The 453519-nt window shown below is 63.6% G+C and carries 407 protein-coding genes, 6 tRNA genes, 1 other RNA gene and 4 pseudogenes (2 of these 418 running past the window's edge); 267 read left to right on the forward strand and 151 right to left on the reverse strand.

Translation table 11 applies throughout. From position 1 onward, the window contains the following. From ELS24_RS06405 to ELS24_RS06420, 4 genes are all read left to right on the forward strand, one after another. Nucleotides 1-846: the 3' portion of a LysR family transcriptional regulator gene (locus ELS24_RS06405; RefSeq protein ID WP_127183693.1), read on the forward strand. The gene continues 75 nt to the left of window position 1, outside the view; the window shows 846 of its 921 coding nt (coding positions 76-921); its start codon lies beyond the left edge, outside the window; it ends in the stop codon at nt 844-846. 177 nt (nt 847-1023) lie between these two features. Further along, nucleotides 1024-2232: a CaiB/BaiF CoA transferase family protein gene (locus tag ELS24_RS06410; protein ID WP_083447545.1), complete on the forward strand. Its 1209-nt coding sequence runs from the start codon at nt 1024-1026 to the stop codon at nt 2230-2232. Between the two features lie 72 nt (nt 2233-2304). Continuing rightward, a complete protein-coding gene (locus ELS24_RS06415) occupies nt 2305-3264 on the forward strand; it encodes a Bug family tripartite tricarboxylate transporter substrate binding protein (protein ID WP_050449613.1) in 960 nt (319 codons plus the stop codon). 28 nt (nt 3265-3292) lie between these two features. Next, on the forward strand, nt 3293-4219 hold the full coding sequence (locus ELS24_RS06420) for a hydroxymethylglutaryl-CoA lyase (RefSeq protein ID WP_127183694.1): 927 nt from the start codon (nt 3293-3295) through the stop codon (nt 4217-4219). Nucleotides 4220-4278: 59 nt separating this feature from the next. Here the strand turns inward: ELS24_RS06420 and ELS24_RS06425 are convergent. Next, a tRNA-Ser gene (locus ELS24_RS06425) sits at nt 4279-4366 on the reverse strand. Nucleotides 4367-4508: 142 nt separating this feature from the next. Between ELS24_RS06425 and ELS24_RS06430 the strand changes: the two genes are divergently transcribed. The 4 genes from ELS24_RS06430 to ELS24_RS06445 all read left to right on the forward strand — a co-directional run bounded on the left by ELS24_RS06430 (nt 4509) and on the right by ELS24_RS06445 (nt 7104). Further along, entirely contained in the window at nt 4509-5486 is a 978-nt protein-coding gene (locus tag ELS24_RS06430; RefSeq protein WP_050449615.1) for an NAD(P)H-quinone oxidoreductase, read from the forward strand. A gap of 130 nt (nt 5487-5616) precedes the next feature. Next, nucleotides 5617-6363: a triose-phosphate isomerase gene (gene tpiA / locus ELS24_RS06435; protein WP_050449616.1), complete on the forward strand. Its 747-nt coding sequence runs from the start codon at nt 5617-5619 to the stop codon at nt 6361-6363. Nucleotides 6364-6384: 21 nt separating this feature from the next. Further along, on the forward strand, nt 6385-6858 hold the full coding sequence (secG, locus tag ELS24_RS06440) for a preprotein translocase subunit SecG (protein WP_050449617.1): 474 nt from the start codon (nt 6385-6387) through the stop codon (nt 6856-6858). Between the two features lie 161 nt (nt 6859-7019). Beyond that, nucleotides 7020-7104 (forward strand) — tRNA-Leu (locus ELS24_RS06445). A 173-nt stretch (nt 7105-7277) separates the two neighbouring features. Here ELS24_RS06445 and ELS24_RS06450 read toward each other — a convergent pair. From ELS24_RS06450 to ELS24_RS06470, 5 genes and pseudogenes are all read right to left on the reverse strand, one after another. Next, complete coding sequence (locus ELS24_RS06450; protein WP_050449618.1) at nt 7278-8933, reverse strand: ABC transporter permease; 1656 nt, start codon at nt 8931-8933, stop codon at nt 7278-7280. 40 nt (nt 8934-8973) lie between these two features. Continuing rightward, nucleotides 8974-9909 carry an ABC transporter substrate-binding protein gene (locus ELS24_RS06455; RefSeq protein ID WP_198158229.1) on the reverse strand — a complete coding sequence of 312 codons (936 nt, stop codon included), beginning with the start codon at nt 9907-9909 and terminating at the stop codon, nt 8974-8976. Between the two features lie 42 nt (nt 9910-9951). Continuing rightward, nucleotides 9952-10662, reverse strand: a complete 711-nt coding sequence (locus tag ELS24_RS06460; RefSeq protein WP_050449620.1) for an ABC transporter ATP-binding protein — start codon at nt 10660-10662, stop codon at nt 9952-9954. Continuing rightward, a complete protein-coding gene (locus ELS24_RS06465; RefSeq protein ID WP_127183695.1) occupies nt 10659-11777 on the reverse strand; it encodes a porin in 1119 nt (372 codons plus the stop codon). The genes ELS24_RS06460 and ELS24_RS06465 overlap by 4 nt, the downstream gene beginning before the upstream one ends. Nucleotides 11778-11927: 150 nt before the next feature. Then, nucleotides 11928-12032: pseudogene (locus tag ELS24_RS06470) on the reverse strand (ATP-binding protein); the annotation flags it as partial. 285 nt (nt 12033-12317) lie between these two features. On the opposite strand from ELS24_RS06470, the gene ELS24_RS06475 reads away from it, so the two are divergent. The 5 genes from ELS24_RS06475 to ELS24_RS06495 all read left to right on the forward strand — a co-directional run bounded on the left by ELS24_RS06475 (nt 12318) and on the right by ELS24_RS06495 (nt 17536). Next, nucleotides 12318-13703: a hypothetical protein gene (locus ELS24_RS06475; protein ID WP_050449622.1), complete on the forward strand. Its 1386-nt coding sequence runs from the start codon at nt 12318-12320 to the stop codon at nt 13701-13703. Nucleotide 13704: 1 nt separating this feature from the next. Beyond that, complete coding sequence (locus tag ELS24_RS06480; protein WP_127183696.1) at nt 13705-14133, forward strand: hypothetical protein; 429 nt, start codon at nt 13705-13707, stop codon at nt 14131-14133. 13 nt (nt 14134-14146) lie between these two features. Then, entirely contained in the window at nt 14147-14767 is a 621-nt protein-coding gene (locus ELS24_RS06485) for a penicillin-binding protein activator LpoB (protein ID WP_164741221.1), read from the forward strand. Between the two features lie 77 nt (nt 14768-14844). Continuing rightward, nucleotides 14845-16245, forward strand: a complete 1401-nt coding sequence (locus tag ELS24_RS06490; protein ID WP_127183697.1) for a DUF6844 domain-containing protein — start codon at nt 14845-14847, stop codon at nt 16243-16245. Further along, a complete protein-coding gene (locus ELS24_RS06495; RefSeq protein WP_127183698.1) occupies nt 16160-17536 on the forward strand; it encodes a hypothetical protein in 1377 nt (458 codons plus the stop codon). The genes ELS24_RS06490 and ELS24_RS06495 overlap by 86 nt, the downstream gene beginning before the upstream one ends. Nucleotides 17537-17877: 341 nt before the next feature. Here the strand turns inward: ELS24_RS06495 and ELS24_RS06505 are convergent, their stop codons facing one another. Next, nucleotides 17878-18669 carry a tyrosine-protein phosphatase gene (locus tag ELS24_RS06505; RefSeq protein WP_127183699.1) on the reverse strand — a complete coding sequence of 264 codons (792 nt, stop codon included), beginning with the start codon at nt 18667-18669 and terminating at the stop codon, nt 17878-17880. Between the two features lie 68 nt (nt 18670-18737). Further along, nucleotides 18738-19232: a MarR family winged helix-turn-helix transcriptional regulator gene (locus tag ELS24_RS06510; RefSeq protein WP_050449629.1), complete on the reverse strand. Its 495-nt coding sequence runs from the start codon at nt 19230-19232 to the stop codon at nt 18738-18740. A gap of 150 nt (nt 19233-19382) precedes the next feature. Here ELS24_RS06510 and ELS24_RS06515 point away from each other — a divergent pair, with 150 nt between their 5' ends. The 3 genes from ELS24_RS06515 to ELS24_RS06525 are packed head-to-tail and all read left to right on the forward strand — an operon-like array spanning nt 19383 to nt 22146. Then, nucleotides 19383-20648, forward strand: a complete 1266-nt coding sequence (locus ELS24_RS06515; protein ID WP_050449630.1) for a flavin-dependent oxidoreductase — start codon at nt 19383-19385, stop codon at nt 20646-20648. Further along, nucleotides 20645-21130, forward strand: coding sequence for a DUF3237 domain-containing protein (locus ELS24_RS06520; RefSeq protein WP_050449631.1), 486 nt, complete (start codon nt 20645-20647; stop codon nt 21128-21130). Before ELS24_RS06515 ends, ELS24_RS06520 begins: the two co-directional genes overlap by 4 nt. Nucleotides 21131-21180: 50 nt before the next feature. Beyond that, on the forward strand, nt 21181-22146 hold the full coding sequence (locus ELS24_RS06525) for a Bug family tripartite tricarboxylate transporter substrate binding protein (protein ID WP_050449632.1): 966 nt from the start codon (nt 21181-21183) through the stop codon (nt 22144-22146). Nucleotides 22147-22257: 111 nt separating this feature from the next. On the opposite strand, the gene ELS24_RS06530 is transcribed toward ELS24_RS06525, so the two are convergent. Further along, complete coding sequence (locus ELS24_RS06530) at nt 22258-23073, reverse strand: aminotransferase class IV family protein (RefSeq protein WP_127183700.1); 816 nt, start codon at nt 23071-23073, stop codon at nt 22258-22260. 104 nt (nt 23074-23177) lie between these two features. Here ELS24_RS06530 and ELS24_RS06535 point away from each other — a divergent pair, with 104 nt between their 5' ends. The 4 genes from ELS24_RS06535 to ELS24_RS06550 all read left to right on the forward strand — a co-directional run bounded on the left by ELS24_RS06535 (nt 23178) and on the right by ELS24_RS06550 (nt 27574). Continuing rightward, nucleotides 23178-24113 carry a LysR substrate-binding domain-containing protein gene (locus ELS24_RS06535; RefSeq protein WP_127183701.1) on the forward strand — a complete coding sequence of 312 codons (936 nt, stop codon included), beginning with the start codon at nt 23178-23180 and terminating at the stop codon, nt 24111-24113. Between the two features lie 156 nt (nt 24114-24269). Continuing rightward, nucleotides 24270-24869 (forward strand): nitroreductase family protein, encoded by a 600-nt coding sequence (locus ELS24_RS06540; RefSeq protein WP_050449636.1) that lies wholly within the window; start codon nt 24270-24272, stop codon nt 24867-24869. Nucleotides 24870-25078: 209 nt separating this feature from the next. Next, nucleotides 25079-26134 carry a sensor domain-containing diguanylate cyclase gene (locus tag ELS24_RS06545; RefSeq protein WP_127183702.1) on the forward strand — a complete coding sequence of 352 codons (1056 nt, stop codon included), beginning with the start codon at nt 25079-25081 and terminating at the stop codon, nt 26132-26134. 591 nt (nt 26135-26725) lie between these two features. Continuing rightward, nucleotides 26726-27574 carry a lysozyme inhibitor LprI family protein gene (locus ELS24_RS06550; RefSeq protein WP_127183703.1) on the forward strand — a complete coding sequence of 283 codons (849 nt, stop codon included), beginning with the start codon at nt 26726-26728 and terminating at the stop codon, nt 27572-27574. A 13-nt stretch (nt 27575-27587) separates the two neighbouring features. Here the strand turns inward: ELS24_RS06550 and ELS24_RS06555 are convergent, their stop codons facing one another. Continuing rightward, complete coding sequence (locus ELS24_RS06555; RefSeq protein ID WP_230693453.1) at nt 27588-28358, reverse strand: substrate-binding domain-containing protein; 771 nt, start codon at nt 28356-28358, stop codon at nt 27588-27590. 196 nt (nt 28359-28554) lie between these two features. On the opposite strand from ELS24_RS06555, the gene ELS24_RS06560 reads away from it, so the two are divergent. From ELS24_RS06560 to ELS24_RS06570, 3 genes are all read left to right on the forward strand, one after another. After that, complete coding sequence (locus ELS24_RS06560; RefSeq protein WP_127183704.1) at nt 28555-34668, forward strand: DUF3320 domain-containing protein; 6114 nt, start codon at nt 28555-28557, stop codon at nt 34666-34668. A gap of 276 nt (nt 34669-34944) precedes the next feature. Next, a complete protein-coding gene (locus ELS24_RS06565; RefSeq protein ID WP_240669461.1) occupies nt 34945-35667 on the forward strand; it encodes an META and DUF4377 domain-containing protein in 723 nt (240 codons plus the stop codon). Between the two features lie 264 nt (nt 35668-35931). After that, nucleotides 35932-37542, forward strand: coding sequence for a sulfatase family protein (locus tag ELS24_RS06570; RefSeq protein ID WP_164741222.1), 1611 nt, complete (start codon nt 35932-35934; stop codon nt 37540-37542). On the opposite strand, the gene ELS24_RS31045 is transcribed toward ELS24_RS06570, so the two are convergent. Then, complete coding sequence (locus ELS24_RS31045; protein WP_205737022.1) at nt 37503-37655, reverse strand: hypothetical protein; 153 nt, start codon at nt 37653-37655, stop codon at nt 37503-37505. The genes ELS24_RS06570 and ELS24_RS31045 overlap by 40 nt on opposite strands. Before the next feature lie 124 nt (nt 37656-37779). Between ELS24_RS31045 and ELS24_RS06575 the strand changes: the two genes are divergently transcribed. Continuing rightward, nucleotides 37780-38628, forward strand: a complete 849-nt coding sequence (locus tag ELS24_RS06575; RefSeq protein ID WP_240669463.1) for a Bug family tripartite tricarboxylate transporter substrate binding protein — start codon at nt 37780-37782, stop codon at nt 38626-38628. Nucleotides 38629-38744: 116 nt separating this feature from the next. Here the strand turns inward: ELS24_RS06575 and ELS24_RS06580 are convergent, their stop codons facing one another. From ELS24_RS06580 to ELS24_RS06600, 5 genes are all read right to left on the reverse strand, one after another. After that, on the reverse strand, nt 38745-39068 hold the full coding sequence (locus ELS24_RS06580) for a hypothetical protein (protein WP_050448517.1): 324 nt from the start codon (nt 39066-39068) through the stop codon (nt 38745-38747). A gap of 146 nt (nt 39069-39214) precedes the next feature. Further along, nucleotides 39215-40300 (reverse strand): LuxR C-terminal-related transcriptional regulator, encoded by a 1086-nt coding sequence (locus ELS24_RS06585; RefSeq protein ID WP_050448518.1) that lies wholly within the window; start codon nt 40298-40300, stop codon nt 39215-39217. Between the two features lie 140 nt (nt 40301-40440). Then, complete coding sequence (locus ELS24_RS06590; RefSeq protein WP_370641175.1) at nt 40441-41538, reverse strand: ABC transporter substrate-binding protein; 1098 nt, start codon at nt 41536-41538, stop codon at nt 40441-40443. After that, a complete protein-coding gene (locus ELS24_RS06595) occupies nt 41528-42946 on the reverse strand; it encodes a sensor histidine kinase (RefSeq protein ID WP_127183707.1) in 1419 nt (472 codons plus the stop codon). The genes ELS24_RS06590 and ELS24_RS06595 overlap by 11 nt, the downstream gene beginning before the upstream one ends. Before the next feature lie 3 nt (nt 42947-42949). Continuing rightward, nucleotides 42950-43654: a response regulator transcription factor gene (locus ELS24_RS06600; protein ID WP_127183708.1), complete on the reverse strand. Its 705-nt coding sequence runs from the start codon at nt 43652-43654 to the stop codon at nt 42950-42952. 188 nt (nt 43655-43842) lie between these two features. Here ELS24_RS06600 and ELS24_RS06605 point away from each other — a divergent pair, with 188 nt between their 5' ends. Beyond that, complete coding sequence (locus ELS24_RS06605; RefSeq protein WP_269747742.1) at nt 43843-45183, forward strand: CitMHS family transporter; 1341 nt, start codon at nt 43843-43845, stop codon at nt 45181-45183. A 36-nt stretch (nt 45184-45219) separates the two neighbouring features. Beyond that, nucleotides 45220-45961: pseudogene (locus ELS24_RS06610) on the forward strand (SDR family oxidoreductase). 27 nt (nt 45962-45988) lie between these two features. Here ELS24_RS06610 and ELS24_RS06615 read toward each other — a convergent pair. Together ELS24_RS06615 and ELS24_RS06620 are read right to left on the reverse strand one after the other, a co-directional pair. Continuing rightward, a complete protein-coding gene (locus ELS24_RS06615) occupies nt 45989-46384 on the reverse strand; it encodes a helix-turn-helix domain-containing protein (protein ID WP_050448522.1) in 396 nt (131 codons plus the stop codon). Beyond that, complete coding sequence (locus tag ELS24_RS06620; protein ID WP_050448523.1) at nt 46368-46622, reverse strand: type II toxin-antitoxin system RelE family toxin; 255 nt, start codon at nt 46620-46622, stop codon at nt 46368-46370. Before ELS24_RS06620 ends, ELS24_RS06615 begins: the two co-directional genes overlap by 17 nt. A 230-nt stretch (nt 46623-46852) precedes the next feature. Here ELS24_RS06620 and ELS24_RS06625 point away from each other — a divergent pair, with 230 nt between their 5' ends. Then, nucleotides 46853-47194: a hypothetical protein gene (locus ELS24_RS06625; RefSeq protein ID WP_127183709.1), complete on the forward strand. Its 342-nt coding sequence runs from the start codon at nt 46853-46855 to the stop codon at nt 47192-47194. A 22-nt stretch (nt 47195-47216) separates the two neighbouring features. Here ELS24_RS06625 and ELS24_RS06630 read toward each other — a convergent pair whose 3' ends face one another. Then, nucleotides 47217-47654: a hypothetical protein gene (locus ELS24_RS06630; RefSeq protein ID WP_050448525.1), complete on the reverse strand. Its 438-nt coding sequence runs from the start codon at nt 47652-47654 to the stop codon at nt 47217-47219. Nucleotides 47655-48118: 464 nt separating this feature from the next. Between ELS24_RS06630 and ELS24_RS06635 the strand changes: the two genes are divergently transcribed. The 3 genes from ELS24_RS06635 (at nt 48119) to ELS24_RS06645 (ending at nt 49773) form a co-directional block, all read left to right on the forward strand. Next, nucleotides 48119-48322 carry a cold-shock protein gene (locus ELS24_RS06635; protein WP_050448526.1) on the forward strand — a complete coding sequence of 68 codons (204 nt, stop codon included), beginning with the start codon at nt 48119-48121 and terminating at the stop codon, nt 48320-48322. 54 nt (nt 48323-48376) lie between these two features. Beyond that, a complete protein-coding gene (locus ELS24_RS06640; RefSeq protein ID WP_083447485.1) occupies nt 48377-48634 on the forward strand; it encodes a hypothetical protein in 258 nt (85 codons plus the stop codon). A 221-nt stretch (nt 48635-48855) separates the two neighbouring features. Then, nucleotides 48856-49773 (forward strand): DUF808 domain-containing protein, encoded by a 918-nt coding sequence (locus tag ELS24_RS06645; RefSeq protein ID WP_127183710.1) that lies wholly within the window; start codon nt 48856-48858, stop codon nt 49771-49773. A gap of 99 nt (nt 49774-49872) precedes the next feature. Here the strand turns inward: ELS24_RS06645 and ELS24_RS06650 are convergent, their stop codons facing one another. The 3 genes from ELS24_RS06650 to ELS24_RS06660 form a co-directional block, all read right to left on the reverse strand. Beyond that, on the reverse strand, nt 49873-51309 hold the full coding sequence (locus ELS24_RS06650) for an efflux transporter outer membrane subunit (RefSeq protein ID WP_127186265.1): 1437 nt from the start codon (nt 51307-51309) through the stop codon (nt 49873-49875). 98 nt (nt 51310-51407) lie between these two features. Next, entirely contained in the window at nt 51408-54584 is a 3177-nt protein-coding gene (locus tag ELS24_RS06655) for an efflux RND transporter permease subunit (RefSeq protein WP_050448528.1), read from the reverse strand. Further along, entirely contained in the window at nt 54581-55732 is a 1152-nt protein-coding gene (locus ELS24_RS06660; protein ID WP_428839697.1) for an efflux RND transporter periplasmic adaptor subunit, read from the reverse strand. The genes ELS24_RS06655 and ELS24_RS06660 overlap by 4 nt, the downstream gene beginning before the upstream one ends. 168 nt (nt 55733-55900) lie before the next feature. Between ELS24_RS06660 and ELS24_RS06665 the strand changes: the two genes are divergently transcribed. The 12 genes from ELS24_RS06665 to ELS24_RS06720 all read left to right on the forward strand — a co-directional run bounded on the left by ELS24_RS06665 (nt 55901) and on the right by ELS24_RS06720 (nt 72576). After that, nucleotides 55901-56587 (forward strand): TetR/AcrR family transcriptional regulator, encoded by a 687-nt coding sequence (locus ELS24_RS06665; protein ID WP_240669464.1) that lies wholly within the window; start codon nt 55901-55903, stop codon nt 56585-56587. A gap of 153 nt (nt 56588-56740) precedes the next feature. Continuing rightward, entirely contained in the window at nt 56741-58711 is a 1971-nt protein-coding gene (locus ELS24_RS06670) for a BCCT family transporter (protein ID WP_050448531.1), read from the forward strand. Nucleotides 58712-58905: 194 nt separating this feature from the next. After that, a complete protein-coding gene (locus tag ELS24_RS06675; RefSeq protein WP_050448532.1) occupies nt 58906-60021 on the forward strand; it encodes an efflux RND transporter periplasmic adaptor subunit in 1116 nt (371 codons plus the stop codon). Nucleotides 60022-60037: 16 nt separating this feature from the next. Next, complete coding sequence (locus ELS24_RS06680; RefSeq protein ID WP_127183711.1) at nt 60038-63139, forward strand: MexW/MexI family multidrug efflux RND transporter permease subunit; 3102 nt, start codon at nt 60038-60040, stop codon at nt 63137-63139. Between the two features lie 10 nt (nt 63140-63149). Then, nucleotides 63150-64601, forward strand: a complete 1452-nt coding sequence (locus ELS24_RS06685; protein ID WP_127183712.1) for an efflux transporter outer membrane subunit — start codon at nt 63150-63152, stop codon at nt 64599-64601. Nucleotides 64602-64630: 29 nt separating this feature from the next. Continuing rightward, complete coding sequence (locus tag ELS24_RS06690) at nt 64631-65287, forward strand: helix-turn-helix transcriptional regulator (protein WP_127183713.1); 657 nt, start codon at nt 64631-64633, stop codon at nt 65285-65287. 198 nt (nt 65288-65485) lie between these two features. Continuing rightward, entirely contained in the window at nt 65486-66382 is an 897-nt protein-coding gene (locus ELS24_RS06695; protein ID WP_127183714.1) for a LysR family transcriptional regulator, read from the forward strand. 139 nt (nt 66383-66521) lie between these two features. Continuing rightward, nucleotides 66522-68024, forward strand: coding sequence for an ABC transporter substrate-binding protein (locus ELS24_RS06700; RefSeq protein ID WP_127183715.1), 1503 nt, complete (start codon nt 66522-66524; stop codon nt 68022-68024). Between the two features lie 84 nt (nt 68025-68108). Continuing rightward, nucleotides 68109-69938: a gamma-glutamyltransferase family protein gene (locus ELS24_RS06705; RefSeq protein WP_050448536.1), complete on the forward strand. Its 1830-nt coding sequence runs from the start codon at nt 68109-68111 to the stop codon at nt 69936-69938. Between the two features lie 111 nt (nt 69939-70049). Continuing rightward, nucleotides 70050-71024, forward strand: coding sequence for a diacylglycerol/lipid kinase family protein (locus ELS24_RS06710; RefSeq protein WP_164741223.1), 975 nt, complete (start codon nt 70050-70052; stop codon nt 71022-71024). After that, nucleotides 71021-71815 carry a metallophosphoesterase family protein gene (locus tag ELS24_RS06715; protein ID WP_050448537.1) on the forward strand — a complete coding sequence of 265 codons (795 nt, stop codon included), beginning with the start codon at nt 71021-71023 and terminating at the stop codon, nt 71813-71815. Before ELS24_RS06710 ends, ELS24_RS06715 begins: the two co-directional genes overlap by 4 nt. After that, nucleotides 71812-72576: a phosphatase PAP2 family protein gene (locus ELS24_RS06720; RefSeq protein WP_050448538.1), complete on the forward strand. Its 765-nt coding sequence runs from the start codon at nt 71812-71814 to the stop codon at nt 72574-72576. The genes ELS24_RS06715 and ELS24_RS06720 overlap by 4 nt, the downstream gene beginning before the upstream one ends. Here ELS24_RS06720 and ELS24_RS06725 read toward each other — a convergent pair. From ELS24_RS06725 to ELS24_RS06735, 3 genes are read right to left on the reverse strand one after another with little or no spacing between them, the layout of a single operon-like run. Then, nucleotides 72550-72993, reverse strand: coding sequence for an NAD(P)-binding domain-containing protein (locus ELS24_RS06725; RefSeq protein ID WP_050448539.1), 444 nt, complete (start codon nt 72991-72993; stop codon nt 72550-72552). The two genes, ELS24_RS06720 and ELS24_RS06725, sit on opposite strands and share 27 nt — an antisense overlap. Further along, nucleotides 72990-73433, reverse strand: coding sequence for a PaaI family thioesterase (locus ELS24_RS06730; RefSeq protein WP_050448540.1), 444 nt, complete (start codon nt 73431-73433; stop codon nt 72990-72992). Before ELS24_RS06730 ends, ELS24_RS06725 begins: the two co-directional genes overlap by 4 nt. Further along, nucleotides 73430-74047: a TetR/AcrR family transcriptional regulator gene (locus ELS24_RS06735; protein ID WP_050448541.1), complete on the reverse strand. Its 618-nt coding sequence runs from the start codon at nt 74045-74047 to the stop codon at nt 73430-73432. Before ELS24_RS06735 ends, ELS24_RS06730 begins: the two co-directional genes overlap by 4 nt. A 463-nt stretch (nt 74048-74510) precedes the next feature. Between ELS24_RS06735 and ELS24_RS06740 the strand changes: the two genes are divergently transcribed. From ELS24_RS06740 to ELS24_RS06820, 17 genes are all read left to right on the forward strand, one after another. After that, the gene (locus ELS24_RS06740; RefSeq protein WP_050448542.1) at nt 74511-75620 is read left to right on the forward strand and encodes a porin; all 1110 of its coding nucleotides are present in this window, start codon (nt 74511-74513) and stop codon (nt 75618-75620) included. Nucleotides 75621-75917: 297 nt separating this feature from the next. Next, nucleotides 75918-76277 (forward strand): NADH-quinone oxidoreductase subunit A, encoded by a 360-nt coding sequence (locus ELS24_RS06745; RefSeq protein ID WP_006217959.1) that lies wholly within the window; start codon nt 75918-75920, stop codon nt 76275-76277. A 42-nt stretch (nt 76278-76319) separates the two neighbouring features. Further along, nucleotides 76320-76796 carry a NuoB/complex I 20 kDa subunit family protein gene (locus ELS24_RS06750; RefSeq protein WP_006217960.1) on the forward strand — a complete coding sequence of 159 codons (477 nt, stop codon included), beginning with the start codon at nt 76320-76322 and terminating at the stop codon, nt 76794-76796. 75 nt (nt 76797-76871) lie between these two features. Next, on the forward strand, nt 76872-77498 hold the full coding sequence (locus ELS24_RS06755) for an NADH-quinone oxidoreductase subunit C (RefSeq protein WP_050448543.1): 627 nt from the start codon (nt 76872-76874) through the stop codon (nt 77496-77498). A gap of 3 nt (nt 77499-77501) precedes the next feature. After that, the gene (locus tag ELS24_RS06760) at nt 77502-78758 is read left to right on the forward strand and encodes an NADH-quinone oxidoreductase subunit D (protein WP_006217962.1); all 1257 of its coding nucleotides are present in this window, start codon (nt 77502-77504) and stop codon (nt 78756-78758) included. Between the two features lie 47 nt (nt 78759-78805). After that, nucleotides 78806-79300, forward strand: a complete 495-nt coding sequence (gene nuoE, locus ELS24_RS06765) for an NADH-quinone oxidoreductase subunit NuoE (RefSeq protein ID WP_006217963.1) — start codon at nt 78806-78808, stop codon at nt 79298-79300. Further along, nucleotides 79297-80664, forward strand: a complete 1368-nt coding sequence (gene nuoF, locus ELS24_RS06770; protein ID WP_050448544.1) for an NADH-quinone oxidoreductase subunit NuoF — start codon at nt 79297-79299, stop codon at nt 80662-80664. The genes nuoE and nuoF overlap by 4 nt, the downstream gene beginning before the upstream one ends. A gap of 15 nt (nt 80665-80679) precedes the next feature. Beyond that, complete coding sequence (gene nuoG / locus ELS24_RS06775; RefSeq protein WP_127183717.1) at nt 80680-83007, forward strand: NADH-quinone oxidoreductase subunit NuoG; 2328 nt, start codon at nt 80680-80682, stop codon at nt 83005-83007. Then, entirely contained in the window at nt 83007-84080 is a 1074-nt protein-coding gene (gene nuoH / locus ELS24_RS06780) for an NADH-quinone oxidoreductase subunit NuoH (protein WP_050448546.1), read from the forward strand. Before nuoG ends, nuoH begins: the two co-directional genes overlap by 1 nt. A 21-nt stretch (nt 84081-84101) precedes the next feature. Then, nucleotides 84102-84590: an NADH-quinone oxidoreductase subunit NuoI gene (gene nuoI, locus ELS24_RS06785; protein ID WP_006217967.1), complete on the forward strand. Its 489-nt coding sequence runs from the start codon at nt 84102-84104 to the stop codon at nt 84588-84590. A 17-nt stretch (nt 84591-84607) separates the two neighbouring features. After that, on the forward strand, nt 84608-85264 hold the full coding sequence (locus ELS24_RS06790) for an NADH-quinone oxidoreductase subunit J (RefSeq protein ID WP_050448547.1): 657 nt from the start codon (nt 84608-84610) through the stop codon (nt 85262-85264). Continuing rightward, on the forward strand, nt 85261-85569 hold the full coding sequence (gene nuoK / locus ELS24_RS06795) for an NADH-quinone oxidoreductase subunit NuoK (protein ID WP_006217969.1): 309 nt from the start codon (nt 85261-85263) through the stop codon (nt 85567-85569). The genes ELS24_RS06790 and nuoK overlap by 4 nt, the downstream gene beginning before the upstream one ends. A 17-nt stretch (nt 85570-85586) precedes the next feature. Next, nucleotides 85587-87614 (forward strand): NADH-quinone oxidoreductase subunit L, encoded by a 2028-nt coding sequence (gene nuoL / locus ELS24_RS06800; RefSeq protein WP_050448549.1) that lies wholly within the window; start codon nt 85587-85589, stop codon nt 87612-87614. Then, on the forward strand, nt 87611-89113 hold the full coding sequence (locus ELS24_RS06805; RefSeq protein WP_050448550.1) for an NADH-quinone oxidoreductase subunit M: 1503 nt from the start codon (nt 87611-87613) through the stop codon (nt 89111-89113). The genes nuoL and ELS24_RS06805 overlap by 4 nt, the downstream gene beginning before the upstream one ends. Before the next feature lie 9 nt (nt 89114-89122). After that, nucleotides 89123-90607, forward strand: coding sequence for an NADH-quinone oxidoreductase subunit NuoN (nuoN, locus tag ELS24_RS06810; protein WP_127183718.1), 1485 nt, complete (start codon nt 89123-89125; stop codon nt 90605-90607). Between the two features lie 13 nt (nt 90608-90620). Then, nucleotides 90621-90950: a DUF2818 family protein gene (locus ELS24_RS06815; RefSeq protein WP_050448552.1), complete on the forward strand. Its 330-nt coding sequence runs from the start codon at nt 90621-90623 to the stop codon at nt 90948-90950. Nucleotides 90951-91243: 293 nt separating this feature from the next. After that, on the forward strand, nt 91244-93523 hold the full coding sequence (locus ELS24_RS06820; protein ID WP_127183719.1) for a TonB-dependent receptor: 2280 nt from the start codon (nt 91244-91246) through the stop codon (nt 93521-93523). Nucleotides 93524-93594: 71 nt separating this feature from the next. Here ELS24_RS06820 and serB read toward each other — a convergent pair whose 3' ends face one another. Beyond that, entirely contained in the window at nt 93595-94452 is an 858-nt protein-coding gene (gene serB, locus ELS24_RS06825; protein WP_050448554.1) for a phosphoserine phosphatase SerB, read from the reverse strand. Nucleotides 94453-94476: 24 nt separating this feature from the next. After that, entirely contained in the window at nt 94477-97941 is a 3465-nt protein-coding gene (gene mfd / locus ELS24_RS06830; protein WP_050448569.1) for a transcription-repair coupling factor, read from the reverse strand. A gap of 47 nt (nt 97942-97988) precedes the next feature. Between mfd and ispD the strand changes: the two genes are divergently transcribed. The 3 genes from ispD (at nt 97989) to ELS24_RS06845 (ending at nt 101390) form a co-directional block, all read left to right on the forward strand. Continuing rightward, nucleotides 97989-98672 carry a 2-C-methyl-D-erythritol 4-phosphate cytidylyltransferase gene (gene ispD / locus ELS24_RS06835; protein WP_127183720.1) on the forward strand — a complete coding sequence of 228 codons (684 nt, stop codon included), beginning with the start codon at nt 97989-97991 and terminating at the stop codon, nt 98670-98672. Continuing rightward, nucleotides 98669-99160: a 2-C-methyl-D-erythritol 2,4-cyclodiphosphate synthase gene (ispF, locus tag ELS24_RS06840; protein ID WP_050448556.1), complete on the forward strand. Its 492-nt coding sequence runs from the start codon at nt 98669-98671 to the stop codon at nt 99158-99160. The genes ispD and ispF overlap by 4 nt, the downstream gene beginning before the upstream one ends. 118 nt (nt 99161-99278) lie before the next feature. Beyond that, on the forward strand, nt 99279-101390 hold the full coding sequence (locus ELS24_RS06845; protein ID WP_127183721.1) for a DUF4344 domain-containing metallopeptidase: 2112 nt from the start codon (nt 99279-99281) through the stop codon (nt 101388-101390). 109 nt (nt 101391-101499) lie between these two features. On the opposite strand, the gene ELS24_RS06850 is transcribed toward ELS24_RS06845, so the two are convergent. The 4 genes from ELS24_RS06850 to ompR all read right to left on the reverse strand — a co-directional run bounded on the left by ELS24_RS06850 (nt 101500) and on the right by ompR (nt 104864). Continuing rightward, nucleotides 101500-102018 (reverse strand): carboxymuconolactone decarboxylase family protein, encoded by a 519-nt coding sequence (locus tag ELS24_RS06850; protein ID WP_006223770.1) that lies wholly within the window; start codon nt 102016-102018, stop codon nt 101500-101502. A gap of 74 nt (nt 102019-102092) precedes the next feature. Further along, a complete protein-coding gene (locus tag ELS24_RS06855) occupies nt 102093-102641 on the reverse strand; it encodes a peroxiredoxin (protein ID WP_006217982.1) in 549 nt (182 codons plus the stop codon). A 59-nt stretch (nt 102642-102700) separates the two neighbouring features. Next, nucleotides 102701-104095 (reverse strand): ATP-binding protein, encoded by a 1395-nt coding sequence (locus ELS24_RS06860; protein WP_050448558.1) that lies wholly within the window; start codon nt 104093-104095, stop codon nt 102701-102703. 34 nt (nt 104096-104129) lie between these two features. Then, nucleotides 104130-104864, reverse strand: coding sequence for a two-component system response regulator OmpR (gene ompR, locus ELS24_RS06865; RefSeq protein WP_003813882.1), 735 nt, complete (start codon nt 104862-104864; stop codon nt 104130-104132). 131 nt (nt 104865-104995) lie between these two features. On the opposite strand from ompR, the gene tsaB reads away from it, so the two are divergent. Together tsaB and ELS24_RS06875 are read left to right on the forward strand one after the other, a co-directional pair. After that, nucleotides 104996-106303, forward strand: a complete 1308-nt coding sequence (gene tsaB, locus ELS24_RS06870; RefSeq protein WP_127183722.1) for a tRNA (adenosine(37)-N6)-threonylcarbamoyltransferase complex dimerization subunit type 1 TsaB — start codon at nt 104996-104998, stop codon at nt 106301-106303. Continuing rightward, nucleotides 106300-107307, forward strand: a complete 1008-nt coding sequence (locus ELS24_RS06875) for a uracil-DNA glycosylase (protein ID WP_127183723.1) — start codon at nt 106300-106302, stop codon at nt 107305-107307. Before tsaB ends, ELS24_RS06875 begins: the two co-directional genes overlap by 4 nt. 75 nt (nt 107308-107382) lie before the next feature. On the opposite strand, the gene lplT is transcribed toward ELS24_RS06875, so the two are convergent. Next, a complete protein-coding gene (gene lplT, locus ELS24_RS06880; RefSeq protein WP_127183724.1) occupies nt 107383-108696 on the reverse strand; it encodes a lysophospholipid transporter LplT in 1314 nt (437 codons plus the stop codon). A 263-nt stretch (nt 108697-108959) separates the two neighbouring features. On the opposite strand from lplT, the gene smc reads away from it, so the two are divergent. The 3 genes from smc to ligA are packed head-to-tail and all read left to right on the forward strand — an operon-like array spanning nt 108960 to nt 115718. After that, nucleotides 108960-112493, forward strand: coding sequence for a chromosome segregation protein SMC (gene smc / locus ELS24_RS06885; protein WP_127183725.1), 3534 nt, complete (start codon nt 108960-108962; stop codon nt 112491-112493). 45 nt (nt 112494-112538) lie between these two features. After that, nucleotides 112539-113615, forward strand: coding sequence for a cell division protein ZipA C-terminal FtsZ-binding domain-containing protein (locus ELS24_RS06890; RefSeq protein WP_127183726.1), 1077 nt, complete (start codon nt 112539-112541; stop codon nt 113613-113615). Next, entirely contained in the window at nt 113616-115718 is a 2103-nt protein-coding gene (gene ligA / locus ELS24_RS06895) for an NAD-dependent DNA ligase LigA (RefSeq protein WP_127183727.1), read from the forward strand. 164 nt (nt 115719-115882) lie between these two features. Here ligA and ELS24_RS06900 read toward each other — a convergent pair whose 3' ends face one another. The 4 genes from ELS24_RS06900 to msrB form a co-directional block, all read right to left on the reverse strand. After that, nucleotides 115883-116659 carry a peptidylprolyl isomerase gene (locus ELS24_RS06900; RefSeq protein WP_050447596.1) on the reverse strand — a complete coding sequence of 259 codons (777 nt, stop codon included), beginning with the start codon at nt 116657-116659 and terminating at the stop codon, nt 115883-115885. Between the two features lie 17 nt (nt 116660-116676). Beyond that, nucleotides 116677-116946 carry a BolA family protein gene (locus tag ELS24_RS06905; RefSeq protein ID WP_083447412.1) on the reverse strand — a complete coding sequence of 90 codons (270 nt, stop codon included), beginning with the start codon at nt 116944-116946 and terminating at the stop codon, nt 116677-116679. Between the two features lie 80 nt (nt 116947-117026). Beyond that, nucleotides 117027-117602, reverse strand: a complete 576-nt coding sequence (locus tag ELS24_RS06910; RefSeq protein ID WP_050447598.1) for a septation protein A — start codon at nt 117600-117602, stop codon at nt 117027-117029. Beyond that, nucleotides 117603-118001 carry a peptide-methionine (R)-S-oxide reductase MsrB gene (gene msrB / locus ELS24_RS06915; RefSeq protein WP_050447599.1) on the reverse strand — a complete coding sequence of 133 codons (399 nt, stop codon included), beginning with the start codon at nt 117999-118001 and terminating at the stop codon, nt 117603-117605. 52 nt (nt 118002-118053) lie between these two features. Here msrB and ELS24_RS06920 point away from each other — a divergent pair, with 52 nt between their 5' ends. The 7 genes from ELS24_RS06920 (at nt 118054) to ELS24_RS06950 (ending at nt 125218) form a co-directional block, all read left to right on the forward strand. Next, entirely contained in the window at nt 118054-118731 is a 678-nt protein-coding gene (locus ELS24_RS06920; RefSeq protein ID WP_127183728.1) for an energy-coupling factor ABC transporter ATP-binding protein, read from the forward strand. Further along, entirely contained in the window at nt 118728-119324 is a 597-nt protein-coding gene (locus ELS24_RS06925) for an energy-coupling factor transporter transmembrane component T family protein (protein ID WP_050447601.1), read from the forward strand. Before ELS24_RS06920 ends, ELS24_RS06925 begins: the two co-directional genes overlap by 4 nt. Nucleotides 119325-119377: 53 nt before the next feature. Beyond that, nucleotides 119378-119935 (forward strand): biotin transporter BioY, encoded by a 558-nt coding sequence (locus ELS24_RS06930; RefSeq protein ID WP_050447602.1) that lies wholly within the window; start codon nt 119378-119380, stop codon nt 119933-119935. Nucleotides 119936-120247: 312 nt separating this feature from the next. Further along, entirely contained in the window at nt 120248-121411 is a 1164-nt protein-coding gene (locus ELS24_RS06935) for an ABC transporter substrate-binding protein (RefSeq protein WP_050447603.1), read from the forward strand. A 167-nt stretch (nt 121412-121578) separates the two neighbouring features. Then, entirely contained in the window at nt 121579-122616 is a 1038-nt protein-coding gene (locus ELS24_RS06940; protein ID WP_050447604.1) for a branched-chain amino acid ABC transporter permease, read from the forward strand. Between the two features lie 5 nt (nt 122617-122621). Continuing rightward, nucleotides 122622-124460, forward strand: coding sequence for an ABC transporter permease subunit (locus tag ELS24_RS06945; RefSeq protein ID WP_050447605.1), 1839 nt, complete (start codon nt 122622-122624; stop codon nt 124458-124460). Beyond that, nucleotides 124457-125218 carry an ABC transporter ATP-binding protein gene (locus ELS24_RS06950; protein WP_050447606.1) on the forward strand — a complete coding sequence of 254 codons (762 nt, stop codon included), beginning with the start codon at nt 124457-124459 and terminating at the stop codon, nt 125216-125218. Before ELS24_RS06945 ends, ELS24_RS06950 begins: the two co-directional genes overlap by 4 nt. 115 nt (nt 125219-125333) lie before the next feature. Here the strand turns inward: ELS24_RS06950 and ELS24_RS06955 are convergent, their stop codons facing one another. From ELS24_RS06955 to fdxA, 12 genes are all read right to left on the reverse strand, one after another. Continuing rightward, entirely contained in the window at nt 125334-126179 is an 846-nt protein-coding gene (locus ELS24_RS06955; protein ID WP_050447607.1) for a branched-chain amino acid aminotransferase, read from the reverse strand. A 102-nt stretch (nt 126180-126281) separates the two neighbouring features. Then, complete coding sequence (locus ELS24_RS06960) at nt 126282-127307, reverse strand: ABC transporter substrate-binding protein (RefSeq protein WP_127183729.1); 1026 nt, start codon at nt 127305-127307, stop codon at nt 126282-126284. A gap of 107 nt (nt 127308-127414) precedes the next feature. Beyond that, nucleotides 127415-128398, reverse strand: coding sequence for a branched-chain amino acid ABC transporter permease (locus ELS24_RS06965; protein ID WP_050447609.1), 984 nt, complete (start codon nt 128396-128398; stop codon nt 127415-127417). Next, on the reverse strand, nt 128395-129282 hold the full coding sequence (locus ELS24_RS06970; RefSeq protein ID WP_050447610.1) for a branched-chain amino acid ABC transporter permease: 888 nt from the start codon (nt 129280-129282) through the stop codon (nt 128395-128397). The genes ELS24_RS06965 and ELS24_RS06970 overlap by 4 nt, the downstream gene beginning before the upstream one ends. A 97-nt stretch (nt 129283-129379) precedes the next feature. Beyond that, entirely contained in the window at nt 129380-130594 is a 1215-nt protein-coding gene (locus ELS24_RS06975; RefSeq protein WP_050447611.1) for an ABC transporter substrate-binding protein, read from the reverse strand. A gap of 61 nt (nt 130595-130655) precedes the next feature. After that, nucleotides 130656-131366, reverse strand: coding sequence for an ABC transporter ATP-binding protein (locus ELS24_RS06980; protein ID WP_013392192.1), 711 nt, complete (start codon nt 131364-131366; stop codon nt 130656-130658). Continuing rightward, nucleotides 131363-132136: an ABC transporter ATP-binding protein gene (locus ELS24_RS06985; protein WP_050447612.1), complete on the reverse strand. Its 774-nt coding sequence runs from the start codon at nt 132134-132136 to the stop codon at nt 131363-131365. Before ELS24_RS06985 ends, ELS24_RS06980 begins: the two co-directional genes overlap by 4 nt. A gap of 478 nt (nt 132137-132614) precedes the next feature. Continuing rightward, on the reverse strand, nt 132615-133250 hold the full coding sequence (nth, locus tag ELS24_RS06990; RefSeq protein ID WP_127183730.1) for an endonuclease III: 636 nt from the start codon (nt 133248-133250) through the stop codon (nt 132615-132617). After that, on the reverse strand, nt 133247-133885 hold the full coding sequence (gene rsxB, locus ELS24_RS06995) for an electron transport complex subunit RsxB (RefSeq protein ID WP_230693478.1): 639 nt from the start codon (nt 133883-133885) through the stop codon (nt 133247-133249). The genes nth and rsxB overlap by 4 nt, the downstream gene beginning before the upstream one ends. A 272-nt stretch (nt 133886-134157) precedes the next feature. After that, the gene (locus ELS24_RS07000) at nt 134158-135384 is read right to left on the reverse strand and encodes a polyhydroxyalkanoate depolymerase (RefSeq protein WP_050447614.1); all 1227 of its coding nucleotides are present in this window, start codon (nt 135382-135384) and stop codon (nt 134158-134160) included. A 212-nt stretch (nt 135385-135596) separates the two neighbouring features. Next, nucleotides 135597-136397, reverse strand: coding sequence for a ferredoxin--NADP reductase (locus ELS24_RS07005; RefSeq protein ID WP_127183731.1), 801 nt, complete (start codon nt 136395-136397; stop codon nt 135597-135599). A 49-nt stretch (nt 136398-136446) separates the two neighbouring features. Then, nucleotides 136447-136770, reverse strand: a complete 324-nt coding sequence (gene fdxA, locus ELS24_RS07010; protein ID WP_013392198.1) for a ferredoxin FdxA — start codon at nt 136768-136770, stop codon at nt 136447-136449. Nucleotides 136771-136926: 156 nt separating this feature from the next. Here fdxA and pncB point away from each other — a divergent pair, with 156 nt between their 5' ends. Together pncB and ELS24_RS07020 are read left to right on the forward strand one after the other, a co-directional pair. Then, on the forward strand, nt 136927-138102 hold the full coding sequence (gene pncB, locus ELS24_RS07015) for a nicotinate phosphoribosyltransferase (RefSeq protein ID WP_006218016.1): 1176 nt from the start codon (nt 136927-136929) through the stop codon (nt 138100-138102). A 70-nt stretch (nt 138103-138172) separates the two neighbouring features. Beyond that, a complete protein-coding gene (locus ELS24_RS07020; protein WP_006218017.1) occupies nt 138173-138523 on the forward strand; it encodes a RidA family protein in 351 nt (116 codons plus the stop codon). A gap of 106 nt (nt 138524-138629) precedes the next feature. Here the strand turns inward: ELS24_RS07020 and ELS24_RS07025 are convergent, their stop codons facing one another. Continuing rightward, nucleotides 138630-139139 (reverse strand): NAD(P)H-dependent oxidoreductase, encoded by a 510-nt coding sequence (locus ELS24_RS07025; RefSeq protein WP_127183732.1) that lies wholly within the window; start codon nt 139137-139139, stop codon nt 138630-138632. Further along, nucleotides 139136-139969 carry a zinc-dependent peptidase gene (locus ELS24_RS07030; RefSeq protein ID WP_127183733.1) on the reverse strand — a complete coding sequence of 278 codons (834 nt, stop codon included), beginning with the start codon at nt 139967-139969 and terminating at the stop codon, nt 139136-139138. Before ELS24_RS07030 ends, ELS24_RS07025 begins: the two co-directional genes overlap by 4 nt. A 104-nt stretch (nt 139970-140073) precedes the next feature. On the opposite strand from ELS24_RS07030, the gene ELS24_RS07035 reads away from it, so the two are divergent. After that, nucleotides 140074-142398 carry a RelA/SpoT family protein gene (locus tag ELS24_RS07035; protein WP_127183734.1) on the forward strand — a complete coding sequence of 775 codons (2325 nt, stop codon included), beginning with the start codon at nt 140074-140076 and terminating at the stop codon, nt 142396-142398. 66 nt (nt 142399-142464) lie between these two features. Here ELS24_RS07035 and ELS24_RS07040 read toward each other — a convergent pair whose 3' ends face one another. After that, nucleotides 142465-143778, reverse strand: a complete 1314-nt coding sequence (locus ELS24_RS07040) for an MFS transporter (protein ID WP_083447413.1) — start codon at nt 143776-143778, stop codon at nt 142465-142467. A gap of 135 nt (nt 143779-143913) precedes the next feature. On the opposite strand from ELS24_RS07040, the gene argE reads away from it, so the two are divergent. From argE to ELS24_RS07065, 5 genes are all read left to right on the forward strand, one after another. Further along, a complete protein-coding gene (argE, locus tag ELS24_RS07045) occupies nt 143914-145062 on the forward strand; it encodes an acetylornithine deacetylase (protein ID WP_050447619.1) in 1149 nt (382 codons plus the stop codon). 127 nt (nt 145063-145189) lie between these two features. After that, complete coding sequence (trpB, locus tag ELS24_RS07050; protein ID WP_050447691.1) at nt 145190-146389, forward strand: tryptophan synthase subunit beta; 1200 nt, start codon at nt 145190-145192, stop codon at nt 146387-146389. Between the two features lie 4 nt (nt 146390-146393). Next, on the forward strand, nt 146394-147257 hold the full coding sequence (trpA, locus tag ELS24_RS07055) for a tryptophan synthase subunit alpha (RefSeq protein ID WP_127183735.1): 864 nt from the start codon (nt 146394-146396) through the stop codon (nt 147255-147257). A 36-nt stretch (nt 147258-147293) separates the two neighbouring features. Further along, on the forward strand, nt 147294-148169 hold the full coding sequence (gene accD, locus ELS24_RS07060) for an acetyl-CoA carboxylase, carboxyltransferase subunit beta (protein ID WP_046802586.1): 876 nt from the start codon (nt 147294-147296) through the stop codon (nt 148167-148169). A 270-nt stretch (nt 148170-148439) separates the two neighbouring features. Next, complete coding sequence (locus ELS24_RS07065) at nt 148440-148988, forward strand: acyloxyacyl hydrolase (RefSeq protein ID WP_050447621.1); 549 nt, start codon at nt 148440-148442, stop codon at nt 148986-148988. Between the two features lie 64 nt (nt 148989-149052). Here the strand turns inward: ELS24_RS07065 and ELS24_RS07070 are convergent. Both ELS24_RS07070 and ELS24_RS07075 read right to left on the reverse strand, forming a co-directional pair. Next, nucleotides 149053-150401, reverse strand: a protein-coding gene (locus ELS24_RS07070) for an IS3 family transposase (RefSeq protein WP_428839675.1) whose coding sequence is annotated in 2 segments (ribosomal slippage) — nt 149053-149954 and nt 149954-150401 — 1350 coding nt in all. Because the reading frame shifts where the segments join, the coding sequence is not laid out codon by codon here. Between the two features lie 193 nt (nt 150402-150594). Next, the gene (locus ELS24_RS07075) at nt 150595-153771 is read right to left on the reverse strand and encodes an Rne/Rng family ribonuclease (RefSeq protein WP_127183736.1); all 3177 of its coding nucleotides are present in this window, start codon (nt 153769-153771) and stop codon (nt 150595-150597) included. A 524-nt stretch (nt 153772-154295) separates the two neighbouring features. On the opposite strand from ELS24_RS07075, the gene ELS24_RS07080 reads away from it, so the two are divergent. The 4 genes from ELS24_RS07080 to msrQ all read left to right on the forward strand — a co-directional run bounded on the left by ELS24_RS07080 (nt 154296) and on the right by msrQ (nt 157722). Beyond that, on the forward strand, nt 154296-155258 hold the full coding sequence (locus ELS24_RS07080) for an RluA family pseudouridine synthase (protein ID WP_198158179.1): 963 nt from the start codon (nt 154296-154298) through the stop codon (nt 155256-155258). Between the two features lie 2 nt (nt 155259-155260). Next, nucleotides 155261-155926: an HAD family hydrolase gene (locus ELS24_RS07085; protein WP_050447624.1), complete on the forward strand. Its 666-nt coding sequence runs from the start codon at nt 155261-155263 to the stop codon at nt 155924-155926. Nucleotides 155927-156104: 178 nt separating this feature from the next. After that, nucleotides 156105-157067: a protein-methionine-sulfoxide reductase catalytic subunit MsrP gene (gene msrP, locus ELS24_RS07090; protein ID WP_050447692.1), complete on the forward strand. Its 963-nt coding sequence runs from the start codon at nt 156105-156107 to the stop codon at nt 157065-157067. A gap of 7 nt (nt 157068-157074) precedes the next feature. Then, nucleotides 157075-157722, forward strand: coding sequence for a protein-methionine-sulfoxide reductase heme-binding subunit MsrQ (gene msrQ, locus ELS24_RS07095; RefSeq protein WP_127183738.1), 648 nt, complete (start codon nt 157075-157077; stop codon nt 157720-157722). Nucleotides 157723-157771: 49 nt separating this feature from the next. Here the strand turns inward: msrQ and ELS24_RS07100 are convergent, their stop codons facing one another. From ELS24_RS07100 to ELS24_RS07110, 3 genes are read right to left on the reverse strand one after another with little or no spacing between them, the layout of a single operon-like run. Further along, nucleotides 157772-158557 (reverse strand): N-acetylmuramoyl-L-alanine amidase, encoded by a 786-nt coding sequence (locus tag ELS24_RS07100; RefSeq protein ID WP_127183739.1) that lies wholly within the window; start codon nt 158555-158557, stop codon nt 157772-157774. 3 nt (nt 158558-158560) lie between these two features. Next, on the reverse strand, nt 158561-159271 hold the full coding sequence (locus tag ELS24_RS07105; protein ID WP_050447627.1) for an SAM-dependent methyltransferase: 711 nt from the start codon (nt 159269-159271) through the stop codon (nt 158561-158563). Next, nucleotides 159268-159870 carry a Maf-like protein gene (locus tag ELS24_RS07110; protein WP_050447628.1) on the reverse strand — a complete coding sequence of 201 codons (603 nt, stop codon included), beginning with the start codon at nt 159868-159870 and terminating at the stop codon, nt 159268-159270. The genes ELS24_RS07105 and ELS24_RS07110 overlap by 4 nt, the downstream gene beginning before the upstream one ends. Nucleotides 159871-160017: 147 nt before the next feature. On the opposite strand from ELS24_RS07110, the gene ELS24_RS07115 reads away from it, so the two are divergent. The 18 genes from ELS24_RS07115 (at nt 160018) to ELS24_RS07205 (ending at nt 176923) form a co-directional block, all read left to right on the forward strand. Then, nucleotides 160018-160614 carry a YceD family protein gene (locus ELS24_RS07115; protein WP_127183740.1) on the forward strand — a complete coding sequence of 199 codons (597 nt, stop codon included), beginning with the start codon at nt 160018-160020 and terminating at the stop codon, nt 160612-160614. 52 nt (nt 160615-160666) lie between these two features. Then, nucleotides 160667-160849, forward strand: coding sequence for a 50S ribosomal protein L32 (rpmF, locus tag ELS24_RS07120; RefSeq protein ID WP_006218037.1), 183 nt, complete (start codon nt 160667-160669; stop codon nt 160847-160849). Between the two features lie 59 nt (nt 160850-160908). After that, the gene (plsX, locus tag ELS24_RS07125) at nt 160909-161976 is read left to right on the forward strand and encodes a phosphate acyltransferase PlsX (RefSeq protein ID WP_050447630.1); all 1068 of its coding nucleotides are present in this window, start codon (nt 160909-160911) and stop codon (nt 161974-161976) included. Further along, nucleotides 161976-162962, forward strand: a complete 987-nt coding sequence (locus tag ELS24_RS07130) for a beta-ketoacyl-ACP synthase III (RefSeq protein WP_050447631.1) — start codon at nt 161976-161978, stop codon at nt 162960-162962. Before plsX ends, ELS24_RS07130 begins: the two co-directional genes overlap by 1 nt. A 92-nt stretch (nt 162963-163054) precedes the next feature. Further along, complete coding sequence (gene fabD, locus ELS24_RS07135) at nt 163055-163990, forward strand: ACP S-malonyltransferase (protein WP_127183741.1); 936 nt, start codon at nt 163055-163057, stop codon at nt 163988-163990. Between the two features lie 4 nt (nt 163991-163994). Further along, entirely contained in the window at nt 163995-164744 is a 750-nt protein-coding gene (fabG, locus tag ELS24_RS07140; protein WP_127183742.1) for a 3-oxoacyl-ACP reductase FabG, read from the forward strand. A 217-nt stretch (nt 164745-164961) separates the two neighbouring features. Next, nucleotides 164962-165201, forward strand: a complete 240-nt coding sequence (gene acpP, locus ELS24_RS07145) for an acyl carrier protein (protein ID WP_003813816.1) — start codon at nt 164962-164964, stop codon at nt 165199-165201. A gap of 185 nt (nt 165202-165386) precedes the next feature. After that, on the forward strand, nt 165387-166616 hold the full coding sequence (fabF, locus tag ELS24_RS07150; protein ID WP_127183743.1) for a beta-ketoacyl-ACP synthase II: 1230 nt from the start codon (nt 165387-165389) through the stop codon (nt 166614-166616). A gap of 495 nt (nt 166617-167111) precedes the next feature. Continuing rightward, the gene (gene rpoE, locus ELS24_RS07160; RefSeq protein WP_006218045.1) at nt 167112-167711 is read left to right on the forward strand and encodes an RNA polymerase sigma factor RpoE; all 600 of its coding nucleotides are present in this window, start codon (nt 167112-167114) and stop codon (nt 167709-167711) included. A 12-nt stretch (nt 167712-167723) separates the two neighbouring features. Then, nucleotides 167724-168239: a sigma-E factor negative regulatory protein gene (locus tag ELS24_RS07165; RefSeq protein WP_050447635.1), complete on the forward strand. Its 516-nt coding sequence runs from the start codon at nt 167724-167726 to the stop codon at nt 168237-168239. Beyond that, nucleotides 168239-169288, forward strand: coding sequence for a MucB/RseB C-terminal domain-containing protein (locus tag ELS24_RS07170; RefSeq protein WP_050447636.1), 1050 nt, complete (start codon nt 168239-168241; stop codon nt 169286-169288). The genes ELS24_RS07165 and ELS24_RS07170 overlap by 1 nt, the downstream gene beginning before the upstream one ends. A 46-nt stretch (nt 169289-169334) precedes the next feature. Next, entirely contained in the window at nt 169335-170804 is a 1470-nt protein-coding gene (locus ELS24_RS07175; RefSeq protein ID WP_050447637.1) for a DegQ family serine endoprotease, read from the forward strand. A gap of 259 nt (nt 170805-171063) precedes the next feature. After that, on the forward strand, nt 171064-172857 hold the full coding sequence (gene lepA / locus ELS24_RS07180) for a translation elongation factor 4 (RefSeq protein WP_127183745.1): 1794 nt from the start codon (nt 171064-171066) through the stop codon (nt 172855-172857). Between the two features lie 23 nt (nt 172858-172880). After that, nucleotides 172881-173765, forward strand: coding sequence for a signal peptidase I (gene lepB / locus ELS24_RS07185; RefSeq protein WP_050447639.1), 885 nt, complete (start codon nt 172881-172883; stop codon nt 173763-173765). 2 nt (nt 173766-173767) lie between these two features. Continuing rightward, nucleotides 173768-174529: a ribonuclease III gene (gene rnc / locus ELS24_RS07190; RefSeq protein ID WP_046802607.1), complete on the forward strand. Its 762-nt coding sequence runs from the start codon at nt 173768-173770 to the stop codon at nt 174527-174529. Next, entirely contained in the window at nt 174526-175416 is an 891-nt protein-coding gene (gene era, locus ELS24_RS07195; RefSeq protein WP_050447640.1) for a GTPase Era, read from the forward strand. Before rnc ends, era begins: the two co-directional genes overlap by 4 nt. After that, a complete protein-coding gene (recO, locus tag ELS24_RS07200; RefSeq protein ID WP_050447641.1) occupies nt 175409-175996 on the forward strand; it encodes a DNA repair protein RecO in 588 nt (195 codons plus the stop codon). The genes era and recO overlap by 8 nt, the downstream gene beginning before the upstream one ends. Nucleotides 175997-176014: 18 nt before the next feature. Next, nucleotides 176015-176923, forward strand: a complete 909-nt coding sequence (locus tag ELS24_RS07205; protein ID WP_050447642.1) for a LysR family transcriptional regulator — start codon at nt 176015-176017, stop codon at nt 176921-176923. A gap of 78 nt (nt 176924-177001) precedes the next feature. On the opposite strand, the gene ELS24_RS07210 is transcribed toward ELS24_RS07205, so the two are convergent. From ELS24_RS07210 to ELS24_RS07250, 9 genes are all read right to left on the reverse strand, one after another. Then, the gene (locus ELS24_RS07210) at nt 177002-178102 is read right to left on the reverse strand and encodes a pyridoxal-phosphate dependent enzyme (RefSeq protein WP_127183746.1); all 1101 of its coding nucleotides are present in this window, start codon (nt 178100-178102) and stop codon (nt 177002-177004) included. Nucleotides 178103-178104: 2 nt separating this feature from the next. Next, nucleotides 178105-179085 (reverse strand): succinylglutamate desuccinylase/aspartoacylase domain-containing protein, encoded by a 981-nt coding sequence (locus ELS24_RS07215; RefSeq protein ID WP_127183747.1) that lies wholly within the window; start codon nt 179083-179085, stop codon nt 178105-178107. Nucleotides 179086-179131: 46 nt separating this feature from the next. Then, the gene (locus tag ELS24_RS07220; protein ID WP_127183748.1) at nt 179132-180088 is read right to left on the reverse strand and encodes a Bug family tripartite tricarboxylate transporter substrate binding protein; all 957 of its coding nucleotides are present in this window, start codon (nt 180086-180088) and stop codon (nt 179132-179134) included. 90 nt (nt 180089-180178) lie between these two features. Continuing rightward, nucleotides 180179-181471, reverse strand: coding sequence for an NTP/NDP exchange transporter (locus ELS24_RS07225; RefSeq protein ID WP_127183749.1), 1293 nt, complete (start codon nt 181469-181471; stop codon nt 180179-180181). A gap of 3 nt (nt 181472-181474) precedes the next feature. Continuing rightward, nucleotides 181475-182392 carry an aldo/keto reductase gene (locus ELS24_RS07230; RefSeq protein WP_127183750.1) on the reverse strand — a complete coding sequence of 306 codons (918 nt, stop codon included), beginning with the start codon at nt 182390-182392 and terminating at the stop codon, nt 181475-181477. A 68-nt stretch (nt 182393-182460) separates the two neighbouring features. Then, on the reverse strand, nt 182461-183171 hold the full coding sequence (locus ELS24_RS07235; RefSeq protein WP_050447648.1) for a Bax inhibitor-1/YccA family protein: 711 nt from the start codon (nt 183169-183171) through the stop codon (nt 182461-182463). 119 nt (nt 183172-183290) lie between these two features. After that, on the reverse strand, nt 183291-183710 hold the full coding sequence (locus ELS24_RS07240; RefSeq protein WP_127183751.1) for a hypothetical protein: 420 nt from the start codon (nt 183708-183710) through the stop codon (nt 183291-183293). A gap of 63 nt (nt 183711-183773) precedes the next feature. Continuing rightward, nucleotides 183774-184235: a DNA polymerase III subunit chi gene (locus ELS24_RS07245; RefSeq protein WP_050447650.1), complete on the reverse strand. Its 462-nt coding sequence runs from the start codon at nt 184233-184235 to the stop codon at nt 183774-183776. 22 nt (nt 184236-184257) lie between these two features. Then, nucleotides 184258-185766 carry a leucyl aminopeptidase gene (locus tag ELS24_RS07250; RefSeq protein WP_127183752.1) on the reverse strand — a complete coding sequence of 503 codons (1509 nt, stop codon included), beginning with the start codon at nt 185764-185766 and terminating at the stop codon, nt 184258-184260. 57 nt (nt 185767-185823) lie between these two features. Here ELS24_RS07250 and lptF point away from each other — a divergent pair, with 57 nt between their 5' ends. Beyond that, nucleotides 185824-186933 carry an LPS export ABC transporter permease LptF gene (lptF, locus tag ELS24_RS07255; protein ID WP_083447415.1) on the forward strand — a complete coding sequence of 370 codons (1110 nt, stop codon included), beginning with the start codon at nt 185824-185826 and terminating at the stop codon, nt 186931-186933. Nucleotides 186934-187025: 92 nt separating this feature from the next. Here lptF and ELS24_RS07260 read toward each other — a convergent pair whose 3' ends face one another. Continuing rightward, nucleotides 187026-187946 (reverse strand): LysR family transcriptional regulator, encoded by a 921-nt coding sequence (locus ELS24_RS07260; RefSeq protein ID WP_050447653.1) that lies wholly within the window; start codon nt 187944-187946, stop codon nt 187026-187028. A 214-nt stretch (nt 187947-188160) separates the two neighbouring features. Between ELS24_RS07260 and ELS24_RS07265 the strand changes: the two genes are divergently transcribed. From ELS24_RS07265 to ELS24_RS07280, 4 genes are all read left to right on the forward strand, one after another. Then, a complete protein-coding gene (locus ELS24_RS07265; RefSeq protein ID WP_050447654.1) occupies nt 188161-189378 on the forward strand; it encodes an ABC transporter substrate-binding protein in 1218 nt (405 codons plus the stop codon). Nucleotides 189379-189477: 99 nt separating this feature from the next. After that, nucleotides 189478-190971, forward strand: a complete 1494-nt coding sequence (locus ELS24_RS07270; RefSeq protein WP_050447655.1) for a CoA-acylating methylmalonate-semialdehyde dehydrogenase — start codon at nt 189478-189480, stop codon at nt 190969-190971. Between the two features lie 96 nt (nt 190972-191067). Beyond that, nucleotides 191068-192012, forward strand: coding sequence for a CysB family HTH-type transcriptional regulator (locus ELS24_RS07275; RefSeq protein ID WP_050447656.1), 945 nt, complete (start codon nt 191068-191070; stop codon nt 192010-192012). A 248-nt stretch (nt 192013-192260) separates the two neighbouring features. Further along, nucleotides 192261-192584 carry a DUF2325 domain-containing protein gene (locus ELS24_RS07280; protein WP_039883953.1) on the forward strand — a complete coding sequence of 108 codons (324 nt, stop codon included), beginning with the start codon at nt 192261-192263 and terminating at the stop codon, nt 192582-192584. 170 nt (nt 192585-192754) lie between these two features. Here the strand turns inward: ELS24_RS07280 and ELS24_RS07285 are convergent, their stop codons facing one another. Further along, nucleotides 192755-193426 (reverse strand): C40 family peptidase, encoded by a 672-nt coding sequence (locus ELS24_RS07285; protein WP_050447657.1) that lies wholly within the window; start codon nt 193424-193426, stop codon nt 192755-192757. Between the two features lie 284 nt (nt 193427-193710). On the opposite strand from ELS24_RS07285, the gene ELS24_RS07290 reads away from it, so the two are divergent. The 6 genes from ELS24_RS07290 to ltaE all read left to right on the forward strand — a co-directional run bounded on the left by ELS24_RS07290 (nt 193711) and on the right by ltaE (nt 201690). Then, nucleotides 193711-195600 carry a propionate--CoA ligase gene (locus tag ELS24_RS07290; protein ID WP_050447658.1) on the forward strand — a complete coding sequence of 630 codons (1890 nt, stop codon included), beginning with the start codon at nt 193711-193713 and terminating at the stop codon, nt 195598-195600. Then, complete coding sequence (locus ELS24_RS07295; protein ID WP_006218075.1) at nt 195597-196004, forward strand: heme-binding protein; 408 nt, start codon at nt 195597-195599, stop codon at nt 196002-196004. Before ELS24_RS07290 ends, ELS24_RS07295 begins: the two co-directional genes overlap by 4 nt. Before the next feature lie 38 nt (nt 196005-196042). Continuing rightward, on the forward strand, nt 196043-197344 hold the full coding sequence (locus ELS24_RS07300; RefSeq protein ID WP_230693688.1) for an MFS transporter: 1302 nt from the start codon (nt 196043-196045) through the stop codon (nt 197342-197344). Between the two features lie 269 nt (nt 197345-197613). Further along, nucleotides 197614-199593, forward strand: a complete 1980-nt coding sequence (acs, locus tag ELS24_RS07305) for an acetate--CoA ligase (protein ID WP_127183755.1) — start codon at nt 197614-197616, stop codon at nt 199591-199593. 141 nt (nt 199594-199734) lie between these two features. Beyond that, the gene (locus ELS24_RS07310) at nt 199735-200622 is read left to right on the forward strand and encodes a DMT family transporter (protein WP_127183756.1); all 888 of its coding nucleotides are present in this window, start codon (nt 199735-199737) and stop codon (nt 200620-200622) included. Between the two features lie 57 nt (nt 200623-200679). Beyond that, complete coding sequence (gene ltaE, locus ELS24_RS07315; RefSeq protein WP_050447661.1) at nt 200680-201690, forward strand: low-specificity L-threonine aldolase; 1011 nt, start codon at nt 200680-200682, stop codon at nt 201688-201690. A gap of 16 nt (nt 201691-201706) precedes the next feature. On the opposite strand, the gene ELS24_RS07320 is transcribed toward ltaE, so the two are convergent. The 4 genes from ELS24_RS07320 to ELS24_RS07335 form a co-directional block, all read right to left on the reverse strand. Then, nucleotides 201707-202051, reverse strand: coding sequence for an antibiotic biosynthesis monooxygenase family protein (locus tag ELS24_RS07320; RefSeq protein WP_127183757.1), 345 nt, complete (start codon nt 202049-202051; stop codon nt 201707-201709). Then, nucleotides 202048-203151 (reverse strand): cytochrome, encoded by a 1104-nt coding sequence (locus ELS24_RS07325; protein WP_050447663.1) that lies wholly within the window; start codon nt 203149-203151, stop codon nt 202048-202050. Before ELS24_RS07325 ends, ELS24_RS07320 begins: the two co-directional genes overlap by 4 nt. A gap of 71 nt (nt 203152-203222) precedes the next feature. Beyond that, nucleotides 203223-204086, reverse strand: coding sequence for an NAD-dependent epimerase/dehydratase family protein (locus ELS24_RS07330; RefSeq protein ID WP_127183758.1), 864 nt, complete (start codon nt 204084-204086; stop codon nt 203223-203225). Nucleotides 204087-204162: 76 nt separating this feature from the next. Then, nucleotides 204163-205809 carry an electron transfer flavoprotein-ubiquinone oxidoreductase gene (locus ELS24_RS07335; protein WP_050447664.1) on the reverse strand — a complete coding sequence of 549 codons (1647 nt, stop codon included), beginning with the start codon at nt 205807-205809 and terminating at the stop codon, nt 204163-204165. A gap of 113 nt (nt 205810-205922) precedes the next feature. Between ELS24_RS07335 and ELS24_RS07340 the strand changes: the two genes are divergently transcribed. From ELS24_RS07340 to ELS24_RS07350, 3 genes are all read left to right on the forward strand, one after another. Beyond that, nucleotides 205923-206372 (forward strand): acyl-CoA thioesterase, encoded by a 450-nt coding sequence (locus ELS24_RS07340; RefSeq protein ID WP_050447665.1) that lies wholly within the window; start codon nt 205923-205925, stop codon nt 206370-206372. A 269-nt stretch (nt 206373-206641) separates the two neighbouring features. Continuing rightward, nucleotides 206642-207340: a CoA transferase subunit A gene (locus ELS24_RS07345; protein WP_050447666.1), complete on the forward strand. Its 699-nt coding sequence runs from the start codon at nt 206642-206644 to the stop codon at nt 207338-207340. A 12-nt stretch (nt 207341-207352) separates the two neighbouring features. After that, entirely contained in the window at nt 207353-208003 is a 651-nt protein-coding gene (locus tag ELS24_RS07350) for a CoA transferase subunit B (protein ID WP_050447667.1), read from the forward strand. Nucleotides 208004-208051: 48 nt separating this feature from the next. Here ELS24_RS07350 and ELS24_RS07355 read toward each other — a convergent pair whose 3' ends face one another. After that, nucleotides 208052-208504, reverse strand: a complete 453-nt coding sequence (locus ELS24_RS07355; protein ID WP_050447668.1) for a GNAT family N-acetyltransferase — start codon at nt 208502-208504, stop codon at nt 208052-208054. 182 nt (nt 208505-208686) lie between these two features. Here ELS24_RS07355 and ELS24_RS07360 point away from each other — a divergent pair, with 182 nt between their 5' ends. The 9 genes from ELS24_RS07360 to ELS24_RS07400 all read left to right on the forward strand — a co-directional run bounded on the left by ELS24_RS07360 (nt 208687) and on the right by ELS24_RS07400 (nt 219883). After that, nucleotides 208687-209562: a MurR/RpiR family transcriptional regulator gene (locus tag ELS24_RS07360; protein ID WP_050447669.1), complete on the forward strand. Its 876-nt coding sequence runs from the start codon at nt 208687-208689 to the stop codon at nt 209560-209562. Continuing rightward, a complete protein-coding gene (locus ELS24_RS07365) occupies nt 209559-210539 on the forward strand; it encodes an isoaspartyl peptidase/L-asparaginase family protein (protein WP_050447670.1) in 981 nt (326 codons plus the stop codon). The genes ELS24_RS07360 and ELS24_RS07365 overlap by 4 nt, the downstream gene beginning before the upstream one ends. A gap of 39 nt (nt 210540-210578) precedes the next feature. After that, nucleotides 210579-212465: a dipeptide ABC transporter ATP-binding protein gene (locus ELS24_RS07370; RefSeq protein WP_127183759.1), complete on the forward strand. Its 1887-nt coding sequence runs from the start codon at nt 210579-210581 to the stop codon at nt 212463-212465. Between the two features lie 66 nt (nt 212466-212531). Beyond that, the gene (gene gsiB / locus ELS24_RS07375) at nt 212532-214085 is read left to right on the forward strand and encodes a glutathione ABC transporter substrate-binding protein GsiB (RefSeq protein ID WP_050447672.1); all 1554 of its coding nucleotides are present in this window, start codon (nt 212532-212534) and stop codon (nt 214083-214085) included. An 89-nt stretch (nt 214086-214174) separates the two neighbouring features. After that, the gene (gene gsiC, locus ELS24_RS07380; RefSeq protein ID WP_050447673.1) at nt 214175-215095 is read left to right on the forward strand and encodes a glutathione ABC transporter permease GsiC; all 921 of its coding nucleotides are present in this window, start codon (nt 214175-214177) and stop codon (nt 215093-215095) included. Between the two features lie 7 nt (nt 215096-215102). After that, a complete protein-coding gene (gene gsiD, locus ELS24_RS07385; RefSeq protein WP_050447674.1) occupies nt 215103-216002 on the forward strand; it encodes a glutathione ABC transporter permease GsiD in 900 nt (299 codons plus the stop codon). Between the two features lie 109 nt (nt 216003-216111). After that, on the forward strand, nt 216112-217206 hold the full coding sequence (locus ELS24_RS07390) for a P1 family peptidase (RefSeq protein ID WP_127183760.1): 1095 nt from the start codon (nt 216112-216114) through the stop codon (nt 217204-217206). A gap of 20 nt (nt 217207-217226) precedes the next feature. Then, a complete protein-coding gene (locus tag ELS24_RS07395) occupies nt 217227-218072 on the forward strand; it encodes a M55 family metallopeptidase (protein WP_127183761.1) in 846 nt (281 codons plus the stop codon). Nucleotides 218073-218086: 14 nt separating this feature from the next. Then, the gene (locus ELS24_RS07400) at nt 218087-219883 is read left to right on the forward strand and encodes an aminopeptidase P family protein (RefSeq protein WP_127183762.1); all 1797 of its coding nucleotides are present in this window, start codon (nt 218087-218089) and stop codon (nt 219881-219883) included. A gap of 490 nt (nt 219884-220373) precedes the next feature. On the opposite strand, the gene ELS24_RS07405 is transcribed toward ELS24_RS07400, so the two are convergent. Then, the gene (locus tag ELS24_RS07405; protein WP_127183763.1) at nt 220374-221363 is read right to left on the reverse strand and encodes a hypothetical protein; all 990 of its coding nucleotides are present in this window, start codon (nt 221361-221363) and stop codon (nt 220374-220376) included. 219 nt (nt 221364-221582) lie between these two features. Here ELS24_RS07405 and ELS24_RS07410 point away from each other — a divergent pair, with 219 nt between their 5' ends. From ELS24_RS07410 to ftsB, 4 genes are all read left to right on the forward strand, one after another. Beyond that, nucleotides 221583-223235 (forward strand): CTP synthase, encoded by a 1653-nt coding sequence (locus ELS24_RS07410; RefSeq protein ID WP_050447679.1) that lies wholly within the window; start codon nt 221583-221585, stop codon nt 223233-223235. A gap of 202 nt (nt 223236-223437) precedes the next feature. Further along, a complete protein-coding gene (locus ELS24_RS07420) occupies nt 223438-223722 on the forward strand; it encodes a DUF1330 domain-containing protein (RefSeq protein WP_050447680.1) in 285 nt (94 codons plus the stop codon). A 4-nt stretch (nt 223723-223726) separates the two neighbouring features. Beyond that, on the forward strand, nt 223727-225013 hold the full coding sequence (gene eno, locus ELS24_RS07425; protein WP_050447681.1) for a phosphopyruvate hydratase: 1287 nt from the start codon (nt 223727-223729) through the stop codon (nt 225011-225013). Between the two features lie 71 nt (nt 225014-225084). After that, nucleotides 225085-225486 (forward strand): cell division protein FtsB, encoded by a 402-nt coding sequence (gene ftsB, locus ELS24_RS07430; protein ID WP_050447682.1) that lies wholly within the window; start codon nt 225085-225087, stop codon nt 225484-225486. Between the two features lie 11 nt (nt 225487-225497). Here the strand turns inward: ftsB and ELS24_RS07435 are convergent, their stop codons facing one another. The 8 genes from ELS24_RS07435 to ELS24_RS07475 all read right to left on the reverse strand — a co-directional run bounded on the left by ELS24_RS07435 (nt 225498) and on the right by ELS24_RS07475 (nt 233252). Continuing rightward, complete coding sequence (locus tag ELS24_RS07435; RefSeq protein WP_127183764.1) at nt 225498-226229, reverse strand: pilus assembly protein; 732 nt, start codon at nt 226227-226229, stop codon at nt 225498-225500. 89 nt (nt 226230-226318) lie between these two features. After that, nucleotides 226319-227248 (reverse strand): Hsp33 family molecular chaperone HslO, encoded by a 930-nt coding sequence (gene hslO, locus ELS24_RS07440; protein ID WP_127183765.1) that lies wholly within the window; start codon nt 227246-227248, stop codon nt 226319-226321. A 72-nt stretch (nt 227249-227320) separates the two neighbouring features. Beyond that, nucleotides 227321-227842 (reverse strand): gamma carbonic anhydrase family protein, encoded by a 522-nt coding sequence (locus tag ELS24_RS07445; RefSeq protein ID WP_050447685.1) that lies wholly within the window; start codon nt 227840-227842, stop codon nt 227321-227323. Nucleotides 227843-227845: 3 nt separating this feature from the next. Continuing rightward, the gene (locus ELS24_RS07455) at nt 227846-229708 is read right to left on the reverse strand and encodes an acyl-CoA synthetase (protein ID WP_428839681.1); all 1863 of its coding nucleotides are present in this window, start codon (nt 229706-229708) and stop codon (nt 227846-227848) included. 129 nt (nt 229709-229837) lie between these two features. Further along, complete coding sequence (locus ELS24_RS07460; protein ID WP_127183766.1) at nt 229838-230710, reverse strand: UDP-2,3-diacylglucosamine diphosphatase; 873 nt, start codon at nt 230708-230710, stop codon at nt 229838-229840. Between the two features lie 85 nt (nt 230711-230795). Then, nucleotides 230796-231314 (reverse strand): RDD family protein, encoded by a 519-nt coding sequence (locus ELS24_RS07465; protein ID WP_050447687.1) that lies wholly within the window; start codon nt 231312-231314, stop codon nt 230796-230798. Nucleotides 231315-231430: 116 nt separating this feature from the next. Beyond that, entirely contained in the window at nt 231431-231619 is a 189-nt protein-coding gene (locus ELS24_RS07470) for a hypothetical protein (RefSeq protein ID WP_164741225.1), read from the reverse strand. Between the two features lie 256 nt (nt 231620-231875). Beyond that, complete coding sequence (locus ELS24_RS07475) at nt 231876-233252, reverse strand: THUMP domain-containing class I SAM-dependent RNA methyltransferase (RefSeq protein WP_127183767.1); 1377 nt, start codon at nt 233250-233252, stop codon at nt 231876-231878. 227 nt (nt 233253-233479) lie between these two features. On the opposite strand from ELS24_RS07475, the gene ELS24_RS30805 reads away from it, so the two are divergent. Further along, nucleotides 233480-233776 carry a hypothetical protein gene (locus tag ELS24_RS30805; protein ID WP_164741226.1) on the forward strand — a complete coding sequence of 99 codons (297 nt, stop codon included), beginning with the start codon at nt 233480-233482 and terminating at the stop codon, nt 233774-233776. On the opposite strand, the gene ELS24_RS07485 is transcribed toward ELS24_RS30805, so the two are convergent. From ELS24_RS07485 to ELS24_RS07505, 5 genes are all read right to left on the reverse strand, one after another. Next, entirely contained in the window at nt 233763-234191 is a 429-nt protein-coding gene (locus ELS24_RS07485) for a CopD family protein (protein WP_172616216.1), read from the reverse strand. The genes ELS24_RS30805 and ELS24_RS07485 overlap by 14 nt on opposite strands. Before the next feature lie 262 nt (nt 234192-234453). Then, nucleotides 234454-235902, reverse strand: coding sequence for a bifunctional 2-methylcitrate dehydratase/aconitate hydratase (locus ELS24_RS07490; RefSeq protein ID WP_127183768.1), 1449 nt, complete (start codon nt 235900-235902; stop codon nt 234454-234456). 76 nt (nt 235903-235978) lie between these two features. Next, nucleotides 235979-237172 carry a bifunctional 2-methylcitrate synthase/citrate synthase gene (gene prpC, locus ELS24_RS07495; protein WP_127183769.1) on the reverse strand — a complete coding sequence of 398 codons (1194 nt, stop codon included), beginning with the start codon at nt 237170-237172 and terminating at the stop codon, nt 235979-235981. 97 nt (nt 237173-237269) lie between these two features. Further along, complete coding sequence (gene prpB / locus ELS24_RS07500) at nt 237270-238160, reverse strand: methylisocitrate lyase (RefSeq protein WP_050449838.1); 891 nt, start codon at nt 238158-238160, stop codon at nt 237270-237272. Between the two features lie 178 nt (nt 238161-238338). Next, on the reverse strand, nt 238339-239328 hold the full coding sequence (locus ELS24_RS07505; RefSeq protein WP_006218122.1) for a malate dehydrogenase: 990 nt from the start codon (nt 239326-239328) through the stop codon (nt 238339-238341). A gap of 347 nt (nt 239329-239675) precedes the next feature. On the opposite strand from ELS24_RS07505, the gene ELS24_RS07510 reads away from it, so the two are divergent. The 8 genes from ELS24_RS07510 (at nt 239676) to ELS24_RS07545 (ending at nt 246757) form a co-directional block, all read left to right on the forward strand. After that, nucleotides 239676-240455 (forward strand): GntR family transcriptional regulator, encoded by a 780-nt coding sequence (locus ELS24_RS07510; protein ID WP_050449837.1) that lies wholly within the window; start codon nt 239676-239678, stop codon nt 240453-240455. Between the two features lie 121 nt (nt 240456-240576). Beyond that, nucleotides 240577-240993 carry a succinate dehydrogenase, cytochrome b556 subunit gene (gene sdhC / locus ELS24_RS07515; RefSeq protein WP_050449836.1) on the forward strand — a complete coding sequence of 139 codons (417 nt, stop codon included), beginning with the start codon at nt 240577-240579 and terminating at the stop codon, nt 240991-240993. After that, nucleotides 240994-241377: a succinate dehydrogenase, hydrophobic membrane anchor protein gene (sdhD, locus tag ELS24_RS07520; protein WP_050449834.1), complete on the forward strand. Its 384-nt coding sequence runs from the start codon at nt 240994-240996 to the stop codon at nt 241375-241377. Nucleotides 241378-241380: 3 nt separating this feature from the next. Further along, a complete protein-coding gene (sdhA, locus tag ELS24_RS07525) occupies nt 241381-243159 on the forward strand; it encodes a succinate dehydrogenase flavoprotein subunit (protein ID WP_127183770.1) in 1779 nt (592 codons plus the stop codon). Nucleotides 243160-243177: 18 nt separating this feature from the next. Next, the gene (locus ELS24_RS07530) at nt 243178-243894 is read left to right on the forward strand and encodes a succinate dehydrogenase iron-sulfur subunit (RefSeq protein ID WP_006218127.1); all 717 of its coding nucleotides are present in this window, start codon (nt 243178-243180) and stop codon (nt 243892-243894) included. A gap of 37 nt (nt 243895-243931) precedes the next feature. Next, on the forward strand, nt 243932-244192 hold the full coding sequence (locus tag ELS24_RS07535) for a succinate dehydrogenase assembly factor 2 (RefSeq protein ID WP_006218128.1): 261 nt from the start codon (nt 243932-243934) through the stop codon (nt 244190-244192). Nucleotides 244193-244212: 20 nt separating this feature from the next. Next, nucleotides 244213-245523: a citrate synthase gene (gene gltA, locus ELS24_RS07540; RefSeq protein ID WP_050449832.1), complete on the forward strand. Its 1311-nt coding sequence runs from the start codon at nt 244213-244215 to the stop codon at nt 245521-245523. A 100-nt stretch (nt 245524-245623) separates the two neighbouring features. Beyond that, nucleotides 245624-246757 (forward strand): hypothetical protein, encoded by a 1134-nt coding sequence (locus ELS24_RS07545; RefSeq protein WP_240669465.1) that lies wholly within the window; start codon nt 245624-245626, stop codon nt 246755-246757. On the opposite strand, the gene ELS24_RS07550 is transcribed toward ELS24_RS07545, so the two are convergent. The 3 genes from ELS24_RS07550 to mdeB form a co-directional block, all read right to left on the reverse strand. After that, nucleotides 246747-247199, reverse strand: a complete 453-nt coding sequence (locus ELS24_RS07550; RefSeq protein WP_127186272.1) for a DUF2214 family protein — start codon at nt 247197-247199, stop codon at nt 246747-246749. The genes ELS24_RS07545 and ELS24_RS07550 overlap by 11 nt on opposite strands. Nucleotides 247200-247350: 151 nt before the next feature. Further along, nucleotides 247351-249648, reverse strand: a complete 2298-nt coding sequence (locus ELS24_RS07555) for an NADP-dependent malic enzyme (RefSeq protein ID WP_050449830.1) — start codon at nt 249646-249648, stop codon at nt 247351-247353. Nucleotides 249649-250136: 488 nt separating this feature from the next. After that, nucleotides 250137-252824: an alpha-ketoglutarate dehydrogenase gene (gene mdeB, locus ELS24_RS07560; RefSeq protein WP_127183771.1), complete on the reverse strand. Its 2688-nt coding sequence runs from the start codon at nt 252822-252824 to the stop codon at nt 250137-250139. A 218-nt stretch (nt 252825-253042) separates the two neighbouring features. On the opposite strand from mdeB, the gene ELS24_RS07565 reads away from it, so the two are divergent. Beyond that, a complete protein-coding gene (locus tag ELS24_RS07565) occupies nt 253043-255088 on the forward strand; it encodes an OPT family oligopeptide transporter (RefSeq protein WP_050449828.1) in 2046 nt (681 codons plus the stop codon). A gap of 100 nt (nt 255089-255188) precedes the next feature. Here ELS24_RS07565 and ELS24_RS07570 read toward each other — a convergent pair whose 3' ends face one another. The 4 genes from ELS24_RS07570 to puuE all read right to left on the reverse strand — a co-directional run bounded on the left by ELS24_RS07570 (nt 255189) and on the right by puuE (nt 260883). Next, complete coding sequence (locus ELS24_RS07570; RefSeq protein WP_050449827.1) at nt 255189-256694, reverse strand: nucleobase:cation symporter-2 family protein; 1506 nt, start codon at nt 256692-256694, stop codon at nt 255189-255191. A 218-nt stretch (nt 256695-256912) separates the two neighbouring features. Then, complete coding sequence (locus tag ELS24_RS07575; RefSeq protein ID WP_127183772.1) at nt 256913-258142, reverse strand: M20 family metallopeptidase; 1230 nt, start codon at nt 258140-258142, stop codon at nt 256913-256915. A gap of 6 nt (nt 258143-258148) precedes the next feature. Continuing rightward, nucleotides 258149-259927 (reverse strand): 2-oxo-4-hydroxy-4-carboxy-5-ureidoimidazoline decarboxylase, encoded by a 1779-nt coding sequence (gene uraD / locus ELS24_RS07580; protein WP_127183773.1) that lies wholly within the window; start codon nt 259925-259927, stop codon nt 258149-258151. Nucleotides 259928-259938: 11 nt separating this feature from the next. Further along, entirely contained in the window at nt 259939-260883 is a 945-nt protein-coding gene (gene puuE / locus ELS24_RS07585; protein ID WP_127183774.1) for an allantoinase PuuE, read from the reverse strand. A gap of 167 nt (nt 260884-261050) precedes the next feature. Here puuE and uraH point away from each other — a divergent pair, with 167 nt between their 5' ends. Continuing rightward, a complete protein-coding gene (uraH, locus tag ELS24_RS07590) occupies nt 261051-261401 on the forward strand; it encodes a hydroxyisourate hydrolase (RefSeq protein WP_127183775.1) in 351 nt (116 codons plus the stop codon). A gap of 216 nt (nt 261402-261617) precedes the next feature. Next, nucleotides 261618-262823, forward strand: coding sequence for a urate hydroxylase PuuD (locus tag ELS24_RS07595; protein ID WP_127183776.1), 1206 nt, complete (start codon nt 261618-261620; stop codon nt 262821-262823). A 76-nt stretch (nt 262824-262899) separates the two neighbouring features. On the opposite strand, the gene ELS24_RS07600 is transcribed toward ELS24_RS07595, so the two are convergent. Then, a complete protein-coding gene (locus ELS24_RS07600; RefSeq protein ID WP_050449820.1) occupies nt 262900-263916 on the reverse strand; it encodes a 1-aminocyclopropane-1-carboxylate deaminase in 1017 nt (338 codons plus the stop codon). A 194-nt stretch (nt 263917-264110) separates the two neighbouring features. Here ELS24_RS07600 and ELS24_RS07605 point away from each other — a divergent pair, with 194 nt between their 5' ends. From ELS24_RS07605 to zapE, 5 genes are all read left to right on the forward strand, one after another. Further along, on the forward strand, nt 264111-264581 hold the full coding sequence (locus tag ELS24_RS07605) for an Lrp/AsnC family transcriptional regulator (RefSeq protein WP_050449819.1): 471 nt from the start codon (nt 264111-264113) through the stop codon (nt 264579-264581). Nucleotides 264582-264911: 330 nt separating this feature from the next. Further along, nucleotides 264912-267779, forward strand: coding sequence for a 2-oxoglutarate dehydrogenase E1 component (locus ELS24_RS07610; protein WP_050449818.1), 2868 nt, complete (start codon nt 264912-264914; stop codon nt 267777-267779). A 103-nt stretch (nt 267780-267882) separates the two neighbouring features. Further along, on the forward strand, nt 267883-269112 hold the full coding sequence (gene odhB / locus ELS24_RS07615) for a 2-oxoglutarate dehydrogenase complex dihydrolipoyllysine-residue succinyltransferase (RefSeq protein WP_127183777.1): 1230 nt from the start codon (nt 267883-267885) through the stop codon (nt 269110-269112). 129 nt (nt 269113-269241) lie between these two features. Further along, nucleotides 269242-270669 (forward strand): dihydrolipoyl dehydrogenase, encoded by a 1428-nt coding sequence (gene lpdA / locus ELS24_RS07620; RefSeq protein ID WP_127183778.1) that lies wholly within the window; start codon nt 269242-269244, stop codon nt 270667-270669. 81 nt (nt 270670-270750) lie between these two features. Continuing rightward, on the forward strand, nt 270751-271842 hold the full coding sequence (zapE, locus tag ELS24_RS07625) for a cell division protein ZapE (protein WP_050450283.1): 1092 nt from the start codon (nt 270751-270753) through the stop codon (nt 271840-271842). A 75-nt stretch (nt 271843-271917) separates the two neighbouring features. Here zapE and ELS24_RS07630 read toward each other — a convergent pair whose 3' ends face one another. The 8 genes from ELS24_RS07630 to ELS24_RS07665 all read right to left on the reverse strand — a co-directional run bounded on the left by ELS24_RS07630 (nt 271918) and on the right by ELS24_RS07665 (nt 281435). After that, nucleotides 271918-272946, reverse strand: coding sequence for an extracellular solute-binding protein (locus ELS24_RS07630; RefSeq protein ID WP_050450284.1), 1029 nt, complete (start codon nt 272944-272946; stop codon nt 271918-271920). A 37-nt stretch (nt 272947-272983) separates the two neighbouring features. After that, on the reverse strand, nt 272984-274636 hold the full coding sequence (locus ELS24_RS07635) for an ABC transporter permease (RefSeq protein WP_127183779.1): 1653 nt from the start codon (nt 274634-274636) through the stop codon (nt 272984-272986). Then, nucleotides 274633-275682: an ABC transporter ATP-binding protein gene (locus ELS24_RS07640; RefSeq protein ID WP_050450286.1), complete on the reverse strand. Its 1050-nt coding sequence runs from the start codon at nt 275680-275682 to the stop codon at nt 274633-274635. The genes ELS24_RS07635 and ELS24_RS07640 overlap by 4 nt, the downstream gene beginning before the upstream one ends. Before the next feature lie 74 nt (nt 275683-275756). After that, entirely contained in the window at nt 275757-276581 is an 825-nt protein-coding gene (locus tag ELS24_RS07645) for an inositol monophosphatase family protein (protein WP_127183780.1), read from the reverse strand. Further along, nucleotides 276578-278182, reverse strand: coding sequence for an FAD-dependent oxidoreductase (locus tag ELS24_RS07650; protein ID WP_127183781.1), 1605 nt, complete (start codon nt 278180-278182; stop codon nt 276578-276580). The genes ELS24_RS07645 and ELS24_RS07650 overlap by 4 nt, the downstream gene beginning before the upstream one ends. Then, nucleotides 278179-279315, reverse strand: a complete 1137-nt coding sequence (locus ELS24_RS07655; RefSeq protein WP_275066562.1) for an NAD(P)/FAD-dependent oxidoreductase — start codon at nt 279313-279315, stop codon at nt 278179-278181. Before ELS24_RS07655 ends, ELS24_RS07650 begins: the two co-directional genes overlap by 4 nt. Further along, nucleotides 279315-280292: a 4-hydroxyproline epimerase gene (locus ELS24_RS07660; protein ID WP_127183782.1), complete on the reverse strand. Its 978-nt coding sequence runs from the start codon at nt 280290-280292 to the stop codon at nt 279315-279317. Before ELS24_RS07660 ends, ELS24_RS07655 begins: the two co-directional genes overlap by 1 nt. A gap of 228 nt (nt 280293-280520) precedes the next feature. Further along, a complete protein-coding gene (locus tag ELS24_RS07665; protein WP_127183783.1) occupies nt 280521-281435 on the reverse strand; it encodes a dihydrodipicolinate synthase family protein in 915 nt (304 codons plus the stop codon). A gap of 220 nt (nt 281436-281655) precedes the next feature. Between ELS24_RS07665 and ELS24_RS07670 the strand changes: the two genes are divergently transcribed. The 5 genes from ELS24_RS07670 (at nt 281656) to ELS24_RS07690 (ending at nt 286024) form a co-directional block, all read left to right on the forward strand. Beyond that, nucleotides 281656-282288 (forward strand): DUF4198 domain-containing protein, encoded by a 633-nt coding sequence (locus ELS24_RS07670; RefSeq protein ID WP_127183784.1) that lies wholly within the window; start codon nt 281656-281658, stop codon nt 282286-282288. 23 nt (nt 282289-282311) lie between these two features. Continuing rightward, on the forward strand, nt 282312-282593 hold the full coding sequence (locus ELS24_RS07675) for a DUF3649 domain-containing protein (RefSeq protein WP_050450292.1): 282 nt from the start codon (nt 282312-282314) through the stop codon (nt 282591-282593). After that, a complete protein-coding gene (locus tag ELS24_RS07680; RefSeq protein ID WP_127183785.1) occupies nt 282590-284281 on the forward strand; it encodes a PepSY-associated TM helix domain-containing protein in 1692 nt (563 codons plus the stop codon). The genes ELS24_RS07675 and ELS24_RS07680 overlap by 4 nt, the downstream gene beginning before the upstream one ends. Continuing rightward, nucleotides 284278-284601 carry a DUF3325 domain-containing protein gene (locus tag ELS24_RS07685; RefSeq protein ID WP_050447816.1) on the forward strand — a complete coding sequence of 108 codons (324 nt, stop codon included), beginning with the start codon at nt 284278-284280 and terminating at the stop codon, nt 284599-284601. The genes ELS24_RS07680 and ELS24_RS07685 overlap by 4 nt, the downstream gene beginning before the upstream one ends. Before the next feature lie 70 nt (nt 284602-284671). Continuing rightward, nucleotides 284672-286024 carry a tryptophan--tRNA ligase gene (locus ELS24_RS07690; protein ID WP_050447818.1) on the forward strand — a complete coding sequence of 451 codons (1353 nt, stop codon included), beginning with the start codon at nt 284672-284674 and terminating at the stop codon, nt 286022-286024. Nucleotides 286025-286097: 73 nt separating this feature from the next. Here the strand turns inward: ELS24_RS07690 and ELS24_RS07695 are convergent, their stop codons facing one another. Beyond that, the gene (locus tag ELS24_RS07695; RefSeq protein WP_050447820.1) at nt 286098-286604 is read right to left on the reverse strand and encodes a hypothetical protein; all 507 of its coding nucleotides are present in this window, start codon (nt 286602-286604) and stop codon (nt 286098-286100) included. Nucleotides 286605-286937: 333 nt separating this feature from the next. Further along, complete coding sequence (tex, locus tag ELS24_RS07700) at nt 286938-289316, reverse strand: RNA-binding transcriptional accessory protein Tex (RefSeq protein WP_050447821.1); 2379 nt, start codon at nt 289314-289316, stop codon at nt 286938-286940. 214 nt (nt 289317-289530) lie between these two features. Between tex and ELS24_RS07705 the strand changes: the two genes are divergently transcribed. Then, nucleotides 289531-291669, forward strand: coding sequence for an ATP-dependent DNA helicase (locus tag ELS24_RS07705; RefSeq protein ID WP_127183786.1), 2139 nt, complete (start codon nt 289531-289533; stop codon nt 291667-291669). A gap of 98 nt (nt 291670-291767) precedes the next feature. On the opposite strand, the gene ELS24_RS07710 is transcribed toward ELS24_RS07705, so the two are convergent. Then, complete coding sequence (locus ELS24_RS07710; RefSeq protein ID WP_050447825.1) at nt 291768-292556, reverse strand: outer membrane protein assembly factor BamD; 789 nt, start codon at nt 292554-292556, stop codon at nt 291768-291770. Between the two features lie 107 nt (nt 292557-292663). Here ELS24_RS07710 and ELS24_RS07715 point away from each other — a divergent pair, with 107 nt between their 5' ends. From ELS24_RS07715 to ELS24_RS07760, 10 genes are all read left to right on the forward strand, one after another. Continuing rightward, a complete protein-coding gene (locus tag ELS24_RS07715; RefSeq protein ID WP_127183787.1) occupies nt 292664-293671 on the forward strand; it encodes an RluA family pseudouridine synthase in 1008 nt (335 codons plus the stop codon). Beyond that, nucleotides 293659-294423: a peptidoglycan editing factor PgeF gene (pgeF, locus tag ELS24_RS07720; protein WP_050447829.1), complete on the forward strand. Its 765-nt coding sequence runs from the start codon at nt 293659-293661 to the stop codon at nt 294421-294423. Before ELS24_RS07715 ends, pgeF begins: the two co-directional genes overlap by 13 nt. Before the next feature lie 123 nt (nt 294424-294546). After that, complete coding sequence (locus tag ELS24_RS07725; protein ID WP_127183788.1) at nt 294547-296181, forward strand: PHA/PHB synthase family protein; 1635 nt, start codon at nt 294547-294549, stop codon at nt 296179-296181. A gap of 78 nt (nt 296182-296259) precedes the next feature. Beyond that, nucleotides 296260-296997, forward strand: coding sequence for an acetoacetyl-CoA reductase (gene phbB / locus ELS24_RS07730; protein WP_050447831.1), 738 nt, complete (start codon nt 296260-296262; stop codon nt 296995-296997). A gap of 117 nt (nt 296998-297114) precedes the next feature. Then, complete coding sequence (gene phaR / locus ELS24_RS07735; protein WP_006218172.1) at nt 297115-297681, forward strand: polyhydroxyalkanoate synthesis repressor PhaR; 567 nt, start codon at nt 297115-297117, stop codon at nt 297679-297681. Nucleotides 297682-297912: 231 nt separating this feature from the next. Beyond that, nucleotides 297913-298449 carry an iron transporter gene (locus ELS24_RS07740; RefSeq protein ID WP_050447832.1) on the forward strand — a complete coding sequence of 179 codons (537 nt, stop codon included), beginning with the start codon at nt 297913-297915 and terminating at the stop codon, nt 298447-298449. Between the two features lie 62 nt (nt 298450-298511). Continuing rightward, nucleotides 298512-298805 carry a cupredoxin domain-containing protein gene (locus tag ELS24_RS07745; RefSeq protein WP_127186274.1) on the forward strand — a complete coding sequence of 98 codons (294 nt, stop codon included), beginning with the start codon at nt 298512-298514 and terminating at the stop codon, nt 298803-298805. A 13-nt stretch (nt 298806-298818) separates the two neighbouring features. Next, complete coding sequence (locus tag ELS24_RS07750) at nt 298819-299676, forward strand: FTR1 family iron permease (RefSeq protein WP_127183789.1); 858 nt, start codon at nt 298819-298821, stop codon at nt 299674-299676. A 39-nt stretch (nt 299677-299715) separates the two neighbouring features. Beyond that, on the forward strand, nt 299716-301113 hold the full coding sequence (locus ELS24_RS07755; protein ID WP_127183790.1) for a 4Fe-4S binding protein: 1398 nt from the start codon (nt 299716-299718) through the stop codon (nt 301111-301113). A gap of 88 nt (nt 301114-301201) precedes the next feature. After that, on the forward strand, nt 301202-302074 hold the full coding sequence (locus ELS24_RS07760) for a PhzF family phenazine biosynthesis protein (RefSeq protein WP_127183791.1): 873 nt from the start codon (nt 301202-301204) through the stop codon (nt 302072-302074). A gap of 115 nt (nt 302075-302189) precedes the next feature. Here the strand turns inward: ELS24_RS07760 and ELS24_RS07765 are convergent, their stop codons facing one another. The 3 genes from ELS24_RS07765 to ELS24_RS07775 form a co-directional block, all read right to left on the reverse strand. Beyond that, complete coding sequence (locus tag ELS24_RS07765) at nt 302190-302525, reverse strand: BON domain-containing protein (RefSeq protein ID WP_050447835.1); 336 nt, start codon at nt 302523-302525, stop codon at nt 302190-302192. Between the two features lie 96 nt (nt 302526-302621). Beyond that, a complete protein-coding gene (locus ELS24_RS07770; RefSeq protein WP_083447431.1) occupies nt 302622-302786 on the reverse strand; it encodes a DUF1328 domain-containing protein in 165 nt (54 codons plus the stop codon). Between the two features lie 44 nt (nt 302787-302830). Next, entirely contained in the window at nt 302831-303031 is a 201-nt protein-coding gene (locus ELS24_RS07775) for a CsbD family protein (RefSeq protein WP_050447836.1), read from the reverse strand. Between the two features lie 383 nt (nt 303032-303414). On the opposite strand from ELS24_RS07775, the gene ELS24_RS31500 reads away from it, so the two are divergent. Continuing rightward, the gene (locus ELS24_RS31500) at nt 303415-303543 is read left to right on the forward strand and encodes a hypothetical protein (protein WP_275066563.1); all 129 of its coding nucleotides are present in this window, start codon (nt 303415-303417) and stop codon (nt 303541-303543) included. Between the two features lie 162 nt (nt 303544-303705). Here the strand turns inward: ELS24_RS31500 and cphA (ELS24_RS07780) are convergent, their stop codons facing one another. Together cphA (ELS24_RS07780) and cphA (ELS24_RS07785) are read right to left on the reverse strand one after the other, a co-directional pair. After that, nucleotides 303706-306276, reverse strand: coding sequence for a cyanophycin synthetase (gene cphA / locus ELS24_RS07780; protein WP_127183792.1), 2571 nt, complete (start codon nt 306274-306276; stop codon nt 303706-303708). A 14-nt stretch (nt 306277-306290) separates the two neighbouring features. Continuing rightward, nucleotides 306291-308906, reverse strand: coding sequence for a cyanophycin synthetase (gene cphA / locus ELS24_RS07785; RefSeq protein ID WP_127183793.1), 2616 nt, complete (start codon nt 308904-308906; stop codon nt 306291-306293). Nucleotides 308907-309176: 270 nt separating this feature from the next. Here cphA (ELS24_RS07785) and ELS24_RS07790 point away from each other — a divergent pair, with 270 nt between their 5' ends. Together ELS24_RS07790 and ELS24_RS07795 are read left to right on the forward strand one after the other, a co-directional pair. Next, nucleotides 309177-311462 carry an ABC transporter ATP-binding protein gene (locus tag ELS24_RS07790; protein ID WP_127183794.1) on the forward strand — a complete coding sequence of 762 codons (2286 nt, stop codon included), beginning with the start codon at nt 309177-309179 and terminating at the stop codon, nt 311460-311462. Nucleotides 311463-311483: 21 nt separating this feature from the next. Then, nucleotides 311484-311966, forward strand: coding sequence for a DUF1854 domain-containing protein (locus tag ELS24_RS07795; RefSeq protein WP_050447840.1), 483 nt, complete (start codon nt 311484-311486; stop codon nt 311964-311966). Between the two features lie 12 nt (nt 311967-311978). Here the strand turns inward: ELS24_RS07795 and ELS24_RS07800 are convergent, their stop codons facing one another. Then, on the reverse strand, nt 311979-313118 hold the full coding sequence (locus ELS24_RS07800; RefSeq protein ID WP_127183795.1) for a GNAT family N-acetyltransferase: 1140 nt from the start codon (nt 313116-313118) through the stop codon (nt 311979-311981). A gap of 95 nt (nt 313119-313213) precedes the next feature. Here ELS24_RS07800 and ELS24_RS07805 point away from each other — a divergent pair, with 95 nt between their 5' ends. From ELS24_RS07805 to ELS24_RS07820, 4 genes are all read left to right on the forward strand, one after another. After that, a complete protein-coding gene (locus ELS24_RS07805; protein ID WP_050447842.1) occupies nt 313214-314059 on the forward strand; it encodes a ferritin-like domain-containing protein in 846 nt (281 codons plus the stop codon). Beyond that, complete coding sequence (locus ELS24_RS07810) at nt 314056-314769, forward strand: MOSC domain-containing protein (RefSeq protein WP_127183796.1); 714 nt, start codon at nt 314056-314058, stop codon at nt 314767-314769. The genes ELS24_RS07805 and ELS24_RS07810 overlap by 4 nt, the downstream gene beginning before the upstream one ends. 32 nt (nt 314770-314801) lie before the next feature. Next, nucleotides 314802-316034: a lytic murein transglycosylase gene (locus tag ELS24_RS07815; RefSeq protein ID WP_127186275.1), complete on the forward strand. Its 1233-nt coding sequence runs from the start codon at nt 314802-314804 to the stop codon at nt 316032-316034. 119 nt (nt 316035-316153) lie between these two features. Further along, nucleotides 316154-316567: a YidB family protein gene (locus tag ELS24_RS07820; RefSeq protein ID WP_050447845.1), complete on the forward strand. Its 414-nt coding sequence runs from the start codon at nt 316154-316156 to the stop codon at nt 316565-316567. Nucleotides 316568-316735: 168 nt separating this feature from the next. Here ELS24_RS07820 and ssrA read toward each other — a convergent pair. From ssrA to ompA, 5 genes are all read right to left on the reverse strand, one after another. Next, nucleotides 316736-317125: a transfer-messenger RNA gene (gene ssrA, locus ELS24_RS07825) on the reverse strand. Between the two features lie 91 nt (nt 317126-317216). After that, nucleotides 317217-318395 (reverse strand): MFS transporter, encoded by a 1179-nt coding sequence (locus ELS24_RS07830; protein WP_127183797.1) that lies wholly within the window; start codon nt 318393-318395, stop codon nt 317217-317219. 420 nt (nt 318396-318815) lie between these two features. Next, nucleotides 318816-319490 carry an HAD-IA family hydrolase gene (locus ELS24_RS07835; protein ID WP_050447848.1) on the reverse strand — a complete coding sequence of 225 codons (675 nt, stop codon included), beginning with the start codon at nt 319488-319490 and terminating at the stop codon, nt 318816-318818. Beyond that, a complete protein-coding gene (ubiG, locus tag ELS24_RS07840) occupies nt 319487-320215 on the reverse strand; it encodes a bifunctional 2-polyprenyl-6-hydroxyphenol methylase/3-demethylubiquinol 3-O-methyltransferase UbiG (RefSeq protein ID WP_050447849.1) in 729 nt (242 codons plus the stop codon). The genes ELS24_RS07835 and ubiG overlap by 4 nt, the downstream gene beginning before the upstream one ends. A 151-nt stretch (nt 320216-320366) precedes the next feature. After that, nucleotides 320367-320948, reverse strand: a complete 582-nt coding sequence (ompA, locus tag ELS24_RS07845) for an outer membrane protein OmpA (RefSeq protein WP_050447851.1) — start codon at nt 320946-320948, stop codon at nt 320367-320369. Nucleotides 320949-321360: 412 nt separating this feature from the next. Here ompA and gyrA point away from each other — a divergent pair, with 412 nt between their 5' ends. From gyrA to cysM, 15 genes are all read left to right on the forward strand, one after another. Continuing rightward, the gene (gene gyrA, locus ELS24_RS07850) at nt 321361-324045 is read left to right on the forward strand and encodes a DNA gyrase subunit A (RefSeq protein ID WP_050447852.1); all 2685 of its coding nucleotides are present in this window, start codon (nt 321361-321363) and stop codon (nt 324043-324045) included. Then, nucleotides 324045-325175 carry a 3-phosphoserine/phosphohydroxythreonine transaminase gene (gene serC / locus ELS24_RS07855; RefSeq protein WP_050447853.1) on the forward strand — a complete coding sequence of 377 codons (1131 nt, stop codon included), beginning with the start codon at nt 324045-324047 and terminating at the stop codon, nt 325173-325175. Before gyrA ends, serC begins: the two co-directional genes overlap by 1 nt. Beyond that, the gene (pheA, locus tag ELS24_RS07860; RefSeq protein ID WP_127183799.1) at nt 325168-326253 is read left to right on the forward strand and encodes a prephenate dehydratase; all 1086 of its coding nucleotides are present in this window, start codon (nt 325168-325170) and stop codon (nt 326251-326253) included. Before serC ends, pheA begins: the two co-directional genes overlap by 8 nt. A gap of 9 nt (nt 326254-326262) precedes the next feature. Further along, nucleotides 326263-327384, forward strand: a complete 1122-nt coding sequence (gene hisC, locus ELS24_RS07865; protein WP_050447856.1) for a histidinol-phosphate transaminase — start codon at nt 326263-326265, stop codon at nt 327382-327384. Continuing rightward, nucleotides 327381-328283 carry a prephenate dehydrogenase gene (locus ELS24_RS07870; protein WP_127183800.1) on the forward strand — a complete coding sequence of 301 codons (903 nt, stop codon included), beginning with the start codon at nt 327381-327383 and terminating at the stop codon, nt 328281-328283. The genes hisC and ELS24_RS07870 overlap by 4 nt, the downstream gene beginning before the upstream one ends. Before the next feature lie 5 nt (nt 328284-328288). Continuing rightward, nucleotides 328289-329611, forward strand: coding sequence for a 3-phosphoshikimate 1-carboxyvinyltransferase (gene aroA / locus ELS24_RS07875; protein WP_050447858.1), 1323 nt, complete (start codon nt 328289-328291; stop codon nt 329609-329611). Between the two features lie 12 nt (nt 329612-329623). Beyond that, nucleotides 329624-330328 carry a (d)CMP kinase gene (cmk, locus tag ELS24_RS07880; protein ID WP_050447859.1) on the forward strand — a complete coding sequence of 235 codons (705 nt, stop codon included), beginning with the start codon at nt 329624-329626 and terminating at the stop codon, nt 330326-330328. A 280-nt stretch (nt 330329-330608) separates the two neighbouring features. Continuing rightward, entirely contained in the window at nt 330609-332321 is a 1713-nt protein-coding gene (gene rpsA, locus ELS24_RS07885; RefSeq protein ID WP_006225145.1) for a 30S ribosomal protein S1, read from the forward strand. Between the two features lie 3 nt (nt 332322-332324). Beyond that, nucleotides 332325-332684, forward strand: coding sequence for an integration host factor subunit beta (locus tag ELS24_RS07890; RefSeq protein ID WP_050447860.1), 360 nt, complete (start codon nt 332325-332327; stop codon nt 332682-332684). A gap of 139 nt (nt 332685-332823) precedes the next feature. After that, entirely contained in the window at nt 332824-333138 is a 315-nt protein-coding gene (locus ELS24_RS07895) for a LapA family protein (RefSeq protein WP_050447861.1), read from the forward strand. Between the two features lie 60 nt (nt 333139-333198). Beyond that, on the forward strand, nt 333199-334413 hold the full coding sequence (lapB, locus tag ELS24_RS07900; protein ID WP_050447862.1) for a lipopolysaccharide assembly protein LapB: 1215 nt from the start codon (nt 333199-333201) through the stop codon (nt 334411-334413). Beyond that, complete coding sequence (rfaE1, locus tag ELS24_RS07905) at nt 334410-335351, forward strand: D-glycero-beta-D-manno-heptose-7-phosphate kinase (protein WP_050447863.1); 942 nt, start codon at nt 334410-334412, stop codon at nt 335349-335351. Before lapB ends, rfaE1 begins: the two co-directional genes overlap by 4 nt. After that, nucleotides 335348-336337 (forward strand): ADP-glyceromanno-heptose 6-epimerase, encoded by a 990-nt coding sequence (rfaD, locus tag ELS24_RS07910; RefSeq protein WP_127183801.1) that lies wholly within the window; start codon nt 335348-335350, stop codon nt 336335-336337. The genes rfaE1 and rfaD overlap by 4 nt, the downstream gene beginning before the upstream one ends. Before the next feature lie 193 nt (nt 336338-336530). After that, complete coding sequence (locus ELS24_RS07915) at nt 336531-337046, forward strand: ComEA family DNA-binding protein (RefSeq protein ID WP_127183802.1); 516 nt, start codon at nt 336531-336533, stop codon at nt 337044-337046. An 82-nt stretch (nt 337047-337128) separates the two neighbouring features. Further along, nucleotides 337129-338037, forward strand: coding sequence for a cysteine synthase CysM (gene cysM / locus ELS24_RS07920; RefSeq protein ID WP_050447866.1), 909 nt, complete (start codon nt 337129-337131; stop codon nt 338035-338037). Between the two features lie 94 nt (nt 338038-338131). On the opposite strand, the gene mltB is transcribed toward cysM, so the two are convergent. Beyond that, complete coding sequence (gene mltB, locus ELS24_RS07925) at nt 338132-339286, reverse strand: lytic murein transglycosylase B (protein WP_050447867.1); 1155 nt, start codon at nt 339284-339286, stop codon at nt 338132-338134. Nucleotides 339287-339296: 10 nt separating this feature from the next. Between mltB and ELS24_RS07930 the strand changes: the two genes are divergently transcribed. From ELS24_RS07930 to ELS24_RS08010, 17 genes are all read left to right on the forward strand, one after another. Then, entirely contained in the window at nt 339297-340220 is a 924-nt protein-coding gene (locus ELS24_RS07930) for a histone deacetylase family protein (protein ID WP_083447432.1), read from the forward strand. 70 nt (nt 340221-340290) lie between these two features. Beyond that, nucleotides 340291-341040 carry an electron transfer flavoprotein subunit beta/FixA family protein gene (locus ELS24_RS07935; protein ID WP_046802734.1) on the forward strand — a complete coding sequence of 250 codons (750 nt, stop codon included), beginning with the start codon at nt 340291-340293 and terminating at the stop codon, nt 341038-341040. Further along, nucleotides 341040-341969, forward strand: a complete 930-nt coding sequence (locus ELS24_RS07940; protein WP_050447869.1) for an electron transfer flavoprotein subunit alpha/FixB family protein — start codon at nt 341040-341042, stop codon at nt 341967-341969. Before ELS24_RS07935 ends, ELS24_RS07940 begins: the two co-directional genes overlap by 1 nt. A gap of 197 nt (nt 341970-342166) precedes the next feature. After that, on the forward strand, nt 342167-343858 hold the full coding sequence (aspT, locus tag ELS24_RS07945) for an aspartate-alanine antiporter (protein ID WP_127183803.1): 1692 nt from the start codon (nt 342167-342169) through the stop codon (nt 343856-343858). Between the two features lie 25 nt (nt 343859-343883). Further along, a complete protein-coding gene (locus ELS24_RS07950; protein WP_127183804.1) occupies nt 343884-345710 on the forward strand; it encodes a bifunctional aspartate transaminase/aspartate 4-decarboxylase in 1827 nt (608 codons plus the stop codon). 26 nt (nt 345711-345736) lie between these two features. Continuing rightward, on the forward strand, nt 345737-347437 hold the full coding sequence (aspT, locus tag ELS24_RS07955) for an aspartate-alanine antiporter (RefSeq protein WP_127183805.1): 1701 nt from the start codon (nt 345737-345739) through the stop codon (nt 347435-347437). A gap of 72 nt (nt 347438-347509) precedes the next feature. Beyond that, nucleotides 347510-349336 carry an acyl-CoA dehydrogenase gene (locus tag ELS24_RS07960; RefSeq protein ID WP_127183806.1) on the forward strand — a complete coding sequence of 609 codons (1827 nt, stop codon included), beginning with the start codon at nt 347510-347512 and terminating at the stop codon, nt 349334-349336. Nucleotides 349337-349487: 151 nt separating this feature from the next. Continuing rightward, nucleotides 349488-350129: a peroxiredoxin gene (locus ELS24_RS07965; RefSeq protein WP_050447874.1), complete on the forward strand. Its 642-nt coding sequence runs from the start codon at nt 349488-349490 to the stop codon at nt 350127-350129. A gap of 276 nt (nt 350130-350405) precedes the next feature. Continuing rightward, on the forward strand, nt 350406-351371 hold the full coding sequence (locus ELS24_RS07970; protein WP_240669544.1) for a sulfate ABC transporter substrate-binding protein: 966 nt from the start codon (nt 350406-350408) through the stop codon (nt 351369-351371). 24 nt (nt 351372-351395) lie between these two features. Beyond that, a complete protein-coding gene (gene cysT, locus ELS24_RS07975) occupies nt 351396-352286 on the forward strand; it encodes a sulfate ABC transporter permease subunit CysT (RefSeq protein WP_127183808.1) in 891 nt (296 codons plus the stop codon). Further along, nucleotides 352283-353185 (forward strand): sulfate ABC transporter permease subunit CysW, encoded by a 903-nt coding sequence (gene cysW, locus ELS24_RS07980; protein WP_050447877.1) that lies wholly within the window; start codon nt 352283-352285, stop codon nt 353183-353185. The genes cysT and cysW overlap by 4 nt, the downstream gene beginning before the upstream one ends. A 27-nt stretch (nt 353186-353212) precedes the next feature. Next, nucleotides 353213-354277, forward strand: a complete 1065-nt coding sequence (locus ELS24_RS07985) for a sulfate/molybdate ABC transporter ATP-binding protein (protein ID WP_127183809.1) — start codon at nt 353213-353215, stop codon at nt 354275-354277. After that, nucleotides 354274-355020, forward strand: a complete 747-nt coding sequence (locus ELS24_RS07990) for a phosphoadenylyl-sulfate reductase (RefSeq protein ID WP_127183810.1) — start codon at nt 354274-354276, stop codon at nt 355018-355020. Before ELS24_RS07985 ends, ELS24_RS07990 begins: the two co-directional genes overlap by 4 nt. Before the next feature lie 41 nt (nt 355021-355061). Continuing rightward, nucleotides 355062-355970 (forward strand): sulfate adenylyltransferase subunit CysD, encoded by a 909-nt coding sequence (cysD, locus tag ELS24_RS07995; RefSeq protein WP_127183811.1) that lies wholly within the window; start codon nt 355062-355064, stop codon nt 355968-355970. A gap of 39 nt (nt 355971-356009) precedes the next feature. Continuing rightward, the gene (locus ELS24_RS08000) at nt 356010-357308 is read left to right on the forward strand and encodes a sulfate adenylyltransferase subunit 1 (RefSeq protein WP_050447924.1); all 1299 of its coding nucleotides are present in this window, start codon (nt 356010-356012) and stop codon (nt 357306-357308) included. A 212-nt stretch (nt 357309-357520) separates the two neighbouring features. Then, complete coding sequence (locus ELS24_RS08005) at nt 357521-358966, forward strand: PA0069 family radical SAM protein (RefSeq protein WP_127183812.1); 1446 nt, start codon at nt 357521-357523, stop codon at nt 358964-358966. Between the two features lie 62 nt (nt 358967-359028). Beyond that, on the forward strand, nt 359029-359535 hold the full coding sequence (locus ELS24_RS08010) for a hypothetical protein (RefSeq protein WP_127183813.1): 507 nt from the start codon (nt 359029-359031) through the stop codon (nt 359533-359535). Nucleotides 359536-359566: 31 nt separating this feature from the next. Here the strand turns inward: ELS24_RS08010 and ELS24_RS08015 are convergent, their stop codons facing one another. Next, entirely contained in the window at nt 359567-360439 is an 873-nt protein-coding gene (locus tag ELS24_RS08015; RefSeq protein WP_127183814.1) for a DMT family transporter, read from the reverse strand. Nucleotides 360440-360658: 219 nt separating this feature from the next. On the opposite strand from ELS24_RS08015, the gene rplS reads away from it, so the two are divergent. Both rplS and ELS24_RS08025 read left to right on the forward strand, forming a co-directional pair. Beyond that, nucleotides 360659-361039, forward strand: coding sequence for a 50S ribosomal protein L19 (rplS, locus tag ELS24_RS08020; protein ID WP_006218237.1), 381 nt, complete (start codon nt 360659-360661; stop codon nt 361037-361039). A 123-nt stretch (nt 361040-361162) separates the two neighbouring features. Next, nucleotides 361163-361894 (forward strand): CoA pyrophosphatase, encoded by a 732-nt coding sequence (locus ELS24_RS08025; protein WP_050447884.1) that lies wholly within the window; start codon nt 361163-361165, stop codon nt 361892-361894. Between the two features lie 85 nt (nt 361895-361979). On the opposite strand, the gene rsgA is transcribed toward ELS24_RS08025, so the two are convergent. After that, nucleotides 361980-362903 (reverse strand): ribosome small subunit-dependent GTPase A, encoded by a 924-nt coding sequence (gene rsgA / locus ELS24_RS08030; RefSeq protein WP_050447925.1) that lies wholly within the window; start codon nt 362901-362903, stop codon nt 361980-361982. Between the two features lie 29 nt (nt 362904-362932). Beyond that, a pseudogene (locus tag ELS24_RS08035) lies at nt 362933-364182 on the reverse strand (M48 family metallopeptidase). 60 nt (nt 364183-364242) lie between these two features. On the opposite strand from ELS24_RS08035, the gene orn reads away from it, so the two are divergent. Both orn and ELS24_RS08045 read left to right on the forward strand, forming a co-directional pair. Beyond that, complete coding sequence (gene orn, locus ELS24_RS08040; protein WP_050447887.1) at nt 364243-364788, forward strand: oligoribonuclease; 546 nt, start codon at nt 364243-364245, stop codon at nt 364786-364788. 25 nt (nt 364789-364813) lie between these two features. Next, nucleotides 364814-365440, forward strand: a complete 627-nt coding sequence (locus ELS24_RS08045; RefSeq protein WP_127183815.1) for an NAD(P)H-hydrate epimerase — start codon at nt 364814-364816, stop codon at nt 365438-365440. A 56-nt stretch (nt 365441-365496) separates the two neighbouring features. On the opposite strand, the gene paaX is transcribed toward ELS24_RS08045, so the two are convergent. Next, nucleotides 365497-366426, reverse strand: coding sequence for a phenylacetic acid degradation operon negative regulatory protein PaaX (gene paaX, locus ELS24_RS08050; protein ID WP_050447889.1), 930 nt, complete (start codon nt 366424-366426; stop codon nt 365497-365499). A gap of 172 nt (nt 366427-366598) precedes the next feature. Between paaX and paaA the strand changes: the two genes are divergently transcribed. The 9 genes from paaA (at nt 366599) to paaK (ending at nt 374840) form a co-directional block, all read left to right on the forward strand. Next, nucleotides 366599-367588: a 1,2-phenylacetyl-CoA epoxidase subunit PaaA gene (gene paaA / locus ELS24_RS08055; protein ID WP_050447890.1), complete on the forward strand. Its 990-nt coding sequence runs from the start codon at nt 366599-366601 to the stop codon at nt 367586-367588. Nucleotides 367589-367726: 138 nt separating this feature from the next. Continuing rightward, nucleotides 367727-368011, forward strand: a complete 285-nt coding sequence (gene paaB, locus ELS24_RS08060; RefSeq protein WP_050447891.1) for a 1,2-phenylacetyl-CoA epoxidase subunit PaaB — start codon at nt 367727-367729, stop codon at nt 368009-368011. 14 nt (nt 368012-368025) lie between these two features. Then, entirely contained in the window at nt 368026-368790 is a 765-nt protein-coding gene (gene paaC, locus ELS24_RS08065; protein WP_050447892.1) for a 1,2-phenylacetyl-CoA epoxidase subunit PaaC, read from the forward strand. After that, nucleotides 368787-369293: a 1,2-phenylacetyl-CoA epoxidase subunit PaaD gene (gene paaD / locus ELS24_RS08070; RefSeq protein WP_050447893.1), complete on the forward strand. Its 507-nt coding sequence runs from the start codon at nt 368787-368789 to the stop codon at nt 369291-369293. The genes paaC and paaD overlap by 4 nt, the downstream gene beginning before the upstream one ends. A 13-nt stretch (nt 369294-369306) precedes the next feature. After that, entirely contained in the window at nt 369307-370392 is a 1086-nt protein-coding gene (gene paaE, locus ELS24_RS08075; RefSeq protein WP_127183816.1) for a 1,2-phenylacetyl-CoA epoxidase subunit PaaE, read from the forward strand. 47 nt (nt 370393-370439) lie between these two features. Next, on the forward strand, nt 370440-372104 hold the full coding sequence (gene paaN, locus ELS24_RS08080) for a phenylacetic acid degradation protein PaaN (RefSeq protein ID WP_127183817.1): 1665 nt from the start codon (nt 370440-370442) through the stop codon (nt 372102-372104). Nucleotides 372105-372118: 14 nt separating this feature from the next. Further along, nucleotides 372119-372907, forward strand: a complete 789-nt coding sequence (gene paaG / locus ELS24_RS08085; protein ID WP_127183818.1) for a 2-(1,2-epoxy-1,2-dihydrophenyl)acetyl-CoA isomerase PaaG — start codon at nt 372119-372121, stop codon at nt 372905-372907. Continuing rightward, entirely contained in the window at nt 372907-373377 is a 471-nt protein-coding gene (gene paaI, locus ELS24_RS08090; protein ID WP_050447926.1) for a hydroxyphenylacetyl-CoA thioesterase PaaI, read from the forward strand. The genes paaG and paaI overlap by 1 nt, the downstream gene beginning before the upstream one ends. 143 nt (nt 373378-373520) lie before the next feature. Then, complete coding sequence (gene paaK / locus ELS24_RS08095) at nt 373521-374840, forward strand: phenylacetate--CoA ligase PaaK (protein WP_050447898.1); 1320 nt, start codon at nt 373521-373523, stop codon at nt 374838-374840. A gap of 63 nt (nt 374841-374903) precedes the next feature. Here the strand turns inward: paaK and ELS24_RS08100 are convergent, their stop codons facing one another. From ELS24_RS08100 to radC, 6 genes are all read right to left on the reverse strand, one after another. Beyond that, a complete protein-coding gene (locus ELS24_RS08100) occupies nt 374904-376304 on the reverse strand; it encodes an MATE family efflux transporter (RefSeq protein ID WP_050447899.1) in 1401 nt (466 codons plus the stop codon). Further along, nucleotides 376301-378031 (reverse strand): ArnT family glycosyltransferase, encoded by a 1731-nt coding sequence (locus tag ELS24_RS08105; RefSeq protein WP_050447900.1) that lies wholly within the window; start codon nt 378029-378031, stop codon nt 376301-376303. Before ELS24_RS08105 ends, ELS24_RS08100 begins: the two co-directional genes overlap by 4 nt. Before the next feature lie 124 nt (nt 378032-378155). Beyond that, nucleotides 378156-378422 carry a type B 50S ribosomal protein L31 gene (locus ELS24_RS08110; protein WP_050447901.1) on the reverse strand — a complete coding sequence of 89 codons (267 nt, stop codon included), beginning with the start codon at nt 378420-378422 and terminating at the stop codon, nt 378156-378158. A 238-nt stretch (nt 378423-378660) separates the two neighbouring features. Next, nucleotides 378661-379509, reverse strand: coding sequence for a tryptophan 2,3-dioxygenase (gene kynA / locus ELS24_RS08115; protein WP_050447902.1), 849 nt, complete (start codon nt 379507-379509; stop codon nt 378661-378663). Between the two features lie 185 nt (nt 379510-379694). Then, nucleotides 379695-380321 carry an arylformamidase gene (kynB, locus tag ELS24_RS08120; RefSeq protein WP_006218257.1) on the reverse strand — a complete coding sequence of 209 codons (627 nt, stop codon included), beginning with the start codon at nt 380319-380321 and terminating at the stop codon, nt 379695-379697. Nucleotides 380322-380451: 130 nt separating this feature from the next. After that, nucleotides 380452-381129 carry a RadC family protein gene (radC, locus tag ELS24_RS08125; RefSeq protein WP_050447903.1) on the reverse strand — a complete coding sequence of 226 codons (678 nt, stop codon included), beginning with the start codon at nt 381127-381129 and terminating at the stop codon, nt 380452-380454. A gap of 49 nt (nt 381130-381178) precedes the next feature. Here radC and ELS24_RS08130 point away from each other — a divergent pair, with 49 nt between their 5' ends. The 3 genes from ELS24_RS08130 to maiA are packed head-to-tail and all read left to right on the forward strand — an operon-like array spanning nt 381179 to nt 383325. Next, a complete protein-coding gene (locus tag ELS24_RS08130; protein WP_083447433.1) occupies nt 381179-381655 on the forward strand; it encodes an FKBP-type peptidyl-prolyl cis-trans isomerase in 477 nt (158 codons plus the stop codon). Beyond that, complete coding sequence (gene ispH / locus ELS24_RS08135; protein WP_127183819.1) at nt 381655-382632, forward strand: 4-hydroxy-3-methylbut-2-enyl diphosphate reductase; 978 nt, start codon at nt 381655-381657, stop codon at nt 382630-382632. Before ELS24_RS08130 ends, ispH begins: the two co-directional genes overlap by 1 nt. A 48-nt stretch (nt 382633-382680) precedes the next feature. Next, the gene (maiA, locus tag ELS24_RS08140) at nt 382681-383325 is read left to right on the forward strand and encodes a maleylacetoacetate isomerase (protein WP_127183820.1); all 645 of its coding nucleotides are present in this window, start codon (nt 382681-382683) and stop codon (nt 383323-383325) included. Nucleotides 383326-383348: 23 nt separating this feature from the next. Here maiA and ELS24_RS08145 read toward each other — a convergent pair whose 3' ends face one another. The 4 genes from ELS24_RS08145 to ELS24_RS08160 form a co-directional block, all read right to left on the reverse strand. Next, nucleotides 383349-384791, reverse strand: coding sequence for a DegQ family serine endoprotease (locus tag ELS24_RS08145; protein WP_127183821.1), 1443 nt, complete (start codon nt 384789-384791; stop codon nt 383349-383351). Between the two features lie 78 nt (nt 384792-384869). Beyond that, complete coding sequence (locus ELS24_RS08150) at nt 384870-386204, reverse strand: ATP-binding protein (RefSeq protein WP_127183822.1); 1335 nt, start codon at nt 386202-386204, stop codon at nt 384870-384872. After that, on the reverse strand, nt 386201-386860 hold the full coding sequence (locus ELS24_RS08155; RefSeq protein WP_050447910.1) for a response regulator: 660 nt from the start codon (nt 386858-386860) through the stop codon (nt 386201-386203). Before ELS24_RS08155 ends, ELS24_RS08150 begins: the two co-directional genes overlap by 4 nt. A gap of 139 nt (nt 386861-386999) precedes the next feature. Beyond that, nucleotides 387000-387075 (reverse strand) — tRNA-Thr (locus ELS24_RS08160). Between the two features lie 235 nt (nt 387076-387310). Here ELS24_RS08160 and ELS24_RS08165 point away from each other — a divergent pair. The 4 genes from ELS24_RS08165 to ELS24_RS08180 all read left to right on the forward strand — a co-directional run bounded on the left by ELS24_RS08165 (nt 387311) and on the right by ELS24_RS08180 (nt 390150). Beyond that, nucleotides 387311-387386, forward strand: a tRNA-Asn gene (locus tag ELS24_RS08165). A 131-nt stretch (nt 387387-387517) separates the two neighbouring features. After that, nucleotides 387518-388534, forward strand: coding sequence for a CobW family GTP-binding protein (locus tag ELS24_RS08170; protein ID WP_127183823.1), 1017 nt, complete (start codon nt 387518-387520; stop codon nt 388532-388534). A gap of 113 nt (nt 388535-388647) precedes the next feature. Next, a complete protein-coding gene (locus ELS24_RS08175; protein WP_127183824.1) occupies nt 388648-389553 on the forward strand; it encodes a LysR family transcriptional regulator in 906 nt (301 codons plus the stop codon). A gap of 366 nt (nt 389554-389919) precedes the next feature. Beyond that, nucleotides 389920-390150: a hypothetical protein gene (locus tag ELS24_RS08180; protein ID WP_127183825.1), complete on the forward strand. Its 231-nt coding sequence runs from the start codon at nt 389920-389922 to the stop codon at nt 390148-390150. Here ELS24_RS08180 and ELS24_RS08185 read toward each other — a convergent pair. Further along, nucleotides 390129-390205: transfer RNA gene (locus ELS24_RS08185), tRNA-Met, on the reverse strand. The genes ELS24_RS08180 and ELS24_RS08185 overlap by 22 nt on opposite strands. A 62-nt stretch (nt 390206-390267) precedes the next feature. Here ELS24_RS08185 and scpB point away from each other — a divergent pair. From scpB to typA, 8 genes are all read left to right on the forward strand, one after another. Then, on the forward strand, nt 390268-391473 hold the full coding sequence (gene scpB, locus ELS24_RS08190) for an SMC-Scp complex subunit ScpB (protein ID WP_050447912.1): 1206 nt from the start codon (nt 390268-390270) through the stop codon (nt 391471-391473). A gap of 35 nt (nt 391474-391508) precedes the next feature. Beyond that, a complete protein-coding gene (gene rluB / locus ELS24_RS08195) occupies nt 391509-393344 on the forward strand; it encodes a 23S rRNA pseudouridine(2605) synthase RluB (RefSeq protein ID WP_164741227.1) in 1836 nt (611 codons plus the stop codon). A gap of 531 nt (nt 393345-393875) precedes the next feature. Continuing rightward, on the forward strand, nt 393876-394379 hold the full coding sequence (gene rimP, locus ELS24_RS08200; protein WP_050447914.1) for a ribosome maturation factor RimP: 504 nt from the start codon (nt 393876-393878) through the stop codon (nt 394377-394379). Next, nucleotides 394376-395854, forward strand: a complete 1479-nt coding sequence (gene nusA, locus ELS24_RS08205; RefSeq protein WP_050447915.1) for a transcription termination factor NusA — start codon at nt 394376-394378, stop codon at nt 395852-395854. Before rimP ends, nusA begins: the two co-directional genes overlap by 4 nt. Nucleotides 395855-395949: 95 nt before the next feature. Beyond that, nucleotides 395950-399000, forward strand: coding sequence for a translation initiation factor IF-2 (infB, locus tag ELS24_RS08210; protein WP_127183827.1), 3051 nt, complete (start codon nt 395950-395952; stop codon nt 398998-399000). A 23-nt stretch (nt 399001-399023) separates the two neighbouring features. Then, entirely contained in the window at nt 399024-399425 is a 402-nt protein-coding gene (gene rbfA, locus ELS24_RS08215) for a 30S ribosome-binding factor RbfA (protein WP_006218273.1), read from the forward strand. 39 nt (nt 399426-399464) lie between these two features. Further along, nucleotides 399465-400217, forward strand: coding sequence for a tRNA pseudouridine(55) synthase TruB (gene truB, locus ELS24_RS08220; protein ID WP_050446074.1), 753 nt, complete (start codon nt 399465-399467; stop codon nt 400215-400217). Then, nucleotides 400214-402037, forward strand: coding sequence for a translational GTPase TypA (typA, locus tag ELS24_RS08225; protein ID WP_050446073.1), 1824 nt, complete (start codon nt 400214-400216; stop codon nt 402035-402037). The genes truB and typA overlap by 4 nt, the downstream gene beginning before the upstream one ends. 108 nt (nt 402038-402145) lie before the next feature. Here typA and ELS24_RS08230 read toward each other — a convergent pair whose 3' ends face one another. Continuing rightward, entirely contained in the window at nt 402146-402544 is a 399-nt protein-coding gene (locus ELS24_RS08230; RefSeq protein WP_127183828.1) for a tautomerase family protein, read from the reverse strand. A 109-nt stretch (nt 402545-402653) separates the two neighbouring features. Between ELS24_RS08230 and ELS24_RS08235 the strand changes: the two genes are divergently transcribed. Next, nucleotides 402654-403520, forward strand: a complete 867-nt coding sequence (locus tag ELS24_RS08235; protein ID WP_127183829.1) for a LysR family transcriptional regulator — start codon at nt 402654-402656, stop codon at nt 403518-403520. Between the two features lie 88 nt (nt 403521-403608). Further along, the gene (locus tag ELS24_RS08240; RefSeq protein ID WP_127183830.1) at nt 403609-405030 is read left to right on the forward strand and encodes a M20 family metallopeptidase; all 1422 of its coding nucleotides are present in this window, start codon (nt 403609-403611) and stop codon (nt 405028-405030) included. A gap of 57 nt (nt 405031-405087) precedes the next feature. Here the strand turns inward: ELS24_RS08240 and ELS24_RS08245 are convergent, their stop codons facing one another. Continuing rightward, nucleotides 405088-405714 (reverse strand): TIGR00730 family Rossman fold protein, encoded by a 627-nt coding sequence (locus tag ELS24_RS08245; RefSeq protein WP_050446093.1) that lies wholly within the window; start codon nt 405712-405714, stop codon nt 405088-405090. A 52-nt stretch (nt 405715-405766) separates the two neighbouring features. Between ELS24_RS08245 and polA the strand changes: the two genes are divergently transcribed. The 3 genes from polA to ELS24_RS08260 all read left to right on the forward strand — a co-directional run bounded on the left by polA (nt 405767) and on the right by ELS24_RS08260 (nt 410306). Further along, entirely contained in the window at nt 405767-408484 is a 2718-nt protein-coding gene (gene polA / locus ELS24_RS08250; RefSeq protein ID WP_127183831.1) for a DNA polymerase I, read from the forward strand. 117 nt (nt 408485-408601) lie between these two features. Then, nucleotides 408602-409441 carry a ZIP family metal transporter gene (locus ELS24_RS08255; RefSeq protein ID WP_050446068.1) on the forward strand — a complete coding sequence of 280 codons (840 nt, stop codon included), beginning with the start codon at nt 408602-408604 and terminating at the stop codon, nt 409439-409441. Between the two features lie 76 nt (nt 409442-409517). Then, nucleotides 409518-410306 (forward strand): dienelactone hydrolase family protein, encoded by a 789-nt coding sequence (locus ELS24_RS08260; RefSeq protein WP_127183832.1) that lies wholly within the window; start codon nt 409518-409520, stop codon nt 410304-410306. A 74-nt stretch (nt 410307-410380) separates the two neighbouring features. On the opposite strand, the gene ELS24_RS08265 is transcribed toward ELS24_RS08260, so the two are convergent. Next, nucleotides 410381-412042: a Na/Pi cotransporter family protein gene (locus tag ELS24_RS08265; protein ID WP_050446066.1), complete on the reverse strand. Its 1662-nt coding sequence runs from the start codon at nt 412040-412042 to the stop codon at nt 410381-410383. A 175-nt stretch (nt 412043-412217) separates the two neighbouring features. Between ELS24_RS08265 and ELS24_RS08270 the strand changes: the two genes are divergently transcribed. Next, a complete protein-coding gene (locus tag ELS24_RS08270; RefSeq protein ID WP_050446065.1) occupies nt 412218-413609 on the forward strand; it encodes an L-serine ammonia-lyase in 1392 nt (463 codons plus the stop codon). Between the two features lie 85 nt (nt 413610-413694). Here ELS24_RS08270 and htpX read toward each other — a convergent pair whose 3' ends face one another. Continuing rightward, complete coding sequence (gene htpX, locus ELS24_RS08275) at nt 413695-414576, reverse strand: protease HtpX (RefSeq protein ID WP_127183833.1); 882 nt, start codon at nt 414574-414576, stop codon at nt 413695-413697. Nucleotides 414577-414728: 152 nt separating this feature from the next. Here htpX and ELS24_RS08280 point away from each other — a divergent pair, with 152 nt between their 5' ends. Both ELS24_RS08280 and ELS24_RS08285 read left to right on the forward strand, forming a co-directional pair. After that, nucleotides 414729-415583 carry a DMT family transporter gene (locus tag ELS24_RS08280; RefSeq protein WP_050446063.1) on the forward strand — a complete coding sequence of 285 codons (855 nt, stop codon included), beginning with the start codon at nt 414729-414731 and terminating at the stop codon, nt 415581-415583. 31 nt (nt 415584-415614) lie between these two features. Next, on the forward strand, nt 415615-416481 hold the full coding sequence (locus tag ELS24_RS08285) for a sulfurtransferase (protein WP_127183834.1): 867 nt from the start codon (nt 415615-415617) through the stop codon (nt 416479-416481). A 77-nt stretch (nt 416482-416558) separates the two neighbouring features. On the opposite strand, the gene ELS24_RS08290 is transcribed toward ELS24_RS08285, so the two are convergent. Then, the gene (locus tag ELS24_RS08290; protein ID WP_050446061.1) at nt 416559-417128 is read right to left on the reverse strand and encodes a phosphonate degradation HD-domain oxygenase; all 570 of its coding nucleotides are present in this window, start codon (nt 417126-417128) and stop codon (nt 416559-416561) included. 54 nt (nt 417129-417182) lie between these two features. After that, nucleotides 417183-418046, reverse strand: a complete 864-nt coding sequence (locus ELS24_RS08295; RefSeq protein ID WP_127186276.1) for a LysR family transcriptional regulator — start codon at nt 418044-418046, stop codon at nt 417183-417185. A gap of 147 nt (nt 418047-418193) precedes the next feature. Between ELS24_RS08295 and ELS24_RS08300 the strand changes: the two genes are divergently transcribed. The 5 genes from ELS24_RS08300 to ELS24_RS08320 all read left to right on the forward strand — a co-directional run bounded on the left by ELS24_RS08300 (nt 418194) and on the right by ELS24_RS08320 (nt 424204). After that, nucleotides 418194-419267: a putative 2-aminoethylphosphonate ABC transporter ATP-binding protein gene (locus ELS24_RS08300; protein ID WP_127183835.1), complete on the forward strand. Its 1074-nt coding sequence runs from the start codon at nt 418194-418196 to the stop codon at nt 419265-419267. Between the two features lie 99 nt (nt 419268-419366). After that, complete coding sequence (locus ELS24_RS08305; RefSeq protein WP_127183836.1) at nt 419367-421049, forward strand: putative 2-aminoethylphosphonate ABC transporter permease subunit; 1683 nt, start codon at nt 419367-419369, stop codon at nt 421047-421049. A gap of 15 nt (nt 421050-421064) precedes the next feature. Beyond that, a complete protein-coding gene (gene phnX / locus ELS24_RS08310; RefSeq protein WP_127183837.1) occupies nt 421065-421895 on the forward strand; it encodes a phosphonoacetaldehyde hydrolase in 831 nt (276 codons plus the stop codon). Nucleotides 421896-422037: 142 nt separating this feature from the next. Beyond that, a complete protein-coding gene (locus ELS24_RS08315) occupies nt 422038-423060 on the forward strand; it encodes a putative 2-aminoethylphosphonate ABC transporter substrate-binding protein (RefSeq protein WP_050446057.1) in 1023 nt (340 codons plus the stop codon). 13 nt (nt 423061-423073) lie between these two features. Next, entirely contained in the window at nt 423074-424204 is a 1131-nt protein-coding gene (locus ELS24_RS08320) for a TIGR03364 family FAD-dependent oxidoreductase (RefSeq protein ID WP_127183838.1), read from the forward strand. Nucleotides 424205-424293: 89 nt separating this feature from the next. On the opposite strand, the gene ELS24_RS08325 is transcribed toward ELS24_RS08320, so the two are convergent. The 3 genes from ELS24_RS08325 to ELS24_RS08335 all read right to left on the reverse strand — a co-directional run bounded on the left by ELS24_RS08325 (nt 424294) and on the right by ELS24_RS08335 (nt 427926). Further along, entirely contained in the window at nt 424294-425439 is a 1146-nt protein-coding gene (locus ELS24_RS08325) for an aromatic ring-hydroxylating oxygenase subunit alpha (RefSeq protein ID WP_050446054.1), read from the reverse strand. A gap of 294 nt (nt 425440-425733) precedes the next feature. Beyond that, nucleotides 425734-426744, reverse strand: a complete 1011-nt coding sequence (locus tag ELS24_RS08330) for an acyltransferase (RefSeq protein ID WP_050446053.1) — start codon at nt 426742-426744, stop codon at nt 425734-425736. Between the two features lie 213 nt (nt 426745-426957). Continuing rightward, nucleotides 426958-427926 carry a Bug family tripartite tricarboxylate transporter substrate binding protein gene (locus ELS24_RS08335; protein WP_127183839.1) on the reverse strand — a complete coding sequence of 323 codons (969 nt, stop codon included), beginning with the start codon at nt 427924-427926 and terminating at the stop codon, nt 426958-426960. Nucleotides 427927-428094: 168 nt separating this feature from the next. Between ELS24_RS08335 and ELS24_RS08340 the strand changes: the two genes are divergently transcribed. The 12 genes from ELS24_RS08340 (at nt 428095) to ELS24_RS08395 (ending at nt 438218) form a co-directional block, all read left to right on the forward strand. Continuing rightward, nucleotides 428095-428949, forward strand: a complete 855-nt coding sequence (locus ELS24_RS08340) for an IclR family transcriptional regulator (RefSeq protein ID WP_050446051.1) — start codon at nt 428095-428097, stop codon at nt 428947-428949. Between the two features lie 82 nt (nt 428950-429031). Further along, the gene (locus ELS24_RS08345; RefSeq protein WP_127183840.1) at nt 429032-429298 is read left to right on the forward strand and encodes an exodeoxyribonuclease VII small subunit; all 267 of its coding nucleotides are present in this window, start codon (nt 429032-429034) and stop codon (nt 429296-429298) included. Nucleotides 429299-429305: 7 nt separating this feature from the next. Further along, the gene (locus ELS24_RS08350; protein WP_050446091.1) at nt 429306-430217 is read left to right on the forward strand and encodes a polyprenyl synthetase family protein; all 912 of its coding nucleotides are present in this window, start codon (nt 429306-429308) and stop codon (nt 430215-430217) included. Nucleotides 430218-430270: 53 nt separating this feature from the next. Beyond that, nucleotides 430271-432133 carry a 1-deoxy-D-xylulose-5-phosphate synthase gene (gene dxs, locus ELS24_RS08355; RefSeq protein WP_050446048.1) on the forward strand — a complete coding sequence of 621 codons (1863 nt, stop codon included), beginning with the start codon at nt 430271-430273 and terminating at the stop codon, nt 432131-432133. A gap of 186 nt (nt 432134-432319) precedes the next feature. Further along, a complete protein-coding gene (gene folE2, locus ELS24_RS08360) occupies nt 432320-433117 on the forward strand; it encodes a GTP cyclohydrolase FolE2 (protein ID WP_050446047.1) in 798 nt (265 codons plus the stop codon). Nucleotides 433118-433124: 7 nt separating this feature from the next. Beyond that, on the forward strand, nt 433125-434048 hold the full coding sequence (locus tag ELS24_RS08365; RefSeq protein ID WP_127186277.1) for a DUF817 domain-containing protein: 924 nt from the start codon (nt 433125-433127) through the stop codon (nt 434046-434048). Nucleotides 434049-434260: 212 nt separating this feature from the next. Continuing rightward, on the forward strand, nt 434261-434635 hold the full coding sequence (gene rpsF / locus ELS24_RS08370) for a 30S ribosomal protein S6 (protein WP_006218306.1): 375 nt from the start codon (nt 434261-434263) through the stop codon (nt 434633-434635). 51 nt (nt 434636-434686) lie between these two features. Then, complete coding sequence (gene priB, locus ELS24_RS08375) at nt 434687-435010, forward strand: primosomal replication protein N (protein ID WP_050446043.1); 324 nt, start codon at nt 434687-434689, stop codon at nt 435008-435010. 119 nt (nt 435011-435129) lie between these two features. Continuing rightward, on the forward strand, nt 435130-435402 hold the full coding sequence (rpsR, locus tag ELS24_RS08380) for a 30S ribosomal protein S18 (protein ID WP_006218308.1): 273 nt from the start codon (nt 435130-435132) through the stop codon (nt 435400-435402). A 14-nt stretch (nt 435403-435416) separates the two neighbouring features. Then, on the forward strand, nt 435417-435872 hold the full coding sequence (gene rplI / locus ELS24_RS08385) for a 50S ribosomal protein L9 (RefSeq protein ID WP_050446042.1): 456 nt from the start codon (nt 435417-435419) through the stop codon (nt 435870-435872). A 127-nt stretch (nt 435873-435999) separates the two neighbouring features. Beyond that, entirely contained in the window at nt 436000-436839 is an 840-nt protein-coding gene (locus ELS24_RS08390; protein ID WP_050446041.1) for a hypothetical protein, read from the forward strand. Then, entirely contained in the window at nt 436836-438218 is a 1383-nt protein-coding gene (locus ELS24_RS08395; RefSeq protein ID WP_006218311.1) for a replicative DNA helicase, read from the forward strand. Before ELS24_RS08390 ends, ELS24_RS08395 begins: the two co-directional genes overlap by 4 nt. A 70-nt stretch (nt 438219-438288) precedes the next feature. On the opposite strand, the gene ELS24_RS08400 is transcribed toward ELS24_RS08395, so the two are convergent. The 5 genes and pseudogenes from ELS24_RS08400 to ELS24_RS08420 all read right to left on the reverse strand — a co-directional run bounded on the left by ELS24_RS08400 (nt 438289) and on the right by ELS24_RS08420 (nt 441926). Next, a complete protein-coding gene (locus ELS24_RS08400) occupies nt 438289-439266 on the reverse strand; it encodes a bile acid:sodium symporter family protein (protein ID WP_127183841.1) in 978 nt (325 codons plus the stop codon). Between the two features lie 139 nt (nt 439267-439405). Continuing rightward, nucleotides 439406-440386, reverse strand: a complete 981-nt coding sequence (gene pdxA, locus ELS24_RS08405; protein ID WP_127183842.1) for a 4-hydroxythreonine-4-phosphate dehydrogenase PdxA — start codon at nt 440384-440386, stop codon at nt 439406-439408. Further along, nucleotides 440383-440691, reverse strand: a complete 309-nt coding sequence (locus tag ELS24_RS08410; protein WP_050446040.1) for a hypothetical protein — start codon at nt 440689-440691, stop codon at nt 440383-440385. The genes pdxA and ELS24_RS08410 overlap by 4 nt, the downstream gene beginning before the upstream one ends. A 94-nt stretch (nt 440692-440785) precedes the next feature. Further along, nucleotides 440786-441244, reverse strand: a complete 459-nt coding sequence (locus ELS24_RS08415; RefSeq protein WP_050446088.1) for an Lrp/AsnC family transcriptional regulator — start codon at nt 441242-441244, stop codon at nt 440786-440788. 77 nt (nt 441245-441321) lie between these two features. Further along, nucleotides 441322-441926, reverse strand: a pseudogene (locus ELS24_RS08420) (hypothetical protein). Nucleotides 441927-442119: 193 nt separating this feature from the next. Between ELS24_RS08420 and ELS24_RS08425 the strand changes: the two are divergent. Together ELS24_RS08425 and ELS24_RS08430 are read left to right on the forward strand one after the other, a co-directional pair. Then, nucleotides 442120-442365 (forward strand): hypothetical protein, encoded by a 246-nt coding sequence (locus ELS24_RS08425; protein WP_050446038.1) that lies wholly within the window; start codon nt 442120-442122, stop codon nt 442363-442365. Nucleotides 442366-442564: 199 nt separating this feature from the next. After that, entirely contained in the window at nt 442565-442837 is a 273-nt protein-coding gene (locus ELS24_RS08430; RefSeq protein WP_230693601.1) for a hypothetical protein, read from the forward strand. A 7-nt stretch (nt 442838-442844) separates the two neighbouring features. On the opposite strand, the gene ELS24_RS08435 is transcribed toward ELS24_RS08430, so the two are convergent. Then, nucleotides 442845-443411 (reverse strand): DedA family protein, encoded by a 567-nt coding sequence (locus tag ELS24_RS08435; protein ID WP_127183843.1) that lies wholly within the window; start codon nt 443409-443411, stop codon nt 442845-442847. Next, nucleotides 443408-444847, reverse strand: coding sequence for a PLP-dependent aminotransferase family protein (locus ELS24_RS08440; protein WP_050446036.1), 1440 nt, complete (start codon nt 444845-444847; stop codon nt 443408-443410). Before ELS24_RS08440 ends, ELS24_RS08435 begins: the two co-directional genes overlap by 4 nt. A gap of 169 nt (nt 444848-445016) precedes the next feature. Between ELS24_RS08440 and ELS24_RS08445 the strand changes: the two genes are divergently transcribed. The 4 genes from ELS24_RS08445 to ELS24_RS08460 all read left to right on the forward strand — a co-directional run bounded on the left by ELS24_RS08445 (nt 445017) and on the right by ELS24_RS08460 (nt 447665). Next, nucleotides 445017-445394 (forward strand): hypothetical protein, encoded by a 378-nt coding sequence (locus ELS24_RS08445; RefSeq protein WP_240669467.1) that lies wholly within the window; start codon nt 445017-445019, stop codon nt 445392-445394. A 24-nt stretch (nt 445395-445418) separates the two neighbouring features. Next, a tRNA-Met gene (locus ELS24_RS08450) sits at nt 445419-445495 on the forward strand. Between the two features lie 190 nt (nt 445496-445685). After that, on the forward strand, nt 445686-446030 hold the full coding sequence (locus ELS24_RS08455) for a hypothetical protein (RefSeq protein ID WP_050446034.1): 345 nt from the start codon (nt 445686-445688) through the stop codon (nt 446028-446030). A 354-nt stretch (nt 446031-446384) separates the two neighbouring features. Continuing rightward, entirely contained in the window at nt 446385-447665 is a 1281-nt protein-coding gene (locus tag ELS24_RS08460) for a TIGR03862 family flavoprotein (RefSeq protein WP_127183845.1), read from the forward strand. A gap of 6 nt (nt 447666-447671) precedes the next feature. On the opposite strand, the gene ELS24_RS08465 is transcribed toward ELS24_RS08460, so the two are convergent. Both ELS24_RS08465 and ELS24_RS08470 read right to left on the reverse strand, forming a co-directional pair. Continuing rightward, nucleotides 447672-448079, reverse strand: a complete 408-nt coding sequence (locus ELS24_RS08465) for a hypothetical protein (RefSeq protein WP_050446032.1) — start codon at nt 448077-448079, stop codon at nt 447672-447674. Nucleotides 448080-448141: 62 nt separating this feature from the next. Beyond that, entirely contained in the window at nt 448142-448501 is a 360-nt protein-coding gene (locus ELS24_RS08470) for a hypothetical protein (RefSeq protein ID WP_050446031.1), read from the reverse strand. 164 nt (nt 448502-448665) lie between these two features. Between ELS24_RS08470 and ELS24_RS08475 the strand changes: the two genes are divergently transcribed. The 5 genes from ELS24_RS08475 to ELS24_RS08495 all read left to right on the forward strand — a co-directional run bounded on the left by ELS24_RS08475 (nt 448666) and on the right by ELS24_RS08495 (nt 452716). Next, nucleotides 448666-448794: an entericidin A/B family lipoprotein gene (locus tag ELS24_RS08475; protein WP_050446030.1), complete on the forward strand. Its 129-nt coding sequence runs from the start codon at nt 448666-448668 to the stop codon at nt 448792-448794. 127 nt (nt 448795-448921) lie between these two features. Continuing rightward, a complete protein-coding gene (locus ELS24_RS08480) occupies nt 448922-449353 on the forward strand; it encodes a BPTD_2524 family lipoprotein (protein ID WP_050446029.1) in 432 nt (143 codons plus the stop codon). A 4-nt stretch (nt 449354-449357) separates the two neighbouring features. Beyond that, on the forward strand, nt 449358-449768 hold the full coding sequence (locus ELS24_RS08485) for a hypothetical protein (RefSeq protein WP_127183846.1): 411 nt from the start codon (nt 449358-449360) through the stop codon (nt 449766-449768). Nucleotides 449769-449875: 107 nt separating this feature from the next. After that, entirely contained in the window at nt 449876-451168 is a 1293-nt protein-coding gene (locus ELS24_RS08490; RefSeq protein ID WP_046802818.1) for an aspartate carbamoyltransferase, read from the forward strand. Nucleotides 451169-451294: 126 nt separating this feature from the next. Then, on the forward strand, nt 451295-452716 hold the full coding sequence (locus ELS24_RS08495; RefSeq protein ID WP_127183847.1) for a diguanylate cyclase: 1422 nt from the start codon (nt 451295-451297) through the stop codon (nt 452714-452716). Nucleotides 452717-452819: 103 nt separating this feature from the next. On the opposite strand, the gene ELS24_RS08500 is transcribed toward ELS24_RS08495, so the two are convergent. Beyond that, nucleotides 452820-453519: the 3' portion of a recombination-associated protein RdgC gene (locus tag ELS24_RS08500; RefSeq protein WP_050446026.1), read on the reverse strand. It continues 200 nt past the right edge of the window; 700 of the gene's 900 nt are visible here — the last part of the coding sequence; the start codon falls outside the window, past its right edge; its stop codon occupies nt 452820-452822.

Genomic DNA, 453519 nt, shown 5'->3' on the forward strand with positions numbered 1-453519 from the left:
CTGGAAGAAGGCAGCCTGGCGCGAGCCGCCGCGCGCGAGAACATCGTGCCGTCGGCGGTCAGCAAGCGGATGTCGGAAATGGAGGAAGCGTTTGGCGTGCCGCTGCTTGAGCGCGGCGTCAAGGGCGTGCAGGCCACGCCGGCCGGCAACGCGCTGGCCACGCATGTGCGTCGGCTGTTGCAGGACGTGGAACAGATGCACCGCGAGATGGCGGGATTTGCGAGCGGTGTGCGCGGGCGCGTGCGCCTGGCGGTCAGCGTGGCGGCCTTGTCGGGTGACTTGCCCGCACAGATCCAATCGTTTCGCCGGGCACACCCCGAGATCGACATCCTGCTGCAAGAAGACACGACGCAAGCCGCCTTTCGCGCCGTGCTGGAAGGGCTGGCGGACGTGGCGGCGGGGTCGGACTTCGGGCATGACGGCTTGCAGGTGTTTCCCTACGGGCATTGCGAACTGGCCGCTGTGGTGCCGGGCCAGCACGTGCTGGCCCAGCGCGAGACGCTGGATTATGCGCAGTTGCTGCCTTTCGAACAGATCGAACTGAACCGTGACAACGGCATCAGCAGCGTGTTCGAGCAAACCGCGCAAGCCATGGGCGTGACACGGCGCATCAGCGCTCGTGTCAGCGGGCACGAGACGATCTGCACTTTGGTCGCGCGCGGCATGGGCGTGGCGGTGGTGCCGCTGTACCTTAAGGCGCGCCACACCCATCTGGATATCCGCTTCATTCCGCTGACGGGGCCGTGGTCCAGCACGCCCTTGAGCATCGCCGTGCGGGACCCGGATGCACTGGCGCCTGCCGCGCGAACCTTGCTGGCGCATCTGGGTGTGCTGCCGTTGGGCTGAAGGTGAGCAGGCCCGGGCCTAGCTGCTTAGGGGCCTACCTGATCAGGGGCCTACCTGCTTAGGGGCATACCCGGACGTTCCGAAACGAGAATGCCCCGGTGCTGAAAGACCGCTACCCGCGATGCGCCGACGCCCGCGATCATGCTTGCATCTTCACCGGCCAACAAGGACATCCCGATGAGCGCAGCACCGCCTTCACCCTTCATGGACAGCGCTGAATTGCCGTTGCGCGGCATCAAAGTGCTGGAACTGTCGCACATGATCATGGGACCGGCCGCGGGCTTGTCCCTGGCCGACCTGGGCGCCGACGTGATCAAGGTGGAACCGATAGACGGCGACCGCACGCGTCGGCTGAAGGGCTCGGGCAGCGGCTATTTCCCGGTGTTCAACCGTAACAAGCAAAGCCTGGCCATTGACCTGAAGTCGGCACAAGGCCAGGAGCTGGTGCGCAAACTTGCGCTGCAAACCGACATGGTGGTGGAGAACTTCCGCGACGGCAGCTTGGCGCAGTACGGGCTGGACTATGAATCGCTGTCGGCCGAAAACCCCAGGCTGATCTACGTGTCGCTCAAGGGCTTTCTTTCCGGGCCTTACAAGCACCGGACGGCGCTGGATGAAGTGGTGCAGATGATGGGCGGCCTGGCCTACATCAACGGCGGCGCCGACACACCTCAGCGCGTGGCCGCGTCGGTCAACGACATCCTGGGCGGCACGTTCGGCGTGGTGGGCGCCTTGGCCGCGCTGCACGATCGCCACGCCACCGGGCGCGGTCGCCACGTGCGATCCGGCTTGTTTGAAAACAATCTTCTGCTGGTCGCCCAGTTCATCGCGCAGTATCAGTTGACCGGCACCGCGCCCAAACCCATGGGCGCCGAGCGCAAGCCGCCATGGGGCGTGTACGACGTGTTCGAAACCGCCGATGGCCGCGTGTTCGTGGCGGTGGTGGGCGACGCGCAATGGCGCAACTTCGCACAGAAATTCCTGCCGCCCGAATGGGCCGCCGACCCGCGCCTGGCCACGGCGGTTGACCGCGAAGCCGCGCGCTCCTGGCTGGTGCCGGGTGTGGGTGAAATATTGAAATCCTGGAAGACGGACGATCTGTGCGCCGCGCTGGAAGCGGCCAACCTGTCTTACGGCCCGATCCGCCAGCCCCACGACCTGCTTGATGACGCCCATTTGACCGCTGGCGGCGCGTTGCTGAAGACGCGGCTTCCCGATGGCGCCGAGATATCGGCCGCGGCGCTGCCGCTTGAATTTGACGGTCGCAAGGCCGGCAAACGCATGGATCCGCCTGAGCAGGGCGGCCATACGCACGCCATCTTGCAGGGGCTGGGGCTGGACGCCGCGCGCATCGACGCCCTGCGCGCCGCCGGCGTGATTGCATGACCGGGCCGTAGTGCCCGGAACCCTGTCGAGGCGGCGTCAGACCGCCAAGACATCCATCAAAGAGGAGACAACATGATCCGCAAATTCGTCGCGCTGACGCTACTGGCCGTGGCCTGCACGGCCCAAGCCGAAACCTATCCCAGCAAACCGATCCGCATCATCATCCCGTCCACGCCGGGCGGGGGCACCGACTACATCGGTCGCCTGATGAGCACCCAGTTGCACGAATTGAATGGTTGGACGGTCGTGCCCGAAAACAAGCCCGGCGCGGGCACGGCATTGGGTCTGGCCGAGGCGGCCCGCGCACCGGCGCAAGGCTATGACCTGGTGATCGGCCAGTCGGACAACGTCACGCTGATTCCGCTGCTGATGAAAGTGGCCTATGACCCCATCCGGGACCTGACGCCGGTGGCGCTGGTGGCCACCACCCCGATGGTGCTGCTGGTGTCGCAGGCCTCGCCCTACAAGACGCTGCCTGACGTAATCGAAGCCGCAAAGAAAGCGCCCAACCAGATTTCCTACGGTACGTCGGGCACCGGGGGCGGTGTGCACATCGCCATGGAAATGTTGCAGCACGAAGCCGGCTTCAAGATGCAGCACGTGCCCTACAAGGGCTCGGCGCCAGCGTTGGCGGACCTGATGGGCGGGCATCTGCAGTTTGCGGGATCGTCGATTTCGTCGGCGGCCGCGTTGATCAAATCGGGCAAGGTCCGTGCGCTGGCGGTGACTTCGCCCAAGCGCAACGCGGCGCTGCCCAACGTGCCCACCGTAGCCGAACTTGGCTACAAGGATTTCAGCGTGGTGACTTATTACGGCGTGCTGGCGCCAAGCAAGACGCCCAAGGACATCGTCCAGCGCCTGAACGCCGATTTCAACAAGCTGTTGGCCAAGAAAGACGTGCGTGAGGCGCTGGCCGCGCAGGGCTTGGAAACAGATCCCGTTTCCAGCGCGCAATTCGCCTCGCTGATTCAGTCAGATATAGGCAAAGCCAAGCAGACGATCAAGAGCGCGGGCATCGTGGTCCAGCAATGAACGCAGGGGTATCGACAAGGGGTGGCCTATGAGCCAGGAAGTCAGAATTTGCGAAGTGGGTCCGCGCGATGGGCTGCAGATGGCGCGGGGCATGATGGCCACTGCCGACAAGCTGCGGTGGATTGGCCAACTGGCCGCGGCCGGCCTGCGTGAAATCGAGGTGGGCAGCTTCGTGTCGCCAAGGTTGGTGCCGCAGATGGCCGATACGGGCAGCGTGTTGCCCGATACCCTTGGGATTGATGGGCTGACCGTCTGCGCGCTGGCATGCAACTTGAAAGGCGCCATCGCCGCTTACGAGGCCGGCGCGCACGTGGTGGCGTTTCCCATTTCGGTCAGCGACACGCACAGTCGCGCCAATGTGGGCAAGGGCACGGATGCGCAGGTGGAGATGATGGCGTCCATCGTGGATTGGGTGCGCGCGCAGCCGCGCCCCATGCGGATCGACGCGGCGGTCGCCACCGCGTTTGGCTGCTCGCTGGAAGGCCCCGTGCCCGTTCGTCGGGTGGCCGACGTGGCCGCCGCCGTGGCGCGCACGGGCGTTGACGAAATTGCATTGGCCGACACGGTGGGCTACGCGCACCCCGCGCAAGTTCGCCAGGTCGTGCGCGCCACCCAGGACGCAGTGGGCGCGCGGCTGAGCAAACTGCACCTGCACGACACGATGGGGTTGGGGCTGGCCAATGCGCTGGCCGGGCTGGACGAGGGCATCCGCGCGTTCGACGCCTGCCTGGGCGGGCTGGGCGGTTGCCCGTTCGCGCCGGGGGCGTCCGGCAACATCGTGACGGAAGATCTGGTGTTCATGCTGGAAAGCATGGGCTACCGCACGGGCGTGGACTTGCCTCGGCTATTGGCCGCGCGCGCATTGCTGGCGCAGGCCCTGCCACAGGAAGCGCTACGCAGCGGCGTGGCGGCGGCAGGTATTCCGAAGACATTTCGGGCGGGTATGCCGGGGTAGTGTGGGAATTCGGGGAGGGCAGCCGCGCCGTCAGGGCGTGTCGGCTGCCATCGAGGGTCTGGCGGAAGCGGTGAGATTCGAACTCACGAACGGTTGCCCGTTGCCGGTTTTCAAGACCGGTGCAATCGACCACTCTGCCACGCTTCCGGATGATGTTGTGCCGCGGGTCAGGCGGCGGCGTTACGGCTGTGGGGCGATTCGGCCGTCAGGCAAACATTCTGCCAAAACCAAAACGCGAGATGCCGTAAAGGGCGCAATAATAATCTATTTGCTGCAAAGGAGGCACGCGATGCATGCTGTAGAAATCTCCCGCCCCGGCGGCCCCGAGGTCCTGGTCCCCGTAGAACGTCCCACGCCCGAGCCTGGCGCGGGTGAAGTTCTGATCAAAGTCAGCGCCGCCGGCATCAACCGCCCCGACGTGTTCCAGCGCAAGGGCAACTACGCGCCGCCGCGCGGCGTGTCCGATCTGCCGGGCCTGGAAGTGGCTGGCGAAATCGTCGGTGGTGACGTGGCCGACAGCGGCTTCGCCATCGGCGACAAGGTCTGCGCCTTGGTGGCCGGCGGCGGTTACGCCGAGTACTGCGTTGCCCCCGTCGCGCAATGCCTGCCTATCCCCAAAGGCTTGTCCGACATTGAAGCGGCCGGTTTGCCCGAAACCTACTTCACGGTCTGGAGCAATGTGTTCGATCGCGGCCGCCTGTCCGAAGGCGAGATCCTGCTGGTGCATGGCGGCGCAAGCGGCATCGGCACTACGGCGATCCAACTGGCGCGCGCGATGGGCAATAAAGTCTATGCCACCGTCGGCAGCGATGACCGGGCCCGCGCCGTCGAAGCGCTGGGCGCCGAAAAGGGCATCAACTACAAAACCCAGGATTTCGTGAAGGAAGTCATGGACGCCACCGACGGTAGCGGCGTGGACGTCATCCTGGACATGGTGGCGGGCGACTACATCGCGCGCGACATGCAGTGCCTGGCCGATGACGGCCGTATCGTCATCATTGCCCAATTGGGCGGTTCGCGCGCCGACGTGGACACCTCGCAGGTGATGCGTCGCCGCCTGACCATTACGGGATCCACCTTGCGTCCCCGTCCGGTCGCATTCAAGGGCGCCATCGCGCGCGCCCTGCGCGAGCAGGCCTGGCCCTTGTTGGAAAAAGGGGCCATCAAGCCGATCGTGCACGCCACCTTCCCGCTGGCCGAGGCCTCCAAGGCTCACGCCATGATGGAAGGCGGTGAAAACATCGGCAAAATCATCCTGACGATGTAAGAATCGCGCGGCGTTCGGCGTATCGCCGCGCAACAGGATACAATCTCGGGTTTCGCCTGGAATTTTTTCCAGGCAGTCCCGTGCGCGGTTGCATCATCCCCCCGGGACTCACCCACTCTGACACCTTGCCATGACTTCAGTCGAAAACCGCGCCCGCCTTGTGCTGGGCAACTGGAAGATGCACGGCAACCTGGCCGAGAACGCCGCGTTGCTGACCGAGCTGCGCGCCGCGGACGCCGCGAGCCACTGCGAGATCGGTATCTGTGTTCCGTTTCCCTATCTGGCGCAAGCCGGCTCGGCCCTGACCGGAAGCAGCGTGTCCTGGGGCGCGCAAGACGTCAGCGCACATGAAAAAGGCGCCTACACCGGTGAAGTGTCCGGCGCCATGTTGAAAGAATTTGGTTGCCGCTGGGCATTGGCCGGCCACTCCGAGCGCCGCGTGCTGCACGGTGAAACCGACGAAATCGTGGCTGCCAAGGCGCAAGCCGCGCTGGCCGCTGGCCTGACCCCGGTGGTCTGCGTGGGTGAATCGCTGGCTGATCGCGAAGCCGGCAACACGTTGGCCGTCATTGAACGCCAATTGAAGCCGGTGTTGGCGCTGGGCGCGGAAGCCGTGTCGCGCATGGTGCTGGCCTACGAACCCGTCTGGGCCATCGGCACCGGCCGTACCGCCAGCCCCGAGCAAGCGCAGGAAGTTCATGGCGCCATCCGCGCCGCCTTGCGCACGCTGGGCGCGGCGCAGGTTCAAGTTTTATACGGCGGCAGCGTAAAAGCTGCCAACGCCGCCAGTTTGTTCGCCATGACTGATATCGACGGGGCCCTGGTCGGCGGCGCGTCGCTAGTGGCTGAAGAATTTTTGCGTATTGCCGCCATCTAAGTTTCCGTTCCGGAGTCTGTAATGCCCTTGATGCTTAAACTTTTGCTGGCCGTCCAAGTGATATCGGCGCTGGCTATCATCGTTCTGGTCCTGCTGCAGCAGGGCAAGGGCGCCGACATGGGGTCCGCTTTCGGTAGCGGCTCGTCCGGCAGCCTGTTCGGTGCCACCGGCGCCGCCAACTTCCTGTCGCGCGCCACCAAGTGGGCCGCCGTGGTCTTCTTCGCGTCCACCGCCGGCCTGGCCTATGTCAGCCACAAGGGCACCAGCGGCCCCGCCGTTGATTCGGGCGTGATGCAGAACTTCCCGGCCGACCGCTCCGTGCCGCAAGTGCCGGGCGCAGCCCCCGCCGCACCGGACGCAGGTAGCTCGTCGGTGCCTGGCGCGGCTTCGGTTCCGGCTGCGCCTGCCGCGCCGGCCAAGTCCGACGCGTCGGTGCCGTCGGCCCCGGCCGCACCGGCTGCCGCTGAAAAGCCGGCTGAAACGCCCGCCAAGTAAGTCAGGGCATGCCCAAAAAGGCCGGCGAGCAAACGCCGGCTTTTTTTTGCGCAGGCCAGATCGCTGCGCATTGCTAGCAGGCTTCCGGCGCCAACAAATTCCATGCTAGAATGCTCGACTTTCTGGCCTTGCCTACGGGGAAGCCAAGAAAACTGGTGAAAGCCGACGTGGTGAAATTGGTAGACACGCTATCTTGAGGGGGTAGTGGCGAAAGCTGTGCGAGTTCGAGTCTCGCCGTCGGCACCAAGAATTTGTCCAGGGCTGCCCTGGAAGCAAGAAAGCTAAAAAGCCCGTAAGAATCAAAATCTTACGGGCTTTTTGTCGTTCGCTCTTGCCCGCTGCCTTGCTTGACGAGCGGGTTGAGGGGGTTGAGGGGTTGAGGGGTTGAGGGGGTGACGGGGTTCAGGGAGTTGACGAGGTTAGCGTTCCTGGCGGCGGCTGAGGCCCGCAGCCGCCAGCATCAGCGTCAGGCTGACTGCGACGGCCACCGCCGCCATCGCCATGCCTTCTCCCACCGATCCCTGCTCGAACTGCCGCCAGACGAAGATCGATACGGTCTGCACTCCGGCGGGCGCCAGCAGCAGCGACGTCACCAGCTCGCGCGACGCGACGGCGAACACCATCAGCATCGACGCCGCCAAGCCGGGCAGCACCAGCGGCAGGACGATGCGCCGCAGCGCCAACGCCGCGCTGGCCCCGTGGACGCGCGCCGCCGCCTCCAGGTTGGCGCCGATCTGTGCCAATGCCGCGCCGACATAGCGCACAGGGTAGGGCAGGAGCAGGCAGGTATAGGACAGCAGCAGGATGGCCCAGGTGCCGTACGGAGTTACCGGCCAGAACGGCTGATTCCACGCAAGGATCAGGCCGACGCCGACCACCACGCCAGGCAATGCGGCGGGCAACATGGCCAGCGTGTCTATAAGCGCGGCCCCGCGCACGTGACGCCCCGCGACGCACCAGGCCGCCAGCAACCCCACGGCACCCGCAAGCAAGGCCGTCCCGCTCGCCAGCGACATGCTGGTGGACAGGGCCTCCCACGCTTCGCCACGGGCATCAAATAGCGCGGCGAAGTTGGCCAGCGTCAGGTTGCCGGCCGACAGCCCACCCGACACGTTGCGCGTCAGCGCGGCGGCCAGCATCGAGGCCAGCGGCGCGGCCACCGCAATCAGCGCTACGGCGCTGAACAGCAGCAGCACCAGCGCGCGCCATGGGCCCAGTTCGCCGCGCGCCAGTGGCGCGGGCTTGCCGGTCGTGGTTTCGAAGCCGCGCCCCGCCAGCGCGGCGCGTTGCACGGCATAGGCGGTCATGGCCAGCGCCACCAGCACCAGCGACAGCAGCGAGGCGCCGGGCAGGTCGATTGGCCAGTCGGCTAGCCGGCGTTCGATGGCGGTGGTGAGCACGGCGACGCCCGACTGCGCGCCGAGCGCCGCGGGGACGCCGTATTCCTCGATGGCGAGCGTGAAGGCAAGCAGCAGGCTGGCTGCGATGGCGGGCAGCGCCAGCGGCAGCGTGACGCGCAGGAAGGCGCGCCAGGGTCCGGCGCCGAACACGCGCGCCACGTCCGCCATCCGTGCTCCGGTGGCCGCCATGCTGCGCGAGACGGCGAAGTACACGACGGGAAAGATCGCCAGGCCCATGGCCAAGGTCACGCCCGTTGGCGAGAACAGCAGCGGACCCAGGTTGAAGCCCGTCAACTGTTCAAGATAGCCGCGAGGCTGCAGCGCCATCGTCCACGACAAGGCCGCTATATAAGGCGGGAGCAGGAAGGGCACCAGGAACAACAGGTCCCACAAGCGCGCCAGCGGCACGCGGAACAGCCCGCGCAGCGCACCGAGCGGAATGCCGATGGCCGCGCTGACGGTGGCGACGCCCACGCCCAGCTTCAGGGTCCCGCCGACCAGGCCCAGCGTCGCGGGATTGCCCAGTGTGTTGGGCCAGGCGCCGAACGGATCGCGCAGCGAGCCTTCTGCCAGATGGGGAAAGACGGCTTGCAGCGCTACAAACACCATGGGCAATGCGACGAGCACCGCCAGTGCGGCCAGGGTGGTGGCCGCCAGGAGATAGATGCTTTTCATGGATGGGATCGGATGCCGGACCGGCCGGCACCCCGGCCTGTCAGTGTTGGCCGAAGACGCGGCCGAAGCGGGTCAGCACGTCGGCCCGGCTGGCGCCAGATTCGGCTGCTGCCTCAGGCAGTAGGGCCAGATCCTTGAACACCGGCCGCTTGGCTGCGACGTCCTGGCGCGCAGGCATCAGCCAGGCATCCGCCACAGCGCGCTGGCCTTCTTCGGACAGCACGTAATCCACGAACTTGCGCGCCTCGTCGGCTTGGCGCGCCGTCTTCAGGATCATCATGGGACGCGGGGCGATGGCGGTGCCGCTGGACGGGAAGATGACCTTCACCGACTCACCCTTGGCCACACTGGCGTACGAGACATAATCCACCGCGCCGAATACCGCCGCCTTGGCGCCTTGCAGCACGGGCGTCAATGCCTGGGCGTTGGGGCCGGAGATGGTCATGCCGTTGTCGCGCAGCTTTTCGAAGAGCTTCCACGCGGCCTCGCCCTGGGCGTTCTGCAGGCCCAACAGCAGGTCGAGCGACGCACCAGACAGGGCCGGGTCCGGCATGGTGACCGCCTGCTTGAAACTGGGGCCGGTCAGGTCGGCCCAGTCGCGCGGCTCCGGCGTGCCGCTGCTTGTGTTCCAGACAATGCCCAGCGCCGAAATACCTTGCGCGACATAGCTGGGCGCCTTGAAGCGTGCTGGCACCTGGGCGGCGTTCGGGCTTTCATAAGCCATCAGCCAGCCGCGCTGGTCCAGGTCATGGGCGGTGTCCCACGATGCGGAGATCAACACGTCGGCGCGCGGGTTGGCCGCTTCGGCCTCCAGGCGCGCCATGACCTTGCCCGTGGTGGCCTGGAATACATCAACCTTGATGCCGGTCTTGTCCTGGAAGCCGGCCGCCAATTGCTTGATAAGGCCGCCCGGTCCGGCGGTATAGACGGTCAGCGCCTTGGCCTGGCCCGAGGCCAATCCGATAGAAAGCGTCATGAGAAGCGTAGCGAGTAGTTGGGAAAAAGGTGCGTATGACATTTAAGCAGAGTCCTTGTTGACTGCCACGAGTTCGGCGATGCGGCCGCTTTCCATGCGGGCGATCGTGTGCGCCAGCGCATGGGCTTCCTCGTGGTCGTGGGTGACGTAGACGGCGGTCGTGCCGAGCCGACGCAGCAGTGCGCCGATCTCGACGCACAGCGTTTCGCGCAGCGTCCGGTCCAGGTTGGAGAGGGGTTCGTCGAACAGCAGCACGCGGGGTCGTGCGACGACGGCGCGCGCCAGCGCCACGCGCTGCTGCTGGCCGCCGGAAAGGTCGGCGGGCCGGCGCTCGGCATATTCATGCAGGCCGACCATGGCGAGGGCGTCGCGCACGAGCGTGGGGCGCGTCTTGCGTGCGACGCCCCGCATCTCGAGCGGAAAGCCCACGTTCTGCGCCACGCTCATGTGCGGCCAGAGGGCGTAGTCCTGGAACACCATGCCCAGGTCGCGGCGCTCGGGCGGCTCGTGGTGGCCGCCCCTGCTGACCACGGCGCCACCGAACCTGATGTCGCCGTGCTGCGGCCGCAGTAGGCCGGCCAGCGCCTTGAGCAGGGTGCTCTTGCCGCAACCGGAGGGGCCGAGCAGCGCCAGGACCGTGCCCGCGGGCACGTCCAGGTCCACTCCGTCCAGCACCGTATGGCCGTTGAATGCGTGCCGTAGGCCGCGCACGGCAATCGCCGTGCCGCCGGCGTTGGAGGCGGGCGCGTTCAAAACCGATGCCGCATGCCGACGTTGAGGCCGAACTGGTTCTTGCCCGGTTCGACGTTCGCGCCATACTTGCCGCCGATCACGCTCAAGGAGGACTTGTCGTCATTGACGGCGTAGGCCGCCATGGCGTACAGCGTGGTGCGCTTGGACAGGTCGTATTCGTTGCCAAGCACGAACATGGTCGACTTCTGGCCCGTGCCGGCAGCCTGCGCGGCGGGGCAGACGGCGTTGTTCATGTCGTCGCACACCGAATCGTTCAGATGGTAGACGGCGGCCGACAGGCGCAAGTTGCCCTGCGGCTTGTAGCTGACGCCCAGCCACGTCATGTTGTTCTTGTAGCTGCGCTGTGTGAGCTTCTGGTCGAGCCAGCGGTAGCCGGCGTAAAGCTTGACGCCGTCAAAGTCGTACGACAGGCCCGCGACGACGCGGTCTTCACGATTGCCGCTGTTGGCGCCCGCTTTTGGCTTGTCGGCGTTCTTGGCATGGTAAAGCAACGCTGCGTCCAGGCCGCCCGACTTGTAGCGCAGGCCACCGCCCACCATGCGTCCGAGCTTGCTGTCCTCAAATGATTGTTCGTTGTTCCAGCCGGAGCTGTAGTAACCGCCGATAGAGACGGGGCCGAGCTTGCCGACGTACATGACGGCGTTGTCGGTACGGTCCGAGAATGCGGCGTCGGGCCGCTTGATCGAGAAGTTGGCGTTGCCGAACGGGTTGTACTTGCTCATCCAGTCGATCATCAGCGTGTTGTGGCGGCCCAGCGTCAGCCGGCCCCACGTGTTGCTGGAAAAGCCGACGTAGGCCTGGCGGCCGAACAGGCGTCCGCCCTGCAGCGCGGTGCCGTTGCTGGAGCTAAAGCCGTTCTCAAGCACGAAGATGGCCGAGAGGCCGTCACCCAGGTCCTCGGCGCCCTTCAGGCCCCAGCGCGAACCGTTCAGGTTGCCTGCGCTCATGCCCGTCTTGCTGTTGCCGGCGGGACCGTTGTTGAGGTACTGCAGGCCGGTGTCGATCAAGCCGTAAAGCTGGACCGAGGTGGCGGTGGCGGCGAGCGCGGGGGGCGCTGCCAGGAAGAAAGCGGACAGGCAGGCGCCAGCCGCCGCGATGCGGAGTGTCGATTTCATAACGGAAGTCCTCTTTGGGATTCAATCGGAATCGACACTCTAGGGGCGGGTTGCTACACGTCGATGACACGGCCAATCGTTGCGACAGTTCCCGTGGCGCGGGAAGGTCGCCGTCGGAGTAAACCTGACCCACCCCGGCATCAAAACAACCTAGTTTCTGATCTTGATATTTCCCGCTTTGCGTTTGTCCTTGAGCCGATAGCTGTCCCCGGCGATCTGCACGATATGAGCGTGATGCAGCAGGCGATCGAGCAACGGCAGTATTGGCATCGGGCTTGGGCAGCAAGGCAGCAATGAAGCTCGGCAATGGGGAAAGGCCGATGCTGGAAACTGATTACGAAGTACGAAAATCTGTGGCTATAAATAACAGCGTGTTACTATTCCGCCCGAATTATGTAACCAAGTATATATCCGGATAAAAGGAAAAACATAATGCGCTGCAAAGGGTGGGTTCGAAGTGGGTTGTTGTGTCTAAGTGTTGTCGTGCTGGCGGGCTGTGCGGGAACGCGGACAGTTGCCGAGAAGGACGCGAGAACCCATTTGGCGGCTTCTGACTATCAGGCTTATGCGGCGCTTTACCTGGATGCCAAGGGGCAACCCACCTATGACCCAGCGAGCCTCTTGGACGCGCTAGAGGCGGGCAAGGCGTTCAACGATGCCGGGATGTGGGCGCTGAGCCGTGACGCCTTTAATGCGGCCGCCAGCCAACTGAACTGGAAGGAAGACACGGTTGACACGCCAGCCGAGGTTGCCAATCTAGTCGGCACGACCCTGACCAGCGGCGCCTTTGGCGCCTACCAGGGCAAGATTTATCAGGGTGCCCTGATTGACTACTACCAGGCCATCAACCACCTGATGCTGGGCGATGAGGCGAACGCACGGGTCGATTTCAATCGCCTGCAAGTTCGGCAGGGCAATGCTGCGAGCCAGCTCAAGGCCTATGCGGACTCGGTCAACGCGTCGGTGAAGTCGGACCTGGCCGACGAGAACGGCGAAGCCTCCAAGAAAAGCCTGGGCGAGGTAGGCCCCAAAATCGCGGACGGCGTCAAGGACCTGCCCAGCGGCCTGGTCGCGGCAAAGATCCGGTTGTCGGCGGGTGATGCGATGAGCGCCGTGTTCCGCGCGACGTCGTCGTCGGTGTCGGACAAACGGTTGAACCTGTCGAAAGACATGCTGAAAAGCGCCAATGCGGCGAGCGCCACGCGTGGCGGCAATGCCGTTCTGGCCTATCTTGGCCACGAATTGCGGCGCGGCAAGGGCCTCTTGAAAAACAAGGCCATCATTCTCTACGAGGACGGTGTGGGCCCCAGCTTCAAGGAATTCCGGATTGATCTTCCCTTGTTCATCGTCAGCGACAAGGTCACCTATACCGGTATGGCTTTGCCGCAATTTGTGCGCGGGCAAGCCGCGTATGGCAGCCTGCGGGTAGGCTCCGGCAAGACACAACAGGAAACCGCCGTCCTGACCGACCTCAATGAAGTGGCCGGGCTGGAATTTGATGCGGGCTACAAGGGTGTCGTGGCCAAGGCGGTGATTTCCACCGTCGTCAAGACCGCCGCGCAGGCGGGCGTCAATAATCAAATTGACAAGCAGAAGATGGACCCCCTGCTTGGCGGCCTGTTGAAACTTGGCACCGGCGCGGCCCAGTACGCCTTGACCAAGGCCGATGTTCGCGCCTGGGCCAATTTGCCCGACACGCTGCAAATGGTCGTGGTCGACCGTCCGAAAGACGGTCTCCTGACGCTGACGGGCGGCGTGCAGGGCGCGCCCATTGCCCAGATTCCCTTGCAGGAAGACGTCAGCACGCTGGTGTTGGTCAAAGCCTCCGGCACCTTGGGCAAACCCGCTGTCTACGTGCAGCCCCTGCCGGCCCAGCAACCGGTTGCCCAAGGCGTGGCGACGGTGCAAGTCGCCCGCGGCATGTGACATGAAATATCGATACAGCGTTTGCGCCAGCGCGTTGCTGATGGGCCTGGCTGGCGTATCGGCAGCGCAGGCGCCATCCCGTGTGGTCACGTGCGACATGACCCTGGCGCCTGAATCCGCCTTGCAAGTCCAGGACGATGCCAGTCGCGAAGGCGCCGTGGTCGAGGGCGTCACGTTGATCGACCTGCCCAATGGCATGAAGGCCGTGCAGTTCTCAATACGCAACGCGCGGAACCCCAAGCCGTTCGGCACCATTCTGCGGGTTCGCTACACCGTCCAATGGTTTGACGATTGCGGTCGTCGCATCGCCAATGGCGCCCAGGTCCTTGATGGCCTGGCGCTGGACCCGCAACGCCAGGAACTTATCCAGTCCACGGCCATGGCCCCACAAGCCACGCGCGCCTTTGTGCGTATCTACGTTGAAAACTGAATATCAAGAATCCATGAAAAAAATATCTCTCATCGCCGTCTTGGCCATGTCCCTGGCCGGTTGCCAGAATATGGCGGTGGTCTCCAGCAACCCCAATGGGGATCTCAGCCGTACCGGCCAGCCGGGCCTGGTGTCCTTTGGTCTGCAGAGCACCGATTTCGAGTTCGCGTCCAAGAAAGCCGTTCAGGAATTCCTTGAATCGCCTTATTCGAAGAAGCCCGGGGGCGGGCGCTGGGTGGTGCAGATGGGCGAGGTGGTCAACGACACGACGTTCCGCATCGACACGGCCAGCATGACGTCGCGCATGAAGATCGCCCTGACCAAGACCGGGCAGTTCATCTTCACGGGTGCGACGGGCACCGAGCGTACCGACTACGTCAAGAATTCCCGCCAACTGAGCAAATCCAAAATGTTCAACCAGAAGACCGTGGCTCGTAACGGCACGGTCGTCGCCTCCGATCTGGAAATGCTGGGCGGCATCCGCCAGCGCACGGTCGTCGACGGTGCGCAAAAGCAGCAACAACTTGAATATGAATTTGATTTCCGCGTGGTTGAACGTGATACCGGCCTGGAAATATTCCAATCCCTGATTCCCATCGAAAAGCTGGGGCCCAATCAGAACTTTGCTTGGTAAGGGGCGCGGACATGTGCAAATTCACACCGATCGTTTTGGCCCTGTCTCTGCTTGCAGCAGCTCCGATGCACACTGCAATGGCTCAAGCTCAAGCGCAGCCGGCCGCCGGCACGCAAGCCGTACCGGCGCCTGCGCCCGTGCCCGCTCAGGCCTCGGAAGCGCTTCTGGACAAGGCAACCGGGGCAAATGCCATGGGTGATGAGCCGGTTCAGAGCTATGCCGACTGGATCTCCGAGTTCGAAACGCAGTTCGGCCAGACCATGGGCGAGGCTCAGGATGGGCGCGTGTTTTATGCAGGCTGGGCGCCGATATCGAGCGACAGCGCGGCTGATCCGCACTACGGCACGCAACTGGCGCTGGCCTACGAACGCGCGATGTTCGACATGCAAGCCGATTACATCCTGGCAAACTACGGCCGCTTGAAGGCCAAGACGATACTCACGCACTTCGAGGATCAGTCCAGCAACAAGGACGCTTTCGATCCTGTCGAAGTGGACGAGGCGGTCAAGGCCGGCGGTGGACGTCTGGAAGCGCTGCTGGACAAAAGCCTGACGCTGCTCGACAAGAAGCTCGACAACGAATTGGTCAAGGAAGGGGTCCCGCCGGCAGATATCCAGAAGATGTCGGTGGAACAGAAGAAGAACCTCTACAAAGACAATTTGAACAAGAGCGTATTGAAGTCCGCATATCAAAATATGCAAGGGCTGGTGCCGGTTCAGACGCGCATCTTCCCGCAAACAGCGAATGGCAAAAAGACCATGGTGGTTGCGGTGGTTGCGGTGCAGTCCGAGAAAACCCGGCAGTTTGCGCAGGACATCGTGCGCAAGCGTCCCTCGTTGGTGAAGGGCGATCCCAAGCTGCTCAAGGACATCTTGCCGGCGAACGAAAAGGGATACCTGAACGAGATCGGCCTGCGGTTTACCTACGATGAGGCCGGCCGGCCCATGTTGTTGTCCTATGGCCGCACGTCGGTTCCGATGGACCCCAGTTGGAGCGCGTCACGCGCGATTCGGGCTCAGCAGACCGCCCAGCGCATCGCCCAGTCTCTGGCCGAGGCGAACATCGTCGCGTTCACCAACAACAATATTCAGATTTCCGAGAATACGGACGTCGGCGACACCAATGAAGAGTGGGCCAGCAAGATCACCGAGATCGATGCCGGCCGGGCAGGCGAGAGCCAGCAGATCAAGGAACAGATTGCCGACACCATTCAGAAGTTCTCACGGGCAGGTACGGCGACGGCGAACGGGGAGCTGCGCGGCACCACCATCGTGAAGCGCTGGAGCGCTCAGGATGCCAATGGGGTGGAACACGTTGGCACCGTGGTCGGCTGGACTTACGGCCAGCTTGACAATGCCAACGCCATTGATGCGCAGGCGCGCGGCAAAGCCAATGGACTGCAACAAGGCGCCGCGAAGGCCTCGGCCGGCGACCAGGCCCGGACGTCGAAGCCCATCAATAGCAAGAATGACTTTTGACGGCCGCCAACCCTCGCTACAGGACCACCCCATGAGAGCCGTTCTTTCATTTTTGACCCTTTCCTTGATTCTTTGCCTGAGTCTGGGTTCGTTTGCCAGGGCGCAGGTAACTGAAGCTTCCGTAACGGCGGACGGTCAGGGCATGAGCCGCGACGACGCCATTCAATCGGCGCTGGTCAACGCGGCGGGGCAGGCATTTGGCGTGCGCCTGTCCGCGCAATTCGTAACCCAGAACATGTCGGTCGATGCGTCTGTGGATAACGAAGACCATTCTGTTGTCGTCAGTGCTTTGAACAAGAATATCCGCCAGACGCTCAATACCCCGCAGAACGCGCCGATACTGGGCTACGACGTCAACAACGTGGTTCAGAATCCCGGGCAGGGCTGGGAAGCCAGCGTTACGCTGCGCTACGCCAAGTACGAACGCCTGGGGGCTGACAGCAATCGGCGCAGCGTGGTGGTGGTCAGCAACAGCAAGCAATTTCGTCAGCCGTTGATCCAAACCGTCGGCGAATCCCTGGTTGGCACGCGTCGTTTCGATGTGCTGAATCGAGAAAACGACAAGCTCTTCCAGGATGAGAAGGAATTCATCCTGGGGGACGCCGCGGCCAACCCCGAAGTGGCGCGACTGTCGCAGGCGAGCGGCGCCGACTACCTGGTGGTGGCGCAGTTGCAAAGCTTGAACGTCAGCAACAACCGCCGTGAAACGATCGTGATGACAGGCGAAGTCCTGGTCAATAGCGCCGCCAGCGGGACGCTGCAATTGCAAGTGATCGAGTTCTCTTCCCGAAAAATCAAATGGTCGGGATCGCAAAAATTCGGCGGCACCTATCCGGGGGCCACCAGTGTCGGCGCCGACACGCTGCAAAAGTTGATCGGTGGGGCAGCGGACAAGCTGGTCAGCCGCATGGTTGATGCGATCTATCCGATGCAAGTGATCAAGGTGATGGGCGACACAGCCATCATCAATCGGGGCGAAGGCGGTATCTCTGCGGGCGAGACCTATGCGGTATTCCAGGTAGGCGAAGATCTGCGTGATCCCCAAAGCGGGGAATCGTTGGGCGCCATGGAAACCGAAGTGGGGCTGGGCAGGGTCACGGAAGTCAAACCGAAGTTTTCCTTCCTGAAAATGGCATCCGGTACGCTGACCGAAGGCGCTAATTACATCGTGCGCAAGACGGATAAAAAGCCTCCTGTCGCGGCGGCTCCAAAGGCCGCGCCCAAGCGGGCAGCGGCGGCAACAAGCAAGCCTGCGGCGCCTGATCGCGCGAATGTGTTTCTAAACAATTGAGCCGCCATGGGGACAAGGGGCTGGTATAAAGACCCTTGTCTTTTCAACGTAGGCGAGCAAATGTCGATTCAATCATTGGCCCGTTGCGGTGCGGCGCTGGCGCTTGTCGCGATGGGGTCGGGGTGTTCTTTAGTTGGACTTGGAGATTCCCGCAGTAGCGAGTGTCAGTGGTACCGCAGCAGTTGCATGCACGAAGGGTCTTACGATCCCGGCGAAGAGGACTACGCGGAAGAGGAAGCAAAACGCCTCAATCAGGAATCGTCCGACCGCTTGCGCCGCAGTTCGGGCGATTGATCCGGCGATTGATCCAACGATTGACCCTGCCATGGGCCGCGCGCGGTTCAACTCTCCAGATAGTGGCTCCGCAAGGCGTCCACGTCTATCTGCAACACATCCCTCAGGTAGCGGTCCATGCCGCCGAATTCCTGCTTGATCGCCTGCACCGAGGCGTCCAGGTAGGCGGGCGCAACCTCCAGCAGCGGCATCATCACGTCTTCCGTGACGCCTTGCGCGGTGGATTTGGCCAGGATGTCCTGGAAGAATCGGGCGTTGCAGTGATTCGATTCCAGGTAGTTCGATACGATGTCGTCATGCGCCACGCCTAGGGCCGACAACAGCAGCAGCGACGCGAAGCCGGTGCGGTCCTTGCCGGCGGTGCAGTGAAACAGCAGGGTCTTGCCAGTCATCGCCGTTTTCAGGAAGCCCCCGAACGGCTTCTGGTAGCGCGAGGGAAATTCGCGATAGATCTCCACCATCATGGTGGTGCTGAAGCCTTGCGTGGCTTCGCGCAGGCGTGGCAACAACACGGCCATGGCCATATTGCCGTCCAGCACGGGCGACGCAATCCAGTGAAAGCGCTTGCCGAAGTGCGCTTCGTCCTGGGCTTTTTCAGGCTCAGCGCGAAAGTCGATGACTACTTCCAGCCCCAACGCGCCTAGCCGGTCCAGATCGGCGGCGCTGGCCCTGCCCGGGTTGCCGCTGCGAAAGAGCTTGCCCGTGCGCAAGCGCCGCCCGTCAATGCCGGTCAGCCCGCCAAGGTCGCGCGCATTGTGGACCTTTTCAAGGGGCAGGCGGCGTTTGAGCGCGGCCTGTGTGGCGACAAAGCTTTCCGTGTGCGGCTTGGCTGTGGGCATGGCGACCTGGGGCAAGATTGAGTCGGAACGATCGTATCACCGCCATCCGACTCACATCGCGCGACGTGCTATCCGCCCAACTTTCCTAGCAAGCCGATCAATTGCCGCTTTTCCGCCGTGTCCAACTGATGGCTGATACGGTCGTCATGCGCCTGGACAGCCTGCGTGATGTCGGCCAACACCCGGCTGCCGTCGGTTGTCATCGTCAAAGAATAGGCACGCTTGTCGTGTTCCACGTCCAGCCTTTCCACATACCCCAAGCCTTGCAGGTGGTTGACGATTTGCACGGCGCCTGACCGGGCAATGCCCAGGATGCGCGCCAGGTCGGTGAGCTTCAGGTTGGCATTGGCCGCGATCAGCGTCAGGGCGGAAAAGCGTTGCGGCGTGATGTCCCAAGGGGCAAGCGCGGCAAGAAAGTCTTCATAGATGACGATCTGCGCGCGCCGGATGGCGTAGCCGACCAGGCCGTCCAGCGCGCCGTACTGGATGCCGGGCACATGGGGTTCAAATTGCTCGCCGCGGGCGGCGGGTCGGCGGGGGCGTTGGGATGCGGCTCTGGACATGGGGCGGGTGGTGGTTCGGGGCCTTGATGCCGGGGGCCTCAACACTAATGCAGTCGGGGGCGTCGCGCCACCGGGTTACGGGAAATCCCCGGGGTGCGAAGAGTATCGGATTTTTGTTATGTTGCATAACAAATAAAACCAGGAGTAGACATGCAAATCGTCATTGCCGGGGCCGGCATCGGCGGTCTGACGCTTGCGCTGATGTTGCATCGGCGCGGCATCGATTGCCGCGTGTATGAAAGCGCGCAGGAACTCAGGCCCCTGGGCGTCGGCATCAACCTGCTGCCGCACGCCGTCAGTGAACTGGAACAGCTAGGGCTGATGCCCGGCCTGGCCGAGCGCGCCATCGAAACGTCACAACTGCACTACTACAACAAGCTTGGTCAGCCGATCTGGCGCGAGCCGCGCGGGCTGCAGGCGGGCTATCCCCTGCCGCAGTTTTCCGTGCATCGCGGTGAATTCCAGATGATGCTGGCGCAAGCCGTGCGCGAACGCCTGGGCGAGGGCGCAATCGTTACCGGCATGGTGCTGGAATCCGCCGAGCAGGACGCAAGCGGCGCCACCGCCGTGTTCCGGCGGCGGGCGGACGGCAGCACGCATCGCGTGCGCGGCGACATCCTGGTGGGGGCGGACGGCATCCATTCCGCGTTGCGCCGGCAACTGCATCCCGTGGGCGATGAACCCCGATTTTCCGGACGCATGCTGTGGCGCGCGGTGACCGAGGCCCCGCCGTACCTGGACGGCCGCAGCATGTTCATGGCGGGGCACCAGGACCAGAAGTTCGTCTGCTATCCCATTTCGGAACCCATGCGCCGCCAAGGGCGTTCGCTGATCAACTGGATCGCGGAACTGTCGGTGCCGGACGCCGAACTGCCCGCCACTGACTGGAACCGCCAGGTCGACAAATCCGTGTTCGCGGATCGTTTTGCCGACTGGCGCTGGGACTGGATCGACATTCCCGCCATCATTGATGGCGCAGAGGCCATCTACGAATTTCCGCTGGTGGACCGCGACCCCTTGCCGCGTTGGACGCGAGGCCGCGTTACCCTCTTGGGCGACGCGGCGCACCCCATGTATCCCATCGGTTCAAACGGTTCGGCCCAGGCCATCCTGGACGCGCGGTGCTTGTCGGACGGGTTGGCGCAGGCGGTCGGCGGCAGCGCACGCACGCTTGACATTGCACTGTTGGAATATGAGGCCGAACGCCTGCCGCGCACGGCCGGCATCGTATTGCGCAACCGCTTGAATGGCCCCGAGCAAGTCATGCAGATGGCCGAAGAACGCGCGCCGCAAGGCTTTGCGGACATTCATGACGTGATCACGCAACAAGAGCTGGCGGCGGTGTCGCTGCGCTACAAACAACTGGCGGGGTTTGATCCTGCCGCCTTGAAGAAGAGCCGGGAGACAACACCATGAGCCAACAGGACGCATCGGCGGACGCGCTGGCGCCGCACTTGGAACATGTGACGACGGTCATCGTCGAGGTGGGCGCGCCGCAAGAGGTAGGCGACACCCCGCAGGGCCGCCGCCGCGTCATTCCCATCACGGGCGGCACGGCGGACGGCCCACGCTTGCGCGGCAAGGTGCTGCCGGGCGGCGCCGATTTCCAGATCATCCGGTCCGCCACGTACACCGACATTCACGCCCGCTATGTGATCGAAACGGCGGACGGCGAACGTATTTATGTCGAGAACACCGGCATACGCACGGGCCACGCGGATGACATCGCCCGCCTGGTCCGGGGTGAACCCGTGGACCCCGCACGCATCTATTTCCGCAGCTATCCGCGCTTTGAAACCGCATCGCCGGGCTTGGCGTGGATGAACGAAAGCCTCTTCATCGGCACGGGTGCGCGCTATCCCGACCGGGTTGAGCTGCGCTTCTACCGCATTTGCTGAACCCGCGGCATCCGCTGCGGCATGAATATAAAAACGACTCGGAGACAACCATGACATCAACGCTGCGCCGCCTGTTGGGCGGTTTCCTGCTGTGCCTGCCCGTCGCCGCGATGGCGCAATTTCCCAATGGCCCCGTGCGCCTGAACGTGGGCTTTCCACCCGGCACGGGACCGGACATCGTCGCCCGTACGCTGTCGCAACACATGGGCCCGTTGCTGGGCGAAAGCGTGGTGGTGGAAAACAAGGTGGGCGCGGGTGGGCAGATTGCCGCGCAGACCGTGGCGCGCAGCCCCGCCGATGGCCAAACGATCTTGCTGGGCGAAGTCGGCTCCATCAGCATTTCGCCCGCCACGTACCGCAATTTGAATTACGATCCGCCGCGTGATTTCGCGCCAATCTCCGAAGTGGTGCGCGCTGACTTTGTGCTGGTGGTGCCGGCGGATTCTCCGTACAAGGACTTGAAGGCCTTCGTTGAAAGTGGCAAGAAGGCATCGGACAGAATCAACTTCGCCACCTTCGGCGCAGGCACGCCCGGCCACTTTGGCGCGGAGCTTTTCGCGCGCGAAGCAGGCATGAAGATCGAAGCCATCCATTACCGTTCCACCGGTGATGCGGTGTCGGGCCTGGTGTCCGGCGCGGTGCAGGCGGCGTTCGTGACCACGGCGCTGGCCGTGCCGCAGGTGCAGGGCGGCAAGATGCGCGCGCTGGCCATTACCGGCGCGCAACGTTCGCCCGCCCTGGCTTCGGTGCCCACCTTTGCTGAAGGTGGCTTGCCGGATGTCAATTTCGGGGCGTGGTTTGCCTTGTTCGCGCCCGCTGGGACGCCGGACGCGGTGTTGAACCGTTTGCAGAAAGACAGCGCCGCCGCGCTGCGCCAGCCTGCCGCGGTACGCACCCTGAGCGAAGCCGGCTTCGTCGTCGTGGGTTCCGACCGGAAGGCGTTGCAAACCTTGTTGTCCGCCGAATCCAAGCGCTGGTCAGACGTGGTGAAGGCCACGGGCTTTCGGGCGGATTGATCGGCACGGTTGCGCGGATACCTTGCTGAAGTCGCGCTGATGTGGCGCTGGTTCGTCGGCTTGCCCAAGGGCAAGCGCCACATGCCGAGATCGCGTTTCGGCCGTCGCGTGTCAGGGCGCGACCGGCGCTTCGGCCTGATAGGCCGCATGCAGCAGGGCTAAAAATTCCGGTGCGTCCGGCATGGCCGTATCGCCGATCCGGTTCACGGCGATGCCGGGCGTCCACGAATTCATCACGACCGCGCCGCGTAGCGTCGGCAGCGTGTCCAGCTTTACGGACTGCACCCGCTGCGCCACGCCCTTTTTTTCCAATTGCCGTTGCACGATGCCCATCGTCGTGCCGGTAAGCATCGCGGCGTCCGGCCACACCACGGCCTGTCCGTCCCAGAACGCCAGGTTCCAGATTGACGCCTCGCTCAGGCGCCCATGCCGGTCCACGAATGCCGCATCGTCGGCGCCCTGCGCCACGGCCTGGCGCAACAGATAGGTCTTGGCGACTTCGCCGACGTGCTTTACAGACGGCAGCATCCGTTCATGCTGCACTGCTGTCAGCGCAAGCGGGCCGGTTGGTCCCGATGACGGCGGCCCCGTCCGCACCAAGATTTCCGGCCGCACATCGGCCCCCGCCACCGTGAATTCACCGGCTGGCGAATACACGGTCAACACCAGCGATACATCGGCCGGGCCGGCCTGGATGGCGGACCGCAGCGCATTCAGCAGGACGGCGTCCGGTAATGCCTGTCCAAACATCTGGAGTGACGCCGCGTGCAGGCGCGCCAAATGCAGGTCCAGGCCTCGAACCTGTCCGTGCCGCACTTGCATTGCCGTGAAGTGGGCATAGCCGGCAAACGCAAGCGGACTCAAATCTGAAACGGTAGCGGGCAGGCCGTTGCGGTGCACGACATAGGACGGCGGGTTGGCAGGCATGAACAGGCTCCAAAGTAATCATCAAGTTTTGCCACTATGCGGGATTGCACGTACCTGGGGAAACGAGTTAATTTCGCCAGATCATCAAATTTGGCTTGAAGATAATGTCTCGCATGCTTCCAGGTACCCGGGCACTGAGAACGTTTGAAGCCGCGGCGCGCCACTTGAACTTCACGCGTGCCGCCGACGAGGTCGGGCTGACGCCCGCCGCCGTCAGCTATCAAATCAAAGAGATCGAAGAGCAGTTGGACGTTGTGCTGTTCACGCGCACCAGCCGCAGCATCCAACTGACGCCCGCGGGCAGGGTGCTGTTCGACGCGGCCATCGACGCGCTGGACACCCTGCAACGCGCGGTGGCCAAAGCCCGGCGCTTGAGCCGGGGGCGGACGACACAGTTGCGGCTGTCCTTGGGCGCGCGTTTTGCCACGCACTGGTTCTTGCCCCGCTTGTCCGAGTTTCGCGCCGCGCATCCCGGGCTGGAGTTGACGTTCGACATCAGCGACGCTGTGCGCGATTTCGAGGCCGACGACGTGGACGCAGCAGTGCGCTTCGGCGCGGGCGTGTACCCGGGCGCCATCTCGCATCGGCTGTTCCATACCGTGGTCGCTCCCGTATGCAGTCCGGCCTTGCTTGAGGCCGGCCCCGCCTTGACGTCGCCCCGCGACCTGTTCAGCCGCACGCTGTGTTACGTCGACTGCAAGCCCGGCGGCATCGTCTGGCCGAACTGGCCGATGTGGATGGCTGCGGCCGGCATCGATGATTTCGACGATAGCCGTAGCGTCGCATTCACCGAATCCAGCCACGTAGTGCAAGCGGTGATCGATGGCGGGGCGGTGGGGCTGGTGGAATGGGAACTGGTTGAACGCGATGTGCGCGCGGGCCGCCTGGTCAGATTGTTTGACGTCGGCGTGCGCGTAGCGCCCGAGTATGCCTATCACCTGGTGTACCCGGCAGGCAGCGATGCAGATCCACGGGTCTGTGCGTTGCGGGATTGGATGCTGGAAATCGTGCAGGCGGAGCACACGGAGATTGCGCCGTAGACAACACCATTCGCGGCATTGGTTCCATCAATAGAACAGTTTGTTCCGTCCGAAATCGGCGGTTTTGATGCTTGCGCTAGTGCAAGCGTCACGGTCCTGCCGTTAGAATTCCTTCCCATATCACCCCCTATCTACCAGTCGAAAGGTCAAAGTCACATGAGCAACGCTTATCTCGACGCACTGAAAAAGCGCCGTACGCAGTATTCGCTGGGCCGCAACGTGTCGGCCTCCAAGGAAGAGCTGGCTGCCCTGATCCAGGACGCGATCAAGCACAGCCCGTCGTCGTTCAACTCGCAAAGTTCGCGCGCCGTCATCCTGTTTGGCGAGGAAAGCGTGAAGCTGTGGGACCTGACCATTGAGGAAGTGCGCAAGGTGGCGCCGGCCGAAGGTTTCGACAAGACCGAAGCCAAGCTCAAGAGCTTTGCTGCCGGCGTTGGCACCGTGCTGTTCTTCGAAGACCAGGATGTGGTGCGCAGCCTGCAAGAGAAGTTTGCCCTGTACGCCGACAACTTCCCGGTGTGGTCGGAACAGGCGGGCGGCATGGCCCAACTGTCGGTCTGGTCGACCCTGGCCAACGCCGACGTCGGCGCCAGCCTGCAACACTACAACCCGCTGATTGACGGCGTGGTGGCGCGTGAATGGAACGTGCCCGCGTCGTGGAAGCTGCGCGCGCAAATGCCTTTCGGCTCGAACGAAAACGGCTTTGGCGACAAGCCCTTCATGGACGACGCCGAGCGTTTCCGCGTGGTCGGCTGATCAGCCTGAATCGGGCGGTGCACGCCACCTGAGGATTCCCGCGCTATCAACCCGCACTTGCCCGACAGGGACGTGCGGGTTTTTTCATGTCGCGCGATCGGCAAGCGGGTGTTCCTGACGTGCATAATGGTCGCTTGACCTGCCCGGGTCGCAGGGGCCGGGCACGCCCTACCGCGCGGCAAGCACTGCGCGTTTCGAGGAGACACGTTATGGATCCGATACTTGCCGGACTGTCGAATTCATTGCCTCAAGCCAAGACGGTTGAGCAATTGACCCGCCCGCTGCTGGATATGTTGGGCAGCGTCACCGGGCTGGAATCCACCTACCTGACCGCCATCGACCTGAAAGCCGATTTGCAGCATGTGCGTTTCGCCCGCAACGTGGGCCAGATGCAGATTCCCGAAGGACTGTCGGTGCCGTGGTCGGACACGCTATGCAAACGGGCGTTGGAAGAAGGGCGCATGTGCACAAGCGATGTCGCCGCCTGTTGGTCGGATTCCGATGCCGCGCGCCAGTTGGGCATCCAGACCTACGTGAGCGCGCCCGTGCGCACGGACGAAGGCATGTTGCTTGGCACACTGTGCGCGGCCAGTGCGAAACAACATCAGATCCCGCCGCAGGCCGAGGCCGTGTTGAAGCTGTTTTCCAACGTGATTGCCAATTTTCTGGAACGTGAAATGTTGATGGAGCAGTTGCAGGCCGCGAATGTTCGACTGCTGTCCTACGCCCTGACAGATCCGTTGACGGGCCTGCCCAATCGCCGCGCCCTATACGAAGAACTGGAACGGCTGGAAAAACGTGCGCTGCGCGAAGGCGGCAGCGTGCTGGTCGGTCTAATTGACCTGGACGGGTTCAAGGGTATCAACGACACCTACGGCCACCAGCAGGGCGATGTGTTCCTGCAAGAGATTTCCCGGCGATTGGCCAGCACCCTGCGCACGTCCGACATGCTGGGCCGCATCGGCGGCGACGAGTTTGTGCTGATCGGCCCCGGCCCCGTCATCGAACGCGGCAATATCGGCCCGGGCGGCGAGGCGCAACGCGGCGAAGCCGAAGACGCCGCCCGCGCGCTGGAAGAACGCGCCACGGCGGCCACCATCGGCCGCTATCAACTGGGCGATGCGGCCGTGCTTTATGAAGGCGCCAGCGTCGGCGTGGTGGCGGTCGACCCGCGCGGCCTGGACGCTGAAGCCGCGGTCCGTCTGGCCGATGCACGCATGTACGACATCAAGCGGGCGCGCAAAGGGGCGCGGACGATACATTGAGGGCTTCTTCAAGCGCATGCCGGCGCACGGAACGCCGTTCTCCCAATTCGTAGGATGGGTGAAGCGCGAGATGCCAGCGACAAGAACGCCACCGCCTCAACGCGCGCAACCCATCAGGCAGCATCGCGGTTCTTTTAATCTTCCGTCACAACGCAACGTCTGTTTGATGGGTTGCGCGCGTTGAGGCGCTTGGGTTTTTGCCTTGAGTCTTTCGCGCTTCACCCATCCTACGCCGTGCCCATCATCGATACCCGCGCTCTGCCGCCGACCACTTCAACGTCTTGCGCCACTTGCCGCCTTGCTGGCGCCGCGGGCCTTGTCCAGCGAGGGCACGGTGGTGTCTGCCCATGCTGAAGGCTCGTGCAGCGCGCAGGCCAACAGGGGGGACAACAATAGCGAGGCGAGACGGATGCGCATGGGTCGGGAGCGGGTCTCGGTGAAGGAAGTCGGCGCAGGATAGCCCGGGTGCCCGTTTCAGAGCGTTGAACTCTGTTTCTATTCTGTAAGTGGATTTCATGCAGAATGGCGCGCTGCGCTTTCGGCACTAGCCGCAAAGCCAAACCGGCAGCCCTTGCAAGAGAGAAGAATGCAATGACATTGGCACGTTCCGCATGTTCCGCAGGTTTCGCAGTAAAGGGCCTGTTGCTGGCCGGCGTTTTCGCGCTGTCCGCGCCGGCGATGGCGATCAATTGCGCCAAGGCTGGCACCGCCGTCGAAAAGCTGATCTGCGCCGACAAGGCGACGGTAGCGGCTGATGCCGGGCTGAACCGCGCTTACCAGGCGATCTTGAAGCAGGCGCCGGACGACAGCATCCGCGCGATGCTGGTCGCCAGCCAGAAGCGGTGGCTTGAAGCGCGTGACCGCGCGCTGGACCGCCTGCTCACGGACCAGGACGCCGTGCCGGATGACAAGACCGCGGGCGAGATTGCGCGCGAACTGATCGAGAACCGCCGCGCGCAGTTCCAGGAAACCGGCAAAGGGTCCGCCACGCCCACCATGATTCGCCGGGCGGTTCAGCAGCAGCAGTTCCAGTCCCAATTCACGGGCGGCGCGTTCGCGGGCTATTGGACGTCTTGCGACGTGCTGCCGCGTGATTACGTCGACTACGCCTGCTTCGCGATTCGCCACTACCAGAACAACGATCGCGTGTGCTCGGTGGACGAATCCTGGGCGTCCGGGGCGGTCTACACCAAGCGCTACGTCGCCAATGTGGTTAACGGCAAACCGCGAGTCATCGCGTCCTGCTCGTTCAATAGTGCCGACGAAGCCTGCGCCACCGTCGGCGATACGAAGGCGAATTGGAACCGGGAGCCGGAAGCGCCGAAATATGTGTATGCCGACACGCCCTTGCCGAAGGTGGATGGCGAAATCGATGCGTCGGACGATGCCGAGTGGGTGCAGGCCTGCCTGACGAACCCGGCGTATCCGCCAGTGCAATAAGCCAGTACCGGGTTCAGTCCACCTTCCAGCCCCACTTCTTGAAGATCGCTTTGCCGTCATCCGAGGCCAGGTAATCCACAAACGCCTGCGCCTGCGGATGCTGCTTGCCACGTTGCGTCACCACAGCGCCCGCGTCGCGATAGATGCGGTACGGTTGTTCGACCTCCACCATGCTGGCCAATGCCGGGTTCGACACCTGCCAGATATTCCAGATCAGCCAGGCGTCGATGCTCTTGTCTTCCGTCCATTGCGTGCGTGCCATGGCGCTGTTGGCGGCTTCGGGCAAGACCAGGTTGGCGCGGAACGCGCGCACCGTTTCAATGTTGCCCAAGCGGCCCGCCACGTCTTCCCACAAGCCTGTTTGCCCCGCACCCGCCACGGCCATCACCTTGATGCCGGGCTTCAGCAAATCCTTGAAGCCGCTGATGCCCTTGGGGTTGCCCGGGCGCACCAATATCGCTGACGGGCGCAGGTACAGCGTGCGTGCGTCGCGGAGGTCGAACACGCCGGGCAGGGCGCTGGCAAAGCCGCTCATCATGTTCTCGGCACCGCTGAACAGCACGTCGGCGTCTTGCTTGGCTTTGCCTGCCCAAGCGGGCGTGGGCCCGGCGGTGATGTGGACCTTGACGCCATGCGACCTGCCGAACGCTTCGGCGGCTTCCTTCATGGCGGGGGCTGGGCCGCCAGGGCCGTAGACATTCAGGTCCTGTGCGGCCCACGCAGTCGAGACCGACAGGAAGGCCAACGCGGCGAGGCCGCGGGCATAGGCTGTTAACGACTTCATTGCATGACACCTCATTCAAGTTCCGCCGAATTGCGGCGTGCCATTCGAACAGACGACGCGCATCGCGTGAATATTCCCTTTCACCTGCAAATCTTTCTGTTTTGAGAGGGGGGAGGCGTCTTCGCGTTTTAAAATCCCGCATTGCAGATTTTCGCTGCCGGCGTCGGCCAGCGCGGAACCGAACCGAGAGATATCGATGGATAAGCGACAAGACCTGGAACCACAGGTGATCCAGGAAGGCGCGGCGCAGGCCGGCACGATGCAGACCGACGTGGTGCACACCACGCGGTTGAACACGTCAGACGCCATCATCATCGACATCGACGCCGACTCCACGCTGGGCTACGCCTCGATTCAGAACGCGGTTCCGATCGTTCGGACGTTGCGCGTGACGAATCGCTCGGCGCACACCTTCGAGAATATTGAAGTCCGCCTCCGCTGCAACCCCGCTTTTGCCCAACCGGTGACGCTGCGCTTTGACGTGTTGGTGCCCGGAGAAATCCGCCGGATTTCCCCGCTGGACCTGACGCCTGACCACAGCTACGTGGCCGACTTGCAAGAAGCCGTGCGCGCCAGCATCGACGTCGTGGTGCAGTCAGGCACGCAGGAAATCGGTCGGGCTTCACAAGCGATTTCCGTGCTGGCGTACGACCAATGGGCCGGCACGCGCGCCTTGCCGGAATTGCTGGCGGCGTTTTCCATGCCGAACAATCCGGCCGTGGACGGGCTGATCGGCAAGGCGTCCAAGCTGCTGCGCGCGCAGCACGCCGATCTGCAGATGAACGGCTACCAGTCCAAAAGCCGCGACGTTGTGTGGAAGCAGGTGTCCGCCATCTACAGCACGCTGGCGGCCGAATCGCTGCATTACGCCGAGCCGCCCGCCTCGTTTGGCGTGGACGGCCAGAAGATCCGCACGCCGGACCGCATCATGGACGCACGGGTCGCAACGTGTCTGGACTTGGCGATGCTGTTCTCGTCCTGCCTGGAGCAAGCCGGCTTGCGCCCGGTCATCCTGATGAAGGACGGGCACGCCTGGGTGGGCGTGTGGTTGCATCAGGCCTGCTTTGCAGACCCGTTGACGGACGACGTGCAGGCGGTAAGAAAGCGCGTGGACAGCGGCGAATTCCTGGTCTTCGAAACGACCGGCATCGCGCAGCATCCCAACTTCCGGCCGTCGTTGCGGCGCGCGCTGGAGCAGGGCGCGGCGCATTTGCGCGAAGAGGGCACCTTTCGCTACGCCATCGACGTGCATCGCGCGCGTGAATTGCAGATCAAGCCGCTGCCGTCGCGTGGGGTGTCGGTTGCGCCGACAGATGCGGATGACGCCGAGCTACCCGCCGCCATCGAACCCACCCCCGACCTGCCGCCGCTGGACCCGGAGTTCGTGATCAGCCTGGAGCCCGCCGACGACACGCCGGAAGGCCGGCTGGCCAAGTGGAAATCGCGCCTGTTGGACCTGACGTTGCGCAACCGTCTGCTGAATTTCAAGCTGACCAAGTCCACCTTGCCGCTCGTCGTGCCGGATCTGGCCAAGTTGGAAGACGCCATTGTCGATGGCAGCGAATTCCGCATACGCCCGTTGCCCGCCGCCTTGATGGACGGCAGCGATCCGCGCATGGCCGAGGTGCACGTGGGCCGGGGCGGCCGCGCACCGCTGGACGATATGGCGCTGGACGCATTGGGCAACAAGGAATTGATTGCGCGCGTCACGCAGGAAGCGCTGGACGCCAACCTGCTGACCATCTTCGGCGCGGCGCGCACCGGGCAGGAAGAGGGCGGCGCCAACACGCTGTACCTGGCGATGGGCATGCTGCGCTGGACCGAAAGCCCTGGCGCGGAAAGCGCGCATCTGGCGCCGCTGATCCTGGTGCCGGTGTCGTTGCAACGGCAGTCGGTGCGCAGCGGCTTCCGGTTGGTGCGCCACGACGACGAGACCATCATCAACCCCACGTTGTTGCAGATGCTGCGCAACAACTACGAGCTGCGCATTCCGGGCCTGGACGTCCTGCCCGCCGACGACAAGGGCGTGGACGTAGCGCGCGTGTTGCAGGCGTTCCGGCTGGCCGTGCGGGAAATCGCGGGTTGGGAGGTGCTGGAACAGGTGCATCTGGGGATCTTCTCGTTCACCAAGTACCTGATGTGGAAAGACCTGCAAGACCGCACCGAGCAGTTGAAAGCCAACCGCGTCGTCAGACATCTGATCGATCACCCCGGGCAGGCGTTTGCAAAAGAACCGTTTGATCAACGCTTTGATCGCCTGGACGACAGCTACAAACCCGAAGACCTGTTGACGCCGCTGCTATCCGATTCGTCGCAGTTGAAGGCGATCTGCGCGGTGGACGCGGGTCGCGATCTGGTGCTGGAAGGGCCGCCGGGCACGGGCAAGAGCCAGACCATCACGAACCTGATCGCGCATCTGCTGGCGCGCGGCAAGACGGTGTTGTTCGTCTCGGAAAAAATGGCCGCGCTGGAAGTGGTGCATCGCCGTTTGGCCAATATCGGACTTGGCCCGTTCTGCCTGGAACTGCACTCGTCCAAGGCTCGAAAATCCGAGGTGCTGCAACAGCTTGGAAAGGCGCTGGACCACAGCGGCCAGCGCACCGGCGATGATTGGGCGCGTGAAGCCGAGCGCCTGACCGTGCTGCGCCAGGACTTGAACGGTTTGGTCGACGCGCTGCATCACACGCATGCCAACGGCCTGACGGTGTATGACGCCATCGGCACCTGCATCCAGAACGCGGGCAAGGAGCCGTCACCGATGTTCTGGGCCGACGCGCAGGCGCATCAAGTCAAAGACCTGGCGCAATTGCGCGAGACCGCGCGTCGCATGTCGACCTTGTCCAAGGAACTTGGCGTGCTGCATGGCCATCCGCTGGCGCACATCGGCATGGCCGAATGGAGCCCCAGTTGGCAAGACGCGTTGTTGGCCGCGGCGCAGGCGCTGGAGCAAGCGGTGGCAGGCTTCCAGGCGCAGGCAGAGGCTGCGGGCGAGGGGCTTGGGTTACCGGCGCAAGGCTTGAGCCTGGATTCCTATGCACATCTGGATCAGTTGATCGACGTGCTGCTTGCCGCGCCCCAAGTGCCTGCGGGCCTGGCCACGCAAGCGCACGACCCCGCCGCCCGCTTTCAGGTGCAGGCGCTGGCCCGCCACGGTTTGGCGCGCAACGCGCATTGGGCGCAGGTGGGCGCGCAATGGAACGCGCAGTTGGCCGAGCTTGATGCCAATACGCTGAAGGCCGAATGGTTGTCGGCATGTTCGGCATGGTGGCCGAAGTCCATCTTCGCCAAGGGCGGCATCCGCAAGCGGCTGGCGAGGTATCGCACGGATAGCCAACGCCCGGACGAGGCCGCGATTACCGCGATGCTGACGCCCTTGGCCCTGGTGAATATCGAAGACCGCGAACTGGCGGTGCTGAAGGCAGACGCGCAGCGTTTGCTGCAAGAGAGCTACACCGGTCTGACAACAGATTGGGAACAGGTCCAGCGCCATGAGCAATGGGCGGCGCGCTTTGCCGATGCGGTCACGCAGGTGGCGGGCGATCCCATTTCCGCTGCGGACTTGCGCACGCGCCTGCAAGCGCTGGTGGGTGAAAACCGCGCCTTCCTGCAACCGGGTTCACCGCTGGGCAAGGCCTTGCTGGCGTATCGCGATGCGTGGCGCGTCCAGCAAGATCGGTTGGCGGAAGTCGATGCCTTGGCCAAACCCACCGAGGCACTGGCGGGCGCATCGGACGCCAACGGTGCTCTGGAACGCATTCAGGGCGTGCTGGCGGGCTGGCGCCATAACAAGCAGTTCTTGATGCCGTGGTGCGTATGGCGTCAGGCGCGCGAGCAGGCCATTGCGTTGCAACTGCAAGGTTTGGTCGCTTCTCTTGAGCAGGGCCGCGTTCCGTTGGAGCAGATCGAGGCGCATTTTGAGTTCAGTTATCGCAATTGGTGGGTGAAGAAGGTCATCGACCATACCCCCGTGTTGCGCGCGTTTTCCAGTGCGGACCACGAGCGCAAGATCCGCGAATTCCGCGATGCCGACGACCGCTTCCAGAAGCTCACATCCGCCTACATCTCCGCCGTGTTGGCTGGCAAAGTGCCCGATGGCAATGGCGTGCTGGTCAGCCCGGACAGCGAACTGGGCCTGCTGCGCCGCGAACTGCAAAAGAAGACGCGCCACGTACCCGTGCGCCAACTGATGCAGCGCTTGCCTTCCCTGCTGCCCAAGCTCAAGCCTTGCCTGCTGATGTCGCCCTTGTCGGTGGCGCAATATCTGGACGCCGGTCATTCGCAGTTTGATGTCGTGGTGTTCGACGAAGCGTCGCAGATTCCGGTGTGGGATTCGGTGGGCGCCATTGCGCGCGGCCAGCAAGTGGTGGTGGTGGGCGATACCAAGCAGTTGCCGCCCACAAGCTTCTTCAGCAAGTCCGCGCCAGAAGACGATGGCGTGGGTGACGATGGCCAGGTCGAAGATCTGGAGAGCATTCTGGATGAATGCCTGGGCGCCGACATGAACCGTCTGCGTTTGCAGTGGCATTACCGCAGCAAGCACGAAAGCCTGATCACGTTCAGCAACGTCACCTATTACGACTCGCAGTTGATCACCTTCCCGTCGCCCGTCACGGATGACGTGGCCGTGCGCCTGGAGAAGGTCGCGGGTATCTACGACCGGGGCGGTAGCCGCACCAACCGCCGCGAAGCCGAAGCCATTGTGCAAGGCATCGAGCAGCACTATCTGGACAAGTCGCGCCGCCGCCAAACCTTGGGCGTGGTGACGTTCAACCAGCCGCAGCAATCCCTGATCGAAACCCTGTTGGATGCCCGCCGCCGCGCCAACGCGGAACTCGACAAGGCGATCTCGGCGCAGTCCCGTGAACCGCTGTTCATCAAGAACCTGGAGAACGTGCAGGGCGACGAACGCGATGTCATCTATTTCTCGATCACGTTCGGCCCGGACGCCGCCGGAAAGATGACGATGAACTTCGGGCCGCTGAACGGCGAAGGCGGACACCGCCGTCTGAACGTGGCGATCTCCCGCGCGCGCGAAGGCGTGGTGATCTACAGCACGTTGATGCCGGAACAGATAGACCTGTCGCGGGTGCGCGCACGGGGTGTGCGCGACTTGAAGCACTACCTGGAGTTTGCGCTGAAAGGGCCGCGCGCCTTGGTCGAACAATCGCTGCCGACCGGCCGCGAGCCGGACAGCCCGTTTGAAACCCAGGTCATCAAGGTGCTGCGCAATCATGGCTGGGTGGTGCACCCGCAAGTGGGCTGCTCCGGCTACCGCATTGACATGGGCGTGGTGGACCCGCGTGCGCCGGGGCGCTATCTGATGGGCATCGAGTGCGACGGCCGCGCGTATCACTCGGGCGCTACTGCGCGCGATCGCGATCGCTTGCGTCAGGTGGTGCTTGAAGGGTTGGGCTGGCGCTTGCATCGGGTGTGGTCCACCGACTGGTGGATCAACCCTGAACGAGAGGTGGAGAAGATCCTGGCCCGCTTGAACGCGGAGCTGGAACGCAAGGTCGAGGACGAGCCCGAGGTGGAGGACGCAGAGGCTGAAGGCGAAGCCGAAGTTGAAGCCGAAGCTGCTATTCAAGCGGAAACCGCAATCGAAGCCGGAGCCGATGCCAGAGCCGCTACTAAACCCGAAGGCGCCGTGGAGTTTGTGATCACGACCGAAGAGGGCGATGCCGCGTGGGCGCCGGCGGACAGCGCGAAAGTCAGCGCGGAAGTCAGCGCGGAAGTCAGCGCATCCACGGGCGGCATCGCGACCTATCAACTGGCCGACCTGAGCACTGCCGCCGGTGACCCAGACGCCTTCTACAGCCGCGCCAACAACGCGCAATTGGCGGAACAATTACGCCTGGTCATCGACACGGAAGGCCCCATCGCCGAGACCGTGCTGCACCGTAAAGTCGCCCGAGCCTGGGGCCTGGAACGCACAGGCGTCCGGATCGTTGAACGCTTGCGGACATTAACGCCAATGGAAGTCGGCCAGACGGATGAAGCCGAGGCCACCTTCTATTGGCCCGCCGGCGTCACACCCGAAACCTGGAACGGCTTTCGCGGCGCAAGCGACGACGACGCCACGCGCCGCCGCGTGGATGATGTCTGCATCCAGGAGCTGGCGAACGGCGTGCTGCACGTGCTGGCCATGACCGGCAACGCGCCGAAAGCGGATGTGATCAAGTCAGTGTGCCGGCTGCTGGGCATGTCGCGTACGTTGGCGGATGCGGAAGCACGCATCGCACACGCAATAGCCGGCCTGGCGCAGCGAGGCGTGGTGCGTGAAGAGATGGGGATGTTGCGGGTGGGGTAGGGACTGCGCGCTCTCGGGACCGGGCCTGTCCCGGGCGCGAAGGTTTCAGACTGTAAGCTCGCACCGCGTGCAGGCTCGCCTGGCAAGATTTTGAAACCCTCTGCCCCGCGCTGCGCCTGATCCGTCCATACCGCGGACGTAGAATGCCGCTTTTGATCAGTGCCATACGGCTCATAGGAACGAACCATGAAAAAAATAATCCTACTTGCGTCCGCATGCGCCGCGCTGCTACAGGCTTGCGCTCCCGTTTCGTCTCCCAGCGAAGGATCGTCCTCCATGCCCACTTCTACCGCGACGTCGCCCGCCAGCCAACTGAGCTTGCCCGCGTATTACTGGCGTCTGGTTTCCGCCACCGATGCAGCCGGCAAGTCGATTCCGACCTTGCAAGCGGGCGTTGAGCATCAGCTGCGCCTGGCCTTCACGAAGGATGCCTTGAATATTCGCGGGGGCTGCAATACGCAGTTTGGCGGTTATCGCTATCAGAATGGCGTGCTGCAAGTGGATAACCTGGCGTCCACGATGAAGGCTTGCGAGCAGAGTTTGATGCAACTGGATGCCGAGATCAACGAGCGCCTGAAAGGCGATCTGCGCGCCACGATGTCTGGCGATACGCATGAACCCGCGCTGGAGCTCGTGGGCAAGGACGGCACCGTGTTGAAGTTCGTGGGTGAGCCCACGCCCGAGACGCTGTACGGCAGCGCGGGCCAGATCATGTTCCTGGAAGTGGCTGCCAAGAAGGCCGAGTGCAGCCATCCAATGATTCCCAATTACCAGTGCCTGATGGTACGCGAACGCCGCTACAACGAAGCCGGCGTGCAGCAGCCGACGCAGGATAAATGGCAGCCGCTGTATCAATCCATCGAAGGGTTTGAGCACCAGGAAGGCGTGCGCACCGTGCTGCGCGTGAAGCGTTACGACGGGAAGAACCCGCCTGCTGATGCGCCGTCCAAGGTGTATGTGCTGGATATGGTGGTGGAGCAGGACGCGTCGAAAAAGTAAGCGCAAGGACGTCAATGAAAATGCCGGGCCGTGTAAGCGGCCCGGCTTTTTTTCGTGTGTCGCTCTTCGGTTTCATGACGGCTTGAGCGTTGGCGGATAGGCCCGGCGTGTTCTGAACCAGTGAGCTATCTCGATCGACGGTGCTAGCGACCCCGCGAATGCGTCCTACATAAGGGGCTACAGGCTCGCAGGCGCTCAAAGCGCTACCCATAATGGCCGCATCAAAACAGCCAGGCCGACATGAGCCAGAGGCAAGGAGACCCGATGCAGCCCACTATGCACTCCAACTTGCAGCCCAACTTCCTGCTATTCATCACGGATCAGCAGCGCGCGGATCACGTGGGTAGTTACGGTAACGCCCTGCTGCAAACTCCAGCGCTGGATGCCTTGGCCGCGCAGGGGTGGTCCGCCGACCGCTTCTATGTCGCGTCCCCGATCTGCATGCCCAATCGCGCCACCTTGATGACGGGCCGCATGCCCTCGGCGCATGGGGTGCGCCACAACGGCATTGCGCTATCCCAGCGCGCAACAACTTTCGTTGAACGGCTGCGTGACGCCGGTTACGCCACCGCGCTGATCGGCAAATCGCATTTGCAGAACATGACGGGCATGGGTCCCGCCTGGCCCCCGGCAAACGACAACGTTGCGCGGGGTGAAGCGTGGCGGCCCGAGCCCGGTGACTACGACCAGGAGTGGGGGCCAATGTGGCGCGATCACCCAGGCCATGATGTGAAGACGCCGTTCTACGGGTTCGACACCGTGCGCTTGGCGCTTGACCACGGAGACCAGGTCGGTGGCCATTACGCACGCTGGCTCGCCCGCGAGCATCCGGAAGCGCGGCGGCTGTGGGGGGCCGAGCATGCTTTCAGCACGCCGGAATTCGTGCTGGCCCAACACGGGCAGGCGTGGCGCACGCGCGTTCCCGAGCAATGCTCCACCACCGCCTACATCGGTGACCAAACCATTGCGCAACTTCGCCAGCACGCCAAGGGCACAGCCCCGTTCTTCATCCAATGTTCATTTCCCGACCCGCACCATCCCTACACGCCGTCTGGCAAGTATTGGGATCTGTATCGGCCCGACGATGTGGCGCTGCCTGAATCGTTTCACGCCAGCCGGGGCGCCCATCATCACCCACCCCCGCACGTGGCATGGCTGTATCGGCAGCGCGACCTGAACATGGCGGTCAAGCACACGCCGGCCGTGTTCGCCTGCACCGAACGCGAAGCCCGGGAAGCGATTGCGCTGAACTGCGGTTCCATCAGCCATATCGACGCGACGATCGGCCGCGTCATGCAGGTGCTGCGCGATACGGGCCTGGACGAGAACACGGTGGTCATTTTCACGAGCGACCACGGCGACTTCCTGGGCGACCACCAGTTGTTGTTCAAAGGCCCAATCCACTACCAGGGCCTGATCCGCGCGCCGTTCATCTGGCGTGATCCGCAAGCCGGGCTGACGGCCGCGCGCAGCCAGGCGTTGTGCGCCACGACCGATATCGCCGCCACCGTGCTGGCGCGCGCACGGCTGCCCGCCTACAACGGCATGCAAGGCCAATCCTTATTGCCGTTGATGTCGGGCGCCACTGACACGTTGCGCGATGCGCTGCTGATCGAAGAGGAAGGCCAGCGCACGATGTTCGGCTTTCCCGGCCGCACGCGGATGCGAACGCTGCAAACATCGCGCCACCGCTTGAGCGTGTACGCCGACGCCGATTGGGGCGAGCTGTACGACCTGCACGAAGACCCCCACGAACTGCGCAATCTATGGCACGACCCCGCCGCCGAGGCGCGGCGCGGTGAACTGCTGATGGCGCTGTCGCGAACGATGATCCGCTACGCGGAAACCAGCCCCAACCCCACGGCAATTGCCTGACGCATTCGCCAGGTCGGCGGCTTGCCAGCCGCCGCCACACCGGAGAGCACCATGTTCAAGTCTTCGCGGTTCTTGTTTTGCACGGCGTCATTCATTTGCACGGCGTTGTTCATTGCAAGCGCTTCTGTCGCCGCTACGGCCGCCGCGGCACCGGCCGCCGCCGCTACGGCCGCCGCACCCAACACATACCCCACGCGTCCCATTCGGCTGATTGTCAATTCCTCGCCGGCGGGTCCTTTGGATATCTGCGCCCGCGCCATTTCAATGCATGCCGGCAAGCTGTTGGGCCAGACGATCATCGTGGAAAATCGTCCGGGCGCATCTGGCAACATCGGCGCCAAGGCCGTCGCCAATGCCGATCCGGACGGCTACACACTTCTGTTGACCCTGGACACGCTGATGACCGTCAACCCGCACGTCTTCAGCGAGCAGGCCGAAGACTTTACCCTAAACCTGGAGCCGCTCAGTATTGCCGGCAGCTTCGGATTGGCGCTGGCCGTTCGCCCCGATCTGGGCGTGGCCACAATGGAAGAATTCTTGCGCTTCGCCAAATCGAATGTCATCACTTATTCGTCCGCGGGCTACGGCAGCCCGGGAAATCTGGCCTTTGAAAAGCTCAAGCTGAGCCTCGGCTTCGAGGTGGCGCATGTGCCTTTCCGGGGCAGTGCGGGCGCCGTCAATGCCTTGTTGGGAGACCAGATCCAGGCCGGATTCCTGGCCGCGTCGGCAGTGCAGCCGCACGTCAAGGCAGGCAAGATGCGTGCATTGGCCGTTTCGTCACGCGAACCCGACCCTGGCTTGGCCGGTGTTCCAGCGATGGCGCAGGTGGGTGTGGAATCCTTGAAGGACTTTGAAGCGGCATTCGCCTTTCTTGTCATGGCGCCGCGGGGGATACCGGCCGATGTTGCCGCGAAGTGGGACGAAACCTTGGCACAGGTCTATGCGTCGCCGGAGTTTCTGGCCAGCATTGCCAGCCTGGGCATGCGCGCGCCATTTTCCGGCCACGCTGTCGCGAAAGAGTGGGTGCAAACCCAGGCGGGTAGTTGGGCCGACGTGATTGATTCGGCGGGGATCAAGGGCCAATAGCAGAACGCAGGGAGCTCAGGGAACGCAGCGGCAAAACACCAAGAGCACATCGCCCGATGGCGGCAGACCGGTACGTTCCCGCTACCGGCCTTGACCGCCATGCCTATCCGCCACGCTCACCATTTGCCTTGATTCTGCGATGGCGTCTGCATCGGGGTTGTGGCATTGGCAGGATGCACCGTGTCCACATACTTCCTATAGCTGGCGACATATGCCCCACTGTAGATGTCGGGCGTCTCGTCGCCTTCCCATTTTTGCTCGACGCCAGCCTCCCGCCAGGCGGCCAGGTCGCGCATGACGTCGTCGTGGCTTTTCGGGACATCGGGCGTTTGCACGGCGGTCGCGGGGGCGACGGCCTGCTGCGCAAAAGTGGGGCCAGACAGCAAGCCGGCGGCCAGCACCACCGGGACGAACACTCGGAACGAAAGGACAGTCTTCATGAATGACTCCTTGATCACGATAGCAATCCCTCTCCCTCATGGCTTCGGACTCATCGTAGGGCGGCTGGGTGCCCATCGCATACCCAAAATTGATTACGCCTGGCTGATCCCCCGGGACGGCTACCGGAGCGCATACCGCGTTTGCGCTATAGCAGGGATGCCAGCCGCACCAATTCCGCCTGGCGGCTGCATTCCATTTTGCTCAGCAACGAGGCGACCTGCTTGCGCACGGTCAGCACCGATGACTGGCGCAGCGTCGCCACTTCTTCCACGCTGTGGCCGGCCGCCAAACCCGCCAGCACGGCGGCTTCGGCATGGGTGATGTCGAACACGGCTTTCAGCTTGTCGACGTCGGGTTTGCAGAATGCGCTTTTGCGGCGCAAGCGCACCAGCAGCAAGCGGCCACCCAGCAGGCTTAGCGCGTCGGGCGCGGTGCTGATATCCATCCAGTCGAATTCGCCCCAACCCGCGGCCGTGGCCAGCGAGCGGGTCTGGCCGTCGTGGAAGGTGGCGACGCAATAGACGTCGAACAGACGCTGGCTTTTGGCGTCGGCGTGGCGCAGCCTGCCGCCGCGCACGATCCAGCCGCGAGCATCTTCCACATATTGCCGAGCGAGCGCCGAAATCCTGTTGACCATGGACTCCTGGTTGATCAGCAGCACCGCTTCGTTGACTTCCGAAAAGGCGCTTTCCACTGAATTCCAGCCGATGGTCAAGGCCTTTTGGCGCTGTGCAAGCTGGCTTTGCAACAGGCGGAAGTACCGGGCGAAGTCGCCTGTCTGCAGGCGCGCGCTGGCTTTGGCATCGATGGTGGAGCGCTGGAAGCCGATGGACGCATGCAGCACGGAGTTGGACTCGACGATCAGCGAAATGATCTGCGCCATGCGGTGCTTGACCATGAAGTCGGCGTAGAACTCCGTGCGCTGCAGTTGGGCGCTGCTGTACATGCGGGCGGTGTCCAGCCAGGTGCCGGCGGGCGCCGTGCGCGAGTCATGTTCCAGGACGTCATGACGGTAGTAATGCCCTTGGTAGTCCGCGAAGCAGGCGTCGGAAAAACCGATGGCGGACAGGTTCGACAGCTTGTTGCGCGCGTCGAACACGATCAGCGTGCCGCTATCGGCGCCGACCAGATCTCGCGCTGTGCGCAGGATGTCATGCCAGGGCGGGTTGGGGTCGGTCAGGTGGTGCACGGCCTCCATTGCGCGGGAGAAGACAATCTGATGCTTGAGCATGGTGTGTCCCCAACGTGGCCGTCGGCCCGAGCGGAAATTATGCCCGCGAATTTGCGATCATTGCGCAACATACATGCCTAATCCTGGCAGCGGAGCAGGATTAATGAACCACCTGATGCGTGTGCACCGGGATGGTTCCATCAGGGCGCGGGCGCATCGCCCGGCGGCAGGATCGCGGCCCGCCATAAATCCAGGAAATGCCGCTTTTTCAGCGTATCCAGGTACACCAGCAATCCCACGCCCAGCGCCATGGGGCGGATGCCGGCGGCCGGAACGACCGAGGCATTGACGGGCTGCATGCCCGATTGCTTGGCCAGCATTTCCTGCCCTCGGGGCGAGAGCAAGTAGTCGAGCAACAGCGCGCCCAGGTCGCCGCGTGGCGCCTGCTTTGGAATGATGGCGGAGCGCGACAGCATCAGGGTGTAGTCCTGCGGATAGATGATGGCCAGCGGGGCGCCCTGGTCGATGCGGTGCCGGGTGTAGGACTCCAGCAGGTTGTACGCCAGCGTGATATCGCCGCGTTCCAGCTTGTCCAGGGCGTCTTCGGTGGACTCGTGAGTGGTGACGCCATTGCGGCCGAACGCGGCCAGCAAGGCGCCGGCCATGCTGTCCAGGCGCGTGTCCTGCGTGGCGGCCAGATAGCCGATGCCGCTGCCTTCCACGTCGTAGGTCGAAATGCTGCCGGCCAGCGGCCGGTCGGGCGCTTGCAGCAGGGACAGCAGCGCGCGCCGCGTATGAGGCACGCGCGCGGCGTCGAGCTTGTCCGTGTTGTAGACCATGACGATGGGGTCGGTGCCGATGCTGAAGACTTCGTCGCGCCAATTCGCCCAGGCGGGCAGGGCGCGCGTTTCCGGCGACACGTGACGTTGTGCATAGCCGTCGTTGACGAGCTTGGTCTGCAGGTCCATCGCGCTGCTGATGATCAGGTCGGGGCCGCGCCTGGCGGTGGGGTCCTGGCGCGCGCGCTCGACCGCGTCCTGGTAGAGCTGCTGCGTGGACAGCTCGGTGTATTCGAGCCGCAAGCTTGGATTCAAACGGGTGAAATCTTCCAGCACGCCCTTGAACACCTGCACGCTGTTGGACGCATGCAGGACCAGCACGTTCTTGCTGTCTTCGGGCCCAAGCGTCAGGCCGTCGCGGCTGACTTCGGCGGCCGTCACCGTCGTCATGGCGGCAATCCACAGCAGGGCGAGCGCGCCAAGCAGCGTGCGGACCCACATCAGCGCGCTACGCATCATGGCGGCCTGCCGGCAAGGTGATGACCGCATCCAGTCCGCCGCCCACGCGGTTGCTCAAGCTGAGTTTTCCTTGGTGGATGTCGACAACGCGCTTGACGATGGACAGGCCCAGCCCCGCGCCAGGGGTGCGTGGGTTGGGGCCGCGCGTGAAGCGTTCGAACGCGGCGTTGGCCAACGCGGGGGGAATGCCTGGCCCGGGGTCGGCGACGGTGATGCGCCAGCCATGCTCGTGCGCGTCAAGCGTGATGTCGATGTGACCGCCAGCGCGGGCGCCGTGTCGCAAGGCGTTGTCGATCAGGTTCTTGAAGGCTTCGCGCAGCATCAGGTTGTCGCCCAGGATAGTGGGCGCTGGGCGGCCGGGTTCCCGATCGGGCTCGGTGTCCGGCAGGTGCAGGCGCACGTCGGGCTGAGGCGCGGCTTGCGGCACGGTGTCATAGGCGGCTTGGCGCAGCAGTTCGGCCAGGTCGACGAGCTGGAACTGCTTGACGTTGCTGCGGTGGATGACGCTGGCGTCGCTAAGCAGTTGGTTGACCAGCCGCGACAGTTTTTCCGCGTTGCGCAATACCGCCAGCAGGCTGCGGCGCTGTTCGTCGGGGTCGTCTTCGTCCAGCGCCACTTCCATCTGCGCGTGCAGCGCGGCAAGCGGTGTGCGCAACTGATGCGCGGCTTCGGCGATGAACAGGCGCAAGGTGTCCAGGTTGTCGGACAGGCGGGCCATGAAGCCATCCAGGGAATGCACCAGGGTGTCCAATTCCTCGGGCACGGGCGCCGCGATGGGGTGCAGGTCGGACGCGCTGCGGGTGGCCAACTCGTGTTCGATGCGTTGGATGGGCGACAGGGATCGCTGCAAGCCCCAGTAGGCCAGCGCCAGCGCTGCACTCGTGAAACCGATCAGCGCCAAGGTGCCTTGCCAGAGAATGCTGTCGGCCAGCGCGTTGCGGGCTTCGCGGGTTTGCGCGACCTGGATCACGGCGGTCTCGGTGCTGCGCGGCCCGGCGATCTTGCGTTCCATCCAGGCCACGCGCACCGGTTCACCCTGAAAACGGGTGGTGTACAGCCGAGGCGTGTCGATGGCGTCTGTGTTGTCCGGGGCGGCGGGCAGGTCGGAGTAACCGGAAATCAGCAAGCCCGCTGTGCTCGCCACGCGATAGAACACGCGGTCACGCGGCGACTGCTCCAGCAATGCCAGCGCGGCGTAAGGCATGTCCATCTGCCATTTGCCTTGCACCAGTTGCAGGCTGTCGGCCATGGACAGGACCGACGCGCGCAGCAACTGGTCGTACGTAGTGTCCGCGGTTTGCTGGGCATAGCCGCGCACCAGCAGGTAGAGCGCAGCCAAGCCCACGGCGAACAGCGTCAGCAGCATTGCCAACAGGCGGCGTCGTATGGAAATGCGGCCAAGCTTCACGGGCTATTCCTGCGGCGTGCCGGACGCGGGGTTGTCCGACGGGGCGGTGGACGTCAGCAGGTAACCGGTGCCGCGCTGCGTTTCGATACGTAGCGGCGAGCCTTCCAGCTTGCGACGCAGCCGCGCAATGTAGACCTCGATGGCGTTGGGCGCCGCGTCGTCGTCAAAGGCGAAGAGCTTGTTGGCGATTTCGGTCTTGCTGACGGCGCGGTTCATGCCGGCCAGCAGAATTTCCAGCAAGCTGTATTCGCGCTTGGGCAGGTCGATGCGCTGTCCGCCCAGGGACACGTGGCGCGCGGCACTGTCGATGACAAGTTCGCCAAAGCGCAGGACGCCGGCGGCTTGGGCGCTGGGTCGGCGCAGCAAGGCGCGGCAGCGGGCTTCCAGCTCGCGGAAATCAAAGGGTTTGGCCAGATAGTCGTCGGCGCCGGTATCGAGCGCATGGACGCGGTCTTCGATGTCGATGCGGGCGGTCAGCGCCAATACCGGTGTCTTGCTGCCGCGGTCGCGCAGGCGGTGCAGGATGTCAAACCCCGACATGCGGGGCAGGCCGATGTCCAGGATGACGAGATCGAAGGTTTCGTATTGCAGCACGCCGTCGGCGCTCAGGCCATCGCTTTGCAGATCCACGGCATGGCCGAGACGGCGCAGCCGGCGGACAAGGGCGTCGGCCAGATCCTCGTCGTCTTCGATCACCAGGATGCGCATCGGCTGATTGTAGCTGCGTCGAACGCGGGCATTTTCCCCTGGGGCGGTTGCCTCGAGGGCCCACATAAGCTCGATCGGGCATGGAAAAACGACAGGTTCCAGACAGCTTTTCTTCCTAGTCTTCGGCACCTGCCTCCCTTGCTGGAGACGGCGCCACACATAACAACGACTAGTCGGAGATACCCCTCATGCTGTTGACCCTGCTTGGCTTTGGCATGGTGATCACGTTCATGACGTTGATCATGACCAAGCGCCTGTCGCCCTTGGTCGCCCTGATTCTTGTCCCCATTATTTTTGCGTTGCTGGGCGGCTTTGGCGCCGGCATCGACAAGATGATGCTGGACGGCATCCGCAAGATTGCGCCCACCGGCGTGATGCTGATGTTCGCCATCCTGTATTTCGGGGTGATGATCGACGCCGGCCTGTTCGATCCCATCGTTGGCCGCATCCTGCGCGCCGTGAAGGGCGATCCGCTGAAGATCGTGGTGGGCACCACGGTGCTGGCGCTGGTGATTTCACTGGATGGCGACGGCTCGACCACCTACATGATCGTGGTGGCCTCGATGTTGCCGCTGTACCGCCGTCTGAAGATGAACGCGCTGTCCATGACCTGCCTGGCCATGCTGGCCAGCGGCATCATGAACCTGACGCCGTGGGGTGGGCCGACGGCGCGTGCCGCCAGCGCCCTGCATGTGGACGCGGGCGACATCTTCATTCCGCTGGTGCCGGTGATGGGGGTGGCGATCGTGGCGCTGCTTATCCTGGCCTTCTTCCTGGGCCTGAAAGAACGCCGCCGCCTGGGCGTGCTGTCGCTGCCGGAGGGGGCGTCGATGCATGCCGGCTACGACGAAGACGGCCCCAAGAATCTGCCTGAAATCGAAGTCGACCACGACCTGCGCCGCCCCAAGCTGCTGTGGGTGAACGCCGGTTTGACGCTGGCGCTGATGGTCAGCCTGGTGATGGGCGTACTGCCGCTGCCGGTGCTGTTCATGATCGCGTTCGCGGTTGCCCTGATCATCAACTATCCGAACCTGGCCGAACAGCGCCGCCGCGTTGCGCAGCACGCGGGCAATGTGCTGTCGGTGGTGTCGCTGATTTTCGCGGCGGGTATCTTCACGGGAATTTTGTCCGGCACGGGCATGGTGGAAGCCATGTCGCGCAGCCTGCTTGCCGTGATTCCGGATGCGATGGGCCCGTATCTGGCCGGCATTACCGCGCTGGTCAGCCTGCCGTTCACGTTCTTCATGTCGAACGACGCCTTCTATTTCGGGGTGCTGCCCATCCTGAGCGAAGCGGCGCAGGGCTATGGCATTTCGGCCGTTGAAATGGCGCGCGCGTCGCTCATCGGTCAACCCGTGCATCTGCTGAGCCCACTGGTGCCGTCCACTTATCTGCTGGTGGGTCTGGCCGGTGTGGAATTTGGCGACCACCAACGCTATGCGCTGAAGTGGGCCACGCTGGTCTGCATGGTAATGCTGGCGGCCGCCTTGGCGTTTGGTCTGTTCCCGTTTGTGGGTGCGGGTGCTTGATACGCGGCGCTGCCGCACATTGATAAAGGAAGGGTCATGGCTTTGCGTATCGCTTATGTCACCAGCGGAATGGGCCACACGGGCACGGCGATCTGCCAGGCGCTGCATCAGGCGGGACACCGCGTGGTGGCCGGTTGCGGCCCGCGTTCTTCGCGTCGGGATAGCTGGTTGAAGGAACAGAAGTCCCTGGGCTACGACTTCGTCGCGTCCGAGGGCGACGCCACCGATTGGGCATCGACCGAGGCGGCGTTCGCGAAAGTACGCCGCGAGGTCGGCGAGATCGACGTGCTGGTCAACAACGCCGGATCGATGCTGGACATGCGCTTTCGCCAGATGGGCTATGCCGACTGGGCCGCGGTGCTGCGCAGCAACCTGGATACGCTTTTCAACAGTACCAAGCAGGTGGTCGACAGCATGGCCGACCGCGGCTTGGGGGCGGATCATCAACATTGGGTCGGTGGCGGCGGAAAAAGGGCAGATCGGCCAGATCAATTACGCCACAGCCAAGGGCGCAGTGATCGGCTTCACGCGGTCGCTGGCGCAGGAAGTGGCCGCGCGCGGCGTCACGGTGAATCTGGTGTCGCCGGGCTTCATCGCCGACGACACGGTGAAGGCCTTTCCGCCCGCGCTGTTGGACCGCATCGTTGAAAGCGTACCGGTCGGACGCCTGGGCACGGCCCACGACCTGGCCGGGCTGTGCGCCTGGCTGGCCTCCGACGAGGCCGCCTTCGTGACGGGCGCCAACTACGCGATCAACGGCGGCGTGTATATGAGCTGAAGGCGGGTGTAGCCTATGCGGCTTGGCCTACACGTCTATCTGGTCGAACTGCACACCCATCGCAACGGCAATACGTTCGCGGGTGATTTTCTTCGTTTTGGCGCCGGAGGCTTCCATGGCGGCGTAGCTGGGTTGGCGAATGCCCAAGCGCGCTGCCATTTCCACCTGCGTGATACCGAGATATTCGCGCCACGCGCGAATGATGCTCCAGTTATTGCCTGCCATCAATGAAACGACTTCATGTGGAATCGTGCCATCTGCAGGGATGCGTGGCATGCGGTTGACGGGGACAGGTTTGGCGCCGATAAGGGCAACGTACTCCGCATAGCGCAAGACGACGAATGCCGGTTTGCCGTCCGCTTCCAGGATGGTGGGATGTAGCGCGGGGTGCGCGCGCTGGGCGGTTTCAGTAGGTGCTTTCATCGCGCTTCTTCACTTCCTGGATGTCTATGACGCAGATTTCGGCCCGGACGTCGAACAACACCCGATAGCGGCCGACTCGCAGCCGATAGGCGAACTGGTGATTCTCCAAAGCCTTCACGTTCGAGGCAGCGGGAAAATTCTCCAGCTTGGTGATTTCTGCGGCGACCCGGGTTCGGTCTGCGATCGGGAGCTTTAGCCACTGTTTGACGGCCTTCTTGGCCCAGTTGATGCAGAACATGGCAATGCGGCTGGTAGATTTATAGCTTAAGCTATATAAATTTTCAAGTTCGTCTTTGCGCGGGTGGATGCTCTTGGTCTGCGCGTGACGGCTGAATGCGGTTCTAACGCGAAGCCCTGCGGCAGATCAATCAAACTTGCGATTTCTAGGACGACATCCGCTTCCAGTCACAGCTTGGGCCTTCCCTATGCAAAAATGCACCGTTTTGAATTTCAACAGGGAGCGGTTCGATGCAAGCTAAGTGGTTCGCGGTGGCAGGCGCGGCGGCTGTGTTGGGGCTGGCGGGATGCGGCAAGAAAAATGAATACCCCGAGAGTGTTCGCCGCGTGACCTATAGCGCCTGCGTGGAAGGCTTCAAGAAAAGCGCGGGTGCGCTGCCCGATGTCGACACGCGTGCAGAGGCCTATTGCAATTGCGTGCTGGACGGCTTGCAAAAGTCAGTGCTTCTGAAGGACTACACCGCCTATGACCGCATGCTGGTCACGAACGAAAAAAGCGCGGAGCGCGATCGGATCGAGGCATTGGTCAATGGCGTCGTGAATATGTGCGTGGCGCAGCAGACGCAAAAGTAGTGCTGCTTCTTGCCGGGGACGCCTAGCGGCCCAGCTTCATCGACACATCCGTATGCGTGCCGCGATCCAGATCCGCGCCCAGGGGCTGATCCCATTCGGGCAGGTTCAGCAGTTCTTTGCTGACTTCGCCCGCTTCGATGCGGCGCGCGATGTCTTCCAGCAGCAGCGTGCGGGTAGCAAAGCCCTTGCCTTGCAGATCGCGGGCAAAGAGCCGGTACGTAAGGTTGGGTTCTTCGCCCTTCATGACGCCCAGGTCCAGGATGCGACCTTGCTCATTGCGCATCAGCAAATGCCCGGGCCGCGCATAGATACGGTAAATACGCCATGGCGAAGCGATGGCGGCGTGGTTGCGCTTTGGCTCCCGCCTGGGCTCGCCTCCCTGGGCAGGGCGCGGCGCTGAAGGCAGCAACTTGACGCAGGCGTTGGCGAATTTGGCGATTGACCTTCGGATCGCGCTCACGCTGGAACCGAGATCCGCGTGTGTGCGAGGAAAGACCGTTGTGTGCTGGGGCGGGCGCGCGCGTAGCGCTTGCGGTGGTGGTGCATGGCCATACTCCTGTATGGCGATACGGCGAGGTGACGCGCGTTCAAGCACCATTGCGCCAGCATACGCGCTTTATCGTTCGGGTATACGCTTATCCAGGCTTCGTTACTCAATAGGCAATGCCAAGGGATCTTCCCAGACCCTTATTACGCAATGATTTCATTAATAAGCGTTTATTTTTCGCGTAACTGATGCTTGCGTGGTAATTGGAAACGCCGATTGACATTACCCACCCCTGCACCCATAGTGGACAAGAAGCTTTTCGAGCATCGTGATTTTCGTCCGGTCTTGCTCCCCCTGGGGCGCTTCATTGTTCGCTGTCCTTTCCTTGATAGGCTCATCTTCGCGGGCAACGCCTGCATTTAAAAAGGAATGAGATTATGGAAACCGGAATCGTCAAATGGTTTAACGATGCGAAAGGATTTGGCTTCATCATGCCCGAGGACGGCGGCAAGGATTTATTCGCGCATTTCTCGGAAATCGTTAGCGAAGGGCATAAAGTGCTGATGGAAAACCAACGCGTCAGCTACGTCACTGCTCAAGGCGCAAAAGGGCCTCACGCCACGCAAATTCGCGCTCTGTGAATAAAGGCCCGTTGGGCCTTTAGCGTTTGGCCTTTAAATACTGAAGGGGCTTTTATGTTGCACAACAATATGGTTTACAAGGGCTATCGGCTTACCGCCAATGTTTCCCGGATAGCAGTCGGGGGCAGCGGCCGGCCCGCGTTCACCGCAACGGTAGCGGTTGAGCTGGCGGCCGATCAAGACAAACTTAACGAGCATCATGCCGTGCCGCTGTTCGAATCAGGCGGATTTGTCTCCAGCCCGGGCATGGCAGTAGATGCCGCGATCAATCATGGCCGGCTTGTGGTTGATTCACATGCCAGGCCGTCTTGATATGCCGCGGCATCGCGCTGCGTACCGGCCAGTCAGGGCCGCCCATTTGGGCGGCCTTTTTGTTGGCGCGTGCTGTGCGTGCGATGGATTCGGTGCATTTGCCGTGCACTGGCATGCCGCGGTGGTGGGCCACGCGGGATAGCGCATCGGTCCACGGATGACAAGAAAACGCGCCGCCGCCTGTAAACTCTGAGCACCTTCATGGGCTCGGGAGATGCTTGATGGCCGGCAGCAGTTTCTTTGCATTGTTCGATGACATCGCGACCATTCTGGATGACGTTTCCGTCATGACCAAAGTTGCGGCCAAGAAGACGGCCGGCGTGCTGGGCGATGACCTGGCGTTGAACGCGCAGCAGGTGAGCGGGGTACCGGTAAACCGGGAACTGCCCGTGGTGTGGGCAGTGGCCAAAGGCTCGTTCATCAACAAGCTGATCCTGGTGCCGTCGGCGCTGCTGATCAGCGCGTTCGCGCCCTGGGCGGTGACGCCGTTGCTGATGCTGGGCGGGGCGTTCCTCTGCTACGAAGGCGTAGAGAAACTGGCGCACAAATTCCTGCCGCATGGCGAGTCTGACGAGGGCAACCACGCGGCGCGTGCGCAAGCCCTGCAGGACACAGCGGTCGACATGGTTGCGTTTGAACGCAACAAGATCAAGGGCGCCATTCGGACCGACTTCATCCTGTCGGCCGAAATCATCGTCATTAGCCTCGGGGCGGTGGCGGGCGCGGATTTCACGCGCCAGGTGGCGGTGCTGTCCATCATCGCCATTGCGATGACGGTCGGCGTGTACGGCCTGGTGGCCGGCATCGTCAAGCTGGACGATCTGGGTTTGCACCTGAGCCAGAAGCGCACGCAGGCGGTGGCGTGGCTGGGCCGGGGCATCGTGGGCGCCGCGCCCTATCTGATGAAGACCTTGTCGGTGGTTGGCACCGCCGCGATGTTCATGGTGGGCGGCGCCATCCTCACGCACGGCATTGCGCCGGTGCACGCGGCCGTCGAACACGCCGCGGCCGCGGTGGGCGGCGGGGGTGTAGTGCAGGCGTTGACGGCCACCGTTCTCAACGCCCTGTTCGGCATTGTGGCCGGCGCGGTGGTGCTGGGCGTGGTCAGCGTCGTCAAGCGGCTGTTCAAGAAAAGCTGAAGCCGAGTGCAGTTCTAACAAGACAAAGAGCCAAGCCCCCGCGCCTCAAGCGTTGGGGCCTGTGCGGTCAAGCCGCGCTGATCACAGCAACCCGCGCTGTCAGGGCGCTTGCGCCGCCACTTCCGGTGCACGCGCCGGAGAACCCATGGCCTGGAACAGCGCGGCCGTTTCCGTCAGCCGGGCATTCGCGTATTCCAATTCACGCAGCCGTGCCGCCACATAGTGTTCTTCCGCCGCGAACTCGGTGTATGGCGCCAGCGCGCCCAAGCGTACGCGGCTTGCCGTGTTGCGGTAGGACTGCTCGGCCGCGCGGCGCGAGGCCTCGGCTGACGCCAGCGCCTGCCCGTCGGCGTCCAGCCGCGCCAAGGTATCGGCCACGTCCTGGAATGCGGTCAGCACGGTTTGCTTGTATTGCAGCACCGACGCCTCGTAACGTTCCTTGGCCGCGCGGCGCTCGGCCAGCAAGGCGCCGCCATGGAAGATGGGTTGCGTGAGCGACGCGCCGATGGCCCAGATGGAACCGGCGCCCGACAGCGCCGCTGGCCAACTGAAGCCGCCCTTGCCCATCGAAGCGGACAGCGACAGGCTGGGGAACAACTGCGCGGTGGCCACGCCTACGTCGGCGGCAGCGGCTTGCACCACCGCGTCGGCCACCAGGATGTCAGGGCGCGAGGCCAACAATTCCGAGGGCACGACCACCGGCACCTGTGCCGGCACCGCCAGCGTGCTGAACGCCAGGTCGTCCGGCGCCTGATCGGGGCTGCGGCCCAGCAGCACCGCCAGCGCATGGCGCGTGGCTTGCCATTGCGCGCGCAGGCCGGGCAGCGAGGCCTCCAACGTGGCGGCATCCTGGTCGGCATCCAGCGCGTCGTTCTGCGAGGCCGACCCCAGTTCATAGCGGCGCTGCGTATCGCGCGCCACCTGGCGCAGCAACACCACCTGCTTTTCGGTCAGCGCGACCCGTTCGGCCAGTGATGCCGACCTGATGGCGCCGGTGACGATATTGCCGGCCAGCGCGCGCCGCGCGGATTCCAGCTGGAAGGCCTGCTGCTCGACTTGCGCCGCCAACGAGGCATTGGCAAAGCGCGCCGCGCCGAACAGGTCCAGGTCATAGCTGGCCTGAACCTGGCCGGTGAAGACGTTGTAAAGCGCGGTGGGTTGGGGCAGGTCGGGCATGGTCAGCGCGCGGTTGCGCGTGGCGCTGGCGCCTGCGTCCACCGACGGCAGCAGTGACGAATTCACCTGCGCGCGCAACTGTTCGCGCGCGCCGGCCAGGTTGCGTTCGGCTGCCGCCAGGTTGGGGCTGTTGGCCAGGCCTTCCTGCACCAGGGCGTTCAACGCATCGGAACCATAGCGCTTCCACCATTCGGGCACGGGCCGCGCGCCTTGCTCAAAACGCTGCGCCACGCCTTGTGCGGCAGCGCCCTGGGCGGGCGTCGGTTCCACGCCGTACTGGGCAGGCGAGGCCACGGCGGGCGGCTTGCTGTCCGGCGCGAAAGCGCAGGCGCTCAAGGCCAGTAGCAAGGGCAAAACCATGGGCAAAACCAAGGGCCGGGCCAGCGGCGGCGCGCCAAGGCGGGAGGAATGGCTCGCATGGGTCGAATAGATGGCGTGGATCGGGTGGATCTTCATCCTCAGGCTCCTCGTTCCAGCGTGTCGGCGGCGTTGGCGCCGGGTGGCACGCCTTCGGGTTCGTCGCGTTCGTCGTGACGCACGCGGAACCACGCCGCATACAGCGCGGGCAGGAAGAACAGCGTCAGCACCGTGGCGCTGGTGATGCCGCCCATCAATGCGGTGGCCATGGGGCCGAAGAAGTTGCTGCGCAAGAGCGGAATCAGCGCCAGCACGGCGGCGGCGGCCGTCAACACAATCGGGCGGAAGCGCCGCGCCGTGGCGCCCACAATCGCATCCACGCGCTTGTGGCCGTTCAGGATGTCTTGTTCGATCTGGTCAACCAGAATCACCGAGTTGCGCATGATGATGCCGAACATGGCAATCACGCCCAGCATGGCCACGAAGCCGAACGGCTTGCCAAACAGCAGCAGCGCCGCCACCACGCCGATCAGGCCCAGGGGCGCGGTCAGCACCACCATCAGCACGCGAGAGAAGCTTTGCAATTGCACCATCAGCAGCGTCAGCACGGCCACCGCCATCAACGGCATCTGCGCATTGATGGAGGATTGGCCCTTGGCGCTTTCCTCGACCGGCCCGCCAACCTCGATTCGGTAGCCCACCGGCAGGTCGGCGCGGATGGCGTCCAGCTTCTTGTTGATGGCATGGGTGACGTCGATGCCCTCTGCGCCGCTGGCCACGTCGGCCTGCACGGTGATGGTGGGCTGGCGGTCGCGTTCCCAGATCACGCCGTATTCCAGGTCGTAATGCACCTGACCCAGGCTGCCCAGCGGCACGGGGCCGTTGGGTGTGGGCATGGACAGCGTGGCCAGGCGCGCGGGGTCCACGCGTTCATCGCGCGGCGCGCGCAGGCTGACGTTGATGAGCTTGTCGCGTTCGCGGTACTGCGTCACGGTATAGCCCGACAGCGTCATCGCCAGAAAGTCCGAGATGTCGTTGGTGCTGATGCCCAGTTCGCGCGCCTTCTGCTGGTCGATCTCGAAACGCACGGAACGTTCCGAGGGTTCGTCCCAGTCGAACTGTACGTTGACCGAGCGGCTGTCGGCGCGGACTTGCGCAGCCACTTTTTCCGCCACCGCGCGCACTTCCGGAATCTTGTCGCCACTGACGCGGAACTGCACGGGGTAGCCCACGGGCGGTCCGTTTTCCAGCCGGGACAAGCGGGTGCGGATGGCGGGGAATTGCTCGCGCAACATCGGTTGCAGCCAACTGGCGAGCTTTTCGCGGTCTTCCACGGAATGCGCGGTAATGACCAGTTGGCCGAAGTTCGGCGTGGCCAGTTGCTGGTCCAGCGGCAGGTAGAAGCGCGGCGCGCCGGTGCCCACGAAGCTGACCGCATGGTCTATCTCGGGGCGGCCTTCCAGCGCTTTCTCCAGACGCTCGACCTGGCGCAGCGTGGCCGCGAATGACGCGCCTTCCTGCAGGCGCACGTCCACCAGCAGTTCGGTGCGGTCCGAGCTGGGAAAGAACTGTTGCGGCACGAACTTGAAGCCCGCCATCGCAATGACGAAAATCACCACCGTGCCCGCCAGCACCCAGAAGCGGCGGTCCACGCACCATGCCACCCAGCCGCGCAAGCGCTGGTAGAAACGGGTGTTGTAGATGTCGTGTTCGTGGTCGTGCGGTAGATGGGCTTCGCGTTTGCGTTCGGGCAGCAGCCGGTAGCCCAGCAGCGGAATCAGCACCACGGCGGCAAACCACGACGTGATCAGTGCAATGGCCGATACCTGGAAGATCGAGCGCGTGTATTCGCCGGTGCTGGACTTGGCCAGCGCAATCGGCAGAAAGCCCGCCACGGTAACCAGCGTACCGGTCAGCATGGGAAAAGCGGTGCTCGTGTAGGCAAAGGCGGCGGCGCGCGCGCGGCTCCAGCCTTGTTCCAGCTTCACTGCCATCATTTCCACGGCGATGATGGCGTCGTCCACCAGCAGGCCCAGCGCCAGCACCAGCGTGCCCAGCGACACCTTGTGCAGGCCGATGCCGAACATGTCCATGAACAGCGCCGTGATGGCCAGCACCACCGGTATCGAAATCACCACCACCATGCCAGTGCGCACGCCCAGCGACACCAGGCTGACGAGCAGCACGATGGCTACGGCCTCGGCCACCGATCGCAAGAACTCATCTACCGAATCCGACACGGCGTCCGGCATGCTGGACACTTCAGTCAGCGTCAGGCCGGCGGGCAGTTGCGCCTTCAACTTTTCAAACGTCGTGTCCAGCGATTCGCCCAGGCGCACCACGTCCTGGCCAGGCTGCATGGTGATGCCGATGCCCAGCACGGGGGCGCCCTTGAAGCGCATCTGGTCGATGGGCGGGTCGTCGTAACCCCGGTGGATGGTCGCAATGTCGCCCAGCCGGATCGACTTGTCGTTCACCCGGATCAGCGTGTCCGCCAGCGCGCGACTATTGCCGTACTGCCCGGTGGGCCGCACGAAGATGCGATCGTCGGCGGTGGTAAAGGTGCCGGCGCCCGCTACCGCGTTCTGCGTGTTGATGGCTTGCGCAATCTGCTGTGGCGACACGCCCAGCCGGCTTAGCTGTGTGTTGGAGATTTCGATGTAGATGTGTTCGGCCGGGTCGGCAAAGTAGTCGACCTTGGCCACTCCCGGCACCCGCAGCAGCACGGTGCGCAGGCTGTCGGCGTAGTCGTGCAGTTGCGCGGGCGTGAAGCCGTCGCCGTGCAGCGTATAGATGTTGGTGTAGACGTCGCCGAATTCGTCGTTGAAGAACGGGCCTTGCACACCTTGCGGCAGCGTGGCCTGGATGTCGCCCACTTTCTTGCGGATCTGGTACCACTGGTCGGCCACCGTGTTGGCGGGCGCCGAGTCTTTCATGGTGTAGAAGATCAGCGATTCACCAGGGCGCGAATAACTGCGCAGGAAGTCCGTGTTGGCGGTTTCCTGCAGCTTCTTGCCGATGCGGTCGGTGACTTGTTCCTGCACCTGCTGTGCGGTGGCGCCGGGCCACAGGGTCTTGATGACCATCACGCGGAAAGTGAAGGGCGGGTCTTCGGACTGGGCCAGCCTGGAATACGACAGCACGCCGAACAGCGTGACCAGCGTAATCAGAAAAATCACCAGGGGCTGGTGGCGCAGCGCCCAGGCCGACAGGTTGAATTTGCCTTCGTTGTGTCCGTGGCCGGGCTCGTGGCCAGCGTCTTCGGCGTTGGCGCTCATGATGCAAAGTCCTCGGGGTGCAAGGGCGCCACGGGTCGAACTTTTTCACCGGCCGTGACGGTGTGCACGCCTTGCCAGACGACACGCTCGCCCGCTTGCACGCCGCCTGACAGCGTGACCGTGCGCGCGTCGTAGCGCAGCACTTGCACGCGGCGCAGTTCCAGCGTGTCTTCTTGCGGTTTCACGACCCATACGGCGGGTTCCTTGCCGTCATGGAACAACGCCGTGGCGGGCACGGTGTAGCTCGCCTGGCGCGTCGCGCCGGGGTTGTCAAAGCTGATGTTGGCGGTCATGCCCAACCGCACGTCCGGCGACGGCGATTCCAGCGTGAGCTTGACGCGGTAGGTGCGGCTTTGCGGGTCGGCGGCGGGCGCGATCTCGCGCAGGACGGCAGAGAAAGTCTGGCCGGGCAGGGGCCCCAAGGTGACACTGGCGCGTTGCCCCAGCGCCAGGCTGGCCAACACGCCTTCCGGCACGTCGCAGATGGCGTCGATGTCGCCCGCCCAGGCCAGTTGGTAAACCGGGGTTCCCGCGGCGACGTTCTGGCCCGTGTCGGCCTGTTCGGCGGTGATGACACCCGCCTGGTCGGTTTTCAGCGTGGTGTATTCAAGCTGATCGGCCGACAGCGCGGCCTGTTGCGCGGCTTGGTCGCGTTGCGCCAAGGCGGCGGCGTAGGCATTGCGTGTCTGTTCCAACTGATTCGTCGCGATGAGATTTTCGCGTGCCTGGGCGCGGTCGCGCTCCAATTGCTGGCGGGCATACGTCAACTGATGCTGTGCGGCCGACAACTGGGCCTTGGCGGCCGCGGCGTTCTTGGCGGCGTCGGCGGGGTCCAGCTTGGCCACGATCTGCCCGGGTACGACGCTGTCGCCCAACCTGACCTTGCGTTCAATGATCTTGCCGCCCACGCGGAATGACAGCGGCGTGCTGTAACGTGCCTGGACCTCGCCCGGCAAGGTCCACGCAGGCAGGCGTTCGTCGGCTTGGGCCGGCATGGCGACGACGGGGCGCGGGGCCGGGGCGGCGGCTTCCTTGCGGTCGCAGGCCGATAGGGCTAGGGTCGATGCCAGCGCGGCCGCTAGTGCCAGATGGCGAGTCCGGGCCCAGCGAAGTGCAAAGACGGGGGCAGACGCCGCGTCGGCGGCCAGAGCGCGCACCGGCGAAGGCAGGCGGGAACCAGGGAAATTCACGAAACACCTCGCGGCGCGAAGAGAACAAATAGGGGAGTCAATTCCAATACGGCCTGAATTCTAATGCGGTTATGTATTCAGATACAAGAATGTATTTGGCGTGATCCCCAGTGCTAAACTTCCGCCATGTCAAAAGTCCGCCTCACCCGTGAACAGAGTCGAGACCAGACGCGTCAGCGTCTGCTTGACGCTGCGCAATCGGTTTTTCTCAGCAAGGGTTTTGTGGCTGCCAGCGTCGAAGACATCGCCGAACTGGCGGGTTACACGCGCGGGGCCTTCTATTCCAATTTCGGCAGCAAGTCCGAACTTTTCCTGCAACTGCTCAGGCGCGATCACGAAAAAGTGATGGCCGACATGCGCACCATCTTCGAAGAAGGCGAATCGCGTTCGCAAATGGAAGCGCGCGTGCTGGAGTACTACAGCACGCATCACCGCGAAAACGATTGCTTTCTGCTCTGGATGGAAGGCAAGCTGCAAGCGGCGCGCGACCCGGACTTTCGCGTGGGTTTCACCGATTGCCTGCGGGAATTGCGCGCGGCCACCACTGAGTACGTGCGCCAGTTTTCCGCCCATGTCGGCACGCCGCTGCCGCTGCCCGCCGAACAGTTGGCGGTGGGCTTGCTGGCGCTGTCGGACGGCATGCAATTCAGCTATGCCTTCGACCCGCAAGGGGTCAGCCTGGAAATGACCGAGGCCGTGTTGGCGGGCTTTTTCCGCCGCGTGGTGTTTGGCGACGCCATGCCCGAGCGGGCGGCGGACGGGCAGGCGGATCACCCGGACAGCCAGTCAGCGGACAGCCGATCAGGGCGCTGAAAATCGGCTGATGCGCCGCCTTGATTGCGCGGTGCTCCATTTTTTAAGATTGTCATCTTCCCGCTGGCCGTGATAGTAATACCGGCGGCGTGCAGTCGGACTGAGGGGGTTGCGCGCTGGATATTTCAACCCTCGGGCGAAAGGAGCGGCTGCATGACTTCAGAAACCCGACCATCCACCATTAACCGCCCTGTGTTTGTTCCGGCGGCCGTTTTCACGCTGCTGCTGGTCGGGTTCGCGATCCTGGCACCCAAGCAGGCGCAGACCTTGTTCGATGCGGTGCAAGGCTGGATCATGGGCAATGCCAGTTGGTTCTACATCCTGGTCGTTGCAATCATCTTGCTGGCCGTGGTGTTCCTGGCGGTCAGCCGGTATGGCGACATCAAGCTGGGGCCTGATCACAGCGAACCCGACTACCGTAATTTCACCTGGTTCGCGATGCTGTTTTCCGCGGGCATGGGTATCGGCCTGATGTTCTTCGGCGTGGCCGAACCGGTGATGCACTTCATGTCGCCGCCCGTGGGCGAAGGCGGCACCGCCATCGCCGCGCGCGAGGCCATGAAGATCACCTTCTTCCACTGGGGCCTGCATGCCTGGGCCATCTATGCCGTGGTGGCGCTGGTGCTGGCCTTCTTCAGCTATCGGCATGGTTTGCCGCTGACGCTGCGCTCGGCCTTGTATCCGCTGATCGGCAACCGCATTCACGGGCCGATCGGGCACGCGGTCGACATCTTCGCCATTCTTGGCACGGTGTTGGGCGTGGCGACCTCGCTGGGGCTGGGCGTGGCGCAGATCAACAGCGGGCTGAATCACCTGTTCGGCGTGCCGGTAGGGGTGACGACGCAGATCATCCTGATCATCATCACCTGCGGGTTGGCGACGATATCGGTGGCCAGCGGGCTGGACAAGGGCATCCGCATCCTGTCCGAAACCAATCTGGTGCTGGCCGCGGTGCTGCTGCTGTTCGTACTGGTGGTGGGGCCTACCGTGTTTCTGCTCCAGACCTTCGTCCAGAACACGGGCGCGTATCTGTCCGACATCGTCAACAAGACCTTCAACCTGTACGCCTACGAGCCCACCGACTGGATCGGCGGTTGGACGCTGTTCTATTGGGGCTGGTGGATTGCGTGGTCGCCCTTCGTGGGCATGTTCATTGCGCGTATCTCGCGCGGGCGCACCATCCGCGAATTCGTCACCGGCGTGCTGCTGGTGCCCGCTGGCTTCACGCTGTTCTGGATGACGGTGTTTGGCGACACGGCCATCCACATGATTCTGGTGGACAAGGTGCAGGGCTTTGCGGAAGTGGTGGACGCCGACTCGTCATTGGCCTTGTTCGCCTTTCTTGAGCAACTGCCCTGGAGCGGGCTGCTGTCGATCATTGCCATTGCGATGGTGGCGGTTTTCTTCGTGACCTCGGCTGACTCGGGGGCGCTGGTGGTGGACCTGCTGGCATCGGGCGGATCAGACCGTACGCCGGTATGGCAACGCATCTTCTGGTCGCTGCTGATGGGCGCGGTGGCTATCGCCCTGTTGCTGGCCGATGGCCTGAAGGCCTTGCAGACCGCCACGATCGCCAGCGCGCTGCCGTTCTCGGTCATCTTGCTGCTGTCCCTGTGGGGCTTGTTCAAGGCGCTGAAGCTGGACGCCACCAAGCGCGGCATCCGCTACCAGTCCTTGACCTTGTCGCGGCCCGCGCGCGGCGGGCAGTCGTGGGAACGCCGGCTGCGCAACATGGTGATGATGCCGCGCCGTTCGCATGTGCAGCGCTTCATCAGCGACGTGGTGCGGCCTGCCTTGGAAGACGTGGCTGACGAACTGCGCAAGCAGGGCTACGCGGTGGAAGTGCGCGAAAACGAAAACGATGGCAGCGCCGTGCTTGAGGTTTCCCACGGCGAGCATCTGGACTTTTCGTATGCCGTGCAACCCGAGGCCTTCGTGCGCCCCAGCCTGACGCCGGATGAGGCCGCCGACGAGGAAGAACGCAAGTACTTCCGCGCCGAGGTGCATTTGCGCGAAGGCGGGCAGGACTACGACATCATGGGCTGGAGCCGCGACGCGGTCATCGGCGACATCCTGGACCAGTACGAACGGCATCGGCATTACCTGCATATGGTTCGAACCTGACCTTCGGCCGCGTATCGACCGTGGCCCCCAGCGCCCTGACGGGCGCCAAAGCCCTAAAACCGCCAGCTACGCCTGGCGGTTTTTTTATTGCCGATAGCGTGCCGCTATCCCCTGCATTGCATCAGCCACTTTGACGAAGCACGCCAAATCATGGATTATCCAAGCTTATTCTTGGATAAATAAAAGAGAGAATCATGAAGGCGAAATCCGGGGCATGGGCGGCAAGCGCCATCGTGCTGGTGTTGGCAGTGGCGGGCGGGCTGGCGTGGAAGTACGGCCAGGCTTCGCAGCAGGACGTATGGGCGATGGCGCCCGCCAAGGTGGCCGTGGCGCCCGCAGTGCAGGCGGCATTTCCCATGGGCTTGAGCGGAATCGGGTCATTGGAGGCCACACGCCAGGTGCAGGTGCCGGCGGAAGTGGACGGCCGCGTCACGCAGATTCTTTTCACGGCGGGCCAGCAGGTCAAGGCCGGCCAATTGCTGGTGCAGATGAACGATGCGCCCGAGCAAGGCGAACTGGCGCGCCTGCAAGCCCAGGCCCGCAATGCCCGCGCCTTGCTGGAACGCACGCGGCGCCTGTTGCCGCAACAGGCAGCCACGCGAGAACAGTTGGAGCAGGCGCAGGCGGACTACGACCAGGCTGCCGCCGACATCAAGCGGGTGCAGGCGCTGATCGAGCAAAAGCGCGTCAAGGCGCCGTTCGACGGCGTGCTGGGGGTGCGCCGCGTCAACCTGGGTCAATTCACCCGGGCGGGCGACGCGCTGGTATCGCTGACGGACGCCTCTACCGTGTACGCCAACATCACCTTGCCCGAACAGGCGTTGGGCGTGGTGCGTACCGGGCAGCCGGTTTTGGTGACGGTGGACGCCCATGTCGGACGTGAATTCGCCGGCCAGGTGACGACGGTAGAGCCGCAAGTGGACGCGGGATCGCGCACGGTGCGGGTGCAGGCCACGTTGGCCAATGCCGACGGAGCGCTGGCGGCCGGCATGTTTGCGCATGGCCGCATCGGCCTGCCCGACCGCCCCAACGTGATCACCGTGCCCGAAACCGCCGTCAGCTACAGCGCCTATGGCGATTCCGTGTTCGTGCTGGCGCCCTCCAAGACCGGCCAGGAAGGCGCCGCCACCACCGTGCGGCAAGCCTACGTCAAGACCGCCGAGCGCGTGCGCGGCCGGGTGGTCGTGACCGACGGGCTGGAAGCGGGTGACCAGGTGGTGACGTCCGGCCAACTGCGCCTGCATAACGGCGCGGCGGTTGAAGTCATTTCCTCCGATACCGTGGCGCCATCCGTGGCGCAAGCTGATTGACGCGGCGGAGGCAAACATGACTTTCACCGATCTCTTCGTGCGCCGGCCGGTGCTGGCCCTGGTGGTCAGCACCCTGATCCTGCTGCTGGGCATCAAGGCGCTAAGCGGTCTGCCGGTGCGGCAGTATCCGTTGACCGAAAGCACCACTATCACCATCACCACGCAATACCCGGGCGCATCGCCCGAGCTGATGCAGGGCTTTGTCACGCAACCCATTGCGCAATCCGTGGCCACGGTGGAAGGCATCGACTACCTGTCGTCGTCGTCCACTCAGGGCCGCAGCGTCATCACGGTGCGGATGAAGCTGAACGCCGATTCCAACAAGGCCATGACCGAGGTCATGGCCAAGGTCAACGAGGTCAAATACCGGCTGCCGCAAGACGTCTACGACCCGGTGCTGGTCAAGTCCGCGGGCGAGGCGACCGCCGTGGCCTATGTGGGCTTTTCCAGCACCACGCTGTCGTTGGCGGCGCTGACCGATTATCTGTCGCGCGTGGTGCAGCCGCAGTTGTCGTCGATTGACGGCGTGGCCAGCGTGGAACTCTACGGCGGCCAAAAGCTGGCCATGCGCGTATGGCTGGACCCGAACCGCATGGCGGCTCGCGGCATTTCGGCGGGCGAACTGGCAGAGGCGCTGCGGGACAACAACGTGCAGGCGGCGCCGGGCCAGGCCAAGGGGCTGTATGTGGTGTCCAACATCCAGGTCAACACCGACCTGGTGAATGTGGCGGAATTCCGCGACCTGGTCGTCAAGCGCGACGGCGACGCATTGGTGCGGCTGGGCGATGTGGCCACGGTGGAACTGGGGGCGGCGTCCACCGATTCCAGCGGCCTGATGGACGGCGAACCGGCCGTCTACTTCGGCCTGAACGCCACGCCGGTCGGCAACCCGCTGGTTATCGTCAAGCGCTTGCAGGAGCTGCTGCCCAACATCAAACAGAACCTGCCGCCGGGCACCAGCGTGCAGGTGCCCTTCGAGCTGGCGCGCTTCATCAGCGCGTCCATCGACGGCGTGATGCAGACCCTGTTGGAAGCGATTGCCATCGTGGTGGTGGTGATCTTCCTGTGCCTGGGTTCGTTGCGCGCGGTGCTGATTCCCGTCGTCACGATTCCGCTGTCCATGCTGGGCGGGGCGGCCATCATGGCGCTGTTCGGTTTCAGCGTGAACCTGTTGACGTTGTTGGCGATGGTGCTGGCCATCGGCCTGGTGGTGGATGACGCCATCGTGGTCGTGGAGAACGTGCATCGGCATATCGAAGAGGGCAAATCGCCCGTGCGGGCGGCGTTGATCGGCGCGCGTGAAGTGGCGGGGCCGGTCATCGCCATGACCATCACGCTGGCCGCGGTGTATGCGCCCATCGGCCTGATGGGCGGGCTGACCGGGTCGCTCTTCAAGGAATTCGCCTTTACGCTGGCGGGTGCGGTGGTGGTGTCGGGCGTCATTGCGCTGACGCTGTCGCCCGTCATGAGTTCGTTTCTGCTGAACAGCCGTGTATCCGATGGCTGGATGGCGCGCCGCGCCGAGCATTTCTTTGGCCGCCTGGGCAACGCCTATGGCAGTGTGCTGGACGTGTCGCTGCGGCACCGCTGGGTGACGGGGCTGATCGCGGTGGCGGTGCTGATCAGTCTGCCGTTCCTGTACAACGCCGCGCAGCGCGAACTGGCGCCGGTGGAAGACCAGTCCACCGTGCTGACCGCGATCAAGTCGCCGCAGCAAGCCAATATCGATTACGTGGAGAAGTTCGGCAAGAAGTGGGACGACGTCATGAGGACCGTGCCCGAGCAGAAGGGGCGCTGGCTGATCAACGGATCGGATGGCGTGTCCAACAGCATCGGCGGGGTCGACTTCGTGGACTGGCAAGACCGCAAGCGCAGCGCCGACGAGATCCAGGCGCACATGCAGTCATTGGCCAATCAGGTGGAAGGCAGCAACATCTTTGCGTTCCAGTTGCCGTCGTTGCCGGGATCCACCGGCGGCCTGCCGGTGCAGATGGTGCTGATGAGCGCGGCCGACTACCCGGTGGTCTACGAGGCCATGGAAGGCTTGAAGAAAGCCGCGCGCGAAAGCGGCCTGTTCATGGTGGTGGATAGCGACCTGGACTACAACAACCCGGTGGTGCAGTTGAAGGTGGACCGCGCCAAGGCCAACAGCCTGGGCGTCACCATGAAAGCCATCGGCGACACGCTGGCGGTGCTGGTGGGCGAAAACTACGTCAACCGCTTCGGCATGGACGGGCGTTCGTATGACGTCATTCCGCAAAGCCAGCGCGAACACCGCGTGTCGCCTGAAGCCTTGGCGCAATTCCACGTCAAGAGCGCCAGCGGCGCGCAGGTGCCGCTGTCCAACCTGGTGTCGGTGTCCATGGGCGTGGAACCCAATTCGCTGACCCAGTTCAACCAGCTGAATGCCGCCACCTTCCAGGCCATACCGATGCCCGGCGTCACCATGGGCGACGCGGTGAAGTTCCTGTCGGCACAAGCGCAGCGCCTGCCCGCCGGCTTCAGCTATGACTGGCAGTCGGATGCGCGCCAGTTCAGCCAGGAAGGCTCGGCACTGATGATCACCTTCCTCTTCGCCATCATCGTCATCTATCTGGTGCTGGCCGCGCAGTACGAAAGCTTGCGCGACCCGTTCATCATTCTGGTCAGCGTGCCCATGTCGATTTGCGGCGCGCTGATTCCGCTGGCGCTGGGCATGGCCACCATCAACATCTATACGCAGATCGGCCTGGTGACGTTGATCGGCTTGATCAGCAAGCACGGCATCCTGATGGTGGAGTTCGCCAACGAAATGCAGCTCAGCCACGGGCTGGACCGGCGCGCGGCGATGGAGCAGGCCGCCCGCATCCGGCTGCGTCCCATCTTGATGACGACGGCCGCGATGGTGATGGGGCTGATCCCCCTGCTGTTCGCCACGGGGGCCGGCGCGCACAGCCGCTATAGCCTGGGCCTGGTGATCGTGGTGGGGCTGTTGGTGGGCACGCTGTTCACACTGTTTGTGCTGCCCACCGTATACACGGTGTTCGCGCGCGACCACCGGGCCGCCAACGACACGCCGCGCGCCCGCGAATTGTTGGCGGCGCAGGCGGAAGACGCCCGCCCGGCGACCACGCATTAAGGATGCAAGCATGACTCATATTCTTAGCCCCTATCGCCTGCGCCGCATGGCGGCCGGTTTGCTGGCCACGTTGGCGCTGGCGGGCTGCGCTGTTGGCCCTGACTACCAGGCGCCACAAGCGGCGCCCGTGGTGCTGGCCAGCCCCGAACAAGCGCTGTTTTCGGCCGCGCAACTGCAACGAGACTGGTGGAAGCAATTGCAAGACCCCCAGTTGGACCGGCTGGTGGATCTGGCGTTGAGCCGCAACCACGACATCCGCATCGCCCAGGCCCGTCTGGCGGAATCCCGCGCGGTGCTGGATGAAAAGGAACTGGACCGCTTGCCCGCCGTAACACTGAACGGTGGCTACGAACGCAGCCTGTCGCAAGCCAATGCCGGCACGGCCGGCCAGCGCAATCTGGCCCAAAGCTACCGGGCGGGCTTTGACGCCACCTGGGAGCTGGACCTGTTTGGCCGGCTGCAACACGCGGCGCAAGGCGCGGCGGCGCGCAGCGAAGGGCAAGCGGCGGACCTGGCCCAGACGCGCATCGTGGTGGCGGCGGAAGTCGCCCGCAATTATTTCGAACTGCGTGGCGCCGAGCAGCGCCTGGCCGTGGCGCAGGCAAATCTGGACAGCCAGCGCGACAGCCTCCGCGTGACGCAGGCTTTGGTTGCGGCGGGCCGTGGTGACGAAGGCGACCTGGCCAGCGCGCGCGCCGAACTGGAAACCGTGCAAGCCAGCGTACCGCTGCAGGTGACGGCCCAGCGGTTGGCGCGCTACCGGCTGGCGGTGCTGGCGGGGCTGCGGCCGGTGGAGCTGGCTGATCTGGACGCGGGCAAGCCGCTGGCGCCCTTGGCTACCCGCCTGCCGATTGGCGACGTGGCGGCATTGCTGTCGCGACGGCCAGACGTGGCCGCGGCCGAGCGCAACATGGCGGCCGCCAACGCGGACGTGGGCGTGGCCACCGCCGAGCTTTATCCGCGCATCGATCTGGGCGGCTTCCTGGGCTTTGTCGCGTTGCGCGGGGCCGACTTCGGGTCTGCCTCAAGCCGGGCGTTCAATGTGACGTCGGGTCTGAGCTGGCCTGCCCTGCATCTGCCTACCGCGCTGGCCCGCAAGCGCGCGGCGGTTGCGCGGTCGGCAGGCGTGGTGGCGCGCTACGAGCAGACGGTGCTGCGGGCGGTGGAAGAACTGGAGTCGGCACTGACTGAATTCGGCCAGACACAGCAGCGCCTGGGCAACCTGGCGCAGGCGGCGGCCTATAGCAGCCGCGCGGCCGAGCTTGCGCAACTGCGCTATCGCGAGGGCAGCGCGCCGTATTTGACGGTGCTGGACGCGCAGCGTACGCTTTTGCGCGCCCAGGACGCCGTGGCGGTGGCCGAAACCGAGTCCTATACCCGCCTGGTTGCGCTGTATAAGGCCGTGGGCGGAGGCTGGCAGGCGCCAGGCCAAGCGGAATCGGCTGAGATCATGGCACCATAGGAACCCTTGCCCGGAGTATCGATATCGTCATGTCTGACAGTCCGTCCCACCCCGTCACCTGGATGCCGCATCAGCCGGCGGATCGCGTGCTGATGATCTTGAAGACGCGCGGCCCGCAGTCCACCGCGGTCATCGCGAAGGCCATGGACGTGACCGGCGAGGCCGTGCGCCAGCAGATGACGCGCCTGCATGCCGACGGGTTGGTCGATTCCGAAAGCCACAGCGCCGGGCGCGGCCGGCCCACCCAGATCTGGTTTTTGACCGAGGCCGGTCATGCCCGCTTTCCCGACACGCATGCTGAAATGACCGTGCAGATGATCGGCGCGGTGCGTCAGGTGTTTGGCGACGAGGGGGTGGAAAAGCTGATCCAGGCGCGCGAGGGCGCCATGCTGGACGGCTATCGCAAGGCGATGGCGGGGGCAACGGATTTGCAGGCCCGCTTGGAACGCCTGGTGCAGGTGAGGTCAGCCGAAGGTTATATGGCGGAATTGCGTGCTGACGGTGACGGCTTTTTGTTTATCGAAAACCACTGTCCCATATGTTCGGCGGCCAAAGCCTGTATGGGGTTTTGCCGGAGCGAGCTGGACCTGTTCCGCAAGGTGTTGGGGGCGGGGGTGAGGGTAGAGCGCGAAGAGCATATTCTTAGCGGGGCGCGGCGGTGTGCGTATCGGGTGGGGGCTGATTGATGGGTTGCGCGCGATGGGCAGTAGGGTATTTGTGTCGGGCGGGGCGCGCTTCACCCATCCTACGCGGGCTTAGGCGTTGCCCATGCCGCTGAACAAGCGTTACCCATGTGTCCGAACGGGCGTTACCCATGTCCCCGAACAGGTTTCGTGTCGGTTCCCGATCCATGCGGCGTCGTACATCCTATTTGACGTTTGCGTATGACTCTCAAGCAACTTGAAGCGTTTTACTGGGCGGCTACCTGTGCCAGCTTTGCTGTGGCGGCTGAGCGCCTGCACCTGTCGGTGTCGTCGCTGTCCAAGCGCATCACCGAACTTGAGGAGGCGCTGGGCCAGTCGCTGTTTGATCGCAGCGGGCACAAGGCCGTGCTGACCGACGCCGGGCAGCGACTGGTGCCGCAGGCGCGTGAGTTGTTGGCGGCGGCGGACCAGGTGCGCGCGTCCATGGCTGAAACGCCGGGCTTGCGTGGCCGCTGTCGCTTCGGCGTGGGCGAACTGACCGCGTTGACCTGGCTGCCACGGCTGATCGGTGTGGTGCGCGCGGCGTATCCCGACCTGGTTCTGGAGCCGTATGTGGACATCGGCCAGGTGCTGGAACAGCGGGTGGCCGACGGTGAACTGGATTTTGCTGTCATCGCGGGCAGATCCTCGCGTGCGAATATCTCTTCCACGCCGATTGGCGAGGCCCGCTTTGCGTGGGCCGCGGCGCCCGCCGTGCTGGACGGTGAAACCCGCATGACCCCGGCCTTGCTGGCCCGCTTGCCGTTGGTGATGCTGCCGGCGGGTGCGGGCACGACCCGCATCATTGACGATTGGCTGGCGGGGCGCGAGGCGGTGGGCGAACGCCTCTGCTGCAACAACTGGGGCGCCATCGTCGGCCTGCTGATCGAGGGCACGGGCGTTGGGTTGATACCGGAGCACTGGGCCCGCGCGCTGCAAGCCGAAGGCAGCCTGCGCCTGCTGCAAGGCGACCCCGAACCCGCCGCCTTGCCCTATGCGTTCCAGCAGCGTCGCGATGATGCCCGCCCACTGGTCGCCCGTCTGCGTGAATCGGTGGCGGCGGCCGTGGACTTTTCCGCGCCTTGCCGCTTGCCCTGACCCTGCCGCCCAGCTTGCGCGGCAGGCGTCCGCAAGGCGGCCGATCCCTGCCTGCGTGCCGGGGCCAGGCCCGCGCCCTCTATACAATCGCCGCGCGCCTGGCGCAGAATCCAACAAGATGCATCGACGGAGATCTTTCATGCGTAAACTTTGCCTCGCCATGGCCATGGCGGGAATGCTGGCTAGCGGCCTGGCGCAAGCCCAGTCCACCCTTCGTATCGGTTTGCAGGACGATCCGGACGTGCTGGACCCGGCGCGCGCGCGCACGTTCGTGGGCCGCATCGTGTTCGCCTCGCTGTGCGACAAGCTGGTTGATATCTCGCCCGATCTGAAGTTCGTGCCGCAGTTGGCGCAGTCCTGGACGATCGGCCCCGACAATAAAACCCTGACGTTCAAGCTGCGCACCGACGCGGTCTTCCATGACGGCACGCCGGTCAACGCCGCCGCGGTCAAGGCCAATCTGGATCGCGCCCGCACGCTGCCCGACAGCAACCGCAAGAGCGAGCTTGCCACCGTGGCCAGCGTCGACGCGCCCGACGAGCACACCGTTGTGCTGAACCTGTCGCAACCCGACGCCTCGCTGCTGTCGCAGTTGTCCGACCGCGCCGGCATGATGATGTCGCCCGCCAGCTTCGACAAGGATCCGGGCGGCAAGCCGGTGTGCTCGGGCCCGTACCAGTTCAAGGAGCGCGTGCAGAACGACCGCATCGTGCTTGAGAAATTTCCCAAGTATTGGGACGCCGCCAACTACCATTTCGATCGGCTTATCTTCACGCCGATTCCCGACACCACCGTGCGCCTGAACAACCTGCGCGCGGGTGATCTGGACATCATCGAGCGTGTGGCGCCCAGCGACGCCAAGGCGGTGAAGGATGACGGCAACCTGCGCCTGGCGCCCGTGACCGGCCTGGGCTTCCAGTCGATCTCGATCAATCTGGGCAACGGCGCGCGCGCCGACAACCCGCTGGCCAAGGACAAGCGCGTGCGTCAGGCGCTGGACCTGGCGATTGACCGCGATGTGCTGAACCAGGTCATCGGTGAAGGCATGTTCCAGCCCGCCTACCAGCCGTTCCCGCCCGCCAGCTTTGCCTACAACACCGCGTTCGAACACAAGGGCCGCGACCCGAAGAAGGCGCAGGCGCTGCTGAAAGAAGCCGGTTTTGACCGCGTGAAGTTCGAGATCACCTTCGGCAACAACACCACCATGCAGCAGGTGTTCGAGCTGGTGCAGGCGATGGGTTCCGAAGCCGGCTTTGACATCACGCTGCGTCCGGTGGAATTCGCATCGCTGCAATCCTCGCTGGCGCGTGGCGATTTCCAGGTGGGCCAGAGCGGCTGGTCGGGCCGGGTGGATCCCAGCGGCAATATCCATCAGTACCTCAGTTGCAAGGGCAATTTGAACGACGGCAAGTTCTGCGACGCCGGCGTGGACAAGCTGCTGAACGACGCGCGCGCCGAAGCCGACACGGTCAAGCGCCGCGCGCTGTACGACCAGGTGCTGACCAGCATGCAGGACCAGCGCCCCATCATCTATTTGTTCTACCTGCCGTGGACCTTCGGCGTGCAGAAGAAGGTGGAGGGCTTCGTGCCTTACCCTGACGGCCTGATCCGCCTGAAGGGCGTGACCATCGCCAAGAAGTAAGTTGGGCGACCAACGACGGGATCCGGATTCGGATCCCGTTTTTCTTATTCGCGGACGGTAGAAGCCTCCGCTACAGGACGCATCATGTTTACGACTCGCCCGGAAATCCTAGGCACCTTCGGTGTGGTGACCTCTACCCATTGGCTGGCCAGCGCGGCAGGCATGTCGCTGCTGGAACGCGGCGGCAATGCCTTCGACGCCTGCGCGGCGTCGGCCTTTGTGCTGCAGGTAGTTGAACCCCATCTGGTTGGCCCGGCCGGCGAAGTGCCGGCAATTTTTTATTCGGCGCGCACCGGCAGGCTGGAAGTGCTGTGCGGCCAGGGCACCACGCCCGCCGCCGCCACACTTGAACGCTACCGCGCCGAAGGGCTGAAGCTGATCCCCGGCAATGGCCTGTTGGCCACGGTGATACCCGGCGCCTTCGACGCCTGGATGCTGCTGCTGCGCGACCACGGCACGATGCGTGTGCGCGATGTGCTGGAACCCGCCATCTATTACGCCGAGCACGGCCATGCGCTGATGCCGCGCATTTCCAACACCATTGCGGGCCTGAAGGATTTCTTCCAGACCCACTGGCCCACCACCGCCCAGGTCTATGTGCCGGACGGCAAGGTGCCCGAAGCGCGCAAGCTGTTCCGCAACCCGGCGCTGGCGCGCACCTGGACCCGCGTGCTGAAAGAGGCCGAGAGCGTGGGCGCGGACCGCGAACGCCAGATCGAGGCCGCCCGCGACGCCTTCTACCGTGGCTTCATTGCTGAAGAGATCGATCGGTTCGCCCGCAACACGGACGTGATGGATGAAAGCGGCGCGACGCACCGTGGCGTCATCACGGCCGATGACCTGGCCGGCTGGTCAGCCAGCTACGACACGCCGCTGACCTACGACTACCATGGCTACACCGTGGCCAAGGCCGGGGCCTGGAGCCAAGGCCCGGTGTTTCTGCAGACGCTGGCGCTGTTAAAGAACATGGACCTGGCGGGCGTGGGGCCGAACAGCGTGGAATTCATCCACCGCGTCACCGAGGCCATGAAGCTGGCGTTTGCCGACCGCGAAGCCTATTACGGCGACCCGGCTTTCATCGACGTGCCGCTGGCGCACCTGCTGTCGGACGCGTATAGCGCCGAACGCCGCGCGCTGATCGGTGAAATGGCGTCGCACGATTTGCTGCCCGGCAGGGTGCCCGGGTTCGAGGCGCAGGTTGCCCGCGTGATGGACACGCTGGAACGCCTGTCTCCGGTGTCCGCGCCCGGCAGCGCCACCAACGAGCCCACGCTGGCCGATATGCGTGCTTCCGACACGCGTGCTTCCAACATGCATGCCTCGGCCAAGCGCGGTGACACCACGCATGTGGACGTGATCGACCGCTGGGGCAACATGATTTCGGCCACGCCCTCGGGCGGCTGGTTCCAGTCTTCCCCTGTGATTCCCGAACTGGGTTTTGGCCTGAATACGCGTGCTCAGATGTTCTGGCTGGAAGAAGGCTTGCCCGGCACGCTGGCGCCGGGCAAGCGTCCGCGCACCACGCTGACGCCGTCGCTGGCGCTGCGCAATGGCAAGCCCTATCTGGCTTTCGGCACGCCAGGCGGCGACCAACAGGAACAATGGCAGTTGCTGTTCTTCCTGCGTCATGTGCACCATGGCCTCAACCTGCAGGAAGCGATTGACCTGCCGATGTCGCACACCATGCATTTCCCCACGTCGTTCTACCCGCGCGACCGCAAGCCGGGCCACCTGGCGGTGGAAGCCAGCTTTGGCGCCGATGTGATCGATGGCCTGCGCCAGCGTGGGCATCAGATCGAAGAGGTGCCAGCGTGGTCGGTGGGGCGTTTGACGGCCGCTTCGCGGGATGAAGACGGCCTCTTGCACGCGGCGGCCACGCCGCGGCTGATGCAGGCCTACGCCATCGGCCGCTGACCGTTCTGGAATCGGGCGCCGCGCCTGTGGCGCCCGGGTTCTTCGGTCTGTCCGGGCTGCGGGAATCATGCCGCCTTGCGGCGTTTTGCCGGCATGGGCTATCTTTCTTCCATGACCTCATCCGACCAGCGCCCACGCACCGGAGCGCGCTCCCTGACGGGACAAGAGCCCCTATTCATCGTCCTCAACACCGGATCGGGGCGCGGCGACGCGCAGGTCCTGCAGGACACCATCCGCGGCATCCTCGACGAGGCGGGCAGGCGCTATACGCTGATGGCCGTAGACGACCCCAAACGCCTGACCGAGACGGCGCAGGCCGCCGTCAAGCGCGCCCAGGACGAGCAGGGCGTCGTCATCGCAGCGGGCGGCGACGGTACGCTCAACGCGGTCGCCGCCACCGTGCTGGGCAAGGGCGTGCCGTTCGGCATCCTGCCGCAGGGCACTTTCAATTATTTCGGACGCACCTACGGAATTTCACAAGACACGGATGTCGCGCTGCGTGGCTTTCTTCAGGGGCACATCGAACCCGTGCGTGTCGGTCAGTTGAACGGCCACCTGTTCCTGGTCAACGCCAGCCTGGGGCTTTACCCCACGTTGCTGGAAGACCGCGAGGCCTACAAGCAGCGCTTCGGCCGCAGCCGGATGGTGGCGCTGTGGTCGGGGCTGGTCACCTTGCTGCGCGCGCCGCGCCAACTTCGGCTGCAACTGGAAGAGGAGGGCCAGCTGCGCGACCTGCGCACGCCGACGCTGGTGGTGGGCAACAACAAACTGCAACTGGAACATATCGGCATCGAGTCCAGTGAACTGGAAAGCAACCGCCTCGTGGCGATGACGGTCAAGCCCGTCGGCACGCTTGCGCTGTATGGGCTGCTGGTGCGCGGCCTGTTCAGTCGCCTGGGCGAAGCTGAACACGTCATCAGCTTCGGCTTTGACCGCATGCGGGTGCGGATACGCGGGCGCAACCGCGTCAAGGTGGCGATGGACGGCGAGATTTCCTGGATGAGCACGCCGCTCGAATTCAAGGTGGCCGATGAGCAACTGCCGCTGGTGGTGCCCGCTGACTCGCAATACCTGGACCGCTCATGACGCGGATACTGCAATTGTCCGACACGCATTTCGGTACGGAACGCAAACCCGTGGTGGAGGCGGCGCTGGATCTGGCGCGCGCGTTGAAACCTGATCTGGTGGTGCTCAGTGGCGACATCACCCAGCGTGCCCGACGCGCGCAATTCGCCGCGGCACGCCGGTTCATTGAGCGCCTGTCGCTGCCCGTGCTGGCCGTGCCGGGCAACCACGACATTCCGCTGTTCAACCTTTTCGCCCGCGCGCTCAACCCTTACGGTAACTACCGCCGGGCACTGGGGGCGGTGCTGGAACCCGTCTTTGAAAGCCCCGGGTTGCTGGCCATCGGCGTGAATACCACGCGGCCGCGCCGCCATAAGGACGGCGAGATCTCCGACGCGCAGATTGCACGCGTCGCGCAACGCCTGCGCCAGGCTCGGCCAGGCCAATTGCGTATCGTCGTGGCGCATCACCCCGTCCGGGCCAAGGTGGAATCCGACCTGTCCAACCTGCTCAACGGGCGCGAACGGGCGCTGGCGGCGTGGGCGCAGGCGGGAATCGACCTGGTCTTGGGCGGACATATCCATCTGCCCTACGTGCTGCCGCTATCGGCGGCGGGGCAGCCGGCCGGCTGGATCGTGCAGGCCGGTACGGCATGCTCGCGCCGGGTTCGCGGCAGCGTGCCGAATTCGGTGAACGTGATTACCCATGAAGGCCAGGACGGCCAGCAGCTTTGCCATGTCGAACGCTGGGACTATGCCGAGGGTACGCACGTGTTCGCGCCCGTCGACAAGACGCTGGTGACCACCTTATGAGCGAGGTGTATGCGCAATGGGCCGCGTCCCACGCGATGGAATTGTTTATCGCGCTGCCGGTGTTGGCCGGCGCGGCGGCGTTGTTGGTCGTCCGGGCGTTTGTCGGAGGCTCCGCCTTGACGCGCCGCGCCATGGTCGGCGCGGGCGTGTCGGCCGGCGTGGCGATCTTCCTGGTGTTGGCGGCGGCGGTACATAGCCGGGGGCGCGTCGTGGCGTTCGACGGCGCCTTGGCTGACGCGTTGAGCATGTCGATGGATGCGTCCTTGCTGTGGCTGCTGTCCTGGGTCACGTATTTGGGCGATCGCAACTTCCTTACCGTGCTCAGCGTGGCGATGACGCTGTATCTGCTTTGGACGGGACGGTGGCGGCTTGCGGCGTTTTGCGCCATCACCACGGGTTTGGGCGGGCTGCTTAACCGGGTGCTCAAAGTGACGTTCGAGCGCGTTCGCCCTGAGCACGACCATGGGTTTGCCGCCGCCATGGGCTGGAGCTTTCCCAGCGGCCACGCCTCGGCGGCCATGGCCGTGTACGGCACGGCCTGCTATCTGCTGTGGCGTCTGGCGCCTGCGTCGTGGCGCTGGCCTGGCGTGGCGGCTGCCGCGGCGCTGATCATGGCAATCGGCCTCAGCCGCATCTTGCTACAGGTGCATTTCGCCAGCGATGTGACGGCGGGGTTTGCCGTCACCCTGGCATGGCTGGCGGTCTGCGTGGTGGTGGCCGAACGCTATTGCGGTTCACGCCGGGCAGAACAACAGCCGTAACAGCCTTGAGAGCCGCTGCGGCATGCTGCTTGCCTCGGCGGTTGCTCCGCCAAGGTTCGTGTAGCGGCCGCCCGCGCCGGCAATGGCGCGCTCCAGCCGCTGGGCGCGTTCCGGCGGCGGCGGGGCCAAGTCCACGATCCGCTTGCCCTGGATCGACGCCGTCACCTCGCCATCGCTGAACCGTTCCAGCGTGCGATCAACCTCGCGTTCGTGCGGCAAGGCCAGCACGATAGTGTCCGATTCCATCAACGCCTCACGCGCCGAGGTCGCCAAGGTGGCCGATCCGCGAAATTGCTCGCAGCGTTCCGGGTCGATGTCATACAGGGTCAACGCGATGTCCGGTTCGGCTTCCAGCAAGCTCCGGGCAGCCTGCGTACCGGTGTCGCCCATGCCCACAATGCTGATGCGCGGGCTCATGGCTTGGGCACGGACCACGTGCTTACGATATGGGCAAGCGGCTCGTCCGAGCCTGCGCCGGTCAGGATGACTTCGCCTGCCGACAGCCGGCCCACTTTCAGCAACCGGGCGTCGGCATGGATGGCCCCCGCCGGGCTTTTCCGCAGGAAGTTGATGGTCAGGCTGGCCGTGACGGCGTGGCTTTGACCCGTGGCGCCGACGACGGCGGCGTACATGGCCAGGTCCGCCAGGCCCATCAACATGGGGCCGGCGACGATGCCGCCGAGTCGTTGGTGCGCATCGCGGGCAGGTAGCACCGCGCGGGCTGTGCCGCGGCCGATATGCAATACGTCGATGCCCAGCAAAAGAGAGAAGGGGTGCTGGTCGGCCAGCAGAATGTGGAAATCGGCCAGGCTGATCAGGGGCGCGTCGGGGGCGGCGGCCAGTGGGGTAGCGATCATCGTTGCTCCAGAGCGTGGCAATACTGGTCCAGCAGCGTGTCGGCCTGCTGACCCAGGGATTTCAGGCGATGGGTATGCAGCAACAGCAATAGCCCCATCAGGTAGGTGAACACATTCATCTGTTCGACCGCCACGGTGGTCGCGTCCCAGCCTTTGGTGCGCGCCAGTGCGCCACCCAGCAGGTCCACGCATTGCCGCAGGCGTGCGTTCAGCTTTTCGTCCATGTCCCGGCCCAGCCCCCGGGGGCCCAGCCCCTGGAACAGGTACATGCCCAAGGAAAAATCGGTCGGGCGCCGGGCGTAATAACCGAAGAAAGCCTGGATCGCCTTGCGCGCGGCGTCCCTCGCCGGAGCCGTGCTTGCCGCCTCGTCCAGGTACTCGTGCAGCCGCCCCAGCGATTCATCCAGCAATGCGCCGTAAAGCGTTTCCTTGCCCGCGAACCAGGGGTAAATGGCGCCCGTGGTGCAGCCGGCTTCCTTGGCAATGGCCCGTATCGTCGTGTTCTCCAGCCCGTCGCGCTCGAAGACTCGCTGCGCGGCGTCCAGAATCATCTGGCGTCGCAGCGCGTTGAGCCTTTCGTTTCTTTCGGTGCGGGCGGTTGGGGTGGTGGGCATGGAAGTGGCTGGAAATAGGTCGACGATGTGCGTTGATAATATCCACGATTTTTATAAATAACAATGTTATTGAGCGCATTGGGGGCAAGCCGGAAACGGCACGCGCCCCACAGGCATTCGCAGGGATACCGGGGGGTAAATCCGGCTGAAGTCGCGGTGAAAGGGGGTTGAAAGAACCCCGTGCAAATGGACCCGATAATTAGGGGCAGGGCTGAAAGTCGCATGGATACGGGCTTGCCTCTTCAAGTGCGGGTAAGCCCTAACACCTGTGGTGCGCCGATCGCGCGATGTTGCAAGATCCCAACAGGGGTGTCGCAAACGAGCACTTTTCTGATGCCGACCATAGCCAGTCCCCCCGATTTTTGATGCAATAGCGTCAACTTCCCTTCGCGGAGTTAGGGGGGCGGCAGGCTGGTTTGCTGGATTGCTGCTCTTGTCACTCAAATCAACGGAGATTTCTTAAATGAAAAAGACTCTGCTCGCTGCCGCCCTGCTCGCCGGTTTTGCCGGTGTCGCCCAGGCAGAAACGTCTGTCACCCTGTACGGCATCATCGACACGGGCCTCGGCTACAACAAGATCAGCGGTGCTGGCGATGCCAATGGCAGCCGTTTCGGCATGATCAACGGCGTCCAAAACGGTTCGCGCTGGGGTCTGCGTGGTTCGGAAGATCTGGGTGACGGCCTGCGCGCTGTTTTCCAACTGGAATCCGGCTTTGATTCGGGTAACGGCCGCTCGGCTCAAGGTGGCCGTCTGTTCGGTCGTCAAGCCACCGTCGGTCTGGCCAGCGACAGCTGGGGTCAACTGGACTTCGGTCGTCAAACCAACATCGCGTCGAAGTACTTCGGCTCGATCGATCCGTTCGGCGCCGGCTTCGGCCAAGCCAACATCGGCGTTGGCCTGAGCGCTGCCAACACGCAACGCTACGACAACATGGTCATGTATCAGACCCCGTCGTTCAGCGGCTTCCAGTTCGGCGTTGGCTACTCGTTCAATGCTGACGACACCGACACCGCCGAAACCGGCTGGCGCACTGCCGACAACACCCGCGCGATCACCACCGGTCTGCGCTATGTCAACGGCCCGCTGAACGTGGCCCTGACGTACGACCAGTTGAACGCTTCCAACAAGCTGCCGACCGCTCAAACCGACGCGACCCCGCGTATGTACGCCCTCGGCGCTTCGTACGACTTTGAAGTTGTGAAGCTCGCCCTGGCCTATGGCCGCACGACCGACGGCTGGTTCGCTGGTCAAGGCGTGAACAGCGACGCTGGCAACATCGGCTTCGGTGGCAACCTGTTCGCAGACGGCTTCAAGTCGAACTCGTACATGGTTGGCCTGTCGGCTCCGATCGGCGGCGCAAGCAAGCTGTTCGGTTCGTGGCAAATGGTTGACCCGTCGAACGACAAGTTGACGGGCGGCGACGAAACGATGAACGTGTTCTCGCTGGGTTACACCTACGACCTGTCCAAGCGCACCAACCTGTACGCTTACGGTTCGTACGCCAAAGACTACGCCTTCATCGATGGCGTCAAGTCGACCGCTGTCGGCGTCGGTGTCCGTCACCGCTTCTAATCCACTGCAGGGCGCAAGCCCTGTCTGGATTTGAAACGCAAGCGAACGAACGGGCTGCGGCTCGTTCGTATGAAGCCACCCTTCGGGGTGGCTTTTTTTTGTGCTTTGGTCTGATTTTTGATGACGCGCAGGAGCTTGTCAGTTGAGTCCTGTATGCTTGCGCTTCTGCCTTGAAAACTGCGATTGTTCCATTTGAGGAATGCAGTCTTTCACCTCTTGTTCAAGCTACAGAGTTCAGCCGGAAGTAACCACGCGAATGCTACAATCCTAAGGTTTGCGCATTTGACGGACGCCTGAATGAACCTGCAACAGTATTTTCCCGTCCTGCTGTTTATCGTAGTGGCCACCCTGATCGGGTTCGCGCTTCTAACGGCCGGCTCCCTCCTTGGCCCGCGGCGTCCCTACGCTGAGAAGCTGTCGCCCTATGAGTGCGGCTTCGAAGCGTTCGAAGACGCCCGCATGAAGTTTGACGTGCGCTACTACCTGGTGGCGATTTTGTTCATTCTTTTCGACCTGGAAATCGCGTTCCTGTTCCCGTGGGCCATCGCCCAAGGCACAGTTGGACTCGTCGGTTTCTGGACGGTCATGGTTTTCCTAGCCGTGTTGACCGTCGGCTTCATCTACGAATGGAAAAAGGGCGCGCTGGACTGGGAATAAACCCCCCGGGGTTTTCTTCACCGCACGCTATCAGAGACGAATATGGCTATAGACGGCATTCTCAAGCAAGGGTTCATCACAACCAGCGCCGACAAGTTCCTTAATTGGGCGAAGACCGGCTCCATGTGGCCCATGACCTTCGGTCTGGCCTGTTGCGCGGTTGAGATGATGCACGCGGGCGCGGCCCGCTACGACCTGGACCAGTTCGGCATCATCTTCCGACCCAGTCCGCGTCAGTCCGATCTGATGATCGTTGCTGGCACGCTGTGCAACAAGATGGCGCCGGCGCTGCGCAAGGTCTACGACCAGATGCCCGAGCCGCGTTGGGTCGTGTCCATGGGCTCCTGTGCCAATGGCGGCGGTTACTACCACTACTCGTATTCAGTGGTTCGTGGCTGCGACCGCATCGTACCGGTAGACGTCTACGTGCCAGGCTGCCCGCCCACGGCCGAGGCGCTGGTCTACGGCTTGCTGCAAATGCAGAACAAGATCCGCCTGACCAACACGATTGCGCGCTGATCCTTCGCCCCGTTGGCGGCAGCCCTTGCCGCCGACCTTGCGAAACCAGCGTATCGGTTCACCTAAGCGTACAAGATGATGACCAGGCTCGAAACCCTGAAAAACAATTTGCAGACCACCCTCGGCGCCGATATCGCGTTGACCGAGGCGTTGGGCGAGCTGACGCTCGAAGTGCCCGCGCAGCAGTGGTTCTCGGTCTGCAACAAGCTGCGCACCGAAGCCGGCCTGCGCTTTGAAACCTGTATCGACCTCTGTGGCGTCGACTACCTGACCTGGGGCAACGGCACGCGCCAACTGCCCGAGGAACCCACCGCCAAGGTGCACCGCGCGCGCTTCGCCGTGGTGATCCACCTGCTTTCCATCGAACACAACTGGCGCCTGCGTGTCCGCACCTGGGCCGCCGACGATGAATTCCCGATCGTGGCGTCGCTGATGGAATGCTGGCCAGCCGTGGGCTGGTTCGAGCGCGAGGCGTTCGACCTGTACGGCATCGTCTTCGAAGGCCACCCCGACTTGCGCCGCATCCTGACCGACTACGGCTTCATCGGTCACCCGTTCCGCAAGGACTTCCCGCTGTCGGGTACCGTCGAAATGCGTTACGACCCCGAACAGCGGCGCGTCATTTACCAGCCGGTCACGATCGATCCGCGCGAGATCACCCCGCGCGTGGTCCGCGAAGACTCCTACGGCTTGGGGCGTTAAATCATGGCAGAAATCAAGAACTACACGCTTAACTTCGGTCCTCAGCATCCGGCCGCGCACGGTGTGTTGCGTCTGGTGCTGGAACTGGACGGCGAAGTCATCCAGCGCGCCGACCCGCACATCGGCCTGCTGCATCGCGCCACTGAAAAGCTGGCCGAGCACAAGACCTACATCCAGGCGCTGCCCTACATGGACCGCCTGGACTACGTGTCCATGATGTGCAACGAGCACGCCTACGTCATGGCCATCGAAAAGCTGCTGGGCGTTGAAGCCCCGCTGCGCGCCCAGTACATCCGCGTGATGTTCGACGAGATCACGCGTCTGCTGAACCACCTGATGTCCCTGGGTTCGCACGCACTCGACGTGGGCGCCATGGCCGTGTTCCTGTACGCCTTCCGTGAACGCGAAGACCTGATGGACTGCTACGAAGCGGTCTCGGGCGCGCGCATGCACGCGGCTTACTATCGTCCGGGTGGCGTCTACCGTGATTTGCCGGACACGATGCCGCAGTACGGCGACACCAGCAAATACCGCGGCGACAAAGAAATGCGCATCATGAATGACGCGCGTTCGGGCTCGCTGCTGGACTTCATCGAAGACTTCACCAACCGCTTCCCGGCCTGCGTCGACGAGTACGAAACGCTGTTGACCGACAACCGCATCTGGAAGCAGCGTCTGGTGGGCATCGGCGTGGTTGACCCCGACCGCGCCAAGGCGCTGGGCTTCACCGGCCCGATGCTGCGCGGCTCCGGCGTCGCCTGGGACTTGCGCAAGACGCAGCCCTACGAAGTCTATGACCTGCTTGATTTCGACATCCCCGTGGGTGTCAACGGCGACTGCTACGACCGCTACCTGGTCCGCATCGCCGAAATGCGTGAAAGTAACCGCATCATCCGCCAGTGCGTGGAATGGTTGCGCAACAACCCGGGTCCGGTCATGATCGAGAATCACAAGATCGCCCCGCCCAAGCGCACCGCCATGAAGACCAACATGGAAGAGCTGATTCATCACTTCAAGCTCTTCACCGAAGGTTTCCACGTGCCCCCGGGCGAGGCTTATGCCTCGGTGGAGCACCCCAAGGGCGAGTTCGGCATCTATCTGGTGTCGGACGGCGCCAACAAGCCTTACCGCCTGAAGATTCGGGCCCCCGGCTTTGTCCACCTGCAATCGCTGGATGAAATGTCGCGCGGTCACATGATCGCCGACGCCGTCACCATCATTGGTACGCAGGACATCGTTTTCGGCGAGATCGATCGCTGATCCGCCCAGACAGTCACGAGCACGCCCGCATAACCCGGATTCAAACTATGCTGCTTTCCGAACAGGCCTACCAGAAAATCGACCGAGAACTCGCGAAGTTCCCGGCCGACCAGCGGCAGTCCGCCATCATGGCCTCGCTTGCCATCGCGCAAGAAGAGAAGGGCTGGTTGGCTACCGAAACCATTGAAGATGTGGCCAATTACATTGGCGTCCCGCCCATTGCGGTGCAGGAAGTCGCCACGTTCTACAACATGTTCGACGTCAAGCCCGTCGGCAAGAACAAGATCGCCGTCTGCACGAACCTGCCCTGTGCCTTGCGCGATGGCGACCGTGCTGGCGAATACCTCAAGCGCAAGCTGGGTGTCGACTACCGCCAAACCACCGCCGACGGCCAGTTCACGCTGGTTGAAGGCGAATGCATGGGCGCTTGCGGCGATTCCCCCGTGCTGATCGTGAACAACAAGCATATGTGCGTGCGCATGACCGACGAGAAGCTGGACGCGCTGGTCGCGGCCCTCAAGGTGCAAGGAGAGTCGGCATGAACGCGCCCGACCTGTACAAGCAGTTCGCGCAGGGGCTGGACCCCAACCCGCTGAACGACGTGTCCAATTCGATGTGCTTGCACGGCCGCCACATCAAGCCGCAGATCATGGCTGATGTCGACGGCGCCAACTGGCGCCTCGAAGACTACGTCAAGCGCGGTGGCTACGAAGCCCTGAAGAAGATCCTGACCACCGGCATGAAGCCGGAAGACGTGATTGCCGAAGTCAAGGCGTCGGGTCTGCGCGGCCGTGGCGGCGCGGGCTTCCCGACCGGCCTGAAGTGGAGCTTCATGCCGCGCGCGTTCCCGGGCCAGAAGTACCTCGTCTGCAACTCGGACGAAGGCGAGCCGGGCACGTTCAAGGACCGCGACATCCTGCGCTTCAATCCGCACATCGTGATTGAAGGCATGGCGATCGCGGCCTACGCCATGGGCATCAGCGTCGGCTACAACTATATCCACGGCGAAATCTTCGAAGTGTATGAACGCTTCGAAGAGGCGCTGGAAGAGGCGCGCGCCGCCGGCTTCCTGGGCGACAAGATCCTGGGCTCGGACTACAGCTTCCAGCTGCATGCGTTCCACGGCTACGGCGCCTACATCTGCGGCGAAGAAACCGCGCTGCTGGAATCGCTGGAAGGCAAGAAGGGCCAACCGCGCTTCAAGCCGCCGTTTCCGGCCAGTTTCGGCCTGTACGGCAAGCCCACCACGATCAACAACACCGAAACGTTCGCGGCCGTGCCGTGGATCATCCGCAACAGCGGCCAGGCTTACCTGGAAGTTGGCAAGCCGAACAACGGCGGCACCAAGCTGTTCTCGATCACCGGCGACGTCGAACGCCCCGGCAACTACGAGATTCCGCTGGGCACCCCGTTCTCGACGCTGCTGGAATTGGCGGGCGGCATGCGCGGCGGCAAGAAACTGAAGGCGGTGATCCCTGGCGGATCCAGCGCCCCGGTGCTGCCGGCCGACATCATCATGGAATGCACGATGGACTATGACTCCATCGCCAAGGCCGGCTCGATGCTCGGTTCTGGCGCGGTGATCGTCATGGACGAAACGCGCTGCATGGTGAAGTCGCTCTTGCGCCTGTCGTACTTCTATTTCGAGGAAAGCTGCGGCCAGTGCACGCCGTGCCGCGAAGGCACCGGCTGGCTCTACCGCATGGTGCATCGCATCGAAAACGGTCACGGCCGTCCGGAAGATCTGGACTTGCTGGACAACGTGGCAGGCAACATCATGGGCCGCACCATCTGCGCCCTGGGTGACGCCGCCGCCATGCCCGTCCGTGGCTTCCTCAAGCATTTTCGCGACGAATTCGCGCACCACATCGAGCATAAGTCTTGTGTGGTCCCGCAATATCTGTAGGTCTCAGGAACAGCAATGGTTGAACTAACCGTCGACGGCAATCAGGTCGAAGTGCCCGAAGGCAGCATGGTCATGCATGCCGCTCAGAAAGTCGGGCTTTACGTGCCGCATTTCTGCTACCACAAGAAACTGTCCATCGCGGCCAACTGCCGGATGTGCCTGGTTGAAGTGGAAAAAGCGCCCAAGGCGCTGCCCGCCTGCGCCACGCCCGTGACCAACGGCATGGTCGTCCACACCTGCTCTGAAAAGGCTCGCGCCGCTCAGAAGTCGGTGATGGAATTCTTGCTCATCAATCACCCCCTCGACTGCCCGATCTGCGATCAGGGCGGCGAATGCCAGTTGCAGGATCTGGCCGTGGGTTACGGTGGCTCTTCCTCGCGTTACCAAGAGGAAAAGCGCGTCGTCTTCCACAAGGACCTGGGTCCGCTGGTTTCCGCCGAGGAAATGAGCCGCTGCATCCACTGCACCCGCTGCGTGCGCTTCGGCCAGGAAATCGCCGGGGTCATGGAACTGGGCATGTTGGGCCGTGGCGAACACTCCGAGATCACGACGTTTGTCGGCCGCTCGATCGAGTCCGAACTGTCGGGCAACATGATCGACATCTGTCCGGTGGGCGCGCTGACCTCCAAGCCCTTCCGCTACAGCGCCCGCACCTGGGAACTGGCTCGCCGCCGTTCGGTCAGCCCGCACGACAGCCTGGGCGCCAACCTGGTGGTTCAGGTCAAGGGCGACCGCGTCATGCGCGTGGTCCCGTTCGAAGACGAAGCCGTCAACGAATGCTGGATCAGCGACCGCGATCGCTTCTCGTACGAAGGCCTGAACAGCGACGACCGCCTGACTGCCCCGATGATCAAGGGCACCGACGGCAAGTGGCAGGAAGCCTCTTGGGCTGACGCGCTGCAAGCCGTGGCCCAAGGCCTGTCGCGCGTTCGCGACAGCTTCGGCGCCGGCCAGATCGGCGCGTTGGCGTCGGAATACGCCACCACCGAAGAATATGCCTTGCTGGGCCGCCTGGTCCGCGCGCTGGGTTCCGAGAACATCGACTTCCGCCTGCGCCAGACCGACCCGGCCTTCGACGCCGCGTTGACCGGTGCTCCGTGGCTGGGCATGCCCATCGCTGAACTCGACAACCTGGACCGCGTGCTGGTCGTCGGCTCGTTCCTGCGCAAGGATCACCCGTTGATGGCGCAACGCCTGCGTCAAGCCGCCAAGCGCGGCACGCAGATCCTGATGGTCGACAGCGCCGCTGACGATCCTCTGATGCCCATCGCCGCCCGCATCACCGTGGCTCCGTCCGAGCTGCCGCGCGCGCTGGCCGAAGTGGCCGTCGCCCTGGCGCAAGCCAAGGAACAGGCCGTGCCGGCCGAATTCGCCTCGGTCACCCCGGGCGAAAACGCCAAGATCATCGCCGCCAGCCTGGCTTCCGGCGCCAACACCGCCGTGCTGCTGGGCAACTTGGCCGTGGCCAGCGCCCAAGCCTCGACGCTGGCCGCCAACGGCCGCGCCGTGGCGAACCTGGCCGGTGGCAAGTTCGGCTTCCTGACTTCCGGCGGCAACACCGTCGGCGGTTACCTGGCCGGCGCCGTGCCGGGCAAGGGTGGCAAGAACGCCGCCGCCATGCTGGCCGAGCCGCTCAAGGCCTACATCGTGCTGCACGCCGAGCCGCTGCTGGATGCCGACAACGGCCAGCAAGCCATCGCCGCGCTGCGTGGCGCGCAGTTCGCCGTGGCTCTGACGCCTTACCGTTCGGCCGCGGCCGAATGGGCCGACGTCATGCTGCCGGTGTCGCCGTTCACCGAAACCTCGGGCACCTTCGTCAACGCGCAAGGCCTGGCCCAGAGCTTCAAGGGCACGGTTACGCCGTTGGGCCAGACGCGTCCGGGCTGGAAGGTCCTGCGCGTGCTGGGCAACGTGCTGCATCTGGCCGGCTTTGACGATGAAACGTCGGAATCGGTGCGCGACGCCGCGCTGGCCGGTGGCATCGAAGGCCGCCTGTCCAACGACGTCAAGGCGCCGCTGGGCCTGGGTCAGGCACTGACCGGCCTGGAACGCGTGGCCGATGTGCCGATCTACCGCACCGACGCCATGGTTCGCCGTTCGGAGCCGCTGCAAGCGTCCCCGGCCTCCAAGAAGCCGGCCGCCGCCATGAACGGCCGCACGCTTACCAGCCTGGGCCTGACGGCCGGGGTCAAGGTGCGCGTGGCGGGTCCGCAAGGCGCCGTCGAACTTGAAACCGTGCAGGATGATGCCGTGGCCGACCGCGCCGTGCGCATTTCCGCAGCCTTTGAAAACACCGCAGCCCTGGGTGGCGCATTCGGTCAACTCAGCGTGGAGCGTGCCTGATGGAATGGCTTAATGTTCTTGAGAGCCACGGGCAGGAGTTGCTGGGCCCGACGGTCTGGATGGTCCTCTGGACCCTCATCAAGATTGTGATCATCGCCGTGCCGATCATTCTGTGCGTTGCGTACCTGACGTACTGGGAACGCAAGATGATCGGCGCCATGCACGTGCGCATGGGTCCGAACCGCGTGGGTTTCAAGGGGCTGTTGCAGCCGTTTGCCGACGTGTTCAAGCTGCTGACCAAGGAAGTCGTGGTCCCCAGCCAGGCCAACAAGGTGCTGTTCATCGTGGCCCCCGTGGTCACGCTGATGCCTGCGCTGGCCGCCTGGGCGGTGGTGCCCTTCGGTCCCGACATCGTGCTGGCCAACGTCAACGCCGGCCTGCTGTACATCATGGCCATCACGTCCATCGGCGTGTATGGCGTGATCGTGGCGGGTTGGGCGTCGAACTCCAAGTACGCGTTCCTGGGCGCGCTGCGCGCTTCGGCACAGATGCTGTCCTACGAACTGGCCATCGGCTTCGTGCTCGTCACGGTGCTGCTGGTCTCGGGCAGCTTGAACATGTCCGAAATCGTCAATGTCCAGAACCGCGGCTGGTTTGCGGAGAAGGGCCTGACGTTCATGTCCTGGAACTGGCTGCCGCTGTTGCCGCTGTTCGTGATCTACGTGATTTCGGCCGTGGCCGAAACCAACCGTCACCCGTTCGACGTGGTCGAAGGCGAATCGGAAATCGTGGCCGGCCACATGGTCGAGTACTCGGGTATGGCCTTCGCCCTGTTCTTCCTGGGTGAATACGCCAACATGATCCTGCTGTCCTGCATGGCGTCGATCATGTTCCTGGGCGGCTGGGCGTCCCCGATCGACATCGCGCCGTTGACCTGGATTCCGGGTTGGATCTGGCTGGGTCTGAAGACGTTCTTCGTGGTCTCGTTGTTTGTGTGGTTCCGCGCATCGTTCCCGCGCTACCGCTATGACCAGATCATGCGTTTGGGTTGGAAAATCTTCATCCCGCTGACCGGCGTTTGGCTGGTCGTGGTGGCGATCTGGATGCAGACGCCCTGGAACATTTGGCGCTAAGCCGCCAGGCAGAGGCAGGATATGGAAGCGATCAAAGATTTCTTCGGCAGCCTGATGCTGACCGAGTTGCTCAAGGGCATGCGCCTGACGGGCAAGTACTTTTTCAAGCGCAAGGTCACCTTGCGTTATCCGCAGGAAAAGACGCCCACGTCGGCGCGATTCCGCGGCCTGCACGCGTTGCGCCGCTACCCCAACGGGGAAGAGCGTTGCATTGCGTGCAAGCTGTGCGAAGCCGTGTGCCCGGCCTTGGCGATCACCATCGAATCGGACCAGCGCGAGGACGGCACCCGCCGCACCACGCGTTACGACATCGATCTGACCAAGTGCATTTTCTGCGGCTTCTGTGAGGAAAGCTGCCCCGTGGACTCGATCGTGGAAACCCATATCCACGAATACCACGGTGAAAAGCGCGGCGACCTGTATTTCACCAAAGACATGCTGCTCGCCGTGGGCGACCGCTACGAAGCCGACATCGCCCGCCGCCGGGCCGACGACGCTCCTTACCGTTGAAGCCCAGGGTCTGATCCATGACTTTTACCACTGTCCTTTTCTACATACTGGCCGCCGTGCTGGTGATCGCGGCGTTCCGCGTGATCACCGCGCGCAGTCCGGTCACCGCGGTCTTGCACCTGATCCTGGCATTCTCCAACGCAGCCATGCTGTGGATGCTGCTGGGCGCTGAATTCCTGGCCTTGCTGCTGGTGCTGGTGTACGTGGGCGCCGTGATGGTGCTCTTCCTTTTCGTCGTGATGATGCTGGACATCCGCATGGACGCCATGCGCCAGGGTCTGAAGACCTACCTGCCGCTGGGCCTGGTGATCGGTCTGGTTCTGGTGCTGGAAATGTCGTTCGTGCTGGGTTCCACCTGGTATGGCGCGGGCCCGCAAGCCCCGGTCGCCGGCGACTACAACAACGCCCGCGCGCTCGGCGAAGCCATGTACACGCAGTACATCTACGCCGTCGAAGTTGGCGCCGCGCTGCTGCTGGTGGGCATGGTCGCCGCGATTGCGCTGACGCTGCGCCGCCGCCGCGACGTGAAGTACAACGACCCGGTAGCCGCCGTGCGCGTCCGTTCGAAGGACCGCTTCCGCATGGTCAACATGCCCGCCCAGAGCGAGCGTGCCCAAGCCAAGCGTGATGCCTCGTCCGGCGCCGCCGCCGCGCCCCAAGGAGAAAAACAATGACGCTGACGCTGGCCCACTATCTGATCCTTGGGGCGATCCTGTTCGCCATCGGGATCTTCGGCATCTTCCTGAACCGCCGCAACCTGATCATTCTCTTGATGTCCATCGAGCTCGTGCTCCTGGCCGTCAACATGAACTTCGTGGCGTTCTCCAGCTGGTTCGGCGACACCGCCGGCCAGGTGTTCGTGTTCTTCATCCTGACCGTGGCCGCCGCTGAAGCGGCGATCGGCCTGGCCATCTTGGTGCTGCTGTTCCGCAACCTGAACACGATCAACGTTGACGAACTCGATCGCCTGAAGGGCTGACGGGGTATTGGAAGAAAATGTCTAGCTCACCCAATCTCTACTTGCTCATCGCGCTGGCACCGCTGGCCGGAGCAATTCTCGCGGGCCTTTTCGGCACCGGCTTCCTGGGCCGTCCCATCGGCCGCCGCGCGTCCCACGTCATCACCATTCTTGGCGTACTCATCTCGGCCATCGGTTCGGTGGTGGTGCTGGGCGACGTGCTCAACGGCCTGCGCTTTGACGGCGCGGTCTACACCTGGAGCCTGATCGGCCAGACCAAGCTGGAAATCGGCTTCCTGATCGATCCGCTGTCGGCCATGATGATGGTCGTGGTCACGTCGGTGTCGCTGATGGTGCACATCTACACCATCGGCTACATGGCTGACGACCCCGGCTATCAGCGCTTCTTCTCGTACATCTCGCTGTTCACGTTCTCCATGCTGATGCTGGTGATGTCGAACAACATGGTGCAGCTGTTCTTCGGCTGGGAAGCAGTGGGCCTGGTGTCGTACCTGCTGATCGGTTTCTGGTACACCCGCCCGACGGCCATCTTCGCCAACATGAAGGCATTCCTGATCAACCGCGTCGGTGACTTCGGCTTCGTGCTGGGTATCGGCCTGTTGTTCGCGTACGCCGGCACGATGCACTACGGCGAAGTCTTCGCCCAAGCCGACAAGCTGGCCGCGATGACCCTGCCGGGTTCTGACTGGATGCTGCTGACGGTGGCGTGTATCTGCCTGTTCATCGGCGCCATGGGCAAATCGGCCCAGGTTCCGCTGCACGCCTGGCTGCCTGACTCCATGGAAGGCCCGACCCCGATCTCCGCACTGATCCACGCCGCCACCATGGTGACGGCCGGTATCTTCATGGTGGCGCGCTTCTCGCCGCTGTTTGAACTGTCGGACGTGGCGCTGTCGTTCATCATCGTGATCGGCGCCATCGGCGCGCTGTTCCTGGGCATCCTGGGCATCATCCAGACTGACATCAAGCGCGTTGTTGCGTACTCCACGCTGTCGCAGCTGGGTTACATGACGGTGGCGCTGGGCGCCTCGGCCTACTCGGTGGCCATTTTCCACCTGATGACCCACGCGTTCTTCAAGGCGCTGCTGTTCCTGGGCGCGGGCTCGGTCATCATCGGCATGCACCACGACCAGGACATCCGCAACATGGGTGGCCTGCGCAAGTACATGCCAATCACCTGGATCACGTTCCTGCTGGGCACGCTGGCACTGGTTGGCACGCCGTTCTTCTCGGGTTTCTACTCGAAGGAAAACATTATCGAAGCGGCCGGCCACGCCAACGTCTGGGGCGCAAGCTTCGCGTACTACGCCGTGCTGATCGGTGTGTTCGTGACCTCGCTGTACTCGTTCCGCGTGTATTTCCTGGTCTTCCACGGCAAGGAACGCTTCGACACCAGTGACCACGGTCATGGCCATGGCCACGACGATCACGGTCATGACGACCACGGCCACGGCCATCATGGCGGCAAGCCGCATGAGTCGCCCTGGGTGGTCACGCTGCCGCTGATCCTGCTGGCGATTCCGTCGGTGCTGGTTGGCGCCTGGGCGGTTGACCCGATGCTGTTCGGCAAGTTCTTCAACGGCGTGATCACGGTGCTGCCGCAGCATCCGGCCATGCACGAACTGCAAGAAGAGTGGCACGGCTGGGTCGCCTACGGCCTGCATGCCTTCCAGACCCTGCCGTTCTGGCTGGTCGTGGCTGGTTTCGTCATTGCCTGGTACTGCTACCTGATCAATCCCAAGGTTCCGGCCGCCATCAAGGCCAACCTCTCCGGCGTCAACAAGGTGCTTGAAAACAAGTACTACGTGGACTGGGTCAACGAGCAGATCATTGCTCGCGGCATGCGCGCCCTGGGCCGTGGCCTGTGGCAGACCGGCGACCGCGGCATCATCGATGGCCTGCTGGTCAACGGTAGCGCCCGCGTCGTGGGCTGGGTGGCAGCGGTCAGCCGCCACCTGCAATCCGGCTTCATCTATCACTACGCGTTCGCGATGATCATCGGCATCATGGCGCTGGTGACTTTCTTTGTGCTGATTCCCCAATGATGGCAAGCGAGATGGCATCCAACACTTTCCCCTGGCTCACGCTTGCGATCTTTGTCCCGATCGTATTCGGCCTGCTGGTGCTGGCGGTGGGCCGTGACGACCGTCCCGGTCTGACGCGCGGCCTGTCGCTGGCCGGCGCCGTTGCCGGTTTCCTCGTCACGATTCCGCTCTACACCGGTTTTGACAACACCACGGCCGCCATGCAGTTCGTGGAAAAGGCCTCGTGGATCGAAGCCTTCAACGTCAATTACCACTTGGGCATCGACGGCATTTCGCTGTGGTTCGTCCTCCTGACCGCGTTCATCACCGTCATCGTGGTGCTGGCCGGCTGGGAAGTCATCACCAGCCGCGTGGCGCAGTACATGGCCGCCTTCCTGATCCTGTCGGGTCTGATGGTGGGCGTGTTCGCCGCGCTGGACGGCATGCTGTTCTACGTGTTCTTCGAAGCCACGCTGATCCCGATGTACATCATCATCGGGGCGTGGGGCGGCGATAACCGTATCTACGCGGCATTCAAGTTCTTCCTCTACACGCTGATGGGTTCCCTGCTGACCCTGATCGCCTTCATCTACCTGTGGCATGCATCGGGTGGTTCGTTCGACATCCTGACCTGGCACCAGGTCAAGCTGGGCCAGACCGAACAGATCCTGATCTTCGTGGCGCTGCTGGCGGCCTTCGCGGTGAAGGTGCCGATGTGGCCGGTTCACACCTGGTTGCCGGACGTGCACGTTGAAGCGCCCACGGGCGGCTCCATCGTGCTGGCCGCGATCATGCTGAAGCTGGGCGCCTATGGCTTCCTGCGCTTCTCGCTGCCGATCACGCCCGACGCCTCGCACAGCCTGGCCGGCCTGATGATCACGTTGTCGCTGATTGCGGTGATCTACATCGGACTGGTGGCGATCATCCAGGAAGACATGAAGAAGCTGGTGGCTTACTCGTCGGTTGCCCACATGGGTTTCGTGACGCTGGGCTTCTTCATCTTCAACACGGCCGGCGTCGAAGGCGCCATCGTGCAGATGATTTCCCACGGCTTCGTGTCGGGCGCCATGTTCATGTGTATCGGCGTGCTGTATGACCGCATGCACTCACGCCAGATCGCCGATTACGGTGGTGTGGTCAACGTGATGCCGCGCTTCGCCACGTTCTTCATCCTGTTCTCGATGGCCAACAGCGGCCTGCCGGCCACCAGCGGTTTCGTCGGCGAGTTCATGGTGATCATGGGCGCGGTCGAGCACAACTTCTGGATCGGCCTGTTGGCGGCTACCGCCCTGATCATGGGGGCTGCGTATTCGCTGTGGATGGTCAAGCGTGTGGTCCTGGGCGACATCGCCAATGACCACGTCCGCGAGCTGACCGATATCAACCGCCGCGAATTTGTGATTCTTGGCGTGATGGCGATCGCCGTGTTGTACATGGGGATCTATCCCAAGCCCTTTACCGACGTCATGCACGTATCGGTCGAGGCCCTGCTGCAACACGTTGCCGTCTCGAAACTGTAAGACAAGACAATGATGCAATCCCAAATCGATTTCGCCCTGGCGGCGCCGGAAATCCTTCTGCTGGTTTCCGGCCTGGCTATCCTGCTCGTCGACGCGGTCAGCAATCACCCCGAGCGCAAGCCGACGTTTCTGCTGACCCTGCTGGTGTTGGGCGCGCTGACCGTCGTGTCGGCTGTGCAATGGATGAACGGCGTTAAGGGCGCGACCTTCCACGGTCTGTACGTCACCGACGAACTGTCGCACCTGCTGAAGATCGCGTCCTACATTGCCGTGGGCGCCACGCTGGTCTATGGCCGTGTCTATGCGCAAGTGCGTGACATGCTCAAGGGCGGCGAGCTTTACGTCCTGACGCTGTTCGCGCTGCTGGGCCAGATGGTCATGATTTCCTCCGGGAACCTGATCTCCATCTACCTGGGCCTGGAACTGATGTCGCTGGCGCTGTACGCGCTGATCGCGCTGCGCCGCGATGACGTCGTGGCCACCGAAGCCGCCATGAAGTACTTCGTGCTGGGCGCGTTGGCCTCGGGCTTCCTGCTGTACGGCATGTCGATGGTCTACGGCGCCACGGGTCACCTGGACCTGGCCGAAGTGTCCAAGGTCATCGCCGCCGGTAAGGCCGAGAAGATGGCGCTGGTGTTCGGCATTGTGTTCCTGGTATCGGGCCTGGCGTTCAAGCTGGGCGCCGTGCCGTTCCACATGTGGGTGCCGGACGTCTACCAAGGCTCGCCGACCGCCGTCACGCTGATCCTGGGCGGCGCGCCCAAGCTGGCGGCCTTCGCTATCACCCTGCGTCTGCTGGTGGACGGCCTGCATGGCCTGGCCGCCGACTGGCAGCCGATGTTGATGATTCTGGCCGTGCTGTCGCTGGCGATCGGTAACCTGACCGCCATCGCGCAGACCAACTTCAAGCGCATGCTGGCTTATTCGACCATCTCGCACATGGGCTTCGTGCTCTTGGGCCTGATGTCGGGCGCGGTCGAAGGCAAGCCGGAACTGTCGTCGGCCGCCTATGGCGCGTCGCTGTTCTACATGCTGACCTACGTGCTGACCACGCTGGCCAGCTTCGGCATCGTGCTGCTGCTGTCGCGCCAGGGTTTCGAGTGCGAGCACATCGACGACCTGAAGGGCCTGAACCGCCGTAGCCCGTGGCATGCGTTCATCGTGCTGCTGCTGATGTTCTCGCTGGCCGGCATTCCGCCGCTGGTGGGCTTCTACGCCAAGCTGGCCGTGCTGCAAGCGCTGGTCAGCGCGGGCCACGTGACGCTGGCGGTGGTGGCGGTGCTGTTCTCGCTGATCGGCGCGTTCTACTACCTGCGTGTCGTGAAGGTCGTTTACTTCGACGAACCGGTGGCTGATGTGGCCCCGATCGTCGCGACCTGCGGTCAACGCGGCCTGCTGTCGATCAACGGCGCCATGATGCTGCTGTTGGGCCTGTTGCCCGGTGGCCTGATGGCGCTGTGCGTGCAGGCGATTCGTTCGTCGCTGAGCCTGTAAGCGGAACCCGGCCATGAACCAGACGCTGGCGGTATGGCTGTTGATCGCGCTGGCGCTGGTCAGCGCCAACCTGCCGTTCCTGACCGAACGCGTCTTCGCCGTCTTGCCCTGGAAGCAGGGTGGGGCGGTGGCGGTCAAGCCGTTCTGGATGCGTCTGGTTGAAGTGCTGGTGTTTTACGGCATCGTCGGCGCGTTGGGTTTTGCTTTCGAATCCACGCTGGGCAATCGCTTTGCCCAGACGTGGGAGTTCTACGCCATTACCCTCAGCCTGTACCTGGTGCTGGCCTATCCGGGCTTCGTGTACCGCTATCTGTTCAAGCGGCACCCTCGCTTACGGGTTTGAATGCCCCGCCAACGCCACAAAACGCCCTACGGGGCGTTTTTCTTTTGAGGATGTGAAATGCGACACGCTCAAACCCGCCCGCTGTGGCGGTGCCGTGGCGGGCCGCAGCAAAGATGGTTTGGGCAAGAGCAGCGGCGCCGTCCGCGTCCCCCGTTATCTATTTACGGGTGTTGTTTTTTCATCTTTTACCGACCGGCAATGCCGTCATTCAGGTGTCGTTCAGCGCTCAAGATCAAAATCGCAACCGGTAAAAAAACAAGAATCGTTGCTATTCACATTCTGGAGAAGCTGGTTTGAAGTCCCAAGATTCGTATTCGCTGAATACGCTCGCTACCTCGCTTGCCGCGGCCATTGCGGCGCCCGCCCTGTTCATCAGCCCCTACGCCGCCGCGCAGTCCACGGATTCGGGTGTCACGCAGCTTGCGCCGGTTCGGGTGGAGGGCGAGGGCTCTTCCTACCAAACGAACACCGTACCGTCGCCCAAGATGACGGCGCCGCTGCTCGACACGCCGCGCACTGTGCAGGTGGTGCCCAAGCAGGTGATCCAGGATCAGGCCGCGTCGACCTTGCAGGACGTGCTGCGCAACTCGCCCGGCATTACGTTTGGCGCCGGTGAAGGCGGCCGTCCGGGTGGCGATCTTCCCATTATTCGCGGGCAGAATGCCGCCAGCAGCCTGTTCCTGGACGGTATCCGCGATTCCAGCACGCAGGTGCGCGACACCTTCAACCTGGAACAGGTGGAAGTGATCAAGGGTCCGGACTCGGTGTATTCCGGCCGGGGCGGGGCGGGCGGCAGCATCAACATGGTCAGCAAGGCGCCCAAGGCCACTGACTTCACTGAAGCCACCGCGCAGATCGGCACCGACAACAATTACCGCGCGACCATCGACAGCAACTGGCGACTGGCCGACAAGGCCGCCTTCCGCCTGAACGTGATGGGCAACAAGGGCGATGTGGCCGGCCGCGACAACGCCGTGGACTTCGAACGTTGGGGCGTGGCTCCGTCGCTGATGCTGGGCGTGGGAACGCCGACGCGCATCACGCTCAGCTACTACCACTATCAAGACGACAGCATGCCGGACTACTCCATTCCGTATGACCCGAAGACGGGGCAGCCGGTCACGGAGACGATGGGCGTGAGCCGCAAGTCGTTCTATGGCCTGACGGGCCGCGACTTCATGAAGACCCGCGACGACGTTGCCACGGTGGACTTCCAGCATGATTTCTCGGACAAGCTGCAGCTGCGCAACGTGACCCGCTATGGCCGGGGCACCACGGACTTTGCCGCGACGAACCCGGACGACAGCAAGGGCAATGTGGCCAACGGCCTGGTGTACCGCGCGCTGAAGTCGGGCTACTACGTCACCAAGACCTTCGCCAACCAGACCGACCTGACCGGCGAATTCGACACGGGCAGCCTGAAGCACACCTTCGACCTGGGCTTTGAATACAGCAACATCAAGCAGAACAAGGACGGCTACAAGGAATCGGGCGTGCCCACGGGCGGTAGCAACTGCGTGACCGCAACCAGCGCCGCCGGCGTCAACACCTACGCCAACCCGGCACTGTGCGCGTCCTTGTGGGACCCGGACCCCGGCACCGACTACCCGGGCACGCTGACCCGCAACAACAACCCCGCGCGCTACAACACGGATACCCTGGCGCTCTACGGGTTTGACACCATCAAGTTCAACGAGCAGTGGCAAGCCAGCCTGGGCGCGCGCTGGGACAACTACCGCACCAGCGGCAGCAACATCGCCGCCGGCCGTAACGACCCGGCGGGCACGCCGTCGTTCTACAGCACCAGCCGCAACGACAACCTGTTCAACTACCAGATCGGCCTGGCGTACAAGCCTTTGCCCAACGGCACCATCTACGCCACGTACGGCACCTCGTCCACGCCTTCGGCCATTGCGGCCAGCGCCACCAGCGACGCTACGTCGCTGAGCAATTCGTCGCTGGAACCCGAAAAAAGCCGCACCGTGGAAGTGGGCACCAAGTGGCAGGTCTTTGACGACCGCCTGACGCTGTCGGCCGCGGCGTTCCACGACATCCGCAAGAACACCAGCGTGGCGGTGTCGGCCACCGAAGTGGCGCAGGTGGGCGAGGCCAAGGTGCGCGGCATTGAACTGGGCTTCTCGGGCAACATCACGCCCAAGTGGAACGTGTTCGGCGGCTACACCTTCATGGATAGCGAAATGACCAAGGGCGCCTACAACAGCGGCGCCGTGGGTCAGGACCTGCCCAATACCCCGCGCAACGCCTTCAGCCTGTGGACCACCTACAAGGTGCTGCCCAAGCTGACGGTGGGCGGCGGCGCCTACTACGTGGACAAGGTCTACGGCAATTCAGACGCCACCCGTAACGCCAACGGCACGCCCAAGGCGCGCTGGGTGCCGTCGTACTGGCGCTTCGACGCCATGGCGGCCTACGAATTCAACGAGCACTACTCGGCGCAACTGAACGTGCTGAACCTGTTCGACGAAACGTACTACACCAAGGCTTACGCGGCCCACTACGCGGCGCTGGGCACCGGACGCGCGGCGTTGCTGACGCTGAAGATGCGCTACTGATCGGGCGCGGGAATGAAAATAGCCACCTTGATCGGTGGCTATTTTTTTTGCACGTTGAAGCCCGGGCGAAATCAGCTTTCAAACCAGTTCAGCACGCCGTCCAGCCCGGTGACGTTCAAGGCGAAGCGCGTTTGCTCGCGCACCACCGGCTTGGCGTGATAGGCCACGGGGAAGCCCGCGGCGCCCAGCATCAGCAAGTCGTTGGCGCCGTCGCCCATGGCGATGATCTGGTCTTTGGTGGCGCCGTGGGTGCGCGCGAATTCGCGCAGGTAGACGGCCTTGGCCTGCGCGTCCAGGATGTCGCCCAGCACGTGGCCGGTCAGCAGGCCGTTGTCGATTTCCAGCGTGTTGGCGTGTGCGCTGTCCAGCTTCAGGCGTTCGCGCAGGCGGTCGGTAAAGAAGGTGAAGCCGCCCGACACCAGCAGCACCTTGATGCCGGCTGCCTGCGCCGTGGAGATCAGCCGTTCGGCGCCGGGATTCAGGCGCAGCTTTTCCACATACACCTGTTCCAGCGCTTCGGCGGGCACGCCCTTGAGCAGCGCGACGCGGCGGCGCAGGCTTTCGGCAAAGTCCTTGATTTCGCCGCGCATGGCGGCTTCGGTGATTTCGGACACCTTGTCCTTCACACCCACCACGCCCGCGATCTCGTCGATGCATTCGATGTTGATCAGCGTGGAATCCATGTCCATCGCCAACACCTTGCAGCCAGACAGCTTCAGCCCGGCGGGCACGAACGCCACATCAACGCCCTGGCGTTCAGCCCAGGCCACGACTTCGGCACGGGTCAGGGCGTCGTGCTGAACGTCCAGCAAGCGGGCGGCGGTATTGCTGATGCGCGCCACGCCCTGGGCTTGGGCCATGGCGGCCAGTTGCTCGGCGTGTTCGATGCGTAGGCCGGGAGATTGGACGACAAGGTGATGGGTGGTCATAAGAAAATTGGGAAGGTCGTGGATTTACTTCAAGGCACGCAGCACGGCGCGGACGGCGTCAGAGCGGGCGGCGATTTGCGCTGCCTTGATCTCAACCCGCAATTTATCCTGTCCGGCCAGTTTGATGTTGCGTTGGCGCTGGACCAGTTCGATGATGCGCGCGGGGTCGACGCTGGTCTTGGGGCCGAACTGGATCAGCGCCTGGGTTTCGCTGGCGTCGATCTTGACGATGCCCAGCGGCTGCGCGGCCAGGCGCAGACGGTGCGTGGTCAAAAGCGTTTGCGCGGCTTCGGGCAGCTTGCCGAAGCGGTCGATCAGTTCTTCCTGGATGCGGATCAGGTCGTCTTCGTCGGCGGCGTGCGCCAGGCGCTTGTAGATGCCCAGGCGCGCGTGCACGTCGGCGCAGTAGTCGGACGGCAGCAGGGCCGGCGCATGCAGATTGACTTCGCAGGCCAGGTTGAAGGGCGCGTCCAGGTCCGGCTCTTCGCCCGCGCGCAGCGCGCGCACGGCTTCGTTGAGCATCTCGTTGTACATCGAGAAACCCACTTCCTGGATGTTGCCCGACTGCGAGTCGCCCAGCACTTCGCCCGTGCCGCGGATTTCCAGATCGTGCATGGCCAGATAGAAGCCGGACCCCAGTTCCTCCATGGCCTGGATCGCTTCCAGGCGCTTCTTGGCATTGGTGGTGATGGCGTCTTCGCCAGGCGTCAGCAAATAGGCGTAGGCCTGGTGGTGCGAACGGCCCACGCGGCCGCGCAACTGGTGCAACTGCGCCAGCCCGAAGCGGTCGGCGCGGTGGATCACGATGGTGTTGGCGCTGGGCACGTCGATGCCGGTTTCGATGATGGTGGTACACAGCAGCACGTTGTAGCGCTGCTGGTAGAAGCCCTTCATCACCTGTTCCAGCTCGCGCTCGGGCATCTGGCCGTGCGCCACCGCAATGCGCGCTTCCGGCACCAGTTCTTCCAGACGGGCGCGGCGGTTGTGGATGGTTTCCACCTCGTTGTGCAGGAAGTAGCACTGGCCGCCGCGCTTGAGTTCGCGCAAGAGCGCTTCGCGCAGCGTGCTGCCGTCTTCGCGGCGCACGAAGGTCTTGATGGCCAGGCGCTTTTGCGGCGCGGTGGCGATGACGGAGAAATCCCGGATGCCTTCCAGCGACATGCCCAGCGTGCGCGGAATGGGGGTGGCCGTCAGTGTCAGCACGTCGACCTCGGCGCGCAGCGCTTTCAGCGCTTCTTTCTGGCGCACGCCAAAGCGGTGTTCTTCGTCGATGATGACCAGTCCCAGGCGTTTGAATTTCACGTCCTTGGACAGAATCTTGTGCGTGCCGATCACGATGTCGACCCGGCCGTCGTTGATGCCCTCGACGGCGGCGGCCACTTCCTTGGCGGAGCGGAAACGCGACAGTTCCACCACGCGCACGGGCCAGTCGGCAAAGCGGTCAGAAAACGTTTGCGCGTGCTGTTCGGCCAGCAGCGTGGTGGGGCACAGCAGGGCGACCTGCTTGCCGTTGGCCACGGCCAGGAAGGCGGCGCGCAAGGCCACTTCGGTCTTGCCAAAGCCCACGTCGCCGCAGACCAGCCGGTCCATCGGGCGGCCGGAGGTCATGTCGGCGATCACCGCTTCGATGGCGGCCGCCTGGTCCACGGTTTCCTCAAAGCCGAAGCCCTCGGCGAACGCCTGGTAATCGTTCAGTGGCAGGTTGAAGGCGAAACCTTCGCGCGCCGCGCGCTGCGCATACAGCGCCAGCAGCTCGGCGGCGGTGTCGCGCACTTGCTTGGCGGCCTTGCGGCGGGCCTTGTCCCACTGGCCGGAACCCAGTTGGTGCAGCGGCGCCGCGTCGGGGTCGGCGCCGCTGTAGCGGGCGATCACATGCAGTTGCGACACCGGCACGTAGAGCGTGCTGCCGTTGGCGTATTCAAGATGGAGGAACTCCATCTCGCCTTCGCCCATGTCCATGTTGACCAGGCCGTGGTAGCGGCCGATGCCGTGCTGCGCGTGAACGACGGGGTCGCCGGCGCGCAGTTCGGACAGGTCGCGCACCATGGCTTCGACGTTGCTGGCGCGTTCCTGGTCGCGCTTGCCACGGCGGCCCGTGTTGGCGTGGCCCGGGTACAGGTCGTTTTCGGTCAGGAAGGCCAGGTTGGCCTGGGGCAGGCCGAAGCCCGTGGCCAGCGGCGCGGCGACGATGCCGAAGTTGGCGTCAGACGCCAGGAAGGCTTCGATCGTGTCGGGCTGCGCGTCTGGCGTGACGCCGAATTCGTTCAGCATCTGCACCAGGGTCTCGCGCCGGCCGGCGGAGTCGGCGCACAGCAGCACGCGGGTCTGGCGCGTTTGGACCAAGGCGCGCAGTTTGGCGATGGGGTCGTCGGACCGGCGCGCCACGCTGACGTCGGGCACCGCGCGGAAATCGGGATGCGGGTCGCCGGCCGTCAAGGACAGGCGGCGGAATTCCTTAAGCCGCGTGTACAGCGTTTCGTTATCCAGGAACAACGCCGAGGGCGGCAGCACGGGGCGCTCGCGGTCGCTCTTCAGGAAGTTGTAGCGGCTGGAGGTGTCTTGATTGAAGCGCTGGATGGCGTCGTCGATATCGCCGATGGTGACGGTGACCGTGCCCGTGGTCAGGTAATCGAACAGCGTGGCGGTTTCTTCGAAGAACAGCGGCAGGTAGTACTCGACGCCCGCGAACGGGATGCCGTTGCCGATATCTTTATAGGGTAGGGCGCGGGATGGATCGCCCTCGAATATTTCGCGAAAGCGCGCGCGGAAACGGGTGCGCGAGTCTTCGTCCATGGGGAACTCGCGGCCGGGCAGCAACTGCACTTCGCGCACGGGGTACAGGCTGCGCTGCGTGTCCACGTCGAAGCTGCGGATGGTCTCGATTTCGTCGTCGAACAGGTCCAGCCGGTAGGGCACGACCGAGCCCATGGGGAACAGGTCGATCAGGCCGCCCCGCAGGCAGAATTCGCCCGGCGCGGTGACCTGGGTCACGTGGTTGTAGTTGGCCAGCGTCAACTGCGCGCGCAGGGCCGCTTCGTTCAGCTTGTCTTTCTGCTTGAACGAAAACGTGTAGGCGGCCAGAAACGAAGGCGGCGCCAGGCGGTACAAGGCGGTGGTGATGGGCACCGTCAGCACGTCCACCGTCTTCATCATCAGCGAATGCAGCGTGTGCAGGCGCTGGGAAATCAGATCCTGGTGCGGAGAAAAGGCGTCGTAGGGCAGCGTTTCCCAGTCGGGCAACTGGCTGACCCGCAAGTCCGGCGCGAATAGCTGGATTTCTTCGGCCAGCCGCTGGGCTTCTACCGGTTCGGCGGTCAGGATGACCACGGGCACGGACGCCTGACGCGCCAGGTCCGCCAGCAGCCAGGCGTCTCCCGAGCCGGGCGGCCGGGGCTGCGCATAGCGCGCGCCGATTTTCAGCGCGGACAAAGTGGAGGCGGTCGCGGGGACGGGCGGCGCGGCGGTGGCGGGGGATGTGGGGGTGGGCATCAGGGTGGAAGCAGGCATCAAGCGGAAGATTATAAAATCACCGCACCATGTCTGACTCAATCATTGCAATCGTTCCCGCCGCGGGCGTTGGCGCCCGCGCCAGCCAGCCCGGCGCAGAACCCGTGCCCAAGCAATATCGTCCATTGGCCGGACAGCCCATGCTGCGCCATGCGGTGCTTGCCTTGCTGGCCGATGATCGTGTGTCCCAGGTACGGGTGGCGGTGACGCCGGGCGATGGCTGGGTTGACGCCGCGCTGGCGGGTTTGCCGCGCACCGTGTGGCGCGCATGCGGTGGCGCGACGCGGGCCGATACCGTGGCTGGCGCGTTGGCCGATAGCGGCGTGGCTGACGATACCTGGGTGCTGGTGCACGATGCCGCCCGGCCCGGATTGCCAGAAGGCGCGCTGCGCCGCTTGATCGACGCCTGCCTGGCGGACCCCGTGGGCGGCCTGCTGGCGTTGCCCGTGGCCGACACCGTCAAGGGCGGGCACGATCGCGTCGAGCGCACGTTGGATCGTAATGGCCTGTGGCTGGCGCAGACGCCGCAAATGTTTCGGGCCGGCGTGCTGCGCGATGCGCTGACGGCGGCCTCCGTGAATGGCGTGACCGTTACCGACGAAGCCTCCGCGCTAGAGGCGGCCGGCTACGCGCCATTGCTGGTCCCCGGCGCCTTGCGCAACTTCAAGGTGACGTGGCCGGATGATTTCGAACTGATGGAAAAATGGCTATGAGCATTCCTTTTCGCGTTGGGCAGGGCTTTGACGTGCATGCCTTGGTTGAAGGCCGGCCGCTGATCATCGGCGGCGTCACGATCCCGCACACGCATGGCTTGCTGGGCCATTCCGATGCCGACGTGTTGCTGCACGCCATTACTGATGCGCTGCTGGGCGCGGCGGGCCTGGGCGACATCGGGCGGCATTTTCCGGATACCGATCCTGCTTTCAAGGGCGCGGACAGCCGCGTGCTGTTGCGCGAAGCCATGGCGCGCGTGCGCGCCGCGGGCTGGACGCCGGTCAACATCGACGCGACGCTGCATGCGCAGGCCCCCAAGATCGGCCCGCACGCGCCCGCCATGGTCAAGAATATTGCGGCCGACACCGGGCTGGCCGAAGCCGACGTGAACATCAAGGCCAAGACGAACGAAGGCCTGGGTTACCTGGGCCGCAAGGAGGGCATCGCCGCCACTGTCGTCACGCTGCTGGCCCGGACGGACGCGTGATCGACGCGTGATCGTGCCTGCCATTTACGTTGGCATACATCTTTAACAAATGAATAAGCGGGTCCGTATGATTCGGAATATTCTGCGCGCTACCTAAATCTGATCATGAGAAATTCGGATGCATTTACGTGGCGCAGCCCTGCTTTTCGTTCTTGGTGCAGCGTGTGCCCCGGCGCACGCCGAATTTGAACAGCAGCTTGGGCCTCTTGCGGGCACGGTCAGGCAGCAGTTGTTGCAGGGGTGGACGGCAGGTGTGCAGGATGGCTGGTTCACCTTGCAGAACAAGGCCACGCCCGGCAGCGAGCAAACGCTGTATGTGAATGTCGGCCCCGCGCCGGATGCCGGCCGCATCACTGACGTCAATGTGGTCGTCAGTTCGCAAAACCCCAAGGCTTCCATCGGCGTTGTCCTGAACAACCGCCCGCGCAAAAGCCTGTGCCTGCTTGAGATTTCGGCAGACAAGAATACGCAGCTCTTCTGTCTGGAAGGCCAGAACCGCCGCGATTTCGGCTCGGTGCCCAACGTGGCCAAGCTGGACGGCTCGGACCGCATCAAAGTGGTTGAAGTGCCCGGCGCCGCGCGCTTCATCGTGAATGGCCAGAAGATCGGCGACGTTGCCGATGTGCCCGCGCTGGGTGGCGACATCGGCATCATGGCGTATGACGTTGGCACGTTCGGTGTTGCGGACTTTGCCATCACCACCAATAAGGGCACCCCGCAAGCCGCGGCAAATCCGCCTGCCGGACTGCCGCCACGGACCGGACTGCCTCCTCGTGGTGGCGGCACGGGCGCCAGTCCGCAGAATACGGCACCGCCCGCCGCGCCGCCGCAGTCGGCACCGGCGCAAGGCAGCAATAATTCCGGCTTGCAGGGTGCGGGTCCGTACCCCCGTTTCGGCGGCGACACCGAGCGTATCGTCGCGGTGTACATCGGCCTGATGAAGAGCATTTTCATGCACGAATTCGGCCATGCCCTGATTGGTGAATTGGAATTGCCGTCGACGGGCGCGGAAGAAGACGCGGTGGATATTTACGCGGCGCTGCAGATCGTGGAACCCACCATGTACCCGTCGGGCAGCAAGGACGTGGACCGCATGGCGCGCGAAGCCGCCACCTACGCCGCCTTGCAGTGGTACTACAGCGGCAAGCTTTCCGAGGGCAAGGGCCAGGCTCCCTCGGCATGGCAGGACGAGCACACCGGCGACCTGAAGCGTTTTCGCAACATGCTGTGCATCATGTATGGCGGCAACCCCGAAGTGTTTGAATCCGTGGTGCGCCAGACCGGCTTTGAAGACCGCACCAAGGCGCGTTGCACCGACGAATTCAACAAGCAGAATCGCGCCTGGCGCAAGATCCTGGCGCCTCATACCCGCGTGGGAACCTGGACGCCCGATGGTTTGCAGCCCGCCAACGCGCCTGGCGCGCCGGTGAACGTGGTATTTGAACCGTCCACGCGCAAGATCGGCAACCTGTTCGCCAAGCACCTGTCGGACGCCATCAGCGAAAACATCAAGCTCTTGGGCAAGACGTATGTGCTGCCGCGCCCCGTGAACGTGGTCTTCAAGGACTGCGGCAAGCTGAACGCCTGGTACAGCCCGCGCGAAGGCTCGATCACCATGTGCTATGAGCTGATCGAGAACATCGCGGTGATGATTTCGGACATTGAAATGGGCACCGTGGGCGGCGAAGTGGTCGCCAAGGATGGTTCGGCGCCGCCGCCCCGCCAGCAATCGCCCGCGGGACAAGGGCAGGGCGCTGCCGCGCCGACGGGCGCCTTTGATGAACTGAAAGACAGCGGTGTGCCGGCCACCACCTTGCTGTTCACGGCGCCCTACAAAGGACCGACGCCTATTCAGCATTACCGCGCCAAGGTCATCACCACCAAGGACCTGGTGCCGCTGATCACGAACAACAAGAATATTGTCATCGTCGATACCAGCGGGCTGCGCGATACGCTGCCCATCGCCTATCCGCTGGCCGACGCGGGCTCGGACGGCAGCGTCAAGGACCACCTGCAAAGCGCGCTGGATGACTGGCTGTTGAAGAAGGCGGGCGGTAATCGCGGCGTACCCATTGTGCTGATGGGCGCCAGCATGAATGATCGATCGTCGTATAACGCAGCCTTGCGCGTGGGTACGCTGGGCTGGGATGCCTACTGGTACCGGGGCGGCATGGAGGCCTGGGTGGCCAATGGCTTGCCGACGGCACCGGTGAAGCCCGCGCAGAACTAAGCCTCGCGGTCCAGCGGATAGCGGCAAGCGATAAAAAGCCCGCCTGTTTCTATGCAGGCGGGCTTCTTCGTTTTCAGGCCGAGTGTTCAGCCCCAGCCTTCGGACCGGCTTACTTGCCTTGGGCGGCCAGCGCCAGGGCGGCGGCGTTGACGACCGCGGCAATCCGACCGGCGTCGCGCAGTTGCTCCGTCGACAGGCCGTCGTTCTTCAGGTTTTCGTAGTGCGAGGCCACGCAGAAATGGCACTTGCCAATGATCGAAGCGACCAGCGCAAACAGTTCAAAGCGCTTTTTCTCGACGCCGCCATGGGTGGCGTAGGCGTTCATGCGCAACTGGGCGGGCAGGCTCTTCAGGTTGGCGTCACCGGTCATTTCCACATAGGGATACCAGGTGTTGTTCATGCCCATCAGCGCGGACGCGGTCAGTGCGGCGTTGGCATCGCCTTCCGACAAACCGCTTTTGAAGGCCTCGACCAGCACCGGGCTGCGAGCGGCATAAGCGGCCGACAGGGCGGCGCCCACGGCGTCTTCCGGCGCCAGGGTCGAACGGGCAATCACGGCATCCAGATTCAGGCGGATATCCTTGGCCCAATCCGGGAGCTGTTCCTTAATGGTAGTAAGAAATTCCATAGTTTTTACCTATAATCTAGAGCAGTGAAAGCCCAGCGAGGAGCCTGCAAGCAGGCCCCGGGCCGGGCTGGAAATTACAGCGTGGCGCCGCCAACCGTACGGTTGCACGGGCACAGTTCGTCGGTTTGCAGGCCGTCGAGCAGACGCAGAACTTCTTCCGGGTTACGGCCGACGTTCAGGTTGTTCACCGAAACGTGCTGGATCGTGTTGTCCGGATCAACGATGAACGTGGCGCGCAGGGCAACGCCAGCACCCTTTTCGCGGACGCCCAGTTGGTCGATCAGGGCACCGGTGGTGTCACCGAATTGGTAGTGGCCCAGCTTGTTCAGGTCCGGATGCTCACGGCGCCATGCCAGCTTGACGAATTCGTTGTCGGTGGAGCCGCCCAGCAGGACGGCGTCGCGGTCTTCGAAATCCTTGGCCAGCTTGTTGAAGCCGACGATTTCGGTCGGGCACACAAACGTGAAGTCTTTCGGGTAGAAGTAGATCACCTTCCACTTGCCGGGGAACGAGCTTTCGGTGATGTCTTCAAACGCCGACACGCCATTTTCTTCGTGCTGGTTGAAGCCGGGCTTGACGCCGGTGACCTTGAAGGGCTCGAGTTTGTCGCCAACAGTTTTCATGTTTACTCCCAGTAGTTGTTGGTGGAGATAAGGCAGTGCCTCAAACCATAAATTCTACGCTATGGATTATCGTTGTCTAATTGATAATTCCTAAACTTGGCTTTGGGCAACTCTATCCGCGCGGTCAGTCCGCCGCCCTCGCGCGGCAGCATCCGCAGCGACCCGCCGACGTGCTTGAGCAAGCGTTCAACAATGGCCAGACCCAGCCCCGCGCCGCTGACACCGGTGCGTGCGGCCTCGCCGCGCGAGAAGGGCCGCAGCAAGCGGTCGACATCTTCGGGCGCAATGCCCGGACCACGGTCGCAGACTTCGATCACGATCATGCCGCCTTCGGCTTGCAGCGTCATGACAAGATGGGCCATGCCGTCGGTGGACCGGCCATAACGGCGCGCGTTCTCGATCAAATTGCTGACCACGCGCTTCAGGTCCAGCGCCGTGATCCGGGCGCGCAACCCGGGTTCCAAGGATGCCTCGAGTTCGCCGCCCAGCGACGCGGTGTGGCTGCGTTCTCGTTCGTACAGTTCGGCCAGCACTGCCGAGATGTCCGTCGCCAGTTGCGGCAGCGAACCGGCCGGCCGCGCGTATTCCATCAGTTGCCCGATGCTGTGATCGATCTGGCCCAGGTCTTCGTCAATAGCCTGGCGCGCGTCTTCCGACACGCCGCTAAGTTCGATCTCCAGCCGCATGCGCGCAAGCGGGGTGCGCAGGTCGTGGGAGATCCCCGCCAGCATCAGCTCGCGATCGGCCTCGGCTTGCCGCAAGTCCTTGGCCATCCGGTTGAACGAGGCGTTCAGGTCGCGGATTTCCAGCGGGCCTTGTTCCGGCAAGGCCGCGGGAGTCTCGCCACGAGACAACACCTGGGCCGCGCGCGCGAGCCGCGACAGGGGCCGGTTCACGAACCCCACGCTGACCGCCGCGCCGACAAGGGAAAGCAGCAACGCCGTGGCGCCCCATCCCAGCCATTCGATCCCGCCTGTCAGCCCGATCTGCTCTCGCTCGAACACCAGCCAGTACAGGTCTTTTTCAATCTGGAAGCTGACCCAGAAGCCGGGTACCTGGTTCACCCCCCAGGCGATCTGAGTTTCCGGACCGAAGCGCGTGCGGATATGCTGGGCCACCCGTTGCCAGTAATCGTCGTCGGGCAGGGCCTCGGCAAAGTCAGTGACTTCGCGCGGATAGACCTGAATGCCCTCGTTCGTGGCCAGGTCAAGCAGGAGCTTGCTGCGTTCGCCGTTCTGGGAATAGATGAGCGCCGTGCGCGTGATATTGACGGCCGTGATCACCCGCTGCGCCATTTGATTGGCGCGCGGTCCCAGCTCCATGCTGAAAAATACTTGTAGCCACGCGCCCAGGCTGACCAGCATCAGTGCGGCAAGCAGCAGGAACGTGCGGCCGAACAAGCCGAGCCGCAAACGTGAAGTCAGGTTCCTGAAGGTTCTGCGCAAGCGGGGCACGAGGCTGCGCTCCTGCCCAGGGCGGGCGACCCGGTCAGCTACCACCGTCCGGCACAAACACGTATCCAAGACCCCAAACGGTCTGGATGAACACGGGCTTGGACGGATTGGGTTCGATCAGCTTGCGCAGGCGCGAGATCTGAACGTCAAGGCTGCGATCGAAAGCTTCGTATTCGCGGCCGCGCGCCAGTTCCATGAGCTTGTCGCGGGACAGGGGAATCTTCGGATGGCGCGCAAACACCTTGAGCACCGAGAATTCACCCGTGGTGATGGGCACTTGTTCGCCGTTGCGCGTGAGCGTACGGGTGGACAAGTTCAGCACGTAGGGGCCGAAGGCGATGGATTCGTTCTCCTGGCTGGGGGCGCCGGGATGTTCCTCGGTGCCGCGGCGGCGCAGGATCGCGTTGATCCGTGCCAGCAGTTCCCGGGGGTTGAACGGTTTGGACAGGTAATCGTCCGCGCCCATCTCCAGGCCCACGATGCGGTCGATTTCTTCCGCCTTGGCCGTGAGCATGATGATGGGGGTATTGTCGTGGCCACCGCGCAGCCGGCGACAGATGGACAGGCCATCTTCGCCGGGCAGCATCAGATCCAGCACGAGCAAGTCAAAATGCTCGCGTTGCCAGAGTTTGCCCATCTCTTTGGCGTCTTCGGCGACGAAAACGTTGAATCCCTGCTCGGACAAATACCGGCGCAGCAAATCGCGCAAGCGCGGATCATCGTCGACGACGAGGATTTTTCGGGTGGGGGTGGTGTTTTGCGTATTCATGGCCGGAAATGTAACAGTGACAAGAACCAGCGGCTAGTGGGCGTTCACAAGATATTACACATTGCGAACCATGGTTGAAATCCCCCTTACAACCGGGGGCGGAGCCGCCGTATTTCGTACAATCTGCATCTATGGAACTAAACCTGCTGGCTTTGGAAACGTCTTCGTCCCGTTGTGGGGTGGCCCTTTTGCGCGTGCTCAATGGCCGCCTGGAGGTCTCGACCCGCGAACACGAGGGTTCTCAAGAGCACGCGGAACGGCTTTTGCCGATGGCCGGCGAGCTTTTGGCGGAGTCCGGCCTGACGCCGGACGCGCTGCACGCCGTGGCGTTCGGGCAGGGGCCGGGCGGTTTTACCGGCTTGCGCGTGGCTTGTGGCGTGGCGCAAGGCATGGGCTTGGGGCTGGGTATTCCCGTGGTGCCCGTGGTGTCGCACCAGGCGGTCGCCGCTCAGGTGGCCGATGCCACGCCGGCAGACGCCATCATTGTCGCGCTGGATGCCCGCATGAGCGAGGTTTATCTTGCGGTCTACCGCCGCCAGCAGGCCGCCACGGTCGCCGATGCCGGCTGGGACGTCCTGCAAGCGCCATTGCTGATTGCGGCGGCCGAAGTGGTGCCCTGGGCCACGCATCATCTGAACCAATGGTCGGCCAAGGCCGGCCAGACGCTGCAGCCACTGCTGGCGGGCGATGCCTGGGATGCCTACGCGTCCGACATGACCCCACCCACAGCGTGGCGCCGCGCCTCGGATGCGTTGCGCCCCGAAGCAGCCAGCGTGGCCCGCCTGGCGCGCCAGGCTTGGTTGCGCGGCGAAGCGCTGCCGCCCGAGGAAGCTGCGCCGCTGTACGTGCGCGACAAGGTTGCTTTCACCACCGCCGAGCGCATGCGCGGCGAGGGCGGCAACCCCAAGGCACAGGCTGCGCTGGCGTCGCAGGCCCCCCAACCCCCCGAAAACCCCGCCATCCCCGAAACTCCCGCAGCCCCGCTGCCGCTGACGCAAGCCGACCTGGACGAAGTGGTGGCGCTGGAAGCGCAAGTACAGGCGTTTCCCTGGACGCGCGGCAATTTTGCGGACGCGCTGGCGTCGGGCTACGGTGCCTGGGTGTTGCGGCGCGAGGGCAAGGTAGCGGCTTTTTGCATTTTGATGTTCGCGCCTGACGTGGCGCATCTGCTGGTGATCGCCGTGTCCAAACATTTGCATCGTCAAGGCCTGGGCGGCATCTTGCTGGACTGGTGTGAGCAGCAAGCGCGTGAGCGCGGGCTGGAAGGCGTGTTGCTGGAGGTGCGCCCGTCCAATACCTCGGCGGTCAGTTTCTACCAGCACCATGGTTATTTGCAGATCGGCGTGCGACGGGGGTATTACCCCGCTGAAAAGGGCGCACGCGAAGATGCGCTGGTGATGCAGAAGCGCTTTAACGCCGTGGCTGAGGTGGCGGCATGAGCCTGCCAACCCCCGCGACCGCGCCGCGCGTCAATCCGCTACAGCGGATCTGGCTGCGCGAAATCGGCATGGAGCGCCTGTGGTTAAGGCCGGCGCCCGTCGTCACTCCCCCGGCTGCCACGGTTCCGGTTGCGGGCCCTTCGGCTGACATGGCTTCCGCCGTCACGTCGCAAGCCCCTGTTTCAAAAGCAGTTTCTCCCGTTCCGCCTGCTGCGCCGACGATTGCCGCGAACGCGGTGGCACCTGCCGCCGCCGTGACGCAAGACGCTGGCGCCGCGGTCGAACAGCCTGCGCAGGTCGTCGTTCCCACGGGGCGGGCCACGGGGCGTCCGACCATCCCGGCATCCATCCTGAACCGTAGCGGGCCGCCACCGCGCCCGGTCCCCAAGACCGTGGAGGACGAAGCCGTCGAAGCACCGCGTGTTCCGGTGGCCGAGGCCGTCAAGAACGCCACCCTGGACGAATTGCGCGAGCAGGTCGTGGCATGCACGGCTTGTGGCCTGTGCCAGGGACGCCGCCACGCGGTATTTGGTCAGGGGGCGACGCCTACTCGTTGGCTGGTCGTCGGCGAAGCGCCTGGCGAGCAAGAGGACCGGCAGGGCCACCCTTTCGTGGGGCGTTCCGGGCAGTTGCTGGACGCGATGCTGGCCGCCGTGGGCATGAGCCGCGACACCGATGTCTTCATCACCAACGTGATCAAGTGCCGTCCGCCGGGCAACCGCAATCCCAAGCCCGAGGAAATCGCGTCGTGCAGCCCCTATCTGATGCGGCAAATTGCCTTGCTCAAACCCGAGCGCATCCTGGTGCTGGGCCGCTTCGCGGCGCAGACGCTGCTGGGCACGGACGCCACGATCGGTAGCCTGCGCGGCCGTGTGCATCAGTTGAAAACGGACGACGGCGAGATTCCGCTTATCGTCAGCTATCACCCGGCCTATCTACTGCGCAGCCCGTCTGAAAAGGCGCGTGCCTGGCAAGACCTGAAGCTGGCGTCCCAAATGGTTTGATACCGGCTCGGTGCCAGAACGAAAAAAAACGGGGGATGGTTAACATCCCCCGTTTTTGTCTTTCAGATCAATCGCTTAGTGCGTGGAGTCCAGCGCGCGCCCGTGGCCTTCCTGGCCAATTTGCTCGTGCAGGTTGGGGTCGGCCTGCATGTTGCGCTTGCTCCAGCGCATGAACACCACCATCAGCACCGCAACAACGGTGCCGAAGATGACGATGATGATGTTGATGGGCAGTTGCAGCCACAGCAGCAACGTGTACATCGCAACCATCAACAGAATGTTGAGCTGCTCGTTGAAATTCTGTACGGCGATGGAATGGCCCGCCGACAGCAGCACGTGGCCGCGATGTTGCAGCAGGGCGTTCATCGGCACCACGAAGAAGCCGGCCAGGCCGCCCGTGATAAGCAGCAGCAGATAGACGCTCCAGGGCGAATAGACCAGCGGCATCAGCAATACCACCAGCCCCATGGCGGCGCCCACCGGCAACACGCTCAGCGCGCGGCGCAGCGGAATGCGGCCGGCCAGGATGGAACCCACCACCGTGCCCAGAGCAGCCACGCCCATCAGCATCGAGGCTTTGTCCAATTGATAGCCCAGGTGGCTGCGGCCCCATTCGATGACGATGAGTTGCAGCGTGGCGCCCGCGCCCCAGAACAGCGTGGTGACGGCCAGCGAAATCTGCCCGAGCTTGTCTTTCCAGAGCACGCAGACGTAGCCCCAGAAGGTGCGCATCAGCCGAACCGGGTTTTTCTGCTGCGGCGGATAACGCACATGGGTGCGCGGAATCAACAGATTGCAAAGCGCTGCCAGCAGATACACGAAGGCGATCACCAGGATGGCGGCTTCGGCCGGCGTGTGCACCAGGCTGCCGATGACGGAATGGCTGAGCAGCGCGGCGGATACCGACGACGAGATCAGCAGGCCACCCAGCACCGTGCCCAGGATGATGGAGAAGACCGTCAGGCCCTCGATCCAGCTATTGCCCTTGACCAGCATGTGCGGGGGCAGCATTTCGGTGACGATGCCGTACTTGGCGGGGGAGTACGCGGCGGCGCCGATGCCCACGACGGCATAGGCCGCGCACACCAGATAGGTTTGGTATTCAGGGGCGACGCCGATGCTGGCGTACGAGAACATCAGCAGGCAGCCCGCCACCTTCAGGGCGTTGGTGGAGAACATGACGCGGCCCTTGGGAAACGAGTCCGCCAGGGCGCCGACAAAGGCCGCCAGCACCACATAAGCCAGCGCGAACGACCATTTCATCATGGGCGCCAACCAGTCGGGGCCGTGCAGCTCCTGTATCAAGGCGATGGCTGCGATGAACAGCGCATTGTCCGCCAATGACGAGAAGGCCTGCGCGGCCATGACCAGATAAAAACCACGTTTCAAGAATGTCCCCGTTCTTTGGCCAGCGCCCGGCCTGTCAGCGTGAAAATTATGTGTCGTGCCAAAAAGTGTCAGGGAGTATAGCCGGTGCCTTGCCGCGCGCTATTGCGCGTTTGCCCGCGAGTTGACCGTTGCTGACGTTTGGCCAGGGACTGCCTGCGGTATCATACGAGCCATATGTGAGCCGGCCCTTCTTGGGCCGGTTTGCAATCTGTGCGGCAGGTCCGTTAACGCCTTTCGTCAACCCACCCCGTCGTCATCGTACTGTGCGTCTTACTCAGCTAAAACTCGCCGGCTTCAAGTCCTTCGTCGATCCCACCGTGATTCCCGTGCCCAGCCAATTGGTAGGCGTGGTGGGTCCGAACGGCTGCGGAAAGTCGAACATCATCGACGCCGTCCGCTGGGTGCTGGGCGAGGCCAAGGCCTCGGAACTGCGCGGCGAGTCCATGCAGGACGTCATTTTCAACGGCTCGGGTAACCGCAAGCCCGCCGCCCGGGCCTCGGTGGAAATGGTGTTCGACAACAGCGAAGGGCGCGCCGCCGGCCAGTGGAGCACCTACGCCGAAATCGCCGTGCGCCGGGTCCTGACCCGGGACGGCACCAGCAGCTATTTCGTCAATAACCAGCAGGTTCGGCGCCGCGACATTCACGACATCTTCCTGGGCACCGGCCTGGGCGCGCGCGGCTACGCCATTATCGGGCAGGGCATGATCAACCGCCTGATCGAGGCGCGCCCTGAAGAACTGCGGGTGTTCCTGGAAGAAGCGGCCGGCGTGTCGCGCTACAAGGAACGCCGCCGCGAGACCGAAAACCGCTTGTCCGACACGCGTGAAAACCTGACCCGCGTCGAAGACATCCTGCGTGAACTCAATAGCCAGCTTGAAAAGCTGGAGGCCCAGGCCGAAGTTGCCACGCGCTACCGCGAGCTTCAGGCCGACGGCGAAAAGAAGCAGCATTCCCTGTGGTTCCTGAAGGAAACCGGGGCGCGCGAAGAGCGCGCCAAGAAAGCCCAGGAAATGGCGCAGGCCCAGAACGAACTGGAAGCCGCCATTGCCGGTCTGCGGGCGGGCGAGGCTGCGCTGGAATCCCGCCGTCAGGCCCATTACGCGGCCAGCGACGCGGTGCATACCGCGCAGGGCGCGCTATACGAAGCCAACGCCCAGGTCAGCCGCCTGGAAGCCGAAATTCGCCATGTGGTGGATTCCCGCAACCGCCTGCAGTCGCGTCGCGACCAGCTTCAGCAGCAGATCGCGGAATGGACCAGCCAGCGCGAGCATTGCACTGAACAAATCGCTCAGGCCGAAGACGACCTGGCCGCCGCCGCTGCCCGCACCGAAGAGGCGCGCGCCGCCGCGGAAGACGCCCAGGCCGGCCTGCCCTCGGTTGAACAACGCGTGCGCGAAGCCGCGTCCGGCCGCGACGAGATGCGCGCCGCCCTGGCCCGCGTCGAACAGAACCTGGCGCTGGTCGCCCAGACCCAGCGCGACGCCGATCGCCAGATGCAGGTGCTGGAGCAGCGTCGTGAGCGCTTGCAGCAGGAACTGCGTGAGCTGCACGCCCCGGATCCCATCCGCCTGGAACAATTGGCGGGCGACCGCCTGGCCGGCGAAGACCAACTGCAAGAAGCCCAGGAAGAACTGGCTACGCTGGAAGGCCGTGTACCGGAAGCGGATGCCGAGCGCAGCCGCGCCCAGGCCGCCGCGCAGACCGACGCCCAGAACCTGGCTCGCCTTGAGGCCCGCCTGGCGGCCTTGGTGAAGTTGCAGGAAGACGTGCAGAAGCAGGGCGCCCTGGAACCCTGGCTGGCCAAGCACGAGCTTGCCGGGCTGTCGCGCCTGTGGCAGAAGCTGCATGTGGAGCCGGGTTGGGAAACTGCCCTGGAATCCGCGCTGCGCGAACGCATGGCTTCGATGGAAGTGCGCAACCTGGATTGGGCCCGCGCCTTCGCCGAAGACGCGCCGCCCGCCCGCTTGGCGTTTTACCAATTGCCTGTGGCGGCCCCCGTGCCGCCCGCGCCCGCCGGCCTGACTTCGTTGGCCAGCCTGCTGCGCATCACGGATCCCGACCTGCGCACGCTGTTGAATGAATGGCTGGCCGGTATCTACACCGCCACCGACGTCACCCAGGCCCTGGCCATGCGGGCAAGCTTGCCAGCGGGCAGCGCCTGCGTGGTCAAGGCGGGTCACCTGATTGACGCGCACAGCGTCCGCTTTTATGCGCCCGACTCCGAACAGGCCGGCCTCTTGGCCCGCCAGCAGGAAATCGAAAACCTGCAACGCGAGATCAAGGCGCAACAACTGATCGCGGATCAGGCCCGCGCCGCCGTTGCCCGTGCTGAAGCGGCCTGGCAGCAGGTCACGCAGGCCATCGCCCCGGCGCGTACGCGCGTGGCCGAGGTCACGCGCCGGGTGCATGACATCCAGTTGGAGCACTCGCGGCTGCAGCAGCAGGCAGAACAATCCGGTGAACGCGCCTCGCGTCTGCGCCAGGACCTGGAAGAAATCAAGGTCCAGGAAGAAGACTTGCGGGCCACCCGCGAAGAAGCCGAAGCGCGTTTTGAGACGCTGGACGAAGAACTGGCCGAGCATCAGTCGCGCTTTGCCGATGCCGAAATCGATGGCGAAACCCTGGCTGCCCAGGCTGAAGCCGCCCGCACGCGCCTGCGCGAGCTGGAGCGCGCCGCCCAGGAGGCCGAATTCGCCGAGCGCGGCATCCAGGTCCGCATCACCGACCTGCAACGCAATCAGCAATTGGCCGCCGACCAAAGCCAGCGTGGCGCGGTTGAGCTGGAACAACTGATGGGCGATCTGGTCGAGTTGGACGCCTCGGCGTCGCAAGCCGGTTTGCAGGATGCCCTGGAAGCCCGCGCCGAGCGCGAAGAAGCGCTGTCGCGTGCCCGCCAGGAACTGGAAAACCTGGCCGCCTTGCTGCGCGGGGCCGACGAAGACCGCCAGCAGCAAGAGCAAACGCTGGAACCGCGCCGTGCGCGCATCATGGAACTGCAATTGCAGGAACAGGCCGCCCGCCTGGCCGAAGAGCAGTTCACCGAGCAATTGAACGCGCGCGAAGTCGACCGCGAGGCGCTCGCCCAAGACCTGGCCAATCAGCCGGACGAATGGCGCCGCGCCAGTTGGCTGCAACAGGAAGTGGGGCGGATCTCGCGCCAGATCGAATCGTTGGGCTCGGTCAACCTGGCGGCTTTGGACGAACTGAATACGTCGCGCGAACGCAAGGGCTTCCTGGATTCGCAACACCAGGACTTGATGACCGCCATCGAGACCCTGGAAGACGCCATCCGCAAGATCGACCGCGAAACGCGCGAGCTGCTGCAAGAGACGTTCAACATCGTGAACGGCCACTTCGGCGAACTCTTCCCCAAGCTCTTTGGCGGGGGCGAGGCCAAGCTCAGCATGACCGGCGAAGAAATCCTGGACGCGGGCGTGCAGGTGATGGCGCAGCCCCCCGGCAAGCGCAACAGCACGATCCACCTGCTTTCCGGTGGCGAAAAAGCGCTGACCGCAACCGCGCTGGTGTTTGCGCTGTTCAAGCTGAACCCGGCGCCGTTCTGCCTGCTCGATGAGGTGGACGCGCCGTTGGACGACGCCAATACGGAACGCTATGCGAACCTGGTCGCCAACATGAGCGAACAAACCCAATTCCTTTTCATTTCGCACAACAAGATCGCCATGCAGATGGCCAAGCAACTGATCGGCGTAACCATGCAAGAGCAAGGGGTTTCGCGTATCGTTGCGGTAGACATAGATTCGGCCGTGCAAATGATGGCCTCCGAAGCGGCATAAACCCTCTATTTAGAATGGCGCCGCCCCCCGGCGCGGGATGTACACATGAGTGATTTGCAGATCGGGCTGATAGCCCTGGGCGTCTTGCTGATACTGCTGGTGTTGGGATTCAACTGGTGGCAGGACCGGCGCGTCCGGCGCAAGATGCAAAGCCATTTCCCCACCTCTGAACAGGACCCGCTGCTGGGCGCGGGCGCCGCTGCCGGCGCCGCGTCGGCAACGGCCGGTGCAAGTCGGCGCGAACCCGGCATGGGCGCGGACGCGCCGCGCGCGCAGCCGGGCCAGCCGGCGCCGGTGGATCCGGGCAGCGATGCGGACGACGCCGAAGAGCCTGATCCCGCCTGCGAAGTGGTCATTGAAATCAACTTCGCCGAGCCCGTGCGTGGCGCCGACCTGCTGCCCTATATGCAAAGCCTGCGTCACGTGGGCCGCAAGCCCATGCGCGTGTTCGCCGAAACCGACCAGCGCCGCCACCGTGCGCGCGTGCATGCCGGCGAGTCCTATGCATCGATGCAATTGGCCGTCTTGCTGGCCAACCGCAGCGGCCCGCTGACCGCCATCGAATGGTCGCAGGCCTGGGCGCGTGCGCAAGACATGGCCGAACGATTCGACGCCACCATTGAAGGACCGGACCAGCAAGCCGTGCTGGAGCAGGGCGCCAGGCTGGACGACACCTGCGCCGCGCTGGACACCCAAGTGGGCTTGACCTTGTTGCTGGGTGCGGCCCAGCCGGCGGCGGAAGTGCTTGCCGTGGCCCGCGATACCGGTTTCCTGGCCGACGGCAATCGTTTGGCCTGGCCCGCTGAAAACGGCGTCACCCGCTTCACCCTGTCGCGCGCCGACGGCGCGGCCTTCGACGCGGGCATGGGTGGCGTGGAACGCCTCTACCTGCTGTTGGACGTGCCCTGCGCGCCGGCCGACAAGCGCGCCTTTGGCCGCATGGTGGACGTGGGCCGCGACCTGGCCGCGCGCCTGCGCGCGGAACTGGTCGATGATCAGGGCAAGCCGCTGGCGGAAGGCTCGGAGACCGTTATCGACGAACGCCTGCAAGTGCTGTTCGAACAGCTTGAACAAGCGGGCCTGCCCGCCGGAAGCGAGCGTGCTCAGCGGGTGTTTGCGTAAATGAGCGGCGCGTCTGGTGAAGTCAACCCCGCGGAAACCGCGGCTCGGCTGCGTGCCGAGATCGAGCAGCACAACGTTCGCTACTACGTCTACGACGAGCCTTCGATTTCGGATGCCGAATACGACGGCTTGATGCGGCAGCTTGAAGCCCTTGAGGCCGAGCATCCTGAGCTGGTCACGCCCGAATCCCCCACGCAGCGCGTGGGCGCGGCCCCGGTGTCGGCGTTCGGCAGCGTGCGCCATGCGGTGCCGATGCTGTCGTTGAACAACGCGTTCGACGAAGAAGAGGTCGTGGCGTTCGACCGCCGCGTAACAGACACTTTGCGCGGTGCTGGTCTTCTGGGACCGGCGCAGCAGGCCGATTATTTCTGCGAACTGAAGCTGGACGGGCTCGCGATCAGCTTGCGCTACGAAGACGGCCGGCTGGTTCAGGCCGCCACGCGCGGCGACGGCCAGACAGGTGAGGACGTCACCTCCAACATCCGCACAATCAAGGCGATACCGCTGCAGCTACAGGGCGCCGCGCCCAAGGTGCTGGAAGTGCGCGGCGAGGTGCTGATGAATCGCGCCGACTTCGAAAAATTGAACGTGGCGCAGGCCAAGCGTGACGAAAAAGTTTTCGTCAATCCGCGCAATGCCGCGGCCGGCAGCCTGCGCCAACTGGACCCTCGCATCACCGCCAAACGGCCGTTGCGTTTCTTCGCCTACGGTTGGGGCGAGGTGCAGGGCTTGCCCGGCAAGCAAGGCGGTCTGTTTGACGAGGCAACGGCTGGCGCCGGCCAGGCGTCGCAGTTGCCCGAAGCTTCGCACGGAGCCATGCTGGCCTGGCTGCACGCCCTGGGCCTGCCCGTGAACCTTAAGCACAACCACCGTGCCAAGGGCGCCGAAGGCTTGATGGCGTTCTACGCCCAGGTGGGCGCAATGCGTGCCAGCTTGCCCTACGACATCGACGGCGTTGTCTATAAGGTGGATTCGTTGCCGGCGCAGAAGGTGCTGGGTTTTGTGGCGCGCGCGCCGCGCTTCGCCCTGGCCCATAAGTTCGCCGCCGAGGAAGCCACGACCACGCTGCTGGACATCGAAGTCCAGGTCGGCCGCACCGGTGCCATCACCCCGGTGGCGCGCCTGAAGCCGGTGTTCGTGGGGGGCGTGACGGTCACTAACGCCACGCTGCATAACGAAGACGAAATCCGCCGCAAGGACGTGCGCAAAGGCGACACGGTCATCGTGCGCCGAGCCGGCGACGTCATCCCCGAAGTGCTGGGCCCCGTGCTTGAAAAGCGGCCCGACGACGCACAGGAATTCGTCATGCCCACGGCCTGCCCGGTCTGCGGCTCGGCCATCGAACGGCTTGAAGACGAAACCATTGCGCGCTGCACGGGCGGCTTGTTCTGCGGCGCCCAGCGCAAGCAGACCCTGTGGCACGCGGCCAGCCGCAAGGCGCTGGATATCGAAGGCCTGGGTGAAAAGTTGGTGGATCAGTTGGTGGACAGCGGCCGGGTCAAGACCCTGGCTGACTTGTACAGCCTGCGTCCGCTGGAACTGGTGGGCCTGGACCGCATGGGCCAGAAGTCCGCCGACAATTTGGTAGCGGCCATCGACAAGGCGCGTGCTCCCGGCTTGAACCGCCTGTTGTTCGCGTTGGGCATCCGTCATGTTGGAGAAACCACCGCGCGTGACGTCGCCCGGCATTTCGGCAGTATTGACGCCATCATGGACGCCGATGAAGATGCACTGTCGTCGGTGCCGGACGTGGGCCCGGTGGTGGCGGCATCCATCCGCCGCTTTTTTGCCGAGCAGCACAACCGCGACGTGATCGAGCAATTGAAGGAGCAGGGGGTCAACCCCGTGGCCGAAGCCGTGCCGCAAAGCACGACGCTGGCGGGCAAGACCTTTGTGCTGACCGGCACCTTGCCCAACTGGACGCGCGAAGAAGCGTCGATGCACATCCAGGCGGCGGGTGGCAAGGTCAGCGGGTCGGTGTCCAAGAAAACCGCGTATCTGGTGGCTGGCGTCGAGGCGGGCAGCAAGCTCACCAAGGCGCAAGAACTGGGCGTGACCGTGCTGGACGAAGATGCATTGAAAGAACTGCTGGGCATGTCGTAGCCGGACGTGATCAAAAGACGGTAGATCAAGGGCAGTAGACCAACGCGCAAATCAAAAAGCTGCACGCTCCAAGGCGTGCAGCTTTTTTTTGGTTTTAACGCACGATCCGCACGGGCGAAAAAAAACTGCCCGCATCGGCAGGCAGTTTCGGGTCTACGGCAGGCTTACTGGATCTTGGCCTTGTCGCGCAGTTGCTTCTGGTAGTCGGCCAGGGTTTGCTGGCGCAGCATTTCTTCCAGTTGCGGACGCACTTGGTCCAGCGGCGGGAATTCCACCGGGCGGGTGTCGTCCACCTTGATGATGTGCCAGCCGAACTTGGTTTGCACCGGCTTGTCGACCAGTTCACCCTTCTTCAATTGGGTCACGGCTTGAGCGAACGGCTGGACGTAGTTGGTCGGGGGAGCCCAACCCAGATCGCCACCCTTTTCGGCGCTGCCAGGGTCCTTCGAGTTTTTCTTGGCCAGGTCGTCGAACTTGTTCTTGTTGCTCTTGATCTGGGCCAGCAGGTCATTGGCCGTCTTCTCGTCTTCAACGAGGATGTGACGGACCTTGTATTCCATCTTGCCGGCTTGTTCCTGCTTGATCTTCTCGTATTCAGCAGTGACCTTGGCGTCCGACACCGGGTGCTTGGCCAGGTAGTCGGCCATCAGGGCGCGAACCAGGATGCCTTGGCGGGCCAATTCGATTTCCGTCTGAACGTCGGCTTGCTTGGCGATGCCGCTGGATTCGGCGGCTTGCACGAAGATCTGGCGGTTGATCATTTCTTGCTTGACCTGTTCGCGCAGTTGCGGCGAATCGGTGGCGCCCTGGCTAACCAGCAGCTTGACGAATTGATCCAAATTCTTTTGCGGAATGGCCTTGCCGTTAACGGTGGCCACGTTCTGCGCGAAAGCAGGCACGGCGATGACGCAGGCCGCAGCCAGCATGACGATGCGTTTCATGAATATCCTTTTACTTTCTATTTGGGAGCCTGGGCATCTAGCGCAAGCGCATGAATCGGATAGGGGATCAAATCTTGCAAATGATGATACACCAGCCTATGTCGCGCTACGGCGGAGAGCCCCGTGAAGCAAGGCGCTACGATGTGCACGCGATAGTGGCCGGCGCCGTTTTTACTGCCTTCGTGGCCGGCATGCAAATGCGAGTCGTCCAGGATGTCCAGCGTGACGGGGTCCAGGGCGGCCAGGCGCTCCCGGATCAGGGCAATGCGGTCGGTGGTGTCTGACATGGCGGCAATATGAAAGTTCCGGCGCGCACGCTTGGCGATGCGCGCCGATTATTGGACCGGCTGATGCCGTCTATGGCGGATCAGGGCTTGCTAGGCGGGGTGTCCGAGCTGGCGTTTTCGTCGGTTTGGATATGTTTGCCCAGCCAGACCGATTGCCCGATTACGAAGACGATCATCAGGCCCATCAGGCCAAAGGCCTTGAAGCTGACCCATTGCGACTCGGTGAAATGGCCCGAGAACGCCACATACAGGTTCAGCGCGCCAGCCACCAGGAAGAAGGCTGCCCAGACCAGGTTGAGCTTGTCCCATGCCGCATCGGGCAGTTGAATCTGCTTTTCCATCAGGCGACGGATCAGGTTGCGGCCGAAAAACAGGCGGGCGATCACCAGCGCGCCGCCGAACAGCCAGTACAGCACCGTGGGCTTCCACTTGATGAAAACATCGCTGTGCAGCCAGATGGTGGCGCCGCCGAAGACCAGGATGACGGTCAGGTTCACCCAGTGCATGGCTTCGGTGGGGCGGCCCGTTACCTTTAACCAGACAATCTGCAACACGGCGGCCGCCATGGCGACGGCCGTGGCGGTGAAGATGTCCGTGTACCGATAGGCAATGAAGAACAGGAACAGCGGGAACAGGTCGAACAGAAACTTCTTCATTCAGTTTTCTATGGGTTCAAACGTCATCGACAGGGAATTGATGCAATAGCGCAGTCCGGTGGGTGGCGGGCCGTCGGGAAAGACGTGGCCCAGATGCGAATCGCAGACGTTGCACAGCACTTCCGTGCGGACCATGCCGTGGGTGGTGTCGCGTTCTTCGCGCACCAGTTCAGGGTCCAGCGCCTGGAAGTAGCTGGGCCAGCCACAGCCGGCGTCGAATTTGGTGTCGGATGCGAACAGGGCCGTGCCACAGCCCACGCAGCGGTAAATGCCCGGCGTGGTCGTATCCCAGTAACGCCCGGTGAATGCGCGTTCGGTACCTTTTTGACGGGTGACCACGTATTCTTCGGGGGAAAGTTGTGCGCGCCATTCGGCGTCGGATTTGCGTACTTTTTCCATATCAGCTCTTGGAGTCCCGATGCCCGAAATGGTTCGGGCATAATCCCGCCCCATGTTAATCGAGTTTGACCAGGCGGTAGTGACGACGCCCCAGGCGGAAGTGTTGCGCGGGGTGAGCGTGACGCTGGCCGAACGCCGCATCGGTATTGTCGGCCCCAATGGTGCGGGCAAGAGCACGCTGGCGCGCCTGGTCAACGGCCTGGTGACGCCATCTGCGGGCAGCGTGCGTGTCGACGGCCTGGATACTCGCCACGACTTGAAGGCCGTGCGCCGCCGCGTGGGCTTCGTATTTCAGAACCCGGAAAACCAGATCGTGTTTCCGATCGTGCGCGAAGACCTGGCGTTTGGCCTGAAGCGCCTGGAACCCGACAAGGCGCGGCGCGAATCACGCATCGACAGCCAATTGAACGCGCTGGGCGTGGGCCACCTGGCCGACCGCAGCAGCCACACGCTGTCGGGCGGCGAACGTCAACTGGTGGCGCTGGCGGCGGTGCTGGTCATGGAGCCGGCGCTGGTCGTCTTTGACGAACCGACCACGCAATTGGACCTGCGCAACCGCAACCGGGTCCGCCATGCCATTGCCGCGCTACCCCACGACGCCATTGTCGTCAGCCACGATCTGGAATTGCTGGAAGACTTTGACCGGGTGCTGGTGGTGCGCGACGGCACGATTGCCGCCGATGACACTCCCGCCGCGGCCTTGCGCTGGTACCGGGAGCACTGCGCATGATCGAACCGCTTTATGTTGCCGGCGGCTCGGCGCTGCACCGGCTGCCTGCCTGGTTGAAGCTTGCCGCGCTGGTGGCGGCGGGGGCGGGTCTGTTCGTGCTGCGCGACCCGCGCTGGCTGGGTGCGGCGTTCGCGGCGGCGGCCCTGCTGGTGTGGTCGACCGGCGTGTCGGCGGCTGCCGTCTGGCGGCAGGTGCGCGGGCTGTTGTGGGTGTTGCTGGCGGTGGGGCTGTTCACGGGCCTGTTCCAAGGCTGGATGGAAGCCTTGGCGGTGGTGCTGCGTGTGGGCGCGATGGTGGGCTTGGCGCTGGCGGTAACGCTGGCGACCCGCACCTCGGACCTGATCGCTGTCTGCGAACGCGCCTTGATGCCGCTGGAACGCATCGGGCTGGTCGACGCCGGCAAGGTGGCGCTGGCCTTGGCGCTGGCATTGCGTTTCGTACCCGAAATCTGGCGCAACTTTCACGAGATCCGCGAAGCCCAGGCCGCGCGCGGCTTGGGGGCTCATCCGGTGGCGTTGATTGTGCCGCTGATTGTGTTGACCTTGAAACGCGCCCAGGAAGTGGCGGAAGCCATCGATGCGCGTAGTCTCTGAGCTGCCCGCACACCGGTACTCCCACGCCGTATTGATTCCATAAAGGTGAACCCATGAAATCCCACAATACCGTGCTGATCGCGCTGTTCGCGGCGTTGATCGTCGTCCTGAGCCTGATTCCGCCGATTCCCTTGCCGGGTATTCCGGTGCCAATTACCTTGCAGACGCTGGGCGCCATGCTGGCCGGCGCCATGCTGGGCCCGCTGCGCGGGGCGCTGGCTTGCCTGCTCTATCTGGGTTTGGCGGCCATCGGGCTGCCTGTGCTGCCCGGCGGACGCGGTGGCCTGGGCGCGTTCCTGGGGCCGACGGGCGGTTTCCTGGTGGGCATGGTGGTGGGCGCCTTGGTGATCGGCTGGCTGGCGCGTATGTTGCCGGCACGCGCAACCCAGGATTGGGCCAAGCTTGGCGGTTACGTGGTCGCTTGCGTGGTGGGCGGCATTCTGGTCGTGTATGCCTTCGGGGTGCCGTGGCTGGCGTCGGTCACCAAGATGGGCTTGCCCAAGGCGGCGGTGGCGGTGGCAGTGTTCTTGCCGGGCGATCTCATCAAAGCCGTGATTGCAGCGTGGGTGGCGTCACGGGTGGAGCGCGTCTGGCCGATGTTGGGTCGTTAGCCGCCGCGCCGGGGCGTCGTCCGGGATTCGCCGGGTGACAGGACCGTAACCCGGCACCGACTGGCTTTGCGGCATGCTGCGATTTCCAAGGGAATCCCCCAACTGACGGGCCGAAACGTTTTCAAGTACAAGTTCGCCATTAACGAATGCGTTTGCTAAATCAATGTTTCCGCAGCACATCAGGGATTTACCGTAGTTGCGCGACGTCATTTGATACTGTTTTAACCCTATAATATTTTTTTCTGTATAACTTTAACTAGGCTCGCTTCGCCTCAACCGAGGCACATAAGAGCCATCACAGGAGACAAAAATATGCGCAAGCACTTCGGCTTGTCCGCGGCGGCTGCCGCTTTCGCCTTGGCCGTGCCGCTCCTGGCGAGCGCCCAGGTCAAGGTCGGCGTAACGGTGTCCAGCACCGGCCCGGCCGCCTCGCTGGGTATCCCCGAACGCAATACCGTGGCGCTGCTGCCCAAGGAAGTGGCCGGCCAGAAGATCGAGTGGATCGTCCTGGACGATGCCACCGATACCACCCAAGCCGTCAAGAACTCTCGCAAGCTGGCCACCGACGACAAGGTCGATGTGCTGATCGGCACGTCCGTGACGCCGGGTTCGCTGGCCATGGTCGACGTGGCCGCTGAAGCCAAGGTGCCGATGATCAGCGTGGCCGCCAGCGCCAAGATTGTGGAACCCGTGGACGACAAGCGCCGCTGGGTCTTCAAGACCCCGCAGAACGACGCGCTGATGGCCGGCGCCCTGGCTGACGCCATGGCCAAGTCCAAGGTCAAGACCCTGGGCTTCATCGGTTTTGCCGACGCCTACGGCGACGGCTGGCTGGACGTGATGCAAAAGGCCGCCAAGGCCAAGGGCATCGAAATCGTCGCCATCGAAAAATACAGCCGTACCGACACCAGCGTGACGGGTCAGGTACTCAAGCTGGTCGGCGCAAAGCCGGACGCCATCCTGATCGCCGGCGCCGGCACCCCGTCGGCCTTGCCGCAAAAGGAACTGAAGGCCCGCAACTACGGCGGCACCATCTACCAAACGCACGGCGCCGCCAACAACGACGTGCTGCGCGTCTGCGGCAAGGACTGCAATGGCATGTACCTGCCGGCCGGTCCGCTGCTGGTCGCCGCCCAATTGCCCGATTCGAACCCGGTCAAGAAGTCGGCCCTGGCTTATGTCGAGACCTATGAAAAGGCCAACGGCGCCAACTCCACCAACACGTTCGGCGGCCACATGTGGGATGCCGGCCAATTGGTCGTGGCCGCGTTGCCCGTGGCGCTGAAGACGGGCGCCAAGCCCGGCACGCCGGAATTCCGGGCCGCCATGCGCGACGCCCTGGAAGGCGTGAAGAATCTGGCTGCGTCGCAGGGCGTGTTCAATATGTCGCCCACCGACCACGCTGGCTTCGACGAACGTTCGCGCGTCATCGTCAAGGTCGAAAACGGCAAGTGGGTCTATCAGCCCGACCTGTAATTTCTCCAGGTTTGCCCGATCCACGGATGTGCAACGCGAAGGGGGCGCCAGTGGCTGGCGCTTGCCTTGCGGCGCCTGAGCAATGCTTCGCACCGGCCTTTCCGGCCGGTGTGTCGTATCAGTGTTCCGGGCGGGGCCGGAACACCAAGAATCAATAAGGTTGTTAGATGGATTCCACAATTGCGCTGATCCTGCTGCAAGACGGTGTCGTCAACGGCGCTATCTATGCCCTCCTGGGCATGGCTCTGGTGCTGGTTTTCGCCGTTACGCGCGTCATTTTCATTCCCCAGGGTGAGTTCGTGGCGTTCGGCGCCCTGACCCTGGCCATGCTGGTCGACGGCAAAATGCCGGGCACGGCCTACCTGCTGCCGCTGCTGGGCGCCTTGTGCCTGGCGATGGAGCTGGTGCGTGCGATACGTACCCGCAACTTCGCCGGCCTGCCCAAAACGTTCTTGATCAGCGTCGTTCTGCCGCTGGCGTTGTTCTGGTTGACCAAGCACTACACCGCGCCCGACAACTCGTTGTGGCTGAACATGCTTTTGACGCTGTTGCTGGTGATCCCGATGGGGCCGATGGTCTATCGCATCGTCTATCAACCCCTGGCCGAAGCCACGGTGCTGGTGCTGCTGATCGTCTCGGTCGCCGTGCACTTCGCGCTGACCGGCCTGGCGCTGGTGTTCTTCGGCGCGGAAGGCTGGCGCACGCCGCCGTTCGTCAGCGGGCAAGTCGACTTCGGCTTCATGACCTGGTCCGCGCAGAGCCTGTTCGTGGTGGCCACCTGCGGGCTGCTCATCACCGCGCTGTGGTTGTTCTTCGGCAAGACGCTCTATGGGCGCGCGCTGCGCGCCACGGCCGTGAACCGTCGCGGCGCGCGCCTGGTGGGCATCAGCACCACCATGTCCGGCAGCCTGACCTTCACGTTGGCCACCGCCATTGGCGCCATGTCCGGCATGTTGATCGCGCCCATCACCACCGTGTATTACGACACCGGCTTCCTGATCGGCCTGAAGGGCTTTGTGGGCGCCATCATCGGCGGCCTGGCCAGCTACCCCGTGGCCGCCGCCGGTTCGCTGTTGGTGGGCGTGCTGGAATCGTTCTCGTCCTTCTGGGCCAGCGCCTATAAGGAAGTGATCGTCTTTACCTTGATTATCCCGGTTCTGGTCTGGCGTTCGTTCAGCACCCATCACGTGGACGAAGAGGAATAACCGCCATGAATCGCATTCTGCTCGCTGTATTCATCGTCGTCCTGGCGGGCCTGCCCTTGCTGCCGGTCACGCCCGAATTCTGGGTGACGCAACTCAATTACATCGGCTTGGCCAGCTTGGTCGTGCTGGGCCTGGTGCTGCTGACCGGCGTGGGGGGGTTGACGTCGTTCGGCCAGGCCGCTTTCGTGGGCCTGGGCGCCTACACCACGGCGTTCCTGACCACGCAGTACGACGTGTCGCCCTGGCTGGCGCTGCCCACCGGCCTGGTGCTGACTGCCGTCGTCGCCTACCTGCTGGGCGCGATCACCCTGCGCCTGTCCGGCCACTACCTGCCGCTGGGCACCATTGCATGGGGCCTGTCCTTGTACTTCCTGTTCGGCAACATCGACTGGCTGGGCAAGCACGACGGTATTGCCGGCATCGAGCCCATCAGCATTTTCGGGGTGTCGCTGGCCAGCGGCCGCAACATCTATTACCTGATCTGGGTATTCGTGCTGCTGGCGCTGTGGGCCACCCGCAACCTGCTCAATTCGCGTCCGGGTCGCGCCATCCGCGCCTTGAAGAGCGGCGCGGGCATGGCTGAATCCATGGGCGTGAACACTGCTGCCTACAAGGTCGTTATCTTCGTCTGGGCGGCCTTGCTGGCCTGCATTTCGGGCTGGCTCTACGCGCACATGCAGCGCGCCGTCAGCCCCAGCCCGTTTGGCGTCAACTACGGCATTGAATACCTGTTCATGGCGGTGGTGGGCGGCGCGGGCTACGTCTGGGGCGCCTTGCTGGGTTCCGGCGTCATCCTGGTGCTGAAAGACCAGTTGCAGAACTGGCTGCCCAAGCTGCTGGACACCAACGCCAACTTCGAGATGATCGTTTTCGGCGTGCTGCTGATCCTGATGCTGCAATACGCACGCAATGGTCTGTGGCCCATCCTGGCGGGCTGGTGGAGCAGCATTACCGGCGCCGACGGCTCGCGCCGCAACCTTGCGCCGCCTGCCGCCGCGCCGGCTTTGCCGACTCGCGCGCGGCCCCAAGCCGGGCAGGTGGTGTTGGAAGTGGACGCCATCCGCAAGGAATTCGGCGGCCTGGTCGCCGTGAACGACATCACGTTCAAAGTCAGCTCGGGCGAGATCATGGGCCTGATCGGCCCCAATGGCGCGGGCAAGAGCACGACCTTCAACCTGATCAGCGGCGTGTTGCCGGTGACGCGCGGCAAGGTCACATTCATGGGGCAGCGCATCGACAGCCGCTCGGCGCGCGAGATCGCCAAGCTGGGGGTGGGCCGCACGTTCCAACACGTGCAGCTGCTGCCGGGCATGACCGTGCTGGAAAACGTGGCATTGGGCGCGCACTTGCGTTCCGACGTGGGCGTGCTGGCTGGCGCCTTGCATTCGGATCGCGCCCGCGAGGCGCAACTGCTGCATGAAGCCGCCGAGCAGATCAAGCGCGTTGGCTTGGGCGAATACCTGTACGAACAGGCGGGCAACCTGGCGCTGGGCCAACAACGCATCCTGGAAATTGCGCGCGCCCTGGCGTCCGACCCGGTGCTGCTGTTGCTGGACGAGCCCGCCGCCGGCCTGCGCTACAAGGAAAAGCAAGACCTGGCGCGCGTGCTGGAGCAACTGCGCTCGGAAGGCATGAGCATTTTGCTGGTCGAACACGATATGGATTTTGTGATGCGCCTGACCAACCACCTGGTGGTGATGGACTTCGGCACCAAGCTGGCCGAAGGCGTGCCCGCCGATGTGCAAAAGAACCCGGCTGTGCTGGAAGCTTATCTGGGCGGCATCGACGACGACCTGCCCGAAGCGGATCAGGCAAAGCCCGTGTCCGCAGGAGGTGTGCAATGAGCGCAACGCAATCGCCCGTGCTGGAAGTCAGCAACCTGTCGGCCCGTTATGGCAAGGTTGGCGCGCTGGTCGGCGCGTCCTTGACCGTGCCGGCCGGCAGCATCGTTACCGTGATCGGCGCCAACGGCGCCGGCAAATCCACCATGCTGAACGCCATGATGGGGTCCTTGCCGCAAACCGGCCATGCGGCCGGCAGCGTGCAATACGCCGGCACCGACGTGTCCGGCTGGCAGGTCGAGCGCCGCGTGGCGGCCGGCATGTCGCTGGTGCCCGAGCGCCGCGAATTGTTCGGCACCATGTCCGTCGAAGACAACCTGCTGCTGGGTGGCTTTCGCCGCTATCGCGCCCGCGAGGCCGGCTGGCGCGATACGCTGAATGAAGTGTTTGAACTGTTCCCGCGCTTGCGCGAACGCCGTGGGCAACAGGCCGGCACCTTGTCGGGCGGCGAACGCCAGATGCTGGCCGTGGGCCGCGCGCTGATGGCCAAGCCCACCTTGCTGATGCTGGACGAACCCAGCCTGGGCCTGGCGCCGCGCATCGTGCGCGAGATCTTCCACATCATTGCGCGCCTGCGCGAAACCGGCGTGGCTATCTTGCTGGTCGAGCAAAACGCCCGCGCGGCGCTGCAAGTGGCGGACTACGGCTACGTGCTGGAAACCGGTGAAGTCATCCTGCATGGCCCGGCGCGCGAACTTGCCGGTGACCCGAAGGTGATCGAAAGCTATCTGGGGCTGGGCAAGGGCGCCGAAAAGGACTGAACCAAACCCCGAGCCAACTTTCTGGCTAGTTCGATGGCCAATAAAAATGCCGCGACCCGGATTCGGATCGCGGCATTTTTTTCACCCCGCGAGTTTTGCGGGGCTAGGCCTATGCTTACTTGCGGCCGGTGCTTTCCGCGTAGTCCATATACAGCTTGTGCGCGCGACGGGCCATGGGGCCGTACTCCAGCGCGCGGTCCTCCACGCGGTTCACATGGACCACCTTGCCGTAGTTGCCGGACGAGAACACTTCGTCAGCGTCTTCGATGTCGGCGCGGGTCAGGCTGCGTTCCTGCACCTCGACCCCGTCGGCTTGCAGCAGGGCCAGCACACGGCGGCGCGTGATGCCGTTCAGGAAGGTGCCGTTGTCCACGGGCGTGGAAACCACGCCGTTCTTCGCGATCCACAGATTGCTGGTGGCGAACTCGGCAATATTGCCCGCGCCGTCCAGCATGATGGCGTTGTCGAAACCCTTGTCGGCGGCTTCGCGGATGGCGCGTTGGCCGTTGGGATACAGGCACGACGCCTTGGCGTCGGTGGGGGCCATGTTCGGCCACGAGCGCGCGTAGCTGGAAAAGCAGGCCGAAAAGCCAAGTTCGCCCGGCATCGGCACCTTGAACACGTGCAATACGAACTGGGTCTTGTCGGCATCCGGCAGCAGGAAGCCGTCGGCGCAATAGAACATCGGCTTGATGTAGAGCTCAGTGCCGGCGGGGAATTTGGCCACGGCTTCCAGGCACAGCTTCTGGATGTCTTCCCAGCCAATCTGCGGCTTCATCAGCATCTTTTCGGCCGAACGCACGACACGCTGGCAGTGCAGGTCCAGGTCAGGCGTGAGGCCACGGAAGGCCCGCGCACCGTCAAAAACCATGCTGGCCATCCAGAAGGCGTGGTCGGCCGGGCCGAGCAGTTTGGGGTTTTCAGTGGTCCAGTGACCGTCGTGCCAAAACAGGGCGTCCATGTTGGAATCTTCCTTCGCTTGAATCGGGGGGCGCCGACTTGGCGCCGAAACGTCAGGATACAGGAGGCGGCTGGCGTCAGCGGCCGGCCGCCTTTGGAAAATCTACTCCTTTTGCAGCGCCGCCTGCACGCGGTCCGCCACGTCCGCGGGCATCCATTGCCGCCAGACCTGGCCGTACTGTTTCAGGAAATAGCGCGCCGCGTCTTCGGGTTCCTTACCTTCGTTTTCCAGCCAGCCCAGCGTGGCGTCGATGGCGTCGTCAGGCACCGTCAGCTTGGTGAGGAATTCGGTGACCTTCGGCGCCTGCTTGGCAAACGCCGCATTGACGCCGGTGACCACGGGGTTGGGCTTGAATTCCGTGGCGACGGGGTTGGCGCACTTGGGGTCAGTCATGCAGGTGTAGGCGGTCTGGTCGAAGGCGGGGAGTTCCAGCTTCACCAGGTCCAGCGCGCCGACCAGCGAAGTGGGCGTCCAGTAATAGAAGACGATGTCGCGCTTGCGCTTGTAGGCCGACACGATGGCGGCCTTCTGCGCGGCGCCGGAGCCCGGCGCGAACAGCGAATAATCCTTGTCCAGCTTCAGCGCGCGCAGCAGATTGTCGTTCAGGGTGCCGCAGGCCCAGCCGGCTGGGCAGCCATAGATGCGGCCGCGTCCCGGGTCTTCGGGGTCGATGAATACCTCTTTGAAGCGCGTCAGGTCAGAGGCGGACTTCAAGTCGGGATGGCGCTCGGCCGTGTAGCGCGGGATATACCAGCCTTCGCCTGCGTCGTACACATGGCCCACGCCCAGCACCTTGCCGCTGGCCAGCGCCTTCTTCCAGGCGCCTTCGATCTGGCCGGGCCAGACTTCTGGCGTCACGTCCACGTCACCGCGCTGCAATGCCGCCAGCATCGGCAGCGTTTCGCCGATTTCAACGGTGGTCTTGCAACCGTAGCCGTGCTCCAGCACGTAGCGTTCGATGCCGGCCAGCACCAGGTTGGACTCCCAGTTCAGGCCGCTGAAGCGGACTGGGCGGTCGACTTCACAAGTTGGGGCGGAGGGTGGGGAGGCGGCTGCCGCGGGGGCGATAAACGCCGCGGCCAATGCAACTGCGCCAAGAACGGGGGCAAACGGATGCGGGTTGCGCATGGTCAGGCACCTGTGGAGTGGGGTGCGTTTTATTGTAAGCGTGGAAACCGGCGCCAAATGCCAACGGGGCCGCGTGATGCGACCCCGTTGAAATCGTGCGTTGTGGTTCAGGCGCGAGCGGCGCGGCGCTTGTCGATGAACGCGCCTAGCTCGCCCACGATGCCGCGCCGGAACGCCAGCACGCAGATCACGAAGATCAGGCCGATCACGATGGTGACGGATTCACCCAGGCGCAGGAACCATTCCACGCCGGTCAGGTTGGCCATCATCTGGCCGAAGTCGCCGACCTTGTTCTCCAGCAGCACCACGATGAAGGCGCCCAGAATGGGGCCGGTCAAGGTGCCCAGCCCGCCGATCAGCGTCATCAGGATGACCAGCCCGGACATCTGCCAGGTGGCGTCCGACAGGGTGGCCGATACGAACACCAGCGTCTTGGTGGCGCCTGCCAGTCCGGCCAGTGCGGCCGACAGGACAAAGGCCAGCAGCTTGAAGCGATCGACGTCATAGCCCAGCGAAATGGCGCGCGGCTCGTTTTCGCGCAGCGCTTGCAGCACCTGTCCGAACGGTGAATTCACCGTGCGCCAGATGATGAAATAGCCGATGACGAAGATGGCCATCACCAGGTAGTACAGGTTGATGTCCTTGGACAGGTCGATGAACCCGAACAGGGTGCCGCGTGGCACGCTTTGCAGGCCGTCTTCGCCGCCAGTGAAGCTGGCCTGCAGGAAGAAGAAGAAGACCATTTGCGCCAGCGCCAGCGTGATCATGGCGAAGTAGATGCCGCTGCGCCGGATGGCGATCGCGCCCATGGCCAGCCCCAAGAGCGCCGCCACGCCCACGCCGAACAGCAGGCCGATTTCGGTGGGAAAGCCCCAGACCTTCATCGCATGCCCGGCCGCGTAGGCCGCGCTGCCCAGGAAGGCCGCATGCCCGAACGACAGCAGACCGGTAAACCCCAGCAGCAAGTTGAATGCGCAGGCGAAAAGCGCGTAGCACATGATCTTCATGACGAAGATCGGGTACACCCCAAGAAAGGGAAGAGCGGCCACCACGACGGCCAGTACCGCATAGCCCAGGAATTGACGATTCATTTTTCTTTTCCGAACAGCCCGGCCGGGCGGATCAACAGAACAATGGCCATGATGATGAACACGACGGTGCTGGAGGCTTCGGGCCAGAACACCTTTGTCAGTCCTTCAATCACACCCAGGCCCAGACCAGTGACGATGGCGCCCATGATGGACCCCATGCCGCCAATCACGACCACGGCGAACACGACGATGATGAGGTTGGACCCCATCAGCGGAGAAATCTGCAGCACGGGCGCCGCCAACACGCCGGCAAAGCCCGCCAGCGCCACGCCGAAACCATAGGTCAGCGTGATCATGCGAGGTACGTTCACGCCGAAAGCCTCGACCAGGCGCGGGTTTTCGGTGCCGGCGCGCAGCAGGGCGCCCAGGCGGGTGCGTTCGATCACGAACCAGGTCGCCATGCAGACCACCACCGACGCCACCACGACCCAGCCGCGGTAGTTCGGCAGGATCATGAAGCCCAGGTTGGTCGCGCCGCGCAGCGCATCGGGTGTGGGGTAGGGTTGGCCCGACACGCCGTAGAAGCTGCGGAACAGCCCCTCGATCAGCAAGGTCAGCCCGAAGGTCATCAGCAGCCCGTAAAGGTGGTCCAGCTTGTACAGGTGCTTGAGCAAAAGCTTTTCAATGATGATGCCGAACAGCCCGACGACCAAGGGCGCCAGAATCAACATCACCCAGTAGTTCAACCCCAGGTACGACAGCCCCATCCAGGCGACGAACGCGCCCAGCATGTAGAGCGCGCCGTGCGCGAAGTTGATGACGTTCAGCAGCCCGAAGATCACGGCAAGCCCGAGCGACAGCATGGCATAGAAGGAACCGTTGACCAGGCCCAGTAATAGCTGGCCAAGCAAGGCCTGTATGGGGATGCCAAAAAGGTCAGTCATCTTGAGAAAATCCTGCGCGTACGGATGGAAGCGAGCAAATTCAAGGTGCGGCCACGGCCTGGGCCAGGCCGCACCTTGGTGTCACATGAGCCGAGAATTACTTCTTGACCAGCTTGCAGGTGGATTCGGACAACTTGGTATAGACCTCGTCGCCGGGCAGCGTCGCCACAACCTTGTAGTAGTCCCACGGGGCCTTGGATTCGGCCGGCGTCTTGACCTGCATCAGGTACATGTCGTGGACCATGCGGCCGTCTTCGCGTACGTGGCCGTTCTGGGCAAAGAAGTCATTGACCTTGTTCGACTTCATCCATTTCATGATGGTGTCGCCGTCGTCCGAGCCCGAAGCCTTGACGCCGTTCAGGTAGAACATGGCGGCGGAATAGTCACCGGCCTGCAGCATCGACGGCTTGCGGCCGACCTTGCTTTCAAACTTCTTGCTCCAGGCGCGCGAGGCGTCGTTCAGGTCCCAGTACCAGCCCGTGGTCAGGTACATGTTCTGGGTGGTCTTCAGGCCCAGCGCGTGGATGTCGTTGATGAACACCAGCAAGCCGGCCATCTTCATCGTCTGCGTCACGCCGAATTCGTTCGCGGCCTTGACGGAATTGCTGAAGTCGCCGCCCGCATTGGCCAGGCCCAGGATCTGTGCCTTGGAGGCCTGGGCCTGCAGCAGGAACGAGGAGAAGTCGGCGGTGCCCAGCGGTGCCCGTACTTCGCCCTTGATTTCACCGCCGGCGTCTTTGACGACCTTGATCGTGTCGCGTTCAAGCGCATGGCCGAACGCATAGTCAGCGGTCAGGAAGAACCAGCTCTTGCCGCCGTCTTTCACCACGGCGGAACCCGTGCCGCGCGCCAGTGCCACGGTGTCGTAGGCATAGTGCACGGTGTAGGGCGAACATTGGGCGTTGGTCAGGTCGGAAGCGCCGGCGCCGATGGCGATGAACGGCTTCTTCTTCTCGGCGGCCACGGCCGCCATGGCCAGGCTGGTGGCAGAATTCGTACCGGCGATGATGACATCGACCTTCTGTTGGTCGAACCATTCGCGGGCGCGGGACGACGCGATGTCGGCCTTGTTCTGGTGGTCGGCGGAGACGACTTCGATCTTCTTGCCGTTGATCGACCCGCCCATCTCGTCGACCGCCATGCGGATCGCGTCCAGACCGGCCTTGCCGTCGATGTCTGAATAGACACCCGACATGTCGGTGATGAAGCCGATGCGGATGACATCGTCGGAGATACCTTGCGCGTGGGCGGTTGCCCCTGCAAATCCCAGGCCCGCCATGGCCAGTGCAGCAGTGATGGTGTGCAGCTTCATGGGATGACTCCTCTTCCCTACGGTGTAGTGTTGCCGGGGTTCCGGCGGATGACAGGTTGTTTTAGACGCCCAGCAATTCGTTGAGCGTGTCCTGTTTTTCTGAAAGTTCTGCGGCTTCGAAATGCTCGACGATCTGCCCGTGCTCCATGACATAGAAGCGATCGGCCAGCGGAGCCGCGAAGCGGAAATTCTGTTCCACCATGACGATGGTGTATCCGCGCTGCTTCAGGGCCGTGATCATGCGGGCCAGCGCCTGCACGATGACGGGCGCCAGGCCTTCCGAGATTTCGTCCAATAGCAGCAGGTTGGCGCCGGTGCGCAAGATGCGCGCTACCGCCAGCATCTGCTGTTCACCGCCCGACAAGCGCGTGCCCGGAGAATTCCGGCGCTCTTGCAGGTTGGGGAACATGTCGTAGATTTCGGCCAGCGACATGCCGCCGCCCAGCGAACCGACCACGGGGGGCAGCAGCAGGTTTTCTTCGCAGGACAAGCTGGCGAAGATGCCGCGTTCTTCGGGGCAATAGCCCACGCCCAGGTGGGCAATCTTATAAGTGGGCAGGTCGATGGCTTCGGTGCCATGGATGCGCACCGAACCCTTGCGGGATCCGGTCAGACCCAGAATGGCCCGCAGCGTCGTGGTGCGGCCGGCGCCATTGCGGCCCAGCAACGTGACCACTTCGCCTTGTCCCACGCGCATATCCACGCCGTGCAGGATATGCGATTCCCCGTACCAGGCTTGCAAGCCCGAGATTTCGAGTGCCGGGGTGCTCATGCGTGCGCTCCTTGAAGTTCGCCGTCGGTGGTGCCCATATAGGCCTGCATCACGGCGGGGTGGCGCGAGACTTCGGCATACGAGCCCTCTGCCAGCACCGCGCCGCGCGACAGCACGGTGATGGTGTTGGCGATGGAGGACACGACGTTCATGTTGTGTTCCACCATCAGGATCGTGCGCCCGGCGCTGACGCGCTTGATCAACTGCGTGACGCGGTGCACGTCTTCGTGCCCCATGCCCTGAGTGGGCTCGTCAAGCAGCATCAGTTCGGGTTCCATGGCCAGCGTCGTGGCGATTTCCAGCGCGCGCTTGCGGCCATACGGCAGGTTCACCGTGGTTTCGTCCGCGAAGGCGCCCAGGTCCACTTGTTCAAGCAGCGCGCGGGCGGGCTCGTTCAACGAGGCCAGCCGCTTGTCGCTTTGCCAGAAGTGGAACGACAACCCGGTCTTGCGCTGCAGACCGATGCGCACGTTCTCAAGCACGGTCAGGTGAGGGAACACCGCCGATATCTGGAACGAACGGATGATGCCGCGCCGCGCGATCTGCGCGGGACGTTCGCCCGTAATGTCGATGCCGTTGAACTTGATGGTTCCCGACGTGGGCGATAAAAACTTGGTAAGCAGGTTGAAGCATGTCGTCTTGCCCGCGCCGTTTGGCCCGATCAATGCATGAATCTCGCCCCGCTTGATACGCAAATCGACCCCATTGACCGCGACGAATCCGCGGAACTCCTTGGTGAGGCCTTTTGTCTCCAGGATTGTGTCATCCATGTTCGCTGCACCAGCGTTGTATTTATATGGTCTCTGCCTGCCGTCATTGCGCCAAGCCCCCGCAGGGCGGAAATCCTAACGATCTTTCGTAGTTTTCCGATGAGTTGCCGGCGAGTATGCGGACGTCGCAATCAAAATTCCATGAGGGTTTTACATAGGTTTTGCAGTGCGGAAAGGGCAATTGTCGGCAGGCCGACAATACGTGCGCCGCAAGGCGGGAAAACCCTTTTTACTGAGCAATGCGTTGCAGCAAAACCGCTTTGATGTGCGTGACCCGTAGGATGGGTGCAGCGCGCGAAGCCCTACAAAAAAAACTGATGAATGCCGCGCGAAACCCATCAAGCAGCGGTGAATATTAAGAATATTCAGCCACAGCACAACGTCCATGTGATGGGTTTCGCGCGAACGAAATCAGTGTTCTTGGCGCAGGCCTTGGCGCGCTACACCCATCCTACGACTTGCACGAAGCAAGCCTAGATCACGCCACCGTCTTCTGCTTGAATTCGCACAAGTCCGAGATTCCGCATTGCGGGCATTTTGGCGTACGCGCCACACAGATGTAGCGGCCGTGCAGGATCAGCCAGTGATGCGCGTCCTGGATGTATTCGCGGGGAACGAACTTCACGAGTTTGTCTTCAACTTCCAACACGTTCTTGCCTGGCGCGATACCCGTGCGATTCGACACGCGGAAAATGTGCGTGTCCACCGCCATCGTGGGTTGGCCGAACGCCGTGTTGAGCACCACGTTGGCCGTTTTGCGGCCCACGCCGGGCAGCGATTCCAGTGCTTCACGCGTTTGCGGCACTTCGCCGCCGTGATGTTCAAGCAAGATCCGACAGGTGGCGATCGTGTTCTTGGCCTTGGTGCGATACAGCCCGATGGTCTTGATGAAATCGGACAAGCCTTCTTCGCCCAGTGCCAGCAGGGCTTCGGGCGTGCCGTACTGCGGGAAGAACTTGCGCGTAGCGATGTTGACGGACTTGTCGGTGGCTTGCGCCGACAACAGCACCGCGATCAGCAACTGAAACGGCGTGTCGTATTCCAGTTCGGTGGTGGGGTGCGGGTTTGCCGCTTGCAGGCGGGCGAAGATTTCACGGCGTTTGGCTGCGTTCATGACTGCGTGGGATTGCGGCGAGCCCGAGCACGGGCCAGCGCGGATTCAATGGCGGAGCGCTTGCGGTCTTCGCTTTGCGCGTCGTCGACTACCGGGGCGCTGGGGGCGGCGGGTGCTTCTGGCGCCATCAGACGCGCATTATCGGCGGCCAGGCGTTCAACGCGGGCCAGGTGGTTACGATGGCGCTGGCGGCTGATGCTGGCGTCCTGCGCGGTCCAGGCGCGTCCAGCGGGCACCATCTGAATACAGTCCACGGGACAGGGCGCCACGCACAGGTCGCAGCCGGTGCACCAATCGGCAAGCACGGTGTGCATGTGCTTGTTGGCGCCCACGATGGCATCCACGGGACAGGCCTGAATGCACAGCGTACAGCCGATGCAGTGCGATTCATCGATGCGAGCAACCAGCAGCGGACCCGGTTCGCCGCGCTCAAGGTCCAGCGGGAGGGCAGGCGTTTGCACCAGCGCGGCCAGCGCGGCGATGCCCTCATCGCCACCCGGCGGACAGCGGTTGATGGGTGCCGAGCCTTGCGCGATAGCCTCGGCATAAGGCCGACAGCCGTCATAGCCGCACTTGGTACATTGCGTCTGAGGCAGCAAAGCGTCAACACGGTCCGCAAGCAAACGAGAATTCATGATGTGCAACAAAAAAACGTAGGATGGGTGGAGCGCGGCACCACCAAGGCAAGAACCCAATCCCCAAACGCGCGCAACCCATCAAGCAGCGCCGGCACCAAGGCAACACTAGCCACAGCACCACCACACCCAACAAATAGCTCAACGCGCGCAATCCATCAAACCACGCAGGCGCCATGGCGACTTCCGCCACAGCACCCACCCATCTGATGAATTACGCGCGCTTGAGGCCCAAGACCAGGATCAGGGGCAGGCTTCGAGCTTAGCTAAGCCTAAGCCGATTGCCGGATGAATTCGGCAATTTTAGGACAGATCATTTCGCGCCAGCGGCGGCCCGAGAAAATCCCGTAATGGCCGCAGTTCGGCGCGGTGTAGTGCGACTTGCGCTCGGCCGGGATGTTCTTGCACAGCTTGATCGCCGCGCGGGTCTGGCCCTGGCCCGAGATATCGTCCAGCTCGCCTTCAATGGTGAAGAGAGCAACCTGCTTGATATCAGCAGGACGCACGGTCTGGCCGTCGACTTCCCAGGTACCGCTGGGCAGCGCGAAGTCCTGGAACACCATGCGGATCGTGTCCAGGTAGAACTCTGCCGGCATGTCCAGCACCGCGTTGTATTCGTCGTAGAAACGGCGGTGCGCCTCGGCGTCGCTGTCGTCGCCACGCAGCAGGTCCAGGTAGAACTCGTAATGCGACTTCATGTGGCGGTCCGGGTTCATGGCCATGAACCCGGCGTGCTGCAGAAAGCCCGGATACACCTTGCGGCCGGCGCCCGGATAGCGCGGCGGCACGGGGTGGATCACCTGGCTTTCAAACCAGGAATACGGCTTGGTTGTGGCCAGGCGATTCACCTGCGTGGGCGACTGGCGCGGGTCGATGGGGCCGCCCATCATCACCATGCTGCGCGGCTGGCAGGGGTCGTTGGCGGTGGCCATCAACGACACGGCGGCCAGCACCGGCACGGTGGGCTGGCAAACCGAAATGACGTGCACGTCCGGCCCCAGGTGCCGAATGAAATCCTGCACGTAGCGGACATAGTCGTTCAGGTGGAACGGCCCCGCCGACAGGGGCACCATGCGGGCGTCGACCCAATCCGTCACGTAGACATCATGGGCGGGCAGCAAGGCGCGCACCGTGTCACGCAGCAAGGTCGCGTGGTGGCCCGAAAGCGGGGCAACCAGCAGAACCTTCGGGTCATCCTTGTTGGCGCCGCGAACGTCGCGATGAAAGTGCACCAGACGGCAAAAGGGCTTGTCCAGCGCAACGGCTTCGGTCACGTGGACCGATTTGCCGTTGATGTCGGTGGCGGGCAGATTCCAGGCGGGCTTCTGGTATTCCTTGCCGATACGGGTCATCAACTCATACCCGGCGGCCATTTGGCGGGAAATCGGGGTGTAAGCGAGGGGGCTGTAGGGGCTGGAGAACAGTTGAGAACCGGCATCCGTGAATGCAGCGAACGGAGTCAGGAAGGCGCGCTGCATTTCGTGCAATTGGTACAGCATTTGGGATATGTCCTTCTGGGTCGTGCGTGTGACCCGATTATTGCGCCGCGGACTAAAGATATATCCAATCAGCCTAAAGAAACTGCCACAAGAACCGGGAATATGTTGCTAAAAAGAGACCCGTCATCCCATTACGCACCAGTTTAGGGCGTTTTTTGACCCTGCATAGAGACTAAACGGAGGATTTATGCACTACGCCGGGCCGTGCGGGGTCACCAGTAATTTTCCACCGCCAGGTTGCCGGGAATGCCCCGACGGCCAGGCTTGAAACCGCGTTCGCCCAGCAGCTTGCGGGCGTCCGCCAGCATGTCCGGATTGCCGCAAAGCATGACCTTCGCCTGCTCGGGATCCAGCGGCAGCCCGGCCAATTGCTCAAGCCTGCCATCGGCGATCAGGGTGGTCAGGCGTTCCTGCGGCATGCCGGGCAGCGCTTCGCGGGTAGCGATGGGCAGGTATACGAGCTTGCGCGGATCGGCCGCGAACAGCGGCGCCAGATCCGGTTGCTTGCGCCAGGATTCGATTTCTTCGCGGTAAGCCAGTTCCGCCTTGGTGCGCACGCCATGCACCAGGATGATGCGGCGATAGGCGCGCCACGTTGCGGGGTCGCGCAGGATGGACAGATAGGCCGACAGCCCCGTGCCGGAGGCCAGCAGCCACAGGTCGCCGCCCGGTGTGAAGCGCTCCAGGGTCAGGAACCCGTAGGGGGCTTTTTCCACGTACAGCGCGTCACCCGGTTGCAATTGCGCCATGCGCGGGCTGAACAGGCCATCGGGGACCACGATGGAATAGAACTCCAGCCCGGACTCATGCGGGGCCGACACCATCGAATACGCGCGCCAGAGCGTGGGCGGGCCGTCGGGATCATCGGCGCTTGGCAAACCGACCCGGGCAAACTGGCCCGGCAGGAACGTGTACCCGGCGTCGCGCGTCACGCGCAAGGAGAACAGCTTGTCGGGCACCCAGGTATGGACGTGGGTTACGGTCTGGCGCGTGTATTTGGAGTCGTCGGTCATCGGGGCATCGCGCGAGGCCGGCCGCCAAAGGGACGCCGGCGCTCGTGGATTATTTTTCCAGGTATTGCAGCTTGTCCTGCTTGCCGTTCCATTCGTCGGCGTCCGGCAGGGGCTTCTTGGCGCGGCTGATGCTGGCGAACTCGGGCGAGAGTTCAGCGTTCAGCGCGATGAAATTCATCTGGTCCTGGGGCACATCTTCTTCGGCGTAGATGGCATTGGCCGGGCATTCCGGGATGCAGACGGCGCAGTCGATGCATTCGTCAGGATCGATCACGAGGAAGTTCGGACCCTCACGAAAACAGTCCACCGGGCACACATCAACGCAATCGGTGTACTTGCACTTAATACAGTTTTCGGTGACAACGTGGGTCATTCAGGAACTCCGGGATCGGCGGCTTTTGTGTCTTGTTGGGCGGATTTTACCCAATGCGCGCCCGATGTGCCGGTAATACCCGTATTGACATCGTGGCCCATGGCCCTGAACCCCGTGTTCTCTATGCTATGGTGTCGCGAAACGATACGCGCAACCATGATAATCACCTCGCTGCTCGACACCGATCTGTATAAATTCAGCATGATGCAGGTGGTACTGCATCAGTTTCCCGCTGCACAGGTCGAGTACCGTTACAAGTGCCGCACCGCTGGGGCCGACCTGCGCCCCTATCTGGATGAAATCCGCGAAGAGGTGCACCAGCTTTGCCAGTTGCGCTTCACCCAGGACGAACTGGATTACCTGGGCGGCTTGCGCTTCATCAAAAGTGACTTCGTCGACTTCCTCGGCTTGTTCCACCTGCCCGAGCGTTGCATCCACATCAGCGAAGGCGACGCGCCCGGCGAGATCTCGATTGAAGTGAAAGGCCCCTGGCTGCACACGATTCTGTTCGAGATCCCGGTGCTGGCCATCGTCAACGAGGTCTACTTCCGCAACACCCGCAAGAACCCCGATTGGGAAGAGGGCCGCCAACGCCTGCAGTCCAAGATGCATCTGGTGCTGGACGACCCCGCGCTGGCCGATTTCCGCGTGGCCGAATATGGTACGCGCCGCCGCTTCTCGAAGGTCTGGCACCAGGAAGTGGTGTCCACCATGAAGGCCCAGATGGGCGAGCACTTCGCTGGCACCAGCAATGTGTTGCTGGCCAAGCAGCATGAAGTGCTGCCGTTGGGCACGATGGGCCACGAATACCTGCAAGCCTGCCAGGCGTTGGGCCCGCGCCTGCGCGATTCGCAGGTGTTCGCGCTGGAAGTCTGGGCGAAGGAATACCGTGGCGACCTGGGCATTGCCCTGTCGGACGTCTACGGCATGGACGCCTTCCTGCGCGACTTCGACATGTATTTCTGCAAGCTCTTCGACGGCGCCCGCCATGATTCCGGCGACCCCTTCGTCTGGGGCGAACGGCTGCTTGAGCACTACCGCAAGAACCGCGTGGACCCGCGCGCCAAGACGCTGGTGTTCTCGGATTCGTTGACGTTCCCGCGCGCCATCGAGCTGGCGCGCCAGTTCGCCGGGCGCTGCAAGGTGTCGTTCGGCATTGGCACCAACCTGACCAACGACCTGGGCCACGAGCCGCTGCAGATCGTCATGAAGATGGTCCGCTGCAACGGGCAACCGGTGGCCAAGGTGTCCGACGCGCCTGAAAAGACCATGTGCGACGATCCCGCCTACCTGGCGTATTTGCGCCAGGTGTTCCAGCTACCGCCCGCCTGAGGGCGGCTCGGGGTACATTGCTGGCTTCCTTGTTTTGATCCACCCACCACTTGAATCTAGGGGAATATTCATGAGCAGCATCAAGCGCTTCCACGTCGCCAAGCGCCTGTCGGACATGGCCGTGTACAACGGTGTCGCGTACCTGGCAGGCCAGGTGCCGGACGACGCCAAGCTGGACATCACCGGCCAGACCGAGCAAGTGCTCGCCACGATCGACCGCCTGCTGGCCGAAGCTGGCACCGACAAGACCAAGATCCTGATGGCCCAGATCTACGTGGCCAACATCAAGGAATTCGACGGCATGAACAAGGCCTGGGACGCGTGGGTCGCTGACGGCAATTCGCCTCCGCGCGCCACCGTCGAAGCCCGTTTGGCCAATCCCGACTTCAAGGTCGAGATCATCGTGACGGCCGCGATCTAAGCGAACCCCGCTCGCTTGCGAAAAGCCCTTCGGCATGCCGAAGGGCTTTTTCTTGCGCGCTCACGATGGGGGACCCCCGGTCCGACGCGCCGTCAGCCGCCCCAGGTCAGCCACCCATCAACACCGTCGCCGCCAACAGCCCGCCCAGTTCCTCGCACCGATCCAGATCCGCCTGGGGCACCACCTTCTCGGCCCAGATCTGCTCGCCCGTTTGCGCGCCCAGGTTGACGATCAAGGCGGGCGCTACGGCCTTCAGCCGCCAGCCGGTGCAAATCCGCTCAAGCTGCCGCGCCGCTCCCGTGCCGTCGCTGCCGGCGCTGATGGCGCAGGCGTAAGGCAGCCCCTGGATACGATCCAGCACGGCGTAGTAATTGCGGTCGAAAAACTCTTTCATCTCCCCGCTCAGGCTGGCCAGGTTTTCCGGCGCGCAGAACAGATAGCCCTGGCTGGCCAGCAGGGCGTTGGCCTCGACGTCGGCCGCACGACGCAGCACGACGCGCAAGTCGTCCGCCTGTTCCAGTTGCGCCGCGGCCGCTGCCGCGCCCCGGGCGGCGGCTTCGGCCATTTGCCGCGCGGCGCCAGTGCGTGAATGCCAGACGATCAGCAGTTGCTTCATGCGTAGCGTTCCAAGGTGTCTTGCCGGTAGTACGCCCGCAGCAGTGCATGCCATTCGGGCAAGGCTTGTTGCATGGGGGCCGGGTCCACAAAAAAGTGCTCGGAGCTGACGGCGAAGAATTCCGCTTCGTCCGTGGCGGCATACGGGTCCAGCGGCAGTTGGCCGTACCAGGCGTCCGCGTCTTCGCTTTCGGGGTCCATGTCGTGCGGAATGGCGGCTTCGACGGCATCCAGCGCGGCAATGAAACGGTCCAGGCTGTCGTCCAACACGCGCCGCCAAACCTGCGGCTTCAGGTCGGGGTGGGCGGCCAGCGACGGCATGCCGTCCGCCATGCCCGAACGCAGGTCCAGCTTGTGGGCAAATTCGTGGATGATCACGTTGAAGCCGCCCTCGGACAACTGCGTGTCTTCCCAGGACAGCACCAGCGGGCCGCCTTCCCAGGCTTCGCCCGCCGCGTCTTCGATGAATTCATGGACCACGCCGTCATCGTCCTGGCGGGTGCGCGGAATGCGGAAGCTGGCGGGGTACACGATGATCTCGTCCCAGCCCTCATACAGTTCGGGTGACAGGTTCAGGATGGGCAGGCTGGCCTGGGCCGCGATCGACAGGCGCATGAAGTCCGAGACCTCAAGGCCTTGCGCGCCATTGATGGTTTTGCTGGCCAGCAGCCAGGCCGACCGCGCCAGCAATTGCGCGGTTTCATCAGCGTTCAACACCGCCAGGAAAGGATGGGCATCCAGCACCTGCCGCCAGAGTTGCGGCGAGATGCGAGCTTGCATCTCGGCCACTGCCGACGGGCGGGCGCCCCGGCCCTTGAGCCAGCGCAACATAAGCTTTGGTTCCTTCTATATGCCGGAATTGGCGAGGGATTCTGCGTAACCAAACGCTAGTGTAGAGTGTCGGGATATCAACCTACCCACGCATGACGCCTGTGATGTCCGTCCCGCCTGTTATCGACGCGCCTTCGCCTTTTGACGCTTCCTGGCGGCAGGAGGTAGGCGCGGGTCTGGACGCTGATGGCGTTGCCTTGATCGACCAGGCCGTTGTCTGGGCCATCCCACGCTTTGAAGGGCAGCACGCCCTGACTGGCGAGCCGCTGGCAAGCCATGGCGCCGGCGTCGTTCGCATCTTGGCGGCCTTGCATACCGACGCCGCCACACGGGCCGCCGCACTGCTGGCAGCCTTGCCCACCGACTTGATGGCGCCCGCACCGGCCTTGCGCAACGACCCGATCGCCACGGCTTTCGGCGCGGAAGTCGCGCGGCTGGTGCAAGGCACGCGCGCCTTGCTGCGCTTGGGCGTGGTGGCCCGACAGGCCAGCGATGCCGAAGCCGAAACCGGCTCGCAAAAGGAAATGCAGCGCAAGATGCTGCTTGCCATGGCGGCCGACCTGCGCATCGTGCTGATGCGGCTGGCGTCCCGCCTGCGCACCTTACGCTGGCACGCGGAAAGCAAGGCCCCGTGCTCGACCGACTTCGCGCGCGAAACGCTGGACCTGTATGCCCCGCTGGCAAACCGCCTGGGCATCTGGCAGATCAAATGGGAAATGGAAGACCTGTCTTTCCGCTTCCTGGAGCCTGACCGCTACAAGCAGATCGCCCGCTTGCTGGAAGAAAAGCGGGTTGAGCGCGAGGCTTTCATCGCCGGCGCCATCGACCGCCTGCAAACGGCGCTGACCAAGGCCGGCATCGATGCCGAAGTCAGCGGCCGGCCCAAGCATATCTACAGCATCTGGAACAAAATGCGCGTCAAGCGCCTGGATTTTTCCCAGATGTATGACCTGCGCGCGCTGCGTGTCATCGTTGACGACGTGCGCGCCTGCTACACGGCGTTGGGGCTGGTGCACGAGATGTGGACACCGCTGTCCGACGAGTTCGACGATTACATTTCCCGGCCCAAGCCCAACGGCTACCGTTCGCTGCATACCGTGGTGACGGACGATGACGGCCGCCCGTTCGAAGTGCAGATCCGAACGCGCGAGATGCACCAGTTCGCCGAGTACGGCATGGCGGCGCATTGGCGCTACAAGGAAGCGGGCGCCAAGGGCGGGCAGGTTGCCGCGTCCAGTGAGTACGACCGCCAGTTGGCGTGGATGAGGCAGTTGCTGGCCTGGAACAGCGATGTTGAAGGCGGGAGCGAGCCGGAGCAAGAGGCGGGCAAATCCGAACCCGGCAAGGCCGACGCAGGCCGATCCGACACTGGCAAGGCCGCATCCGGCAAGCCAGCGTCCAGCAAGAACCGTAACGCGATCAAGCCGCCCGCGCACACGGACGAACGCATCTACGTGCTGACGCCGCAGGCGCGCGTGATCGAGCTTCCTGCCGGCGCCACGCCGGTGGACTTCGCGTATCACCTGCATACCGACCTGGGGCACCGCTGCCGGGGCGCTCGTGTCGATGGGCAGATGGTGCCGTTGCAAACGCATCTGTCCACCGGGCAGACCGTGGAAATCATCTCGGCCAAGTCGGGCGGGCCGTCGCGGGATTGGCTGAATCCCCAATTGGGGTTCCTGGCCAGCCCGCGCGCGCGCGCCAAGGTGCGGATGTGGTTCAACGCTATCGAGTTGCAGCAGCGCATCACGCAAGGGCAGGCGCTGGTGGAAAAAGAACTGCAACGCCTGGGCAAGACCGCGATCAACCTTGAACAGTTGGCGCAGAATCTGGGGTTTGCCCGCGCCGATGACTTATACGTGGCGGCGGCCAAGGAAGAGTTCAGCCTGCGCCAGATCGACAGCGTATTCCAGCAGCCGGCGCCGGTCACCGAACCGCAACCCGCCGCTCTGCGCCACGCCAGCGCCGGCAGCGCAGAGAAAAGCGGCAAGAGCGGCGTGCTGGTGGTGGGCGTGGGGTCCTTGCTGACGCAGTTGGCGCGCTGCTGCCGTCCCGCGCCGCCCGATGCCATCGCCGGCTTTGTCACCCGTGGCCGTGGCGTGTCTATCCACCGTAGCGATTGCCACAGCTATCTGGCGCTGGCCGCGCGCGAGCCCGAACGGGTCATCGACGTGGCTTGGGGGGAAACGTCAGACACCTTTTATCCGGTAGACATCAGCGTGCGCGCGCACGACCGCCCCGGCCTGTTGCGCGACCTGTCCGAAGTGTTTGCGCGCTTGCGCCTGAACGTGGTGGGCGTGAACACGCAAAGCAAGCAGTCGCTGGCCCATATGGTGTTCACGGTGGAAGTGCGCGGGGGCGAATCGCTGACCCGGGCGCTGGATGCGCTGGCCGAAGTGGCGGGCGTGTCCTCGGCGTCGCGCCGATAGGGCTTACTTATTAAGCCGGTTCCCCTGGGCCGAGCGGCCGCAGGGGACAGGGTTTGGTGCCCGGGTTTAGTGGTCCAGATTGTCATGCGCGCGATCGCGCATGAAGAACGAGGCAATCAGGCCCAGCGCCACACCGAACATAACGTAGTAGGCGGGGGCCATCGGCGAGCCGGTGGTCTTGATCAGCCACGTCACGATGAATTGCGCGAAGCCGCCGAAGATCATCACGGCCACGTTGTAGGCCAGGGACAGGCCCACGGACCGCACGCGCGCCGGGAACAATTCCGCCATCACCGTGCTGAATACGCCGAAGAAGGCCGACACGAAGAAGCAGACCACGATCTGCACCGTCAGCAGGCGGCCGATCGACGGCGCATCCGACAGCCAGTAATACAGCGGGTACAGCACGATCAGGTAGCCGATCAGCGAACCGATCACCAACGGACGGCGGCCGACACGGTCGGACCACGCGCCCATGAACGGCGTCATCAGCACCATCAGCGCCGCGCCCGCCATCTGCACCATGAAGGTTTCCTTCATCGGCAGCTTCAGGATCTGCGTGGAATACGTCACAAGGTACGTGAACGTGATGTAGATGGACACTGTGGCCGTCACCACCAGGCCCACGCCTATCATCGTTTCGCGGGTGTGACTCTTGATCATCTGAACCAGGCTCAGGCGCTGCACCTCACCGCGCGCGGCGGCTTGGCGGTCTTCTTCCTGCATCTGCTTGAAGACTTCGGTTTCGTCGATGTTGCGGCGGATATAGATCGCGATGGGAACAATTACGAGGCCAAGAGCGAACGGCAGGCGCCAGGCCCAGTCGGCGATCTGTTCTTGCGTGAAGAACTCGGTGATCAACGTGCCGCAGGCCGCGCCGATCAGCAAGGCCAGCATCTGGCCCGCCATCTGCCACGACCCGTAGAAGCCGCGCTTGCCGTTGGGCGCCATTTCAATCAGCAGCGCCGTGGACGTGCCGAATTCGCCACCCGCAGAAAAGCCCTGCAACAGGCGCGCGATCAAGATGAAGATGGGGGCCAGGATGCCGGCCGCGTGGTAGGTGGGGGCCACCGTGATCAGCGCGATGGACACGGCCATCAGCGACGTCACCATCACCATGGCCGCCTTGCGCCCCTTTTTGTCGCCGTACAGGCCCAGGATGATGCCGCCCACCGGGCGCATGAAAAAGCCGACGCCGAAGATGGCCGTCGTCATCAGGATGGCGTTGAGCTCGCTGCCGGGCAGGGTGGGGTCGGTGGGGAAGAACAGCTTCGCGATGATCGGCGTCATGAACGCGAACACCAGGAAGTCATACCATTCGAGGGCGTTGCCTATGACTGCGGCCACGATGTTGCGTGTGGGGACTGCTTTGTGCTGCACGGTTTCTCCTAGTGGGGCTGGCTTCAATTCGGGCGACATTCTAGGCGCTTAACGCGTGAACAGTGCCGGACGCCGTTCGAGACGAACGCGCTTCCTGGCTTTACACTCCTGTTTTTTCCCCCAAAGAGAAGTGACATGAACGCGCGCACCTGGCTGGAAACGCTGGTGGGTTTCGATACCACCAGCCGCAATTCCAATCTTGCCCTGATCGAAACCGTTCGCGATTGGCTCAAGGGCCAGGGCGTTGATGCATGGCTCTCGCACAATCCCGAGCGCACCAAGGCCAACCTGTTCGCTACCCTGCCGGGGCAAGACGGCGAGCAAGGCGGCATCGTGTTGTCGGGCCACACCGATGTGGTGCCCGTGGACGGCCAGGACTGGAGCACGGACCCTTTCAAGCTCGTTGAAAAAGACGGGCTTCTTTATGGCCGTGGCGCCTGCGACATGAAGGGCTTTATTGCCGGTTCGTTGGCGCTGGTGCCGGAATTCCTGGCCATGCCGCGCAAGAAGCCGATCCATCTGGCGTTCTCTTACGACGAAGAAGTGGGCTGCGCCGGCGCGCCGTACATGCTGGCCGACCTGCTGGAACGCGGCGTGCGGCCCGAAGGTTGCGTGGTGGGTGAACCCACCGGCATGCAGGTAGTGGTGGCGCACAAGGGCATCAACCTGTTCCGCTGCAAGGTGCATGGCAAGGCGGCGCACTCGTCGCTGACCCCGCGCGGCTGCAACGCCATTGAATACGCCGCCCGCCTGATCTGCCGCATCCGCGACCTGGCCGACAGCTTCAAGGCCAACGGCCCGTATGACCAGTTCTACGACGTGCCGTTTTCCACGATGACCACCAACCAGATCCGTGGCGGCATTGCGGTCAACACCATCCCCGAGCTCTGTGAATTCACCTATGAATTCCGCAATCTGCCGGGCATGCAACCCGACCAGATCCAGGCAGAAGTCGAAAAATATGTGCGCGATGAGCTGTTGCCGCGCATGAAGGCCGAATTCGACGGCGCCACCATCGAAATCGAAACGGGCGCGGCCGCCCCGGCGCTGGAAGCATCGGAAGAAGCCGCCATCACGCAACTGGTGCGCGCGCTGACCGAAGACCGCAGCACCCGCAAGGTGGCCTATGGCACCGAAGCCGGCCTGTTCCAGGGCATCGGCATTCCCACGGTGGTCTGTGGCCCCGGCCATATCGAACAGGCCCACAAGCCTGATGAGTTTGTGGCGATGGATCAGATGGCGTCGTGCGAGACCTTCCTGCGCCGCCTGGGTCAGTCGCTCTAAGTGTTTGCCGGGCTAGGCCGGGGACGGGTTCTCCGGCCCCGGCCTAGCCCGGGTCAGGTAAAATGACGGGTTGCAAACCGGATTTGCGGCCGGCAGTGGCTTGCCGTGATACCGGGGGAGATGCTTGGTGAAACCTTACGACTTTCCGGATGCCAAGGGCCATTTTGGTCCCTATGGTGGTGTTTTCGTGGCGGAAACGCTGATGCACGCGCTCGACGAGCTGCGGGCAGCCTACGACCATTACCGTGTCGATCCCGCCTTCCAGGAAGAGTTCAACTACGAACTCAAGCACTTTGTCGGCCGGCCCAGCCCGGTCTACTACGCCCGCCGCTGGTCGGAAATGCTGGGCGGCGCGCAGATCTGGTTCAAGCGCGAAGACCTGAACCACACCGGCGCGCACAAGGTCAATAACTGCATCGGCCAGGCTCTGTTGGCCAAGCGCATGGGCAAGCCCCGCGTCATCGCCGAAACCGGCGCCGGCCAGCACGGCGTGGCCACCGCCACGGTGGCGGCCCGCTACGGCATGGAATGCGTGGTCTACATGGGCAGCGAAGACATCCGCCGCCAAGCGTCCAACGTCTACCGCATGAAGTTGCTAGGCGCCACGGTCGTACCCGTCACGTCTGGCTCGCGCACCCTGAAAGACGCGCTGAACGAAGCCATGCGCGACTGGGTCACCAACATCGAAAACACGTTCTACATCATCGGCACGGTGGCGGGGCCCGACCCCTATCCGCGCATGGTGCGTGATTTTCAAACCGTCATCGGCAACGAATGCCTGACGCAAATGCCCGAAGCCATTGGTCGCCAGCCCGACTACGTCGTGGCGGCGGTGGGCGGCGGCTCCAACGCCATGGGCATCTTCCACCCCTACCTTCCCTACGAAAACGTGCGCCTGATCGGCGTCGAAGCCGCGGGTGAGGGCATGGATAGCGGCAAGCACGCCGCATCGCTGGCGGCGGGCCAGGTGGGCGTGCTGCACGGCAACCGCACCTACGTCATGCAGAACGCCGACGGCCAGGTGCAAGAAACCCATTCCGTCTCGGCAGGCCTGGACTATCCCGGCGTCGGTCCCGAACACGCCTGGCTGAAGGATTCCGGCCGCGCGGAATACGTGGGGATCACCGACGATGAAGCCCTGAAGGCCTTCCACGACTGCTGCCGCATCGAAGGCATCATGCCGGCGCTGGAGTCGTCGCACGCCATCGCTCAAGCCGTGAAGATGGCTGCCACGCTGCCGCGTGACGCTGTCATCCTGGTCAATTTGTCGGGCCGCGGCGACAAAGACATGCATACCGTCGCCGAACGTGCCGGTATCGAACTCTAACAACATGACAACTCGCATTGATCGTATCGCTGCGGCCTTCGCCCGCACCGCCGAATCCGGCCGTGCCGCGGCGCTGATTCCCTACATCGCGGCTGGCGACCCCTCGCCCGTCGCCACGGTGGCCGTGATGCACGCGCTGGTCGAAGCCGGCGCCGACATCGTCGAACTCGGCGTACCGTTCTCCGACCCCATGGCCGATGGCCCCGTGATCCAGCGCGCGGCCGACCGCGCCATTGCCCAAGGCGTGGGCCTGGCCCGCGTGTTGGAACTGGTGGCCGAATTCCGTCAGCGCGATACCGACACGCCGGTGGTGTTGATGGGCTACGCCAACCCGATTGAGCGCATGGGGCAGTCTGAATTCGCCGCCAACGCCGAACGCGCGGGCGTGGATGGTGTGCTGGTTGTGGACTATCCGCCCGAAGAGGTCATCGAGTTCGCCTCGACGCTGGGCGCGCATGGCATTGCCCCGATCTTCCTTTTGGCCCCCACCTCGACCGAGGAGCGGATCAAGGCGGTGGCGCAAGTGGCGCGCGGCTATGTGTATTACGTGTCGCTCAAGGGCGTTACGGGTGCAGGCTCCTTGAATACCGAAGACGTCGCCGAGCGCGTGGCCGTCATCCGTCGGCACATGGGCAGCATTCCAGTGGGCGTGGGCTTTGGCATCCGTGATGCCGAAAGTGCCCAGCGCGTGGCGCGCGTGGCCGATGCGGTGGTCATCGGAAGCAAGCTGATTGAAACGATGGAGCAGGCGGTGGCTGACGCCCCGGCTGCCCAGCAAACCAACGCCGCAGTCACCGCCGCCAGCGGCTGGCTGCGCACCATCCGGCACGCGCTGGACCAAGTAAAACGAGATGGCGCGTCGGCCTGAGCGGCCGGGCGCGACCTCTAACGGGATGAAAAAACAATGAGCTGGATCGAAAAACTCCTGCCTCCTCGCATCAATAAAACCAGCGACAGCGGCGCTCGCCGCGTCCCGGAAGGCCTGTGGGTGAAATGCCCGTCTTGCGAATCGGTGCTGTACAGCGAAGACTTGGCGGCCAACCTGCACGTGTGCCCCAAGTGCGACCACCACATGCGTATTGGCGCTCGCGCTCGTATCGACTCGTTGCTGGATATGGAAGGCCGAGTTGAAATTGGCCAGAACACGCGGTCCGTGGATTCGCTGAAGTTCAAGGACACGCGCAAGTATCCCGAGCGTCTGCAAGAGGCCGTCAAGCAAACCGGGGAATCCGACGCGCTGGTGGTCATGAGCGGTTCGATTCGCGGCGTGCCGGCTACCTTGGCCTGCTTTGAATTCGAATTCATGGGCGGTTCCATGGGCTCGGTGGTGGGCGAGCGCTTCGCGCGTGGCGCCCAGGCCGCCCTGGACAACAAAACCCCGTTCATCTGCGTGGCCGCTTCGGGCGGTGCGCGCATGCAGGAAAGCCTGTTGTCGCTGATGCAGATGGCCAAGACGAACGCCATGCTGACCCGCTTGTCGGCGGCTGGCCTGCCGTTCATCAGCGTGCTGACCGACCCCACCATGGGCGGCGTGTCGGCCAGTTTCGCCTTCATGGGCGACGTGGTCATTGCCGAACCCAAGGCGCTGATCGGCTTTGCCGGCCCCCGCGTGATCGAGCAGACCGTGCGCGAGAAACTGCCCGAGGGTTTCCAGCGTTCGGAGTTCCTGCTGCAAAAGGGCGCGATCGATATGGTGGTGGACCGCCGCCAACTGCGCGAAGAAATCGCGCGTCTGCTGGCCTTGCTGACCAATCAACCGGCGGATGTCGTAACGGCCTGATCCACTGGGCGGGGTTCGGGGCTTCAGGCTTGCCTGGCCCAAACCAAACGGAAGAATGCCGTCGTCTGCGGAGCTTGCGACGGCATTTTCGTTCAGCTTGGCGGTGGGTTTGTGACGCGGCCTAGCGGATCTCGTATCGATTGTGACGGTGGTTTTCGGAACAGTGTTTTCCACCCCGTTTATGTTGCCTTATTGCGACACGGCTCAAGCCATCTGGCCCGTATTTTGCTATGTTGCCGGTTAGTCCCAGATATCTACGGAGTTACCTTCATGCTGTCTACCAAAAAGAAACTGCTCACACGCCTTGTCGGTTTGGCACTGGCTGGCGCGGCCACGATGGCCACCGCCCAATCCTCGGAAGGCACCCAGGGAGGCGTGAGCCTGCATTACGGCATCGGTGACCATTACCAGCGCCTGACGCTGAACTATGAAACCCCATCGGTGTGGACGTACCATTTCGGCGGTAATTGGGGCCGGCTGGATCTCACGCCCGAACTTGGCGTCTCGTACTGGCAGGCTGATGGCTCGCGCTCGCCGGGGCATGTCTGGCAACTGAACGCAATCCCGATGTTCCGTTGGTGGACGGGCGAACGCTTCTACCTGGAAGCCGGTATTGGCGCCACCGTTTTCTCCAGCACGCGCTTTGCCGATGAAAACATCAGCACCGCCTTCCAATTCGGTGACCACGTCGGTTTGGGCTTCCTGGTGACGCCGAACAACCGGATTGGCTTGCGTTATTCGCACTTCTCTAACGCCAGCATCAAGCGCCCCAATCCGGGTCTGGACGTGGTCCAACTGACCTACACGTATCAGTTCTGAACCTGCGCTGGGCAGAAGGTAAAAACCCTCGTCGTGAACTGACCCCCAGAAGTTGGACGGTCAACTAAAGCCCGAAGGCCTGAGCTCGGTATTGCACCGGGCTCAGGCCTTTTAGCTTGAGCTTGATGCGGTTGTGATTGTAGTAATGGATGTACTGCCGGATGCCGGCCTGCAACTGCTCGATGCTCTCGAAGCGGTTGAGGTGGAAGAACTCTGCTTTGAGCGTGCCGAAGAAGCTTTCCATGGCGGCATTGTCCAGGCAGTTGCCCTTGCGTGACATGCTCTGCGTGACGGACCGGGCGGCCAGCATGCGCCGGTAGATGGGCTGCTGGTATTGCCAGCCCTGGTCGGAGTGCAGCACGGGGCGCTCCGTCGGCCGCAGCCGCGCCAGCGCCTTCTTCAGCATGCTGCCCACGAGCTTGAACACCGGCCGCAGAGCGGTCTCGTAGGCCACGATCTCGCCGTTGTACAGGTCCATCACCGGCGACAGGTACAGCTTCTCGCCACGCACGTTGAACTCGGTCACGTCGGTGACCCACTTCTCGTTCGGACGCTCGGCCTCGAAGCGACGCGCCAACACGTTGGCCGCCACATGATGCGACTGACCTCGGTATGACCGGTACTTCTTGGCGCGCACGAGCGACTTCAAGCCCAGCGCCTGCATCAGCTTCTGCACCGTCTTGTGATTCACCAGCTCACCTGCCTGGCGCAGCACCGCCGTGATCCGGCGGTAACCATAGCGGCCCTTGTGCTGCGCATAGACCGCGTCGATGCGCTGCTTGAGCTCGGCGTACGGGTCCACGGCGCCAAGCGCCTTCAGGTGGTAATAGAACGTGCTGCGCGACAGCTTGGCTGCTCTCAGCAATAGCGCCAGCGGATGACGATGCCTCAACCCTTGGACCATTTGCGCTTTTTCACCAGCGCTTCGGTCCGTTCCGCTTGGATCAAGGCATCGAGTTTTTTTAGGTAATCGAGCTCCGCTCGCAGGTACGCGTTCTCTTCGCGCAACTGCTTCTCTGTCATGTCCTTGGCTGTTGGCTCGGGTGGATACTTGTGTGGCATGGCGGGGCTATCTCGACGTCTGGGCGCCAATGCGCCCATTCCGCCCTCATCATACCCACGACGCCATTTGCCGATGGTCCCGGAATCGCCCAAGTTGTAAACCGCCACAGCCTGCCTGTCCGACAAGCCGTCCTGCTCGATGCGCTTCAACACCTCAAATTTGAATTGCGCCGAATACCGCTTGCGCGGCCTGACTAAACCAGCCCGTCCATGCAGTTGGTAGACAGCCACCCATCGCCGCAGCAACGCATAGTCCACGCCGACCTCCCGCGCCACTTCCGCATAACTATGCTGTTCAGACAGATACCGCCGGACAGCGTCCAGCTTGAACTGCTCGTCGTACTTTGCCATGCAAAAAACCCCCGAAGGATGGATCAAAGTCCAACTTTCGGGGGTCAGTTCATCGCCGAGGGTTTTTTTTCGTCCAGCGGCCTTGGCCTTGCGGCTTACATCCCGCATTTATATCGACCGTTTGTCGGCAGGGCCGCGACAGGCAAAAAAAAACCGCCCGTTTTTATGCGGGCGGTTTTTTTGGGGTTGCGGCTTAGTGGCGCGTTTCGACTTGAACCAGCGGTTCAGTCGATACGGCTGCAACCGGCTTGCGTTCACGGCCCAGACGGGTAGGCGTGTGTGCCGCGGCGATGCGCAACTGGGTTTGGGCGTGACGGTCCGGATCGGTTTCCACCCATTTCAGACCGGCGGCGTTGACCACGTCGTGCAGGGCTTGAGCCTTGGCCGACGGCGCCGTTGCGGGCATCACGATGGGTTGGGCATCGGCGGCTGGCGCGGGTGCCGCCACAACGGGTTCAACCGCGGCGGCTTGCACCGGCTGCTCGGCGGGGGCTTGAACCGGAGCAGCGGCTTCCACGGCGACCGGTTGGGTCACTTGAGGAGCCGTTTGCACAGGCAGCGTCACCGGTTCGACGGCGGCTTGCTCCGGCTCGGCCTTGACGGCTTCGGCGGGCGTTTCCGCTGCGCTGGTGACAGGTGTCGTTGCCGACGTTTCAACCGGGGCTGCAGCAGCGGTATCAACGGTGGCTTCAGCCGGGGTTTGGGCCGGGGGTTCAACCGGAGTTGTGACCGGAGCCGCAACCTGAGTCCCTGCGGGGGCAGCAACGGGAGCGTCAACCCGTGCTTCAACCTTGGCCGTTTCAACCGGCTGGGCTTCAACGACCTGGGCTTCCGTCACCTTGGTTTCGACGGCTTGCGTCGGCGCCGTGGCGACAGGGGCGGCTTCGATCGTGGCAGCCGGAGCGGAGGCTACCGGGGCCGTCGTCACTGCGGGAACCGCGGCATTGTCGGCTTGGTCGGCGGATTCATCATCCGAGCCTTCGTCCTGTTGCTCGTCGCTACCGGCCAGACCTGCTTCGTCCTGGCTGCGGCGGCCACGACGGCTACGGCGGCGGCGGCGCTTGCGTTCCGGGTCGGCTGCACCTTCGGCACCTTCGGCCATGGGGATTCCGTCAGCGGTTTGCTCTGCGGTGTCAGCGGCGTCGGTCGAGGCGTTGGCGGCGGGCTTGGTGTCGGGTAGGGCGGTCGCGACGGACTGCGCCAGCGCGGCTACCATGCTTTCCTGTTCGCTCATCGGCGCGTCGGACTGCCCCTCTTCACGGCGGTTGCGGCCACGGCCACGGCGGCGGTTACGGCCAGCGCCGGCGTCGTCGCCATTGGCCTGGTCAGCCTGGTCGGGGCGGTTGGACGCCAGGGCGGCTTGCGCTACCTGGCCGTCGCGGTCGCCACGGGCTTCGTTGCGGTTACCGCGATCGCCACGTTCGCCGCGCTCGCCTTCACCGCGACGGTTGCCGCGAGAGTGGTGACGGCCGCCTTCGCTGGCTTCCGCGCCTTCGCCACGCGATTCGCCACGGCGGTTGTTGCGGTTGCGGTCCGAACCATGGCGTTCGCCACGGCGTTCCTGGCCGTCATGGCCAGTGCGGCCCTTGCCACGGCCGGAGGCGGTGCGCTTGGCGCTGTCTTCCGTGGTGGCGGGGGCCGGCTTGGCGGCTTCGGAGCCACCGGTCAGCCAGCCGACCAGGCGCTTGAACAAGCTTCCCAGGCCACCGGCCGCGGCCGGAGCGGCAGGGGCGGCGGCAGGAGCGGCGGGCGTGGAAACCGGGGCGGGCTGCGAGGGCGTAATGCCCTTGACGAGTGCTTCCGGGCGAGCCTTGATTTCGCTTTCGCGCGGCTGCCAGGGGGCATCCGTGGCGGGCGCTTCAACCAGTTCGAAGCTGGTCTTCAGCTCTTCCAGGCGCGGATCGTCGTGGCGCAGGCGCTCGATGTGATGGTGCGGTGTTTCCAGATGCTTGTTCGGGATCAGCATCAGGTTGACCTTCAGGCGGGCTTCCATCTTGGTGATGTCGGCGCGCTTTTCGTTCAGAAGGTAGGTGGCGACATCCACCGGCACCTGGGCGTGGACCGCCGCGGTGTTTTCCTTCATCGCTTCTTCTTGCAGCAGGCGCAACACGTGCAGGGCGCTGGATTCGGCATCGCGGATCACGCCAGTGCCGTTGCAACGCGGGCAGGTGATGTGCGAGCCTTCGTTCAGGGCGGGGCGCAGGCGCTGGCGCGACAGTTCCATCAGGCCAAAGCGCGAAATCTTGCCCATTTGCACGCGGGCGCGGTCGAAATGAAGGGCATCACGCAGGCGCTGTTCAACGGCGCGCTGGTTCTTGCTGTCTTCCATGTCGATGAAGTCGATGACGATCAGGCCGCCCAAGTCGCGCAAGCGCAACTGGCGGGCCACTTCGTCGGCCGCTTCGGAGTTGGTGCGCAGTGCGGTTTCCTCGATGTCGGCGCCGCGCGTGGAGCGCGCGGAGTTCACGTCGACGGAAACCAGCGCTTCGGTGTGGTCGATCACGATGGCGCCGCCCGAGGGCAGTTGCACCGTGCGCGAATACGCCGTTTCAATCTGGTGTTCGATCTGGAAGCGCGAGAACAGCGGGATGTCGTCACGGTAGCGTTTGACGCGCTGGACATTGTCCGGCATCACCACGCTCATGAAGGCGGTGGCCTGGTCGGCGATCTCGTCGGTATCGATCAGGATCTCGCCGATTTCGGGCGAGAAATAATCGCGGATGGCCCGGATGACCAGGCTGGATTCCAGGTAGATGAGGATCGGCGCGGAGTTGTCGCGGGCAGCGCCGTCAATGGCGGTCCACAGCTGCAACAGGTAGGACAAGTCCCACTGGAGCTCTTCGACGTTGCGGCCGATGCCGGCGGTGCGAGCAATGATGCTCATACCCTGGGGCAGATCAAGCTGCTCCATGGTGTCGCGCAGTTCCTGGCGGTCTTCACCCTCGACGCGGCGCGAAACGCCACCGCCACGGGGGTTGTTGGGCATCAGAACCAGGTAGCGGCCAGCCAGCGAGATGAACGTGGTCAGGGCTGCGCCCTTGTTGCCGCGCTCTTCCTTTTCGACCTGAACGATCAGTTCCTGGCCTTCGCGCAGCGCATCCTGGATGCGGGCGCTACGGACGTCGACGCCTTCCTTGAAGAAGCTGCGAGCCACTTCCTTGAAGGGCAGAAAGCCGTGACGGTCTTCACCGTAGTTGACGAAGCAAGCTTCCAGGCCGGGTTCGATCCGGGTAATGACACCTTTGTAGATGTTGCCTTTGCGTTGTTCGCGGCCGGCAGTCTCGATGTCGAGGTCGATGAGTTTTTGCCCATCAACGATAGCGACGCGTAATTCTTCCTGATGCGTCGCATTGAACAGCATGCGCTTCATGAGAGGGTTTCTCCGTTGTCATGACGCGCCGATATCGGCGCGTGACCTCGGGTCACTCGGGCTGCGGCTGAAGCGGGCAAGAAATGCGGACCGTACCTGGGCGGCGCCCAGGCGTATCCGCCGCGGGTCAGGCGGGCACGTCGTGCCGTGGGGCACGGGGTTCTGTCAGCAGGAGGGTCAGCTTCACTGAATGTGGTTTGACGGAAAAATTGCTGTGAACGGCAGTTGCGGTCGGATTGGTTGCCTACACGCAGCTGGTGCTTTAAATATGCGACGATTCTTGCAGTGCTTCAGAGCCGCTTGCGGCATGCAACGGACCTGCTGGGACAGCGGGCAAAGTGAATGCCACACCACTATCCGGCAGGGCGCGGTTGCGCCGGCGACCAAGAGACCCAGGGGTTGAATCAGCAGGCAGTACAATGGCGGCCCGCGCGCTCGACGGAGTTGCGTACTTGTTTGCATCTCTACGCCAGGCGGCTAGTTCAGCCCCTTAAGGCTGTCCCGATTATATGTCGCTTTCCGCAATGCGCAAAGAAACTTCCTCCCCCATATCCCCCTCTAAAGCCGCCCCCGCCGTCCGTATGGTGGAGGTCGATGGCGAACACGCCGGCCAGCGTCTGGACAACTTCCTGATGCGCTTGTGCAAGGGCGTTCCCAAAACGCATATCTACAAAGCCATCCGTGGCGGCGAAGTGCGTGTAAACAAGGGACGCATCTCGGTCGACTATCGCATCGTTGAAGGCGACATCGTCCGCATTCCGCCCTTGCGTTTGCCTGATCCGGGCAAGCCCCGCCCCGTGCCGGGCGCGGAATTTCCGATCGTGTTCGAAGACGATGCGCTGCTGGTCGTGGACAAGCCGGCCGGTGTCGCGGTGCATGGCGGCAGCGGCGTGTCTTTCGGCGTCATCGAACAACTGCGCGCGGCGCGGCCGGACGCCAAGTTTCTTGAACTGGTGCATCGCCTGGACCGGGAAACGTCCGGGCTGCTCATGGTGGCCAAGAAGCGCAGCGCCTTGCTGGCCCTGCACGCCATGCTGCGTGAAGGCAAGGGCGACAAGCATTACCTGGCCCTGGTCGAAGGCGACTGGGTGAACGACCGTCAGCACATCAAGCTGGGCTTGTCCAAATGGACGACGCAGTCCGGCGAGCGCCGCGTCAAGGTGGACCCCGATGGCCAGACCGCGCACACCATCATCACGCTCAAACAGCGTTTCGGCCGTTACAGTCTGGTCGACGCGGAACTGCGCACGGGTCGTACCCATCAAATTCGGGTGCACTTGGCGGCCAGCGGCTTTCCCATCGTGGGCGACGATAAATACGGCCATGACGACGTGCGCGCTGAATTCTCGCGGATGGGGTTCGGTCGGATGTTCCTGCACGCGCATCAATTGACCTTGGCCCATCCGGTCACGGGCGAGCCGATGACGCTGACGGCCGAGCTGCCCCCTGCCTGCCAAAAATTACTGAAACAACTGGAGTCGGTCTGATTATGTCGTCGTATTCGCTGGTTGTTTTTGATTGGGATGGCACCCTGATGGACTCCACGCACAGCATCGTGGCCGCCATCCAAGGCGCCTGCCGCGATCTGGAGCTGGCGGTGCCCTCGACGTCCGAGGCAAGCTGGGTGATTGGTCTGTCCCTGGAAAGCGCATTGCGTCGCGCCGTGCCGGAACTGACACAGGCCATGATGCCGCGCTTCCTGGAACGCTATCGCACGCACTATCTGCTGCGCGATCCCGAACTACGCCTGTTCGACGGCATTCCTGAGCTGCTGACTGAACTGGCCGGCCAGAATGTGCGCCTGGCCGTGGCGACCGGCAAAAGTCGGGTGGGCCTGACCCGCGCCCTGGCCGCGACCGGTCTGGGGCCCCTGTTTGACGCCACCCGCACGGCCGATGAAACCTTCAGCAAGCCGCACCCCGCCATGTTGCATGAGCTGATGCAGGAACTGGACGTGGAGCCTGACCGTGTGGTGATGGTGGGCGACACTTCGCACGACCTGCAGATGGCGGTCAATGCGGGGGTGCATGGTCTGGGGGTGACATATGGCGCCCACACCGTAAAGGAGCTTGAGGGTTGCGCGCCCCAGGCCGTGCTGGATAGTGTGCCGCTCGTGCGCGATTGGCTATTGCCCCGCGTGTCGGCAAGCGCCTGATTGGCGTATGGCCAGGTGGATGGCCTGAAGGCGGGCCGGGAACGTCTGTCAGCGCCACGGGTCAATCTGAATATGCCCAGCCGCTGGCGTGCCGCCGCGGAATATCATGGGGCGGCGCAACGTCTATGTGTTGCGCAGGGTGCTGCCATGGCTGGACTGTGCCAAACCGGAGACCACGATGTTGATACGCAAGCCCGACGATATTCTTCCGTCCGAAATCACCGATGAGGCGGTTTGGCGTTCGCGCCGCGAATTGATGCTGCGCGCCGGAATGACGGCGGCTGCCGTGGGCCTGTCCGGCTGGGCCTCTCGTAGCGCCTTCGCGCAGGACGCCGGGGCCTTGGTCGGCAAGTCGAACGCCGCGCTTAGCGTGATGGATAAGCAAACCTCGCTGGATGACATCACCTCCTACAACAACTACTACGAATTCGGGCTCGATAAAGGCGATCCTGCCGCCAAGGCTGGCAAATTGCAGACCCGGCCCTGGAGCGTCAGCGTCGAGGGTGAGGTCGGCAAGCCGCGTACGTTCACCATCGAAGAACTGCTCAAGCTGGCGCCGATGGAAGACCGCGTCTATCGCCTGCGTTGCGTCGAAGGCTGGTCCATGGTGATCCCCTGGGTGGGTTATTCGGTGTCGGAACTGCTCAAGCAGGTCGAACCCACGGGCAACGCCAAATATGTGGAATTCGTGACAGCGGTGCAGCGCGAGAACATGCCTGGCGTGCGCGCCGGCGTCCTGGACTGGCCGTATGTGGAAGCGCTGCGCATCGATGAGGCCATGAACCCGCTGGCCATGCTGGTGTTCGGCCTGTATGGCAAGGTCTTGCCCAACCAGAACGGCGCGCCCTTGCGGCTGGCCGTGCCATGGAAGTACGGCTTCAAATCGGCCAAGTCCCTGGTGAAGATCCGCTTGGTGGAAAAAATGCCGGTGTCGTCCTGGGTCAAGGCGGCGCCGCAGGAATATGGCTTTTACGCCAATGTGAACCCCAACGTGCCCCATCCCCGCTGGAGCCAGGCAACCGAGCGCCGCATTGGTGAGGGCGGGCTGTTCACGCCCAAGCGCAAAACCCTGATGTTCAATGGCTATGGCGAGCAGGTGGCCTCCCTTTATCAGGGCATGGACCTGAAAGCGAATTATTGACCGCGCCATGTCCGAGGCCTCGACCCAGTCCGTGTCCGCGTCGCCCCGCAAGGCGCAGCTTTCCGCCAAGATCGTGGGGCGCTTCAAGCCGCTGTTGTTTCTGCTGGGCTTGTTGCCGTTCGCGCGGTGGCTGTGGCTGGGTTTCAACGACGGGCTGACCGCGAATCCGGTTGAGTTCCTGACCCGCTCGTCCGGCACCTGGACGCTTGTCTGTCTGCTGGTCACGTTGTCCATCACGCCGTTGCGCCGCCTGACCGGGCAGCCCGCGCTGGTGCGCGTGCGGCGCATGTGCGGGCTGTTTGCCTTCTTTTACGGCGCCATGCATTTCATGGCCTGGGTGTGGTGGGACCGCGGTCTGGATCCCGCCTCGATGTTGCAGGATATTGGCGAGCGGCCCTTTGTTACCGTGGGGTTTGCCGCCTTTGTGCTGATGACGGCGCTGGCGGCCACGTCCACGCAGTGGGCCATGCGCCGGCTTGGCAAGCGCTGGCAGCAGTTGCACCGCGCCGTCTACGCCATCGGCTTGCTTGCGGTGCTGCACTTTTGGTGGCACAAGGCCGGCAAGAACGATTTCACCGAACCCATCTTGTATGCGGCAGTGCTGGCTTTGCTGCTGGGCTGGCGGATTGTGGCTTGGTGGCGGCGCAGGGGCTAACGTAGCCAACGCCAGCGATAGGTCCGGCTACTGATACGCGGCTGCACAGTTACAGCATCGCCAGCATGATGGCGGCGGTTTCCGCGTCTGGCTGACCGTCGTGCACAGCGGGCCGGTAATGCATCTGGAACGCCGCCAGTGTGTTGATGGTGGCCCGATCCAGCACGCCGTCCTGCGGGCAGGCATAGCCCAGGCGTTGCAATTGCTTCTGAAACCAGGCCACATCGGGGACGCCTACAGCCTGCAGGCGCGCCAGATGCTCGGCTGCCCCGGTTTCGTCGTACCAGCGTCCGATGCCCGCTTCGGCTAGCGCCTTCCAGGGGAATAGCGGTCCGGGGTCCACTTTGCGTTGCGGCGCGATGTCGCTATGGCCCACCACGTTCTCGGGGGCGATGCCATGGCGTTGGATAAGGTCGCGCAGCAGAATGGTCAGCGCGCGCAGTTGGCGTTCGTTGTAGGCATGCCAGACCGGCTTGCCGTCAGGGCCTTCGGTCCGGCCTGGGTTGACGATTTCGATGCCGATCGACGTGCTGTTCATGGCGATGTTGCCGTACCAGGAACTGGCGCCCGCATGCCATGCGGCACGATTTTCGTCCACAAGGCGGTAGGTGCGGCCTGAGTCGGCAATCAGGTAGTGCGAGCTGACCTTGCCGCGCGACAGCAGCTTGATGGATGTGGCGTCGCCAACGCTGGTGTAGTGCAGGATGATGCTGCGCACGCGGCTTGCTTGGCTGACGGCGGTGATAGAGGTGTCCAGATCCAGCCCGGCGGGGCCGCGCGAGGCGCAGCCAGCCAGCACTGCCGTGGCCAGCAGGGTGGTAATAAGGCGTAGCATCGATCAGCGGGCCAGGTAGAGGAACAGCGTGGGGAGTTTGTCCAGTTGGGGCGCCGGCAGTTTTTTCCAGTCGGCGATGGTGTGCGTTACCACCCATTCGTCCGCAGTGGTAACGGAGCGCGCCACGCACAGCTTGGTGTCGCCTTTCAGGCTGGACAGCAGCGTAGCGAACATGGCCGCGTTGCGGTAGGGCGTTTCGATCAGCAACTGAGTCTGGTTGTGCTTGGCGGAATGCTGCTCCCAGGCCTTCAGTTGCTTGGCGCGCTCGGCGGCATCCACCGGGGCGTAACCATGGAAGGCGAAGCGCTGCCCGTCCAGGCCGCTGGCCATGAGGCCAAGCAGGATGGACGAGGGGCCGACCCAGGGTTTGACCGGTATTCCCAGGCGATGGGCGGCGTCGACGACTTTGGCGCCCGGGTCGGCGACGGCCGGGCAGCCGGCCTCGGATACCAGGCCGATCTCCGCCCCTTTCTTCACCGGCGCCAACCAGGCGTCGATCTGGCCGGCGTCGATTTTGTCGGTCAGGGTGTGTATGGTGATTTCCTGCAGCGGGCGCGTGGTGCCGACCTGTTTGAGAAAGGCGCGCGCGGTCTTGGCATTTTCGGCGATGTAGGTGTCCAGCCGCCCGGCCAGGGCGCGCACGTCGGCCGGCAGCCAGCGTTCGGGTGGGGCGTCGCCCAGGCTGACGGGAATCAGGTGCAGGGCGCCGTTCATGTCGACGCGCCCGGTGCGTTAAGCGGGTCCAGCCCGAACTGCGCCAGCATGCGCGTCAGCGCGATCAACGGCAGCCCGATAATGGCGGTCGGGTCATCGCTCTGGATGCTTTCCATCAGGGCGATGCCCAGGCTTTCCGCCTTGGCGCTGCCTGCGGTATCGTAAGGTTCCTCGGCGCGCAGGTAGGCGTCGATGGCGGCGTCCGGCAATTGGCGGAAACGGCAGAGCGTAACGATGTCCGCTTTTTCCACGCGCTGGCCATCCGTGACCGCCAGCGCGCTGTGAAATGCCACCGTTTGCCCCGACAGCGCGCGTAATTGCGCTTGAGCGTGGGGAAAATCCCCCGGTTTGCCGATAGGCTGGCCGTCAACGGTGGCCACCTGATCCGACCCGATGACGATGCTGCCCGGGTGCTTGGCCGCGACCGCCATGGCCTTGGCAATTGATAGCCGCAACGCCAGCGCTTCGGGCGTTTCCCCAGGCTGTGGCGTTTCGTCTACATCGGGGGAAATGGCGGTAAAGGGCAGACGCAGGCGCGACAGCAATTCTTTGCGGTAACGCGAGCTGGACGCGAGGATCAGGCTAGGCTTTGAGAGCATGCGGTATTTGACGGTTAAGCGTAAGTCGCAGTATTATCTAACGTTTTGCGGGATTTTTGCAGCGGCTGCTGAAAGTGGAAGGCTGAAAGCCGGAGCTGAAAAAGCCAAAGCAAATGCTGAAAGCCGAAGTCCCGTGAATGCAAAGGATTGATCATCAAGCGCATCGATGCATTCGCATTTGCCCATAGTGGCAAGGAAGCGCAAGGCACCATACCTCTTGTGCGGTTTACGCGCGCGGTTGAAGGGTTACCCGAACAACCGCTGGGCGAGGCCGGGCTTGTGACGTGGTCCGTGCGCGGTGAGGTGGGTAAGTCGGGGCTGTTGCTTGGCCGGCCGCTTCTGCATGTTCATGTGCAAGCGAATCCGGTGCTGGTGTGCCAGCGGTGCAATGCGCCGTTCGTATACCCGATCGATAGCGAAGTCCTCTTGCAGCTGGTTAAGTCTGAATCCGATCTTGATGATGGTTTTACCAACGGTGATGTCACCGACGGTTATGCCGGCAGCGAAGACGAAGACGAAGAAGGAAATGGTTTTGTGTCCAACCAACCTGAGAAGGTGGTGGGGTCGCATCATTTTGATCTGCTGGCCCAGATCGAAGATGAGCTCATTCTGAGCGTTCCGTATGTGCCCAAGCATGAAGTATGCCCGGGCGCGCAGGCCAACGTCAGCGAAGTTCCTGAAGAACCCGCTGTCAAGCGTCCGTCGCCGTTTGCGGTGCTGGAACAACTGAAGCACAAAGATTGAGATCAACATCGGGCCGCATCGCGTACAATGCGCCCCGTTTCTAGGAGTCATCATGGCCGTTCAACAAAACAAGAAGTCCCCCTCCAAGCGCGGTATGCACCGTTCGCACGATTTTCTGGTTGCTCCGTCGACCGCCATCGAGCCGAACACCGGTGAAACGCACCTGCGCCACCACATCAGCCCCAACGGCTTCTATCGTGGCCGCAAGGTCCTGAAGACCAAGGCCGACGAATAAGGCCCCCGGGCCGAACTCGTACTCGGACCAATTCGGCTGAGCGCTGATACCTGGCACCCGTGATACGCATCGCCATAGACTGTATGGGCGGAGACTTCGGTCTGCCCGTCACGATTCCGGCTGCGATCGAGTTCGCCCGGCAATTTCCGGATACCCGGCTGTTGCTGGTCGGGCTTCCCGACGCGATCGAAGCGGCGCTCTCGGAGCACCGCGACGTTGCGCGCGATCGTATGGAAATCGTGGCGGCTTCTGAAGTCGTCACCATGGACGACCCGGTCGAGGTCGCCCTGCGCCGCAAAAAAGACTCCTCCATGCGCCTGGCCGCCCAGTCCGTCAAGGACGGGCGCGCCGACGCCTGCGTTTCCGCGGGCAATACGGGTGCGTGGATGGCCATTTCACGCTATGTGCTCAAGACGCTGGACGGCATCGACCGCCCCGCGATCGCCACGTCCATTCCGAATCAGACGGGTCGCGCCACCACGGTGCTGGACCTGGGCGCGAATGTGGACTGCACGGCCGAGCACCTTCTGCAATTCGCCATCATGGGCGCCGCGCTGTCGCAGGCGGTGGACCATCGTGAGAACCCCACCGTGGGCTTGCTCAACATCGGCGAAGAAGTCATCAAGGGCAATGAAGTCGTCAAGGAAGCCGCCGAGCTTCTGCGCGGCAGCCCCTTGAATTTCTACGGCAACGTGGAAGGCAACGACATCTTCAAGGGTACGGTCGACGTCGTCGTCTGCGATGGCTTTGTCGGCAACGTCGTGCTCAAGTCCGTTGAAGGGCTGGCGAAGATGCTGTCCAGCATCATCCACGAAGAGTTCAAACGCAATATTTTCACCCTGTTGGCCGGGGCTATTGCCAAACCCGTGCTGAACCGTTTGCGCAACCGTGTCGACAACCGCCGCTATAACGGCGCCGCGTTGTTGGGCCTGCGCGGCGTGGTCATCAAGAGCCACGGTTCCGCGGATGTCTACGCCTACGGTTTTGCGTTGCAGCGCGCCCGTGAAGCCGTAGTGAGTAAACTGCTGGAGCGCACCGCTCAGACGGTCGCTCAGATTACCAAGCGCGTTCAGTCGGAAGAGGGCGCCGCAACGCCTCCCGCGAACGTGGCTGGGGACACCGCTTGATGGATACCGCAATGAAATATTCCGCAATCGCGGGCACCGGCAGCTTCTTGCCGGAACGCGTGGTTTCGAATGACGAACTGGCAGCGGAACTGGCGACGCGCGATATCGCCACGTCCGATGAATGGATCGTTGAGCGCACGGGCATCCGTCAGCGCCACCTTGCCGAGCGCGGCGTCACGACCAGCCAGCTTGCCACCGAGGCGTCGCGCCGTGCGCTGGCCGACGCGGGCGTTGAAGCGTCCGATGTCGACCTGATCATCGTCGCAACTTCCACCCCCGACTTCGTCTTTCCCAGCACCGCTTGCCTGGTGCAGGCCAATCTGGGCGCCAAGGGCTCGGCGGCGTTCGACGTGCAGGCCGTGTGCAGCGGCTTTGTGTATGCGTTGACCACGGCCGACAGCTTCATTCGCGCCGGTCGCGCCCGTTGCGCGCTGGTGATCGGCGCTGAAGTGTTCTCGCGCATCCTGGACTGGAACGACCGCAGCACCTGCGTGCTGTTCGGCGATGGTGCGGGCGCCGTGGTGCTGAAAGCGTCCGACGAGCCGGGCATCATGGCCGCGCAACTGCATGCCGACGGCAGCCAGATGAAGATCCTGAGCGCCGCGGGTAACGTGGCCTACGGCGACGTCACGGGCGACCCGTTCCTGCGCATGGATGGCCAGGCCGTCTTCAAGCAGGCCGTCACCGTGCTGGACCGTTCGGCGCGCGACACGTGCGCGGAAGCCGGTGTTGAGCTCGCGGATGTCGACTGGCTGATTCCTCACCAGGCCAACGTACGCATCCTGAATTTCCTGGCACGCAAACTGGCCGTGCCGGTCGACAAAGTCGTCATCACTGTTGATAGTCACGCCAACACCTCGGCGGCCAGCGTGCCGCTGGCGCTGGATGCCGCGCGCCGCGATGGCCGCGTCAAGCCGGGGCAGCTCATCCTGATGCAAGGCGTGGGTGGCGGATTCACCTGGGGCTCGGTACTGGCCCGCATGTAAGCGCGCGTCCTGGCGGGTGGCGCGACGAGCGCTGCCGCCGAACGGGCGCCCGACATTCCACACAGACACTGAATCAATCCAACCGGTTAATCATGAAAATTGCTTTTGTCTTTCCCGGCCAAGGGTCGCAGGCTGTCGGCATGCTGGATGCCTGGTCGGGCGTTGCTGCTGTTACGGACGCCGTGGCGCGTGCCTCCGAGGCTCTGGGTCAGGACCTGGGTGCCCTGATCGCGCAAGGTCCGGCCGAACAACTGAACCTGACCACGAACACGCAGCCGGCCATGTTGACGGCCGGCGTGGCGTTCTATGCTGCCTGGACGGCTGCGGGTGGCCGCAAGCCCGACGTCGTGGCCGGTCATAGCCTGGGTGAATATGCCGCGTTGACCGCGGCCGGCTCGCTCATGCTTGAAGACGCTGTGCGCCTGGTGCGCGTGCGCGCTGACGCCATGCAGGCCGCCGTGCCGGTCGGCACGGGCGCCATGGCCGCCATTCTGGGCCTGGACGACGATGCCGTGCGCGCCGCATGTGCCGCCGCCGCTCAAGGCGAAGTCGTCGAAGCCGTGAACTTCAATGCGCCCGCGCAGGTCGTGATCGCCGGCCACAAGGCCGCCGTCGAACGTGCGTGCGACCTGGCCAAGGCCGCGGGCGCCAAGCGCGCATTGCTGCTGCCCGTGTCGGCGCCGTTCCATTCCAGCCTGCTCAAGCCCGCCGCTGATGTGCTGGCTGCCGCGCTGGCGAACGCAACGGTCTTGGCGCCGCAAATCCAGGTCATCAACAACGTTGACGTGGCTTCCCCCACGGAACCCGAGGCAATCCGGGATGCGCTGGTGCGTCAGGCATGGCATCCTGTGCGCTGGGTTGAAACCCTGCGCGCCATGAAGGCGCAAGGCGTCACGCACGTTATCGAATGCGGTCCCGGCAAGGTGCTGGCCGGCTTGACCAAGCGCATTGATCCCGAACTTACTGGCCTGGCCATTACCGACCCCGCTTCACTTGAAGCCGCGTTGGCCGTCGTTAACGGAAATTGAAGACATGGACAATTCGATCGAACTGCAAGGCAAGATCGCGCTGGTGACCGGCGCCACCCGGGGCATCGGCCGCGCCATCGCCCAGGAATTGGCCGCGCGCGGCGCTACCGTGGTCGGCACCGCCACCACGGAATCCGGCGCAGCCGCCATTACCGAAGCCCTGGCGCCGTTTGGTGGCCGTGGCGTGGTGCTCAACGTGACCGACGCCGAAGCTTGCGACGCCTTGATCGACGCGCTGGCCAAAGACGGCGGCGGCCCGCACATCCTGGTCAACAATGCCGGCATCACGCGCGATACGCTCGCGATGCGCATGAAAGACGACGACTGGTCCGCGGTGCTGGACACGAATCTGACTTCCGTATTCCGCCTGTCGCGCGCCGTGATGCGCAGCATGATGAAGGCCCGTTGGGGCCGCATCATCAACGTGACCTCGGTGGTCGGCTCCAGCGGCAACGCGGGCCAGGCCAACTACGCCGCCGCGAAAGCGGGTGTGTCGGGCATGTCGCGTGCGCTGGCCCGTGAGTTGGGTAGCCGCAACATCACCGTGAACTGCGTCGCGCCCGGCTTCATCGACACGGACATGACGCGCGCGCTGGCCGAAAGCCAGACCACGGCGCTGCTGCAACAGATTCCGCTGGGTCGTCTGGGTTCGCCCGAAGACATCGCCCATGCGGTGGCCTTTTTGTCCGGGCCGCAAGCGGGTTACATTACCGGCACCACCCTGCACGTCAACGGCGGGATGTACATGCAATAAATCACGAATTGCGCGCCAGGCGGCCCAGGCCGCCGCGCCTTCGTCGGGCAACCGGCTTGGGTAGCACGCAGTTCAACCGGAAACGCCGCATACCGGTATTCCTGTGCCCCCAACGGGCGACAGAACAAGTGCGCGGTGTTATTTTTGTCACGGCCAGGCGTTGCTTTCCTCTACGCTTGGCTATAATTCGCGGGATTTTTCCCAATTGGAGATCTGCATGGAAAGCATCGAACAGCGCGTCAAGAAGATCGTCGCTGAACAACTTGGCGTCAACGAAGCCGAGATCAAGAACGAATCCTCCTTCCTTGACGACCTCGGTGCCGATTCGCTCGACATGGTCGAACTGGTCATGGCGCTCGAAGACGAATTCGAGACCGAGATCCCCGACGAAGAGGCCGAAAAGATCACTACCGTGCAACAAGCGATTGACTACATCAATTCGCACGGTAAGCAGTAAGCTCGACTTTATATCCTTCCGGTTGCCCTACTTTCGGGGCCAGCCGGGAAACGGGGCGGTTTCAGGAATTTGCCGTGTGGTACGCGTGGGGAAGGGCGTCGTAAAGCCCGACCCGCTTTCGCGTGGGCCACACGTGCAGCGCATCCCGAAAACCGCCTTTCTTTTGTCTGTTTGAGGAGTCATCCGTGAAGCGACGTGTCGTCATCACCGGCCTGGGTATCGTTTCTCCCGTTGGAAACGACCTGACCACCGCTTGGGACAATATCGTCAACGGACGTTCTGGCATCAGCCGCATCACCCGTTTCGATCCCTCGGCCATCACCACGCACATTGCTGGCGAAGTCAAAGACTTCGACATCAGCACCTATATCTCGAGCAAAGAAGCCCGCCAGATGGATACCTTCATCCATTACGGCCTGGCCGCCGGGATGCAGGCATGGCGTGACAGCGGCCTGGAAGTCACCGAAGCCAATGCCGAGCGCATTGGCGTGATCGTGGGCTCCGGCATCGGCGGTTTGCCGCGCATTGAAGAAACCCAGGTCGAATACATGGCCAAGGGGCCGCGACGGATTTCTCCGTTCTTCGTGCCGGGTTCGCTGATTAACCTGATCTCCGGTCATTTGTCCATTGCCTATGGCATGAAAGGCCCCAGCTACGCCGTTGTTTCGGCCTGCACGACCGGCCTGCATTGCATCGGCGACGCCGCGCGCCTGATCGAATACGGTGACGCGGACGTCATGGTCGCTGGTGGTGCGGAATCGACCGTGTCGCCGCTGGGTATCGGCGGTTTTGCCGCCATGCGCGCTTTGTCGACTCGCAACGATGATCCTCAGACGGCTTCGCGTCCCTGGGATCGTGACCGCGACGGCTTCGTCCTGGGCGAAGGCGCCGGCGTTCTGGTGCTGGAAGAGTACGAGCACGCCAAGAAGCGCGGCGCGCGCATCTATGGCGAACTGGCCGGTTACGGCATGAGCTCGGACGCGCATCACATCACGGCTCCGGACAAGGACGGCCCGCGCCGAGGCGTTATCAACGCGCTGCGCAACGGCGGCCTGAACGCGGACGACATCCAGTATGTCAACGCGCACGGCACGTCCACCCCTTTGGGCGACAAGAACGAAACCGACGCGCTGAAGCTGGCTTTCGGCGATCACGCCAAGAAGCTGGTGGTCAATTCGACCAAGTCCATGACCGGGCACTTGCTCGGTGCGGCTGGCGGCATCGAGGCGGTGTTCACGACCTTGGCCGTGTACAACCAGGTTTCGCCTCCCACCATCAACATCTTCAATCAAGATCCGGAATGCGATCTCGACTACTGCGCGAACGAAGCGCGGCAGATGAAGATTGAAGTCGGCCTTTCCAACTCGTTCGGCTTCGGCGGCACCAACGGCTCGATGGCCGTTCGCCGGGTCTGATTTGGAAGGCTCCGACGCAGGGCGCTGGTCGTTTCGTGTGCCCATCGGGCGGCCGACCGGCGTCCCTGTGCTGTGTTGCTTGGCCGTTGTTGTCGCGGCCGGCTGCGTCTTGATGGCGTCGTCCTGGCATGGCACGGTGGCGGTGGCCGTGGCAGTAGCGATTGCGCTGCTGTCCATCCCGGCCTGGCTGTTACACTCTGCTCGGAGCGGACCGTCCCCAGTATCGGCGTTGCGCACGACGGCTGGGGCAGGGCGCTGGCAGGTTCGCCAGCCACAAGGCTGGCAAGACGCGCGGTTGTTGGATCGCCAACGCGGCCCTCGCTGGCTTACGCTTATTTTGCAGCCCTTGCCCACCGGGAGTACCGTCTTTACAAATAGCACAATCACCCTGACCGTCTGGCAGCGGACGTTGCACCCCGAGTCCTGGCGGCGCCTTTGCCTGCTGACGGGCACGGCGCGGCACGCTCGTCCAGCGGCACGTAGCCGGGAGACGTCATGAGCGAGCGCGAAGTCGACGCTGAATTGGTCGCGCGCGTTCAACGAGGCGACAAGAAGGCCTTCGATCTTCTGGTGCTCAAGTACCAGCGCAAGATCCTGCGCCTGTTGGCCCGGATGATCCGCGACCCCTCGGAGATCGAGGACGTAGCCCAGGAAGCGTTCATCAAGGCTTATCGGGCATTGCCCCAATTTCGGGGCGATAGCGCCTTCTACACCTGGTTGTACCGGATCGCCATCAATACGGCGCGCAACTGGCTGGCCTCACAAGGGCGTCGTCCCAGTGCGCCCAATGCGATAGAAACGGAAGACGGTGAAACTTTTAACGAAACCGACAACCTAACCGACATAAGCACGCCGGAATCCATGGTTGCCAGCCGCGAAATCGCCGAAACGGTGAACGCGGCCATCGAGGAATTGCCCGAAGAGTTGCGCACCGCAATTGTCCTGCGTGAAATCGAAGGTATGAGTTACGAAGACATCGCCCAGAGCATGGATTGCCCCATTGGTACGGTGCGCTCCCGCATTTTTCGTGCGCGTGAGGCCATTGCGACCAAATTGCGTCCATTGCTAGGCACCGATGCCGAGCGTCGCTGGTAAGGAGTGGCAGTCATGCAAACAGCAGCCAAGTCCGTTGAGATCGCCGAGGCCTCCTGGGAGGAATCGGTTTCCGCCTGGATGGACGGAGAAGATTCCGACGATATTCTTTCCAGTCTGTTGTCCAAGGAAGGACGTCAGACCTGGGACACCTATCATTTGATCGGTGATTCTCTACGTAATGCCGATCTGGCATTGACGCCTAGCGCTGCATTCCAGTCGCGACTGGCCCGTGCGCTTGATGCGGAGCTGCCTATCGTGGCGGCGCCGCGGCGCCGTTCGCCGCTGCGGGTCGGGCTTTCAGGCCTGGCCGTAGCGGCGGCCGTGGCCACGGTTGCCTGGGTGGCGCAACCCTACCTGAGCGGCACGCCGGCCACGGAAGTTCGTGTCCTGGCCGACGCCAGTGGCACGCCCACTGCTGTCTCCGCCGCCGATGACGCCGGCCTGCGCGACTATCTCGAGGCCCATCGCCAGATGGCGGGTCCCAGCGCGGTGCGGCAAGTCTCGTTCGAAGCCGGAGCCGGACGTTGATGGCGCTGGCGTTACCCACACGTTGGCCGCGCGCAGCTTCCTGGAACGCGCACCGCGCGGGATGGTTTGCCGCTACGCTTCTGACCGCTTTCCTGTCTGCCCATGAGCCGGCACGCGCGTCCGACACCGCCGCCCCGGCCTCGGACGACGTCGTCCAACTGCTGACGCGCATCCAGCAGGCCGCGCGCAAGCAGGACTACGCGGGCGTCTTCATGTATCAGCAGGGCGAAATGATTCAGTCCTCGCGGCTGGTGCACGTTTTGGACGGCACCGGCGAGCGCGAGCGCCTGGAAATCCTCGACGGCCAGCCGCGTGAATACCTGCGTCACAACGATGATGTGCAGTGTCTGATCCCCGAACGTAAGACCGTCCTGATCGAACGTCGGCGGGGTGACCGTTTTCCCGGCTTGTTGCTGGGCGATCCGGCCAATCTTGCCGAGCACTACAAAATTCGCACCGAGTCCAAGCTGCATCGGGTGGCGGGTCGCGAATGCCGCTTGATCACGATCGAGCCGCTGGACAAGCTGCGCTATGGCTACCGCCTTTGCGCCGACGTTGAAACCAATCTGCTGCTTAAGGCGCAGACCTTGAATGCGGCCCGAGGCGTGGTCGAGCAAGTGTCTTTCACGTCGGTTCGCATGGGTTCGGAAGTTGATCCGCAACAACTGAGTTCGCGGTGGAGCACGCGCGACTGGAAAGTGCTGGAATCTTCCATGACGCCGGTGGACCTGGCAGCCCAGGGCTGGCGCATTCCCGCACCCAAGGGCTTCAAGGTGATCATGCAGGTGTCACGGTCGATGGGACGCGCCGGCGCGGTCAGCCAGATGGTGCTGTCCGACGGCTTGGCGGCCATTTCGGTTTTCATTGAGCCTTATGACAGCGAGCGGGGGCATCATCCTCCGCTGGGCGCCGCGCAGCGCGGGGCCATCACGGTGTACGGCACGCGCATTGCTGATTTCTGGCTGACGGCCATGGGCGAGGTACCCGTGGAGACGCTGGAACAATTGGCGGAAGCGACAGAATACGTGCCGGCCGCCGGGTCCAAGTGATTGACGCCCAAGCCACAGGCAGCAAGCAGCAACTTCGGAGTAATTTATGAAAGCAATGACGGTGTCGAACGCTTTTTTCCGGCGCTTTCTGGTGGCCGTGACGGCAGGGGTACTTATGTCCGCCGCCTACGTGCCCGCTTCGGTGGCGCAGACACCCACGGTGGCGTTGCCCGACTTCACGGGCATTGTCGAAAAGGCCGACCCGGCTGTAGTGAACATCCGCACGACGGCCACTGTGCCGGTGCGCGGGCCGGGTCCCGGCGGCGGCAGCGATCCCTATGAGCTGTTTCGTTGGTTCTTTGGCCCCGACATCCAGCCGCCCGGCGGCGGGCAAGTGCCGACGCCACGCCCGCGCCCCCAGCCTGAAGAGCGCACGGTACCGCGCGGCGTGGGATCGGGCTTTTTCGTGTCCGACGACGGCTATATCCTGACCAACAATCACGTCGTGGTGGATGCAACGGATATTTACGTCACCTTGACCGACGGCCGTGAATTCAAGGCCAAGGTCATCGGCACCGATGAACGCACCGACGTGGCGTTGATCAAGATTGAAGCCAAGGACATGGTGCCTCTTGTCATTGGCGACCCCAAAAAGCTGAAGAAAGGCCAGTGGGTGCTGGCGATCGGCTCTCCGTTCGGTTTGGACTCCACCGTGACCTCGGGCATTGTCAGCGCGATAGGCCGCGATACCGGCGAGTACCTGCCGTTCATCCAGACGGACGTTGCCGTCAATCCGGGCAACTCGGGCGGGCCCTTGATCAACCTGGATGGCGAGGTCGTGGGTATCAATTCCCAGATCATTTCGCGCAGCGGCGGTTTCATGGGTATTTCCCTGGCCATCCCGATCGACGAAGCGATGCGCGTGGTGGACCAGTTGCGTACCACCGGCAAGGTGACGCGCGGACGGGTCGGCGTGCAGATTGGCGAAGTGGGCAAGGACGTGGCTGAAGCCATTGGGCTGCCCAAGGCTGAAGGCGCGCTGGTCAGCAGCGTTGAAGTCGACGGCCCCGCCGAACAGGCGGGCGTGCAGCCGGGCGACGTGATCCTGAAGTTCAACAATGAAGCCATCAAGCGCTGGTCCGACCTGCCGCGCATCGTGGGTGAAACCAAGCCCGGCACGCGCGCCGACATGCAAGTGTGGCGCAAGGGCAAGAGCCTGACGCTGTCAGTCAAGGTGGGCGAGATCCCGACTGAAAAGGCGGCTTCGGCAGGCAAGAAGGTTGCCCCCGAGCCGGAAGTCACCAATGCGCTGGGTCTGGGCGTGGTGGACGTGCCGGGCGACATGCAGAAGAAGCTGCGTATCAAGGGCGGTGTCCAGGTGAAGGTGGCCGAAGGCGCAGCCAGCAAGGCCGGCCTGCAGGAAGGCGACATTGTGTTGGCTTTGAACGACACCGACGTGACCGGCGCCAAGCAGTTCGGCGAGCTCGTGGCCAAGCTGGACAAGAGCCGCGCCGTGGGTCTGCTGGTTCGCCGAGGCGACCAGACGCAATGGGTTGCGGTGCCTGCATTGAAGTAGGGCGGGTGGCCCCGGTGGGGCGCCCTTTTTGCCTGGCTGCGGGCCGCGGCAGAAAAAAATGCCCAAGACCAGCTAAAATGGCTGGTTGCCGCAAGAGGGGGCGCTTGGCGCCCCCTCGTTTTGCCCGGGTTTCGGTTTCGGGCTTGTCCCGGGATTCCGGGTTTTGCCCGCCGATGCCCCTCTCTCGTCAGCCGTGCCTTCTCCGGCGGCGGTGTCTTCCGGCCTGGTGCCGAGTGTTCCGTCCCTTATAATTTCAAGCATGCAGCATATTCGCAACTTCTCCATCATTGCCCACATCGATCATGGCAAATCGACCTTGGCCGATCGCTTGATCCAGCGCTGCGGCGGATTGGCGGCTCGCGAAATGTCGGCGCAGGTGCTCGATTCCATGGAAATCGAACGCGAGCGCGGTATTACCATCAAGGCCCAGACCGCCGCCCTGCAGTACAAGGCGAATGACGGCAAGGTCTACAACCTGAACCTGATCGACACCCCGGGGCACGTGGACTTTTCCTACGAAGTCAGCCGTTCGCTGTCGGCGTGCGAGGGCGCCCTGCTGGTGGTGGACGCCTCGCAGGGTGTGGAAGCGCAGACCGTCGCCAACTGCTACACCGCTATTGAACTGGGCGTGGAAGTGGTGCCCGTGCTGAACAAGATGGACCTGCCGCAGGCAGATCCCGAAGGCGCGCGCCAGGAAGTGGAAGATGTGATCGGCATCGATGCATCTGAAGCGGTGTTGGCCAGCGCCAAGACGGGCATGGGCATCGACGAAATCCTGGAAACCATCGTTGCGCGTGTGCCGGCGCCCAAGGGCGATCCCGAGGCGCCGCTGCAAGCCCTGATCATCGACTCGTGGTTCGATAACTACGTGGGCGTGGTCATGCTGGTGCGCATCGTGAATGGTGTCCTCAAGCCCAAGGACAAGATTCTGCTGATGGCCTCCGGCGCCACCCACCTGTGCGAGCAGACCGGCGTGTTCACGCCGAAGTCGCAGCCGCGTCCGCATCTGTCCGCGGGCGAAGTGGGTTTCATCATCGCCGGCATCAAGCAGTTGGAAGACGCCAAGGTTGGCGACACGGTCACGCTGGCCAACAAGCCGGCGCCGTCCGCGCTGCCCGGCTTCAAGGAAGTGAAGCCGCAGGTGTTCGCCGGTTTGTATCCGGTGGAAAGCTCTGAATATGACCAACTGCGCGATTCGCTCGACAAGCTCAAGCTGAACGACGCCGCGCTGATGTTCGAACCCGAAGTGTCGCAGGCGCTGGGCTTTGGCTTCCGCTGCGGCTTCCTGGGCTTGTTGCACATGGAGATCGTGCAAGAGCGCCTGGAGCGTGAATTCGACATGGACATCATCACCACCGCGCCGTCGGTGGTGTACGAAGTCGAGCAGCGCGATGGTTCCGTGATTACCGTGGAAAGCCCGTCGCGCATGCCCGAAGTGGGCAAGATCCAGGACATTCGCGAACCCATCGTGAAGGTCACGCTGTTCATGCCGCAGGACTATGTCGGCCCGGTGATGACGCTGTGCAACAACAAGCGCGGTTCGCAGGTCAACATGAGCTATCACGGCCGCCAGGTGCACCTGGTGTACGAGATTCCGCTGGCCGAAATCGTGCTCGACTTCTTCGACAAGCTGAAGTCGGTGTCGCGCGGCTACGCCTCGATGGACTACGAATTCCTGGAATATCGCTCGGCCGACGTGGTGCGGGTGGACCTGCTCATCAACAACGACCGGGTCGATGCACTGGCCGTGATCGTTCACCGCAGCAACGCGCGCCATCGCGCCCGTGACGTGGTCACGCGCATGCGTGGACTGATTCCCCGCCAGATGTTCGACGTGGTCATCCAGGCCGCCATCGGCGCCGAAATCATCGCGCGCGAAAACGTGAAGGCGTTGCGCAAGAACGTGCTGGCCAAGTGCTACGGCGGCGACATCTCGCGCAAGAAAAAGCTGCTTGAAAAGCAGAAGGCCGGCAAGAAGCGCATGAAGCAGGTGGGTAGCGTTGAGATTCCGCAGGAGGCGTTCCTGGCCATCCTGCAAGTGGAAGACAAGTAGAACCAAAAGAAGGCGGTTAGCTGATGAGTTGGAACTTTGCCCTGATCCTGTTTGTTCTGCTGGTCTTGACCGGCATTATCTGGGTGCTTGATCTGGCGGTGCTACGGCGTGGCCGTGAAGCACGGGCCCAAGCGGCAATGGCGCAGTACGACGCGGCCCTGATCGGCGATGCGCAGGAAGCCGAACGCCTGCGCCGCGAAGCCGGCGACGTGGCGCGGCGCGTGCCGTGGTGGATCGAATACGCGGTCAGCTTTTTTCCCGTCATTCTGTTCGTATTCATGCTGCGTTCGTTCGTGGTCGAGCCGTTCCGGATTCCGTCGGGTTCGATGCTGCCCACGCTGCAGTCTGGCGACCTGATCCTGGTGAACAAATTCAGCTATGGCCTGCGCCTGCCTGTGATCGACAAGAAGGTGATTGATATTGGCGAACCCAAGCGCGGCGACGTGTTTGTGTTCCGCTATCCTGTAGATCCGGACGTGGACTACATCAAGCGCGTGGTGGGTTTGCCGGGTGACGAAATTGCGTACCTGGACAAAAAACTGTATGTCAATGGCGAACTGGTGCCCCATGTGCGCGCCGGAGACTACTTCGAACCCGACCGGGTTTCGTATATTGCGCAATATAAAGAGAAATTAGGCGACGTTGAGCACCAGATCCTGCTAGATGAGAAAAAACCGCAGGATTACGCTCCCATGTGGCAATTTCCTCACCGTGAAAACTGCCAATACAGCCGCAATGGGGTACGCTGCAAAGTACCCGAAGGCAGTTATTTCGCCATGGGTGATAATCGGGACAACAGCGCGGACAGCCGGTACTGGGGCTTCGTACCTGAAGCCAATATCGTCGGACGCGCGTTCTTCATCTGGATGAATTTCAGCGATCTCAGCCGCATTGGCCGGTTCAACTGATTATGTCGCTAGCCACGCTAGAAAACCGCCTGGATCACCACTTCGGTGATCCAGCCTTGCTTGAACAGGCACTGACGCATCGCAGTCATGGTGCGCGCCACAACGAGCGCTTGGAATTCCTTGGGGATTCCGTGCTGAACTTCGTCGTTGCGGCCATGCTGTTCGAGCGTTATTCGAAAATTGACGAAGGCGATCTGTCGCGGCTGCGGGCCAATCTGGTCAAGCAGGCCTCGCTGGCGGATATCGCCCAGCGCCTGGAGCTCTCGCAGTATCTGCGCCTGGGCGAAGGTGAATTGAAAAGCGGCGGGTTCCGCCGGCCATCCATTCTTGCCGACACGGTCGAGGCGCTGTTCGGCGCCGTCTTTCTGGACGCGGGCTTTGAGGCCGCGCGCCGCGTGATCGTGCGCCAGTACCAGCCGGTGCTGGCCTCGGTTGACCCCAAAACGCTGGGCAAGGACGCCAAGACCTTGCTGCAGGAATTCCTGCAGGGCCGCAAGTTGGCGCTGCCGCTGTACACGGTGGTGGCCACGCATGGCGCGGCCCACAGCCAGCAGTTCGAAGTCGAGTGCGCCATCCCGGCGCTCGAGATCAAGGTTACGGCGCCCGGCGCCAGCCGCCGCGCCGCCGAGCAATCGGCGGCCAAGCTGGCCTTGGAAGCCGCGCTGGCCATCAGCCCGGCCACCAAGGCTGCCCGCAAGTCGGGCAAGGCGCGCAAAACCGCGCAATTGTCGCTGCCCGTGGCAGTGGCTCAAGAGACTAAATGAGCGATACCCCTTTTCGTACCGGCTTTGTTGCCATTGTTGGCCGCCCCAATGTGGGCAAGTCCACGCTGACCAACGCCCTGATCGGTTCCAAGATCTCCATCGTGTCGCGCAAGGCGCAGACCACGCGCCACCGCATCCATGGTGTGTTGACGCGCGAACACGAGCAGTTCGTCTTCGTTGATACCCCCGGGTTCCAGACGCGCCATGGTGGCGCCATGAACCGCATGATGAACCGCGTGGTGACGCAGGCCCTGGCTGACGTCGACGTGGTGGTGCATGTGGTCGAGGCCGGCAAGTGGTCTGAGGGCGACGCCAAGTTGCTGCCGCTCTTGCCCAACCCGGAACGCACCATCTTGGTTGTCTCGAAGATCGACGCGCTGAAAAACCGCGACGACCTGTTTGCCTTCGTTTCCAAGATCATGGCGCTGCATCCGTTTGGCGCCGTGGTGCCCGTCAGCGCCACCAAGAACCAGCAACTGGATCAGTTGCTGGAAGAAATTGCCACGCGCTTGCCGGAAGGCGAGGCAATGTTCGAAGAAGACACCCTGACCGACCGCCCCATGCGCTTCATTGCGGCCGAACTGGTGCGCGAAAAGATCTTCCGCCTGGTCGGCGACGAACTGCCCTACGGCTGTACCGTCGTCATCGAGCAATGGGAAGAGACCGACAAAGGCGCCAGCATCAACGCCTGCGTGGTGGTCGAGCGCGACAGCCACAAGCCCATACTCTTGGGCACGGGCGGCATGCACATGAAGCGCATCGCCACGGAGGCGCGGCAGGACATCGCCAAGCTGCTGGACAAGCCGGTGCACCTTGAGGTCTACATCAAGGTGCGCAAGGGGTGGTCCGACCGCGAGGGTGCGCTCCGCGATTTGGGCTATGAGTAGACGGGCGCCTCGCGTCCAGGATCGCCCGGGCTTTATGCTGCACGCCACCGCGTGGCGTGAGACCTCCCTTATTGTTCAGACTTTTTCCCGCGATCATGGCTGTGTGGCCATGGTCGCCAAGGGCGCCAAGCGCCCTTACTCGGTGCTGAGGCCCGTGTTGTCGGCCTTTCAGCCCTTGCTGCTGTCCTGGACCGGCAACGGCGAAGTCAAGACGCTGACGCGCGCCGAAATCGCGGGCATCCGGCCCTTGACCGGCACCGCGCTGATGTCCGCCTGGTACATGAACGAGCTCTTGTTGCGCCTGCTGCCTCGCGAAGACGCCCACCCCTTGCTGTTCGACGCCTACGACATGGCGTTGCAGCAGTTGTCCAACGGCACGCGCGCCGCGGGCGCGTTGCGCCGCTTTGAATGGACCTTGCTGCGCGAAACCGGTTATGGCGTGGACGAAGCCGCCCCGGATTTCGAAGACACCACCATTGAACCCGCGCTGCGCCGCGATTTGCGCGAGCGCCTGGCCGAAATTCTTGCCGGCCGCCCGCTGTCCACCCGGCGCGTCCTGATGGACTTGCAGCGCGTCTGAGCGTGCTGCGCGCAGCCGATGACCTTCACACTGAAACAGGTCGAGACGTTCCGCACCGTATACGAAACGGAAAGCGTGACCGCTGCCGCCCGGCGCCTGGATGTGTCGCCCGCGACGGTCAGCGCCACCTTGGCCGCGTTGGAAGCCAGCATTGAGCTACGCCTGTTCGAGCGCGTGCGTCAGCGGATGCAGCGCACGCCCGAGGCCACTTTGTTGTACGAGGAAATCCGCCGCTTGAACGTGGGGCTGGAAAGCCTTGGACGCAAGATCCGTGCGATCCGTGGCGCCGCGCAGCCGCGCCTGCGCATTGGTTGCATCCATGCGTATGGCGGCACCCTCGTCAGTGACGCGATCTCGCGGTTTCGCACGCGCTATCCCGACACGCCGCTGTATCTGCAGATTCGAGACTCCAACACCTTGCGTGACATGGTGGTGTCGGGCGAACTCGATCTGGCGGTGGTGGCTGACGAATCAGAGCTCGAAGGTCTGTTGGGGCACCGGCTGGCCAGCCTGCGTGCCGTGGCGGTGTTTCCCGCCAGCCATGCGCTTGCGCGCCTGGAACGCGTGGATTTCACGCATCTTGTGGATGCGGACGTGATTGCCCTGAACGCGGAGGATGGTTCGCGCAAGCGCCTGGATTCGCTGTTGTTGCAGGCGGGGCTAAGCCTGAAGGTGGCCATCGAAACCCCGTACTCCAGCACCGTGTGCCAACTGGCGCTGGACGGGCACGGGATCGGCATTGCCAACCCGGCCACCGCCGTGGGGAGGGAGGCAGCCGGCCTTTGCTACCGTCCGCTGACCGCACCCGTGCATTTTGAATGCCATATGATCTTGCACGGTAGCCGACCCTTGTCCGAGGCCGGCAAGTTCTGGGCCACCTGTCTGCGCGGCGTGCTGGCCCCGCTGGTGGATCGCTTCGGCGTGTGAGGTGGTCGGGCGGTCAGGCGGTGACGCGGTAAGGCAGTAAGGCAGTAGGGGCCGCAGAGGTTGCGGGCCAGGTCCCGCTCAGCCCCGGCGACCGTCCGAAGTCAGCATCAGCACCACCGACGATTCGGCATCCAATACGCCCGAGCGCCGCAGCTTGGCCACCGCCGCCAGCGCGGCGGCCGACGATAGCTCGGTGCTGATGCCTCTGCGGTCCAGAAGTTGCTGCGCCTGGGCCGCGGCCTTATCGTCAATTTCAACAGGCGTGCCGCCCGACCGCGACAAAGCTTCCAGGGATTGCAGCGTGCAGGTTCCACCCGCAATGGAGTACTGCGCCGTTGCCGCGTCCCACAAGCCGCGCGCGTCTCCGCTGGCCTGGGCCTGCGACAAGCGCGCATGGGGTTCAATGGCGTGCAGGCGCGGCAAGCGTTGAATGCGGCCGCTTTGCAGCAGGTGCTGCCAACCCAGGAAGATGCCCCACAGCAGATCGCCGCGCGCGGTGGGCACGATGATGTCGGTCGGCGTGCCGCAGCGGTCCAGGATTTCAGCGGCAATGGGCTTGTAGCCTTCCACGCCATAAGGGTGGGTGCCAACGGGCGGATTCAGGTAATTGGTGCCCGCGAATGCGCCCTGGTTACGGCACAGGTCTTCGACGTATGGCCAGCGGGCTAGGCTGTCTTCAAAGGCGCTGAGTCTTGCCCCGAAGCGCTGCATGGCTTCGCGCTGCAAGGGCGGGCAGTTACGGGTGATGGCGATGTCGGCCTGCAAGCCGGCGGCCGCGCAATAGGCGGCGATCGACACGCCGGCGTTGCCGCTGGAGGCCGCCGCCACGCGGGTTGCGCCGGCCAACTGTGCCCGAGACACCAACTGGGCCGCCATGCGGTCCTTGTGGCTGCCGGTGGGGTTGGCGGCCTCACATTTGAGCCAAAGCTGGCCGATGCCTTCGGCCACGGCCAGATCCGATGCATCAAGGCAAGGTGTGTCGCCTTCGCCCAGCGTGATGGGCGCCAGGACCGGCAAGGGCATGGTGTTGCCGCCGCTGGAAGGTTCGTAGACGCATTCCAGCGTGGCGGGGTGGCCAGCGGCCAGGCAAAGGGGGCAGCCTTCGGGATAGTCGCCGGGCGCCCACAGGCGGGTGCAGCGGATACAACGTAGGCCGGACAATCCAGGGTTCATCTGCATGGTCAGTACTTTGACGCGAGGAATTCAAGGGGAAGGGCGGGTGCGACTTGCAGCAGGCAGTCGCCGTCGTCACACCGGGCGATGGCGCGCAAGCACACGACCGTGCCCGCTTGAGGGCTATGCAAGGGGCGCATGGGCGTGTCGGGGCGGGCGGGTTCGATCAGGCGAGCAATCTGCTGGCCCGCTGTGACGGACTGCCCCAGTTCAACGCTGGGCACGAATACGCCGGATTCGCCTGCCCAAAGGGTGGCGGCGGGGGCCTCCAGGTCATAAAGCAGAGTGTTCGGATTGCGGGGGCGTGGTTGGCTGGGCAACAGGCCCAGCTCTCCCAGGCAACCGAGCAGGCCGTCGCGGCAGCGTTCGACCAGAGCGCTGTTGGTTTCTCTGCCGCCGCCGATTTCGGCGCTAAGGCGCAACACGCGGTGGCGGCTGGCCGCGGCCGGCATGGAGCCCGCTTCATTGCCGCGAAAGAACACGCAATGCGGCAGGCCGAACGCGCGCGCCAGGGCGGGCAGGCGCTCGTCGTAGGCGTCGCTGCCGTAGCGCGTGATCACGGACGATGGCAGATAACGCAGGGACGCGCCACCGCTGTGGACGTCGACCATGGCTTGCACGTGGGGCAGCAGACGCGTTTCGAGGGCGGCCGCCACGCTTTCGGTGTAGCCGCGCGCGGGGGCGCCCAGGAAGGCGCGGTTCAGGTTGCCGCCATCGGCGGGCGACAGTCGTGTGCCGGCCAGCGATGCCTCTGCGTTGACGGCGGGCAGCAAATAGACCGTGCCCCGTTGCAGTACGTTGGGCAGGTGATGCCACAAATCCAGAATGGCGGCCTGGCCTTCCCATTCGTCGCCATGCACGCCCGCCATCAGGGCCACGGCGGGGCCAGGGCCGGCGTCGACCCGCAACATGGGAATGGTGATGCGGCGATAGGCCGAGTCATTGGTTGCGGCGGCAACGGAGAAGTCTTCCCGGCTTACCTGGATCATGTGGCGCCTCCGGCTGGGGGGCTTGCCGCAGGCGCGCCCGTGGACGTCAATCCAGCGTGGCGGCCTTGATGATGTTTTCCCATTTGGGCAGTTCCTTGCGAATTTGGGTTTGTACGTCCTGCGGGGTGCCGCCCAGCGGCGCTTGCGAACGGCTGCGCAGTTCTTTTGCGACATGTTCCGATTGCAGCGCCTGGTTCATCGCGGCATTCAGGCGGTTGATGACGGCTGGCGGCGTACCGGCGGGAGCGATCAGCGCGCTCCAGGCTGACTGTTCATAGTCGGGGTAGCCCTGTTCGGCCACCGTCGGCACATCGGGATTGGATGCAGCGCGCGACCGTGTTGTGACGGCCAGCGCGCGCAGGCGGCCATCCTTCAGGTTGCCGATCAGCGGAGGCAGGTTTTCCATCATGGCGTCCACATGGCCACCGAGCAGGTCGGAGAGCTGCGCGGCCGTCGCCTTGTAGGGAATCTGGCGCACGGCGGCGCCGGTCTGGGCAATGAAAAGCTTCACGCCGACCTCGCTGGTCGTGCCAGGGTCGGCCGATGTCATCGTCATGCGGTCGGGCTGGGCGCGGCTGGCCTCGATGAAGCTTTTCAGGTCGCGATAGGGTGACGCGGCATTCACCACGATGACGTTGGGCGTCTCGGCCACCAGGCCGATGGGCGTCACGTCACGGTCCAGGTCGTAAAGCTGCTGTTTGAACAGAAACCGATGCAGCACCAACGTGCCGACGTGGGCGTAGCCGATGGTATAGCCGTCGGCCGGGGCGCGAACCACCGCCTGGGTGCCGATGCGGCCCCCGGCTCCGACGCGGTTTTCCACCACGACTGGCTGACCTAGCTGACGGCTCATCTCCTGGCCGATCAGGCGCGCGGTAATGTCCGCATTGCCGCCCGCCGCGGCAGGCACGATCAAGGTGATTGCGCGTTCCGGATAGTCGGCGTGCGCGGACGTGGCGCTAAGGCAAAGCAGCAAGGCGGCAAGGCAGGCAGAGCGTTTCATGACGATTCCCCAGGCGTTGAGAGCTGCGTCATTGTGCGGCGGCCGCCCGAAGAATCCGTTTGTCTTAATAATATGGATGTTTGGAAAAACCTAACGCTTGTCGTCCTTTCTTGCATCGGCCTGTTTTCCCAGCGCATAGCCGACCGCCGCTGCGCCCAGCGCCACGGCCGCGCCCAACAGCGCAATCAACGCCGCGCCGTGGCCCAGCATGTCCACCCCTGCCTTGACCCAACCGCTGGCGGCGTCGCCGCCGCGGTAGACCACAGTGTCGATGACGCTCTTGGTCTTGTATTTGTCTTCGGGCGGAACCGCCGTAAACAGCATTTCGCGCCCGGGTCTGATGAAGGCGTATTCGCCGGCCCGGCGCAGGACCATTGCCGCGGCCAACACGCCAAAGACAGGGAACGCGGCCAACGCCAGGAATGACAGCCCCACGGCCAGGGGCACCGCGGTCAACAGAAAGCGCAGCCCCAGGCGCGCGGCCACGCGGCCAGTGATAAAAACTTGCGACAGCAGCGCCAGCGTCTGCACGGTGAAGTCCAGCGCGCTGAATACGCGGATGCGCTGCGTGGTGTCGGGGAACGAGTCAGCCACCAGCCGCGCCTGCTCCATGTACAGAAAGGTGTTGAGGGTAGCCAGCAGCACCACCAGCAACGAAATGCCAAGCAGATAGCGAGACCGGAAAATACGCGAAATGCCGGCCAGCACGGCACCTTCAATGGGCTGCTTGATGTCCTGCTGGCTGACGTCCGTACGCGTGGCGGCGCGCCATCGCAACAGCCATTGCTTCAGCGGCAACGTCGCCGCGAGCAGCAGCGCCGACAACAGCAGCAGGCCCGCAGGACCCAGCACGCCCGCCAGCAACGCGCCCAGCAGTGGACCGCACAGCCCGCCCGCGCTGGCGCCGGCGGCAATCAAGGCGAACAGGCGCTTGGCCGACTCCATGCGGAACACATCGGCCATCAGGCTCCAGGCGATGGAAACCACGAACAGATTGAAGACCGACAGCCATACATAGAACGCGCGCGCCGTCCAGACGCTGCCCGGTTGCAGATGCAGCAGCATGGCAAAGCCCGCCATGGTCAGGGCAAACAGGCCGTAGACCCAGGTCAGCAGCGTCGAACGCGGCACGCGCGAGGACAAGACGCCAAACACCGGCACCACCGCCAGGGTGGCGAAGAAGGTGGCGGTGAAGAGCCATTGCAGTTGGTTCACACCCGCCTGGATCCCCATGGTTTCGCGGATGGGCCGCAGCATGAAATAGCCGCAAAACAGGAAGAAAAAGAAGGCGAAGCCGCAGGCTGCTGGCGCTATTTCCTCTTCATGAATACCCAAGGCGCGCGCAATGCGGCCACGCAGGAGGCCAAGGCCGGCAGCGGCCATGGCTTATGCCAGCAGGGCGGCGATGCGGTAGCGCATGGCCGCGTCGGGTTGCGGCCCGAACCCGGCCAGTGCGTTGTCCGCCATGTTCTTGGGTTTGGAGGTGGCGGGAATGACGGCGGTGACCGCCGGGTGCCCGATGATGAATTTCAGGAAAATCTGCGCCCAGGAGGTGCAGCCGATGTCGGCAGCCAAACCGGGCAGGGCACGACCCCTGACCTGGCGAAACAGGGCGCCGTCCTGGAAGGGGCGGTTGATCAGCACTGCGACACCGTTGGCCTGGCAAGCCGGCAGCAGGCGCTTTTCAGCGTTGCGCGCGCCCACTGATAGATTGATCTGAAGAAAGTCGGGCTTTTCGCGTTCGACCAGTTCGGTCAGTTCGTCGTGGGCATGGTCCAGGTAGTGAGTGATGCCGACGTAACGGATGACGCCTTGCTGCTTCAGGTCGCGCAGCAAGCCCAGTTGATTGCGGGTGTCGATCAGGTTGTGGATCTGGATAAGGTCGAGTTTGTCGCGGCCCAGGTACTTTTGTGATGCGCGAATTTGCTCCATGGCGGCGTCGTGACCACGCGCGCCGATCTTGGTCGCCAGGAAGTACCGGCTGCCTTCGTCGCCCTGGCGCGCCAGCAGCGCTCCCACAACCGCCTCGGCCTGGCCGTAGCTGGGCGCGGTGTCGATCAGCGTGCCGCCCGCTTTGGCGAAGGTGTCCAGCACCTGCGCCAAGGGCTGCATGGCTGCTGCGTCATCGGGCGAGGTGTTGAAGGTATCGGCAGTGCCCAGGCCGATGACGGGTATCTGTTCCTTCGTAGACGGAATGGAGCGCTTCAGCATGGTTTGCTTGGCGTTCAGGGCCTGGACGGCGCCCGCGGGTCCCAGCAAGGTGGCGCAGGCGGCGGTTTGGAGGAAGCGGCGGCGATCGTGCATGGGAGCGCTCCAAAGAAAAAGGCCTACATGCGAATGTAGGCCTTCAGTACTGAACTTGCGGGGCGCGATTACTCGCGGTTACCGCCGAAGATGCCCAGCAGCATCAACAGGTTCGAGAAGACGTTGTAGACGTCCAGGTAAATGGCCAGTGTGGCGGACACGTAGTTGGTTTCACCCCCATTGACCACGCGCTGCAGGTCAACCAGCATGAACGCCGAGAACACCAGGATGGCCATGACCGAGATGGTCAGCATCAGTGCGGGCATTTGCAGGAAGATGTTGGCCAGCGCTGCAACCAGGATCACGACCGCGCCGATGAACAGGAATTTCTGCATCCCGGACAGGTCGCGCTTGATGGTGGTGGCCAGTGTGGCCATCGTGCCGAACACGATCGCCGTGCCGCCGAATGCCGTCATGACAAGCTGCGAACCGTTGCTGAAGCCCATCACGAAGCCAAGCAGGCGCGACAGCATGATGCCCATGAAGAACGTGAAGGCCAGCAGCAGCACCACGCCCATCGAGTTGTTCTTGTTTTTCTCGATGGCGAACATCATGCCGAAGGCACCCACCAGGAACACGATCGCGGAAAGGCCGGGGCTGGCGCCCATGACACGGTTGATTCCCGTGTAGAGGCCGACCGCCGCGCCCAGCACCGTGGGAATCAGCGAAAGGGCCAAGAGCCAATACGTATTGCGCAGCACCTGATTGCGCGCGACCTCGCCCGGCGCGCCAGCGACCGAGCCGGAACGGTTAAAAGGGGACGGACGATATTCGTTCATGGAGAACTCCTGTATGCGCCAAAAATAATTGCCTAGTAGGCTTAGAGGGGAAGGATACCTTACAGTTCCCTGAAGAATCCAGTTTTTGGAAGATTTAGACCCGCGGCCAGACTCCCTGTTTACCCAGGGCGGACCTCGTTCAATACCCGGGAAACGATACCCGGTAATTCGGCATCCATGCGCGTTTGGATCTGTTCAACGGCATCGGCCAGCGCGCGGCGCATCAATTGTTCGACCTCGGCTTGCAGTCGGGCGCTCAATACCGTTGCATCTGGCTGCGCCACGGTGGTTTGCGCGGCGGCGGCATGAACCGCTGCCGGGGCCTCGTCCACGTCCCAGTCCTGGCCATGGCCATCGGCGATGTCCGTCAGCAAAGGAAACGCATCGTCGGCGTCGGCGGCGGGGGCGTCGTCAGCCAATTCGGTCAGCACGGGGGGAACGCGGCCTTCAGTCTCAAGGGGCGGGCGCGGCGCGTAGAGCGTCGGTTCGGCCCGCTGGGTCAGTGTGGGGATGCCGGTGTCGTTGGAGCGAGAGGGCATGAGGGCTCCCAAGTATCAAAAACCCGCGACGGGGACGATGCCCGCCGGGATGGATTGGGCTGGTCAGCCGCCGGTGGCTTGGCGGCTGAGGTCGTGGCTTAGCGGCGTGTGGCCCGCATTCTGATAGACGCGCCAGCGCTGTCGGGCGGCTTGCTTGTCGTCCGGGTCATCGGACACGATTTCAAGCAGGCGCTCGAAGGTGTCGAAGCCGGGCGGGCAATCGTTGTCCAGATTCAGCAGCCACGGCGGGGCGGCGTCCGCGCCCGCCGCGGCCTGGGCCGCCTGCTGCGGGTCTCCCGCCGTCAACACCACCGGCGTTTCGGGTGCCAGCGGGTCGTTGGCCAGCACGTGCGGCACGAACGAGGTGTCGTCAAAGGCCCACAGCATGCGGTCGAACGCGGCCAGCCGCGAACCGTCTTTACAGTACACCACCAGCCGCTGCCCTGCCAAAAAGCGCTTGCGCACCACCTGGCAGGCCATGCGCAAGCGGTCGGGCGCGCCGAAGGCGAAGTCGATCCGCGTCATGCCCGGTTCCGTTGCAAGCGCTTCAAACCTGGTCCAGCAGATATTGCATCAGCAGGGGCACGGGGCGGCCGGTGGCGCCCTTGTCCTTGCCGCCGCGCCAAGCGGTGCCGGCGATGTCCAGGTGGGCCCACGGGTAGGCCTTGGCGAAGCGCGACAGGAAGCACGCCGCGGTCACCGCGCCGGCCGGGGGGCCGCCGATGTTGGCCAGGTCGGCGAAGTTGGACTTCAGTTGTTCCTGGTAGGCGTCGTCCATCGGCATGCGCCACGCGGTGTCCAGCGACTTGCGGCCAGCCGTGGCCAAGGCCTCGGCCAGCGCGTCGTCTTTCGAGAACAAGCCGCTGTTGACGTGGCCCAGGGCCACAACGCAAGCGCCGGTCAGCGTGGCGATGTCGATCACGGCCGACGGCTTGAAGCGTTCGGCGTAGGTCAGGGCGTCGCACAGGACCAGGCGGCCTTCGGCGTCGGTGTTCAGGATTTCGATGGTCAGGCCGGCCATGCTGGTGACGACGTCGCCGGGCTTGTTGGCGGTGCCGCTCGGCAGGTTCTCGCAAGCGGGGATCAGGCCGACCACGTCCAGCGGCAGCTCAAGTTCGGCCAGGGCGCGAAACGATCCCAGCACGCTGGCGGCGCCGCACATGTCGTACTTCATTTCGTCCATGGTGGCGGCGGGCTTGAGCGAGATGCCGCCCGCATCGAAGGTGATGCCCTTGCCAACCAGCACGATCGGGCCCTGGGCGCTCTTCGCGCCTTTCTTGGCGGCCTTGGCGCCGGCGTGGCGCAGCACGATGAAGCGCAGCGCTTCGGCGGAACCGCGCGCGACCGACAGGAAGGACCCCATGCCCAGCGCCTCGACCTGCTTGCGGTCCAGCACTTCGACCTTCAGGGATTTGAATTCGCGCGCCAGGCGCTTGGCGGTGTCGCCCAGGTAGGTGGGGGTGCAGATATTGCCGGGCAGGTTGCCCAGCGTGCGGGTCAGTTCCATGCCGTTGGCAATGGCGGCGCCTTCGCGCAGGCCTTTCTGGGCCTGAGCCGCGTCGGCGCGCTCGACCACCTGGACGATCTTCTTGAGCTTGGGGCGGGCGTCGCGGTCGGGTTTGCCGAAGCTTGCGTCGTAGTGATAAGTGGCGGCGCCGGCCGCAATGGCGGCGCTGCGGGCGCGGGCAATGATGGCGACGTCGGCGACAGGGTTGGCGGCCAGCGTGGACACGCCTTCCGTCAGTTGGGCGGCCACGCAGACCGAGGCGAACGCCTGTTCGGCCGATGCGTGAACGCGGGCCGAATATTCTTCCTGCTTGCCCAGACCCACCAGCACCACGCGCTGGGCGGTCACGCCGGGCAGCGTGCGCAGTGTCAACGTGGAGCCGGCGCGGCCGCGGAACTCGGTCTTGACCACGGCGCGCACGGCGCCGTTGGAAGCGCGGTCGATGATGTCCGCGGCGGGGCTCAACACGCCATCCGCGTACACCCCGACAGCCAGGGCGGCGGTTTTAACCTGGTGCAGGGAAGCGGTGGTCTGTGTGCTAAATTCCATGAGGGTTTCCCGTGTGCGTCTGTGTATGATGCGGTCGATTATCCCGCATATTCTCCCATGTCTCTATTTAAACGCTCTGTCGTCAGCGAGATCACCAGTCACGCTGGCGTTGTCTTTTCCACGTTGCTCGTCGTGTGGCTCAGCGTGCTTCTCGTGCGCCTGCTCGGTGAAGCGGCGGGAGGCAACATCGGAGCCGACGTCGTGGTGGTGCTGGCCGCGCTGTCCACCATCACCGCCTTGCCGACCATTCTGGCCGTGTCCATTTTCATCGCGGTGCTGACGACCGTTACGCGCAATTACCGCGAATCCGAAATGGTGGTGTGGTTTGCCAGCGGCCTGTCGCTGGCCGACTGGCTACGGCCCGTGCTGCGCGTGGCCATTCCCGTGGCGCTGGCGGTGGCCGGCTTGACGCTGGTGGCCGCGCCGTGGGCCTACCGGCAGATTGGCGAATACCACGAACGGTTCGAGCAGCGTTCCGACCTGTCCAAAGTGACGGCGGGGCAGTTCGCGGAATCGTCCGGCGGCAGCCGCGTGTTCTTCTCGGAAGACCCGGTCAAGCCCACCGACGAATTGGGCAACGTGTTCGCGCGTGAAACCGGGCCTGAATGGTTGAGCGTGCTGACGGCTAGCAGCGCGCACAGCGAAACTTTGCCCAATGGCGACCGCTTCCTGGTGCTGGGCGAAGGCCATCGCTATGACCTCAAGCCGGGTACGCCTGAAATCCGCCTGGTGCACTTCGAAAAGTACGGGTTGCGCCTCGAAAGCAAGGCGGGTGAAGACCCCATTGGAGAAGCCCGTGCCGCGGCCGAGCGCTCGTCCAAGGCGCGCGCCACCATGCAACTGATCGCGGATGACACCGACAGCAGTTGGTCGCAGGTCATGTGGCGCATTTCGTTGCCGCTGGCCGCGCTCAACCTGGCGCTGCTGGCCATTCCCCTGGGGGCGGTGAACCCGCGCCTGGGGCGTTCGGGAGATTTGCTGATTGCCGGCCTGGTGGGCTTGCTTTACATGAACATGATCAACCTGTCGCGCGCCTGGATTTCCAACGGCAAGCTCAGCTTTGGCGTGGGGGTGTGGGCAATCCATGGCGTGGTGGCCTTGCTGACCGTGTTTCTGCTGATGCGCCGTCTGCGGGTCAAGGCGCCCAAGAGCGCGCCCCCGGCTTAAGGCCGGGCAAGACGCCGAAAAAGCAAGATGCAAGGGGCCGGTTTCCGGTCCCTTTGCTTTATGGCGGGTACTTCACCCAGGCGGGTACTTCATCACGGCAGGTACTTCATCGTGCCGCGCTTGCCCGCCAGCAGGTCGGCGTTCTTCAGCACCGACTTGCGGATGAATTCCCACAGGGCCGTCACGCGCTTGAGCTTGCGCAGGTCTTCGTGGCAGTACATCCAGAAAGAACGGGTGATCTCCACTTCCTTTTCCAGCACGGGCTTCAAGCGTGGATCCTGCGCGGCAATGAAGCAGGGCAGGATCGCCAACGATTGCCCTTGCAGCGCCGCATGGTATTGCGCCACCACGCTGGTGCTGCGCAAGACCACATTGCTGGCCGGCAGCAGGTCTTCCAGGTAGCGCAGGCGTTCGCTGAACAGCAGTTCGTCCACATAGCCGATGAAGGTGTGCTGGGCCAGATCCGCGCGCGTGGCAATCGGCGGGTGGCGCGCCAGATACCCCGGCGTCCCGTACAGACGCAAGGTGTAATCGCACAGCTTGCTGCACACATAGGGGCCGCGCTGCGGGCGTTCGATGGTGATGGCCAGGTCGGCCTCGCGCTTTGACAGGCTGACAAAGCGCGGCACGGGCAGGATGTCCAGGGTGATGTGCGGATAGCGGCGCTGGAAGTCGGCGGCCAGCGGCGTCAGCACATAGCTGCCGAACCCCTCGGTGGCGCCGATGCGCACGTGCCCCGACAAGGCCTGGCCGATGCCTGACAGGTTTTCGCGGGCGGTATGCACGGTGCTTTCCATCTGCTCGGCATGCACGAACAGGCGCTGGCCGTCGTCCGTCAGCATGAATCCCGCGCTGCGGGATTTCTCGAACAGCAGGGTGTCCAGCTCGGCTTCCAGCGCGCGAATGCGGCGCGACACCGTGGTGTGTTCCACCCCCAGCTTGCGCGCGGCGGCGCTGACCCGCTGCGTTCGGGCGACTTCCAGGAAGTACCGCAGGCTATCCCAATCCAACACGATTTCGCTCTCCGCAGGCCCTGCGCCAACAGGGGCGCGAGGCAATTTTCTTATTGTGCATGAATGCACAAGGAATGTGCATTTCTGGTGTTGCTTGTTGATTTTCACACATCTACACTGGGTCGGCTGGCCTCGGGGAATGCCCCCGGGAGCCGCAGGCCGCAAAGACGGCATATCGCTACGACTCAGCGCATAACACTCAGGAGACAAATCCATGAAATTGCACGCACGCGGGCTGGCCGCAGGCTTGTGTCTGGGCGCTTTATTGGTAAGCCAGGCGCAGGCGGCCGACAAGCCGCCAGTGAAGATCGGCATTCTGACGGATATGTCCGGCACCTATGCCGGGATGGGCGGGCCGGGTTCGGTGGCGGCGGCGCAATTGGCCATCGACGACTGCCTGGCCGCGGAATGCAAGGGCATGAAGATCGAACTGGTGTCCGCCGACAACCAGAACAAGGCGGACGTGGGTGCGGCGAAAGCGCGTGAATGGTTTGACCGCGATGGCGTGACGGCCATTGCCGACCTGACCAATTCGGCCGTGGCGCTGGCGGTGCAGGGCATTGCGCGCGAGAAGAACAAAGTGGTGATGTTCTCGGGTCCGGCCACCACGGCGCTGACCAACAAGGAATGCTCGCCCGTTGGCTTCCATTGGATGTTCGACACGTATTCGCAGTCCGCGGGCGGCGCCAAGGCCACCGTGCGGGCAGGCGGGAAGTCCTGGTACTTCATCACCGTGGACTATGCGTTTGGGCATTCGCTGGAAGCGGACACGGCCAAGGCGGTGAAGGCGCTGGGCGGTACGGTTGCCGGCAACGTTCGGCATCCCTTGAACGCGCCGGATTTTGCGTCGTACCTGTTGCAGGCGCAAAGTTCGAAGGCGCAGGTCGTGGCGCTGGCCAACGGTGGCCAGGACACCGTCAACGCGGTCAAGCAGGCGCGTGAATTCGGCATTGTTGAAGGCGGGCAGCGCCTGGTGTCCTTGTTGATCTTCCTGTCGGACCTGCGTGCCTTGGGCCTGGAAAACGCGCAAGGCCTGTCGTATGTGGACGGTTTTTACTGGGACTACGACGATGCATCGCGCCAATGGGCCGCGCGTTTCGAAAAGGCCTTCCGTGGCCTGAAGCCCACGATGACGCAGGCGGGCGTGTATTCCAGCGTGCTGCATTATCTGCGCGCGACGGCTGCCGCCGGCAGCACCGATGGCAAGGTGGTGGCCGACAAAATGCGTGAAATGCCCATCAAGGACCCGATCATGCGCAATGCATCGATCCGCCCCGATGGCCGCGTGATCCACGACATGTACCTGTATGAAGTGAAGAAGCCCGCGGAATCCAAGGGCGGCTGGGACTATTCCAAGCTGATCGCCACCATTCCGGCGGCCGAAGCCTTCCAGCCCCTGGCCGACTCAAGTTGCCCGCTGGTGAAGAAATAAGCCCGGCGCGCCGGCTTGGGCCCCTGTCTGGCCGGCGCACCGCAAGATCCAAGAACGCGGATTCCATCCGCATCGTCTACGCAGTGTGAGGAGCATCAAATGAGTGAAGTCCCCCGCGTTCCGCTATTGATCGGCGGCAAGCTCGTGCAGTCCAAATCCACCGAATGGCGCGACGTGATCAACCCCGCCACCCAGGAGGTCGTTGCCAAGGTGCCGTTCGCCACGCGCGAAGAGCTGGACCTGGCCGTCTCCAACGCCAAGGAAGCCTTCAAGACCTGGCGCAACAGCGGGCAGGGCACGCGGATGCGCGTCATGCTGAAGTTCCAGGAACTGCTGCGCGCCAACACCGGCAAGCTGGCCGAGATGATTACGCGTGAACATGGCAAGACGCTGCCCGACGCCGAAGGCGAAATCGGGCGCGGCCTGGAAGTGGTTGAACACGCCTGCTCGATCGCCAACCTGCAACTGGGTGAGTACGCCGAAAACGCCGCGTCCGGCATCGACGTCTACACCCTGATCCAGCCGCTGGGTGTTTGCGCGGGTATCACCGCGTTCAACTTCCCGGTGATGCTGCCTTGCTTCATGTTCCCGATTGCCGTGGCTTGCGGCAACAGCTTCGTGCTCAAGCCGTCTGAACAGGATCCGACCGCGTCGCTGTTCCTGGCCGAATTGGCGCTGGAAGCCGGCCTGCCCCCGGGCGTGCTGAACGTGGTGCATGGCGGCCCCGACACGGCCAACGGCCTGTGCGAACACCCCGACATCAAGGCGGTGTCGTTCATTGGTTCGACCCGCGTGGGCACCGAGATCTACAACCGTGCATCGGCCGCGGGCAAGCGTTGCCAGTCGATGATGGGCGCCAAGAACCATTGCGTGATCCTGCCGGACGCGGATCCCGAAGTGGCGTTGAACCAACTGGTGGGCGCGGCTTTCGGCGCCGCCGGCCAGCGCTGCATGGCTTCGTCGGTGGCCGTGCTGGTGGGCGATGCCCGCAACTGGCTGCCCGATTTCGTCGAACGCTCGAAGAAGCTCAAAGTCAATTCCGGCACCGACCGCGAAGCCGATCTGGGGCCGCTGGTGTCGCCCAATGCCAAGAAGCGCGTGGAAAGCCTGATCCAGAAGGGCGTGGACGAAGGCGCCAAGCTGCTGCTGGACGGCCGTAACCTGAAGGTGTCGGGCTTTGAGCAAGGCAACTTCGTGGGCCCGACGATTTTTGACGGCGTCAATGAAGACATGACCATCTATACCGAAGAAATTTTCGGACCGGTCCTGTGCTGCGTCGGTGTGGAAACGCTGGAAGACGCGGTGGCCTTCATCAACCGCAATCCCAACGGCAACGGCGTTGCGCTGTTCACGCAGGATGGCGGCGCGGCGCGCTATTTCCAGAACAACATCGATGTGGGCCAGGTCGGCATCAACGTGCCGATTCCCGTGCCGGTGGCTTGGTTCAGCTTCACGGGTTCGCGCGGCTCCAAGCTGGGCGACCTGGGCCCCAACGGCAAGCAGGCCGTGCAGTTCTGGACGCAGACCAAGACGGTTACCGCCCGTTGGTCGGCTCACGCCAAGACGGTGAACACCACGATCTCGATGCGCTGAAAGGAGGGACGCCTTGCTCCTAAGCTTATACAAATAAGTCATATAGTGAGGCGTCCTTATTACTTATAATTGGCCGATCTATCAGGGGCCAATTCAATGAACCTCCAGCAATTTCGTTTTGTGCGTGAAACCATCCGGCGCGACTTCAACCTGACCGAAGCCGCCCGGATGCTCTATACCTCGCAGCCTGGAGTTTCCAAGGCCATCATCGAATTCGAAGACGAGCTGGGCATCAAGATCTTCGAACGCCATGGCAAGCGCATCAAGGGCCTGACCAAGCCCGGCTTGGCGGTATCGCAAGTGATCGACCGCATCATGCGCGAAGTCGACAACCTGAAAAAAGTCAGCGATGAATTCGCCCGGCGCGACGAGGGCGGCCTGGTCATCGCCTGCACCCACACTCAAGCACGCTACCTCTTGCCCCGCGTGATCCCCGCGTTCCGCAAGCAATTTCCCAAAGTACATTTGTCGCTGGCTGAAGGCAGCCCGGCGCAACTGGCGGAAATGGTCTTGCATGAGCAGGCCGATCTGGCGCTGGCCACCGAGTCGCTGGCGCTGACGCCGGGCCTGGCCACCTTGCCCGTCTATGCCTGGGAGCACACCGTGGTGGTGCGCCCGGACCATCCGCTGGCGGAATTGACGTCCAGCGCCGCCAAGCGCCTGTCGCTGGCGCAACTGGCGGAACACCCCATCGTGACCTATGACCGCGCGTTCACGGGCCGCAGCACCATCGACGAGGTATTCGCCAACCAGGGCATCCACCCCGACATCGTGCTGGAAGCCATTGATGCCGACGTGATCAAGACCTACGTGGATGTAGGGCTGGGTATCGGCATCATCGCCGGCGTGGCCTATGACCCGCGTCGCGACTCGAACCTGGTCGGCCTGCCGGTGGGGCATCTGTTCGGCACGCACACGACGCGCGTGGGCGTGAAATCGGGCGTGTTCCTGCGCGACTACGTCTACACGTTCTTGGAAATGTTGGCGCCCTCGCTAACGCGAGCGGTCGTGTCCGCTGCCGTGCAAGGCGTGCCGAAATAGGCTTGATACCCGGTTGCGATCCAATCAGCGCGGCGTCTTCGGACGCCGCGTTTTTTTTGCGCCGGCGGGCGGGGCCGACATGGCGCGACCAGCCGTACAGCCGCGAGTTCCCTGGCCGATAGCAAATCTCACTATCCCCTGGGACAAGCTCATATAAATAATTAAATAAGAACCGATCTCATTTAAGTTGACTAAAAAATAGGAATCATTATCATTACATCCAGGCTCAACGACCAGTGAGGTTCATCATGACGGCAGGACTCAGTGCAGTAGTGGTTGGGGCAGATCGACTGGGTAATATTCCGGATCTGCTCAAAGGACACAACATTTCGATCACGCATCACATCAGCGGCCGTGATCCCTCGCATCAGAAGAAAACGCTGCAATTGCCTTCGGGCACGCAACTGGTCATTTTGCTGACCGACTTCCTGGGCCACAACGTCATGAAGACCTTCCGCAACGCCGCGCAGCGTGGCGGCATCCGGGTCGTGGCTTGTCGCCGTTCGGTATGCAGCATGCAGCAAGCCCTGCAGCAATGCGGTCTGTGCTCACGCGCGGGCACCGTGCACTGAATCCGTAGCTTGTCGCTGGACCATAAGAACTGGGGAGGCCGAAACGGCCTGTGGCCTTGGGGCCGCGAAGAGCAATCAAAAACGCCGTCAGACCAAAGTCTGACGGCGTTTTGCTTTTGGGGGATGGCGTTCCGGCAGCCGCTTGTGCGAGCATGCCGAAAGCAGCGTGATCAGTTGGCGGCGCGGGCCGATGCCATCAGCGTGTTGTCAAGGCGGCGAGCGCCGTTGTAGCGCTTGGACCAGTAGGCCATGGTCATGCTTTCCACGCGCACGACGCCACCGGCGCTGGGCGAGTGTACGAAGCGGTCGTCGCCCAGGTAAATGCCCACGTGCGAATAGCGGCGGCCCATGGTGTTGAAGAAGACCAAGTCGCCGGCTTTCAATTCGTTCTTGGCGACCGAGACGCCTTGCCGGGCCATTTCGGCGGCGTTGCGCGGCAGCTTCAAACCCAGGGAGCGTTCAGCGGAGTACGAGACCAAGCCGCTGCAATCAAAACCGGTTTCAGGAGAGCTGCCGCCGAAGCGGTAGCGGATGCCCAGGTAGTTCAGGGCTTCGCTGACCATGGCGTTGTCGCCGCTATTGGCCCCGGCGTTGCCGGCACTGCGGCCTTGGCGATCGCGCTTGAATTTTTGCGTCACCAGCATGCCGATGGGGTCATCGGCGGTGGCGACCCATTCCATTTCGTACGGATCAATCTCGGACGTATGGGCGGTTGACTTTTGCCCGGTGCCTGCACAACCTGCCAGACTCGCTACACATGCCATCAGCGCGAGCGTATGCAGACCGCGCTTTGCCTGGCCAGTGGATGAATAGAATCGCGCGAGTATGGAGTGTCGATGCATTCGCCTGGGATGACCTGCTTTTTCACAGCAAAAACCACGGAATTAGCCGTGGATTGGGCCGAAATGTCAGCAGAATCAACAATTATCTACAACTTCGCGGGCATTCTACCAAACTTTTATTACTAATCAGTGCCAGATCAGTAACGTTCCGTGCCGCGTGGAAATTTGGAAGAATATTTTTGACTTGTGGCAAGCCTCGTGCAAGGTTTGCCTACCAAAATGACTGAAAGATTCGCAAGAAATCAATCCGCCTTAAGGCGTACGAACAATACCAGGAGACACAAATGCAAAAAACTCGGGATTTCCATTACAGATCATTGCATGACCGGGATGCCTTCTGGCGTGAGGAGGCGGGACGCATCCATTGGGATACGCCTTTTCAGTCTGTCCTGGATTTCTCTCGGCCGCCATTCGCCAAGTGGTTCGTGGGCGGAACGACCAATCTTTGCTACAACGCGGTCGACCGCTGGTTGCCGACCCAGGGCGATCAACCCGCGCTGATCTGGGTGTCCACCGAGGTGGAACAAGAACGCGTCTACACCCGGCAAGACGTATACGAAGAAGTCAACGCGGCTGCCGCCATGCTTAAGGAACTGGGGGTGGGGCGCGGTGACCGCGTGCTGCTGTACATGCCGATGGTGCCGGAAGCCGTGTTCACGATGCTGGCCTGCGCCCGGATCGGCGCAGTGCATTCGGTGGTGTTTGGCGGATTTGCGTCCGTCAACCTGGCCCAGCGCATCGACGACGCCGCGCCCAAGGTTGTGGTGTGCACCGACGGCGGGTCGCGCGGCGGCAAGGTGGTGCCGTACAAGCCGTTGTTGGACAAGGCCTTGAGCTTGGCGAAGTCGCCGCCCGCCTCGGTGGTGGTGTTTGATCGCGGCCTGGCGCCGTTCGAACCCGTGGCCGGACGCGATCTGGATTACGCCACCTTGCGCGCGCGCCACCACGGCGCCCGGGTGCCGGTGCAATGGCTGGAATCGTCCGAGCCCAGCTACATCCTTTACACGTCCGGCACCACTGGCAAGCCCAAGGGCGTGCAGCGCGACACGGGCGGCTATGCGGTCGCGCTGGCGTCGTCCATGGAATACCTGTTCAACGGCCGCGCGGGCGACACGTTCTTTTGCACCAGCGACATCGGCTGGGTGGTCGGCCATTCCTATATTGTTTACGGTCCCTTGATCGGTGGGCAGGCCACGGTGCTGTATGAAGGCACGCCGGTGCGTCCCGATGGCGCCATTCTGTGGAAGCTGGTGGAGCAGTTTGGTGTGAATACCCTGTTCTCCGCGCCCACCGCCGTGCGAGTGCTCAAGCGGCAGGACCCCGCGCTGCTCAAGCGCCATGACCTGTCCAGCCTGCGCGCGGTATATCTGGCCGGTGAACCCTTGGACGAGCCGACCGCCACCTGGATTTCAGAGGGGCTGGGCAAGCCCATCATCGACAACTACTGGCAGACCGAATCCGGCTGGCCGATCCTGTCCGCGCAGCCGGGGGTTGAGAACGTGCCGACCCGATTCGGCAGTCCTTCATTTCCTGTCTACGGCTTTGACGCGCGCATCGTCAGCGAGGCCACGGGCGAAGATCTGGGGGCCGACGAAAAGGGCGTGGTCGCGATTGTGCCGCCGCTGCCCCCGGGCGCCATGTCCACGATCTGGGGCGACGATGCGCGTTTCGTACAGACGTATTTCACGTCGATTCCCGGACGGCAGGTGTATTCCACGTTCGACTGGGGGCGGGTGGATGCGGATGGTTACTGGTTCATCCTGGGCCGTACCGATGATGTGATCAACGTGGCGGGCCACCGGCTTGGCACGCGAGAGATCGAGGAATCCGTCAACAGCCACAGCGGAATTGCCGAATGCGCGGTGGTGGGCGTGGCGGATGCCTTGAAGGGCCAGGTGGCCATGGCGTTCGCCGTGTTGAAGAATCCCGCCGGAGCCGAGACGCCCGACGGGGCAAAGCAGCTGGAAGGCGATATCATGCGGCTGGTGGAAGATCAGCTGGGAGCGGTGGCAAGACCCGCCAGGATCCGGTTTGTGGGCGCATTGCCCAAGACCCGTTCGGGCAAGGTGTTGCGCCGTGCGATCGTCGCAGTATGCGAAGGCCGCGATCCCGGAGACCTGACGACCATTGAAGACCCATCCGCCCTGGAACAGATCAAGGAGTCGTTGCAATGAATACCAAACCCGTGCTGAGCGCCGAAGACGTCAAGAAGATCCTCGCCGCGGCCGAAGCACACGCCGTGCAGAACAAGTGGGCCGTGACCATCTCGGTGGTCGATGACGGCGGCCACCTGCTTGGCATGCTGCGTCTGGATGACGCGGCCCCCATCTCGGCGCACATCGCGCCCGCCAAGGCCAAGACCGCCGCGCTGGGCCGCCGCGAATCGCGCATCTACGAAGAGATGATCAACAATGGCCGCGTGTCGTTCCTGTCGGCGCCGCTGATCGAAGGCATGCTGGAAGGCGGCGTGCCGGTCACCGTCAACGGCCATGTGGTGGGCGCCGTCGGCGTGTCGGGCGTGAAGTCCACCGAAGACGTGCTGATCGCGCAAGCGGGCATTGCCGCGCTGGGCCTGTGAGCCAGACGCAATTGCCGGAACCGCCCGCGGGCGGTTCCATGCCTGAAGTCGGGGCAGGGGGCGCGAGCCCCTTGAACCCCGGCGTGGCCAAACGCGAAGTCTGGGCCTGGGCCATGTACGACTTCGCGAATTCCGGCTACACCACCGTCATTCTCACGGCGGTGTTCAGCACCTATTTTGTTGGCGTGGTCGGCGGGCGCGCCCCGTGGGCCACGCTGGCCTGGACGGCGGCGCTGTCGCTGTCCTACCTGCTCATCATGCTGACGATGCCCACGCTGGGCGCGCGCGCCGACGCCAGCGGCAGCAAGCGCCGCCTGCTGTATTCCAGCACCATCGGCTGCGTGGCCGCCACCTTGGTGCTGACGCAGGCCGGCCCCGGCGACGTGTGGCTGGCGCTGGCCGCCATTGTGGTGTCCAACTATTGCTACTGCGTGGGGGAATCCGTGGTGGCGGCATTCCTGCCCGAGCTTGCCCGCCCGGCAGCGCTGGGCCGCGTATCGGGCTGGGGCTGGAGCTTCGGTTATTGCGGCGGCATGCTGACGCTGGGCTTGTCGCTGGTGGTGGTGACATCGGCCGAAGGCCGTGGCATGACGGCGGAACATTTCGTGCCCTGGGTCATCGTCGTCACCTGCACGGTGTTCGCGTTGGCGGCGCTGCCGTCGTTCTTTTTGCTGAAAGAGCGCGCGCGGCCGCAGGCGGTCAAGCCGCAGGCGCTGCACATGCTGAAGCGCCTGGCCTATGCCTGGCGCGAAACGGGCCAGCACTTTCCCGAGTTCCGCCGCTTGCTGATGTGCATCGCCTGCTATCAGGCGGGTATATCGGTCGTCATTACGCTGGCCGCTGTTTACGCCTCCGAAGTCATGGGGTTCACCACGCCGCAGATCATGCTGCTGGTGTTCACCGTGAATATCGGCGCCGCCGTGGGTGCGTTCTCGTTCGGCTATGTGCAGGACCGCATCGGCCACAAACCGGCATTGGCCATCACTTTGTGCGGCTGGATCGTGATGGTGCTGGTGGCGTATTCGGCCGTGACGGCGCCGGTGTTCTGGGTGGCCGCCACGTTGGCGGGGCTATGCATGGGCACCACCCAAAGCGCTGGCCGCGCCATGACCGGGGCGCTGGCGCCTGCCGGCCGCCTGGCCGAGTTCTATTCGCTGTGGACCTTTGCCGTGCAGTTGGCCGCGGTGATCGGGCCGTTGACCTACGGCATCGTCACCTGGGCTACCGATGGCAACCATCGCCTGGCCATCCTGGTGACCGGCGTGTTCTTCGTGGGCGGGCTCATCCTGTTGTCGCGCGTGGATATGAAGCGCGGCCTGGCGCGGCGTCCCGCCGTCTGAATCAACACCTGCGGCAGCCTGCCGTGGTGTTGATCGGGCTGCTATCCTTATGCACTGCCTTAAAGGCATCACGCGTGATGCGCGATGCCTTTCGTTGATTGCTCGGGCTCCGGCCCGGTTTTTGCGTAAGGTGCCCGTAAGAGCGTGGCGATACGGTGGTGGGTAGATAAGAAATGTCCCCGCGTCGTAATCCTTCACGAAGCTTGCGGTTCGGCGGCCAAGGCAAAACAGCGGCATCAACAACAAAATCACCGTTTGGAGACAAGATCATGTCGAATGCAATTGAGTCCGTCTTGGTAGAAACCCGTGTTTTCCCGCCGCCCGAACGCGCGGCCCAAGGCGCGGCGATTCCCAGCATGGACGCCTACAACGCGTTGTGCGCCCAGGTGGAAAACGATTTCGACGGCTTCTGGGCCGGCCAGGCCCGCGACAATCTGCAATGGACCAAGCCCTTTACGCAAGTGCTGGACGAGTCCGACGCGCCGTTCTACCGCTGGTTCGGCGATGGTGAACTGAACGTGTCGGCCAACTGCCTGGACGTGCACCTGACCAACGGCAACGCCGACAAGACCGCCATCATCTTCGAAGGCGACGATGGCACGGTCAACAAGGTGACCTACCGCGAACTGCTGGCGCGCGTGTGCCGCTTCGCCAATGGCCTGAAGGACCTGGGCTACAAGAAGGGCGACCGCGCCATCATCTACATGCCCATGTCGATCGAAGCCGTGGTGGCCATGCAGGCTTGCGCGCGCCTGGGCGTGACGCACTCTGTGGTGTTCGGCGGCTTTTCGGCCAAGAGCCTGCAAGAGCGCATCGTGGACGTGGGCGCATCGCTGGTCATCACCGCCGACGAACAGGTGCGCGGCGGCAAGACCATTCCGCTCAAGCCCGCCGTGGAAGACGCCATCGCCATGGGCGGCTGCGAAGCCGTCGGCAAAGTAATCGTGTACCGCCGCACCGGCGGCAAGGTGCAGTGGAACGAAGGCCGCGACCTCTGGATGCACGAGGTCGAGGCCGGCCAGCCCGACGCCTGCGAACCCGTGCCGGTCAACGCCGAACACCCGCTGTTCATCCTTTACACGTCCGGTTCCACCGGCAAGCCCAAGGGCGTGCAGCATTCGTCGGCAGGCTATCTGCTGTGGGCGCTGCTGACCGTGAAGTGGACCTTCGACGCCCGCAAGGACGACGTCTATTGGTGCACGGCCGACGTGGGCTGGGTTACGGGCCACACCTACATCACCTATGGCCCGCTGGCCGCCGGGTTGACGCAGGTGGTATTCGAAGGCGTGCCCACGTACCCCAACGCCGGCCGCTTCTGGGACATGATCGCGCGCCACAAGGTCACCACGTTCTACACGGCGCCCACGGCCATCCGTTCGCTGATCAAGGCGTCGGAAACGACGCCGGACGCGCACCCGAAAAATTACGATCTGGACAGCTTGCGCATCATCGGCACGGTGGGTGAACCCATCAACCCCGAAGCCTGGATGTGGTATCACAAACACGTCGGCCGCGAACGCTGCCCGATCGTGGACACCTGGTGGCAGACCGAAACCGGTGGCCACATGATCACCCCCTTGCCGGGCGCCACGCCCACCAAGCCGGGTTCGTGCACGCTGCCGCTGCCGGGCATCGCCGCCGCCATCGTCGATGAAACCGGGGGCGACGTCGAAAAGGGCAATGGCGGGTTCCTGGTCATCAAGCGCCCGTGGCCCGCGATGATCCGCAACATCTGGGGCGACCCGGAGCGCTTCAAGAAAAGCTACTTCCCGTCGGAACTGCGGGGTTATTACCTGGCCGGCGACGGTGCTCAGCGCGATGCGGATGGCTACTTCTGGATCATGGGCCGCATCGACGACGTGCTGAACGTGTCGGGCCACCGCCTGGGCACGATGGAAGTGGAATCGGCCTTGGTGGCGCACGAACTGGTGGCGGAAGCCGCCGTGGTTGGCCGCCCGGACGACACCACCGGCGAAGCCGTGGTGGCCTTCGTGGTGCTTAAGCAGGCGCGTCCGGAAGGTGAAGAGGCGCAAGCCATCGCCAAGCAATTGCGTGACTGGGTCGCTAAGGAAATTGGCCCCATCGCCAAGCCCAAGGACATCCGCTTTGGCGACAACCTGCCCAAGACGCGTTCGGGCAAGATCATGCGCAGACTGTTGCGCGTGGTGGCCAAGGGCGAGGAAGTCACGCAGGACGTGTCCACGCTGGAAAACCCCGCCATTCTCGAGCAATTGGCCAAGCCGCTGTAAGTGCGATCGGCCATAAGCGGCCGGTCTACCTCTTGGCGACAGGAGCATAATGTCAGACGCCCGCACCGGTAATCGCCGGTCCGGGCGTCTTTTCTTTTTCGCGCCCTTGTTTTTTTACTTTCACAAGACGGAGCCAACCACGTGAACGGCAGCAGTTTTGATCGCGCAGGACTTGCCCTGATGTTCAGCACCATCGTGGTCTGGGCGGGTAGCTGGATCGCGATGAAACTGATCGTGCCTTACATCGGCCCCTTCGACTTCGTGGCCTTGCGCTATGTGGTGGGCAGCCTGGTGCTGTTCGCGCTGGCCATGGCCACCCGCCGGCCGCTGGGCATGCCCCCATGGAAATTGACCCTGCTGATCGGGCTGACCCAGACGGCGGGATTCCAGGGCTTCGTGCAGACGGCGTTGGTGTCGGGCGGCGTGGGCAAGGTCTCGCTGATGGCCTACACCATGCCGTTCTGGGTGGTGCTGTTTGCGTGGTGGCTGCTGGGCGAGCGCCCGTCGGCCAAGCATGGCGTGGGTATTGGCCTGGCGGCGATCGGGCTGGTCTGTTTTGTTGAACCGTGGAACGGCCTGGGCGACATCCGCCCCGTGTTGCTGGGCCTGGGCAGCGGCCTGTGCTGGGGCGTGGGCACGGTGCTGTCCAAGCGCATGTTTGAACGCCACGCGCCCGACGTCATGACGTTCACCGCGTGGCAGATGCTGTTCGGCGGTCTGGTCATGGTGCCCGTGGCGTACCTGGTGCCGCAGATGACGGCGCAATGGGACTGGCCGCTATGGACGGGCATGACCTACATCATCTTGATTGCCACGGCGGCGGGTTGGCTGCTGTGGTTGCAGGTAGTGCGCCGCGTGCCCGCGTCGATTGCGGGCCTGTCCAGCCTAGGTGTGCCCGTGGTTGCCATGCTGCTGGCCTGGGCGATTCTGTCCGAAACCCCCACGCTGGTCGAACTGGGCGGCATGGTGCTGATCCTGGCCGGCATCTTCGTGGTGAGCCGGGCCGCGCCCGCCGCCCGCGCATCCTGATTCCAAGCTTCCGACTTCCGTTCCCGATCCCCTCTCTTGCCTATCAAGGATTTTCCAATGATCGATCTGCGCAGCGACACCGTCACACGGCCCACGCCCGCCATGTTGCAGGCCATGGTTTCCGCCCCCTTGGGTGATGACGTGATGGGCGACGACCCCACCGTGATTCAGCTTCAGGCGGCGGTAGCCGAACGCGCCGGCAAAGCGGCGGGGCTGTTCTTTCCGTCGGGCACGCAAAGCAATCTGGCCGCGTTGATGGCCCATTGCGATCGCGGCGATGAATACCTGGTGGGGCAGTTGGCGCACACCTACAAGTACGAAGGCGGTGGCGCGGCCGTGTTGGGCAGCATCCAGCCCCAGCCCATCGAACACGCCGAAGACGGCTCGCTGCCGCTGGAAAAGCTGGCGGCGGCGGTCAAGCCACAGGGCGATCCGCACTTTGCCCGTACCCGTTTGCTGGCTTTGGAAAACACCTTTCACGGCAAGCTGATTCCGGCCGGCTACATCCAGGCCGCCACGGATTGGGCGCGCAAGGAAGGCTTGGCGACCCATCTGGACGGCGCGCGCGTGTTCAACGCAGCGGTGGCCAGTGGCAAGCCATTGGTCGATATGTGCCAGCCCTTCGACTCGGTGTCCATCTGCTTTTCAAAAGGCTTGGGCGCGCCGGTGGGATCGGTGCTGGTGGGCAGCAAGGAACTGATCGCCCGCGCGTATCGCTGGCGCAAGGTGCTGGGCGGCGGATTGCGCCAATCCGGCGTGCTGGCGGCCGCCTGCCTGTATGCGCTGGAACATCACGTTGAGCGTCTGGCTGACGACCACGAGAACGCGCGGGCGCTAGCCGAAGGCTTGCGGGCTATTCCAGGCGTGAAGGTACTGAGCCAGGATACGAACATGTTGTTCGTTGAGTTCGAGCCATCCCGTTGCGATTCACTGACCGACGCGCTGGGCAAAGACGGCATTCTGATGCGCGCGGTCTACGGCGGCCCCACGCGCCTGGTCACGCACCTGGACGTGTCGGCTGATGACGTCCAGCGTGTGGTTCAGGCGGTGGCGCGCCACCTGGCCTGAACGGGGCGGGGCGGCATCAACCGTGTCGTTGGCGGCTGTCGGCGGGCGCCTGGTCTCGTTCAGCCATGCCGTAGTCGCGCAGTACCTGCGCGACGCGCAGTCGATAGTTCTGAAACACGCCGCCGCGTCCAGCTTCCTGGGCGCGGCGATGCGACTCCAGTGAACGCCAGCGCTTGACGGCGTCTTCATCGCGCCAGAATGACAGCGACAGCAGCTTGCCCGGCGTGCTCAGGCTTTGAAAGCGCTCGACCGAGAGGAAGCCATCGATGGTCTTGAGTTCGTCGATCAGGCCAGCGGCAATGTCCAGATAGGGATCGGCGTTGCCGTTGGCGGGTTCAACTTCGAATATCACGGCAATCATGGGGTGGGTTCCTTTGAAAACGCAAACTGTGGCACGCGTGCATTGGGCAGCGGCCGATACCGGAAACGGGATGCCAGAGCGGCCGCGTCGGCTCCGGCTTGCAGCAAATGAAACAGCGCGTCCGCAGCGTGGCGGCGCGCAAGCCCTTGGCCGGGACAGGCGTGGCGTTGCGCGCCGAATGTCCAGCCGGCATCGGGCTGGACCGTTGCCGCCGCGGCCAATATCAGCAGCACGGTCTGGCCGGCCTCAATCCGCTGGCCGCACACCGAGATGGCGTCCGCCAGAAACCGCCGCGTGTTGTGCAGGGGCGGATCGTGGCGGATGACGTGGTCGACGATCGCGTCGGCGTCGGCGGGGACGGCATCGGCAGACACGCCGCGCCTGCCGGCATGGATCAGCGCGTTGCCCAGCAGCCCGGCGCCGGCTTCGCACGACTGAAACAACAGGCCGGCAAGGTTCGCCGCCAGCACGGCAGCGGGGATCTGCGCGCGGGCGCCGTCATCTCGCAGCTTGCGCAAGGCCGGGCCGGCGTCGGCGGCGAGCAGGAAGGATTCCAGGCGGCGTTGCAGCGCGTCGGCAGCGGCATGTCCGGCGGCTATCTGGTCCGCATCAGCGGTGGTGGGCAGGGCGGACAGGAACGTGGCAATCTGCGCAGCGCTATCGGCGTGCAGGGCGGGGGCCAGTCCCAGGAAGGCTGCTTGAGCATGCACGGGGGCGGCGGTCAGGTAGCGGTCTATGGCAGCGGCGTCCAAGGCCGGTATCGCGGGCCATCGCGGGGTACAGGCTTGCGTGCCTTGTTCCTGGATGTATGCCGCCAGCAAGGCCTTCAGCCGTGTGTGCATATCGCTGTCGTTCATGCGTACGAAGCGGCCGAACAGCGTGCCTGCGGGGCCGGCGCACAGGGCGCGCGGCACAGGTTCCGATGGCGGACGGACGCGCGCAGTTGGATTGCGCATCACGGCCGTGATCGTGTCAGGGTGGCTGGCGACCCAAAGGCCTAGCGCGTCGTCGCGGTACAGGGGCTTCTCGCGCGCCAGCGCGGCGTAGTAGGGGTAGGGGTCGCCGTGCGTGACGGCAAGCAGGGGATGGGCGGGAAGCATGGCGTGGCCGGTAGGAGATCCGGCTGCCAGTATCTGCCCCCCGGGCATGCAACGATTCGATGCAGGCCGAACTATGCCTGCGACGTGCCTGGCTGGCGGGCGCCAGCGTCCGCCAGCAGCGCCGCGTAACCCTGGCGTGAATCCGGCCATTGCAGTGTGAAGCCGCTGGCGCGCAGCCGCCCGTTATTGAGCTTCTTGCTGCCCACATTCGCCGGGGCAGGGGCGACACGCGGCGCGGGCGCGCCAATCATGGCAGCGAGCTCGGCATAGAGCGTGCGCAGCGGCAGCGGTGTGTCGTCGCACCCGATATACGCCGGTTCAACCTTGGGCAACAGCGCCAGATGCACCACGGCGGCGGCCGCGTCGTCGATGTGGATACGGTTGGCCCAATGTTCAGGCTGCGTCGGCGCGCCTGCCGCGCCGCTGCGCAGGCGCTCGATCAATTGCAGCCGGCCGGGTCCATACAGTCCGGCCAGCCGCAGCGCGGTAGACGACAGGCCGCGCGCGGCCAGCGCGGCTTCTGCTTCAAGCAGAATCTGGCCGTTGAAGCCTTGCGGCGCGGGCGGCGTATCTTCGGTGACCCAGTCGCCATGGTGTTCGCCATACACGGCGCTGGATGACACGAACACCACGCGCTTCAACTGCGACGTATCCAACACGTTCAGCACGTTCTGCAAGCCATCGATGAAGACGCCGCGATACAAGGCCGGGTCGCGCCCACCGGGGGCGGGCAGATGGATCAGCCGCGTGACGCCGGATGGCAGCGCGGGCAGGGTGTCCGCGCGCGTAATGTCGCCTTGCAGCCATTGGATGCCGCTGTCGTCGGTGGGCGGGTGGCGGCGCAGCGCGGTCACCTGGTCGCCACGCGCCAGGAAGCGCCGGGCCACGCGCTGGCCGAGGTCGCCACAGCCGATGAGAAGTACGCGTTCAGTCATGATGCCGCCTTGGTTCGTGAAAAAGGCGCCCCGGAAGGCGCCTTGAGGCAGGGCGTTGAACAACCCTGGCCGGGATTTACATGCCGCTGTAGACGGGCCCTTCGCCGCCTTGCGGGGCCACCCAGACGATGTTCTGGGTAGGGTCTTTAATGTCGCAGGTCTTGCAGTGCACGCAGTTCTGCGCGTTGATCTGCAAACGGTCTTCGCCGTGGTCGTCCTTGATGAATTCGTACACGCCGGCCGGGCAGTAACGCGATTCCGGCCCACCGTACTTGGCCAGGTTCACCTGCACCGGCACCGACGGATCCTTCAAGGTCAGGTGGATGGGCTCGTTTTCTTCGTGGTTGGTATTCGAAATGAACACCGAGCTGAGCTTGTCGAAGGTGAGCTTGCCATCGGGCTTCGGGTAGTCGATGCGCGCGCATTCGGACGCCGGTTGCAGACAGGCGTGGTCGGGCTTGTTGTGGCGCAGGGTCCAGGGCATCTTGCCCTTGAGCAGCAGTTGCTCCACGCCCGTCATCAGCGTGGCGATGGTGCGGCCCTTCTTGAACCACTGCTTGAAGTTGCGCGCCTTGTTCAATTCCGCGTGCAGCCACGATGCTTCGAAAGCCTTCGGATACGCGGCCAGTTCGTCTTGGCGGCGGTCGGCCAGCAGGGCGTCGAACGCGGCTTCGGCGGCCATCTTGCCCGACTTGATGGCGGCATGGCTGCCCTTGATGCGGGACGCGTTCAGGAAGCCGGCCTCGCAGCCGACCAGCACGCCGCCCGGGAACGTCAGTTTGGGCAAGGACATCAAACCGCCCGCCGTGATGGCGCGTGCGCCGTAGGCAATGCGCTTGCCGCCTTCGAAGGTGCCGCGGATGGCGGGATGCGTCTTGTAGCGTTGGAATTCGTCGAACGGCGACAGCCAGGGGTTGGCGTAGTCCAGGCCGACGATCATGCCCACGGCCACCAGGTTGTTGTCCAGGTGGTACAGGAACGAACCGCCGTAGGTGTCGGAATCCAGCGGCCAGCCGGCCGTGTGGATGACGAGGCCGGGCTTGGATTGCGCCGGGTCGACTTCCCACATTTCCTTGATGCCGATGCCGTAGGACTGCGGGTTGCGGCCGTCGTCCAGCTTGAAGCGTTCGATCAGTTGGCGGCCCAGTTGGCCGCGCGAGCCTTCGCCGAACACGGTGTAGCGGGCATGCAGTTCCATGCCGGGCTGGTAGTGGTCGGTATGCGTACCGTCGCGGGCCACGCCCATGTCGCCGGTGGCTACGCCACGCACGGCGCCGTTTTCGTCGTACAGCACTTCAACCGCGGCGAAGCCGGGGAAGATGTCCACGCCCAGCGCCTCGGCTTGCTCGCCCATCCATTTGACGACGTCGCCCAGGCGGACGATGTAGTTGCCCTCGTTGTGGAAACAGGGCGGCAGCATCCAGTTTGGCGTGGTGCGCGCACCGGTCTGGGACAGGAACATGAACTTGTCCTGCGTGACCGGCACGGTCAGCGGCGCGCCTTTTTCTTTCCAGTCGGGGATAAGTTCGGTCAGCGCCAGCGGGTCCATGACGGCGCCGGACAGGATGTGTGCACCCAGTTCCGCGCCTTTCTCCAGGACGCACACGCCGATTTCCTGATTCTTTTCAGCGGCCAGCTGCTTTAGACGGATTGCGGTGGCCAAGCCGGCGGGTCCACCGCCAACCACGACCACGTCATATTCCATCGACTCGCGTTCAGACATTTGCAAAGCTCCCCGTATGTATTCCATATTTGGCTGGAAGTATTATCGGCGATTGTATTGCAGGCGGAGGCCGTGCATGCCTTCGTATTTCTTTTAGCCTTCAGGAGTAATCGGTGAACCCGGACAATCTGTCTGCGCGGATTCTGGCGGTGGGCGATACCCATCAGGTGGAGTTGCCCTTGCGTTGGGGCGACTCAGACGCCTTGAATCATCTGAACAACACGCTGTATTTCCGCCTCATGGAAGAGGCTCGCATGCAGATCCTGTACAACGCGGGCTTCGAGCTGCCCGCTGACAACGGCGCCATCCTGGCCCACGCGTCTTGCGATTTCCTGCGCCCGCTGACCTATCCGGCCACGGTTCGCGTCATCCACAAGGTCACGCGCATTGGCCGTTCCAGCGCGGAATTCGAGCTGTTGCTGGAGAAGGTCGGCGACGACGCCGGCCCCTATGCGCGCGGACGCAACGTGCTAGTCTGGATGGACTACGTGGCCAATACGTCCGCACCGTGGCCGCCCGAAGTGCTGGCGCAGATGGCCACGCAATTTCAGGCGGCCGCTTGAGACGCTGCTTGAGATTAGGGGCGCGGAATCGCCCGTCATGCCGTTAAAATCAAGCGCAAAATCACAAGAGAAATAAAGGGGCGCGCCACCCTCGGCGCCGCGACTCAGAGACATCGGGCAGTATCGTGATGCCATCTGGGGCCGACGCCGGCAGCCGCGCTCCAAGGAAAAACAGGGCTTTCCCCGATTTTCTTGTTCCCCCATGGGACACACCGCGCAAGCGGCGGGGCGGGCTCTCTTCGGTTAGACCTTAACTAGGAGTTGGAGCGATGGACAAGGTTTTTGCAAGCGCCCAGGAGGCGCTGGCAGGCATCGTCAAGGACGGTCAGATGATCGCCGTGGGCGGTTTCGGCCTTTGCGGTATTCCCGAGGCCCTGATCGCCGCGCTGCGCGATTCGGGCGTGAAGGACCTGACCTGCGTCAGCAACAATGCGGGCGTCGACGGCTTTGGCTTGGGCCAGTTGCTGAACACGCGCCAGGTGCGCAAGATGATCGCGTCCTACGTGGGCGAAAACAAGGAATTCGAACGCCAATACCTGTCGGGCGAACTTGAGCTTGAGTTCACCCCGCAGGGCACACTGGCCGAGAAGCTGCGCGCTGGTGGTGCCGGCATTCCCGCCTTTTTCACCCGCACCGGCGTGGGCACCATCGTGGCCGACGGCAAGGAAATCCGCGAGTTCGACGGCCAGCAATACGTGATGGAACGTTCGCTGACGCCGGACGTGTCGCTGGTCAAGGCGCACATTGCCGACCGCAGCGGCAACCTGGTGTTCCGCAAGACGGCCCGCAACTTCAACCCGAACGTTGCCATGGCCGGCAAGTTCACGGTGGTTGAAGTCGAAGAAATCGTTGACACCGGCAGCCTGGATCCCGATCAGATCCACCTGCCCGGCATCTATGTGCAACGGATCGTGCTGAACACGACGCCGGAAAAGCGCATCGAACAACGCACCACTCGCCCGGCCTAAGGAGAAGACGACATGGCATGGTCCCGCGATGAAATGGCGGCGCGCGCCGCGCGCGAGCTGCAAGACGGTTTTTATGTGAACCTGGGTATCGGCCTGCCGACCCTGGTGGCCAACCACGTGCCCAAGGGTGTTGAGGTGTGGCTGCAATCCGAGAACGGCCTGCTGGGCATTGGCCCGTTTCCCACTGACGCCGAAGTCGACGCTGACCTGATCAACGCCGGCAAGCAGACGGTGACGACGCTGCCCGGCTCGTCGATCTTCTCGTCCGCCGATTCGTTTGCAATGATCCGCGGCGGCAAGATCAACCTGGCCATCCTGGGCGCGATGCAGGTGTCCGAAAAGGGCGACCTGGCCAACTGGATGATTCCCGGCAAGATGGTCAAGGGCATGGGCGGCGCGATGGACCTGGTGGCCGGCGTCGGCCGCGTCGTGGTCCTGATGGAACACGTGGCCAAGAAGAAGGACGGCACCGAAGACATCAAGCTGCTGCCCGAATGCAACCTGCCGCTGACTGGCGTGGGGGTGGTCGACCTGATCATCACCGACCTGGGCGTGATGGAAGTCACGGAAAATGGCTTGAAGCTGCTGGAAACGGCTCCCGGCGTAACCGTCGACGAAATCCAGTCCAAAACCCTGGCCAAGCTAGACGTCTCGGCACTGTAACGACAACGCCCCGCAAGGGGCGTTTTTTTTCATGCGTGCGCGCCGGGCCTACGCCAACCGCATCCCCACATGCGGAATCCCGTCTTCCATATATTCCTCGGTCACCTGCACAAACCCGTGCCCGCCGTAGTACCCCCGCAACCGGGCCTGCGCACCCAAGTACATCGCACGCCCCGGCCAACACCTGCGCACCTCCGCCATCGCATGGCGTATCAATTCATGCCCCAGCCCCTGACCTCGCGTCCAGGGCGCGCTGATAACCCGGCCGATCTCGATATCACCGTTCTTATTCAGTGACGGATCCAGAATCCGGCAATACGCCGCCAACTGACCGTCCTGCCAGGCCATCAAGTGCGAAGTCTGCCCGACCAGATCCTTTCCATCGATGTCCTGAAAGATGCATTCCTGCTCAACGACAAACACTTCGGTGCGTAGCTGGAGAATCGCGTAGATCTCGGCAACGGTCAGCTCCTGGTGGGGCTTACAGATCCAATTGGGCATGGCGGCATTCCAAGGCAAGAAAAGAGGCGCCAATAGCGTACCTCAAACCGACCCCGTTTCTTTTCGCCCACCGTTACATAAATTCACGGGTATACCCTTAGTATGAAAAGGAATTTTCTTATTTAAAATTTGCGTGTAAACAGATTTACACAAACACCCGCTAAGACGCACCCCCAAAAAAGATGACCAAGGCCGTACTGTCGATCGCTGATCGGATCGCCCGGGCTCAGCCCGCGCTGAGCCGGACTCAGCACAAGATGGCCGAATACGTGCTGGCGCATCAATTCCGCGTGGCCACCATGACCATCGACGAATTCGCCGTAGCGGTCGGCGTGTCGGTGGCAACGGCCAACCGTTTTGCGCGCGCCCTGGACTTGCCGGGCTACCCGCAGTTTCGCGCCGAGCTGGCTCGCGGCTTCGAAGCCGCGCTGGAACCCGTGGAAAAGCTGCGCACCGAATTGGCGCATTCCGCCAGCGCCGTGCAGATCTTTGCCGCCACGCTTGAAGAAGACATCCGCAACGCCCAGCGCAACTTGCAGGCGCTGGACTCGGGCGCCTGTGAGCAGGCGGTGCAAGCCATCCTGGCCGCCGACCGCGTCTTCATCATCGGTTTCGGCGCCAGCGGTTTCCTGGCCGGCCTGTTGCAGCGCGGCTTGTGCATGCACCTGCGCTCCGTCGAGTCGCTGGCCGGGCCGGGCGGCGTGTCGCACGCGGCGCGCCAGATGTCGCGCATGACCGACAAGGATCTGGTCATTGCCATTGGCTTTCCCCGTTATCTGGCCGACACCGTGACGCTGGCCGCCGCTGCCAAGCAGGCGGGCGTGCCGGTGTTGGTGCTGACCGACAAGCCCACCTCGCCCTTGGCGCCCACGGCCTCCGTCGTGCTGTATGCGTACTCGGCGCGCCAGTTGATCCCCAATTCCGAAACCGCCGCGCTGGGTTTGATCGAAGCCCTGTCCGCCGCGGTGGCCTATCGGGCCGAGAATTCCGTTGCGGCAGCCGCTGGGGTGACCCAGTCCGTGATGCCGTGGCTTATCCATGGAGTAGGTAAACGATGATTCAACCCGTGATTGCCATTCACGGTGGCGCCGGCGCGATGTCCCGCGCGGCCATGTCGCCCGAGAAAGAACAGGAATACCTGGCCGCCCTGGAGTCCATCCTGACAGCCGGCCAAGCCGTGCTGGCCCGTGGCGGCAGCGCCCTGGACGCCGTGACCGAAGCCGTGCGCCTGCTGGAAGACTGCCCCTTGTTCAATGCCGGCCACGGCGCCGTGTTCACCAGCGCGGCCACGCATGAATTGGACGCGTCCATCATGGACGGCGCCACGCTGCGTTCGGGCGCCATCGCCAACGTGAACTGCGTGCGCAATCCGATTTTCGCGGCGCGCCGTGTCATGGAAAACAGCAAGCACGTGTTCTTCGTGGGCGAGGGCGCCGAAGCCTTCGCCAAGGCTGAAGGCCTGGAAATCGTGGACCCCTCGTACTTTTCTACCGAGGCTCGCCGCGAACAATTGTTGCGTGTGCAGCGCGAAACGCCGGACGCCGCCGTGCTGGACCATGACGGCCAAGCCATGGTTGCGCGCGGCCAGCCCGCGCCGGCCGACCCGCTGGATGCCGACAAGAAGTTCGGCACGGTGGGCGCGGTGGCCGTGGATGCAGAGGGCAACGTGGCCGCTGCCACGTCGACCGGCGGCATCACCAACAAGCAGGTCGGCCGCGTGGGCGATGCGCCCATGATCGGCGCCGGCACCTACGCCAGCAACAAGACTTGCGCCGTGTCCACCACGGGTACCGGCGAGATGTTCATCCGCATGGTCGCCGCTTACGACGTGGCGGCCCAGATGGAGTATTGCGGGGCGTCGCTGCAAGAAGCAGCCGACCGCGTCGTGATGGAAAAACTGCCCACTATTGGCGGCAAGGGCGGCCTGGTGGCCGTTGACGCCCAGGGCAATGTGGCCTTGCCGTTCAACACGGAAGGCATGTATCGAGGTTACGCCCGCGTTGGCGAAAAGCCGGTCACTGCTATCTACCGATAAGCGTGGCGGGTTCTGTTTTGATTTTGGGGATTAATAAAGATGGTTGATCGCGCAAACAGCCTGGCGCTGCCGGAAAACCGCGTGGTCCAGGTCGACGACCTGACGGTGCGCTTCGTGGGTTCGGAGCGCACGGTCGAAGCCGTGCGCAACTTGTCGTTCCATGTGGACCGGGGTGAAACCCTGGCCATCGTGGGCGAATCGGGTTCGGGCAAGTCGGTAACGTCCCTGGCCCTGATGCGTCTGGTGGAACATGGCGGCGGCCGTATCGCCCAGGGCCGCATGGCGCTGCGTCGCCGTAACGGCTCCGTGATCGATCTGGCCGGATCCAGCCAGCGCGTCATGCGCAATGTGCGCGGCGCCGACATGGCCATGATCTTCCAGGAGCCGATGACGTCCTTGAACCCGGTGTTCACCGCCGGCGACCAGATTGCCGAGTCGATCCGCCAGCACCAGGGCAAGGACGCCGCCGCCGCGCGCGCCGAAGCGCTGCGCATGCTGGAACAGGTGCGCATTCCGGAAGCCAAGTCGGTGCTGGACCGCTACCCGCATCAGTTGTCGGGCGGCATGCGTCAACGCGTGATGATCGCCATGGCGCTGGCCTGCAAGCCCGCGCTGCTGATTGCCGACGAACCCACCACCGCGCTGGACGTCACCATTCAAGCGCAGATCCTGCAACTGATCCGTCAGCTTCAGGAAGAAATGCACATGGGCGTGGTGTTCATCACCCACGACATGGGCGTGGTGGCCGAAGTGGCCGACCGCGTGCTGGTGATGTATCGCGGCGACAAGGTCGAGGAAGGCCCGTCGGAACAGGTGTTCGCCGAGCCGCGCCACAGCTACACCAAGGCGCTGCTGTCCGCCGTGCCGAAGCTGGGCGCCATGGAAGGCACCGACTTGCCCGCGCGTTTCCCCTTGCTGCAAGTGGAAGGCCAGGTGCAGCCCGTGGCGGAGCCCGGCGTTGCCAGCACGCAGGAAGTGCCGGCCGCCAAGCGCGAGCCGATTCTATCCGTGCGCAACCTGGTGACCCGCTTCGACCTGCGCGGCGGCATCCTCAGCCGCGTGCAACGCCGCGTGCATGCGGTGGAGAAGGTCAGCTTCGACCTGTACCCCGGCGAAACGCTGTCGTTGGTGGGTGAGTCGGGTTGCGGCAAGTCCACCACCGGCCGTTCGCTGCTGCGCCTGGTGGAAAGCCAGGGCGGCGAGATCAAGTTCGGTGGCCGCGACATCGTCAGCCTGAAGAACAACGAATTGCAATCCCTGCGCCGCGACATCCAGTTCGTGTTCCAGGACCCGTTTGCGTCGCTGGACCCGCGCGTGACCGTCGGCTTTTCCATCATGGAGCCGCTGCTGGTGCACGGCGTGGCCAAGGGCAAGGAAGCCGAACGCCGCGTGGCCGATCTGCTTGAGCGCGTGGGCATGCCGCCTGAAATGGCGCAGCGCTACCCGCATGAATTCTCGGGCGGCCAGCGTCAGCGCATCTGCATCGCGCGCGCGCTGGCGCTGAATCCCAAGGTGGTGATCGCGGACGAATCCGTGTCGGCGCTGGACGTATCCATCCAGGCGCAGATCGTGAACCTGCTGATCGATCTGCAGCGCGACATGGGCATTTCGTTCCTGTTCATTTCGCACGACATGGCCGTGGTGGAGCGCGTGAGCCACCGCGTGGCGGTCATGTACCTGGGCCAGATCGTTGAAATCGGCCCGCGCCGCGCCATCTTCGAAAACCCGCAGCACCCGTACACCAAGAAGCTGATGTCGGCCGTGCCGATCGCCGATCCGGCGCGCCGTCACCTCAAGCGCACCTTGTTGTCCGATGAAATTCCCAGCCCGATCCGCAAGCTCGGCGACGAGCCCGTGGTGCAGCCGCTGGTGCAGGTTGGAACCGATCACTTCGTTGCCCGTCATGCGGTCGGCGGCGCGTATTGATTCCGTTGTCGTACTTGTTTTTCTTCCACCAAACCCCCTAATTCCAATTTGGAACCAGGAGTTGCAATGATGAAAGTTCTGCGCCCCACCAAGCTGATGGCCGCCGCCGCGGTGGCCTTCGGTGTGCTCACTTCGCCGTTGGCGCACGCGTCCAAGGACGTGACGTTTGCCGTCTCCATCGCACTGGAAACGCTTGATCCGTACAACACCAACAGCACCCTGAACCAGGCTGCCGGCAAGGCCTACTACGAAGGCCTGTTCGAATTCGACAAAGACCTGAAGATCCAGAAGGTGCTGGCCACCGACTACTCGGTCAGCGAAGACGGCCTGGTCTACACGTTCAAGCTGCGTCCCGGCGTGAAGTTCCACGACGGCACCGACTTCAACGCCGAAGCGGTCAAGATCAACTTCGATCGTCCGTCCAACCCGGACAATCGCCTGTCGCGCTACATCCAGTTCAGCGTCATCGACAAGACCGAAGTGGTTGACCCGATGACCGTCAAGATCACGCTGAAGAAGCCGTTCTCGGCCTTCATCAACGCGCTGGCCCACCCGGCCGCCATGATGATCTCGCCGGCCGCCCTGGCCAAGTACGGCAAGGAAATCGGTTTCCACCCGGTGGGCACCGGCCCGTTCGAATTCGTCGAATGGAAGCCGGCTGAATACCTGAAGGTCAAGAAGTTCGACGGTTACTGGAAGAAGGGCTACCCCAAGGTCGACACGCTGACCTTCCGTACCGTGACCGACAACAACACCCGCGCCGCCGTGGTGCAGACGGGCGAAGCGCAGTTCGCTTTCCCGGTGCCGTTCGAACAAGCCGCCGTGCTGAAGAAGAACGACAAGCTGGACGTGGTCGATCACCAGAACTCGATCATGGCACGCTACCTGTCGATGAACACGCAGCAAAAGCCGTTCGACAACGTCAAGGTGCGTGAAGCCATCAACTACGCCATCAACAAGGAAGCCCTGGCCAAGGTCGCTTTCTCGGGCTATGCCACCGTCGTTGACGGCGTGGTGCCCAAGGGTGTGGACTACGCGCACAAGACCGGCCCGTGGCCGTATGACCTGAAGAAGGCCAAGGCCCTGCTGGCTGAAGCCGGCTACCCCAACGGCTTTGAAAGCACCCTGTGGTCCGCCTATAACGACGGCACCTCGGTGAAGGTGGTTCAGTTCCTGCAGCAGCAGCTGGCTCAAGTCGGCATCAAGGTGCAAGTGGAAGTGCTGGAATCGGGTCAGCGCGTGCAGCGTGTGCAGCAAGTGCAGAAGCCGGAAGACGCCAAGGTCCGCATGTACTACGCCGGCTGGTCGTCCTCGACCGGTGAAGCCGACTGGGGCCTGCGTCCGCTCTTGACCACCCCCGCTTTCCCGCCCGTGCTGAACAACGTGTCCTACTACTCGAACAAGACGGTTGACGCCGGCGTTCAAGAAGCTCTGGCCACGACCGACCGCGCCAAGAAGACGGAAATCTACAAGAACGTTCAGGAAACCATCTGGAAGGACGCCCCGTGGGCCTTCCTGGTGACCCAGAACAACCTGTATGTGAAGTCGAAGAACCTGTCGGGCGTGTATGTGGAACCGGACACCTCGTTCTGGTTCGGCGACATCGACCTGAAGCAGTAAACCTAGCAGTCACTCTCGGGGCCTTCGGGCCCTTGTAAGGCCACATTCGGCGGGGGCGCGGTGTCCCCGCCGATGTTGCAGGAATTTCAATGCTGACCTACATCGTCAAACGTCTTCTGGGCATGATCCCCACGCTGCTGCTGGTAGCCGTGGTCGTGTTCCTGTTTGTGCACATGCTTCCGGGCGACCCGGCGCGACTGGCCGCGGGCCAGGAGGCCGACCAGCAAACGGTCGAGCTGGTGCGCAAGGAACTTGGGCTGGATCTGCCCCTGCCGCAGCAGTTCGTGCGCTACTTCAGCAACATGCTGCAAGGCGACCTGGGTACCTCGCTGCGTACCAAGCGGCCCGTCTCGACCGAAATTTCCGACCGCTTCATGCCCACGCTGTGGTTGACGCTCGCCAGCATGGCGTGGTCAGTCACCTTCGGCATGATCATCGGCATTGTCTCGGCGGTCTGGCGCAATCGCTGGCCCGACCGTCTGGGCATGACACTGGCGGTGTCAGGCATTTCTTTCCCCGCCTTCGCGCTGGGCATGATGCTGATGCAGGTGTTTTCCGTGAACCTGGGCTGGCTGCCGACCGTGGGCGCCTCCAGCTGGAAACATTACATCCTGCCGTCCCTCACGCTGGGCGCCGCGGTGGCCGCCGTCATGGCGCGCTTTACCCGCGCTTCGTTTGTGGAAGTCATCCAGGAAGACTTCGTACGCACGGCCCGGGCCAAGGGCCTGACCGAGCGCCGCGTCGTCATCAAGCATGCGCTGCGCAACGCGCTGATTCCGGTTGTCACCATGATGGGTCTGCAATTCGGCTTCTTGCTGGGCGGCTCGATCGTGGTCGAAACCGTTTTCAACTGGCCCGGCCTTGGCCGCCTGCTGGTTGACGCCGTGACCCAACGCGACTATCCGGTGATTCAGGGCCTGGTGCTGCTGTTCTCGCTGGAATTCATCCTGATCAACCTGATTGTCGACGTGCTCTATGGCGTCATCAATCCCAGCATCCGTTACAAGTGAGGCGGCCATGAGCAATACGACACCCGCCACGACCATTGCCGCCGTTCCGAAGAACGACGTGCGTACGCCCGCCACCGAGTTCTGGCGCAAATTCAAGAAGCAGAAGCTGGGCGTGGGCGCCGGCATCTTCGTGCTGCTGTTGGTAGTGGTCGCGGCCTTCGCGCCGTGGATCGTGCCCTTCGACGCCGAAAACTTCTTCGACTACGACGCGCTGAACGCCGGCCCGTCGCTGACCCACTGGCTGGGCGTGGATTCGCTGGGCCGCGACATCTTCAGCCGCATCGTGATGGGCGCGCGGATTTCGCTGGCCGCGGGCTTCCTGTCGGTGGCCATGGGCGCCATCGTGGGTACGTTCATGGGCTTGATGGCCGGCTACTACGAAGGCTGGTGGGAACGCATCACCATGCGTATCTCGGACGTGCTGCTGGCATTTCCGGGCATGCTGCTGGCCATCGGCGTGGTGGCCGTGCTGGGTTCCAGCATGATCAACGTGATCGTGGCCGTGGCCGTGTTCAGCGTGCCGGCGTTTGCCCGCCTGGTGCGCGGCAACACGCTGTCGATCAAGCAGATGACCTACGTCGAAGCGGTCAAGAGCGTGGGCGCGTCCGACTGGACGATCATCATGCGCCACATCCTGCCCGGCACGATCTCGCCGATCGTGGTGTACGGCACGATGCGTATCGGTACGTCGATCATCACCGCCGCCAGCTTGTCGTTCCTGGGCATGGGCGCATCGCCTCCCACGCCGGAGTGGGGCGCCATGCTGAACGAAGCGCGCGCCGACATGGTGATTGCCCCGCACGTGGCCATCTTCCCGGCCCTGGCAATCTTCCTGACGGTGCTGGCCTTCAACCTGCTGGGCGACGGCCTGCGCGACGCGCTCGATCCGAAGATCGATCGCAAGTAAAGCGTCGTTTTTCTCGCCGCCGTCCTCGTTCCACGCGCAACTCGAATTGGTTGCGTGTGAATTGAACGAAGGGCGGCGGCGTTTTGCATTAAGGACCTTGGCGAAAACCATGGACAAACAATCGCTGGATTTTCCCCGCATTGGCGTGCTGCCGTCGGGACCGCTGGATTCGATTTGCGACGTGGGTGACGTCACCGTCGGACACTGCACACTGGCCGACGGCGCGCAGCAGACCGGCGTCTCCGTCGTGCGCCCGCATGCTGGCGACCCTTATCTCGACAAGGTTCCCGCCTCTGCAACCGTGCTGAACGGCTTTGGCAAAAGCACCGGACTGATCCAGGTGCAGGAACTGGGCGTGCTGGAAACGCCCATCGCGCTGACCAACACCTTTGGCGTGGGCACCGTGGCCAACGCGCAGATCCGCCAGGCCATCGCGGCCAACCCGGAGATCGGGCGCGGCATGGCCACCGTGAACCCGCTGGTGTTCGAATGCAATGACGGTTACTTGAACGACATCCAGGCGCTGGCCGTGCAGGAAGCGCATTACGTCGATGCCTACGCCAGCGCCACCAAATCGTTCGCGCAAGGAGCAGTAGGCGCGGGGCGCGGCATGTCGTGCTTTTCATTCAAGGGCGGCATCGGCTCGGCCTCCCGCGTGGCGTCCATCCAACCCGGCTTGCGTTACACCGTCGGCGCGCTGGTGCTGGCCAACTTCGGCCGCTTGCCCAACCTGACCGTGGCGGGCCGCCCGTTCGGCCGCCGGCTGGCGGACCAGTTGGACCGTGGCCTGGCGCAGCAAGGCGAGAACGCGGCGATCGTGCCGGAGAAGGGCTCGATCATCCTGTTGCTGGCCACCGACGCGCCGCTGGATGCGCGCCAACTACGCCGCTTGTCGCTGCGCGCGGGCGCGGGCCTGGCGCGCACGGGTTCGGTGTTCGGCCATGGCAGCGGTGACATCGCGCTGGCCTTTTCCACCGCCTACACCGTGCCGCAGCGGGTCGAGCAGCCCATGCCGGCTGTGGCGATGCTGCATGAAACCCGTATCGACCCGCTGTTCGAAGCGGCCGCCGAAGCCTGCGAGCAAGCCATTATTTCCGCGCTGTGGCATGCCGATGCCGTCACCGGGCGCGACGGCCATCACCGCGCGGCCATCCGCGAGGCCGCGCCGCAATGGCGCCAATGGCTGGCCGACACCGCATTCTGAATTCCTTGAAGGTTGATTCCATGAAGATCCTGATTTCCACCGATATCGAAGGCGTCGCCGGCGTCTTCCACCCCGAGCAGGTCCGCGCCGGCAATGGCGAATACGAGCGTGCCCGCGCCTGGATGACGGCCGAAGCCAACGCCGCCGTGCAAGGTGCATTCGCGGGCGGCGCCGACGAGATCCTGGTCAATGACTCGCATGGCGGCTTTCGCAACCTGCTGCCCGACGGCCTGGACGAGCGTGCCCGCCTGGTGCTGGGCAAGCCGCGCTACCTGGGCATGATGGGCGGGCTGGAAGAGGGCTGCGACGCCGTCTTCATGATTGGCTATCACTCGCGCTCGCAAGGCCGGGGCATCCTGGCGCACACGATCAACAGCTTTGCGTTCGCGCGTGTGTTCATCAACGGCATGGAACTGGGTGAAGCGGGCCTGTATGGTGCGCTGGCCGGTGAAATGGGCGTGCCGGTGATTTTGGCGACGGGCGATGACGTGTTCATCGCGGAAACCCGCGACACGTTTCCCGGCGCCGAATGGGTGCAGACGAAGGTGGCCCATGGTCAGGGCAGTGGGGTGACCTTGTCGCCGATGGCGTCGCGCCGCGCCATCGCCGCCGCCGCCGAAACCGCCGTGCGCAAGCTGAAGCAAGGCGCCTCCGCTTCTGGCGAGGTGAAATCCGTTCCTTTCCGCATTGCCGCCCCTATAGAATGCCGGTTGCAGACGCAGAGCGCGGCCTTGGCCGACCTGTTCTGCATGTGGCCCACGCTGGAACGCGTGGACGGCGTCACCTTGCGATTCACCGTGGATAGCATGCAGTCGGCCGTCCGCACGCTGAACAGCCTGGCCGCCATGTCTTTCATGTTGCGCTAAGGATTCCATCCCCCATGTCTAGCACCGACGCCCGTATCGCCCAATTGCGGCAGGCCATGAGCCGCCGCGGCCTGTCCGCCTATATCGTTCCGTCTTCGGACCCGCACCTGTCCGAGTACCTGCCGGCGCGCTGGCAGGGGCGGCGCTGGTTGTCGGGCTTCACCGGGTCGGTTGGCACGCTGGTCGTCACGGCCGACTTCGCAGGCTTGTGGGTGGACAGCCGCTATTGGGTGCAGGCCGAGGCGCAACTGGCTGGCACCGGCGTGCAGTTGATGAAGATCGCGCTGGCGTCCACGCCGGGTCATGTCGACTGGCTGGCCGCCAACACCCGCGCGGGCGATGTCATCGGCGTTGACGGCCAGGTGCTGGGTCTGGGCGCGTTTCGCGCCTTGTCGGCGGCTGCCGTCAAGTCCGGCGCCACGCTGGAAATCCGGGAAGATTTGTTGGACGAGATCTGGACCGACCGCGCGGGCCTGCCCGACGCGAAGATTTACGAACATGTCGCGCCCGAGGCCTGCGTGGCGCGTGCCGACAAGCTGGCGCAGGTGCGTGACGCCATGCGGGCGCACGGCGCCGATGTGCATTTCATTTGCACCGTGGACGATATCGCGTGGTTGCTGAACCTGCGCGGCGCGGACGTGGATTACAACCCGGTGTTCGTTGGCCATGCGCTGATCGGCCTGGACCACGCCACGCTGTTCGTGGCGGATGGCAAGATCGACGACGCACTGCGCGCCACGCTGGCCGCCGATGGCGTCGAAGTGGCCGCGTACGCACAGGCCGCGGACGCCCTGGCTTCGCTGGAACTGGACCAAAAGCTGCTGATTGATCCGGCGCGCGTCACCTGCGGTGTGTTCCACGCCATGGATCCGGCGGTGCCGCGCATTGAAGCGATCAACCCGTCCACCTTGCTGAAGTCGCGCAAGACCGATGCCGAACTGGCGCATGTGCGGCGGGCGATGGCGCAGGACGGGGCGGCGCTCTGTGAATTCTTTGCCTGGTTCGAAGGCGCACAGGGCAAGGAAACCATTACCGAACTGACGATCGACGAGCAGATCACCGCCGCCCGCGCCCGCCGCCCGGCCTACGTCTGCCCCAGCTTTGCCACCATTGCCGGCTTCAACGCCAATGGCGCCATGCCGCATTACCGCGCCACGCCGGAATCGCATGCCACCATCGAAGGCGATGGCCTGCTGCTGATCGATTCGGGTGGCCAGTACCTGGGCGGCACCACCGACATCACGCGGGTGGTTGCGGTGGGCACGCCCAGCGCCGACCAGAAAGTGGATTTCACGCTGGTGCTCAAGGGCATGATCGCGCTGTCGCGCGCGTCCTTCCCGCGCGGCACGCCGTCGCCCATGCTGGATGCGATTGCGCGTGCGCCCATCTGGGAAGGCGGCGCGGAATACGGCCATGGCACCGGCCACGGCGTGGGCTATTTTCTGAATGTGCACGAAGGCCCGCAGGTAATTTCCTACCGCGCGATGCCGGGGCCGCATACCGCGATGGAGCCGGGCATGATCACGTCGAACGAACCGGGCATCTATCGCCCGGGCCGTTGGGGCGTGCGTATCGAAAACCTGGTCGCCAACCGCAGCTGGCTGACGTCCGAGCTAGGCGAGTTCCTGTGCTTTGAAACGCTGACGCTGTGCCCGATCGACACGCGCTGCATTGAAGTATCGCTGCTGCGCGCCGACGAAATCGCCTGGCTGAACGACTATCACAAGACGGTCTTCGACCGCCTGTCACCCTTGGTCGAAGGCGAAGCCCTGGCCTGGCTGGAACGCAGCACGGCGCCGCTAAACGCGTAAGCACCACGCGGCACCGCCCGATGGGTTGCGCGCGGCGTTCGGCAATTCATTGCTGCCCAGCCGCGCGCGCTTCACCCATCCTACGATCAGACGTTGCACGCACCCGGTAGGATGGGTGAAGCGCGGCAGGCACTGGGCAAGAAAGAAACAGCCCAACGCGCGCAACCCATCGAGCAACGGTCGAGCGTCAACGGCCCATTGCAAGAACGTCGCATCGCCCGATGGGTTACGCGCGGCATGCGGCAATTCACTGGCTCCCAGCCGTGCGCGCTTCACCCATCCTACGATCAGACGTTGCACGCACCCGGTAGGATGGGTGAAGCGCGGCAGGCACTGGGCAAGAAAGAAACCGCCCAACGCGCGCAACCCATCAGGCAACGGTCGCGCGTCAACGGCTCACCGCAAGAACGCTGCACCGCCCGATGGGTTGCGCGCGGCATGCGGCAATTCACTGATTCCCTGCCGCGCGCGCTTCACCCATCCTACGATCCTACGCAGTGTGCGCCTGGCGATACAGCGCCAGCTTGCCGAGGATGCATCCCACGGCCAGCAGCGCGGCATAAGCCGCCAGTGCCGCCACGCCCGCGCCTATGGATTGAGCCGCGCGCATCAGTTGGCTCCAGCTCATTGCCTGGATGACCAGATAGCCGATGCCGATACCCAGCGCCTGCGCCAGCCAGAACACAATCGTGCCGTGGACCACGGCCCGCCCCGGCCCCACTGCGCCCATCTGGCGCGGCAAAATGTTCAGGCAAACCAGCGTGCACAGCACCAACAGCAGCGCGGGCAGAACCAGATACCCCAACACGAAAGACGGCCAGTCGGCATTTAGAAACAGCATTTGCAGATAGCCGCCCAAGACGATCGACACGGTCAACTGCCAGGCAAGCACGGTCAGGCCGGTGTTCCAGGCCGCGTGGCGCCGATCATAAGCGGGCGCGCCCGCCTGCCCCGTGCGTTGTACGGTCCAGGTGGCGATGCGCACGACCACGAACATACCGGCGATTTCCAACACGACGTTCACGACGCGAAAGAGCACGCCCATGGCGAGAAACTGCCCGGCCAGGTCGATGCCGAACCGCTCGGTCAGCGCGCCGCGTTGCACCATGAGGAATTGCATTCCGACGTTGTGCAGGTACGCGATGGCGGCCGAGACCATCAAGGTGTAGATCAACTGCAAGGCGATGAAGGTGCCGAACAGCTTGCGCGGTTCGTCCACGGCGGTGGTGTCGTGACGGCGAAGCCAGCCGTGCATCGTGCCCCACACCGTCAGCCCGATCATGACGGCGGACGCCACGATGTTGGTCAGCATGGGCATCAGATACTGAGGCTGGCTGTACATCTCGCGCATCTGCTCGGACTGGGGCAGGCCGAACATCGTGGTGCTTTGCACCAGCGCGGCGTAGACCAGGCGCACGATGACGGCAACAAGCGCCAGGCGCCAGGCAAGCGAAGAGGGGGATCGGGCGGAGGGGATCATCGGCGAGGAGCGAGTGTTGAGAAAAAACAGCACCTGAAAATTAGGGATCGAACATATCACGGCGCTGTTCGCCCACGCGCAAGCGCCGCGTCGTGGGGCTCATTTGAGTGCTGCCAAATGTTACTCGTCACTCGCTAGGGGAAAACCCAAATAACTTCCGCCTCCCGGCTATAATCCAAATTTCCCGCACGCGCCCGCTCGTCCCGGGTGCTCATTACGATGACCAAATACGTATTTGTCACCGGCGGAGTGGTGTCTTCCCTGGGCAAGGGCATCGCCGCTGCGTCGCTCGCCGCCATCCTCGAGTCGCGTGGTTTGCAGGTCACCATGCTGAAGCTCGACCCGTACATCAACGTCGATCCGGGCACGATGAGCCCCTTCCAGCACGGTGAAGTGTTCGTCACCGAAGACGGCGCCGAAACCGATCTGGACCTGGGCCACTACGAGCGTTTCATTTCCGCTCGCATGCACAAGGTGAACAACTTCACCACCGGCCAGATCTACGAATCGGTGCTGCGCAAGGAACGGCGTGGCGACTACCTGGGCAAGACTGTCCAGGTCATTCCGCACATCACCAACGAAATCCAGGACTTCATCGCTCGTGGCGCTGAAGCCGGCTGGAACGGCAACACGGACGTCGCCATCGTCGAAATCGGCGGCACCGTGGGCGACATCGAGTCCCTGCCGTTCCTGGAAGCCGCGCGCCAGATGAGCCTGCGCATGGGCCGCAACAACGCGGCCTTTGTGCATCTGACCCTGGTGCCCTTCATCGCCTCCGCCGGCGAATTGAAAACCAAGCCCACGCAGCACTCGGTGCAGAAGCTGCGCGAAATCGGTATCTATCCGAACGCGCTGCTGTGCCGCGCCGACCGTCCCATTCCGGACGACGAGCGCGCCAAGATCTCGATGTTCTCGAACGTGCCGCTGGACGCCGTCATTTCCGTCTGGGATGCCGACTCCATCTACAAGATTCCCGCCATGCTGCACAAGCAAGGCGTGGACAACATCGTCTGCGAAGCGCTGGGCCTGACCCCGCCGCCGGCCGATCTGTCCATGTGGGACAACCTGGTCGAAGCGCTGGAGCATCCGCAGCATCAATTGACGATCGGCATGGTCGGCAAGTACGTCGACCTGACCGAATCGTACAAGTCGCTGACGGAAGCCCTGGTTCACGCCGGCATCCACACGCGCTCGAAGATCAACATCGAGTACATCGATTCGGAAGACATCGAAACCCGCGGCACCGATCAACTGAAGCATCTGGACGCCATTCTGGTGCCGGGCGGCTTCGGCAAGCGCGGTACCGAGGGCAAGATTGCCGCCATTCGCTTTGCCCGTGAAAACGGCGTGCCCTACCTGGGCATCTGCCTGGGCATGCAGTTGGCCGTCATCGAGTTCGCGCGCCATGTCGCTGGCCTGGGCGGCGCCAACAGCACGGAATTCGATCCGTCGGCGCCCCACCCGGTGGTGGCCCTGATCACCGAATGGATGGACCGCGAAGGCAAGGTCGAAAAGCGCGACAACTCGTCCGACCTGGGCGGCACCATGCGCAAGGGCGCGCAGCGCGTGCCGATCAAGCCGGGCACCCGCGCGCAGACCATCTACGGCGACGAAGTGAACGAGCGTCACCGTCACCGCTACGAGGTCAACAACGTCTACGTGCCGCGCCTGGAAGAGGCCGGCATGGTGATCAGCGCCCGCACGCCGACCGAAAACCTGCCGGAAATGATGGAATTGCCCAACCACCCGTGGTTTGTGGGTGTGCAGTTCCACCCGGAGTTCACGTCCACCCCGCGTGATGGCCACCCGTTGTTCTCCAGCTATATCCGCGCCGCCATCGAGCAGAAGTCTCGCCGCGGTCAGGGGGCGTAATGCGGGTGCGCGGTCTCGAGTTCCGTCAGCGGATCCTCGGGGCCGCGGCCCTGTCCCCCAGCGCCGCCCTATGCGGCGGCGCTGCTTTCGGATACAACCAATTAGCATCGGACAGGTGTCGCCAGGCCGCTTTGCGCGACACTGGCGGCTTCGCCGCATCCGGCGCAATCCCCTTTCAACGCCACTGCTCTGAAGGAACCCCATGAGTGCTTACATCATCGCCGAAGTCACGGTGACCAAGCCCGCGCAATACGAGGACTACAAGCGTCTGTCCACGCTCGCCATGCGCGCGTACGATGCCAAGGTCCTGGTGCGAGGCGGCGAGACCAAGCACCTTGAGGGGCGTAAGCCTGGTCGCACCGTCGTCCTGGAATTTCCGTCCATGACCGCCGCCCAGGCCTTTTACGACTCCTGGCAGTACCGCCGTGCCCGCAACGCCCGCGAGGGCGCGGCTGTCATGAATATGTTTATCGTTCAGGGAATGTAAAGTCATGAGTGCAATCGTCGACATCATCGGCCGCGAGATTCTGGATTCGCGCGGCAACCCCACCGTGGAATGCGATGTGCTGCTGGAATCCGGCGCCATGGGCCGCGCGGCCGTGCCGTCCGGCGCTTCCACCGGTGCCCGCGAAGCCATCGAACTGCGTGACGGCGACAAGGGCCGTTATCTGGGCAAGGGCGTGCTGCGCGCCGTTGAAAATCTGAACACCGAGATCTCCGAAGCCTTGATGGGCCTGGACGCCCAGGAACAGACCTTCGTTGATCGCACCTTGATCGAGCTGGACGGCACGGAGTCCAAGGAACGCCTGGGCGCCAACGCCATCCTGGCGGCCAGCATGGCGGTGGCCCGCGCCGCCGCCGACGAATCCGGCCTGTCGCTGTATCGCTACTTCGGTGGCAGCGGCCCCATGAGCATGCCCGTGCCGATGATGAACGTCATCAACGGCGGCGCGCACGCCAACAACACGCTCGACCTGCAAGAACTGATGATCCTGCCGGTGGGTGCGGGCAGCTTCCGCGAAGCCCTGCGCTGGGGCGCTGAAGTCTTCCACATGCTGAAGAAGCTGATCCACGGCCAGGGCATGTCCACGGCGGTGGGCGACGAGGGCGGTTTCGCCCCCAACGTGCCCAGCCATGAAGCCGCCATTCAACTGATCCTGAAGGCCATCACCGAAGCCGGCTACGAGCCGGGCACGCAGATCGCCCTGGGCCTGGATTGCGCCAGTTCGGAGTTCTACCGCGACGGCAAGTACACGCTGGCCGGCGAAGGCGGCATCTCGCTGTCCTCGCAGGAATTCACCAACCTGCTGGCTACCTGGTGCGACAAGTACCCGATCATCTCCATCGAAGACGGCATGGCCGAAAACGATTGGGACGGCTGGAAGCTGTTGACCGATCAGCTTGGCAAGAAGGTGCAATTGGTGGGCGACGACCTGTTCGTCACCAACACCAAGATTCTGCGTGAAGGCATCCAGAAGGGCGTCGCCAACTCGATCCTGATCAAGATCAACCAGATCGGCACGCTGACCGAAACCTTCGCCGCCATCGAAATGGCCAAGCGCGCCGGCTACACCGCCGTTGTGTCGCACCGCTCGGGCGAAACCGAAGACTCCACCATCGCCGACATCGCCGTGGCGACCAACGCCATGCAGATCAAGACGGGTTCGCTGTCCCGTTCGGATCGCATGGCCAAGTACAACCAGCTTCTGCGCATTGAAGAAGAGCTGGCTGAAGTGGCCTCGTATCCTGGCCTGGAAGCTTTCTACAACCTGCGTTGATGGGAAGCGCGGTGGCAGCGCCTGGCGCCGCCACCGCATCCGCGCCACGACTGCTCTGAGGGTTCTCGCGTATGCGCCTGTTGTTCCTGGTGCTGTTCGTGCTGGTCGGCTTGATCCAATACCCGCTGTGGCTGGGTAAGGGGGGCTGGTTCAAGGTCTGGGATCTGCAACGCCAAGTGGCCGAGCAGCGCGAGACCAACGAAGGCCTGCGCGCGCGCAATGCGGCGCTGGAAGCCGAAGTGCGCGATCTTGAAGGGGGCACCGGAGCCATTGAAGAGCGTGCGCGCGGCGAATTGGGCATGATGCGCGAAGGCGAAGTGTTCGTCTATGTCTTGCCGAAGAATGCGCAGCCGCCCGCTGGCGCCGACGCGCTCACTTCCGACGCGGCGGCCAAGCCGGGTGCGCCCGCGCGCGCTGGCGGGCACGCCGGCAGAGCTCCAGCCAGCCCCACGAGCACCGCCCCACGGCACTGACGGACACCTGTTCAGTTGCAACGGGCCTGGCGGCAGGTGCCGGCCACGATCTCGGCGGGATATCGCCCGCTGTCGGTCCAGTCGACAGGATCTGACTGCATCTCTATCTCCAGTTCAATCTGTATCGGCAGTAAGCCGTGTTGGCGGGCGACGCCGGCGTAGCTGGCGTTGTTGCGCCCTGATGCCGCCAGCACGGCCCGCACGGGCGCAAGCCAAGGCTTGTGCAGATAGGTCAGGCGCAAAGTCAGTGTGTTGGCCTGGAATATGCTGGGGCCACCCGGGCGCGGCGGCCGGCGGGCGTGTTGCAGATCCTGGTAGCTGTTGTCGATGGTTCGGCGGGCTGGCGCTGCGGGCACGTTCAGTCCGCTGCCGCCATGCTCGCGGAACGCGCGGGCGTTGGGTCCCAGTACTTCGATGCGCCAGGGTGTCAATCCGACTGACTTGCCGAGTTCGGACTGAACGCGCGTCAGTTCCCGACGGGCGCCTGTTTCGCCGTGGGCGCTGGCGTACAAGGGCAGCAGACCGTGAAGAAAAGCGTCGCGCATGGGGATGGGGTCGCCGTGGGCCGTTGCCCCGGCACGAGCCGCCTCCATCAGTGCCACATGCGTCATCTGGCGCACGGCTTGCCAGCGCGCGGCTTCGACACCCAGCAGGCCCAGCAGCAGCACCATGGCGCCAGCTACGGCGAATTCAATGGCGGCGGCGCCCCGCTGATGCGGCGCGGCAAAGAAAATGGCGGTCATGGCTGCGCAGTGTGGCGCGGGCATGACCGCCTGTCGATACGGACAATCCGGTGTGATGGAAACGTCCCGTCTGGCGGGACGAGGCAACTTCAGTGCACGGTGGGAGGGACGTCATCAGCCGCGGGCTGATGCGGTGAGAACAACGTGGCGCAGTCGACGGCATCGAATTTGTAGGGTTTGCCGCAGAAATCGCAAGACACGTCCACCTGACCGCGTTCGGCCAGCACGCTATTGACTTCCTCTTCACCCAACGAGCGCAGCATGCTGGCAACGCGTTCGCGAGTGCAAGGGCAGTGCCAGCGCACGGTGGCAGGGTCGAACGCCAGCAGGGTGTCTTCCCAGAACAGGCGATGGATCAGGGTGTCGATATCGGCTTCCAGCACTTCGTCTCGCTTGAGCGTGCTGGCCAGCGCAACGACGCGGTCCCAGGTATCGGCGGCCGCCTGCTCGGTCAGCAGGGGGGCGTCGGTGCCGCCATGGAAAGGCAGGCGCTGCACGAGCATGCCGGCGGCATGGTCGGCGTCGGCGGCCAGCCACAAGCGCGTGTCGAGCTGTTCGGAAGCCTTCATGTAATGCTGCAACGCTTGCGCCACCGTATCGCCTTCCAGCGGCACGATGCCCTGGTAGGTTTGCTGGCCGGGCAGCTTGCGCTGCGGGTCCAGCACCACGATGAAGCGGCCGTTGCCGCCGGGGTTCAGCAGGCTTTGCATGGTGCCGTCGGCGGGCACTTCGTGGCCTTCGCGCACCTTGACGGTGGCGCGCAGGCTCAGGTCTGAACGGCATTCAACCACCAGCAAGGCGATGGGGCCGTCGCCCTGGATCTGCAGCACCAGCGAGCCGTCGAACTTGATGTTGGCGGCAAGCAGGGTGGAGGCGGCGACGAGTTCGCCCAGCAGGTGGGTGATGGCGGGCGGGTAGTCGTGGTTGGCCTGGACGGCCTTCCACGTGGCGTCCAGGCGCACGGCCTGAATGCGAACGCTGCGGTCTTCGGTAAGGTATTTTTTGAGCTGATCGGTCATGGGCGAATGTTAGCCGATCAGGCGGCCCAATTCCCGTGCTGCCAGCAGGGCTTCGGGCGCTGCCCGGGGCGCTCAGGCCAAGCGTTTTAGCGCGGTCTTGTAGTGTTGGCCGCGCGCCACGTAATGAGCGGTATTTTTGTGCAAATTGGCGATTTCCTCTTCCGAGAGTTCGCGCACCACCTTGCCAATGCCGATCACCAGCGAGTTGTCCGGAATGACCCGGCCTTCGGGAATGATCGCGCCCGCGCCGATCAGGCAGTTACGGCCGACCACGGCGTTGTTCAGCACGATGGCCTGCATGCCCACCAGCGCGCCTTCGTGGATGGTGCAGCCGTGCAGCATGGCCTGATGGCCCACCGTGACGTTCGGGCCGATCGTCATGGGACAGCCACTGTCCACATGCAGGACGCTGGATTCCTGAATATTGGTGCCATGGCGGATCAGGATGGCGTCGTTGTCGCCCCGGATCGATACGTGCGACCAGATGCTGACGCCGGCTTCCAGCGTGACGTTGCCGATGAGGTCGGCGCTATCGGCGACGTAGGCGGCGGGGTCGATGTTGGGGGTCAGATCATCAAGCTGGTAAATGGGCATTGCCTAGGTTTCCGATAATTTTTCTGGGCCCGATGGGGCAGGCGCGACGTCCGCGGCCGGGGCGGGTGTCGCGCAAGCGCTGGGCGTGCCGGGCGTGGTGGCGGGTGCAGGCGGCGTGTCGGCCGGGGGGGTAGCGGCAGGCGCGGGCGGCGTGGAGGCCTCGGGCGTTGCGACTGGTGTGGGGGGCGCAGTCGCCCCGGGCGCCGTCGCCACGGCATGGGCGCGCTCTTGTTCGCGTTGGCGCAGGATACGGCGCTGGACCTTGCCGGTTGTGGTCATCGGCAATTCGTCGACGAACTCAATCTCTTTTGGATATTCGTAGGGCGCCAGGCGTTCACGAACATGCTCTTGCAGGTTTTCGATGATGTCGGCACGGTCGCGTTGGACGAATTCGGGCGTCAGCACGACATACGCTTTGACCAGTGCGCCGCGCTCGGCGTCCGGCTTGGGCACCACGGCGGCGTTGGCTACGGCGGGGTGGCCCACCAGGCAGCTTTCGATTTCTCCGGGGCCAATGCGGTAGCCGGCCGACTTGAATACATCGTCGGCACGGCCGGCGTACCAAAGGTAGCCGTCGGCATCGACGGTAGCCAGGTCGCCCGTCAGGCACCAGTCGCCCTTGAACTTGAGCTGGGTGGCAGCTTCATTGCGCCAGTAGCCCAAAAACATGACCGGGTCGGGAAAACCGTGGATGTCCAGCCGGTTAACGGCGATTTCACCGGTTTCGCCCGCTGCGACCGGCTGGCCGTCGTCATTCAGCACCGCCACTTGATGGCCAGGATACGGGCGGCCCATGCTGCCCGCACGGGCCGGCCAGCGCTTCTGGCTATTGCCCACCACGTAGTTCATTTCGGTTTGGCCGAACATCTCGTTGGGCGTCACGCCCAGCGCGGACTGGCACCATTTGAAGACGGTTTCCCCAACGCTTTCCCCCGCGCTCATGATGGAACGCAGCGCCAGTTGATAATGATTGCGCGGCTCGGGTACGGCCTTCATCATCATTTTCAGCGCGGTGGGAAACAGGAAGGTGTTGGTGACCTGGTAGCGCTCCATGAGCTCGAACGCGCGCTCGGGCGAAAAGCGGCCCCGCGTGCCCACGATGGGGTGCCCGAAATACAAGGTCGGCAACAGCGCATCCATCATGCCCCCGGTCCAGGCCCAGTCGGCGGGCGACCAGAACACGTCACCCGGCTTGGGAAACCAGTCTTGCGAGGCCACGAAACCCGGCAGGTTGCCGATCAGCACGCTATGCGGCAACAGGGCCCCTTTGGGGGCGCCGGTGGTGCCTGACGTGTAGAGCAGGATGGCGGGGTCCGACGAGCGGGTCGCAACGGCCTTGAATTCGCTGGGCTGGCGGGCCAGCAGGCTGCGCCACGGCAGCACCCGCTCATCGGCAAATCCGATGCCGATGATCTGCTGCAGGTTGGGGCAGTTGTCGCTTACCGCCAGCAAGTTGGCGCTGGAAGCGTGGTCCACGATGGCGACTCGCGTTTCGGAGTCGCGCAGACGGCTTTCCAGGGCTTCGGGGCCAAATAGCGTCGACAAGGGCAGTACGACGCCGCCCACGGTGTAGATGGCCATGTGGGCCACCACCGTTTCCGGCCGTTGCCCCAACACCACACCAACGCGGTCGCCGCGGCCCACGCCCATCTTCACCAGGCCGTTGGCCAGTTGATTGACGGCTTCGGCCAGGCGAGCATAGGTCCAGACCTCGCGGTTGCCTGATTCGTCTTCGTAGTAGATGGCGATGCGCCGCGCATCCGGACTACTGGATGCCCAGCGGTGGCAGCACGCTTCCGCGATGTTGAACTGGGTGGGAACCAGCCAGCGGAATGATTGGTAGAGCGCCTGATATTGGTCGTTCATGGCCCTATGTTGTAAGCATGTTGCAGCTGCGTGAACGGACCGGCTCGCCCGTTGGCTCAGATGCAAGCATGACCTAGAGGGCCGTGAACTGCAATATCCCCGTTGCGTAATGGGGACGCATACGGGTTATCACGGGTGTTTGCTTTGGCGGCGCAAGGCAGATGGCAAGGCGGGAAGCGAAAGCGAACGCGGCGGGCGGGTAGAGGGATCGGCTTGCCGTTCCGCCTGGATGGCGGCCCAATCCAGCAATTGCAATTGGCCCTCGTGAGTTTCCGCCAGGGCCGACAGGCTTTCCACCCAGTCGCCGTCATTGCAGTACAGGATGCCGTTGACGTCGCGCAGTTCTGCTTTGTGGATGTGGCCGCAGACCACGCCGTCCAGGCCACGCCGGCGCGCCTCGCCTGCCAGCGCTTCTTCAAAATCCGTGATGAAGGACACCGCGTTCTTGACCTTGTGCTTCAGGTACTGCGACAGCGACCAGTAATGCAGCCCCAGCCGGTGGCGCAGCCGGTTGAAATGATGGTTGATCCACAAGGCCAGTTGGTAGAGCCCGTCACCCAGATGCGCCAGCCAGCGGCTGTGCTGGATCACGCCGTCGAACTGGTCGCCATGCAGCACCAGCAGGCGCAACCCCTTGGCGGTGACGTGTACGTCTTCGTCCAGTATTTCAATGTCGCCAAATGCGTAGCCGGCGAATTCCCGCGCGAACTCGTCATGGTTGCCGGGTATGAACACGACCCGCGTGCCATTTCGAGCCTTGCGCAGAATGCGCTGGATGACGTCGTTGTGCGCGCGCGGCCAGTGCCAGTGCTTGCGCAGTTGCCAGCCGTCCACAATGTCGCCCACCAGATACAGGGTGTCCGAATCGTTGTGGTCCAGGAAATCGAGCAGGAATTCCGCCTTGCACCCGGCAGTGCCCAGGTGAATGTCGGAAATCCAGAGGGCACGCCAATGTGCGGGGCGGATCTCGTTCACGGTCGCTTCCATGTGGGCTGTCGTCATGCCTCGGAATGAGACCAGCCCGCCATGACCGGCGTGTGAAACCTTCGTGACGGTGTTGTGACGGTCGTGCTGTCACGGGTGCCGCTTATCGGCTTTTTTGGCGTGCAGGTGCGTTGCGCAGCCGTGTACCCAGAAGCCGGTCGTGCAGGAATTGGCCGTCCGGGTCGAACCAGGACCAGATAAAAATCGTGAAGGGCGCGGCAACGATGAACATGTCCACCGAGGCCCAGCCGGTCAGGCTGGCGGCGCCCCACACCACGGCGGCACCGGCCAGCACCAGTGGCCAGACCAAGACGTAGCGCAGGATCAGGCGGGGCGTCTTTGGGGTGTTGCCGTCTCGGTCGACCAGTCGGATGTTCCAGGTTTTCATGGGCAGCGTCTGCCCACGGCGGCGCCAGCACAGCACGAAGTAGGCGCCGATGGCAACGAACAACCATGCTTGGCGGGCCCCGCGCAACTCCAGCGCGTTCTTGCTTTGGGTCAACGTGTCCAGCAGGTAGCCGGCCAGAAAGACGACGCCGAACAACAGCACGGCTTCATACATCATGCAGGCGAATCGGCGCAGCCGATTGGGAGTCTGGTCGAGGTAAGCGTCGGTCGTCATGGGTCGCCATTATCCGACAAAAAAAAACCCGCCGGTAAGGGCGGGTCTATAAAAGGGGCTATGCAGCCCCCAAGGGGAAAATCGTTTGGGCCGCAGACTCAGGCCCAGGTGAAGCTTCAGGCGGCGGAGTGCGCGTTGTTGGCGCTCGTCTTGCCAGCCAGGGCTTTCACGCCGTGAGCCAGCTTACGCAGGCCTGCGGCCAACGCCCGCATCGGGTGCGGACGGAATTGTTCTTCAATTGCCTGGAGCATCAGTTGGCGCTCGAGTTCGTCGGTCAGGCGGATGGTGTTGTTCGGGTTGATCACAATAGCCTCCACGGGCTTGCTCAGTTGTTTAGCTACTAGGGATAACCCGAATTATAGGGGTTAACCCTGGCCCTGTGCAAGTGGCAGATGCAAGCTGGTGCAATGTGGCAACACCTTGGTGCTGATAATGCCCCAAATTCGAGCGTCGGGGCACCAGTGCAAAGATACGGGCGCTATGTTGCGGCGCTTTTACAACGTGACGCCACGGCGGAAAGAGGGGATTTGCCCGGACGAGAACCGTCCGGGCCAAGTGCGTTCAGGCGTCGCGGTAGCCGGCGGCAACCAGCTCGAAGCCGAAGAGGCGGCAGTCCAGCGCGCCGTTGTGCAAGGGCACGCGGCGCTTGGGTTTCAAGCGCATCTGGTTCGGCAAAGTCATGTCGCTGGTGATGACGTGCAACTGCCAGCCCGCGAAATTGCGTTTCAGGCAGGTGGCCCAATCGCGCCACAAGTCGGCGTCCGGCTCGGTCAGCATGCGCTCGCCATAGGGCGGGTTGGTGACGATCCAGCCGTGGTCGGCGGGCGCCGTTATCTGGCGAGCGTCGCCGACTTCAAAGCGGATCGAATCGGCCGTCAGCCAGGCGCGCTCGGCGTTGTTCTGAGCGAATTCAATGGCTTGCGGATCCAGGTCGTAGCCCACCAGCGGCGCGTCCAACTGCGGCAGGATGCGCGAACGGGCGTCGTCCTTCAGGTCGCGCCAGCGGTAGGCGTCGTGGTTGCGCAGCCGTTCAAAGCCAAACGGGCGCGAAATGCCAGGGGGCACGCCAAGCGCAATCCAGGCCGCTTCGATCAGGATGGTGCCCGACCCGCAGAACGGGTCCAGCAACGGCGCGGCGGGGTCCCAGCCGGCCAGGGCCAGCATGCCGGCCGCCAGGTTTTCGCGCAAGGGCGCTTCGCCCTTGTCCAGACGCCAGCCGCGCTTGAACAGCGATTCGCCCGACGTGTCCAGGTACAGCGTGGCCGTATGGCCCGTCAGGAACAGGTGGACGCGGGCATCCGGGCGCACCGTGTCGATGCTGGGGCGTTCGCCTTCCAGTTCGCGCAGTCGGTCGCAAATGCCATCCTTGGCACGCAGGTTGCAGTACTGCAGGCTCTGCACGGGGCTCTTGATGGCTGAGGTGTCTACGCGCAGCGTTTGTTCGGCGCCGAACCAGCGTTCCCAGGGGGTGTCGCGGGCCAGGTCCAGAATGTCGTCTTCGTGCGAGATTTCCGCATGGGCGACCTGCACCAGAATGCGGGTGGCCAGGCGCGAATACAAGTTGGCGCGCTGCACGCCCGACCAGTCGGCCGTGAACGAGCAACCCGCGCGGCCGGCCTGGGCGTCTTCGTAGCCCAGTGCCTGCATTTCGGCCGTCAGGGCCTCTTCCAGGCCTTGCGGGCAGGGGGCGAACACCGTGAACACTTCCGCCTGGCGAGTGTCGCGCGGGCGGCGGCTGCGGGTTTCAACGCGGGGGGCGCGATCGCGATAGTCGTCGTGGGGTTCGTCTTGGTAATCGCCGCGCGCTTCGGTGAATTCTGGTTCCGGGGTGTGCTCGGGCGGCTCAGCGTGGAAGTCGGGCGCAGGGCCGTCGTCTTCGAACGGGTCGTAGAAGCGGCCCGCCGGTGTAGCCGGCGCAATGTACTGGTCATCGCGCAGGCGCGGGGCGCGCTGCGGCGGACGGCCGGAACGCGCCTCGGGGCGGGGCGGCGCGAATCGTCGGAACGCCCACGGGCGGGCTGTCCGCGATCGAACCGGCCGCGTTCGGCATTGCCACGATCAGAGTTGCCACGTTCGGAGCCACCCCGTGCAGAGGCGCCGCGTTCGGATGTGCCCCGTTCCGCCGAGCCTCTGCCGCCAGGACCGCGACCTTCGCCACGGCTGGGTTGCCCGCGCTCGTACTGCCCGCGCGCGCCAGCGCCCGGTTTGCGGCGCGCCTCTTCTTCCTGGCGGCGTTGATAGCCTTCAGGATCTTTTTGGCGTTCTACGTTTTCCTTGGTGCGCGAGATCTGCGCAACCAGTCGGGCGCGGGCACCGGTGCGGGTGCGCTTGGGCGCTTCTTCGGCATGGGCGTCGCGCGCCGTTTTTTTGATCGTCAGCGTCTTGCGCGGGCGGTCCTTGTCATCAGAGGACATACGAATCCTGGCGAATGTGCAAAGGTAGGGGGAATCAGAAGGGTTTGACGACGACCAGCGCCACCACCACCAAGAGCAGCAAGACGGGAACTTCGTTGAACCAGCGATAGAACTTGTGCGAACGGGTGTTTTTGCCCTGTTCGAACTTACGCAGCATCAAGCCACAGGCGTGATGGTAGCCGATGACGAGCAAGACGAAAAAGAGTTTGGCATGCATCCAGCCGTTGCCCGGACCCACGCCGATGCGGTAGCCCAGGTACAGCCACATGCCGAACACAACGGCGACCACGGCCAGAATGGTGGTAAAGCGGTACAGCCGGCGCGCCATGCCCAATAACGTGGCCTGGACGGAAGCGTCCGATTGCTGCGCCAGGTTCACGAAAATGCGCGGCAGATAGAACAATCCGGCAAACCAGGAAGCGATAAAGACAATGTGAAAGGTCTTGACCCAAAGCATGCCCATGGCACCATCCCGTCGAGGAAAGCCGCATTGTAAAGCCGCCGCTGCTCGTAGGATGGGTGCAGCGCGATACGCCAACTCCAAGAACGCTGACATCAATCGCGCGGAACCCATCAAGCAGCGGTGAACAACAAGACTGCCCCCGCAAGAACCCGACAAGGCGGCCCCCGCAAGAACCCCCTACTGATTCCAGCGCCCCTTCCGCATGGGTTGCGCGCGTGCGGCACTTGCGCCATTGCAAGCGTTCACGCGCGCTACACCCATCCTACGTGTACAGGTCCACGTATTCGTGGACTGGCATGGATTCCAGCGCTTTTTGATCCAGCGACACCTCAAGGATGCGGCGTTGCTGCTTGGTTGCGAACATGCGGGCCAGATTGGTGCGGAACTTGGCTTCCAGCAATGGGATGCCGTCCGCGCGGCGGCGCTTGTGGCCGATGGGATATTCGCAGACGATTTCATCCAGCTTCGAACCGTCCTTGAATTCCACTGTCAGCGCGTTGGCGATCGAGCGCTTGTTCGGGTCGTGGTAGTCCCGCGTATAGGCCGGGTCTTCCACGCAGACGATCTTGTCGCGCAGGATGTCGATACGCGGGTCGCGCGCGACGTCGTCTTCGTAGTCGGCGGCGGTCAAGCGGCCGAACAGCACGGGCACCGCCACCATGTACTGGATGCAGTGGTCGCGGTCGGCGGGGTTGTTCAGTGGGCCCTTCTTGTCGATGATGCGGATGCACGCTTCATGGGTGCGGATCGTGATGGCCTTGATGTCGTCCGCGCTTTTGCCCAACGCGTTGAGTTTTGCGTGGATGTCCATGGCGCATTCCACCGCCGTCTGCGAATGGAATTCCGCCGGGAACGAAATCTTGAACAGCACGTTCTCCATCACGTAGCTGCCATACGGCCGCTGAAACTTGAACGGTTGACCCTTGAACAGCACGTCGTAAAAGCCCCAGGTCTTGGCGCTTAGCACCGAGGGGTAACCCATTTCACCGGTTTTCGCGATCAGCGCCAGGCGCACGGCGCGGCTGGTGGCGTCGCCAGCGGCCCAGCTCTTGCGGCTGCCTGTGTTGGGCGCGTGGCGATAGGTGCGCAGGCTTTGGCCGTCGACCCAGGCCAGCGACACGGCATTGATGACTTCATAGCGGTCCAGCCCCAGCATCTGCGCCACCACGGCGGTGGATGCCACCTTGACCAGCACTACGTGATCCAGGCCTACCTTGTTGAAGGAATTTTCCAGCGCGATGCAGCCCTGGATTTCATGCGCCTTGATCATGCCGGTCAGCACGTCGCGCATGGTCAAGGGCGGTTTGCCGGCGGCGACGGCCGTGCGCGACAGCCAATCTGCCGTGGCCAGAATGCCGCCCAGATTATCGGAGGGGTGACCCCATTCGGCGGCCAGCCAAGTGTCGTTGAAATCCAGCCAGCGGATCATCGTGCCGATGTTGAACGCGGCCTGCACGGGGTCAAGCTGGAACGGCGTGCCTGGCACCTTGGCGCCGTTGGGCACCACGGTACCTGGCACGATCGGCCCCAGCAGCTTCTTGCACGCCGGGTATTCCAGCGCTTCCAGGCCGCAGCCCAGCGTGTCGATCAGGCAGTTGCGTGCGGTCTCGTACGCCAGGCTGCTCGTGATCTCGTAGTTGAGAACGTAGTCCGCGATATCGACCAGGACCTGATCGGGATCGGGACGTACGTTTGAGATTGGGGCGGACATTGCGAACCCTCCTTAGCGAAGAAGTGAATACAGGTGGCCATGCCGCGCCTTGTTCTCGTTCTGGTTGCGGGCCGCCTTACTTGCGTTTGTCCAGCGGCACGAACTTCTGGTCTTCCGGGCCCACATAGTTGGCGGTGGGGCGGATGATCTTGTTGTCGATGCGCTGTTCGATGATGTGGGCCGACCAGCCTGCCGTGCGCGCGATGACGAACAGCGGGGTGAACATGGCGGTGGGCACGCCCATCATGTGGTAGCTGACGGCCGAGAACCAGTCCAGGTTGGGGAACATCTTCTTGATGTCCCACATGACCGTTTCCAGGCGTTCGGCGATGTCGAACATCTTGGTGCTGCCGGCCTTCTTCGACAGCTTCTTGGCCACTTCCTTGATGACCTTGTTGCGCGGGTCGGACACGGTGTAGACGGGGTGGCCAAAGCCGATGATGACTTCCTTGGCCTCGACGCGGCGGCGGATGTCGGCTTCGGCTTCGTCCGGCGTGTCATAGCGCTTTTGCACGTCGAACGCCACTTCGTTGGCGCCGCCGTGCTTGGGGCCGCGCAGCGCGCCGATGGCGCCGGCAATCGACGAGAACATGTCCGAACCCGTGCCGGCGATGACGCGCGCGGTGAAGGTCGATGCGTTGAACTCGTGTTCGGCGTACAGGTTCAAGGAGATGTGCATCGCCTTGACCCATTCGTCGCTGGGCTTTTCGCCGTGCAGCAGGTGCAGGAAGTGGCCGCCGATGCTGTCGTCGTCGGTTTGCACGTCGATCATGTGGCCGTTGTGGCTGTAGTGGTACCAGTACAGCAGGGCCGAACCCAGGTTGGCCATCAGGCGGTCGGCGATGTCGCGCGCGCCCGGGGTGTTGTGGTCGTCTTTTTCAGGCAGCACGCAGCCCAGCACCGACACGGCGGTGCGCATCACGTCCATCGGGTGGCTGGACGCCGGCAGCGCTTCCAGCGCCACTTGCAACTGGGCGGGCAGGCCGCGCAGGCTCTTCAGCTTTTGCTTGTAGGCAGCCAGTTCGGCCTTGTTGGGCAGCTTGCCGTGGACCAGCAGGTGGGCAATTTCCTCGAACTCGCTGGTGTGGGCGATGTCCAGGATGTCGTAGCCACGGTAGTGCAGGTCGTTGCCGCTGCGGCCGACGGTGCACAGCGCGGTGTTGCCCGCGACCACGCCCGACAGGGCAACGGACTTCTTGGGTTTAAAACCGGCTTTTTCTTCCGGCTTGGCGTCCGGCTTGGCTTCTTGCTTTTTGGGAGCCGTGCTCATGTCTCTACTCCTTCACTTTCGCTGTGGTCGATGCAATGGGTGACTAGCAGGGCGCCGCGCGGGTGTCGCGGCGCCGGATACCGAAGGTGCCGCGGGATTACGCTTTGCCCTTCTGGAAGAGCGCATCCAGTTTGGATTCAAATTCGTGATAGCCGATGCGGTCGTACAGCTCGTCGCGCGTCTGCATCAGGTCCACCACGTTTTTCTGATGGCCGTCGCGGCGGATGGCGGTGTAGACGGCTTCGGCGGCCTTGTTCATGGCGCGGAAGGCCGACAGCGGGTACAGCACCATGCCCACGCCCACGCTCTTGAGCTCTTCAACGCTGAATAGCGGCGTCTTGCCGAATTCGGTGATGTTGGCCAGCACCGGCACTTTCACGGCTTTGACGAAACGGTCATAAGTGGGCAGGTCGTAGGCGGCTTCGGCGAAGATGGCGTCGGCGCCGGCTTCCACGCAGGCCAGCGCGCGTTCAATCGCGGCGTCCACGCCGTGGGACGCAATGGCGTCCGTGCGGGCGATCAGGTAGAAGTCGCTGTCGGTGCGCGCGTCGGCCGCGGCCTTGACGCGATCGGCCATTTCTTCGGTGGTGACGATTTCCTTGCCCGGACGGTGGCCGCAGCGCTTGGCGCCGACCTGGTCTTCGATGTGGCAGGCGGCCGCGCCGAACTTGATCAGGCTCTTGACGGTGCGGGCGATGTTGAACGCCGACGGGCCGAAGCCGGTGTCGATGTCCACCACCAGCGGCACGTCGCACACATCGGTGATGCGGCGCACGTCGGTCAGCACGTCGTCCATGGTGTTGATGCCCAGGTCGGGCAAGCCCAGCGAACCGGCCGCGACACCGCCGCCCGACAGGTAGATGGCGCGGTAGCCGGCGCGCTTGGCCAGCAGCGCGTGGTTGGCGTTGATGGCGCCGATGATCTGCAGCGGGCTTTCTTCGGCAAGAGCGCGGCGGAAGAGGGCGCCGGGCGATTCGGGTCTGGACATGGATGTCTCCGTTCTTATGGCTAGCCCACGACCTTATCGCGGGTCCGGAATATAAATCTGTCCCCTACGCGACAATCCCGGCGCGGCCGGGCCAAGAGACAGGTGTATGTTTCGGCATGATGGCAGTACAGAAGAATTGGGCCCGCATCAACGGGCCCAATCCTGATTCAAGCGCTGCTTACTTCAGCAGGTCCTTGACGCCGTCGCGCTCTTCCAGCAGCTCTTTCAGCGTGAAGTCCAGGCGCTCGCGCGAGAAGGCGTCGATTTCCAGGCCTTCGACACGCTTGTATTCGCCGTTTTCGGTCGTGACCGGCACGCCGTAGATGATGCCTTCCGGAATGCCATACGAGCCATCCGACGGAACACCCATCGTGACCCACTTGCCGTTGCTGCCCAGGACCCAGTCACGGACGTGGTCGATGGCGGCGTTGGCGGCCGAAGCGGCCGACGACAGGCCACGGGCTTCGATGATGGCGGCGCCGCGCTTGCCCACGGTGGGGATGAACGTGTCGCGGTTCCAGGCGTCATCGTTGATGAGCTTGGTGAGCGATTCGCCGCCGACGGTGGCGAAGCGGAAATCCGGGTACATCGTGGGCGAGTGGTTGCCCCAGACGATCAGGTTTTCGATGTCGGCAACCGGCTTGCCCGACTTGGCCGACAACTGCGACAGGGCGCGGTTGTGGTCCAGGCGCAGCATGGCGGTGAAGTTCTTGGCCGGCAGGTCCGGCGCCGACTTCATGGCGATGTAGGCGTTGGTGTTGGCGGGGTTGCCCACGACCAGCACCTTGACGTTGCGGCTGGCCACGTCGTTCAGGGCCTTGCCTTGCGCCGTGAAGATCTGGGCGTTGACGGACAGCAGGTCCTTGCGCTCCATGCCGGGGCCGCGCGGACGGGCGCCAACCAGCAGGGCCACGTCGGCGTCCTTGAAGGCGGTGCGCGGGTCGCTGTGAGCCGTCACTTCCTGCAGCAGCGGGAAGGCGCAGTCATCCAATTCCATGATGACGCCCTTCAGGGCCTTTTGCGCTTTCTCGTCGGGGATTTCCAGCAATTGCAGGATGACGGGTTGATCTTTACCCAGCATTTCGCCGGAGGCGATGCGGAATAGCAGTGCGTAACCGATTTGGCCGGCGGCGCCGGTGACGGCGACACGCAAGGCAGGCTTGGACATGGACGTTCTCCGTAATGGTTTGGCGAGAAAAAATCTCACCAATCAGTGTAATCGTTGGGGCATCAAAAACAGCGCGCGGAAGCAGGCCGGCGCGGGGCCCTGACAGCCGTGAATCCTAGAACGATTTCCAGGGGGCGTCAAACGCTCTTCTATCTTATATAAGACATAAGACGTTGGACAGCGTCTGGCGCGATATGCCACAATAGAGCGTTTATTCGAATGCGTTGCAGCCCGGTCTGTTGTGCCTCCTGACAGCGCATTTTGGATGTGGGTTCGCATGCTGTTTGCGTCCTTGTTTGCGCTGCCCTCCCATCATCCGGATGCACATGACACTTTCAAGAAGATCCATGGCAGAGCCTCGGCCCGAAACCTCCTTACGCACACGCGCCGCCCGTTCAACGGGCGAGGGGGCCGCTTTCAGTCCGCTCTATCGCCAGATCAAGGATCTGCTCGTTCAAAGTCTTGAGCGCGGCGAATGGAAGCCCGGTGAACTCATCCCCAGCGAAATCGATCTGGCTGCCCGTTTTCAGGTCAGCCAGGGCACGGTGCGCAAGGCGGTCGATGAGTTGGCCGCCGAGCACATGCTGCTGCGCCGCCAAGGCAAGGGCACTTTTGTCGCCACCCACCACGAAGCCCGTGTGCGCTACCGTTTCCTGCGCCTGGCCGCCGATGAAGAAGGCGAGGCCGGCCGCGCCGAAAGCCGCATCCTGGAATGCCGGCGCCTGCGCGCGCCCGCCGAGATCGCGCGCGCCCTGGATCTTCGGGCCGGCGAAACCGTCGTGATGATCCGCCGCCTGCTGTCCATGGGACAGACACCCACCGTGGTGGACGACATCTGGCTGCCCGGTTCCATTTTCCGTGGACTCACCCTCGAGCTGCTGACCGCCAACAAGGCGCCGCTCTATGGTCTGTTTGAATCCGAATTCGGCGTGAGCATGGTGCGCGCGGACGAGAAGCTGCGCGCGGTGATCGCGCCGGCCGAAGTCTGTCCGCTGCTTAATGTTCCCGCCGGCACGCCGTTGTTGCAGGTAGATCGGGTGTCTTACACCTATGGTGACCGCCCCATGGAAATCCGCCGGGGTTTGTACTTGACCGATCGATACCACTACCGCAATAGTCTGAATTGATGAGCTTTTTAACTACGATTTGATACCAACCCAATCTCTGGGCGAAAATAGCGTGTTTGCCCGAAAGGGCCACGGCACTTTCGCCGTCACGATTCCCTAGTTCCGAAACACCGAGGCCGTCATGTCCGACACCGCTGCCAAGCCACGTCCGCAGTTTCGCAATATTGGGCTTGCCCAAGTTGCGTTCTCCTATCGCCTGCCCCTGGCCGGCAAGCTGTCCATCCTGCACCGCATCAGCGGCATTTTGCTGTTCCTCTGTTTGCCCTTGGTCATCGTGCCGCTGTTCGCAGCAAGCGTGGCCGCACCGCAATCGTTTGCCTGGATCGCTTCCATCGCGGCCAACCCGATCGTCAAGCTTGTCTTCCTGGTCCTCGTCTGGGGCTACCTGCATCACTTCTGTGCCGGCATCCGCTACCTGCTGCTTGACCTGCACATCGGTATCGACAAGCTGTCGGCCAAGAAAAGCGCCGGCGTGGTCTTCGGTGTCAGCCTGGCGCTGACGCTGGTGTTCGCCCTCAAACTGTTCGGAGTGCTGTAAATGGCCGCCGCTAAAAACTACGGACCCAAGCGCCTGGTCGTCGGCGCGCACTATGGCGTCATGGATTTCATCATTCAGCGCATCACCGCCGTCATCATGGCCGTGTATACGCTGGTGCTGCTCGTTGGCATCCTGATGATGCCTGCCTTCACGTATGAACACTGGGTCAAGCTGTTCAATTTCTACGTGGTCTTCATTCCGGTTGGCCAGATTTTGGCCTCCCTTGCATTCATTGCGTTGGCCTGGCATGCCTGGATTGGCGTGCGCGACATCTGGATGGATTACGTCAAGCCGGTGGGCCTGCGCCTGCTGTTGCAAGTGCTGACGATCCTCTGGCTGATCGGTTCGGTCATTTACTTCGCGCAAATCCTCTGGAGCATTTAAGCCGTGGTCTCTGTCATGAAATCCTTGCCGCGCCGCCAGTTTGATGTGGTGGTCGTTGGCGCCGGTGGAGCCGGCATGCGTTGTTCGCTGCAACTGTCCCAAGCGGGCCTGTCCGTTGCAGTGCTGTCCAAAGTGTTCCCCACGCGTTCGCACACCGTTGCCGCACAGGGCGGTGTAAGCGCCTCCTTGGGCAACATGAGCGAAGACAACTGGTACTGGCACATGTACGACACCGTCAAGGGGTCGGATTGGCTGGGCGACCAGGACGCCATTGAATTCATGTGCCGTGAAGCGCCGAACGCCGTGTACGAGCTCGAGCACTTCGGCATGCCGTTTGACCGCAACCCCGACGGCACGATCTACCAGCGTCCGTTCGGCGGCCACACCGCCAACTTCGGTGAAAAGCCGGTGCAGCGCGCCTGTGCCGCCGCCGACCGCACCGGCCACGCGCTGTTGCACACCCTCTACCAGCGCAACGTTGCCGCGCGCACCCAGTTCTTCGTCGAATGGATGGCGCTGGACCTGCTGCGCAACGAAGCCGGCGACGTTGTCGGCGTGACCGCCCTGGAAATGGAAACGGGCGAAATCTACATCCTGGAAGCCAAGACCACGGTGCTGGCCACCGGCGGCGCCGGCCGTATCTGGGCCGCTTCCACCAACGCCTTCATCAACACCGGTGACGGCCTGGGCATGGCGGCGCGTGCCGGCATCCCGTTGCAAGACATGGAATTCTGGCAGTTCCACCCCACCGGCGTGGCCGGCGCGGGCGTGCTGATCACCGAAGGCGTGCGTGGCGAAGGCGGCATCCTCTTGAACAAGGATGGCGAACGCTTCATGGAGCGCTATGCGCCCACGCTGAAGGACCTGGCCCCGCGTGACTTCGTGTCCCGCTCGATGGACCAGGAAATCAAGGAAGGCCGTGGTTGCGGTCCGGACGGCAGCTACGTTGTGCTGAAGCTGGATCACCTGGGCGCCGACGTCATCAACAAGCGTCTGCCCTCGATCCGCGAAATCGCCATCAAGTTCGGCAACGTCGACCCGATCAAGGAACCGATCCCCGTCGTCCCGACCATTCACTACCAGATGGGCGGCATTCCGGCCAACTACCACGGCCAGGTGCTGTCGCGCGAAAACGGCGAGAACAAGGTCGTCAACGGCCTGTACGCCATCGGCGAATGCGCCGCGGTGTCCGTGCACGGCGCCAACCGCCTGGGCACGAACTCGCTGCTGGACCTGATCGTGTTCGGTCGCGCCACCGGCAACCACATCGTGAATTCGCATCCTGAGCGCCAGCGCGCGCACCAGGACCTGCCGAAGGAAGCCGTGGACTTCTCGCTGGACCGCGTGAACAAGCTGGAAACGCGTACGTCGGGCGAAAAGACGCAAGACATCGGCAACGCCATCCGCTTCTCGATGCAGCGCCACTGCGGCGTGTTCCGCACGCTGGAACTGTTGAACGAAGGCGTGACCCAGATCGAAGACCTGGCCAAGCAAGCCGACAATATCTGCTTCAAGGACAAGTCCAAGGTGTTCAACACCGCGCGCGTCGAAGCGCTGGAACTGGCCAACATGACCGAAGTGGCCCGCGCCACGATCAAGTCGGCCGCTGCCCGTACGGAAAGCCGTGGCGCGCACGCGCTGGACGACCACCCGACGCGCGACGACGAGAACTGGCTGAAGCACACGCTGTGGTACTCCGAAGGCAGCCGCCTGGATTACAAGCCTGTGCAGATGAAGCCGCTCACCGTTGAGTCCTTCCCGCCCAAGGCGCGTACCTTCTAAGTCCGGATAGAGCCCATTATGAGCACCAAGAGAATCGTCAAGTTCGAAATCTACCGCTACGATCCGGACAAGGACGAGCGCCCCTACATGCAGAAGCTGGACGTTGAACTCCAGCCCACCGACAAGATGCTGCTTGATGCGCTGGTGCGCATCAAGAACGACGTCGATGACAGCCTGGCCCTGCGCCGTTCGTGCCGTGAAGGCGTGTGCGGTTCGGACGCCATGAACATCAACGGCAAGAACGGTTTGGCCTGCACGACAAACCTGCGCGAATTGAAGGAACCCATCGTTCTGCGTCCGCTGCCGGGCCTGCCCGTCATCCGCGACCTGATCGTGGACATGACGCACTTCTTCAACCAGTACCACTCGATTCGTCCGTACCTCATCAACGACGCGCCGCCGCCCGAAAAAGAGCGCCTGCAGTCGCCCGAGGCCCGCGAAGAATTGGACGGCCTGTACGAGTGCATCCTGTGCGCATGCTGTTCCACTTCCTGCCCGTCTTTCTGGTGGAACCCGGACAAGTTCGTCGGCCCGGCCGGCCTGCTGCAAGCCTATCGCTTCATCGCCGACAGCCGCGACGAAGCCACCGGCGAGCGTCTGGACAACCTGGAAGATCCGTACCGCTTGTTCCGTTGCCACACCATCATGAACTGCGTCGACGTCTGTCCCAAGGGGCTGAACCCGACCAAGGCAATCGGCAAGATCAAGGAACTGATGGTTCGCCGCACGGTCTAGTTTCTAGTGTGAAGACTTTTGTTTTTATGGTGTAACGATGAGCAGGCTAACTGAACTGGAGCGGGCGCGTCTGCGTTGGCGGGCGCGCCGCGGCCTGCTCGAAAACGACTTGATCATCACTCGGTATCTGGACGCCTACGAGGCCGAACTTACCGATGATGATGTGGCCGCATTGACCCAGCTGTTCGAGATGGGAGACAACGATCTTCTCGACCTGCTGCTGGCCCGCAAGGAACTCGAAGGCGACCTGGACACCCCCAGGCTTCGGGGCATTATTGGCCAGATGCGCGCACTCTGATTAATGTGAGAGGAATAAACATGAACCTGTCTGACAAAAAAGCCACTCTATCCTTCTCGGATGGCAGCGCACCCATTGAGTTCCCTGTCTACAAGGGCACGGTCGGTCCGGATGTGATCGACATCCGCAAGCTGTATGGCCAGACGGGCATGTTTACGTTTGACCCGGGCTTCATGTCCACCGCGGCTTGCGAATCGGGCATCACGTACATCGACGGCGACAAGGGCGAACTGCTGTACCGCGGCTTCCCCATCGAGCAATTGGCCGTCAACTGCGACTTCATGGACATCTGCTACCTGATCCTGAACGGCGATCTGCCGAACCAGGAACAGAAGGCTGACTTCGACTCGCAAGTGACCCATCACACGATGGTCAACGAGCAACTGCACTTCTTCCTGCGTGGCTTCCGCCGCGACGCCCACCCGATGGCCGTGCTGACGGGTCTGGTTGGCGCGCTGTCCGCGTTCTACCACGACTCCACCGACATCACGAACCCGCAGCATCGCCACATCTCGGCCATCCGCCTGATCGCCAAGATGCCGACGCTGGTTGCGATGGCGTACAAGTACTCGCAAGGCCAACCGTTCATCTATCCGCAGAACGACCTGTCCTACACGGGCAACTTCCTGCGCATGATGTTCGCCACGCCGTGCGAAGACTACAAGGTCAACGAAGTCGTTGAACGCGCGCTGGACCGCATCTTCATCCTGCACGCCGACCACGAGCAAAACGCGTCGACGTCCACCGTGCGTCTGTGCGGTTCGTCGGGCACCAACCCGTTCGCCGCCATCTCGGCCGGCGTGGCTTGCCTGTGGGGCCCGGCTCACGGCGGCGCCAACGAAGCTTGCCTGCAGATGCTGGAAGAGCTGCAAGCCAACGGCGGCATCGACAAGGTCGGTGAGTTCATGGAGAAGGTCAAGGACAAGAACTCGGGCGTGCGCCTGATGGGCTTTGGCCACCGCGTCTACAAGAACTACGACCCGCGCGCCAAGCTGATGCAGGAAACCTGCAAGGAAGTGCTCTCGGCCCTGGGCCTGGAAAACGACCCGCTGTTCAAGCTGGCCATGGAACTGGAACGCATCGCCCTGTCGGATCCGTACTTCGTCCAGCGCAAGCTGTACCCGAACGTGGACTTCTACTCGGGTATCGTCCAGCGCGCCATCGGCATCCCGACCTCGCTGTTCACGGCCATCTTCGCGCTGGCTCGCACGGTGGGCTGGATTGCCCAGTGGAACGAAATGCTGTCGGATCCCGACTACAAGATCGGCCGTCCGCGCCAGCTGTTCACGGGTTCGGTCACCCGCGACGTGCCCCCGATGGACAAGCGTTAATCCGCTTTTCCTTTCGGCAAGTGAATGACAAGAAACCGCCTTCGGGCGGTTTTTTGTTGCCTGCGCAAAGGGGCCATGAGGCGGCGGATATGCGGATATCATGCTGGCCATGATTCCTTTCTCGCTTCCACCAGCCCATTTCTACCTGCTGCTTTGGTTTGGCTTGCTTGCCGGCGTCGTGTTGGGCGTGTGGGTCTTGGTGCTGGCCGTCAGCGCCGGCCATCGCCGCACGGTCCGCAAATATTGGAAGACCTCGACCGTGGTGTTCGTGGTGCTGGCGGTGCCCTTTGCCTTCTTCGCGTGGGTGCACTTCATGGTCCAGCAAATCGAGCGCGAGATCGAGCGGGCCGAGGCGGCGCGCAACGTGACGCTGGAACAAGCGGCCACCGTGGGTGGCGTGGCCATGCCCGCCGGCACGCGGCTGAAGTTGCAAGACGAAGGGCAGATGGACACCTACGTTGAGGCCGAGTTTCCGGCGCCCACCTCTGTCTTCGGCGTTCAGGCGACGCGGATTCGCCGCTATCTGGACACCGAATACGAAAAGGACACGTACGCGCTGATTCAGCGACATCCGCGTAGCGTCATCCTGACAGGCCAGGGCGACCAAGCGGTGCTGGGATGGCGTTGCGACAGCACGCATGACATCGAGTTTGATACCGAGCCCGATGGCGCGATGAAGGCCTTGAGCCAGTGCCGGCTGGGTAGTGGCAATCAAATTGACGGCATGATGATCCACTCGGGCTCAGTGCTGTACGGCTCAAATGGCACGGTGTACGTAGACGGTTCGACCGACCCGGACCGATGGCGCATCGAGGTCAAGGACCCCGACGCGGTGCGGGTGTTCGGACTCATGTTGAGCGAACCCTGGATCTATCTTGATGGAGACCGCCGCTTGCTGCGCGTCAGCGACGCGGAGCTTGCCTGCCGCGTGCATCTGGGCAACTTTGACTACGCCGAGGGCACGCGGGTCAAGTCTATCCGGCGCGTGATCGATGGGCAGCGCGAACCCTTTCCTGGCGTGCTGGTGTTCAGCCCCAAGGAGGGGCAAGTGGCCAAACGTGAAGGCTATGCCGATGTGCCCGAAGGCATGTCGGTCATGCAGGCACTGGATGGAACGTTTATCGGCATTGTGAATAACGACGAGGTCGGCGTTTTTGAGTTCGCGAGCTTCGTCGTGGACGGCAACGCGCCGGCGGCTCCCGCACGGGCGCGTTGCCCCTCCCTTACACGCTGATGTGGCGCGCCATCAGCACCGCGAACAGCGGCAGGAAAATGAACAGGTGCGATTCGATCATCACCCAGCGGCGCACGCGCTTGATCTCGGGTAACGCGGGCACGAAGTCCGCTTGCTGGCGCGCCTGTTTTGCCCAGCGGAAGATGGCCAGCGTGGGCGGGATCGAACAGAGCGCGATGATGACGAACAGTGTGATCTTTGCGTGGAACCACGGGCTGCTCATGTAAAACGCCGCGCCTTTGACGCCTTGCGTCAGGCGCAGCAGCCCGGTGATCAGCACCAGCACGGCGCTGACGCCATACAGGCGGTCGTAGATCACCAAGCGCTTCACGCCGTTGGCGCTCAGATCGGGGCGTAGCAATACGGCTTCGGCGGTCAGCACGACCACCATGACAAAAATCGCCAGGTAGTGGAACCAGGCGTATAGCGCATCGGCCAGCATGTCGTCTCCAGGAAAAAGGTCAAGCATGGTTTTACCACCGGCCCATGGCGTGGCGTCGATCAAGTGGCATGAAAATACGGCGTGGGCCGCGGAAACACGCCATGAAAAAGGCGCCCCGAAGGGCGCCTTTGGCGTCAAGACCCGCGTGTGATCAACGGCGCTTTTTGGCGGCGTCGGCGGCTTCCTGCTGCGCATCCACCACGGCCAGGGCCGTCATGTTGACGATGCGGCGCACGGTGGCGCTGGTCGTCAGGATGTGCACGGGGCGCGCGGCGCCCAGCAGAATGGGACCCATCGCGACGCCATTGCTGCCCGTCATCTTCAGCATGTTGTACGTAATGTTGCCGGTGTCCAGGTTCGGCATGACCAGCAGGTTGGCGCGACCCTTGAGCGTGCTGTCCGGGTAGGCCAGCACACGGATCTTTTCCGACAAGGCGGCGTCGGCGTGCATTTCGCCGTCCACTTCCAGGTCAGGCGCGCGTTCCTGCACCAGCTTGCTGGCGGCGGCCATCTTCTTGGACGATTCCGTGACGCGGCTGCCGAAGTTCGAATGCGACAGCAGGGCAATCTTGGGCACCACGCCAAAGCGCAGCATTTCGTCGGCGGCCTGGATGGTGATGTTGGCCACTTCTTCCGACGTCGGGTTTTCATTGACGTGGGTGTCGGTGACGAACAGCGTCTGGTCAGGCAGCATCAGCACGTTCAGGGCGGCGTAGGTCTGGCCTTCCTTCTTGCCGATGATTTCGTCAACGTACTTGAGCTGGTTGTCGTACTTGCTAGCCACGCCGCACAGCAGCGCGTCGGCGTCGCCGCGACGCAGCAGCATCGCGCCGATCAGCGTGTTGTGTTTGCGGATCATCGCCTTGGCGATGGCCGGCGTCACGCCTTCGCGGCCCTTCAACTGGTAGTACGCGGTCCAGGTTTCGTTGAAGCGCTCGTCGTCTTCCGGATCGACGATTTCGAAATGCTCGCCAGCCACCAGGCGCAGGCCGGCCTTGTTGATGCGCATTTCGATAACCGACGGGCGGCCGATCAGGATCGGACGGGCCAGCTTTTCGTCAACCACGGTCTGCACGGCGCGCAGCACGCGTTCGTCTTCGCCATCGGCGTAGATGACGCGCTTGGGCGCCTTCTTGGCCTGGGCGAACAGCGGACGCATCAGTTGGCCCGAGTGGTACACAAAACCCATCAGCTTCTGGCGATAGGCTTCGATGTCTTCGATGGGGCGGGCGGCCACGCCGGAGTCGGCGGCGGCTTGGGCCACGGCGGGCGCAATCTGGAAGATCAGGCGCGGGTCGAAGGGCTTGGGAATGATGTAGTCGGGGCCGAACGACAGTTCCTGGCCGGCATAGGCGCGGGCCACTTCATCGTTTTGTTCAGCTTGCGCCAGTTCGGCGATGGCCTTCACGCAAGCCAGCTTCATTTCTTCCGTGATGCGCGAGGCGCCGGCATCCATGGCGCCGCGGAAGATGAAGGGGAAGCACAGTACGTTGTTGACCTGGTTCGGGTAGTCCGAACGGCCGGTGGCGATGATGCAATCGGGGCGGGCGGCCTTGGCCACTTCGGGGCGGATTTCCGGCTCGGGGTTGGCCAGCGCCAGGATCAGCGGACGGTCGGCCATGGTCTTGACCATGTCGCCCGTCAGCACGCCAGAGGTCGAGCAGCCCAGGAACACGTCGGCGCCATTGACCACGTCGGCCAGCGTGCGGGCGTCGGTCTTTTGCGCGTAGCGCTTCTTGTTGGCTTCCATGTTTTCATCGCGGCCGTCCCAGATGACGCCGCGCGAATCCACAACAAAGATGTTCTCGCGCTTGACGCCCAGGTGCACCAGCAGGTCCAGGCAGGCGATGGCGGCAGCGCCGGCGCCCGAGCAAGCCAGCTTGACCGAGCCGATGTCCTTGTTCACGACCTTCAGGCCGTTCAGGATGGCGGCCGACGAAATGATGGCGGTGCCGTGCTGGTCGTCATGGAAGACGGGAATCTTCATGCGCTCGCGCAGCTTCTTTTCAATGTAGAAGCACTCGGGCGCCTTGATGTCTTCCAGGTTGACGCCGCCCAGCGTGGGCTCCAGCGCCGCGATGATGTCGACCAGCTTGTCGGGGTCGTTCTCGGCCAGTTCGATGTCGAACACATCGATGCCGGCAAACTTCTTGAACAGGCAGCCCTTGCCTTCCATGACCGGCTTGGCGGCCAGCGGCCCGATGTTGCCCAGGCCCAGGACGGCGGTGCCGTTGGTGATCACGCCCACCAGGTTGCCGCGCGAGGTGTACTTGGACGCGGCGTCATCGCCCTGGTCGAAGATGGCCATGCAAGCTGCCGCCACGCCAGGAGAGTAGGCCAGGGACAAGTCGTCCTGGTTGGCCAGGGTCTTGGTCGGAACGACCGAGATTTTGCCGGGGGTGGGGTAGGCGTGGTAATCCAACGCCAATTTGGTAAGAGTTTCGTCCATGGGATCGGGGCCTCTGAGGCACTAACTGAGAAAGAAAACGGAATGAAAAACGAATGACAAGCGGCGGGCTCGCGGCCCGCCGGTTTCTTTGCGAAATGCTTAGGGAACACCCGTATTTCACCAGAAAGCGCGGACACTTGGTTGTTGCAGTGCAGCGATCAGGCGTGTTTGATCAAGAACGGGTCGGATTATGTTTAGGTGGCGACGGGTTCCCTGTCGGTCAGATGATCGGCTCCCGGGGGATGGGCGTTCGGTTCCCATCGGTCAGATGATCGGCGCCCATCGAATCGTAGGATGGGTGTAGCGCGCGATGGTCGGCACAAGAACACGGTGCGGACCGCGCGAAACCCATCAGGCAGCGGCTGAACAACAGACGCAATAGGCAAGAAAGCTGTGGCTGCTCTGTTCAAGAATTCCACCGGTGCTTGATGGGTTTCGCGCGATTGATGGTGGGGTTCTTGTCTCGGCCATCCCGCGCTACACCCATCCTACGAATTCCAGGGTGGGGTTTTGCGGGTGCGGGTGTTCAGCTTGTTGCGCAGCTTGTCGGCGTCTGCTTGCCGGCCCAGGCTGTCCAGCGCGTAGAGCGTGATCCAGTCGGCGCTGACTTCGAAGAAGTCGCGCAGTTGCGCGCGGGTGTCGCTGCGGCCAAAGCCGTCGGTGCCCAAGGTGCGATACGGGGCCGGCACCCAGGCGCGGATCTGTTCGGGCACGGCGCGCACGTAATCAGTGGCGGCGATGACCGGCGCATTGCTGTCGCCCAGGCAGGTGCGGACCCAGTCCGCGTCGCTGGCCGTGTCCAGGCCCAGCACCCGCGCACGTTCGGCTTCGCGGCCGTCGCGGGCCAGTTCGGAAAAGCTGGTGACGCTCCAGACCTCGGCGTCCACGCCGTACTGCTCGTGCAACCGCTCGGCCGCCATTTCCGCCTCGCGCAGCATGGGGCCCGCGCCCAGCAAGCGCACTTCCGCTTGCTTGCGCGCGGCGCGCAGGCGGTACATGCCGCGCAGGATGCCTGTGCTGATGCCTTCGTCGGCGGGCATATCGGGCTGCGCCAGGTTTTCGTTGGTGACGGTCAGGTAGAAGAATTCGTCGCGCTGCTCGTCCAGCATGCGGCGCATGCCGTGTTCGACGATCACGGCAACCTCGTAGGCGTAGGCGGGGTCGTAAGCGCGGCAGTTTGGCACGGCGGCCGCCATGATGTGGCTGGACCCGTCCTGGTGTTGCAGCCCCTCGCCGCCCAGCGTCGTGCGCCCGGAGGTGGCGCCGATCAAGAAGCCACGGGTGCGCTGGTCGGCGGCGGCCCAGATCAGGTCGCCGATGCGCTGAAAGCCGAACATCGAGTAATAGATATAGAACGGCAGCATCGGCAGGCCGTTGACCGAGTAGCTGGTGCCAGCGGCCGTCCACGACGAAATCGCCCCGGCTTCGGTGATGCCTTCCTCCAGGATCTGGCCGTCGTGCGCTTCGCGGTAATACAGCACCGAGCCGATGTCTTCGGGTTCGTACAACTGGCCTTGCGCGGAATAGATACCGATCTGCCGAAACAAGTTGGCCATGCCAAAGGTGCGGGCTTCGTCGGCCACGATGGGCACGATGCGCGGCCCCACGGCGCCGTCCTTGAGCAGCGCGGTAAGCATCCGCACGATGGCCATGGTCGACGACATTTCCTTGCCGTTGGCGGCCAGCGCAAAGCGCGCCCAGTGTTCGAGAGGCGGCGGCGTCAGGCGCGGCGCTTCGGTACGGCGGCGGGGGATGTGGCCGCCCAGCGCGTTGCGGCGCGCCTGCAGATGACGCAGTTCGGCGCTGTCTTCGGCGGGGCGGTAGAACTTCAGCGCCAGGCAGTCCGCGTCCGAGATCGGCAGGGCAAAGCGATCACGAAAGGCCAGCAAGGCCTCGTCGTCCAGCTTCTTCTGCTGGTGCGTCGTCATCTTGCCCTGGCCCGCCGCGCCCATGCCGAAGCCCTTCTTGGTCTGGGCCAGGATCACGGTGGGCTGGCCGCGGTGATTGGCCGCGCGGTGATAAGCGGCATGGATCTTCACCATGTCGTGGCCGCCACGATGCAGGCGGTCGATGGCCTCATCGGTCCAGTCCGCCACCAACGCGGCCAGTTCGGGGTGTTGATTGAAAAAATGCGCGCGATTGAATGCGCCGTCGTTGGCGGCAAAAGTCTGGAATTGGCCGTCCACCGTATTCGAGAAAGCGCGGGCCAGCGCGCCGTTGGTGTCGCGGGCAAGCAGGGCGTCCCAGTCGCTGCCCCACACCAGTTTGATCACGTTCCAGCCGGCGCCCGCGTACAGCGTTTCCAGTTCGTCGATGATGCGGCCGTTGCCGCGCACCGGGCCATCCAGCCGTTGCAGGTTGCAGTTGACGACGAACACCAGGTTGTCGAGCTTCTCGCGCGCGGCAAGCGTCAAGGCGGCGATGGATTCCGGCTCGTCCATTTCACCGTCGCCAAAAATGCCCCAGACCTTGCGGTCGCTGGCGGGCGCAAGCGACCGGTGCTCCAGGTAGCGCATGAAGCGCGCCTGATAAATCGCGTTGATGGGGCCGATGCCCATGGACCCGGTTGGAAATTGCCAGAAATCAGGCATCAACCAGGGGTGGGGGTAGGACGACAGCCCGCGCAGGCCACGCCCGGTAGCCGTGATTTCCTGGCGGAAATGCGCCAGGTCGTCTTCGCCCAGAAAGCCTTCAAGAAAGGCGCGGGCGTAGACCCCGGGCGCGGAGTGCGGCTGCATGTAGACCAGGTCACCCAGGTCTTCGGCGGATTGCGCGCGGAAGAAGTGGTTGAAGCCCACTTCAAACAGGTCGGCGGCGGAGGCATAGCTGGCGATGTGGCCGCCCAGCTCGCCATGCGCCTGATTGGCGCGCACCACCATGGCCAAGGCGTTCCAGCGGTTGATGCCGGCGATGCGTTCTTCCACGGCCAGGTTGCCCGGAAACGGCGGCTCTTGGCTGGCGGGAATGGTGTTCAGGTAGGCGGTGCGGGTCTGGCTGTTGGCGCGCAGCCCCAGAGACGCGGCGTGCCCCAGCAGGCTGTCCAGCACATAGCCCGCGCGCCCGGCGCCATCGGCGTGAAGCAGCGATTGCAAGGCGTCGCGCCATTCGGCGGTTTCCGTGGGATCGGCGTCAGACCCGGTGTGATGGCCGAGGGCGGGGTGGCTCGCGTCGCGCATGGGTGTTGTCTCCTGTTATCGCTCAATGCTAGACCTGTGTGGGTGGCATGAGTCATCAAATTCACAGGGAGATTTTCGGGATTTCAGCATAATCTTTTGCCGATGTTTCCCTTGCCGGCAGCTTCTGCGGCCTAACGGCGCTTACTCGTGGTGACCACTGGGTGGACGCCAAAGCGCTAGAATGCGCGGTTTATCCGCATTCACAACGGGAGACTTCAATGACTCAACCCGTCAGCGTCCCGGCAAACGTCACGCTACCGGAACTGACGTTCCGGGGCATTTTGCTGGGCGCCCTGATTACCGTGATCTTCACGGCCTCGAACGTCTTCCTGGGGCTGAAGGTGGGCCTGACGTTTTCGTCCGCCATTCCGGCGGCGGTGATTTCGATGTCGGTGCTGCGCCTGTTCAAGGACGCCAACATCCTGGAAAACAATATGGTGCAGACGCAGGCCTCGGCGGCCGGCACCCTGTCGTCCATCATCTTCATCCTGCCGGCGCTGGTCATGATGGGCCACTGGCAAGGCTTCCCGTTCTGGCAGACGCTGGGCATATGCGCCGCGGGTGGCATGCTGGGCGTGATGTTCACCATTCCGCTGCGCCACGTGATGGTGGTGCAAAGCAAGCTGCCGTACCCGGAGGGCGTGGCGGCGGCCGAGATCTTGCGCGTGGGCAGCGCCGAACGGGCGCAAGATACGGCCGAAGGCAAGGCCTCTGGAAGACCTGCCGCCACGGGCATGGGCGATATCGTCGCGGGCGGCCTGGTGGCCGCGGTGGTCAGTTTTGCGGCCAACGGCTTGCGGGTGCTGGGCGATAGCGTCAGCGGCTGGTTCGCGCTGGGGGGGGCGGTGTTCCGGCTGCCCATGGGCTTTTCGCTGGCGCTTCTGGGCGCGGGTTACCTGATCGGCATCGTGGCGGGCCTGGCCATGCTGACCGGCCTGATCATTTCCTGGGGCATCGCCGTCCCCGTGCTGACCGCAATGGGCGACATGCCGGCCGGTCAATCGCTGGCGCAGTACGCCACCGGCCTGTGGGCGTCGCAAGTACGCTTCATTGGTGCGGGCGTCATCGGCGTGGGCGCAATCTGGACGCTGGCGACCTTGTTCGTGCCCATGGCGCGTGGCGTCAAGGCCTCGTTCTCTGCGTTGAGCAAGGCCGGTGCGGCCCGCGCCGGTCAGGCGCCGCGCACCGAACGCGACCTGTCGGCGGGCTGGATTTCGATCGTGACGCTGGTGCTGGTGGCGGTCTTGGTCATCACCTTCCAGGTGTTCCTGGCGGGCGCGCCCTTGTCAGCCGGCGCCATCTGGAAGCTGGTGGCCTACGCCGTGCTGTTTGCCTTTGTCTTCGGCTTTCTGGTGGCCGCGGCCTGCGGCTACATGGCGGGCCTGGTGGGGTCATCGACCAGCCCGATTTCGGGCGTGGGCATCGTGGCCATTGTGTTGGTGTCGCTGTTGATGCTGACACTGGGCGGCGAATTGCTGCAGGCGCAGAACGGCGTGCAGATGGCGATTGCGTTGTCCATCTTCAGCACCTCGGCCGTGGTGGCGGTGGCGTCCATTTCGAATGACAACTTGCAGGACTTGAAGACGGGCTGGTTGGTTGGGGCGACGCCGTGGCGCCAGCAGGTGGCGCTGCTGATTGGCTGCGTCGTGGGCGCGGCGGTGATTTCACCCGTGCTGGACCTGCTTTACAACGCCTACGGTTTCGCGGATGCGATGCCGCGCGAAGGCATGGACCCCACGCAAGCGCTGTCGGCGCCGCAGGCCACGCTGATGCTGGCAATTACGCGCGGCATTTTCACGCATCAACTGAATTGGACGATGATCCTGATCGGCATGGCCGTAGGCGTTGCGCTGATCGTGGTGGACGAAGTTCTCAAGCGGACCTGCCGCGTGGCGCGCATGCCCGTGTTGGCCGTGGGCATCGGCATCTATCTGCCGCCAACCGTGGCGGCGCCGATTGTCGCGGGTGCGGTGCTGGCGTGGTTGCTGGAGCGCGCATTGCGTCGCCGTGCCGCCGCGGCGGGAACCCCGTATGAGCAATTCGCTGATGCGGCGAACCGTCGGGGCGTGCTGATCGCCTCGGGCCTGATCGTGGGCGAAAGCCTGGTGGGCGTGCTGATGGCGGGGATTATCGGCGCGGCGGGGACCGATGCGCCGCTGGCGATCGCGGGCGAAGATTTTTCGGTCACGGCGTCTTACCTGGGGCTGGCCGTCTTTGTCTTGGTGGCGGTGCTGTTCTGGCGGCGGGTGATGCGCCTGGCTTGATATAGCTGGCAGGCCAGGCAAGGCTTGCCACGCTCCGGTACAGCCTGAATGCATTGCGGCCGACCCTATCCGGGACCGGCCGCAATGGTCCACAACCTGCTCAATGTTCCTCGGCTTGCAGCGCCGCGGCGATGATGGCGCGGTCGTCCTGTTTGGCTCCGTTCAAAAACAGGTTCAGCAGCACGGCCGATAGCGACGCCAGCAGAATGCCGGACTCAATCAGCGTGTGCAGCGAGTGTGGCATCCATTGTTTGAAATTGGGCGCGATCAGCGGCACCATGCCGATGCCGATCGACACCGCCACGATCATGGAGTTGTGGCGGTTGCCTTTGAAGTCCACACCCGACAGGATGCGGATGCCGGTGGCGGTGACCATGCCGAACATCACGATGCCGGCGCCGCCCAGCACCACGGTGGGCAGCGATTCCACCAGCGCGGCCATCTTGGGCAGCAGGCCCAGCACCAGCAGGATGATGCCGCCCGCCACGCACACGAAGCGGCTTTTCACGCCGGTCACCGCGACCAAGCCCACGTTCTGCGAAAAGCTGGTGTAGGGGAAGGTATTGAAGATGCCGCCGATCAAGGTGCCCAGGCCATCGGTGCGCAGGCCGCGCGCCATGTTTTCCTGGCTGATCTCGCGGTCGGTCATTTCACCCAGCGCCAGAAACATGCCGGCGGATTCGATCATTACCACCACCATGATCAGCGCCATGCTCAGGATCAACATAGGGTCGAACCTGGGCATGCCGAAATGGAAGGGCAGCACGATATCGAACCAGTCTGCCTGGCCGATTTTCTCGAACGTCATGATGCCGGTGGCCGCAGCCACGATGGCGCCGATGACGATACCCAGCAGCACCGAGATGTTGGCGATGAAGCCGCGCGTGAATTTGACGATCAGCAGGATGGACGTCAGCACCAGCACGGCGATGCTGAAGCCGGTCAGGTCCGCATAACGCGGGTTGGGCATCGACGGCATGATGGCAAAGCCCTGGGGCACGGGCGGGATGGCGCTGCCCGGCGAGGTAACGTCCGCCAGCCATTTTGCGTAGATGGGGTCCACGATGACGGGCGCGGTAGGGCCGGACGGATTGCCGAATACCCAGTTGATGCCGACCCGCATCAGGGTGATGCCGATGACGGTGATGATGGTGCCCGTTACCACGGGCGGAAAGTAGCGCAGCATGCGGCTGATCATCGGCGCGATCAGGATGGAGATGATGCCCGCCCCGATGATGGTCCCGAAGAGCAGTTGCGCCCCGCCCGGGCCGGGGTTGGCGTTGGCCATGGCCACCATCGGGGCCACCGCCGCGAACGTGACGCCCATCATGACGGGCAGTTTGATGCCGAACCACTGCGTGGCGCCCAAGGTCTGGATCAAGGTCACCAGGCCGCAACAGAAGAGGTCGGCCGAGATCAGCATGGCGACTTCGTCGGGCGTCAGGTTCAAGGCGCGGCCAACGATCAAGGGTACGGCCACCGCGCCGGCATACATCACCAGCACATGTTGCAGGCCCAACGCCGCCAGCTTGCCCGAGGGCAGACGCTGGTCAACGGGGTGGAGATCTTGAGACGCGCTGGATGGCGCGGGCGATGCAGCCTGCATGGGAAAGTCTCCTGGCGGAGTGAAATGTCGGTCGGGAAAATCCTGAAAAGCAGTTCTTGTGTACGGGGAATGTATACAGGGTGGGGCGGTTCTCGAAATAGAGGAAAACCCGCATCAAATAGACATTATTGGTTACGTTATGTAGGAATTATCAGATTTACGGCAGCACGAAGCCTGACGCCGCGACTGGCGCCGCGTCAGGCTTGAGTTGCGGGAAATCAGACCGGTTGAAGCAGGTCCGACAAGGTGCGCGCGATGACCTTGGTGGCCCGGCGCAAGTCTTCCAGCACGACGCGTTCGTCGTTGCGCTTGGCGTGTGATTCCAGCACGGTGCGCGGCCCGGCACCGTAGATCACGCCGGGAATGCCGGCTTCGGCGTACAGGCGTACGTCGGTATAGAGCGGGGTTCCCATGGCGGGAATCGCTTCGCCAAAGAGGGCTTCACCATGTTTCTGGATGGCATCGACCAGCGGCTGGTTGCCCGGCAGCGGACGCATCGAATTAGCCAGCAGCAGGCGTTTGATGTCGATGGTGATGCCCGGCGTGGCAGCGGCCGCCTCTTGGATGATCCGGCGGATATCCGCTTCCACTTCCACCGCGTTTTCTTCCGGGATCATGCGCCGGTCCAGCTTGAAGCTGACCTTGCCGGGCACCACGTTCGTGTTGGTGCCGCCTTCAATGCGTCCGACATTCAAATAGGGATGGCTGATGCCGGGTACTTCCGACGTAATGTCCTGATAACGCGCGTTTTGTGCGTACAACGCATTCAGGATCTTGACCGCGCCCTGCAGCGCGTCCACGCCAGTGGATGGAATGGCGGCATGCGCCATCTTGCCGTGCACGGTCACTTCCATTTGCAGGCAGCCGTTGTGCGCGGTGACCACTTCATAGCTGAACCCGGCGGCGATCATCAGGTCGGGCTTGGTCAGCCCTTGCGACAACAGCCAGCCCGGCCCCAGCAGGCCGCCGAATTCTTCGTCGTACGTAAAGTGCAGTTCGATGGCGCCATGGCTGGGCTTGGCAACCGCTTCCAATGCGCGCACGGCGTAGGTAAAGCTGGCGAAGTCGCTTTTGCTGACGGCGGCGGCGCGGCCGTACAGGCTGCCGTTTTCGATTTCAGCACCATAGGGGTCGTGCTGCCAGCCGTCGCCGGGGGGCACCACGTCGCCGTGGGCGTTCAGCGCCACGCGCCTGCCCGGGCCGTACTCGCGCCGCACGATCAGGTTGGTGATCGATTCCATGCCGTAGTCCCGCACCTCTTGCATGGGGACGGCGTGCGCTTCGGCATCAAATCCCATTTCCTTGAGCAGTTCGGCGGTGCGGACCGCGTGCGGGGCATTGTTGCCAGGCGGCGTGTCGGTGGGTACGCGCACCAGCGATTGCAGGAAGCGCACCTGCTCGTCGAAGTGGTCGTCGACCCAGGCGTCTAGTCGGGCGTAGTCGGTCATGGCGTTTTAGCGTTTGATGTCGTTGGCAAGATCGTCCAGCAGGCCTTGCATGGCTTGCGCGGCCAACTGGATGTCGTCTCGGGTGGTGGATTCGCGGGGGTTGTGGCTAATGCCGTGGTTCTGGCCGCGCACGAAAAGCATGGCTTGCGGCATGACTTCGTGCAGCTTCATGGCGTCGTGCCCGGCGCCGCTGGGCATGCGATGCACCGGCACGCCGAGCGCGTCGACGGCGCGTTCCCAGCGCTGTTGCCACGCGGGGTCGCTGGGCGCGGCGGCGGCGCGCATGGTTTCTTCAAGCGCATAGCGCAGGCCGCGGCGTTGGCAGATGGCGTCAAGTTCGGCCAGCACGTCGTTCACCAGCGCGTCGCGCTGCGGATCGCTGGGCGCACGCAGGTCCAGGCTGAAACGGCATTCGCCCGGCACCACATTGATGGACCCGCTGGGCACTTCCAGCATGCCGATGGTGCCCACCGAATCGCCGTCACGCGCCGCGCGCTGTTCTACATATAGAGCCAGTTCGGCGGTGGCGGTGGCCGCGTCGCGGCGTCGGTTCATGGGCGTGGTGCCTGCATGGCAGGCCATGCCGAAGATCTGCGCCTGATAGCGCACGCTGCCGTTGATGGACGTGACGATGCCCAGCGGCAAGCCCATTTCGTACAGCACCGGCCCTTGTTCAATGTGGACTTCAACAAAGCCCAGATAGCGCGACGGGTCGCGTCGCAGCTTGGGGATGTCGTCAATGCACAGGCCGGCATGCAGCATGGCGTCGCGCATAGTGACGCCCTGGGCGTCTTGCTGGTCCAGCCATTCGGGTTTGAAGTGGCCGATCAGCGCGCCGGATCCCAGGAAGGTTGCGCGATAGCGCTGGCCTTCTTCTTCGGCAAAGCCGATCACTTCCAGGTGGTAGGGCAGGCGGCGGCCCTGGCGGTGCAGTTCGCGCACGCAGGCCATGGGCACGAAAATGCCCAGGCGCCCGTCGTATTTGCCGCCGTTGCGGACGGTGTCGTAATGGCTGCCGGTCATCAGCGTGGGGGCGTCGGCGCGGTCGGCGCGGTAGCGACCCACCACGTTGCCCACGGCGTCGATTTCAACTTCGTCAAAGCCGCAATCGCGCATCCAGTGCGAAATGCGTTGCGCGCAGGCGCGGTGCGCCTCGGTCAGATAGGTGACGGTAAGCTGGCCCTTCTCGGCGTAGCCGGGGTCGCTATGGATGCTGAGGCGTTCCTGCCAGTCCCAGATGTCGTTACCCAGGGTCAGGTCCACGCCGAACTTATCCGCCAGGCGGATTTCGACGATGCGGTGGATGTTGCGCAGCGCTTCCTGGCGTTCAACGTCGGGCGGGTTATCGAGCCGGCGCGCGAATTCATCGCTGATCTGCTGGCGAGTCAGACCCGTGCCGCGCGCCCCGCGCACGGCCAGGATGAAGGGGAAGCCGAAGCGTGTGTTGTAGTCGGTGTTCAGTTGCTGCAGGCGCGCCAGTTCGTCGGGCGAGCAATGCGTGAGCCCCGCCTGGTCCTGTTCGTTGGTGGATTCCGCCGTCAGGCTGTTTTGCAGCATGGCGCGGCCGGCCAGTTCCGGGTGCGAGCGAATCAATGCCAACTGCGCTTCGATATCGGCCTGGTCCAGCACCTGCCGCATCTGGTCTTGCAGATGCGCCAAGGACCGGAAAGGGCGCGCCGCCAACGCTTGCCGCGCGATCCACGGCGAATGTTCGTACAGGCCGTCAAGAATGGCTAGCGCTGCCTCGGGCGTGGCGGCATTGAGTTGTTCCAGCGTATGGGGCATGGTTGTCGCGCTCAACGGGTGGGTTGGTAGGGATGAGTGGCTTTCCAGTGCCGGGCGATATCCAGGCGGCGGCACACCCAGACGCGGTCGTGGCTGCCGATGTGGTCCAGAAACCGCTGCAACGCCGTGATGCGGCCCGGACGCCCCAACAGCCGGCAATGCATGCCGATGCTGAGCATCTTGGGCGCTTCGTCGCCTTCGGCGTAGAGCACGTCGAAACTGTCCTTCAGGTACTGGAAGAAAGGGTCGGCGTGCGAGTAACCCTGGGGCAGGGCAAAGCGCATGTCGTTGCAGTCCAGCGTGTAGGGCACGATCAATTGCGGCACGACTGCGCCATCGCTTTTTTGTACCTGCATCCAGAAGGGCAGGTCGTCGCCGTAGTAGTCGCTGTCGTATTCGAAACCGCCGTAGTCCGCCACCAGGCGGCGCGTGCGGGGGCTGTCGCGCCCGGTGTACCAGCCCAGCGGCCGCGTGCCCGTCAACTGCGTGATGGCGTCCATGCCTAGGCGCATATGTTCGCGTTCGGTGGCTTCGTCCACGTTCTGGTAGTGCACCCAGCGCCAGCCATGGCAGGCAATTTCGTGGCCCAGCTCGGTGAATGCCGCCGTCAGTTCGGGGTGGCGCTGCAAGGCCATGCCCACGCCGAATACCGTCAGCGGCAGTTGCCGCTTTTCGAATTCGCGCAGGATGCGCCACACACCGGTACGCGACCCATATTCATAGATGCCTTCCATGCTGAGATGGCGGTCGGGGTAGCTGGCTGGGTTGAACATTTCCGACAGGAATTGTTCGGACCCGGGGTCGCCATGCAGCACGCTGCTTTCACCGCCTTCTTCGTAATTCAGCACGAACTGCACGGCGATGCGCGCGCGCCCGGGCCATTGCGCATGGGGCGGGTTGCGGCCATAGCCGATAAGGTCGCGGGGATACGGAAGCGTGGAATCGTAGGTGTTCATGAATGGATGGGCACAAAGCCGATGAGCGCGGCAGGGCGCAAGTGGGCGGACGGTTTCATGATGGGCTAAACAATAGCTGGAAAGCAATTGGCTGTATACAATTTATGTACATCATTAAGGATAACCATAAGATCATCGGGCGCACCGTCTGATGCACAGGAGACACCATGGGACTGACCACGCACGTACTCGACACCATGCACGGCTGCCCGGCGGAAGGCATGGCCGTTGCGCTGTATTCCACCGACGGCCCTTCGGCCGCGCTGCTTAGCCGCTTCACGTTGAACCACGATGGCCGCAGCGAGAAACCGCTCTTCAACGATGCCGAACTGAAGGTAGGTACGTATCGGCTGGTGTTCGATGTGGCCGCTTACTTCAAGGCCCGCGGCGTGGCCTTGCCCGAGCCCAATTTCCTGAATCTGGTCAGCCTGGATTTTGGCGTGGCGCATGCCGATCAGCACTATCACGTGCCCTTGCTGGTCAGCCCCTGGAGCTATTCCACCTATCGTGGATCGTGATGGCCCGATGCGGGCATCAGGGTATTCCTGATGCCAGGACGGCCCGCCTTCCATAGCGTTGTGAACAAAACCTGCATACAATTTCGCGGATCTTGATCGCAGCGGTGCGGGGCTTATCAACCAGGCCTTGTGCGCGATCTATCTTCTGCTTACAGCGCCCGCGGTGGTAGGCAGTGCGGCGGAGCCTATCAAGGCCCGCCCACTGCGGGGGCGTGAATGGAAAGCTACTACCTGGATTGGGTCAACCTGTTGCTGCGTTGGGCCCACATCATTACCGGCATCGCGTGGATCGGCACCTCGTTCTATTTCGTGATGCTGGACAACAGCCTTGAAAAACCGCAAGACGCCGAGTCGCTCGACAAGGGCGTGGGCGGCGAGCAATGGGCGGTGCACGGCGGCGGCTTCTACAACATGCAGAAGTACGCGGTGCAGCCCAAGAAGCTGCCGGAACATCTGCATTGGTCGTTCTGGGAAAGCTACAGCACCTGGATCACCGGCTTCGCGCTGTTCACCGTGTCGTACCTGTGGAACGCCAGTACCTATCTGATTGACCGGTCAAAAATGGATTGGCAGCCAGGCACCGCCGTGGCGGTGGCGCTGGCGTTCTTCGTTGTGTTCTGGATTGTTTACGACGGCATCTGTCGTTTGTTCGGCCGAGGCAAGCATGGCGACACCATCGTGGGCGTGCTGGTGGCGGTGTTCATCGCCATGGCGTCCTGGCTGGCTTGCCATTGGTTCGCGGGCCGCGCCGCGTTTCTGCTGGTTGGCGCGATGATGGCCACCACCATGAGCGGCAACGTGTTCTTCTGGATCATCCCCGGCCAGCGCAAGAACGTGGCGGCGATGCGGGCGGGCAAGCCGGTCGACCCGGTTCATGGTCAGCGCGGCAAACAGCGCAGCGTGCACAACACCTACTTCACGCTGCCGGTGGTGTTCACCATGATGAGCAACCACTACAGCTTCACCTATACCCATCACTACAACTGGATCGTGCTGCTGCTGATCATGCTGGGCGGCGCGGCGATACGCCAGTTCTTCGTGGTGCGCCATCGTTTCAAGCTGGGCAATGCGCGCAACCCACTGCCGTATGTGTTGATGGGCGTGGCGGTGCTGGGCTTGACCATTGTGTGGATGCGGCCCGCGCCCGTGGCGGCGTCGGCGGCGGTGGCCGCGCCCGCCGAGGTGGCGTTTGCAAAAGTGCGCCATGTGTTCGACCAGCGTTGCCTGCTTTGCCATGGGGAACAAGTGCAGATGAAGAACGTGCGCCTGGATTCCGTTGAGCAGATCGCGGTCCATGCCCAGGCCGTTTACCAGCAAGTGGTGGTGTCGAAAATCATGCCGATGGCCAATTCCACCGGCATGACCGACGATGAACGCGCGTTGATCGGCGCGTGGTTCCAGGCGGGAGCCAAGACCCAATAGCCCAGGCGGGGCCGGTCAGCGCAAGTCGCCCGCTGGCCAGCCCATCGCCCCGAAGCCGGCGGGCGGGCCGTCGGCTTCAGCCGTTGCGGTACAGAAAGCTGTAGGCGTTGATCGCCGGCACCCCTCCCAGGTGCGCATACAGAACCTTCGACCCAGCCGGGATCTCGCCTCGACGAACCAGATCCATCATGCCCTGCATGGACTTACCCTCGTACACGGGGTCGGTCATCATCCCTTCCAGGCGCGCGCAGGTGCGGATGGCGTCGTTGGTTTCGGCCGACGGCAAGCCATACGCCGGATAGGCGTAGCGCGTATCCAGCACCACGTCGCTGTCGGCGATGCCTGCTTCCAGCCCCACCATATCCGCCGTGCGGCGCGCGATGCGCAGGATCTGCGCGCGGGTTTGTTCCGGCGTGGCCGATGCGTCGATGCCGATGACGCGGTTGGCCCGGCCGTCCGCCGCAAAGCCCACCACCATGCCGGCTTGCGTGCTGCCGGTGACGGCGCAGACCACGATGTAGTCAAACTTGAAGCCCAGGTCGGCTTCCTGGCGCCGCACCTCTTCGGCAAAGCCCACATAGCCCAGCCCACCCAGTTCGTGATCCGACGCGCCGGCGGGAATGGCGTAGGGCTTGCCGCCCCGTTTGCGCACGTCTTCCAGCGCTTCTTCCCAACTGCGGCGAAAGCCGATGTCAAAGCCCTGGTCCACCAGCCGCACGTCCGCGCCCATCAGGCGGCTCATCATGATGTTGCCCACGCGGTCGTAGACGGCGTCGGAATAGTCCACCCAATTTTCCTGCACCAGCACGCAGGCCAGGCCCAGCTTGGCGGCCACCGCGGCCACCATGCGGGTGTGGTTGGATTGAATGCCGCCAATGGTGACCAGCGTGTCGCAACCTTGCTCCAGCGCCTGCGGGATCAGGTATTCCAGCTTGCGCAGCTTGTTGCCGCCAAACGCCAGGCCGCTATTGCAGTCTTCGCGCTTGGCGTAGATGTCGACCTTACCGCCCAGGTGCGCGGACAGGCGTTCAAGTTTTTCGATGGGGGTGTCGCCGAAGGTCAGGCGATGTCGGGGAAAACGTTGCAGATCCATGCGGGCTCCTGATGAAGGCATTCCGGCCGGCGAGTGAGGCGCGGATGGGAAAAATCATAGGAATCACGGGTGGAAGTGGTCAATTGCGTATTAAAGATATAGGGCGATATAAAAATTTATGAAAAATGAGTTTTTCGATTTAATATTTTTTCGAATCGCACATTAACCAGATAATATTTTTAGGGACATATTAAATGGCCGCGCTTTCCGGACTGGACCGTATCGACCGGCACATTCTTCGCGTCTTGCAGGACGACGCGCAGATCACCAACCTGGATCTCAGTACGCGCGTCCACCTGAGCCCCGCGGCCTGCCTGCGGCGCGTGGAAAAGCTGAAGGCCGAAGGCATCATCAAAAAGACGGTCGCGCTGCTTGAACCCGCCGAGGTCGACATGGCCACGCTGGTCATTGTGGGGGTGGTGCTTGACCGGTCCACGCCCGATTCCTTCACCGACTTCGAGGAAGCGGCGCGCGGCATCAGCGGTTGCCTGGAATGCCACCTGGTGGCAGGCGAGTTCGACTACTTCCTGATGCTGCGCATACGCGACCTGGATCGCTTCAACAAGCTGCATGCGGGCGAGATCATCAAGCTGCCCGGCGTACGCCAGATTCGCACCTTTTTTGTGTTGAAAGAGATCTTGTCGACGACAGCCTTGCCGGTGTGACGCGGCTAATGCGCAACACTTGTGCGCCAAGTTGCTCGGCAATGACGCACTGCGGCATTTTGGAATGCCAGAAATTGATGGCGCGTAGACGACGCAATGTCAGGGGTTGGCCGGACATTCCACGGCCGCATGCAGGCATTCCGAATGCGCTTTTGCGCCACAAAAATGTCGGAAGACGCCCGTAAACTCAAAGGGTTATACTGCTCGGCATACGGCTTTCAAGGCTTGTACGCGCCTTCTGCCCCCTGCGATCCGCTAAACGGGAAGCCCGTGTCGCGGAAGGTTTTTCCTGCATCGTGTCGAGTGAAGCACTCGTAAAGGTGAAGCGATATGTCTTCGGAAATAGAATCTCTATCCACGTCTTATCTCTTTGGCGGTAACGCCCCCTATGTTGAGGAGCTTTACGAAGCCTACCTCGACAATCCCGGTTCGGTTCCTGATAACTGGCGCGAATATTTCGACCAGTTGCAGCACGCTCCCGCTACCGACGGCCAAGAGTCCACTCGTGACCAGGCCCATGCTCCCATCGTCGAATCGTTCGCCCAGCGCGCCAAGGCCAATGCCTTCGTGCAACGCTCTGCCGAACCCGACCTGAGCGTCGCCAGCAAGCAGGTGTCGGTGCAATCGCTGATTGCCGCCTACCGCTCGCTGGGCTCGCGCTGGGCCGACCTGGATCCGCTCAAGCGCCAAGAGCGCCCGCCGATCCCCGAACTGGATCCGGCCTTCTACGGCCTGACCGAAGCCGACCTGGACCAAACCTATTCGGCCACCAACACCTACTTCACGACCGCCAGCACCATGACGCTGCGCGACATCCTGAAGGCGCTGCGCGACACGTATTGCCGCAGCGTCGGTGCTGAATTCACGCACATCTCCGACCCCGCCGCCAAGCGCTGGATCCAGGAACGCCTGGAAACCACGCTGGGCGCGCCGTCCTACTCGGCCGAAGAAAAGCGCCACATCCTGCAGCAGCTGACCGAGTCCGAAGGGCTCGAGCGCTTCCTGCACACCAAGTACGTCGGCCAGAAGCGCTTCTCGCTGGAAGGCGGCGAAAGCTTCATCGCCTCGATGGACGAAGTGGTGAACCACGCCGGTGAAAACGGCGTCCAGGAAATCGTGGTCGGCATGGCCCACCGCGGTCGCCTGAACCTGCTTGTGAACATCATGGGCAAGATGCCCGGCGACCTGTTCGCCGAGTTCGAAGGCAAGCACGCCGAAGGCCTGACCGACGGCGACGTGAAGTACCACAACGGCTTCTCGTCCGACCTGTCCACCCGTGGCGGCCCGGTCCACCTGTCGTTGGCGTTCAACCCGTCCCACCTTGAAATCGTCAACCCCGTGGTCGAAGGCAGCGCGCGCGCTCGCCAGGAACGCCGTGGCGACGCCGAAGGCAAGACCGTGCTGCCGGTGCTGGTGCACGGCGACGCGGCTTTCGCCGGCCAAGGCGTGGTGATGGAAACGCTGAACCTGGCGCAAACCCGCGGCTACGGCACGGGCGGCACGCTGCACATCGTCATCAACAACCAGATCGGTTTCACCACGTCCGACCCGCGTGACTCGCGTTCGACGCTGTATTGCACCGACGTGGTCAAGATGATCGAAGCCCCGGTGTTCCACGTCAACGGCGACGACCCCGAAGCCGTGGTGTTCGTCACCAAGCTGGCCCTGGACTACCGCCTGCAATTCCGTCATGACATCGTCGTGGACATCGTTTGCTTCCGCAAGCTGGGCCACAACGAGCAAGACACCCCGTCGCTGACGCAGCCGCTGATGTACAAGCGCATCGGCCATCACCCCGGCACGCGCAAGCTGTACGCCGACAAGCTGACCACGCAAGGCGTGCTGGCTGAAGGCGAAGCCGATCAACTGGTCAAGGACTACCGTCAACTGATGGAAGACGGCCAGCGCACCATCGAGCCGGTGCTGACCGACTACAAGAGCAAGTACGCCATCGACTGGTCGCCGTTCCTGGGCGCCAAGTGGACCGACCAGGCCGACACCGCCGTGCCGCTGGCTGAACTCAAGCGCATCGGCGAACGCATCACGACGGTTCCGGAAGGCTTCACGGTGCACCCGCTGGTCGCCAAGCTGCTGAACGACCGCCGCACGATGGCCAAGGGCGAAATGAACCTGGACTGGGGCATGGGCGAACACCTCGCCTTCGCCACGCTGGTTTCGTCGGGCTACGCCATCCGCATCACCGGTCAGGATTCGGGCCGTGGCACGTTCACGCACCGCCACGCCGTGCTGCACGACCAGAACCGCGAACGCTGGAACGACGGCACCTACATTCCGCTGCAAAACGTGTCGGACGGCCAGGCGCCGTTCACCGTCATCGACTCCGTGCTGTCCGAAGAGGCGGTGCTGGGCTTTGAATACGGCTACTCCAGCGCTGAACCGAACACGCTGACCATCTGGGAAGGCCAGTTTGGCGACTTCGTCAACGGCGCCCAGGTCGTGATCGACCAGTTCATCAGCTCGGGCGAAGCCAAGTGGGGCCGCCAGTCGGGCCTGACCCTGATGCTGCCGCACGGCTACGAAGGCCAAGGCCCCGAGCACTCGTCGGGCCGCATCGAGCGCTTCCTGCAACTGTGCGCCGACAACAACATGCAAGTGGTCCAGCCGACCTCTGCCTCGCAGATCTTCCACGTTCTGCGCCGCCAGATGATCCGCCCGTTCCGCAAGCCGCTGGTGCTGTTCACGCCGAAGTCGCTGCTGCGCAACAAGGACGCGGGTTCGCCCCTGACCGACCTGGCCGGCGGCAGCTTCCAGCCGGTGATCGGTGAAGTCGACGAGGCCATCGACGCCAGCAAGGTCAAGCGCGTTCTGGCTTGCTCGGGCAAGGTGTACTACGACCTGGTCAACGCCCGCCGTGAGCGTGGTGCCGACCACGTGGCCATCGTCCGCGTCGAGCAGTTGTACCCGTTTGCGCACAAGGCGTTCGAGACCGAACTGCGCAAGTACCCGAAGGCCACCGAAGTGATCTGGGTTCAGGACGAACCGCAGAACCAAGGCGCCTGGTTCTACGTTCAGCATCACGTGTACGAGAACATGGTGGAAGGCCAGAAGCTGGGCTACGCCGGCCGCGCCGCGTCGGCATCGCCGGCCGTGGGCTACCTGGCCAAGCACCAGGAGCAGCAGAAGGCCCTGATCGAAACGGCTTTCGCGCCCAAGTTCAAGGTCATGTTGACGAAGTAACCCTGACTTGATGCACGCGCCGCGCGCGGCAAGCGTTTTGGAACCCGGTTTCGAACCTTGCCGCGCAGCGTGACCAGAACACAAACTTTACGGAACAAACAAAATGGCTATTACCGACGTCGTTGTCCCCCAACTTTCCGAATCCGTCTCCGAAGCGACCCTGCTGACCTGGAAGAAGCAGCCGGGCGCTGCCGTTGAAGCGGACGAAATCCTGATCGAAGTCGAAACCGACAAGGTTGTGCTGGAAGTGCCGGCCCCCGCTTCGGGCGTGCTGGCTGAAATCGTCAAGGGCGATGGCAGCACCGTGACCTCGGGCGAAGTGCTGGCCCGTATCGACACCGCCGCCAAGGCCGCCGCCGCCGCGACGGCTCCCGCCGAAGCCCCCAAGGCTGCTGAACAAGCTCCGGCCGCTCCCGCCGCTGCCCCGGCCTCGTCGGCCGCCGCTGGCGTGGCATCGCCCGCCGCCGCCAAGATCCTGGCCGAGAAGGGCGTTGACGCCGCTTCCGTGTCGGGCACCGGCCGCGATGGCCGCGTGACCAAGGGCGACGCCCTGGCCGCTTCCGCTCCCGCCGCCAAGGCTGCTCCGGCCAAGGCCCCGGCCGCGCCGGCCCCGACCACGCTGTCGCTGGACGGCCGTCCGGAACAGCGCGTGCCGATGAGCCGCCTGCGCGCCCGCATCGCCGAGCGCCTGCTGCAGTCGCAACAAGAAAACGCAATCCTGACCACGTTCAACGAAGTGAACATGCAAGCGGTCATCGATCTGCGCAGCAAGTACAAGGACAAGTTCGAAAAGGAACACGGCATCAAGCTGGGTTTCATGTCGTTCTTCGTCAAGGCCGCAGTGGCCGCGCTGAAGAAGTACCCGCTGATCAACGCGTCGATCGACGGCAAGGACATCATCTATCACGGCTACTTCGACATCGGTATCGCTGTCGGCAGCCCGCGTGGCCTGGTGGTGCCGATCCTGCGCAACGCCGACCAACTGTCCATCGCTGAAATCGAAAAGACCATCGCCGACTTCGGCCGCCGCGCCGCTGACGGCAAGCTGGGCATTGAAGAAATGACCGGTGGCACGTTCTCGATCTCCAACGGTGGCGTGTTCGGTTCGATGCTGTCGACCCCGATCATCAACCCGCCGCAATCGGCCATCCTGGGCGTGCACGCCACCAAGGATCGCGCTGTGGTCGAAAACGGCCAGATCGTCATCCGTCCGATGAACTACCTGGCGCTGTCCTATGACCACCGCATCATTGACGGCCGTGAAGCCGTGCTGGGCCTGGTCGCCATGAAGGACGCCCTGGAAGATCCGCAGCGCCTGTTGCTGGACCTGTAATCTCGACGCCCCGCGCGGCGCCGCACCGGGCCTTCCGGTTCGCGGCGCCCCGGTCGGCCCACGGCTGGCCTCCGGCTCGCAAACACCGGGCGGGGCGTGTTCCACCCCACACTCAATCGCGAGAACACTATGTCCAAACAATTTGACGTCGTCGTGATCGGCGCAGGCCCTGGCGGCTACATCGCCGCCATTCGCGCAGCCCAGCTGGGCATGTCGGTCGCTTGCATCGACGCCTGGCAAAACGGCCAAGGCGGCCCGGCTCCTGGTGGCACCTGCACCAACGTCGGCTGCATTCCGTCCAAGGCGCTGCTGCAATCGTCCGAGCACTTTGAACAAGCCAACCACCACTTCGCCGAGCACGGCATCGAAGTCAAGGGCGTCAGCCTGAAGCTCGACACCCTGATCGGCCGCAAGAACACGGTGGTCAAGCAGAACAACGACGGCATCCTGTACCTGTTCAAGAAGAACAAGGTCACCTTCTTCCACGGCAAGGGCGCGTTCAGCGGCCAAGTGGAAGGCGGCTGGGCCATCAAGGTCACCGGCACCGCCGAAGAAGACCTGGTTGCCAAGCACGTGGTGGTGGCGACGGGTTCGTCGGCGCGTGAGCTGCCCGGCCTGCCGTTCGACGAAAAGGTCGTGCTGTCCAACGACGGCGCACTGAACATCGGCGCCGTGCCGAAGACGCTGGGCGTGATCGGCGCCGGCGTGATCGGCCTGGAAATGGGCAGCGTGTGGCGCCGCCTGGGTTCGGAAGTGACCATCCTGGAAGCGATGCCGGAATTCCTGGCCGCCGCTGACGGCCAGGTTGCCAAGGAAGCGCTGAAGGCATTCACCAAGCAAGGCCTGAACATCCAGATGGGTGTGAAGATCGGCGAGATCAAGGCCACCGCCAAGTCGGTGACCGTGCCCTACGTCGACGCCAAGGGCGCCGAGCAGAAGCTGGTGGTCGACAAGCTGATCGTCTCGATCGGCCGCGTGCCCTACACCGGCGGCCTGAACGCCGACGCCGTGGGCCTGAAGCTGGACGAACGCGGCTTCGTGGCCGTGGACGGCGACTGCAAGACCAACCTGCAAAACGTCTGGGCAGTGGGTGACGTGGTGCGCGGCCCGATGCTGGCGCACAAGGCCGAAGAAGAAGGCGTGGCGGTTGCCGAGCGCATCGCCGGCCAGCATGGCCACGTCAACTTCGACACCGTGCCGTGGGTCATCTACACGTCGCCGGAAATCGCCTGGGTCGGCAAGACCGAGCAGCAACTCAAGGCCGAAGGCCGCGAGTACAAGGCCGGCAGCTTCCCGTTCCTGGCCAACGGCCGCGCCCGCGCGCTGGGCGACACCACCGGCTTTGCCAAGGTGATTGCCGATGCCAAGACCGACGAAGTCCTGGGCGTGCACATCGTGGGGCCGATGGCCTCGGAACTGATCTCGGAAGCCGTGACCATCATGGAATTCCGTGGCGCCGCCGAAGACATCGCCCGCATCTGCCACGCGCACCCGACGCTGTCGGAAGCCGTGAAGGAAGCCGCTCTGGCCGTGGACAAGCGCGCGCTGAACTTCTAAGCGTCCTTGACCTGAGCTAGACAGGGGGCGGGTTCAAGGACCCGCCCTTTTTTCATTTTGGTTGGTTGAGCTAAGTCCCCCATGAACGTCCGCGAATACTACGAACACGCCTTGGCCGAACGTGGCTACAAGCCCGATGCCGCGCAAAAGCAGGCCATCGACCGCTTGCAGCGCTATTACGACGAATGGGTCAAGTTCAAGTCGATGCGCTCGAACGCGCTGAAGAAGCTGCTGAACCGCCCGGATGTGCCGCGCGGCGTGTATCTGTGGGGCGGGGTGGGGCGTGGCAAGAGCTTCCTGATGGATGCCTTCTATGCCACCGTGCCGGTTGTGCGCAAGGCGCGGCTGCACTTTCATGAATTCATGCGGGGCGTGCATCGCGAGCTGGAAGAAGTGAAGGGCATGCAGGACCCGCTGGACGAAGTGGCCAAGCGGGTCGCCAAGCGCTATCGCCTGATCTGCTTTGACGAATTCCATGTGTCGGACGTGGCGGACGCGATGATCCTGCACCGACTGCTGTTGAAGCTGTTCGAGTACGGCACGTCGTTCGTCATGACGTCGAACTACGAGCCGTCGACCCTGTACACCGACGGCCTGCACCGCGACCGCGTGCTGCCGGCGATCAAGTTGATCCAGTCGCGCATGGACGTGATGAACGTGGATGCCGGGGTGGATTACCGCCGCCGTTCGCTCGAGCAGGTGCAGAGCTACCACACGCCGCTGGACGAGCGCGCCCAAGCCGCGCTGCAAAAGGCCTTCGACAGCCTGGCCGATACGCCGCCGCAGGAACCCCTGCTGCATATCGAACACCGCGAAATTCGCGCGGTGGCGCTGGCGGGCGCGGTGGTGTGGTTCGACTTCGCCACGCTTTGCGGTGGCCCGCGTTCACAGAATGACTACCTGGAATTGGCCAGCCGCTTCCATGCCGTGATCTTGTCAGGTGTGCCGAAGATGGGGCCGCGCCAGGCGTCCGAGGCTCGCCGCTTCACGTGGTTGATCGATGTGTTCTACGACCACCGCGTCAAGCTCATCATGTCGGCCGAGTGCGAACCCGAAGAGATCTACACCGAAGGCGCGCTGGCCAACGAATTCCATCGCACCGTGTCGCGCATTCTGGAAATGCAGTCGCGCGAATACCTGGAATCTGAACGGCGGCTGGCGGCGACGTTGTAGTCATGCCGTTGTAGCAATGGCGCAGTGCGGCCCTTGAGGACAGGGCCGCACTGTTTCGCGGGCTGGCGCCAAATGTCAGGCGCTGCGTGCCTCCGCCAGGTAGGCGCGCCACCGTGCAAGAAATGCCTCGCGGCCAGCGGCGGCTTCGGCTTCGTCCACCGGCACGATCTTGATGTCGGCAAGTGGCGGCATGTCCAGATGTTTGCTGACGTCGATATCGGTGCGGCTGGGGCGGCGGAAGGCGTTTTGCAGCAGGGCCAACTGCATCTCGCGCGACAACAGCAGGTCGTACATGCGCTTGGCGGCTTCCGGGTTAGGCGCGTTCTTTACCATGGCCATGTTGTCGGCCACGGTGAAGGTGCCGTCGGCGGGGTACATGATGCCGATTTCCTTTTGGCCACCAGCCACGTAGGGGTAGGCGGTGGATTCGAACGTGATGCCCACCGCATACTCGCCCTGGCCCACGCTGCGCACCACGTGCGAAGCGGCGCCGGACACGCTGGTGTTGCGCGCCAAGGCCCTCAGGCCCTCGGTGCCCAGCACGCGCTCGATTCCCCACAAGGCCGTGAACGCCGTCGAACTGTTGCCGGGATCGCCGATGATGATCTTGCCTTTGAAGCGACGGTCAGTCAGGTCGGCCCAGGTGGTGGGCGCGGCGCCGGGCAGATGCCGCGTGTTGATCATGCCGACCACGATATGCAGGTTGGCGGCCATCCAGAGGTCGTCGGGGCCGTGCAGCGCGTGGGGGATGGCGGCGGTTTGCGCGGAACGGTAAGGTTCAAACAAGGTTCGGTAGCCGTGCATGACGTTGGCGCTGGACGTCCAGAACAGATCCCCTTTTGGCTGCCCGGCTTCGGCTTCGATGCGCTTTAGCAACTGGCTGCTGCCGCCCGCCACCGTGCTGGGCTTGATGTGGGGCAAAAGCTCGCGTGCGATGTCGCTGGCCGTTTCCACGGACTGGGCATTCAGCGTGGTGTACAGCACGACCTGTTCGGTGCGCTGCGCCAGCGCGCGGGTAGGCAGGGCGCCCATGCCGCCGATACCGCCAGTGGCGGCCAGCAGCTTCAGCACTTGTCGGCGGTTCAAGGGGGGGAGTTGGATCATGGTGGTTCCTTGAGCGTTGCGGTTGAATGAGCCGGTCTCAGGCAAAGAGCCGGATCTTGAAGACGCGGGTAGCCAGCAGCACGGGCGCCAGGATCACGCTGATCAGCACCAGGCCGTAGGCCGATGCCTGCGCCATCAGGCCGCTGTCGATCAGGCGGAAAATCTGGATTGGCAGCGTTTCGTGGCCGGGCGAATACACAATGACCGACGCGCTGAGCTCGGACACAGTGGTTGTCCAGGTGAGCACGGCGGCGGCGGCGATGGCGGGCAGCATCAGCGGCAGCACCACCTTCACGAAAGAGGCGAGCGGTGGCACACCCAGGCTGATGGATGCCTCTTCAATGGAATCCGGCAGGTTGAATAGTGTGGACGAAGCATTGCGCACGCCGAACGGAAGCCGTCGCACGATGTAGGCCAGCACGATCAGCGACGCCGTGCCGGACAGGTCGAATGCGCCGTGGCCGAACGTCATCAGCAGGCCGATGCCGATGACCGTGCCAGACAAGGCCAGGGGAATGGAGCTGAGGTAGTCCAGCCAAGGCGTCAACAGGTTGCGCTTCTTGACGATCAGATAGCTTGCCAGGGTGCTGAAGGCAATGGCGACCAGCGTGGCGGCGCCCGCGTACAAGACGGAATTCAGCATCGGGGCCGGGGCGTTGACCAGCACCCGTTCCAGATGCGCGACCGTCCACTCGCCCCAGCGCATCACCGGGCCGTGCGCGCGCGTGAAGGCGCCCACGGCAAGCGTGGCCAGCGGCAGCATCGACAGCGCCATCACGGCCAGGGCCGCGCCTGCCAGCGTCCATGCGCCTGCGCCGCGTATCGGTGTTTCGGGGGCGCCGCGTCCTTGCGTGATTTGATAGCGTCCGCGCGACACAATCCAGCGTTGCAGAAAAAGCGCCAGCATCACCAGCGAAATCGAAGTGGTGGCAAGCGTGCTTTGCATGACCGGATCGCTGCCCGTTTCCGAAACCGACGCCTGGTACGTCAGCACGGACAGCAGTTCCACGCGATGGCCAAGAATCATCGACGTGGCGAAGTTGCCCACCACCATGGTGAACACGAGCAATGCGCTGGCCAGGATGGCGGGCATCACCACGGGCGCCATGACCTTCAAGCGCGACAGGGGCGGCGACGTGCCCAGGCTTTGGGCCGCCTCTTCCAGTTGCGAGTCAAAGCCTCGGATGGCCGCCAGCGTGCCGATGTAGATGTAGGCGTAGTACGTGAACGTCATGACGGTCAGCAGCCCCGGCCAGCCGTAGAACGAGGGCAGGTCCAGGCCCAGGCCGTCGCGCAGCGCACGGGTGAGCACCCCGTTGTTGCCCAGGATCATCAGCCAGGTCTGCGCGCCGATGACCTCGGGAATGATCAAGGTGATCAGGGGCAGCACAGACACCAGCCCCTTGCCGGGGTAGTGGTGGCGCGCGCTCAGGTAGGCCAGCGGCACGCCGATGCCAGCCGCCAGCAGCGTTACGCCGACGCCCAGCAGCAAGGTGTTGCCGATGGCGCGCAGATAGCGCGGGTCGGACAGCAGAATGTGCCAGCCGGACTGGCCTGCCTCGTTGCGTGCCAGCACGCTGGCGGACAGGATGTTCAGCACGGGCCAGACCAGGAAGACCAGCAGCACGGCCAGCACCGCCAGCGATAACCATGTCCAGGGCGACCTCAGCATGGGGAGCACGCGCTTCATGACGCCAGCACCAGCGTTTTTTGCGTATCAAATACCAAGCCGACCTGTGCGCCACGGGCCAGCGCCGCAGCGGGTTCGCCATGCACGTCTACGTTCAGATGGCCGCCGCCGGGCAGTTCAACACGGTAACTGGTCTTGATGCCCAGGTACTGCAATGCCAGGATGCGCGCCGGCACACCGGTGCCTGGCGTGGTGGTCAGCATGATGTCTTCGGGACGCGCCACCAGTACCGCTGCGCCCGCCAGCGGTGCGGGGGCATGCGCGGCAATGTCGTGTCCGTCCACCAGCAAGCGCACGGGGCCGGGCTCACGCGCCTGGCATTGCACCGGCAGCAAGTTGGCCGCACCGATGAAGTCCGCCACGTACCCGCTGGCCGGCTGACTGTAGATGGCGCGCGGCGTGCCCAACTGCGCCACGCGGCCGCGCTCCAGCACGGCGATCTGGTCGGACAGGGCCAGCGCTTCTTCCTGGTCATGGGTGACGAAGACGGTGGTGATGCCGGCTTCGCGTTGCAGCTCGGCAATGGTCTGCCGAACCTGGATGCGCAGCTTGGCATCCAGATTCGACAGCGGCTCATCCATCAACAGCACTTGTGGCTGGATGACCAGGGCGCGCGCCAGCGCCACGCGCTGGCGTTGCCCGCCAGACAGTTCGGCGGGCAGGCGCGCCGCGTATTGCGCCAGGCCAACGCGTTCAAGTGCGGACGTCACCTTTTGCTTGATGTGCGCGGACGCCACTTTCCGCGCGCGTAAGCCGTAGGCGGTATTGTCGAACACGCTTCGGTTGGGAAACAGCGCGTAATCCTGGAACACCATGCCGATATTGCGTTGGTGCGCGGGCACTCGCGTGACGTCGCGTCCGCCAAATCGCAGGCTGCCCGACGTGATGGGGGTGAAGCCGGCAATGGCGCGCAGCAGGGTGGTCTTGCCGCAGCCGCTGGGCCCCAGCAAGGTGAAAAAGCCACCCGGGGGGATGTCCAGGCTCAATCCGTCGATGACACGTTGCTTGCCGTATGAAATGCAGAGGTTTTCAATGCGGATGTCCATGCCCGGGAGCTCCTGGTGCAAGAGGAAAATGCGTCGGTATCGGGAAGGCGCCGGCCGTTGCGGCGGTGACGGATTCAAGCCATTGCGTGGCGTACAAGCGTGAGCGCTTCGCGATGCCGGTCAGGGTCGCCGGCAGCGAGGATGCGTGAAGCCGGGTTGTCCAGGCCAAGCGCGCGACCGTTCCAGTCGGTGATGACGCCGCCCGCGCCCTGGATGACGGGGATGAACGGCGCGTAGTCATAGAGCGCCAGCCGGGCATCGATGGCGATGTCGGTGCGGCCAGCGGCAAGCAAGCCATACGCCAGGCAGCAGCCGCCATAGATGCGCCAGCGGGTGCGTTCGCGCAGCGCCTGAAACGCGGGCAGTTCGTCGGACGCGTAGAAGTCGGGGTTGCTGGTGCTGAGCATGGCGTCGCTCAGCAGGCCGCAGGCGCGGGTGCGGCAAGTCTTGCCTTGGTGCAGCGTGGGGCGTCCGGCGGCGCCGATCCAGCGGTCGCCGGTGGCGGGGAAATCCATCACGCCCAGCACGGGCATGCCGCGATGCAAGAGCGCAATCAAGGTTCCGAAAACCGGCACGCCGGCAATGAAAGGGGCCGTGCCGTCTATGGGGTCGAGCACCCAGACATGCTCGGCATCCAGCCTGACCGTGCCGCCTTCTTCGCCGTAGATACCGTGTTGGGGATACGCGTCTTCGATGCGCAAGCGCAGGTGCGCTTCGATGGCGCGGTCCAATGCGGTGACCAGGCTGCTGTCCGGCTTGATATCGGTGTGCGGCAGGTCGGGCCGTGCCGGCGACGAGACGGCGTTGGACGCATCGCGCAGATATGGCGCGTACATGCCGCGGGCCTCATCGGCAAGTTGCTGCGCGAAGGCGAGCTGCGCGTCCAGGAAGGGAGTCATGAGAATTCCTTGTTCGGGATAGGGGGCGATGAAGTCAGGCCGGCGAGCGTGTCGATGCGGACGGGCGCAAGCAGGTGCCGAGGCGGCGCGGGCTGCCAGCCATAGAGCGCTTGCGTGGCCGCGCCGCAGATGCGGCCCTGGCAGGCGCCCATGCCGCAGCGCGTGTGCAACTTTGCGTCCATCCAGCTTTGGCGGGAGACCAGCGCGGAATGCGGCACGTCTTCGCAACGGCAGACCAAGGTGTCGGGCCGCGCCAAGGACAGCAACGACGGGTGCAGCGCGAAATGGCTGCGCAAGGTATTGGCGAATTCCTGCCAGTGGGCCAGGTCGGTGGTCAGGCGCGCGGCCTGTGCCAGGCCACCGACCGCCGCATGGCCCGCCATGGCGCCTTGCAACCGTGCCCGCTCGTTGCCGCCAATGCCCGTGCATTCGCCCGCCGCGAATACGCCCGGCACCGTGGTCTGCTGCATGTCGTTCACGCGCAGACCCTGGTGCGCGTCCAGCTCGCACCCAAGCATCTGGCCAAGTTTGATGTTGGGCACCAAGCCAAAACCACAAGCCAGCCGATGGCAGGCGATTTTCTCTTCGCCATCAGCGCGGCTTAAACGCACCTGCTGCACCCGCCCGTCGCCCGTGGCTTCGAGCACGTGGCTGGCGCTGCGGAAATGGGGGCTGAAAAGTGCGGCGGCCTGCATTGCCTTGCCCGGCCAGCGTGCCAGGCGATAGGCGAAGCGCGCCAACGTGCGCCAATCGGTTTGTTCGGCAATGCGGACAACGCGCGCGCCCGCCTTGCGTGCGGAATGCGCGGCCGCCAGCAGCAGGGGGCCGGTCCCGGCAATGACGATGCGCTGTCCGCGCAGTGGCACGCCCGACTTGGCCAGGGCCTGCAGCCCGCCCGCGCCGGTAACGCCGGGTAGCGTCCACCCGGGAAAAGGCAGCAGGAGTTCGCGGGCGCCGGTACACAGGATCAGTGCGTCGTAGTGCTGAACCCATCCCCGGCTTGCGTCCTCAAGCATGAGTGCCGGCTGCCCGGACAAGCCAGCCATTCCGGCCAGCCCCACGACCCGGGTGCCGCAAAGCAGCGTGATATTGAGATGACGCGCGACCTGCTCGCGCAAGCGGCGGGCGGCGGCAGGCAGGGCCACGCCAGGTCCATCACGCCAGATCTGGCCACCCGGAGCAGGGTTGTCATCAAGCAGCACAATGGCGCGGCCACTGGGCGCGGCAGCCAGCGCGGCGGCCATGCCCGCGGGGCCGGCGCCAATGATGAGAAGGTCGCAATGGCTGTCGTGGCTGCCTTGGCTGTCTTGGGCGGTGGCGCTGCTGGCGTCGTGCCCATGTTCCAGGATGGTGTCGACGCGCATACCTTCGCGGCAGCGCGTCTGGCAGGCCAGCCGCAGATGGCCGTCTATCAGGACTCGGCATTCATGGCAGGCGCCCATGCCGCAAAACGCGGCGCGCCTTTCACCGGAAATCGACACGCGCGAGTTACCGGGCGGGCGCGCCGCCAACGCGGCGGCGACGCTGCTGTCAGCCGCAACACTGACCTGTTGGCCATCAAGCCGGATGCGCAAGCGCGCGGACGCGCGGGGAAAAGTCATGGCGCCACCTTGTTGAATGAACGGGTCGGTGCAAACGGGGCTGCGGCCAGCGGTGGCGCTGTGCCTTGTATCAGCGCGGCCAGCAGCGTGGCGGTGGCCGGTGCGGTGGTGACACCCAGGCCTTCATGACCCACGGCCAGCCAAAGCGTTGGGCGTGTGGGGTGCCGGCCTATCAGCGGCAGCCCGTCGGGCGTGGCGGCGCGGATGCCCGTCCAGGTGCGCAGGATGTTCATGCCGGACAGGCCTGGCAGAAACTCCATGGCGCGCTTGAGCATGCGTGACAGCACCATCGGGTCCACGGCGGACGTTGATTGCCCGGACTGGCGGGAAGAGCCGATCAGCAGTTGTCCGGTGGGGCGGGGCTGCACGTTGAACGCCACGGCGGCGCCTTGGCGCTGTTGGGTGCTGGCCATGTAGCCGAGTTCGACAAGTTGATGGCGCATGCCCGTGGGGTAGCGGTCGGTGATGGCCAGATGGCCTTTTTTGGGTTGCAGGGGCAGGTCGTCGCAAAGCCGGGTGGCGGCCCAGCCTGCCGCCAGCACGATGGCCCGGGCGTCGCGTCGCGTTCCATCGGCAAGTACCGCGCCTTGCGTGTCGATGTTGCAGACTTCGGCCGCTTCGAACGACAGGCCCGGCGGCGCATGCGCCAGCAGCCAGCGGGCGGCGCTGGGCGCATACACCAGGCCGTCGCCAGGTACGTGCAGTGCGCCCGCCAGGCCGGTGCGCAAGGCCGGTTCGGCGTTGGCCAGCTGTTGCGCGCCAAGCAGGGTGGCGTCGATGCCGTGGTCGCGCAGGCGAGCTTGCTTGTGTTCGGCTTCAGCCATGTCGCGGTCGTTGGCGGCAAACCACATCGTGCCGCATCCGGTATAGGCGCAGGCTGGGTCCGCGTCGTTCATGCGGGCGCCCCAATGCCGCCATGTATCCAGGGACGCGGCGCTGAGCGCCAGTTCGGCAGGGCTGCTGTCCATGGCAACCAGATGCCCCATGCCAGATTGCGTGGCGCCGCCCAAGCGGCCGTCGACCACACGCACCGTCAGGCCGTCCTGTGCCAAACGATGGGCACAGGCGGCGCCGATGATGCCGGCGCCAATCACCAGGACATCCGTGTGCAGGGGAGCATTGGACGGCGCCATCAGCCGGCTTCAGGCGAATGCGCCGGGCGGATGCCCCAGCCGAAAGGGTCGTCGGGCGAAATCAGCAGCGTGGATTCAGCGCAGATGTGCGCGCGTCCTCGGATGGTGGGCACGACCTGCTTGCCCGCTATTTCATAGCTGGCCTCGAACGTGCTGCCGATGACGCTGGCCTGGCGCCAGACCTGCCCGGGTGCGAGCTTGCCGTCGGCGGCCAGGCAGGCCAGCTTGGCGCTTGTGCCCGTGCCGCAGGGTGAGCGGTCGTAGGCTTTGCCTGGGCATAGGACAAAGTTGCGGCTGTTGGCCTCGGGGTCGGACGTGAACAGTTCGATGTGATCGATGACGGCGCCGTCGGCGCCAGTGATGCCCGCCGATTGCAAGGCGTGGCGGATGGCCCAGGCGTAATGGGTCAGCGCGTCGATGTTGTCAGGCGCAATGCGCTGCAAGGTTTGGACCATGCCTTGGCCGCCTTCCTGGTCGACAAGAAAGAACCAATTTCCGCCCCAGGCGACGTCACCGATTACTTCGCCGTAGCCGGGCACGTCAACGCGCACGGCGCGATGCAGGCGATAGGCGGGCACATTGCGCACGCTGATCGACCCGTCGTCGTGCAAGAGGGCGCGGATGGTGCCGACCGGTGTTTCAATGCCGTGTTCGCCGGGACCGATGCGGGCCAGGTAGGCCAGCGTGGCGACCAGGCCGATGGTGCCGTGGCCGCACATCCCCAGGTAGCCGGCGTTGTTGAAGAAGATGACGCCGGCGGCGTTGGCCGGATCCTGTGGTGCGCAAAGCAGTGCGCCTACCATGACATCGCTGCCGCGCGGTTCCAGCACGGTGGCGGCGCGCCAGGCATCATGTTCGGTGGCAAGGCGATGTTGCCGTTCGGCCATGCTGCCCGCGCCCAGGTCGGGAAAGCCCGATATGACTAGCCGGGTGGGCTCGCCTGCCGTATGGGAGTCGATGACACGGATCTGATTCATTGACGCGCCTTATGTGGGAACAGCACGAGCGTGGTGGGGTATGAGTGAGATGCCGGCCTAGTCTAGGCAATTAAAGGCCTTGCGTCGTGCCGTAGAGACCGTAATGTCACGCTAGTTGCGATGGAATCTGCGGCGCCATGCGGCAATAGGCGGCATATGGTCGCCCGGCGATAACTCAAGGAAATTGCGAGTAATTACTCAGAGTTATCGCAGGGCGGCGCGAACCTATCAAGGCACGGATTGGTATTGCGCGGGACGGGTGGCCAGCGCATGGGCCACGACGCGTTCGATCAGGGCGCGTTCCTCGCCGATGACGGGCAGGCGAGGACGGCGCACATGCTCCGTGCCAACGCCCACCAGCGCGTCGATCAGCTTCAGGTTCTGGACAAGTTTCGTGGACACGTCCAGATGCAGAAGCGGCGTCATCCATTGGTAAAGGGCGAGCGCTTCGGCGTGCTTGCCCGCCTTCATGAGATCGTAAAGGGCGACCGTTTCACGCGGGAATGCGCACCCCACGCCGGCAAGCAAGCCGTCGCAGCCCAACGCCAGGCCCTCATAGGCCAGGTCGTCCACGCCCAGGAAAATTTGATAGCGGTCGCCCACGGCGTTGCGCAGGTCGGTCACGCGGCGGGTGTCGCCCGAGCTGTCCTTGACGGCGGCGAGCCATTTGCAATCGGCCAGTTCGGCCATGTGCGCGGGCGTCAGGTCCACGCGGTAGGCCAGCGGGTTGTTGTAGACCATGATGGGCTGCTGGGCGGCGTCGGCCATGGTGCGTACGTTCAGCATGGCTTCGCGGGGATCGGCGACGTAGATCAGCGAGGGCATGACCATGAAGCCGGCAACGCCCAGCTTGTTGGCGTCGTCGATATACCGCAGGGCTTCGCGCGTGCTGGTTTCCGATACGTTGGCCAGAACCGGCACACGCCCGCCGGATGCTTCCAGCGCGATCCGGGTGACCGCCAACTTTTCTTCCAGCGTCAAGGTGCTGGCCTCGCCAAGCGACCCGCAGGTGACAACGCCGTGGATGCCGTTGCGAATTTGAAAGTCGATGTGGCGGGCGGTGCCTTCGGCGTCGATGCGTTCGTCGGCATGAAACTTGGTGGTGACGGCGGGAAAAATGCCTGTCCAGCGAGGGTGCGTCATGGATGACTCCAGTGAGAAAGCACGGTGGGTGGCTCCAGATATGTTTTTAATATATTTAAATTACGAATTAAAAGAATGCGGGTTAACCAGCGATTGGCATTGCGTCCCATTTTTTTGATGAAGGCCGTAGTGAGAATAGTTATAATTCAGGCGATTCCAAATAGGCATCAGCCGCGGGGCTTGCCTGTTTCCGGAATATCGGACTAAAGGAAAATCCATAATGAAATTCGCAAAGACGTTAGCCGCCATCGCCCTGTTGGGCAGCGCGGGCGCCGCGCAGGCACACTTTGTTTGGCTGGAACGGGGGGCCGAAGGACCGGCCAAGGTGTACTTCGGCGAATGGGCTGACGATGTGCGCGAAAAGCAGGATGGCCTGCTGGGAAAAGTCATGGTGGCGCCGGTCGTGACCGCGGCCGATGGCACGGTGCTGAAAGCGTCGAGCAAGGGCGCTGACTTTGTCGAATTCGCTGCCAGCGGCAAGGGCGACGTCCGCCTGGCCCAGCCGATCCAGTTCAAGGAAACCCTGGTGAAGTACGGCGCCAAGGCAGGCCGCACCGACACGCAAGCCAAGCTGGACCTGGAACTGGTGCCCACCGCCCCCGGCGCCAATACGTTCGTCCTGCATTTCCAGGGCAAGCCTTTGGCCAAGACCGAAGTCACCGTGTTCGGTCCTCCGAAATGGGAAAAGCGCTTCTGGAGCGATGAGAACGGTCGCATCGAAATCACGACGCCGTGGCCGGGCCAGTACGTGCTGGAAGCCGCGCACGTCGAAGAGAAGGCGGGTGAGGCCGATGGCAAGTCCTACGCCAAGATCCGCTACGTTTCCACCCTTAGCTTCAATGTGAACAAGTGAAAGCACCCGCAGCCGGCGCAGGCATGATGCGCTATCGCATGGCCGTATTTTCCAGGGCGGTTGCCGCCATTCTGGGCGGCTATGCCCTGGCCTCGGCGGCTGCGGCCTGCCTGGCGGTCTGGCTCCCCATGGGGCGGGCCGACGCCGTCACGACGGCCCAGATGTTGTCCTTCGTGGTCTACGCCTGCGGCGTGATCTGGGTGTTTGCCACGCGCAACGCCTGGCGCGCCTGGGCCGGCATTTTGTTGCCGGCATTGCTGCTGGGCGGGCTGTTCCTGGCCGGCCGCACGATGGGGGCGGCATGAAGGCAAAGAAGGTCAAGGCGCAGGGTGAAGAGGGCCTGCGCCAGTCGATGTCCTGGTTGCATACCTGGGCCGGATTGATTTTCGGCTGGGTGTTGTTCGCGATGTTCCTGACTGGGTCGCTGGCGTTCTTCCGACCCGAGATCACGCACTGGATGCAGCCCGAAATCCAGGTAAAGCCGGCGCCCGCCGTGCCGTCGGTGGAGGTGGCGCAGCGCTATCTGGCCGAACATGCGCCGGACGCCAAGCGCTGGTTCATCACGCCGCCGTCGAATCGCGAGCCGCTGATCCTGCTGCTGTATCAAGTGCCCAAGCCCAAGCCGGGCGAGCGCGGATTCGTGCGCGTGAAGCTGGACCCTGCCAGCGGGCAGGCGGTGACGGGCCGCGAAACGCGCGGCGGCGAGTTCTTCTATCGCTTTCATTTCGAACTGGAGACCGCGTTTCCGTGGGGGCGTTGGCTGGCCAGCATCGCGGGTATGTTCATGCTGGTGGCGATCATCAGCGGCATCATCACGCACAAGAAGATATTCGCGGATTTCTTTACCTTTCGCCCTGGAAAGGGGGGGCAACGCGCCTGGATGGACGGTCACAACGTGCTGTCGGTCCTGGGACTGCCATTCCACCTGATGATCACCTTCAGCGGACTCGTGCTGTTCATGGTGATGCTGATGCCCGCGGGCATCAAGGCTGTATATGAAACCCCGCGTCAGTACACGGACGAGGTCTTCAAATCATTCAAGGTGACACCGCCGCTGAATCAGCCCGCGCCATTGATACCGATTGCGCCGTTGGTCGAGCAGGCGCAGCAGGAGTGGCATGGACGCGTAGGCCGCATCACCGTCAACAACCCTGGCGATGCTGGCGCCACCGTGACGCTCACGCGCGCCGCCGCTGACGGGGTGTCATTTGGGCTGATGGCCCCCTGGAAGCGCTTTGACGGCGTCACGGGCAAGTTGCTGGAAGGGCAGGACACGATGGGCGCGACCGCCCGAACGGCGGGCACCATCACTGGCCTGCACCTGGGCCTTTTTGCTGAACCGCTGTTGCGCTGGTTCTACTTCCTGGTCAGCCTGGCGGGCACCGGCATGGTGGGAACGGGGCTGGTGCTGTGGATCGCCAAGCGGCGCCAGAAGGCGCGCCCGCAAGATAGCCGCGAAGCGTTTTCGCTGCGCCTGGTTGATGGCCTGAACGCGGGCACGATCGCGGGCGTGGTGTTCGGCGTGGCGGCGTTTTTCCTGGCCAATCGCTTGCTGCCCGTGGATTTGCCAGGGCGCCAATTTTGGGAGTCGCGCGCGTTCTTCGCGGCCTGGGCCGTGTCGCTCGTCTATGCCTTTGTTTTCCAGCATCGCAAGTGGCAGGACCTGCTGGCCATTGCCGCTGGCGCGCTGGCCTTGGTGCCGGTGGTCAATGCCCTGACCACCTCGCGCCACCTGGGGGTCTCGTTGCCTGAAGGCGATTGGGTCATGGCCGGGTTCGACCTGAGCTGCCTGGCCAGCGCCGCGTTGTTTGCCTGGATGTCGCGCAAGGCGGCTCGAGCCCGCCGCATGCCGGCCAAGGCGTCGGCCCGGGCCGTGGGTGCGCCGCGCACCCCGTCGCCGGCTGCGACCAGGCCGGTGTCGGCGTCGGTGCCGTCGTCTGCCCAGGCTGCGCCCAGCGCCGCCGTCTACGAACCGCGAGGTGATACGCCATGACGCTTGCCGCTTTTTGCCTGGCCTACGCGGGCTTTTCCGCCTTGTGCCTGGGTATGGATCGTCACTACGAAGACCTGTTCGACCGCGCCATGCCGCGCCGCCATCGCGTGCCATTGCGGGTGTTCGGCTGGATCGCCCTGGCTTTGTCGCTCTATGCATCCGCCACGGTATGGGGCTGGAGCTACGGCACGGTGGAATGGATCGGCATTCTCAGCATTGCCGGTCTGCTGCTGATCTGGTTCCTGACCTTCCGTCCGCGCGCGGCGTTGACCACGGGTGGGCTTTGCGCGCTGGCCGCGCCACTGCTGGCGGTCTGGTAGGCGCGCCGATCTTCAGGCCTCGCGGGCAAGTTACACTGCTTGTTTCCCCTAGCATACGCCTCTTCGCCCCATGAATACCCGCGTCCTTACCGGCATTACCACCACTGGCACCCCCCACCTTGGCAACTACGCTGGCGCCATCCGGCCCGCGGTAGAGGCCAGCACGCAGCCGGGTGTGGACGCATTCTTCTTTTTGGCGGACTACCACGCGCTGATCAAGTGCGACGACCCGGCCCGTGTGGCTCGCTCCCGCCTTGAGATCGCCGCCACCTGGCTGGCGGTGGGCCTGGACCCCGAGCGCGTCACGTTCTACCGGCAATCCGACATCCCCGAAATTCCCGAGCTGTGCTGGTTGCTGACCTGCGTCACCGCCAAGGGCATGATGAATCGCGCCCATGCCTATAAGGCCTCGGTCGACCAGAACCTGGCCAAGGGCGTGGACCCGGACGATGGCGTCACGATGGGCTTGTTTTCATATCCCGTGCTGATGGCGGCGGACATCCTGATGTTCAACGCCAACCGTGTGCCGGTCGGCCGCGACCAGATCCAGCATCTGGAAATGGCCCGCGACATTGCCCAACGTTTCAACCATCTATATGGCCGCGACTATTTCACGCTGCCGGAAGTGGCCATCGAAGAAGACGTTGCCACCTTGCCGGGCCTGGATGGCCGCAAGATGTCCAAGAGCTACAACAACACCATTCCGCTGTTCGAAGGCGGGGCCAAGGCGCTGCGTGCCTCGGTGATGCGTATCGTGACCGATTCCCGTGCGCCGGGCGAAGCCAAGGACGCCGAAAGTTCGCACTTGTACACGCTGTTCCGCGCGTTTGCCACGCATGCGGAATCGGCGGCGTTTCGCAAGCAACTGGAAGATGGCATGGCTTGGGGCGATGCCAAGCAGGCGCTTTACGAGCATCTGGAAACGCGCCTGGCGCCCATGCGCGAAAAGTACGTTGAACTGATCGCCAACCCGGGCCGTATCGAAGACATTCTGCAGGCTGGCGCCGACAAGGCGCGCAAACAGGCGCTGCCGCTGATGCAGGAATTGCGCGTGGCGGTGGGCTTGCGCAATCTCAATGCCGGCGCCAAGTCCGGCAAGCCGCAAGGCAAGAAAGACAAGGACAAGGGCGCGCGTTTCGTCAGCTTCCGCGATGAAACGGGCGGCTTCCGTTTCCGCCTGTTGGCGGCTGATGGTGAAGAGCTGCTGTTGTCGCAGCGTTTCGCCGATCCCAAGCAAGCGGGCGCCTTGATGCGCCGCCTGCAATCCGAATCGGCCGAGCAGGTGCTGCAGGTGGCGGGTGAAGGCTACTCGGCCGTCATCGACGGCGTGACGGTTGCCGAAGCGCCCGAGGGCGTGCAGGGTGATGCCGATGCGCGCCTGGTGCGCGTGCGTGCGGCGCTGGCGTCGTTAGCCCAAGAATAGGCGGCTGCCGGATGGCTGCGGATAGGGTTGCCATCCCCGCTGCAGCCCGCGCCGCCATCCTTTTGAAGCAAGCTCAGGCTGGCCGCGCGCCTGCCACGATGCGGCCGTCGCGCACCTGGAAACGCTGCGCATTGCCCTGGCCGGCGATCTCAAGCAGGTCGCCGTCCGAATAGCCGACCACGTTCGGGCATTCCAGCCATTCGGGATTGATGAAGGGGAAGTATTTCAGCGTGCCGCTGCCTTGGCTGGCGAAATCAAAAGTTGTGTTGGCGACCACTTCGGGGTCCCATTGGCTGGCGTCGAACGTCAGCGCGCAGCCCACGCCGATGCGGTATACGATGCTGGCGCCCATGCTGGCGAATCCCAGCGCGCCCACTTGAAGCTGGGCGCCATTGCGTAATTCAATCACCCGGCTGCCCAGGCGTTCCAGCGTGATGTGCTTGAAAGCAACTTCGGCGCCGTCAATGATCAGATGCGCGTATTGGCCGAGCGTGACTTCGGCATAGGCGCCACTATGGCCGGCTTCTTTTTCGGTAATGGTTGCCGCTTCATTGGCGGCAAGCGTAAGGGTAGTGCGCATGACGAATGGCTCTCCGGGGGGGCGTTCTACGGGATAGGGCGCTTTTTCTTTTGCTTCTTGCCTGATAGACGGTTCGCGCCGCGGTTCGCCTGATCATGGATGTTTGTGTCTGCTGTGTTCCCCAACGCCACCAGCTTTTATTATTCGGACACAATTCGATATTTTCCCTTATTTTTGGAATTGTTGATTGAGCGCGCGCAAGAAAATGGGCCGATCTACGGGAAAGTCCTAGGGGCGGCGGCGGGCAACTAAAAGGCCAGGACCCAATGAAAAAGCCAGGGCCGTGGGGCCCTGGCTTTGCGGACAGCAGGCGCTAAGACTCAGCGCTAAGACTCAGCGCTTGAGCTTGGCGAAGGCGTCCGCCATGGCGCTGTTCATGCCGCTGGCGCCACCCGCCGCGTTGCCACGACCACCGTCGCCTTGAGCGCGGCGTGGGCGGTCACCGCCCTTGGGGGCGTCACCGCTGCGGCGTGCGGGCGCCGCGGTGTCGTTCAGGCGCATGGTCAGCGCGACGCGCTTGCGCGCGGCATCCACTTCCAGGACCTTCACGCTGACCGTCTGGCCCACGCGCACGACGTCGCGCGGGTCTTTCACGAATTTTTCGGCCAGCGCCGAAATGTGGACCAAGCCGTCCTGATGCACGCCAATGTCGACAAACGCGCCGAAATTGGCCACGTTGGTCACCACGCCTTCCAGCACCATGCCGGGGTACAGATCGTTCAAGGTTTCAACGCCTTCCTTGAACTGGGCCGTCTTGAACTCGGGGCGCGGGTCGCGGCCGGGTTTTTCCAGTTCGGCGAAGATGTCGCGCACCGTGGGCAAGCCAAAGCGCTCGTCCGTGAAGTCGGACGGCGACACCCCTTTCAGGGCGTCGCGCTGGCCGATGATCTGTTTGACCTCGGCCTTGATCTTCGCCACGATGCGTTCCACGACGGGATAGGCTTCGGGGTGAACCGATGAGGCGTCCAGCGGGTTGTCGCCGTTGGGAATGCGCAAAAAGCCGGCGGCTTGTTCAAAGGCCTTTTCGCCAAAGCGCGGCACCTTGCGCAGTACGTCGCGCGTGGGGAATGCGCCGTTCTCGTCGCGCCAGGACACGATGTTCTTGGCCAATAGCGAATTCAAACCCGACACCCGAGCCAGCAACGCGGCCGAGGCGGTGTTCACGTCCACGCCCACGGCGTTCACGCAATCTTCGACGACGGCATCCAGCGAACGCGCCAGCTCGCGCTGGTTGACGTCGTGCTGGTACTGGCCCACACCGATGGCCTTGGGGTCGATCTTGACGAGTTCGGCCAGCGGATCCTGCAGGCGGCGGGCGATGGACACGGCGCCGCGCAGCGTCACGTCCAGGTCGGGAAATTCCAGGGCAGCGGTTTCCGAGGCGGAATAGACGGATGCACCGGCTTCAGAGACCACCACGCGGGTGACTTTCAGGTCAGGGAAGCGTTCCATCATGTCGCCCACCAGCTTTTCGCTTTCGCGCGAGGCGGTGCCGTTGCCGATGGCGATCAGGTCGACCTTGTGGCGCGCGACAAGCGCGGCCAGCGTGTTGATCGTGCCGTCGCGATCGCGGCGCGGTTCAAACGGGTAGACGGTGGTGGTGTCGACGACCTTGCCGGTCTGGTCGATGACGGCGATCTTGCAGCCCGTGCGGATGCCGGGGTCCAGGCCCAACACGGCCTTGGGGCCGGCGGGCGCCGCCAGCAGCAGGTCTTTCAGGTTGGCGGCGAACACGCGGATGGCTTCGGCTTCGCCGCTTTCACGCAGGCGGCCGATCAGTTCGCTTTCGAATGCCGTCAGCAGCTTTACGCGCCAGGTCCAGCGGCAGACTTCACCCAGCCAGCGCGCGCGCGGCGTGGCGTCCAACGCAAACAGGCCATTGCCCAATTTCAGGAAATTGGCGATGCGCGCCACGCAGGGGTGCGGCACCTGCGCTTCAAGCTCGGCTTCCAGCCCAAGGCGCAGTTCCAGCACGCCTTGCTGACGGCCGCGCAGCAGCGCCAGGATGCGATGCGAAGGCAGCGTGCGCAAAGGCTCGTTGAAGTCGAACCAGTCGCGGAAGTTGGCGCCTTCGGTTTCCTTGCCGTCGATCATCTTGGAATAGATCAGGCCGGTGGACCACAGGTGCTCGCGCATGTCGGCCAGCAGGTCCGCGTTTTCCGCATAGCGCTCGGCCAGGATGTCGCGCGCGCCGTCCAGCGCCGCCTTGGCGTCGTTGATGGACGCTTCGGGGTTCAGGTACTGCGCGGCCAGCGCGGCGGGGTCGCAGGCCGGGTCGGCCAGGATGGCGTCGGCCAAGGGTTCAAGGCCGGCCTCGCGGGCGATCTGGGCGCGCGTGCGGCGCTTGGGCTTGTACGGCGCGTACAAGTCTTCCAGGCGCTGCTTGGTGTCGGCGGCGGCAATTTCCTGCTGCAGCTCGGGCGTCAGCTTGCCCTGCTGCGAGATGGATTCAAGGATGGAACCGCGGCGCTCTTCGAGCTCGCGCAAATAGCCCAGGCGCACTTCCAGGTTGCGCAGCACGGTATCGTCCAGGCCGCCAGTGGCTTCCTTGCGATAGCGCGAAATGAAAGGCACGGTGGCGCCGTCATCCAGCAGTTCCACCGCGGCAGCGATCTGGGAGACGCGCGCGCCGAGTTCGGTGGCAAGCTGCGCGACGATGCGGGCGTTGTCGACGCCGGCGGCGACGTTCGTGATAGCGGAAGTTTCAGACATCTCTATACGACGACAAAAAGGAAAAACAAGGGGCGGATTGTGCCATAAGCCGCTGTTACAGAACGTGCCAGGGGGGATGGATCCGTCCCTGGTCCGCAAGGAAAGCGGGCTGGGCAAAGGGTATCATTTGGTCCTTTCCCACATCAGTGTCTGGCGCCCGAACCGTTACCGGTACTGGTTCACCATAGACTCCGACCGACACTAGGCTGCCGTAATGCTGGACCTGGATATTTCCGAATTTTTTGATGAAGACGGGCCCTTGGCCACGGCCATGCCCGGCTACAAGCCACGCCCGTCGCAGGTGGAGCTGTCGCAAGCCATCGGCGACGCCATCCAGGACCGCGCCACGCTGGTGGCCGAAGCGGGCACCGGTATCGGCAAGACCTGGGCCTATCTGGTGCCCGCCTTCATCCAGGGCGGCAAGGTGCTGATTTCCACCGGCACCCGCACGCTGCAAGACCAGTTGTTCGCGCGCGATCTGCCGCGCGTGCGCGCCGCGCTGGCCGCGCCCGTGACCGCCGCCTTGCTCAAGGGCCGCGGCAACTACGTTTGCCACTATCACCTTGAACGCTTGCAGGGCGACGAACGCGCGCTCAAGTCGCGCACCGAAATCCAGCAACTGCGCCAGATCCAGGTCTTTGCGGGCATTACCAAAACGGGTGACCGCAGCGATCTTGCCCAGGTGCCTGAAGATGCCGACATCTGGCAGCGCGTGACGTCCACGCGCGAAAACTGTCTGGGCCAGGAATGCCCGCGCATTCGCGATTGCTTTGTGGTCAAGGCGCGCCGTCAGGCACAAGAGGCCGACGTGGTAGTCGTGAACCACGCGCTCTTCATGGCCGACCTGGTGCTGCGCGAAGAGGGCGTGACCGACCTGCTTCCCGAAGCCGATACCGTCATCTTCGACGAAGCGCATCAACTGCCCGACACCGCCACCCGCTTCCTGGGCAACAGCGTGTCCACGCATCAGCTCATGGACTTCGGCCGGGCCCTGGAAGTGGCCGGCCTGGCGTATGCGCGCGAGGCCGCCAAATGGAGCGACGTCAGCCGGCACCTTGAAACTGCCGCGCGCGAATTGCGCCTGGTCTGTGCGCCGCTGGACCGCATGCCCGGACGCAAAGCCACGTTTGAAGCCATTCCCAACCCCGAGGAATTCGACGAGGCCCTGGCCGCCTTGCGCGAGGCCGTGGACGGCGCCACGAAGGCGCTGGGTGCGGTGGCCGAAAAGCACCCGGACTTGATGGCGGCCGCGCGCAGCGGCGCCGAGATCTCGGTGCGACTCAAGCGCTGGGCAACACCCGGGCGGGCAGGAGCCGGCTTCGAGGACGAAGGCTGGGGCCGCGATGACCAGGCGCCAGAGGCCGGGCCTGGACTCGCGCCCGACGCAGCGTCGGTTCCAGCGTTGGGTTCCGCGTTGGCCGATGGTCCGTCCATGCCTGCCGCCATACTGGAAGGCGTGGCCGCGGCCGCCGAACAATGGACGGGGCCCGCCGTGCGCTGGGTCGAACACGGCCAACATCATGTGCGCCTGCATTCCGCGCCGCTGTCCGTGGCGCAGGCATTTTCCAAATACCGCAAGCCGGGTCAGGCCTGGATCATGACCTCGGCCACGCTGTCGGTGAACGGTGAATTCACGCACTTCACCAGCCAACTGGGCCTGGAGCGCGCACGCACCGGCAAGTGGGAATCGCCCTTCAACTATCCCGAGCAGGCGTTGCTGTTCGTGCCGCGCGGCATGCCCGAGCCGCAATCGCCGCAGTTCCTGGACCGTTTCGTCGACACGCTGATGCCCTTGCTGGAAGCCAGCCCCGGCGGCACGCTGGTGCTGTGCACGACGCTGCGCGCGGTGGAAAAAGTGGCCACCTTGCTGGCGGATGCCTTCGACGACGCCGGCCACGACTGGCCGCTTTTGAAACAAGGCGAGGGCACGCGCCGTGATCTGCTGGACCGCTTCTGCAAGTTGAAGCATCCGGTATTGGTAGGCAGCGCCAGTTTCTGGGAAGGCATCGATCTGCCGGGTGATGTGCTGACGCTGGTGGCCATCGACAAGCTGCCGTTCGCACCGCCCGACGACCCGGTCATCGAAGCGCGTCTGCGCGCTTGCCGCGCCCAAGGCGGTAACCCATTTTCGGAATATCAGTTGCCGGAAGCCGCTATTTCACTCAAGCAGGGCGCGGGCCGTTTGATCCGCACGGAATCCGATTGGGGAGTGCTCATGGTGGGCGACGCCCGCCTGGTCGAAAAGCCTTACGGCAAGCGCCTGTGGCGCGGCCTGCCGCCGTTTGCGCGCACGCGTGAACTGGAAGAGGTGCTGGCTTTCTACCGGCGCAAGCAGGACGGCGCGGACGCCTAGCGTAGGGCGGTGTTCCACGCGCAAGAAAAAGCCCCTTGGATGTTTTTCCAAGGGGCTTTTCGTTTCCCATGCCGTGAAGCCGGTTGATCGGCGATCAATCAGTCAAACGGGTTCCACCAGTTGCGATCGGCCTGCAGGCCCTTGGTCTTGAATTCGCTGTTGGGGAAGTTCTTGTCGTAGACGCGCTGCGCGTCATTTTTCAGATCGGTCATGCCCAGCTTGTCATAGGACTCCACCATCAGATAGAGCGCTTCTTCGGTAGCGGGCGCACCTTCGAAGTCGGTGATGACGGTTTGCGCACGATTGGCCGCGGCCACGTAGGCGCCGCGCTCGTAGTAGTAACGAGCTACGTACACCTCGTTCATGGCGATGGTGTTCACCAGCCAGGCGACGCGCTTTTCGGCGTCTACCGAATACTTGCTTTCCGGGTAGCGCTTGATCAGTTCATTGAAGGCGTCGTAGGACGCGCGCAGCCCCTTGGGGTCGCGCTCGGCGGGGTCCTGGCCTGTGATGTTGGACATGAACGCGCTGGCCGGCGTGAAGTTGATCAGGCCTTTCAGGTAGAGCGCGTAGTCGGTGCCGGGGTGGTTGGGGTAGAGCTGCTGGAAGCGGTCGATGGCAGCCAGGGCCTGTTCGTTTTCGCCGTCTTTCCAGTTGACGTAGGCCAGTTCAAGCAGGGCTTGCTGGGCGTACACGCCGAAGGGGTAGCGGCTTTCGATGGCGGTCAGGCGTTCGCGTGCTTCCTTCCAGCCTCCGGAGGACATTTCGGCCTTCGCGTCGGCGTAGAGCTGTTCGGCGCTCCAGTTGGTGGTTTTGTCATATTTGGTGTTGGTCGAGCCGCAACCGGCGATGACCAATACGGCAAATAGCGCGATAACCACGCGCAAAACCGGCCCGCTTCGGGATGCGGGGTTCAAGGGAGCTGCGGGGTGGTGAATCACGAGAATCGTATCCTTGGTGTTAGCATGGCAGGCTGATTATATGATTTGTCTCCATGTCTGATACAGCCGCCGGCACAGATCTCGTTTCCGACGACGAATTCCCGGGCCTTCCTGATGAAAACCCCGCCGAAACTCGCGGCGAACCGCAACTTGTAACGGTACCTTCCAGTACCCGCGCCGACCGGCTGGACAAGGTGCTGGCGGGCCTGCTGCCCGACCATTCCCGCAGCCGCCTGCAAGGGTGGATCGAATCCGGTAATGTGCACGTCAACGGCGCCCCCGGCAAGATCCGCCAAACTGTCGGCCCGGGCGACGAGCTCCTGGTCTGGGCCCAGCCCGCCCCCGATGCGCGCGCCTTCACGCCCGAACCCGTTGAATTCACCGTCGTGGACGAAAGCCCAGACTGGATCGTGGTCAATAAGCCCGCAGGGCTGGTCACGCACCCCGGCGCCGGCAACTGGAGCGGCACGCTGCTCAACGGGCTGCTGTATCGCTACCCGGAATTGGCGGCGGTAGCGCGGGCGGGCATCGTACACAGGCTGGACAAGGACACCTCCGGACTCATGGTGGTGGCCCGCAATGAAAAGGCCCAGACGCATCTGGTGCGCCAATTGCAGGCGCGCAGCATGGGCCGCGAATACGTGGCCCTGGCGCATGGCTGGGTGGCGGCGGCCGGCAGGGTCGACCGCGCCATCGGCCGCGATGCCCGCGTGCCCATCCGCATGAGCGTTGAACGCCCGGTCGCGCCCAAACCCGCCATTACCAATTACGCGCCAGCCCGTCGCGGCCAGGTCGACCCGGGCGGCCGTGTCACGGAAGTGGTGTGCCGCCTGGAAACTGGCCGCACCCACCAGATCCGCGTTCACATGGCCAGCCTGGGGCACCCGCTGCTGGCCGACACCATCTACGGCGGCAAGAACATTGCCGGCGCAACGCGCCAGATGCTGCACGCCCGCGCCCTGCATTTCGACGACCCAGGCGGCGGCGGTGACGTGCAGTTTGCCGCCGACATCCCCGCCGACATGGCGCAGGTTCAGGAGACGATTGCATGGACCGCGTGATTGCCAACCTGCCCGTCGTGACTGGCCCGGCATGGCCCGGCGTCAGGTATTTCTGCACCACCCGCGCTGGTGGCGTGGGGGTGGCGCCGCACGACACCCTGAACCTGGGGCTGCGCGCGGGCGACGACCCCGCCACCGTGGCCGAGAACCGGCGCCGAGTACGCGCCGCCGTGCCGGCCGATCCGCTCTGGCTGCGCCAGGTGCACGGTAGCGAAGTCGTGGACGCCGATTCCCCCGACCTGCCCGATGAACCCGCGCTGGACGCCAGCGTGACCTCGCAACCGGGCCGGGTACTGGCCATCATGGTGGCTGACTGCCTGCCCGTCGTTATCGCCGATGCGCACGGCAAGGTGCTGGGCGCGGCGCACGCCGGCTGGCGGGGCTTGGCGGGTGGCGTGTTGGAACATACGCTGGCGGCCATGTGCGCCAAGGCGCCGGCGGCCACAGGCTGGCGCGCCTGGGTCGGCCCCGGTATCGGCCCACAGGCCTTCGAAGTGGGGCAGGATGTGCTGGACGCCTTCACGGCGGACGATCCCGCCACCGCGCGCTACTTCACGCCACGGCCGGGCCTGCCCGGCAAATGGTTGGCCGACCTCGCCGGTTTGGCGGATTTCCGCCTGCGCCGCGCCGGGGTAAAAGAGGTGTCCTTGAGCGGGATGTGCACGGTGTCGCAAGCGCAGCGCTTTTTTTCTTACCGCCGCGACACCGAAACCGGACGCATGGCGTTGCTGGCCTGGCTCGACCCGGTTTGATCTGGCGCAAGGCTGTTGCGGAAGGCTTGAACCCCTGCCGCGAAACTCCTTGTATACCCGCATTGACAGTGATGGACCCGGAATGCAACATCAATTGAGCAGTGTCGATAACAAGGTGTGGAAGTGAACGCCAATCTCTCCGCAGGTCCCATTCCGGTGAGCGTGGCACCGGAAATCCTGGCCGACATTCAGGCCGAATTCTCTCGCGAATGGCAGCGCCTTTGTGACGACGCCCGGCGCGGCGCGCTCGTGCCCCCGGCCGACCGCCGCTTCGCCGGCGATGCCTGGGCCGCCAACAACTCGCACCTGCTTCTTGCGCATACCTACCTGCTGTCGGCGCGCGCCATGCAGCGCATGGTCGACGCGGCCCAGGTCAGCGAACCCATGCGCAACCGGCTGCGGTTTTCCATCATGCAATGGGTCGATGCGCTGTCGCCGTCGAACTTCCTGGCCTTGAATCCGGACGCCCAGCAATCCATTGTGGAAAGCGCCGGTCGCGCCCTGAACGAAGGCCTGGCCAACCTGTTGGGCGACGTCAAGAAAGGCCGCATCACCCAAACCGACGAATCGCAATTCGAGATCGGCCGCAACGTGGCGGTGACGCCCGGCGAAGTGGTGTTCGAAAACAAGCTGTTCCAACTGATCCAATACGCGCCCTCGACGGCCACGGTGCACGAGCGCCCGCTGGTGATCGTGCCGCCGAACATCAACAAGTTCTACATCCTGGATCTGCAGCCCGAGAATTCCTTCGTGCGCTATGCGGTCGAGCAGGGCTACACGGTGTTCCTGATTTCGTGGCGCAACCCGGTGGCCAGTGATGACGACGGGGTGGACCGCGCCACCTGGACCGATTACCTGGACGACGCTGTGCTGCAAGCGCTGCGCGTGGCCAGCGGCATCACCAAGCAGCCCAAGGTCAACGCGCTGGGCTTCTGCGTGGGCGGCACGATGCTGGCCTCGGCGCTGGCGCTGGCCGAGGCGCGTGGCGAACACCCGGTGGCCTCGCTGACCTTGCTGACCTCGCTGCTGGACTTCCACGACACCGGCATCCTGAACGTCTTTGTCGACGAAGCCCATGCGCTGCTGCGCGATCATCAGCTTGGCAACGGCGGGCTGATGCCCGGCCGCGACCTGGCCACCACGTTCTCGTTCCTGCGGCCCAATGAGCTGGTCTGGAACTACGTGGTCGGCAACTACCTGAAGGGCCAGAAGCCGCCGCCGTTCGACCTGCTGTTCTGGAATGGCGACAGCACCAATCTGCCGGGCCCGTTCTTCTCCTGGTATTTCCGCAATACCTATCTTGAGAACAATCTGAAAGTGCCGGGCCGCGCGCAAGCCGCCGGCATGCCGCTGGACCTGACGCGCCTGACCATGCCGGCCTATATTTTCGGCTCGCGTGAAGACCACATCGTGCCGTGGGTGTCGGCCTATGCGTCCACGCAATTGCTGCGCGGACCCCAGCGTTTCGTGCTGGGGGCGTCGGGTCACATCGCGGGGGTGGTGAATCCGCCCGCCAAGAAGCGCCGCAGCTACTGGGTGGCCGACAAGCTGGGCCAGAAGGGCCATGAGATGCCGGGCGATCCAAATGCCTGGTTCGCGCAAGCCACGGAACAGGCCGGCAGTTGGTGGCCGGACTGGACGGCCTGGCTGGCGGACCATTCCGGCAAGCAGGTCAAGGCGCGTACAAAATTAGGCAATGCCAAGCACCAGCCGATCGAGCCGGCGCCTGGCAGGTATGTAAAGGTCAGGGCAGCCTGAAACCGCACGACGCGGTTTGCCCGGGATCAAGAAGAAAGTTAATCAACGAGGCGTCCGTCGCACACAGGAGGAAGTCCAATGAGCGGAAAACTGGCTTACGTAACAGGCGGGATGGGCGGTATCGGCACCTCTATTTGCCAGCGCTTGGCCAAGGATGGCTTTCGCGTCGTGGCAGGTTGCGGCCCCAGCCGCAACTACCAGCAATGGCTGGATGAGCAAGCTGCGCAGGGCTACACGTTCCACGCATCGGTGGGCAACGTATCGGACTGGGAATCCACGGTGAAGGCCTTCGAGAAGGTCACGGCCGAACTGGGCGGCGTCGACGTGCTGGTCAACAACGCGGGCATCACCCGCGATGGCCTGTTCCGCAAAATGAGCGCCGACGACTGGCGCGCGGTGATCGACACCAACCTGAACAGCCTGTTCAACGTGACCAAGCAGGTCATCGAGGGCATGGTTGAACGGCAGTGGGGCCGCATCATCAACATCAGCTCGGTAAACGGGCAGAAGGGCCAGTTCGGCCAGACCAACTATTCCACGGCCAAGGCCGGCATTCACGGCTTCACCATGGCGTTGGCGCAGGAAGTGGCCAGCAAGGGCGTCACGGTCAACACCATTTCGCCCGGCTACATCGGCACCGACATGGTTCGCGCCATCCGCCCCGAAGTGCTTGAAAAAATCGTGGCCACCATTCCGGTGCGCCGCCTGGGCACGCCCGAGGAAATCGCGTCGATGACGTCGTGGTTGGCATCGGACGAGTCCGGTTTTTCCACCGGAGCGGACTTCTCGCTCAACGGCGGCCTGCACATGGGCTGACGGCTAGCGGGCCGCCCCCGGCGGCCCAAGGCGCTGGAAGGCCTCGGGGAGAGGGCCTTCCGGCATTACACTCCACCTTATTCGAAGTCTTAGAGATCGCCCGATCCGGGGACACACATGACGCAAGCACAAACCGGCGCCAGCCTGCGCCTGATTAAAAAATATCCCAACCGTCGCCTATACGACACCCGGACCAGCACCTACATCACTCTGGCAGATGTCAAGCAACTGGTTCTGGCCAACGAAGAATTCCAGGTGGTCGACGCCAAGAGCGGTGAAGACCTGACGCGCAGCATCCTGCTGCAGATCATCCTGGAAGAAGAAAGCGGCGGCATGCCCATGTTCTCGTCGAACATGCTGTCGCAGATCATCCGTTTTTACGGACATGCCATGCAGGGCATCATGGGTTCTTACCTTGAGAAGAACATCCAGGCCTTCATGGAAATCCAGACGCGCATGGCGGAACAGTCCAAGGGGCTGTACGGCAGCCAGTTCGGACCGGAAGCCTGGACGCAGTTCATGAACGTGCAAACGCCCATGCTGCAAAACATGATGAACAACTACATCGACCAGAGCAAAAACCTGTTCGTGCAGATGCAAGACCAGATGCAGGACCAGACGCGCGCAATGTTCTCGACGTTCCCGTTCACGCCCGGCAGCACGCCGGGCCAGGGCCGCAAGTAAGCGTCGACAGGCCAGGGCGCATTCTCGCCCTTGGCTCCGCCAGCAGCCGGTATGGCATCTGCCTTGCCGGCTTTTTTGTGGCGGTTTTCTGCCTTGAGCAAACGCAATGAACTGATGCATTCCGGACCTTTCGGTTCAGGGTGATGTCAGTTTTTTTCGTTACATTAATGCAAACGGTTCTTGTTTATGTTTATCGAACCGCCATTCATTTGTGTCTCAAGGATTACCCACATGATCAAGAAAGCCTTGGCGCTGGCCATCGTCGCCCTGAGCGTGTCTGCCGCGAATGCGGCTGAATACCCCATCGGCAAGCCGGCAGAAAAGGGCGGCATGGAAATCGGCGCGGTGTACCTGCAGCCGATCGAAATGGATCCGCCCGGGATGATGCGTCCCGCCAAGGATTCGGATGTCCACCTTGAGGCTGATATCCACGCTACCGCGGGCAACAAGACCGGCTTTCCCGAAGGCGAGTGGGTGCCGTATCTGGTCGTGAATTTTGAAATCCAGAAGGTCGGCAGCCAGAACGTGCAGAAGGGCACCTTCATGCCCATGGTGGCCAACGACGGCCCGCACTATGGCGACAACGTCAAGCTGGAAGGCCCCGGCAAGTACAAGCTGAAGTACACGATCCTGCCGCCGTCCCAAAACAAGATGGCCCACTTCGGCCGCCACATCGACAAGGAAACCGGCGTGGGTCCGTGGTTCGAGCCCTTTGAACTGGACTACGAATTCGTCTACGCCGGCACCGGCAAGAAGGGCGGATATTGATCGTGCGCCGCCTGCATCGCCTGATTGCCGCCGGTTTGATCGGCCTGGCCAGCCTGGCTGGCATGGCGCCCGCGCAGGCGGCCGAACTGCCGACATTCACGCTCAGGTTCAAGCCGGACGGCACGTTCGAGCCGGCCACCCTGGAGGTGCCCGCCGGCCGTTTCAAGATTGAACTCATCAACGAAAGCAACGAGCCGGTGGAATTCGAGAGCATTCCATTGCGCAAGGAAAAAGTGTTGGGTCCGGGGGTGAAGTCCTTCGTGGTCATCACCATTTCCCGCCCTGGCGAATATCCCTTCTTTGATGACTTTCACCAAGCCGTGAAAGGCACCCTGGTCGTCAAGCCCAAGGAATAAGCGGTAGCTACACATGGAACAGGTTCTATTTATTGTCTGGCGTGAAAGCGTCGAAGCGTTGCTGGTGGTGGGTATCTTGTATACCTGGCTGCGCGCCACGCCCGAAGGCAAGCGCGGGCTGAACTACCTGTGGGGCGGTGTCGCGGCGGGCCTGGCGCTGGCGGTGGCCTTGGCGTTGGTGTTGCTGGGCGTGTCGTCCTGGCTTAGCGACGAAGGCCAGGAATGGTTTCAGGCCATCATGTCGCTGGCGGCCTGCGCGCTGGTCGTGCAGATGGTCGTGTGGATGAAAAAGCACGGGCGCACCTTGAAGAGCGAACTGGAAAGCGGCGCGCGCAGCTCGGTTGCCAACGACAACTGGTGGGGCCTGTTCGTGCTGGTGGCCATTGCCGTGGCGCGCGAAGGCAGCGAGACGGTGGTGTTCCTGTATGGCACCGTGTCGGCGGGCGAAGGCGGCAGCGACATGCTGATGCTGGCCCTGGCCGGCGTGGCCGGCTTTGCGGTGGCCTTGCTGACGTTCTGGCTGCTGCAACTTGGCGGCAAGCTGATTACGTGGCGCCGCTTCTTCCGCGTGACCGAAATCCTGTTGCTGCTGCTGGCCGGTTCGCTACTGGTGAGCGGCCTGGACCACCTGATTTCGCTGGACGTGCTGCCCACGATCATCGACCCCGTGTGGGACAGCTCGTGGCTGTTGGACGACAGTAGCGGCGTGGGCAAGGTGCTGGCGGACTTCGCGGGTTACCGCGCCTTCCCGGCCCTGACCTCGGTCTTGCTGTGGGTGGCTTACTGGCTCGTGGTCTGGGCGCTGTTGCGCTGGGTGGGCGACAAGCCCGCTCGGGTGCCTACCCCGGCCCCGTCCCGCAATGCATCCTGATTCCGACGTGATGCCGGACTGAATAATGAAGGTTTGATCATGGCTGCTGTACTCGGGAGGGCGACCTCCCGGATCGCCGATTTTCTTCGTGACCATGCCCCGCTGTTGCGCAAGCTGCAGTGGGGCATTGTTGCGTTGTACGCGTTCCTGTTGATCGTGCCCGCGATCATGCCATTGCCCGATAACGCGGCATCGGTGTTCAACAACCTGACCATCGTCGCGCAGTTTGCGTTCTGGGGCGTATGGTGGCCGTTCGTGTTGATATCCATGCCCATCCTGGGCCGCGCCTGGTGCGGCTGGCTGTGCCCCGAAGGCATGCTGACCGAGTGGGCCAGTGAGCGCGGGCAGGGCCGCGCCATTCCGAAATGGATGCGCTGGGGCGGCTGGCCTTTCGTGGCCTTCGCCCTGACCACGGTCTACGGTCAGCTTGTCAGCGTCTATCAATACCCGCTTGCCGTGCTGGTGGTGCTGGGCGGGTCCACCGTGGCGGCGATGATCGTGGGGTGGCGCTACGGCCGCAGCAAGCGCGTGTGGTGCAAGTACCTGTGCCCCGTCAACGGCGTGTTCAATCTGCTGGCCAAGCTCGCGCCCTGGCACTTCAAGGTAGATGAAGAAAAGTGGCGCCATCCGGTCATCCGGATCGAACCCATCAACTGTGCGCCGCTGGTGCCGCTGCGTCACATGAAGGGCGCGGGCGACTGCCATGTGTGCGGGCGCTGCAGCGGCTACCGTGGCGCCATCGAACTGACGCCGCGTTCGCCCGAAGAAGAAATCGTGCATGTCGCCGACGGCGACGCCTGGCAGACCGCCTTGCTGTGCTTTGGTTTGATGGGCATCGCCATCGGCGCCTTTCTCTGGAGCGCCAGCCCCTGGTACGTGACGGCCAAGCAATGGGCCGCGACCTGGCTGGTCGAGCGCGACATCCTGTGGCCGTTGATGGACAACGCGCCCTGGTTCATCTTGACGCACTACCCCGACGTGAACGACAGCTTTTCGTGGCTGGACGGCGCGGGCATCCTGATGTTTGTCGTGGGCGCCACCATCATCGTGGGCGGTGCAAGCTTCCTGTCGCTGTGGATCGCGGACCGGCTTGCGCCCGCGGCTGCCGTGGCCGACGCGCCAGCCTGGCGCTGGATTCGTCCGGGCGTGCACAAGTTGGCGCAGGCGCTGATTCCGTCGGCGGGCATCGGCGTGTTCCTGGGCCTGTCGGCCACCACGGTCAACCTGCTCAAACATGAAGGGGTGCAAGCCGCCTGGGCCGGGCCGGTACGCTTCACGCTGCTGACGCTGGCGGTGCTGTGGACCCTGCGGCTGTTTGCGCGCTTGCTCAAGCCGCGCGTGGCAAGCAGCGTGCGCAAGGTCGCCGCGTGGCTTGTACTGACTGCGGGTCTGGTGCCGTTCTGCCTGGCATGGGTGTTTTTCTTTGCAATCTGGTAAGCACTGCTTGATGGCTGGCGGCGCGACACTGCGATAAAGTGGAATGCCTTGCCGGTCCATCGGCGCTTTGACGTTTACCCGCCAGTTCATGACCTCCTACGCCTTTCGCCTGCTTAACGTCTTTGCATCCACCACCTTCAGCGGCAACCAGCTTTGCGTGTTCGAAGACGCGCGCGGCATGGACGACGCCACGATGCTGAACCTGGCGGCGCAGTTCAATCTTTCCGAAACCACCTTCATCCTGCCGTCTGACAGCGCCGACGCGCGCGTGCGCATCTTCACGCCTGGCTACGAAATGAAGTTCGCGGGACACCCCACGATCGGCACGTCCCAAGTGGTGCGCGAGCTGCGCCAAACGGGCGATGCCCTGATGCTGGAATTTGCCGCGGGCCTTGTGCCGGTGCAAGCACAAGGCGACGCCTGGACATTCACCGCGCCATGCCCGGGTGGCGTCCAGACAGCGACGCCCAAACTGGACCGCGCCGAGATCGCGGCGCTGGTCGGGCTGACCACGGATGACCTTGCGGCCGACCCGATCTGGGTGGACACCGGCGCGGACCAATTGCTGGTGCCCCTGGCCAACGTGGATGCGGTGCGCCGGGCGGCGCCGGACGCATCGAAGCTCAGTCGCTGGCAAGCCAGCAGCCTGGGCCGCAAGACGCTGTACGTGTTTGCGTTTGATGAAGGCAATCTGCGCGATGCTCGCCAGGTGGTGGTGGCGCGCTATTTCTTCGCGAAGGCGGGCGGGGGCGTCGACGAAGATGCGGGCACGGGTTCGGCCTGCGCCAATCTGGGTGGTTGGCTGATACACCAGCAACGGCCCTTGCCGGCCAGCATCCTAGTGGAGCAGGGCGACCAGATGGGCAGGCCGTGTCGCCTGCTGCTGGACGTGCTGGCCGATGGCCGCATCCAGGTGGGTGGCCGCGCCTTGGAAATCGGACGAGGCACCATCAGTATCTGACGGCGCGTCGGCGGAACCGATACGCCAAAAAAAAACGGCGCCTGTGTCAGCCACAGGCGCCGTACTCTCTCTAGGCCTCGGTATGGAACGGGGCCGTCCTGCTACATGCTCTGGCTTACTTGTTCTTGGCGGCGTCGACCTTGATATTGTTCTTCACCTGCTTCACGCCTTCAATGCCACGGGTGACCTTGGCAGCGTGATCGGCTTCAGCCGCCGTGCCCACCGTACCAGTCAGCGTCGCAACGCCGTTATTGGTTTCCACAGCGATATCCAGGGCGCTCAATTGCTTGTCGGCAACATAGGCGGCCTTGATCTTGGTGGTGATGGTGGCGTCGGAGGCGTACTCGCCCACCGACTGTTCGGGCTTGCCGTCATTCGCAGCAAAAGCCATGGAAGTGAAGACAGCGCCAGTTCCCAGTGCGGCGGCGGCGATCAGCTTGCGAAATTCCATAGTCGTGCTCCTTGTTTGTATGGTCTGCCGCGAAAAAAGGCGGCGCGGCAGACGATCAACTTTCTTGTGTAGGGGTATGCGTTCTATCGCCGTGTTCTATTTCTTTTTCAAGGCGCCGCTCAAGATGGACAAGAGCGCCAGCACCAGGAATACGAAGAACAGGATCTTGGCGATACCCGCGGCCCCGGCGGCAATGCCGCCAAAGCCGAGAACCGCCGCGATGATCGCGATAACGAAGAAAACTACGGCGTAATGCAACATGTCAGCTTCTCCAGTGGTTTCGACCGATCAAGGCGGGGCGGTGTTCAGGGATTGCGATCGAAGAAATCCCGGACTTCCTTTTGCGCTTCTTCCTTGGTCTTGCCGTAGCGCTCTTGGATCAGACCGGCCAGGCGTTCGGCATTGCCTTCCGTGCGGGTCAATTCGTCGTCGGTGAGTTCACCCCAGGCGGCTTTGGCCTTGCCAGTCATTTGCTTCCACTTGCCGGCGATGATGTCGTTGTTCATGGTGACCTCTCTTCTTCTCTGCGTGCGACACAAGGCTTATGGCCTATAAGTCTTGCAGTCGCGGTTGACTAGGACACTGATCAGCTAGCCCCCACCGTACGGGCCGCTCCTGGAGCTGTCAAACCTCGCTGTGGGTAAATGTAACAGCGAAAAAGCGGGTTCCTGGCGCGCTTTCCGACGGAAAAAAGAGCAGGTTGGCGACAGAGCAGGAGTTACATTCCGGCAATGTCTTGTCCCCTTTTGAGCGGGCCTCGTAACGGAAGATGCGGGGCTTTTCGAGACGCGCGGCACTGGTTGGGTTGAGGGTGGGCCGGTATAGTCGTGACGGAACACTCAGTGGTTCGACACTTCATGCTTCATCAACGAAAAAGGAAGGGGCACGCATGACGCAACGACTTTGCAGCGCGATTTTGCTGACGTTGGCCGCCATGGCGGCAGTGGGCTGCACGCACGTGACGGATCGGTACCAGGCCACGGCGCCCACGCAGGCGGTGACCACGCCCAGCGCCTGATCGCATCGGCCAAGGCCGTGGGCGGTGCTTGGTATGGCCATGGGCCATATGGCAGTGGCCGCATGGCGGCATGGCCGGGCAATGCAAACGGGGCGCCTCGGCGCCCCGTTTGCGTTTGCGGCGGTTGAGTTACCGCGTGGGTCTATCCACCGTGGTCCAGGGCTACGGCTGCGCGATGCGCTTGGCGATATGGTCCAGCGCCTCTTCCACCTGGTCCACCAGGATCAGGCACAGATCCCCGGCTTGCAGCCGCGCCAAGGCGGTGTCGATAGCCAGGAATTCGCCGTGGATTTCTTCAATGTGCCGCACGCGCGGGGCGCCGACCAGGCCTTCCTGCAACAACGCCAGCACTTCGCCGTCGGCGCGTCCGCGTTGGCATTGGTCTTGGTAAAGCAGCACGTCGTCAAACGCCGCACCCAGGATTGCCGTCTGCATGCGGATGTCTTCGTCGCGGCGGTCGCCCGCCCCGCTGATGACCACTGAACGGCGCTTGGCGGGCATGGCGTCCACCGCACGCACCAGGGCCAGGATCGCGTCGGGATTGTGGCCGTAGTCCGCAATGACCGTGGCGCCGCGGTAGTCGAACACATTGAAGCGTCCGGGCGCGGTCTGGGCGTCGTTGACGAACGTGGCCAAGCCATGGCGGATGACGTCCAAGTCCAGGCCCAAGGCCCAGGCCGCCGCAATCGACGCCATCGCATTTTCAACCTGGAAGGTGATCGTGCCGTTGCGCGTGAGCGGGATGTCGGACAGCGGAAAGCGCATTTCTTGTGCGCCCTGCGCGGCCACGATCGCGTCGCCGTCGCGGTACACCGAACGCAGGCCCTGTGCGCGGTGCGTGGTCAGCACCGGGTGGTTGCGGTCTTCGGCAAAGTAGGTGATGGAGCCAGGGCAACTGCCGGCCATCTCGGCCACGATGGGGTCGGCGGCGTTTAGCACCGCGGTGCCCGTCGGGTGCACGTGCTGGACGATCACGCGCTTGACCACGGCCAGGTCTTCCACCGTGCTGATGTAGCCCAGGCCCAGGTGGTCACCCATGCCGATGTTGGTGACGATGGCCACGTTGCAGCGGTCAAACGCCAGGCCTTCGCGCAAGATGCCGCCACGCGCCGTTTCGAACACGGCGGCGTCCACGTCCGGGTGCATCAGCACGCTGCGCGCGCTGCGCGGGCCGCTGCAATCGCCCGTGTCGATGCGCAGGTTGTTGACGTACACGCCGTCGGAATTGGTCATGCCGACGCGGTTGCCGGCCGCGCCCATCAGATGGGCGGTCAGGCGCACCGTGGTCGTCTTGCCGTTGGTGCCGGCCACCGCCACCACCGGAATGCGGCCGTCGTCGCCGTCGGCGTACATGTTGGCGATGATGGCTTCGCCCACGGGGCGGCCCTTGCCGAAAGAGGGGGTCAGGTGCATGCGCAGCCCCGGCGCCGCGTTCACTTCCACCACGCCGCCATGCTGGTCTTCCAAGGGGAAGAGCACGCTTTCGGCCACCACGTCCACGCCGCAGATGTCCAGGCCGATCATGCGGGCCGCGGACACGGCGCGTGCCGCCATCTCGGGGTGGACTTCATCGGTCACGTCGGTAGCCGACCCGCCGGTACTGAGGTTGGCGTTGTTGCGCAGAAAGATCAGGGTGCCGGGCGCCGGCACGGAATCCGCGTCGAAACCCTGCTTTTGCAGCGTGGCCAGCGCAATGTCGTCAAAGCGGATCTTGGTCAACGAGGTGGCGTGCCCGTCGCCGCGCAAGGGGTCGGCATTGACCTGGTCAACCAGTTCGCGGATGGTGTGCTGCCCGTCGCCCGTGACCTGCGGCGGATCGCGGCGCGACGCCGCCACCATATTGCCGCCCACCACCAGCAGGCGGAAATCGTGGCCGGGAATATAGCGTTCGACGATGACTTCCGAGCTGATTTCCTCGGCAGCCTCGAAAGCCTGGATCACCCGTTCGCGGGTCTCGATATTGACGGCGACGCCGCGTCCCTGGCTGCCGTCGCGGGGCTTGACCACCACCGGGCCGCCGAGCGCTTGCGCGGCTTCCCAGGCTTCTTCGGCCGACGTCACGGAACGGCCCATCGGCACCGGCACGCCAGCGGCGTCCAGAAGCATTTTGGTCAGGTCCTTGTCCTGCGCGATGGATTCCGAGATGGCGCTGGTGCGGTCGGTTTCAGCGGCCTGGATGCGGCGCTGCTTGCTGCCCCACCCGAACTGCACCATGCTGCCTTGCGTCAGCCGGCGATAGGGAATGTTGCGCGCCACGGCGGCGTTCACGATGGACCCGGTGCTGGGTCCCAGGCGCACGTCTTCATCCAGATCGCGCAAGCGCTTGAGCGCATCGGCCAGGTCGAACGGCGTGTCGTCCAGCGCGGCGCGAACGAGCTGCTGGGCCAGTTCCATCGCCAGCAGGCCGACGGCTTCTTCGCTGTATTCCACCACCACCTGGAACACACCGGGCTCGATGGTGGCCGACGTGCGGCCAAAGGTGACCGGGCAACCGGCGTGCGCCTGCATTGTCAGCGCGGCAATCTGCAAGACATGCGCGATGGATACGGCCTCTTGATGCCCTTCGGGGCGCATCAGCCCGATTTGCGGCAGCCGCGCGCGCAGGCGCGCTTCGAACTCGGGCAGGTCGTCGATGGAGCACTCGGCGTCGGCACAAGAAACAATGGCCTCGATCGCCGTGTTCTTGCTCCACAGATTGGGGCCGCGCAGGGCACGGATACGGGAAACTTCCATGGCAGGTGTTCCTGTCAGTATTGTTGAATCCAGCGGCGCACCAGATCGATGGTGGGTCCGGAGAAGGCTTCGTCGGATTGCAGCAGGACGAAGTCGCCCGCCGCGATGCCGTTCAGCACGCTCTCGATGGCCTTGCCATGGTCAGGTTCGTCCTGGATGTCTTTCACGCGGCTGCCTTGCGACAAGCCCTGGCGCAGCAGTGCGCGCGCCTGCCCCAATGGACGCTTGCTTTGCACCGTGTTGTCGTCATACAGCACGACACGGTCAAAGGCATCGCCCAACAGGCGGCCCTGTTCGATCAGGTCCGCGTCGCGGCGGTCGGCGCCGGCGGAATAGACGGCGGCGCGGCTCGACGCGGGGAATTGATCAATCGCGGCGATCAGCGGGCGCAGGGCCGACGCGTTGTGCACATCGTCCACCACGACCGCGGCGCCATTGCGTTCAAACAGCGTGAACTGCCAGGGCGCGTCGGCCTGGTCGATGTCAAAGGTTTCGATGCCGGCGCGGATCAGTTCCACGGGAATGTCCAGGGCCCAGGCGGCGCCCACCGCGGCCAGCACGTTTTCCACCTGGAAAGCCACGCGCCCGCCGTGGGTCAGCGGAATGGCGGCAACATCCGCCAGGCGCTCTTCGCGCGTGCCTTGCGCCAGGACGATGGCGCCGTCGCGCACAAACACCGCGCGGCCGTCCTGTTGCAGGTGGGCGGCAATGGCGGGCAGGGCGGGGTCGATGCCAAAGAAAATCACTGATCCGTCGCACAGCTCGGCCATCTCGACCACGCGCGGGTCGCGTGCGTTGAGCACGGCCGCACCGGTCGGCAACACCACATCGACTTGCGTGCGGAACACATTGAACATGCGCTCCGTTTCGTTGATGTCGAAGTCGCCCAGATGGTCGGCGTCGTCGATGTTGGTGACCACGCCCACCTGGCAGCGGTCATAGGCCAGGCCTTGGCCCAGGATGACGCCGCTGTCGTTCTCGATGACGGCGGCGTCCACGTTGCGGTTCATCAGCAAACGGGTGCCCGACGCAAAGTCGGCGTGGTCGCCCTTGTGCGCCAGGCGGCGGTCCAGATACAGGCCTTCGCTGCAGGCCAGGCCGGTGCGCTTGCCCGACAGGTGCAGCAAGCGCGCGACCAGGCGCGCCACCACGGTCTTGCCGTTGGTGCCCGTGACGCCCACGATGGGGATGCGGCCCGCGTCGCCTTCCGGGAACAGGTGGTCGACGATGGCGCGGCCCACCGGGCGCGGCGTGCCGTCGGCCGGTTTCAAGTGCATCAGCAAGCCGGGGCCGGCGTTGACTTCCACAATGGCGCCGCGCTGCTCGGCCAGCGGCCGGGTGATGTCTTCGGCCACCAGGTCTACGCCAGCGATGTCCAGGCCCACCACGCGCGCGGCCAAGGCCACAGTGGCGGCAATGCTGGGATGCACGCGATCGGTCACGTCGAAGGCGACGTTGCCGCTGCGTTGTACCAGCACGCGCTGCCCGTCGGCCGGCACGCTGTCTTCCGACATGCCCTGGCGCGCAATCTCCAGCCGGGCGGCGGAATCCAGGCGCACGAAATTCAGCGGATGGTTTTCGGTGCGGCCACGGCGCGGGTCGATGTTGATCTGGCTGTCGATCAGTTCGGCGATGGTGGATGTGCCGTCGCCCGTCACCCAGGCAGGTTCTCCGGCGGCGGCCGCCACCATGCGGTTGCCCACCACCAGCAGGCGGTGCTCGTTGCCCAGCACGAAGCGTTCGACGATGACGCCGCTGCCTTCGTCCACCGCCACGCGGTAAGCGGCCACCACGTCTTCGCGGGTCGTCAAATTGGTGAACACGCCCCGGCCATGATTACCATCGTAGGGCTTGACCACCACCGGCAGGCCGATGTCTTCGGCGGCGTCCCAGGCGTCGTCTTCGCTATCGACCAGGCGGCCTTCCGGCACCGGCACGCCGCAGGTCGACAACAATTCCTTGGTCAGATCCTTGTCGCGCGAAATGCCTTCGGCGATGGCGCTGGTGCGGTCGGTCTCGGCCGTCCAGATGCGGCGCTGCGCCGAGCCGTAGCCAAACTGAACCAGGTTGCCTTCAAACAAACGGATATACGGAATATCGCGGTCATCGGCGGCATCCACGATGCAGGCGGTGCTGGGCCCCAGGCAGTGCTTGTCCACCAGGCTGCGCAGTTTGGCAACGGTGGCGGGCACGTCGAACGGGCGGTCTTCAATGGCGGCCATGACCAGGTCGCGCGCTTCGTTCAACGCGGTGCGCGTGACCTGTTCCTGCCAGGCGCGCACCACAACCTTGTAGACGCCGCGCATCGACGTTTCCCGGGCCTTGCCGAAGCCGCCGCGCAAGCCGGCCAGGTTCTGCAATTCCAGGGTGACATGCTCAAGAATGTGGCCGGGCCAGGTGCCTTCTTTCAGACGGGCCAAAAAGCCGCCGCGCACGCCGGGGCTGCATCGGTGTTCGATCAGCGTCGGCAGCCATTCGGACAAGCGCTCGTAAAACCCGGGAATGGTGTTGGAGGGGTAGTCTTCCAGCTCACCAATATCCACCCATGCTTCCAGGACCGGGCGATAGGTCCAAATGTTCGGGCCGCGCAAAGCCACGACATCGAGAAATTCAATGTCTTTCTTTTTCATGTTTTAATTTACGAGAGAAGCAGGTTGGCACGCGCGGACGCCCCAAGGTAAGTCCGCGAAATTACTGGCGAAATTACGGGATTGCGCTGTAAGAATAATGCCAACGAGTGGGGGATCCCAGATATTCCTAATTAGAAAAATCGGCTGCTACTATACGACGCCTTCAAGGCGTCGATTCGTTGTGTTGTAAGGAAGGGACACGTTTGCCGCCGTGGGTGGTAAACCGGTTGCCGCCTAGTAGGGCAGAGTCCTGGCCCGGTATGCGTTCCAATGAAAAAACCACACCTGCTTTCCGGCCTTGCCGATGCATTTCCTGCCCGTTGGCGGGACGAAATCCGCGCTGAACTCGCGGATGACGAAACCTTATTGGCCTGGGTTGAAATTGACCTGGACCAGCGACTGAAGTTCCAGCCCGGGCTGGTCGCCGCCACCGACCGCCGCCTGCTGTCGCGTAATTCCGCTGACAACGGCTGGGAATCCTGGGCCTATGGGCCGCAACTTACCTTAAGTCTTACCGATCATGCCGGCGCCGCCGTGCTGGAATTGCACGACGATGCCGCGCGTCTGGCGGTCTGGCGCTTTACCCTGGCCCGCAATCCGGCCGCGCTGCGCCTGTTGGCCCAGTTCGAATCGCAACAGGCGATCCGGCTGTCCGGCCAAGCCGAAGAAGCGCCGCAAGAGCGCAACTGCACCGTCTGCAATAACCTCATTCCCGCAGGCGAAGAAGAATGCCCCACCTGCAACCAGGAACTGGCCGCGCCGTCGTCCACCTGGGCGCTGTTGCGCCTGTGGCGATTCGCCCGGCCGTATCGCGGCCCCTTGCTGGCGGGGTTCTTGCTGACCTTGCTGGGCACGGCCGCCACCCTGGTACCGCCGTACCTGACCATGCCGTTGATGGACGAGGTGCTGATTCCGTTCCAGAACGGCGCGCCGATCGACTACGACAAGGTCCGCTTGTATTTAAGCGGTTTGCTGGCGTCCGCCTTGCTGGCATGGGGGTTGGGCTGGGCCCGGACCTACATCCTGGCCTGGGTCAGCGAACGCATCGGCGCCGACCTGCGCACCACCACCTATGAGCACTTGCAGCAGTTGTCGCTGGAATATTTTGGCGGCAAGCGCACGGGCGACCTGATTTCCCGCATTGGCAGCGAGACCGATCGCATTTGCGTGTTCCTGTCGCTGCACCTGCTGGACTTTGCCACCGACATCCTGATGATCGTCATGACGGCGGTGATCCTGGTGACGATCAACCCCTGGCTGGCGCTGGTCACGCTGGTGCCACTGCCGTTCATCATCTGGATGATCCACGCGGTGCGCGACCGTTTGCGCCATGGTTTTGAAAAGGTTGACCGCATCTGGTCCGAGATCACCAACGTGCTGGCCGACACGATTCCGGGCATTCGGGTGGTCAAGGCATTCGCGCAGGAAAAGCGCGAGGTTGCGCGGTTTCGTGAAGCCAATAACCGCAACCTGGAAGTCAACGACCGCGTGAACACAACGTGGTCCTTGTTTTCGCCCACGGTCACGCTGCTGACCGAAGTGGGTTTGCTGGTGGTGTGGATATTCGGTATCTGGCAGGTGTCGCAGAACCAGATCACGGTGGGGGTGCTGGCGGCGTTCCTGGCGTATATCGGGCGCTTTTACATGCGCCTGGATTCGATGAGCCGCATCGTCTCGGTCACGCAAAAAGCGGCCGCCGGCGCCAAGCGCATCTTCGATGTGCTGGACCATGTGTCCAGCGTGCCCGAGCCGCAAAAGCCCGCCACGCTGCCGCACATCAATGGCCGCATCGAACTGCGCGACGTGGGCTTTCGCTACGGCAACCGCCAGGTGATCCGGGGACTGGACCTGACCATCGCGCCGGGTGAAATGATCGGCCTGGTGGGGCACAGCGGTTCGGGCAAGAGCACGCTGATCAACCTGATCTGCCGCTTCTACGATGTGTCCGAAGGCGCGGTGCTTGTCGACGGCATCGACATCCGTTCGGTGCGCGTGGCCGATTACCGGCGCAACATCGGGTTGGTGCTGCAAGAGCCTTTCCTGTTCTTCGGCACCATCGCCGAGAACATCGCTTACGGCAAGCCCGACGCCACCCGCGACGAAATCGTGGCCGCGGCGCGCGCGGCCCACGCGCACGAATTCATCCTGCGCCTGCCGCATGGCTACGATTCGCTGGTGGGCGAGCGCGGTCAGGCCCTGTCGGGCGGCGAACGCCAGCGCATCTCGATTGCGCGCGCGCTGCTGATCGATCCGCGCATTTTGATCCTGGACGAAGCTACATCGTCGGTGGACACCACCACCGAAAAGGAAATCCAGAAAGCGCTCGACAACCTGGTGCGAGGCCGCACCACCATCGCCATCGCGCACCGCTTGAGCACGCTGCGCAAGGCGGATCGACTGGTCGTACTGGACCGTGGCCAGATTGTGGAGCAGGGTCCGCACGAAGATTTGATGGCCCGCGAGGGCGCCTACTATCGCCTCTATCAGGCGCAGGCGCGTCAGGCTGAAGCCGACGCACAGGCGTCGGGCAGCGAAGACATGGCCGCCGTGGCCTGACGCGGAACCGGGATTCTCTTCATGACATTGGCCTCCTCGTTGCCGACTTTTCAGCTACGCCGCAACGCCTTCGGGCGTCTGGAATACACCTCCGCCGACGGCGAGACGCATGAAGGGGTCATTCCCGTGCGCGCGTTCCCGATCAGTGAAGCCGGGCGTGGCCTGTCGCTGGTGACCAGCGACGGCCATGAACTGGTGTGGATCGAACACCTGTCCGACGTTCCGGCGCCGCAGCGCGCCCTGATCGAGGAAGAACTTGCCGGGCGCGAATTCATGCCCGAAATACGCAAGCTGAGCAGCGTGTCCACCTATGCCACACCCAGCACCTGGAAGGTCGAGACCGATCGCGGCCCCACGTCCTTCACGTTGCGCGGTGAGGAAGACATCCGCCGCCTGAGTCCGCAGACGCTGTTGATTGCCGACAGCCACGGCATTTTCTATCTGGTGCGCGACATCCTGGCCCTGGATAAGCACAGCCGCAAGCTGCTGGACCGCTTCTTGTAGGTGTGAACGGCGCTACGCGCCGTTCTTGGCGCTCTTGAATGGCGTGTGCGATTCCAGCTCGCCCAGGTAGTCGGTGACGGCCGAGGTCTCTTCATCCAGGAAGTTCTGGATGGCGTCGGCAAAGCCCGGGTGCGCCACCCAATGCGCCGACCACGTCGGCGTGGGCAGCAAGCCGCGCGCCATCTTGTGTTCGCCTTGCGCGCCGCCTTCAAAGCGCTTGATGCCATGCGCGATGCAGTACGCGATGGACTGCATATAGCAGGTCTCGAAATGCAGTCCCGGCACGTATTCCGTCGCGCCCCAGTAGCGACCGTACAGCGCGTCGCCGCCCGCCAGGTTCAGGGCCACCGCCACGGGTTCGCCATCACGTTCGGCCAGCACCAGCATGAAGGCGTCGGGTTGTTCGCGATGTGCGCGCTCGAAGAAATTGCGGTTCAGGTAAGGCGGGTTGCCATGGTTGAAGTACGTGCGGCAATAGCAGTCGTAAAAAAAGCCAAGCTCAGCGGGGCCGATCTCGGCGCCGCGTAGCCAGCGGAACGACAAGCCGGCGGCGGCCACCTTCTTGCGGTCTTGGCGGATCTTCTTGCGCTTGTCGTGGTTCATCATCGCCAGGAACGCATCGAAATCCGCGTAGCCGGGGTTGGTCCAATGAAACTGCACGCTTTCCCGCACCATGAAACCCGCGTCGCGCAACACGCGCATGTCGGCGTCTGACGGAAACAGCACGTGCAGCGACGACACCTTGATTTCCTCGGCGAAGGCCACCAGGCCGCGCACGAGCGTGGCGCGATCTTCGTCGTTGGACGCCAGCAGGCGCGACCCCGTGACCGGCGTAAACGGAATGGCCGACAGCAGCTTGGGGTAGTAGCGCATGCCGTGGCGCTGGAAGGCATCGGCCCAGGCGTAGTCGAACACGTACTCGCCGCGCGAATGGGACTTCAGGTAAAGCGGCACGGCCGCCGCCAGCGCATCGTCGCGCCACAGGGCCAGGTAATGCGGCGCCCATCCCGAGGCCGGCGCGGCGCATTTCGTTTCATGCAGTGCGCACAGGAATGCATGCCGCAGAAAGGGTTGATCCCCGGCCAGGGCATCCCAGGCATGGGCGTCGATGCGGGACAGGTCGGTTTCAATGGTCAGGCGCAGGGAATCCATCCGTGAATGATAAAGTCATCGACAGCGCACGGGTTTGAAACCGTGGGCTTTTTCAGGGTTTGCGGTGGCAAGCGCCACCTGGGATTGAACACACCATGTACAGCAACACAATGCCCGCGGCGCCGCGCGGGCGCGTCGACGACTGCTTGCGCGGGCAGGCGCTGGCGGCACTGGCCGCGCCAGAATGGCCAGAAAAAATGGCGGCCGTGCGAGGTATCGCGGATAGCGCTCTGCTGGACTGCCAGCGGGAATTCGCGGCGCCCGCCGGCTTGCCCGGTCGGCCGCAACGCCCGGAACTGGTGGCGCCCGCCCAGGTCAAGCATCGTTCCATGGCCACGGTCGAGGGCCGCGCGGCGTTGCTGCACGCGCTGGCCCACATTGAGTTCAACGCGGTCAATCTGGCGCTGGACATCCTGTGGCGTTTTGCTGGCATGCCCGAGACCTTCTATCGCGACTGGCTGCGTGTTGCACGCGAAGAGGCTTATCACTTCGATCTGTTGCGTCAGCGGCTGGCGGCCTTGGGCCATGCCTACGGCGACTTCCCGGCGCACAACGGTTTGTGGGACATGGCCGAGCGCACCAGCGACGATCTGCTGGCGCGCCTGGCGCTGGTGCCTCGCACGCTGGAGGCGCGCGGGCTGGATGCCTCGCCCATGATCCGCAATAAATTGGCAGGGGCGGGCGACGCGGAAAGCGCGGCCATCGTCGACATCATTCTGCGCGACGAAATCGGGCATGTCGCCATCGGCAACCATTGGTTCAAGCTGCTGTGCGCGCAAGCGGGCAAGGAGCCCGTGGCTTGTTATGCCGAACTGGCGCAACGCTATGGCGCGCCCCGGCTGCGCGGCCCGTTCAACTTGGAAGCACGCCGTGCCGCCGGGTTCGACGACGCCGAATTGGCCGCGTTGCAAGCGGATCAACCGGAACTGAACACCCGATGACACCCATCACCATTGACGCGCTGCTGACGGGCATCGTGCGCCCGCTGGGCGATTCCGGCCGCGATAGCGGTATCGACAAGCATCCCGTGGCCGAGCGCCTGTGGCTAGGTGCCGAAGGCCTGCGCGGCGACGAACAGGCCGACCGCCGCTTTCATGGCGGCCCGGAAAAAGCGCTGCACCATTACGCCCGTGACCACTATCCGGCGTGGCGCGCCGAGCTGGGTGAACGGGCGGTGCTGGATGCCCCGGGCGCGTTCGGCGAAAACATCTCCACCACCGGGCTGACCGAAGCGGATGTCTGCGTGGGCGACGTCTTTTGCGTCGGCACGGCACTGATTCAGGTGTCGCAGGCACGCCAACCGTGCTGGAAGCTGGACCACCGCTTCGGCCAGCGCGGCATGGCGGCGCGCGTGCAATCAAGCGGCATGACCGGCTGGTACTACCGGGTGCTGCAAGAAGGTTGGCTGTGCGTGGGCGATACGCTTGCCCTGCGCGAACGGCCCCAGCCGCAATGGCCGTTGTCCCGCGTGCAAGACATCCTGAACCGGCGTGTGCTGGATACGGACGTGCTGCACGCCCTGGCGAAGATGCCCGAGCTGTCGCCGAACTGGCGCGCGCTGTTCGAGAAGCGCGCGCAGGCGGGTCAGGTGGAAGATTGGACCCGACGACTGGAAGGCGATGCCGCGCTTTCAGCACCCAAGGAACGTTGAACATGAAGCATCCCCGCATGAAGTATTCAGGCATGAAGTTCCCCGCTACGAGAAGCAAGCCGTTCCTGGCCCTGGCGCTTTGCAGCGTCGTGCTGGCGTTGCCGATGTCGGCGGCACGTGCCGCCGACGCCTACGTCGCCTGCTTATCGCAATTGCGCGGCCCGGCGCAGAAAGCGGGCGTGTCCGCGTCCACCTTCGAGACGCACACGGCCGGGCTGTCGCCCGATATGACGGTTATAGACCTGCTGGATGCACAGCCCGAGTTCAAGACGCCCATCTGGGACTACATGGCGGGCCTGGTGGACGACGAGCGGGTGGCGGACGGCCAGGCGGGCATGGCGCGCTGGCAAGCGGAGCTGGCGCGCGCGGCCTCGCGCTATAACGTCGACCCGGCCACCATTGCGGCGGTGTGGGGTGTGGAAAGCAATTTCGGCCGCACGCTGGGCGGCCGGCCGCTGCTGACGTCCTTGTCCACGCTGTCGTGCTTTGGCCGCCGGCAAGCGTATTTTCGGGGCGAGTTCTTCGCCACCTTGAAGATCATCCAGGACGAGAACATTGCGCCGCAACGGCTGGTGGGGTCCTGGGCGGGGGCGTTCGGCCAGACCCAATTCATGCCGTCCACGTATCTGCGGCTGGCGGTTGATTTCGATGGCGATGGCCGCCGCGACCTGGTCGATAGCGTGCCGGACGCGCTGGCCTCCACCGCCAACTTCCTGAAGCGCGCGGGCTGGAATCCGCAACTGACCTGGGGCTATGAAGTGCGCCTTCCTGCCGGGCTCAGCACGGCGGGGGCGGGGCGCAAGAACAAACGTCCGATGTCGGCATGGGTCAAACAGGGCGTGACGCGCGTGGACGGCCTAGCCTTGCCCGGGGGCGAGACGCCAGCCGGCCTGCTGCTGCCAGCGGGTAGAAATGGGCCCGCATTCCTGGTCACGCGCAATTTCGATGCGCTGTATTCCTACAATGCCGCGGAAAGCTACGCGCTGGCCATTGCCCATTTGTCCGATCGGCTACGCGGCGGTGGGCCGCTGGTACAGCCCTGGCCCACCGACGACCCTGGCTTGTCCAGGGCGGAACGGCGCGAATTACAAGGCCTCTTGATCGCCAAAGGCTATGAGCTGGGTGAACCCGATGGTATGGTCGGCACCCGCACGCGCCAGGCCTTGCAGGCCGCCCAGCGCGAGCTGGGTCTGCCGGCGGATGGAAGGGCGGGGCAGAAGGCGCTACAGGCGCTGCGGGCCTCGGCCTCGCCCGCACCGCGTTGACCGTATCCACTCTACGAATTTACAAGTTTTGCAAAGATCCCGGGCCAGGTAACCCCCCTGACACGTGCGGCGCCAGCCTCGGCCCTATACTGATTTCCCGACTTTTCAGGAGAGTTGCGATGAGCTTGTTGGATACCTTGGCCTCGATGGCCGGCGGCGGTCAGCAAGGAGGTTCGGCGTCGTTGCTGCCGGCGCTGATCGAGCAATTGAACAAATACCCGGGCGGCCTCAGCGGCCTGATCGCCAGCTTTCAGAAGGGCGGCTTGAGCGAAGTGGTGGCGTCGTGGGTAGGCCCGGGCCAGAATTTGCCCGTCAGCGCCGACCAGTTGGGTTCCGTGCTGGATCCTGGCGTCGTCAACGAGCTGTCCGCCAAGACCGGGCAGGACACCGATTCGGTGCTGGCGTCGCTGTCTTCGCTGCTGCCGCAATTGGTGGACAAGGCCACGCCGGAAGGCGAAGTGCAGCCCGGCCAGCAGTTCAACCCGACCGATCTGCTGGCGTCGCTGTCCGGCATGTTCGGCAACCGCGGCTAAGGGCGGCAAGGGGCTTTCCCCTCGCGCATGGCCTGCTTTCATCCGCCGTGTTGGCCAAGCCGGGTTCTGTTTGTTTCTTCCGGCATGGCATCTGTTGCGAATCGGCAAAAAAATGGCCAACTCCGAAGAGTTGGCCATTTGCTAAGCACTGTGCAATAAAGCGGAATTTGGTGGAGCCGGGGGGAATTGAACCCCCGTCCGCAAGCCCTCTGCAATCAGTTCTACATGCGTAGTCGATTTATTTAGTTTTAACTTTGGACTTAGCCAACCGACAGGCCGGACCAAAGCGATTCACGTAATTTAAATCTGAGCCGTGTGACCCCAGCGCAGACCGATTCCTTGTGAATGTCGCTGCTGCGGTTCGAGGGTTACCCCCCTAGGAAGTTGCCTTCCTCCGCCTGACCCAAGGACAGATCAGTGCAGCGGCTCACCGCTTAAGCGGCGAGAGCGAAACGCTCGTCGTTGGCGTTTGTAGTGTTTCCAGTGGTTTAACGAGCGAACTGGTGCTCGGCATGCCCTGAGTTGTTTCGCGACCCACGTCGAATCCGGATCGGCCCCAAGAACTTTCTATTGTACTGGTAATTGCCATAGCCTGCTGCACTGTCCGCCGCCCGTCGCCTGGGCGTGGTGCGGCGGACACAAATGGGCGTCAGGCGGCGTTCGCGCAAGCAGGTTTGGCCGACGGCAGCGTGCGCGACGCGAGCATCAGCGCAAGCGCCAGCGCGACTGAAATCGCCACGATCAAGGCTGCCGCCCAACCCAGCGAAGCCAGCCCGTACTGGTCAATCACATGGCCACCCACCACGGCTCCCAGCCCGATCCCGATGTTGGCACCCGATATATTCAGCGACGCCGCGAAGGCGGGCGCCTCGGGGGCCGCTTTCATCAAGCGCACATGGCAAACGATGAAAAGCGCCGCCTGCGCAATGCCCCACAGGCCCAGCGCCACGGCCAGCAGACCATGCGATTGCATCACCGGCGCCACAAATACCAGTCCCGCTGCCATCAGCGAGGAAAACAGGGCGGTGGCGCCCAGGGGGCTGCGGTCCACCATGCGGCCGCCCAGCGTGTTACCGATCAAGCCGACCGCCCCAAAGGCCATCATCGTCCAGCCGACAATCTGCCCATCAAAGCCCGCCAGCCGCTCCAGCATGTCCGCCAGATAGGTGTAGGCCGTGAACATGCCGGTAAACACCAGCAGCGACAGCACCACATGGCCCAGCACGATCGGATTGCGCAGGATGCGCAGTTGCGTGACCAATTTGACACTGTCAGCGCGGATTCGTGTGCTGGGAAAGGCCAGTAGCAACAGCAGGGCTTTAGCGAACGCCACGGCCGATAGTACCCAGAACGCCGCTCGCCAGCCGAATGCGTCCGAGATCAACACCCCGATCGGGATGCCAAACACGGTAGCCGCCACAATACCGAAAGCGACCATGGAAATCGCCCGGCCAGCGCGTGCTGGCCCCACCAGCTCAACGGCGGTTGCGCTGGCCAGTGACCAAAACACGGGCAAGACCAATGCGGGCACAAAGCGCGCCACGGCCATGACCCAGATGTTCGGCGCCAGGGCGGCAACCGCGTTTGAAACGCCGAACAACACCAGCACCCCGATGAATAGCCGCTTGCGTTCGACATTGGCCATCAATGCGGTCAGCAAGGGGCCGGTAGCGGCCACCGTAAAGGCGAACAGCGAAACGAGCAGGCCGGCCTGGGACACGGTGACCTGCAGGTCGCGGGCCAAGGCGGGCAACAATCCGACGATTAGGAATTCGGTGGTCAAAATCGTAAAACCGGCGGCAGAAAGTAGCAGGATGGGCAAAAGCATAGGCATTCCATGGGCGCGATGCCGAATGGCGTCGCGCGAGGGGGGCGTTGTCAGCGAAAAGGTCGTCGGTGCGCGCAAGCATTGGCCGCGCACGGTGCACGAAGGTGTTCAACCGTCGGCGTGGGGGGGAGTGGTTGCGGAGGCAGGCTCCGCAACACCGGCGTCTGCCGGATCGGCAATCGGGAAGTACCCGACCGCCTTGCATGGGTCACACTTTAAGGGACTTGGAAATCCGGATAAAGCGTGCAATTCCGGAAAGATTGTTCGTCGAGTGCAACTAATGGAGGCAGCTACCAGGCGCCACTAATTCGCGCCAGGCATTGGCACGCGGGACTGGCGGGACGAATCAGCACGACGAAATCAGTACGACGAATGGCAAGAGGGCCGGCGGACCGTTGCGGTCCGCCAAGCCTGGCGCCTTTAGCGCAGGTCGATGGGCAGCAACGGCTGGATGGCCGCCCAAAGTTCCTCAGGCGTATTGGCGCAGGTTTCCGCTTCCCAACTGATGATGTTGTCGTCTTCGCCCACGTAGCCATACGCCGCCGCAACGGCGGGCATGCCGGCGGCATGCGCAGCCTGAATGTCGCGCAGGTCGTCGCCCACGTAAACGCAACGATCGGTGGAAAAACCGGCTTCCCGCGCGGCATGCTGCAGCGGCAGCGGATGCGGCTTGGCATGGGCCGTGGTGTCGCCGCAGACAAGCACGGCGCTGTCGCGGGTCAGGTCCAGGAATTCGACGATGGGCAGCGTCAGGTAAGTGACTTTATTGGTGACGATGCCCCACGACATGCCCTGCCGGCGGATATCCGCCAGCAATTCCTCAATGCCGGGGAACAGCTTGCTGTGCACGGTGGAGTTGGCTGCGTAGTCTTCCAGAAACTGCAAGCGCGTCGGCTCATAGTCCGGATCGCCCGGCGCCAGGTCCAGGGCCACCCGAAGCAGGCCGCGCGCGCCTTGCGACGCGACGGGGCGCAGGGCTTCGAAAGGCATGGGTTCCAGACCACGGCGGGTACGCTGCTGATTGGCGGCGGCGGCCAGGTCGGGAGCGGTGTCGGCCAGGGTGCCGTCGAAATCGAACAGGATCAGGGCGCTCATTTGCGGGTAGCCATCAGGTAGTTGACCGAGGTGTCAGACGACAGTGAGTAAATCTGGGTAATTGGGTTGTATTCCATGCCGCGCATGCTTACGGGCTCCAGGCTGGCGGCGCGCGCCGCGGCGGACAGTTCGCTGGGCTTGATGAACTGGTCATAGCTGTGGGTGCCGCGCGGCAGCAGCCGCAGCACGTATTCCGCGCCGATGATGGCGAACAGGAAGGCCTTGGCGTTGCGGTTCAGGGTTGAAAAGAACACCCAGCCGCCCGGTTTCACCAGCGTGGAGCAGGCACGCACGATGGAAGCGGGGTCGGGCACATGCTCCAGCATTTCCATGCAGGTGACCACGTCATACTGGCCGGGCTGCTCGGCCGCCAGTTCTTCCACGGGCACTTTGCGGTATTCCACCTTCACGCCCGACTCCAGGCCATGCAGGCGGGCCACCTTGAGCGATTTGTCGGCCAGATCGATGCCAGTCACGTCCGCACCGCCGCGCGCCATCGCTTCAGACAGGATTCCGCCGCCGCAGCCGACGTCCAACACCTTTTTGCCGGCAAGGCTGCCCGCGCATTCCTGAATCCATTCCAACCGCAGCGGATTGATGGCGTGCAGCGGCTTGAACTCGCTTTCGGGATCCCACCAACGGCTGGCCAAGGCGCTGAACTTGTCGAGTTCAGCCTGATCAGCATTGACGGCAGGGCGGCCGGAGTCGTGAATTTGCGTGGTCATGGGAAGGTCCAGCGAAAGGCGACGCTATATATATAGAGGGGCCCGCCGCGCGTTGCCGGGCAGGCCACGCGCCAGGGCACCAGATTGGTGCGAAGCGGACGAAAAAAAGGGCCTCGCTATGCGAGGCCCCTTATTGTAGCTAGTCCGGCAATTACTTGCGGCTACCCACGATTTCGATTTCAACGCGACGGTTTTGGGCACGGCCCTCTTTCGTCTTGTTGGAAGCGATCGGGTTCAGCTCACCCTTGCCTTCCGTGTAGATACGGTTCGGGTCGATGCCCTTGCTGACCAGGTAGGTCTTGACCGAAGCGGCGCGGCGCTCGGACAGCTTCTGGTTGTAGGCTTCCGTGCCGATCGAGTCGGTGTGGCCAACAGCAATGATGGTTTCCAGCTCGATACCGCGAGCTTGCTGGGCGACTTGGTCCAGCAATTGACGGCCTTCGGGCTTCAGGGTCGACTTGTCGAAGTCGAAGAACGTGTCAGCATTGAACACGACCTTTGCCGCCATCGGGGCCGGCTTCGCCTTCTGTTGTGCAACCGGGACACCGTCGCAACCGGGGATACCGGTGGCAGGGGTCCAGAAAGCATCGCGCCAGCACAGTTCGTTCGTACCGTTTTTCCAAACGTCACCGAACGGGTTGCGCCAGTTGTCCACGGTTTGCGCGGAAGCTACACCAGAGGCCGTGACGGCGGCGAAGGCGAGCGCCAGAGCGAATTTGGAGGGTTTGTTCATGTTTCTCCTCGTTGAGCTTGAAGCTGGATAAGTGACTCGCAGCGAACCCCCGCCGCATATCAGGAAAACGGGGCCAGTATAGCAACGCCAAGAGCTGGTTCAAAGTATTAGCTACTGGGTTTCCTGCGTGCTGGAAACAATCTTAAGGCATTTGGGGGCCTTTGGCTTCCCTGGAGAGGCGCATTAATGCTGGATACGACGTTTTCGGCGCTCGTTCGGTTTCCCATGTTGGTTTTTGACAACAGGGCCGCAGGCCGCCATCGGGCGGCCAAAGAGGCGGCTTGATCAATAGGCCGGGTGAGCGCCTAGCGGGCTACTGCGGCAACCCCGCCAAACGGGAACGGAATCGAATGATAGAATTTCCTGTTTACCCGGCCCGGGTTCCTCCTTACACGATTCTGTCGTTATATATATGGATTCCTTTGCCAAGGAGACGCTTCCGGTTTCGCTGGAAGAAGAGATGCGCCGCAGTTACCTCGATTACGCGATGAGCGTGATCGTTGGGCGGGCGCTACCGGATGTGCGGGACGGGCTCAAACCCGTCCACCGGCGCGTGCTCTACGCGATGCATGAGCTGAACAACGACTGGAACCGCGCTTACAAGAAGTCAGCGCGTATCGTCGGGGACGTTATCGGTAAGTACCACCCCCACGGTGACCAGTCCGTATATGACACCATCGTTCGCATGGCGCAGGATTTCTCCATGCGCTACATGCTTGTCGACGGCCAGGGCAACTTCGGCTCCATCGACGGCGACAACGCCGCGGCGATGCGTTACACCGAAATCCGCCTGGCGAAGATCGCCCACGAATTGCTGGCCGACATCGACCAGGAAACGGTGGACTTCGGCCCCAACTACGACGGCAGCGAACAAGAACCGCTGCTGTTGCCGTCGCGCCTGCCCAACCTGCTGGTCAACGGCAGCTCGGGTATTGCCGTGGGCATGGCCACCAACATTCCGCCGCACAACCTCCAGGAAGTGGTGGACGGCTGCCTGTACTGCCTGCGCAATCCGGCCTGCACGGTCGATGAACTCATCGAGATCATCCCGGCGCCGGACTTCCCCACGGGCGGCATCATCTATGGCATGTCCGGCGTGCGCGAAGGCTATCGCACCGGTCGCGGCCGCGTCATCATGCGCGCCAAGACGCACTTCGAAGACATGGAAAAGGGCAACCGCCAAGCCATCGTCATCGACGCCATCCCCTACCAGGTCAATAAGAAGACGCTGCAGGAACGCATTGCCGAGCTCGTCAACGACAAGAAGATCGAAGGTATCTCCGATATTCGCGACGAGTCCGACAAGGACGGCATGCGCCTGGTCATCGAGCTCAAGCGCGGCGAAGTGCCCGAGGTTGTGCTGAACAACCTGTACAAGAACACGCAGTTGCAAGACACCTTCGGGATGAACCTGGTGGCGCTGGTCGATGGCCAGCCCCGCCTGCTCAACCTGAAGCAGATGATCGATTACTTCCTGCAGCATCGCCGCGAAGTGGTCACGCGCCGCACGGTGTTCCAACTGCGCAAGGCCCGCGAACGCGGCCACGTGCTGGAAGGTCTGGCCGTTGCGCTGGCCAACATCGACGATTTCATCACCATCATCAAGGCCGCGCCGACGCCTCCCGTCGCGCGCCAGGAATTGATGGCGAAGTCGTGGGATTCGTCGCTGGTGCGCGAGATGCTGTCGCGCGCCGACGGCGACACGCCGGGAGGCCGGGCGGCCTTCCGTCCGGACGACCTGGGCACCGAGTTCGGCCTGCAAGGCGACGGCATGTACCGCCTGAGCGATACGCAGGCTCAGGAAATCCTGAACATGCGCCTGCAACGCCTGACCGGGCTGGAGCAGGACAAGATCGTCGGCGAATACAAGGACATCATGTCCACCATCGCCGACCTGCTCGACATCCTGGCCCGCCCCGAGCGCATCACGACCATCATCAGCGACGAACTCCAGGCCATCAAGGCCGAGTTCTCGACGAACACCAAGGACTCGCGCCGTTCGGAAATCGAACTGAACGCGACCGAGCTCGACACCGAAGATCTGATCACGCCCACCGACATGGTCGTGACCCTGTCTCACGGCGGGTACATCAAGAGCCAGCCCCTGTCCGAATACCGCTCGCAAAAGCGTGGCGGACGCGGCAAGCAGGCCACGGCGATGAAGGAAAACGACTGGATCGACCAGTTGTTCATTGCCAACACGCATGACTACCTGCTCTGCTTCTCGAACCGTGGCCGCGTGTACTGGCTGAAGGTCTGGGAAGTGCCGCAGGGCACGCGCAACTCGCGCGGCAAGCCCATCGTGAACATGTTCCCGCTGGCTGACGGCGAGAAGATCACCGTGGTGCTGCCGGTCAAGGAATTCAGCGAAGATCACTACGTCTTCATGGCGACGTCGCGCGGCACGGTCAAGAAGACCCCGCTGTCCGACTTCTCCAACCCGCGCAAGGCCGGCATCATTGCCGTCGACCTTGACGATGGCGACTACCTGATCGGCGCAGACCTTACCGACGGTAAGCACGATGTCATGCTGTTCTCGGATTCGGGCAAGGCCGTGCGCTTTGACGAAAACGACGTGCGCCCTATGGGCCGCAACGCCCGTGGCGTGCGCGGCATGATGCTGGAAGAAACGCAGACCGTCATCGCGTTGCTGGTTGCCGGCGACGAAACGCAGACCGTGCTGACCGCCACCGAAAACGGATACGGCAAGCGCACCCCGATCGGCGAATACACCCGCCACGGTCGTGGCACGAAGGGCATGATCGCCATCCAGACCACCTCGCGTAATGGCAAGGTGGTGGGCGCGGTGCTGGTCAACCCGACCGACGAAATCATGCTGATCACCACCGGCGGCGTGCTGGTGCGTACCCGAGTCGCGGAAATCCGCGAAATGGGCCGTGCGACTCAAGGCGTCACGCTGATCAACGTTGATGACGGCAGCACGCTGTCCGGTGTGCGTCGTGTGGTGGAAAGCGATGCGGACGACGACGGTGAACTGGACGAAGACGTCCAGGCCGAAGGCGGCGCGACGGAAGGCGGCGACGACAGCAACGGCGCAGCGGACTCGACGGATTCGACGGAACCTACGGAGCAATAATGGCCCGCCCCTGGAACTTCTCGGCAGGCCCCTCGGCCTTGCCCGAGGTGGTATTGCAGCAAGCAGCAGCTGAGATGCTGGATTGGCATGGCAGTGGCATGTCGGTGATGGAAATGTCTCATCGCGGCAAGCACTTCGTGCAGATCTGCGACGAAGCTGAATCCGATCTGCGCGATCTTTTGGGCTTGCCCGCCGATTACGCAGTCATGTTCATGCAAGGCGGCGGTTCCGGGGAAAACGCCATCGTTCCCATGAATCTCATGGGGCGTCGCGGCACACCGGCCGCCGACTTCGTCGTGACGGGCCATTGGTCCAAGCGTTCCTACAAGGAAGCGGCCCGCTACGGCAGCACTCATGTCGCGGCAAGTAGCGAACAAGCCATCCAGCTGGATGGCCGCGAACAGGCGCCGCTGACCTGGGTGCCGCCGGTCGACTCCTGGAACGTGCGCAAGGAATCGGCCTACCTGCATCTGTGCAGCAACGAAACCATAGGCGGCGTCGAGTTCATGGACTGGCCCGACACCGCCGCGCTGGGCGCGCCGGACGTTCCGCTGGTGGTCGATGCGTCGTCGCATTTCCTGTCGCGTCCGATGGACGTGACGCGCTGCGGCATGGTGTATGCCGGTGCGCAGAAAAACGCTGGCCCGGCAGGCGTAACCATGGTCATCGCTCGCCGCGACCTGATCGGCCACGCCTTGCCAATCTGCCCGTCGGCGTTCGATTACGCCAACGTGGCCGCCGAGCATTCGCGCTACAACACGCCGCCCACGTTCGCGATCTACGTCGCGGGCCTGGTGTTCAAGTGGGTCAAGGCCAATGGCGGCGTGGCGGGCATGGAAGCCGCCAACAAGGCCAAGGCCGACCTGCTGTATGGCTATCTGGACAGCAGCAATTTCTACCGCAATCCCATTCATGCACCCGTGCGTTCGCGCATGAACGTGCCGTTTGTGCTGCGCGACGAATCGCTGAACGATGCCTTCCTGCAAGGCGCCGACGCAGCGGGTCTGACCCAGTTGAAAGGGCACAAGAGCGTGGGCGGCATGCGCGCGTCCATTTACAACGCCGTGCCCCTTGCCGGGGTGGCGGCGCTGGTCGAGTACCTGAAGGAATTCGAGCGCCGCTATGGATGACGATCTGCAGCGCAAGCTGCGCCCCTTGCGCGAACGCATTGATGCGTTGGATGCGCAAATTCTTGATCTCTTGTCGCAGCGCGCCAGTGCCGCGCTGGAAGTGGGCGAGGCCAAGCACGCGGCACAAGCCGACGGGCCGGTCTTGCGCCCCGAGCGCGAGGCCGAGGTCATCCGCCGTTTGCAGCAGATCAACCCCGGCCCTTTCCCGAATGCGGGCGTGGCGTCGGTGTGGACCGAGATCATCTCGGCCTGCCGTGGTCTGGAGCGCGGCATGACCGTTGCCTATCTTGGCCCGCAAGGCTCGTTTTCCGAGCAGGCCGCGCTGGAGCATTTCGGCCACGCCGTGCAGAAACTGCCGTGCGTCTCGTTCGATGAGGTGTTTCGCGCGGTTGAGGCCGGCCAGGCTGATGTGGGCATGGTGCCGGTGGAAAATTCCACCGAAGGCGCAGTCAACCGCAGCCTGGACCTGCTGCTGAACACCCCGCTGACCATTCTGGGTGAGCGTTCGCTGGTGATCCGCCATTGCCTGATGTCGCAATCGGGCAGCATGGAAGGCGTCAAGACCATCTCGGCGCATCCGCAGGCGCTGGCCCAGTGCCAGGGCTGGCTGACGCGCAACTATCCTGATGTGGACCGCGTCGCGGCGTCCAGCAATTCCGAAGCGGCGCGCGCCGCGGCGGGGGACCCGACCATCGCTGCAATCGCCGGCGAAGTGGCCGCGCCCGCCTGGAATCTTGAGGTGATTGCGTCCGGCATCCAGGACGATCCGCACAACCGCACTCGCTTCCTGGCCATCGGCAACATCCAGCCGTTGGTCAGTGGCAAGGACAAGACCAGCCTGATCCTGGCCGTGCCCAACCGCGCGGGCGCCGTGTACGAAATGCTGGCGCCGCTGGCGGCCAACGGCGTGTCGATGACGCGCTTCGAGTCGCGCCCCGCGCGCACCGGCCAATGGGAATATTATTTCTACGTAGACGTGCTGGGTCACCGCAATGATCCGAACGTTGAGCGCGCCCTTGCCACGTTGCAGGCGCAGGTTGCCTACCTGAAGGTGCTGGGTTCCTACCCGGCGCCGTGAGTCCACAACATGACCACCGCATCCAAGCCCCTCGTTGCCCCCGCGCACGTCAGCGCCATCGCGCCGTATCAGGCGGGCAAGCCCATTGAAGAACTGGCCCGTGAATTCGGGCTGGACCCGGCCAGCATCGTGAAGTTGGCCTCCAACGAAAACCCGCTGGGCATGCCCAAGTCGGCGCGCGCGGCCATGCTGGCCGCGGCCGAGTCCCTGGCCCGTTATCCGGACCCCAATGGATTTGATCTGAAGGCGGCGCTGGCCGAGCGTTACGGCGTGCCGATGAACTGGATCACCTTGGGCAATGGCTCGAACGACATCCTGGAGATCGCGGCGCTGGCCTTGCTGGAGCCGGGTTCGTCAGCGGTGTACGCGCAGCATTCGTTCGCGGTCTACCGCTTGGCCACGCAAGCGCGCGGCGCGCGCCACATCGTGGTGCCGGCCAAGGACTATGGTCATGATCTGGATGCCATGTTCGACGCCATCGCCGACGACACGCGTCTGCTTTTCATTGCCAACCCTAACAATCCCACGGGCACCTTTGTGTCGGGCGATAAGGTCACGTCGTTCCTGGAGCGTGTGCATGCCGCCCACGGCGACCGCGTCACCGTCGTGCTGGACGAGGCCTACAACGAATACCTGGATCCGGAATACCGTTTCGACAGCACCGCGCTGGCGCGCCGTTTTCCGAACCTGATCATCTCGCGCACCTTCTCCAAGGCCTATGGGCTGGCGGGGCTGCGCGTGGGCTTCTCGGTGTCGCAGCCGCCGCTGACTGACTTGCTGAATCGTGTGCGTCAGCCGTTCAACGTCAACACGCTGGCGCAGGCTGCCGCGATTGCCGCACTGGGCGACACCGCATACCTGGAAGAAGCCTATGCGTCGAACAAGTCGGGCAAGGCGCAACTGTGCGCCGCATTTGACCGCCTTGCGCTGCGCTACGTGCCCAGCTACGGTAATTTTGTGCTGGTGCATGTGGGCGATGCGCCCCGCATCAATCTGGAATTGCTCAAGCGCGGCGTGATCGTGCGCCCCGTGGCGGGTGACGGTCTGCCGGAATGGTTGCGCGTGTCGATCGGCCTGCCCGAAGAGAACGCCCGCTTTATTGATGCCCTGACCGACATTCTGGCCACATGAACGACGCGTTACCTTCTACCGATCAGGGGGCCGCTGGCCCCCTGATTCCTGTATTGGCCGTGGTGGGCGTTGGCCTGATCGGCGGGTCGTTCGCCGCGGCGTTGCGTCGGGCAGGGCAGGTGGGCCGTGTGCTGGGGGTTGGGCGCAACGCGGCGTCGCTGGCTAGGGCGGTCGAACTGGGCCTTATTGATGAGGCTGTCAGCGCCGAAGACGCTGCGGCGCGCGCTGATCTGGTCCTGTTGTCCACGCCGGTTGGCGGCCTGAAAAACGTGTTGTCGAGAATGCTGCCCCACCTGGGCGCGGCCACCGTGGTGACCGACGCGGGCAGCACCAAGGCCGAAGTCGTCGACGCCGCGCGTGAGGCGCTGGGCGAGCGGGTCGGATGCTTCGTGCCCGGTCATCCGATCGCAGGCGCCGAGCGCACGGGTCCCGAGGCCGCTGATGCCAAGCTCTACGCCGGCCGCACGGTCATCCTGACGCCGCTTGCCGAGAACAGCGCCGCGGCCATCAACCAGGTGCGCCGAGCATGGCAGGCCTGCGGCGCGAGCGTGATCGATATGGATGCTGGCGCGCACGACCGTGTGCTGGCGTCTGTCAGCCATCTGCCCCACCTGCTGTCGTCGGTCTATATGGAGCAGGTGGCCACGGCCGCTGACGCCCGCACCCGGCTTGACCTCGCGGGCAGTGGTTTTCGTGATTTCACGCGCATCGCGGCGGGCTCGCCGGAGATGTGGCGCGATATTTTCCTATCCAATCGCGATGCGATGCTGGCCGAGCTTGCCGACGTGCGCGCCGTGCTGGATCGTGCCGAACGCGCCATTGCCGACGGCGATGACGTGACGTTGCTGGCATTGCTGGATACGGCGGCGCAAGCGCGCCGTAACTGGCGCAAGGAGTAGCTGAAATGGGCGCTTTGCCTTATCTGGACCTGCCGTGTGTGCGCCAAGCGCAGGGTGTGATGGCCTTGCCGGGTTCCAAGAGCATTTCCAATCGCGTGTTGCTGCTGTCGGCAATTGCCGAGGGCGCCACCACGATTACCGGGCTGCTGGATTCCGACGATACGCGCGTCATGCTTGGCGCCTTGCGTCAGTTGGGCGTGCAGGTATCCGAACTGGATGCCGGCAGTGTCACCGTGCAGGGCGTGCAGCGGTTCCCGGTCGAAAGTGCCGATCTTTTCATGGGTAACGCTGGCACGGCGATACGTCCCCTGACTGCCGCGCTGGCGCTCATGGGCGGGGATTACCGCCTGTCGGGCGTGCCGCGCATGCATGAACGACCCATCGGCGATCTGGCGGACGCTTTGAATGCACTGGGTGCCCGTATTGATTACCTGGGGCAGCCGGGCTATCCGCCGTTGCATATTGGCCGCGGCCAGATCTCGGACGACGCGGTGGCGCGCGTACAGGGTTCGGTGTCCAGCCAGTTCTTGACCGCCTTGCTGCTGGCGGCGCCATTGCAGGCCGGCCTTAGCGGTAAACCGGTGACGATTGAGGTGGTAGGCGAACTGATCTCCAAACCTTACATTGAGATCACGCTAAATCTGATGGCACGCTTTGGTGTGCAGGTGCGGCGCGATGGCTGGAGCCGTTTTGTGATCGACGGCGGCGCAGGCTATCGCAGCCCAGGGCAGATTGCGGTGGAAGGCGATGCCTCGACGGCGTCCTACTTTTTGGCGCTTGGTGCGATCGGCGGCGGCCCGTTGCGAGTAACGGGTGTGGGCGCTGACAGCATTCAGGGCGACGTCGCGTTTGCCGATACGTTGGCGCAAATGGGGGCCAACGTGGCCTACGGTCCTGACTGGATCGAGGTTACCGGAGTTCGCGTGGCCGACGGCGCTCGCCTGAAGGCCTTCGACACGGATTTCAATCTGATCCCGGACGCCGCCATGACCGCCGCGGCGCTGGCGCTCTATGCCGACGGCCCCTGCCTGTTGCGCAACATCGGCAGCTGGCGCGTGAAGGAAACCGATCGCATTCACGCCATGCAGACCGAGCTTGAAAAGCTGGGCGCGCAGGTGGAATCGGGGCCGGATTGGCTGCGAGTCATTCCGCCCTCGCAGGACGCCTGGCGCGATGCGCACATCGGCACCTGGGATGACCACCGCATGGCGATGTGTTTCTCATTGGCCGCGTTCGGGCCGGCGGCGGTTCGGATTATGGATCCCGGTTGCGTCAGCAAGACGTTCCCGGGTTATTTTGATGTTTACAGCAGCCTGGTCTCGGCTTAGCGCACTGCCCACATGAATTCGACTTCCCCGACCGACTCTTCAGTCTCCGTCATCACGATTGACGGCCCCACCGCATCCGGAAAGGGCACGGTAGCGCATCGCGTCGCCAAGGCGCTGGGCTGGGCTGTCCTGGACAGCGGCGCGTTGTACCGCCTGACCGCCTTGGCCGCTCTCAAGCAAGGCGTGTCCGCCGACGACGAACCCGGCGTAGCGCGTGTGGCCGAAACTCTGGATGTGCGCTTCGACGGCCCGCATGTGTATCTGGCGGGTGTGGATGTGGGCCACGACATCCGTCGTGAGGAAGTCGGCAATTTTGCTTCCCGCGTGGCGGCATTTCCCGGTGTGCGACTAGCCTTGCTTGAGCGCCAGCGTGCCTTTCGGCTGCCGCCTGGGCTGGTCGCGGACGGTCGCGACATGGGCACCGTGGTGTTCCCCGATGCGTCCCTTAAGGTGTTCCTGGTTGCCGACGTGGTGGCCCGGGCGGAGAGGCGGCGTAAGCAGTTGATCGAAAAGGGAATTTCTGCTAATCTAGACGACCTTCTGCGAGACATGCGCGAGCGAGACGCCCGCGATACCGAACGCGCCACGGCGCCGCTGGCTCCCGCAGCAGACGCACACGTGCTGGATTCGTCTGATTTGACGATTGCAGAAACGGTGCAGGCAATACTGGATTTTTGGCAGCAGGCTGGCAATAAAGCAAGTAACTCAGGCAAATAGCTTAGGCAAGCAGCTTAGGCAAGCAGCTTAGGCAAATAGCCCGGGCGACGGCTGATTTACCAGAATTTGCGCTGCAAAATCGCCCGGACAGTGCAACGTGTAACGAACGTGCAAGGTCCGGGCCAAGTTTTACTTGATTAGGCCCTGTCCTAGCCAGGCGCAACCCCCACGGGCCACCCCGCAGGGCAAACCGGCAGGCAGGTATTTTGACTCCACTGTGGCGGGCAATCCGCTGCGGTGTGTTCTTAACGGCCATTTCGGCCCAATGGATTTCAACCCCATGTCTTCCGTTTCCACTACCGCCACCGGCGGCGAAAGCTTCGCCGACCTTTTCGCACAAAGCCTCAAGAGCCAGGACATGAAGTCCGGCGAGGTCATCAGCGCCGAAGTCGTGCGCGTCGACCATAATTTCGTCGTCGTCAACGCCGGCCTGAAGTCCGAAGCGCTGATCCCCCTGGAAGAGTTCCTGAATGACCAGGGCGAGCTCGAAGTGCAACCCGGCGATTTCGTCTCGGTGGCCATCGATTCCCTGGAAAACGGCTACGGCGACACCATCCTGTCGCGTGACCGCGCCAAGCGCCTGTCGGCCTGGCTGCAGCTGGAAAAGGCCCTGGAAAACGGCGAACTGGTTACCGGCACCATCACCGGCAAGGTGAAGGGCGGCCTGACCGTCATGACCAACGGCATCCGCGCGTTCCTGCCGGGTTCGCTGGTGGATCTGCGTCCGGTCAAGGACACCACCCCGTACGAAGGCAAGACCCTCGAATTCAAGGTCATCAAGCTCGACCGCAAGCGCAACAACGTTGTGCTGTCGCGTCGCCAGGTGCTGGAAGCCAGCATGGGCGAAGAGCGTCAAAAGCTGCTCGAAACCCTGCACGAAGGTGCCGTGGTCAAGGGCGTGGTCAAGAACATCACCGACTACGGCGCGTTCGTTGATCTGGGCGGCATCGATGGCCTGCTCCACATCACCGACATGGCATGGCGTCGTGTGCGTCACCCGTCCGAAGTCCTGCAAGTGGGTCAAGAAGTCGAAGCCAAGGTCCTCAAGTTCGACCAGGAAAAGAGCCGCGTCTCGCTGGGCGTCAAGCAACTGGGCGAAGATCCGTGGGTGGGCCTGGCTCGCCGCTACCCGCAAGGCACCCGCCTGTTCGGTAAGGTCACGAACCTGACCGACTACGGCGCGTTCGTTGAAGTCGAAGCCGGCATCGAAGGCCTGGTTCACGTCTCCGAAATGGACTGGACCAACAAGAACGTCGACCCGCGCAAGGTTGTTACCCTGGGCGAAGAAGTCGAAGTCATGGTCCTGGAAATCGACGAAGACCGTCGTCGTATCTCGCTGGGCATGAAGCAGTGCCGTCAAAACCCGTGGGAAGAGTTCGCCACGAACTTCAAGCGCGGCGACAAGGTCCGCGGCGCCATCAAGTCGATCACCGACTTCGGCGTGTTCGTCGGCCTGCCTGGCGGCATCGACGGCCTGGTTCACCTGTCCGACCTGTCGTGGACGGAAACGGGCGAAGAAGCCGTGCGCAACTTCAAGAAGGGCGACGAGATCGAAGCCGTGGTTCTGGGCATCGATACCGACAAGGAACGCATCTCGCTGGGCATCAAGCAGCTGGAAGGCGACCCCTTCAACAACTTCGTCGCCACGTTTGACAAGGGCGCGGTTGTTCCGGGCACCATCAAGTCCGTCGAAGCCAAGGGCGCCGTGGTTACGCTGTCCGTGGACGTTGAAGGTTACCTGCGCGCTTCCGAGATCTCCTCGGGCCGCGTTGAAGATGCCACCACCGTGCTGAACGCCGGCGAAAACATCGAAGCCATGATCGTCAACATCGACCGCAAGACGCGTTCGATCCAACTGTCGATCAAGGCCCGCGACAACGCCGAAACCGCCGATACGATCCAGCGCATGTCCGACGCCAGCGCTTCGTCCGGCACCACCAACCTCGGCGCGCTGCTGAAGGCCAAGCTGGACCAACAGCGCAACGACGGTTAATTCGTGACCAAGTCGGAGCTGATCGCCGCCTTGGCGGCCCGCTATCCTCAGCTGGCCGCCCGCGACACCGATTACGCCGTCAAGACCGTGTTGGATGCAATGACCCAGGCCCTGGCCTCGGGTCAGCGCATCGAGATCCGCGGCTTTGGCAGCTTTTCGTTGTCGCAGCGGTCTCCCCGCATCGGTCGCAATCCGAAATCTGGCGAACAAGTGCTGGTGCCTGGCAAACAGGTGCCGCACTTCAAGGCAGGCAAGGAATTGCGCGAGCGGGTTGACCTGGTCGGCGGCAACGATGAGGACGCCCAGTCTTCTGAGTCGGGTGAGCCGATGACGTCAATGGCAAGTTTGCACGCCATGCACTGACGAGTCGGCTAGTAAGGCTGCCTACGGGCAGATCGGACCGAGAACAGGCCCCTTGAGAAATCAAGGGGCTTTGTTTTTTTCCTTGGACGGTTAAGACGTCGCTTACAATTGACCGTCTTGAATCTCTGGAGCATGCGTCATGCGCTATCTCGTCTGGGCCCTGCGATTGCTCGTGTTTATTGCGGTATTGATGTTCGCCTTGAAGAACACCGATCCGGTTGCCGTGAAGTTCTACGCGGACTACGTCGTGCAAGACGTGCCGCTGATCGTCGTGATGCTGGTTGTGTTTGTGGCTGGCGCCTTGTTCGGCCTGTTGTTGACCGTGCCTGCCGCCATGCGTCGCCGCCGCGAAGCCATACGCTTGCGCCGCGAGCTGGACCGCGTCCAGGCCGCCGTCAACGGCACCACGCCCGTCGTGCCGCCCGAAGCCGTTGCACCGATGTCGCCGCTCTGATGGCGAGCCAAACACCGCAAGTCCCGCATTCCGCACTGAATTACCGCAAGAGCCCGAACCGTGGATTTTGAACCTTGGTGGTTGATTTTCGTGCCGGTGTTGTTCGCGCTGGGCTGGCTGGCCGCGCGTTTCGATATCCGGCAGATGCTTCGGGAAACCCGCAGCCTGCCTGACTCCTATTTCCGCGGGCTGAATTTCCTGCTCAATGAAGAGCCGGATCGCGCAATCGACGCCTTTGTCGAAGTCGCCAAGCTGGACCCGGAAACCACAGAGCTGCACTTCGCATTGGGCAGCCTGTTCCGCCGGCGCGGAGAAATGGAGCGCGCCATCCGCGTGCACCAAAGCCTGCTCAGCCGTTCCGACCTGCCCGACGCCGAGCGCGAGCACGCCCAGCATGAACTGGCCCAGGACTTTCTCAAAGCCGGCATGCTGGACCGCGCTGAAAGTGGTTTCGAGCAGTTGAAGGACACGCGCTACGCTCTGCCGGCCCTGCGTTCCCTGATTCGCATCTTTGAGTCCGAGCACGATTGGCCGCGCGCCATCGAAGCCGTCAAGACCTTGCAGGGCCTGGTCGACGAGCCGGTGCCGCAAATCGTGCACTACTACTGCGAACAGGCGCAGACCGCGCTGTCGGCCAAGCCCGCGGATGTGGATGCGGCACACAAGGCGCTGGACGCCGCCGACCACGCCTTGTCGACCACCGATACCTCGGTGGGCAAGGGCGCCATGGTGCGCACCGCCATGCTGCGCGCCCGCCTGGCATTGCTTGAGCAGGACCCGAAGCGCGAGCGGCTCTATCTGGAATCGGTCATGACCGACGCGCCTGAATTCGCGGGGCTGGTCGCCGAACAATTGCTGGCGAACTATCGCGCCGCCAATCAGATCGAGGCAGGCCTGGATTTCCTGCTGAAGCAGTATCAGCGCCACGCCTCGTTGGACCTCTTCAACGTGGTGTTCCGCGAATTGCGCGCGCAGCAGGGGTCGGAGGTGGCATGGACGTTTGCGCGCGGCGCATTGCGCAGTCATCCGTCCTTGCTGGGCCTGGACCGTCTGTTGGAAGCCGAACTGGCCAATCCGGAAGGTGGCGCCGAAAAGGGGCCGGTGCCCGGCGCCGACCTGACGCTGCTGCGCAGCCTGATTCACAAGCATACGCAACGACTGGACCGCTATGCGTGCCGCAGTTGTGGTTTTCAAGCGCGTCGTTTTTATTGGCAATGTCCCGGCTGCAACGCCTGGGAGACCTATGCGCCGCGCCGCCTGGAAGAACTTGAATGAAGCCTTTCCCCGCCGAAGCCATTTCGCAAAGCCGCGTCCTAGTGGTTGGCGACGTGATGCTGGACCGCTACTGGTTCGGTGAAGTCGAACGCATCTCGCCGGAAGCGCCCGTGCCCGTGGTGCGCGTTGCGCGCCGTGAAGACCGCCTGGGTGGCGCCGCCAACGTAGCGCGCAACGTTGCGGCGCTGGGCGGCCAGGTGACGTTGGTGGGCGTGCTGGGCGAAGATGAGGCGGGCGACAGCATTCGCCGCCTGTCCGCCGAGGCCGGCATCCATGCCGACCTGATTGCCGACCCGTCCTTGCACACCACGCTGAAGATGCGCGTGCTGGGCCGCCAGCAACAATTGCTGCGCGTGGATTTCGAGCAGCATCCCGAACCTGCCGCCTTGGATAGCGTGGACGCCGCGCTGGCCCGGCATCTGGCCAACCATGATGTGGTGGTGCTGTCGGACTATGCCAAGGGCGTGCTGACGCGCGTCGAATCTCTCGTGTCCATGGCCCGCCATGCCGGCATTCCAGTGCTCGTGGACCCCAAGGGCGACGACTATTCGCGCTATCGTGGCGCGACGCTGGTCACCCCTAACCGGGCGGAAATGCAGCAAGCCGTGGGCCGCTGGAATTCCGAAGCTGAATTGACCGACCGCGCGCAACGCTTGCGCGCCAATCTTGATCTTGAAGCCTTGCTTGTGACGCGTTCCGAGCAAGGTATGACGTTGTTTACCGATGCGGGACGCGACCACATCGACGCGCAGGCGCACGAAGTGTTTGATGTGTCCGGCGCGGGCGATACGGTGTTGGCCACCCTGGCGGTCTCACGCGCCATTGGCCTGCCCTGGGCCGAGTCGATGGGCTGGGCCAACAAGGCCGGCGGCATCGCCGTGGGCAAGCTGGGCACGTCCGTCGTCACCGCCGCGGAATTGGCAGGAGAAACCTCATGATCGTCGTAACCGGAGCCGCGGGCTTCATTGGCAGCAACCTGGTGCGCGGACTCAACCGCCGCGGCATCCATGACATCATCGCGGTTGACGATCTGACCGAGGGCGACAAGTTCGTCAATTTGGTCGATTGCCAGATCGCCGACTACATGGACAAGGACGACTTCCGCCGCCGCGTTGCCGACGGAAGTTTGCCCGAGGTGCGTGCGGTGCTGCATCAAGGTGCGTGCTCGGACACCACCGAGCGCAACGGCCGTTACATGATGGACAACAATTACCGCGTCACGCTTGAACTGTTCGAGTTCTGCCAGGCGCGTCGCATTCCGTTCCTGTACGCCTCGTCCGCCGCCGTCTATGGCGCGTCGTCGGTGTATGTGGAAGACCCGGCCAACGAAGGGCCGTTGAACGTCTACGGCTATTCCAAGCTGCTGTTCGACCAGGTGCTGCGCAAGCGCATGGGCAGCCTGACCGCGCAAGTCGTGGGCCTGCGTTATTTCAACGTGTACGGGCCACACGAACAGCACAAGGGCCGCATGGCCTCGGTGGCGTTCCACAACATGAACCAGTTCCTGGAGCACGGCCACGTGCGGCTGTTCGCGGGCTGGGACGGTTATGTAGATGGTGGCCAAAGCCGCGACTTCATCTCGGTCGAAGACGTGGTGGCGGTCAATCTGCACTTTCTCGATCACCCCGAGCAATCCGGTATTTTTAATTGCGGCACGGGGCGGGCGCAGCCCTTCAACGATGTGGCCGCGGCCGTCGTGAACACATTGCGCGGCGAGAACGGAGACGCTGAACTGAGCTTGGCGCAGTTGGTTGAGCTGGACCTGATCCGCTATATCCCGTTCCCCGATGACCTCAAGGGACGCTACCAAAGCTATACGCAGGCCGATGTGTCGCAACTGCGGGCGGCCGGCTTTCAGGCGCCGATGCGCGACGTGCAGACCGGCGTGGCCGAATACGTTCGGTATTGGCGCGCGCGGGGCTGACCCGGATATTACGCCCCGCCAGCAAGACACAAGCCACCCTTTGAGGTGGCTTTTTCTTGCCTGACGGCTGATGCGCCCACGTAGTTTCCGAGGTGGATCATTTCATTCACTGCCCGGCCCAAGAGCGGGGCGGGGAGCCATGATCCGGGTGTGGCTCGGCATCTGCCGCGCCCTTTCTTTCCGGAGACTTTCCATGATCGCTTTTCCCGTACCCGCCATCGCTCGGCGCCGCCTGACCATGCCTTGGCACAACGTCCATGCCCGGCAGATGGCCGCGCGTGCGCAAGGCGCGCGCCGTCCGCTGCTGCACACCTTGGGTGCGCTCCTGCTTATTGCCGGCTTGGGCTTCTCGGCACCTGAAGCGCGGGCCCTGGATGTGAACCAGGCAAACGCGCAGCAATTGGAAACCATCCGCGGAATCGGTCCCCGCACGGCCGAGATCATCATTACCGAACGCGAGCGGGGCGGGCGCTTCGATTCGTTCGAGGATCTGGCCGAGCGGGTGCGCGGCATCGGCGAAAAGAAGGCACAGGCGCTGAAGGCGGCGGGATTGGAGGTCGGTGAAGGGGATGCCGCGGCCAATGCCGCCGCGGCGTCGAGTGCAGCCGCCGCCACTGCACCAGGCGCCGCCGCCGGCAAGCCGCCATCCCAGCCCGCCAACCGTCCGGCAACCGGTAAAACCGCGACCCCGCCGCCCAGTCGGCCCTGACGGTAGCCTGCTGCCTGGGAACCCCTGGCGCGAGCGCGGCTTTTGCCCGCGCTCGCCGTCGGGCAGAGTTATGATCCTTCGCATGACTACTACCTACCCCACTATCGAGCAGACCGTCGGCAATACGCCTTTGGTGCGTTTGCAGCGCATTCCTGGTGCCGCGGGTGACGCGCGTGGCAACGTCATCCTGGCCAAGCTGGAAGGCAATAACCCCGCCGGTTCCGTCAAGGACCGCCCGGCCTTGTCGATGATCCAGCACGCAGAAGCGCGTGGTGACATCAAACCGGGCGATACCCTTATCGAAGCCACCAGCGGCAACACCGGCATCGCCCTGGCCATGGCGGCCGCGATGAAGGGCTACCGCATGATTCTGATCATGCCGGACAACCTGTCGGTGGAACGCCGTGCGGCCATGGCGGCTTATGGCGCCGAACTGATCCTGACTCCGGCCGACAAGGGCGGCATGGAGTATGCGCGCGACCTGGCCACCGAGATGCAGGCGGACGGCCGGGGCGTGGTGTTGGACCAATTCGCCAACCCCGATAATCCGCGTGCGCATGTGGAATCCACCGGTCCGGAACTGTGGACGCAAACCGAGGGGCGCATCACGCACTTTGTCAGCGCCATGGGTACCACGGGCACCATCATGGGGGTGTCGACCTACCTTAAGTCGCGCAATCCGGCGGTCCAGATCGTCGGGGCGCAGCCGGCGGAAGGCTCGCAGATTCCCGGCATCCGGAAGTGGCCCGAAGCCTACTTGCCGAAGATATTTGACCGCAGCCGTGTGGATGCCTACGAATCCATCGAACAATCCGAAGCCGAAATCATGGCACGCCGGCTGGCGGCGGAAGAGGGCATCTTTGGCGGCATCTCGTCCGCTGGCGCGCTGGTCGCCGCCTTGCGCGTGGCCGAGCGCGTCAATGACGCCACCATCGTGTTCATCGTGTGCGACCGCGGCGACCGCTATCTGTCGACGGGCGTCTTCAACTGAGCCTGCCTTGCTTCGGGCCGCACGCCCACGGCACATCGCCCCGTTCAAGACGGGGCGATGTTGTCTTCAAGCCGGGGAATCAGCGGGAAGCCAATCAGCGCGCCACGCGCGTTTCGATCTCATAGGCCAGGTCCGCTACCGACGTGGCGTAGAAATAGCTGCGGTTGTACTTGGTCAAGGCGAAGAAGTTCGGCGTGCCCACACGGTATTGCGCCGTGCCCCGCGCTTCCTCGACCAGGTCCACAACGCCCAAGGGCTGGCTGCTCCAGCCCGCGCTGGACGCGCCCGGCTGCAGGCGCGCGCCAGCCGCCGTCAGCGTGCTCCAGCTTTGCTTGGGTTCCAGCCCGCCGTCAACCAGCGGGGTGGGATCGGCCGGCAGCACCACGGGCGCGAACACCGGCAGGCCGCGTTGCCAGCCATGCTGGGCCAGGAAGCTGCCCACCGACATGACGGCGTCCTGCGTGTTGCTCGTCAGGTTGATATGGCCGTTGTCGTCGCCGTCCACCGCGTAATGCATGATGCTGGTCGGCATGAACTGCGGCATGCCGATGGCGCCCGCATACGAGCCTTGCGTTTCAAGTTCCAGCTTGTCTTTCATGACCAGCGTCAGGAAATCCGCCAGTTGGCCCCGGAACATCGTGGCGCGTTCGGGCTTGTTGGGATCGGGGTAATCAAAGGCGAGCGTGGCTAGCGCATCCAGTACCCGGAAATTGCCCATGTTGCGGCCGTACAGGGTTTCAACGCCGATGATGGACGCGATGATTGGCGCCGGCACGCCGAAGCGTTGGGCCGCCTGATTGAGCAGGTCGCGGTTTTCGTTGTAGAAGTCCACGCCCCAACTGATTCGTTTCGGCTCCACGAAGCGCGAGCGGTAGGTCAGCCAGCTACGCCAGATTTTCTTGCCCGGTGGTGACGGCGCAATCAAGCGCGACACCGTGGCGTTATAGCGCGAGCTCTCAAGCGCCTTGACCATCGGGTCCAGCGGCAGTTGGCGCTCGGCCGCCAGTTCTTCGACAAAGCTGCGCACTTCCGGGCGTAGCGCACCGGTGGCGGTCAGCGTGGCGGGGGCGTCGTCCGGCAGTTCGGAGCCGGGGGTCGGCGTGGTGGGTCCGATGCGGATGGCGGTGTTGGCGGAGGCGGCCGCGGGTTGGGCCGAAAGCGAATTTGGAGCGGTGGGAGCGGTGGTGGAGCAGCCCGCCAGCAGGGCGGAGAGTGTTCCGAGTTGCAGTAATCGCCGACAGATGAACATAATCTTCCTTATGGAGACCATGTATCTTACCCACCCGACATGCCGCTTGCATGAAATGGGCAGTTGGCACCCCGAAAGCCCGCAGAGGCTGGACGCCATTTCCGACCAGTTGCTGGCCAGTGGCTTGATGCCCTATCTGGACGATCGGCAGGCGCCCCAGGCGTCGCGCCACGACCTGTTGCGGGTGCACACCGTCCAGTATCTGGACAGTTTGCGCGAACATACGCCGGACCAAGGGTATTACCCAATCGATCCGGACACGCTGATGAATCCCCACACCTATGAAGCCGCCCTGTATGCGGCGGGCGCGGGCGTGGCGGCGGTGGATGCGGTGATTGGCGGTGAAGCCCGCACGGCGTTCTGCGCGGTGCGTCCGCCTGGCCATCATGCTTGCCGCTCGCAGGCCATGGGGTTCTGCTTCTTGAACAACGTGGCGATCGCGGCGCGCCATGCGCTGGAGTTCCACGGCCTGTCGCGGGTGGCCATCGTTGACTTCGATGTGCACCACGGCAACGGTACCGAAGACGTCTTTGCGGGCGACGAGCGGGTGCTGATGTGCAGCTTCTTCCAGCATCCGCTCTTCCCCAACAGCGGCACGGACCAGCCCGCGGCCAACATGGTGAACGTGCCCGTGGCCGCCTACACGGTGGGGGCCGCGGTCAGGACCATCGTCACGGATACCTGGTTGCCCAGGCTGGAGGCCTATCGCCCGGAATTGATCCTGGTGTCGGCGGGATTCGACGCCCACCGCGAGGACGATATGGGGCAAATGGGGCTAGTGGAAGCCGACTACGCCTGGATCACCGAGCAGATTGTCGAGGTGGCGGAACGGCATAGCCAGGGCCGGATCGTCAGCACGCTGGAAGGCGGTTACAACTTGTCAGCACTGGGGCGTAGCGTGGTTGCGCATATACGAGCGCTGGCGAAGCTGTAGAATCAGGAAAAAATTGTGCAATGCGATCCCGGCGCATGCCGGGTATTTATTTCCATTTGGAGGCAGCGGGATGAAGGTGTTGGTACCTGTCAAGCGCGTCGTTGACTACAACGTCAAGGTGCGCGTCAAGTCGGATCAAACTGGCGTGGATATCGCCAATGTGAAGATGTCCATGAACCCCTTTGACGAAATCGCCGTCGAAGAAGCGACCCGGCTCAAAGAGAAGGGTGCCGTCGCTGAAGTCGTGGCGGTTTCTTGCGGCGTTGCGCAATGCCAGGAGACGCTGCGCACCGCCATGGCCATTGGCGCCGATCGCGGCGTGCTGGTTCAGACGGACGCCGAACTGCAGCCGCTGGCCGTGGCCAAGCTGTTGAAGGCCTTGGTCGACAAAGAGCAGCCGCAATTGGTGATCCTGGGCAAGCAAGCCATCGACGACGACGCCAATCAAACCGGCCAGATGCTGGCCGCGCTGCTGGACTGGCCGCAAGCCACGTTCGCCAGCAAGGTTGAACTGGCCGACGGCAAAGTCACTGTCACTCGCGAAGTGGACGGCGGCCTGGAAACGTTGACGCTGACGTTGCCGGCTATCGTGACCACCGACTTGCGCCTGAACGAGCCGCGTTACGTCACGCTGCCGAACATCATGAAGGCCAAGAAGAAACAGTTGGACACCGTCACGCCCGAAGAACTGGGTGTTGATCCCGCGCCGCGCCTGAAGACGCTGAAGGTCAGCGAGCCGCCCGCCCGCAAGGCCGGCATCAAGGTGGCCGACGTTGCGGCCCTGGTGGACAAACTCAAGAACGAAGCGAAGGTGGTCTGATGACGACGCTGGTTATTGCCGAACACGATAACGCCCAGTTGAAGGGCGCAACCCTGAACGCCGTTGCCGCCGCCGCCAAGATCGGAGGCGACGTGCACGTGCTGGTCGCCGGCGCCAACGCGCGCGCCGTGGCTGACCAAGCCGCTGCCGCCGCCGGTGTTGCCAAGGTCCTGCTGGCCGATGCGCCGCAGTTGGCCGACGGCCTGGCCGAGAACGTTGCCGCCCAGGTATTGGCGGTGGCGTCGAACTACAGCCACATCCTGTTCCCGGCCACCGCGTCGGGCAAGAACGTGGCGCCGCGCGTGGCGGCCAAGCTGGACGTGGCGCAGATTTCGGACATCATCGGCGTGGAATCCGCCGACACGTTCCAGCGCCCCATCTACGCGGGCAACGCCATTGCCACCGTGCAATCGGCTGACGCCGTGAAGGTCATCACCGTGCGTACGACGGGCTTTGACGCCGTTGCCGCGCAAGGTGGCTCGGCCGCCGTGGAAGAGGTTGCCGCCGTTGCCGATTCGGGCAAGTCCACGTTCGTGGGCCGCGAAGTGGCCAAGAGCGACCGCCCCGAACTGGCAGGCGCTCGCGTCGTGGTCTCGGGTGGCCGTGGCTTGGGCAGCGCTGAAAACTTCAAGATCCTGGATCCGCTGGCCGACAAGCTGGGCGCCGCATTGGGCGCCTCGCGCGCGGCGGTGGACGCGGGCTATGCCCCGAACGACTGGCAGGTTGGCCAAACCGGCAAGATCGTTGCGCCGCAGTTGTACGTGGCCGTCGGCATCTCGGGCGCCATCCAGCACTTGGCCGGCATGAAGGATTCGAAGGTCATCGTGGCCATCAACAAAGACCCCGAAGCGCCGATTTTTGGCGTGGCCGATTATGGTCTGGTGGGCGACCTGTTCCAGGTCGTGCCGGAACTGACTGGCGCGCTGTAACGCACAGCAGCTTCACTAGTATGAAAGCCCCGCGGACGGCATGTCCGCGGGGTTTTTTTTGGCCTGCAATCTTCTCCGACTGTCTGATATGTTTGCAGTATTTCTTTTGAATTTCTGAAAGATTCTGATAATGTGCTTCGCGCGGAGCAGGATTTTCGCGCGCGTGTTTGACCTGTACATAACGAAGGAGATTCGGGATGGAATGGTTTTTTGACACATTGCGGAAGTTTCCAGAATTAGCGGTATTCCTCACCCTGGGCCTGGGGTATTGGATTGGAGCCAAGAAAATCTTCGGCTTCAATCTGGGCGCGGTAACCGGGACTTTGCTGGTGGGCGTGTTGGTCGGGCAGCTCGACATCACTATCGCCCCGATTCTCAAGCAGGTGTTCTTCCTGCTTTTCCTCTTCGGTCTAGGCTACGGCGTCGGCCCTCAATTTTTCCGCGGCATGAAAAGCGATGGCCTTCCCCAGGTCATTTTCGCGGTCATCATTTGCGTGATCTGCTTGCTGGTCACCTGGGCCACGGCGGTGGGTTTTGGCTTTGACGCCGGTACCGGCGCCGGACTCTTGGCGGGTGCGCAAACCATTTCCGCGGTGATGGGCGTGGCCACTGACACCATCAACGGGCTGAGCGTGGACGCGGCAACCAAGAAGCAGTGGATCGACAGCATTCCCGTGGCGTACGCGGTCTGCTACATCTTCGGCACCGTCGGCAGCGCGTGGCTGTTGGCCTCGCTAGGCCCCAAGCTGATGCGCGTGGACATCGTCAAAGAATGCAAGGAATACGAAGCCCAGATGTCCGGCGGCGGCGATTCCATGGAGCTGTCCGGCTACCGGAAATTCACCGCGCGTGCCTACAAACTGGACCACTCCGAACTCGTGGGCAAGACAGTTGGCGACCTTGAAGCACGCTTTGTTGACGCGCGTGTCTTTGTCGAACGCATTCGCCGCGGCGATCAGATCATCGATAACGACTCCAGCACCGTGCTGCAGGCCGGCGACGTGCTGGGCGTGACCGGGCGCCACGATGCGCTGGTCTTGCAGGCCGGCGGCATTATCGGCGGCGAAGTCGAAGACCGGGACGTGATCAACCTGCCCGCCGAGATCGTTGAGGTGGTGCTGACCAACAAGAACGTGGCCGGCAAGACGCTCAAGGAACTGGCGGAAAACGAGACCGTGCGCCAACTTGGGCGCGGCGTATTTCTGCGCAAGGTGGTGCGCGGCGGCCACGAGATGCCCGTCAACTGGGGGCTGCAGCTGGACCGCGGCGACCGCCTCTTCGTCTTGGGCGCGAAACGCGACGTCGAGCGGGTAGTGGGCAAGTTGGGCTACGTGGACCGGGCCACCGAGCAGACCGACATGGTGTTCGTGGGCTTCGGCATTTTGCTGGGTGGGCTGTTTGGTTCGCTGGTGCTGACGGTCAGCGGTATTCCCATCACCTTGTCGACCTCCGGCGGCGCGCTGATTTCGGGCCTGATCTTCGGTTACTTGCGCTCTGTGCATCCCACTTTCGGCCGGGTGCCGGAACCTGTGCATTGGTTTCTGACATCGGTCGGGCTGACGGCGTTCGTGGCCGTGGTCGGTATTACATCGGGACCCGGCTTCGTGCAGGGCTTCCAGCAACTGGGCGCCAAGCTTTTTGTGGCCGGCATTATCGCCACCAGCGTGCCGATGATTCTGGGCGTGTTCATCGCCCGGTATGTCTTCAAATTCCATCCCGCCATCGTGCTGGGCGTATGCGCCGGCGCCCGGACTACCACGGCCGCGATCGGACAAATCACGGAAACGGCGAAGAGCCAGGTGCCCGCCCTGGGCTACACGGTTCCCTATGCGATCGGCAATACCCTGCTCATTATCTGGGGCATTGTCATTGTCATGCTCATGACCTAGCGTTCCAAACCAGGAGTACTGAATAATGGCTACCACCTCGCCTCTTACTGTCAGTTTGGCCTCGGCTTTGAAAACGACCCGTTCGCGCCAACGAGACCTGGAACAGTTGTCTCCCTTTGAGTTAAAGGATTATCTGATTACGCTGGCCAAGGAAAACCAGCACACGGCTGCCTTGACCATGTTGAACGCCGGGCGGGGTAATCCGAATTGGATCGCCACCGAACCCCGCGACGCCTTTTTCCTGATGGGCCGGTTCGCCATGAAGGAAGCGCGCCGGGTGCGCGATGACACCATTCTGGCTGGCATGCCGGCCAAGAAGGGCTGTGCTGACCGGCTGCGAAAATTCCTGTCCAAGCACAAGGGCGAAGACGGCTACGACTTCCTGGTGGGCGTGCTTGAGTACGGCGTGAAGATCAAGAGCTTTGACCCGGACGAGTGGATCCACGAGCTTACCGACAGCATCATCGGCGACAACTACCCCGTGCCGCCGCGCGCGCTGGTTCATATCGAACAGATCGTGCATGACTACCTGATCAAGGAAATGTGCGACGGCCGCCCCCCGAAGGGCAAGTTCGACCTGTTCCCGGTCGAAGGCGGCACCGCCGCCATGTGCTACATCTTTGACTCGCTGATGCAGAACGGCCTGTTGAAGCAAGGTGACACCATCGCGCTGTTCCTGCCGACCTTCACGCCCTATATCGAGATTGCGCACCTTGAGCGCTTCAAGTTCAAGATCGTCGCCATCAACGCCAGCAGCATGCGCGCCGACGGCACGCACGACTGGCACTATCCGGCCTCTGAAATCGCCAAGCTGGAAAATCCGAAGATCAAGCTTGCCGTGACGGTGAACCCGAGCAACCCGCCATCGGTGGCGTTCAACCCGGTCGAGATGAAGCAGATCGTGCGGCTGATCCGCAAGAATCCGGACCTGGTGCTGGTGACCGACGACGTCTACGGCACTTTCGTGCCGAACTTCCGTTCGCTGATGGCCGAGGTGCCGCACAACACTATCTGCGTGTATTCCTTTTCGAAGAATTTCGGTTGTACGGGCTGGCGCCTGGGCGTGATCGCCACGCACGAGACAAACACGATGGACCGGCGCATCGCCGAACTGCCCGCGGCATGGAAGCAGCGGCTGAACAAGCGCTATGGCGCCATGACGATGGAACCCGAAAAATTGAAGTTCATCGACCGTATGGTGGCCGACAGCCGCAATGTGGCGCTGAACCACACGGCCGGGCTGTCGTTGCCGCAACAGGTGCAGATGGGCTTCTTCGCGCTGTCCCACCTGCTGGACCTGAAAGACGCCTACAAGCACCTGACCATGGAAATCGTGCGCGCTCGCCGTGATGCGCTGTGGAGCGGGCTGGGCATACCGGTGCCGCCCGAGGACCCCGCGCGCGCCTGGTATTACGTGGAACTGGACTTCATGGTGTGGGCCAAGGTCATGTATGGCGACGCCTTCTGCAAGTACATGACGTCGAATTACGAGCCGGTGGACTTCCTGTTCCGCTTGGCTGAAAAAACAGGCGTGGTGTTGATGGACGGCGGCGGGTTCGGCGGGCCGCCCTGGTCGATCCGCATCTCGCTGGCCAACCTGGATGATGCTGATTACGCCAAGATCGGCAAGTACATGGTTGAATCCGCGACCGAGTACGTCGAAGCCTGGAAGGCCTCCGAGCTGGTGCGCTCGGGTCCGACCGCCGGTAAGGGGCAAACGTTGAAGGCCAGCGCCGCCAAGCGCTCGCCCAAGAAGGCAGCAAAGAAGGTGGCCAAGACGGCGGTGAAAAAGGCGGTCAAGCAAGCCGACACTGCCGCCAAATCCGCCAAGAAGGCCAGGGCCCGCAAGTAGGCAACCACTACAGGCGACATGACCCCATGACATGCTCGGTCGGGTTTTTCAACAGCGTCCCCATTGCGGTGTTGTTTGTCACGGTGGGCTTGGGATACCTGATCGGCAAGTTGAAGCTCGGACCGATTCAACTGGGCGGCGTGTGCGGCACGCTCATCGTCGCCCTGTTGATCGGTCAGACGGGTTGCCAGATGCGTGGCGACCTGAAAGAGGTTGCGTTCGCACTGTTCATTTTTGCCATGGGCTATTCGGGCGGCCCGCAGTTCTTCGCCAACCTGAACCGATCCAGCCTGCGTTATATCGCCTTGCCGATCATCGAGGCGCTGCTGGTGCTGAGCATTGTGCTGGCGGCCGTGCCGCTGTTTGGCCTGGACGCCGGCACGGCGGCCGGTCTGGCGGCGGGGGCGGCGACCGAATCGGCGGTGGTGGGCACCGCGGCCGAGGCGCTCAAGCATCTGGGCCTGCCGGACGCCGAAGTGCAGCGCATGGAGGCCAATATCGCCACGGCCTACACGCTGACCTATCTGGTGGGTTTGATCAGCATCGTGTTCTTCACCAGCCAGGTTGCGCCCGCGCTGCTGCGCATCAACTTGCGCGAGGCTTCCAAGGCCTTGGAAGCCAAGCTGGGCGTGGCCGCGGGCGAGGACGAGGACGTGAACCTGCCGACCTTGCCGCGCCTGGTGGGGCGCGCGCACGTCGTCAAGGATGCCGACGGCATGAAGGTTGGCGACGTCGAGGCGCAGTTGGGCGGGCGCACGGTGATCAGCCGCATTCTGCGCAACGGCGAGGCCGTAAACGCCACGCCAGAAGACACTGTGACCACCGGCGATGTGGTGGTGGTGCTGGGCTTGCGCCGTTTCGCGCTGCGGGCCGGCACGGTCGTGGGGCCTGAAATCCTGCTGCCCGAAGCGCATGCGGACGATCTTCATATGAGCGAGTTGGCCGTGATCGTCAATAAAAAGGCGATCAACGGAACCACGATGGGGGAACTGGCCAAACGGCCGGGAGCGCGGCGCGCGCGTGGCGTTTTCGTGCAATCAATCATGCGGTCGGGCCATATGTTGCCGCTGACGCCGGCCACGGTCGTGCAGTACGGCGACCTGGTGACGCTGGTGGGCGCCGAACCCGAACTGTCGGAGGCCGGCGCCGCGCTGGGCAATGAACTGCGCCGCAGCGGCATTACCGACCTGGTGTTCCTGGCTTTTGGCATTCTTGCCGGCCTGATGATCGGCAGCCTGAGCGCGCGCCTGTGGGGCATTCCGGTGTCGCTGGGCAGTGGCGGCGGGGCGCTGGTCAGCGGGTTGGTGTGCGGATGGATCAACGCCAAGCGGCCTACGCTTGGCCATATGCCGGACCATGCCGTGCAACTGCTGAAAGACCTTGGGCTGGCGGTCTTCGTGGCGTGCGTGGGCTTGTCGGCGGGGCCCGAGGCGGTATCGCTTATCCGTGAACACGGCGCCGTGCTGCCCGTGATCGGCTTGCTGGTGTCCCTGGGACCCGCCTGCCTGTCGCTATGGGTGGGCCACAAGATACTGAAGATAGAAGGCCCCTTGCTGGTAGGGGCCATTGCCGGCCAGCACGTCAGCACGCCCGCCATCAGCGCCATCTTGAATGCCAGCGGCAGCTCCGTGCCGCTGCTGGGCTACACGGTGACCTATGCCATCGCCAACGTGCTGTTGCCCGTGCTGGGACCGATCATTGTGTCCTTGGCGTACCATCTGAGTTAAGACGCGAATTCAAAAAACGCAGTAGACGCGAGGCGCCAGGCGCCTCGCCGTCGTTTTGCACCCGGAGACACCATGCCCTATGTAACCCCGCTACAGGATTTCCGCTTCACGCTGAAAGAACTGGCCGGCCTGGACGACATTCTTAAATTACCCGGCTTTGACGACGTGACGCCGGACCTGGTTGACGCCATCCTGGAAGAAAACGGCCGCTTCGTGGAGCAGGCGGTGGCGCCGTTGAACGTACCCGGCGACACGCACCCACCGGTCTGGAACGACGGGCAGGTCACCACCACGCCCGGCTATGCCCAGGGCTTCAAGGATTACGCCGCGGGCGGCTGGCAGGGCTTGCAGCATCCGCGGGAATGGGGCGGACAGGGCTTGCCCAAGCTGCTTGCTGCCGCGCCGGCCGAGAACATCCAGGCGGCCAGCCTGGCGTTTTCCTTGTGCCCGATGCTGACTGATGGGGTTATCGAAGCGGTGTTGACCGTGGGTTCTGACGCGCAGCGCAAAGAGTACGTGCCCAACCTGATCGCGGGGAAGTGGACGGGCACCATGAACCTGACCGAACCGCAGGCGGGCTCCGACCTGGCCCAGGTCGCCACGCGCGCCGTGCGGCAGGACGACGGTACGTTTCGCCTGTTCGGCCAAAAGATCTTCATCACCTTCGGTGAGCACGACCTGGCGGAAAACATCATCCACCTGGTGCTGGCCCGCACGCCGGACGCGCCGGCGGGTGTGAAGGGGATCTCACTATTCATCGTGCCCAAGTTCCTGGTGGAAGCGGACGGCAGCCTGGGCAAGCGCAACGACGTCTGGTGCGCGTCGTTGGAGCACAAGCTTGGCATTCACGGCAGCCCGACGGCGGTGCTGCTGTATGGCTCGGGCAAGGGCGAAGTCGGCGAAGGCGCGGTGGGTTATCAGGTCGGCGAACTGAACCGTGGCCTTGAGTACATGTTCATCATGATGAACGCCGCGCGTTTTTCGGTGGGCCAGCAGGGTATCGGCGTGTCTGAACGGGCGTATCAGCACGCGCTGGCGTACGCGCGCGAACGCGTGCAGGGGCGCGCGGTGGAAGGGGCGGCCGGGCCGGTGGCCATCGTGCGCCATCCTGACGTGCAACGCATGCTGCTGACCATGAAGGCGTTGACGGAAGCGGCCCGCGCCGTTTCGTACGTGACGGCTGCCGCGCACGACAAGGGCACGCATCACCCCGACCCTGAACAGCGCTCGCGCAACCGGGCGTTCTACGAATACATGGTGCCCATCGTGAAGGGCTACTCGACCGAGACCGCGGTGGAGGTCGCGTCGCTGGGCATTCAGGTGCACGGCGGCATGGGCTTCATCGAGGAAACCGGTGCGGCGCAGTTTTATCGGGATGCGCGCATCCTGCCCATTTACGAGGGCACCACCGCCATTCAGGCCAACGACCTGGTTGGCCGCAAGACGCAGCGCGACGGCGGCGCTACCGCCTACGCGGCCATTGCCGCCATGCGCGAGACGCTGCGCGCGGTCGAGGCCGAGTCGGCACGCGCGGCCGCGCCCGAGCGCGATGCGCTGCGCCTGTTGCGCGACAACCTGGATGGCGCCATCCAGGCCTACGAGGCAGGCGTCGGCTTTATTCTTGAGCAGTCGGCCGCGAACGTTCGCGCGGTGTTTTCCGGCAGCGTGCCCTACCTGATGCTGGCCGGCGTGGTGCACGGTGGATGGCAGATGGCGCGCGCCGTGTTGGCGTGCCGTCGGCATCTGGCAGCGGGGTCGACGGACCCGTTCCATAAGTCGAAGATCGCGACGGGATTGTTCTATGCCGCGCACATCCTGCCGCGCGCGCTTGCCCTGTCCGCAGCAGTGCGCGCCGGGGTCGTGGCGGACGCCTGCGGGGCGGACGCGAATATTGCATAAGGTTATATGGCTTGCGTATTTCGTCGGCCGAAGGTTTGATGGAAGAATCGTTTTTGACGCGTTAAGCTGCACGTTCAAGCCCCATTTCTGAGCGGCCCGTTGAAGCCGGGCGGCCAGATCCCTCCCACTCTATCCGCATACAGGAGACACCATGAGCCATCTACGTCTGGGCGACACCGCCCCTGATTTTGAACAGGATTCCTCGGCCGGTCCCATCCGCTTTCACGAGTATCTGGGCAATAGCTGGGGGGTACTCTTTTCTCATCCGGCCGACTTCACGCCCGTGTGCACCACCGAACTGGGCTACACGGCCAAGCTTGCCGACGAATTCGCCAAGCGCAACGTGAAGGTGCTGGCCCTGTCGGTTGACGGCACGGATTCCCATACGAAGTGGATCGAAGACATCAACGACACGCAGTCCACCCAGGTCAACTTTCCCATCCTGGCCGACAAGGACCGTAAGGTCTCCGAGCTTTACGACATGATCCACCCGAACGCCAACGCAACCCTGACGGTGCGTTCCGTGTTCATCGTGGACCCGAACAAGAAGGTGCGCCTGATCATCACGTACCCGGCCAGCACGGGCCGCAACTTCAATGAGATCCTGCGCGTCATTGATTCGCTGCAACTGACGGACAGCCACAGCGTGGCCACGCCGGTCAACTGGGAAGATGGCGACGACGTGATCATCGTTCCGTCGCTGCAGGACGAAGCCGTTATCAAAGAGAAGTTCCCCAAAGGCTACAAGGCCGTGCGTCCGTACCTGCGCGTTACGCCGCAACCGAATAAGTAAATTCGGATTTCGGGGGGGAGCCCCTATGCGTTGAAAGCGGTTTTTCGCCGCCCGAACCGCCGCCTTTCCCATAGGGAAACGCGGCGGTTTTTCTTGTTTGGGATGGCGGTCCTATATGCCTGCGAGCGATGAGCAATCAAATAATGATTCGTTCCGTTCAGGATGGGCAACACGCACACTTGCTTCCATATTGCCAAATACAGGGAGCAGGGAATGGCGTTCGGGAAAGCGGGTTGGTTGGCCACGCTGGTGGTGGCGGCGGTTTCTCTGACGGCCATGGCGCCGGCTCAAGCTCAGCAAAAACAAACCTTGTTGAATGCGTCCTACGACCCCACGCGCGAACTCTATCGCGCCATTGATGACGCCTTCATCAAGCAGTACAAGGACAAGGCCAATGTGGACCTGACGATCCGCCAGTCGCACGGCGGTTCGGGCCGCCAGGCGCGCTCGGTCATTGATGGGCTGGAAGCCGATGTGGTGACGCTGGCGCTGGCCTATGACATCGATGCCATCGCCGACCGCGGCTTGATCCCCGCGAACTGGCAGTCGCGCCTGCCGCGGAACAGCTCGCCCTATACCTCGACCATCGTGTTCCTGGTGCGCAAGGGCAACCCCAAAGGCATCAAGGACTGGGACGACCTGATCAAGGACGGCGTGCAGGTCATCACCCCCAACCCGAAAACCTCGGGCGGCGCGCGGTGGAACTACCTGGCCGCGTGGGCCTACGCGCTGGAAAAGAACGGCGGCAGCGAAGATAAGGCGCGCGCCTACGTCAGTGATCTGTTCAAGCACGTACCGGTGCTGGACACCGGCGCACGCGGCGCCACCACGACCTTCGTGGAACGCGGCGTGGGCGACGTGCTGCTGGCCTGGGAAAACGAAGCCTTCCTGGCGCTTGAAGAACTGGGTCCGGACAAGTTCGACATCGTGGTGCCGTCGCTGTCCATTCTGGCTGAACCACCGGTGGCCGTGGTCGACAAGACCGTGGACAAGAAGGGCACGCGGGCCGCCGCCCAGGCCTATCTGGAATTCCTGTACACCCCGGCCGCGCAAGAGATCATCGCCAAAAATTACTACCGGCCCATCGACAAGACGGTTGCCGCCAAGTACGAAAGCAAGTTTCCCAAGCTCAAGCTCGTCACCATCGACGACAAGATCTTCGGCGGCTGGCGCAAGGCGCAGAAGGACCATTTCAGCGATGGCGGCACCTTCGACCAGATCTATCTGCCGCAGAAGAAATAACGACAAGGTTCTGGAACGACGGCCATGACGACAGCCTCCAACCCGACAGCGAACGGCGCGCCAGCGCTTTTTGCCGCACGGCGCAACAGCCCGGGCGTGCTGCCCGGATTCGGTATATCCATGGGGTATGCGGTGCTGTACCTGAGCGTGCTCGTGCTCATTCCCTTGGCCGCGCTGCCCATCAAAAGCGCTGAGCTGGGCTGGCACGGTTTCTGGGATACCGTGACGGCGCCCCGGGTGATGGCGTCGTATCAATTGACCTTTGGCGCTTCGCTGCTGGCGGCGCTGGTGAACCTGGTGTTCGGCTCGGTCGTGGCGTGGGTGCTGGTGCGCTACCGCTTTCCCGGCAAGAAGATTCTGGACGCGCTGGTGGATCTGCCGTTCGCGTTGCCGACGGCGGTGGCAGGCATCGCCCTGACCGCGCTGTATTCGCAAAAGGGTTGGCTGGGCGGGCCGCTGTCAGAGTGGTTTGGATGGAAGGTGGCGTTTACGCCGCTGGGTATCGTGATTGCGCTGATCTTCATCGGCGTGCCCTTCGTGGTGCGCACCGTGCAACCCGTGCTGGAAGACGTGGAGCGCGAGATCGAAGAAGCCGCCGCCAGCCTGGGCGCCAGCCGCTGGCAGACCGTACGCCGCGTGCTGTTGCCCACCATCCTGCCGGCCTTGCTGACGGGCTTTGCGCTGGCGTTCGCGCGGGCGGTTGGGGAATACGGGTCGGTGGTGTTCATCGCCGGCAACATGCCCATGGTGTCCGAGATCACGCCGCTGTTGATCATTTCCAAGCTTGAGCAGTTCGACTACGCGGGTGCTGCCGCCATCGCCACCGTGATGCTGGTGTTGTCCTTTGTCATGCTGCTGGTCATCAACCTGCTGCAAGGCTGGCAAGCCCGCCGCAACCTCGGGAGGCTGGCATGAGCGCAGCGGATCGTCCTGCCCATTTGACCGAACCACGCTGGGTGCGCGGGATCCTGTTGTTCATTGCGTTGTCGTTCCTGACGCTGTTCTTGCTGGTGCCGCTGGCGGCGGTGTTTGCCGAGGCGTTCAAGAAGGGCTGGCAGCTTTATCTGGCCGCCATCGTCGAACCCGATGCGTGGTCTGCCATCCGGCTGACCTTGCTGGTGGCCGCGATTGCGCTGCCGGCGAACCTGGTGTTCGGCGTGGCCGCCGCGTGGGCCATCACCAAGTTTCAGTTTCGCGGCAAGCAGTTCCTGATCACGCTGATTGATCTGCCGTTTTCCGTATCGCCCGTGGTGGCGGGGCTGGTCTTCATCCTGCTGTTCGGTACGCAAGGGTGGATGGGCGCTTGGCTGCAGGACCACGATTGGAAGATCGTCTATGCCGTGCCCGGCATCGTCCTGGCGACCTTGTTCGTGACTTTTCCCTTTGTTGCGCGCGAACTGATTCCGTTGATGCAGGCGCAAGGCAGCGAAGAAGAACAGGCCGCGTTGACGCTGGGCGCCAGCGGCTGGCAGATCTTCTGGCGGGTGACGCTGCCCAACATCAAGTGGGGGCTGCTGTACGGCGCCATCCTGTGCAATGCGCGAGCCATGGGCGAGTTCGGCGCGGTGTCGGTGGTGTCGGGGCAGATTCGTGGGCTGACCAACACCATGACCCTGCACGTCGAGATTCTCTACAACGAATACCAGTATTCCGCGGCGTTCGCCGTGGCATCCTTGCTGGCCTTGCTGGCGCTGGTGACGCTGGTGGCGAAGAACGTGGTCGAGTGGCGCAACGCCCGATTCCTGCGGGCCGCCGACCTGCCCGTCGAGTATCCCGGGCCGGCGACGGCAAGCCTCAAGCCGGCTGCGGCGTAACGCGCGGCGGCTAAGACGGAGACAAGCATGAGTATTGAAGTTCGCAATTTATCCAAGCGGTTCGGGCAATTCCGCGCGCTGAACGACGTGTCACTGCATATTGAAACTGGCGAACTGGTGGCGTTGCTGGGGCCTTCGGGCTGTGGCAAGACGACGCTGCTGCGCATCATCGCGGGCCTGGAAGCCCCCGATACCGGCAGCGTGCTGTTCGCGGGCGAAGACGCGACCGCCGTCGACGTGCGTCGGCGTCAGGTGGGATTCGTGTTCCAGCACTACGCGCTGTTCAAGCATATGACGGTGTTCGAAAACGTTGCCTTCGGGCTGCGCGTGAAGCATCGGTCGCAGCGCCCTTCCGAAGATCAGATCCAGCGCAAAGTGCATGACCTGCTGACGCTGGTGCAACTGGACTGGCTCGCGGACCGCTATCCGGCGCAGTTGTCGGGTGGGCAGCGCCAGCGCATCGCCCTGGCGCGCGCGCTGGCCGTGGAGCCCAGGGTGCTGCTGTTGGACGAACCCTTCGGGGCGCTGGACGCCAAGGTGCGCAAGGAACTGCGCCGCTGGCTGCGGCGCCTGCATGACGAGCTGAACGTGGCCAGCGTGTTCGTGACGCATGACCAGGAAGAAGCGCTTGAAGTCGCCGACCGCGTGGTGCTGATGAACGCGGGCCGTATCGAACAGGTAGGCACGCCGCGCGAAGTCTGGGAAGCGCCGGCGACGCCGTTCGTATACGGATTTCTGGGTGATGTGAACCAACTGCAGGGCGTGGCTACGCGCGGTATCTGGGAAGGGGCCGGACTGTCCTTGCCCGCGCCCGACCTGGCGCAAGCCGAGGCGCGGCGCGCCACCGCGTATGTGCGTCCGCATGAGTTCGAGATCGAGCGTTATCGGGCGGGTGGCGAGGGCATTGCCGTGCGCTTGTCGCACGCTTATCTGGCGGGCCCCAGCGCGTATCTGGAACTGGCGCGCCAGGATTCCGACGCCATCATCGAAGCGGAAGTGCCCGAGCATCTGTACCGGCAGATGGATCTGCGCGATGGCGATACCTTGTTGGCGCGTCCCCGGCGCGCCCAGATTTTTGCGGTGCAAGCATGACGACTATTGCTGATCTTTCTTCCCTTCTGGACGCGGGGCTGGCCGCGCGCTGGAACACCTTGACCGAGCGTCTGGCCGACGTCCAGCGGCGCTATCCCGACGCCGCGCTGGCCTCGTCGCTGGCGGCCGAAGACATGTTGCTGACGCACGCCATCTATGACTCGGGCCTGGACCTGGAAGTGTTCACGCTGGACACCGGCCGCCTGCATGCCGAAACGCTGGGCGTGCTGGACGCCGTGCGCGCGCGCTATGGGCGCGATGTCACGGTGTACCGGCCGGATGCGGCGGCGGTGGAACAGCACGTTGCGGCGCATGGTGCATATGCGTTCTATGAAAGCGTTGACCTGCGCAAAGCCTGTTGCCAGATCCGCAAGGTCGAGCCGCTCAAGCACGCGCTGGCCGGGCGCGGCGCCTGGATTACCGGGCAGCGCCGCCAGCAGTCCACCACCCGTGGCGAATTGCCGCTGGAAGAGCAGGACCCGGTGTTCGGCCTCTACAAGTTCAACCCGCTGGCCGAATGGACCGAGAACGAGGTCTGGGCCGTGATCCGCGCGCTGGGCATTCCCTACAACCCCTTGCACGACCAGGGCTATCCGTCCATCGGCTGCGAACCCTGTACGCGCGCCATCCGGCCGGGCGAGGACGTGCGCGCGGGGCGTTGGTGGTGGGAGTCGTCGGACTCCAAGGAATGCGGCCTGCATGCGGGTAACCGCGTCATCGGCATCGTGGCGCGCGGCGAGTGACGCCATCCATGAATTCACAATCTGTTTTAGGGGAATAACCTATGTCCGCTGTGATCCAACGCAGCCACCTGGATTGGCTGGAATCCGAAGCCATCTTCATCATGCGCGAGGTAGCCGCCGAAAGCGAAAAGCCCGTGCTGCTGTTCTCGGGCGGCAAAGATTCGGTGGTGCTGCTGCGCCTGGCCGAAAAGGCCTTTCGCCCCGGGCGCTTCCCGTTCCCGCTCATGCACATCGATACCGGCCACAACTTCGATGAAGTCATCGCCTTTCGCGACCAACGCGCCGCGGAACTGGGCGAGGAACTGATCGTGCGCAGTGTTGAAGATTCCATCACGCGCGGCAGCGTGGTGTTGCGCCGCGAAACGGATTCGCGCAACGCGGCTCAGGCGGTGACGCTGCTGGAAGCGATCGAGGAATTCGGCTTTGACGCCTGCATCGGCGGCGCGCGGCGCGACGAAGAAAAGGCGCGTGCCAAGGAACGCATCTTTTCGTTCCGCGACGAGTTCGGCCAATGGGATCCCAAGGCCCAGCGGCCCGAACTGTGGAACCTGTTCAACACCCGCGTGCATCGGGGCGAAAACATGCGCGTGTTCCCGATCTCGAACTGGACCGAGCTGGACGTCTGGCAATACATCCAGCGCGAGCAATTGGCGCTGCCGTCCATCTACTACAGCCACGAGCGAGAGGTGGTGCGCAGGAAGGGCCTGCTGGTGCCCGTGACCCGCCTGACGCCGCCGCAAGATGGCGAACAAGTCGAGCGCTTGCCGGTGCGTTTCCGCACAGTGGGCGATATTTCCTGCACCTGCCCGGTGGCTTCTGATGCCGCCGACACCTACTCCATCATCGCCGAGACGGCAGTGACCGACATCACCGAGCGCGGCGCCACGCGCATGGACGACCAGACTTCCGAGGCCTCGATGGAGCGCCGCAAGAAGGAAGGCTATTTCTGAATGCACAACGCCGGCTGCGGCTGGCGGCAGGGGACGCACATGAATGCACTGAACGATTCTTTTCTTTCCGGCGCCGGCACGGGCGTGTTGCGCTTGATCACGGCGGGGTCCGTCGATGACGGCAAGTCCACCTTGATCGGCCGTTTGCTCTACGACAGCAAGGGCGTGTTTGCCGACCAGCTGGACGCCATCTCGCGCGCCAAGCACAAGCGGGTCGCGGGCGACGGCATCGACTTTTCGCTGCTGACCGACGGCCTGGAAGCCGAACGCGAGCAGGGCATCACCATCGACGTGGCCTATCGCTATTTCTCCACGCCCGCGCGCAAATTCATCATTGCCGACGCGCCCGGCCACGAGCAGTACACCCGCAATATGGTGACGGGCGCATCGACGGCGGATGTGGCGGTGATACTCATCGACGCCACGCGCGCGGCCGACGGCAAGCTGTTGCCGCAGACCAAGCGGCACAGCACGATCGCGCGGCTGCTGGGCATCCGCCACATTGTGGTGGCCGTGAACAAGATGGACCTGGTGGATTGGGATCAGGCCGTGTTCGACCGCATCCGCGATGCGTATGCGGACCTGGCCACCAAACTGGGCATTGCGCATTTCGATGTGCTGCCGCTGTCGGCGCTCAATGGCGACAACGTGGTGACGCTGTCGCCCAAGACGCCGTGGTACGAAGGCCAGCCCTTGTTGGCGTTGCTGGAATCGCTGGACCTGGCCAGCGACGGGCGCGCGTTGCCGTTGCGCTTTCCGGTGCAATGGGTGGCGCGGCACGGCGGCGATCAGAAGGAAGACTTTCGCGGCTACGCGGGGCGCGTGGCCAGCGGCGTGCTGCGCGCGGGCGATGCGGTCACCGTGCAGCCGTCGGGCGTGACGGCGGTGGTTCGCGAGGTGCGCGTGTTTGACCGCGTGTTGGATGAGGCGGTGGCCGGCGATTCCGTCACGTTGGTGTTGGACCGTGATGTGGACGTGTCGCGTGGCGACGTGATCGTGCACACGGCCGCGCCCGCGCAAGTGACGCGTGAGTTCGAGGCCGAGCTCTGCTGGCTGGATGCGCAAGCCTTGAATCCGGCGCGCAAGTATCTGTTGAAGTCGGGCACGCGCCTGACGTCGGCGAAGATCCGCGCGGTGCTCTCGCATCGCGACATCCACGAATTGCAGGAAGTGGAAAACACCGAAGGCACCTTGCAGATGAACGACATTGGTCGCGTGACTTTCACCACGCGCGAGGCCTTGGCGGTGGATCGTTATGCGGATGTTCCGGCCACGGGCGCCTTTATTTTGATCGACGAAGCCACACATCAGACGGCGGCGGCGGGCATGTTGCGTTAATGCCTGTCTGGGCCGAAAAACAACGTATTTTCGGTCCGATTTTTGCTGTTGTATTTCTTCCAAACCCAATGCCGGTGCGGGTTTCCAGGCGATATCGCCTGGTGAAATCGATTTGTTCAGACGCGCTTGGCGTCTTGCGGTAAAGTGGGGCTGTCTTACGAAAAGGCTTTTGGTGCTTGTCAAAACCACTGTGTTTTTGTACAGTAGTTTTTATGGCACGCACCGATCATTCTTTTCTCGCCGGTTCTGGGTCCCCGGCTGCCGCCCCCGCCGCCTTGCGCGGTCGGGGTGCGGTTACTAATGTTCGGCATCGCTTTCAGCGCGATGACCGTGTGCAGGTCGATGACGGCTGGTCCGGTTCCGGTCTGCCAGCGGATTTCGTCGAATCCGTCCCTGATAATTTCTCCGACAACTCTCCCGAAAGCACGTCCGACCATTCGGCCCCTGGCGCTAGCTCTCCGCGCGGCGCGACGGTCATTCCCATCGTGCCCGATACGCGCCTTGAGCCGCCCGTTCCCAAGACGACAGTTATCGCGGAAGAAGCCCGCAAGATGCTGTCGCGCAATGATTCACCCGATATCCCCTTTGATGTTGCCGTGAACCCTTACCGGGGTTGCGAGCACGGTTGCGTGTATTGCTACGCCCGGCCCACGCATTCCTACCTGGGCATGTCGCCCGGGCTGGATTTTGAAACCCGCCTGGTCGCCAAGGCTAACGCCGTCGAGGCCTTGCGCGCAGAACTCGCGCGCCCCGGCTACAAGCCATCGCCCATCAATATCGGCTCGGCCACCGATGCCTATCAGCCCATCGAACGCGACTGGCGCCTGACGCGCGGCATGCTGGAACTGATGCTGGAAACCCGGCATCCCGTAACCATCGTGACCAAGAACGCGTTGGTGGCGCGTGACCTGGACCTGCTGGCGGCGTTGGCTGAACAGAATCTGGTGGTGGTCTATATCAGCATCACCACGCTGGACGCCGGTATGGCCCGCACGCTGGAGCCGCGCGCCGCGGCGCCCTGGCGGCGGCTGGAAGCCGTGCGCAGCCTGACGGATGCGGGCGTGCCGGTGGGCGTGCTGGTGGCGCCGGTCATCCCCTTCATCAACGACGAATCCATGGAACACATCCTCCAGGAGTCCAAGGCGGCCGGCGCGCATTACGCCAGCTATACCGTCTTGCGCCTGCCCTGGGAGGTCAAGACCTTGTTCGAAGACTGGCTCAACGCCCATTACCCCGACCGCGCCCAGCGCGTCTTGCACCGCATAGAAGACCTGCGCAATGGCCGCCGCAATGACCCGAACTTCGGTTCGCGGATGCGGGGCACCGGCATCTGGGCAGACCTGCTGCGTCAGCGCTTTGCCGTCGCCACCCGCAAGCTGGGGCTGAACCGCCACCGTCTGGCGCTGGATTGCGATCGCTTCCAGCCCCCGGTGATGGCAGGCGCTACGCCATCGCTGTTTGCGGCCGGCGTTGCGGCTGCCTCGGGCGGTGCATTTACTGGCGGCACATCTTCTTCCGATTTCCTATCCCCGGTTGGCGCGCAAGCGTCTTCAGGGGTCCCCCATTCTGGCGGGTTGCCCGCAGTCAGCGGCGCCTATGGGCGCGGCGAACGCCAATTGCGCGCGTTGGCGGCTGGCCAGTTGTCGCTGTTCGATTGATCGCGGCTCGTCGCCGTGTCGGCCGCCATGGCGGCGTGGAATTATTTCTTCAAGGAGTTCTTATGAACACCGCTGATTTTTCCGTTTTGTCTGACGAGCTCGTCGTCTCATTGAACCCGCTGCGCCGCGGGGCCCATCGCGCCCGTGCCGTGTGCGCCCGGCTGACGGGTCTGGCCATGCCTTGGACGAGCGCATCGGCCGGTGGCGAACGGCGCGACCGCAGCCGGTCGGGCACCGCGCCGGCACGCTGGCCGTTTCCGCCCGCGCCGGTTGAAGAGGGAACGCTAGTGGGGCAGGCCGTATCGGTGCCCATGCCGGCGCCCGTATCGGTGCCCGTCTCTGCGCCCGTATCGGTACCCGTATCCGGCATTCGTCCCGTGACCGCGCCAGCGGTGGCCCCGGCCACGCCGGCATCTGTCGTGCGCGAGCGCAGCCTGGGCAACGCCACGGTAGAGCCCGTGACCTCCCAAGTGACCATGAAGGCGATGGTGTTGGATGTGGTGATGGTGCTGGCGTGGGGCGCAATCATCCCCGGGCTGATGTGGCTGGGCGCGGCGGCGGGCTTCTAAGCAGTCAGGCACCATGCCTGGGGCAGCGCAATCAGCTGGAACCCAGCAGGATCACGCCCACCAGAATGGCAAGGCAGCCGGCCAAACGGCCCGGGCCTACCTTTTCGCGCAGCAGGAACATGCCAGCCAGGGTGCCAAGCATCATCGACATTTCGCGGGCTGGCGCCACCAGGCTCAAGGGCGCGCCGTTGCGCAAGGCGTACAGCACCAGGATGTATCCCAGCGGAGACAGCAGGCCCACGGCCAACGCCAAGTGCCAGTGCCCACGCATGGACTCCCAGGCTTGAGCACGCCGGCTCAGCATGTGGGGCGTCATCATGGCGGTTCGAGTGACACAGGTAAACCAGTCGAACAGTACGGGGCTGATCAGCAGCACCTTCACGCCATAGGCGTCCACCACGGTATAGGCGGCGATGAACAGGCCGATCACCACGCCCCAGCGCACGCCAACCCAGGCTTGCGCCTGCTTGAAGATGGTCAGCCTACCCTGGGTGGCAATCAGCAGCACCCCGATGACCACGCACAGCATGCCGATAATGCCGGTGCTGGTGGCGGGTTCGCCCAGCAGCAGAAAGGCCCCTGTCGTGGACAGCAGCGGGCCGGTGCCTCGTGCAATGGGGTACACCACGGACAAGTCGGCCACCTGATAGCCCCGTTGCAGGCACAGGCTGTAGCCCAGGTGCAACAGGCTGGATGTCAGGATGGCGCCTACGACGGGCCAGGTCCAGCTCATGCCGTCGTGTACCAGCACCCAGATCACCCAGGGGGCATAGAGCACCGAAGCGCATAGCCCGTAGGCAAACACGAATGGGGCGCCCACCATGGCCGCGCGCTTGGCAAGCAGGTTCCACGTTGCGTGGGCCATCGCCGCCAGGACGACCAATATCAGGGACGTATACGACATGAGGGAACAGCGTCAGATGACGTGTTTGTGACAGAAGTGGCAAGGGTACAGCAAGCCACGGGAAGGCCGCCATTCTACTCGACGCTTACGCAAACTTTTGGTGTAGAATCATTGGTTTGCCAAATCTCATCCTCTGCTTGCGGCACGAGTAACAACATCGGTAAAAATCGCACGGCAAAAATTTTTAGTCCGCAAAGACATGATGATCTAGGAGTTCTCATGAACCTTATCGCTATCCTGGAACAGGAAGAAATTGCCCGTCTGACCGGCGGCCAAGCCAAGCCTGAATTTGCTCCTGGTGACACCGTCATCGTGAGCGTGAACGTCGTTGAAGGCACCCGCAAGCGCGTGCAGGCCTTCGAAGGCGTTGTTATCGCCAAGCGCAATCGCGGCCTGAACTCCGCGTTCACCGTGCGCAAGATTTCGTCGGGTGAAGCCGTGGAACGTACGTTCCAGCTGTACTCGCCGCAAATCGCCGGCATCGAAGTCAAGCGCCGCGGCGACGTGCGCCGCGCCAAGCTGTACTACCTGCGCAACCGCTCGGGCAAGTCGGCACGTATCAAGGAAAAGCTGGTCAGCAAGCAAGCCTCGGCGGCTTGATCGCTTATCGGCACACGGCCCTACCAGTGTCGGACGTTCGCGCCATTCAGCGTTTCCGTCCGGCACGGGTTTCCGGGTTAAAAAGGCACCTGCGAGGGTGCCTTTTTCTTTTTGCAAAGCCGTATGTCTGATTCCTCGTATTCCGCGCGGCCACGACGGCCGCTCGTGCGTCCCGGCTTCGATCCGGCGACGCAACCGTGGGTAGTGGCCAATGAGTCCTTGCCGGCCGTGCCCGCCAGCCTGCTGACCCCGCATCGCTTGCGGGGCACGCTGACCCAGCCCTCCACGTGGAGGCTGGAGCTGTCTCGCGACAACGACCTGCGCTATCCCGGGCGCGAAGGCGCGCCAGTGCCTGCCGCCGTGCTGATCCCGCTGGTCACCCGCGACAACGGCGTGCACATCATGCTGACCCAGCGTGCCGCGCACCTGCATGACCATGCCGGGCAGGTGAGCTTTCCGGGTGGTCGCATCGAAACCAGTGATTCAACCCCTGTCGCCGCCGCCTTGCGCGAGGCGCAAGAGGAAACGGGCTTGCCCGCCGACCATGTTGAAGTGTTGGGCAGCATGCCGCCTTACCTGACGGCAACCGGTTTTTCGATCATTCCGGTGGTGTCGCTGGTGCGTCCGGGCTTTGAGCTGGCGCCCGACGCTTTCGAGGTGGCCGAAGTGTTCGAAGTGCCGCTGTCGTTTCTGATGGACCCCGCCAACCATCGGCTGTATGAAGCCCGCTTGGACGACGGTCGGGTGCGAAATTATTACGGCATGCCCTACGGCAAGCATTTCATTTGGGGCGCCACGGCAGGCATGCTGCGCAATCTTTATCACCTGTTGCGTAACGGCTTGCAGCCTGGCTGACAACCCAGGCTCGCAGCACCTTGCCCCTGCACACGCAACAAAAGACGGCCATTTCTGGCCGTCTTTTGTTTGGAAATGGGGCGTATCAGTAGCGCTGCTGGCCCGCCAGATTCTCTTCCAGAATGCGCTCGTACAGCGCATAGCGCAGTGGGTTGATCTTGCCTGCCTGCAAGGCGGCAACCACCCCGCACCCGGGTTCGCGCCGATGCGTGCAGTTGTAGAACCTGCATTCCTCGATGGGCTGCGTAAATTCCGGGAAGCCGCGGATGATGTCGTCGCGCGTCAGGTGCTGCAAGCCAAACGCCTGGAACCCCGGCGAATCGATCAAGTCGCCGCCGGGCTCGGGCAAATGGTAGAGCCGCGTGCTGGTCGTGGTGTGCTTGCCCATGTCCAGCGCAGTGGAGTGCTCGCGCGTGGCGGCGCGGGCGTCGGGAATCAGGGCATTGAGCAGGGTGGACTTGCCCATGCCGCTTTGGCCCAGCAACAGGTTGGTTCGCCCCGCCAGGCGCGGGGCCAGCAGGGCATGCACATTTTCCGGTTCCAGGGCGCTGAGTTCGACGACCGGCACGCCTAGCGCGGCAATCGGCGCCAGACGCGCGCGCGCGGCGGGCAGCTCTTCGGTCAGGTCGGTCTTGTTCAGGACGATAAGCGGGGATATGCCGACGCTCCAGGCGCCGGCCAACGCGCGCCCGGTCAGGTCGTCCGAGAACGTGGGTTGCACCGCAATCACGATCAGCAACTGGTCAACGTTGGAGGCGAACTGCTTGGAGCGCATGTCGTCCGACCGATACAGCAGGTTGCTGCGCGGCAGAATGGCGTCGATAGCGCCTTCGTCCTTGCCTTGCGGCGCGATGCGCACGCGGTCGCCGACGGCAGCTCCGGCTTTTTTGCCGCGCGGAAAGCATTTGCGTAGCGAACCATCGGCAAGCTCTACTGTGTAGTGGCGCCCGTGCGCGGCGATGATGCGGCCGTCGATCTGGTCGCCTACGGCTTCGGATGGCGCGGCCATGGCGCCGTTTCGGGTAGTGCGCGTGTTGCTCATGCGGCAGGCGCCATCAGGTGGCGGATGCGCTCGGCGGCGGGGGGTGGCTGTCGTAGAAGGCGGAATGCACAGGGTCGGGAGTCAGCGTAGCAGCGTTGTCGTCATAGAGTTTGACCAGTGCGGATACCAGGTGTGCCGGCGAACTCTGCTCGGCCGCATAGCGATCCGCCTCGAATTCGTCGCGACGCGAGTACCAACTGGCCAACGGCGTGAACATGAAAGTAAAAACGGGAATGACCAGGAAGAACAGCAGCAGCGCCATGGCGTCGTTGCGACCACCCAACTGGGGCAGCACGCCCAGATCCACGTAGAACCAGGGTTGCTGCGACACCCAGCCCAGGATGGCAAAGAAGGCCAGCGCGGCGCCGAAGCTGAAGACCACGCGCTTGATGATGTGGCGCTTGGCGAAGTGGCCCAGTTCGTGCGCGAGCACGGCTTCGATTTCATCGCCGTTCAGGCGGGCGAGCAGGGTGTCGAAGAACACGATGCGGCGCGACCGCCCGAAGCCGGTGAAATAGGCGTTGCCGTGCGCGGAGCGGCGCGAGCCGTCCATCACGAACAGGCCATTCAACGCAAAGCCGCAGCGCTGCGCCAGGCGCTGAATGCGGCCAGCCAGTTCCGGGTCGGACAGCGGCGTGAACTTATTGAAGAGCGGGGCAATGAACATCGGGTAGATGATCAGCAGCGCCAGATTGAATACCGTCCACAGCGCCCAGGCCCACACCCACCAGTAGGCGCCCGCACTGCCCATCAGCCACAGCACGGCGGCGGCCAACGGCAGGCCCAGCACGGCCGCCACCAGCAAGCCCTTGGCGGTGTCCGCGATGAACAGTTCAGGTGTCATGCGGTTGAAACCGAAGCGAGCTTCCAGTTTGAACTGTCGCCACAGCGTGAACGGCAGGCCCAGCAGACCCAGCACTAGCGCCACCACCACCAGCAACAGCATCTGGCGCAAGAAGTCATTGCTGGTAAGCTGGCCCACCATCAGGTCGATGAATTGCAAGCCGCCCATCAGCGTCAGGCACACCAGCAGAATTGCGTCGTAGGTGCGTTCCAGCATGCCCAGCTTGACGCGCGCAACCGTGTAGTCGGCGGCGCGCTGATGGCTGGTCAACCCGATGCGTGGCGAGAATTCGGCGGGCACCTGGTCGCGGTTGCGCGCAACGTGACGGATCTGGCGGCTGGCCAGCCACAGGCGCACCGCGATATCGGCAAGCAGGAAGGCAACGAACAGCAGTGTGAACATGGGCGAAGCGGATGGCTCAATAGGGATGTGCGAAAATCGCGTGTTTTATAGGCAAATTATATGGCTGTGAACGAAAATCGCCTGGTCTGGCTCGACATGGAAATGACCGGGCTGGATCCCGAGAAAGAACGCATCATCGAGGTTGCCGTCGTGGTCACCGAACCCGACCTGACGGTGGTGGCCGAAGGCCCGGTTCTGGTCGTCCACCAGCCCGACAGCCTGCTTGACGCCATGGATAACTGGAACAAATCCACCCACGGCAAGAGCGGCTTGATCGACAAGGTCCGCGCATCGACCGTGTCCGAGGCGCAGGCAGAGGATACGCTGTTGGCGTTTTTGGCGCAGCATGTGCCGGCGGGAAAATCGCCGCTTTGCGGCAACACCATCAGCCAGGACCGCCGCTTCATGTTTGCTTACATGCCGCGCCTGGAACAGTTCTTCCACTACCGTAATCTGGACGTCAGCACGCTGAAGGAATTGGCGCGCCGCTGGGCGCCGGCCGTGTACAAGGGCTTCGAGAAAAAGAGCCGCCACGAAGCGCTGGCCGACATCTACGAATCCATCGACGAGCTCAAGTACTACCGCGAACACTTCCTGAAAGTGTAAGCAGGCGGCTTGGGACGGGATTGCCATGACCAGTCATTCCGTTGCTCAGATTCGTCGCGCCGAGCAGTTGGCGTTGGCACAGGGGGCGTCACTCATGCCAAAGGCTGGCGCGGCGGCCGCGGCATTTGCTGCCGAACGGGTAGCTCCTGGCGGCTCCATCCTGGCCGTGGCCGGTCCCGGCAACAACGGCGGGGATGCCCTGGAAGCCGCGACACGCCTGCTGGCGTTGGGTCTGCGCGTTCAGGTCCTGCTGCCGTCTGGCCCCGAAAAATTGCCCGCCGATGCGGCGCGCGCCTGGGCGGGCTGGCTTGCCGCCGGGGGCCATACGCTGGCGTCGCTTCCCGCCACGCCTCCTGATCTGCTTATCGACGGCCTGTTCGGTATCGGGTTGAACCGTCCGTTGGAGTCTTCTTGGCAGCAGTTGGTCGATATGATCAATGCGTGGCGCGCGCCCGTGTTGGCGCTGGATGTGCCTAGCGGCATCGACGCCGATACCGGCGCGGCGCTAGGCCGGCCAATCCAGGCTACCTGGACGCTGTCTTTTATTGCTACCGCCCGGGGTTTGACTCGGCCCGGCGCCGGTCGCGACGCCGCGGGCGAATGCCATGTGGACACGCTGGGTGTGGAGATGCCCGGCGATGCTGCCAGCTAGGCGGATTGCCCCGGCGTACCATTGCCGAGGCCACGCGCTCTGAAGGCGCGCCCCCCTCAGACCGGCCGCCCTCCAAAACGGGATTCCACGTCAGTCGTCAGCGGGGTGTAACGCTCATTGTCTTGCCCGGCGCGCGCGTTCAGATGCGTTTCCGACGCATCGAACACCTTCCAGTAGATGCGCCCGCATAGGGCGCGGGCGGCGTGGCCCGGCCAGTTGTCGGGCAGCATCGGCCCGGGCAGTTGTGGGTCGTGCAGCACGATCCGGCGCCAGTGGTGCAGCAGCATGACCCGCACGACAAAGGCGTCGGCGGGCGGTGGGGTTTCCTCCAGCAGCTTTTCCAGCGGACCGAAATTACGCGAGAACTGGCGGTACTGCTCGGCCACATCGTCCAGGTTCCAGCATTGCGAGGCCAAGCTGGCGATGGGCAGGCCGCCCGCACCGGCCAGATCGCGGGCAGATAGCACCAACGCCCGGTCCGGAATGCCCAGTTTTTCCAGGATGTCGTGCGCGGCGCTCGCCTCGGTGTGCGGATGCGCGAACAAGCCCGGCGCGATCATGCCGAACCCTTCCCAGACCAGTTCCCGGCGCAGCTCGGCGCGTTCGGCCAGCCCGTTGCCGGTGCGTGGTAGCGCCACCAGCGTCCATTCCCCGTTCCAGTCCTGCGTCGCGCCTTCGTAAATGCGCTGTGAGGCATGCGCGGTATGTCGCTGCCCCTGTTCAGAAATCAGGTACAGGCTGCGCCGGCCATGCCGTTCCGATTGCAGCCAATTCTGCGCCACCAGCCGAAAGACGCTGGTGCGCAGCAGGCGTTCGTTGATGCCCAGCGGGGCCAGCAGTTCGATCAGGTCTCCCAGCCAGATGGCGCCGCCGTGAGGCGCGAGCGCGTCCCCCAGCAAGCTGACGCAGAGCGATTTGGCGCGAGGCGGGTCGCTTTTCAACAAGCGGGACAGGAAACGGTCCAAAGGCGACGTAGGGTTTGCCATAGGGTGGGCCAAATGCGGCCGATATCGGGATCCGCAATATGATACATAAATCCAATGTGATACAGCTTTGCGTTTGACAATGGTTTTTTTGTATTAAATAATCCGCCTATGACATGACGGCGCTGTGGAACGTTTGCCTTGCGTTTTCGCAAACCGTCTCAAGGAGACAAACATGTACGCTCAACTCGTCGAAACCGGCGTCAAGCAGGTCAAGACCGCGGACCAGCTTGAAGGTCCCGAACAGACGTTTCAGCGCCGCATAGACGATGGCGTGCGCATCGAGGCCAAGGACTGGATGCCCGATGCCTATCGCAAGACGCTGGTGCGCCAGATCTCGCAGCATGCGCACTCGGAAATTGTCGGCATGCTGCCCGAAGGCAACTGGATCACGCGCGCTCCGTCCCTCAAGCGCAAAGCGATTCTGCTGGCCAAGGTGCAGGACGAGGCCGGCCACGGTCTGTACCTGTACAGCGCCGCCGAGACGCTGGGCGTGTCGCGCGATGACCTCATCGACGACCTGCATGCGGGCCGCGCCAAGTACTCCAGCATCTTCAATTACCCCACGCTTAGCTGGGCCGATATCGGCATGATCGGCTGGCTGGTCGATGGCTCGGCCATCATCAACCAGATCCCGCTGTGCCGCTGTTCATACGGCCCCTACGCGCGCGCCATGGTGCGCGTCTGTAAGGAAGAATCCTTCCACCAGCGCCAGGGGTACGACCTCTTGATGCAGATGTGCCTGCACGGCACGCCCGAGCAAAAGGCGATGGTGCAAGATTCGCTGAACCGCTGGTGGTGGCCGGCCCTGATGATGTTCGGCCCGTCCGACGCCGATTCGCCCAACAGCGCGCAATCGATGGCCTGGAAGATCAAGCTCTTCTCCAACGATGAACTGCGCCAGAAGATGGTGGACCAGACTGTGCCGCAGGCCGAATACCTGGGCCTGACCGTGCCGGATCCCGATCTCAAGTGGAACGCCGAACGCGGCCACTATGACTTCGGCGAAATCGACTGGAGCGAGTTCTACGCCGTGCTCAAGGGCAACGGGCCGTGCAACCGCGAACGTCTGGCCGCGCGCGTCAAGGCGCACGAAGACGGTGCCTGGGTGCGCGACGCGCTGGTGGCCTACGCGGACAAGAAGGCGCAGCGCAAGGCCGCTTGAAGCGAAGCGCTTGAACTGGCCGCAGCGTCTGCATACCTCTTCAAGCAACGCCTGCGTACCTCTTTTCCACCCCGACATCACCTCATCATTGCCGTCCGGAGCGCGCCGCGCGCGCCCGGCATTTCAAGGATATTCATCATGAGCAAAGACTGGCCTTTGTGGGAAGTGTTCATCCGCAGCCAGCACGGCCTGGCCCATAAGCACGTCGGCAGCCTGCACGCCTCGGACGCCGAAATGGCGATCAACCACGCTCGCGACGTCTACACGCGCCGCAACGAAGGCCTGAGCATCTGGGTCGTGCGCGCCTCGGATATCTCGGCCAGCAGCCCCGGCGACAAGGAACCCTTGTTCGAACCGGCCAACAGCAAGGTCTACCGGCATCCCACGTTTTTCCCGATGCCCGACGAAATCAAGCACATGTAAGGCGGTGGGCGGACATGGACAAGACTCTGTTTGAATACCTGCTGCGCCTGGGCGATTCGTCGCTCATCCTGTCGCAGCGCCTGGGCGCGTGGACCGGCCACGGCCCCATCCTGGAAGAAGACCTGGCGCTGACCAACACCGCGCTGGACCTGCTGGGCCAGGCTCGCATGTGGCTGACGCTGGCGGGCGAAGTCGAAGGCGCCGGCCGTGACGAAGACGCGTTGGCCTATCACCGCGACGCGCATCAATTCCACAACGTGCTGCTGGTTGAACGCGCCAATGGCAACTACGCCGACACCATGGCGCGCCAGTTCCTGTTCGACGTGTGGCACTACTTCCTGTTGCAACGCCTGGAGCAGTCCGCTGACGAACGTGTCGCCGCCATCGCCGCCAAGTCCATCAAGGAAGTCACCTACCACGTGCGCCGCTCGTCGGACATGGTGGTGCGCCTGGGTGATGGCACCGACGAAAGCCACGCCAAGATGCAGGCCGCCATCGACGACGCCTGGCGCTTTACCGGCGAATTGTTCGCCGACGACGCCGTGGACCAGGACGTGGCCGCGCGCGGCATCGGCTGCGAACTTTCCGCCCTGCGCGCACCGTGGCTGGCCCACGTGCGCGAAGTGCTGGAAGAAGCCACCTTGACCGTGCCCGACGAAACCGCCGCCAACCATCTGGCCTACCGGGGCGGCCGCCAGGGCAAGCACACCGAAGAACTGGGCTACGTGCTGGCCGAAATGCAGTACCTGCCGCGCGCCTATCCAGGAGCCTCGTGGTGAACGCGCTGGCGCCCATTTCCGCCGACCAGGTCTACGCCTGGCTGCACGAGGTTCCCGATCCGGAGATCCCCGTGCTGTCCGTGGTGGACCTGGGCGTGGTGCGTGACGTGACCTGGGACGGCGACACCTGTGTCGTCGTCATCACGCCCACGTACTCTGGCTGCCCGGCCATGCGCGAGATCACCCAGGACATCCAGCAGACGCTGGCGCGCCACGGTATCGACGCAGTCCGTGTCGATACCCGCCTGGCGCCCGCCTGGACTACCGACTGGATGAGCGAAAAGGGCCGCGAAGCCCTCAAGGGCTACGGCATCGCCGCGCCCGCCGAACGCGCCATCGATATCTCGGGCATCAGCCGCCGTGCCGCCGCGCCCGCCATCGCGTGCCCGCGCTGCGGCTCGCGCGACACGCGGATGGTCAGCAACTTCGGGTCCACGTCATGCAAGGCGCTGTATCGCTGCGTGTCTTGCCGCGAACCCTTCGATTATTTCAAGACTCACTGAGAGCGGTTTCAAGATGAGCAACCAATTTCATTCCTTGAAGGTGGCCTCGGTGGCGCGCAACACGCGCGACGCCGTGGTCGTCACCTTTGACCTGCCCGACACGCTGACCGACGAGTTCGCCTTCCTGCCGGGGCAGTACCTGACCCTGCGCACGCAACTGAATGGCGAAGAGCTGCGCCGCTCGTACTCGATCTGTTCCGCCCCGCACGACAAGCTGCTGCGCGTGGCCATCAAGAAGGTCGACGAAGGCGCGTTCTCCAGTTGGGCCAACCACGAACTGCAACCGGGTCAGACGCTGGAAGTGATGGCGCCCGCCGGCAACTTCACCGTGGATTTCTTGCCCGAGAACCAGCGCCATTACGTGGCCTTCGCGGTGGGCAGCGGCATCACGCCGGTGTTCTCGCTGGTGAAGACCGCGCTGTCGACCGAACCGCGCAGCAAGTTCACGCTGTTCTTTGGCAACCGCGCATCGTCGGCCGTGCTGTTCCGCGAAGAAATCGAAGACCTGAAGAACCTGTACATGGAGCGCTTCTCGCTGGTCTACGTCATGAGCCGCGAGACGCAAGACATTGAACTGTTCAACGGCCGCCTGGACGGCGACAAGGTCGATCAGTTGATGTCGGCCTGGATGAGCCCCGAAGACATCGATTACGCTTTTGTCTGTGGTCCGCAGACCATGACCGAAAGCGTGGTCGAGCGGCTGCAGGCCCGTGGCATTCCGAAGTCGAACATCAAGTTCGAATTGTTCGGGGCGCCCAAGGGGCCACGCGCGCTGCGCACCGGCCACGACGCCCCGCAGGCGCCGGGCAAGGGCCAGTGTGAAGTGACCGTGGTGCAGGACGGCCACAGCCGCATGTTCGTGATTGATAAGAATAAAGACAGCGTGCTGGACTCGGCGCTGGCGCAGGGAATCGAGCTACCGTATTCGTGCAAGGGCGGCGTGTGTTCCACCTGCCGCTGCAAGGTTATCGAAGGCGAAGTGGACATGGATGCCAACTTCGCCCTGGAAGACTACGAAGTGGCGCGCGGTTTCGTTTTGAGTTGCCAGAGCTTTCCGGTCAGCGACCGCCTGGTTATCGACTTCGACCAGGAAACCTGACGCGGCCCGAGCCAGTCAGACACCCCTAATTCATTGGAGAGACAAGCGTGTCCCAAAAATTCTTCGAACGTCACCAGCCCGTGCTGGAACAATCCCTGGCGGCTGCCGCGTTGCGTGGCTACTGGAGCCCCTTCGCTGAATCGCCCAGCCCGCGCAACTATGGCGAAACGGCCAACGACGACGGCCGCGCCGCCTTCGAAGCCCTGAAGGGCAAGCCGTTCCCGTTGAACCTGCATGATGCCGACGGCACCGTGGGCGGCGAAAAATCGCCCTATGGGTTCGACCTGGGCATTACCTACCCGCACGTTCCGGTCGACAAGCTGATCAGCGCGTCCAAGCGTGCGCTGGAAGATTGGCGCCGCGCTGGCCCGCAAGCCTGGGTGGGTGTGTCGCTGGAAATCCTGGCGCGCCTGAACAAGCTCAGTTTCGAAATTGCCTACGCCGTGCAGCACACCACCGGCCAAGGTTTCATGATGGCCTTCCAGGCCGGCGGCCCGCACGCGCAAGACCGTGGCTTTGAGGCGGTGACGTATGCGTGGCAGGAAATGTCGCGCATTCCGGGCGTGGCGATCTGGGAAAAGCCGCAAGGCAAGAATGACCCCATCCGCATGGAAAAGCAGTTCACCGTGGTGCCGCGTGGCGTGGCGCTGGTGATCGGCTGCTCGACCTTCCCCACCTGGAACGGCTACCCCGGCCTGTTCGCCAGCCTGGCCACCGGCAACACCGTCATCGTCAAGCCGCACCCGGGCGCGATCCTGCCGCTGGCCATCACCGTGAAGGTGGCGCGCGAAGTGCTGCAAGAAGCGGGCTTCGACCCCGATGTGGTCCTGCTGGCCGCGCACGAAGCGGGCGACGATACGGCGCAGAAGCTGGCGCTGGACCCGGCCGTCAAGATCGTGGACTTCACCGGCAGCACCGCCAACGGCGACTGGCTGGAAAACAATGCCCGCCAGGCGCTGGTCTACACCGAGAAGGCCGGCGTCAACCAGGTCATCATCGATTCCACCGACGACTTGAAGGGCGTGGCGCGCAACCTGGCGTTCTCGCTGGCCTTGTACTCGGGCCAGATGTGCACGGCGCCGCAAAACATCTACGTGCCGCGCGACGGCATCAACACGCCGGAAGGCCGCGTCAGCTTTGATGACGTCGCCGCCGCCTTGGGCGTGGCGCTGGAGAAGCTGGGCGCGGATGCCGCTCGCGCAGTCGAACTGACGGGCGCCATCCAGAACGACGGCATCGTTGAACGCATCGAAAAGGCTCGCGCGCTGGGTCTGCCGGTGGTGGCGGACAGCAAGACGCTGACGCACCCGCAGTTTGAAAACGCCCGCGTTCGCACGCCGCTGCTGCTGCGCACGGAAGCGGGCAACGCGGCCATCAGCCAGGAATGGTTTGGCCCGATTGCCTTCGTGGTGGCCACGGATTCCACCGCGCACAGTGTCCAGTTGGCGCGCGACAGCGTCATTCAGCACGGCGCCTTGTCCTTGTCGGCCTACACGACCGATCCGCAAGTGGCTGACCAGGTGCAGGACGCGGCGGAAGTGTCCGGCGTGTCGCTGTCGTTGAACCTGACGGGCGCGGTGTTCGTCAACCAGACCGCGGCATTCAGCGACTTCCACGGCACCGGCGCCAACCCGGCCGCCAACGCGGCGCTGTCCGACACGGCCTTCGTGTCGAACCGCTTCCGCGTGGTGCAAACCCGCCGTCACGTCTAAGCAGGGCGACGCTTATGAGCTACCAGGATATTCAATTCGACCTGTCGGGCGGCATCGCGCGCCTGACGCTGAACCGGCCCGACAAGCTGAACAGCTTCACGGCCAACATGCACGCCGAAGTGGCCGACGCGCTGACGCGTGTGGAAACCGAAGGCGCGCGTGTGCTGGTGCTGACCGGCGCGGGCCGTGGCTTTTGCGCGGGCCAGGACTTAAGCGAGCGCAAGCCCGCCGAAGACGGCACGCCGCCCGACCTGGGTGAAACCGTCGACAAGTTCTACGCGCCGTTGGTGCGCCGCCTGAACGCCTTGCCCATGCCCGTGGTGGTGGGCGTGAACGGCGTGGCGGCCGGGGCGGGCGCCAACCTGGCGTTCGCGGGTGACATCGTCATCGCCAAGGCATCGGCCAATTTCATCCAGTCGTTCTGCCGCCTGGGCCTGATTCCCGACACCGGCGGCACGTTCGCGCTGCCGCGCCTGGTGGGCCGCGCGCGCGCCATGGGCCTGGCCATGCTGGGCGACAAGCTCAGCGCCAAGCAGGCCGAGGAATGGGGTCTGATCTGGCAATGCGTGGCGGATGAAGAATTCGACGCCACGCTTGAGCGCTTGGCCAAACACTTCTCGACCGCGCCCACCAAGGGCCTGGCGTTCACCAAGCAGGCCATGCAGGCCAGCCTGGGCAATGACCTGGCGACGCAATTGGATCTGGAGCGCGACATGATGCGTGAGCTGGGTCGCAGCGCAGACTACGCGGAAGGCGTTGCCGCCTTCCTGGGCAAGCGCGAACCGCAATTCAAGGGGCAATGATGAGCGTACACGTTCCCCCCGTTGAAGCGCCAAGCGATCCGCAGGAACTTGCGCAGGCCGTAGGCACTGTGATGTACGCGGGCGACGCGGCCTCGCAGGGCCTGGACATGAAGGTCGAGGAAATGGCGCCTGGCTATGCGCGGCTGACGATGCGCGTGCGCGCCGACATGCTGAACGGCCACAAGACCTGCCACGGCGGCTTCATCTTCGCGCTGGCCGACAGCGCGTTCGCGTTCTCCTGCAATTCCCGCAACGTCAGCACCGTGGCTTCGGGCTGCACCATCGATTACCTGGCGCCGGGTTTCGAAGGCGACCTGCTGACCGCCGTGGCGCAAGAGCGCTCGCTGGCCGGCCGCACGGGCGTGTATGACGTCACCGTCACCAACCAGGACGGCCGCAACGTCGCCCTGTTCCGTGGGCGGTCCTATCGCATCAAGGGCCAGATCGTGGGGGTTCCCGCCGAAGGCTGAGGATGACACTCCAACGCCAATAGAAACGTCGTCATCCAAGCAAAGTCAAAGCCAAGGCCAACGGCAGGGTGGCAGCAGCGCGGGACGAGAACCCCGCGTGCCATCCAGACCGGCGTAAAAAGAATTTCAGGAGAGAGATAACCATGTCCAACACCATGAGCAAGCCGGGGCTGGACCCCATCGAGCATGCCAGCGAGGATGAACTGCGCGCGCTGCAGCTTGAGCGCCTGAAGTGGTCGCTCAAGCATGCGTACGACAACGTCCCGCACTACAAGAAAGCGTTCGACGAAGCGGGTGTGCATCCCGATGACCTGAAGCAGTTGTCCGATATTTCGAAGTTTCCTTTCACGACCAAGAAGGAACTGCGCGACAACTACCCGTTCGGCATGTTCGCGGTGCCGCGCGAACGCATTTCGCGCATCCATGCGTCCAGCGGTACCACGGGCAAGCCGACGGTGGTGGGCTACACCAAGGGCGACCTGGACAACTGGGCCAACCTGGTGGCGCGATCGATCCGAGCGGCCGGCGGCAAGCCGGGCGACACCGTGCACATCGCCTATGGCTACGGCCTCTTCACGGGCGGCCTGGGCGCGCATTACGGCGCCGAGCGCCTGGGTTGCACGGTCATCCCGATGTCGGGCGGGCAAACTGAAAAGCAGGTGCAACTGATCAATGATTTCCGTCCGGACATCATCATGGTCACGCCCTCCTATTTCTGCAATATTCTCGAAGAACAGCGGCGCCAGGGCATTGATCCGCGTCAAAGCTCGCTGCGTATCGGCATCTTTGGCGCCGAGCCCTGGACGGGGCAGATGCGTGCCGACATCGAGGCCGAGGCCGGTATCGATGCGGTCGACATCTATGGCTTGTCGGAAGTGATGGGGCCGGGCGTGGCCAGCGAATGCGTGGAAACGAAGGACGGCCCGGTGGTCTGGGAAGACCATTTCTATGCCGAGATCATCAACCCCGACACCGGCGAGCCCGTGGCCGACGGCGAACCGGGCGAACTGGTGTTCACGTCGTTGACCAAGGAAGCGATGCCCATCATCCGCTACCGCACGCGCGACCTGACCCGTCTGTTGCCGCCCACCGCGCGCAGCATGCGCCGCATCGGCAAGATCACCGGCCGCAGCGACGACATGCTGATTGTGCGGGGCGTGAACATGTTCCCGACGCAGGTCGAAGAACTGGTGCTGAAGATTGCGCAACTGGCGCCGCACTACCAGTTGGTGCTGTCACGCACCGGCAATATGGACGAGCTTGAGATCCTGACGGAAGTGCGCGCAGAGTTCTCGGGCCTGTCGGATGCCGAGCGCAACAACCTGGGCAAGCAATTGCAGCATGCGGTGAAGACGCACATCGGCGTCAGCGCGCGCATCCAGGTGTCGGATGCGGGCCATGTGGAACGCACGCTGACGGGCAAGGCGCGTCGTGTGATCGACAAGCGTCCGAAGGTGGTCTGACAGCGACGTATGCGGCGCAACAAAAAAGCAGCCTTCGGGCTGCTTTTTTTGGTTCATCGGGCATTACCGTGCCAAGGCCCGTACGATGCGCCGGTACCAGATATGCAGCAGGATGGCGGAAAGCGCCAGGCCCACCATTGCCATCAACCACATGCTGCCGGCGCCTTCGGGCGAGCCGGGCAAGAGCACGTTGCGGATGCTGTCCAGGCCACCACGGCCCGGGCCGAAGCCGAACCACCAACCACCCACCAGGCCCACGCCCGCCAATGCCACCACCTGCAACAGCAGGGGCACCACCGCCACCTTGTAGGCGCGCAGCAGGTACGAGTTGATGCACTGCATGGAATCGAATAAGTGAAACAGGGGCAAGACCGCCAGTAGCGTCGTGGCCACGGCCGCCACGCCAATGTCATCCGTATAGGCCGCCAGGATAAGCGGGCGGCCCACCAGCAGCACGGAGGCGGTGAGCAGCGCACCCATCAGCCCCAGCGCCAGCCCGGCCATGCCGGTGCGGTGCGCATGGGCAAGATTGCCCGCGCCGATCGCTTGCGCGGTCAGCGCGGCGGTTGCCACGCCCAGCGCCATGGGCATCATGTAGCACAGCGCGGCCAGGTTCGACATGATCTGGTGCCCGCCGGTCACGTACGTGCCTTCACGCGCCACCAGCAGGGCCATGAAGGTAAAGGCCGACACTTCCACCAGGTAGGAGCCGCCCATGGGGATGCCCAGGCGCAGCAGTTCCTTCAGCGTTTTCCAGTCGGGCCTGCCGACGCGCAGATTGAAGCGCCGGTAGAAGCGGTCATGCGTGATCACCCAAAGGCCCAGGCCCAGGCTCATCCACGAAACCACCGCGGTCGCCAACCCGGCGCCAGTGGCGCCCATGGCGGGCAGGCCCAGGTTGCCGTAAATGAACAGCCAGTTGAAGAATGCCTTGAAGGCGATGGCCGACAGATTGATCGCCATGACCAGCTTTGGCCGCGATACCGACGTGCCCAGTGCGTAGATGGTGCGGAACACCAATGCGGCGGGCAGCGCCAGGACCAGCGCCTGTAAATAAGACCCGATACGTTCGCGTACGCCAGGCGCCACATCCCCCGACATCGACAGCCACACGTCCGGAAACAGCATCAACACCGCGCCTACGACGGACAGGCCCAGCGCCAGCCAGACGCCTTGACCCCAACTGCGGCCGACTTCGTCGTTGTTGCCGGCACCGAACTGCTGGGCCAGGATCGGGATCAGCGCGTGCACCACGCCCATCAGGCCCACGAAAACGGTGATGTAGATGGATGCGGACAGGGCCATCGCGGCCAGGTCGCTGGCGCTGGAATGGCCCGTCATGGCGGTGTCCAGGACGCCGAACGAAATGCCGGCCCACTGGCTGATCAGCACTGGCCAGGCCTGCCGGGCGATGCCGCGCAGGGTGGCGCCGAATGACATCGGCGCCGCGTTTACTGGGGTCATCGGTTGGGGCCGACTCTCAGCAGGCGGAACACTTCCTGGCGGTCGGCGCGGCGGCCGCCCTGCCACAGCACGGATGCGCCGTCGCTATATGCGGCGGTGTTGTCGCGCAGGCTCTGGTTGTTGGTCTGTTGCAAGATCAGCGTGCACTTCGCGTCGAAGGTGAAGCTGAGATTATTGAAGATCAGGAACGAAGCGCGTTGGCCACTGCCCAGGCTCAAGCCGCGCACGCATTCGCCAGGCCGGGTGTGTTGCGCCAGTGCCTGGGCCAGTTGGCCCGAGACGGTGCGGTAGCTGCGTGCGTAGTCCACGGCGGGTTGCCACAGCAGCACCAGCAGGATCCACGTTACGGTCAGGCCACCTGCGGACAGCACGGTGCCGCGCCACAGGGCTTGCGGCCGCACGCGCAGGCGCCACACCACCAATGCGATCCACGCCACGGTGAAGATCACCGCCAGGGTAAAAGCGCCCCACGAGATGACGGGCTCGTAGCCGGTCGTCTGGCGGGCGATATTGCGGGAAATTTGTGCGGGCCAGTTGAAGTGCAGCGCTACCCAGCCTAACCAGGCGGTCGCGGCCGTCAGCGAAAAACACATGACGGCAAACCAATCCAGCGTATTGACGACGCCGCGGCGCAGAGTCGGCAACGAGAACGCGCCCAGCACCGCGCACGGCACCGCCAGCAGCACGTATTCGGAATCGGTGGCTTCCTCCAGGCCAAACAGCACTGCGGCCGCGCAAACCAGCAGCATCAGCGGTAGCCAGATGTGCGGCGCGTAAATCCAGGCGCGCCAGCGCCACGCGGCCAACAGGGCCAGCGGCCAGGTCGGCCACAGATACCAGGGAAGATCGCGCAGGGTACGGCCCACGTCGTGCCACGAGGGCAGGGCAAAGGACGACAGGTTCCAGGTTTTCCAGTTGCGGATCCAATACTGGCTGCTTTCGCTGGCCGGGATCCACCAGGCCAGGATCAGCGCAACGGTGACCAGCGCCGCCCAAGGCAGCCAGCGCTTGCATTTCCACAATTGGCTGCGCGGGTAGAAGGCCAGCAGCGCGCCGACCATGATGGGCGCGGCGCCGACCCAGCCGCGCGTCAGGAAGCTGGCGGCCAGCGCGATACCCAGGGTGGTGGTGCCGGTGAAGGGCCGATCGACACTGCGCGCCAACGAGTAGAAGGCCAGCGCCTGGCAGGCCATGATGGCTGGCACGACCGTGGTTTCATGCGTGCGTTGAAGAATGCCGACGGTGGCCAGCAGCAATAGCAGGGCGGCGTCGGCCAGCATGCGGCCGTAGTCGCGGGGTTCGGGCTCGCCACCAAAGGGCAGGGCCAGTGGTTGGGCTTCGGTGCGGCGTCCCAGCAGGTAAGTGCCGTACCAGACGCTGGCGGCGGTGATGCCGAACCACAGCAGGTTGGGCAGGCGGCCGGCGGTGATGTCGCCGATGAAGGGGCCGAACAGCCAGATGCAGATGGCGCCCACCCAGGTGATCAGCGGGCCTTCTTCGGCATGGGCCAGCAGGCCTACTTGCGGCAGCAACCAGGTGATGCCGCCTTCGCGGATCGCCGTGATCATGGTGGCCAAACCAACCGCATCATCCGTTTTCCACGGGTCGCGCATGAACAGGCCGGCCACGATATAGGCCAGGGCCAAACCCAGCAGAATCAGTCTGGGGAGTTTTGCGGTCGCCACGGAGGTGAGCCGGGCGGGAGTGGAAAAAGAAAGTGGGGACACGGGCGTTAATGTAACCGAGTGATCTGGTTGCGCCAGCCCCCAACCTGTAAAAAGCCGGCTAGGGGGGAAAAAAAAGCAGCCCGAAGGCTGCCTTTTTGCTGTGACTCCAGCAGGAGCAACAGGATCAGGAAGCGGACTTGACGGTGCCAGCGGTACGGGCGAAGCGGGCGCGGAACTTTTCCACACGGCCGGTTTCGACGATACGCGTTTGGGCGCCCGTGTAGAACGGGTGCGATTCGGAGGTCACGTCGCACTTGAAGAGCGGGTACGTCTTGCCATCGATTTCAATGGTTTCGCGCGAGTGAACGGTCGAACGAGTGATGAACTTGTTGCCCGTTTGCAGGTCGGCGAAGACGACTTCGCGGTATTCGGGGTGAATGCCTTCTTTCATGGTGCTTATCCCAGGACTCGCTAAGGAGTCTTTTTCAAGTTGTAGGGTCGCCAGCCAGGACGCGTTATGCCGTTCAGTTATGCCATGAACTTATGTCATGCAAAACAGAACGCCCACGCAAGAATTCCAGCCACGTATCCAAAAAGTAACCCCAAATTCTAGCACGGGTTTTTCCGGATACGCCAGTACAACGCGGCCCAAACGCGGTGCGCTGGGCGGCTGAAAATTAGGGCCGGGCTTACAGGTCGGTGCGCAGCTTCCAGATTTCCGGGAACAGCACAACGTCCAGCATCCGGCGCAGGTAATCCACACCAGATGTGCCGCCCGTGCCGCGTTTGAATCCGATCACGCGCTCCACGGTGGTCACGTGGCGAAATCGCCACAAGCGGAAGGCGTCTTCCAGGTCGGTCAGCTTTTCGCCTAATTGATACAGGTCCCAGTAGCGGTCGGTGTCGCGGTAGACGGTCAGCCAGGCAGCTTCCACGCCTTCCGACGATACATATGGCTGCGTCCAGTCCCGTTCCAGCCGGTCGGCGGGCACCTCCACGCCATGGCGCGCCAGCAGGCGCAGCGCTTCGTCATACAGCGAGGGCGCGTCGTAGGCGCTGCGCACCTGGGCCAGCAGGTCTTCGCGGTGTGCGTGGGGCTTCAGCATGGCTGCGTTCTTGTTGCCCAGCAGGAATTCGATCTGACGGTACTGATAGCTCTGGAACCCGCTGGAACGCGCCAGATAGGGACGTAGCGCCGAATACTCGGGCGGTGTCATGGTGGCAAGCACATCCCAGGCGTGAACCAACTGCTCCATGATCTTGCTGACGCGCGCCAGCATCTTGAACGCGGGCTGTAGCCGGTCGGCCGCCACGTTGGCGATGGCCGCGCGCAGTTCGTGCAGCATCAGCTTCATCCAGAGTTCGCTGGTCTGATGCTGGATGATGAAGAGCATCTCGTTGTGTTCGGGCGACAGCGGGTGCTGCGCGCCCAGCACTTCATCCAGATGCAGGTAGTCGCCGTAGGTCATGTCGCGCGTGAAATCCAGCTGCGCTTTTTCCTGGTGGACGATGTCTTCGGGGCGGTGCGGGCAGCTCATGCTTGGCCTCCGAGGCAAGGGGGCGCGGCGCGGCGGGCCGAGGCGGGCAGCGCGCGCCAGCCAGGCGCGCGGGTGCGGGCGCAAGCAAGCGCCATGGTGTGATCAAGGGTGATGTTCATGATCGTGCGTCTTTCAAGACGGGCGGGGCCGGTTGAGGGCGCCCGCCCGAGGGCCAGCGGACCAGCCTACAGTTCGCGCAAGACGGCGCGAACCGGACTGGCATCGGCCTGGACCAGCGCCAACGGCAGGGCGATCAACTCGTAATCGCCTTCGGGCACGTCGTCAAGCACCAGATTTTCCAGTACCCGCATGTCGTGCCGCAAGATCGTGTGGTGGCTGTCCAGGGTCTTGCTGGACGCGGGGTCGATGCTGGCGGTATCCAGACCGATCAGCATGACGCCGCGTTCGGCCAGCCATTCGATGGTTTGGGGCGCGTAAGCCGAAAAGTCGTCGGTCCACCAGTCTTGCGCCGCGTGTTTGGCGGTACGCACGAGCACGCGCGGTGGCAGGTTCAGGGCCGCGTGGGCCAGGTGGTCCGTGGTGATGAGCGGGCCGCAATCAATCGCGTGGATGACGCGACAGGGGCCCAGGAAAGGTTCCAGCGACACGGCGCCGATGGCAGCCGCGCCGTTCTGGTAGTGCAAGGGGGCATCCGCGTGCGCGCCGATGTGCGGCGACAGTGTGATCTCGCTGACATTGACCGGGCAACCGGGCGTAAGCGACCACTTCCATTGCTGGCGGTACGGCGTGTCACCGGGAAAAACGGGCGACGCCGTGGAGACGGGCGGGGAGATGTCCCACAAGCGTTTCATCAGAAGCGTTTTCGTGTCTGGGAAAAGGTCGCGCCAAGGCGGAATAGGTTAAAGCCTAAAGCAATTCTTGCCGGCAGTCTAACGAAATCCGGTGCGTGGCGTGCTGGGCAAGTCCCTGTCGGGGTACTCGCTAAACGCCACCCAATTCAGCCATGGAGATAACCGCCGCGCCGGCCACGATCAGGTGATCGACGAGTTTGACGTCCACCAGCGCCAAGGCCTGCTTCAGTTGCTGCGTGAAGCCACGGTCAGCGGCGCTGGGTTCGGCCAGGCCCGAAGGGTGGTTATGGGCGACGATCAGTGCAGCCGCGTGGTGACGCAAGGCCTCGCGCACGACCTCACGCGGGTAAACCGATGCCTGTGACAGCGTGCCGCGCGCCAGTTCGCCCGTGGCAATCACGCGCAACTGGTTGTCCAGGTAGAGGGCAATGCAGTGTTCCACGCGCCGATGACCCAGCGCGGTCAGGCAATATTGTTTCACCTGTGCCGGGTGGCGCAGGGAATGGGGCCGGGTCAGGTCTTCCTCTATGGCCCGGCGGGCCAGTTCCAGCAAGGCGGCTAGCGTGCAGGCCTTGGCGGCGCCCAGGCCGGGAACGGTCATGAGTTCTTCGGGTGTGGCCCCCAAAAGTCCGCGCAAGCCGCAAAAGCGCTCGAGCAGCCGGTTGGACAGATCCACCACATTAAGGCCGGGAATTCCGGTGCGCAGGCCCAGCGCCAACAGCTCCGCATCCTGGAGCGCACCGGCGCCGTGGCGCAACAATCGTTCACGGGGACGCTCGTGTTTGACCAGCCGGACAGACAATTTCATAAGAGGCTCTAAAATCAGGGTTTATCCAATATCCATACGGTGGCAGATCTTGAGCATCGCCTCTAACGAAGTGAACGTTTTTGTCCGTCAGGATTCCTACCTGACGCTGCATTACCGAATCACGCTTGCGTCCGGTCCTGGCAAGGACTCGGTGTTCACCAACACGTTCGACGGCCGTCCCGGCACGCTGCAAATGGGCAGCGGCCAGTGGGCGCCCGGCCTGGAAGCTGCGCTGATCGGCCATGCCGAAGGCGAAAAGTTCAGCGTCACCCTGGAGCCGGCGGACGCCTATGGCGACCGCAATCCCGAGCTGATTCAACGGGTCACGCGCGCGATGCTGGCCGAGCACGCGGGCGCCGATGCGACGTTCGAACCCGGTGACCTGGTGGAATTCACTGCGCCCAACGGCGGACGCTATTCGGGCGTGCTGAAAGAAATCAACGATGAGTCGGCGTTGTTCGACTTCAACCATCCGCTTGCGGGCGTCCGCTTGCAACTGGACGTGGCGCTGCTGGGAGTTCTCTGATGAGCAAGGCCGTTACCGCCTCCGACGCCGAAGTCGTGCTGGCCCAGCCGCGCGGCTTCTGTGCCGGCGTGGACCGCGCCATCGACATCGTCGAGCGCGCGATCGAACTGCACGGCGCCCCGATCTACGTGCGCCATGAGATCGTCCACAACCGCTATGTGGTGGAAGACCTGCGCGCCAAGGGCGCGATCTTCATCGACGAACTGGACGACGCGCCCGCTGGCGCCATCGTCGTGTTCTCGGCCCACGGTGTGTCCAAGGCGGTGCGGGCGGAGGCCGAGTCGCGCGGGCTGCAGGTGTTTGACGCCACCTGCCCGCTGGTGACCAAGGTTCATATTGAAGTGGCTCGCATGCGCGCCGCCGGCCGCGAGATCATCATGATCGGCCACAAGGGCCATCCCGAGGTCGAAGGCACGCTGGGGCAGGCGCAAGGCGGCATGTATCTGGTCGAAACCGTGGACGACGTGGCGGGCCTGCAGGTCAATGACCCTGAAAACCTGGCCTACGTCACGCAGACGACCTTGTCGGTGGATGACGCGGCGGCGGTATCGCAGGCACTGAAGGCGCGCTTTCCCAGCATTGTCGAACCCAAGAAAAGCGATATCTGCTATGCCACGCAGAACCGCCAGGATGCGGTCAAGGTGATGGCGCCCGAGTGTGACCTGGTGTTGGTCGTGGGCAGCCCGAACAGTTCGAACTCCAACCGCCTGCGCGAAGTGGCCGAGCGCAAGGGCGTGGCGTCATACCTGATTGACGGTGCGCATTCCATTGACCCGGCGTGGCTGGTCGACCGCAAGCGCATTGGTGTGACGGCCGGCGCGTCTGCGCCTGAGGTCCTGGTGCAGCAGGTGATCGACCGCGTCAAGGAATTGGGCGCGGTGTCGGTGCGCACCATGCCTGGCCTGGAAGAGAATGTGGCCTTTCCGTTGCCCAAGGGCTTGTCGCGCAAGGCCGCGCAGACGGAATCGCTGGAATAGGCAGGCGCCGCTTGTGCGCGGCGCCGGGAAAAACATCAAGGAGACTTCATGCAGTTGTACAGCTATTTCCGCAGCTCGGCTGCGTACCGCGTGCGCATCGCCCTGAATCTGAAGGGCCTGACCTACGAATATCTGCCCGTGCATCTGATGAAGGATGGCGGTCAACAGTTGTCGGACGGGTATCGCAAGCTGAATCCGACGGCGCTGGTGCCGACCCTGATCGATGGCGAGGCCGTCATCGGCCAGTCGCTTGCCATCATCGAATATCTGGAAGAAACGCATCCCCAGACGCCGCTGTTGCCGTCCGATGCGATTGGCCGCGCGCGAGTGCGCGATCTGGCGCTAGGCATCGCGTGCGACACGCATCCCTTGAACAACCTGCGCGTGCTGAAGTATCTGAAGCACACGCTGGGCGTGGACGAAGCGGCCAAGACCGCCTGGTACAAACATTGGGTGCAACAAGGCCTGGAGGCCCTGGAAGCGCAGTTGGCGCGTTCCTGCGCCACGGGCCGCTTTTGCCACGGCGACTCGCCGACCATCGCCGACCTGTGCCTGGTGCCGCAGGTGGCTAATGCGCAGCGTTTCGACTGCGACCTTTCAGCCATGCCGAACGTGATGCGCATCGATGCCGCTTGCCGCGAATTGCCGGCTTTTGCAGACGCCGCGCCGGGCAAGCAGCCCGACGCGGAGTAAACCCGGGAAGCCGGCAGGGGGGCTTAGCCGATCTGCACCGGCACGAAGATCTTGTCTTCGCCGCGCTGTACCAGCAGGGCAACGGTCTTGCCCGCCTTGGACAGCGCTTCCTTCACTTGCCCGATGTTGTGCACCGGCACGCCATTGAGCGACAGCAGCACATCACCCGGTTCAATGCCCGCCTTGGCGGCCGGACCGGCAGAGCGCTCGATCAGCAAACCTTCGGTACCTGATGCCTGCTGTTCCTGCGGGCTCAGGGGGCGCAGCGCCAGGCCCAGTTGGCCGCGTTGCACTTCCTGATCGCCGGCGGACGCCTGCGTCTTGTCCTTGGGGATGCCGCCCAGCGTGGCGACGAGTTCCTTCGGGGCGCCCGCCCGCCAGATGTCCAGCTTGATCTTTTCACCGGGCGAGGCCAGGGTGATCATCGATGCCAGGTCGCCCGAGGACACGATGGTCTTGCCGTTGATCTGCCTGACCACGTCGCCGGGTTGCAGGCCGGCCTTGGCGGCGGCACTGCCTTTCTCCACGCTGGACACCAGCGCGCCCGACGGCGACTCCAGCTTGAACGAATTGGCCAGGTCCTGATTCACTTCCTGTACCGTCACGCCCAGACGCGCATGCTGCACCTTGCCGTGCTCCAGGATCTGGTCCTTGATCTTGTAGGCCACGTCGATGGGAATCGAGAACGACAGGCCCTGGAAGCCGCCGGTGCGGCTGTAGATCTGCGAATTGATGCCCACGACTTCACCCCGGTCATTGAACAGCGGGCCGCCCGAATTGCCCGGGTTGACCGCTACGTCCGTCTGGATGAAGGGCACGGAGGTGTCGTCGGGCAGCGAACGGCCCTTGGCGCTGACGATGCCCGCGGTGGCGGTGTTTTCCAGGCCATACGGCGAGCCGATGGCCAGCACCCATTCACCCACCTGCAATTGGTTGACGTCCCCCACCTTGACCACCGGCAGGTTCTTGGCGTCGATCTTGATCACGGCCACGTCGGTTTGCGGGTCGGCGCCCAGCACTTTCGCCTTGTATTCGCGGCGGTCGGTCAGCTTGACGGTGACTTCCTTGGCATCCTGTACCACGTGCGCGTTGGTGAGGATGATGCCGTCATTGCTGATGATGAAGCCCGAACCTTCGCCGCGCATCGGCACTTCACGCGAGGGCATGCCGCCGCGCGCTCCGGGAATCTGGCCGAAGAACTGGGCGAAGGGGTCATCATCATCGGCCGACACCTTGCGGGTGCCGCTGACGCTGATGTTGACGACGGCCGGTCCAAAATCGCGGGTAATCTGCGCGAAGTTGGGCGGGCTGGAGGTATTGAGGGATTGCGGGGCAGCGATCGCGGTCGGCGCGTTGGCCGCCATCGACACGCCGCCCATCACGGCGGTTGCGCCCGCGCCGCCAATGGCGCCAGCGGCCAGCAGCGCCAGCATCAGGCGCGAGGGTTTCAGTTGCGAGGTCTTCATGTCGGCTCCTGCGTTCATGTTTGAGGACATGGCGCTATCTTCGGGCCTGACACTTAGGGGAATCTTAAAACGGCCTGATCAACGCGAAAGCGGAAGTTCCACGCGGGCGCGCAAGCCCTGGCCGCCCGGCGCGTCCTCAAGAAAAATCTGGGCGCCGTGCTGATCGGCAATGGCGCGCGCGATCGACAGCCCCAGCCCGCTGCCGTGCTGCGTATTGCCCTCGGCGCGATAGAAGCGGTCGAATACGCGTTCGCGTTCGGCGGGCGGAATGCCGGGGCCTTCGTCGTCGATCAGGACAAGCACTTTGTCTGGCAACGCCTCCAGGCGGAGCCGGATGCGTCCGCCAGCGGGCGAGTGCTTGATGGCGTTGTCCAGCAGATTGCGGGCCAGCAAGACCAGCGCGTCGTGATGGCCCTGCACGCGAGCATCGGGCGCGCCTTCCAGGTCGATGGCGATCGACTTTGCATTGGCCTGCACCAGCGTTTCCGACACGGCCTGGCGCAGTACATCGGCCAAGTCCACGGGACCGGCTGGCGTCCGCTCCGCGGCGCTTTCGTGGCGGGCCATGGACAGCAGTTGCTCGACCAGCCGGGTGGCGCGGTCAATGCCGGCAGCCAGGCGTTGTTCGGCAACCTGGCGCGTGTCCGGGTCGCCCGCGCGTTGCAACGCCTGCAATTGCAGCCGCAGCGCCGCCAAGGGCGAGCGCAGTTCGTGGGCCGCGTCGCCCACAAACTGTTTCTGCTGGGCGAAAGCGCCGCGCATGCGCTCCAGCAGCAGGTTCAATTCCAGAATCAGCGGGCGGATTTCATCGGGCAGCCCTTGCACATTGACGGGCGACAGGTCTTCGGGCTGGCGCGCCGCCACCTGCGCACGCGCGCGCTTGACCGGCCGCAAGGACCAACTGACCACGCACCAGACGATAAGCATCAACAACGGCGCTGCTGCCGCAATGGGGGCGATGGTGCGCAGCGCGAGTTCACGCGCCATGTGTTTGCGCACGGCCATGTCCTGCGCCACCTGGATTACCTGGAAGGGGGTCGCCAGCGAATACACGCGATAGGTGGTGCCTTCCATCCGCGCATCGGAAAAGCCCAGCACGATCTGGTCGGGCAGGGGGCGGCGAGAGCGGGAATTGAAGACGCGCAAGCCGTCCGGGGTCCAGATCTGGATGATCAGGTCGTCGGCCATGGGTGTGGCGGCACCCCGGCTATGGGTGGGGCCGGTGCTGAGCAGGCCGTCGCCCGTGCCCAGTGACAGCGCGGTGCGCTGCAGCAGCGAATCAAAGATATCGTCGGCCTGAGCCAGCGTGCTGCGATAGGCGATTACGCCCTGCGCCAGCGCGCCGAACACAATGGCGGCCAGCAGAAAAAAAAGCAGGCGGGCGCGTAGTGAACCGCTAAGCCTGATGCTCATGTTTTAGGAATGACATAGCCGACGCCTCTGACGTTCTGAATCAAGTCCGAGCCTAGTTTCTTGCGCAGGCCATGAATATAAACTTCAACCGCGTTGCTGCTGACGCTGTCTTTCCAGCTGTAGAGTTTTTCTTCCAGTTGCGCGCGTGAAAAGATCATGCCGGGGCGCGAGATCAGGGGTTCCAGCACGGCCCACTCGCGGGCCGTCAGCGCCACGGGTGTGCCGTCCACCATCGCGGCGTGTGCCTGTGGGTCGATCGTGATGCCGTCATGTTCGAACACGGGTTCAGCGCGGCCGGCGCTGCGGCGGATCAGGGCGCGCATGCGCGCCAGCAACTCATCCACGTCATAGGGTTTGACGATGTAGTCATCGGCACCCGCGTCCAACCCCGCAATGCGGTCGCTGACGGCGTCGCGGGCGGTGGCGATCAGCACTGGAGTGCGGTCCTTGCGCGTGCGCAGGTCGCGCAGCAAGGCCAGGCCGTCGCGCTTGGGCAGACCCAGGTCAAGCAGGATCAGATCATAGGTGTCGGTGCGCAGCGCCAATTCGGCGGCGTTGCCGTCCCGGACCCAATCAACGGCGTAGTGTTCCGCGCGCAGGCAATCCAGCACACTTTCACCGATCATGAGGTCGTCTTCGACAAGGAGGATGCGCATGGTGGTCTTCGCTTTGCTGAATGAAATCCAGCAAGTTGGATGCGCGGCGGGCGGGGGGAGTTCCCAAGCGGGCCAGGGAGCAAGAAATGTTCTGGCGCGGAAATGAAAAAAGCAGCCCGAGAGGGCTGCTTTTAGAATTTGGTGCCGGCAATAGGAGTCGAACCTACGACCTTCGCATTACGAATGCGCTGCTCTACCAACTGAGCTATGCCGGCAAGACCATTTGCTTCAATTCATGCGTGTCGAAATCAGGATTTCACCGACGCTCAAACTTCAAGCAAAACATCTTTGTTCTTCCCAGTTTTTCGCCCTGTTTATGGGGCCTGATCTGGAAAGACCGAAATCATATCAGAGTTTTTTGGCGATGGGAAACAACTGGCCAAAAAAGAAGAAAAAAAATCGCAGTTTGCATGCGCTAAAAATTTAGGTCATAATTACGTTCTTGGCAGATCCCCGATAGCTCAGTCGGTAGAGCGACGGACTGTTAATCCGCAGGTCGCTGGTTCGAGCCCAGCTCGGGGAGCCAAAAAAATTCAAGATCAATAAGCTGCAGCTGAAAAAGATGCTAACGCCTAGGGATCCAAAGCCGAACAAAAGGGCCACTCGCGAAAGCGGGTGGCCCTTTTTGTCGCTCTGTTGGTTCTTTCGGGTTGAGTGATGGAAGACGATAGGCAGAAAGAGGATAAGCGCATTGGCGTGACGGTGCTCTCGGGTTTTCTGGGTAGCGGCAAGACCTCGCTGCTCAACCGTTTGCTGCACGAGTCCGCCTATTCCGAGGCGGTCGTCATCGTCAATGAGTATGGCGATGTTGGGGTGGATCATCACTTGGTCAGGTTGGCGCCCGCCAATGTGGTGCTCGTCGAAGGCGGCTGTCTTTGCTGTGTTGTCAGCGGCGCGGTGGTTGATACCTTGCGTGATCTGTTCATGCTGGCGGTCAGTCGCCGGATCAAGCCGTTTCGGCGTGTGATCATTGAAACCAGTGGGCTGGCTGACCCCGCCTCGACGCTATTCATGCTCAAGCATGACCGGTTTCTTGCCGAACGCTATGCGTATCGCGGCGCAATCGTCTTGGTGGACGTGCGCCACGGCGAAGCACAATTGGCGAACCAGCCCGAGGCGGCGCGGCAATTGGCGCTGGCCGACACTGTTGTATTGAGCAAATCCGATTTGGCCGACTCGGCGCAATTGCGGCGGGTTGAGCAAGCGGTCATTGCCGTCAACCCTGGCGCGCAGCGCTGCGTGCAACGACACGACTCTCCGTTGGCTGGCATCCTGCGTGATGGTCCAGATGGACTGGTGCGGCGCGATGGCGCGGCATTGTCGAATTGGCTGCAGGCTTTTGCGCGGCCAGGCGCCAGCCGGCATGCGAGTGTGGGCAGTTTTTCATTGGTGTTGTCGTCCCCGCTGGGGCGGGCCGCGTTTCTGGCGGGCGTCTCCCGTATACAAGAGCGCTTTGGTCCGGGCATTTTGCGCATGAAGGGGCTGGTGTGTTTCGAGGGAGACACGCTGCCATGCGAGGTGCATGGTGTGCATGGCGAGCTGTATCCCTTGCGGACGCTGGCGCAGTGGCCAAGTGATGAGCGGGCGTCCCAATTGGTCTATATCGTGCGAGGCCTGGACGTTGCGGAGGTTCGTGCGGCGGTGATCGAGGCGCTGGGCCAGGCGCCAGCTTGATTCTGTGCGGGTATTGCGGGGTGCGCAGCGCTCAAAATGTCGCCATTTTGGCGCGGATGTTGCACAGAAATACGGTATAACCGGTACGGTCTGATGCAAGAACCGAGACAATCATGGATCGTTTGAAGGCGATGCAGGTGTTCGTGGAAGTTGCCGACCGGGGTAGCCTGTCGGCGGCGGCAGTTCATTTGGATATGTCGCGCGCCATGGTGTCGCGCTATCTGGCGGAAATGGAGCAGTGGGTGGGGGTGCGCTTGCTGCATCGCACGACGCGTCGCTTGAGCCTTACACCCGCGGGCGCGGAAACTTTGCCGCGCTGCCGGCAGATGCTGGATATGGTGGGCGATCTGCGCAGTGCGGTGTCCACGCCCGAAGACACGCCGCGCGGCTTGTTGCGGCTTACCACCAGCATGTCATTCGGCACGCGTCAGTTGGCGCGCGTGGTAGCTGACTACGTCAAGCTGCACCCGGATACCTCGGTTGATCTGATGTTGGTGGAGCGGGCTGTCAATCTGGTCGAAGAGCGGGTCGACTTGGCTGTCCGCATCACTAACGACCTGGATCCCAACCTGATCGCCCGCAAGCTGGCGGTGTGCCGTTCCGTGGTGTGCGCATCTCCCGAGTATCTGTCTCGCGAAGGCATGCCGGCGCGCATCGAAGATTTGTCTCAGCGTAACTGCCTTACCCACTCTTACTTTGGCAAAAGCCTGTGGCGCTTCGAGCGTGATGGTCAGCCTGTGGATGTGCCGGTCAGTGGCAATATCAGCGCCAACGAGGCGTCCGTACTGCTGAGCGCCGCGCTGGAGGGCGCGGGTATTGCGATGTTGCCCACTTACTGCGCAACGGAAGATATCGCCGCAGGCCGATTGAGGGCGATTCTGCCGCAATGCAAACCGCAAGAGCTTGGTATTTACGGGGTGTACGCATCACGCCGGCAAATGCCGCTGATATTGCGCTCCATGCTGGATTTTCTGGTCGAGCGGCTGGGTTCCGCGCCGTGGGACAAGCCTGGGGCATAGCTGCGGTACGCCGTGGTGTGGATTTTCGGCCTTGAGGGCTTGGGTTATGGCGGTATAATTTTCAAAATGCGCGGGCGAGTCAATGTCCGCTAGCATGTAGTCTTCGAAAATATTCAAGAATTTTAAGTCTGGCGCAGATCTGGCCCCCCAAAGCTTGATGGTCCGGGCCCTTGATATTGATTGCCGCGGGACTAGGATGCCGGATTCCGGCTCGTCCTGCAGGCTTGTTGGCGATTTTCGCCATCTTTTCCAGAATTTGCTTAAGGCCTCTGCCGCGCATCGAAGTGGCAGGCCATTGCCCCATCTTGATTGGCGCGCCTGTGTGGGCGCGTGCTTGCCGCGCATGGCAGTCAACCCAGGAACCCTGTGAACACTACGCCCTTTTACGTCGCCCATCGCAGTTCTGCACGCATGGGCGTGCGGCAGGGCAGGGTAGGCGTGGAGTCGGTGGTGGTCGCGGATGCCTGGCGCGCGCGCGCGGCGCAAGCCGCTGAGAATGTGATCAACGACGATGTGATCAGTAAAGACGGCGCAAATGAAAAAGGCCCGGCGCATTCGCCAGGCCTTGATCAATTTGGTTGCGGGGGCAGGATTTGAACCTACGACCTTCGGGTTATGAGCCCGACGAGCTGCCAGACTGCTCCACCCCGCGTCTGAGAAAAGAATATTAACCTTATTTTCCACCGGGTGCAAGTTAGCCCTTTTTGAATTTGAATGTCGATGAACGATAGTGAGGCAATACTCGTGCTGGAAACCGCGTTGCTATGCGCGGTGCAGCCGATGCAACTGTCCGATATGCGCAAGCTATTCGGGGATGATGAGCAGTTCGACAACAGCAAGCTGCGCGGGCTGTTGGAGACGCTGCAAGCCAATTGGGCCGATGGTGGTCTTGAGCTGGTGCAATTGGCGAGCGGATGGCGATTTCAAAGCCGGCCGCATATGCAGCGCTATCTTGAGCGGCTCAGCCCAGAAAAGCCGCCCAAGTACTCACGAGCCGTCATGGAGACGCTGGCTATCGTGGCTTGGCGCCAACCGGTAACGCGGGGCGATATCGAAGACATACGCGGCGTGACCGTCTCGTCGCAAATCGTGAAAGCCCTGGAAGATAGAGGGTGGATCGAGGTGATCGGGCACCGTGATGCGCCGGGGCGTCCGGCTCTGTTTGGCACCACGCGCCAGTTCCTTGATGATCTGGGCTTGCGCGCGCTGGACGAGTTGCCGCCCCTGGAATCCGCCCAGGCCGCAGCCGCGCTGGCCGGGCTGGACCTCGGCGAGGTGCAGCAATTGACCGGCGAGGGCGCCATTCCCACGAATGAACCGGCTGAGGCGGAGGTTGCCGCCGAAACTATGAACGGTTTGGCCGAGGCCGCCAGCGATGGCGGAAAGGGGAATCAAGGGGAATTTGCCGTCGGAAATGCGGACGAAGCCCGCGAAAATAGCGATCTCCCCGTTGCGGAATTGCCTGTTTCGGAACAGGATGCACCCATAGACCCGGTCGATAGCGTAGAATCCGTCGTTTCGCGCACAGAAGAAGGCGCGGATCCCGATGACGAATCCACCGTCCGGGAGCAAGCCGAAGGCTTGTCCAATACGCCGATCCTGTCCGGTTTTCCCGACGACAGAACCGGTAACGACATTTCCGATATGGCCGCCGACCCTACTGAGGCCGGTGCTGCAAAGGAAAGTGTCGAGCACGCAAAACACGCGGAACCGACCGACCCGATTGACGAGACCGATCACGCAGCGCCTGGCGCAGCTGGGCATGAGCCCGATTTCGGCCTTGATGATCCTGTTCGGCCCGAAACCGATGCCGCTTCCTCGGCTTCGGATGACGTGGATCCGGCGCAGCCTGGCGCTGGCCGCGATTCGGCGTCCCCTGATGATGACGAGCCCGCCCCTGGCAGGCGTACCCAAGTTTGAAATTCGGAGCTGTCCCAGTGACAACGAATACAGCAATGCAGGACGACAATCCCCGTTCGGATGACACCGTTTCCAACGGTCAGCCGGATTCCTCTTCCGTGCGCGAACCCGCCGCCGAAGGCGAGGCCGGTGCCCGTGGGCGCGGCCGCAAGCTAAGGACGCCTTTCCGCCGCCGTCGTGGAGATGCCGCGGCAGAGCAGGCGCCGGCGGCAGGTGGCCAGCCGGCCGCCGCCGCCTTGGTCGAGTCGGCTGACTCCCGTGGTGGCGAGCAAGAAGCGGAACAAGCGCTGTCGTATCTTGACAACGCTGAGCGCATGGAGCAGCGGCTGGGCAAGTACCTGAACAGCGATTCGGTCATGCCCAAGCTGCACAAGGTGCTGGCGGATGCAGGCATCGGCTCGCGCCGCGAGATGGAAGAGCTGATCGTGGCCGGCCGCGTCTCGGTCAATGGTGAGCCAGCTCATATCGGCCAACGCGTTGCGCCCAATGATCAGGTTCGCGTGAACGGCAAGCCCATCATGCGTACCAATACAAAGAAGCCCCCGCGCGTGATCCTGTATCACAAGCCGGCAGGCGAAATCGTCAGTCACGACGATCCGGGTGGCCGCGCCAGCGTGTTTGCGCGTCTGCCCAAGTTGCGCACGGGTAAATGGTTGTCGGTGGGGCGGCTGGACTTGAATACGGAAGGTCTGTTGATCTTCACGACGTCTGGCGATATGGCCAACCGCATCATGCATCCCCGTTACGGTACCGAGCGGGAATACGCCGTCCGTGTGCTGGGCGAGATGGATGAAGCGCAACGCCAGTCGCTGGTCGATGGTATTGAGCTTGAAGATGGCCTGGCGGCATTCGGCGCGCTGGACTATCTGGGCGGCGACGGCAGCAATCGCTGGTACCGCGTCACCCTGCAAGAGGGGCGTAACCGCGAAGTGCGCCGCATGTTCGAAGCGGTTGGCGTCACCGTCAGCCGACTGATTCGTACCCGCTTCGGCGATGTTGTGCTGCCTCGCAGCTTGCGTCGCGGCCGCTGGGAAGAACTGGATGGCTCGTTGGTCACCGCCTTGATGGTCCAGCTTGGACTGTTGCGCGAAGACGACGAATCGGGTGGTAACCGCCGTCGCTCAAAGCAACCCCAATCCCATGACAGCGCGCTGCCCCCGGGCTTCGGCACCATGGATCGCAATGGCATGAATGGCGCCCGTATCGGCCGTCGCGGCAAGCTGCAAGGCGGCCGCTTGGGTAGCGCCGGGCAAGCGGCGGCGTGTCCGTCCGACCCGTTCGGTACTGGTCTGATGATCGCAGGCGGTTATGCCAACGGTCATCCGCTTGCCGCGGAAGGCGCTGGTGGCAATCGCAAGGGCGGCAAGCCCGGCGGTGGTCGCTCGGCATCGGCGGGCGGCGGGCGTCCCGATGGCAAGCCCGGCGGTAAGCCGGGCGCCAAGCCTGCTGGCAAGATGGGTGGCAAGCCGCGTGGTCCGCGCGGTCCGCGTGCGGCGGCAGCGGGCGGACAACCGGGCAATGTGGCATCGGTAGATGCCGGCGTTGTCGGCAACGTGGCCGAAGGCCAGATGGGCGGTGGCCGCAAGCCTCCCGGTGGCAAGCCGGGCGGCAAGCCGCAAGGCGCGCGCGGCGGCAACGGTGGTCGGAATGGCAAGCCCGCGGCTGCGGGTGGGCGTGGCGGAAACAAGTCCGAAGGACCGCGCAGCGCGGGCGGCTCGGCGGCCAATAAGGGCCCGGGTGCGGGCGGCAAACCGCGCGCACCGCGTGCAGCCTCGTCGGCGCCGCGTGGCGACGACTGGCAACCCCGCAGCGCATCCGCGCATGAATCCCGTCTGGGCGTCATGGGTGGGCGTGGTCGTCAAGGTCGCTGATTTGCCTGCCAGTGGCGCGTTGGCCGCGCCGCTGGCCGCGATATGTCCCGTATAAGCGTAAGCCCTAGATGAATCAGGCGTTTTTCCTGTTTATCTGGTAAAATCAATGGTTTTCATGGCTTCGCGTCATTGCTTTTTGCGTCCCGCCTCTGGCGGGTAGCGGGCAAGCCGCCTCTGGCGGATAGTGGGCAGCCGCCTCTGGCGGGTAATGCGCAGGGGCAGGTCTGAAAGGGTTGGGTCTGAAAGGATTGGGTCTGAACAGATCGAGTCTGAACGGATCGAGCAGTCAATGATCAAATTGGCGCGCGGCAGCATGGCGCAGTTCAATAGCAGTTGGCATCGGATATGCACCAAGTGCCGCCGAACCTGAAAGGTTGGGTTTGAGCGGGCAGGGTTGGACAACCCATGGTGCATCAAATTAGGTCGCAATATAGGGCGCTGCCCAGCATTGCTCCTTACGTGTAGTAGGGAAGCGGCTGGGCTCTGCGCAATATCGGTGGGCTGGGCGTGCAGCCCATTTTTTTTGAGTATATGGCTGATTTATTCGCATTGACCGAAGAGGCTCTGGCCGGCATGGACGTCGAACTCGTGGACGTCGAGCGTGCCGCCCTGGGCCTTTTGCGCGTAACGATCGATCGGGTCGGCGGTGTGCGCATCGAAGACTGTGAGCAGGTGTCCCGCCAATTGTCGCGGGTGTTCGAAGTCGAGAACGTCGATTACAAACGGCTGGAAGTCGGTTCGCCGGGTATAGATCGCCCGTTGCGCAATGAGGCTGAATTCCGCCGGTTTGCTGGCGAGCGCATCGAGATCAAGCTGCGCGAGGCATTAGACGGACGTAAGGTTTTCTCCGGCACGTTGACCGTGCCCGAAGACGACGCCGCCGCCTCGGATGCCGCTGCTGGGATGCACAAGACCGTCTTCGGTCTCGAATTTGAGGCAAAAAAGAACGAAATCCAGGTGTTGAATTTCACGGTCGAAGATATCGAACGTGCAAAACTGGATCCCGTTCTGGATTTCAAGGGCAAAAAGCGATGAGTCGCGAAATTCTTCTGTTGGTCGATGCCTTGGCGCGTGAAAAGAACGTCACGCGTGACGTCGTGTTCGGTGCGTTGGAAAGCGCGCTGGCCTCGGCCATGAAAAAGCGCTTCAAGGATGATGCGGACATTCGTGTCGCCATCGATAGGGAAACCGGCGATCACGAAGGCTTCCGCCGCTGGCTGGTGGTGCCGGACGAAGCTGGCCTGCAAGAGCCCGACAAGCAGGAAATGCTGTCGGATGCGCAGGAAATCGTTCCTGATATCCAGGAAGGCGAATACATCGAAGAGCCGCTTGAGCCCATCGAATTCGGCCGTATCGGCGCGCAGGCGGCCAAGCAGGCCATCCTGCAAAAGATCCGTGACGCCGAACGCGAACAGGTGCTGAACGACTTCCTGGACCGTGGTGAAACCATTGTGTCCGGCACGATCAAGCGCATGGACAAGGGCGACGCCATCGTCGAAACGGGCAAGATCGAAGCGCGCCTGCCGCGTTCCGAAATGATCCCGAAGGAAAACCTCCGGGTTGCCGATCGCGTCCGCGCCTTCGTGTTGCGTGTTGACCACGCCGCGCGTGGCCAGCAAGTCATCCTGTCGCGCACCTCGCCCGAGTTCATTCGCCAGTTGTTCGAGAATGAAGTTCCGGAAATCGAGCAGGGCCTGCTCGAGATCAAGGCCGCTGCTCGCGATGCGGGTGTGCGTGCGAAGATCGCCGTGGTGGCATACGATAAGCGTATCGATCCGATCGGCACGTGTGTGGGCATGCGTGGTTCGCGTGTCACCGCGGTGCGCAACGAGCTGGGCGGCGAACAGGTCGACATCGTGTTGTGGTCGGAAGACCCCGCGCAGTTTGTCATTGGCGCCTTGGCGCCGGCCAACGTCGAATCGATCGTCGTTGACGAAGACAAGCATGCGATGGACGTCGTCGTCGACGAGGAAAACCTGCCCAAGGCCATTGGCGCCAAGGGTCAGAACGTGCGCCTGGCGTCCGAGCTGACTGGCTGGCAGATCAACATCATGACGCCGGAAGAAAGCCTGAACCGCCAGGAAGTCGAGCGCTCGGGTCTGCGCACCACGTTCATGAGCAAGTTGGACGTTGATGAGGAAGTCGCTGACATCCTGATCGACGAAGGTTTCACCGGTATCGAGGAAATCGCTTACGTGCCCATGCAGGAACTGCTGGAAATCGAAGCGTTTGACGAAGACACCATCAATGAATTGCGCGCCCGTGCCCGCAACGCGCTGCTGACTGAGGCAATTGCTCAGGAAGAGCGTCTTGAGACCGCACAGGATTTGCTTGAACTCGAAGGCATGACGCAAGAGCTGGCTGCCAAGCTGGCCGAGCGCCAAGTGCATACGCGAGATGATCTGGCCGAATTGGCAACGGACGAACTGGCGGAAATCGCCGGTTTGACCGAGCAGGAAGCCAGCGACCTCATCATGCGTGCCCGTGCCCATTGGTTCGACGAAGAATAACCATAAGGACACGGGTCTGCGGTGGGTAGTGCTGGATTCATCCACTGCAAGTTCACGTTGTTTGTAATTGCTGCATATAGGGAAGAGAGAGCCTAATGTCGAGTAACACCGTCGCCCAGTTCGCTACCGAGCTGAAAATGCCTGCCAACGTGCTGCTGGATCAGCTGCGCTCGGCTGGTGTTGACCTCAAATCGGTTGACGATTCCGTCACCGACAGCGACAAGGCGAAATTGCTCGAATCGCTGCGCCGCGCCCATGGCGCGACCGAAGGCAAGAAGATCACCTTGACGCGCCGCCAGACGTCCGAGATCCGGCAGGCTGACGCCACCGGCCGCTCGCGCACGATTCAGGTCGAAGTGCGCAAGAAGCGCGTGTTCGTCAAGCGTGATCCCTCCGAAATTGCCCTGGAGCAGGCCGCGTCCGCGCGTGCCGAAGATGAAGTTGCTGTTGAAGAAGAGCAGCAGGTGTCCGCGCCGGCTGCACCCGAGGCTCCTGCCGTGGCCGAGCCCCGCGAAGCCACGCCCGTCCAAGCGGAGGCTCCGGCCCCCGTCGAGGCGGAAGAGCCTGTTGCTGTAGAAGCGCCCGCGCCGGTTGAAGCGCCCGCGCCTGTTGAATCCGTCGCGGCCGAAGTGCCCGCCACCGTCGAGGCGCAAGCCGCCGAAGTTCAGGCCCAGCCTGAACCCGAACCGACGCCGGCGCCTGCTCCTGCCGAGCCCGTGGCCGAAGAGGCCAAGCCCGAAGTTAAGACTGAATCCACCGAGCCCAAGGCTGAAGAAGCCAAGCCGGAACCCGTTGTGCTAGCCAATAAGTCCGATACACCTTCCCCCCAGGCCAATGCGCCGATCGCCCAGGCGCAGCCTGCCGCGAAGTCCGAACCCGTGCAGCCCGCCGCGCCCGCGCCGGCCACGCCCCCCGTCCGGGTGGGCAATCGTGCCGACAACCGCCGCGCCGGCCCGCCGCTTGCCGCTTCCGCTACGACGGGTGGCCGCGATGAGGCCCGCCGTGCCGCCGAGGCCGAAGCCGCCGCGCTGCGCGAAATGCTGAACCGTCCGCGCAAGGTATTGCGTGCCCCCGAGCCGGAGGCGCCCGCCGCCGCCGCTGCTCCGATTTCGGGCACGCTGCACAAGCCGGCCGGCAAGCCGGGCGCCACGCCCGGCGCCAAGAAAGACGCCAAGCCCGCCGCTCCTGGCACGAAGAAGACCATCAAGACCGCCGAAGTCGCTTCGACCTGGTCTGATGACGCGTCGCGCAAGAAGCCGGCCGACAAGCCCGCAGCCCCGGCCAGCCGTGACGGCTGGCGTGCAGGTGGCAAGGGTGGTGGCAAGGGCGGCGGCCGTGGTGGCCGCAACCAGCAGAACGACCGCCGCAACGAGCCCGCACCGCAAGAATTCATTGCTCGCGAAGTGCACGTGCCGGAAACCATCAGCGTGGCCGATCTGGCTCACAAGATGTCGGTGAAGGCCGCCGAAGTCATCAAGCATCTGATGAAGCTGGGCCAGATGGTCACCATCAACCAGGTACTGGACCAGGAAACGGCCATGATCGTGGTTGAAGAACTGGGCCACGTGGCGATTGCCGCCAAGCTGGATGATCCGGAAGCGTTCCTGGACGATTCCACCGCGGTGTCCGAAGCCGAGCAACTGCCGCGCGCCCCGGTTGTTACCGTCATGGGCCACGTCGACCACGGCAAGACCTCGCTGCTGGATTACATCCGCCGCGCCAAGGTTGCCGCGGGCGAAGCCGGCGGCATTACGCAGCACATCGGCGCCTACCACGTTCAAACCGAACGCGGCATGGTGACCTTCCTTGACACCCCGGGCCACGAAGCGTTTACCGCCATGCGTGCCCGCGGCGCCAAGGCGACCGACATCGTGATTCTGGTGGTGGCCGCCGACGACGGCGTGATGCCGCAAACGCGTGAAGCCATCCACCACGCCAAGGCCGCGGGCGTGCCCATGGTCGTGGCCGTGACCAAGATCGACAAGCCTTCGGCCAACCCGGAACGCGTCAAGCAGGAATTGGTTGCCGAACAGGTCGTGCCGGAAGAATACGGCGGCGACGTGCCCTTCGTGGGCGTGTCGGCCAAGACCGGTGAAGGCATCGACGACCTGCTCGAAAACTTGCTGCTGCAAGCCGAAGTGCTGGAACTGAAGGCGCCGGAAGACGCACCCGCCAAGGGTCTGGTCATCGAAGCCCGTCTGGACAAGGGCCGTGGCCCGGTCGCGACGATCCTGGTGCAAAGCGGTACGCTCAAGCGCGGCGACGTGGTGCTGGCCGGCGCAAGCTTTGGCCGCGTGCGCGCCATGCTGGACGAAAACGGCAAGCCGATCCAATCGGCCGGCCCGTCCATCCCGGTTGAAATCCAGGGCCTGACCGAAGTGCCGGCCGCCGGCGACGAACTGATGGCGCTGTCCGACGAACGCAAGGCACGAGAAATCGCGCTGTTCCGCCAAGGCAAGTTCCGCGACGTCAAGCTGGCGCGCCAACAGGCCGCCAAGCTGGAATCGATGTTCGACAACCTGGGCGAGGGCACGCAAACGCTCACGCTTATCGTCAAGACCGACGTGCAGGGTTCGCAGGAAGCGCTGGTGCAGTCGCTGGTCAAGCTGTCGACCGACGAAGTTCGTGTGCAAGTGGTGCACGCGGCTGTCGGCGGCATCTCGGAAACCGACATCAACCTGGCCATCGCTTCGAACGCGGTCGTGATCGGCTTCAACGTGCGTGCGGAAGCAAGCGCCAAGAAGCTGGCCGAAAACAACGGCATCGACGTGCGCTACTACAACATCATCTATGACGCCGTGGATGAAGTTAAGGCGGCCATGTCGGGCATGTTGGCGCCCGAGAAGAAAGAAGAAATCATCGGCCTGGTCGAGATCCGTGAGGTCTACAGCATCTCGCGCCTTGGCAACATCGCTGGTTGTATGGTGCTTGACGGCATCGTCCGCCGCGATTCCCAGGTACGCCTGCTGCGCAACAACGTGGTTCAGTGGACGGGGCATCTTGAATCGCTGCGCCGCTTCAAGGACGACGTCAAGGAAGTCAAGTCGGGCTTCGATTGCGGTCTTACGCTGCGCGGCAACAACGACATCCAGGTGGGTGACCAGCTGGAAGTCTTTGAAATCAAGGAAATCGCGCGTACGCTGTAAAGCGTCGCGAGGCATTATTGCTAATGAGCCGTCACAAGTCCAAAGCCATCCCCGGTCGCAATTTGCGGCTGGCCGACCAGATCCAAAAGGATCTGGCGGAGATCATCCAGCGCGAAATCGATATGTCTCGCGCTGGGCTGATCACGCTCTCCGGTGTGGAATTGTCGACCGACTACGCGCATGCCAAGGTGTGGTTCACGGTTTTGGGCGCCGAGCCCGAAGCCGCCACCGCCTTGCTGAACGAAAAAGCCGGTTGGCTGCATTCCCAGCTTTACAAGCTGCTGCACATACACACTGTCCCCACTTTGCGCTTCTTCCACGACGAGCAAATCGCCCGTGGCATCGAAATGTCGATCCTCATCGACCGCGCAAATCGGCCCGGCCCCCACTCGGGCGTGCCTGACGAACCTGAAGACCAGTCCTGATCGGGCTGTCGTCACTGCTTTTTCAACCGGATTCCGACGATGGCTAAACGACGCGGGCTTTTGCTCGACGGTGTGCTGTTGCTCGACAAACCCGTAGGTTTGTCGAGCAACCACGCCTTGCAACGCGCCAAGCGTTCCATGGACGCGGCGAAAGCCGGTCATACGGGCACGCTGGATCCCTTCGCCACCGGCTTGCTGGTGTGCTGCATGGGACGCGCAACCAAGATTTCCGGCGCGATGCTCAACGCCGACAAGGCGTATCGCGCTACGCTGCAATTTGGCAGCGAAACCGATTCTGGCGACCTGACCGGCAATGTCGTGTCAACCGCCGAGCCGGGCTTTACCGTTGACGAGCAAGCGCTGCGCGACGCGCTGTCACGTTTCTCGGGCACCATCGAGCAGATTCCGCCGATGTACTCCGCGCTCAAGCGCGACGGCAAGCCGCTGTACGAGTACGCGCGCGCCGGCATCGAACTCGAACGGGCCCCGCGCCAGATCACGATTCACCGCATCGAGCTGTTGTCCCTTTCGGGAACGCAGGCAGAGATCGATGTGGCTTGTAGTAAAGGCACATACATCCGAACACTGGCCCAGGACATCGGGCGCGTGCTGGGCTGTTACGCCCACCTGACGGCGCTGCGGCGCACGCATGTCGGGCCATTTTCTCTGGAACGCGCCGTTGAGCTGGAAGCCTTGCAGGCCATGCCAGACCCGAAGCAGGCATTGCTTGCACTGAACGAATTGCCGGAGGGCTTGCTGCCCTCCACCCTGACCTTAAAGGACTCGCTATGACTCGCGCCTTGCGCAACGTCGCCATCATCGCCCACGTGGACCACGGTAAAACAACCCTGGTCGACCAGCTGCTGCGCCAATCCGGCACCTTCCGCGAAAACCAGGCGCTGACCGAACGGGTCATGGACTCGAACGATCTGGAAAAAGAACGCGGCATCACGATTCTGGCCAAGAACTGTGCCGTTGAATACGAAGGCACGCACATCAACATCGTCGACACCCCGGGCCACGCCGACTTCGGTGGTGAAGTCGAGCGCGTGCTGTCCATGGTTGACGGCGTGCTGCTGCTGGTTGACGCCGTTGAAGGCCCGATGCCGCAGACCATTTTCGTGACGCGCAAGGCGCTGGCCCTGGGCCTGAAGCCGATCGTGGTCGTCAACAAGGTTGACCGTCCCGGCGCGCGTACCGACTTCGTCATCAACGCCACGTTCGACCTGTTCGACAAGCTGGGCGCGACCGAAGAGCAGCTGGACTTCCCGGTGGTTTACGCCTCGGGCCTGTCGGGCTACGCCGGCCTGACCCCGGACGTGCGCGAAGGCAACATGCGCCCGTTGTTCGAAGCCATCCTGCAACACGTGCCGCAGCGTGAAGATGACCCCAACGGCCCGCTGCAGATGCAGATCATCTCGCTGGACTACAACAGCTACGTCGGCAAGATCGGCGTGGGCCGCATCAACCGTGGCCGCATGCGCCCCGGCATGGAAGTGGCTTACAAGTTTGGCCCGGACGGCCAGGGCGGCAAGGGCCGCATCAACCAGGTTCAGAAGTTCCATGGCTTGGAGCGCGTCGTGGTTGACGAAGCCGAAGCCGGCGACATCGTGCTGATCAACGGTATCGAAGAACTGGGCATTGGCTGCACCGTGACCGACGTGCTCACGCAGGAAGCCCTGCCGATGCTGCGCATCGACGAGCCGACGCTGACCATGAACTTCATGGTGAACACGTCGCCGCTGGCCGGCCGTGAAGGCAAGTTCGTGACCAGCCGCCAAGTGCGTGACCGCCTGGACCGCGAACTGAAGTCCAACGTGGCGCTGCGTGTGCGTGACACGGGCGACGATACGGTGTTTGAAGTGTCGGGCCGTGGCGAACTGCACCTGACGATTCTGCTGGAAACGATGCGCCGCGAAGGCTACGAGCTGGCCGTGTCGCGTCCGCGCGTGGTGTTCAAGGAAGTCGACGGCGTGAAGTGCGAGCCGTTTGAATCGCTGACCATCGACGTTGAAGACGCCCACCAGGGTGGCGTGATGGAAGAGCTGGGCCGCCGCAAGGGCGACCTGCAGGACATGCAGCCGGACGGCCGTGGCCGTACGCGCCTGGAATACCTGATCCCGGCCCGTGGCCTGATCGGCTTCCAGAACGAGTTCCTGACGCTGACGCGCGGCACGGGCTTGATGAGCCACATCTTCCACGAATACGCCCCCGTCAAGGAAGGCGCGATCGGCGAACGCCGCAACGGCGTGCTGATCAGCCAGGACCAAGGCGATGCCGTGGCCTACGCGCTGTGGAAGCTGCAGGATCGCGGCCGCATGTTCGTGAGCCCGGGCGATGCGCTGTACGAAGGCATGATCATCGGCATTCACAGCCGCGACAACGACCTGGTTGTGAACCCGATCAAGGGCAAGCAACTGACGAACGTGCGCGCCTCGGGTACCGACGAAGCCGTGCGTCTGGTTCCGCCGATCCAGATGTCGCTGGAATACGCCGTTGAATTCATCGACGACGACGAACTCGTGGAAATCACGCCGAAGTCGATCCGTCTGCGTAAGCGCCACCTGCTGGAAAACGAACGCAAGCGCGCCGCGCGCGAAGCCTCGGCCTAAGCGGGCACGATGGCCACAGCCGCTGTGGCCTTCGCACAAGACAAGCCGCGCACCTTCGGGTGCGCGGTTTTTTTTATGCTGCGCGGGCAGTCATATAGCGCGCCTTTCTTATAGTCCGCTTTGCTGATGCCGGTATTCCTGGGTAGCGCCGCCATACCCATACGCGGCCGCGCGCGCGTCGATCACATGCACGTAAGAGCATTCGTGCAGTTCGCCCAGAATGCTCTGGAACGCCGCATAGATCTCTTTGATGAAACGCGCCTTCTCGGCCTTGGTATTGGTTTCGTCCGTGACGCTGATGTCCAGGTGAAAGGCGTTCTTGCCCTGCTCGGAGAGCGGCGTGCCGCCGATAAACCACAGATCGTGGGGGATGTGCTGCAAGGTAATCGCAATGACTGGCAGCTTCTTGCCCAGCACGGACTGGGTCAGCCCGGCCACGGCGTCGACGACGCGGCGATTGATGGCGGGATCGGATTGGCCAGAAAGATGTACGACGATATGGGGCATGACAGGACTCCGGTTTGTGAGGGGTACAAGGCCAGTGTAAAAAGCCGTTTGACATCGGAAAAGCGGGAAATTACGATTTCATCCATCGATAAATCCGTTGGATAGGGCAATGTCAGGATTTGATCTGGACCAGTTGCGCACCTTGGTCGCCGTGCTGGACGCGGGCAGCCTGACGGCGGCAGCGCCGAAGGTTTTCCTGTCGCAATCGTCGGTCAGCGAACAGATGCGCAAACTGGAAGAGCGCGCCGGCCAGGCCCTGCTGGTGCGCGGTAAAACCGGGGTGACGGCCACGCCCGCGGGCGAACGCCTGCTGCAACACGCGCGCGCCATCCTGGCCTTGAGCGACGAGGCCTATCGCGATCTGCGTGGCGTGGCGTTGCGCGGCGAACTGCGATTTTTCATTACGGATTACTTTCGGCCCGGCGACGTGGCGCGCATGCTGCGGCGATTGAACGAGCAGTACCCGCAGGTGCGGCTGCATGTGACGATCATGAAAAGCGGCGCCATTGAGGCTGCTTACGAGCGCGGTGAGATCGACGTGGGCATATCGATGTCGATCCAGGAGCGCGGTGCGCCCCGGGCGCGTGCGCAGGGTGCGCTGTTGCGCCGCGAGCCGCTGCTCTGGATGGCGGCCGAGGGCGCAGGCGCGCCGTCGGACGACGCTCCCTTGCCATTGCTGGTGCTGCCGGAGACCTGCGCATTGCGCCAGTATGTGGAACGGCAGCTTGCGCGGCGTGCCGTGCCTTATACGGTGGCGCACGTGGCGTCTGGGGTGGCGGGATTGCAGTTGGCGGTGTCGGCCGGGCTGGGCGTGGCCTGCCTGAATGAATCCGCCCTGGCGCCAGGGATCGCGCGTTTGCATGCACCTGGATTGCCCGCGTTGCCCTCGGTGGAATTTCGCCTGCTGCCCGCACGCAGCGGGGAAAGCGAGTTCATCGGATTGGCGCGAGAGGCCATCGTCAAGGCCCTGGGCTGATCGAATCTGGTGCGGCCAGCGGAGCTTCAATAGGCTCGCCTCGGACCGAAAAATGATCGACACTGCCGAAACCAGCAGAGGAGACATCATGGGTGCCATCGACAAACTTGCGCCGTTCATCGACGCGCGCAGCGGGCGTTATGCGGAACTGAGCGACCGCATCTGGAGCTTGGCCGAACTACGCTACGACGAACACAAGTCGGCCGAATTGCACATTGCGATGCTGGAAGAAGCCGGCTTTCGCATTACCCGCGACGCGGCCGGCATTCCCACGGCATTCGTGGCCGAAGCCGGCCACGGCGGGCCCGTCATCGGCATCCTGGGCGAGTATGACGCGCTGTCCGGCTTAAGCCAGGAAAGTGGCGCCTTTGCGTGCCAGCCGTCGCCTGAAACGCCCAATGGCAATGGCCACGGTTGCGGCCACCACTTGTTGGGCACGGCAGCGCACTTTGCTGCCGTGGCGGTCAAGGAATTCCTGGAAGCCAACCAGTTGCCGGGCACCATCCGTTTCTACGGCTGTCCGGCGGAAGAGGGCGGGTCGGGCAAGACCTTCATGGCGCGCGAGGGCCTTTTCGATGAGCTTGATGCTGCCTTGACATGGCATCCGGCTTCGCACACCGGGATCTTCCATCAGTCCACGCTGGCGAACATTCAGGCCTACTTCCGCTTTCGCGGCATCGCGGCGCATGCCGCGAATTCCCCGCATCTGGGCCGCAGCGCCCTGGACGCCGTGGAGCTGATGAACGTGGGCGTGAACTACTTGCGCGAGCACATGGTGCCGGACGCGCGCGTGCATTACGCCGTGACCAATAGCGGCGGCATTTCGCCCAACGTGGTGCAGGCCCGCGCCGAGGTGCTGTACCTGGTGCGGGCGCCCATTAATTCGCAGGCGGCCGAACTCTATGAACGGGTCAAGAACGTGGCACGCGGCGCGGCGCTGATGACTGGCTGTGAGCTGGACATCGTGTTCGACAAGGCGTGCTCGAACTACATGCCGAACCGTGTGCTGAACGAGATCATGTACGCCAATATGCAGGCGCTGCAAGGCCCGGCCTACACGGCGGGCGAAGAACAGGCGGCGCGCCGGATGTGGGATTCCATCACGGAAGACGACATCGATAACGCTGGCAAGAACCTGGGCGCGGTACTGCGCAACCCCACGCCGCTGTTTGCGGGCGTGGCGCCGTTTGACCCGGCCAAGACCGAGATCACTTATGGCTCGACGGACGTGGGCGATGTCAGTTGGGTGACGCCCACGGCGCAATGCTGGGGCGCCTGCTACGCCTATGGCACGCCGTTCCATTCCTGGCAGATGGTGGCGCAGGGCAAGATGTCGATGGCGCACAAGGGGATGGTGCACGCCGCCAAGATCATTGCGGCAACGGCGGCCGATTTGCTTGCGCGGCCGGAAGCCTTGGCGCGCGCCAAGCAGGAACTGCTGGACGCGCGGCGTGGGCAGCCCTATGTGTGCCCCATTCCGGACGAGGTGGTGCCGTCGTTCAAGCGCTAGGCGGCAAGGCGGGCCAGAAGCAGCACGGCGGTCCTCAGCAGAGGACCGCCTCCACGTTCAAGCCGGCAGGGACGGCGCGTATTGCGCTTCGGAAGTGACCTTGTCATGGAATTCCACGACGCGGCGCACCACTTTGACGGGGTCGTCCTCGATGATGAAAAGGTCCAGGTCGTGCGCGCCGATCATGCCGTTGCCCAGCACCTGATCGCCCAGCCAGTCGACCAGCCCTGACCAGTATTCGCTACCCACCAGCACGATGGGCGCCGGCGGCACTTTGCCCGTCTGGATGAGCGTCAACGCTTCGAAGAGCTCGTCCAGGGTGCCAAAGCCGCCCGGCATCGCCACGTAGGCGAAGCTGTGCATGAAGAACGTGGCCTTGCGCGAGAAAAAATACTCGAACGACAGGCTGATGGTTTGGTATTCGTTGTTGTGGGCCTCGTGCGGCAGGCTGATGTTCAGCCCGATGCTGGTGCCGCCAGCCTCGAAGGCCCCTTTGTTGGCGGCCTCCATGATGCCGGGGCCACCGCCCGCGATGACCGCAAAACCGGCGCTGGCCAGGGCGGCCGAGATGGCGATGGTGGTTTCATAATGGGGGGAATTACGGCTGACTCGTGCACTGCCGAAGACGCTGACTGCGGGCCCGATGTGCGCGAGCTCGTCTGCCGCCGTCCGTATCTCTGACATAATCAGCGGAATCTGTTTGCCGGCGGGTGTTTCCATATCTGCCTTTTTAACCATGAAAAAAACCTTATTACTGGTCGACGGTTCAAGCTACTTGTACCGCGCTTTCCACGCTATGCCCGATTTGCGCAATGCGCAAGGCGAACCCACGGGGGCGCTGTACGGCGTGGTCAATATGCTGCGCAAGCTGGTATCTGATCATAAGGCAGAGTATGCCGCATGTATTTTCGATGCCCGCGGCAAGACCTTCCGCGACGACCTGTATCCCGAGTACAAGTCGCACCGTCCGCCCATGCCCGAAGACCTGGCGGCGCAGATCGAACCCATCCACCGTGCCGTGCGCGCCTTGGGTTGGCCGGTGCTGGCCATTGAGGGCGTGGAAGCGGATGACGTGATCGGCACCCTGGCCAAGCACGCCGCCGAACACGATGTACACACCATCGTGTCCACCGGCGACAAGGACTTGGCGCAACTGGTCAACAGCCACGTCACGCTGGTCAACACCATGACGGGCGAAGTGCTGGACGAGCCGGGCGTGGTCAACAAGTTCGGCGTGCCGCCCGACCGCATCGTGGACTACCTGATGCTGGTGGGCGATACCGTGGACAACGTCCCCGGCGTGACCAAGGTCGGCCCCAAGACAGCAGTCAAATGGCTGACGGAATTCGGGTCCATCGACAAGCTCGTCGAAGGGGCGGACGGCATCAAGGGCGTGGCCGGCAACAACTTGCGCGAAGCCATTCCCAATTTCCCGCTGACGCGCCAATTGCTGACGGTGAAATACGATTGCGACCTGAGCGGCCACGTAGAAAACGTCAGCGACCTGACACCGCGCGAACGCGACATTGCCACGCTGACCGAACTGTATGAACGCTACGGTTTCCGCACCTGGCTGCGCGACCTGACGGGCGACGCCGAGCGCGTGCCCACGGGTGACGCCCGCATCGCGGCGGAGGTGCCCCAGGCGCCCGCCGAACTGGATTACCGCATCATTGCCGACTGGGCCGAATTCGACGCCTGGTTCGAAAAGCTGCAGGCGGCGCCCCTGGTGGCGCTGGACACCGAAACCACCTCGCTGGACCAGATGCAGGCCCGGCTGGTTGGGCTGTCGCTGGCGGTCGAGCCGGGTGTGGCCTGCTACATCCCGGTGGCGCACCGGGGGCCGGACGGCGCAACGCAGTTGCCCAAGGCCGAGGTGCTGGCGCGCTTGAAGCCGTGGCTGGAAGACGCCTCGCGCGCCAAGTTGCTGCATCACGCCAAGTACGACGCACATGTGTTCGCCAACGAAGGCATCAAGCTTGCGGGCATTACCGACGACACGATGCTTGAGGCCTATGTGCTGGAATCGCATCGTGGCGTGGGGCTTAACGACCTGGCCCAGCGCTACCTGGGCCGCAGCGGCGTGTCGTACGAGGACCTGTGCGGCAAGGGCGCCAAGCAGATCGGTTTTGACGAGGTGGCGGTGGACAAGGCGGGGCATTACGCCGCCGAAGACGCCGACTTCACCTTGCAATTGCATCGCGTGCTGCGCCCGATGGTGGCGGCCGACGAAGGGCTTGACCGCATCTATCAATTGGAAATCAAGGTGTCGGCGGTGCTGACCACCATCGAACGCAATGGTGTGAAGGTGGATGCCGACGAACTTGGCCGCCAAAGCCACAAGCTGGGCCAGGAAATGCTGCGGCTGGAGCAAAAGGCCTATGAATTGGCCGGGCAGCCCTTCAACCTGAATTCACCCAAGCAGTTGGGTGAAATCCTGTTTGATCGCATGCAGTTGCCGGTGGTGCGCAAGACCGCCAGCGGCGCGCCGTCCACCGACGAAGACGTGCTGACCAAGCTGGCGCTGGACTATCCGCTGCCGCAGGTGCTGCTGGAATACCGGGGGCTGTCCAAGCTGAAGTCCACCTACACGGACAAGCTGCCGCGCATGATCAACCCCACCACGGGCCGCGTCCACACGCGCTACTCGCAGGCGGCTGTGATTACCGGCCGGCTGGCGTCGTCGGATCCCAACCTGCAGAACATTCCCGTGCGCACCGAAGCAGGCCGCCGCGTGCGCGAGGCGTTCATCGCGGAACAGGGCATGCTGCTGTCGGCCGATTATTCGCAGATTGAACTGCGCATCATGGCGCACGTGTCGGACGACGCCAACTTGCAACGCGCGTTTGCCGCCGGCGAGGACATTCACCGCGCGACCGCTGCCGAGGTGTTCGGCGTGGCGCTGCCGGATGTGTCGACCGACCAGCGCCGTGCGGCCAAGGCCATCAACTTTGGCCTGATCTACGGCATGGGAGTGTTCGGTCTGGCGTCCAACCTGGGCATCACGCGCGATGCGGCGCAGGCCTACATCGACCGCTATTTCGCCCGCTATCCCGGCGTGGCGATGTACATGGAAAACACGCGCCGCGTCGCCCGCGAGCAAGGTTACGTTGAAACCGTGTTCGGTCGACGCCTGCAATTGCCGGAAATCCGTGGGGCTTCCGGTCCGCGTCGGCAGGGAGCGGAACGCGCGGCCATCAATGCGCCCATGCAGGGCACCGCGGCCGATCTGATCAAGCTGGCCATGGTGGCCGTGCAGGACTGGCTGGAAGCGGAAAAGCTGCAGACCCGCATGATCATGCAGGTACACGATGAACTGGTGCTGGAAGCGCCGGACGCCGAGATCGAGGTGGTCAAGGAAGCCTTGCCGCGCCTGATGTGTTCGGTGGCCGAGCTGCGCGTGCCGCTCGTGGCTGAAGTGGGCATGGGCAAAAACTGGGAGCAGGCGCACTAAGCCTGCTGTTCTGTCCCCGCGAACCCGGTGGGCCGTCTTAGGACGGCCCATTTCCGATTTCAGGATTGCAACAATATAATGTTGCGCTTCCTCCCCGCCTCTATTGCGTCCCCCCACATGTTGCTGCTCTGGGTACTTCTTGCCACCGTTACCGGCGGGCTGATCGCCGTCCTTGTCGCCAGTTGGCTGGCCTACAAGGTTTTCGCCCAGTACCTGCACCACATGGTCAGCCTGTCGGTGGGCGTGCTGCTGTCGGTGGCGCTGCTGCATTTGTTGCCCGAGGCTTTCGAAGGGGGCGTGGCCGATGCGCATACGCTATTCGGCTTGATGCTGGCCTCGCTGATCGGTTTTTTCGTGCTGGAAAAGATTGCGCTGTTGCGCCATAGCCATCACCACGAGGGCGACGGGCACCACCATCACAAAGGCCACGATCATCACGAAGCCGGGCGTGGGGGCGTGTTGATCCTGATCGGAAGTTCCTTGCACAACCTGTGCGACGGCATTCTGGTGGCGGCGGCTTTCCTGACCGACCCGCTGTTGGGGGTACTGACCGCGGCGTCGATCATCGTGCATGAAGTGCCGCACAAGCTGAGCGATTTCGTTGTGCTGCTGAATGCCGGACTGGCGCGCCGCCGCGCCTTTTCCCTGATCTTGTTCACCAGCTTGTGTTCAGCCGTGGGCGGCATAATAGGGTACTTTGTGCTGCAGCAGGCGCAGGACTGGGTGCCGTATGTCTTGGTGGTTGCCGCCAGCAGCTTCCTGTATATCTCGGTGGCTGACCTGATGCCGCAGATGCATGAACGGGTGTCCCTTTCGGATGCCGTCCCGCAATTATTGCTGGTGGGCGTGGGCGTGGCGCTGATCTACAGCGTGACGACCGTGATGCACCATGGGCACGAGCACGGCGCCGATGCTGGCCACGACGCTCCCCATGCCGAGCACGGCCACTCGCACTAGGCATAGCCCGACCGCCAGCACCAGGGCGCGCGCGGACGGGACACCTTGATGTCCAACCCATACACAGGAGTCCGCCATGAGTTTTTCCGCAGCCGCCGGCAACGTCGCCCCCACCGTCATACACACTGACACCGAAGGTCTGGCCCACGGAGACTTCAAGCTGCCCGTGGCCGATGGTTCCATTGCCGCGTATTACGCCGCGCCGCAAGGGCGCCGCGACTTGCCTATCGTGCTGGTGGTGCAAGAGATTTTTGGCGTGCACGAGCACATCAAGGATCTTTGCCGCCGTATCGCCAAGGCCGGCTATCTGGCGGTTGCCGCCAATCTGTACGAGCGTCAGGGCGACGCTTCCACCTACACCGATATTCCCAAGCTCATTGCCGACATCGTCAGCAAGGTGCCCGACGAGCAGGTGTTTGCTGACCTGGACGCCAGTGTGGCCTGGGCCGCGGACAACGGCGGCGATGCCAAGCGCGTGGCCATCACCGGCTTTTGCTGGGGCGGCCGCCTGACCTGGATGTACGCCGCGCACAACCCCGACGTCAAGGCGGCGGTGGCCTGGTACGGCAAGCTGAGCGTGGGCCATGGCCCGCTGATCAAGCGCGTGGCGTTCGACGTGGTCAACGACCTGCACGCGCCGGTGCTGGGCCTGTACGGCGCCCTGGATGCCAGCATCCCGCTGGCCGACATCGAGACCATGAAGACGAAGCTGGCGGCTGGCAACGCCGCGGCCAAGCAATCGGAGTTCGTGGTGTACCCGGACGCTGACCATGCCTTCCTGGCGGACTACCGCGCCAGCTACAAGCCCGAGGCCGCCAAGGATGGCTGGACTCGCATGCTGGCGTGGTTCCAGCGCTACCTGTAAGCCGATAGGCGCCGTTTGGCGGGGGCTGTGTACCCCGCTTTGTTTCCAGCTTTGTTTCCTGCTTAGTTGCCCGCTTAGTTGCCCGCTTCTCTCAGGCGGCTGGGCAACAACTCCCCATGGCGGGCCAGCAGCGGGTACGCGGCCGCACCCACCAGGTGCGAGTTGATGCCCTTCATGTCGCGCAGAATGTCCAGATACAGCGCGCCGACTTCGGCGGCATCGACCTCGCCCGACTTGATCTTTTGCAAGTGCGTGTCGGCCGCTTGTATCTCGATCGTGCGAAAGCGCGCCTTTTCACCGGCCAGGGCGCGCGCCTGGCGCAGGTCGTCGTTGACGAAGAGCGCGGCGGCCTGACGCTGGTTGGCAATCAATTGGCCTAGCGTCTCGTCCAGGCTGGCGCGTTGCTCGGGTGAAAACACCCAACCTTGCTTGCGCAGCTTGGCCACATGGCTCAACAGCCCGTGGTGGGCGATGTCGCCGGCATGGCCGATGTTGCTGGCAAAGGCCAGAATGTCATCCATGCGCTGGACGTCGTCGCGCGTCATGTTTTCCTGGTCCAGCGTGGCCAGGTAGGTGGTGATGGCGTTTTCCAGCTTGTCCAGCGCGGCGTCCAACTGACGCGCCTGCACCATGCGGTGACGGTTGTCGCGCTTGAAACCGGCGCGGGCGTACAGCAGCAAGGTTTGCAGCATGTCGGCCATGCGCAGGGCTTCGCGCGCCGCGTTGCCCAGCGCCACCGCCGGCACGTCATGCGCCCATTCATCCAGGTACTGCGGGCGAGACGGGTCGTTGGGGTCGGCCCGTTTGGGCAACCAACGGGTCAAGAGCGCCGCGTAAGGCGTCAGCAACGGCAGGAACAGCAGTGCGATGACCGCGTTGAACAGTGTGTGGAAATTGGCGACGGCGCGTGCCGGGTCGCTGGCCATGTCGCTCATCAGCGGTTGCAGCACCGGCAGCAGCATCAGCCCGGCCAGCACGCCCAGCACCCGAGTCAGCAGGTTGCCCAAGGGCAGGCGGCGGGCGGCGGGGTCGTCGCCGGTCACGCCTTCGATCATCGGGTTGATGGCGGTGCCCAGGTTGGCACCCAGCACCAGCGCAAAGGCCACGTGGGGCGCCACCATGTGATGGCTTGCCAGGGACATTACCAGCACCACCACCGCCACGCTGGAGTGCGCGGCCCAGGTGAAGGCGGCCGACAGCAGCACGGCGGCCACCGGCTGGGTGGCCAGCGCGTCCAGAATCATGCCCAGCATCGGGGCGGTCTGGAAGGGCTGAAAAAGCTCGACCAACTGATGCAGGGATAGCAACAACAGCCCCAGGCCGATGAATACCCGGCCCAGGTCGCGGGTGCGTCCAGGCGGATAGCGGCGGAACAGCCAGACGCCGGCAAGAATAAGAATGGGGGCAAGCGAGGTCAGGTCGAACGACAGCAGTTGCACGATCAGCGTGGTGCCAACGTTGGCGCCCAGCATCGCGGCCAAGGCCGGCACCAGGCCGACCACGCCGCCCGCGGCGAAACCGGTGATCATCAGGCCCGTGGCCGTGCTGCTTTGCAAGGCGGCAGTAATGCCCAGGCCTGCCGCGAAAGCGCGCAAGCGTGTGCCCAGGGCTCGGCCCAGCGCCGCACCCAGAGCCGCGCCGAAGGCACGCTGGACACCGGTTTGGACCATGTGCACGCCCCACAGGAGCAGGGCGACGTAGCCGGCGAAGTCAAGCAGGGTGATAAGACCAGACATCCAGGGGTGTTCCCGTTCTTTTTATGACAAGTAATAATTTTGTAATGATCGCATGCCTGCCGGGGTGGCGAAACCCGCGGCAGCGATACAGCATACGCTGGCCAGGTTTCCTGCGCGCGGTGTTGCCAGCGCGTATCATTGCCTGACTATTCGTTGATGTATTGGAGTGTGTGGCGTGGCCGTTTCCGTATTTGATCTGTTCAAGATTGGCATAGGCCCGTCTAGTTCCCATACGGTGGGGCCGATGCGGGCCGCCTTGCTGTTCGCGCAGGGCCTGGAACGCGACGGCCTGATTCCCCGGGTTGCGCATGTGCGCGCCGAACTCTACGGTTCGCTGGGCGCCACGGGCAAGGGGCACGGCACCGACAAGGGCGTGCTGCTGGGGTTGATGGGCGAAGCCCCCGACACGGTAGACCCGGCCGCCATTGAAGGCATGATCGCGTCGGTGCGCGCCAGCCGCCAACTGCCGCTGCTGGGCCGCTACCCCGTGGCTTTCGTCGAAAAGGAACACATGGTGTTCTATCGGCGCGAAGCCATGGCCGAGCACCCCAACGGCATGAAATTCCACGCGATCGACGCCAACGGCGAGTCGTTGCGTGAATCGCGCTACCTGTCGGTCGGGGGCGGTTTCGTGGTGACGGCGGGGGCTTCCAACAGCCAGGTGATCGCCGCCCACAACCAACTGCCATACCCGTTCCGCTCGGGCCGCGAATTGCTGACCATGTGCCGCGAGAACGGTCTGACGGTGGCGCAGTTGATGATGCAGAACGAGCTCACCTGGCGCGAGGCATCGGACACGCACAGCGGGCTGGACCGTATCTGGCAAGTGATGCAGGACTGCGTGGCCCGCGGTTGCGGCATCAACTACCCCGAAGCCGACGGCGAACTGCCCGGCCCGTTGCGGGTACGCCGCCGGGCGCCCGAGCTTTATCGCAACCTGACCCAGCGCGCCGAGCGCACCCTGTCGGATCCGCTGTCGGTCATGGACTGGGTCAACCTTTACGCCATGGCGGTCAACGAAGAGAACGCCGCCGGTGGCCGGGTCGTCACGGCGCCCACCAACGGCGCGGCGGGCATCATTCCCGCGGTGCTGCACTATTACGACCGCTTCGTTCCCGGCGCCAACCACGACGGCGTGCGGGAATTCCTGCTGACCGCCGCGGCGATAGGCTTGCTGTACAAGTACAACGCGTCGCTGTCGGGCGCCGAAGTGGGCTGTCAGGGCGAAGTGGGCGTGGCCTGTTCGATGGCCGCTGGCGGTTTGGCCGCGGCGCTGGGCGGCTCGGTCGAGCAAGTTGAGAACGCCGCTGAAATCGGCATGGAACACAACCTGGGCCTGACCTGCGACCCCGTGGGCGGCTTGGTGCAAATCCCCTGTATCGAGCGCAACGCCATGGCGTCCATCAAAGCCGTGAACGCGGCCCGGATGGCGCTGCGTGGCGACGGTCAGCACTATGTGTCGCTGGATTCGGTCATCAAGACCATGCGCGAAACCGGGGCCGACATGAAGACGAAGTACAAGGAAACCGCGCGCGGCGGCCTGGCGGTGAACATCGTCGAGTGCTGATGGCAGGGGGGATGCTCCCTGCGGAACCTGCAAAAGAAAAGTCCCTCGGCTGAGGGACTTTTTTCTGCCTGCCAACCGGGCGGTGTCAGACCACGCGGGCGTTCTGCAACGCGGCGATGCGCGACGGAATCGGCGGGTGCGAGGCGAACATGGCAGCCAGGCCGCCACGGCCGGTGATGCCCGAGGCTTCAAAGGACTTGGGCAGGTCGCCCGGCTCCAGGCCGCCCAGGCGGGCCAGCGCGCGGATCATCGGTTCGCGCGCGCCCATCAACTGGGCCGAACCGGCGTCGGCGCGGTATTCGCGTTGGCGAGAGAACCAGGCCACGATGATCGAGGCCAGCACGCCGAAGATGATTTCACAGACCAGCACGGTGATGTAGTAGCCCGGGCCGATGCCGCGTTCATTCTTGAACACCACGCGGTCGATGAAGTAGCCGACCACGCGGGCCAGGAACACGACGAACGTGTTCACCACGCCCTGGATCAAGGTCAGCGTGACCATGTCGCCGTTGGCGATGTGGGCCACTTCGTGCGCCAGCACGGCAGCCACTTCCTCTTCGCTCATGCTTTCCAGCAGGCCGGTCGACACGGCGACCAGCGAGTCGTTCTTGAATGCGCCGGTGGCGAACGCATTGGGCGCGCCTTCGTAGATGGCGACTTCCGGACGGCCGATGCCGGCGCGGTCGGCCAGTTGGTGCACGGTGTCGAGCAGCCAGGCTTCGCGCTGGCTGCGCGGCGCATTCGGGTCCAGCACTTGAGCGCCGGTGCTCCACTTAGCCATCGGCTTGCTGATCAGGAGCGAGATGATCGCGCCTGTGAAACCCACCACCACCGAGAAGATCAGCAGCGCGTTCAGGTTCAGGCCGTTGGCCGTGATGTAGCGGTCTACGCCCAGGATGCGCAGCGTGGCCGACAGCACGAGCATGACGGCCAGGTTGGTGATGATGAACAAGGCAATGCGTTTCATGTTTTTGTGTTCCTCTGCGAGCGGGAAATGCCCGGGTTCGACATGACGGCGGCCCGCCAGTTCCCCGACTCGCCGGCACCGCTCCCGATGGCGAAGAGTATAGTATCGCTTTCCCCTAGTTCCCCCCACTTTTCCCTTAGCGCAGAACCCCAATGCAGGCTCTCTGGATGTTGTTGGCGTCCGCCATGTTCGCCATCATGGGGTCGTTCGTGAAGTTCGGCACCGAACACGGCGCCTCGTTGCCGCAGATCGTGCTTTTTCGTGGGCTGCCTTCCGTTCTTCTCTTGCTGCTGTGGGCGCGCGCCGGCCGCCAATCCATCGTTCCGACCAGTTGGAAGCTGCACTTGTGGCGCAACTTGTCCGGCGTGACGTCGATGTGGCTGGGGTTCTTCGCCATCTCGCACCTGCCGCTGGCCACCGCGACCAGCCTGAACTACACCGCACCGCTGTTCATTGCCTGTTGGATGTTGGGCTGGGGCGGCGCGCAGCGCGACCCCGTCCGCATCATTGCCGTGGCCTTGGGTTTCCTGGGTGTGATCGCCGTGTTGCGGCCGAGCATCACCGACGACCAATGGCTGGCGGCGCTGATGGGGATGGGGGCGGGCGCCATGTCGGCGGTCGCCATGATGCAGATTCGCCAACTGGGCCGGATCGGCGAACCCGAATGGCGCACCGTGCTGTTCTTTTCCGTGGCGGTCTGCGTGTCCAGCGTCGTCGGGCTGTGGTTCGAAGGTTGGGGCGTGGCGGACTGGCAGGGCTATGCGTCGCTGGTGGGCGTGGGCGTAGCGGGCATGTTCGGCCAGCTTGCCATGACGCGGGCTTTTGGCGTGGGCTCGGCGCTGCTGACGGCGGCGCTGCAATACAGCACCATTATTTTCGCGGCCTTGCTGGGCATGGGCTTTTGGGGCGACCACCTGGATGGTCTGGCCTGGGCCGGCATGGGCTTGATCATTTCCGCGGGCCTGTTGTCGGTATGGCGCACCATGCGCGACCCCAAGCCGGCCTGACGGACAAACCCGCTAGACAGGAGCACACCGAATGACGATGACACTGATTTCCGCCGCCGATCTGGCGGGCCGGCTTGACGCCTCAGGGCCTGGCGCTTCCGACATCCGCGTCTTCGACGTGCGTCACGACCTGACCAACCACGCGGCGGGTCGCCAGGCATACGATGCCGGCCACATCCCCGGCGCGCGTTACCTGGACCACGAAACCGAGCTGGCCGCGCCGCGCACCGGCAAGAATGGTCGTCATCCGCTACCCACGCGCGCGGAGCTTGGCGCGCTGATGGCCGCCCATGGCGTGACGCCGCAAACGCTGGTGGTGGCTTATGACGCCAGCGGCGGCATGTACGCGGCGCACCTGTGGTGGATGCTGCGCTGGCTGGGCCACGAGCGCGTGGTGGTGCTGGACGGCGGCTGGCAGGCCTGGGTGGCGGCCGGGCTGCCGACCACAACCGATGCCGCCCCGGCCGTGCGTGCGGGCCAGCCCGTTGAACCCGGCGCGCCGCTGGTCGCTTCGGTTGACGCGCAGGCCGTGCTGGACAATATCGACCGGCCCGCCTTTACCGTGATTGACGCGCGCGCCGCCAACCGCTATCGCGGCGAAGTCGAACCCATGGATCCGGTGGCCGGTCACATCCCCGGCGCGCTCAACCGGCCCAACGGCGAAAACCTGCAAGCCGACGGAAGCTTCAAGTCCGCCGAGCAACTGCGCGCGGAATTCGCTGGCCTGCTTGGCGGCCGCGACCCTGGTGTCATCGTGCACCAATGCGGCTCGGGCATTACCGCCTGCCACAATCTGCTGGCCATGGAAATCGCCGGCCTGTCGGGTTCGCGGCTGTACCCCGGCTCGTGGAGCGAGTGGTGCAGTGACCCGTCGCGCCCGGTGGCCAAGGGCGCCTGAGGCGCGCGGCGCCACAAAGCCAGGGCTTGCACCCTGGCTTTTTTTCGTCTTGACCGTGCCGTGCCAGGTTGCCCGCGCTACCAGATCGCCGCCAGCTTGATCCGCCCGGACACGCTTTCCGCGATTTCAAGAAAGTGGTCCAACGGGGGCGTTGCCAGCCCCGGAACCTTGGCCATATCGTCCCAGCGGCGCAGGCGGATCGCATCGGGCGCGCCCGGCATGCTGGCGAAATCCACCGCCTGGCCCGCATCGAAGCTGCCCCCTTGCAGCGCCAGGCTGCGCTTGGAATCCTCCGACAGTGACGCTTCGTATTGCGGCTCGACATAGCAAAGGTAACGCTTGGCCTCCACATGCAGGCGGATCGGATCCAGCACGGCCGAGCTGAACAGCCCGCGCAGAAACGGCAGCACGAAATACTGGTGCTTGTCGTCGACGCCGCGCAGGGTGGGGGTGCCGGGGCGGTCGGCGATCAGGTGGCCCAGGTCATGCAGCAGGCAGGCGGTAATCAGCGAAGCGTTGGCGCCATGGCGTTCCGCCAGCGATGCCGTTTGCAGCGCATGCCGCAAATGGCTGACGGACTCGCCATGGTAGGAACGGTGTCCACGTTCCAGGAAAATCTGTTCGATGTCTTGCAAGGTCAAGGCCATGGTTGTCTCCTGAGTGGCCGCAAGGGGGAGGGGGCGGGCAGTGAGCCGTAACGGTCAGCCGGCTGCCGGCGCCATCTCCAGAAAGCGCGCGATCAACTGCACCGGTTGGCGCTCGCGCAGGCAGTACAGGTATTCGTGCATCACGATCTCGGCGCCCTGGATGTCCAGGGCCGCCAGATCGGGGTGGGACGGGATTTCACGCGAGGGGATCAGGCTGATCCCCAAACCGCACAGAATGGCTTGCCGGATGGATTCCCGGCTGCCGATCTCCAGCGTGCGGCGCACGCTGACGCCGGCTGCCGCCAGCGCGTCCTCGGTCAACTGGCGCGTCATGGAGCCGGGTTCGCGCAGCAGCAGGGCGTGCTCGGCCAGATCGGCCAGCCGAACCTGCCCGCGCCGCGCCAGCGGATGGTCCCGATGGGTGACCACGCGGATCGGATCAGCCGCGATCATCCTGCGGTACAGGTGTTTGTCATCCATCAGAAAGGAAGACGTGGCAATCTCGATGCGATAGTCGTGCAGCGCTTGCAGCATCGACTGCGAATTCCCGATGGTGACCGCCAGGTCGATCCCCGGGTAGCGCTGGTTGTAGCGACGCACCGTATCCATGATGTAGAAGGGGCCGGTGGCGCCAATGCGCAGATTGCCTTCGCGCAGGTCGCTGGCGTCGCGCAGGCGGAAATCGATCTCGGTTTCCTGCTGCACCAGCTTTTCCACCATGGGCATCAGGCTTTGCCCCGCGTCCGACAGCCGCATGCCGCGGCCCTGCCGGTGGAACAGTTCAATGCCGTAGCGCGATTCCAGCTGACGCAACTGCCCCGTCACGGTCGGTTGGCTGACACCCAGTTGGGCGGCGGCCTTGGTGACGGTGCCGCAGCGGGCCACGGCGTAGAAGGATTTGAGTTCGGCGACAAGCACGATGAGGGGGGCGGGAAAGGGACGCAATGCGCAAGACCGCCAGTACACCAAAATAATTTGATGTTTTTATTACTGCATTTGCGCGAAGTGTCATAAACGCTCAATACGCGCCTTCCATACTGGCTTCGTTCCCAGTCCGGAGGCAGCATGCCCCAACCCGATCGCGCCTTCCTCACAGTTAGAAATCTGGTCAAGCGTTTTGGCAGCCACACCGCGCTGGCCGACGTCTCGCTGGATATCCGCGCCGGAGAACTGGTGTGCCTGCTGGGCCCTTCCGGCTGCGGCAAGACCACGCTGCTACGCGCCATCGCCGGCCTGGAACGCCAGGACAGCGGTGCAATCGTGTTGTCGGGCCGCGATATTTCTTATGCCGAGCCGCAAGAGCGCGACTACGGCATCCTGTTTCAGTCCTACGCGCTGTTTCCCAACCTGACCGTGGCCCAGAACGTAGCCTATGGTTTGAGCGGCAAGCGCGCCCACCGCAACCACGTCGCCAACCGCGTCGAGGAAATGCTGAGCCTGGTGGGCCTGGCGGGCGCGGCGGACAAATACCCCGGACAGATCTCCGGCGGCCAGCAGCAGCGCGTGGCTTTGGCGCGCGCATTGGCGCCGTCGCCGTCCCTGTTATTGCTGGACGAACCCATGTCGGCGCTGGATGCCCGGGTGCGCGAGCACCTGCGGATTGAATTGCGCGCGCTGCAAAAGCGTTTGTCGATCACGACGCTGATGGTGACGCATGACCAGGAAGAGGCCATGGTGATGGCCGACCGCATCGCCGTCATGAACGGCGGCGTCATTGAACAATTCGGGACGCCGCGCGAACTCTACCGCCAGCCGGCATCGGCCTTTATCGCCGATTTCGTGGGCGAGGCGAACTGGCTGCCGTTCGAACGCATCGACACCCATCGCGCCCGCGTCGGCCGCCAGGAACTGGCCGTGGACGAGGCGCTGGACGGCAAGTCCGGCAAGTTGTTCGTGCGCCCGGAAGCGGTGCGCGTCAGCATGGCGCGCTCGGAAGAACCCAACTCGATGCTGGCCGATGTGCTGGACGGCGTATTCCTGGGCCGGGGCTATCGCCTGGCCTTGCGCCTGGAAGGCGTGCCCGGCTCCACCGTGCATTCCATCGTGTCCCCTGAAATCGGAGACGCCCTGTTGGGCCCTCACGCCGCCAGCCGTTGCTGGGTGGAGCTGCCGCGCCATGCGATTCGCGCCTACGCTTGATTCCACCGTGACCGGATCGCCTTCCGTGGCCGAACTCACCCCTACCCCTCCGCCGCTTCAGCCTCCGCGCCGGCCGTGCCCGCTTTGGGCCGCCGCCCCATGCCTGCCTGGATAGGCTCGCTGGGCCTGACGGCGGGGCAGGGTGCGCTGGTGTTGTTTCTGGTGCTGTTCCTGGCGCTGCCGCTGCTGGCCATCCTGGCCAAGTCCGTGACCGACAGCGAAGGCGCCTGGGCCGGCCTGTCGGTCGTGTCCGGCATCATCGGCGCGGATGGCTTTCTTGCCATGGTCGGGCGCAGCCTGACCGTGGGCGTGGTGACGATGCTGCTGGTAGTGCCGTGCGCCTATGGTTTCGCCTACGGCCTGACCCGCACGCGCTTGCCGGGCAAGGGCCTGCTGCGCACCATCGCCTTGCTGCCCTTGCTGGCGCCCTCGCTGTTGCCCGGCATTGCGCTGATCTATCTGCTGGGCAATCAGGGCCTGCTCAAGGGCCTGACGGGGGGCGCCACCATCTACGGCTTCTGGGGCATTGTGGTGGGCGAGGCCTTCTACACGTTTCCGCATGCGCTGATGATTCTGCTGACCGGACTGACGCTGGCCGATGGGCGGCTGTACGACGCGGCACGTGCCATGGGCGCGGGCCCGTGGCGCACCTTCCTGACCGTGACCTTGCCCGGCACACGCTATGCCGTGTTCTCGGCCTGCTGCGTGGTGTTCACGCTGACCGTTACCGATTTCGGCGTTCCCAAAGTGGTGGGCGGCGACTACAACGTGCTGGCCATGGAAGCCTACAAGGCCGTCGTCGGACAGCAGAACTTTCCCAAGGGCGCGGCCATCGGCATTTTGCTCTTGCTGCCCGCCTTGCTGACCTTTGTGCTGGACCGCCGCCTGCGTGCCCGTCAGGGTGCGCAGATGAGCGGGCGCGCCCAGCCCTACGCAGCAGGCGCCAACCGACGCCGCGATGCCGCGTTCCTGCTGCTGGCCGGCGTGCTGGCCGCCTTCCTGCTGCTGATCATCGGCGTGGCCGTCTGGGCCTCGTTCGTGAAGATGTGGCCGTACAACCTGTCGATGTCGCTGCGTTCCTATGACTTCGACAACATGGACGGGGGCGGCTGGCTGGCCTGGCGCAACAGCCTGCAACTGGCGCTTTGGACCGCCTTGATCGGCACGGCCGTGGTGTTCGTGGGCGCCTGGATGATGGAAAAAGTGCCGGCGCGCGGCTCGGTGGCGCGCGGCCTGCGCGCCACGGTCAGCATGCTGGCCTTGATGCCGATGGCCGTGCCGGGCCTGGTGCTGGGGTTGGGCTACATCTTCTTCTTCAACAGCCTGATGAACCCGCTGAACCTGCTGTACGGCACGATGCCGCTGCTGGTCCTGTGCACGGTGGTCCACTTCTACACCAGCGCGCATCTGACGGCGGCCACCGCGTTGAACGCCCTGGATCCCGAGTTCGAAGCCGCGTCCGCGTCGTTGAAGGTGCCGCGCATGACGACGTTCCTGCGGGTCACGCTGCCCATGTGCCTGCCCGCCGCGCTGGACGTTGCCCGCTACCTGTTTGTTTCCGCCATGACGACCGTGTCGGCCGTGGTGTTCCTGTACAGCCCGTCCACGGTGCTGGCCGCCGTCGCCGTGCTCAACATGGACGACGCCGGCTTCATCGGCCCGGCCGCCGCCATGTGCACGGTGATCATGGCCAGTTCCGCCACGGCGGCCCTGTTGCTGCATCTGGCAAGCCGCGCGCTGGTCGCGCGCAGCCAGGCATGGCGCCGGCCCGTGGCCCTTTGAACGCTTATTTCTAGGATGACCCTCATGACTGTTTCAACCTTGCCCGTCCAACTGGAAGCCGTCATCTTTGACTGGGCCGGCACGCTGGTCGATTTCGGCTCGTTTGCGCCCACCAAGGTGTTCGTGGACGCCTTCTCGCAGTTCGGCATGGAGGTGTCGCTGAAGGAAGCCCGCGGCCCCATGGGCATGGGCAAGTGGGACCATATCCGCGCCCTGTGCGACCAGCCCGCCATCGCCAGCCAGTACCAGGCCCAGTTCGGCCGCCTGCCTTCCGATGACGACGTGACCGCCATCTACGATCGCTTCCTGCCGATGCAACTGGAAAAGGTGGCGCAATATTCAGCGGCCATTCCGGGCGCGGCGGAATTGCTGCGCGCCCTGCGCCAACGCGGCTTGAAGATCGGCTCGTGCTCGGGCTACCCCGGCAGCGTCATGCGCCGCGTGGTTGAACGGGCCGCCTCCGAGGGCCTGGAGCCGGACTGCATCGTGGCTAGCGACGATGTGCCGCGCGCGCGTCCGGCGCCTGCGATGGCCTTGAAAAACGTGGTCGAGCTGGGGCTGTCGGACGTGGCCGGCTGCATCAAGGTTGACGACACCGCCCCTGGTATCGAGGAAGGGCGCCGCGCCGGCATGTGGACGGTGGGGCTCCTGCTGTCCGGCAATGCCGCCGGCCTTACCTTGGATGAATACCTGAGCCTGGATGAGAACGACCGCGAGCGCGCCCGGGTTGAGGCTCGCGCTGAGCTGTCTTCCGCGCACCCCCATTACCTGATCGACACGGTGGCCGACCTGCCCGCCGTGATCACCGATATCGAAGCCCGACTGGCGCGAGGCGATCGACCCTGAGCGCAAACCCTCTGCCTTGAGGCCATCCGCCCGGCGTAGCCGGACGTAGTTCCACTTTTCGTTTTACCGCGACCGCGGTCGGCAATGTCCGACCGTGGCGGCGACCTTCACCCTTTTTTTCCGCCAATACACGGAGTTACTCATGAATCGCTACAAGCTGCTTGCCCTGGCCGCCGCCCTGACGGGTGTAATGGGCGCCGCCTCCGCCGAGACCACGTTGACGGTCTACACCGCGCTCGAAGCCGACCAGATCAAGGTCTACCAAGCCGCGTTCGAAAAGGCCAATCCCGACATCAAGATTCAATGGGTCCGCGATTCCACGGGCATCATCGCCGCCAAGCTGCTGGCCGAAAAAAGCAACCCCAAGGCGGACGTGATCTGGGGCCTGGCCGGCACGGCGCTGGGCCTGATGGACAAGGAAGGCATGCTGCAACCCTACGCCCCGAAGGGCCTGGACCAGATCGCCGCCAACATGCGCGACGCCAAGGCGGAGCCGTCGTGGGTCGGCATGGACGGCTATGCCGCCGCCGTCTGCTTCAACACCATCGAAGCCGAAAAGCAGAAGCTGCCCAAGCCGACCTCGTGGCAAGACCTGACCAAGCCTGTCTACGCGGGCAAGATCGTCATGCCGAACCCGGCGTCCTCGGGCACGGGCTTTCTGGACGTCAGCGCCTGGCTGCAGATTTTTGGCGAAGAGAAGGGCTGGGCCTATATGGACGCCCTGCACAAGAACATTGGTTCGTACACGCACTCGGGCTCCAAGCCGTGCAACATGGCGGCCGCGGGGGAATTCCCGATCGGCGTGTCGTTCGACTACCGCGCGGCCAAGCTGAAGGCCGATGGCGCGCCGGTCGAAGCCGTATTCCCGTCGGAAGGCCTGGGCTGGGAAGTGGAAGCCACCGCCATCATGAAGGGCACGAAGAACCTGGAAGCCGCCCGCAAGCTGGCCGACTTCTCGGCCAGCCGCGAGGCCAACGAGCTGTACAAGGCGAACTTCGCGGTGCTGGCGATTCCGTCCATCGCCACGGCCAACCCGAACCTGCCGGCCGACCTGACCAAGCGCATGATCAAGAACGACTTCGTGTGGGCCGCCACGAACCGCGAACGCATCATCGCCGAGTGGACCCGCCGCTACGACGGCAAGTCCGAGCCGAAGAAGAAGTAAGGCGCTGCCCGCGATGAAAACTTACGACGTGATCGTGGTGGGCGCGGGCATGCTTGGCATCGCCCACGCCTGGGCGGCTGCCAAGCGCGGCCTGTCGGTGGCGGTCATTGAGCGCAGCCGCCAGGCGCACGGCGCCACCATCCGCAACTTCGGCCAGGTCATCGTGACGGGCCAGCCGCCCGGCATGATGCTGTCGCACGCGCAACAGGCACGCGAGCTGTGGCTGGAGCTGGCCGCCAAGGCGGGCTTTCATGTGCGGGCCAACGGCGCGCTGGTGCTGGCGCGCAACGCCGACGAGGCCAGTGTGCTGCAGGAATTCGCCGACATGCGCCTGGCGCAGGAAGGCTATCGCGCCAACCTGCTGTCGGCGCGCGAGGTGGCCGGCCTGTACGGCGGACAGCTTGCGCACCATTGCCTGGCGCTGCAGGGGCATGACGACCTGCAGATCTATTCGCGCGAGGCCTTGCCGGCCATGACCCGCTACCTGGCCGAGTCGCTGGGCGTGACCTTCATTACCGGCACGTTGGCACGCGCCGTGGAAAACGGCCTGGTAGGCACCACGGCCGGCGACTTCCAGGGCAAGCATGTCTTCGTGTGCCCCGGGCATGATTACCTGACGCTGCTGCCTGAACGCTTCGCGCCGCTGAACCTGGAAGTCTCGCGTTTGCAGATGCTGCGCGCGGCGTTCGAGACCAACGCCATCGCCTTGGACCGCCCGGTGCTGACTGGCCTGTCGTGCGTGCATTACGGCGCCTTCTCGGACCTGCCCACGGCGCAAGCGCTGCGCCAGGTGATCCAGGAACGCACGCCGATGCTGGTTGAAAACGGTATCCACCTGCTGATCAGCCCCACGCCGAATGGCGAGCTGATCATCGGCGATTCGCATCACTACGGGCAGGATGCGTTCCCGTTCAACGATGAGGCGGTCGACAACGCCATGCTGGACCTGGCGTCGCAGGCCTTGGGTGCGCGCTTGCGCGTGCTGGAGCGTTGGCAGGGCGTGTATGGCGCACACGGCCCGGCGCCGTTCTCGGTGATGCCGGTGGACGCGGCCACGACCGTGGCGGTCATGCATTCCGGCGTCGGCATGACGGTGGGGCTGGCGATCGGTGAACGCACGGTGGCGGGCGTGATGGGACATTGACCGGCACCGGCAAGCATTTGCCGCGTGCAATGAAAAGGGCCTCGCGAAAAATTCGCGAGGCCCTTTGCTTTACGGATGCAAGCCCGGGTTCAGAGGTCTTGCATGATGCGTCGATACCATTCATGGAAGTGCTGCATGCCGTCTTCCATCGGCGACTGATAAGGACCGGCTTCATTCACGCCGCGCAACATCAGGGCTTTGCGGCCGGCGTCCATGCGTTCGGCGATCTCATCGTCTTCGATGGCCGTCTCCATGTAGGCGGCACGCTGGGCCTCGACGAATTCGCGTTCGAACGCCGAGATTTCCTCGGGGTAGTAGAACTCGACGACGTTCACCGTTTCTTGCGGGCTCTTCGGGTACAGCGTGGACAGCACCAGCACGTGCGGGTAGAGCTCGATCATGTGGGTCGGAAAATACGTGACCCAGACCGCGCCGAAATCGGGCGCATCGCCTTCGCGGAACGACAGCAGGCGGTCGTGCCATTGCTTGTACACGTCTGAACCCGGTTGGGCCAACGCATTGTGCACGCCTACTTTTTGCAGGCTGTACCAGTCGTTGAATTCCCAGGTCAGGTCGTCGCAGGTAACGAAACGGCCCAGGCCCGGGTGGAACGGCCCAACGTGGTAGTCCTCAAGGTAGACCTCGATGAAGGTCTTCCAGTTGTAGTTGCACTGATGCACTTCAACGTGGTCGAGCACGTAGTCGCCGAAGTTGAACTCGGGGCGCGAGAACAAGGGGGCCATGTCCGATGCCGGATCGCGCGGGCCTTCAAACAGCAGGCCGTGGCAATCGCGCAGGCGAAACTTCTGCAAATTCATGCAGGGTGTGGTCTCGAACTGAGGCGCGCCCAACAACTCGCCCTGGTTGTTGTACGTCCAACGGTGCAGCGGGCAGACAATATTGCCGCCGGTTGCCTTCAGATTGCCTTGCGTATTGCAGTTGCCGGCCACATTGCCGGCTTCGCCGCCCAGCATCAATGCCTGACGGTGGCGGCAGACATTTGAGATGAGTTCAACGCCTTGCTGGTTACGAACCAGCACGCGCCCTCCGTTCTCTTGGACCAACGACCGCCAATCCCCAATCTCGGGCACTAATTTCTGGTGTCCGACATACTGCGAGGATTGCTTGAAAATGAGTTCTTGCTCGCGGGCAAAGAGGGCTTCGTCAAAGTAAGCGCTGACGGGTAGCTGGGTGCGAGCTGGCACGACATGTGCCATCCGACCGATGTCGGTCATGATTCCCTCCGCTCGGATAAAAAAGCCAGGACGGTTTGAGCTCTGCCTAGCGTTTTTGTTCAAGCCCAGCGTTTTCAGGAAATTGTTCTGAAAACTGCTTGGAGCTCAACGATGAGCTTGGCTACATACGTGCTGGCGCGAAGAAAAATCGGTGTCTGGCCGATCAAATAAGCCGTGAATTGTACCCCAAGGGCCTCCCTCACGCCCGCGAAGATGGACGAGGGTTCGTCCAGTGTTCACGGGGCTTGCCAGCCTGCTGCCAACGTCCGATTAACCCTTCTCGCCGTAGGTCTTTCAGACGAGCTTGCGGGTAGCGGGATGACGCCTCAGCAGCCAGCAACTGGCGGCCGACAAGGCAAAGACCGCAAGGGTCAGCAAGGGCACTGTCCAGGCGTCGCGCGGGTTGCCCGAAATGGCGCCCGCCCGGCGTGCCACATCCAGGAACACGGGGTGGATCAGGTAGATGCCGAAGGTCAGGGGCGCCAGGGCGGCCAGGCGCGGCAGCCGGGGCGTGTCCACGATCCACTGGAACGCGGCCAGTGACATGAACGGCACGGTCAGGCTGAAGTAGTCGTAGAAGTACGTGTCCAGCTTATGGCCATCGGACATCAGGTTCACGCCCAGGGCGGTGGCGGCCACGCTGGCCAGCAGCACCAGACCCGGCCGGGGAACGCGCATGTCGCCGTCGAAAATCAAGCGGCCGGCCACGAAGTAGCCCAGATATGGCAGGAACCACGTCAGGAAGAATCCGTGCGGCGCGCCCAGCGCGCGCCGGTACAGCGCGTCCAGGATCGCCACGCCCAGAATGCCCACCACCCACAGCGCGCGTCCGCGCGGCGTGCTGCGCGCATACAGCATGCGGGCCAGCGGGGCGAACAGGTACAGGCCCACAATCATGTACAGGTACCAAAGGTGGTAATACGGTTCACCTTGCGCCACCTTGCGCGGCCAGAACGAAAAATCGATACGGCCGTCGTCCCACCAGTCCAGACCGGTGCGCCAGGCCAGGTAGAACAACGTCCAGAACAATAGCGGCGCGCAAATACGTGCCATGCGCCGGCTGTAGAACTGGCGGGCGTCCTGCGGCTTGTTCGGGTCCAGCAGCAGAGCGCCGCTGACCATCACGAACACGGGCACGCACCACCGCGCCGCCGAGTCGTAAAGATTGGCGGCCAGCCACGCGCCCTTGCCGTAGGCAGCCGGGTCACTGACGATCAACGCCGCGCTGTGCAACAGGACGACGGCCACGGCCGCCAACCAGCGGGCGGCATCCAGGCGGGCATAACGGTCTTCGGTCAAAGGCATCGGGCTCCCGCTGGGTGTTTGCTGCTTTTCACCTTAGCAGTCGAGCAGGTACGGCTTCTGTATCCAGCGGTTAGGCAAGGCGTAAAAAACCGACAGGCCCCTGGGGGTGCTGTCGGTGTAAAAAGTGGCAGGCGCTTGGCCCGCCGCCGTCTCGCGGGCCGGCGGGACCGCGAGACGATTTGTCACGAAACCAGTTGCGCGTGTCGTATCGACTTACTGCACGACGATATTGGCTTGCTTGACCAGTTGAGACACGATGGGTTGTTCGGCCTTGATCTGTTTGTCGAGCTCGGCGGCCGTACCCGAACGCGGGTCGATGCCCATGTCCAGCATGCGCTTCTTCACGCCTTCATCCTTCAGCGTTTCGGTCAACGCGGCCTGCAGCTTTTCCAGCACCGGAGCCGGCGTGCCCTTCGGCGCAACAAAGCTGAACCATGCCGTCATGTCGAAGCCTTGATAGCCCTCTTCGGACAAGGTCTTCAGCTTGGGCAGCGTGGCCAGGCGCGACGGGCTGGTAATGGCGAACACCTTGACCTTGCCTGCGTCCGCCTGCGGAATGCCGGTGGCGACCATGTCGAAGAACAGGTCCACGTCGCCGCTGATCAGGGCCGGCAGGGCTTGCGTGGCGCCCTTGAAGGGTACGTGCAGGATGTCGATGCCCGCGCGCGACTTGAACAGTTCACCCGCCAGGTGCGACGAGGTGCCGGGGCCGAAGGTGGCGAACGTCAGCTTGCCCGGGTTCTGCTTGGCATAGGCCACCACGTCCTGCGTGCTGTTGAAGGGCTGCTTGGGGCTGGACAGCAGCACCAGGGGGCCGACGCCCACCATGCCGATACGCGCGAAGCTGTCCGGATCGTAAGGCAGGTCCTTGTACAGATAGCGGTTCGTGACGAGCGTGGAGTTGGTGGCCATCAGGATGGTGTAGCCGTCCGGCTGCTCGCGCGATACATAGGCCGCGCCAATGGACGTGCCGGCGCCCGCCTTGTTTTCCACGATCATGGACTGGCCCAGGGTCTTGGCCATGCGTTCAGCCAGGATGCGGGTCAGCACATCGGTGGCGCCACCGGCCGGGAAGGGCGAGATGATCTTGATGGGTCGGGCCGGATAGGTCTCGGCTTGCGCGCCCAGCGCGGCCGCGCCCAGAACCAAGGTAGCCAGTAGTTTGATGCTCGTGCGAATCATGTTTTCCCCTTGAAATCGCGTGCGTGAGTGGATCGCCGGGCCTGGCTTGGCGGCTGCGCGGTGAAGCGCGTTGTGCTGCTTGCCAGGTCTCCTTGGATGCTTTAAATTCCGATAAATGGAATTTAGTTTTGTCATTCGAAATAAACTATAAAAACGAAGCGTAGTGAAATGCAATCTTTTTCTGACTCCAAGCGCGTCGTCCATGCCGCCGCCAAACCGGATGAACGGCTGGAATTGAGCCAGCCTGCTCGTCGTAAACGCGCGGCCGGCGTGGGCGAGGGCGCAAGTTCGCCGGATTTCATTACGGCCCTGGCGCGTGGCCTGGATGTATTGCGTTGTTTTCGTCATGGCGTGACGGCGCTGGGCAATCTGGACCTGGCGCGCTTGACCGGGCTACCCAAGCCCACCATCAGCCGCATCACGTACACACTGACCGAGCTGGGCTACTTGCGCTATCACCCCGACACCGGCAAGTATTCGCCGGGCTATGGCGTGCTGGCGCTGGGCTTCGGCTTGTTGGCCGGGCTGGAAGTGCGCGAACTGGCCAAGGCGTCGATGAGCGACCTGGCCCGCGACACGGGGGGCGCGGTTGCGCTTGGCGCCTTTGATGGCGACGCCATGACTTACGTCGAAGCGATCCACGGCTCGTCGGCCTTGTACCTGCGCCTGCCCGTGGGCTATCGCGCCAGCCTGGACAGCGCCATGGGCCGGGCGTATCTGGCCAGCCTGCCCGAAGGCGCTTGTGATGACGTGATGGCGCGCCTGGGCCAGGCGGCGCCGCCTGTCGATGCGATTTTGCGCGCGCGTGCCGAACTCCAGGAATCGGGCTGCTGTTTCGCGCTGGGTGAATGGCAGTCGGGCATCAACGCCGTGGCGGTGCCGTTCACCTCGATTACCGGCGAAGGCGTCTTCGTGATGAGTTGCGGCGGCCCGGTCAGCCTGCTGCCGGAGCCGGATTTGCGCGCGCGTGTGGGGCCGGCATTGCGGGCCGCGATCGCTGGCTTGGCGGGGGCGCCGGCCTGATCCTTCCCGTGCGTCAGGGTCTGGTTTGGCTATCTCGTACAATTCACAGATTGATCCACCCCTAGCGCCCTCGGAGACCCGTTTGGCCAAGTCCGCACAAGCCGATCCGCAGATTGATGACCGCCCCCTGCCTCAAGATTTCGAAACGGCCCTGGCCGAGTTGGAGTCCTTGGTGGCGGCCATGGAAGACGGCTCGTTGCCGCTTGAGCAATCACTGACCGCCTACCGGCGCGGTGTGGCGCTGACGCGGGTTTGCCAGGAACGCCTGGCGCAGGCCGAACAGCAGGTCAAGGTTCTGGAAGGCGACCTGCTGCGCCCGCTGGACCCGGCGGCGCTGGATGACGAATAAGAATCAGATGAAGCAAACTCAACTCCCCTTTGCGGAGTGGTTGCAGGGTCGCGTGCGGCACGTCGAAGACGTCCTGGACGACCTGATGCCCCCCGCGGACGTGCTGCCTGTCCGCCTGCATGAAGCCATGCGCTACGCCGTGCTGGGCGGTGGCAAGCGGGTACGCGCCGCCATGGTCTACGCCGCTGGGCAGGCCTGCCCGGTCAGCGGCAGCGTGCTGGCCATCGAGGCATCGCTGGACCGCGCCGCGGCCGCCGTTGAATTGATCCACGCCTATTCGCTGGTGCATGACGACCTGCCCTGCATGGACGACGACACCTTGCGTCGTGGCCGGCCCACCACGCATGTGCAGTTCGACGAAGCCACCGCCATGCTGGCGGGCGACGCCTTGCAGCCGCTGGCTTTCGACTTGCTGGCCTCAATGCCCATTGCGCCCGCGCTGATCGTGCAGGCGACCCAGTCGTTGGCGCGTGCCGCCGGCAGCCAGGGCATGGCGGGTGGTCAGGCCATTGATCTGCTCAGCGTTGGCCATTCGCTGTCGCGCGACGAACTCCAGACCATGCACAGCATGAAGACGGGCGCCATGCTGGCGTGCAGCGTGGCCTTGGGTGGCATCGTGGCGGGCGCCAGTTCGGCCTCGCGCCAGGCGCTGGACGCCTACGCGCAAGCCATGGGCCTGGCGTTCCAGGTGGTGGACGATATCCTGGACGTCACCGCCGACACGGCCAGCCTGGGCAAGACGCCCGGCAAGGACGCGGCGGAAAACAAACCCACCTACGTATCACTGCTGGGCCTGTCCGAGGCGCGCGCGTTTGCCGAGGAATTGCGCGTGGCCGCGCAGGCGGCGCTGGAGCCTTTGGGCGACGCGGGCTTGCGTTTGGCGCAATTGGCTGATTTCATCGTCCTTCGAGACCGCTGATCCGTGATAAGCCCGGCCTGGGTTCAGGCCGGGGCAACGAACCCCATACAAGCATGACGACTGATTTATTGGACCGCATTCAATCCCCGGCCGACCTCAAGCGCCTGGATCGCCGCGAGCTGAAAAAGCTTGCCGACGAACTGCGCGGCTTTGTGCTGGAGTCGGTATCCAAAACGGGCGGACACCTGTCGTCCAACCTGGGCACGGTCGAGCTCACGCTGGCCCTGCATCAGGTGTTCGACACGCCGCATGACCGCATCGTCTGGGACGTGGGGCACCAGTCCTATCCGCACAAGATCCTGACCGGCCGCCGCGCCGGCATGGCCAAGTTGCGGCAGCAAGGTGGCATTTCGGGCTTTCCCAAGCGCAGCGAATCCGAATACGACGCCTTCGGCACCGCGCACTCGTCCACGTCCATCTCGGCGGCGCTGGGCATGGCGGTGGCCTCGCGCAATGCGGGCGTGCAACGCCAGCACATTGCCGTCATCGGCGACGGCGCCATGTCCGCGGGCATGGCGTTCGAAGCCATGAACAACGCGGGTGTCACGCCCAACATCAACCTGCTGGTGATCCTGAACGACAACGACATGTCGATCTCGCCGCCGGTGGGGGCGCTGAACCGCTACCTGGCGCGCCTGATGTCGGGCCGCTTCTATGCCACCGCCAAGAACGTGGGCCGCGCGGTCTTGCAACACGTGCCGCCCGTGCTGGAACTGGCGCGCCGGTTTGAAGAGCATGCCAAGGGCATGGTCACGCCGGCCACGCTGTTCGAAGAATTCGGCTTCAACTACGTCGGTCCCATCGATGGGCACGACCTGGACGCGCTGGTGCCCACCTTGCAGAACCTGAAGGCGCTGCAAGGCCTGCAATTCCTGCATGTGGTCACCAAGAAGGGGCAGGGCTACAAGCTGGCCGAGGCCGACCCGGTGCTGTATCACGGCCCGGGCAAGTTCGACCCCGCGGTCGGCATCCAGCAATCCAAGGCGCCCGGCAAGCGCACGTTCACGCAGGTGTTCGGCCAGTGGCTGTGCGACATGGCCGAGCAAGACCCGCATCTGGTCGCCGTCACGCCCGCCATGCGCGAAGGCAGCGGCCTGGTGGAATTCGAAAAGCGCTTTCCGCTGCGCTATTTCGACGTGGGCATCGCTGAGCAGCACGCCGTGACGTTCGCGGCGGGCGTGGCCTGCGAAGGGCAAAAGCCCGTCGTGGCGATCTACTCCACGTTCATGCAGCGAGGCTACGACCAGTTCATCCACGACGTCGCGCTGCAAAACCTGGACGTGACGTTCGCGCTGGACCGCGCCGGCATCGTCGGCGCCGACGGCGCGACCCACGCCGGCAATTACGACATCGCTTTTCTGCGCTGCGTGCCGAACATGGTGGTGGCCACGCCTTCCGACGAAAGCGAAACGCGCCTGCTGCTGTCGACCTGTTATCAGCATCCGGGCCCGGCCTCGGTGCGCTATCCGCGTGGCGCTGGCTGTGGCGCCCCGGAAGGCGCGGGCTTGGACACGGTGCAAGTGGGCCGAGGCGTGGTGCGGCGCGAAGGCAAGAAGATCGCCATCCTGGGCTTTGGCACGCTGGTGCAAGCGGCGCTTGCCGCTGCCGACAAGCTGGACGCCACCGTGGCCGACATGCGTTTCGTCAAGCCGATCGACCTGGACCTGATCCTGGACCTGGCGCGCCGCCACGACGCACTGGTCACGATCGAAGATGCCTCCATCATGGGCGGCGCCGGCAGCGCGGTGCTGGAAGCGCTGAGCGCCGCGGGCGTGCAGATTCCGGTGCTGCAACTGGGTTTGCCGGATGTCTTCATCGACCATGGCGACCAGTCTGCCTTGCTGGCGGGCATCGGACTGGATGCCGCTGGCATCGAGCAGTCGATCCGCAATCGCTACGCCGATCTGCTGGCTTGAAGCTGGCGCGGCATCCGGTCGGGGGCGGCGCCCTCGTCCGGATTTGCAACACACTGTTCTGCCCCAAGCGACCTACGGAGAGAAGGGTTTTCCCTGGCGGTCCCGTGGCTTTGGGCGATAATGGCCCCCTCTTAAAGTTTCCTAGGCCTTGCGCGAGCGACTGGTTGCCTAGACAGGTAAGCTGAAATGAATTCTCCGATCGACCCCGCCATCGTGATGCCCGACGTCCAGAGCTCGGCGGACACCCGGCACATCCCGATCCAGCGCGTGGGTATCCGTGGCGTGCGCCACCCCATGCTGATTGAAAGCGGCGATGGTTCGCCCCAGGGCACCGTCGCCAACTGGACCTTGACCGTGGCGCTGCCGCCCGAAGAAAAGGGGACGCATATGTCCCGCTTTGTGGCGCTGTTGGAAAAATATCGCAGCACGCCCATGACGCCGGCCTTGTTCCGCGCCATGGCGGCAGACATGCTGCCGCTGCTGCACGCAGAGCGCGGTGACATCACCGCGGCGTTCCCGTACTTCATCAACAAGTCGGCCCCCATTTCCGGCGTGCAAAGCCTGCTGGACTACGAAGTCCAGTGGATCGCGCGCGCCCAGGGCGATAGTGTTGAATTCGAGCTCGTCGTGCAGGTGCCGGTAACCAGCCTGTGCCCGTGTTCGAAGGCCATTTCGGAATACGGCGCGCACAACCAGCGTTCGCACGTGACCGTGTCGGCCATCTTGAACGGCGACATCAGCATGGACGGTGTCATCCGCCTGATCGAAGAAGAAGGTTCGTGCGAACTCTGGGGCCTGCTCAAGCGCCCCGACGAAAAGTACGTGACCGAACGCGCCTACGACAACCCCAAGTTCGTCGAAGACCTGGTGCGTGACGTGGCCGCGCGCCTGACCGCGCACCCCGGCATCGCCCGCTACCGCGTTGAAGCCGAGAACTTTGAATCGATCCACAACCACTCGGCCTACGCCGTCGTGGAAGGCTGAGCGTCCCGTGCACCATCCGGCGGCCAACGACTGGCCGCTCATCGCGGGGCTGCAAGCCTGGGAATCGCGGCTGGCCAATAACTTGGCCGGCCGCGGTCGTTTGGGCGTGGCGCTCTACGAGTTCTTCCGCTTTGGCGTCAAGCAAGCCTGGGCCTGCCTGTTCGGTGGGCTGATGTGCGCGCTGCTGCTGGGCACGCACTGGTGGTATCCCAAGGACGCGCTGCTGGCGCGCTACGACTTTCTGACCATCGCCGCGCTGGGCATCCAGGTCTTGCTGCTGGCCTTGCGCATGGAGACCTGGAGCGAGGCCCGCGTGATCCTGATGTTCCATGTGGTTGGCACCGGCATGGAAATCTTCAAGACGGCGGCGGGGTCGTGGATCTACCCCGAGGCCAGCGTGCTGCGCATCGGCGGGGTGCCGCTGTTTACCGGCTTCATGTATGCGGCAGTGGGCAGCTATCTGGCGCGGGTGTGGCGGCTGTTCGATTTCCGGTTTCGCGCCCATCCTCCCATGGTCGCCACGGTGGCCTTGTCGGTGCTGATCTACCTGAACTTCTTCGCGCACCACTTCATCATGGATTTCCGGTGGTTGCTGTTCGCGCTGACGGCCGTGCTGTTCGCGCGAACCTGGGTGTATTTCCGCATATGGCGCGTCTACCGCCGCATGCCCTTGTTGTTGGGCTTCGTGTTGGTGGCCTTGTTCATTTGGTTCGCCGAAAACATCGGCACCTTCGCCAACGCCTGGCGCTATCCCAACCAGTCGCATGCCTGGCAATGGGTGTCCATCGCCAAGCTGGGCTCGTGGTTCCTCTTGATGATCATCAGCTACGTGATGGTCAGCGTGGTCAATCGGCCGCGTGAAATCGCTGTTGCCGATTTGCCGCAAGGGGTCGAGACGGGCGGTGGGAAAGCCCCGTCCCTGATTTCCTGACACCCCAGCCGCTTGCGAAGCGATGCTCAATCGGTAATAATCGAGGGCTTTCTTGCTCGACCGCCCATGGTTTTTGGGTAGCGGGCTGCCCCTTGCGGGCTAGTTGTCTTTTGTGTGTGCGGCTGAATTGTAGCCATGCATGCAACCACCCATGATGGAAAGCGCGGGTGCAAGACGCTTGGCCAGCAAGACATCCTCAAGGAGTTTTACTCATGCGTCACTACGAAGTAGTGTTTATTGTTCACCCCGACCAAAGCGAGCAAGTGCCCGCCATGGTCGAGCGTTACCAAGCGCTGGTCACGGGCCAAGGCGGCTCGGTTCACCGCCTGGAAGACTGGGGTCGCCGTCAACTGGCCTACCCGATCCAGAAGCTCGTCAAGGCTCACTACGTTTGCCTGAACATCGAGTGCGGCCAAGCCACGCTGGATGAGCTGGAACACTCGTTCCGCTACAACGACGCCGTTCTGCGCCACTTGGTCATCAAGACCAAGAAGGCCCAGACCACGCCCTCGATCATGATGAAGTCGGTTGAGCGCGAAGAAGCCCGTAAGGCTTCGGCTGAAGCTGTCGCGGTTCAGCCCGAGTAAGCAGGGCTCACGCAGAGCTCAACTCATGAAGTCCCCTCGGTGCCTGGCAGGATGAATAAGCTGGAACTCAGCGCCCGCGTTCTTGAATGCGAGCCTTTGCGCCACACTCCCGCCGGTCTGCCCGCACTGGAAATGGTGTTGGCGCACGAGTCCGAAGTCATCGAAGCCGGCCACCCGCGCCGTGTTGAATTGACGATCACGGCCGTGGCATTGGGCGATCTGGCGTTGCTGTTGAAAAACACCGCGTTAGGGTCTGAATTGCTGGTGCAGGGGTTTTTGGCTCCCGTCCGCAAAGACTCGGTGAAGATCAAGCTGCATCTGCAGCAGGCGCGCAAGATCAGCGGTAGCGCAGGACGCGATCCGCAGGTGGCTTGAAAGGGTTGAGCAAGAGGTGCGAGAGCGCCTTCTGAATACGGATAGGTTATGGGGTGCTGGGCCCGGTTTTCAAAAAACCCCGGGTAAAACCCGCCCCCTCAAACATAGAGGCACATATCATGGCTTTCTTCGGAAAACGCAAAGAAAAACGCAAATTCACGCAGCAGAACCCGCTCTTCAAGCGTCGTAAGTTCTGCCGCTTTACCGCAGCCGGCGTCGAAGAGATCGACTACAAGGATCTGGACACCCTGCGCGACTTCGTGCAAGAAAACGGCAAGATCATCCCGGCTCGCTTGACCGGCACCAAGGCAATCTACCAGCGCCAGCTGGACACCGCCATCAAGCGCGCGCGCTTCCTGGCCCTGTTGCCTTACACCGACAACCACAACTAATCCGGGGCACTGAAATGCAAGTTATTCTGCTCGAAAAAGTCCTCAACCTGGGCAACCTGGGTGAAGTCGTCCGCGTGCGTGACGGTTACGCCCGCAACTTCCTGATTCCCCAGCGCAAGGCCCGCCGTGCTACCGACGCCGCCCTGAAGGAATTCGAAGCTCGCCGCGCCGAGCTGGAAAAGGCCCAGGCTGAAAAGCTGGCCGCCTCCCAGGCTCTGGGTGAGCGCATTGCCGGCTTCCAACTGAAGATCGCTCAGAAGGCCGGCGTTGACGGTCGTCTGTTCGGCTCGGTGACCAATGCCGACATCGCTGAAGCGCTGAAGAAGGCTGGTTTCGAAGGCGTTGAAAAGGGCCAAGTGCGCCTGCCCAACGGCCAACTGAAGTCGGTCGGCGAGTTCCCGATCCAGGTCGCCCTGCACGCCGACGTGGTTGTCGACGTCACGGTTCAGGTCGAAGGCGAACTGTCCTAAGCCGGTACCCGCAGTAAAAAGAAGCCGGCCCGCGTGCCGGCTTTTTTCTTGTTGTCTGGCTGTCCTATGCTTGTCGTCTTGTCGGCGTCACGCATCAGACGCCACCTTGCTTCGCACAGAGGACCCCTTGACTCAGCCGCCCGTCCATCGCAACGCGCCGCCCGGCCTGCGCGCCTGGCTCGACAGTGTTGACGCCCTGCGTGAACCGTCGGTGCGCGACGTGACAATCGACGGCGTGCGCTGCATCGTCAAGCGCCGACGTCCGAGTTTTGGCCGCGGTGTCAGCTACGCGCTGCGCTATGTGCGCGCGCTTTTCCTGGGCATGGGCTGCAAGGTGTTTCTGGGCGAGTTTCCGCGCCCTGGCGTGCTGCTGCGTAACGGTCTTACGCACGAGGCTCAGCGATTGTCGATGCTGCTGGAGGCAGGCTGCCGCGTGCCGGAGGTGTGGTGGCAGGAGCAGGGCCTGCTGGTGCTGGAATATGTGGGCGACGATCTGGCCGACCTGATCCGCAACGAAGACGCCACCTCGCAGCTTTGGCTGACCCGCGCGGCAGCCGCCGATCTGGCGGCGTTTCACGCGCGTGGCATGTGGCATGGCGGCGCGCAGATCCGCAATGTCACCTTGCGTGATGGCGAGCTGTGGCGCATCGATTTCGAAGAGAACATCGGCGCAACTCTGTCCCGGCCGTTGGCTCAGGCCTACGACCTTTTCCAGATGTTGTCGTCGCTGGTGTCTTTGCGTAAATTGCCCGACGATGTAGCCGTTACGCTGGGTACACTGGCGCTCGACGTGTATCTGGAAAGCAACCCGGACACGGCGGTCAAGGCCCGCCTGAAGCGCTTGGCCCGCGTGCTTTGTGGCGTTGCTGCGCCTTTGCGTCCCCTGTTGCGGCGCCTGCCGTCGCGCGATATCCAGGGTTTTTTCCGCGTTGCCGCTATTTTGCAGCCGTTACTATTGAAGCCATGAACACACCTGCCGATCCCCAGCTTGAATACCTGCGCGTTCCTCCCCATTCCATCGAGGCGGAGCAGTCGGTGCTGGGCGGCCTGTTGCTGGACAACACCGCGTGGGACCGTATTGCCGACGTGCTGGTCGAAGAAGATTTCTACCGCCACGACCACCGGCTGATCTGGCACCACATCGCTCGCCTGATCGGCTTGGCGCGGCCCGCCGACGTCATCACCGTCAATGAATCGCTGATCAGCGCCGGCAAGGCCGAAGACTCGGGCGGCTTGGCGTATCTGAACGCGCTGGCGCACAACACGCCGTCGGCCGCCAACATCCGCCGCTACGCTGAAATCGTGCGCGAGCGCGCCATGCTGCGCAAGCTGGTGTCGATTGCCGACGAGATCTCATCGGCCGCCTTGAACCCGCAGGGCAAGGAAGCGCGCCAACTGCTGGATGAAGCGGAATCCAAGGTCTTCAAGATCGCTCAGGAAGGCTCGCGCGGCGCCGCCGGTTTCCAGGAGATCCAGCCGCTGTTGACTCAGGTGGTCGAACGCATTGACGAGCTCTACCACCGCGAAGGCAGTTCCGACGTTACCGGTGTGCCCACCGGCTTTACCGACCTGGACAAGATGACGTCCGGCATGCAGGGCGGTGACTTGATCATCGTGGCCGGTCGCCCGTCGATGGGCAAGACCTCGTTCTCGATGAACATCGGCGAACACGTGGCCATCGAGCAGGGCCTGCCCGTGGCGGTGTTCTCCATGGAAATGGGTGCGGTGCAGTTGGCGATGCGTATGTTGGGCTCGGTCGGCTTGCTGGACCAGCATCGCATGCGTACCGGCAAGCTCATTGCTGATGACTGGCCGCGCGTGACGCACGCCGTGCAACTGATGCAGGATGCGCAGGTCTACATCGATGAAACCCCGGCCCTGAGCCCGATGGAAGTGCGTGCGCGTACGCGCCGCCTGGCGCGCCAGTGCGGTCAGCTTGGCTTGATCATCATCGACTACCTGCAACTGATGTCGGGTAACGGCTCCGGCGAAAACCGGGCTACCGAAGTGTCGGAAATCAGCCGGTCGCTGAAAGGCCTGGCCAAGGAACTGAACTGCCCGCTGATCGCGCTGTCGCAGTTGAACCGAAGCCTGGAACAGCGCCCCAACAAGCGCCCCGTGATGAGCGATTTGCGCGAATCCGGCGCTATCGAACAGGACGCCGACGTGATCCTGTTCATCTACCGCGATGAAGTCTACAACCCGGATTCGCCCGACAAGGGTACGGCCGAGATCATCATCGGCAAGCAGCGTAACGGCCCCATCGGCACCGTGCGCCTGACGTTCCAGGGTTCCAGCACGCGCTTCCTGAACTTCTCTGGTGCGCAACCGCGCGACATGTACTGACCCGTCGTCGGCATCGCAAAAAAAAACCGCGTCACATCGAATGTGCGCGGTTTTTTTTGTGTGGAAGGGTTCAGTCTTTGACGTCCGGACGCTTGCCGTAGCGCGCGGCCAGCACGCCGCAGACCATCAACTGAATCTGGTGAAACAGCATCAAGGGCAGCACGATGGCGCCCACGGCGTGGCCGGCGAACAGCACCTGCGCCATCGGAATACCGCTGGCCAGGCTCTTCTTCGAACCGCAGAAAAGCAGGGTGATGCGGTCTTCCACGTTGAATCCGAACACCTTGCCCGCCAAGGCCGACAAGCCCAGTGCAAGCGCCAGGATGACCGCGCAGCAAACCACCAGGCCGACCAGCGCGGGGATGGGTGTGGTGCTCCACAGACCTTCGTTGATGGCTTCTGAAAAGGCGGTGTACACGACCAGCAGGATCGAACCCTGGTCAACGAACTTCAGCATGGCCTTGTGCTTGTGGACCCAGGCGCCGATCCAGCGGCGCGCGACCTGGCCCAGCACGAAGGGCAGCAGCAGTTGCAGCATGATCTTGCCGACCGCATCGAACGAAATCGGTGCGCTGCCGGCGTTGGCCACGACCGTGCCCACCAGCAGCGGGGTCAGGAAAATGCCCAGCAGGCTGGAGGCCGACGCGCTGCACACCGCGGCCGGCACGTTGCCGCGCGCCATGGAGGTGAAGGCAATGGCTGATTGCACCGTGGCGGGCAGGCAGCAAAGGAACAGAATGCCCAGGTACAGCTCGGGCGTGACCAGCGGTTCCAGCACAGGCTTGAGCGCCAGGCCCAGCAGGGGAAACATCAGGAACGTGGCCGAGAAGATCGTCAGGTGCAGTTTCCAGTGCGTCAGGCCGGCGATGATGGCCTCGCGCGACAGGCGCGCACCGTGCAGGAAGAACAGCAGGCCCACCGCAATGTTGGTGATCCAGCCGAAGACCACCACGCCTTGTCCGTGCGCGGGCACGATGCTGGCGATGATGACGGTGCAGATCAGGTAGAGGGTGAAGCGGTCGGGCAGAAGGCGGACTAGGCGTGACATGGACGAACCAAAGGGCGGGCTGAAAGCGGGGATGGCAAACGGGGATGAAAACGGGAATGAAAACGGGAACGGCAGGCGGCGGCGCGGCAGCCACGCCTGAAACGGGGCGTATTGTAGTCCTCGTGGGGCGCTTGCCGCGCTAGGGCGTCATTGCCAGGGCCAGATCGAACGCGGCCACCAGCGAAGCGTGGTCGGCCACGCCACGGCCGGCGATGTCGAAGGCGGTGCCGTGGTCGACGCTGGTACGCACGAAAGGCAGGCCCACCGTGACGTTCACGCCGTGGTCCAGCCCCAGGTACTTCACCGGAATCAGTCCCTGGTCGTGGTACTGGGCCACGACGATGTCGAATTCGCCACGGCGCGCGCGCATGAAGATGGTGTCGCCGGGCCAGGGGCCGCTGGCGTCGATGCCTTCGGCGCGTGCGCGGGCGATGGCCGGCTCGATGATGTCGATGTCTTCGCGGCCGAACTTTCCGCCTTCACCGGCGTGGGGGTTCAGGCCCGCCACGGCCACGCGCGGGGCGGCGATGCCCATTTGCCGACAGGCCCGGTCGGCCAGCCGCATGGCGGTGAGTTCGGCTTCGGGCGTGATGCGCGCGATCACGTCCGCCAAGGCCACATGAATGGTCACCAGCAGCACGCGCAATTCGTCGTTGGCCAGCATCATGGCGAAGTCTTGCGTGGCGGAGCGGTCGGCCAGGATCTCGGTGTGTCCGGGGTAGTCGATACCCGCTTCGTGCATGGACTTCTTGTTCAGCGGCGCGGTGACGATGGCGCGGATGCGGCCGGCCTGCGCGTCATCAATGGCGGCGCAGACATAGTCGTAGGCGCCGCGTCCGGCTGCTGCGCTGATCTGGCCGAGTGGCAGATCGGCGGGCAGGGCGGGGCTGCAGGAGACGACATGAATGCGCCCCGCAGCGGGGCTGGCCTGGGTGACGTCGCGGATTTCCACGACCTCCAGGCGCGCGCCCAATTGCGTCACGGCGCGGCGCAGCGCGCCCGCATCACCATAGACCACACAGGGGGCGCTCAAGCCTTGCGCAATCGCCTTGACGACGATTTCAGGGCCGATGCCGGCGGCATCGCCCATGGTGATGCCCACCGGCAATGACGCGTTCACGATGCCTTGTCCTTGGGCGGTTCAATGACGCCGCATTCGAACGTGACCGTGGCGCGCTTGGAACCCAGCCCCGTCGCGTGATTGGAAGTCACTTGCGGCTTTTGCAGCTTGCGACCGATCTCCTGACAATACTGGTCGGCGCGTTGCAGCGTCTGATTCTTCAGTTCAACCCACGTCAGCAATTGCGTGCCCGAACTGTAGGTGACGCTGTAGGTGTCTTTACCGACGGACGTGACCTCGCTCATGCTGGAGCAGGCGGAGAGCAGGGTCAGCAAGGCGGCGGCGGGGGCAAGGCGTGCAAACATGGGTCATCCAGAAATCGCGATATCCGCCATTACAACACCATGTCGGTGCACGAGAAAAGACGCTGGGGTTGCTCGCGCGGCCCTTGGGTGGGCCTCAGGGGGCCGCCACGGCGCTGCGCCGATCCACCTTGCGGCTCAACACGATAGAGGTCTGCGTCTGCTTGACCCCGTCGATCAGGCCGATGCGGTCCAGCAGGTCGTCCAGTTGCTCGTGGGTTTCACAGCGCAGGAAGATCAGGTAGTCGTACGGTCCGCTGACCGATGACACCTCTTCCACCTCCGGCATGCGTTCCAGTTCGCGGATGACGGCGGCCGGCGTCTTGGGCAGCACGCTGATGAAGCAATAGGCCCGCACCGCGGCTTCTTCCAGGCGGCGGCCCAGGCGCACGCCATAGCCCGACACGATGTGCTCGCGTTCCAGCCGCGCGATGCGTGCGACAACGGTGGTGCGCGCCAGCCCCAATTTGCGCGCCAGGATGGCCGCGGGTTCACGCGCGTTGGCCGAAAGCAGGCTGAGCAGTTGCCGGTCGATGTCGTCGAGTCGTTCGTTCATGCTGAAAACGTGCGCCAAGTAGCGGAGTGCCGACGGTACAGGCGCGCAGCGGCTTGCGTCAATGCGGGCGAGCCGGGCTAACCGTCTGATTCAGGCGGAATGCCGCCGTGATAGATGCGACCGTCGAACTCGAATCGTGTGATGGTCTTGTGCGCGGCATCGAAAATGCGGTCGCGGCTGGCGTCATCCAAGCCGTCGTGGTCGGCGAAGTGGAAGCGACAAAGGTCGATGTCGCTGTCGTAGAACACGGAATTCACAAAGCGGCTGACGTCGGCTTCATGCGCGAAATGTGCGAATTCCCGCAACTGCTCCATCTCGTGGAAGGCGCCGTTGCGGCTGACCAGCAGCATGCCGAATTTGCGTTCTTCGTCGGCCACCAGTTCCGGCGCTGCTGGCGCGCTGATGGCCAAGGGATCTTCATAGTCGAAGCGGGCGCCCGCTTCATGCATGGCGTCCAACACGGTTTGCCACTGGCGTTCGTCCAGCGCCAGGCGGGCCATCATGTAGAACAGGCGCTGCCGGCCCAGTGTGCGCGGCTCGGGGCCGCCGACGTAGCTGGGCCATGGCGTCGCGGCGTCCAATCCGGCCAGTTCGGCCATGCGTGCATCGCTGAAGCCCAGCTTGTCCTGCAAGCGTTGCAGCGCCTGAGCATTCGGGGGGCATAGTTCTGGATCGTCTTCATGAGCGCGCTCCCGTGGCCCCGGATGCCGCGGATGGCGCCGGTGGCGTGCGCCGCGCTGGCTCAGCGGCTACGCTTTATGCTAGCGCGGCGCCTGGCGCTTGCCTAGCGCCCGCGCGGCAAGGCGGGCAGGGGCAGGGGGGGCGGGCGCCATGCTAGGATTTGCGCCGATCATCACTGCCAGGAGGCTTACGCCATGGATATCCAAGAACAAATTGCCGTTATCGTCCACACCATTTCGCACCAGGGCGGCCGCATCGACGCGCTGAATTCGACCTTGTTGTCGATGCTGCACCTGGTCAAGGCATCGCCGGGCCTGCGGGAAGCGATCGAGGCGCAGTTGGAGCAGAACTATTCCAGCCTGTTGGCGCGCTCCGAAAACCCGCAGTACGTGGCGGGCTTCGAAAGCGTGCGTGACATGATCATTGCCGCCCTGAAGTAGGCGTTGCGCGGGCGCTGCACATCAGAAAGTTACCCACATCTTCTGTGGACAAGCCTTGGGATAGTGCGGGCATAGATCTGCATTGTCCTTTAATTACAAGGGCTTGAGGCTGGCGGTCAAAGGTGGCTCCATTTGGGCGTTTCAGACACGCAATTGTGTAATCTCCACAAGCGCGCCAAGCCGGGTAATATGCGGCCCCATGCGGAATCAGTATCGATTGGAACACCCGGGCACCGCCATGTTGGCGCGCGTTTCGGAAGCGGCAAAGCTGGCGGCGTTCGACCCCGGCAAACTCTCGCCTCAAGCGCGCGAAAGCTGGGAGCGCATGGGGCATGGCTTCAAGGCGTGGCACGACTTCGACCAGCGCCACCCCATCCTGCGCCGCTTGGCGTTGTTACCCCTGGTTGGCGGCTGGTATCGCAAGGCGCGACGGCGCCATGTATTGCGCGCCAGTGGCCGCATCGTCTGTTGATGGCGGCTTAGCGCCGCCGTCGGCGGGCAAGCAGGTGATAGGCCAGCCCAATCGCCAAGCCGATCGCCGCGGCGACGGCCAGCTTGGTTTCAACGCCGTGCAGGCGGCCGAGCAGGGTCTCGATGGTTTGGCCAAACGCATAGCCCACCACGCTGAAGCACACGGCCCAGATGACGGCGGCGATGGCGTTGAGCACCAGGAAGCGCAACGGTGGCACGCGCGACATCCCTAGCGCCACGGGCCCCACGGTACGCAGGCCATACAGGAATCGCAGGCTGAGGATGAAGCCGTGCGGATAGCGGTCGATGGCGGCCAGCGCTTTTTCAAATGCCGGTTTTTCGCGGATGCGCCGCACGAAGCGGTGGTCGCGATAGCGCCGGCCCAGAAAGAACAGCAGTTGGTCGGCCCCGAAGGAACCGGCGAAGGCGCACAACATCACATACGGCAAGTGCAGAAGATGCTGGTGCGCCAGAAAGCCCGCGAACACCACCACGCTTTCGCCTTCCAGAAAGGTGCCGGCCAGCACCGCCCACAGGCCGTAATCAACGATGAATTGATGTAGCGACATGTTCATCCCGCGCGCTCGCCCACGATGCGCGCCAGGGTCAACAAGGCGCGCGAGATCTCCGGGGTGGTGCGCTGGCCGCAACTGATGCGCAGGAAGTGGTTGTAGCGCGTGCCGTTCGAAAACATGGCGCCGGGGGCAACGCGGATGCCTTGCCGCAACGCCGCTTCAAACACGTCCATGCCCGAACGACCATCGGGCATTTCCACCCACAACAGCATTCCGCCTTGCGGCACGCTCAAGCGCGTACCCTGCGGAAAGTGCGCGGCGATGGCCTCGGCCGTTTGGTCGCGCTGTTGCTTCAGGTGCCTGCGCAAGCGCGTCAGGTGGCGGTCGTAGGCGCGTGACCCCATGTACTCGGCCACGGCGATCTGCGCTAAGGGTTCATTCGGCCGGCTTTGTGCGTACTTCAGCATGGCAATGCGCGCCTTCCAGCGCCCGCCCAGCAGCCAACCCAGGCGCATGCCCGGGGCCAGCGTCTTGTGCATGGAAGAACAATAGATCACGTTGCCGGTTGCATCCCAGGACTTGGCCGCGACCAAGGGCGTGTCGTCATCGGTCAGGGCGCCGTAGGTGTCATCTTCAATCAGCGGCACCTGCTGGCGTTCGCACAGCGCCACAAGCCGTGCTTTCTCGGCATCCGGCATGACGCAACCCAGCGGATTCTGGAAGTTCGGCACGACGACCACGGCGCGAATATTGCCGTGCGTCTGGAAGGCCAGGTCCAGCGCCTCGATCGACAAGCCGTGCTGCGGGCTGGTCGGAATTTCCAGCGCGCGCATGCCCAGGCTTTCCAGAATCTGCAGCAGCCCGAAGTAAGTGGGCGACTCGACGGCGATAGTGTCCCCCGGTCGTGCCACGGCGCGCAGCGCCAGATTCAGGGCTTCGATGCAGCCATGCGTGACGATCACGTCATCCGGCGTGGCGTTGATGCCATTGGCCAGCGCCCGGCGCGCCAGCACCGTCCGTAGCTCGGGGTGTCCTTGCGGCGGTACCGGACTCACCAGCACATGGGGCGACGTGCGCAGCGCGCGCGTCATTGCCTGCTTCAGCGCATCCATCGGATAGGCTTCGGGCACTGCCGCCGCCAGGGCGAAATTGGCGCTTACCGGGTGCGCTTCGCATTTGGCGATGAAGTCCGACACGCGATCATGGATGCCGACGTACTGCGCGGCGCCCAGCGTCTGCCGGATGTCTGGCTCATTGACGGGCGGGATTGTGTTGCGGCGGGCCTGCAAAACGAAATAACCCGACCGTGGCCGGGCTTCGATCAAGCCGTCGTCTTCCAGTTGGCGGCAGGCTTGCAACGCGGTAGACAGGCTGACATGGTGCGTGCGCACCAGTGTGCGTACGGAAGGCATGCGCTGGGCGGGCGCCAGGACGCCCGTCTGGATGGCGCGCCGATAGTGGTTCGCCAAGCGTAGGTACAGCGGTTGTGGGTCCATGCGCCGATCATGCTCCCCGAGCTTGGAATGTAGGAAGGCACAGATTGAAGAAAAGTACACCATAACAGCGGCAAAATCGAGCATCTGCATCGGTACAGAAAGCCAGGGATTGTGGCTGTTGCGCAAAGCAGCGCCCGCGTAGCCTGTCAGTGTCCGATTGGAGATCATCATGCATGCCGATAGTTACCCCGAAGGCCCCTCCCGCCGCCTGCAAATCGCGCCTGGCGCCTCTCACACCTTTGTGCTGCGTGCCGGCGCAACCATCATCTGCATGGCCGGCAGCTTGCGCCTGGAAGAAGCGGCGGCAGGCACGGAAGCCACGGGCCGCCTGCCTTTGCCGGTTTCCGTGCGCGTGCATGCAAGCGAGGCGCATGCGGTCGTAGAGGGGGGCGTGGTGCGCGTCACGGCTATCGACGCCGCCGACATCATTTGCCTGGATGTTCCGGACCCAATTAGCCGTATCTTGAGGGCGACCGCAAAAATATTTCGCCTGAAATCGCCTAAATCTTCGAATAAAAGCCTGGGTGCGCTGCACAAGATTTCATAATGGTGTATGATTCATCACATCAGACGCGGGGTGGAGCAGTCTGGCAGCTCGTCGGGCTCATAACCCGAAGGTCGTAGGTTCAAATCCTGCCCCCGCAACCAGTTTCAAGAAAAGCCGCGATTTCATATCGCGGCTTTTTTTCGTCCGGCGTTTCCTTTTTTTGCCTGGACTTGCCCTGGGTCAACCCAATGTTCCAGCCCGGAGTTTCCCGGATGTTCGTGCCTGCACAGCGCCCCAACCCTGAGCTACCATGGGCCACGCGCGCTAGGTTGCCGCACAGAAGGAGGGGTCATGGGTACAGCAAAATACGATCATCCCGGTTTTGTCGCCGATACCGGCGCTGAAGGCAAGTACCACGTCGGCATCTGGTGCCCGCACGGCTACCCCGCCCACATCCATATCGGCCGGCCCGCGGAACGCGGTGATCCCCAGGCGCTGCTGCGCTTGCGCATTCCGGATGGGGTTTTCCAGTCTTTGCCGGATGATCCCGAAACCCTGTGCCGTCGCGCGCTGGGCCAAGCCATGGGTGCGGGCTTGCTGCGTTCGGTGGCCGTGGATGGCGAGTATCAAGAGTTGCGCTTTGAATTGGACGCGGAGCCTTGGTCTGGGCCCATGCAGGCCGCCGGTAACGCCTGAGCCTGGGAGTTCGGCCGGAAGTTACGGCTGAGAGTTACCCACAGCGACTGTGGACAAGCCTTGGGATAGGCTCTGTGCATGTTGGAATTATTCTTGCAAAACAAAGGCTTGGCGCCTGCGGTCAAACATTGGCCGGCGCCAGGCCTTTTTCATGCCGGCAGGCGGGGCTGGCGCGGATCCCGAGCCCCCGTCCGCCGGGCCCGTGCGACAATCCTCCCCCGACGCCGCATGCCGTTTCGGTAGCCGCCGTCCCCGACGTGCCGCAGCGCCTTTTATCGCTTCGGATCAAACCGAATTGTTCCTCATGTACTGTCCCAAGCCCTTGTACCCGCCCGTCATGACGGAGTTGCCGCGATGACCGCCGCAACGCCGCGCGATGTTCCGTGTGTTGCCGTCATTGGCGGCGGCCCGGCTGGCCTGATGGCAGCTGAGCGCCTGGCCGCGCAAGGCGTGCAGGTTGACGTGTTCGACGCCATGCCGTCGGTAGGCCGAAAATTCCTGATGGCGGGTCGGGGTGGGTTGAACCTGACGCACAGCGAGGCCGCGGCACCGTTCCTGGCACGCTACGGCGCGCGGGCCGCGCAGCTTGCCCCATGGTTGCAAGTGATGGACGCGACCGCGCTGCGGGAATGGGCGCATCAGTTGGGCATCGAGACATTTGTGGGATCGTCGGGCCGCGTCTTTCCGCAGGAAATGAAAGCCGCCCCCTTGTTGCGCGCCTGGCTCGCAAGATTGCGCGCCAGCGGCGTCCGGTTCCACATGCGGCACCGTTGGCTGGGGTGGCCGCAAGGCACGGCCGTGTCGGTAGCTGCGCTGCGCTTCGAGACGCCGGAAGGCGTGCACACGAAGACGGCGGATGCCGTGGTGCTGGCCTTGGGCGGCGGCAGTTGGGCCAAGCTGGGGTCCGATGGCGCGTGGGTCGCGGGGCTGCAGGCGCACGGTATTGACGTGGCGCCGCTACGGCCTGCCAATTGCGGATTTGATGTCGCGTGGTCGCGGCATTTTTCCGAGCGTTACGCGGGTCAGCCGGTCAAGTCCGTCGCCATGTCCTGTGCGGGCGAAACTGGCGACGCTCGAGCTCGCCAGGGCGAATTCGTTGTGTCGGAATCGGGTATCGAGGGTAGCCTGGTGTACGCCTTGTCCGCGTTGTTACGGGACCGGATTGACGCGGAAGGGCACGCGGTTGCGATGTTGGACCTGGCGCCAGACTGGACGCTGGACAAGGTTATCGCGGCGGTCACGCATCCGCGCGGCGCACGTTCCATGTCCAGCCATTTGCAGAGCCGAATGGGGCTGACGGGGGTCAAGGCGGGGCTGCTACGCGAATGCGCGCCCGCGGAAGACTTCAAGGATCTGGCGCGCCTGGCCTTGCGAATCAAGGCCTTGCCGTTGACGCTGCTGCGCGCGCGGCCGATGGACGAAGCCATCAGCACGGCGGGCGGTGTGTCGTTCAAGTCCGTCACGGACGGGCTGATGCTGCGATCAGCCCCCGGCGTATTCTGCGCCGGCGAGATGCTGGATTGGGAGGCGCCTACGGGCGGCTATTTGCTCACGGCCTGCATGGCCAGCGGTGTGGTGGCGGCTAAGGGCGTGCTGGACTATGTGGCCGGCCAGCGCCAAGGTCGGCCACGATAGTGACGCTCAGGATCCAGACGGGTAGGGTGCCATGCCCAGCGGCGGGCGCGGCGCAAGGTCGCCCACCACATGGCCCACCACGGGGGCGGCGCCAGCCTCTGGCTGAGTAATGATACCGATCACGCGGGTGATGGCGCTGGCGGGAATGCCAGTGCCGTTGGCAGGATCCTGTACCAGTTGCCAAATGGTGGCGTCGGCCGGGCCGGCGTCCGTTAAGGTGACGGAGGAAGAATCCAGGCAACCGCGGGCAAAGCAAGACCAGTCCGAGGCGCTGCAAGGCAAGCCGTGTGCCGTGGCCAAGCGAGCCAGGGCGAGAGGCGCATCCGCTTGGCCCGCGGCATGTTGGGCGGCCGCGCCCAGCGATACGTCCAGGGACAGCAAACGGAGAAACTCTACGACGTTGTCTGAATTCATTGTGGGTCTCCTAAGAGCTGGTCTGGTTCTTGATCGGCCTTCAGCCACGCTGCAGGATCGCGTCAGCCAGGGCTCTGGCCCAGCATCGACACTAGCGATTGCTTGAGGCGGGCGGAAAAGATGGGCACCGTATGGGACACCCCATTGCGGTCTACGCCCTCTTTCAATTCAACCGTCTGGCCCAGGAAAATCTCGGGGGCGGCATTGATCTCGTTATAGCGGGCAAGCAATTCGTCCACCTGCGCTTGGGCGTCAACCAGCGTGCTGCTGTCCGCAAGTCTGCCGGCGGCATGGGCTTGCAGGATTCGGTGCAGATCGTCGATAAACAATGCCAAAGCGGCCTGCCCACGGCACTGTGGCTGCTCCCAGCCCCAGCCCTCAACGGCGGCGCCAGCATGGTGTGATGCGGGTTTTCTGTTCATTTGCGAATCCTAATCCATTGGCGGCAATTACGCGACAGCCCGCGCGGGCTGGGGATGTCACGGTCGTGTAAAGACGGTTACGGGTTTGTGTTTCGGGGTGATGCGCGATCAGCATCCTTTGCGGTATGCTGGCTTCGGTTTCCACGCCCAGACAGGAGATGTTTATGAAAAACAAGGTTGTTTTCGTCATGCTGCTTTCGATCGCCGCGCTTTCGGCGGGCTGCAATACTGTTGCGGGCGCCGGCAAGGACATCCAACGCGGCGGTGAGAAGATCGAAGGCGCTGCGAAGTAAGGCGGCGGCACGCTGATCCGGTCAGCCCGCCTGAGGCCACGCATGAAATGCCCTGGCATTTCATGCGTGGCCTTTTTGCCGCCGCTGGCATAATCGCAGAAGTCTGAATTTCAATGCGGGAAGAATCATGCGCAAGTCAGTATGGGTGGGTGTAACGCTGCTGGGATTGTTGGCCGGCTGCGCGAGCACCGGGGTCTACGAATCCGAGACGGTGCAGAAAGAGACTTTCAGCGTCGATACCCACTATCAAGCCGCCTTCCGCCGTGGTGGTGAATACGTGCGCACCTGTCACGTGAACGTGAAGCATCCCTATGGCGTTGCTTACGCCTGGCGCCACACCTTGGGCGAGAAGGGCGCGCCTGATGAAATCAAGGTCTACAAGGTGGGCCAGCCCGCCACGGTGCTTGAATTGATTTCAGCCGAGCCCGATGGCCCGGCCAAGTCCAAGGTAACGGTGACGGTGCTGGGCGAGGGGCGCTGGGATAAGGCCGAGCTCGCTGCGGCGCGCGCCTCGATCCAAAGCGCAACTCCCACGTGCCGCGCTGGCAACGAAGGCTGATCGCATGGACCCCCGCGCCCAGCAGACCCGGTCGTCGGGGATGTCTTTTGCACCGCTGGTGGGCGGGTTCCGGTTGTTTGCCTGGCTGAATGGGGGCGCCGCGCTGATGCTGGTGGCCTTCTCGCTGGGCATTGTGGGTGGGGATATCGCCGCGCCCGACCTGCAATTGCCGCTAGCCATGTTTCTGGCCGGCTTGCTGTTGTCAGGCCTCGGCTTGCTGTTTGCCTATCTGGCGCAGGTCAGCTTGTTGCGGCAGGGCTACACGGGCCATATGACGCGCGGGCATTGGCCCGCCCAATTGCTGGCCATGATCTGTTATCTGTTAAGCGCCTTGGCGTTTTGCGCTGCATGTTGGTGCACGCTAGGGCAAGCGGTGCCCGAGGCGCAGCAAACCACCTCCTACGCCAGTCGTTAGCGTAAATACCACGGGTAAACCCGTGTACGCAAAAAAGTTGGACTTGAGATTGCGTTGGGAATAATATGCGCCGTGCGTATATAAATCCTCTTTCTCTGAGGCCTGTCATGACCATTTCCCAGCAAGCTTTCCTGCGCGACGCCATGCGCCGCCTGAACCTGACGCGCGACGTGTTCGCCACCCGGATCGGCGTGAAACGCAGGGCGTTGGACACCTGGTTGTTGCCCGAAGGCTCGCAGGAATTCCGCGCCATGCCGGAAGTCGTGCAGCGTTTCGTCAGCGAAATCGTGCAAAACGGTGTGTTGCTGGAAAAATATACGCAAAGCGTACAAGATGGCCCGCTGCGTGAACGTATTGCGGTGGAAGGCAAGAATCAACTGTTGTCGGTGGATCAGTTCACCCGCGAATCGGTCGAAGACCTGTTCCGCGTTGCCGACATGATGCAGCCTATCGCGCGCCGCCAGAAAGTGTCGCGGGTGCTGGAAGGCGCCGTGCTGGGTAACCTGTTCTTCGAAGCCAGCACTCGCACTCGGGTCAGCTTCGGTTCGGCGTTCTGCCGCCTGGGTGGTTCGGTGTGCGACACGACCGGCTTCACGTTTTCGTCCATGGCCAAGGGCGAATCCATCTACGACACCAGCCGCGTCATGAGCGGCTACGTGGACGCCATGGTGATTCGCCACCCCGAGCAGGGCTCGGTTGCGGAATTCGCGCGTGCCACGAATATCCCGGTGGTCAACGGCGGCGACGGCCCGGGTGAGCACCCCAGCCAGGCCTTGCTGGATCTGTACACGATCCTGACCGAGTTTTCGCGCTTGGGCAAATTGCTGGATGGTGCGCACATTGCCATGGTCGGCGACTTGAAATACGGCCGCACCGTGCACTCGCTGATCAAGCTGATGGCGCTGTACAAGAACGTGAAGTTCTCGCTTGTGTCGCCCAAGGGGCTGGAGATGCCCAGTTACATCATTGAGCAGGCAAGCCGCAACGGCAACATCATTGAACAGAAGACATCGCTGGCGGAAGGCCTGGCGGGCGCGGACGTGATCTACGCGACGCGCGTGCAGAAAGAGCGCTTCGCCAACGAAGAAAACGAAGGCTACACGCCCGACTTCCAGATCAACCGCGCCATCATCGACGCGTACTGCAGCCCCGAAACCATCGTGATGCACCCGCTGCCGCGCGACAGCCGCCCGGGCGCCAACGACCTGAGCGTGGACCTGAACCACGATCCGCGCCTGGCCATCTTCCGCCAGACCGATAACGGCATTCCGATTCGCATGGCGATCTTTGCCGTGCTGCTGGGCGTTGAAGGCCTGGTGCAGCATTCGCTGCGCGATGTGACCTGGCAACATCCGTCGCACGTGGGCCCCGATGACTCGGTGTTTCACGGCCTGGAATAGGCGGCGTTTTCCCCAAGCGCGTGGGCCCCGGTAGGGGCCCACATTCTTTTAGCGCATAATCCGCGCTGGTTTTTCCAGCGCGTGCCGTTCCGAGACACGCGCGGCGTCTTTGGGGCGGATGATCTTATGTCTTCAAACAAGAGCGCGTTGCCAGTGTGGGCAAGCCGCGCCGACCAAGCGTGCTACCTCAGCGCATCAAACGCGCAGGCCTGGGAAGCGGTCTATCAATCAGTGGATGCCTATACGCGCGGCCAGGTGGCAGCCGTGGTGGGTGATAGCGCCAAGGAGCTGGTGGATGCCTTCTATTCCACCTTGCTGGCGGACGCTGAAGCCGGGCCGCGACTGTCGCATGAGATCGTGTCGACGCGACTGCACAAGGGCATGAAACACTGGCTGCTGGGTTTGCTTTGCGTGCGTGATCAGGGCGACATCGTGGCCTTGATGGCCACGCAGAAAAAGGTGGGCGAAGTGCACGCTCGCGTCCATATCCCGATTCATCTGGTGATGGCGGGGGCGCGCGTCCTGAAGAATGAAATTGCCGAACGCCTGCGCGCAAGCGATCTGGATGGCACGTCCGCATCCATCGCCACGCAGTACGTCTGTAATCTCTTTGATCTGGCCATCGAGCAGATGAGCCGCGCCTTCATGCGCGACATCAATCGCGGCGCGCGCAACGACGAGGCTTACCGCTTGTTCGCGCTGGGGCAGAACATTTCGACCGAACGTGAACGCCAGCGCGCCGCGCTGCTGGAATGGAGTCAGGCGGTCTTGATTGGGCTGCATTACCGCGCACCCGAACAGGCCTTGCCCAGGCTGGCGGCATCGGAGTTCGGCTTGTGGCTGCAGCACAAGGGCGGCGTGCTGTTCGAGAGCGCGCCCGCGTTGGGCCAGATTACCGAGGCCGTCATGCGGCTGGATGACGTGGTGTTGCCGCGGCTGATGATGGACGATCGCGAACGCCAGCTTTCCATGCCTGACCAGGTGCGCGAACTGCAGGAACTGGTGGCGCGCATCAAGCATCTGCTCAATGGCCTGTTCGACATGGTGGCTGAGATAGAAAGCGGCAGCGACCCGCTGACCAATGTGCTGAACCGGCGGTTTCTACCCTCGGTGATCGGACGCGAGATCTCCATATCCAGCCGGCAGGGCAGCCGCTTTTCGGTGCTGTTGCTGGATATCGATCATTTCAAGGCCATCAACGACGCGCATGGGCATTCGGGGGGTGACCATGTGTTGCGTCAGTTTGCCGAAGTGGTGCACCAATCGTGTCGGTCCAGCGACTTCGTGTTCCGCTATGGCGGCGAAGAGTTTCTGGTGGTGCTGGTGGATACGAGCGAAGAGGCCGCGCTGGCCGCCGCCCAGAAATTGGGCGCCGAGATCCGCCGCCATGATTTCACGATTCCGGAGGTTGGCGCCCTGCGCATCACGGCCAGCATCGGCGTGGCCACCTTTGATGGCCATCCCGACTATGCCTATCTGATCGACCGCGCCGACAAGGCTCTGTACCAAGCCAAACTAGCCGGCCGCGACCGCAGCGTGCTCGCCTGACAGGCAGCACGCCCGAAGGAGCGTAGGATGGGTGAAGCGCGCGACACCCACTGCAAGAATGCCAACGCTCCAACGCGCGCAACCCGTCAATCAACCGCCCCCATCAAATCTTCTTCTCGCCCCCCAGCGCGTCCACCAACTCGGCCATCATCTTGGCCAGTTCGCCCGTCATCAGCATCATGTCGGAATCGAACTTTTCATCGTCGTTGGCGGCTACGCCTTCGTTGCCTTCCTTCAGCACGTCCAGCGGCGATACGCGCTTGACGTCCAGGCCTTCGGTCAGCACGAACGAAATGCGGTCAGCCCACGTCATGGCCAGGCGGGTGCATTGCTTGCCCGACTGGATGTGGCGGCGTACGTCGTCGGCGTCGATGGAGTGTTTCACGTAGCGGATGGCCGCGCCGCTTTCGCCCGACGAACGCAGTTCGGTGTCTTGGTCGATGCTGAAGTTCGACGGCGCTTCGTCTTCGGCCAGCCAGCCCGTCATGGCGGAGGCGGGCGACTGCGCCACGTACAGGTTTTCAAGCGGGAACGGGTCTACGCACTTGGCCAGCAGGCCGATGACTTCGTCCGCCTTCGCCGACGCCGCGGCGTCGATCACCAGCCAGTGGTTTTGCGGGTCGATCCAGACGCGCGTGTCGCGGTAGACGCTGAAGGCGCGCGGCAGCAGTTCGTCGGTAACGCGTTCCTTGATTTCCTTCATCTGCTTGCGGCCCGGCTTGTAGCCTTGCTGCTCTTCGATTTCCTGGGCACGCGCCTTGGCGACCTGGTTCACGACGGTGCCCGGCAGCAGCTTCTTTTCG

It is taken from the genome of Achromobacter spanius, assembly GCF_003994415.1.
GTDB lineage: Bacteria > Pseudomonadota > Gammaproteobacteria > Burkholderiales > Burkholderiaceae_B > Achromobacter > Achromobacter spanius_C.

Excerpts from the sequence above, each read along its gene's own strand:
- ELS24_RS06410 (WP_083447545.1), top strand. The coding sequence starts at position 1,024 with ATGAGCGCAGCACCGCCTTCACCCTTCATGGACAGCGCTGAATTGCCG.
- ELS24_RS06415 (WP_050449613.1), top strand. The coding sequence starts at position 2,305 with ATGATCCGCAAATTCGTCGCGCTGACGCTACTGGCCGTGGCCTGCACG.
- ELS24_RS06420 (WP_127183694.1), top strand. The coding sequence starts at position 3,293 with ATGAGCCAGGAAGTCAGAATTTGCGAAGTGGGTCCGCGCGATGGGCTG.
- ELS24_RS06430 (WP_050449615.1), top strand. The coding sequence starts at position 4,509 with ATGCATGCTGTAGAAATCTCCCGCCCCGGCGGCCCCGAGGTCCTGGTC.
- tpiA (WP_050449616.1), top strand. The coding sequence starts at position 5,617 with ATGACTTCAGTCGAAAACCGCGCCCGCCTTGTGCTGGGCAACTGGAAG.
- secG (WP_050449617.1), top strand. The coding sequence starts at position 6,385 with ATGCCCTTGATGCTTAAACTTTTGCTGGCCGTCCAAGTGATATCGGCG.
- ELS24_RS06450 (WP_050449618.1), bottom strand. The coding sequence starts at position 8,933 with ATGAAAAGCATCTATCTCCTGGCGGCCACCACCCTGGCCGCACTGGCG.
- ELS24_RS06455 (WP_198158229.1), bottom strand. The coding sequence starts at position 9,909 with ATGACGCTTTCTATCGGATTGGCCTCGGGCCAGGCCAAGGCGCTGACC.
- ELS24_RS06465 (WP_127183695.1), bottom strand. The coding sequence starts at position 11,777 with ATGAAATCGACACTCCGCATCGCGGCGGCTGGCGCCTGCCTGTCCGCT.
- ELS24_RS06480 (WP_127183696.1), top strand. The coding sequence starts at position 13,705 with ATGAAATATCGATACAGCGTTTGCGCCAGCGCGTTGCTGATGGGCCTG.
- ELS24_RS06485 (WP_164741221.1), top strand. The coding sequence starts at position 14,147 with ATGAAAAAAATATCTCTCATCGCCGTCTTGGCCATGTCCCTGGCCGGT.
- ELS24_RS06490 (WP_127183697.1), top strand. The coding sequence starts at position 14,845 with ATGGCTCAAGCTCAAGCGCAGCCGGCCGCCGGCACGCAAGCCGTACCG.
- ELS24_RS06495 (WP_127183698.1), top strand. The coding sequence starts at position 16,160 with ATGGACTGCAACAAGGCGCCGCGAAGGCCTCGGCCGGCGACCAGGCCC.
- ELS24_RS06505 (WP_127183699.1), bottom strand. The coding sequence starts at position 18,669 with ATGCCCACAGCCAAGCCGCACACGGAAAGCTTTGTCGCCACACAGGCC.
- ELS24_RS06510 (WP_050449629.1), bottom strand. The coding sequence starts at position 19,232 with ATGTCCAGAGCCGCATCCCAACGCCCCCGCCGACCCGCCGCCCGCGGC.
- ELS24_RS06515 (WP_050449630.1), top strand. The coding sequence starts at position 19,383 with ATGCAAATCGTCATTGCCGGGGCCGGCATCGGCGGTCTGACGCTTGCG.
- ELS24_RS06520 (WP_050449631.1), top strand. The coding sequence starts at position 20,645 with ATGAGCCAACAGGACGCATCGGCGGACGCGCTGGCGCCGCACTTGGAA.
- ELS24_RS06525 (WP_050449632.1), top strand. The coding sequence starts at position 21,181 with ATGACATCAACGCTGCGCCGCCTGTTGGGCGGTTTCCTGCTGTGCCTG.
- ELS24_RS06530 (WP_127183700.1), bottom strand. The coding sequence starts at position 23,073 with ATGCCTGCCAACCCGCCGTCCTATGTCGTGCACCGCAACGGCCTGCCC.
- ELS24_RS06535 (WP_127183701.1), top strand. The coding sequence starts at position 23,178 with ATGTCTCGCATGCTTCCAGGTACCCGGGCACTGAGAACGTTTGAAGCC.
- ELS24_RS06540 (WP_050449636.1), top strand. The coding sequence starts at position 24,270 with ATGAGCAACGCTTATCTCGACGCACTGAAAAAGCGCCGTACGCAGTAT.
- ELS24_RS06545 (WP_127183702.1), top strand. The coding sequence starts at position 25,079 with ATGGATCCGATACTTGCCGGACTGTCGAATTCATTGCCTCAAGCCAAG.
- ELS24_RS06550 (WP_127183703.1), top strand. The coding sequence starts at position 26,726 with ATGACATTGGCACGTTCCGCATGTTCCGCAGGTTTCGCAGTAAAGGGC.
- ELS24_RS06555 (WP_230693453.1), bottom strand. The coding sequence starts at position 28,358 with ATGAAGTCGTTAACAGCCTATGCCCGCGGCCTCGCCGCGTTGGCCTTC.
- ELS24_RS06560 (WP_127183704.1), top strand. The coding sequence starts at position 28,555 with ATGGATAAGCGACAAGACCTGGAACCACAGGTGATCCAGGAAGGCGCG.
- ELS24_RS06565 (WP_240669461.1), top strand. The coding sequence starts at position 34,945 with ATGCCCACTTCTACCGCGACGTCGCCCGCCAGCCAACTGAGCTTGCCC.
- ELS24_RS06570 (WP_164741222.1), top strand. The coding sequence starts at position 35,932 with ATGCAGCCCACTATGCACTCCAACTTGCAGCCCAACTTCCTGCTATTC.
- ELS24_RS31045 (WP_205737022.1), bottom strand. The coding sequence starts at position 37,655 with ATGAACAACGCCGTGCAAATGAATGACGCCGTGCAAAACAAGAACCGC.
- ELS24_RS06580 (WP_050448517.1), bottom strand. The coding sequence starts at position 39,068 with ATGAAGACTGTCCTTTCGTTCCGAGTGTTCGTCCCGGTGGTGCTGGCC.
- ELS24_RS06585 (WP_050448518.1), bottom strand. The coding sequence starts at position 40,300 with ATGCTCAAGCATCAGATTGTCTTCTCCCGCGCAATGGAGGCCGTGCAC.
- ELS24_RS06590 (WP_370641175.1), bottom strand. The coding sequence starts at position 41,538 with ATGATGCGTAGCGCGCTGATGTGGGTCCGCACGCTGCTTGGCGCGCTC.
- ELS24_RS06600 (WP_127183708.1), bottom strand. The coding sequence starts at position 43,654 with ATGCGCATCCTGGTGATCGAAGACGACGAGGATCTGGCCGACGCCCTT.
- ELS24_RS06605 (WP_269747742.1), top strand. The coding sequence starts at position 43,843 with ATGCTGTTGACCCTGCTTGGCTTTGGCATGGTGATCACGTTCATGACG.
- ELS24_RS06615 (WP_050448522.1), bottom strand. The coding sequence starts at position 46,384 with ATGAAAGCACCTACTGAAACCGCCCAGCGCGCGCACCCCGCGCTACAT.
- ELS24_RS06620 (WP_050448523.1), bottom strand. The coding sequence starts at position 46,622 with ATGTTCTGCATCAACTGGGCCAAGAAGGCCGTCAAACAGTGGCTAAAG.
- ELS24_RS06625 (WP_127183709.1), top strand. The coding sequence starts at position 46,853 with ATGCAAGCTAAGTGGTTCGCGGTGGCAGGCGCGGCGGCTGTGTTGGGG.
- ELS24_RS06635 (WP_050448526.1), top strand. The coding sequence starts at position 48,119 with ATGGAAACCGGAATCGTCAAATGGTTTAACGATGCGAAAGGATTTGGC.
- ELS24_RS06640 (WP_083447485.1), top strand. The coding sequence starts at position 48,377 with ATGTTGCACAACAATATGGTTTACAAGGGCTATCGGCTTACCGCCAAT.
- ELS24_RS06645 (WP_127183710.1), top strand. The coding sequence starts at position 48,856 with ATGGCCGGCAGCAGTTTCTTTGCATTGTTCGATGACATCGCGACCATT.
- ELS24_RS06650 (WP_127186265.1), bottom strand. The coding sequence starts at position 51,309 with ATGGTTTTGCCCTTGCTACTGGCCTTGAGCGCCTGCGCTTTCGCGCCG.
- ELS24_RS06655 (WP_050448528.1), bottom strand. The coding sequence starts at position 54,584 with ATGAGCGCCAACGCCGAAGACGCTGGCCACGAGCCCGGCCACGGACAC.
- ELS24_RS06665 (WP_240669464.1), top strand. The coding sequence starts at position 55,901 with ATGTCAAAAGTCCGCCTCACCCGTGAACAGAGTCGAGACCAGACGCGT.
- ELS24_RS06670 (WP_050448531.1), top strand. The coding sequence starts at position 56,741 with ATGACTTCAGAAACCCGACCATCCACCATTAACCGCCCTGTGTTTGTT.
- ELS24_RS06675 (WP_050448532.1), top strand. The coding sequence starts at position 58,906 with ATGAAGGCGAAATCCGGGGCATGGGCGGCAAGCGCCATCGTGCTGGTG.
- ELS24_RS06680 (WP_127183711.1), top strand. The coding sequence starts at position 60,038 with ATGACTTTCACCGATCTCTTCGTGCGCCGGCCGGTGCTGGCCCTGGTG.
- ELS24_RS06685 (WP_127183712.1), top strand. The coding sequence starts at position 63,150 with ATGACTCATATTCTTAGCCCCTATCGCCTGCGCCGCATGGCGGCCGGT.
- ELS24_RS06690 (WP_127183713.1), top strand. The coding sequence starts at position 64,631 with ATGTCTGACAGTCCGTCCCACCCCGTCACCTGGATGCCGCATCAGCCG.
- ELS24_RS06695 (WP_127183714.1), top strand. The coding sequence starts at position 65,486 with ATGACTCTCAAGCAACTTGAAGCGTTTTACTGGGCGGCTACCTGTGCC.
- ELS24_RS06700 (WP_127183715.1), top strand. The coding sequence starts at position 66,522 with ATGCGTAAACTTTGCCTCGCCATGGCCATGGCGGGAATGCTGGCTAGC.
- ELS24_RS06705 (WP_050448536.1), top strand. The coding sequence starts at position 68,109 with ATGTTTACGACTCGCCCGGAAATCCTAGGCACCTTCGGTGTGGTGACC.
- ELS24_RS06710 (WP_164741223.1), top strand. The coding sequence starts at position 70,050 with ATGACCTCATCCGACCAGCGCCCACGCACCGGAGCGCGCTCCCTGACG.
- ELS24_RS06715 (WP_050448537.1), top strand. The coding sequence starts at position 71,021 with ATGACGCGGATACTGCAATTGTCCGACACGCATTTCGGTACGGAACGC.
- ELS24_RS06720 (WP_050448538.1), top strand. The coding sequence starts at position 71,812 with ATGAGCGAGGTGTATGCGCAATGGGCCGCGTCCCACGCGATGGAATTG.
- ELS24_RS06725 (WP_050448539.1), bottom strand. The coding sequence starts at position 72,993 with ATGAGCCCGCGCATCAGCATTGTGGGCATGGGCGACACCGGTACGCAG.
- ELS24_RS06730 (WP_050448540.1), bottom strand. The coding sequence starts at position 73,433 with ATGATCGCTACCCCACTGGCCGCCGCCCCCGACGCGCCCCTGATCAGC.
- ELS24_RS06735 (WP_050448541.1), bottom strand. The coding sequence starts at position 74,047 with ATGCCCACCACCCCAACCGCCCGCACCGAAAGAAACGAAAGGCTCAAC.
- ELS24_RS06740 (WP_050448542.1), top strand. The coding sequence starts at position 74,511 with ATGAAAAAGACTCTGCTCGCTGCCGCCCTGCTCGCCGGTTTTGCCGGT.
- ELS24_RS06745 (WP_006217959.1), top strand. The coding sequence starts at position 75,918 with ATGAACCTGCAACAGTATTTTCCCGTCCTGCTGTTTATCGTAGTGGCC.
- ELS24_RS06750 (WP_006217960.1), top strand. The coding sequence starts at position 76,320 with ATGGCTATAGACGGCATTCTCAAGCAAGGGTTCATCACAACCAGCGCC.
- ELS24_RS06755 (WP_050448543.1), top strand. The coding sequence starts at position 76,872 with ATGATGACCAGGCTCGAAACCCTGAAAAACAATTTGCAGACCACCCTC.
- ELS24_RS06760 (WP_006217962.1), top strand. The coding sequence starts at position 77,502 with ATGGCAGAAATCAAGAACTACACGCTTAACTTCGGTCCTCAGCATCCG.
- nuoE (WP_006217963.1), top strand. The coding sequence starts at position 78,806 with ATGCTGCTTTCCGAACAGGCCTACCAGAAAATCGACCGAGAACTCGCG.
- nuoF (WP_050448544.1), top strand. The coding sequence starts at position 79,297 with ATGAACGCGCCCGACCTGTACAAGCAGTTCGCGCAGGGGCTGGACCCC.
- nuoG (WP_127183717.1), top strand. The coding sequence starts at position 80,680 with ATGGTTGAACTAACCGTCGACGGCAATCAGGTCGAAGTGCCCGAAGGC.
- nuoH (WP_050448546.1), top strand. The coding sequence starts at position 83,007 with ATGGAATGGCTTAATGTTCTTGAGAGCCACGGGCAGGAGTTGCTGGGC.
- nuoI (WP_006217967.1), top strand. The coding sequence starts at position 84,102 with ATGGAAGCGATCAAAGATTTCTTCGGCAGCCTGATGCTGACCGAGTTG.
- ELS24_RS06790 (WP_050448547.1), top strand. The coding sequence starts at position 84,608 with ATGACTTTTACCACTGTCCTTTTCTACATACTGGCCGCCGTGCTGGTG.
- nuoK (WP_006217969.1), top strand. The coding sequence starts at position 85,261 with ATGACGCTGACGCTGGCCCACTATCTGATCCTTGGGGCGATCCTGTTC.
- nuoL (WP_050448549.1), top strand. The coding sequence starts at position 85,587 with ATGTCTAGCTCACCCAATCTCTACTTGCTCATCGCGCTGGCACCGCTG.
- ELS24_RS06805 (WP_050448550.1), top strand. The coding sequence starts at position 87,611 with ATGATGGCAAGCGAGATGGCATCCAACACTTTCCCCTGGCTCACGCTT.
- nuoN (WP_127183718.1), top strand. The coding sequence starts at position 89,123 with ATGATGCAATCCCAAATCGATTTCGCCCTGGCGGCGCCGGAAATCCTT.
- ELS24_RS06815 (WP_050448552.1), top strand. The coding sequence starts at position 90,621 with ATGAACCAGACGCTGGCGGTATGGCTGTTGATCGCGCTGGCGCTGGTC.
- serB (WP_050448554.1), bottom strand. The coding sequence starts at position 94,452 with ATGACCACCCATCACCTTGTCGTCCAATCTCCCGGCCTACGCATCGAA.
- mfd (WP_050448569.1), bottom strand. The coding sequence starts at position 97,941 with ATGCCCACCCCCACATCCCCCGCCACCGCCGCGCCGCCCGTCCCCGCG.
- ispD (WP_127183720.1), top strand. The coding sequence starts at position 97,989 with ATGTCTGACTCAATCATTGCAATCGTTCCCGCCGCGGGCGTTGGCGCC.
- ispF (WP_050448556.1), top strand. The coding sequence starts at position 98,669 with ATGAGCATTCCTTTTCGCGTTGGGCAGGGCTTTGACGTGCATGCCTTG.
- ELS24_RS06845 (WP_127183721.1), top strand. The coding sequence starts at position 99,279 with ATGCATTTACGTGGCGCAGCCCTGCTTTTCGTTCTTGGTGCAGCGTGT.
- ELS24_RS06850 (WP_006223770.1), bottom strand. The coding sequence starts at position 102,018 with ATGGAATTTCTTACTACCATTAAGGAACAGCTCCCGGATTGGGCCAAG.
- ELS24_RS06855 (WP_006217982.1), bottom strand. The coding sequence starts at position 102,641 with ATGAAAACTGTTGGCGACAAACTCGAGCCCTTCAAGGTCACCGGCGTC.
- ompR (WP_003813882.1), bottom strand. The coding sequence starts at position 104,864 with ATGAATACGCAAAACACCACCCCCACCCGAAAAATCCTCGTCGTCGAC.
- tsaB (WP_127183722.1), top strand. The coding sequence starts at position 104,996 with ATGGAACTAAACCTGCTGGCTTTGGAAACGTCTTCGTCCCGTTGTGGG.
- ELS24_RS06875 (WP_127183723.1), top strand. The coding sequence starts at position 106,300 with ATGAGCCTGCCAACCCCCGCGACCGCGCCGCGCGTCAATCCGCTACAG.
- ELS24_RS06890 (WP_127183726.1), top strand. The coding sequence starts at position 112,539 with ATGAGTGATTTGCAGATCGGGCTGATAGCCCTGGGCGTCTTGCTGATA.
- ligA (WP_127183727.1), top strand. The coding sequence starts at position 113,616 with ATGAGCGGCGCGTCTGGTGAAGTCAACCCCGCGGAAACCGCGGCTCGG.
- ELS24_RS06900 (WP_050447596.1), bottom strand. The coding sequence starts at position 116,659 with ATGAAACGCATCGTCATGCTGGCTGCGGCCTGCGTCATCGCCGTGCCT.
- ELS24_RS06905 (WP_083447412.1), bottom strand. The coding sequence starts at position 116,946 with ATGTCAGACACCACCGACCGCATTGCCCTGATCCGGGAGCGCCTGGCC.
- ELS24_RS06910 (WP_050447598.1), bottom strand. The coding sequence starts at position 117,602 with ATGAAGAAGTTTCTGTTCGACCTGTTCCCGCTGTTCCTGTTCTTCATT.
- msrB (WP_050447599.1), bottom strand. The coding sequence starts at position 118,001 with ATGGAAAAAGTACGCAAATCCGACGCCGAATGGCGCGCACAACTTTCC.
- ELS24_RS06920 (WP_127183728.1), top strand. The coding sequence starts at position 118,054 with ATGTTAATCGAGTTTGACCAGGCGGTAGTGACGACGCCCCAGGCGGAA.
- ELS24_RS06925 (WP_050447601.1), top strand. The coding sequence starts at position 118,728 with ATGATCGAACCGCTTTATGTTGCCGGCGGCTCGGCGCTGCACCGGCTG.
- ELS24_RS06930 (WP_050447602.1), top strand. The coding sequence starts at position 119,378 with ATGAAATCCCACAATACCGTGCTGATCGCGCTGTTCGCGGCGTTGATC.
- ELS24_RS06935 (WP_050447603.1), top strand. The coding sequence starts at position 120,248 with ATGCGCAAGCACTTCGGCTTGTCCGCGGCGGCTGCCGCTTTCGCCTTG.
- ELS24_RS06940 (WP_050447604.1), top strand. The coding sequence starts at position 121,579 with ATGGATTCCACAATTGCGCTGATCCTGCTGCAAGACGGTGTCGTCAAC.
- ELS24_RS06945 (WP_050447605.1), top strand. The coding sequence starts at position 122,622 with ATGAATCGCATTCTGCTCGCTGTATTCATCGTCGTCCTGGCGGGCCTG.
- ELS24_RS06950 (WP_050447606.1), top strand. The coding sequence starts at position 124,457 with ATGAGCGCAACGCAATCGCCCGTGCTGGAAGTCAGCAACCTGTCGGCC.
- ELS24_RS06955 (WP_050447607.1), bottom strand. The coding sequence starts at position 126,179 with ATGGACGCCCTGTTTTGGCACGACGGTCACTGGACCACTGAAAACCCC.
- ELS24_RS06960 (WP_127183729.1), bottom strand. The coding sequence starts at position 127,307 with ATGCGCAACCCGCATCCGTTTGCCCCCGTTCTTGGCGCAGTTGCATTG.
- ELS24_RS06965 (WP_050447609.1), bottom strand. The coding sequence starts at position 128,398 with ATGAATCGTCAATTCCTGGGCTATGCGGTACTGGCCGTCGTGGTGGCC.
- ELS24_RS06970 (WP_050447610.1), bottom strand. The coding sequence starts at position 129,282 with ATGACTGACCTTTTTGGCATCCCCATACAGGCCTTGCTTGGCCAGCTA.
- ELS24_RS06975 (WP_050447611.1), bottom strand. The coding sequence starts at position 130,594 with ATGAAGCTGCACACCATCACTGCTGCACTGGCCATGGCGGGCCTGGGA.
- ELS24_RS06980 (WP_013392192.1), bottom strand. The coding sequence starts at position 131,366 with ATGAGCACCCCGGCACTCGAAATCTCGGGCTTGCAAGCCTGGTACGGG.
- ELS24_RS06985 (WP_050447612.1), bottom strand. The coding sequence starts at position 132,136 with ATGGATGACACAATCCTGGAGACAAAAGGCCTCACCAAGGAGTTCCGC.
- nth (WP_127183730.1), bottom strand. The coding sequence starts at position 133,250 with ATGAACGCAGCCAAACGCCGTGAAATCTTCGCCCGCCTGCAAGCGGCA.
- rsxB (WP_230693478.1), bottom strand. The coding sequence starts at position 133,885 with ATGAATTCTCGTTTGCTTGCGGACCGTGTTGACGCTTTGCTGCCTCAG.
- ELS24_RS07000 (WP_050447614.1), bottom strand. The coding sequence starts at position 135,384 with ATGCTGTACCAATTGCACGAAATGCAGCGCGCCTTCCTGACTCCGTTC.
- ELS24_RS07005 (WP_127183731.1), bottom strand. The coding sequence starts at position 136,397 with ATGACCGACGACTCCAAATACACGCGCCAGACCGTAACCCACGTCCAT.
- fdxA (WP_013392198.1), bottom strand. The coding sequence starts at position 136,770 with ATGACCCACGTTGTCACCGAAAACTGTATTAAGTGCAAGTACACCGAT.
- pncB (WP_006218016.1), top strand. The coding sequence starts at position 136,927 with ATGATAATCACCTCGCTGCTCGACACCGATCTGTATAAATTCAGCATG.
- ELS24_RS07020 (WP_006218017.1), top strand. The coding sequence starts at position 138,173 with ATGAGCAGCATCAAGCGCTTCCACGTCGCCAAGCGCCTGTCGGACATG.
- ELS24_RS07025 (WP_127183732.1), bottom strand. The coding sequence starts at position 139,139 with ATGAAGCAACTGCTGATCGTCTGGCATTCACGCACTGGCGCCGCGCGG.
- ELS24_RS07030 (WP_127183733.1), bottom strand. The coding sequence starts at position 139,969 with ATGTTGCGCTGGCTCAAGGGCCGGGGCGCCCGCCCGTCGGCAGTGGCC.
- ELS24_RS07035 (WP_127183734.1), top strand. The coding sequence starts at position 140,074 with ATGTCCGTCCCGCCTGTTATCGACGCGCCTTCGCCTTTTGACGCTTCC.
- argE (WP_050447619.1), top strand. The coding sequence starts at position 143,914 with ATGAACGCGCGCACCTGGCTGGAAACGCTGGTGGGTTTCGATACCACC.
- trpA (WP_127183735.1), top strand. The coding sequence starts at position 146,394 with ATGACAACTCGCATTGATCGTATCGCTGCGGCCTTCGCCCGCACCGCC.
- accD (WP_046802586.1), top strand. The coding sequence starts at position 147,294 with ATGAGCTGGATCGAAAAACTCCTGCCTCCTCGCATCAATAAAACCAGC.
- ELS24_RS07065 (WP_050447621.1), top strand. The coding sequence starts at position 148,440 with ATGCTGTCTACCAAAAAGAAACTGCTCACACGCCTTGTCGGTTTGGCA.
- ELS24_RS07075 (WP_127183736.1), bottom strand. The coding sequence starts at position 153,771 with ATGAAGCGCATGCTGTTCAATGCGACGCATCAGGAAGAATTACGCGTC.
- ELS24_RS07080 (WP_198158179.1), top strand. The coding sequence starts at position 154,296 with ATGCGCAAAGAAACTTCCTCCCCCATATCCCCCTCTAAAGCCGCCCCC.
- ELS24_RS07085 (WP_050447624.1), top strand. The coding sequence starts at position 155,261 with ATGTCGTCGTATTCGCTGGTTGTTTTTGATTGGGATGGCACCCTGATG.
- msrP (WP_050447692.1), top strand. The coding sequence starts at position 156,105 with ATGTTGATACGCAAGCCCGACGATATTCTTCCGTCCGAAATCACCGAT.
- msrQ (WP_127183738.1), top strand. The coding sequence starts at position 157,075 with ATGTCCGAGGCCTCGACCCAGTCCGTGTCCGCGTCGCCCCGCAAGGCG.
- ELS24_RS07100 (WP_127183739.1), bottom strand. The coding sequence starts at position 158,557 with ATGCTACGCCTTATTACCACCCTGCTGGCCACGGCAGTGCTGGCTGGC.
- ELS24_RS07105 (WP_050447627.1), bottom strand. The coding sequence starts at position 159,271 with ATGAACGGCGCCCTGCACCTGATTCCCGTCAGCCTGGGCGACGCCCCA.
- ELS24_RS07110 (WP_050447628.1), bottom strand. The coding sequence starts at position 159,870 with ATGCTCTCAAAGCCTAGCCTGATCCTCGCGTCCAGCTCGCGTTACCGC.
- rpmF (WP_006218037.1), top strand. The coding sequence starts at position 160,667 with ATGGCCGTTCAACAAAACAAGAAGTCCCCCTCCAAGCGCGGTATGCAC.
- ELS24_RS07130 (WP_050447631.1), top strand. The coding sequence starts at position 161,976 with ATGGATACCGCAATGAAATATTCCGCAATCGCGGGCACCGGCAGCTTC.
- fabD (WP_127183741.1), top strand. The coding sequence starts at position 163,055 with ATGAAAATTGCTTTTGTCTTTCCCGGCCAAGGGTCGCAGGCTGTCGGC.
- fabG (WP_127183742.1), top strand. The coding sequence starts at position 163,995 with ATGGACAATTCGATCGAACTGCAAGGCAAGATCGCGCTGGTGACCGGC.
- acpP (WP_003813816.1), top strand. The coding sequence starts at position 164,962 with ATGGAAAGCATCGAACAGCGCGTCAAGAAGATCGTCGCTGAACAACTT.
- rpoE (WP_006218045.1), top strand. The coding sequence starts at position 167,112 with ATGAGCGAGCGCGAAGTCGACGCTGAATTGGTCGCGCGCGTTCAACGA.
- ELS24_RS07165 (WP_050447635.1), top strand. The coding sequence starts at position 167,724 with ATGCAAACAGCAGCCAAGTCCGTTGAGATCGCCGAGGCCTCCTGGGAG.
- ELS24_RS07170 (WP_050447636.1), top strand. The coding sequence starts at position 168,239 with ATGGCGCTGGCGTTACCCACACGTTGGCCGCGCGCAGCTTCCTGGAAC.
- ELS24_RS07175 (WP_050447637.1), top strand. The coding sequence starts at position 169,335 with ATGAAAGCAATGACGGTGTCGAACGCTTTTTTCCGGCGCTTTCTGGTG.
- lepA (WP_127183745.1), top strand. The coding sequence starts at position 171,064 with ATGCAGCATATTCGCAACTTCTCCATCATTGCCCACATCGATCATGGC.
- lepB (WP_050447639.1), top strand. The coding sequence starts at position 172,881 with ATGAGTTGGAACTTTGCCCTGATCCTGTTTGTTCTGCTGGTCTTGACC.
- rnc (WP_046802607.1), top strand. The coding sequence starts at position 173,768 with ATGTCGCTAGCCACGCTAGAAAACCGCCTGGATCACCACTTCGGTGAT.
- era (WP_050447640.1), top strand. The coding sequence starts at position 174,526 with ATGAGCGATACCCCTTTTCGTACCGGCTTTGTTGCCATTGTTGGCCGC.
- recO (WP_050447641.1), top strand. The coding sequence starts at position 175,409 with ATGAGTAGACGGGCGCCTCGCGTCCAGGATCGCCCGGGCTTTATGCTG.
- ELS24_RS07205 (WP_050447642.1), top strand. The coding sequence starts at position 176,015 with ATGACCTTCACACTGAAACAGGTCGAGACGTTCCGCACCGTATACGAA.
- ELS24_RS07210 (WP_127183746.1), bottom strand. The coding sequence starts at position 178,102 with ATGCAGATGAACCCTGGATTGTCCGGCCTACGTTGTATCCGCTGCACC.
- ELS24_RS07215 (WP_127183747.1), bottom strand. The coding sequence starts at position 179,085 with ATGATCCAGGTAAGCCGGGAAGACTTCTCCGTTGCCGCCGCAACCAAT.
- ELS24_RS07220 (WP_127183748.1), bottom strand. The coding sequence starts at position 180,088 with ATGAAACGCTCTGCCTGCCTTGCCGCCTTGCTGCTTTGCCTTAGCGCC.
- ELS24_RS07225 (WP_127183749.1), bottom strand. The coding sequence starts at position 181,471 with ATGGCCGCTGCCGGCCTTGGCCTCCTGCGTGGCCGCATTGCGCGCGCC.
- ELS24_RS07230 (WP_127183750.1), bottom strand. The coding sequence starts at position 182,392 with ATGCACGATCGCCGCCGCTTCCTCCAAACCGCCGCCTGCGCCACCTTG.
- ELS24_RS07235 (WP_050447648.1), bottom strand. The coding sequence starts at position 183,171 with ATGAACGAATATCGTCCGTCCCCTTTTAACCGTTCCGGCTCGGTCGCT.
- ELS24_RS07240 (WP_127183751.1), bottom strand. The coding sequence starts at position 183,710 with ATGCCCTCTCGCTCCAACGACACCGGCATCCCCACACTGACCCAGCGG.
- ELS24_RS07245 (WP_050447650.1), bottom strand. The coding sequence starts at position 184,235 with ATGACGCGGATCGACTTCGCCTTCGGCGCGCCCGACCGCTTGCGCATG.
- ELS24_RS07250 (WP_127183752.1), bottom strand. The coding sequence starts at position 185,766 with ATGGAATTTAGCACACAGACCACCGCTTCCCTGCACCAGGTTAAAACC.
- lptF (WP_083447415.1), top strand. The coding sequence starts at position 185,824 with ATGTCTCTATTTAAACGCTCTGTCGTCAGCGAGATCACCAGTCACGCT.
- ELS24_RS07265 (WP_050447654.1), top strand. The coding sequence starts at position 188,161 with ATGAAATTGCACGCACGCGGGCTGGCCGCAGGCTTGTGTCTGGGCGCT.
- ELS24_RS07270 (WP_050447655.1), top strand. The coding sequence starts at position 189,478 with ATGAGTGAAGTCCCCCGCGTTCCGCTATTGATCGGCGGCAAGCTCGTG.
- ELS24_RS07275 (WP_050447656.1), top strand. The coding sequence starts at position 191,068 with ATGAACCTCCAGCAATTTCGTTTTGTGCGTGAAACCATCCGGCGCGAC.
- ELS24_RS07280 (WP_039883953.1), top strand. The coding sequence starts at position 192,261 with ATGACGGCAGGACTCAGTGCAGTAGTGGTTGGGGCAGATCGACTGGGT.
- ELS24_RS07285 (WP_050447657.1), bottom strand. The coding sequence starts at position 193,426 with ATGCATCGACACTCCATACTCGCGCGATTCTATTCATCCACTGGCCAG.
- ELS24_RS07290 (WP_050447658.1), top strand. The coding sequence starts at position 193,711 with ATGCAAAAAACTCGGGATTTCCATTACAGATCATTGCATGACCGGGAT.
- ELS24_RS07295 (WP_006218075.1), top strand. The coding sequence starts at position 195,597 with ATGAATACCAAACCCGTGCTGAGCGCCGAAGACGTCAAGAAGATCCTC.
- ELS24_RS07300 (WP_230693688.1), top strand. The coding sequence starts at position 196,043 with ATGCCTGAAGTCGGGGCAGGGGGCGCGAGCCCCTTGAACCCCGGCGTG.
- acs (WP_127183755.1), top strand. The coding sequence starts at position 197,614 with ATGTCGAATGCAATTGAGTCCGTCTTGGTAGAAACCCGTGTTTTCCCG.
- ltaE (WP_050447661.1), top strand. The coding sequence starts at position 200,680 with ATGATCGATCTGCGCAGCGACACCGTCACACGGCCCACGCCCGCCATG.
- ELS24_RS07320 (WP_127183757.1), bottom strand. The coding sequence starts at position 202,051 with ATGATTGCCGTGATATTCGAAGTTGAACCCGCCAACGGCAACGCCGAT.
- ELS24_RS07325 (WP_050447663.1), bottom strand. The coding sequence starts at position 203,151 with ATGCTTCCCGCCCATCCCCTGCTTGCCGTCACGCACGGCGACCCCTAC.
- ELS24_RS07330 (WP_127183758.1), bottom strand. The coding sequence starts at position 204,086 with ATGACTGAACGCGTACTTCTCATCGGCTGTGGCGACCTCGGCCAGCGC.
- ELS24_RS07335 (WP_050447664.1), bottom strand. The coding sequence starts at position 205,809 with ATGTCTGAACGCGAGTCGATGGAATATGACGTGGTCGTGGTTGGCGGT.
- ELS24_RS07345 (WP_050447666.1), top strand. The coding sequence starts at position 206,642 with ATGGACAAGGTTTTTGCAAGCGCCCAGGAGGCGCTGGCAGGCATCGTC.
- ELS24_RS07350 (WP_050447667.1), top strand. The coding sequence starts at position 207,353 with ATGGCATGGTCCCGCGATGAAATGGCGGCGCGCGCCGCGCGCGAGCTG.
- ELS24_RS07355 (WP_050447668.1), bottom strand. The coding sequence starts at position 208,504 with ATGCCCAATTGGATCTGTAAGCCCCACCAGGAGCTGACCGTTGCCGAG.
- ELS24_RS07360 (WP_050447669.1), top strand. The coding sequence starts at position 208,687 with ATGACCAAGGCCGTACTGTCGATCGCTGATCGGATCGCCCGGGCTCAG.
- ELS24_RS07365 (WP_050447670.1), top strand. The coding sequence starts at position 209,559 with ATGATTCAACCCGTGATTGCCATTCACGGTGGCGCCGGCGCGATGTCC.
- ELS24_RS07370 (WP_127183759.1), top strand. The coding sequence starts at position 210,579 with ATGGTTGATCGCGCAAACAGCCTGGCGCTGCCGGAAAACCGCGTGGTC.
- gsiB (WP_050447672.1), top strand. The coding sequence starts at position 212,532 with ATGATGAAAGTTCTGCGCCCCACCAAGCTGATGGCCGCCGCCGCGGTG.
- gsiC (WP_050447673.1), top strand. The coding sequence starts at position 214,175 with ATGCTGACCTACATCGTCAAACGTCTTCTGGGCATGATCCCCACGCTG.
- gsiD (WP_050447674.1), top strand. The coding sequence starts at position 215,103 with ATGAGCAATACGACACCCGCCACGACCATTGCCGCCGTTCCGAAGAAC.
- ELS24_RS07390 (WP_127183760.1), top strand. The coding sequence starts at position 216,112 with ATGGACAAACAATCGCTGGATTTTCCCCGCATTGGCGTGCTGCCGTCG.
- ELS24_RS07395 (WP_127183761.1), top strand. The coding sequence starts at position 217,227 with ATGAAGATCCTGATTTCCACCGATATCGAAGGCGTCGCCGGCGTCTTC.
- ELS24_RS07400 (WP_127183762.1), top strand. The coding sequence starts at position 218,087 with ATGTCTAGCACCGACGCCCGTATCGCCCAATTGCGGCAGGCCATGAGC.
- ELS24_RS07405 (WP_127183763.1), bottom strand. The coding sequence starts at position 221,363 with ATGATCCCCTCCGCCCGATCCCCCTCTTCGCTTGCCTGGCGCCTGGCG.
- ELS24_RS07410 (WP_050447679.1), top strand. The coding sequence starts at position 221,583 with ATGACCAAATACGTATTTGTCACCGGCGGAGTGGTGTCTTCCCTGGGC.
- ELS24_RS07420 (WP_050447680.1), top strand. The coding sequence starts at position 223,438 with ATGAGTGCTTACATCATCGCCGAAGTCACGGTGACCAAGCCCGCGCAA.
- eno (WP_050447681.1), top strand. The coding sequence starts at position 223,727 with ATGAGTGCAATCGTCGACATCATCGGCCGCGAGATTCTGGATTCGCGC.
- ftsB (WP_050447682.1), top strand. The coding sequence starts at position 225,085 with ATGCGCCTGTTGTTCCTGGTGCTGTTCGTGCTGGTCGGCTTGATCCAA.
- ELS24_RS07435 (WP_127183764.1), bottom strand. The coding sequence starts at position 226,229 with ATGACCGCCATTTTCTTTGCCGCGCCGCATCAGCGGGGCGCCGCCGCC.
- hslO (WP_127183765.1), bottom strand. The coding sequence starts at position 227,248 with ATGACCGATCAGCTCAAAAAATACCTTACCGAAGACCGCAGCGTTCGC.
- ELS24_RS07445 (WP_050447685.1), bottom strand. The coding sequence starts at position 227,842 with ATGCCCATTTACCAGCTTGATGATCTGACCCCCAACATCGACCCCGCC.
- ELS24_RS07455 (WP_428839681.1), bottom strand. The coding sequence starts at position 229,708 with ATGAACGACCAATATCAGGCGCTCTACCAATCATTCCGCTGGCTGGTT.
- ELS24_RS07460 (WP_127183766.1), bottom strand. The coding sequence starts at position 230,710 with ATGACGACAGCCCACATGGAAGCGACCGTGAACGAGATCCGCCCCGCA.
- ELS24_RS07465 (WP_050447687.1), bottom strand. The coding sequence starts at position 231,314 with ATGACGACCGACGCTTACCTCGACCAGACTCCCAATCGGCTGCGCCGA.
- ELS24_RS07485 (WP_172616216.1), bottom strand. The coding sequence starts at position 234,191 with ATGGGCATGCTTTGGGTCAAGACCTTTCACATTGTCTTTATCGCTTCC.
- ELS24_RS07490 (WP_127183768.1), bottom strand. The coding sequence starts at position 235,902 with ATGTCCGCCCCAATCTCAAACGTACGTCCCGATCCCGATCAGGTCCTG.
- prpC (WP_127183769.1), bottom strand. The coding sequence starts at position 237,172 with ATGAGCACGGCTCCCAAAAAGCAAGAAGCCAAGCCGGACGCCAAGCCG.
- prpB (WP_050449838.1), bottom strand. The coding sequence starts at position 238,160 with ATGTCCAGACCCGAATCGCCCGGCGCCCTCTTCCGCCGCGCTCTTGCC.
- ELS24_RS07505 (WP_006218122.1), bottom strand. The coding sequence starts at position 239,328 with ATGTCCAAGCCTGCCTTGCGTGTCGCCGTCACCGGCGCCGCCGGCCAA.
- ELS24_RS07510 (WP_050449837.1), top strand. The coding sequence starts at position 239,676 with ATGGCAGAGCCTCGGCCCGAAACCTCCTTACGCACACGCGCCGCCCGT.
- sdhC (WP_050449836.1), top strand. The coding sequence starts at position 240,577 with ATGTCCGACACCGCTGCCAAGCCACGTCCGCAGTTTCGCAATATTGGG.
- sdhD (WP_050449834.1), top strand. The coding sequence starts at position 240,994 with ATGGCCGCCGCTAAAAACTACGGACCCAAGCGCCTGGTCGTCGGCGCG.
- ELS24_RS07530 (WP_006218127.1), top strand. The coding sequence starts at position 243,178 with ATGAGCACCAAGAGAATCGTCAAGTTCGAAATCTACCGCTACGATCCG.
- ELS24_RS07535 (WP_006218128.1), top strand. The coding sequence starts at position 243,932 with ATGAGCAGGCTAACTGAACTGGAGCGGGCGCGTCTGCGTTGGCGGGCG.
- gltA (WP_050449832.1), top strand. The coding sequence starts at position 244,213 with ATGAACCTGTCTGACAAAAAAGCCACTCTATCCTTCTCGGATGGCAGC.
- ELS24_RS07545 (WP_240669465.1), top strand. The coding sequence starts at position 245,624 with ATGCTGGCCATGATTCCTTTCTCGCTTCCACCAGCCCATTTCTACCTG.
- ELS24_RS07550 (WP_127186272.1), bottom strand. The coding sequence starts at position 247,199 with ATGCTGGCCGATGCGCTATACGCCTGGTTCCACTACCTGGCGATTTTT.
- ELS24_RS07555 (WP_050449830.1), bottom strand. The coding sequence starts at position 249,648 with ATGGACGAAACTCTTACCAAATTGGCGTTGGATTACCACGCCTACCCC.
- mdeB (WP_127183771.1), bottom strand. The coding sequence starts at position 252,824 with ATGCGCGACGCGAGCCACCCCGCCCTCGGCCATCACACCGGGTCTGAC.
- ELS24_RS07565 (WP_050449828.1), top strand. The coding sequence starts at position 253,043 with ATGACTCAACCCGTCAGCGTCCCGGCAAACGTCACGCTACCGGAACTG.
- ELS24_RS07570 (WP_050449827.1), bottom strand. The coding sequence starts at position 256,694 with ATGCAGGCTGCATCGCCCGCGCCATCCAGCGCGTCTCAAGATCTCCAC.
- ELS24_RS07575 (WP_127183772.1), bottom strand. The coding sequence starts at position 258,142 with ATGACCGACTACGCCCGACTAGACGCCTGGGTCGACGACCACTTCGAC.
- uraD (WP_127183773.1), bottom strand. The coding sequence starts at position 259,927 with ATGCCCCATACGCTGGAACAACTCAATGCCGCCACGCCCGAGGCAGCG.
- puuE (WP_127183774.1), bottom strand. The coding sequence starts at position 260,883 with ATGAACACCTACGATTCCACGCTTCCGTATCCCCGCGACCTTATCGGC.
- uraH (WP_127183775.1), top strand. The coding sequence starts at position 261,051 with ATGGGACTGACCACGCACGTACTCGACACCATGCACGGCTGCCCGGCG.
- ELS24_RS07595 (WP_127183776.1), top strand. The coding sequence starts at position 261,618 with ATGGAAAGCTACTACCTGGATTGGGTCAACCTGTTGCTGCGTTGGGCC.
- ELS24_RS07600 (WP_050449820.1), bottom strand. The coding sequence starts at position 263,916 with ATGGATCTGCAACGTTTTCCCCGACATCGCCTGACCTTCGGCGACACC.
- ELS24_RS07605 (WP_050449819.1), top strand. The coding sequence starts at position 264,111 with ATGGCCGCGCTTTCCGGACTGGACCGTATCGACCGGCACATTCTTCGC.
- ELS24_RS07610 (WP_050449818.1), top strand. The coding sequence starts at position 264,912 with ATGTCTTCGGAAATAGAATCTCTATCCACGTCTTATCTCTTTGGCGGT.
- odhB (WP_127183777.1), top strand. The coding sequence starts at position 267,883 with ATGGCTATTACCGACGTCGTTGTCCCCCAACTTTCCGAATCCGTCTCC.
- lpdA (WP_127183778.1), top strand. The coding sequence starts at position 269,242 with ATGTCCAAACAATTTGACGTCGTCGTGATCGGCGCAGGCCCTGGCGGC.
- zapE (WP_050450283.1), top strand. The coding sequence starts at position 270,751 with ATGAACGTCCGCGAATACTACGAACACGCCTTGGCCGAACGTGGCTAC.
- ELS24_RS07630 (WP_050450284.1), bottom strand. The coding sequence starts at position 272,946 with ATGATCCAACTCCCCCCCTTGAACCGCCGACAAGTGCTGAAGCTGCTG.
- ELS24_RS07635 (WP_127183779.1), bottom strand. The coding sequence starts at position 274,636 with ATGAAGCGCGTGCTCCCCATGCTGAGGTCGCCCTGGACATGGTTATCG.
- ELS24_RS07640 (WP_050450286.1), bottom strand. The coding sequence starts at position 275,682 with ATGGACATCCGCATTGAAAACCTCTGCATTTCATACGGCAAGCAACGT.
- ELS24_RS07645 (WP_127183780.1), bottom strand. The coding sequence starts at position 276,581 with ATGACTCCCTTCCTGGACGCGCAGCTCGCCTTCGCGCAGCAACTTGCC.
- ELS24_RS07650 (WP_127183781.1), bottom strand. The coding sequence starts at position 278,182 with ATGACTTTTCCCCGCGCGTCCGCGCGCTTGCGCATCCGGCTTGATGGC.
- ELS24_RS07655 (WP_275066562.1), bottom strand. The coding sequence starts at position 279,315 with ATGGCGCCGTCCAATGCTCCCCTGCACACGGATGTCCTGGTGATTGGC.
- ELS24_RS07660 (WP_127183782.1), bottom strand. The coding sequence starts at position 280,292 with ATGAATCAGATCCGTGTCATCGACTCCCATACGGCAGGCGAGCCCACC.
- ELS24_RS07665 (WP_127183783.1), bottom strand. The coding sequence starts at position 281,435 with ATGACGCACCCTCGCTGGACAGGCATTTTTCCCGCCGTCACCACCAAG.
- ELS24_RS07670 (WP_127183784.1), top strand. The coding sequence starts at position 281,656 with ATGAAATTCGCAAAGACGTTAGCCGCCATCGCCCTGTTGGGCAGCGCG.
- ELS24_RS07675 (WP_050450292.1), top strand. The coding sequence starts at position 282,312 with ATGATGCGCTATCGCATGGCCGTATTTTCCAGGGCGGTTGCCGCCATT.
- ELS24_RS07680 (WP_127183785.1), top strand. The coding sequence starts at position 282,590 with ATGAAGGCAAAGAAGGTCAAGGCGCAGGGTGAAGAGGGCCTGCGCCAG.
- ELS24_RS07685 (WP_050447816.1), top strand. The coding sequence starts at position 284,278 with ATGACGCTTGCCGCTTTTTGCCTGGCCTACGCGGGCTTTTCCGCCTTG.
- ELS24_RS07690 (WP_050447818.1), top strand. The coding sequence starts at position 284,672 with ATGAATACCCGCGTCCTTACCGGCATTACCACCACTGGCACCCCCCAC.
- ELS24_RS07695 (WP_050447820.1), bottom strand. The coding sequence starts at position 286,604 with ATGCGCACTACCCTTACGCTTGCCGCCAATGAAGCGGCAACCATTACC.
- tex (WP_050447821.1), bottom strand. The coding sequence starts at position 289,316 with ATGTCTGAAACTTCCGCTATCACGAACGTCGCCGCCGGCGTCGACAAC.
- ELS24_RS07705 (WP_127183786.1), top strand. The coding sequence starts at position 289,531 with ATGCTGGACCTGGATATTTCCGAATTTTTTGATGAAGACGGGCCCTTG.
- ELS24_RS07715 (WP_127183787.1), top strand. The coding sequence starts at position 292,664 with ATGTCTGATACAGCCGCCGGCACAGATCTCGTTTCCGACGACGAATTC.
- pgeF (WP_050447829.1), top strand. The coding sequence starts at position 293,659 with ATGGACCGCGTGATTGCCAACCTGCCCGTCGTGACTGGCCCGGCATGG.
- phbB (WP_050447831.1), top strand. The coding sequence starts at position 296,260 with ATGAGCGGAAAACTGGCTTACGTAACAGGCGGGATGGGCGGTATCGGC.
- phaR (WP_006218172.1), top strand. The coding sequence starts at position 297,115 with ATGACGCAAGCACAAACCGGCGCCAGCCTGCGCCTGATTAAAAAATAT.
- ELS24_RS07740 (WP_050447832.1), top strand. The coding sequence starts at position 297,913 with ATGATCAAGAAAGCCTTGGCGCTGGCCATCGTCGCCCTGAGCGTGTCT.
- ELS24_RS07745 (WP_127186274.1), top strand. The coding sequence starts at position 298,512 with ATGGCGCCCGCGCAGGCGGCCGAACTGCCGACATTCACGCTCAGGTTC.
- ELS24_RS07750 (WP_127183789.1), top strand. The coding sequence starts at position 298,819 with ATGGAACAGGTTCTATTTATTGTCTGGCGTGAAAGCGTCGAAGCGTTG.
- ELS24_RS07755 (WP_127183790.1), top strand. The coding sequence starts at position 299,716 with ATGGCTGCTGTACTCGGGAGGGCGACCTCCCGGATCGCCGATTTTCTT.
- ELS24_RS07760 (WP_127183791.1), top strand. The coding sequence starts at position 301,202 with ATGACCTCCTACGCCTTTCGCCTGCTTAACGTCTTTGCATCCACCACC.
- ELS24_RS07765 (WP_050447835.1), bottom strand. The coding sequence starts at position 302,525 with ATGGAATTTCGCAAGCTGATCGCCGCCGCCGCACTGGGAACTGGCGCT.
- ELS24_RS07770 (WP_083447431.1), bottom strand. The coding sequence starts at position 302,786 with ATGTTGCATTACGCCGTAGTTTTCTTCGTTATCGCGATCATCGCGGCG.
- ELS24_RS07775 (WP_050447836.1), bottom strand. The coding sequence starts at position 303,031 with ATGAACAACGACATCATCGCCGGCAAGTGGAAGCAAATGACTGGCAAG.
- ELS24_RS31500 (WP_275066563.1), top strand. The coding sequence starts at position 303,415 with ATGACGCAACGACTTTGCAGCGCGATTTTGCTGACGTTGGCCGCCATG.
- cphA (WP_127183792.1), bottom strand. The coding sequence starts at position 306,276 with ATGGAAGTTTCCCGTATCCGTGCCCTGCGCGGCCCCAATCTGTGGAGC.
- cphA (WP_127183793.1), bottom strand. The coding sequence starts at position 308,906 with ATGAAAAAGAAAGACATTGAATTTCTCGATGTCGTGGCTTTGCGCGGC.
- ELS24_RS07790 (WP_127183794.1), top strand. The coding sequence starts at position 309,177 with ATGAAAAAACCACACCTGCTTTCCGGCCTTGCCGATGCATTTCCTGCC.
- ELS24_RS07795 (WP_050447840.1), top strand. The coding sequence starts at position 311,484 with ATGACATTGGCCTCCTCGTTGCCGACTTTTCAGCTACGCCGCAACGCC.
- ELS24_RS07800 (WP_127183795.1), bottom strand. The coding sequence starts at position 313,118 with ATGGATTCCCTGCGCCTGACCATTGAAACCGACCTGTCCCGCATCGAC.
- ELS24_RS07805 (WP_050447842.1), top strand. The coding sequence starts at position 313,214 with ATGTACAGCAACACAATGCCCGCGGCGCCGCGCGGGCGCGTCGACGAC.
- ELS24_RS07810 (WP_127183796.1), top strand. The coding sequence starts at position 314,056 with ATGACACCCATCACCATTGACGCGCTGCTGACGGGCATCGTGCGCCCG.
- ELS24_RS07815 (WP_127186275.1), top strand. The coding sequence starts at position 314,802 with ATGAAGTTCCCCGCTACGAGAAGCAAGCCGTTCCTGGCCCTGGCGCTT.
- ELS24_RS07820 (WP_050447845.1), top strand. The coding sequence starts at position 316,154 with ATGAGCTTGTTGGATACCTTGGCCTCGATGGCCGGCGGCGGTCAGCAA.
- ELS24_RS07830 (WP_127183797.1), bottom strand. The coding sequence starts at position 318,395 with ATGCTTTTGCCCATCCTGCTACTTTCTGCCGCCGGTTTTACGATTTTG.
- ELS24_RS07835 (WP_050447848.1), bottom strand. The coding sequence starts at position 319,490 with ATGAGCGCCCTGATCCTGTTCGATTTCGACGGCACCCTGGCCGACACC.
- ubiG (WP_050447849.1), bottom strand. The coding sequence starts at position 320,215 with ATGACCACGCAAATTCACGACTCCGGCCGCCCTGCCGTCAATGCTGAT.
- ompA (WP_050447851.1), bottom strand. The coding sequence starts at position 320,948 with ATGAACAAACCCTCCAAATTCGCTCTGGCGCTCGCCTTCGCCGCCGTC.
- gyrA (WP_050447852.1), top strand. The coding sequence starts at position 321,361 with ATGGATTCCTTTGCCAAGGAGACGCTTCCGGTTTCGCTGGAAGAAGAG.
- serC (WP_050447853.1), top strand. The coding sequence starts at position 324,045 with ATGGCCCGCCCCTGGAACTTCTCGGCAGGCCCCTCGGCCTTGCCCGAG.
- pheA (WP_127183799.1), top strand. The coding sequence starts at position 325,168 with ATGGATGACGATCTGCAGCGCAAGCTGCGCCCCTTGCGCGAACGCATT.
- hisC (WP_050447856.1), top strand. The coding sequence starts at position 326,263 with ATGACCACCGCATCCAAGCCCCTCGTTGCCCCCGCGCACGTCAGCGCC.
- ELS24_RS07870 (WP_127183800.1), top strand. The coding sequence starts at position 327,381 with ATGAACGACGCGTTACCTTCTACCGATCAGGGGGCCGCTGGCCCCCTG.
- aroA (WP_050447858.1), top strand. The coding sequence starts at position 328,289 with ATGGGCGCTTTGCCTTATCTGGACCTGCCGTGTGTGCGCCAAGCGCAG.
- cmk (WP_050447859.1), top strand. The coding sequence starts at position 329,624 with ATGAATTCGACTTCCCCGACCGACTCTTCAGTCTCCGTCATCACGATT.
- rpsA (WP_006225145.1), top strand. The coding sequence starts at position 330,609 with ATGTCTTCCGTTTCCACTACCGCCACCGGCGGCGAAAGCTTCGCCGAC.
- ELS24_RS07895 (WP_050447861.1), top strand. The coding sequence starts at position 332,824 with ATGCGCTATCTCGTCTGGGCCCTGCGATTGCTCGTGTTTATTGCGGTA.
- rfaE1 (WP_050447863.1), top strand. The coding sequence starts at position 334,410 with ATGAAGCCTTTCCCCGCCGAAGCCATTTCGCAAAGCCGCGTCCTAGTG.
- rfaD (WP_127183801.1), top strand. The coding sequence starts at position 335,348 with ATGATCGTCGTAACCGGAGCCGCGGGCTTCATTGGCAGCAACCTGGTG.
- ELS24_RS07915 (WP_127183802.1), top strand. The coding sequence starts at position 336,531 with ATGATCGCTTTTCCCGTACCCGCCATCGCTCGGCGCCGCCTGACCATG.
- cysM (WP_050447866.1), top strand. The coding sequence starts at position 337,129 with ATGACTACTACCTACCCCACTATCGAGCAGACCGTCGGCAATACGCCT.
- mltB (WP_050447867.1), bottom strand. The coding sequence starts at position 339,286 with ATGTTCATCTGTCGGCGATTACTGCAACTCGGAACACTCTCCGCCCTG.
- ELS24_RS07930 (WP_083447432.1), top strand. The coding sequence starts at position 339,297 with ATGGAGACCATGTATCTTACCCACCCGACATGCCGCTTGCATGAAATG.
- ELS24_RS07935 (WP_046802734.1), top strand. The coding sequence starts at position 340,291 with ATGAAGGTGTTGGTACCTGTCAAGCGCGTCGTTGACTACAACGTCAAG.
- ELS24_RS07940 (WP_050447869.1), top strand. The coding sequence starts at position 341,040 with ATGACGACGCTGGTTATTGCCGAACACGATAACGCCCAGTTGAAGGGC.
- aspT (WP_127183803.1), top strand. The coding sequence starts at position 342,167 with ATGGAATGGTTTTTTGACACATTGCGGAAGTTTCCAGAATTAGCGGTA.
- ELS24_RS07950 (WP_127183804.1), top strand. The coding sequence starts at position 343,884 with ATGGCTACCACCTCGCCTCTTACTGTCAGTTTGGCCTCGGCTTTGAAA.
- aspT (WP_127183805.1), top strand. The coding sequence starts at position 345,737 with ATGACATGCTCGGTCGGGTTTTTCAACAGCGTCCCCATTGCGGTGTTG.
- ELS24_RS07960 (WP_127183806.1), top strand. The coding sequence starts at position 347,510 with ATGCCCTATGTAACCCCGCTACAGGATTTCCGCTTCACGCTGAAAGAA.
- ELS24_RS07965 (WP_050447874.1), top strand. The coding sequence starts at position 349,488 with ATGAGCCATCTACGTCTGGGCGACACCGCCCCTGATTTTGAACAGGAT.
- ELS24_RS07970 (WP_240669544.1), top strand. The coding sequence starts at position 350,406 with ATGGCGCCGGCTCAAGCTCAGCAAAAACAAACCTTGTTGAATGCGTCC.
- cysT (WP_127183808.1), top strand. The coding sequence starts at position 351,396 with ATGACGACAGCCTCCAACCCGACAGCGAACGGCGCGCCAGCGCTTTTT.
- cysW (WP_050447877.1), top strand. The coding sequence starts at position 352,283 with ATGAGCGCAGCGGATCGTCCTGCCCATTTGACCGAACCACGCTGGGTG.
- ELS24_RS07985 (WP_127183809.1), top strand. The coding sequence starts at position 353,213 with ATGAGTATTGAAGTTCGCAATTTATCCAAGCGGTTCGGGCAATTCCGC.
- ELS24_RS07990 (WP_127183810.1), top strand. The coding sequence starts at position 354,274 with ATGACGACTATTGCTGATCTTTCTTCCCTTCTGGACGCGGGGCTGGCC.
- cysD (WP_127183811.1), top strand. The coding sequence starts at position 355,062 with ATGTCCGCTGTGATCCAACGCAGCCACCTGGATTGGCTGGAATCCGAA.
- ELS24_RS08000 (WP_050447924.1), top strand. The coding sequence starts at position 356,010 with ATGAATGCACTGAACGATTCTTTTCTTTCCGGCGCCGGCACGGGCGTG.
- ELS24_RS08005 (WP_127183812.1), top strand. The coding sequence starts at position 357,521 with ATGGCACGCACCGATCATTCTTTTCTCGCCGGTTCTGGGTCCCCGGCT.
- ELS24_RS08010 (WP_127183813.1), top strand. The coding sequence starts at position 359,029 with ATGAACACCGCTGATTTTTCCGTTTTGTCTGACGAGCTCGTCGTCTCA.
- ELS24_RS08015 (WP_127183814.1), bottom strand. The coding sequence starts at position 360,439 with ATGTCGTATACGTCCCTGATATTGGTCGTCCTGGCGGCGATGGCCCAC.
- rplS (WP_006218237.1), top strand. The coding sequence starts at position 360,659 with ATGAACCTTATCGCTATCCTGGAACAGGAAGAAATTGCCCGTCTGACC.
- ELS24_RS08025 (WP_050447884.1), top strand. The coding sequence starts at position 361,163 with ATGTCTGATTCCTCGTATTCCGCGCGGCCACGACGGCCGCTCGTGCGT.
- rsgA (WP_050447925.1), bottom strand. The coding sequence starts at position 362,903 with ATGGCCGCGCCATCCGAAGCCGTAGGCGACCAGATCGACGGCCGCATC.
- orn (WP_050447887.1), top strand. The coding sequence starts at position 364,243 with ATGGCTGTGAACGAAAATCGCCTGGTCTGGCTCGACATGGAAATGACC.
- ELS24_RS08045 (WP_127183815.1), top strand. The coding sequence starts at position 364,814 with ATGACCAGTCATTCCGTTGCTCAGATTCGTCGCGCCGAGCAGTTGGCG.
- paaX (WP_050447889.1), bottom strand. The coding sequence starts at position 366,426 with ATGGCAAACCCTACGTCGCCTTTGGACCGTTTCCTGTCCCGCTTGTTG.
- paaA (WP_050447890.1), top strand. The coding sequence starts at position 366,599 with ATGTACGCTCAACTCGTCGAAACCGGCGTCAAGCAGGTCAAGACCGCG.
- paaB (WP_050447891.1), top strand. The coding sequence starts at position 367,727 with ATGAGCAAAGACTGGCCTTTGTGGGAAGTGTTCATCCGCAGCCAGCAC.
- paaC (WP_050447892.1), top strand. The coding sequence starts at position 368,026 with ATGGACAAGACTCTGTTTGAATACCTGCTGCGCCTGGGCGATTCGTCG.
- paaE (WP_127183816.1), top strand. The coding sequence starts at position 369,307 with ATGAGCAACCAATTTCATTCCTTGAAGGTGGCCTCGGTGGCGCGCAAC.
- paaG (WP_127183818.1), top strand. The coding sequence starts at position 372,119 with ATGAGCTACCAGGATATTCAATTCGACCTGTCGGGCGGCATCGCGCGC.
- paaI (WP_050447926.1), top strand. The coding sequence starts at position 372,907 with ATGAGCGTACACGTTCCCCCCGTTGAAGCGCCAAGCGATCCGCAGGAA.
- paaK (WP_050447898.1), top strand. The coding sequence starts at position 373,521 with ATGTCCAACACCATGAGCAAGCCGGGGCTGGACCCCATCGAGCATGCC.
- ELS24_RS08100 (WP_050447899.1), bottom strand. The coding sequence starts at position 376,304 with ATGACCCCAGTAAACGCGGCGCCGATGTCATTCGGCGCCACCCTGCGC.
- ELS24_RS08110 (WP_050447901.1), bottom strand. The coding sequence starts at position 378,422 with ATGAAAGAAGGCATTCACCCCGAATACCGCGAAGTCGTCTTCGCCGAC.
- kynA (WP_050447902.1), bottom strand. The coding sequence starts at position 379,509 with ATGAGCTGCCCGCACCGCCCCGAAGACATCGTCCACCAGGAAAAAGCG.
- kynB (WP_006218257.1), bottom strand. The coding sequence starts at position 380,321 with ATGAAACGCTTGTGGGACATCTCCCCGCCCGTCTCCACGGCGTCGCCC.
- radC (WP_050447903.1), bottom strand. The coding sequence starts at position 381,129 with ATGAAATTGTCTGTCCGGCTGGTCAAACACGAGCGTCCCCGTGAACGA.
- ispH (WP_127183819.1), top strand. The coding sequence starts at position 381,655 with ATGAGCAAGGCCGTTACCGCCTCCGACGCCGAAGTCGTGCTGGCCCAG.
- maiA (WP_127183820.1), top strand. The coding sequence starts at position 382,681 with ATGCAGTTGTACAGCTATTTCCGCAGCTCGGCTGCGTACCGCGTGCGC.
- ELS24_RS08145 (WP_127183821.1), bottom strand. The coding sequence starts at position 384,791 with ATGAAGACCTCGCAACTGAAACCCTCGCGCCTGATGCTGGCGCTGCTG.
- ELS24_RS08150 (WP_127183822.1), bottom strand. The coding sequence starts at position 386,204 with ATGAGCATCAGGCTTAGCGGTTCACTACGCGCCCGCCTGCTTTTTTTT.
- ELS24_RS08155 (WP_050447910.1), bottom strand. The coding sequence starts at position 386,860 with ATGCGCATCCTCCTTGTCGAAGACGACCTCATGATCGGTGAAAGTGTG.
- ELS24_RS08170 (WP_127183823.1), top strand. The coding sequence starts at position 387,518 with ATGGAAGACGATAGGCAGAAAGAGGATAAGCGCATTGGCGTGACGGTG.
- ELS24_RS08175 (WP_127183824.1), top strand. The coding sequence starts at position 388,648 with ATGGATCGTTTGAAGGCGATGCAGGTGTTCGTGGAAGTTGCCGACCGG.
- scpB (WP_050447912.1), top strand. The coding sequence starts at position 390,268 with ATGTCGATGAACGATAGTGAGGCAATACTCGTGCTGGAAACCGCGTTG.
- rluB (WP_164741227.1), top strand. The coding sequence starts at position 391,509 with ATGCAGGACGACAATCCCCGTTCGGATGACACCGTTTCCAACGGTCAG.
- rimP (WP_050447914.1), top strand. The coding sequence starts at position 393,876 with ATGGCTGATTTATTCGCATTGACCGAAGAGGCTCTGGCCGGCATGGAC.
- nusA (WP_050447915.1), top strand. The coding sequence starts at position 394,376 with ATGAGTCGCGAAATTCTTCTGTTGGTCGATGCCTTGGCGCGTGAAAAG.
- infB (WP_127183827.1), top strand. The coding sequence starts at position 395,950 with ATGTCGAGTAACACCGTCGCCCAGTTCGCTACCGAGCTGAAAATGCCT.
- rbfA (WP_006218273.1), top strand. The coding sequence starts at position 399,024 with ATGAGCCGTCACAAGTCCAAAGCCATCCCCGGTCGCAATTTGCGGCTG.
- truB (WP_050446074.1), top strand. The coding sequence starts at position 399,465 with ATGGCTAAACGACGCGGGCTTTTGCTCGACGGTGTGCTGTTGCTCGAC.
- typA (WP_050446073.1), top strand. The coding sequence starts at position 400,214 with ATGACTCGCGCCTTGCGCAACGTCGCCATCATCGCCCACGTGGACCAC.
- ELS24_RS08230 (WP_127183828.1), bottom strand. The coding sequence starts at position 402,544 with ATGCCCCATATCGTCGTACATCTTTCTGGCCAATCCGATCCCGCCATC.
- ELS24_RS08235 (WP_127183829.1), top strand. The coding sequence starts at position 402,654 with ATGTCAGGATTTGATCTGGACCAGTTGCGCACCTTGGTCGCCGTGCTG.
- ELS24_RS08240 (WP_127183830.1), top strand. The coding sequence starts at position 403,609 with ATGGGTGCCATCGACAAACTTGCGCCGTTCATCGACGCGCGCAGCGGG.
- ELS24_RS08245 (WP_050446093.1), bottom strand. The coding sequence starts at position 405,714 with ATGTCAGAGATACGGACGGCGGCAGACGAGCTCGCGCACATCGGGCCC.
- polA (WP_127183831.1), top strand. The coding sequence starts at position 405,767 with ATGAAAAAAACCTTATTACTGGTCGACGGTTCAAGCTACTTGTACCGC.
- ELS24_RS08255 (WP_050446068.1), top strand. The coding sequence starts at position 408,602 with ATGTTGCTGCTCTGGGTACTTCTTGCCACCGTTACCGGCGGGCTGATC.
- ELS24_RS08260 (WP_127183832.1), top strand. The coding sequence starts at position 409,518 with ATGAGTTTTTCCGCAGCCGCCGGCAACGTCGCCCCCACCGTCATACAC.
- ELS24_RS08265 (WP_050446066.1), bottom strand. The coding sequence starts at position 412,042 with ATGTCTGGTCTTATCACCCTGCTTGACTTCGCCGGCTACGTCGCCCTG.
- htpX (WP_127183833.1), bottom strand. The coding sequence starts at position 414,576 with ATGAAACGCATTGCCTTGTTCATCATCACCAACCTGGCCGTCATGCTC.
- ELS24_RS08280 (WP_050446063.1), top strand. The coding sequence starts at position 414,729 with ATGCAGGCTCTCTGGATGTTGTTGGCGTCCGCCATGTTCGCCATCATG.
- ELS24_RS08285 (WP_127183834.1), top strand. The coding sequence starts at position 415,615 with ATGACGATGACACTGATTTCCGCCGCCGATCTGGCGGGCCGGCTTGAC.
- ELS24_RS08290 (WP_050446061.1), bottom strand. The coding sequence starts at position 417,128 with ATGGCCTTGACCTTGCAAGACATCGAACAGATTTTCCTGGAACGTGGA.
- ELS24_RS08300 (WP_127183835.1), top strand. The coding sequence starts at position 418,194 with ATGCCCCAACCCGATCGCGCCTTCCTCACAGTTAGAAATCTGGTCAAG.
- ELS24_RS08305 (WP_127183836.1), top strand. The coding sequence starts at position 419,367 with ATGCCTGCCTGGATAGGCTCGCTGGGCCTGACGGCGGGGCAGGGTGCG.
- phnX (WP_127183837.1), top strand. The coding sequence starts at position 421,065 with ATGACCCTCATGACTGTTTCAACCTTGCCCGTCCAACTGGAAGCCGTC.
- ELS24_RS08315 (WP_050446057.1), top strand. The coding sequence starts at position 422,038 with ATGAATCGCTACAAGCTGCTTGCCCTGGCCGCCGCCCTGACGGGTGTA.
- ELS24_RS08320 (WP_127183838.1), top strand. The coding sequence starts at position 423,074 with ATGAAAACTTACGACGTGATCGTGGTGGGCGCGGGCATGCTTGGCATC.
- ELS24_RS08325 (WP_050446054.1), bottom strand. The coding sequence starts at position 425,439 with ATGACCGACATCGGTCGGATGGCACATGTCGTGCCAGCTCGCACCCAG.
- ELS24_RS08330 (WP_050446053.1), bottom strand. The coding sequence starts at position 426,744 with ATGCCTTTGACCGAAGACCGTTATGCCCGCCTGGATGCCGCCCGCTGG.
- ELS24_RS08335 (WP_127183839.1), bottom strand. The coding sequence starts at position 427,926 with ATGATTCGCACGAGCATCAAACTACTGGCTACCTTGGTTCTGGGCGCG.
- ELS24_RS08340 (WP_050446051.1), top strand. The coding sequence starts at position 428,095 with ATGCAATCTTTTTCTGACTCCAAGCGCGTCGTCCATGCCGCCGCCAAA.
- ELS24_RS08350 (WP_050446091.1), top strand. The coding sequence starts at position 429,306 with ATGAAGCAAACTCAACTCCCCTTTGCGGAGTGGTTGCAGGGTCGCGTG.
- dxs (WP_050446048.1), top strand. The coding sequence starts at position 430,271 with ATGACGACTGATTTATTGGACCGCATTCAATCCCCGGCCGACCTCAAG.
- folE2 (WP_050446047.1), top strand. The coding sequence starts at position 432,320 with ATGAATTCTCCGATCGACCCCGCCATCGTGATGCCCGACGTCCAGAGC.
- rpsF (WP_006218306.1), top strand. The coding sequence starts at position 434,261 with ATGCGTCACTACGAAGTAGTGTTTATTGTTCACCCCGACCAAAGCGAG.
- priB (WP_050446043.1), top strand. The coding sequence starts at position 434,687 with ATGAATAAGCTGGAACTCAGCGCCCGCGTTCTTGAATGCGAGCCTTTG.
- rpsR (WP_006218308.1), top strand. The coding sequence starts at position 435,130 with ATGGCTTTCTTCGGAAAACGCAAAGAAAAACGCAAATTCACGCAGCAG.
- rplI (WP_050446042.1), top strand. The coding sequence starts at position 435,417 with ATGCAAGTTATTCTGCTCGAAAAAGTCCTCAACCTGGGCAACCTGGGT.
- ELS24_RS08395 (WP_006218311.1), top strand. The coding sequence starts at position 436,836 with ATGAACACACCTGCCGATCCCCAGCTTGAATACCTGCGCGTTCCTCCC.
- ELS24_RS08400 (WP_127183841.1), bottom strand. The coding sequence starts at position 439,266 with ATGTCACGCCTAGTCCGCCTTCTGCCCGACCGCTTCACCCTCTACCTG.
- ELS24_RS08410 (WP_050446040.1), bottom strand. The coding sequence starts at position 440,691 with ATGTTTGCACGCCTTGCCCCCGCCGCCGCCTTGCTGACCCTGCTCTCC.
- ELS24_RS08415 (WP_050446088.1), bottom strand. The coding sequence starts at position 441,244 with ATGAACGAACGACTCGACGACATCGACCGGCAACTGCTCAGCCTGCTT.
- ELS24_RS08425 (WP_050446038.1), top strand. The coding sequence starts at position 442,120 with ATGGATATCCAAGAACAAATTGCCGTTATCGTCCACACCATTTCGCAC.
- ELS24_RS08430 (WP_230693601.1), top strand. The coding sequence starts at position 442,565 with ATGCGGAATCAGTATCGATTGGAACACCCGGGCACCGCCATGTTGGCG.
- ELS24_RS08435 (WP_127183843.1), bottom strand. The coding sequence starts at position 443,411 with ATGAACATGTCGCTACATCAATTCATCGTTGATTACGGCCTGTGGGCG.
- ELS24_RS08440 (WP_050446036.1), bottom strand. The coding sequence starts at position 444,847 with ATGGACCCACAACCGCTGTACCTACGCTTGGCGAACCACTATCGGCGC.
- ELS24_RS08445 (WP_240669467.1), top strand. The coding sequence starts at position 445,017 with ATGCATGCCGATAGTTACCCCGAAGGCCCCTCCCGCCGCCTGCAAATC.
- ELS24_RS08455 (WP_050446034.1), top strand. The coding sequence starts at position 445,686 with ATGGGTACAGCAAAATACGATCATCCCGGTTTTGTCGCCGATACCGGC.
- ELS24_RS08460 (WP_127183845.1), top strand. The coding sequence starts at position 446,385 with ATGACCGCCGCAACGCCGCGCGATGTTCCGTGTGTTGCCGTCATTGGC.
- ELS24_RS08465 (WP_050446032.1), bottom strand. The coding sequence starts at position 448,079 with ATGAATTCAGACAACGTCGTAGAGTTTCTCCGTTTGCTGTCCCTGGAC.
- ELS24_RS08470 (WP_050446031.1), bottom strand. The coding sequence starts at position 448,501 with ATGAACAGAAAACCCGCATCACACCATGCTGGCGCCGCCGTTGAGGGC.
- ELS24_RS08475 (WP_050446030.1), top strand. The coding sequence starts at position 448,666 with ATGAAAAACAAGGTTGTTTTCGTCATGCTGCTTTCGATCGCCGCGCTT.
- ELS24_RS08480 (WP_050446029.1), top strand. The coding sequence starts at position 448,922 with ATGCGCAAGTCAGTATGGGTGGGTGTAACGCTGCTGGGATTGTTGGCC.
- ELS24_RS08485 (WP_127183846.1), top strand. The coding sequence starts at position 449,358 with ATGGACCCCCGCGCCCAGCAGACCCGGTCGTCGGGGATGTCTTTTGCA.
- ELS24_RS08490 (WP_046802818.1), top strand. The coding sequence starts at position 449,876 with ATGACCATTTCCCAGCAAGCTTTCCTGCGCGACGCCATGCGCCGCCTG.
- ELS24_RS08495 (WP_127183847.1), top strand. The coding sequence starts at position 451,295 with ATGTCTTCAAACAAGAGCGCGTTGCCAGTGTGGGCAAGCCGCGCCGAC.